At 68.4% G+C, this 461,373-nt stretch carries 384 protein-coding genes, 3 tRNA genes and 3 pseudogenes (2 of these 390 running past the window's edge); 195 read left to right on the forward strand and 195 right to left on the reverse strand.

Going from position 1 to position 461,373, the window contains the following annotated elements; genetic code table 11:
* Both BO221_RS13605 and BO221_RS13610 read left to right on the forward strand, forming a co-directional pair.
* Positions 1-304, forward strand: partial view of a hypothetical protein gene (locus tag BO221_RS13605; RefSeq protein ID WP_073560891.1) — the 3' end only. It extends 770 nt beyond the left edge of the window; the window shows 304 of its 1,074 coding nt (coding positions 771-1,074); the start codon falls outside the window, past its left edge; it ends in the stop codon at positions 302-304.
* A complete protein-coding gene (locus BO221_RS13610) occupies positions 304-1,215 on the forward strand; it encodes a fumarylacetoacetate hydrolase family protein (protein ID WP_073560892.1) in 912 nt (303 codons plus the stop codon). The genes BO221_RS13605 and BO221_RS13610 overlap by 1 nt, the downstream gene beginning before the upstream one ends.
* A 1-nt stretch (position 1,216) precedes the next feature.
* Here BO221_RS13610 and BO221_RS13615 read toward each other — a convergent pair whose 3' ends face one another.
* From BO221_RS13615 to BO221_RS13625, 3 genes are read right to left on the reverse strand one after another with little or no spacing between them, the layout of a single operon-like run.
* Positions 1,217-2,269, reverse strand: coding sequence for an alpha/beta fold hydrolase (locus BO221_RS13615; protein ID WP_233165986.1), 1,053 nt, complete (start codon positions 2,267-2,269; stop codon positions 1,217-1,219).
* A gap of 51 nt (positions 2,270-2,320) precedes the next feature.
* Entirely contained in the window at positions 2,321-3,877 is a 1,557-nt protein-coding gene (locus BO221_RS13620; RefSeq protein WP_073560893.1) for a GMC family oxidoreductase N-terminal domain-containing protein, read from the reverse strand.
* A gap of 9 nt (positions 3,878-3,886) precedes the next feature.
* On the reverse strand, positions 3,887-6,178 hold the full coding sequence (locus BO221_RS13625) for a GMC oxidoreductase (protein WP_073560894.1): 2,292 nt from the start codon (positions 6,176-6,178) through the stop codon (positions 3,887-3,889).
* A gap of 94 nt (positions 6,179-6,272) precedes the next feature.
* On the opposite strand from BO221_RS13625, the gene BO221_RS13630 reads away from it, so the two are divergent.
* Positions 6,273-7,649: a cytochrome P450 gene (locus tag BO221_RS13630; protein ID WP_083681022.1), complete on the forward strand. Its 1,377-nt coding sequence runs from the start codon at positions 6,273-6,275 to the stop codon at positions 7,647-7,649.
* Between the two features lie 99 nt (positions 7,650-7,748).
* On the opposite strand, the gene BO221_RS13635 is transcribed toward BO221_RS13630, so the two are convergent.
* The 5 genes from BO221_RS13635 to BO221_RS13655 form a co-directional block, all read right to left on the reverse strand.
* Positions 7,749-8,930 carry a hypothetical protein gene (locus tag BO221_RS13635; RefSeq protein WP_073560895.1) on the reverse strand — a complete coding sequence of 394 codons (1,182 nt, stop codon included), beginning with the start codon at positions 8,928-8,930 and terminating at the stop codon, positions 7,749-7,751.
* Positions 8,931-8,933: 3 nt separating this feature from the next.
* Positions 8,934-10,247 carry a hypothetical protein gene (locus BO221_RS13640; RefSeq protein ID WP_073560896.1) on the reverse strand — a complete coding sequence of 438 codons (1,314 nt, stop codon included), beginning with the start codon at positions 10,245-10,247 and terminating at the stop codon, positions 8,934-8,936.
* 85 nt (positions 10,248-10,332) lie between these two features.
* Entirely contained in the window at positions 10,333-11,727 is a 1,395-nt protein-coding gene (locus BO221_RS13645; protein WP_073560897.1) for a hypothetical protein, read from the reverse strand.
* A gap of 32 nt (positions 11,728-11,759) precedes the next feature.
* On the reverse strand, positions 11,760-12,383 hold the full coding sequence (locus tag BO221_RS13650; RefSeq protein WP_073560898.1) for a TetR/AcrR family transcriptional regulator: 624 nt from the start codon (positions 12,381-12,383) through the stop codon (positions 11,760-11,762).
* 97 nt (positions 12,384-12,480) lie between these two features.
* Positions 12,481-13,134, reverse strand: coding sequence for a pyridoxamine 5'-phosphate oxidase family protein (locus tag BO221_RS13655; RefSeq protein WP_073560899.1), 654 nt, complete (start codon positions 13,132-13,134; stop codon positions 12,481-12,483).
* Between the two features lie 79 nt (positions 13,135-13,213).
* Here BO221_RS13655 and BO221_RS13660 point away from each other — a divergent pair, with 79 nt between their 5' ends.
* The 3 genes from BO221_RS13660 to BO221_RS13665 all read left to right on the forward strand — a co-directional run bounded on the left by BO221_RS13660 (position 13,214) and on the right by BO221_RS13665 (position 15,742).
* Positions 13,214-14,734, forward strand: a complete 1,521-nt coding sequence (locus BO221_RS13660; protein WP_073561348.1) for a PLP-dependent aminotransferase family protein — start codon at positions 13,214-13,216, stop codon at positions 14,732-14,734.
* A gap of 53 nt (positions 14,735-14,787) precedes the next feature.
* Positions 14,788-14,934: a hypothetical protein gene (locus BO221_RS54835; RefSeq protein ID WP_158079837.1), complete on the forward strand. Its 147-nt coding sequence runs from the start codon at positions 14,788-14,790 to the stop codon at positions 14,932-14,934.
* A gap of 100 nt (positions 14,935-15,034) precedes the next feature.
* Entirely contained in the window at positions 15,035-15,742 is a 708-nt protein-coding gene (locus tag BO221_RS13665; protein ID WP_073560900.1) for a gamma-glutamyl-gamma-aminobutyrate hydrolase family protein, read from the forward strand.
* Positions 15,743-15,766: 24 nt separating this feature from the next.
* Here the strand turns inward: BO221_RS13665 and nth are convergent, their stop codons facing one another.
* Both nth and BO221_RS13675 read right to left on the reverse strand, forming a co-directional pair.
* Complete coding sequence (nth, locus tag BO221_RS13670; RefSeq protein WP_073560901.1) at positions 15,767-16,408, reverse strand: endonuclease III; 642 nt, start codon at positions 16,406-16,408, stop codon at positions 15,767-15,769.
* A gap of 105 nt (positions 16,409-16,513) precedes the next feature.
* Positions 16,514-18,757 (reverse strand): site-specific recombinase, encoded by a 2,244-nt coding sequence (locus BO221_RS13675; protein WP_073560902.1) that lies wholly within the window; start codon positions 18,755-18,757, stop codon positions 16,514-16,516.
* 406 nt (positions 18,758-19,163) lie between these two features.
* Between BO221_RS13675 and BO221_RS13680 the strand changes: the two genes are divergently transcribed.
* Both BO221_RS13680 and BO221_RS13685 read left to right on the forward strand, forming a co-directional pair.
* Positions 19,164-21,353 carry a hypothetical protein gene (locus tag BO221_RS13680; RefSeq protein WP_073560903.1) on the forward strand — a complete coding sequence of 730 codons (2,190 nt, stop codon included), beginning with the start codon at positions 19,164-19,166 and terminating at the stop codon, positions 21,351-21,353.
* Between the two features lie 219 nt (positions 21,354-21,572).
* The gene (locus tag BO221_RS13685; RefSeq protein ID WP_073560904.1) at positions 21,573-22,169 is read left to right on the forward strand and encodes a DUF2378 family protein; all 597 of its coding nucleotides are present in this window, start codon (positions 21,573-21,575) and stop codon (positions 22,167-22,169) included.
* Here the strand turns inward: BO221_RS13685 and BO221_RS13690 are convergent.
* Positions 22,148-25,402 carry a PAS domain S-box protein gene (locus BO221_RS13690; protein WP_073560905.1) on the reverse strand — a complete coding sequence of 1,085 codons (3,255 nt, stop codon included), beginning with the start codon at positions 25,400-25,402 and terminating at the stop codon, positions 22,148-22,150. The genes BO221_RS13685 and BO221_RS13690 overlap by 22 nt on opposite strands.
* Positions 25,403-25,654: 252 nt before the next feature.
* Between BO221_RS13690 and BO221_RS54840 the strand changes: the two genes are divergently transcribed.
* On the forward strand, positions 25,655-25,828 hold the full coding sequence (locus BO221_RS54840; RefSeq protein ID WP_158079838.1) for a hypothetical protein: 174 nt from the start codon (positions 25,655-25,657) through the stop codon (positions 25,826-25,828).
* 24 nt (positions 25,829-25,852) lie between these two features.
* On the opposite strand, the gene BO221_RS13695 is transcribed toward BO221_RS54840, so the two are convergent.
* Positions 25,853-26,446 carry a hypothetical protein gene (locus BO221_RS13695; protein WP_073560906.1) on the reverse strand — a complete coding sequence of 198 codons (594 nt, stop codon included), beginning with the start codon at positions 26,444-26,446 and terminating at the stop codon, positions 25,853-25,855.
* A gap of 142 nt (positions 26,447-26,588) precedes the next feature.
* On the opposite strand from BO221_RS13695, the gene BO221_RS13700 reads away from it, so the two are divergent.
* A complete protein-coding gene (locus BO221_RS13700; protein ID WP_073560907.1) occupies positions 26,589-27,260 on the forward strand; it encodes a response regulator transcription factor in 672 nt (223 codons plus the stop codon).
* Positions 27,257-28,759 (forward strand): cell wall metabolism sensor histidine kinase WalK, encoded by a 1,503-nt coding sequence (locus BO221_RS13705; protein ID WP_073560908.1) that lies wholly within the window; start codon positions 27,257-27,259, stop codon positions 28,757-28,759. The genes BO221_RS13700 and BO221_RS13705 overlap by 4 nt, the downstream gene beginning before the upstream one ends.
* Positions 28,760-28,771: 12 nt before the next feature.
* Here BO221_RS13705 and BO221_RS13710 read toward each other — a convergent pair whose 3' ends face one another.
* On the reverse strand, positions 28,772-29,764 hold the full coding sequence (locus tag BO221_RS13710; protein ID WP_073560909.1) for a protocatechuate 3,4-dioxygenase: 993 nt from the start codon (positions 29,762-29,764) through the stop codon (positions 28,772-28,774).
* A gap of 83 nt (positions 29,765-29,847) precedes the next feature.
* A complete protein-coding gene (locus BO221_RS13715; RefSeq protein ID WP_304528706.1) occupies positions 29,848-30,777 on the reverse strand; it encodes a YafY family protein in 930 nt (309 codons plus the stop codon).
* 126 nt (positions 30,778-30,903) lie between these two features.
* Here BO221_RS13715 and BO221_RS13720 point away from each other — a divergent pair, with 126 nt between their 5' ends.
* Entirely contained in the window at positions 30,904-31,893 is a 990-nt protein-coding gene (locus BO221_RS13720; protein ID WP_073560911.1) for an SDR family oxidoreductase, read from the forward strand.
* 12 nt (positions 31,894-31,905) lie between these two features.
* Here BO221_RS13720 and BO221_RS13725 read toward each other — a convergent pair whose 3' ends face one another.
* Both BO221_RS13725 and BO221_RS13730 read right to left on the reverse strand, forming a co-directional pair.
* Complete coding sequence (locus BO221_RS13725; protein ID WP_143195434.1) at positions 31,906-33,240, reverse strand: M23 family metallopeptidase; 1,335 nt, start codon at positions 33,238-33,240, stop codon at positions 31,906-31,908.
* Between the two features lie 274 nt (positions 33,241-33,514).
* Positions 33,515-34,735: a pyridoxal phosphate-dependent aminotransferase gene (locus BO221_RS13730; RefSeq protein ID WP_073560913.1), complete on the reverse strand. Its 1,221-nt coding sequence runs from the start codon at positions 34,733-34,735 to the stop codon at positions 33,515-33,517.
* Between the two features lie 564 nt (positions 34,736-35,299).
* On the opposite strand from BO221_RS13730, the gene BO221_RS13735 reads away from it, so the two are divergent.
* Positions 35,300-36,619: an ammonium transporter gene (locus tag BO221_RS13735; protein WP_073560914.1), complete on the forward strand. Its 1,320-nt coding sequence runs from the start codon at positions 35,300-35,302 to the stop codon at positions 36,617-36,619.
* Here BO221_RS13735 and BO221_RS13740 read toward each other — a convergent pair whose 3' ends face one another.
* The gene (locus BO221_RS13740; RefSeq protein ID WP_073560915.1) at positions 36,620-37,465 is read right to left on the reverse strand and encodes an SDR family oxidoreductase; all 846 of its coding nucleotides are present in this window, start codon (positions 37,463-37,465) and stop codon (positions 36,620-36,622) included.
* Between the two features lie 48 nt (positions 37,466-37,513).
* Here BO221_RS13740 and BO221_RS13745 point away from each other — a divergent pair, with 48 nt between their 5' ends.
* The gene (locus tag BO221_RS13745) at positions 37,514-38,140 is read left to right on the forward strand and encodes a TetR/AcrR family transcriptional regulator (protein WP_073560916.1); all 627 of its coding nucleotides are present in this window, start codon (positions 37,514-37,516) and stop codon (positions 38,138-38,140) included.
* 10 nt (positions 38,141-38,150) lie between these two features.
* Here BO221_RS13745 and BO221_RS13750 read toward each other — a convergent pair whose 3' ends face one another.
* The 4 genes from BO221_RS13750 to BO221_RS13765 form a co-directional block, all read right to left on the reverse strand.
* Positions 38,151-38,405 (reverse strand): hypothetical protein, encoded by a 255-nt coding sequence (locus tag BO221_RS13750; protein ID WP_073560917.1) that lies wholly within the window; start codon positions 38,403-38,405, stop codon positions 38,151-38,153.
* Between the two features lie 97 nt (positions 38,406-38,502).
* A complete protein-coding gene (locus tag BO221_RS13755) occupies positions 38,503-38,967 on the reverse strand; it encodes an FBP domain-containing protein (RefSeq protein ID WP_073560918.1) in 465 nt (154 codons plus the stop codon).
* Between the two features lie 44 nt (positions 38,968-39,011).
* Positions 39,012-40,436 (reverse strand): MATE family efflux transporter, encoded by a 1,425-nt coding sequence (locus BO221_RS13760; protein ID WP_073560919.1) that lies wholly within the window; start codon positions 40,434-40,436, stop codon positions 39,012-39,014.
* Positions 40,433-41,125, reverse strand: a complete 693-nt coding sequence (locus BO221_RS13765) for a RibD family protein (RefSeq protein ID WP_073560920.1) — start codon at positions 41,123-41,125, stop codon at positions 40,433-40,435. Before BO221_RS13765 ends, BO221_RS13760 begins: the two co-directional genes overlap by 4 nt.
* Positions 41,126-41,184: 59 nt before the next feature.
* On the opposite strand from BO221_RS13765, the gene BO221_RS13770 reads away from it, so the two are divergent.
* Positions 41,185-41,727, forward strand: coding sequence for a hypothetical protein (locus tag BO221_RS13770; protein WP_073560921.1), 543 nt, complete (start codon positions 41,185-41,187; stop codon positions 41,725-41,727).
* On the opposite strand, the gene BO221_RS13775 is transcribed toward BO221_RS13770, so the two are convergent.
* The gene (locus BO221_RS13775; protein WP_073560922.1) at positions 41,719-42,627 is read right to left on the reverse strand and encodes a LysR substrate-binding domain-containing protein; all 909 of its coding nucleotides are present in this window, start codon (positions 42,625-42,627) and stop codon (positions 41,719-41,721) included. The genes BO221_RS13770 and BO221_RS13775 overlap by 9 nt on opposite strands.
* A gap of 93 nt (positions 42,628-42,720) precedes the next feature.
* Between BO221_RS13775 and BO221_RS13780 the strand changes: the two genes are divergently transcribed.
* On the forward strand, positions 42,721-43,560 hold the full coding sequence (locus BO221_RS13780) for an SDR family oxidoreductase (RefSeq protein ID WP_073560923.1): 840 nt from the start codon (positions 42,721-42,723) through the stop codon (positions 43,558-43,560).
* Between the two features lie 42 nt (positions 43,561-43,602).
* On the opposite strand, the gene BO221_RS13785 is transcribed toward BO221_RS13780, so the two are convergent.
* Positions 43,603-45,333 carry a hypothetical protein gene (locus tag BO221_RS13785; protein ID WP_073560924.1) on the reverse strand — a complete coding sequence of 577 codons (1,731 nt, stop codon included), beginning with the start codon at positions 45,331-45,333 and terminating at the stop codon, positions 43,603-43,605.
* Positions 45,334-45,462: 129 nt separating this feature from the next.
* On the opposite strand from BO221_RS13785, the gene BO221_RS13790 reads away from it, so the two are divergent.
* Positions 45,463-45,705, forward strand: a complete 243-nt coding sequence (locus BO221_RS13790) for a hypothetical protein (protein ID WP_073560925.1) — start codon at positions 45,463-45,465, stop codon at positions 45,703-45,705.
* Between the two features lie 15 nt (positions 45,706-45,720).
* On the opposite strand, the gene BO221_RS13795 is transcribed toward BO221_RS13790, so the two are convergent.
* The 3 genes from BO221_RS13795 to dhaL all read right to left on the reverse strand — a co-directional run bounded on the left by BO221_RS13795 (position 45,721) and on the right by dhaL (position 51,698).
* Positions 45,721-47,757: a sulfatase-like hydrolase/transferase gene (locus tag BO221_RS13795; protein ID WP_083681023.1), complete on the reverse strand. Its 2,037-nt coding sequence runs from the start codon at positions 47,755-47,757 to the stop codon at positions 45,721-45,723.
* Between the two features lie 19 nt (positions 47,758-47,776).
* Positions 47,777-49,681 (reverse strand): M4 family metallopeptidase, encoded by a 1,905-nt coding sequence (locus BO221_RS13800; protein WP_073560927.1) that lies wholly within the window; start codon positions 49,679-49,681, stop codon positions 47,777-47,779.
* A 319-nt stretch (positions 49,682-50,000) separates the two neighbouring features.
* Positions 50,001-51,698, reverse strand: a complete 1,698-nt coding sequence (gene dhaL / locus BO221_RS13805) for a dihydroxyacetone kinase subunit DhaL (RefSeq protein WP_073560928.1) — start codon at positions 51,696-51,698, stop codon at positions 50,001-50,003.
* Between the two features lie 120 nt (positions 51,699-51,818).
* On the opposite strand from dhaL, the gene BO221_RS13810 reads away from it, so the two are divergent.
* The 5 genes from BO221_RS13810 to BO221_RS13835 all read left to right on the forward strand — a co-directional run bounded on the left by BO221_RS13810 (position 51,819) and on the right by BO221_RS13835 (position 61,587).
* Positions 51,819-54,857: an NAD(P)-binding protein gene (locus BO221_RS13810; RefSeq protein WP_083681024.1), complete on the forward strand. Its 3,039-nt coding sequence runs from the start codon at positions 51,819-51,821 to the stop codon at positions 54,855-54,857.
* Between the two features lie 21 nt (positions 54,858-54,878).
* Complete coding sequence (locus BO221_RS13815; protein ID WP_233165990.1) at positions 54,879-55,505, forward strand: DUF1801 domain-containing protein; 627 nt, start codon at positions 54,879-54,881, stop codon at positions 55,503-55,505.
* A 545-nt stretch (positions 55,506-56,050) separates the two neighbouring features.
* On the forward strand, positions 56,051-57,280 hold the full coding sequence (locus BO221_RS13825) for a TolC family protein (protein WP_073560930.1): 1,230 nt from the start codon (positions 56,051-56,053) through the stop codon (positions 57,278-57,280).
* Entirely contained in the window at positions 57,277-58,470 is a 1,194-nt protein-coding gene (locus BO221_RS13830) for an efflux RND transporter periplasmic adaptor subunit (protein ID WP_073560931.1), read from the forward strand. Before BO221_RS13825 ends, BO221_RS13830 begins: the two co-directional genes overlap by 4 nt.
* 12 nt (positions 58,471-58,482) lie before the next feature.
* Positions 58,483-61,587, forward strand: a complete 3,105-nt coding sequence (locus BO221_RS13835) for an efflux RND transporter permease subunit (RefSeq protein WP_073560932.1) — start codon at positions 58,483-58,485, stop codon at positions 61,585-61,587.
* Positions 61,588-61,923: 336 nt separating this feature from the next.
* On the opposite strand, the gene BO221_RS13840 is transcribed toward BO221_RS13835, so the two are convergent.
* The 5 genes from BO221_RS13840 to BO221_RS13865 all read right to left on the reverse strand — a co-directional run bounded on the left by BO221_RS13840 (position 61,924) and on the right by BO221_RS13865 (position 68,047).
* On the reverse strand, positions 61,924-62,769 hold the full coding sequence (locus BO221_RS13840; protein WP_073560933.1) for a hypothetical protein: 846 nt from the start codon (positions 62,767-62,769) through the stop codon (positions 61,924-61,926).
* A gap of 6 nt (positions 62,770-62,775) precedes the next feature.
* Positions 62,776-63,207: a YciI family protein gene (locus BO221_RS13845; protein WP_073560934.1), complete on the reverse strand. Its 432-nt coding sequence runs from the start codon at positions 63,205-63,207 to the stop codon at positions 62,776-62,778.
* A 642-nt stretch (positions 63,208-63,849) separates the two neighbouring features.
* The gene (locus BO221_RS13855) at positions 63,850-66,369 is read right to left on the reverse strand and encodes a spermidine synthase (RefSeq protein WP_083681026.1); all 2,520 of its coding nucleotides are present in this window, start codon (positions 66,367-66,369) and stop codon (positions 63,850-63,852) included.
* A gap of 75 nt (positions 66,370-66,444) precedes the next feature.
* On the reverse strand, positions 66,445-67,104 hold the full coding sequence (locus tag BO221_RS13860; RefSeq protein ID WP_143195436.1) for a class I SAM-dependent methyltransferase: 660 nt from the start codon (positions 67,102-67,104) through the stop codon (positions 66,445-66,447).
* A 91-nt stretch (positions 67,105-67,195) separates the two neighbouring features.
* The gene (locus tag BO221_RS13865) at positions 67,196-68,047 is read right to left on the reverse strand and encodes a hypothetical protein (RefSeq protein ID WP_143195437.1); all 852 of its coding nucleotides are present in this window, start codon (positions 68,045-68,047) and stop codon (positions 67,196-67,198) included.
* Between the two features lie 234 nt (positions 68,048-68,281).
* Here BO221_RS13865 and BO221_RS13870 point away from each other — a divergent pair, with 234 nt between their 5' ends.
* The 3 genes from BO221_RS13870 to BO221_RS13880 all read left to right on the forward strand — a co-directional run bounded on the left by BO221_RS13870 (position 68,282) and on the right by BO221_RS13880 (position 71,552).
* Positions 68,282-69,040: a hypothetical protein gene (locus BO221_RS13870; protein WP_073560939.1), complete on the forward strand. Its 759-nt coding sequence runs from the start codon at positions 68,282-68,284 to the stop codon at positions 69,038-69,040.
* A 395-nt stretch (positions 69,041-69,435) separates the two neighbouring features.
* Complete coding sequence (locus BO221_RS13875; protein WP_073560940.1) at positions 69,436-70,017, forward strand: hypothetical protein; 582 nt, start codon at positions 69,436-69,438, stop codon at positions 70,015-70,017.
* A gap of 248 nt (positions 70,018-70,265) precedes the next feature.
* Complete coding sequence (locus BO221_RS13880; RefSeq protein WP_073560941.1) at positions 70,266-71,552, forward strand: PQQ-dependent sugar dehydrogenase; 1,287 nt, start codon at positions 70,266-70,268, stop codon at positions 71,550-71,552.
* Between the two features lie 21 nt (positions 71,553-71,573).
* Here the strand turns inward: BO221_RS13880 and BO221_RS13885 are convergent, their stop codons facing one another.
* Complete coding sequence (locus BO221_RS13885) at positions 71,574-73,451, reverse strand: nitrogen regulation protein NR(II) (protein WP_083681027.1); 1,878 nt, start codon at positions 73,449-73,451, stop codon at positions 71,574-71,576.
* A 189-nt stretch (positions 73,452-73,640) separates the two neighbouring features.
* On the opposite strand from BO221_RS13885, the gene BO221_RS53670 reads away from it, so the two are divergent.
* Together BO221_RS53670 and BO221_RS13895 are read left to right on the forward strand one after the other, a co-directional pair.
* On the forward strand, positions 73,641-73,916 hold the full coding sequence (locus BO221_RS53670; protein WP_073560942.1) for a hypothetical protein: 276 nt from the start codon (positions 73,641-73,643) through the stop codon (positions 73,914-73,916).
* Positions 73,917-74,055: 139 nt separating this feature from the next.
* Entirely contained in the window at positions 74,056-74,631 is a 576-nt protein-coding gene (locus BO221_RS13895) for a DUF4256 domain-containing protein (RefSeq protein WP_073560943.1), read from the forward strand.
* 33 nt (positions 74,632-74,664) lie between these two features.
* Here the strand turns inward: BO221_RS13895 and BO221_RS13900 are convergent, their stop codons facing one another.
* Positions 74,665-75,873, reverse strand: a complete 1,209-nt coding sequence (locus tag BO221_RS13900) for a methyltransferase (protein ID WP_073561351.1) — start codon at positions 75,871-75,873, stop codon at positions 74,665-74,667.
* A 10-nt stretch (positions 75,874-75,883) separates the two neighbouring features.
* Positions 75,884-76,822 carry a LysR family transcriptional regulator gene (locus tag BO221_RS13905; protein ID WP_198956112.1) on the reverse strand — a complete coding sequence of 313 codons (939 nt, stop codon included), beginning with the start codon at positions 76,820-76,822 and terminating at the stop codon, positions 75,884-75,886.
* Positions 76,823-76,872: 50 nt separating this feature from the next.
* Between BO221_RS13905 and BO221_RS13910 the strand changes: the two genes are divergently transcribed.
* On the forward strand, positions 76,873-77,478 hold the full coding sequence (locus BO221_RS13910) for a cysteine hydrolase family protein (RefSeq protein WP_073560945.1): 606 nt from the start codon (positions 76,873-76,875) through the stop codon (positions 77,476-77,478).
* 49 nt (positions 77,479-77,527) lie between these two features.
* On the opposite strand, the gene BO221_RS13915 is transcribed toward BO221_RS13910, so the two are convergent.
* A complete protein-coding gene (locus BO221_RS13915; RefSeq protein WP_073560946.1) occupies positions 77,528-78,382 on the reverse strand; it encodes a hypothetical protein in 855 nt (284 codons plus the stop codon).
* 306 nt (positions 78,383-78,688) lie between these two features.
* On the opposite strand from BO221_RS13915, the gene BO221_RS13920 reads away from it, so the two are divergent.
* Together BO221_RS13920 and BO221_RS13925 are read left to right on the forward strand one after the other, a co-directional pair.
* On the forward strand, positions 78,689-80,095 hold the full coding sequence (locus BO221_RS13920; protein ID WP_073560947.1) for a serine hydrolase: 1,407 nt from the start codon (positions 78,689-78,691) through the stop codon (positions 80,093-80,095).
* Positions 80,096-80,247: 152 nt separating this feature from the next.
* Complete coding sequence (locus BO221_RS13925) at positions 80,248-83,619, forward strand: hypothetical protein (protein ID WP_073560948.1); 3,372 nt, start codon at positions 80,248-80,250, stop codon at positions 83,617-83,619.
* 162 nt (positions 83,620-83,781) lie between these two features.
* On the opposite strand, the pseudogene BO221_RS57605 reads toward BO221_RS13925, so the two are convergent.
* Both BO221_RS57605 and BO221_RS13935 read right to left on the reverse strand, forming a co-directional pair.
* Positions 83,782-83,850: pseudogene (locus BO221_RS57605) on the reverse strand (hypothetical protein); the annotation flags it as partial.
* A gap of 63 nt (positions 83,851-83,913) precedes the next feature.
* Positions 83,914-84,729, reverse strand: a complete 816-nt coding sequence (locus tag BO221_RS13935) for a hypothetical protein (protein ID WP_073560949.1) — start codon at positions 84,727-84,729, stop codon at positions 83,914-83,916.
* Positions 84,730-85,348: 619 nt separating this feature from the next.
* Here BO221_RS13935 and BO221_RS13940 point away from each other — a divergent pair.
* Genes BO221_RS13940 through BO221_RS13955 form a run of 4 tightly spaced genes read left to right on the forward strand, consistent with a single transcriptional unit; the run spans position 85,349 to position 88,817 of the window.
* A complete protein-coding gene (locus BO221_RS13940) occupies positions 85,349-86,260 on the forward strand; it encodes an AHH domain-containing protein (RefSeq protein WP_073560950.1) in 912 nt (303 codons plus the stop codon).
* A gap of 19 nt (positions 86,261-86,279) precedes the next feature.
* Positions 86,280-86,864, forward strand: a complete 585-nt coding sequence (locus BO221_RS13945; protein ID WP_073560951.1) for an imm11 family protein — start codon at positions 86,280-86,282, stop codon at positions 86,862-86,864.
* Positions 86,865-86,913: 49 nt separating this feature from the next.
* Positions 86,914-87,714 (forward strand): Imm49 family immunity protein, encoded by an 801-nt coding sequence (locus BO221_RS13950; protein WP_073560952.1) that lies wholly within the window; start codon positions 86,914-86,916, stop codon positions 87,712-87,714.
* Complete coding sequence (locus BO221_RS13955; protein WP_073560953.1) at positions 87,711-88,817, forward strand: hypothetical protein; 1,107 nt, start codon at positions 87,711-87,713, stop codon at positions 88,815-88,817. Before BO221_RS13950 ends, BO221_RS13955 begins: the two co-directional genes overlap by 4 nt.
* A 200-nt stretch (positions 88,818-89,017) precedes the next feature.
* Here BO221_RS13955 and BO221_RS13960 read toward each other — a convergent pair whose 3' ends face one another.
* The gene (locus tag BO221_RS13960; RefSeq protein WP_143195438.1) at positions 89,018-90,511 is read right to left on the reverse strand and encodes a hypothetical protein; all 1,494 of its coding nucleotides are present in this window, start codon (positions 90,509-90,511) and stop codon (positions 89,018-89,020) included.
* A gap of 383 nt (positions 90,512-90,894) precedes the next feature.
* Here BO221_RS13960 and BO221_RS13965 point away from each other — a divergent pair, with 383 nt between their 5' ends.
* Complete coding sequence (locus BO221_RS13965) at positions 90,895-91,770, forward strand: GrpB family protein (protein ID WP_073560955.1); 876 nt, start codon at positions 90,895-90,897, stop codon at positions 91,768-91,770.
* A complete protein-coding gene (locus BO221_RS13970; protein ID WP_073560956.1) occupies positions 91,746-92,189 on the forward strand; it encodes a hypothetical protein in 444 nt (147 codons plus the stop codon). The genes BO221_RS13965 and BO221_RS13970 overlap by 25 nt, the downstream gene beginning before the upstream one ends.
* A 79-nt stretch (positions 92,190-92,268) precedes the next feature.
* Here BO221_RS13970 and BO221_RS13975 read toward each other — a convergent pair whose 3' ends face one another.
* On the reverse strand, positions 92,269-92,556 hold the full coding sequence (locus BO221_RS13975; protein ID WP_073560957.1) for a hypothetical protein: 288 nt from the start codon (positions 92,554-92,556) through the stop codon (positions 92,269-92,271).
* A gap of 209 nt (positions 92,557-92,765) precedes the next feature.
* Here BO221_RS13975 and BO221_RS13980 point away from each other — a divergent pair, with 209 nt between their 5' ends.
* The 7 genes from BO221_RS13980 (at position 92,766) to BO221_RS14010 (ending at position 98,922) form a co-directional block, all read left to right on the forward strand.
* Positions 92,766-93,326 (forward strand): pyridoxamine 5'-phosphate oxidase family protein, encoded by a 561-nt coding sequence (locus BO221_RS13980; RefSeq protein ID WP_073560958.1) that lies wholly within the window; start codon positions 92,766-92,768, stop codon positions 93,324-93,326.
* A gap of 353 nt (positions 93,327-93,679) precedes the next feature.
* A complete protein-coding gene (locus BO221_RS13985; RefSeq protein ID WP_073560959.1) occupies positions 93,680-94,981 on the forward strand; it encodes a TIGR02270 family protein in 1,302 nt (433 codons plus the stop codon).
* 79 nt (positions 94,982-95,060) lie between these two features.
* Complete coding sequence (locus tag BO221_RS13990; protein WP_233165992.1) at positions 95,061-96,020, forward strand: DUF2169 domain-containing protein; 960 nt, start codon at positions 95,061-95,063, stop codon at positions 96,018-96,020.
* Positions 96,017-97,090, forward strand: a complete 1,074-nt coding sequence (locus BO221_RS13995; protein WP_233165994.1) for a beta-ketoacyl synthase N-terminal-like domain-containing protein — start codon at positions 96,017-96,019, stop codon at positions 97,088-97,090. Before BO221_RS13990 ends, BO221_RS13995 begins: the two co-directional genes overlap by 4 nt.
* Before the next feature lie 10 nt (positions 97,091-97,100).
* Positions 97,101-97,484 carry a DUF4150 domain-containing protein gene (locus tag BO221_RS14000; protein WP_073560961.1) on the forward strand — a complete coding sequence of 128 codons (384 nt, stop codon included), beginning with the start codon at positions 97,101-97,103 and terminating at the stop codon, positions 97,482-97,484.
* Positions 97,485-97,515: 31 nt separating this feature from the next.
* The gene (locus tag BO221_RS14005) at positions 97,516-98,355 is read left to right on the forward strand and encodes a hypothetical protein (protein WP_073560962.1); all 840 of its coding nucleotides are present in this window, start codon (positions 97,516-97,518) and stop codon (positions 98,353-98,355) included.
* Positions 98,356-98,367: 12 nt separating this feature from the next.
* On the forward strand, positions 98,368-98,922 hold the full coding sequence (locus BO221_RS14010) for an imm11 family protein (RefSeq protein ID WP_073560963.1): 555 nt from the start codon (positions 98,368-98,370) through the stop codon (positions 98,920-98,922).
* 278 nt (positions 98,923-99,200) lie between these two features.
* Here BO221_RS14010 and BO221_RS14015 read toward each other — a convergent pair whose 3' ends face one another.
* Genes BO221_RS14015 through BO221_RS14025 form a run of 3 tightly spaced genes read right to left on the reverse strand, consistent with a single transcriptional unit; the run spans position 99,201 to position 102,566 of the window.
* Positions 99,201-101,498 carry a molybdopterin cofactor-binding domain-containing protein gene (locus BO221_RS14015; RefSeq protein ID WP_073560964.1) on the reverse strand — a complete coding sequence of 766 codons (2,298 nt, stop codon included), beginning with the start codon at positions 101,496-101,498 and terminating at the stop codon, positions 99,201-99,203.
* Between the two features lie 10 nt (positions 101,499-101,508).
* The gene (locus tag BO221_RS14020; RefSeq protein WP_073561353.1) at positions 101,509-101,970 is read right to left on the reverse strand and encodes a (2Fe-2S)-binding protein; all 462 of its coding nucleotides are present in this window, start codon (positions 101,968-101,970) and stop codon (positions 101,509-101,511) included.
* On the reverse strand, positions 101,967-102,566 hold the full coding sequence (locus BO221_RS14025) for an Isoquinoline 1-oxidoreductase subunit (RefSeq protein ID WP_198956127.1): 600 nt from the start codon (positions 102,564-102,566) through the stop codon (positions 101,967-101,969). The genes BO221_RS14020 and BO221_RS14025 overlap by 4 nt, the downstream gene beginning before the upstream one ends.
* Positions 102,567-102,731: 165 nt before the next feature.
* Between BO221_RS14025 and BO221_RS14030 the strand changes: the two genes are divergently transcribed.
* Positions 102,732-105,458, forward strand: a complete 2,727-nt coding sequence (locus BO221_RS14030; protein ID WP_073560966.1) for a PD40 domain-containing protein — start codon at positions 102,732-102,734, stop codon at positions 105,456-105,458.
* Between the two features lie 75 nt (positions 105,459-105,533).
* On the opposite strand, the gene BO221_RS14035 is transcribed toward BO221_RS14030, so the two are convergent.
* From BO221_RS14035 to BO221_RS14075, 9 genes are all read right to left on the reverse strand, one after another.
* Positions 105,534-105,884 (reverse strand): HU family DNA-binding protein, encoded by a 351-nt coding sequence (locus BO221_RS14035; protein WP_073560967.1) that lies wholly within the window; start codon positions 105,882-105,884, stop codon positions 105,534-105,536.
* A 181-nt stretch (positions 105,885-106,065) separates the two neighbouring features.
* Positions 106,066-106,992, reverse strand: coding sequence for a hypothetical protein (locus BO221_RS14040; protein WP_073560968.1), 927 nt, complete (start codon positions 106,990-106,992; stop codon positions 106,066-106,068).
* Between the two features lie 9 nt (positions 106,993-107,001).
* Positions 107,002-107,181: a hypothetical protein gene (locus BO221_RS14045; RefSeq protein WP_073561354.1), complete on the reverse strand. Its 180-nt coding sequence runs from the start codon at positions 107,179-107,181 to the stop codon at positions 107,002-107,004.
* Between the two features lie 5 nt (positions 107,182-107,186).
* A complete protein-coding gene (locus BO221_RS14050; protein ID WP_073560969.1) occupies positions 107,187-107,405 on the reverse strand; it encodes a hypothetical protein in 219 nt (72 codons plus the stop codon).
* The gene (locus tag BO221_RS14055) at positions 107,402-108,283 is read right to left on the reverse strand and encodes a hypothetical protein (RefSeq protein WP_073560970.1); all 882 of its coding nucleotides are present in this window, start codon (positions 108,281-108,283) and stop codon (positions 107,402-107,404) included. Before BO221_RS14055 ends, BO221_RS14050 begins: the two co-directional genes overlap by 4 nt.
* Position 108,284: 1 nt before the next feature.
* Positions 108,285-109,400 (reverse strand): hypothetical protein, encoded by a 1,116-nt coding sequence (locus BO221_RS14060; protein ID WP_233165995.1) that lies wholly within the window; start codon positions 109,398-109,400, stop codon positions 108,285-108,287.
* Entirely contained in the window at positions 109,397-110,920 is a 1,524-nt protein-coding gene (locus BO221_RS14065; RefSeq protein WP_073560972.1) for a TadE/TadG family type IV pilus assembly protein, read from the reverse strand. The genes BO221_RS14060 and BO221_RS14065 overlap by 4 nt, the downstream gene beginning before the upstream one ends.
* Positions 110,899-111,693, reverse strand: a complete 795-nt coding sequence (locus BO221_RS14070) for a TadE/TadG family type IV pilus assembly protein (RefSeq protein ID WP_073560973.1) — start codon at positions 111,691-111,693, stop codon at positions 110,899-110,901. The genes BO221_RS14065 and BO221_RS14070 overlap by 22 nt, the downstream gene beginning before the upstream one ends.
* A 181-nt stretch (positions 111,694-111,874) precedes the next feature.
* Positions 111,875-113,311 (reverse strand): GuaB1 family IMP dehydrogenase-related protein, encoded by a 1,437-nt coding sequence (locus BO221_RS14075; RefSeq protein ID WP_073560974.1) that lies wholly within the window; start codon positions 113,309-113,311, stop codon positions 111,875-111,877.
* Positions 113,312-113,418: 107 nt separating this feature from the next.
* On the opposite strand from BO221_RS14075, the gene BO221_RS14080 reads away from it, so the two are divergent.
* Together BO221_RS14080 and BO221_RS14085 are read left to right on the forward strand one after the other, a co-directional pair.
* Complete coding sequence (locus BO221_RS14080; RefSeq protein WP_369864986.1) at positions 113,419-114,189, forward strand: ABC transporter ATP-binding protein; 771 nt, start codon at positions 113,419-113,421, stop codon at positions 114,187-114,189.
* Positions 114,186-115,916: a putative ABC exporter domain-containing protein gene (locus BO221_RS14085; protein WP_073560976.1), complete on the forward strand. Its 1,731-nt coding sequence runs from the start codon at positions 114,186-114,188 to the stop codon at positions 115,914-115,916. The genes BO221_RS14080 and BO221_RS14085 overlap by 4 nt, the downstream gene beginning before the upstream one ends.
* 22 nt (positions 115,917-115,938) lie before the next feature.
* On the opposite strand, the gene BO221_RS14090 is transcribed toward BO221_RS14085, so the two are convergent.
* The 4 genes from BO221_RS14090 to BO221_RS14105 all read right to left on the reverse strand — a co-directional run bounded on the left by BO221_RS14090 (position 115,939) and on the right by BO221_RS14105 (position 119,064).
* Entirely contained in the window at positions 115,939-116,238 is a 300-nt protein-coding gene (locus BO221_RS14090; protein WP_073560977.1) for a hypothetical protein, read from the reverse strand.
* 10 nt (positions 116,239-116,248) lie between these two features.
* Complete coding sequence (locus BO221_RS14095) at positions 116,249-117,418, reverse strand: fatty acid desaturase (RefSeq protein ID WP_083681029.1); 1,170 nt, start codon at positions 117,416-117,418, stop codon at positions 116,249-116,251.
* A gap of 116 nt (positions 117,419-117,534) precedes the next feature.
* Positions 117,535-118,380, reverse strand: a complete 846-nt coding sequence (locus BO221_RS14100; RefSeq protein WP_073560979.1) for a hypothetical protein — start codon at positions 118,378-118,380, stop codon at positions 117,535-117,537.
* A gap of 147 nt (positions 118,381-118,527) precedes the next feature.
* Positions 118,528-119,064: a ferritin-like domain-containing protein gene (locus tag BO221_RS14105; RefSeq protein WP_158079839.1), complete on the reverse strand. Its 537-nt coding sequence runs from the start codon at positions 119,062-119,064 to the stop codon at positions 118,528-118,530.
* 87 nt (positions 119,065-119,151) lie between these two features.
* Between BO221_RS14105 and BO221_RS14110 the strand changes: the two genes are divergently transcribed.
* On the forward strand, positions 119,152-120,054 hold the full coding sequence (locus tag BO221_RS14110; protein ID WP_073560981.1) for a LysR family transcriptional regulator: 903 nt from the start codon (positions 119,152-119,154) through the stop codon (positions 120,052-120,054).
* Between the two features lie 24 nt (positions 120,055-120,078).
* On the opposite strand, the gene BO221_RS14115 is transcribed toward BO221_RS14110, so the two are convergent.
* Positions 120,079-120,435, reverse strand: a complete 357-nt coding sequence (locus tag BO221_RS14115; RefSeq protein ID WP_198956113.1) for a hypothetical protein — start codon at positions 120,433-120,435, stop codon at positions 120,079-120,081.
* 81 nt (positions 120,436-120,516) lie between these two features.
* Here BO221_RS14115 and sppA point away from each other — a divergent pair, with 81 nt between their 5' ends.
* The 16 genes from sppA (at position 120,517) to queD (ending at position 137,106) form a co-directional block, all read left to right on the forward strand.
* A complete protein-coding gene (gene sppA, locus BO221_RS14120) occupies positions 120,517-122,232 on the forward strand; it encodes a signal peptide peptidase SppA (RefSeq protein WP_073560982.1) in 1,716 nt (571 codons plus the stop codon).
* Positions 122,233-122,245: 13 nt separating this feature from the next.
* Positions 122,246-123,448 carry a zf-TFIIB domain-containing protein gene (locus BO221_RS57610; protein ID WP_158079840.1) on the forward strand — a complete coding sequence of 401 codons (1,203 nt, stop codon included), beginning with the start codon at positions 122,246-122,248 and terminating at the stop codon, positions 123,446-123,448.
* 125 nt (positions 123,449-123,573) lie between these two features.
* Entirely contained in the window at positions 123,574-124,656 is a 1,083-nt protein-coding gene (locus tag BO221_RS14140) for an Mrp/NBP35 family ATP-binding protein (protein ID WP_073560983.1), read from the forward strand.
* A 26-nt stretch (positions 124,657-124,682) separates the two neighbouring features.
* Positions 124,683-125,162: a hypothetical protein gene (locus BO221_RS14145; RefSeq protein WP_073560984.1), complete on the forward strand. Its 480-nt coding sequence runs from the start codon at positions 124,683-124,685 to the stop codon at positions 125,160-125,162.
* A gap of 4 nt (positions 125,163-125,166) precedes the next feature.
* Complete coding sequence (locus BO221_RS14150; protein WP_073560985.1) at positions 125,167-125,565, forward strand: hypothetical protein; 399 nt, start codon at positions 125,167-125,169, stop codon at positions 125,563-125,565.
* A gap of 70 nt (positions 125,566-125,635) precedes the next feature.
* Positions 125,636-126,484: a 3-hydroxyacyl-CoA dehydrogenase family protein gene (locus tag BO221_RS14155; protein WP_073560986.1), complete on the forward strand. Its 849-nt coding sequence runs from the start codon at positions 125,636-125,638 to the stop codon at positions 126,482-126,484.
* A gap of 157 nt (positions 126,485-126,641) precedes the next feature.
* A complete protein-coding gene (locus tag BO221_RS14160) occupies positions 126,642-127,418 on the forward strand; it encodes an enoyl-CoA hydratase-related protein (RefSeq protein WP_073560987.1) in 777 nt (258 codons plus the stop codon).
* A 157-nt stretch (positions 127,419-127,575) separates the two neighbouring features.
* Positions 127,576-128,718 carry an acyl-CoA dehydrogenase gene (locus BO221_RS14165; RefSeq protein WP_073560988.1) on the forward strand — a complete coding sequence of 381 codons (1,143 nt, stop codon included), beginning with the start codon at positions 127,576-127,578 and terminating at the stop codon, positions 128,716-128,718.
* Positions 128,719-128,732: 14 nt separating this feature from the next.
* Positions 128,733-129,218 carry an AgmX/PglI C-terminal domain-containing protein gene (locus tag BO221_RS14170; protein ID WP_369864877.1) on the forward strand — a complete coding sequence of 162 codons (486 nt, stop codon included), beginning with the start codon at positions 128,733-128,735 and terminating at the stop codon, positions 129,216-129,218.
* A 13-nt stretch (positions 129,219-129,231) separates the two neighbouring features.
* Positions 129,232-130,377: an acyl-CoA dehydrogenase family protein gene (locus tag BO221_RS14175; RefSeq protein WP_073560989.1), complete on the forward strand. Its 1,146-nt coding sequence runs from the start codon at positions 129,232-129,234 to the stop codon at positions 130,375-130,377.
* Between the two features lie 351 nt (positions 130,378-130,728).
* Positions 130,729-132,438 (forward strand): 30S ribosomal protein S1, encoded by a 1,710-nt coding sequence (locus tag BO221_RS14180; RefSeq protein WP_073560990.1) that lies wholly within the window; start codon positions 130,729-130,731, stop codon positions 132,436-132,438.
* Between the two features lie 264 nt (positions 132,439-132,702).
* The gene (locus BO221_RS14185; protein ID WP_073560991.1) at positions 132,703-133,881 is read left to right on the forward strand and encodes an acetyl-CoA C-acetyltransferase; all 1,179 of its coding nucleotides are present in this window, start codon (positions 132,703-132,705) and stop codon (positions 133,879-133,881) included.
* 89 nt (positions 133,882-133,970) lie between these two features.
* Positions 133,971-134,669 (forward strand): CoA transferase subunit A, encoded by a 699-nt coding sequence (locus tag BO221_RS14190; RefSeq protein ID WP_073560992.1) that lies wholly within the window; start codon positions 133,971-133,973, stop codon positions 134,667-134,669.
* A gap of 9 nt (positions 134,670-134,678) precedes the next feature.
* Positions 134,679-135,335 (forward strand): CoA transferase subunit B, encoded by a 657-nt coding sequence (locus tag BO221_RS14195; RefSeq protein WP_043390924.1) that lies wholly within the window; start codon positions 134,679-134,681, stop codon positions 135,333-135,335.
* Positions 135,336-135,427: 92 nt separating this feature from the next.
* Positions 135,428-136,717, forward strand: a complete 1,290-nt coding sequence (locus BO221_RS14200; protein ID WP_073560993.1) for a class I SAM-dependent RNA methyltransferase — start codon at positions 135,428-135,430, stop codon at positions 136,715-136,717.
* Positions 136,718-136,743: 26 nt separating this feature from the next.
* Positions 136,744-137,106 (forward strand): 6-carboxytetrahydropterin synthase QueD, encoded by a 363-nt coding sequence (gene queD, locus BO221_RS14205; protein WP_073560994.1) that lies wholly within the window; start codon positions 136,744-136,746, stop codon positions 137,104-137,106.
* 7 nt (positions 137,107-137,113) lie between these two features.
* Here queD and BO221_RS14210 read toward each other — a convergent pair whose 3' ends face one another.
* From BO221_RS14210 to BO221_RS14220, 3 genes are read right to left on the reverse strand one after another with little or no spacing between them, the layout of a single operon-like run.
* Positions 137,114-137,899, reverse strand: coding sequence for an SDR family NAD(P)-dependent oxidoreductase (locus BO221_RS14210; RefSeq protein ID WP_073560995.1), 786 nt, complete (start codon positions 137,897-137,899; stop codon positions 137,114-137,116).
* Positions 137,899-138,732 (reverse strand): dihydroneopterin aldolase, encoded by an 834-nt coding sequence (locus tag BO221_RS14215; RefSeq protein ID WP_073560996.1) that lies wholly within the window; start codon positions 138,730-138,732, stop codon positions 137,899-137,901. The genes BO221_RS14210 and BO221_RS14215 overlap by 1 nt, the downstream gene beginning before the upstream one ends.
* Entirely contained in the window at positions 138,729-139,454 is a 726-nt protein-coding gene (locus tag BO221_RS14220; RefSeq protein ID WP_073560997.1) for an SDR family oxidoreductase, read from the reverse strand. Before BO221_RS14220 ends, BO221_RS14215 begins: the two co-directional genes overlap by 4 nt.
* A gap of 100 nt (positions 139,455-139,554) precedes the next feature.
* Here BO221_RS14220 and BO221_RS14225 point away from each other — a divergent pair, with 100 nt between their 5' ends.
* The 6 genes from BO221_RS14225 to BO221_RS14250 all read left to right on the forward strand — a co-directional run bounded on the left by BO221_RS14225 (position 139,555) and on the right by BO221_RS14250 (position 145,025).
* On the forward strand, positions 139,555-140,952 hold the full coding sequence (locus BO221_RS14225; protein ID WP_073560998.1) for a VWA domain-containing protein: 1,398 nt from the start codon (positions 139,555-139,557) through the stop codon (positions 140,950-140,952).
* 11 nt (positions 140,953-140,963) lie between these two features.
* Positions 140,964-141,470: a hypothetical protein gene (locus tag BO221_RS14230; protein WP_073560999.1), complete on the forward strand. Its 507-nt coding sequence runs from the start codon at positions 140,964-140,966 to the stop codon at positions 141,468-141,470.
* A gap of 93 nt (positions 141,471-141,563) precedes the next feature.
* Positions 141,564-142,943 (forward strand): tRNA (N6-isopentenyl adenosine(37)-C2)-methylthiotransferase MiaB, encoded by a 1,380-nt coding sequence (gene miaB / locus BO221_RS14235; protein WP_073561000.1) that lies wholly within the window; start codon positions 141,564-141,566, stop codon positions 142,941-142,943.
* A 27-nt stretch (positions 142,944-142,970) separates the two neighbouring features.
* Positions 142,971-143,486, forward strand: coding sequence for a gamma carbonic anhydrase family protein (locus BO221_RS14240; protein WP_073561001.1), 516 nt, complete (start codon positions 142,971-142,973; stop codon positions 143,484-143,486).
* 38 nt (positions 143,487-143,524) lie between these two features.
* Positions 143,525-143,980, forward strand: coding sequence for a Crp/Fnr family transcriptional regulator (locus BO221_RS14245; protein WP_043390977.1), 456 nt, complete (start codon positions 143,525-143,527; stop codon positions 143,978-143,980).
* Between the two features lie 271 nt (positions 143,981-144,251).
* Entirely contained in the window at positions 144,252-145,025 is a 774-nt protein-coding gene (locus BO221_RS14250; protein WP_073561002.1) for a DedA family protein, read from the forward strand.
* 161 nt (positions 145,026-145,186) lie between these two features.
* On the opposite strand, the gene BO221_RS14255 is transcribed toward BO221_RS14250, so the two are convergent.
* Positions 145,187-147,940, reverse strand: coding sequence for a TIGR02266 family protein (locus BO221_RS14255; RefSeq protein WP_233165997.1), 2,754 nt, complete (start codon positions 147,938-147,940; stop codon positions 145,187-145,189).
* Positions 147,941-148,079: 139 nt separating this feature from the next.
* On the opposite strand from BO221_RS14255, the gene guaB reads away from it, so the two are divergent.
* Positions 148,080-149,537 carry an IMP dehydrogenase gene (gene guaB, locus BO221_RS14260; protein ID WP_073561003.1) on the forward strand — a complete coding sequence of 486 codons (1,458 nt, stop codon included), beginning with the start codon at positions 148,080-148,082 and terminating at the stop codon, positions 149,535-149,537.
* A 35-nt stretch (positions 149,538-149,572) separates the two neighbouring features.
* On the opposite strand, the gene BO221_RS14265 is transcribed toward guaB, so the two are convergent.
* Positions 149,573-150,184: a hypothetical protein gene (locus BO221_RS14265; RefSeq protein WP_073561004.1), complete on the reverse strand. Its 612-nt coding sequence runs from the start codon at positions 150,182-150,184 to the stop codon at positions 149,573-149,575.
* Between the two features lie 101 nt (positions 150,185-150,285).
* On the opposite strand from BO221_RS14265, the gene guaA reads away from it, so the two are divergent.
* Positions 150,286-151,839, forward strand: a complete 1,554-nt coding sequence (gene guaA, locus BO221_RS14270) for a glutamine-hydrolyzing GMP synthase (RefSeq protein ID WP_073561005.1) — start codon at positions 150,286-150,288, stop codon at positions 151,837-151,839.
* Positions 151,840-151,943: 104 nt separating this feature from the next.
* Here guaA and BO221_RS14275 read toward each other — a convergent pair whose 3' ends face one another.
* Positions 151,944-154,028: a S46 family peptidase gene (locus tag BO221_RS14275; protein WP_073561006.1), complete on the reverse strand. Its 2,085-nt coding sequence runs from the start codon at positions 154,026-154,028 to the stop codon at positions 151,944-151,946.
* Positions 154,029-154,578: 550 nt separating this feature from the next.
* Between BO221_RS14275 and BO221_RS14280 the strand changes: the two genes are divergently transcribed.
* From BO221_RS14280 to BO221_RS14330, 10 genes are all read left to right on the forward strand, one after another.
* Complete coding sequence (locus BO221_RS14280; protein WP_073561007.1) at positions 154,579-154,851, forward strand: hypothetical protein; 273 nt, start codon at positions 154,579-154,581, stop codon at positions 154,849-154,851.
* Positions 154,844-155,134: a hypothetical protein gene (locus BO221_RS14285; RefSeq protein ID WP_073561008.1), complete on the forward strand. Its 291-nt coding sequence runs from the start codon at positions 154,844-154,846 to the stop codon at positions 155,132-155,134. The genes BO221_RS14280 and BO221_RS14285 overlap by 8 nt, the downstream gene beginning before the upstream one ends.
* On the forward strand, positions 155,127-155,585 hold the full coding sequence (locus BO221_RS14290) for a hypothetical protein (protein ID WP_073561009.1): 459 nt from the start codon (positions 155,127-155,129) through the stop codon (positions 155,583-155,585). Before BO221_RS14285 ends, BO221_RS14290 begins: the two co-directional genes overlap by 8 nt.
* Positions 155,578-155,877, forward strand: a complete 300-nt coding sequence (locus BO221_RS14295) for a hypothetical protein (RefSeq protein ID WP_073561010.1) — start codon at positions 155,578-155,580, stop codon at positions 155,875-155,877. Before BO221_RS14290 ends, BO221_RS14295 begins: the two co-directional genes overlap by 8 nt.
* Before the next feature lie 86 nt (positions 155,878-155,963).
* A complete protein-coding gene (locus tag BO221_RS14300) occupies positions 155,964-156,167 on the forward strand; it encodes a hypothetical protein (protein ID WP_143195441.1) in 204 nt (67 codons plus the stop codon).
* Positions 156,164-156,484 (forward strand): hypothetical protein, encoded by a 321-nt coding sequence (locus BO221_RS14305; protein ID WP_073561012.1) that lies wholly within the window; start codon positions 156,164-156,166, stop codon positions 156,482-156,484. The genes BO221_RS14300 and BO221_RS14305 overlap by 4 nt, the downstream gene beginning before the upstream one ends.
* A complete protein-coding gene (locus BO221_RS14310; protein ID WP_073561013.1) occupies positions 156,481-156,756 on the forward strand; it encodes a hypothetical protein in 276 nt (91 codons plus the stop codon). Before BO221_RS14305 ends, BO221_RS14310 begins: the two co-directional genes overlap by 4 nt.
* Entirely contained in the window at positions 156,753-157,004 is a 252-nt protein-coding gene (locus BO221_RS14315) for a hypothetical protein (RefSeq protein WP_073561014.1), read from the forward strand. Before BO221_RS14310 ends, BO221_RS14315 begins: the two co-directional genes overlap by 4 nt.
* A 1,051-nt stretch (positions 157,005-158,055) precedes the next feature.
* The gene (locus tag BO221_RS53680) at positions 158,056-158,532 is read left to right on the forward strand and encodes a hypothetical protein (RefSeq protein WP_143195442.1); all 477 of its coding nucleotides are present in this window, start codon (positions 158,056-158,058) and stop codon (positions 158,530-158,532) included.
* Between the two features lie 374 nt (positions 158,533-158,906).
* Complete coding sequence (locus BO221_RS14330) at positions 158,907-159,107, forward strand: hypothetical protein (RefSeq protein ID WP_073561017.1); 201 nt, start codon at positions 158,907-158,909, stop codon at positions 159,105-159,107.
* A 791-nt stretch (positions 159,108-159,898) separates the two neighbouring features.
* Here the strand turns inward: BO221_RS14330 and BO221_RS14345 are convergent.
* Positions 159,899-160,546 carry a recombinase family protein gene (locus tag BO221_RS14345; RefSeq protein WP_073561020.1) on the reverse strand — a complete coding sequence of 216 codons (648 nt, stop codon included), beginning with the start codon at positions 160,544-160,546 and terminating at the stop codon, positions 159,899-159,901.
* 9 nt (positions 160,547-160,555) lie between these two features.
* A complete protein-coding gene (locus BO221_RS14350) occupies positions 160,556-160,762 on the reverse strand; it encodes a helix-turn-helix domain-containing protein (RefSeq protein ID WP_073561021.1) in 207 nt (68 codons plus the stop codon).
* Between the two features lie 564 nt (positions 160,763-161,326).
* Between BO221_RS14350 and BO221_RS14360 the strand changes: the two genes are divergently transcribed.
* The 14 genes from BO221_RS14360 (at position 161,327) to BO221_RS14420 (ending at position 169,272) form a co-directional block, all read left to right on the forward strand.
* Complete coding sequence (locus tag BO221_RS14360; RefSeq protein WP_073561023.1) at positions 161,327-161,932, forward strand: hypothetical protein; 606 nt, start codon at positions 161,327-161,329, stop codon at positions 161,930-161,932.
* 27 nt (positions 161,933-161,959) lie between these two features.
* A complete protein-coding gene (locus BO221_RS14365; protein WP_073561024.1) occupies positions 161,960-162,685 on the forward strand; it encodes a hypothetical protein in 726 nt (241 codons plus the stop codon).
* Between the two features lie 3 nt (positions 162,686-162,688).
* Positions 162,689-163,384: a helicase HerA domain-containing protein gene (locus BO221_RS14370; protein ID WP_073561025.1), complete on the forward strand. Its 696-nt coding sequence runs from the start codon at positions 162,689-162,691 to the stop codon at positions 163,382-163,384.
* A 147-nt stretch (positions 163,385-163,531) separates the two neighbouring features.
* Positions 163,532-164,878 carry a hypothetical protein gene (locus BO221_RS14375; RefSeq protein ID WP_073561026.1) on the forward strand — a complete coding sequence of 449 codons (1,347 nt, stop codon included), beginning with the start codon at positions 163,532-163,534 and terminating at the stop codon, positions 164,876-164,878.
* Between the two features lie 75 nt (positions 164,879-164,953).
* A complete protein-coding gene (locus tag BO221_RS14380; protein WP_143195443.1) occupies positions 164,954-165,820 on the forward strand; it encodes a hypothetical protein in 867 nt (288 codons plus the stop codon).
* Between the two features lie 27 nt (positions 165,821-165,847).
* Positions 165,848-166,129: a hypothetical protein gene (locus BO221_RS14385; RefSeq protein ID WP_143195444.1), complete on the forward strand. Its 282-nt coding sequence runs from the start codon at positions 165,848-165,850 to the stop codon at positions 166,127-166,129.
* Between the two features lie 30 nt (positions 166,130-166,159).
* Entirely contained in the window at positions 166,160-166,906 is a 747-nt protein-coding gene (locus BO221_RS14390) for a hypothetical protein (RefSeq protein WP_073561029.1), read from the forward strand.
* Positions 166,903-167,442, forward strand: a complete 540-nt coding sequence (locus BO221_RS14395; protein ID WP_073561030.1) for a hypothetical protein — start codon at positions 166,903-166,905, stop codon at positions 167,440-167,442. Before BO221_RS14390 ends, BO221_RS14395 begins: the two co-directional genes overlap by 4 nt.
* A gap of 2 nt (positions 167,443-167,444) precedes the next feature.
* The gene (locus tag BO221_RS54845; protein WP_158079841.1) at positions 167,445-167,609 is read left to right on the forward strand and encodes a hypothetical protein; all 165 of its coding nucleotides are present in this window, start codon (positions 167,445-167,447) and stop codon (positions 167,607-167,609) included.
* The gene (locus BO221_RS53685; protein ID WP_073561031.1) at positions 167,606-167,803 is read left to right on the forward strand and encodes a hypothetical protein; all 198 of its coding nucleotides are present in this window, start codon (positions 167,606-167,608) and stop codon (positions 167,801-167,803) included. Before BO221_RS54845 ends, BO221_RS53685 begins: the two co-directional genes overlap by 4 nt.
* Entirely contained in the window at positions 167,793-168,401 is a 609-nt protein-coding gene (locus tag BO221_RS52480; RefSeq protein WP_143195445.1) for a glycoside hydrolase family 19 protein, read from the forward strand. Before BO221_RS53685 ends, BO221_RS52480 begins: the two co-directional genes overlap by 11 nt.
* Positions 168,398-168,733 (forward strand): hypothetical protein, encoded by a 336-nt coding sequence (locus BO221_RS14410; protein WP_073561032.1) that lies wholly within the window; start codon positions 168,398-168,400, stop codon positions 168,731-168,733. Before BO221_RS52480 ends, BO221_RS14410 begins: the two co-directional genes overlap by 4 nt.
* A gap of 3 nt (positions 168,734-168,736) precedes the next feature.
* Positions 168,737-169,009 (forward strand): hypothetical protein, encoded by a 273-nt coding sequence (locus BO221_RS14415; RefSeq protein ID WP_073561033.1) that lies wholly within the window; start codon positions 168,737-168,739, stop codon positions 169,007-169,009.
* A 38-nt stretch (positions 169,010-169,047) separates the two neighbouring features.
* A complete protein-coding gene (locus tag BO221_RS14420) occupies positions 169,048-169,272 on the forward strand; it encodes a hypothetical protein (RefSeq protein WP_073561034.1) in 225 nt (74 codons plus the stop codon).
* A gap of 130 nt (positions 169,273-169,402) precedes the next feature.
* On the opposite strand, the gene BO221_RS14425 is transcribed toward BO221_RS14420, so the two are convergent.
* Both BO221_RS14425 and BO221_RS14430 read right to left on the reverse strand, forming a co-directional pair.
* Positions 169,403-169,777: a hypothetical protein gene (locus tag BO221_RS14425; protein ID WP_083681031.1), complete on the reverse strand. Its 375-nt coding sequence runs from the start codon at positions 169,775-169,777 to the stop codon at positions 169,403-169,405.
* Between the two features lie 125 nt (positions 169,778-169,902).
* Positions 169,903-170,298: a hypothetical protein gene (locus BO221_RS14430; protein WP_233165999.1), complete on the reverse strand. Its 396-nt coding sequence runs from the start codon at positions 170,296-170,298 to the stop codon at positions 169,903-169,905.
* 1,518 nt (positions 170,299-171,816) lie between these two features.
* Between BO221_RS14430 and BO221_RS14440 the strand changes: the two genes are divergently transcribed.
* Positions 171,817-172,371 carry a hypothetical protein gene (locus BO221_RS14440; RefSeq protein WP_073561037.1) on the forward strand — a complete coding sequence of 185 codons (555 nt, stop codon included), beginning with the start codon at positions 171,817-171,819 and terminating at the stop codon, positions 172,369-172,371.
* Between the two features lies 1 nt (position 172,372).
* Here the strand turns inward: BO221_RS14440 and BO221_RS14445 are convergent, their stop codons facing one another.
* The 11 genes from BO221_RS14445 to BO221_RS14495 form a co-directional block, all read right to left on the reverse strand.
* A complete protein-coding gene (locus tag BO221_RS14445) occupies positions 172,373-173,491 on the reverse strand; it encodes a serine/threonine-protein kinase (RefSeq protein ID WP_073561038.1) in 1,119 nt (372 codons plus the stop codon).
* A 141-nt stretch (positions 173,492-173,632) separates the two neighbouring features.
* Positions 173,633-174,517, reverse strand: a complete 885-nt coding sequence (locus tag BO221_RS14450) for a ribonuclease H-like domain-containing protein (RefSeq protein ID WP_073561039.1) — start codon at positions 174,515-174,517, stop codon at positions 173,633-173,635.
* Entirely contained in the window at positions 174,517-174,933 is a 417-nt protein-coding gene (locus BO221_RS14455; protein WP_073561360.1) for a (deoxy)nucleoside triphosphate pyrophosphohydrolase, read from the reverse strand. Before BO221_RS14455 ends, BO221_RS14450 begins: the two co-directional genes overlap by 1 nt.
* 11 nt (positions 174,934-174,944) lie before the next feature.
* Positions 174,945-176,105: a PQQ-binding-like beta-propeller repeat protein gene (locus tag BO221_RS14460; RefSeq protein ID WP_198956115.1), complete on the reverse strand. Its 1,161-nt coding sequence runs from the start codon at positions 176,103-176,105 to the stop codon at positions 174,945-174,947.
* 10 nt (positions 176,106-176,115) lie between these two features.
* Complete coding sequence (locus BO221_RS14465; protein WP_233166001.1) at positions 176,116-176,919, reverse strand: tol-pal system YbgF family protein; 804 nt, start codon at positions 176,917-176,919, stop codon at positions 176,116-176,118.
* Positions 176,920-176,998: 79 nt separating this feature from the next.
* Positions 176,999-178,459 carry a ribosome biogenesis GTPase Der gene (gene der, locus BO221_RS14470; RefSeq protein WP_073561041.1) on the reverse strand — a complete coding sequence of 487 codons (1,461 nt, stop codon included), beginning with the start codon at positions 178,457-178,459 and terminating at the stop codon, positions 176,999-177,001.
* A gap of 11 nt (positions 178,460-178,470) precedes the next feature.
* Entirely contained in the window at positions 178,471-179,418 is a 948-nt protein-coding gene (gene era / locus BO221_RS14475; RefSeq protein ID WP_043390997.1) for a GTPase Era, read from the reverse strand.
* 144 nt (positions 179,419-179,562) lie between these two features.
* Positions 179,563-180,123: a peptidylprolyl isomerase gene (locus BO221_RS14480; protein ID WP_073561042.1), complete on the reverse strand. Its 561-nt coding sequence runs from the start codon at positions 180,121-180,123 to the stop codon at positions 179,563-179,565.
* 79 nt (positions 180,124-180,202) lie between these two features.
* Complete coding sequence (gene rnc, locus BO221_RS14485) at positions 180,203-181,027, reverse strand: ribonuclease III (RefSeq protein ID WP_073561043.1); 825 nt, start codon at positions 181,025-181,027, stop codon at positions 180,203-180,205.
* A 126-nt stretch (positions 181,028-181,153) separates the two neighbouring features.
* Positions 181,154-182,299, reverse strand: coding sequence for an acyl-CoA dehydrogenase family protein (locus BO221_RS14490; protein WP_073561044.1), 1,146 nt, complete (start codon positions 182,297-182,299; stop codon positions 181,154-181,156).
* 35 nt (positions 182,300-182,334) lie between these two features.
* Complete coding sequence (locus BO221_RS14495; protein ID WP_073561362.1) at positions 182,335-183,864, reverse strand: acyl-CoA carboxylase subunit beta; 1,530 nt, start codon at positions 183,862-183,864, stop codon at positions 182,335-182,337.
* A 247-nt stretch (positions 183,865-184,111) separates the two neighbouring features.
* On the opposite strand from BO221_RS14495, the gene BO221_RS14500 reads away from it, so the two are divergent.
* Complete coding sequence (locus tag BO221_RS14500) at positions 184,112-184,459, forward strand: YtxH domain-containing protein (RefSeq protein ID WP_073561045.1); 348 nt, start codon at positions 184,112-184,114, stop codon at positions 184,457-184,459.
* 77 nt (positions 184,460-184,536) lie between these two features.
* Here the strand turns inward: BO221_RS14500 and BO221_RS14505 are convergent, their stop codons facing one another.
* The 3 genes from BO221_RS14505 to BO221_RS54855 form a co-directional block, all read right to left on the reverse strand.
* Entirely contained in the window at positions 184,537-185,820 is a 1,284-nt protein-coding gene (locus BO221_RS14505; RefSeq protein ID WP_073561046.1) for a hypothetical protein, read from the reverse strand.
* A gap of 89 nt (positions 185,821-185,909) precedes the next feature.
* Complete coding sequence (locus BO221_RS54850) at positions 185,910-187,025, reverse strand: dipeptidase (RefSeq protein ID WP_073561047.1); 1,116 nt, start codon at positions 187,023-187,025, stop codon at positions 185,910-185,912.
* Positions 187,022-188,113 carry a HEAT repeat domain-containing protein gene (locus tag BO221_RS54855; RefSeq protein ID WP_073561048.1) on the reverse strand — a complete coding sequence of 364 codons (1,092 nt, stop codon included), beginning with the start codon at positions 188,111-188,113 and terminating at the stop codon, positions 187,022-187,024. Before BO221_RS54855 ends, BO221_RS54850 begins: the two co-directional genes overlap by 4 nt.
* 172 nt (positions 188,114-188,285) lie before the next feature.
* On the opposite strand from BO221_RS54855, the gene BO221_RS14520 reads away from it, so the two are divergent.
* From BO221_RS14520 to BO221_RS14555, 8 genes are all read left to right on the forward strand, one after another.
* A complete protein-coding gene (locus tag BO221_RS14520; RefSeq protein WP_073561363.1) occupies positions 188,286-188,948 on the forward strand; it encodes a hypothetical protein in 663 nt (220 codons plus the stop codon).
* A gap of 186 nt (positions 188,949-189,134) precedes the next feature.
* Complete coding sequence (locus tag BO221_RS14525) at positions 189,135-190,154, forward strand: hypothetical protein (protein ID WP_073561049.1); 1,020 nt, start codon at positions 189,135-189,137, stop codon at positions 190,152-190,154.
* Between the two features lie 93 nt (positions 190,155-190,247).
* On the forward strand, positions 190,248-191,114 hold the full coding sequence (locus tag BO221_RS14530; RefSeq protein ID WP_073561050.1) for a hypothetical protein: 867 nt from the start codon (positions 190,248-190,250) through the stop codon (positions 191,112-191,114).
* Positions 191,111-191,773 carry a hypothetical protein gene (locus BO221_RS14535; RefSeq protein ID WP_073561051.1) on the forward strand — a complete coding sequence of 221 codons (663 nt, stop codon included), beginning with the start codon at positions 191,111-191,113 and terminating at the stop codon, positions 191,771-191,773. The genes BO221_RS14530 and BO221_RS14535 overlap by 4 nt, the downstream gene beginning before the upstream one ends.
* A gap of 15 nt (positions 191,774-191,788) precedes the next feature.
* Positions 191,789-194,143, forward strand: a complete 2,355-nt coding sequence (locus BO221_RS14540; RefSeq protein ID WP_073561052.1) for a hypothetical protein — start codon at positions 191,789-191,791, stop codon at positions 194,141-194,143.
* A 212-nt stretch (positions 194,144-194,355) separates the two neighbouring features.
* Complete coding sequence (locus BO221_RS14545) at positions 194,356-194,997, forward strand: DUF2239 family protein (protein WP_073561053.1); 642 nt, start codon at positions 194,356-194,358, stop codon at positions 194,995-194,997.
* A 160-nt stretch (positions 194,998-195,157) separates the two neighbouring features.
* Positions 195,158-196,459, forward strand: coding sequence for a sensor histidine kinase (locus BO221_RS14550; protein WP_073561054.1), 1,302 nt, complete (start codon positions 195,158-195,160; stop codon positions 196,457-196,459).
* Positions 196,460-196,594: 135 nt separating this feature from the next.
* A complete protein-coding gene (locus BO221_RS14555; protein WP_073561055.1) occupies positions 196,595-196,969 on the forward strand; it encodes a hypothetical protein in 375 nt (124 codons plus the stop codon).
* A 12-nt stretch (positions 196,970-196,981) separates the two neighbouring features.
* On the opposite strand, the gene BO221_RS14560 is transcribed toward BO221_RS14555, so the two are convergent.
* On the reverse strand, positions 196,982-198,538 hold the full coding sequence (locus tag BO221_RS14560) for a kelch repeat-containing protein (protein ID WP_073561056.1): 1,557 nt from the start codon (positions 198,536-198,538) through the stop codon (positions 196,982-196,984).
* 200 nt (positions 198,539-198,738) lie between these two features.
* Between BO221_RS14560 and BO221_RS14565 the strand changes: the two genes are divergently transcribed.
* From BO221_RS14565 to BO221_RS14575, 3 genes are all read left to right on the forward strand, one after another.
* Complete coding sequence (locus BO221_RS14565; protein ID WP_073561364.1) at positions 198,739-199,389, forward strand: TetR/AcrR family transcriptional regulator; 651 nt, start codon at positions 198,739-198,741, stop codon at positions 199,387-199,389.
* The gene (locus tag BO221_RS14570; RefSeq protein ID WP_233166003.1) at positions 199,386-200,264 is read left to right on the forward strand and encodes an alpha/beta fold hydrolase; all 879 of its coding nucleotides are present in this window, start codon (positions 199,386-199,388) and stop codon (positions 200,262-200,264) included. Before BO221_RS14565 ends, BO221_RS14570 begins: the two co-directional genes overlap by 4 nt.
* A 113-nt stretch (positions 200,265-200,377) precedes the next feature.
* Positions 200,378-201,382, forward strand: coding sequence for an Rpn family recombination-promoting nuclease/putative transposase (locus tag BO221_RS14575; RefSeq protein WP_073561366.1), 1,005 nt, complete (start codon positions 200,378-200,380; stop codon positions 201,380-201,382).
* 6 nt (positions 201,383-201,388) lie between these two features.
* Here the strand turns inward: BO221_RS14575 and BO221_RS14580 are convergent, their stop codons facing one another.
* The 3 genes from BO221_RS14580 to BO221_RS53695 are packed head-to-tail and all read right to left on the reverse strand — an operon-like array spanning position 201,389 to position 205,418.
* A complete protein-coding gene (locus tag BO221_RS14580) occupies positions 201,389-201,895 on the reverse strand; it encodes a permease (RefSeq protein ID WP_052517747.1) in 507 nt (168 codons plus the stop codon).
* Positions 201,892-204,651: a phosphoenolpyruvate synthase gene (locus tag BO221_RS14585; protein ID WP_083681032.1), complete on the reverse strand. Its 2,760-nt coding sequence runs from the start codon at positions 204,649-204,651 to the stop codon at positions 201,892-201,894. Before BO221_RS14585 ends, BO221_RS14580 begins: the two co-directional genes overlap by 4 nt.
* Positions 204,648-205,418, reverse strand: coding sequence for a TetR/AcrR family transcriptional regulator (locus BO221_RS53695; protein ID WP_073561057.1), 771 nt, complete (start codon positions 205,416-205,418; stop codon positions 204,648-204,650). The genes BO221_RS14585 and BO221_RS53695 overlap by 4 nt, the downstream gene beginning before the upstream one ends.
* A gap of 172 nt (positions 205,419-205,590) precedes the next feature.
* Here BO221_RS53695 and BO221_RS14595 point away from each other — a divergent pair, with 172 nt between their 5' ends.
* The 3 genes from BO221_RS14595 (at position 205,591) to BO221_RS14605 (ending at position 207,183) form a co-directional block, all read left to right on the forward strand.
* Positions 205,591-206,211 (forward strand): TetR/AcrR family transcriptional regulator, encoded by a 621-nt coding sequence (locus BO221_RS14595; protein WP_073561368.1) that lies wholly within the window; start codon positions 205,591-205,593, stop codon positions 206,209-206,211.
* Positions 206,212-206,213: 2 nt separating this feature from the next.
* Complete coding sequence (locus BO221_RS14600; RefSeq protein ID WP_198956116.1) at positions 206,214-206,702, forward strand: VOC family protein; 489 nt, start codon at positions 206,214-206,216, stop codon at positions 206,700-206,702.
* 223 nt (positions 206,703-206,925) lie between these two features.
* Positions 206,926-207,183 (forward strand): hypothetical protein, encoded by a 258-nt coding sequence (locus BO221_RS14605; RefSeq protein WP_073561059.1) that lies wholly within the window; start codon positions 206,926-206,928, stop codon positions 207,181-207,183.
* 19 nt (positions 207,184-207,202) lie between these two features.
* Here BO221_RS14605 and BO221_RS14610 read toward each other — a convergent pair whose 3' ends face one another.
* The 3 genes from BO221_RS14610 to BO221_RS14620 form a co-directional block, all read right to left on the reverse strand.
* Positions 207,203-208,546, reverse strand: coding sequence for a hypothetical protein (locus BO221_RS14610; RefSeq protein WP_073561060.1), 1,344 nt, complete (start codon positions 208,544-208,546; stop codon positions 207,203-207,205).
* Entirely contained in the window at positions 208,543-210,639 is a 2,097-nt protein-coding gene (locus BO221_RS14615; RefSeq protein WP_143195450.1) for a hypothetical protein, read from the reverse strand. The genes BO221_RS14610 and BO221_RS14615 overlap by 4 nt, the downstream gene beginning before the upstream one ends.
* 177 nt (positions 210,640-210,816) lie before the next feature.
* The gene (locus BO221_RS14620; protein WP_073561062.1) at positions 210,817-212,070 is read right to left on the reverse strand and encodes a hypothetical protein; all 1,254 of its coding nucleotides are present in this window, start codon (positions 212,068-212,070) and stop codon (positions 210,817-210,819) included.
* A 354-nt stretch (positions 212,071-212,424) separates the two neighbouring features.
* Here BO221_RS14620 and BO221_RS14625 point away from each other — a divergent pair, with 354 nt between their 5' ends.
* From BO221_RS14625 to BO221_RS57325, 3 genes are all read left to right on the forward strand, one after another.
* On the forward strand, positions 212,425-212,730 hold the full coding sequence (locus tag BO221_RS14625; RefSeq protein WP_073561063.1) for an alpha/beta fold hydrolase: 306 nt from the start codon (positions 212,425-212,427) through the stop codon (positions 212,728-212,730).
* On the forward strand, positions 212,717-213,313 hold the full coding sequence (locus BO221_RS14630; RefSeq protein WP_369864902.1) for an alpha/beta fold hydrolase: 597 nt from the start codon (positions 212,717-212,719) through the stop codon (positions 213,311-213,313). The genes BO221_RS14625 and BO221_RS14630 overlap by 14 nt, the downstream gene beginning before the upstream one ends.
* Positions 213,314-213,504: 191 nt before the next feature.
* Entirely contained in the window at positions 213,505-214,542 is a 1,038-nt protein-coding gene (locus BO221_RS57325; protein ID WP_073561065.1) for an ATPase, read from the forward strand.
* A gap of 13 nt (positions 214,543-214,555) precedes the next feature.
* On the opposite strand, the gene BO221_RS14640 is transcribed toward BO221_RS57325, so the two are convergent.
* Together BO221_RS14640 and BO221_RS14645 are read right to left on the reverse strand one after the other, a co-directional pair.
* Positions 214,556-214,900 (reverse strand): hypothetical protein, encoded by a 345-nt coding sequence (locus BO221_RS14640; protein WP_073561066.1) that lies wholly within the window; start codon positions 214,898-214,900, stop codon positions 214,556-214,558.
* 145 nt (positions 214,901-215,045) lie between these two features.
* Positions 215,046-215,921 carry an alpha/beta fold hydrolase gene (locus tag BO221_RS14645; protein WP_073561067.1) on the reverse strand — a complete coding sequence of 292 codons (876 nt, stop codon included), beginning with the start codon at positions 215,919-215,921 and terminating at the stop codon, positions 215,046-215,048.
* A 140-nt stretch (positions 215,922-216,061) separates the two neighbouring features.
* On the opposite strand from BO221_RS14645, the gene BO221_RS14650 reads away from it, so the two are divergent.
* The 4 genes from BO221_RS14650 (at position 216,062) to BO221_RS53700 (ending at position 234,344) form a co-directional block, all read left to right on the forward strand.
* A complete protein-coding gene (locus tag BO221_RS14650; protein WP_073561068.1) occupies positions 216,062-222,733 on the forward strand; it encodes an Ig-like domain-containing protein in 6,672 nt (2,223 codons plus the stop codon).
* Between the two features lie 93 nt (positions 222,734-222,826).
* Positions 222,827-227,971: an Ig-like domain-containing protein gene (locus BO221_RS14655; RefSeq protein ID WP_073561069.1), complete on the forward strand. Its 5,145-nt coding sequence runs from the start codon at positions 222,827-222,829 to the stop codon at positions 227,969-227,971.
* Positions 227,972-228,131: 160 nt separating this feature from the next.
* Entirely contained in the window at positions 228,132-232,658 is a 4,527-nt protein-coding gene (locus BO221_RS14660; protein WP_073561070.1) for an Ig-like domain-containing protein, read from the forward strand.
* Between the two features lie 297 nt (positions 232,659-232,955).
* Entirely contained in the window at positions 232,956-234,344 is a 1,389-nt protein-coding gene (locus BO221_RS53700) for an Ig-like domain-containing protein (RefSeq protein WP_158079842.1), read from the forward strand.
* Between the two features lie 54 nt (positions 234,345-234,398).
* On the opposite strand, the gene msrA is transcribed toward BO221_RS53700, so the two are convergent.
* A complete protein-coding gene (gene msrA / locus BO221_RS14675; protein WP_083681037.1) occupies positions 234,399-235,016 on the reverse strand; it encodes a peptide-methionine (S)-S-oxide reductase MsrA in 618 nt (205 codons plus the stop codon).
* A gap of 149 nt (positions 235,017-235,165) precedes the next feature.
* On the opposite strand from msrA, the gene BO221_RS14680 reads away from it, so the two are divergent.
* Positions 235,166-241,576: an Ig-like domain-containing protein gene (locus BO221_RS14680; RefSeq protein WP_073561071.1), complete on the forward strand. Its 6,411-nt coding sequence runs from the start codon at positions 235,166-235,168 to the stop codon at positions 241,574-241,576.
* Between the two features lie 87 nt (positions 241,577-241,663).
* On the forward strand, positions 241,664-242,215 hold the full coding sequence (locus BO221_RS14685; RefSeq protein ID WP_073561072.1) for a GNAT family N-acetyltransferase: 552 nt from the start codon (positions 241,664-241,666) through the stop codon (positions 242,213-242,215).
* On the opposite strand, the gene BO221_RS14690 is transcribed toward BO221_RS14685, so the two are convergent.
* The 5 genes and pseudogenes from BO221_RS14690 to BO221_RS14710 all read right to left on the reverse strand — a co-directional run bounded on the left by BO221_RS14690 (position 242,216) and on the right by BO221_RS14710 (position 244,708).
* Entirely contained in the window at positions 242,216-242,902 is a 687-nt protein-coding gene (locus BO221_RS14690) for a DNA-binding protein (RefSeq protein WP_083681038.1), read from the reverse strand. It abuts the gene before it with no gap.
* Positions 242,903-242,954: 52 nt separating this feature from the next.
* Positions 242,955-243,266, reverse strand: a complete 312-nt coding sequence (locus BO221_RS14695; RefSeq protein WP_073561073.1) for a hypothetical protein — start codon at positions 243,264-243,266, stop codon at positions 242,955-242,957.
* Positions 243,267-243,392: 126 nt separating this feature from the next.
* A pseudogene (locus BO221_RS57615) lies at positions 243,393-243,572 on the reverse strand (hypothetical protein); the annotation flags it as partial.
* Between the two features lie 12 nt (positions 243,573-243,584).
* Positions 243,585-244,160 (reverse strand): hypothetical protein, encoded by a 576-nt coding sequence (locus tag BO221_RS14705; RefSeq protein ID WP_073561074.1) that lies wholly within the window; start codon positions 244,158-244,160, stop codon positions 243,585-243,587.
* Positions 244,161-244,192: 32 nt separating this feature from the next.
* Positions 244,193-244,708, reverse strand: a complete 516-nt coding sequence (locus BO221_RS14710) for a helix-turn-helix domain-containing protein (protein ID WP_073561075.1) — start codon at positions 244,706-244,708, stop codon at positions 244,193-244,195.
* Positions 244,709-244,805: 97 nt separating this feature from the next.
* Here BO221_RS14710 and BO221_RS14715 point away from each other — a divergent pair, with 97 nt between their 5' ends.
* The 3 genes from BO221_RS14715 (at position 244,806) to BO221_RS14725 (ending at position 248,963) form a co-directional block, all read left to right on the forward strand.
* Complete coding sequence (locus BO221_RS14715; RefSeq protein WP_083681039.1) at positions 244,806-246,131, forward strand: serine hydrolase; 1,326 nt, start codon at positions 244,806-244,808, stop codon at positions 246,129-246,131.
* 68 nt (positions 246,132-246,199) lie between these two features.
* Positions 246,200-247,336 (forward strand): epoxide hydrolase family protein, encoded by a 1,137-nt coding sequence (locus BO221_RS14720; protein WP_073561076.1) that lies wholly within the window; start codon positions 246,200-246,202, stop codon positions 247,334-247,336.
* A gap of 115 nt (positions 247,337-247,451) precedes the next feature.
* Positions 247,452-248,963, forward strand: a complete 1,512-nt coding sequence (locus BO221_RS14725) for a hypothetical protein (protein WP_073561077.1) — start codon at positions 247,452-247,454, stop codon at positions 248,961-248,963.
* 55 nt (positions 248,964-249,018) lie between these two features.
* Here the strand turns inward: BO221_RS14725 and BO221_RS14730 are convergent, their stop codons facing one another.
* Positions 249,019-250,974, reverse strand: a complete 1,956-nt coding sequence (locus BO221_RS14730; protein WP_073561078.1) for a hypothetical protein — start codon at positions 250,972-250,974, stop codon at positions 249,019-249,021.
* A 202-nt stretch (positions 250,975-251,176) separates the two neighbouring features.
* Here BO221_RS14730 and BO221_RS14735 point away from each other — a divergent pair, with 202 nt between their 5' ends.
* Positions 251,177-252,679, forward strand: coding sequence for a hypothetical protein (locus BO221_RS14735; protein ID WP_233166005.1), 1,503 nt, complete (start codon positions 251,177-251,179; stop codon positions 252,677-252,679).
* A 48-nt stretch (positions 252,680-252,727) separates the two neighbouring features.
* Here BO221_RS14735 and BO221_RS14740 read toward each other — a convergent pair whose 3' ends face one another.
* The gene (locus BO221_RS14740; RefSeq protein WP_073561080.1) at positions 252,728-253,204 is read right to left on the reverse strand and encodes an SMI1/KNR4 family protein; all 477 of its coding nucleotides are present in this window, start codon (positions 253,202-253,204) and stop codon (positions 252,728-252,730) included.
* Between the two features lie 2 nt (positions 253,205-253,206).
* Positions 253,207-253,713 carry a hypothetical protein gene (locus tag BO221_RS14745; protein ID WP_233166007.1) on the reverse strand — a complete coding sequence of 169 codons (507 nt, stop codon included), beginning with the start codon at positions 253,711-253,713 and terminating at the stop codon, positions 253,207-253,209.
* 331 nt (positions 253,714-254,044) lie between these two features.
* On the opposite strand from BO221_RS14745, the gene BO221_RS14750 reads away from it, so the two are divergent.
* A complete protein-coding gene (locus tag BO221_RS14750) occupies positions 254,045-254,776 on the forward strand; it encodes an FKBP-type peptidyl-prolyl cis-trans isomerase (RefSeq protein ID WP_083681042.1) in 732 nt (243 codons plus the stop codon).
* Positions 254,777-254,861: 85 nt separating this feature from the next.
* On the opposite strand, the gene BO221_RS14755 is transcribed toward BO221_RS14750, so the two are convergent.
* The 6 genes from BO221_RS14755 to BO221_RS14785 form a co-directional block, all read right to left on the reverse strand.
* Positions 254,862-255,890 carry a hypothetical protein gene (locus tag BO221_RS14755; protein WP_198956117.1) on the reverse strand — a complete coding sequence of 343 codons (1,029 nt, stop codon included), beginning with the start codon at positions 255,888-255,890 and terminating at the stop codon, positions 254,862-254,864.
* 11 nt (positions 255,891-255,901) lie between these two features.
* Entirely contained in the window at positions 255,902-256,969 is a 1,068-nt protein-coding gene (locus tag BO221_RS14760; RefSeq protein WP_073561082.1) for a ferritin-like protein, read from the reverse strand.
* 32 nt (positions 256,970-257,001) lie between these two features.
* Positions 257,002-259,077: a hypothetical protein gene (locus BO221_RS14765; protein ID WP_073561083.1), complete on the reverse strand. Its 2,076-nt coding sequence runs from the start codon at positions 259,075-259,077 to the stop codon at positions 257,002-257,004.
* Positions 259,078-259,092: 15 nt separating this feature from the next.
* Positions 259,093-260,484, reverse strand: a complete 1,392-nt coding sequence (locus tag BO221_RS14770; protein ID WP_083681043.1) for an SRPBCC domain-containing protein — start codon at positions 260,482-260,484, stop codon at positions 259,093-259,095.
* A gap of 86 nt (positions 260,485-260,570) precedes the next feature.
* Complete coding sequence (locus BO221_RS14780; protein ID WP_073561084.1) at positions 260,571-261,161, reverse strand: hypothetical protein; 591 nt, start codon at positions 261,159-261,161, stop codon at positions 260,571-260,573.
* A gap of 45 nt (positions 261,162-261,206) precedes the next feature.
* Positions 261,207-262,094: a DMT family transporter gene (locus BO221_RS14785; RefSeq protein WP_073561085.1), complete on the reverse strand. Its 888-nt coding sequence runs from the start codon at positions 262,092-262,094 to the stop codon at positions 261,207-261,209.
* A 171-nt stretch (positions 262,095-262,265) separates the two neighbouring features.
* On the opposite strand from BO221_RS14785, the gene ycaC reads away from it, so the two are divergent.
* On the forward strand, positions 262,266-262,913 hold the full coding sequence (gene ycaC, locus BO221_RS14790; protein ID WP_073561086.1) for an isochorismate family cysteine hydrolase YcaC: 648 nt from the start codon (positions 262,266-262,268) through the stop codon (positions 262,911-262,913).
* A gap of 30 nt (positions 262,914-262,943) precedes the next feature.
* Here the strand turns inward: ycaC and BO221_RS14795 are convergent, their stop codons facing one another.
* Genes BO221_RS14795 through BO221_RS14805 form a run of 3 tightly spaced genes read right to left on the reverse strand, consistent with a single transcriptional unit; the run spans position 262,944 to position 266,652 of the window.
* Positions 262,944-264,476 carry an aldehyde dehydrogenase family protein gene (locus tag BO221_RS14795; RefSeq protein WP_073561087.1) on the reverse strand — a complete coding sequence of 511 codons (1,533 nt, stop codon included), beginning with the start codon at positions 264,474-264,476 and terminating at the stop codon, positions 262,944-262,946.
* Between the two features lie 15 nt (positions 264,477-264,491).
* Entirely contained in the window at positions 264,492-265,700 is a 1,209-nt protein-coding gene (locus BO221_RS14800) for an FAD-binding oxidoreductase (protein WP_198956118.1), read from the reverse strand.
* Between the two features lies 1 nt (position 265,701).
* A complete protein-coding gene (locus BO221_RS14805; RefSeq protein ID WP_073561088.1) occupies positions 265,702-266,652 on the reverse strand; it encodes an ornithine cyclodeaminase family protein in 951 nt (316 codons plus the stop codon).
* A 265-nt stretch (positions 266,653-266,917) separates the two neighbouring features.
* Here BO221_RS14805 and BO221_RS14810 point away from each other — a divergent pair, with 265 nt between their 5' ends.
* The gene (locus tag BO221_RS14810; protein WP_073561089.1) at positions 266,918-267,790 is read left to right on the forward strand and encodes a DMT family transporter; all 873 of its coding nucleotides are present in this window, start codon (positions 266,918-266,920) and stop codon (positions 267,788-267,790) included.
* Positions 267,791-267,847: 57 nt separating this feature from the next.
* Here the strand turns inward: BO221_RS14810 and BO221_RS14815 are convergent, their stop codons facing one another.
* The gene (locus BO221_RS14815) at positions 267,848-268,117 is read right to left on the reverse strand and encodes a hypothetical protein (protein WP_073561090.1); all 270 of its coding nucleotides are present in this window, start codon (positions 268,115-268,117) and stop codon (positions 267,848-267,850) included.
* A gap of 237 nt (positions 268,118-268,354) precedes the next feature.
* Between BO221_RS14815 and BO221_RS14820 the strand changes: the two genes are divergently transcribed.
* Positions 268,355-269,824 (forward strand): FAD-dependent monooxygenase, encoded by a 1,470-nt coding sequence (locus tag BO221_RS14820; RefSeq protein WP_304528707.1) that lies wholly within the window; start codon positions 268,355-268,357, stop codon positions 269,822-269,824.
* Between the two features lie 12 nt (positions 269,825-269,836).
* Here BO221_RS14820 and BO221_RS14825 read toward each other — a convergent pair whose 3' ends face one another.
* From BO221_RS14825 to BO221_RS14875, 12 genes are all read right to left on the reverse strand, one after another.
* On the reverse strand, positions 269,837-271,942 hold the full coding sequence (locus BO221_RS14825) for a M13 family metallopeptidase (protein WP_073561091.1): 2,106 nt from the start codon (positions 271,940-271,942) through the stop codon (positions 269,837-269,839).
* A 46-nt stretch (positions 271,943-271,988) separates the two neighbouring features.
* Positions 271,989-274,577, reverse strand: coding sequence for an ATP-binding protein (locus BO221_RS14830; RefSeq protein ID WP_158079843.1), 2,589 nt, complete (start codon positions 274,575-274,577; stop codon positions 271,989-271,991).
* A gap of 40 nt (positions 274,578-274,617) precedes the next feature.
* The gene (locus tag BO221_RS14835; RefSeq protein ID WP_073561093.1) at positions 274,618-275,232 is read right to left on the reverse strand and encodes an MEDS domain-containing protein; all 615 of its coding nucleotides are present in this window, start codon (positions 275,230-275,232) and stop codon (positions 274,618-274,620) included.
* Between the two features lie 179 nt (positions 275,233-275,411).
* Entirely contained in the window at positions 275,412-276,215 is an 804-nt protein-coding gene (locus BO221_RS14840; RefSeq protein ID WP_073561094.1) for an ABC transporter permease, read from the reverse strand.
* Positions 276,216-276,220: 5 nt separating this feature from the next.
* Positions 276,221-276,976, reverse strand: coding sequence for an ABC transporter ATP-binding protein (locus BO221_RS14845; RefSeq protein WP_073561095.1), 756 nt, complete (start codon positions 276,974-276,976; stop codon positions 276,221-276,223).
* 60 nt (positions 276,977-277,036) lie between these two features.
* Positions 277,037-277,315 (reverse strand): LysR family transcriptional regulator, encoded by a 279-nt coding sequence (locus BO221_RS14850; protein ID WP_073561096.1) that lies wholly within the window; start codon positions 277,313-277,315, stop codon positions 277,037-277,039.
* 11 nt (positions 277,316-277,326) lie between these two features.
* On the reverse strand, positions 277,327-277,479 hold the full coding sequence (locus BO221_RS55455) for a hypothetical protein (RefSeq protein ID WP_198956119.1): 153 nt from the start codon (positions 277,477-277,479) through the stop codon (positions 277,327-277,329).
* A 126-nt stretch (positions 277,480-277,605) separates the two neighbouring features.
* Positions 277,606-279,336: a DUF885 family protein gene (locus tag BO221_RS14855; protein ID WP_073561097.1), complete on the reverse strand. Its 1,731-nt coding sequence runs from the start codon at positions 279,334-279,336 to the stop codon at positions 277,606-277,608.
* 5 nt (positions 279,337-279,341) lie between these two features.
* The gene (locus BO221_RS14860) at positions 279,342-279,794 is read right to left on the reverse strand and encodes a response regulator (protein ID WP_073561098.1); all 453 of its coding nucleotides are present in this window, start codon (positions 279,792-279,794) and stop codon (positions 279,342-279,344) included.
* Positions 279,791-281,017 carry an ATP-binding protein gene (locus tag BO221_RS14865; protein ID WP_073561099.1) on the reverse strand — a complete coding sequence of 409 codons (1,227 nt, stop codon included), beginning with the start codon at positions 281,015-281,017 and terminating at the stop codon, positions 279,791-279,793. Before BO221_RS14865 ends, BO221_RS14860 begins: the two co-directional genes overlap by 4 nt.
* A gap of 152 nt (positions 281,018-281,169) precedes the next feature.
* Positions 281,170-281,859 carry a hypothetical protein gene (locus BO221_RS14870; RefSeq protein ID WP_083681045.1) on the reverse strand — a complete coding sequence of 230 codons (690 nt, stop codon included), beginning with the start codon at positions 281,857-281,859 and terminating at the stop codon, positions 281,170-281,172.
* Between the two features lie 192 nt (positions 281,860-282,051).
* A complete protein-coding gene (locus tag BO221_RS14875; RefSeq protein ID WP_073561101.1) occupies positions 282,052-284,064 on the reverse strand; it encodes a membrane dipeptidase in 2,013 nt (670 codons plus the stop codon).
* Positions 284,065-284,241: 177 nt separating this feature from the next.
* Between BO221_RS14875 and BO221_RS14880 the strand changes: the two genes are divergently transcribed.
* From BO221_RS14880 to BO221_RS14905, 6 genes are all read left to right on the forward strand, one after another.
* Complete coding sequence (locus tag BO221_RS14880; protein WP_198956120.1) at positions 284,242-286,035, forward strand: matrixin family metalloprotease; 1,794 nt, start codon at positions 284,242-284,244, stop codon at positions 286,033-286,035.
* 240 nt (positions 286,036-286,275) lie between these two features.
* On the forward strand, positions 286,276-288,237 hold the full coding sequence (locus BO221_RS14885) for a HEAT repeat domain-containing protein (RefSeq protein WP_233166009.1): 1,962 nt from the start codon (positions 286,276-286,278) through the stop codon (positions 288,235-288,237).
* A gap of 227 nt (positions 288,238-288,464) precedes the next feature.
* Positions 288,465-289,613, forward strand: coding sequence for a hypothetical protein (locus BO221_RS14890; RefSeq protein WP_073561104.1), 1,149 nt, complete (start codon positions 288,465-288,467; stop codon positions 289,611-289,613).
* A 277-nt stretch (positions 289,614-289,890) separates the two neighbouring features.
* On the forward strand, positions 289,891-290,994 hold the full coding sequence (locus BO221_RS14895; protein ID WP_073561105.1) for a Hint domain-containing protein: 1,104 nt from the start codon (positions 289,891-289,893) through the stop codon (positions 290,992-290,994).
* A 101-nt stretch (positions 290,995-291,095) separates the two neighbouring features.
* A complete protein-coding gene (locus BO221_RS14900; protein ID WP_073561106.1) occupies positions 291,096-291,884 on the forward strand; it encodes a hypothetical protein in 789 nt (262 codons plus the stop codon).
* 52 nt (positions 291,885-291,936) lie between these two features.
* Positions 291,937-293,550 (forward strand): S8 family peptidase, encoded by a 1,614-nt coding sequence (locus BO221_RS14905; RefSeq protein WP_073561107.1) that lies wholly within the window; start codon positions 291,937-291,939, stop codon positions 293,548-293,550.
* A 57-nt stretch (positions 293,551-293,607) separates the two neighbouring features.
* Here BO221_RS14905 and BO221_RS14910 read toward each other — a convergent pair whose 3' ends face one another.
* From BO221_RS14910 to BO221_RS14930, 5 genes are all read right to left on the reverse strand, one after another.
* Positions 293,608-295,092: a hypothetical protein gene (locus BO221_RS14910; RefSeq protein ID WP_233166036.1), complete on the reverse strand. Its 1,485-nt coding sequence runs from the start codon at positions 295,090-295,092 to the stop codon at positions 293,608-293,610.
* 147 nt (positions 295,093-295,239) lie between these two features.
* On the reverse strand, positions 295,240-295,947 hold the full coding sequence (locus BO221_RS14915) for a hypothetical protein (protein WP_073561109.1): 708 nt from the start codon (positions 295,945-295,947) through the stop codon (positions 295,240-295,242).
* A gap of 41 nt (positions 295,948-295,988) precedes the next feature.
* Complete coding sequence (locus BO221_RS14920) at positions 295,989-296,753, reverse strand: hypothetical protein (protein WP_073561110.1); 765 nt, start codon at positions 296,751-296,753, stop codon at positions 295,989-295,991.
* 73 nt (positions 296,754-296,826) lie between these two features.
* Positions 296,827-297,909, reverse strand: coding sequence for a hypothetical protein (locus tag BO221_RS14925; RefSeq protein WP_073561111.1), 1,083 nt, complete (start codon positions 297,907-297,909; stop codon positions 296,827-296,829).
* A gap of 119 nt (positions 297,910-298,028) precedes the next feature.
* Complete coding sequence (locus BO221_RS14930) at positions 298,029-298,805, reverse strand: enoyl-CoA hydratase-related protein (protein ID WP_073561112.1); 777 nt, start codon at positions 298,803-298,805, stop codon at positions 298,029-298,031.
* Between the two features lie 139 nt (positions 298,806-298,944).
* Between BO221_RS14930 and BO221_RS14935 the strand changes: the two genes are divergently transcribed.
* Positions 298,945-299,652: a Coq4 family protein gene (locus tag BO221_RS14935; RefSeq protein WP_073561113.1), complete on the forward strand. Its 708-nt coding sequence runs from the start codon at positions 298,945-298,947 to the stop codon at positions 299,650-299,652.
* A 36-nt stretch (positions 299,653-299,688) separates the two neighbouring features.
* On the opposite strand, the gene BO221_RS14940 is transcribed toward BO221_RS14935, so the two are convergent.
* Positions 299,689-301,173, reverse strand: coding sequence for a class I SAM-dependent DNA methyltransferase (locus BO221_RS14940; RefSeq protein ID WP_073561114.1), 1,485 nt, complete (start codon positions 301,171-301,173; stop codon positions 299,689-299,691).
* A 105-nt stretch (positions 301,174-301,278) separates the two neighbouring features.
* On the opposite strand from BO221_RS14940, the gene BO221_RS14945 reads away from it, so the two are divergent.
* Complete coding sequence (locus BO221_RS14945) at positions 301,279-303,285, forward strand: hypothetical protein (RefSeq protein ID WP_143195452.1); 2,007 nt, start codon at positions 301,279-301,281, stop codon at positions 303,283-303,285.
* A gap of 373 nt (positions 303,286-303,658) precedes the next feature.
* On the forward strand, positions 303,659-304,069 hold the full coding sequence (locus BO221_RS14950) for a hypothetical protein (protein ID WP_143195453.1): 411 nt from the start codon (positions 303,659-303,661) through the stop codon (positions 304,067-304,069).
* A gap of 29 nt (positions 304,070-304,098) precedes the next feature.
* On the opposite strand, the gene BO221_RS53705 is transcribed toward BO221_RS14950, so the two are convergent.
* Positions 304,099-305,007: a hypothetical protein gene (locus BO221_RS53705; RefSeq protein ID WP_073561117.1), complete on the reverse strand. Its 909-nt coding sequence runs from the start codon at positions 305,005-305,007 to the stop codon at positions 304,099-304,101.
* Positions 305,008-305,231: 224 nt separating this feature from the next.
* On the opposite strand from BO221_RS53705, the gene BO221_RS14960 reads away from it, so the two are divergent.
* Together BO221_RS14960 and BO221_RS14965 are read left to right on the forward strand one after the other, a co-directional pair.
* On the forward strand, positions 305,232-306,149 hold the full coding sequence (locus tag BO221_RS14960) for a glutaminase (RefSeq protein WP_198956121.1): 918 nt from the start codon (positions 305,232-305,234) through the stop codon (positions 306,147-306,149).
* A gap of 80 nt (positions 306,150-306,229) precedes the next feature.
* Entirely contained in the window at positions 306,230-306,952 is a 723-nt protein-coding gene (locus BO221_RS14965; RefSeq protein WP_073561119.1) for a B3/4 domain-containing protein, read from the forward strand.
* A gap of 51 nt (positions 306,953-307,003) precedes the next feature.
* Here the strand turns inward: BO221_RS14965 and BO221_RS14970 are convergent, their stop codons facing one another.
* Entirely contained in the window at positions 307,004-310,255 is a 3,252-nt protein-coding gene (locus tag BO221_RS14970; RefSeq protein ID WP_233166010.1) for a C45 family autoproteolytic acyltransferase/hydolase, read from the reverse strand.
* A gap of 302 nt (positions 310,256-310,557) precedes the next feature.
* On the opposite strand from BO221_RS14970, the gene BO221_RS14975 reads away from it, so the two are divergent.
* Positions 310,558-312,033 carry a penicillin-insensitive murein endopeptidase gene (locus BO221_RS14975; protein ID WP_233166012.1) on the forward strand — a complete coding sequence of 492 codons (1,476 nt, stop codon included), beginning with the start codon at positions 310,558-310,560 and terminating at the stop codon, positions 312,031-312,033.
* A 109-nt stretch (positions 312,034-312,142) separates the two neighbouring features.
* Here the strand turns inward: BO221_RS14975 and BO221_RS14980 are convergent, their stop codons facing one another.
* From BO221_RS14980 to BO221_RS15005, 6 genes are all read right to left on the reverse strand, one after another.
* Positions 312,143-315,610 carry a methylmalonyl-CoA mutase family protein gene (locus tag BO221_RS14980; protein WP_073561122.1) on the reverse strand — a complete coding sequence of 1,156 codons (3,468 nt, stop codon included), beginning with the start codon at positions 315,608-315,610 and terminating at the stop codon, positions 312,143-312,145.
* Positions 315,611-315,621: 11 nt separating this feature from the next.
* Complete coding sequence (locus BO221_RS14985; RefSeq protein WP_073561123.1) at positions 315,622-316,596, reverse strand: hydroxymethylglutaryl-CoA lyase; 975 nt, start codon at positions 316,594-316,596, stop codon at positions 315,622-315,624.
* 54 nt (positions 316,597-316,650) lie between these two features.
* Complete coding sequence (locus tag BO221_RS14990; RefSeq protein ID WP_073561124.1) at positions 316,651-317,394, reverse strand: trans-aconitate 2-methyltransferase; 744 nt, start codon at positions 317,392-317,394, stop codon at positions 316,651-316,653.
* Positions 317,395-317,464: 70 nt separating this feature from the next.
* Positions 317,465-318,661 carry an aminotransferase class I/II-fold pyridoxal phosphate-dependent enzyme gene (locus BO221_RS14995; RefSeq protein WP_073561125.1) on the reverse strand — a complete coding sequence of 399 codons (1,197 nt, stop codon included), beginning with the start codon at positions 318,659-318,661 and terminating at the stop codon, positions 317,465-317,467.
* 16 nt (positions 318,662-318,677) lie between these two features.
* Entirely contained in the window at positions 318,678-319,550 is an 873-nt protein-coding gene (locus BO221_RS15000; protein ID WP_073561126.1) for a phosphatase PAP2 family protein, read from the reverse strand.
* A 71-nt stretch (positions 319,551-319,621) separates the two neighbouring features.
* Complete coding sequence (locus BO221_RS15005; protein ID WP_073561127.1) at positions 319,622-322,105, reverse strand: RND family transporter; 2,484 nt, start codon at positions 322,103-322,105, stop codon at positions 319,622-319,624.
* Between the two features lie 434 nt (positions 322,106-322,539).
* Here BO221_RS15005 and BO221_RS15010 point away from each other — a divergent pair, with 434 nt between their 5' ends.
* Positions 322,540-324,081, forward strand: a complete 1,542-nt coding sequence (locus BO221_RS15010) for a pyridoxal phosphate-dependent aminotransferase family protein (RefSeq protein ID WP_073561128.1) — start codon at positions 322,540-322,542, stop codon at positions 324,079-324,081.
* A 9-nt stretch (positions 324,082-324,090) separates the two neighbouring features.
* Complete coding sequence (locus BO221_RS15015; RefSeq protein ID WP_073561129.1) at positions 324,091-325,272, forward strand: N-acetyltransferase; 1,182 nt, start codon at positions 324,091-324,093, stop codon at positions 325,270-325,272.
* Positions 325,273-325,304: 32 nt separating this feature from the next.
* Here BO221_RS15015 and BO221_RS15020 read toward each other — a convergent pair whose 3' ends face one another.
* On the reverse strand, positions 325,305-325,868 hold the full coding sequence (locus tag BO221_RS15020; RefSeq protein WP_073561130.1) for a phospholipid-binding protein MlaC: 564 nt from the start codon (positions 325,866-325,868) through the stop codon (positions 325,305-325,307).
* Positions 325,869-326,072: 204 nt separating this feature from the next.
* Between BO221_RS15020 and BO221_RS15025 the strand changes: the two genes are divergently transcribed.
* The gene (locus BO221_RS15025) at positions 326,073-326,996 is read left to right on the forward strand and encodes a class I fructose-bisphosphate aldolase (protein WP_043393178.1); all 924 of its coding nucleotides are present in this window, start codon (positions 326,073-326,075) and stop codon (positions 326,994-326,996) included.
* Positions 326,997-327,350: 354 nt separating this feature from the next.
* Complete coding sequence (locus tag BO221_RS15030) at positions 327,351-328,457, forward strand: polyprenyl synthetase family protein (protein WP_233166014.1); 1,107 nt, start codon at positions 327,351-327,353, stop codon at positions 328,455-328,457.
* Between the two features lie 221 nt (positions 328,458-328,678).
* On the opposite strand, the gene BO221_RS15035 is transcribed toward BO221_RS15030, so the two are convergent.
* The 6 genes from BO221_RS15035 to BO221_RS15060 form a co-directional block, all read right to left on the reverse strand.
* Positions 328,679-328,751: transfer RNA gene (locus BO221_RS15035), tRNA-Ala, on the reverse strand.
* A gap of 70 nt (positions 328,752-328,821) precedes the next feature.
* Positions 328,822-328,894: transfer RNA gene (locus BO221_RS15040), tRNA-Ala, on the reverse strand.
* 52 nt (positions 328,895-328,946) lie between these two features.
* Complete coding sequence (locus tag BO221_RS15045; RefSeq protein ID WP_073561132.1) at positions 328,947-329,345, reverse strand: hypothetical protein; 399 nt, start codon at positions 329,343-329,345, stop codon at positions 328,947-328,949.
* A 93-nt stretch (positions 329,346-329,438) separates the two neighbouring features.
* Positions 329,439-330,809 carry an RsmB/NOP family class I SAM-dependent RNA methyltransferase gene (locus BO221_RS15050; protein WP_233166016.1) on the reverse strand — a complete coding sequence of 457 codons (1,371 nt, stop codon included), beginning with the start codon at positions 330,807-330,809 and terminating at the stop codon, positions 329,439-329,441.
* A 21-nt stretch (positions 330,810-330,830) separates the two neighbouring features.
* The gene (locus tag BO221_RS57330; protein WP_073561133.1) at positions 330,831-331,481 is read right to left on the reverse strand and encodes a response regulator; all 651 of its coding nucleotides are present in this window, start codon (positions 331,479-331,481) and stop codon (positions 330,831-330,833) included.
* An 89-nt stretch (positions 331,482-331,570) separates the two neighbouring features.
* A tRNA-Leu gene (locus tag BO221_RS15060) sits at positions 331,571-331,656 on the reverse strand.
* Positions 331,657-331,750: 94 nt separating this feature from the next.
* Between BO221_RS15060 and BO221_RS15065 the strand changes: the two genes are divergently transcribed.
* From BO221_RS15065 to BO221_RS15075, 3 genes are all read left to right on the forward strand, one after another.
* Entirely contained in the window at positions 331,751-332,500 is a 750-nt protein-coding gene (locus tag BO221_RS15065; protein WP_073561134.1) for a M48 family metallopeptidase, read from the forward strand.
* A 362-nt stretch (positions 332,501-332,862) separates the two neighbouring features.
* On the forward strand, positions 332,863-333,822 hold the full coding sequence (locus BO221_RS15070) for a diguanylate cyclase (RefSeq protein WP_073561377.1): 960 nt from the start codon (positions 332,863-332,865) through the stop codon (positions 333,820-333,822).
* 48 nt (positions 333,823-333,870) lie between these two features.
* Positions 333,871-335,607 (forward strand): two-component system response regulator, encoded by a 1,737-nt coding sequence (locus BO221_RS15075; protein WP_073561135.1) that lies wholly within the window; start codon positions 333,871-333,873, stop codon positions 335,605-335,607.
* A 7-nt stretch (positions 335,608-335,614) separates the two neighbouring features.
* Here the strand turns inward: BO221_RS15075 and BO221_RS15080 are convergent, their stop codons facing one another.
* A complete protein-coding gene (locus BO221_RS15080) occupies positions 335,615-336,103 on the reverse strand; it encodes a hypothetical protein (protein ID WP_073561136.1) in 489 nt (162 codons plus the stop codon).
* Positions 336,104-336,250: 147 nt separating this feature from the next.
* On the opposite strand from BO221_RS15080, the gene BO221_RS15085 reads away from it, so the two are divergent.
* Together BO221_RS15085 and BO221_RS15090 are read left to right on the forward strand one after the other, a co-directional pair.
* On the forward strand, positions 336,251-336,610 hold the full coding sequence (locus BO221_RS15085) for a hypothetical protein (protein WP_073561137.1): 360 nt from the start codon (positions 336,251-336,253) through the stop codon (positions 336,608-336,610).
* A 22-nt stretch (positions 336,611-336,632) separates the two neighbouring features.
* The gene (locus BO221_RS15090; RefSeq protein WP_073561138.1) at positions 336,633-337,091 is read left to right on the forward strand and encodes a DUF5063 domain-containing protein; all 459 of its coding nucleotides are present in this window, start codon (positions 336,633-336,635) and stop codon (positions 337,089-337,091) included.
* 27 nt (positions 337,092-337,118) lie between these two features.
* On the opposite strand, the gene BO221_RS15095 is transcribed toward BO221_RS15090, so the two are convergent.
* The gene (locus BO221_RS15095) at positions 337,119-339,248 is read right to left on the reverse strand and encodes an ATP-binding protein (RefSeq protein WP_158079845.1); all 2,130 of its coding nucleotides are present in this window, start codon (positions 339,246-339,248) and stop codon (positions 337,119-337,121) included.
* 242 nt (positions 339,249-339,490) lie between these two features.
* Complete coding sequence (gene miaA / locus BO221_RS15100; protein WP_073561140.1) at positions 339,491-340,405, reverse strand: tRNA (adenosine(37)-N6)-dimethylallyltransferase MiaA; 915 nt, start codon at positions 340,403-340,405, stop codon at positions 339,491-339,493.
* Between the two features lie 15 nt (positions 340,406-340,420).
* Between miaA and BO221_RS15105 the strand changes: the two genes are divergently transcribed.
* Positions 340,421-340,690, forward strand: coding sequence for a hypothetical protein (locus BO221_RS15105; RefSeq protein WP_073561141.1), 270 nt, complete (start codon positions 340,421-340,423; stop codon positions 340,688-340,690).
* A gap of 85 nt (positions 340,691-340,775) precedes the next feature.
* Here the strand turns inward: BO221_RS15105 and hisS are convergent, their stop codons facing one another.
* The 10 genes from hisS to BO221_RS15155 all read right to left on the reverse strand — a co-directional run bounded on the left by hisS (position 340,776) and on the right by BO221_RS15155 (position 352,958).
* Positions 340,776-342,038, reverse strand: a complete 1,263-nt coding sequence (gene hisS / locus BO221_RS15110) for a histidine--tRNA ligase (RefSeq protein WP_233166040.1) — start codon at positions 342,036-342,038, stop codon at positions 340,776-340,778.
* 26 nt (positions 342,039-342,064) lie between these two features.
* Positions 342,065-342,907 carry an archaetidylserine decarboxylase gene (gene asd / locus BO221_RS15115; protein ID WP_073561143.1) on the reverse strand — a complete coding sequence of 281 codons (843 nt, stop codon included), beginning with the start codon at positions 342,905-342,907 and terminating at the stop codon, positions 342,065-342,067.
* Positions 342,908-342,949: 42 nt separating this feature from the next.
* Positions 342,950-343,675: a hypothetical protein gene (locus BO221_RS15120; RefSeq protein WP_073561144.1), complete on the reverse strand. Its 726-nt coding sequence runs from the start codon at positions 343,673-343,675 to the stop codon at positions 342,950-342,952.
* Positions 343,676-343,759: 84 nt separating this feature from the next.
* On the reverse strand, positions 343,760-347,500 hold the full coding sequence (ileS, locus tag BO221_RS15125) for an isoleucine--tRNA ligase (RefSeq protein ID WP_073561145.1): 3,741 nt from the start codon (positions 347,498-347,500) through the stop codon (positions 343,760-343,762).
* Between the two features lie 59 nt (positions 347,501-347,559).
* Entirely contained in the window at positions 347,560-348,291 is a 732-nt protein-coding gene (locus tag BO221_RS15130) for a metallophosphoesterase (RefSeq protein ID WP_043393211.1), read from the reverse strand.
* Positions 348,292-348,326: 35 nt separating this feature from the next.
* Entirely contained in the window at positions 348,327-348,674 is a 348-nt protein-coding gene (locus tag BO221_RS15135; protein WP_073561146.1) for a TIGR02266 family protein, read from the reverse strand.
* A gap of 161 nt (positions 348,675-348,835) precedes the next feature.
* The gene (locus BO221_RS15140) at positions 348,836-349,759 is read right to left on the reverse strand and encodes a PfkB family carbohydrate kinase (protein WP_073561147.1); all 924 of its coding nucleotides are present in this window, start codon (positions 349,757-349,759) and stop codon (positions 348,836-348,838) included.
* 122 nt (positions 349,760-349,881) lie between these two features.
* Entirely contained in the window at positions 349,882-351,408 is a 1,527-nt protein-coding gene (locus BO221_RS15145; protein WP_073561148.1) for an MlaD family protein, read from the reverse strand.
* Positions 351,409-351,420: 12 nt separating this feature from the next.
* Positions 351,421-352,161, reverse strand: a complete 741-nt coding sequence (locus BO221_RS15150; protein ID WP_073561149.1) for an ABC transporter ATP-binding protein — start codon at positions 352,159-352,161, stop codon at positions 351,421-351,423.
* A gap of 23 nt (positions 352,162-352,184) precedes the next feature.
* The gene (locus BO221_RS15155) at positions 352,185-352,958 is read right to left on the reverse strand and encodes an ABC transporter permease (protein ID WP_198956129.1); all 774 of its coding nucleotides are present in this window, start codon (positions 352,956-352,958) and stop codon (positions 352,185-352,187) included.
* A 264-nt stretch (positions 352,959-353,222) separates the two neighbouring features.
* Between BO221_RS15155 and BO221_RS15160 the strand changes: the two genes are divergently transcribed.
* Genes BO221_RS15160 through BO221_RS15175 form a run of 4 tightly spaced genes read left to right on the forward strand, consistent with a single transcriptional unit; the run spans position 353,223 to position 357,293 of the window.
* A complete protein-coding gene (locus BO221_RS15160) occupies positions 353,223-353,798 on the forward strand; it encodes a hypothetical protein (protein WP_073561151.1) in 576 nt (191 codons plus the stop codon).
* Between the two features lie 37 nt (positions 353,799-353,835).
* Positions 353,836-355,236 carry a hypothetical protein gene (locus BO221_RS15165; protein ID WP_073561152.1) on the forward strand — a complete coding sequence of 467 codons (1,401 nt, stop codon included), beginning with the start codon at positions 353,836-353,838 and terminating at the stop codon, positions 355,234-355,236.
* Entirely contained in the window at positions 355,233-355,907 is a 675-nt protein-coding gene (locus BO221_RS15170) for a hypothetical protein (protein ID WP_073561153.1), read from the forward strand. Before BO221_RS15165 ends, BO221_RS15170 begins: the two co-directional genes overlap by 4 nt.
* Before the next feature lie 18 nt (positions 355,908-355,925).
* Positions 355,926-357,293 carry a M50 family metallopeptidase gene (locus BO221_RS15175; RefSeq protein ID WP_158079846.1) on the forward strand — a complete coding sequence of 456 codons (1,368 nt, stop codon included), beginning with the start codon at positions 355,926-355,928 and terminating at the stop codon, positions 357,291-357,293.
* A gap of 230 nt (positions 357,294-357,523) precedes the next feature.
* Here the strand turns inward: BO221_RS15175 and BO221_RS15180 are convergent, their stop codons facing one another.
* Positions 357,524-358,471 carry a DMT family transporter gene (locus BO221_RS15180; RefSeq protein ID WP_073561155.1) on the reverse strand — a complete coding sequence of 316 codons (948 nt, stop codon included), beginning with the start codon at positions 358,469-358,471 and terminating at the stop codon, positions 357,524-357,526.
* 63 nt (positions 358,472-358,534) lie between these two features.
* Here BO221_RS15180 and BO221_RS15185 point away from each other — a divergent pair, with 63 nt between their 5' ends.
* Positions 358,535-359,425 carry a LysR family transcriptional regulator gene (locus tag BO221_RS15185; RefSeq protein WP_073561156.1) on the forward strand — a complete coding sequence of 297 codons (891 nt, stop codon included), beginning with the start codon at positions 358,535-358,537 and terminating at the stop codon, positions 359,423-359,425.
* On the opposite strand, the gene BO221_RS15190 is transcribed toward BO221_RS15185, so the two are convergent.
* The 3 genes from BO221_RS15190 to BO221_RS15200 form a co-directional block, all read right to left on the reverse strand.
* Positions 359,422-360,624, reverse strand: coding sequence for a peptidase C39 family protein (locus tag BO221_RS15190; protein WP_073561157.1), 1,203 nt, complete (start codon positions 360,622-360,624; stop codon positions 359,422-359,424). The two genes, BO221_RS15185 and BO221_RS15190, sit on opposite strands and share 4 nt — an antisense overlap.
* Positions 360,625-360,701: 77 nt before the next feature.
* On the reverse strand, positions 360,702-363,731 hold the full coding sequence (locus tag BO221_RS15195; protein WP_073561158.1) for a DEAD/DEAH box helicase: 3,030 nt from the start codon (positions 363,729-363,731) through the stop codon (positions 360,702-360,704).
* A 58-nt stretch (positions 363,732-363,789) separates the two neighbouring features.
* Positions 363,790-364,509, reverse strand: coding sequence for a double-CXXCG motif protein (locus BO221_RS15200; protein WP_073561159.1), 720 nt, complete (start codon positions 364,507-364,509; stop codon positions 363,790-363,792).
* Between the two features lie 83 nt (positions 364,510-364,592).
* Here BO221_RS15200 and BO221_RS15205 point away from each other — a divergent pair, with 83 nt between their 5' ends.
* Complete coding sequence (locus tag BO221_RS15205) at positions 364,593-364,940, forward strand: hypothetical protein (protein WP_073561160.1); 348 nt, start codon at positions 364,593-364,595, stop codon at positions 364,938-364,940.
* Positions 364,941-364,991: 51 nt separating this feature from the next.
* Here the strand turns inward: BO221_RS15205 and BO221_RS15210 are convergent, their stop codons facing one another.
* Together BO221_RS15210 and BO221_RS15215 are read right to left on the reverse strand one after the other, a co-directional pair.
* Entirely contained in the window at positions 364,992-365,462 is a 471-nt protein-coding gene (locus BO221_RS15210) for an NUDIX hydrolase (RefSeq protein ID WP_073561161.1), read from the reverse strand.
* A complete protein-coding gene (locus tag BO221_RS15215; RefSeq protein WP_083681052.1) occupies positions 365,462-366,904 on the reverse strand; it encodes a DUF2380 domain-containing protein in 1,443 nt (480 codons plus the stop codon). Before BO221_RS15215 ends, BO221_RS15210 begins: the two co-directional genes overlap by 1 nt.
* Before the next feature lie 104 nt (positions 366,905-367,008).
* Between BO221_RS15215 and BO221_RS15220 the strand changes: the two genes are divergently transcribed.
* The 5 genes from BO221_RS15220 to BO221_RS15240 all read left to right on the forward strand — a co-directional run bounded on the left by BO221_RS15220 (position 367,009) and on the right by BO221_RS15240 (position 372,290).
* Positions 367,009-367,746 carry a dienelactone hydrolase family protein gene (locus BO221_RS15220; RefSeq protein ID WP_073561162.1) on the forward strand — a complete coding sequence of 246 codons (738 nt, stop codon included), beginning with the start codon at positions 367,009-367,011 and terminating at the stop codon, positions 367,744-367,746.
* 155 nt (positions 367,747-367,901) lie between these two features.
* Complete coding sequence (locus BO221_RS15225) at positions 367,902-368,540, forward strand: (2Fe-2S)-binding protein (RefSeq protein WP_083681053.1); 639 nt, start codon at positions 367,902-367,904, stop codon at positions 368,538-368,540.
* Complete coding sequence (locus BO221_RS15230; protein WP_083681054.1) at positions 368,540-371,020, forward strand: xanthine dehydrogenase family protein molybdopterin-binding subunit; 2,481 nt, start codon at positions 368,540-368,542, stop codon at positions 371,018-371,020. Before BO221_RS15225 ends, BO221_RS15230 begins: the two co-directional genes overlap by 1 nt.
* A gap of 17 nt (positions 371,021-371,037) precedes the next feature.
* Complete coding sequence (locus BO221_RS15235) at positions 371,038-372,027, forward strand: xanthine dehydrogenase family protein subunit M (protein WP_073561163.1); 990 nt, start codon at positions 371,038-371,040, stop codon at positions 372,025-372,027.
* 8 nt (positions 372,028-372,035) lie between these two features.
* On the forward strand, positions 372,036-372,290 hold the full coding sequence (locus BO221_RS15240; RefSeq protein WP_073561164.1) for a hypothetical protein: 255 nt from the start codon (positions 372,036-372,038) through the stop codon (positions 372,288-372,290).
* 56 nt (positions 372,291-372,346) lie between these two features.
* Here BO221_RS15240 and BO221_RS15245 read toward each other — a convergent pair whose 3' ends face one another.
* The 8 genes from BO221_RS15245 to BO221_RS15280 all read right to left on the reverse strand — a co-directional run bounded on the left by BO221_RS15245 (position 372,347) and on the right by BO221_RS15280 (position 385,071).
* A complete protein-coding gene (locus tag BO221_RS15245) occupies positions 372,347-373,633 on the reverse strand; it encodes a GAF domain-containing sensor histidine kinase (protein ID WP_073561165.1) in 1,287 nt (428 codons plus the stop codon).
* 244 nt (positions 373,634-373,877) lie between these two features.
* Positions 373,878-374,939, reverse strand: coding sequence for a DUF3466 family protein (locus BO221_RS15250; RefSeq protein ID WP_073561166.1), 1,062 nt, complete (start codon positions 374,937-374,939; stop codon positions 373,878-373,880).
* Positions 374,940-375,062: 123 nt separating this feature from the next.
* Positions 375,063-375,716 (reverse strand): response regulator transcription factor, encoded by a 654-nt coding sequence (locus BO221_RS15255; RefSeq protein ID WP_073561167.1) that lies wholly within the window; start codon positions 375,714-375,716, stop codon positions 375,063-375,065.
* Positions 375,694-378,957, reverse strand: a complete 3,264-nt coding sequence (locus tag BO221_RS15260) for a sensor histidine kinase (RefSeq protein WP_083681084.1) — start codon at positions 378,955-378,957, stop codon at positions 375,694-375,696. The genes BO221_RS15255 and BO221_RS15260 overlap by 23 nt, the downstream gene beginning before the upstream one ends.
* A gap of 193 nt (positions 378,958-379,150) precedes the next feature.
* Positions 379,151-381,346, reverse strand: a complete 2,196-nt coding sequence (locus tag BO221_RS15265; RefSeq protein WP_083681055.1) for a DUF4215 domain-containing protein — start codon at positions 381,344-381,346, stop codon at positions 379,151-379,153.
* 261 nt (positions 381,347-381,607) lie between these two features.
* Positions 381,608-382,306, reverse strand: a complete 699-nt coding sequence (locus BO221_RS15270; RefSeq protein ID WP_073561169.1) for an RluA family pseudouridine synthase — start codon at positions 382,304-382,306, stop codon at positions 381,608-381,610.
* Positions 382,303-383,715, reverse strand: coding sequence for a pitrilysin family protein (locus tag BO221_RS15275; protein WP_073561170.1), 1,413 nt, complete (start codon positions 383,713-383,715; stop codon positions 382,303-382,305). The genes BO221_RS15270 and BO221_RS15275 overlap by 4 nt, the downstream gene beginning before the upstream one ends.
* Positions 383,716-385,071, reverse strand: a complete 1,356-nt coding sequence (locus tag BO221_RS15280; RefSeq protein WP_073561171.1) for a pitrilysin family protein — start codon at positions 385,069-385,071, stop codon at positions 383,716-383,718.
* A 141-nt stretch (positions 385,072-385,212) separates the two neighbouring features.
* Here BO221_RS15280 and BO221_RS15285 point away from each other — a divergent pair, with 141 nt between their 5' ends.
* Together BO221_RS15285 and BO221_RS15290 are read left to right on the forward strand one after the other, a co-directional pair.
* On the forward strand, positions 385,213-386,457 hold the full coding sequence (locus tag BO221_RS15285; protein WP_073561172.1) for a cytochrome P450: 1,245 nt from the start codon (positions 385,213-385,215) through the stop codon (positions 386,455-386,457).
* A gap of 15 nt (positions 386,458-386,472) precedes the next feature.
* Positions 386,473-388,623: a spermidine synthase gene (locus BO221_RS15290; protein WP_073561173.1), complete on the forward strand. Its 2,151-nt coding sequence runs from the start codon at positions 386,473-386,475 to the stop codon at positions 388,621-388,623.
* Between the two features lie 211 nt (positions 388,624-388,834).
* Here the strand turns inward: BO221_RS15290 and BO221_RS15295 are convergent, their stop codons facing one another.
* Entirely contained in the window at positions 388,835-390,415 is a 1,581-nt protein-coding gene (locus tag BO221_RS15295; RefSeq protein ID WP_233166019.1) for an ATP-binding protein, read from the reverse strand.
* A gap of 172 nt (positions 390,416-390,587) precedes the next feature.
* Here BO221_RS15295 and BO221_RS15300 point away from each other — a divergent pair, with 172 nt between their 5' ends.
* From BO221_RS15300 to BO221_RS15330, 7 genes are all read left to right on the forward strand, one after another.
* Positions 390,588-390,986 (forward strand): BlaI/MecI/CopY family transcriptional regulator, encoded by a 399-nt coding sequence (locus tag BO221_RS15300; protein WP_073561175.1) that lies wholly within the window; start codon positions 390,588-390,590, stop codon positions 390,984-390,986.
* Positions 390,983-392,596, forward strand: coding sequence for a M56 and MltD domain-containing protein (locus BO221_RS15305; protein WP_073561176.1), 1,614 nt, complete (start codon positions 390,983-390,985; stop codon positions 392,594-392,596). Before BO221_RS15300 ends, BO221_RS15305 begins: the two co-directional genes overlap by 4 nt.
* Before the next feature lie 146 nt (positions 392,597-392,742).
* Positions 392,743-394,392, forward strand: coding sequence for an ATP-binding protein (locus tag BO221_RS15310; protein ID WP_073561177.1), 1,650 nt, complete (start codon positions 392,743-392,745; stop codon positions 394,390-394,392).
* A gap of 43 nt (positions 394,393-394,435) precedes the next feature.
* Positions 394,436-396,892 (forward strand): LPS-assembly protein LptD, encoded by a 2,457-nt coding sequence (locus BO221_RS15315; RefSeq protein ID WP_073561178.1) that lies wholly within the window; start codon positions 394,436-394,438, stop codon positions 396,890-396,892.
* Positions 396,893-397,854: 962 nt separating this feature from the next.
* Complete coding sequence (locus BO221_RS15320) at positions 397,855-398,943, forward strand: DNA methyltransferase (RefSeq protein ID WP_073561179.1); 1,089 nt, start codon at positions 397,855-397,857, stop codon at positions 398,941-398,943.
* A gap of 13 nt (positions 398,944-398,956) precedes the next feature.
* Positions 398,957-400,255: a DUF262 domain-containing protein gene (locus BO221_RS15325; RefSeq protein WP_198956122.1), complete on the forward strand. Its 1,299-nt coding sequence runs from the start codon at positions 398,957-398,959 to the stop codon at positions 400,253-400,255.
* An 18-nt stretch (positions 400,256-400,273) separates the two neighbouring features.
* Positions 400,274-401,368, forward strand: a complete 1,095-nt coding sequence (locus BO221_RS15330) for an MAE_28990/MAE_18760 family HEPN-like nuclease (protein WP_073561180.1) — start codon at positions 400,274-400,276, stop codon at positions 401,366-401,368.
* Positions 401,369-401,371: 3 nt separating this feature from the next.
* On the opposite strand, the gene BO221_RS15335 is transcribed toward BO221_RS15330, so the two are convergent.
* The 3 genes from BO221_RS15335 to BO221_RS15345 form a co-directional block, all read right to left on the reverse strand.
* Entirely contained in the window at positions 401,372-403,504 is a 2,133-nt protein-coding gene (locus tag BO221_RS15335; RefSeq protein ID WP_073561181.1) for an ATP-binding protein, read from the reverse strand.
* A gap of 2 nt (positions 403,505-403,506) precedes the next feature.
* Positions 403,507-404,637, reverse strand: a complete 1,131-nt coding sequence (locus BO221_RS15340; RefSeq protein WP_073561182.1) for a hypothetical protein — start codon at positions 404,635-404,637, stop codon at positions 403,507-403,509.
* A gap of 528 nt (positions 404,638-405,165) precedes the next feature.
* Positions 405,166-407,118: a trehalase family glycosidase gene (locus tag BO221_RS15345; RefSeq protein ID WP_083681058.1), complete on the reverse strand. Its 1,953-nt coding sequence runs from the start codon at positions 407,116-407,118 to the stop codon at positions 405,166-405,168.
* A 238-nt stretch (positions 407,119-407,356) separates the two neighbouring features.
* Here BO221_RS15345 and BO221_RS15350 point away from each other — a divergent pair, with 238 nt between their 5' ends.
* Positions 407,357-408,622, forward strand: coding sequence for a hypothetical protein (locus BO221_RS15350; RefSeq protein ID WP_073561183.1), 1,266 nt, complete (start codon positions 407,357-407,359; stop codon positions 408,620-408,622).
* Positions 408,623-408,627: 5 nt separating this feature from the next.
* On the opposite strand, the gene BO221_RS15355 is transcribed toward BO221_RS15350, so the two are convergent.
* The gene (locus BO221_RS15355) at positions 408,628-410,013 is read right to left on the reverse strand and encodes a HEAT repeat domain-containing protein (protein ID WP_073561184.1); all 1,386 of its coding nucleotides are present in this window, start codon (positions 410,011-410,013) and stop codon (positions 408,628-408,630) included.
* Between the two features lie 174 nt (positions 410,014-410,187).
* Between BO221_RS15355 and BO221_RS54860 the strand changes: the two genes are divergently transcribed.
* Together BO221_RS54860 and BO221_RS15365 are read left to right on the forward strand one after the other, a co-directional pair.
* The gene (locus BO221_RS54860) at positions 410,188-410,847 is read left to right on the forward strand and encodes a hypothetical protein (RefSeq protein ID WP_073561185.1); all 660 of its coding nucleotides are present in this window, start codon (positions 410,188-410,190) and stop codon (positions 410,845-410,847) included.
* A gap of 39 nt (positions 410,848-410,886) precedes the next feature.
* Positions 410,887-412,116 (forward strand): cytochrome P450, encoded by a 1,230-nt coding sequence (locus BO221_RS15365; protein ID WP_073561186.1) that lies wholly within the window; start codon positions 410,887-410,889, stop codon positions 412,114-412,116.
* 20 nt (positions 412,117-412,136) lie between these two features.
* On the opposite strand, the gene BO221_RS15370 is transcribed toward BO221_RS15365, so the two are convergent.
* From BO221_RS15370 to BO221_RS15380, 3 genes are read right to left on the reverse strand one after another with little or no spacing between them, the layout of a single operon-like run.
* Positions 412,137-412,796 (reverse strand): response regulator transcription factor, encoded by a 660-nt coding sequence (locus tag BO221_RS15370; RefSeq protein WP_073561187.1) that lies wholly within the window; start codon positions 412,794-412,796, stop codon positions 412,137-412,139.
* Positions 412,797-412,800: 4 nt separating this feature from the next.
* A complete protein-coding gene (locus BO221_RS55460; RefSeq protein ID WP_073561188.1) occupies positions 412,801-415,185 on the reverse strand; it encodes a serine/threonine-protein kinase in 2,385 nt (794 codons plus the stop codon).
* Positions 415,182-415,493: a hypothetical protein gene (locus BO221_RS15380; RefSeq protein ID WP_043410020.1), complete on the reverse strand. Its 312-nt coding sequence runs from the start codon at positions 415,491-415,493 to the stop codon at positions 415,182-415,184. Before BO221_RS15380 ends, BO221_RS55460 begins: the two co-directional genes overlap by 4 nt.
* Positions 415,494-415,579: 86 nt before the next feature.
* On the opposite strand from BO221_RS15380, the gene BO221_RS15385 reads away from it, so the two are divergent.
* The 3 genes from BO221_RS15385 to BO221_RS15395 all read left to right on the forward strand — a co-directional run bounded on the left by BO221_RS15385 (position 415,580) and on the right by BO221_RS15395 (position 424,309).
* Entirely contained in the window at positions 415,580-417,292 is a 1,713-nt protein-coding gene (locus BO221_RS15385) for an HAD-IG family 5'-nucleotidase (RefSeq protein WP_073561189.1), read from the forward strand.
* Positions 417,293-417,399: 107 nt separating this feature from the next.
* Positions 417,400-418,449, forward strand: coding sequence for a hypothetical protein (locus BO221_RS15390; RefSeq protein WP_073561190.1), 1,050 nt, complete (start codon positions 417,400-417,402; stop codon positions 418,447-418,449).
* Between the two features lie 226 nt (positions 418,450-418,675).
* Positions 418,676-424,309, forward strand: coding sequence for an Ig-like domain-containing protein (locus BO221_RS15395; RefSeq protein ID WP_158079847.1), 5,634 nt, complete (start codon positions 418,676-418,678; stop codon positions 424,307-424,309).
* Positions 424,310-424,453: 144 nt separating this feature from the next.
* Here the strand turns inward: BO221_RS15395 and BO221_RS15400 are convergent, their stop codons facing one another.
* The 4 genes from BO221_RS15400 to BO221_RS15415 form a co-directional block, all read right to left on the reverse strand.
* Positions 424,454-425,272, reverse strand: a complete 819-nt coding sequence (locus BO221_RS15400; protein WP_143195457.1) for a hypothetical protein — start codon at positions 425,270-425,272, stop codon at positions 424,454-424,456.
* A 67-nt stretch (positions 425,273-425,339) separates the two neighbouring features.
* Positions 425,340-426,143 (reverse strand): class I SAM-dependent methyltransferase, encoded by an 804-nt coding sequence (locus BO221_RS15405; RefSeq protein WP_073561193.1) that lies wholly within the window; start codon positions 426,141-426,143, stop codon positions 425,340-425,342.
* 75 nt (positions 426,144-426,218) lie between these two features.
* On the reverse strand, positions 426,219-428,297 hold the full coding sequence (locus BO221_RS15410; RefSeq protein WP_143195485.1) for a diguanylate cyclase: 2,079 nt from the start codon (positions 428,295-428,297) through the stop codon (positions 426,219-426,221).
* 92 nt (positions 428,298-428,389) lie between these two features.
* On the reverse strand, positions 428,390-428,665 hold the full coding sequence (locus BO221_RS15415) for a septum formation initiator family protein (protein WP_043410032.1): 276 nt from the start codon (positions 428,663-428,665) through the stop codon (positions 428,390-428,392).
* 159 nt (positions 428,666-428,824) lie between these two features.
* Here BO221_RS15415 and BO221_RS15420 point away from each other — a divergent pair, with 159 nt between their 5' ends.
* Complete coding sequence (locus tag BO221_RS15420) at positions 428,825-430,651, forward strand: hypothetical protein (protein ID WP_143195458.1); 1,827 nt, start codon at positions 428,825-428,827, stop codon at positions 430,649-430,651.
* Positions 430,652-430,656: 5 nt separating this feature from the next.
* Here the strand turns inward: BO221_RS15420 and BO221_RS15425 are convergent, their stop codons facing one another.
* The 3 genes from BO221_RS15425 to BO221_RS15435 form a co-directional block, all read right to left on the reverse strand.
* Positions 430,657-432,474, reverse strand: coding sequence for a PAS domain S-box protein (locus tag BO221_RS15425; RefSeq protein WP_073561196.1), 1,818 nt, complete (start codon positions 432,472-432,474; stop codon positions 430,657-430,659).
* A 200-nt stretch (positions 432,475-432,674) separates the two neighbouring features.
* Positions 432,675-433,196 (reverse strand): TlpA disulfide reductase family protein, encoded by a 522-nt coding sequence (locus BO221_RS15430; protein ID WP_073561197.1) that lies wholly within the window; start codon positions 433,194-433,196, stop codon positions 432,675-432,677.
* Complete coding sequence (locus BO221_RS15435) at positions 433,193-433,645, reverse strand: Fur family transcriptional regulator (protein WP_198956123.1); 453 nt, start codon at positions 433,643-433,645, stop codon at positions 433,193-433,195. The genes BO221_RS15430 and BO221_RS15435 overlap by 4 nt, the downstream gene beginning before the upstream one ends.
* A gap of 219 nt (positions 433,646-433,864) precedes the next feature.
* On the opposite strand from BO221_RS15435, the gene BO221_RS15440 reads away from it, so the two are divergent.
* Both BO221_RS15440 and BO221_RS57335 read left to right on the forward strand, forming a co-directional pair.
* Complete coding sequence (locus BO221_RS15440; RefSeq protein ID WP_073561198.1) at positions 433,865-435,085, forward strand: hypothetical protein; 1,221 nt, start codon at positions 433,865-433,867, stop codon at positions 435,083-435,085.
* A gap of 22 nt (positions 435,086-435,107) precedes the next feature.
* Positions 435,108-435,206 (forward strand): annotated as a pseudogene (locus tag BO221_RS57335) (FmdB family zinc ribbon protein); the annotation flags it as partial.
* A gap of 74 nt (positions 435,207-435,280) precedes the next feature.
* Here BO221_RS57335 and BO221_RS57340 read toward each other — a convergent pair.
* A complete protein-coding gene (locus tag BO221_RS57340) occupies positions 435,281-435,451 on the reverse strand; it encodes a hypothetical protein (protein WP_304528712.1) in 171 nt (56 codons plus the stop codon).
* A gap of 300 nt (positions 435,452-435,751) precedes the next feature.
* Between BO221_RS57340 and BO221_RS15455 the strand changes: the two genes are divergently transcribed.
* Both BO221_RS15455 and BO221_RS15460 read left to right on the forward strand, forming a co-directional pair.
* Positions 435,752-436,348: a hypothetical protein gene (locus tag BO221_RS15455; RefSeq protein WP_143195460.1), complete on the forward strand. Its 597-nt coding sequence runs from the start codon at positions 435,752-435,754 to the stop codon at positions 436,346-436,348.
* A gap of 13 nt (positions 436,349-436,361) precedes the next feature.
* Positions 436,362-437,102, forward strand: coding sequence for a hypothetical protein (locus BO221_RS15460; protein ID WP_073561202.1), 741 nt, complete (start codon positions 436,362-436,364; stop codon positions 437,100-437,102).
* 35 nt (positions 437,103-437,137) lie between these two features.
* Here BO221_RS15460 and BO221_RS15465 read toward each other — a convergent pair whose 3' ends face one another.
* A complete protein-coding gene (locus BO221_RS15465) occupies positions 437,138-437,881 on the reverse strand; it encodes a PHP domain-containing protein (RefSeq protein WP_073561203.1) in 744 nt (247 codons plus the stop codon).
* Between the two features lie 68 nt (positions 437,882-437,949).
* A complete protein-coding gene (locus BO221_RS15470; protein ID WP_043410121.1) occupies positions 437,950-438,225 on the reverse strand; it encodes a hypothetical protein in 276 nt (91 codons plus the stop codon).
* Between the two features lie 210 nt (positions 438,226-438,435).
* Here BO221_RS15470 and BO221_RS15475 point away from each other — a divergent pair, with 210 nt between their 5' ends.
* Positions 438,436-438,627, forward strand: coding sequence for a hypothetical protein (locus tag BO221_RS15475; protein WP_043410049.1), 192 nt, complete (start codon positions 438,436-438,438; stop codon positions 438,625-438,627).
* A gap of 192 nt (positions 438,628-438,819) precedes the next feature.
* Here BO221_RS15475 and BO221_RS15480 read toward each other — a convergent pair whose 3' ends face one another.
* Positions 438,820-439,389 (reverse strand): Imm21 family immunity protein, encoded by a 570-nt coding sequence (locus tag BO221_RS15480; protein WP_083681061.1) that lies wholly within the window; start codon positions 439,387-439,389, stop codon positions 438,820-438,822.
* Positions 439,338-440,690, reverse strand: a complete 1,353-nt coding sequence (locus tag BO221_RS15485; protein WP_143195461.1) for a hypothetical protein — start codon at positions 440,688-440,690, stop codon at positions 439,338-439,340. The genes BO221_RS15480 and BO221_RS15485 overlap by 52 nt, the downstream gene beginning before the upstream one ends.
* 107 nt (positions 440,691-440,797) lie before the next feature.
* Here BO221_RS15485 and BO221_RS15490 point away from each other — a divergent pair, with 107 nt between their 5' ends.
* Positions 440,798-441,118, forward strand: a complete 321-nt coding sequence (locus tag BO221_RS15490) for a hypothetical protein (protein ID WP_073561206.1) — start codon at positions 440,798-440,800, stop codon at positions 441,116-441,118.
* Here BO221_RS15490 and BO221_RS15495 read toward each other — a convergent pair.
* Positions 441,115-441,366: a hypothetical protein gene (locus BO221_RS15495; RefSeq protein WP_143195462.1), complete on the reverse strand. Its 252-nt coding sequence runs from the start codon at positions 441,364-441,366 to the stop codon at positions 441,115-441,117. The two genes, BO221_RS15490 and BO221_RS15495, sit on opposite strands and share 4 nt — an antisense overlap.
* Positions 441,367-441,709: 343 nt before the next feature.
* Here BO221_RS15495 and BO221_RS15500 point away from each other — a divergent pair, with 343 nt between their 5' ends.
* From BO221_RS15500 to BO221_RS55465, 5 genes are all read left to right on the forward strand, one after another.
* A complete protein-coding gene (locus BO221_RS15500) occupies positions 441,710-443,710 on the forward strand; it encodes an alpha-1,4-glucan--maltose-1-phosphate maltosyltransferase (RefSeq protein ID WP_073561208.1) in 2,001 nt (666 codons plus the stop codon).
* 15 nt (positions 443,711-443,725) lie between these two features.
* A complete protein-coding gene (gene treS / locus BO221_RS15505; protein ID WP_073561209.1) occupies positions 443,726-445,387 on the forward strand; it encodes a maltose alpha-D-glucosyltransferase in 1,662 nt (553 codons plus the stop codon).
* Complete coding sequence (locus BO221_RS15510) at positions 445,384-446,721, forward strand: phosphotransferase (RefSeq protein ID WP_073561210.1); 1,338 nt, start codon at positions 445,384-445,386, stop codon at positions 446,719-446,721. Before treS ends, BO221_RS15510 begins: the two co-directional genes overlap by 4 nt.
* Entirely contained in the window at positions 446,718-448,916 is a 2,199-nt protein-coding gene (glgB, locus tag BO221_RS15515; RefSeq protein ID WP_073561211.1) for a 1,4-alpha-glucan branching protein GlgB, read from the forward strand. Before BO221_RS15510 ends, glgB begins: the two co-directional genes overlap by 4 nt.
* Before the next feature lie 415 nt (positions 448,917-449,331).
* Positions 449,332-449,763, forward strand: a complete 432-nt coding sequence (locus tag BO221_RS55465; protein ID WP_198956124.1) for a hypothetical protein — start codon at positions 449,332-449,334, stop codon at positions 449,761-449,763.
* A 7-nt stretch (positions 449,764-449,770) separates the two neighbouring features.
* On the opposite strand, the gene BO221_RS15530 is transcribed toward BO221_RS55465, so the two are convergent.
* The gene (locus BO221_RS15530; protein WP_073561213.1) at positions 449,771-450,355 is read right to left on the reverse strand and encodes a Uma2 family endonuclease; all 585 of its coding nucleotides are present in this window, start codon (positions 450,353-450,355) and stop codon (positions 449,771-449,773) included.
* A 183-nt stretch (positions 450,356-450,538) separates the two neighbouring features.
* On the opposite strand from BO221_RS15530, the gene BO221_RS15535 reads away from it, so the two are divergent.
* Positions 450,539-451,033 (forward strand): DoxX family protein, encoded by a 495-nt coding sequence (locus BO221_RS15535; protein WP_073561214.1) that lies wholly within the window; start codon positions 450,539-450,541, stop codon positions 451,031-451,033.
* A gap of 41 nt (positions 451,034-451,074) precedes the next feature.
* Here the strand turns inward: BO221_RS15535 and BO221_RS15540 are convergent, their stop codons facing one another.
* Entirely contained in the window at positions 451,075-452,163 is a 1,089-nt protein-coding gene (locus tag BO221_RS15540) for an acyltransferase domain-containing protein (protein WP_073561215.1), read from the reverse strand.
* A 225-nt stretch (positions 452,164-452,388) separates the two neighbouring features.
* On the opposite strand from BO221_RS15540, the gene BO221_RS15545 reads away from it, so the two are divergent.
* The 6 genes from BO221_RS15545 to BO221_RS15570 all read left to right on the forward strand — a co-directional run bounded on the left by BO221_RS15545 (position 452,389) and on the right by BO221_RS15570 (position 458,725).
* Positions 452,389-454,380, forward strand: a complete 1,992-nt coding sequence (locus BO221_RS15545; RefSeq protein WP_073561216.1) for a protein kinase — start codon at positions 452,389-452,391, stop codon at positions 454,378-454,380.
* Positions 454,381-454,389: 9 nt separating this feature from the next.
* Entirely contained in the window at positions 454,390-455,046 is a 657-nt protein-coding gene (locus BO221_RS15550) for a TetR/AcrR family transcriptional regulator (protein WP_143195463.1), read from the forward strand.
* Positions 455,047-455,153: 107 nt separating this feature from the next.
* Complete coding sequence (locus BO221_RS15555) at positions 455,154-455,879, forward strand: ubiquinone biosynthesis protein COQ4 (RefSeq protein WP_233166021.1); 726 nt, start codon at positions 455,154-455,156, stop codon at positions 455,877-455,879.
* 103 nt (positions 455,880-455,982) lie between these two features.
* Positions 455,983-456,849, forward strand: a complete 867-nt coding sequence (locus tag BO221_RS15560; RefSeq protein WP_158079850.1) for a DUF2381 family protein — start codon at positions 455,983-455,985, stop codon at positions 456,847-456,849.
* 156 nt (positions 456,850-457,005) lie between these two features.
* The gene (locus BO221_RS15565; RefSeq protein ID WP_369864944.1) at positions 457,006-457,356 is read left to right on the forward strand and encodes a hypothetical protein; all 351 of its coding nucleotides are present in this window, start codon (positions 457,006-457,008) and stop codon (positions 457,354-457,356) included.
* 175 nt (positions 457,357-457,531) lie between these two features.
* On the forward strand, positions 457,532-458,725 hold the full coding sequence (locus BO221_RS15570) for an FAD-dependent monooxygenase (protein WP_233166023.1): 1,194 nt from the start codon (positions 457,532-457,534) through the stop codon (positions 458,723-458,725).
* 7 nt (positions 458,726-458,732) lie between these two features.
* Here the strand turns inward: BO221_RS15570 and BO221_RS15575 are convergent, their stop codons facing one another.
* The 4 genes from BO221_RS15575 to BO221_RS15590 all read right to left on the reverse strand — a co-directional run.
* A complete protein-coding gene (locus BO221_RS15575; RefSeq protein ID WP_073561221.1) occupies positions 458,733-459,482 on the reverse strand; it encodes a hypothetical protein in 750 nt (249 codons plus the stop codon).
* A gap of 110 nt (positions 459,483-459,592) precedes the next feature.
* Positions 459,593-459,814: a microviridin/marinostatin family tricyclic proteinase inhibitor gene (locus BO221_RS15580; RefSeq protein WP_073561222.1), complete on the reverse strand. Its 222-nt coding sequence runs from the start codon at positions 459,812-459,814 to the stop codon at positions 459,593-459,595.
* A gap of 106 nt (positions 459,815-459,920) precedes the next feature.
* Positions 459,921-461,039, reverse strand: a complete 1,119-nt coding sequence (locus BO221_RS15585) for an acyltransferase (protein ID WP_073561223.1) — start codon at positions 461,037-461,039, stop codon at positions 459,921-459,923.
* Positions 461,040-461,046: 7 nt separating this feature from the next.
* A protein-coding gene (locus tag BO221_RS15590; protein WP_073561224.1) for a 3-oxoacyl-ACP synthase III family protein crosses the window boundary here: on the reverse strand, positions 461,047-461,373 show its 3' end. 732 nt of this gene lie beyond the right edge of the window; 327 of the gene's 1,059 nt are visible here — the last part of the coding sequence; its start codon lies off the right edge, out of view; its stop codon occupies positions 461,047-461,049.

The raw sequence follows: 461,373 nt of genomic DNA on the forward strand, positions 1-461,373 counted from the left end.
CACCGTGTCCGTGAAGGGGCGCGCGTGGTGCGATCCCCGGACGCTGGTGGGCTACGCGTACAGGGACCCGGAGGGCTGGGACGTGCACGTGGCCCAGAGCGACGTGGCCAACTGCGAGCTGGAGTTCTTCACCCGCTCCCACCCGTACGCGGACTGGAAGCCGGACGGGAGGAAGCTCACCTCGGCCGTGGGTGCCCTGGAGTTCCATGGGCACGAGCGGATCGACGGGGTGCGCTACATCGAGTGGGACGGCACCGTGCTGCCGGGCCTGGAGGTGCCCCTCAAGGCGGCGGAGGGCACGTAATGCTGACGCTGGCGTCGCGCGCCGTCCCGGCCTCGATGGCGGCGCTGGATCCGGACCGTACGCCCGGACGCACACAGCCCCTGGTGCTGTCGCCCAAGCGGGTGCATGCGCTCGGCCTCACCTACGCGGCCCACATCAACGAGACGGGCAGCGACGCGGGCGGCCCGGCCGTCTTCGCCAAGGACGCCGCGTCGTTGCTGGTGCGGGGGGACTCGGTGGCGAGCCCCTCGCGCGACGCGATGCTGGCGGCGGTGGCGAGGCTGGACGCGGAGCTGTCCTCGCGGGTGGCCTCGCGCTTCCCGGAGCTGCCGCCCCTGCTGGACTACGAGGTGGAGCTGGGCCTGGTGCTGCTGGAGGACGTGCGCGCGGACGCGCTGGAGCGTCCGGACTTCGCACCGCCTGTGGGCTACTTCCTCGCCAATGACGTGACGGCGCGCACGGTGCAGGTGCTCGGCGAGGGCCGGCCGGACCGGATGGCCTTCTGGGGCGCCGCCAAGAGCCTCCCGGGCTTCTTCGTGCCCGGGCCCGTCCTGTGGGTGCCGGAAGCGCCCCAGGCGGAGGCGTGCCTGGACGTGACGCTCACCCTCACGGTGAATGGGGAGGTCCGGCAGCGGGGCCGGACGATGGAGCTCATCGCCTCGCCGCGCGAGTTGCTGCGGCTGGCCGCGCGTGCGGTGCCCTCCGGGCTGTTGGAGAAGGGCGATGCCGTGCTCACCGGGACGCCCTCGGGCGTGGCCTTCACGGTGCCCGCGTGGAAACGCAAGCTGGCGGCGCTGCTGCCGGGCCCCACCGCGAGGCTGTCCGCCGCGCTGCGCACCCACGCCACCAACCCCCGCATCCTGAAGGCCGGGGACGTGGTGGAGATGGACGGCGGGGTGCTGGGCCGCCGCCGCATCACCATCACCGGTTGAGTCAGGCCCGGGCGTCCAGCGCCTGAAGGATCACCGGGTAGGTGTCGCGCGAGGCGGTGCTGCCCATGAACGTGTCCAGGTGCCCGTACCCCGGGAGCATGATGCGCTCGTAGAGCGCGGCCCCGTGGGCCTCCCGCAGCCACTCGTACGTCCGCGTCGAGGAGGCGGGCAGGTACGTCTGGTTGTGCTCGCCCACCACGAAGGTGATGGGGAGCTTGAGGTGCTTGGGGTCCAGGTAGTCGGGCGGCTTCACGGTGCCATAGCGCCGGAGGTTCTCCTTCTTGCCGTAGTCGTAGCGCACCGCGTGTCCCGCCCGGGCCATCTGCGCCAGGTGGCGGAACGTCTGCATGTTGCAGCGGCCGAACTGCTCGTGCAGCCGCTCGTGCGTCTGGATGTTCAGCCGCGCGTGCTGGTACAGGCGCCCGTACAGGAAGGAGAGCCGGTGGCACACCGTGCTGTCGCACTCCCGGTACACCAGGTCCACCATCTTGCCGAAGGCCGCCTGGAGCCTCGGGTTCTGGGTGCCCTCGTCCGGGGACATGTAGTTCACCGCCACGTCCAGGATGTCCGGCAGCCGCATCCGGGACTTGAACAGCGTGGCGCGCGGCACGTGGTGGTGCAGTGCCACCTGCGAGGCCACCACGTTGCGCACGTCCGGCAGGTACCCCGCCGCCAGTGACATGAAGAACGTCACCGAGCCGGCGCAGTGCACCACCGCTTGCACGCTGTCCGCCTTCGTCACCTCGCGCACCTTGCGCACGGCGGCGGGCATGTCGTGCTCGGCCGCCTCGTCCAGGGAGAACTGGCGCAGCGGCAGTTGTGTGCTGGCGCGCCAGTCCAGCAGCCACGTGTCGTAGCCATGGCGAGCCAGGTACTGCACGAAGTTCTCCGAGATGGTGGGCAGCTTGAACATGCCGCTCCACACGCCGGCCCCGTGCACCAGCAACACCGGGCCCTTCGTGCCACCCTGGTAGCGGGTGAGCCGCATCGGGACGCCGTCTCCCGCTTGCACCTCGTGCCGCTCGGCGGCCGGTAGTGTGTCCATGATCCTCATGGCCCTCTCCTCATTCACGAGGGGCAGCCCTGTCGCGGGCCGCCCGGGTTGTCAGAAGCTGCGCGCCGCGGCCTCGGCGATGCGCTCGGACACCGCGCTGATGGTCATCACCGGGTGGAAGCCGATGGAGCTGGGAATGACCGAGCCGTCCGCCACGTAGAGGCCGGGGTACTGGAACACCTCGCCCTCGGTGGACACCACGCCGCGCTCGGGGGACTCGGCCAGGTGCGCCCCGCCCAGCGAGTGCACCGTGAGGGGCTTCTTGAAGAGCTGCCAGGTGACGAGCGGCGCGTAGGTGCCGCCGTACTGGGAGGCCAGCTCCCGCATGGCCTTCTCCATCCGATCGACGAGCGCCTTGTTCTCCCCGGCGTAATCCCACTCGATGTCCAGCCGGCCGCCCTTCATCACCATGCGCCCGTTGGCGTTGTCCCGGCCGATGCCGAAGAGGTTCGTCATTCGCGCCGGATCCGCCGCGTTGCGGGCCGGCCTGCTGAGCAGCCCCTTGGAGAAGGCCAGGTCGAGCGCCGGCCCCAGCAGCGGCCACAGCGGCGCGCCCAGGCCCTGCAGGAGAGGGATGAGGTTCGGCTGTCCCATGCCCGCCAGCACCTCCATGACGGGCTTGTTGAAGGTGGGCGCCGCCATGGTGAAGGAGGGCTCGGCGTCGAAGAAGCGCATCACCGTGGAGACGTCCGGCCCCACCCAGGGCTCCAGGTCCTCGCGGCTGTTGAACACCGAGGCCAGGAAGTCACCGTTGCCCGAGTAGCCATGGCCCAGCCGCGCGCTCAGCCTGGGCAGGGTGCGCGTCTTGTCGCGGCTGCGCAGGAGGATCTCCACCGTGCCCAGCGTCCCGGCGGACAGCACCACGCGGGCACCGTCCACGAAGCGCTTCTGCCCGGTCACCAGGTCCTGGAAGTGCACCCGGTAGCCGCCGCCCGGTGCCGGCTCCACATGGGACACCTGCATGCGCGGCCACACCGTGGCCCCGAGCGCCTCGGCCCGGGCCAGGTACGTCAGATCCATGGTCTGCTTGGAGCCGAACTGGCAGCCGAACTCGCACTCCGCGCAGAGCTGGCACGCCTTGCGGCCGGGGCCGGGCGACTCCGTCCATGCCACGGCCTCGGGCGGATCGAACACCTCCCGGCCCATGCGCTGGGCCGCGCTCCGCAGCACGTTGCGCTTGCGCAGGGAGATGGACTCGGGCACCGGCGTCAGCTTCAGCTCGCTGGCCACCTTGTCGTAGTAGGGCTCCAGCGAGGTGCGGGTATAGCTCCTGGGCCAGCGCGGATCCTCGAAGACGACGGGGTCCGGCCGCACGTGGATGTTGGCGTAGATGAGCGAGCCACCGCCCACGCCACTGGCCGCCGCTGTACCAATGCCGGAGAGGAAACGCAGATCATAGAGGCCCTGGGCCTTCTCGCGGGAGGCGTGGCGCCAGAGCAGCTCGTTCGTGCGCGTCACGTCCCGGGGGAACTGCCCGGGGCTGTAGCGCCGGCCGCGCTCGAGTACCGCCACGGATTTGCCGGCCTGCGCCAGCCTCAAGGCGGAGATGGAACCTCCAAAGCCGGAGCCCACCACGACCACGTCATACCGGTTCGCCATCGCAGCCATGTGTCTCTCCTATGTTTCCAATCGCGGGCGGACGAAGACGTCCCACAGCGTGCCCAGGAACCTCGAGCCGAAGCGCCAGTACGCGTCCGCCTTCACCTGCGCCGAGGTGGTTCCGAGCACCTCGAAGGTGGTGAGTTGCTCGGCGAAGTCCTTCTTGTTGAGGCGGATGATGCCGCTGGACACCACCGGCCCGTCCTTCTCCTTGCCCTGACGGATCACCGTGTGGAGCGTAGCGGTCGCCCCCCACACGTCGAAGTCGCCCTGGTCCTTCACGACCTTGTACCCGTCGAGCAGATAGGGCTGGCCGTCCTGGCCGATGAAGGGCAGCAGGTAGATCATCCGCCGCTCGTAGAAGCTGTCGGTGTCCGCGAAGAGGTTGAAGACGCCATTCTCCACCCTGGCGCCCTCGGGCGGGGTGAGGCCGGAGACGTGGACGACGCCCTGGGCGATGCCTCCGTAGGCCGGATCGGCCAGGAAGCGATCCAGGTTGGTCAGGGTGATGGTGACGGTGAACTCCGCCACGCGGTTGGCGCTCTGTCCCGCCTTCTCCGCGCCCGCGTAGTCCTCGGCGGGCGTGTGGCCCGGCGAGTGGAAGCCCGTCATCCGCTCGGTGAAGCGCATGCCCACCACCGGGCTGGTGGAAGCCACCGTGCCGCCCACCGGGATGGTCACCTGGCCGACCAGATCCTCGCGGGGCGTGGCGAGGGCCCGCTCCGGCGCCTTCCAGTCCGGGGTGTCGAGGATGACGCGGATGGCCTTCTCCACGTTGCGCTCGGCCACGGCGGCGATGGTGGACGCGGGGTTGACGCCGGTGCTGGAGGGCAGGGCGGCCCCGTCCAGCACGTACAGCCCGGGGTAGCCGTGCACCTCACCGTTCGGGTCCGTGACGCCGTAGGCCTCGTCCTCGGCCATGACGCAGCCGCCCAGGTTGTGCACGGACACGGGGACGTGGAGCCGCTCCCACAGCGGGTTGTAGGCCACCTGCGCCCCGAGGGCCTCCGCGATGTCCTGACAGAGCTGCTCCTGCGTGCGGTACAGCGGCAGGTTGGAGGGCACGTCCCACTTCGCCTGCAGCTCGCGCGTGAGGGGCACCAGCTCCAGTTTCCCGTTCGACTTGTCCCGGCCCATGGCCAGGAACACCGACTGGAAGCGCCCACGCTCGCCGTCGATGGACGACATCTCCTTCGCGCGCTGGCGGAACACCTTCACCAGCTCGCGCTGCATCAGGTCCGTGGGAATCCGCGCGAGGCTCTGCGCCGGGTTGAACATCTGGAGGGCCCCCGCCACCTGCGCCGGGTGACCGCCCTCCTGGAAGAGGAACCACCGCTTGCCCGGCCCCTGGCCCTCGTCCACCACGATGCTGGTGGTGATGGTGGGCCCCACCGCTGGATCCCACGGCTCGCGCGTGTCGAAGGCGAAGGCGACCAGATCTCCATTGGCCGAGTAGCGGTAGCCCAGCGTGTCACTGAGCTCGTGCAACGTGCCCGAGTCGTCCCGGCAGCGCAGCAGCAGCTCGGTGGTGTTCACCGCGCCCGCGCACAGGAAGACGCGCCGCGCGTCCACCGTGCGCTCCACCCCGTCCGCAGCGTGGTCCTTGTAGGTGACGCGGTAGCCCGGCGCGAGCGGCTCGATGTTGATGGCCTCGGCCTGGGTGGTCACCTGGGCACCACGCTGCTCGGCGACGGCCAGGTAGTTGAGATCCAGCGTGTTCTTCGCCCGGACGTTGCAGCCGATGTCGCACTCGCCGCAGTAGTTGCAGCCTTCCTGCGCCACGCCGAACTTGTTGGGCATGGACTCGCCAGCGGGAGTGAAGCGCACGGCCAGGTCCGGGTGGAAGAACTGCGCCTCGCGCCCGAGCTTCTGGGCCACCTCGCGCATGCGCTTCGTCTTGGTGGGCAGCCCCCGCGCGGACGAGGTGATGGGCTGCACGTCCAGCATGTACGCGACCAGATCGTAGTACGGATCCAACATCGCCCGGCCGTAGCCCGCGGGCCAGCCGTTGGCGAAAGTCTCCTCGGGCGGGCGCAGGTGCACGTTGGCGTAGATGAGCGAGCCACCGCCATAGCCGGCCGACTGCACCACGCTCATGCCCGACAGCAGCTTCACGTCGAGCAGGCCCTGGTTGTGTCTCCACAGCCAGCCGTTGAACGGATTGTCCCAGTCACGCGGGAAGCTACCCTTGGGATAGCGCCGGCCACGCTCCAGCACGCGCACCGACAGGCCCGCCTGCGCCAGCCGGCAGGCCGCCACCGCACCTCCAAAGCCGGTGCCAATGACCAGGGCATCGTACGTTTCGGTCATCTCTACCCCCCTGTGGAGCCGCCTCTCCCATGGGAGAGTGTAGGTGGATGTCAGGGCTCCAGAAGCGTCCGGACTTTAACACGGCGCGGCGCCCATGGCATACGACCAGACCATGGAAATACCGGCCTCTCCCGAGAACTCGCCTGGCTCCTCCGAGGATGTCTCCCGCCTGCCGCTGCCGCCCGGCAGCTCGGGTCTCCCGCTGCTGGGCGAGACGCTCGCCTTCATCCGCGACAGCGGGAAGTTCCTGGAGGAGCGCCGCCGGCTCCATGGAGATGTCTTCCGCTCCCACGTGCTGGGCGAGCCCATCGTCTTCCTGGTCGGTCCCGAGGCCAACCGGTGGATCTTCGCCGGCGAGAACAAGTACCTGCGCAATCGCTGGCACCTGAGCGCCCGGAAGCTGCTGGGCAAGCAGTCCGTCGCGATGATCAACGGCAGCGCCCACCTGGATCGCCGCCGCCTGCTCGCCCCCCATTTCACCTACGCCACCATGCGCCACTTCGTGCCGCGCATCGAGGCCCTCGTCCATCAGCACCTCGAGCAGTGGCTCTCGGCGAAGCAGCCGTTCAAGGCCGTGGACGCCGTGCGCGCGCTCGTGTTCGAGGTGGCCATCGTCCTCCTGATGGGCGAGAGCCGGGTGGACGCGGCCTACATGAGCCGCCTGTTCAAGCAATGGGTGGCGGGCCTCTTCTCCGCCGTGCCGGTGGACATCCCCTTCACCACCTTTGGCCGGGGGGTCGCCGCCGAGAAGGAGATGCGCGAGTACCTCACCCCGCTCGTGGCCGAGCGCGAGAAGCTGGCCGAGCAGCCCCCCGACACCCTCGGCTCACTCCTGTCGGCCCGGGATGAGCAGGGCCAGCCGCTGCCTCGAGACACCGTCCTCGACGAGCTCCAGCTCCTGCTCTTCGCGGGCCATGACACCACGGTGACGGCCACCTCCAACCTGATGATGATGCTGGCCCAGCACCCGGAAGTGCTGGAGCGGTGCCGGCAGGAGCAGCAGGTGGCGGAGAAGGGGCCGCTGACGCTGGAGTCTCTCCGGGCCATGCCCTACCTGCACCAGGTCATCCAGGAGGTGATGCGTGTCATCCCGCCTGTCGCGGGAGCCTTCCGGGTGACGACGCAGGACGTGGCCTACGGTGGCTATCGCATCCCCAAGGGATGGCAGATCTCCCTGAGCATCCGCGGCACGCACCGGAGCGCCCCGTGGACGTCCCCCGAGCGTTTCGATCCGGATCGCATGGGCTCCGAGCGCAACGAGCAGAAGCCACAGGGGGCCTACATTCCCTTCGGCGGTGGCCCGCGGGTGTGCGTCGGGCAGCACTTCGCCATGGTGGAGATGGCCGTGGCCGCCGCCCTGCTGCTGCGCGGCTATCAGTGGGAGCTCGTTCCCGGACAGGACCTGAGCCTCATTCCCTTCCCGATCCCACTCCCGCGTGACGGACTCATCGTGCGTTTCTCGCGGCGCTGAGCGTCAGGAGGGAGCCCTCCGGGCGCGGTCTCGCGCAACTTGTCCAACTGTTGGACAAGTTCGTGAAGAGCGCGCCCGGGAGGCTCGTGGGCCGGCATCTCACCGGAAGTAGCTCTGGGAGATGTCCACCGAGTAGCCCAGCTCCAGCGTGGGCGCGGAGGCCGCCACCAGGTACTGGCGGAAGTGGATCACCTTGCCGGGCAGTGGCGTCTGCGTCTCCAGTCCGCCGCCCGCTTCCGTCTCCTCGTACTGCTCCATGCTGCCGCCCTCGCGCCGGTAGTTGAAGACGGCCGGGAAGTGCGCCCGGGCCTGGACCGTGGCCACCGGCCAGGACACCCGGGGCAGCGCCAGCTTCAACCGGCCGGACAGGTGGAAGACGCCCAGGTCCCTCGCCAGCACCACCTCCAGCGAGGCCTCCGTTTCGCCGAATCGCACCGGGGCCACCTTCAGCGTCAGCTTGCCGTCCTTCTCGGCGGGCACCAGCGGCACTGAATCGAGCAGTACCCGCTCGAGGCGGTGGCCCTCGGGGAGCTCCAGCTCGAGCTCCTGCTCGCGATCCAACCGCAGCGCGTAGCGCACGCGCACCGACGCCTTGCCCTCCAACGTGGACACCCAGGAGGCGTGGGCCTCGGGGATGCTCGGCTCCAGCGGCGGCCGCACCACCTGGCGGGCCACCTTCGGCGCCACGGCCGTGCGCCAGCCGATCCGCAACACGCCCTGCCTCGGGTACACCTCGGAGTCCTCACCTCCGGAGGCTGGAGGCTCGGTCACGGTGAAGGCCGTGGCATCCGCTTCCAGCCGCAGCGGCACCGGCGTGACGTGGGGGCCGAAGCGCAGCTGCACCTGGCGCTCGGGACCGCTACTCGAGGGCCGCAACGCGAGGCTGACGTCGAAGCTGTAGCGGCCGGGCTCGCGCGTCACCAGGGTGAGCTGGTCCTCCAGCGCGCCCACCGTGGCGTTCTCCAGCGTGGGGAGCGACGTCAGGTACGTGTCCGCGTCGAGCCGCAGCAACCGCACCTGTGTCCAGCGCTCGCTGGCGAGCACCTCTACCTCGAAGTGCGCGTCCACTACCAAGGCGTTCGCGGTGAGGCGTCCCTTGAGCTGGCTCTTCACCACCAGCGCGTCCGTGGGCGGGGTGGGCGGTGCCTGCTCCGGGCGCTTCGCATACAGCGGGAGCAGCTCCTCGAGGGGAACGGTCGCGGAGCCCGAGACCGCTGGGGTGAAGGGGGAGCTCGCCGAAGCGGTCAGCAGCAATCCGAGTACGAGAGAAGAAGTCCACATGGTTCACCTCGCTTCCTGGGCGATGGGGGCGTGCGGCGGCTCACCGCCGGGGGGGAGATCCGAGAGCAGGGCCCGCACACTGGCGCGGGTGGAGAGGGCCATCAGGCCGAGCAGCGCCGCGAGGATCTCCAACGTGTAGATGAGGCCGGTGTAGCCCTGGAGGATGACGGCGGTGGTGGGCACCACGAGTGTGGCTCCCCAGACGCCCGCCAGGTGGGTGGTCCGCTCCTGGGGGTAGAGGCGCTTCACGTAGACGACCACCGCCGCGCCGAGGCCGAGGGTGGCCACCGCATAGGCCACGTAGAAGTTCATGAAGGCCGCGAGGTAGGCCAGCAGCACGAAGAAGAAGCCGTACGCGGAAGCCAGCAGGTACGACTCGTAGAAGGCGAGAGGCCGGCGGTGGCGGATGCTGAAGGCGGCCAGCAGGGCCAGCAGGGCGAGGAAGGGCACCCAGGCGCGGCCCGCCATGGTGGAGATGACGAGATCATATGCCTCCACCGAGGGGAGGATGACGCCGAGGTTCACGCCCGACTCGAGCGACTGGAAGGCCCAATCGAGGGCCACCGTGCCGCGCCCGGCATCCACCTGGGTGGCCGAGAGCACCTGGGGCGGATAGTCGAAGTTCTCGCCCCCCTCGACGGCCATGTGCAGCCGTACGTCACGGGCCGGCAGGGCGGGATCCAGCTTGTAGATGAAGGAGTCGAGCCCCCGGGCGCGGTAGCGGATGGAGAAGGTGTTGGTCGCGCCCTGGGAGATGCGGCCCGTCCAGACGAGCCGGTTGCCGGACTCGCCGAGATCCAGATCCGACTCGGCGCCGTTGACGAGGAACTGCAGCTCCGAGAGGAGCACCTGGGACTTGTCCACCTCGATGGGGAAGATGAAGGCCACGTCGATGTCGTGGCCCTCGCGGTTGACGACGGCGTAGTCGGCCGAGAGCGTGAAGTCGAAGCCGGAGAAGTAGCGCAGGCCGCGCTTGCGGTAGTTCATCCGGGACTGCACCTGCACGTGCTGCTTGTCGAAGGGCAGGGGCTTGAGCTCGGTGAAGATGGTGCCGCTCTGCACGTAGCGCAGCGAGGGCGCGGGCTGGACGACGGGGGCGCCCCAGCGCTCCTCCACGTCCCGGGCCAGCTCCGAGCTGGCGAAGTCCGTCCGGTCCGCCACCTGGCCGGCGATGACCGCGGTGGCGAAGACGACGATGAGGAGGCTTCCGAAGACGTGGTGGCGGGCGAGCCACCCGAACGCCCGCCGGACCGGCGAGCTCGCCGGCGGGCGCGGTGGCGTGGGCGGAGGCGGGGGAGGAAGGGTGTCTGGGCTCATGGACCCAGAGTGGGGCTGGGGGGTGCAATGGGAATGGATGCCCCGTGCACCCCCCGAGGAATGTTCGTGCAGAATTCGTGGAGGACTACGGCAGGGTGAACAGACAGCGGGTGATGGGCACGATGAGGTCCGCCAGCACGTAGAGGTAGTACGTCCTGCCACTCACCAGCGAGTCGGGATGGCCGGACGCCGGGAAGCGCTGCGACAGGCCCGTGGGGACCACTCCGTACCGCACCGTTCCGCTCGACACGGGCGTTCCATCCACCGGCACGTCGATGCGCCAGAGCGTGCCCGTGGGCAGATCCAGGTTCGGCGGCACCGTCGGAGACGCGGCGTCCGCCTCGAGAACGTACACGTAACGCGCCTTGCCACCCCTCCAGGACAGCGTCCCATCGGCGGCGATGCCCTCTCCGTTCTCGCAGAGCGTGGGCCGGTAGAAACGCTGCTCATCCAGCGGTCCCGCCCCATACGTCTGGCCGGCGAAGTCCTCGCGCTTGTAACCCCGGTGGAAGAGCTCGGCCTCGAAGAAGCTCATCATCCGCACCGGATCCGTCGTGACGAAGATGGAGTCGTGGGGGTTCTCGGGCCCCGCTCGCGAGAAGCCATTGTTCTGCTCACGCGGGTAGGTGCCGAAACCCACCGTGTTGATCCACCCGGCGCCCATGGCCAGGCCCCTCGGGTTGAAGGAGTTGAGGAAGTTGCCCGGCGACTCGACGTACCAGTTCGAGGGACCCTTGGGCGCGCGCGTCGAGTGGCAGCAGACACAGGCCGTCGACTCGATCTGCGACCTCACCCAGTTGGCCTCCGCGACGTACGCCGGCTCCCCCATGCGCGCATCCTCGCGCTCCGCGTTCTCCGCCGGTGGCACCGGGTAGTATGGGCGCTGCGTGCGCACGCGATCGCAGCTCGCGTAGTCCATGAAGCTACGGCCCGGCTCGGTGGCTCCGGAGATCATCTCCCACGTGCAGACCTTCCCACCCGGAGACATCCCAGGGGGCTCGCCCGGCTTGGGGTCGACACAGTTGAGCACCGGCTGCTGGAACGTGGGCAGCCCCGTGCCCCCACTGCTGTCCTGCACCTGCCCACCGCATACGGGCGCCGGATCGAACACGCCTCCGCCGAACAGCTCGCACCCGCGCTGCATGGAGCCGCACTTCTGCGCGTCCACGCCGGGGAAGCTGATGCGCGTCCACTTGTCGTTCTCGCCTCCCAGGAAGCAGTAACCCAGCCGCTCCTCCAGGTTGCACGCCGAGCCCAGCACCGCCGTCGAGCCCTGGTCCTTGCAGTCTTCCACCGCGGACTCGTCGGTCCACTCACCGACATAGTCCCGGCACTCCTCGAGGCTGCTGAACCGGTTCATATAGACGCAGTGGCCCACCACCTTCTCCGGCACGGTGGGCACTTCGCCCCCTCCGCCGCACTGACAGCCCGTCACGAGGCAAAGCACGACCAGCACCGTCGATAAACGCGGTGAAAGCATGGACAACTCCCCTGTTGGAATGCGGTGTGGAACTAGCTCTTCGTGTAGCCCTTCAAGAAGCCATCCAGGTGCTGCTCGATGAAGTGCTCCATGACGAGCGGACGGCACCGGCGGCCCTGCAACTGGTGCTGGTGGAAGAGCGCCAGCAGCACCGGAGACATCAGCGCGAGCGCGGCCACCCGCGCATTGGGCACGGACAGCTCTCCTCGCGTGTGGAAGACGATCAGCAGCTCCTCGACCGAGCTCAGCGTGGGCTCGAGGATCGACGAGACGTAGATCTGCCCGAGCTCCGAGTCGGCCATGCCCTCGGCGAAGCCCGTGGCGTGCATGCCGCCCAGGGCCCCGGACCACGCGGCGGCGACCTGTCCCAGCAGTTGCGAGAAGGCCTCCCTCGCCGGCAGATCCGCCAGGGTCTTCGCCCAGGCCTGGCGCTCCTGTCCGAACTTCAACAGGTACTCGAAGGCGGCCTGCACCACGCCCTGGCGATCGCCGAAGTAATGCCTCAGCGTCCCGGGGTCCACCCCGGCGCCCTCCGCGAGCACGCGCAGGCTCGGGTGCGAGCCGCCCGACATGAGCATCTGCTGCGCCACGCTGGCCAGAAGCCGCGAGCGCGTCTCGTCATGATTGCGGTTGCGGGCTCCCGATATCCTTCCCATGAGCGAGATGGATATTCGGCGGATATTCCCGCAGCAAGCCCTTCGTGTGGGTTTTTATCCTTCCTCAGTGAGGAGGTTTATTCGGGTCCGCGCGGCATCAGGAACGCCGGTACTCCAGGAGGGGCCCGGGGGGACGGATGCCCTCGCGCAGCTCCGGAGCGTCCTCGGGCGGAAGCGCCACGAGCCGCAGCGGAACCACCCCCGCCCAGCAGTCCAGTGACAGATCTTCCTCATCGTCCTTCGGCGGCCCGGTGCGCACCTTCGCCGAGGCCTCTTCCAGCGGCAGCCGCAGCACGGACGTGGCCTTCATCTCCTGCGCGTTGGGGGGACGCACTTCGGACCAGCGGCCGCGCAGGACGTGGTCGGTGATCGCCTCCAGCGCCCGCGTCTTCTCCGCCTCGTCCGTCACCAGCGCCGCGGTGCCCAGCACCACCACCGAGCGGTAGTTCATGCTGTGGTGGAACGCGGAGCGAGCCATCACGAGCCCATCCAGCAGCGTCACGGTGAAGCACACCGGAATCCCCTGGGCGAGCTGCCGGGCGATCCGGCTCACGGATGCTCCGTGCAGGTACAGGTTCCCGCCGAGCCGTCCGTACACCATGGGAATCACGTACGGCTGGCTGTCCACCGCCAGGCCCACGTGGGCCATCAGGCCCGCGTCGAGAATGGCGTGGATGGCCGCCTCCTCATAGGAGGCTCGCTGCGGCAGGCGGCGGACGGTGGCGCGTTCACTGGGAGGGGGCGTGTTCATGCTCCTCTTCATGCTCCCGGACTGGTCCATCCAACAGGCCCAGTTTCCACAAATCCGATGGACCAGTAGGCTCTCCTCCATGAAGGGCTGGAACCTCACGCTCGACCTCCACGCTCCATCTCCCACGCCCCTCTTCGTGCGCATCGCCCGCGCGCTGGAGGAGGACATCCGCCGGGGCCGGCTCCCGCCCGGATCACCCCTGCCCGGAAGCCGCACCCTCGCGGACTCCCTGGGCGTGCACCGCAATACGGTGCTCGCCGCCTACCGGGAGCTCGAGACGCAGGGGTGGATCTCCACCTCGGCGGCGCGTGCCACCTACGTCTCGCCCACGCTGCCGGACGTGCCCGCCCGCTCCACCGCCGGAGCCCCTCGCACCGCCATGCCCACCCAGGTGGGCTTCTCCCTTCCGTCCACCCCCCTGCGCCGCGAGCAGCCCGATCCCTCTCGCGGCATGCTCGTTCTCGCCGGAGGTGCCCCCGACATCCGGCTCCTTCCCGCGTCCCTCCTCGCGCGCGCCTACCGCCGGGCCCTGAAGCTCCACGGCAAGCGCCTGCTCCACTATGGCGATGCACGGGGCCTCCACCGCCTGCGTGCCGCGCTCGCCGGGATGCTCTCCTCCCTGCGGGGGCTCGCCGTTGGCGCGGACGATCTGATCGTCACCCGGGGCAGCCAGGGCGCGGTGGACCTGGTGGCCCGGACCCTGGTGACGCCCGGCGACACCGTGGCCGTCGAGGCGATTGGCTACCGTCCCGCCTGGCACGCCTTCCAACTCGCTGGAGCCCGCCTCGCCCCCATTCCCCTGGACGGAGAGGGCCTGCGGGTGGAGGCGCTCGAGACCCTCGCCCAGCGGACTCCGGTGCGTGCGGTGTACCTCACGCCTCATCACCAGTACCCCACCACCGTGACGCTCTCCCCGGCGCGGCGGCTCGCGCTCCTGGCGTGGGCGCGCACGCACCGCGTGGCCCTCATCGAGGACGACTACGATCACGAGTTCCACTACGAGGGCCGCCCCATCCTTCCCCTGGCGAGCGCGGATCGGGACGGGCTCGTGCTGTACGTGGGCACGTTGTCCAAGGTGTTGGCCCCGGCCCTGCGCCTGGGCTTCCTCGCCGCGCCTCGCTCCTTCCTGGAGCACGCCCTCGGGGTGCGCGAGGCGGTGGACCGGCAGGGGGACACCGCCCTGGAGGCCGCGGTCGCCGAGCTGCTGGAAGAGGGCGAGGTGCGCCGTCATGTCCGCAAGATGCATGGCATCTACCGCGGCCGGCGCGACGCCCTGGTGGAGGCGGTGGAGCGGGAGCTGGCCGGCGCGCTCACCGTGTCGCCTCCCGCGGGGGGCATGGCCTTGTGGGCGCACTGTGCACCCGGCGTGGACGCCGCGGCCTGGGCCCGCGCGGGGCGGGAGGCTGGAGTGGCCTTCACCGCCGGGAGCGACTACAGCTTCGACGGCCGCCCCGTACCCGCAGTGCGGCTGGGCTTCGCCTGCCTGAAGGAGTCCGAGCTCGTCGAGGCGGTACGGCGCATGGCGCGCACCCTTCCCAGGAGCCCTCGTGCGCCGAAACGAGAATTATCCGCGAGAAAGGGAAGAGCTACTCAGCCCTGAGCGGATCGTTTATCCTCGGCGCGCTTCACTTCAACCCCCCCAAGGAGCACCACATGAAGCGCGTTCTCTTCGTCGCTGTCGCCGCCATCGCCCTGGGCCTGGGCCTCGCTTCCGCCCCCGTGCAGGCCGATACCTGCGCGCCGTACTGCTACAAGCACCCGATCACCGGGCAGCTGGTCTGCACCTCTCCCTGCCCGTAACGGCTCGGAGCTTCCGCTTCGTGGTGATGAAGGCCTCATCCGGGCTTCCCGGGTGGGGCCTTTGCCGTTACGGTGCGCGGACTCCCATCCAGGAGGCGCCATGCGCGCGGTGGTGATGCAGCATGAGGAGCACGAGGGGCCGGGGTTGCTGGGTCCTGCGCTGGAGGCGGCGGGCTTCACGCTGGTGAAGCGCTTCCGCGGCGTCAAGCGCGAGGACCTGAACGCGGAGCTGGTGGTGGTGCTCGGCGGTCCCATGGGCGTCTACGAGGCGGATCGCCATCCCTTCCTCGGCGAGGAGCTGGCGCTGGTGAGCGAGCGGCTCGCGCTGGGGCTTCCGGTGCTGGGCCTGTGCCTGGGCGCGCAGCTCCTGGCGGCCGCGGCCGGCTCCGAGGTCTTCGTCGGGAAGAACGGCCTCGAGGTGGGCGCGGCGCCCGTGCGCTGGACGAAGGAGGGCCTGGCCGATCCCGTGCTCGCGGGAGTGCGCCCGCGCACCACCGTGGCCCACTGGCACCAGGACACCTTCAAGGCCGTGCCCGGCGCCACGCTCCTGGCCTCCACGGATCGCTACACCCAGCAGGCCTTCCGGCTCGGCGACTCGTATGGCTTCCAGTTCCACCTGGAGCTCACCGCGGACGAGCTCGACCGCTGGTTCACCCAGGGCGCCGAGGAGCTGGTCGAGCTGTACGAGAAGGACCTCGACGAGCTGCGCTCGCAGCTCCCCAAGCTGCGCTCGGCCGAGGCCGAGAACCGGGAGTTGCTCGAGCGGCTCGCCCACCACTTCGCCCGGGTGGCGCGCGCCGCCAGGTGAACACCGGACGGGGTGGGGAGGGCCCTACTTCTCCTCCACGCCGATCTTCGGGCAGACGTCGTTCATGGGGCAGGCCTCGCACTTGGGCTTGCGAGCCGTGCAGGTGTAGCGGCCGTGCAGCACGGTCGCGGGCCCGAAGAAGGTCCACTGGTCCTGGGGGATGAGCTTCATCAGGTCCTTCTCGATCTCCTCGGGCTTCTCCTTCTTGGAGAGGCCCATGCGCTGGCTGACGCGGGCCACGTGGGTGTCGACGATGACGCCCGAGGGGAGATTGAAGGCGGTGTTGAGCACGACATTGGCCGTCTTGCGGGCCACGCCGGGCAGGGTGATGAGCTCGTCGATCGTCTTGGGCACATGACCGCCGAAGCTCGCGAGCAGCTCGCGGCTCATGGCCTGAACCGACTTGGTCTTCTGCTTGAAGAAGCCGGTGGGCTTGAGGTCCTCCTCGAGCGCGGCGGTATCGGCCTCGGCGAAGGCCTGGGGGCCGGGGTACTTCGTGAAGAGGGTCGCGGTCACGCGGTTGACGCGCTCATCCGTGCACTGCGCGGCCAGGATGGTGGCGACGAGCAACTCGAAAGGGGTGTTCCAGTTGAGCTCGTAGCGGGCACCCGGGTGGGCCTCGTGAAGACGGGTGAGGAGGGTCTTGGCGGTCTGGGCGGCGGTCATGTGGCGCTCGGGAGGGAGAGGCGACGGAGACGCAGTGTACCGGGCGGGACCGACACGGAAAGTCCAGGAATGGGACGGCCGAACCCCTCGTGGCGACGCGGTGCTTCACCCGTTTTGATGATGAGTACTGGGAGGGGTTCTACTGGTAGCGAAGGGCATTCCGTGGAGCCCATCTCCGCCTCGGCTGGAGGAGCGTGAGCGTGCCGCCGATCGCACGCTATAGCGCGACGAGGGTGGGGGAGCCGGCTGCAGGGGGACGGGGGGAAGGACGAAATCAGCCAGGGAGCGGAAGCCGCCCGCGAGCACCGCGCACGCCAGGCGCAGGAAGCCCACCGGCTCCAGGCCCCGGGACCGCACCGCCGCGGAGAGCCCCAGCGAGAAGCTCACGGTCAGGTTGATTATTCCCACGCCGAGGAGGCCCACCACGGCCCAGAGGAACGCCGGCTCCACCAGCCGCTCGGGCCCCAGCGCCGTGCCGGCGAAGGCGAGGGTGCCGGCACTGAGGGTGACGTGCCGCACGTCCATGGGCAGGCCGAAGAAGCGGCACACCGCGGGCGTCATGCCCAGCAGCAGGCCCAGGCTGACGTTGGCGCCCAGGCCGCACGCATGACGCGCGAGGGCCTCGCCCAGCTTCTTCGCCCGGGCCTCACCGAGCAGACAGCGCAACCCGGGGTGACGCGCGAGTGCCTCCGGCAGGCGCTGGTAGTGCACCCAGTTCTCCAGCCAGCCGCCGAAGACACTGGAGCACCACAGCAGCACGCCGGTGAGGGCGGCGAAGAGCAGGGTGCCGCTCTTCAGCGGGTGGAGCGAGCGCACCACGTACTCCGCCTCGCTCGCCTCCAGCAGCGGCTGGCCCCGGAGCGCCTGGATGACGAGTCCCACGAAGGTGACGGTGGCCACCACCGCGCCAAGGTTTCCGAAGACCGAGGCCAGTTGCGAGCGGGTGATGCAGGCCAGTTGTTGCACCAGGCTGTGCATTCCCTTGTCGCCGGCCTTCACATCCATCGAGGCAGCCAGGGCCGCGGCCGTCATGGAGGGCTGCTTGGTGGCCAGGGTGAAGCCGAGCAATTGGATGAGCAGGAAGCAGAGGGCGTAGTTGGTGGCGGACGCGAGCCCCTCGAAGAAGAGGGGAAGCGCCGCGAAGGTGATGGCCAGCTTGAGCGCCGCGGTGCCCGCGGTGAGCAGCCCGCCGCCCGCCGCCGCGCTCACCATCCGGTGGTACTCGTCCTGGGTGGTGGCGATGTAGTGGCGGCCCACCTCTCCGGTGTGTTCGAAGATGCGCCGCGAGATGCGCCGCACGCTGCTGCGGAAGAGCGCCACCACGCTGCGCTCCCTCGCATGCGCATCCACCAGGGATGACAGCAGCCGGAGGGCGGCGCCGGGTGTTGCGCGGGCGCGGTCCGGGGCGAGCAGCCACAGCAGCGATTCCAGCCGGTCCAGGGCATGGCCGAGCTGCTCGAGCCGGTAGACGAGATCCGTTCCCACCGCGTGTGCATCCATGTGGCGCAGCACGCGCTGTGTGGCGGCGCGGCAACCGGCGATGGCTTCGGCGCAGGCCTCCCGTCGCCGCTCCACCGTGGAGCCCTGCGCGCCCGCTCGCACCTCCAACCGCAACGCCTCGCACGCGCGAGGCAGGCGGACGAACGGAGAGTGCTCGACTGGCCCCGGAGGCAGCCGTGCCAGCACGTCACTCGCCAGACCGAGGGCACTCGCGCGCGAGGCGAGTACGAGCACCGCGTCCTCCACCGCCTCCGTCAATGGGGCGAAGGAGGGCGAACGCAGCAGGGCACAGAAGGCCACCACCTGCTCCTCGGACAGCTCGTCCAGCCAGGCCTGGCCTTCCTTCCCGGGGAACAGGCGCCACACCCATTGAGCGAGGTCCCGCTCGTCCGGCGCGGGAGGGACCAGTTGCTGTCCGAGCCGCGCCACGGCATCTCCCAGGAGGCCGCGCCCGGCGGACAGGCCCGGCTCGGTGAACAACCTCAGCGCGGACGTCTCGGTGAGCACCGACGCGAGGACATCACGCAAGGCCTCGCACCACACGGGCTCCTCGCTGAGTACCTCCACCAGTAGCCGCAGGCGAGCCGACCCCTGGGACTCCACTGGGGCCAGCCGCCCGCGACGCGACGGTGTGGCGCCTGGGGCCTGGAGCCAGCGGACCAGTTCCTCCAGCCATGTCAGGCGGGCCGCGAGCGGCGCCTGGGGCCGAGCCGACGTCAGCAGCGCATGCAGCTCGCCCAGCCGCTGCTCCGCCTCGGGGGTCCTCGGATAACTGGTCAGCAGTTGCTCCAGCGTGTGCGGGGAGATGGCAGGCTCAGGGCACGGGACGGGGATGGGGCTGGCGAGCATGGTGTCAGAAAGTTTGTCCTCAAAATAACAAAACGCAAAATGGGAGGACTTGAGCCTGCCTGCCCTCCGGACTGTCTGTTCCCCGAGATGGCCCGACGGAGGGAGGAGCACGCGGGCAGCGGAGCCCTCGTCTCCGCATGCTGTCTGCTTCTCCAGTCTGGTCGCTTACAAAATAGTTGCTGGTGCAACGCAATTGTCGCGATGTCTGAGAATCAATCAGTGCAATTTCTTGCTTGATATGAGTCATGTATGTTTGCCTGCTGATCGGCCGTTATTCCTGGCGCCTCGCCGGTGCGGGACGGTGTCTTGACGGTGATAGGGCAAACAAAGTTCTCTTCTGCGCACTGATGCGTGAACGGACCGCGATGCGGCGTGTCCCACGCCTCTGCAATCCAGGAGAGGTTGAATGTCCCAGCAGTGGAGTTGGCGTCCGTCTGTCATGGCCGGTCTCGTCTTCGCGGTGACCGCGTGTTCTTCGCCCTCGGATGTTCCGGGCGCGGACGGGCAGAGCGGCACCCCCAGCAGCAACGGTAAGAACGCGGCCGTCCGATTGATTCCGGAGGCGCCGGGAGCCCGCTGCCCTCAGGGTGGCACCGCGCTCCAGACGGGCCTCGATGACAACGGGGACGGCGCGCTGAGCGACGACGAGGTGGAGCAGACCTCCTACGTGTGCAACGGGAGCGGCACCCAGTCCGGCAGCATGTCCCTCGTGAAGCTGATGCCCGAGGCCGCGGGCGCGCGGTGTGCGTCCGGTGGTACCGCCGTTCTGTCCGGGGTCGATACAAACGCCGACGGCGTGCAGGGGGACTCCGAGGTCACCCACACGCAGTACCTCTGCAACGGGGAGGGCGAGAAGAAGGGGAATGCGTACCTGATGAAGATGGCGTCCGAGGCCGCCAGTCCGAACTGCCCCCAGGGTGGAACGGCCGTCCTCGGCGGCATCGACATGAACGTCAACGGTCAGCTCGAGAGCAACGAGGTGACGACGACGCAGTACGTCTGCACCGGCTCGACGGGCGCGGGCGGTACCGAGGCGCTCGTCAAGCTCGACGCCGCGCCGGCCGGTGCGAACTGCGGCCAGGGCGGCAGGGCCGTGAAGAGCGGCTTCGATGCGAATGGTGACGGCATGCTCGGCACCAACGAGGTGACGAACACCACGTTCGTGTGTAACGGGCTCACGGAGACGACCGATCCGAACCGTGGCGAGGCCCTCGTGCGGCTCGATACCGAGCCCGCGGGCGCCAACTGCGCGTACGGTGGCACGGCCGTGAAGACGGGTTTCGACTCGAATGCCGACGGGACGCTGAGCGATTCCGAGGTCACGACGACCCAGTTCGTGTGCAGCGCGGCCAATTTCTTCCCGACGAAGTGGGCGAGCAACCCACGGGGCAGCTACGGCTCTGGTGAAATCACCAATCTGTGGGTCCCCGTGTCGCGCCGGGTCTGGATCTACAAGACCAGCGATACGTCGCGCATCAAGCTCACCGTCTCCGACACTTTTCGGGTTGGTGGAGCGTACAATGGCGGGCGTGGTGCGTACTCGGTACGCATGAACGGCGGCGTGGCGGGCTGCGACGCCTGGCAATACAACTCAAACGCCTCCGGTTGGAATCAGGACCATCATCTGCCGTTCGCGAATGTCTGCCTCACCGAGCAACTCCCGAAGGGCCTGTACGAGTTCGATGTGTGGGCGTTTGCGAGTGGAGGAACCAGTTCCGTCGGCGGTGGAACGAACAGTGCGTTGCTCCTTGCCGAAGAGCTCGATGGCACCAGGCCCTACGCTTTTTCGAAAGCAGGGGGCTCTGTCGGCACGGCGAGCACTTCGTACGCCAAGATGAGTGGACGCGAAGTCACGTTCATCAAGCAGTCCGCATCCACACTGCTCAAAGTGACGCTCGCCGATACTCTCCGCGTAGGCTACAATCAGAACGGCGGATGGGGCACGGTGATGGTGCGGCTCGATGGGGTCAACACCAACTGCTACACCGGCAAGTACGATGGGCAGGGCACCGGCGGTGACTTGCACAATCCGTTCGTGATGACCTGCATTCTCCCGAACGTGTCCGCTGCTCGGCATACCCTGGACGTCGCGCTCTCCGCGAACACGGGCGGTGCCGCGAACCTTGGCTGGGAGCGGAGCAACCCGCTCCTCCTCGTAGAGGAACTCCCGAATACGGGGCTCACCTACTCGAACATGAGCTTCGGAAGCGGCGAATTGTCTGGCGCATGGGCTGGTGTCGGCGCGCGACAGATCATCCATAACGTCAGCTCGCCTGGAAAGGCGGTGAAGGTCACGTACTCGGACACGTTCCGTGCGGTTGCAGGCTGCAATGCACGCTGGGGCCAATTCCAGCTGTATGTCGACTACCAGCCCACTGGTTGCAACACCGCTCAGCACGTATGGGTCTCGGGTAACATCGGGCAGGATCACTATCACCCAGCGAACCTGACGTGCATCATTCCGAACCTGTCACCCGGTCCCCACACGTTCTCCATCTGGTCGACCACGCAGCATGCGGATGGAACCTCCTGCGGCTCGAACTACTTCGGCTGGAACCGCGGACAGAACCTCCTGCTGGCCGAGGACCTGCCGTAAGCGGTCCTCCAACTCGCGCCTGATCCGCGCCCACCGGTGCCACGCTCGGCCCGGTGGGCGCTCTACATCGCTGTAGCACCCACTGAGAAATCCAGGAATTCAGGGGGCGTGAAGGAGGAGTGATGGGTCCTGAGCGGAGCTGACGACGCGATAGGTGGTCAGAGCCGCGTTTTGCGCTCTAATGGGGCTCGCCGGACATGTTCCTGGAGTACCCCCACCGTGCCTCTGCCTTCCTCCATTCCCGCCCCCGGACTGGAACATCTGCTCTCGCTGGCCACCCCCGCGGATACCGCTCGCGGCATGTTCTTCAACGGCCTGTTCGATGCGACGCGCGCGCTGGGCGGCGAGGAGGCCCGGGCGAAGTGCCTCGCGGCCGCCGGTGATCGCAAGTTCGTCGACTTCCGCAGCTACCCCGTCGCCGATCTGCTCAAGGCCATCTACACCGCCGCGGACACGCTCGGCCCCAAGCTGGGCGGCAGGGAGGCCGTCCTGCACCGGCTCGGCCGGCGCGCCACCGAGGACTTCCTCCACTCCACCGTGGGCAAGACCATGGTGGCACTCGCCGGCAATGATCCGCACCGGCTCCTCTCCGCCTTCCCCAACGCCTGCCGCGCCGCGCTCAGCTATGGCGAGCGCTCCGTGGAACGGATCGGCGACAAGCAGGTGCGGTTGCTCGCGCGCCGCGACTTCCTGCCCATGAACTACGTCGAGGGCACCCTCACCGCCGTCGTGGAGCGCTCCGCCGTCCCGGGTGTCATGGTGCGCGGCCTCCGCCTCTCCCCGCTCGACGTGGACTACGACATCAGCTGGTCCTGAGCCGCCAGGCGCCTGGGCAGGCGCACGGTGAAGGTGGTGCCGTCGTCCTCCGTGGAGCTCACGTCGATGGTTCCTCCGTGGCCCAGGACGATCTGCCGGGTGATGAAGAGGCCCAGCCCCAGGCTCCCCTGGCGTGCCCCCGCCTCCGGCCCCCGCTGGTAGGGCTCGAAGAGCCCCGGCAGCACCTCGGGGGAGATCGGGTTCCCCTCGTTGTGCACCTCGAGCAGCACGTCCTCGCCCTCGCTCCGGGTGGACACCCGCACGGGCGTGTCCCGGGGGCTGTGCTGGAGCGCGTTGCCCACCAGGTTGGTGACCACCTGGGCCAGCCGATCCCCATCCCAATCGCCCCAGCCGTCTCCGCTCGCCTGGAAGGAGATGCGCCGGCTGGGCCAGGCCAGCCGCACCTCCGTCACCACCCGCCGGACGTGCTCGTGGAGGTTCAGCGGCTCGCGGTGCACGGGGATGCCCCGCATCCGCGCCTGGTTGAAGTCGAGCAGATCCCGGATCATCCGGCTGGCCCGGTCCGCCGAGCTGTGGATGCGCTGGGCCGCCTTCGAGGTGCGCTCGTCCACGTCCTCGCGCTTGAGCAGCGTGGTGGCGGACAGGGCGATGGCGTTGAGCGGCGTGCGCAGATCGTGGCTGACGATGGCCACCAGATCCTCTCGCTCCTGGATGGCCGCCTGGGCCTCCTGGTAGAGCCGCGCGTTGTCGAGCGCCATGGCCGCGCGATCGGCCACGCCGCGGGCCACCTCCATGTCCGTGGAGGTGCACGTGGGGCGGAACCGGTTCCAGGCGAAGGAGATGATGCCGAGCTTCCGATCCCTCGCCACCAGGGGCACGAGGATCACCGACTTGAGCGAGAGCGCCTCCAGCAGGGCCCGGTGCTCCTCGTTGCGGGCCACGGATTCCAGCCACTCGGGGGTGACGTCCGGCTCGGCCAGGGGCACGCCGGTGTTGAGCAGTTGCAGCATGACGCCCCCGTTCCCCAGGTGGGGCGGGTACATCATCGTGTGGTGCAGCAGGGCCTGCCCATCCGCGTCCCGGGCCGTCAGCTCCAACCGGTGCAGCTGCCCGTCCTCGCTCAGCAGATCCACCATGCAGTAGTCCGCCAGGTGTGACACCACCAGCGAGGCGAGGCTCTTGAGGGTGGTGTGCACGTCGAGGGACTGGGAGAGCAGGGTGCCCACCTCGACGAACAGGGCCTGGGCCTCCTCGGCGCGCTTGCGCGCGGTGATGTCGCGCACGATGCAGGTGAAGAAGCGCCCCTGGGGCAGCAGCGTCTCGCTGACGGAGAGCTCCAGCGGGAAGACGATCCCGTCCTTGCGCCGGCCGTGCACCTCGCGCCCGATGCCAATCAGCTTGCGCACCCCCGTGCCGAGATTCCGGCGCTGCTGGGGCTCGGGCACCAGGTGGCGCATGTCCCGGCCGATCAGCTCCTCGGGGGCGTAGCCGAAGATGCGCACCGTGGCGGGGTTGACGCTCTGGATGGCGCCCTGCTCGTCGATGGTGATGATGCCGTCCACCGCCGTTTCCAGGATGGCCTCGAGCCGCCGCGTCGTCGCGCGCAGCACCTCCTCGGCCTGCCGCCGCGAGGAGATGTCGCGGGTGATCATCGCGAAGCCGCGCAGGCCGCCCCGCTCGTCACGCAGGGCGCTGATGAGCACGTCCGCCCAGAACCGGGTGCCATCCTTGCGCACGAGCACGGCTTCCGTGCGGTATTGCCCCTCGGAGGCGGCGATGCGCAGCGACTCCTCGGGCACGCCGGCCATGACGTCCCCGGGCAGGTAGAAGAGGGAGATGGGGTGGCCGAGCACCGCCTCCGCCTTCCAGCCCTTGATGCGCTCGGCGCCCGGATTCCAGCTGGCCACCCGGCCCTCGGGATCCAGCATGAAGATGGCGTAGTCCTCCACGCTCTCCACCAGCAGGCGGAAGCGCTCCTCGGTGGCGCTCTCGGCGCGCTTGCGCTCGGTGATGTCCAGCACCGCGCTGGCCACGAGGAAGACCTCGCCGGCGCCATTGCGCACCGGGGCGTGGTTGATGAGCCAGTGGTGGATCTCCCCTCCCGTCGCGGGAGTGGTGCCCGTCACCTCCTGGCCGAGCACGGCCTGTCCCGTCTCCAGCACCTGGCGGCGCATGGGCGCGAGCTGGGTGGCCAGCCCGGGGACGACCTCCTTCACCCCCTGGCCCAGGATGTTCTCGATGGGGGCGCCGGCGATGTCCGCCAGCATCTGGTTGACGCGCACGTAGCGCAGATCCCGATCCATGAAGGACAACCCCACCGGGGCGGTGGTGAGCAGGGTGTCCAGCAGCGCCAGGGCCTCCTCGGTCTTCTGGCGCTCGCGCACCAGCTCCGTCACCTCCACCGCGTGGACGAAGACGCCCTCCACCCGTCCATCCGCTCCCCGGTTGGGCGCGTAGACGAAGTTGAAGAAGCACTCCACCGGGGGGCCACCGTTGCGGTACACCCAGACCCGCACCTCGTGGCCCACGGCCGGCTCGCCCGTGCGGTAGACGTTGTCGAGCAGCACGCGGAAGCCCTGATCCTCCAGTTCAGGCAGGGCCTCGCGCAGGGGCTTGCCCAAGATGTCCCGCACGCCGATGGCCTGGTGGAGGCGGGGGTTGGCCAGGGTGAGGACGTGCTCGGGTCCTTCCAGCACGAAGATGAGCGCGGGCGCTTCCTGGAAGAGGGCGGCCAGGCGCTCGCGCTGGGCCTCGGACTCCCTCAGCAGCCGGGCGCGCGTGGCCTCCTCCTCCTGGTGAGCGGTGAGCTCGTTCTGGCGTTGCAGCTCGTCGCGCTGGACGGTGTACGCGTCCACCGCCTCGGCGATGCCCGTGACGAGGAAGGAGGCCAGGTGCTGCACCTCGGTGTGGGAGAGGGGCACGCCCTCCTGTCTCGCCTGCTCGAGGATGCAGTCGTGGAGGACACCGTACTCCCGCACCACCGCGGGCAGTTTGAAACCCTGAGTGAGGCGCTGGCCTCCGTGGAGCCGGGCCTCGGCGCTCCGGTCTGGCACCGCGGCGGCCGCGCTGTCCCCGCTGCGGCGCAGCACCGTGGCCAACTCCAGGAGGTAGTCCCCGATGTGGTCCTCGAGGGCGGAGCGGCTCCGGGGCCCGGAGGTCAGATCTGCCTGCAGACGCTCGAGCCACTGGCGGGTGATGGCCTCCCGCCGGGAATCCAACAGGTCCGCCAGGGAGGCAGGTGGGCTCGTGGACCGATGTGTCTCGAGGTTCACTCCGGATTTCCTCCCCCGGGCCTCGGAGAGAAGCCCCGTTCCACTGAGACATCAGCAGAATGGGAAAGTAGTCCCCACCTGGCCGGAACGCGCCTGGGGCTCTACGTACGACCCTGGGGTGGATGCCAGACACACGGGCAGTGCCCAGGGCTCGCATGGCCGCCTGGTGGCCGCTCTCTGGAGCCCGAGGCATCCCCGGGAGCGGCCGGGCGTTACCGGGGATGGATGGTCTGACTCCGAGAGGACACACCCATGAGGATGCGGGACAATCGGTATCCCACCCCCTACACGAACGGGGGAGCCATCAAACCCCGGAAGCTGGGCAACCCGGTCTCGAAGATGACCCTGGTCGCCGGCAAACGCATCGGGGGCGCGTTGCGCTCGGAGTATGCGCGTCAGCAGAAGCGCCGCGATACGCGGCGCTGAGGAACTTCAAGGGCAGGGGAGTGCTCAGTAGCGGCGGTCCTTGCGGTCCTCGCGCTGCTCCTGCCGGTCCTGCCGCACCTCCTGCTTGCCGAGCCGCACCAGCTCCACGATGAGGTCGCGCTTGCGGTTGAGCTGCGACGGGGCGCGGGCCCCCATGAGCGAGTTCAGCTCGCGGGCGATCGTCTTGCGTGCCGCCAGTGAGGCCGCCTCCGCGCGCGCGTCCCGGACATCGTCCCGGTTCTCCGCGCGGCTCTCCCCCCACTCCCGCCGCGTCTCGGCGCGGGCCTGGAGCTTCTCCTTGCTGCCCTCGGCCAGCTCCGCCCTCAGCAGCTCGCGCAGCCGGTTGTCCACCGCGGCCAGCTCGGCGGCGTTGTTCCGTTGTGCCCGCGCCTTGTCGAAGCGCGCCAGCACCCGCTCCAGCTCCGCCACGTCCATCCGGTCATCCCTGCGCTCGGCGGCGTTCTGGCGGTCCTCGCGGCGCTCCTCGTGGCGGTCCGGCGCGCGGATCTCCCGGTGGTCCGGCGTGCGCAGCGGCAACTTCTGGTTCTGGGCCTGCGCGGAACCAGCGAGGAGCAGGGCGGCGACGAGGGCGGAGGAAAAGGGCTTCAGCGTCTTCATGGTGGAGACTCCCGGTGTGGGTTGCTGCCAACACCCATCTGGACGGGAGGGCCGGGTTTTTATTCTGCCCCCCACGATTCACGAGAGGGCCGGGCGGCGTCTTGAGATTCTCTTAAGACACACCTGGTAGGACATTGGCGCCATGGGTGAACGCATCCTGCTCATCGAGGACGATCCGCAGCTCGGCGCGCAGATCGCCGATTTCCTGGGCCGTGCGGGCTTCGAGCCCACCTGGTGGACCGGAGGGCGCCCGCTGCAGCCGGGGGAGTCCTCGGCCTACGGGCTCATCATCCTGGACCTGATGCTGCCCGGCACCTACGGCATGGACATCCTCCGGCAGCTCCGCGAGGGCTCGGACGTGCCGGTACTCATCCTCAGCGCGCGCAACGACACGGCGGACAAGGTGCGCGCGCTCAAGCTGGGCGCCGACGACTACATGACCAAGCCCTTCTGGCCCGAGGAGCTGGTGGAGCGCGTCCGCGCCCGGCTGCGCCGGCCGGTGATGCAGCGGCAGAGCCTCCTGGAAATCGGCGCACTGCAGGTGGATCTCCAGTCACGTGAGGTGCGTGTGGAGGGCAAGCCGGTGGAGCTCACGCGCGTGGAGTTCGATCTGCTGGCCGCGCTGGCGAAGCGGCCCGGTGCGGCGGTGACGCGCCAGTGGCTGGTGGAGAACGTGTTGGATCCGGAGCGGGAGGGCTCCGAGCGGACGCTGGACGTGCACGTGTCGCGGCTGCGCCGCAAGCTGGGCCCCGGCAAGCACGTGGAAACGGTGTGGGGCATCGGCTACCGGCTGGGCGAGGGGGGCGGGACGTGAAGCTGCGGATGCGGCTGGCGCTCACGACGGTGGCGGTGGCCATCCCCGTCGCGCTCTGCATGGCGTGGATCCACCGGGCCGTCGAGGCCCGGGCGCTCGAGACGGCCCTCTCCGAGTACGCCCTCGCGCACATGCTTTCGGGAGGACGCGAGCGTTGCGAGGCCGCTCCCGAGTCCTGGAGCAGCGAGCCCCGGGGGCCACCGCCTCCAGGAGATTGGAAGGAGCCGGGCCCGAGACCTCCTCCGGAGTGGCGGCCCGGAGGCCCTCCGCCGCTTCCTCCCGGAGGTGGAGGTCCAGGCGGCCCAGGCGGGCCCCGTCCGCCCCGAGGCACCCGGCTGTTCGCCTATGACTCGGAGCTCTCGGCCCGCAACCCCGCCGCGCCCCGCCTGGACGCGTCGCTCGTGGAGGCCATGCGGCGGGGGCAGGATGTGGCCAGCCTGTCCTCGGGTTCCGGCATGCAGGAGCCGCGGCGGATCCTCGTCCGGATGCCCTGGGGCACGGGGCCGTGTGCCTTCGTGCTCGTCCACTGGCCGGAACGGCCCGGCCCGAGGGAGAAGTTCCCGTCCATCCCCCTCGAGTTCTGGCTGTTCCCCTCGGTGCTCGCGCTGGCGGGAGTGCTCTTCGCACTGGGGCCGGTGGTGGGCCGCTTGCGCCAGCTCACCCGCGAGGTGCGGACCTTCGTGGGCAGTGCCTACCAGGGCTCCATCACCCTGCGCGGCAACGATGAGATCTCCGAGCTGGCGCGGGCCTTCGACGAGGCGGGACACGAGGTGCGCGCGCAGATGGAGCTCAAGGAGAAGCGGGAGCAGACCCTGCGCTCCTTCCTGGAGAACACCACGCATGACGTGATGATCCCCCTGACGGTGCTCCAGGGGCACCTGGCCGAGCTGCAGCAGCGCGCGGCACGGGGCGAGACGGTGGAGGCCTCGGTGGTCGCGGCGGCGAGCCAGGAGGCCCACTACATGGCGGCGCTCATCCACAACCTGGGTGCCGCGGCGCGGCTGGAGGCGGGCGAGCCCTCCGTGCAGCGGGCTCCGGTGGACCTCAATGCGCTGGTGGAGCGGTGCATCGGCCGCCATCGTCCCATCGCGCGGGGCCAGGGCGTGCAGCTGGACTACGCCGTCCCGGAGGCGCCGGTGCGGGTCATCGGGGACGACACGCTCATCGAGCAGGCGGTGAGCAACGTCATCTACAACGCCGTGCGCTACAACACGCGTGGAGGCCATGTCGCCGTGGTGCTGGAGCGCCTGCCGTCGAACACGTTCCGCCTGCGGGTGTTGGACGACGGGCCCGGCATTCCCGAGAACGAGCTCCCCCACGTGGTGGAGCGGCGCGTCCGGGGCGATGCGGCACGCACGCGTGGGCCCGGGGGGCACGGCCTGGGCCTGAACATCGCCTGGCGGGTGTCGGTGCTCCACGACTGGCGCCTGCAACTGGGGCCCTCGGAATACGGAGGGCTCCAGGTGGACTTCCTGGGCGAGCTGCCTCCCCCGTCCTGAGCCTCTCTCCGTTCAGGCTCCCGGAGGCGGGGGAGGCGTGCCGCCATCCCAACCCGGAGGAGGACGCACGCCGCCATCGCCGGGAGGAGGACCGCCGGGGCCGCCCGGGCCGCCGCTGCCGCCCGGAATCTGGCACGTCGGGTTGGAGAGCGAGGAGCGGATGACGAGCGTCTTCCAGGCCAGCAGCGCGCCATCCGGCATCCGCTGGGTCTGGAACGAGTATTGGGCGGCGCTCTCCGCGGAGATGACGGTGTCGTTCGTGTTCGTCGTGTCGCGCGGCCCGCGATCCTTGTAGAGCGGCTGGGTGCCGATGATGTCGTCGTTCAGCGCGTCGTCGAAGACGAGCTGGGACGTCACGTACTCGTTGCCGTTGACGCGGACCGTGAAGTGGATGTGGATGGTCCGGCTGCTGTACCAGCCCGGGAAGCAGGTATCGAAGTCCACGCGGCCGTTGGCATCCGCCGTCTGCACCCCGCGGAACCACCGCGCGGAGGTGGCGCTCGGGTCGTCCGCGGTGCAGAACGTGCTGGCGTCCTCACCCGAGTAGAGCCCCTCCGGCGCGGCATGCCAGATGTCGACGCTGGCGCCCGGGATGGGATTGCAGGACTCATCCACCACGAGGAACGCGAGGCGCACGGGCAGTCCAGCGTGGTTCTCGCTGATGTCCTTGCGATCGATCGTCTCCGCGTAGCAGGGGCCGAGGGTGGCCTCGCAGGTGAGGGCGCACACCGTGCCGATGCCCGAGGCGAAGGGGTTGGGGTAGGAGCTGGCGGCGGTCATCGCGGCCGTGCCTCCGGTGGCCCAGACACCGGGATCGGTGGTCCCCGCGTCCGTGCCGGTTCCACCATCCGTATCGGTCCCGTTGCCCGTGTTCCCGCCGGTGCCCGGACCGCAGGCCAGCAGATGACCCAGGGGCGCGGCCACCAGGGCCAGGCCCATGCCACCGAGCACCTTCCGGCGCGTCAGGATCATGGGTGAGTCGTCTCTCTTGATGTCGTTGCTCATCCTGTTCCTCCTGGAGCGGCGGCGATGGCCGCTCCCTGTTCTCCCCTCGAGGACAGTCTTCGCGCGAAGGTCTTAAGAAAGCCTTACGCGGCCGGGGGTCGCGTTCCGTAGAGAGCGCTCAGGTCGTTCGCGAGTGCGCCGAGCCGGGCGCGCAGCTCCGGTGGCTCGAGGACCTCGGCTCCACGGCCGAGATGGACGAGCTGCGAGAGGGCGATCGAGAGACGTTCGAAGTCGATGTTCACGGTGCCCGCGTGGATGCGCTCGCGCTCCGAGCCCGGACGCATCGCCGCGAGCGCCTCGGCTCCCTCGGCGGTGAGCCGCAGGGTCACTTCGTAGCGGGCCCGCTGGGTCGCGAACCGCTTGCACCAGTCCTTCCAGAAGGCCCGGAGCTCGAACTCCGTGGGCCGCGCGAACGTGTCGGTGAGCATGCGTGCCGCCTCCACCCGCGCGCCCCGGAAGACCTTCGTCACGCCCTTGTCTTCGGCGACGAGGTACCAGTGGTCACCCTTGATGACCAGGCCATAGGGGTCGACCACGCGGTTGCTCCGCGCGCCCTCGAAGTCGCGGTAGGCCAGCCGGACCTTCCGGTCCTGGAAGACCGCCTCGCGAAGCACGGCCAGGTGGGGCACCGGATCCTTCTCGCCGAACCAGGAGGAGCCATCGATGTGGAGCCGTTGCCGGGCGTGCTCGGCGGCCGTCCGCTGCACGCTGGGGAGCGCCGCGGCGAGCTTCACGAGCGCCGTCCGCAGCGGGCCCGCCAACCCGAGGTCATCCAGGGCATCGATGGGATGCGCGCTCGCGAGCGCCTGGATCTCCGGCTCGGTGAGGCCGGTGAGGTGGGTGCGCCAGCCCGGCAGCAGCCCGATTCCCCCGGCCGAGCCGGGTTGGGCGTACACGGGAACTCCCGCGGACGAGAGTGCATCCAGGTCCCGGTAGATGGTGCGTGGAGACACCTCGAGCCGCCTGGAGAGCTCCTCGGCCGTGTGCCGCCGTTCGTCCTGGAGCAGGAGCATCAGACTCACCAACCGGTCCGCGCGCATGGAAAACAGCGTAGCGCCCATTCCTGACAGGAGGTGTCAACAATCGCCGTTTAGGGTCGCCGCCCTCATCTTGAAGACGTGGACGCCGGAGGAGACGCCATGAAGAAGACGCTGGAGGGAAGAATCTGCCTGGTCGCTGGAGCCACCCGGGGGGCGGGGCGCGCGATCGCCTGCACGCTGGGCGAGGCCGGAGCGACCGTCTACTGCACGGGCCGCAGCACGCGCGCGCAGACGGAGCGGGGGAAGGGTCCGGGCCCGCTGATCGAGCTCGATAGACGTCCCGAGACGATCGAGGAAACGGCCGAACTGGTCACCGCACGGGGAGGCAAGGGGATCGCCGTACGCGCCGACCACACGGTGGAGTCCGAGGTCGAGGCCCTTTGCGCGCGCATCCGGGCCGAGCAGGGCCGGCTGGACGTGCTCGTGAACGACATCTGGGGCGGGGACGAGTTGACCGAGTTCGGCTCACCCTTCTGGAAGCTCTCGCTGGAGAAGGGGCGCGTGCTGCTCGAGCGGGCCATCTGGACCCACATCGTGACGAGCCGCCATGCCGTGCCCCTCATGCTCGAGGGGCAGCGCGGGCTGATCATCGAGGTGACCGATGGCGATCACTTCGGCTATCGCGGCAACCTCTTCTACGACCTGGCCAAGATGTCGGTCATCCGCCTCGCCTTCGCGATGGCCACCGAGTTCCGGAAGAAGCCCGGCATGACGGCCCTCGCCGTGACGCCGGGATTCCTCCGCTCGGAGGCGATGCTCGCGCACTTCGGCGTCACCGAGGCGACGTGGCGGGATGGCGCGGCGAAGGATCCCCACTTCATCGCCTCGGAGACGCCGTACTACGTGGCGCGCGGGGTCGCGGCGCTCGCGGCGGATCCGGACGTCCGGCGCAAGGCGGGCCGTGTCTTCAGCTCCTGGGATCTCGCGAAGGAGTACGGCTTCACCGATGTGGACGGGCGGAAGCCGGACTGGGCGGCCTACTTCCGCGAGGCGTTCGGGCACGTCTACAACGTGGCGGATGAGCGCGCGTACGCCTCGTGGTTCAACGGGCCCATCGATCTCGCGTTCCCGGACTTCATCAAGGACTGAGGCGGGGAGCGCTCAGCCCCGCATCCAGCGGCCGTGGTAGAAGCGCGTGTAGAACCTGGCCCCGGTGCTGTCCTTGACGTCGAACTGCCCGTCCCCGTTGCCCGCGGCATCACCCGGATCGTTCGCCCGGCAGGAGACGCACCGCAGCTTGTTGGGCCACACCGTGCTGCCGCCGTAGGGCTGGCCGTTGTAGGTGAGCGACTCGCCGTAGGCGATCCGGGAGTGCACGTGCTCGTCCCACGGGCCTCCCGTCTTGCCGGCGTAGCCGATGATCGTGTTCATGCCCACGCTCGTGCCCCAGGTGATGCCGGGCGCGATGCTCGTCAGGTGCGCCATGATGGCCCGGTAGCCGCCGTTGCGGACCACCACGTAGTTGCCCAGCGTGTAGTAGCCCTCGCTGTCCGCGTGGTCCCAGCCCGCCCACTCCACCGTGCCCGTGGTGGCCGGATAGACGTTGGCGTTCCGATGCGCCGGCCAGTCGTTGGCGTAGTACTGGTTGAGCAGCCCCGTGTTGCACTTGCGGATGTGGTAGTTCTGGCCCCACCAGCTGCCGTAGTTGCCGCTCATGGCGCTCCAGCCCGGATCCCCGGGACGGAGGTTGTAGTAGGTGCCGGAGTAGACCGTCGTGTAGCCGCTGTAGAACTTGTTCGTGTAGTCCCAGACCGTCTGCCAGAACAGGCCGGCCGGCTGGCCGATCTCGCACGCCACCTGCTGCGCGGACACGTCCGCCTCCCGCACGCCCTGCGTGGGCTCGCCGCCCTCCAGCGCGGTCATCAGGACGCGCTCCGCGTGGGCCCGCTGATTGAGCGCCAGCTGCTCCGCGGGAGGCACCGCGTACGTCGCCTGCTCCACGGGCACCAGGTTCAGCGACTGCACCGGGCGCGTGGGCTGCTCGAAGCGCAGGCTGGCCAGGACGCCTCGGGCGCGCGAGTCCAGTCCCGGCTCCATCGTCCACAGGCCGATCCGGTACACCCGGTCACCGTCCGCCACGTACACCAGCGAGTACGGATCCGTGCCCGGCAGACCGCTCACCACGGTGCCCCGCAGGCCCCGGCCCACCACCACCTCCGAGCGGGTGGGGGAGAACTCCTGGTACTTGCGCATCAGGTCCTGCACCAGGCCTTCGATCTGATCCGGCTTGACCTGGTACGCCAGCGCGACGCGAGCCACCGGCGAGCGCTCATGTCCGCCGCTCCTGGGGCCACCGGGCTCGAACAGCGCGAAGCCGTAGGTGTTGAACAGCACCGGATCCGGCTGCACGCGCCAGTCGTCCGGCACCTCGAGGGAGACACCCGCGGCCTCGTCGCGGACCGTCTGCGTCGTCACTCCGATGGTTTCGGAGCTCACTCCGTCCGTCCGCGGGGCCTCCGTGGGGGGTTCACACGCCACCAGCACCGCGGCACAAGACAAAAGGGTACCCAGGCGTTTCATCGCCAGCCTCGTCTCGGGGAAGGGGGAACGAGGCGGCACCCTATCGTGTCCGGATGTTCTTGTTAAGCTGGATTATCAGAAAAAGAGAGAATCAGGATTCCCACTGACACCGCCTCCGCGGCGGCGAGCGAGGCCTCCGGCGCATGCCAGCCGATGTCGTACTGGCCCAGGGCCACGTTCAGACAGCCGCTCATCGCGATGTCCCGCCCAGCAGCGCGGCGCGCAGCAGCTCCGCGCCCTCGAGCACCATCTTCGTGTCGCAGCTGAAGGCGAAGCGGATGGCGTTCTCACACGAGTGGCCGAAGGCATCGCCCGGCGCGCTGCCGATGCCCTGTGCCGCCAGCCGGGCGGACAGCGCATCCGCGTTGGCCACATCCAGCCGCGAGTACAGGGACGGCTCCAGCTCCGCCCACACGTAGAACGCTCCGCGCGGAGTGAACGGACGCACGCCCGGGATTCCCTCCAGCGCCTTCACCAGCACGTCGCGGCGCTGGCGGTACTCGGCGCGCATCGCCTGCAGGGGCTCCTGTGGCCCCGTCACCGCCGCCAGCGCGCCCCACTGGGCCAGGCTGTTCACGCCGTTGATGGTGCAGCGCAGCAGCTTCTGCACGCGTCTTTGCAGCAGCGGCCACGGCGTATGCAGATAGCCCGTGCGCAGTCCGCTCATCGCGTGGCTCTTGGAGAAGGAGTAGACGCTGATGACGCGCTCGGCCCAATCTCCGGCCAGCGACGCGACGGAGTGGTGCACGTGCGGCTCGTAGATGACGTCCTCGTACGCCTCGTCCGAGACGATCCACAGGTCATGCTTGCGCGCCAGGGCGACGATGGCCTCCAGTGTCTCGCGGGGCATGACGGCGCCGGTCGGATTGTGGGGCGTGTTGAGGAAGATGGCCCGCGTGCGCGGGGTGATGGCCGCCTGGATGGCGTCGGGGCGGTAGGCGTAGCCCTCCTTGGCGCGCACGGGCACGCCCACCGGCTTGCCGCCGGCGAGCTTCACGTTCTCCGCCACCTCGGTCCACATGGGATCCGGCAGGATGACCTCGTCCCCGGGCGCGAGCAGCGCGCCGAAGGTCACGTACAGCGCGTGCATGGCGCCATTGGTGAGGAACACCTGCTCGGCCGTGGCACCCTTGATGCCGTTCTTCTGGCGGAGCTTGTCGGCCAGTGCCGCGCGCAGCTCCGGGATGCCGTCGTTCGGCACGTAGTGCGTCTTGCCCGCCCGCATCGCCGCGGCAATGGCCTCCGCCACGTGCGGGGCGATGGAGAAGCTGGGGTCGCCAGACTCGAAGCGGATGACCCGCTTGCCGGTTGCCTGGGCGCGGAGCAGCCCCTCGCGGATCTGCACGATCTTACCGAAGGAGATGGCGTCCAGGGTGTGGGCGGGAAGCTTCTCGGTCACGGCCGTTGACATCGTCTTGTGCTCCTCGAACTGCGGGTGGCAGGGGGAAACAGGTGGGGGGAAATAAAAAAGCCCACCAGCGGGGGGCTGGCGGGCTCGAAGGAACAACCTCCAAAGCAAACCTAACCAGAGCCCCTTTCGTAGAGCCGGCTGCGCTTGGCTTTGAGGAGGGTGTCCAGGGTGGTGAGCATGGAAGGGTGGTGCTTGAAAACTGAATCCAACGTCATAATGCGGTGCATCACGGCCGCCGTCAACCCATCAATACATTCCTACGAATTTGTAGGAATTCACCGGTGGGCCGACAAAAACGTAGGAAGAAGCGCCCGGTTCCCTCTGGCCAAGAGCGGGGAGGGCGCGGCGGACGTCCTCCCGGGCGCTCGGAAGGAGTCCTACGAATTTGTCGTTTCCCGGGGGGCGTCCGACAAATTTGTAGGGCTGGGACAGGCGAAAATTTTCGCCAGGCAGGCGTCTCCTTCCCATGATTCCGAGGGGATACGCCGGCCCCGGGTCTGGCCTTCCGGTTGCACTGGCTTCGAGGTGCGCGGGCCCACGGGGCCCATACCGTGCGAGGTGAGGATGCCGGGCGGAATCGTCGGAGCGGATGTGGCGTGGGTGCTGGTAGCGAGCGCCCTGGTGATGTTGATGGTGCCAGGGTTGGCGCTCTTCTACGGAGGCATGGTGCAGGGCAAGAACGTGCTCTCCACCCTCATGCACAGCTTTGGCGCTCTGGCGGTGGTGACGGTGGTCTGGGCGCTGTGGGGCTACTCGCTTGCCTTTGGAGAGAGCCACGGAGGGCTCATCGGCGGGACCACCCACCTGTTCATGAAAGGGGTGGGGCAGGAGGCCAAAGGCACGCTGCCCCATATCCTCTTCTTCCTCTTCCAGGGCACCTTCGCCGCCATCACCCCCGCGCTCATCAGCGGGGCGTACGCCGAGCGGCTCAAGTTCTCCGCCTTCCTCCTCTTCACCGTGCTGTGGGCCACGTTCGTGTACGCGCCCGTGGCGCACTGGGTGTGGGCACCGGACGGCTGGCTGCTGAAGCTGGGCGCGCTCGACTTCGCCGGTGGGGCCGTGGTGCACCTCACCAGTGGTGTCTCGGCGCTCGTGGTGGCGCTCGTGGTGGGACGCCGCCGGGGCGCGCGTCAGCCCCCGCATAACCTCACCTTCACCCTGCTGGGCGCGGGGCTCCTCTGGTTCGGCTGGTTCGGCTTCAACGCGGGCAGTGCGCTCGCCGCCAACGAGCTGGCCGCCGTCGCCGCGGCCAATACCCACCTGGCGGCCGCGGGCGGCGCCGTGGCGTGGGGTCTCGTGGATCTGCTGCGTCTGAAGAAGGTGACCGCCCTGGGCGCCGCCAGCGGGCTCGTGGCCGGACTGGTGGGCATCACCCCGGCGGCCGGTTTCGTCTCTCCCATGGGCGCGCTGGCCATCGGTCTCCTGGCCGGCGGGGTCTGCTACGGCGGCGTCCTCCTCAAGGAGCACCTCCGCTACGACGACGCCCTGGATGTGGTCGGTGTGCACGGCGTTGGCGGAGCGCTCGGCGCTCTGCTCACCGGGGTGTTCGCCACGGTGGCCGTCAACCCGGCCGGTGCCGATGGAGTGATCGCGGGCGGCAACTGGGCCCTGCTGGGCAAGCAGGCGCTCAGCATCCTGGCGGTGGCCGCCTTCTCCGCGCTCCTCACCTTCATTCTCCTCAAGGTGGTGCAGGCCGTGGTCGGTCTGCGCGTGGACGCCGAGGCCGAGTACGAGGGACTGGATCCCCACGTCCACGGCGAGCGCGCCTACCACACCGGCATCTCCCTGGGCGGCCATGGCATGACGCCACGCGATGCCTCGGCTCCGAAGGCCCGCGAGCCGGAGAAGGCGCCACTGGGCGCCGACCCCGTGATGGAGGGTTGATCACCCGTCCTTGTTCAGCAGCTTCTGCCTGCGCAGCCTGGCGCCCGCCACCAGCAGCGTCTGGTAGAGCGTCGGCAGCGCGCGCTGTACCAGGTCGATCACCACCGCGTCGGTGCCGATGAGCTGGCGCCGGCGGTTCTTGAGGATGGCCTGGAGGATGTTCTCGGCCGCCACCTCCGGCGAGGTGGCGAAAGCCTTCTCGAAGTCGCTGTTGGCCTGCTCGTCTACCCAGCCCTTCCTCGCGGTGAGGCGGGCGCTGCGGGCGATGTTGGTCTTGATGCCACCGGGGTGCACGCTCGTCACGCCGATGGGGAGCCCTTCGACCTCCAGCTCCTGGCTCAGCGCCTCGGTGAAGCCCTTCACCGCGAACTTCGCGGCGTTGTAGGCGCCCTGCGTGGGCACGCCGATGAGCCCGAAGACGCTGGAGATGTTGACGATGTGCCCATCCCCGGCGGCCTTGAGGTGCGGCAGGAAGGCCTTGGTGCCGTGCACCACGCCCCAGAAGTTGATGTTCATGAGCCACTCGAAGTCCTCGTAGCGCATGTCCTCGATGGTGGCGCCCAGGGCCACCCCGGCGTTGTTGATGATGATGTGGACGCCGCCGAGCTCGCGCGCGGCCTGCGCCGCCCAGGCCTCGACCTCCGCGCGTTGAGCCACGTCCACCCGGGAGGAGATCACCTTGACGCCCGGCTGGCGGCACAGGGCCGCCGTCTCGGCCAGCCCCTGCTCGTTCACATCCGAGATGGCGACATGGCAGCCCTTTCGAGCGAGCAGCTTCGCCGTGGCCCGGCCGATTCCCGAGCCCGCACCCGTGATTGCCGCGACCTTGCCCTGCACTGTCTTCATTTCTGACTCCCGGTGGGGTGGGGCGACTGTGGTACGGTCCGGTACCAGATGCAAGAGCCCCCCGACACTGGCGGCCCCCGCCCTGGAAGTGATGGCACTCCGAGCCGTGTCCGGCTGCTCCAGGGGCTGGCGGCCGCCATCACCGAGAAGGGCTACGCCGCCACCACCATCGCGGACATCGTCCGGCACGCTCGGGTGTCCAAGCGCACCTTCTACGAGCACTTCGAGGACAAGGACGCGTGTTTCCTCGCCTCGTACGTGGCCGCCAGCGAGGAGACGCTGCGCGCGATCGACACCGCCGCCGCGGCCCCGGGCCTCGGGTGGAAGGAGCGGCTCCACGCCGCGACGCGCGCGTACCTGGACGCGCTCGAGGCGAGGCCCGAGGTGACGCGGACGTATCTGTTGGAGATCCACGCCGCCGGCCCGCGCGCGCTGCAACTGCGGCGAGAGGTGCACCAGCGCTTCGCGGATCAGCTGCGAGGCCTGGTGCGGATGGCGCGAGAGGAGAACCCGGAGCTGCGCGCGCTCTCACCCGCGATGGCGACGGCGCTCGTCGGAGGTATCAACGAGCTGGTGCTCGTCGCGGCCGAGAAGGGACGCGCGGGCCAGCTTCGCGAACTGGCGGACACGGCGGTGGAACTGATGCGCGCGGTGCTCGTGGCGCCGGAGACGTAGGCGGCAGGGCCTATTGCTGCACGGGGGCGTGCTCCGCGTTGTCGACAATGGAGCGGGCCCCGGCGGCGTGGGCGCAATGGGCGCAGCAGTAGAAGGTGCCGTTGGCCTCGATGCCGTGGCCCAGCACCTTGCAATCGCAGTGGTCGCAGACGGGCGCCAGCTTGTGGATGGCGCACTCGAAGCTGTCGAAGGTGTGGGTGACGCCCGCGGTGATGACCTGGAAGGCCAGGTAGTAATCGTTGCCACAAACCTCGCACTTGGCCATGGAAGCCTCCTGCGAGGAGAGTGGGTCCTCTCACGTCACGAGGCGAGCCACCTGCCTCCGGACCTCCAGCGGCTCGTCTGTCCGCCTGCTCACGCTGTCAGCTGAACTCCATGCCCAGCGCCTCGCTCGCGAAGCGGGACATGCGCTCGATGAGCTGCTTGTTCTCATCCAGCACACTGCGGCCGGCCCTGTTCATCTCCGCCTCCAGCCGCTCGTTGCAACGGAGATCCAGGCAGAGATTCACGCCCACGCGGCGCTTGGAATCGACGTCCGTGGTGAGCAGGCCCACCTGGTCCGACGAGCCCGAGGCCCGGCACCAATCGCACACCCGGAGCGCCAGGGCCTTGTCGCCCTGCTGATCCCGGCGGAAGGCGATCCCCGTGGGCCGCTTGCCACCCGGCGCGGTGAACACCAGGAACACGCGAACCCCATACGGATCCACCCACGCCAGATAGTCACGGACGAAGAGGGGCAGTTGGGTGCCCTTGGGCAACTCGACGTGCTTGCGATCCCGTGAGCGGAACGCGCTCAGCAGCTCTTTCTCTGTCTCGATTCGGAACATGTTGGCCTCCCATCCCCGTGACGAGGGATGTTGCCGATCACTGACTACGCTTCTCCGGTTTCGTGACCGAAGATCTCCCCCGGATTCGGCGCCGCTGCCCCTTCGGCGGGCTTCTTGGCGAGCGACCGCATCCATCGGCCCGAGAAGTAATACGCCATGCTGACGATGAGCGACACGACGAAGCTCAGGGAGATGGCGTACCACACGCCCGTCACGCTCCCCATGCGCCGCGAGAGCCACCAGGCCACGGGGACCCGCACCACCCAGAGGCTGATCAGCGTGAACACCGTGGTCGTCAGGGTGTGGCCCGCCCCGTTGATGATGCCGTTGCTGACGAAGATGAGGGCGAAGAGGACGTAGGCACTTCCCACGATGTGCAGGTAGGAGACGCCGGGCGCGATGACGGCGGGATCCGAGATGAAGATGCGCAGGAGCGCCTCCGGGAACGCCACGGCCAGGGCCGAGATGATCAGCGTGATTCCTCCGCTGAACAGGCAACCCCAGGTGAAGACCTCTCGCACGCGGTGGTGGTGGCCCGCCCCGAGGTTCTGCGCGGTGATCGTCGAGATGGCCATGCCGAAGGTCATGGCCGGCATGAAGGCGAGTTGATCGATGCGGGAGGCCGCGCCGAAGGCGGCCGTCGCGATCTCCCCGAACCCGTTGACGAGGCCCGTCACCAGCACCATGCCGATGGAGACGAGCGACTGCTGGATGGCCGAGGGCACCCCGATGCGCAGCGTCTGCCGGGTGACGGGCCCCAGGTGGCTCAGTCGAGGCCACGAGGGAGCGATGGGGAGCTTCCTCCAACGGAGCCAGCTGATCAGGGCGGCGAGTGCCACTGCCTGGGAGATCAACGTGGCCCAGGCGGTTCCATTCAGTCCGAGCTTCGGCAACCCCGCCCAGCCGAAGATGAGGACGGGGTCCAGGGCCGTGGTGAAGAGCACCGAGGCGAACTGGAAATAGAGCGGCGTCTTGGAGTCGCCCACGCCCTGGAGCATGCTCCGGATCAGGAAGAGACCGAAGCTGAAGGGCAGCGAGAGCAGGAAGATGCGCAGGTAGCTGACGGACTCGTCGAAGACCTCCGGCGGCGTGTCCATGGCGCGGAGGATGGCGGGCGCGAAGAGCTCGCCCAGGATGGTGAGCACGACTCCCAGCGCGTACGTCAGCACGGTGGAGCTGTCGACGACCTTGCGCAGCTCCTCCATGTTCCGGGCGCCGTAGTTGCGCGACACGAGGATGTTCGTGGCCAGGGTGAGCCCCATGCCGATGGCGAAGAGCACGAAGATGACGGGGAAACTCACCGTCACGGCCGCGAGCGCCTGGTGGCCCAGGAACTTTCCGACCCAGATGGCGTTGATGAAGCTGTAGGCCGTCTGCAGGAAGCTCCCGATCAGCATCGGGATGGAGAAGGCGACCATGTGCCTGGGGATGCTGCCGGTCGTGAGGTCGCGCCCAAAACCGGGTTTCATCGCTTCACCTTGTACCGCACCCAAAGCATGTCGCCCTTGCGCTTCTCCATGGAGACCAGCTTGAGCTGACGAGCGGGGCCCCGGCCCTCCTTCGCATCGAAGAGCGAAGGGGTCCCGATGCTCCCGTCCGCGACGGGGGCCAGCAACAGACTCAGCTCGTCGATCAGATCCGCGGCCAGGAACGAGCCGTTGATCTTTCCGCCTCCCTCGAGGAGCAGCTTCTTGATGCCGAACTCCTTCCGGAGCTTCTGGAGCACCCGCTCGAGGTTCAGCTCCGTCTTGCCGCCGAACACATAGGAGACGCCCTTGGACTGGAGGAAGGCCAGGTAATCGTCCGAGACCTTCTCCGTCAGCACGGTGATCACATGCTCCTCGTCGATGGAGCTCGACTTCCAGGTGAGCTTGCCGGACGGGTCCAGGGCGATCGCGTAGGACTCCGCGTCGCGCTTCGCGATGAAATCCGTGCGCGGAATCGGCTCCCGCGTCTTGCGCACCGGGACCCGGGCCTTCCCCGCGTAGGGCTCCATCGACACCCGGCCGATGATCCACGCATCCGCTCCGAAGGTCTCCGCCGTGCTCTCGTATTCGGCCAGGCCACTCGGGGGAAGCTTCCAGCCCTTGACCACGATCCGGCCATCGACCGAGGGAACCATGTGGCAGATGATGTACGGCCGTGTTGCCTTGTCCATCTGTGTCCTCCGTGGAGCGCACCTTGACCCAACGCCGCGGCCCGGGCAATGAAGGTTCGATGAAGCGTGGAGTGACGCTCATCGAGATGCTCGTCGTTGGACTGCTTCTCTTCCTCCTGCTCGGCGCCGCCGCGGTGCTCACTCAGCGTTTCGTGGCTCCTTCGTACCGGCCGCTCGTGTGGAGCCTCGGGCTGCTGCTGCTGGGGGCCTACCTGGGTGTCTTCGCCGTGGGGCTCCGGCAACTCAACAGGACGGCTTCGGCCTGGGCCGAGTCCATGCGGAGAGTGCGTGACTTCGAGCGGGTCTGTGCCGGCTTCGCACTCGCGCTGCCCGAGGAGGGGGAGTGGTGCTCGAAGCGGGGACTGCTCGGCGATGAAGCCGCCCTGACCCCCGAGGCTCGCGAGCGCCTCGTGCACGCGGCGGAACGCTTCGAGCGCGTTCTGGCGGAGCACCCGGCGTTCAAGGGCGTGGCCTCCGCACCCGGCGAGATCATCATGCGCAGGCGAGGGGACCACTGGCGGCTTCTCTGGCGCGGCGAAGAAGGGGAGGAGCGGATCCACTCCGAGGGTCCGCTCTCCGAAACGACGCCAGGCTCAGCGTGAAGTGTCGGGCTTCGTGACCTCCTTCACCACCTCGATGAACGCGCGCAGGCCCGCCGGCATGTGACGATGGCTGGGGTAGAAGACGCACAGCCCCGGCCACGCTGGCAGCCAGTCCTCCAACACGCTCACGAGCTTTCCGGACGCCAGATACGGCTGAACGTCCCACTCGCTCAGATACGCGAGCCCCACGCCTTTCAGCGCGGACTCGAGGACCAGTGAAAGCGTATCGAGCGTGAGCGGTCCGTCGACCTCGATCTCGAGCTCCTCGCCCCGGCGTTCGAACTCCCATGCGTAGAGACCACCATTCTTCTTCCGCAGCCGGATGCAGCGGTGCTCGCGCAGATCGGCCGGCACCTTCGGACGCCGGTTCGTCTTGAAGTACCGGGGGGAGCCGACGACCGCGGAGCGTTGTCTCGGACCGCAGGGCACGGCCACCATGTCCTGGGGTACCGACTCGAGCAGCCGGATGCCCGCGTCGTAGCCCTCCTTCACGATGTCGACGAAGCGTGACTCGACGAGGAGCTCGACCTTCATGTCGGGATGGCGCTTCATGAACTCGAGCACGATGGGCGTGAGCACCTGCCTCGCGCCGGACTCCGAGGCGGTGATGCGCAACGTGCCCGTGGGCGTGTCACGGAACTCGTTGACGGACTCCATCGCCGCCGAGAGCTCGGAGAGCGCGGGCCGCACGCGGGAGAGAAAACGCTCGCCTGCCTCCGTGAGTGAGACGCTTCGGGTCGTGCGTTGGAAGAGCCGGACGCCGAGCCGCTTCTCCAGTGCCGCGACCAGATGGCTCAAGGCGGAGGGCGAGAGGCCGAGCTCCGCGGCGGCGGCGCGGAAGCTGCGGTGCGACGCGACGGCCGAGACCGCCTGGAGCTCGAAGAGACCGGGCCGTTTCATTGTGCTGTTTCCCGCATCAGTCCATCCGATTTCATGGTGATTGTTGCATGGATCGTACGGCGTTACTCCTGCGCCTGGACAGGAGGAAACACCATGAAGAAGACGGTTCTCATCACCGGCGCGTCGTCCGGATTCGGCCAGGCCACCGCGGAGTTGTTCGCCGCACGCGGCTGGAACGTCATCGCCACCATGCGCACGCCACGGGACATCGCGGGCACGTTCGTCACCCGGCTCGACGTCGAGAAGCCCGAGACGATCCGCGCCGCCATCGACGCGGGCCTCCAGCGGTTCGGGCGCATCGACGCCGTGGTGAACAACGCGGGTTACGGTCTCTTCGGCGTGTTCGAGCTGACTCCGGACGAGAAGGTCCGCGAGCAGTTCGAGGTGAACGTGTTCGGCGTGATGAATGTCGTGCGCGCCGTGTTGCCGCACTTCCGGGAGATCAAGGGAGGCTGCATCGTCAACGTGAGTTCCGGTGCCGGCGTGTTCGGGTTGCCCATGATCTCCCTCTACAACGCGAGCAAGTTCGCCCTCGAGGGCTTCTCCGAGTCGCTCTCGTACGAGCTCGGCGCGCTCGGCATCCGCGTGAAGATCGTCGAGCCCGGTGGTGTCACCAGTACGAAGTTCGGCGAGCGCTCGGCGAAGGAGGCGAACCTGCCGCCGAACGGCATCCGTGACTACGACACCTTCGTCTCGGCGGCGAACCAGGTGTTCGATGCGATGCGCACGTCACGAAACGCCGCCAGGGACTCGACATCGGAGCACGTCGCCGAGGTCATCTTCGAGGCCACGAACGATTCGTCGGATCGTCTGCGCTACGTCGCGACGAGCGATATCCTTCCACTCGTCGAGGCGCGCCGGCAGACGTCCGAGAGCGAGTACATGGCCTTCATGCGCTCGAGCTTCGGGCCGAAGTTGCCGCCGGCCGGCTGACCCTCACCCTGGCCCTCTCCCAGAGGGAGAGGGGACGTCGGACTACTCTCCGCCCGCTCCCGTGAGACCTGGCGCGTCCGGAGTGGGCGCGTCCGCGGGGGGAGGGGACTTGCTGGGATCGAAGCGGGCCTCGCACTCGCGGATGCGCTCGTCCGTCAGCGGCGTCTTCCGGGTGCCCGTCCGCATCTGCCGGCGCTTGATCTGCACGTTGGGCTCGAAGCACTCGAGGTAGCCGGCGGGAGGCGTCCGGTCGTGGGCCATGATGCGCTCCTTCAGCTTCTGCTCCTTCACCGGCGTGCGTGCCACCACCCGATCGTTGAGGCCGTGGTAGTCGATGACGATAACGTCCGGCAGCACCCAGCCCGGGACGCCCACCGACCGGGTCACCAACATGGGCCGCTCCGGCAGCTCGAGCTTCTGGCCCTCCTCGCGCGTGGGGTACTCCTGGCTCCAGTGCTCGAAGAAGACCTTGTGCTCCTGGTGCCGCATCCCCACGAAGTGGGAGATGAGCCAGTCCTGCTGGGCGTCGAACAACGCCACCAGCGGACGCACCGGTGCCGGGAAGGCCTCGGCGATGGGTTGGCGGAGGCGGTACGTCTGCTTGCGCGTGGTGAGCTCTCGCGTCTTCGCGTAGTGCACCCATTGCACCGGCAGGCTCAGCAGCAGGAACGTCCCCATCAGCGCGAGCGCGCCGGTGCGCCCCACGCGCAGCCACCCGAGGAAGGCGGCGAAGGCCACCATCAGCGGCAGCACCAGGTGCGCGTAGACGCGGTACTCGAAGTGATCTCCGCCGATGTTCAGCGTGTAGTAGGCGAAGTGGGCGAGGAGCACCCCCACCACCGCCACATGCCCCGGCTGCCGCCACAACCGCTCCGCCACCTCGCGCCACCCCATGCCCCTCAGCAGACGGACGGCGGCGACGAGCCCCACCCCCAGCCACACCCACAGCCCGTACTCGATGAGGAAGCACAGCGCGTAGCGCAGGCCGCTCTCCGGCCAGGCCTGCACGTGCTTGGCGTAGTACGTGTTGGGGAGCCACTCCCCGTAATACAGCCGCCGCCAGACGATGTGCAGGGGCACGGCCAGCAGCGGCAGGGCCGTGAGGACCCACCTTCCACGCGGTGGCGCCTGCACGAGCTTCATCAGGACGAGCACCCCACTGGCGGCCACCAGCAGCATCCCATCCGGCCGGGTGAGCGCCGAGAGCGCCGCGGCCGTGCACGCCACCGCGACCGCCCTGGGGCTGTGCTCCCGGTCCTGCTCCACCATGGCCACACACCACAGCGTGGTGCAGAAGATGAAGAGCGCCGTCTCCAGCCCGGAGCTCATCCACGCGAGGAAGGTGCGATTGGAGAGGACTCCGGCCAGCACCGCCACGGCGAGCGCGAAGCGGTAGCGGGCCAGCTCCGGCGGCAGCGCCATGCGCCACACCCAGAAGAAGCCGAGCGCCAGCGTGCCGTAGCTGAAGAGGAGCGACACCCCGTTGGCTGCGTCCGGTGGCTCCACGCCGAACACCCGCCACACGCCCTCCAGCAACACCATCCACAGGAAGTTGGAGTAGCCCTCCACCGGCTGGAAGGGCGGCGGATTCCACGTGTGTCCGTGCCCGCGGAGGCTGTTGCTGATGTAGCGGAAGGTGATGAACGCGTCGTCGGTGAGGAACCAGAACTCGCGCCAGCCCACATAGGCCGCCACGGCGAGCAGGAGCAGGACTCCCCAGTGCAGGGGACCGGTTGCTCGCGAGGTGGGGTGCATGGATGGAGAGGAGGCCATCGGGAGCCGGCGACCTTATCACCCCCGGCTCCAGGCCAATGGGCTTCGTCGGCCAGCGAGTAGCCGGGCTCGCGCGTCCATGCGCCTTGCTTCCGCCCGCACGGCCGCTCTTTGCTAGGCTCGCTCGCGATGAGACTCCTGGCCCCCCTGCTCCTCGTCTCCCTGCTGCTGTCGTTGGATGCCCATGCCTACGTGGACCCCGGCACCGGCAGCGTGCTGCTGCAAATCCTGCTCGGCGGCTTCGCGGGCCTGGCCCTCTTCGGCAAGCTCTTCTGGCGCCGCGTCACCGAGCTGTTCGGCCGCAAGCCCCTGCCTCCTCCGGCCGCCGCTCCGGTGCCCACGGACTCGAGGAACGTGAAGAACGACCGGTGAGGAGGGGCGGTTCCCCTACCGCAGGTGCGCGAGCTCGAAGCCCCGCTCTCGCAGGTGCGAGAGGAACCGCTGCCGGAGGTCTTCGGCCTTGGGGAGTGACTCCTCCGCGCACGGCGCCGTGTGCCCGGACACCCGGCCCGTTTGCAGCTCCCCGGTCTTGAGCTGAAGGGTCCACCACCGGTCGCAGACGATCGCGGAGACGGTGGTCATGCCATAGAGCGGTGGCCCCGCGTTGCGCAGCTGGGAGATGTATTCCCAGTCCGCGTTGGCGAGTCTCGCGTTGACCTCGCCCGTGCCGAGGATGGGCTCGGTGGGGGAGCGCCGCGCCGAGAGCAGTGAGCGGCCCTCCATCCACCCCGGGATGGGCAGCCCCACGGTTTCGAGCACCGTGGGCGCCACGTCCAGGAGCTGGGCGTTCTCCTTCACCACCCCGTGGTGCCGTCCGCCGGGGAAGTGGATCATCAACGGCACTCGATCGAGCGTGTTCCACTCGTGGTTGTGGTCCGAGCTGAGGACCACCATCGTGTTCTCCAGCAGTCCGCGCTCCTCGAGCCGGGTGATGAAGCGCTCGAGGAGGCGATCCGCGTCGAGGATGGCGTCATCCAGCTGGTTCTCCCGCGAACGGGTGGTGCGCGCGAAGACCGGGTTGGGGCTCGGCGGGTAGCTACAGCAGTGCGTGCCCATCAGGTGGATGTGCATGAAGAAGGGCCGCTGGGCCTTCCCGGCCGCGGAGAGCGCTCCCTGGATGCGATCCTCGTCCGTGTCCCAGCCGGCGATGCGCGTGGGCAACTGCACGAGCTTGAAGTGATTCACCATCGGCTGGATTCCGAGCACGTAGAGCACGCGCTCGGTGAGGCGCTCCGCGATGCGCTCGGCCACGTAGCGCTCCTGCATGAGGGTCCGCCAGGGCCCCGTGGGCACCTCCACGGAAACGTGCCGGCCGTTGGCGTGCTCGAAGCCTCCCAGCATGTTCAGGTCGGGCCCATCCGCGTAGTAGCGGACGGTGAACTGGTGCGTCTCGTAGCCGGCGCGCCGCAGCAGTCCGGGCAGGTGCAGGAACGACGCCTCGCCGGAGAGGATGTGCGGCGGGAAGATGACCTTCGTGCTCGTGGGGAAGCGCGAGGTGAGCATCGACGTGGTCGAGCCCGTGGTCCGCCCGGCGTTGGGGAAGGCGTTCTCGAAGAAGAGGGTGCGCTCCTTGAAGCGCTCCAGGAAGGGCGTGTTCGGGCGCTCGTAGCCGTAGGCGGACATCCGCCGCGCCTCCAGCCCGTCCGTGGCGACGAAGATGACGTTGGGGGAGCCGGCAGCGGCCCTGGCGATGGGGGCTTCCTGGGGCTCCGTCCCGCTCCCACCCGCGAGCCGGAGGGCCAGCACACCGAGCGAAAGGGTGATGAGCCCGCCGGCCACCGCGAGCCGCCAGCGCCACCCACCCGAGGCCAGCACCTCCTGGCGCGCGAGGGCGACCTTCCTCACCAGGACGGCGAAGAGCACGGCCAGCAGCAGCACGTACAGGAACAGCAGGGACTTCGGGACACTCACCACGCCAAGGCCGAAGAGGGTGTAGGTGAAGTTGTCGATGAGCAGGAAGGACAGGCCCGTCAGCACCAGGGCCGGGACGGCGGAGGCGACGGCCAACGTGCGCGCCCTGGAGCCCTCGGGAAGGCGCGCGAGCAGGGCTTCGGCTCCGAGCAGTGGCAGGAGCGCGGCGAGCGCTGGGAGCACCAGCACCAGGGGAATGCACGCGAGGGCACTGGCCCACACCGTGTATGGCAACGAGACCATGAAGCCCTGCTGGGTGACGAGGAAGAGCCACTCCAGCAGGACGAACCCGTAACAGGCCGAGACGACCTGCCACACCGCGACAGCCGCACCGCGCACCATCTCCTCCTCTTCATTCAGCCGGGGATCGCGGCGCGAGCCTAGCAAAGTCGCACGCCCGCTTCTCCACCAGATGGGGGGCCGGGGCTCGTTGGCCGGCCTCGCCAGCAGGCGGGCCTTCCCGCCACCCAGAACGAAGCCCCCGGGAGGCATGCCTCCCAGGGGCTCGTTCACCTCATGCTGGCTTCAGCGATCAGGGCGTGTAGGAGCCCTTGAGCGAGACGCTCGAGAAGGTGCTGTAGGCGCGGACCATCACGTAGATGCGGGTGGCCGCCGTCTTCGCCGCGATGTTGCACGTCTCGGCGTTGCCGGACAGGTACGGGCGGCAGTCGTACACGGACGTGGTCGGCGTGGCGCCCGCCTTCACATACAGGTCCGCGTCACCCGAGCCGCCGCTGAGGACGTACGTGGACGCCTTGCTGGCCGGAACGTCCAGGTAGTAGTACAGCGCGTTGCCCGTGGAGGCGGACAGGCCCGTCTTCGCCACGCCGTTGGTCAGCGGGCTGGACGCCGGGGGCGGCGTCACCACGCCCACGCCCACCGCGGTCCACGTCGCCGTCACCGCGGCGAGCTCGGCGGAACCCGCACCGTAGAGCGCCGTGGCGGCCTGCTCCGTGTACGTCTTCGCCTGGGCGTAGTTGGTGGAGGCCGTCATGTAGTCCGTGTTGGCCTTGTAGAAGATGGCGCCCGCCTTCTGCACGCCGATCGCCGGGACGTTCGTGGTGCTCTTGCCGCGCGGGTGCGTGCCGCCCCTGGACAGCAGCGTGAAGGCCAGGTTCGCGATGCCCGAGCTGTAGTGCACGTCCACGCTGCCGGAGCTGCTCGTCCAGTAGTCGAGCGAGGCGCCGTCCTTGACGGGGTCGTACATGTAGCGGAGCGCGTCACCCGCGGTGGCGGGCGTCCAGATGTCGTCGCCGACCATGAACACCGCGTTGGTGGTGGCCCAGGTGCCCGAGGCGTAGCTCTCGCAGTAGGCGCCGAAGATGTCGCTCATCGCCTCGTTGAGGCCGCCGGACTCACCCGAGTAGGTGAGATTGGACTCGTTCTCGGTCACCGCGTGGGTGAGCTCGTGCGTGGTCACGTCCGCGGACAGGCCCAGCATGCCCGAGTTCACGCCGTCACCATCGCCGTACACCATCTGGGTGCCGTCCCAGTAGGCGTTCACGTAGTTGCGGCTGTAGTGCACCGTGCTGATGAGCGCGGCGCCCGCGTTGTTGATGGAGTCGCGGCCGAAGTTGTTCTTGTAGCAGTTGTAGGTGCCACCCAGCTTGTCGTAGTTGCCGTCGACATGGGCGTCACCCGTGGCGGCACCGCCCTCGCTGCGCTTGAGGGTACCCGGGGTGCTGGTGCCGTTGTTTGCGGTGTACACCTTGCGGTTGAGCGCGGTGTGGACCTTCGAGTTGCGCTGCACCAGCGAGCCATCCCTGGCGCTCACGTAGACGAGATCGCGGATGGGCAGGTCCGCGCCCTCGCCCGTCACCAGCACCTCGTAGGACAGCTTCAGCTTGCCGTCCTGGGTGGAGCGCACGTACACCAGACGCGCGTCACCGGAGGCCAGGTGGCGGCCGATGGTGCCGTCGAGCGCGGCGATCCGGGCGGCCTCGGGGGAGATGGTCGCCTTGGCGGGGACGAGCTCACCGTCGCGCGCGGTGCCGTTGACGGAGGTGATGGTGCCGTTGGCGTCCACGTGGAGGACGAGCTCCTCGTTCACCACCGGCAGGCCGTTCTTCATCTGGCCATAGCGGATGTGGGTGACGCCCTGCTCGTCCACGCGGGTGCGCCTGGCGACGAGATCGCTGGCCTGCAGGCGGAACGCGGCGGCGATGCCGGGCAGTGCCTGGCTCACGCGGCTGTGCATGTCACCGGTGAGGCTCGCGCTGGCCGAGCCCAGGTTGCCGCTGAGCATGTAGGGGAAGTTGTTCTCGTCCGCGCCCACCACCTTGGCGGAGGGCAGGGCGGCAAGCGCCGCCTGGACATCACCGAGCGAGTCGGCGGCCTCTTCGAACTTCTGGGCACCCTCGGGCAGCTGGGTGTTGTCGACCTCGCACGCGGCGAGGGGAAGGGCGAGCAGCGCAACAGCAAGGAAACGCGTACGCAAGGGGGGCACTCCTTCGGGTCTGCGACGAGATGTCGCCGGACGCGGAGTCCCTGGAGCAGGGATCGGGCCAACTCATGAACCCGATGGAATCCCTGTGCGCCCGCCCAGCCCTCGAGATGGGGGTGGAGCATGGATGTCACAGCCCGTGCGGCCCTGAACGTAGTCTGGCTTTACATCCGCTTCGTGCAACCGGTTGATCTCGGGCGGATTCGACTCACAGCGGGCCGCGGCCCTTTTTGCCCCGTCCCCTCGGGGGCATGGATGAATTGCCCCGAGGGTGCTCGCTTGGCGCCGCAAGTGTTTGGGCTGAAAGTATGGGTTACCCGATGAACCGCGAAAGCGGCTTCAGCCACACGACGGCGGCCGCCGCTCCGGCGTCGGGAACGCCGAGGGCGCGATCGCCGAGATAGCTGGCCCGTCCCAGGCGCGGCTTCATGCGCGTGGTGGCCTCCACGCCGCGTTCCGCCGCCTGGACACAGGCCTCCCAGGCCTCGGCGGGTGACCGGCCTTCCTTCAGTGCCCGCGCCAAGGTGTCCGCGGCCGGATGCAGGGCGTCGAGCATCGTGCGGTCTCCGGGACGGGCACCCCCGAGCTCCGCCACGGCCTCGACACCGGCCCGGAAGGCCTCGGCCCAGGCCAGCGCGTCCGGACGCTCGTGCGTCAGGTGACGGGCGGCGCGCAGCAACGCGGTGGCGTAGAAGGGCCCCGAGCTCCCGCCGATGCTGCGGCGCAGGGCCTCGCCCATCGCCGTCAGCGCCCGGGCGGGGCTCGACCAGGAGGACGCGGGCAGGGCGCGTAGGGCCGCCGCGCCTCGTGCCAGGCTGATGCCGAGATCGCCATCTCCCGCGGCGCTGTCGAGCTCGGTCAGGCGCGGCTCGGCCGCTTCCAGCGCGTCGGCGATGGCCAGGACCGCCTCCTTGAACCGGGCCATTCCCGGCTGCTCCGCGCTGGAAGACACGGGGGAGGGCGGCACGGGCGCCACGGGACGGAGCCGGCGGAGTGGGGCGAGCTTGCCGCTTCCCGGCCAGGCCGGTGCGGTGGTGGCCGCGTCCAGCCGGCGCAGCCGCTCGTCGTCCACCTTCAATACGGTCAGCGAGCAGCCCGGCATCTCCAGCGCCGTCAGGAACGAGCCGCACCAGGCCCGCTCCACGACGATGCCTTGTTCACGCAGCACGGCCAGGGCCCGGCGGGCGACGATCGCCAGTTCCATGGGCGGAGTCCCGCCCAGTCCATTGATCAACAGGGCCACGCGCTCGCCCGCGACGATGCGCCGATCCTCGAGAATGGTGGCCAACAGGGTGTCCACCAGTGCGTCGGCCGGCTGCATCGGCACGCGCCGCACGCCCTGTTCACCATGGATGCCCAGCCCGAGCTCCATCTCGTCCTCGCCGAGCGTGAAGCCGGGCCGGCCCGCGGCGGGCACGGTACAGGGGCCGAGTGCGACGCCCATGGTGCCGAGCGCGGCGGCGGTGGCGGCGGCTTCCCGAGCGACCTCCGCGAGCGGGGCGCCCGAGGCCGCGGCGGCACCCGCCACCTTGTGCACCAGCACGGTGCCGGCGATGCCCCGGCGGCGCTCGGGCTCGACGGTGTCGTGCAGGGAGACGTCGTCGGCGACGATGACGACCTCCGTGGGAATGCCCTCGGCGCGCGCCAGCTCTGCGGCGAGGCCGAAGTTCAGCCGGTCCCCGGTGTAGTTCTTCACGATCAGGAGCGCGCCCGCCGGACCCGCCACCGCGCGGATCGCCGCCAGGACGGCGTCGGTGCTGGGCGAGGTGAACACGTCACCCGCGACCGCCGCGTGCAGCATGCCAGTGCCCACATAACCGGCATGAGCCGGTTCGTGCCCGCTGCCACCGCCGGAGAGCACCGCGACCTCGCGTTGCCGGGGCTCGGCGGGAATGCCGGCACGGACCACCACGGATTCGCCCTCCAGCAGCGCCTGCTCCGGAGACAGCGAGACCAGACCCTCGAGCATCTCCCCCACGACGGAGCGGGGGGCATTGACGAGCTTCTTCATCCGCGCACGGTGGCCGCACGAGCCTGGATCCGTCAAGTTCTCCCCAGCCCGTCCTCCGAGCAGGAATCCGCGTGGAGCGGGTGACACACCTCACACCGCCATATCCGCCTCTCTCGCGCTATGCGTTTCCCAACTTCCCAGCCCTCTTCGAATCGCAGCGCCACGTCCCGTCGCGAGAAGATCGCCATTCTCGGCGGAGGCATGGCCTCCCTCTCGGCCGCCTTCGCCCTCACCGACACGCCAGCGCTCCGCGAGCGCTATGAGCTCACCGTCTATCAGGACGGCTGGTTGCTCGGCGGGAAGGGCGCGAGCGTCCGCAATCGGGAAGAACACGGACGCATCGAGGAACACGGCCTGCACGTCTGGCTCGGGTACTACGAGAACGCATTCACGCTGCTGCGCCGCTGCTACGAGGAGCTCGGCCGTCCACCCGGCGCCGCGATGCGCACGTTGCGCGATGCCTTCGTCAAGCACAGCGCCATCGTCGTCGGGGAGCAGACCTCGCGCGGTTGGGAGCACTGGAGCGTCGATTTTCCCCAGACCGACGAGTGGCCCGGCGATGGGCGCCCGCTGCCGACTCCCGCGGAGTCCCTCCGTGGAGCCACCCTGCAGGTGCTCCGGTATGCGATGGACTGGTGGAAGGAGTGGCGGGGGGATCTGCCCGATGCCGACGGCGTGGCCGGGCAGCTCCGGGGCCTGCTCAAACACGTCCTCACGCTTCAGGCCCCCCTGCTCGCTGGCAGGGCGGCGCGGGCTCTCGCCGAGGGGGTCGGGTCCGTGCTCGACCGGATCCGGGCCCTGGCCCGGCGCGATCTGGAGGCCAGTGCCGACCTGCGGCGCCTGTGGGTCGTCCTCGAGTACAGCGCCGTCTGCCTGATTGGCCTCCTGCGAGAAGGCGTCTACGGGCCGTCCGGTGACTTCGAGCCTCTCGACGAGCTCGAGTTCAGCGAGTGGCTGCGCAAGTACGGCGCCTCCGACATGACGGTGTCGAGCGGGCTGGTCCGTGCCTTCTACCACCTCGCCTTCTGCGATGGCGGTGGTGCGGGCGCGGGGCTCGCGCTGCTCGGGATGATCCGCATGTTCACGTGCTACCGCGGCGCCATCTTCTACAAGATGCGCGCCGGCATGGGCGAGACCGTCATCGCGCCCTTGTACGAGGTGCTGCGGCGGCGCGGTGTCCGCTTCGAGTTCTTCCATCGCGTGGAGCGGCTCGAGCTCTCCGGCGACCAGCGGCGCGTCGAGCGTGTCGTCATCGGCCGGCAGGCGACTCCCCGCTCCGGCGAGTATCACCCGCTCATCGAGATCGACGGACTACCGTGCTGGCCCGAGCAGCCCCTCTACGAGCAGCTCGTCGAGGGCGAGGCGCTCGCCCGCCACGGTGCGAGGTTCGCCTCCTTCTGGAGCGGCTGGACCCCCGTCGAGCAGCGCACGCTGCGCCTGGGCGAGGACTTCCATCATGCCGTGCTGGGCATCTCACTCGGAGCGCTTCCGTTCGTCGCCTCGGAGCTCATCGCGGCGAGCCCGCGGTGGCAGCGCATGGTCGAGCACGTCAAGACGGTCCGGACGGTGTCGATGCAGCTCTGGGTGACCACGCCCATCGGCCAGCTCGCCTCGAACGCGGGCGCGCCCGTCACCACCGCCTATCAGGTGCCGCTCGAGACCTGGGCGGACATGTCGCACCTCGTTCCGGCCGAGGGCTGGAAGGAGCGCGATGGCGTGCGGGGGATCCTCTACGCCTGCGGCCAGCTCGGGCAGGGCGATGATCCCGTCGCCGTGAATGATCCGCGAGCCAGCGATCGCGCGGCACTGGAGGACATCGCACGAGGCTTCCTCGAGGAGCACCTGACGCACATCTGGCCGGGGGGCGCGGACTCGCGCGGGAGTCTCCGGTGGGAGGCGCTCTTCGATCCGGAAGGGCGAACCGGGCCCGAGCGTTTGCGCGCCCAGTACCTGCGCGTCAACGCGGAGCCCTCGGACCGCTACGTGCTGTCCCTGCCAGGCTCGCAGAAGCACCGCATCGCCCCCGATGAGTCGGGATTCGAGGGGCTCATCCTGGCGGGCGACTGGACACGCACCGGCTATGACCTCGGGTGCATCGAGGCGGCCACGATGTCCGGACTGATGGCGGCGAGGGCACTCGGTGCGCCGGTCTCCATCGTCGGCGAGGTGCCTCGGAAGCGCGCCGAGCCCCGGGTCGAGCTGCCACGTTATGTCGATCGCCCGGGAGAGATGTCACTGCGCTCGCCCTATGTGCTGGAAGAAGTCTCGATGAACGCGCTCGTGCTGGGGGCCCGGCGGGATGCCCTGGCCGCACTGCTCGATCGGTACCTGAACATTCCCGCGCGTGGGCATGTCCGTTACGTGCCCGCGGCGCCCTTCGTCGTGCTCGCCGCCGCTTTCGCCGGGCGCGCGTTCTCCGGCGATCCCGAGCACCGCCGTCTGGGCTACATGCCCGAGACCGATGTGGCCTTCTGGGTGCCGGCGTGGGCCATGCGCCCGGGGAAGGGGAGGTTGATCCCCGATCGGCTGGTCTGGTTCCTGCCCCACGTCTTCGTCTCGACCGGCGCCGCCGCGGCCGCCGGACGCGAGATCTACGGTTTTCCCAAGAGCGTGGTCGAGGTGGAGGTCCGCCGCTCGTCGGAACATGCGCTCGACTACCTCTCGCTGGTAGGGGAGGTCCTCGCACGGAACACCCCCGAGACGTGCGGCACACGGGCCCGCATCCTCGAGGTGACCCGGAGCAATGCCTCCCCGGGCCCCCTGCGCTCCGTGGGCGACATGCTCGGGGAGCTGATCCGGCCGTTCGAGCCCTCGGGCGAGTGGGCTTCGTCGCTCGCGCGGAGTTTCACCACGGATGGGGTGACGATCGCGTTCTTGAAGCAGTTCCGCGATGTCCACCACACCGACCGTGCCTGCTACCAGGCCATCATCGAGGCGAAGGCCGCCGTGCGGACCGTGCGGGGATACGGCCCCATTCCTGGCTCGTTCCAGGTGCGCTGGGACGATTACGCCAGCCATCCCTTCACGGCCGATCTCGGTCTCGAGTCCGGCGGTCAGAAGGCGCTCGCGGCCACCTGGGTCGACTTCGATTTCGTCATGGAGCCGGGACGGGAGATCTTCCGCGCCGATGAGAGGGGGCCCTTCGCCGCGATCGGATGAACTCGAGGGCAAGAGAGGGCGGTGTCCGCTACACTCGCGGCCATGCAGAGCAAAGCCACCACCATCGACCAATACCTCGCCTCGCTTCCGGAGGACCGCCGCGCGGCGATTTCCGCCGTACGCGACGTCATCCTCGAGAACCTCGACAAGGACTACGAGGAGGGCATCCAGTACGGGATGATCGGCTACTACGTCCCGCACAGGGTGTTCCCCGCGGGCTATCACTGCGATCCGAAGCAGCCGCTGCCGTTCGCGTCGCTGGCCTCGCAGAAGAACCACATGGCCGTCTACCTGATGGGCGTCTACGGATCGCCGCAGCACGAGAAGTGGTTCCGCGAGGCGTGGGCGAAGACGGGCAAGAAGCTCGACATGGGCAAGTCGTGCGTGCGCTTCAAGAAGCTCCAGGACGTCGCGCTCGATGTGCTCGGCGAGGCCATCCGCCGGGCGCCCGCCAAGGTGTACATCCAGCAGTACGAGTCCGTGCTCCAGTCGACGGCGAAGAAGAAGGCGCCCGCCGCCGCGAAGGGCAAGCCCGCTGCCAAGAGCAAGCCGGCCGCGAAGAAGACGGTGGCCGGCAAGACCGCGGCCAAGAAGACGGCGGCCAGGAAGCCCGCGGCGAAGAAGACGGCGGCGAAGAAGCGCGCTTGAGCAGAGGACGGGGCACATTCCGGCCGCGCGGCGGTGACTCTCGCACTTCGAGAGGCGTGGACAGCCTTCTCAACACTCGCCGCACGACAACCCCGCGCAAGTCGCTCGCCGACGTGCTAGGAATGCTCCCGGTGCTCCGCGTCTTCTTCCTGCTCAGCCTGTTGCTGTGTACCCCGGCCGGCAGTGGCCTGTTGTCGGCTGCCAGCCCGGGTGACGTGTGCATGCAGAGCTGCCCGGATGATGACGAGCATGGGCAATGTGCCCCGGATTGCACCGACTGCGTCTGCTGCTCCCACGTGCGCCTGGTGGTCGTGGCCCCCGTCCCCTCAATGGTACCCCGGGCTCCGAGGCCTGCTCCGGTCTCCGGGTACGAAGAGGACGAGCCCGCTTCGGCCGACGTGGGGGACATCCTGCACGTCCCAATAGTGCTCCTCGCGTAGGCACCTGTTCGTCTCATTGCCTCGAGCGTCATCGGGAGGGGTGTGCCCCGGTTGTCCGGGGGAGCACCTCGCTCCTGGCGCCCGTCCACCTTCGCGAGGTTTCTCGTGTTCCATCGTCTGGCGGTGGCGGCCTTCGGGCTCGTCACCGTGCTGCTCTGGCCGCGCCCCGGTGCGGCCCAGCCCTCTGATCTCACCCTGGAAGAGGCCCTGTCCCTGGCCCGCCAGCGTGCCCCGGCCTTGCTGGAGGCCTCGGGCCGCGTGGCCGAAGCACAGGGGCCCGTGGCTGGCGCCTCCCCCCTGTTGAACAACAACCCCACGCTGGCGCTCGAAGCGGGCCCGCGCACCCTGGCCACGGGAGAGCAGGCCCCGAATGTCGTCGTGGGGCTCTCCCAACCCGTCGAGCTGGGGGGCAAGCGGGGTTCCCGCCTCGATGCGGCCCGCGCCGGACTCGCCCGGGAGATGGCCGGACAGCGGGACACGGAGCGCCGGGTGCTCGGGGAGGTGGCGGCTACCTTCCTGCGGGCGCTGCATGCCCGGGAGCGGCTCCGTCTGGCGCGAGCCGCGGAAGAGGCCGCCTGGGACTTCGCCCGGTCCACCCAGCGGCGATTCGAGGCCGGGGATGTGCCCGTGGTGGACGTCAACGTGGCGCGGGTGGCCCTGGCGCGGGCCCGGGCCGATGTGGCGAGCGCCGAGGGGGCGGAGGCGGTCCAGCTCGGGGCGCTTCGCGAATGGCTCGGCCTGCCAGCGGACGCCCAGCTATCGCCGCGGGGTGACTTGAGTGCCCTGGCCGCTGGGCCCGTGGAGCTTCCGGCCACGATGCCCGAGCGCCCGGACGTCACCGCCCTGGTGGCGGAACTGGAGGAGGCCCGGGCGGAGCAGCGCCTGGGCGAAGGCTCCACGTGGCCCGATCTCAACGTGGGGGTCCGCTACGAGAACGAGGGCGATGAGCGCGCCCTCGTTGGAACCCTGGGCGTCACGCTGCCACTCTTCGCCCGGGGGCAGTCCGCCCGGGTGTCGGGCGAGGCCCGGGTGCGGCGTCTCCAGGTGGCGCTGGAGGCCGCCCGCCGGGCCCAGGCCGTCCAGGTGCAGTCCGCCCTCGTCCAGTACCGCAAGGAGCGCGAGGCGGTGGAGCTGCTCGAGGGCGAGGCCCTCCCGTTGCTCGCGGACAACGAGCTGCTGGCGCGTAAATCCTACGAGGCCGGGGAGATGGGCCTCGCCGCGTTCCTCCTCGTGCGCCGGGACGTCCTCGACGCGCGCGCGGACTACCTCGCCCGGCTCCTGCAGGCCGCGCTTTCCCGGGTCCAACTCACCGTGCAGACCGGAGTCCTCCGATGAAGCCCTCCCACTTCCTGATGGCCTTCCTCCTCGGGCTCTCCGCCTGCAAGCGTGAGGCGCCTCCGCATGAAGAGGAGCATGCCCACGAGCAGGAAACCGGGAAGCATGCCCACGGAGAGGACGAAGACGAGACCGTGGTCCACATCGACCCGGAGATGCTGCGAGACCTGCGCGTCACCACGGCCCCGGTGCAGCAGCGCCCCGGTGGAGAAGGGGTGACGGCCCTCGGCGAGCTGGGCGTGAACGAGGACGCCTACGCCGAGGTGGCCACGCCCATTCCGGCGCGGGTGCTCGCCCTCCGGGCCACGCCGGGGCAGCAGGTGAAGAAGGGCCAGCCGCTGGTGGAGCTGCAGAGCCCCGAGCTGGGCAAGGCCCGCGCGGCCCTCCAGTCGGCCCAGGCCCGCGCCCATGCCGCCCGGCAGGCGGCGGAGCGCAAGCGGACCCTGGGGGACGAGCGCATCGTGGCCCAGAAGGACGTGCAGGCCGCCGAAGCCGAAGCGGCCACGGCCGAGGCCGAGCTGACGGCGGCACGCTCGGAGCTCCAGGCGCTCGGAGTGGACGCGCAGGAGGCGGCGGGTGCGCGAGGGACCGCGGGTTTCACGCTGCGCTCGCCCGTGGACGGCACGGTCATCGAGCGCCACGCGGTGATGGGACAGATGGCCGAGCCCTCCCAGAGCCTCTTCCACGTCGGGGACCTGTCGCGTCTGTGGCTCACCGTCCACGCCTTCGAGCGGGACGCGGTGCGCATCCAACCCGGAGCCCTGGCGCGCATCACCTTCGCCGCGATTCCCGGCAAGGACTTCACCGCGAAGGTGGGCTTCGTGGGCCAGCGGGTGGATCCGGCCTCGCGCACCATCCCCGTGCGGTTGGAGTTGGACAACCCGGACGGCGTGCTGAGGCCGGGCATGTCCGCCTCGGCCTTCATTCCGTTGGGAGAGAAGGGAGCCACCGTCACCACCGTGCCGGCGGCGGCCCTCCAGCGGCTGGAGAATGGCTGGTACGCCTTCCTTCCCAAGAAGGAGGAGGGCATCTTCGAGCGGCGGCAGGTGGGGCGTGGCCGCACGCTCGGGGGAGACGTGGAGGTGCTCTCGGGACTGGCGCCCGGCGAGCAGGTGGTGGTGGACGGGGCCTTCCTCCTCCGGGCCGAGGTGGAGAAGTCCCGGGGCGGGGGCGAGCGCCATGAGCACTGAGCGGAGCCGGGCATGATCGCGCGCATTCTCAAGGCGTCCTTCTCGCGTCCAGGCCTCACGGTGGTGCTGACCCTGGCGCTCTCCGCGTTCGGCGTGGTGGCCTTCCAGGGCCTGCGCCGGGATGTCTTCCCGGACCTGTCCGCGCCCATCTTCAACGTCATCGTGCAGAACCCGGCCATGGGTGCGGAGGAGCTCGAGACGGCGGTGGCCATTCCCATGGAGGTGGCGCTCGCGGGCCTGCCGGACGTGCGCCGCATCCGCTCCACCTCGCAACTGGGCGTCACCCAGGTGACGGTGGAGTTCGAGCCGGACGCGGACTACTACCGCAGCCGCCAGTTCGTCGCCGAGCGCGTGGCGGCGGCCACCGGAGAGCTGCCCCCCGGGACGGATGCACCGCTCGTCTCCAGCCTCACCGGGCGGCTCAACGAGGTGTTCGAGTTCACCCTGGAGGCCGGGCGAGGGACGGTGGACCTGATGGCCCTGCGCGACCTGGCCGAGTTCGAGGTGAAGAACCGGCTGCTCGCCGTGCCTGGGGTGGCGGGCGTGGAGCGGCTGGGCGGCTACCTGCGTCAGTTCCAGGTGCAGCTCGACGCGGAGCAGATGGTGGGCCGTGGCATCTCCCTGGACGAGGTGTCCCACGCCCTGGAGGGGGCCAACCTCAACGCCTCGGGAGGCTTCGTGGTGCAGGGGCCGCTGGAGTGGACGGTGCGGGCGGTGGGGCGCGCCGAGACGCTGGAGGATCTGCGTGGCACGGTGGTGGCGCTGCGGGGAGGGACACCGGTGCTGCTCGGGGACGTGGCGGACGTGCGGGAGGCTCCGGCCATCCGCCGCGGCATGGCCCACCGGCTCGAGGGCGAGGTGGTGAGCTGCCGCGTCAGCAAGCAGTTCGGCGCGGACACGATGAAGGTGGCGGAGGGCGTGCGCCGGGCGCTCGCCGACGTGCGGGCGAGCCTCCCGCCGGGCGTCACTCTGCGTGTGGTGTATGACCAGTCGGAGCTGGTGTCCTCGTCGCTGGGCGGGGTCAGCCGGGCCATCCTCATCGGCGCCTTCCTGGTGGTGCTCGTCCTCTTCGGGCTGTTGGGGGACATTCGCGCCGCGGCCATCGTCACGCTCACCTTGCCGCTCTCGCTCGCGCTGGCGGGCCTGTTGCTGAAGGTGGGCGGAGTGGGCATCAACACCATGACGCTCGGAGGACTGGCCATCGCCGTGGGCCTGCTGGTGGACGCGGCCATCATCGTCACCGAGAACATCATCCACCGGCTCCGGGCCGGGAGTGACAAGGCCGCCCGGAAGGCTCAGGCACTGAAGGCGGCGCGCGAGGTGGGCCGGCCCATCACCTTCGCGACCCTGATCGTCGTCTCCGTCTTCATTCCGCTCTTCGCCATGTCGGGCATCGAGGGGCGCATGTACCGGCCGCTCGCGGCGGCGGTGGTGGCGTGTCTCGCCGCTTCGTTGCTGCTCGCCCTGACACTGGTGCCGGTGGCCTCGGCGCTCTTCCTGCGGCCCCACGAGGAGGGACAGTCGGAAGACGTGGGGCTCATCCGCTGGGTGAAGGCCATGTATGCCCCGCTGCTCGACGCCTGCATGCGGAGGGCGGGCCTCGTGCGCGTGGTGGCACTGGCCATCACGGTGCCGGCCCTGGGTCTCGCCTTCGCGGTGGGCAGTGACTTCATGCCCAAGCTGGATGAGGGCGCGCTGCTCCTCCAGACGATGTTGCCGCCCGAGGCGTCGCTGGAAGAGGTGGATCGGCTCAACCACCGCGTGGAGGACGTGCTGCGCCAGTTCCCCGAGGTGGAGGACGTGGTGCGCCGCACGGGACGGGCCGAGCGGACCGAGGATCCCATGCCGCACACCGTCTCGGACGTGCTGGTGGTGTTGAAGAAGGAAAGGGGACGGAGCCCGGAAGTCCTGGAGGCGGACATGCGCCGGGCGGTGGCCAAGGTGCCGGGCGTGTCCGTGCTCTTCACCACGCCCCTGGGCATGCGCATCGACGAGGGCCTGGGCGGCAGCCCCGCGGATATCTCGGTGCGCATCTTCGGTCCGGATCTGGAGCGGCTCGCGGACCTCGGGGAGCGGGCGCGTGCCGTCATGGCACGGGTGAAGGGAGTGGAGGATCTGCGGGTGGAGAAGCTCAGTGGGCTGCCGCAGCTGCGCATCGACGTGAACCGCGCCGCGGTGGCCCGGGTGGGGCTCACGCCGGGCGACGTCATCCGGGCGGTGCGGGTGGGGCTGGTGGGCGAGGAGGAATCCCAGGTGTGGCAGGGCCAGCGCCGGTTCGATCTGGTGTTGCGCCTGGCGGACCATCACCGGGGGGACATCAACGCCATCCGCGAGCTGCTGGTGGACGGACATGACGGCTCGCGGATTCCGCTCAGCCAGCTGGCCACGATCGAGGAGACGACAGGGGCGGGGAGCGTGCGCCGCGAGGCGGGGAGCCGCCGCATCGCGGTGGAGGCGAGCGTGGCGGGGCGCGACCTGGGGGGCACGGCGGCGGAGATCCGCGAGCGGCTGGCGGCCGAGCTGAAGTTGCCCACGGGCTACTTCCTGGACGTGGGAGGCCGGGTGGAGAGCCAGGAGCGGGCGCAGCAGTCGCTCCTGGTGGCCATCGCGGTGGCGCTGCTCGCCGTCTTCCTGTTGCTGTACCTGGCGCTGGGCTCACTGGCCGAGGCGCTCGTCATCCTGGCCACGCTGCCGGACGCCTTCGTGGGAGGCATCCTCGCGCTGCTGCTGGCCGGGGAGACGTGGAACGTGTCGAGCCTCGTGGGCCTCATCGGCCTGTTCGGCATCGCGGTGCAGAATGGCCTGGTGCTGGTGGCGCAGACGAAGGGGCTCATGGCGGAAGGCAAGCCCTTCGCCGAGGCCGTGCGCGAGGCCAGCATCGGCCGCGTACGGCCCAAGTTGATGACGGCGGGAACGGCCATCCTCGGATTGCTGCCCCTGCTGGTGCTGCCGCTCCATGGGACGGAGATCGAGCGTCCGCTGGCCGTGGTGATGGTGGGAGGCCTGCTGACCTCGACACTGTTCACGCTGCTGGCGCTGCCCACCTTTTACGCGCTCGTCCACGGAGTGCAGGAGAAGGTGGGCCAACGCATCGCGGCCCGGAGGGGGTTGTCGTGATAACGACGTACGCGGATGCACAGGCATGGCTTCGGTCGCAAGGAATTGAAGCGGAACGGACCTATTGGGGGCTGCGCGGGACACTCACGTTCGGGTTACAGCGTTACTCATTCACCGTGGGAAGATCGAACGGCGGTGGCAAGGAGGTTGGCGTCAAGCCCATCCCTGGCAACCTCGTCTGGTGGTTCTGGAGTGAGACGTTGGAGGGGATTGCCCATCTGTTGGTGGATGCTCGTGCGCGATTCGAGAACGGCCACGCGGCATCATGGCTTGACGCTCTCTGTTCGTTGGACTCAACGATGAGCTGGCTCTGGCCACACCCTCCACTGGTGTGACTCAGCTCTCCGGCAGGGGCTGGAGCACGGCCTCCTCGCCCAGGGCCGTGGGGTTGAAGCGGACCTGGTAGTCGATGCGCTGGCCTCGCATCAGGATGTGAAGTTGACCCTCTGGATCCACGATGCCGCGAGAGGCATGGCGGAGCTGGCGCATCACTTCGAGCCTGAGCTGGAAGGGGACCCACATGGCATCCCGCTGGCTCCCGTCCAGCCCGTAGCGGATGACCATGCCCGAGTCGGTGAGCTCGAACTGGATCAGCGCCTCCTGCTTCTGCTGGGCATCGAGCAACACCTTGCGGATGAGCTTCCCGACAGGCCCCTCGAACTGATCGGTCTCGGGCGGCTCCTCGCAGACCATCACCCCCATCTCGACGTAGCCCGAGGTCTCGAGTTCCGCTCGCTCCAGGGCCTCCTGGATGTCCTGAGGGGAGGCCGCCCGCGCCTCTACGTCGTAGCCGGTGAGGAACTTCACGTCGTCGATGGCATGGATGTTCGTGGGGTCACTCATGGCCACGACGAGTGAGCTGCCACTCCGGCTCACCGGAATCAGGCCGTACCTGCGGCACACCTCCAGCGGCACGAGCCGGAGCACGTCGCGGTCGAGCTCGCGACCGTGCAGCGGGGTGCCGGGCTCCGAGGGAGGGACGAGGCCCACCGGAACCGCCACGCAGCGGCCTGCCCGGGCATGCTCGGCGGCCTCCAGCGTGCTCTGGCACAGGTACACCTGCTTGTGGCACTGGCCGCACAGGCGCACCCCGGGCTCGGCGGTCTCCCGCAGAGAGTCCCACTGCTTCGGACACTTGAACTGGAAGCGGACCTGGCAGTTCTGGATGGGTCTGTCGGCCATGGGCGGCTACTTCTTCGTGGCCACCTGATCGCGCAGGCGGTGCTCGGCTGCCCGCAGCTCGCCGGACGGATCGCTGGGAGCGAAGTCCTCCGTCTCGAATACCGGGCGCAGTTCGATCATCTCACCATTCGAGGCTGGGCAGCGCTTCATCCACTCCACGGCCTCTTCCTTGGACTTCACCTGGATCATCCAGAATCCGCCGATGATCTCCTTGGACTCGGTGAAGGGGCCGTCGCTGACCTGGGGCTTGCCACCGCCACCGGAGGGGAACCGGATGCGTACGCCCTGCGAGCTCGGCTTGAGGCCCTCTCCGCTGAGCAGCACGCCGGCCTTCACCATCTCTTCGTTGAACTTCCCCATCTCGGCGAGGGCCTTCTCGTCCGGCAGAACGCCTGTTTCCGCCTGGGGGCCCGGGTACATGATCACCATGAAGCGCATCGTCGATTCTCCTGTGGGTTGGGGAAGCGGAGCTTCCTTCTACCCATGCGTCGAACGAGCGCTGGCGAAATCGACACGCCCCTCGAATTTTCACGCGGTACCGTCAAGTGCCTGAAATTCCAGGCGTATTACCTGCCTGGCAGTTGTCCGTGTGGCTCAAGATCACCCGCCGGGTTTGTCCCGCTTGCTGACGCTCCGTTTATCGATAGCGGCGCGCTCCGTTCGTGGTCGGCTATGCCTAAGCCAGCCGAAGTAGGTCCGTTCAGGGGTCTGTCCTCAGCTCGAAAGCAGGAGGGACCCCTCCGGGCCCGGTCTCGCCAGACTTGTCCAACAGTTGGACAAGTTCGTGAAGAGCGCGCCCGCCGGGCCAGCCGCCCGAGTTGGAAGCCCAAATCCTTGGTGAACACCACGGGCGAGAGGCTGGAGGGGTGCGCTTCGGTCAGGTTGGCCCCATCCCGCCTGGGAAGACCATGCGCGTGTTCGTCGAAGCAGACGCGGCGAGTGGAGTTCCACGCGGGGAGGTGACGCTTCGTCTGTTGAGCGAGGACGGCCGCAGCATCACCCTCCCCAAGGTGACGTTCCCGTGGCTCGAAGGCTCCGGCGAGGCCGGCCACCATGGACTTCCAGCCAGGGAGTACGGGTTCAAGGCTCCGGAGCGCCCTGGAGTTGCCCCGTCTTGATGAGCAGGCGTTCGAGGTCGGCGCGAAGAGGCTCGGCGTGGCTCGCACCCGCGGAGACCGCCTCGGCGAGTGCCGCGATCGCCGCTTTGAGATCCCGTTGGCCGGTCAGGCGGGCGCCGCGGACATGCGCTGCTTCTCCGGGCCCGTCCGCGCCCCGGACGGGGAGCTCCGATTGCCCCACGGAGCGGATCGCCTGCAGCAGCTCTCGCTGCTGTGACAGGGGGAAGACATTGCCGCGGGGCGTGGCGTACTCGAGGTAGAGGTTGTCGTCCGTCGAGACGAACCCCGAGGGCCGCCCCGAGTCCAGATACCGCTGGATGTACGCCTCGATGCCCTGCTCGCTGAGCAAGGTCTCGCCAGCGAGCATCATGAAGTCGCCAGCCGGGATGTTGTTCGCGGCGAACGTCCCCCGAAGCCTGTCCGACAGCGCGCGAACGCGTGCGTAATCGATCACGATGGGCTCGCGCGAGGCGATGATCTGTCCTTGCCGCCCGCCATAGAAGAGCGCGACGTGCGGCAGCTCCTGGCGGACGGTCTGGAGGATGACCGCCAGGTCTCGAGGGGTCATGTGATGCAGCTGCACCCACTGCTGGAGCAGCCCCTTCGGCTTCAGACGGTTCTTCACCAACCCGTAGAACTCGCGGTTGTAGAGGTCCGCTTCGCCGGCGATCCAGATGCTGGAGACCTCGATGGTGATCAGGTCATACAGCTGCTGACTGAGCATCAGCATGTTCCGCCCGTCGGCGTAATGAACCTGCACGCGCGGCGAATCGAGGGAACCCTTGTTGACCTCGCGGAAGTGCTCACGTGCGGCGCGCAGGATGTCCGGAGACAGCTCGGCGGCATCGATGTGCTGGAAGGGCGATGCGGCGAGCACGGCGACCGAGGTGCCGGTGCCCACGCCAATGAGCAGGGCCCGCTCGAAGCTGTCCTCGAACAACAACGGAATCTGCGAGAACCGGACCTGCGCCACCATCTCGCCGCCGTTGTTTCCCTGGAACTTGCCGTTGCTGAGGAGCACCTTGCGCGGGGGGGCGTCGCTGTATTGCACCACGGTCGTCATTCCCGATTGAACGCTCTCGGCGGCGTACAGCAGCTTGCCCCCCTGGAAGTACTGCGAGAGGAAGTAGACGTTTTCTCCGGACGTGAGCCGCAACATGTCCCAGCCGGGAAGCGCGAACCCAACCACCATCACCGCCACCGTTGCCGCCATGAGTCTCGGACGGCCACGGAAGCAGAACAACGCGATGACGCAGCCCGCGGAGATCAGGAGGAGCAGGGTGCCCCTGCTCCCGAGGAACGGCAACACGCCGAACCCCGTCACCAATGAGCCGAGAACGGCGCCCGCGGTGTTGAGCGCCGTCATCCCACCCACCGCATGCCCGAGGTCCCGATTGGCGGCGGCGACGCGCAAGAGCAGGGGAAAGAAGACGCCCAATATCAACGCCGGAGGGAGCAGGACGAGGGCGGCGGCGAGGAACCGCACCAACTCGCGTCCGGCGAAGGTCGTCACGTGGGGGCCCACCGCCGAGAAGGCCCCTGGAATCTTGTCCCACACCGGAAGCGTCGCCAGGACGGCCACGGACACCGAGAGTTGCACGTAGCCGATGTGCCTCCACTCGACCGAGCTCAGCTTCATCCGTGAGATGAGCGCCGACCCCAGCATCAGCCCGAGCAGGAACAGGGACAGCATCATGCCGAAGGCGTAGGCGCTGCTGCCGATGACCAGGCCGTTGAGCTGTGTCCAGACGACCTCGTACGCGAACACCGAGAACCCCGACCAGGCCGCCGCCGCCAGGAGCACCCGGTTCGCGAGCGGCGGTGCCGAGGCCTCCTGCGCCTGAGGCGGTGCCTCGGGCCCGTCGCGCAAGAGAAGAGCGAGGGCTCCCGCGAGCGCGCTGAAGGCGGCGCCGAGCCACAAGGTCTTCGACAGCCCGAGGTTCGGCAGCAGGAGGTACGTCGCCGACAGCGAGCCGAGAAACGCGCCCAGGAGGTTCAAGGTGTAGAGCGTCGTCGTCGCCCGGGCCACCTCCGCCGCACCGACGAGCTTCGAGACCGCGCGCGCCATGGCGGGAAGCGTGCCGCCCATCAGAAGGGTGGGGGGCAGAGCGAATAGCAGCGCCAGGAACAGGCGGAGCACGATCAACCCGGTCGCGTGAGGGTCCGAGCCGCTGGCCAGCCGCACGAACACGCTGGAGAGCACCGCCGTCAGCGCCGGGGTGATGAGCGCGTACACGGCGATGCCGAGCTCGAGCACCCCATAGAGGCGCAGCGGACGGGCCACCCGGTCCGCGAGCGCACCGAACAGCCGCGCACCCAGGGCGATGCCGCCCATGTAGGCGGCGAGCACCGTGGCGGACGCGAACGCCGTCACGCCGAAGACGCGAGCGAACTCGCGGTGGAGCGCGACCTCATAGATGAGTCCGGCGATGCCCGAGAAGGTGTAGAGCGAGAACAACTGCAAGCGCGAGGTCGCCTTCATGCCGCCGCGACTGTAGCGTGCGCCACGGGGCGAACCAATGCCGCATTACAGCGCCGGGTACTTCCGTCGATCTTTTCAGCACCCCGAGTCGAGCAGGGTGCTGCGATAGACCGTGAGGTTCCCGGAGGGGGGAGCCGCGAACGTGAGCCACGGGCGGGATGGCAGGGGCAGATCCACGCAACAGACGCGAATCGGCCTCGTGCGCGCGATGGACTCGAGGGCGTCCAGGACCTTCTCGAGTCGATCGCCACTGAAGGGGCAGTACAGGAAGAAGATCGACCCGATGGTGATGCGGCCGGTGAGCACCGCCGCATCGCCCTGGAGCGGCGAGAAGCGCAACACGTTCAGGCGCGCGGCGAGGTCACGTGCGGCGTGGACGAGCCCGGGCTGGATCTCGATGCCAATCGCCGAGGCCCCGGTCAGCAGGTGCACCAGCGCGGCGGCCCGCCCCACGCCCGAGCCCACGTCGACGAATACGTCGGAAGCCTGCACCTCCGCGCACTCCACGATTCGAAGGAGCGCATCGACAGGGCAGGGGAGGTAGGGAACGCAGCCTGGCGGAAGCTCGGGGCCATCATCGGGAAACGAGTCGAGCCCCAGGACCTGGTCGAGCCAGGCATCCCGCTCGGAGGGAGGAACGCTCATCAAGGCCGTGCGGAACACGGCCGGAGTGGACTGCGCCTTCAAGAGCAGGGAGCGAATCCACTCGGCGCTCTCGCGGTGCGTTTCTTCCACGGGTGCCAACGTACCGGACCTCTGGCGTCACGTCGAGCCCCGCTCTGGCACCGGGAGTGAAGTGTCCCGGGCGGGACCCGTCTTCTGCCGCTCAAGCGATCGTGTTCGTCAGCTGGTCGATGCGGATGCGGCCGGGGAGGTTGGTGCCGCGGACGGCCTTGTTGCGGAGGACATTGACGGGCGGGAGGTTCTCCGTCCCGCTGAACCAGCTCGTTTTCATGCCGCCCTGTTCCCACGAGGTGGGCTGGCTATAGAGGTACCAGTGTCCTCCCTCGTAGTGGAGGAAGTTCCAGGCGTTCGGATCGCCGACGTCGCCGTACTCGGGCTCGGTCCAGACGTAGCGGCGCGTGTTCGGCCACGTGTTCGCCGCCTTGAAGTGGGGATAGGTGGAGACGTTCGGATAGTGGTAGATGCGGTAGTAGTTGCCGCCGAGCGGCGAGTCGGTGATGACGATCGAGCAGCCGTTCATCTGGCCGGTGAAGATGAAGGGGTGCTGCGGGTTCTGCCTCGGGAAATCCACCTGGCCCATGTCGGCGATGCCCCACGCGCCGTTGTCGACGGCGGTCTTCCCGCCCGGGGGAGAGAGATACGGAAACCAGAACCCCTTGATGGACGTCTTGGCCGCGTGGAACTTCTTGTAGATCGAATCGCCCATCGTCTTCTGCTCGGCGGCGCTCCACGTCGAGCGATCCACCCGGAGGACCGCCAGCTCCCGCTCGACGCCGTTATTGTTCGGGTGCGTGCGGCGCACGAGGTCGAGCGCGATCGTGTTCTTGCCGGAGAAGAGCTCGGGGTGCTGACGCAGCCAGTAGTCGTGGTCCGGCGGGTTCTTGCCATAGAGCTCGCCCTCGATCCGCTGGGTGAGCCACTGGATATCCACCGGTGTGGTCTGGATGTATTGGAGTGGATCTCCGAGGAACGCTGCGTTCTCGCTGTCCGGCATGAATTCTCCTCGAGGGAACGATCCATTTTGCCCCATCCGATCTGTCTGGGGAAGGTTCGACCCCCAGATGCGTGCGCCTGGGTGGCCGGGGCAGGTCTGGTAGCCCGCTGCCTTGTCGACGACGTTGAGCAAGGGCTCGCCGCGCTCGAAGCGCTCGACGATCTTCATGCGGGCCCTTTTCTTTTGGGTAGAACGCGGTGCTATCGCAGGTCATCCACACGCCGGGAGAAAATCATGCGCATTCTGTCCATGTTGGCGCTTCTGCTGCTCTCCACCCCGACACTCGCGGAGGAGACCCGCGTGGTGGTGCGGGCCCGGGCCCGTGACGGCAAGTTCGTCGGTACCTCGATGGGGGGCGCCCAGGTGCTGCTCCGCGATGCCGAAACCGGTCAGCTGCTCGCCCGGGGCGTCACCTCCGGCACCACGGGCGACACCCAGCGGCTGATGAAGCAGCCCTACTCCCGTGGCACCCAGCTCGCCGACGAGAAGAGCGCGAAGTTCGAGGCAACGCTCGTGCTCGACGAGCCCAGGCTGGTCACGGTGGAGGTGTCCGGCCCCGAAGCCCAGAGGCAGGCCCGCGTCACCAGCTCCACCCAGGTCTGGGTGATTCCGGGCAAGCACCTCACTGGCGACGGCATCATCCTGGAGCTGCCGGGATTCGTGGTGGACGTACTCGAACCCCGGGCCCATGAGTTCATCAGGCTCGAGGGCAAGCCTCGCAACGTCCCCATCCGCGCCAACCTCGTATTGATGTGCGGCTGCCCCACCGAGCCGGGGGGCCTCTGGGACTCCAGCAAGTACGAGCTCCGGGCCGTGGTGAAGCGCGACGGCAAGCCCGTGACCCTCGTGCCCCTCTCCTACGCGGGGAAGACCAGCGCCTACGAGGGCCTGCTTTCCGTACAGGAGAAGGGGGCCTACGAGATCCTCGTCACCGCGTATGACCCCAACACCGGCAACACCGGTGTGGACCGCACCTCCTTCGTCGTCGAGTAGCTGGGGGTAGTCCCTGTGCCGCTCGAAGCGCTCCTGGGGGACGCTCCAGTCGCCGGTCATTCCATGTGGGTCCATGTCGGCCGTCATCCGGGATGAAGGCCACGGTCCTGGCAGTGAGCCGAGCCCGGACTCGCCCCAGGTGACGCGTCCCGGTGGTGGCTGACGCGTCAATGACCGGGGCTGACGCGTCAATCGGGTGCTGCCGCCGCGGCTTCAATGCGAGCTCCAGAGGGAACACGGACTGACACCCCCCTGGCATGCCGGTTGCTCTAAGCCAGGTCAGGCGGGACGAACTCCTCGCCGTGAACCCGATGTCTGGGTTCAAAGAAAACGAGCCTCAGCGGTCTCGAATCTCAGTCACTCCACCTGCATTCGCAAGAAGGAGCTGTAAGCACATGGCCACCATCACTTTCCTGATCGATTCCAAGAGTCTCCCCAAGGGCGGGTCCTCCATCAGCACTCCGAAGGATGTGGGCCATCCCCCGTTCCTCCTGAACGGTACGCAACAGGGGGCGGGTTATGTGGTGCCCATCAAGGGCGGGGAGAAGGTCACCATCTACACGGTGGAAGCGAATGGCGTACCGAACGTGGTGATGGCGCCCTGCGGAATCATCGCGCATGCGTTCAAGGGGGAGGCGCTCACCCCCGCCATCATGAAGGACCCCATGATGCAGCCCATCGACACCCCCAACTTCGATATGCAGCTGGGCTCCACGCCTGATTACATCCAGTACCTCGCCGGCGTCACTCCGCAGTGGGGGAACTCCCCGTCCAACTGGCCGTATTGGGGCAACAATCCCTATATCTCGCACGACGCGCAGGCGAAAATGGTGCAGACCTACACCCCGTTCGCGACCTTCAATGGTAGCAACATCGTGAGCGGCAAGTTCGAGTACGGAGTGACGTTCGCGCTGACGAGGGATGGGGTGAGCTCCGAGTACTTCTACTTCGACCCCTTCATCAACATCAACTCGTGAAGTTGATCGCGCAAGCTGGATGCAATTGATAGGGCTTCCCTTGCGCGAAGCCACGCAGCAGGCCTCCGCTCCCGCTCAGCTCCTACGCGTGTCCGGGGGATCACCCCCGGGCGGCGATGGACTCATCGGCAGGAGCGTCAGCACGCTGGCGGACACCCGCCAGCTCGTTTTGATGGTGCGTCTCTCCCATCTTTGGTTATTTGACCTCCAAGGACACCCCCCTGCGCTTCTGTCCTGGAGAGAGTTCCATGCGAACCTTGTCGATGACCATCCTCCTCGCCGCCGTCCTGTCGGGCTGTAGCGGCAAGACTCCCAACCCCCCGATCGATACGCCGCAGACCCCCGGGGAACCCCAGAACCCCGGGGAGCCGCAGAACCCCGAGGAACCCCTTCCCAGCGGCCCGCACGTGACGCAGGGCCCTCCCAACGTGCCCGAGTTCGAACCGGCCTTCCCCGGTCAGACGCGCGTTCCGGCCATCCAGACGAAGACGGCCTTGCAGGTCACCGAGATCGCCTCGGGCTTCAGGAATCCCTGGGCCATCGCCTTCCTCCCCGATCAGCGCATGCTGGTGACGGAGAAGCCCACCGGCTCGCTCTACATCGTCACGCCCCAGGGCGTGAAGTCTCCCGCCGTCGCGGGTCTGCCGCGCGTGGACGGCCGTGGACAGGGCGGTCTGCTCGACGTGGAGGTGGGGCCCGACTACGCCCAGAGCGGCCTCATCTACTGGACCTATTACGAGCCGCGCACGGGTGGCAATGGTCTGGCGGTGGCACGCGCGAAGCTCGTGGAAGGGGAGCAGCCGCGCGTGGAGGACGTGCAGGTCATCTTCCGCATGATGCCCACGCTCGAGTCGACCCTGCACGCGGGGGGACGGCTGGTGTTCACCCCCGACGGCAAGCTGTTCGTCACGCTCGGCGAGCGCTCCATCCTCGCGGGCCGGGTGCAGGCGCGCGATGTGAAGAGCCACTTCGGCAAGGTCGTCCGCATCAACCCCGACGGCTCGGTTCCCACCGACAACCCCTTCGTGAACACCGAGGGCGCCAGGCCGGAGATCTGGTCGGTGGGGCACCGCAACATCCTGTCGGCGGCACTCGATCGCCAGAACCGGCTGTGGACGGTGGAGATGGGGCCGCAGGGAGGAGACGAGCTCAACCGCCCCGAGGCGGGCAAGGACTACGGCTGGCCCACCATCGGCTATGGCGAGGAGTACTCGGGCGCGCCCATCCACGAGAGCACGCAGGGCCCGGGCATGGAGCAGCCCGTGTACTACTGGGATCCGGTGATCTCCCCCTCGGGGATGACCATCTACACCGGGGATCTCTTCCCCGAGTGGCGCGACAACGTCTTCATCGGAGGCCTGTCCAGCCAGGCGCTGGTGCGGTTGATGATGAGGAATGACCGCGTGGTGGGAGAGGAGCGGCTGCTCACGGACCAGCGCGTGCGCGTCCGCGAGGTGGTGCAGGGCCCCGAGGGAGCGCTCTACCTGCTCACCGACGCGACCAACGGCAAGCTGCTCAAGGTCACCCCGCGCTGAACCGGCCGCGGCGCGGGCGGCTCATTTCACCGGCCCTGGCCCAGGCTCCTCCACCAGCGGCAGCTCGAGGGTGAAGGTGGCGCCCTGGCCGGGGCCGGGGCTGTCGCAGGTGAGCCGCCCGTGCAACTCCCCGGCGGCCAGGGCGCTGATGTGCAGGCCGAAGCCATGGCCTGTCCTCTTGGTGGTGAAGCCCTGCGTGAACAGGCGCGACAGGTTCTCCGGGGAGATGCCCACGCCGTTGTCCTTCACCTCGATGAGCACCCGCTCTCCGTCCGGCGCCGGCCGGATGCCGATGCTCAGCTGCTTGTCCTTCTGCGGGCTGTCCATCAACGCATGGCGCGCGTTGCTCAGCAGGTTGACGAGGATCTGCAGCAGCTTGTGCCGATCCACGGAGAGCAGCGGCACCGGGGCATAGTCGCGCTCGACGCGGATGCCCTGTTGCTCGAAGGACGCGGCGTGCAGTCGCAGCGCCTCGTCGATGAGGGCGGGCATGGCCACCTGCTCCCTCACGCCCGCGGAGCTCGCGTGCCGCTGCTGCATGCTGACAATGGACTTGATGTGCTCCACCCCCTCGCTCAGGGAGCGCATCTCCTGGAGCAGGGTGTTGCGCTCCTCCTCCATCTGCTCGGACAGGGCCAGGAGGAAGGCCGGGAACTGCAGGCCCCGCGGATCCCGGGTGAAGAAGGTGGGCAGGTCCACGGTGTGCTCGCGCAGGAGCTGGGCGGCCCGGCTCAGGCTGGAGACACGCGACAGGCGCAGCCGATCCATGACGAGGCTGGTGGAGACATTCACGCTGTTGAGGGTGTTGCCCACATTGTGGAGCACGCCGGTGGCGATCTCCGCCATGCCCGCCTGCCGGGACACGTCCATCAGCGTCCGATGCATCTCTCCCAGCCGGGCCTCGGCCTGCCTTCGGGGGGTGATGTCCCGCGCGAAGAGCGTCAGCCCCACGACCTTTCCGTCACCATCCCGCAGGGGGCTGAGGCTGATGTCCATGAGGCGGCGTGCGCCCTGCACCTCGAACTCCTCCTCGAACCGCTCGCGCTCGCCGGCGTGCACCCTGGCCACGTACGGGGCCCAGCGCTGGCGGCGCTCCGGCTCCATCCAGAAGGGCTGGCCCACCACGGCCTCCTGGCCGAAACGCTCGAGGTGCATCTGCCTCGCCGCAGAGTTGGCGGTCAGCAGGAGGCCCTTCCTGTCCAGGGAGAGCACCGGATCCTCCGTGCTCTCCAGGAGCGTGCTGAGCTTGTTCTCACTCAGCCGTAGCGCCTTCAGCGTCCGCTCGAGCGAGCCCTGGGCGGAGTCCCGCGCGGCGTTGTGCAGCGAGCCCACGCCCCAGGCTCCCACCAGGGCCAGGGCGGCGAAGATGTGCCCGAACCACATCAGGTAGGGGGAGGGGGGCGGAATGGCGGGTTGGGCGAAGTCGACGTAGAGCGGGTAGCCCAGGCAGAGGGTGACGATCAGGAGCAGGGTGATGAACAGCCCCACGCGAGCGCCGGACAGGTACACGGCGATGATGGGGCTCAAGGTGCAGATGGCGTGGGTGCTGATGAAGGGGGCATGGCCCACGAAGGCCGCGGCGATGAGCACGAGCGACAAGGCCGTCAACAGCAGGGCCGTGGGTGGCTCGATGGTGGCCGAGCGGCGCGTGAGCAGCAGGACGCTGGCGTAGATCAGGCTGGCGGCGAGGCTGGGGTAGGGGGGCAGGCCCGACGAGACGGCCGCCACCGTGTAGAGCAGGTTGAACACGACGAGGAAGCAGGCGGCGCCCACCACGAGCCGGTAGCGGACGAGATCCGAGGGCGACCCCTGGCGCAGGGACTCGGAGAGCAGGGAGTCCAGCCGCTCGAGGATCCAGGAGCGAAAGGCGGGGGGCGGGGGAGAAGGATGGGTTTCCATGGCCGGGCACGCGAGCAGGGGGCCGGCATCCGCCGCCTGCCCGGAGGAGTATAGGAAGGATGGAGGCCCGTTGAGGGGTGCGGGCTGGATGGAAATCCGACAGCAGGCGGGCGGCCACCTTTCGCACGCGGGTGCGCGGGCCTAGGTTGAGCGCCGGGGTAGTGCGCCCATCACCCAGGAGACAGCCCCATGGCCCAGAAGAAAAACTCACTCGTCGCGAATATCAATCGCCGCAAGAAGGCGGGGACGAGCCGCTCCAAGTCCCGCTCCACCGTTTCCAAGAAGGCCTACGGCGACATGAAGAAGGGCTGGCCCGCCACCGCCAAGAAGAAGGCCGCGGGCAAGAAGACGGCGGCGAAGAAGACGGCGGCGAAGAAGACGGGGGCTCGCAAGAAGACGGCGGCGAAGAAGACGGCAGCGAAGAAGACGGGGGCTCGCAAGAAGTCCGCGCGCAAGTCCTCTTGAGGCCTTCCAGCAGGGCAAAGCGTGCACCGGACACCCCTGGCGCATAATCGATTGCAAGACATCGCAAGCGAATCAAAGCAAAGCATTTCGGCCGATTATGCGCTTGACACATTCATTCAGCGGAGGCCATGCTGATGGCATGAAGAAAGTCAATAGCAATAAGAGAGAGTTGTCGCTCGACCAGCGTGAAGCGCTGCTCAAGGCATTGAAAGCCCGTTTCGAGAAAAGCCTGAGCCGCCACAAGGGTCTTGAATGGGCCAAGGTACAAGCACGGCTGGAAGCCAATGCTGAAAAGCTGTGGTCGCTCAACGAAATGGAAAGAACCGGCGGTGAGCCGGATGTCGTTGGTCACGATAAAAAGACGGGCGAATACATCTTTTACGATTGTTCAGAGGAAACTCCCAAAGGCCGCAGAAGCGTTTGTTACGACCGTGAAGGGATGGACTCGAGGAAAGAACACAAGCCAGAAAACAACGCCGTGGATATGGCCTCCGCCATGGGCATCGAGCTCTTGACGGAAGAGCAATATCGAGAGCTGCAGGAGCTTGGAGATTTCGATACGAAGACGTCGAGCTGGGTGAAGACACCTTCTGATATCAGAAAGCTCGGCGGCGCCCTCTTTTGCGATTGCCGCTACGACCATGTCTTCGTGTATCACAACGGTGCGCAGTCCTACTACGCGGCCAGGGCGTTCCGTGGCTCGCTGAGGGTCTGAGTTCGCACGAAGCGCCTTGGGGGACCGCGGCCGTCAGTCCGCCCTCGATGCGATGAGGGCGATGTTGCGAGGGGAGAGGCGCGGTTCGAAGACCTGCAGGAGCTCGACCTGGAAGCCCATCTCCTCGAGGAGTAGCGCGCGATCGAGCAGAATCACGAGCTCCAGCGCCCTCGCGAAGCGATCCCTCAGCAGATGACAGAGGAAGATGCGCCTCGTCTCGGGGCGAGCGGACGATTCGAAGGAATTCAGCTCGGCATCCGTCATGCCGGCATCGAGCCGCAGGCGCTCCAGGCGATCACGCGCATAGACAGCGAAACTCCCGGCATAGAGCGCCTTGGGTGCATCCCCCGCCCGCACGAAGCCGAGCTCGGGAAACTTCCGCCTCAACAGGAGATCGAGCGCGAACCGTTGCTCGTTGACGCGCTTCATCAGCGCGAACTCGGCCTCGGTCTTGTGGTGTCGTCCACGGGTCGCCAGGAACAGGGCACGCCGGGTGAGGGGAAGCGCATGGGCCTTCCCGAAGCGGGAGACAGGGTAGTCCCGTGCGGCATCCATCTGGTCGTAGCAACATCCGAAATTCAGGAGGAGCCCCGCCTCCTGGCTCTTCCGAATCTGCGTCAGCGCGAGCGGCCCGCAGGTGTGTAGGCCAATCGAGACCCGGTCCTGACCGGAAAAGAGCGGATCAATCCCGTCCTGCGGACCGTCTTCAACAGAGGCGTGGATGAAACACAGCTTCTCTCGTGGCAGGGCCCGGGCCCTTCGCAGCCAGTCCCGGCCCTTCTCCTGCAAAGCCGCATCACGATCGATGCTGTGGAAGGTCCAATCGAAGGTCCTGACACAGAGACGCGCGAGATGTCCCATGCCGCCACCGATATCGACCGCCTGGCGAATGGTCCTCGTTCTCGGCCCGAGCAGGGCGAGGACCCGCTCGATCTCATGGACCTTCTTGGCATTGAGTCCCTGCGCGTCCGCGGTCGTCAGGCGTTGAACGCCTTCATGCCAGGGCAGCGCTGTCAGCTCACGAAGCTCGAGCACGAGCGACTGCAGTGACCGGGGCGGCTCACCCGGAAGCTCCCCGGCATCCAGCATTCTTTCGCCCTCTTCGTCGAGCGATTCAGCGTAGAGCAGCCAGGATTCGGGATGAGCGGCTCCGGACTCCGGCCAATTCTGGAGGATGGAACGTGACCAGATCTCGGACCACGGCCTGAGCAGGCCGGTGAGCGCTTTCAGCCGATCAGGCATCCTATACGTACTATTCCTCAACAGGGCCCCCATGCGGATCATCGGGCCCGAGCCGCTCCTGCTCCGCCTCGAAGGCGGCCACCACTGCGTCGATGACGGCGCGCACGCGCGGCACGCCCTTCAGGTCGCGGTGGACCAGCAGCCACGCCTCGCGCACGGGCGGTGGGGCGGGCGGCAGCACGGCAACGAGGCCTCCCGCGTCTTTGGCGAACCAGTGCGGCAGCAGCACCTTGCCGAAACCCGCCTGCGCCGCAGAGACCTGCGCCAGAAGCGTGTTGACACGCAGCACCACCCGTTCGCCGGCCGCGTGCCGGGCCAGCCACTGTGCTTCGGGCAGGTGGGCGTAGGAATCGACGAGGCCGACCCAGGCGGACGTGTCCCCGTCTGGCGCCGCGTAGACGCCGTAGCCAAGGGAGGCGAGGCGGCGGGTGACCAACTCCCCCGTTTTCGGCTGCGCGAGACGGACGGCCACGTCAGCCTCGCGCCTGGCGAGGCTGAGCGAACGCGGGTCGGTCAACACCTCGAGGTTGATGCCGGGATGGCGACGATGGAACTCCGCCAGGCGCGGCAGGAGGAATCGCTCGACGTACCCCTCCACGGCCGTCAGCCGCACCGTGCCCGTCAGGCCAGCTTCCTGGCCCGTGCGGCGCAGGATGGCCAGCGCGCGCTCGTCCATGCCGGCGGCCAGCTCCAGCACCGCCGCCCCGTCGGCGGTGAGCGTGTAGCCGTCGGCTCGCCGGTCGAACAGCGTGCGGCCGAGCGTGTCCTCGAGCGCGGCGATGCGACGGCCGACGGTGGCGTGACTCACCTTCAGCGCCCGCGCGGCCGCCGACAAACTGCCCGCCCGCGCCAAGGCGACGAAGACCCTCAGGTCCTCCCAGTCGAGCGGCCCTGACCGTTTCTGCACAGCCATTGCGCGAAGATAGCGGATGGCTGAGTGGCTACGCACGCGCTACTCCAGGAGCACCCACTGGGGCCACCCGCCCCGAGGAGACCTCCATGACTGCCCCCCGTACGCTTCTCTCCCTGTTCGGCGCCGCGCAGGCCCACCCCTCCCCGTTCGACCGCGCGGCGCTGGTCATCGTCGACGCCCAGGCGGAGTACCTGCCCTCCGGCAACCTGCCGCTCTTCGGCATCGACGCCGCGGTGGCGGAGACGGCGCGCCTGCTCGAACTGGCCCGCCGCCATGGCACGCCGGTCTTCCACATCGTGCACCACGGCCCCGCCGGCAGTCCCATCTTCGACCCGCAAGGGCCTGGCAGCGCCATCATCCCCGCCGTGGCCCCGAAGGCTGGCGAGGCGGTGGTGACCAAGGGCCTGCCGAACTCCTTCGCCGGCACCGACCTGCACGCGCGCATCCAGGCGACGGGCCGCAAGGAGCTCATCATCGCGGGCTTCATGACGCATATGTGCATCTCGGCCACGACGCGCGCGGCCCTGGACCTGGGCTACCGCAACACGGTAGTGGCCGCGGCTACCGCGACGCGCGACCTGCCCGGCCTCACCGGAGGCGTGGTGCCGGCGGCGGAGTTGCAGCACAACGAACTCGCGGCGCTCGCCGACATGTTCGCCGTGGTGGTGAAGGACGCGGGCGCCTGGACGTGAGGTCTCCGAGAGTGGAGGGCGTCGCGTGATTTCCTTGGCGTAGTTGACGCTAGTGATGCGACCCGTGAGCGCCATGGGCGGGCGCGGCCACCGGCTTGGAAGCGTCCGCCGCCTGGACGCGCAGGACGAAGGGGACCGTCACCACCCGGCCTTGGCGCTGCACCTGGATCCACAGCTTGTAGAGGCCGGCGCGAGGGAACACCGCGTGGGCTGCCACACCCTGCCCGGGCCTGGTGTCGAGCGGGTGCACGTGGAGGAAGTCCTTCCCATCCGCGCTGAGCACGACGAAGTGCGCCATGGCGCCGAGGTAGGGCTCGAGGTCCTCCACGGGCCGGCCCGTCGCGGCGTCGGCGACGGCAACGTGCAGATGCGCGCCGGCGCTCGCGTGCACCGCGTCGCCGCCATGCAGCGTGAAGGCGAGGCCGCCACTGTGCTGCGTCGCGGGCGTCTCGGTGAGCGCGCCCTCAGGACGGGCCGGCCCCTCCACCTGAAGCGCATGCCGCTCCACCGGGGCGTCACCGCCGCCCGGGCGCGCGTAGTCCACGAACAGGGTGTAGTCCCCACCCGCTTCGAAGGTGTGCTCCAGCGCGAACTCACCGCCCCGGGGCTCCGGGTGCAGGTGCGCGAAGCTCTGCAAATCGTTGGAGATGACGAACAGGTGCATGGGCTTGCCATGCGAGAGGGAGAGCGTGGGCACCGGGTGGCCTTGTGCGTCTCGGACACGCAGCACCAGCGTGGTGGGCTTGCCCGCCTGCACGGGCGAGGGGGTGGAACGCAATTGCGTGCTGGACATGGATGACTCCGTCGTCGGCGGCTCCTTTCCAGGCGCGGGTCCCGCGAGGGCGAGTGGAGCGGCCAGCAGCGTGAGAAGTGTGGTGATGAGGCGGGGGTTCAGGCGAGCCACGGTGTACCTCCTGGGGAAAGATGTGAATGGAATGGCCTTCACGTGAGAGACGCAGTGGGCGCGGGAGACTTACAGCGCCCCCATTCGGCCGGGGACCCAGGCGAGCTGAAGTTGACCCTTCGAGCCTCGGCTGGGGAGCAGGTGGATAAGCATGCCGTCGAGGCAAGCCGGCCGGGTGCCTGGGCCTGGCCGTATTCACCACTACGTACTTCCCTCAACAGCGACCCCCATGCGTCCAGTTCGTTTACAGCGCGCGGGAAACGGTGTTCCGTGGACGGATCCCGCTTCGCGTCTTCAGGAGCTCCCATGCGCGGTCCCTTCCGGTTCTTCTCCCTGGTTGCCGTCTTCCTCTTGGGCCTGCTGTCGAGCCGCCCTTCCGCCGCACACGACTCACTCCGCGAAAGGATCGACGCCTTCGTGCGCGCGGAGCAGAAGCGGCAGAATGTGCCCGGGCTCGCCGTGGGCGTGGTGAGCCACGGAAAGGTCGTGCTGGCGAAGGGCTATGGTTTCGCCAACCTGGAGCACCAGGTTCCCGTGACGACGGACACCCTCTTCCAGTCCGCATCCCTGGGTAAACAGTTCACCGCGATGGCGGTGATGCTCCAGGTGGAGGCGGGCCGGATTTCGCTCTCCGACAGCATCACGAAGTACTTCCCCGACGCGCCCGCGACGTGGGCCCCCATCACGATCCGCCACCTGCTGACGCACACCTCCGGCCTCCGGGACATGCAAGGGTTGCTCGACGAGCGCAAGGACTACACGGACGAGGAGTTCGCGCGCTTCCTCTACGCGCTGCCCCTGGATTTCCCCGCCGGCCTGCGGTGGAACTACAGCAACTCCGGGTATGTCCTCCTGGGCCTGCTGGTGAACCGCGTCGCGGGCACCTTCTATGGCAACGTCCTCGGCGAGCACGTCTTCAAGCCGGCCCGCATGAAGACGGCGCGCGGCATCAGCGAGGAGGACATCATCCCGAACCGCGCGGCCGGCTACCGGCTGGTCCGCGGCGAGGTGAAGAACCAGCGGTGGGTGGCGCCCTCGCTCAACACCACGGCGGACGGCTCGCTCTACTTCTCCCTGAAGGACATGCTGGCGTGGGATGCCGCCGTGGATGAGCGCGCCCTCCTGGCGCAGGGGAGCTGGTGGGAAATCCTGACGCCCGTGAAGCTCGACAGCGGCGCCCCCCATCCCTATGGCTTCGGGTGGTTCCTCGAGGAGCGCAACGGCAAGCCCCTGCACCAGCACACCGGCTCGTGGCAGGGCTTCAAGACCGCCTACTTCCGCTTCCTCGGGAACTCGCTCTCCGTCATCGTGCTGGCCAATCTCAATAACGCGGACCCCGAGGCCTTCGCGAACGGCATCGCCGCCGTGGCCGACCCGGCGCTCGCCGTGCCTCCGCTGGCACCCATTCCGGATCTGGAGCCGGAGGCCACCGCCCGGTTCACGACGCTGCTCGAGCAGGCCCGGCAGGGAACGCTGGACCCGGCCGGGTTCGCGTATGTCCCCTGGTACTTCTTCAGCCACCTCGCGCCGAACTACCAGCGCTTGCTGCAAAGCCTGGGGCCGGCGGGGCCGCTGGTCCTGGTGAAGCGGGAAGTGGTGGGCGATGACCGCGTCTACACGTACCTGGTGCGGTTCGGGACCGCGACGTACCGCTATTCCGTGTCGCTCATCCCGGATGGCCGGGTGTCGGCCTTCATCCTGGCGGAGAACTGAGCGGGGGAGGGTGCAGGACCCTGCGTCCAGCCTGCTTCGCTGAAGACCCGAGCGGGTGCCTGGAGACGGGCACCCGCTTTTTTTCCCTGTCAGGTTCGCGGGCACCGGACGTCTGGGGGCGAACCCTCGACATGTCCGGAACGGGAGAACGCTTGCGGGTACCCACGCGCACCGCGCTGCTGGAGGAGTTGGATTCGCTGGGATACAGGGCGCGGATGACGCGCGTGGCCACATTGGGCCGCGATGCCCGGGGGGACCCAGCCCTCGCGGAGTTGATGAGGGAGCTGGTGGCCGGGGATGCCCATGAGGCGACCCTGGCGGTGGAGATGGCCCGTGGCGCCCGGGATGAGACCGTGGTGCGGTGCGCGCTCACCCACCCCTCCCGGATGGTGCGGGGACGTGTCGCATCCCTCGCTGGCGCCACCCTCCGGGACGAAGTGCTCGAGCAGGTGCTGCCCGAGCTGGACCCCCAGACACGGCGGCGGGTGATCAAGAGCGTGGCGCTCGCCAGGCGCGGGGCGCTCGCGGCCCGGCTCCTGCCGCACATCCGCGCGCGGTACGGTGATGGCGAAGGGGTTCTGCTGCTCACCGCCCTGGACGCGGAGGACATCCGGCGCCTCCTGCCGGAGCTCGCCCATGTGGTGACCGCCTGGGCCACGTTGGTGCACCTCCACCCGGACGTGGTGCTGGACTTCCTGCGGACCCGCCTCGCCCAGCTCCCCCAGAACGCCCGCCCGGCCCTCATCTCCACCTGGCGCCTGCCCCTGGCCGAGCTGCTCCACCTCCGCGCCGAGGAAACGCTCGCCCTTCTGCGGGAACACGACACGCCCCACGATCTGCCCCTCCTGGTGCGCCAGGCCATTCCCCGGCTCTCGCGGAAGTTCCCGGAACAGATCGTCCAGCTCGTCACCCGGCCTTCCGCGCGGGACCAGCTGTTCTACACCATCGCGTACCCGAGCCTCGCCCGGGCGTTGGTAAGGCATCTCTCCACCGGGCAGCTCCAGCTCGTCGCGGGCGCCCTGGCGAAGCACCAGTGGTCCTTCGTCCTGCTCCTGAGAAAGGTGGCGCCCTCCAGACGGGCCGCCCTGTACACGCACGCCTTCGCCAACGCGCCTCCCGCGGCGCTGGACGACAACCTCTTCTCCCTGCTGCCCCACGCCCTGCGCGACGCCGAGGCGGTGCGCCTGATGGAGCGGCCCGAGGCCCGGGAGCAGCGTTCGTTGCGGATCACCCTGCTGGGATGGCGCACCATCGAGCACTCGCGCGAGCCGCTGAAGGAGGCCGCCTTCGCCAGCAAGGCCGAGGATCGGGCACAGGCGCTCGCGATGCTGGTGCGCAGCACGGGCCTCTCCCGCCGGGGACTGACGGAGACGCTCACGTATGTCTGCCCCCGCCTGAAGAACGAGCAGAGGCCCGTCCTGAAGCCGGTCCTCAATGAGCTCGCCCGGGTACCGGTCTCGCTCTTCAAAACCAAGCACATCGAGTTGCTGGAGCCGCTGGTGACGGCCGAAGTGCAACGCGACGTGATGGACGCCAGGAAGTCCCCGCTGTACAGCCTGGCAGCCGCGCTCATCCGTGCCCATGTGAGCGATCACCGGTCCCCGCTCCTCCAGTTCGCGCTGATGACGCTGGAGCAGTTCGAGCGCCGGCATTACGCCGGGGCACCGGAGCTTCATGACCTGCCTCACGGCTCCGAACATCACCTCGTCGCCGCCGTGCTCCCGCGAATTCGCGCCATCGAGGACGAGGAGGAGCGCAACCGATTCATCCTCTTCGTCTGCGACATGCTCGGCTACGAGCGGGCGGGGAATGTGGACATGCTCCAGGCCGTGCTTGGATCCGTGATCAATTCGGACTCCTGGAGCCGCTCGGACCACGTCATCCATATCCGTTTCTGGCTGAAGTCCCGCCGCACCCGGGATGCGCGCGTGCACGGGCTGCTGGCGAGGGAGCCCTCGGCCATCACCCTGGACGAGGTGTACGAGCACTTCCAGCAGTACTGGCCGGAAAAGCTGGAGCCCTACCTCGATGGGCGCCCCGTCGAGGGCCGCTTCCACACGGAGGGGAAGAGCTGGGTTCCCTTGCTCTGGTACGGCTCGCCCAAGCTTGGTTTCCACCGCTGGCTGCCCCGGCAACAGGAGCGTTACCGCGATCTGCTCCTGCGCCTCACGGACGAGTTGGTGCGCGATGACCCGAGGTGGCCACGGAAACAGGTGCTGCGCGTCCTGCTCCGGCTTCGGATGGTGGTGACGGAGAAGCACCTCCGCTCCTTCCTGGACTGCCAGGAAGGGGCCATGGCGGAGACCTCGCTCGGCGCACTGGCTTGGCTGGATCGTCCCGAGTCCGCCCTGCCTGTCCTCCTGGAGCATCTGGATGGAGATCGCGCCCATGTGGCCATCCAGACCGTGGCCCGGCTGATGGAGCGGGTGTCCCCTGGCCTCCGGACCGCCACGCTGTCCGCGCTGCTCGCACGCGACGGGCTCAAGGTGACGGTGCACAAGGAGGTGGTGCGGATGCTCGGCACCGCCCGTGACGGACACTCCCTGGCCCTGCTCCGTCAGCAATGGGACTCGCCCCGGCTCCACCGCGACGTGCGGATCGCCGCGGGCCATGCCGCGCGCCGGTTGCTGGATACGGAGGAGTCCGCCTGGGAGATGGTGGAGGCCATGGTCCGGAGCCCCGACCCGTATGTCGCCGGGAGCCTCCTCAAACAGCGGCCCGAGGCACTCCCTCTCCGGCTCCGTCCCCGCTATGCCGCGCTCGTGCTGCGGTTGGTGGAGCACCCGGACACCGACGTGCGGCGCGAGGCCCTTGGAGCCCTGACCCGGTGGGCCGAGGTTTGCGGGGAGCAGGTGGCCCGGACGTCGGCGGCGCGCATCCAGGAGCTCTCCATCGCTACCGGGTGGCGCGAGGCCGTCCAGGCCCTGATCGCGGTCACACGCAACGGGTTCGCCTTCGAGCACGTGGTGGCCTGCGCGGCGGCGCTCATCTCCGCCCCTGTGCCGGAAGCGCATGACGCCGGACCCGAGAGGGACCTGCCCGCGCTCCAGCGCCTGAGGCACCTCGTCGGCGAGCTGCTGTCCCTGCCTCGCCCGGAGTTGCAGCGCCTCCGTCCGCACCTCGCCGGGCTGGCGCGTGTGCTCGCCACGGAGGCCTCACTGTGGCCGTTGTCCGCCCGGCTCCGGACCGAGCCCCTGTACTGGCGCGACGTGGGAGGAGCCACGGACGTGCTGCTCGGGCTCTCGGCCGAGGCGGGAGAGGAGCCCTTCTTCACCTCGGCGCTCGAGTCCACGGTGGCCTCCTCAATGGAGGCCGCCAGTTTTGAGTCTCCGCCGGAGGCGCTACTGGAGGTGGCGGCGCGAGTGGAGGCCGGGGCGCCGCTCGTGGCGCTGGCGCTCGTCCGCGAGGCGGGAAAGCGCCTGAACTGGAGGGAGGATGCGGCCCGGCACCTGCGCGCCCTGCGCCGGCACCCGAGTGTCTCCATTCGCGCGGCCGCTCGGGCCCTCACGACCGTGGCGGAGTAGCACCGCAACCCTCCCTTCACGATGAACTGGAGGAGCGGGAGCTGCTGCTGGAACACCTTGCGTGCCTCCACGAGGTTGGTCTTCTCCACCACCTGCCGGTACAGTGCTCTCCTTCACCATGGTGACGTTGGGAATCTCCAGCAGCCGCGCCAGGAACTCCGGTGTCATGTCCAGCCCTCCGGTGGCCGGGTTGTTGTAGGCCATGATGGGGAGGGAGATGGCTCGGGCCACCGTGTCGAAGTGCCGGAAGATCTCCTCCTCGGTGAGCTTCCAGTAGCCCGGGTGACGGTGCGGTCAGCGCGGGGCGATCAGCAGCGCCCAGGCATCCCTCGTGTAGGGTTCTTCCACATCGACCAGGCTCGACGAGTCGACGTCGTACAGCATGAGCCCCTTGGGATACGTGTAAAGGAGGAGCGTCCGTCCATCCGCGCTGATGTCGCGCACCTTGAACAGCGAGTCGATGTCGATCTCGCGAGTCGCGTCGCGCTCGAGATCGTACTCGAACAGGCGCTCGCCACCATCGACGGGATCGGGGCGCGCCCCGTAGAAGTACACGGTCCGCCTGCGCACGTTCGCCATGAGGAACTCACCCGTGAAGCACCAGTCCTGGAAGGTGTGGAAGGTGCGCTCCACGCCGGTGCTCAGCTCGAAGCGCCGGTACGAGCCGGGCCTCGCTTCATCACATTCGTTGTATTGGGGATGCTTCTCGCCTTCGCGAAAGAAGATCAGCGAGTCCCCCAGCAGCGTGGCGGCTGTCATCTTGCGGCTCGCCTGACGCAGGGGAGGGCCCACCTTCCACGGCTTCGTGCCCGTCGGGTCCAGGGTGGCGATGCGGACGTCGCGCGGGTTCCTCAGCACGGCGCGGAGCTCGCCATACGCCGGCGCGTGGCAGGTGTCCGTCATGCCGGGCGGGAGCACGCGAACGCCGACGGGCCGAGGGGCGAAGCTCCAGATCCACCACTGGCACACGCTACTCTTGGCGTTGTTGACGAGCACGCGAGAGCCGTCCGGAGTGAAGGCCTCGGGCCCCTGGGAGTAGACGGTCCCATCGCTCGTCCACGTCTCGGGGCGGCCGAGGGTGACCGCCAGGACTCCACTGCGGTCGCCCATGACGATGAAGTCGCCCTTCGTCGGCGTCCGGCCTTGTCATTGGGCGGGGTGTACTCGCGGCCATCCACGGCCATGCGGATTTCGCCAGACATGAGCGTTGCCGACACCGCCCAGCGTCCTGTCGGCGGGTGCACGGTCAGGAAGGAGAGGTAGCACTTCCTCCATTCCTGCTCGACCTGGCCCCGCTTGGGACCCGCGACGTATCGGGTCTCATAGAGGGTACGGCAGTCCGCGAGGGTCCGTGTACCGTCCTGGTCGGTCAGGGAGACCTTCCCTTGATCGGCGACAATCATCGGAGTTGATGAGATGGATGGTTCGGCCCACGCGGTGGTCGCGAACGTGGCGACCAGGGCGGGTACCAGGCATGTGGTTCGGAAGAAGCCGGTCATGGCAGTGATGACGGACATTTCGGACCTGTATTCACGGACACAGGGTTCCCAGGGCACAACGGCGCGGGCAAGACGACGTTCATCAAGTCCGGCCACCGCGTTCCTATGATATGACCGGGTATTGCGAAGCCGCAGCAGTGCCCGGTCAACGTTTGCCAAGAAGCTATGGAGCCAAGTCGTCTCAAGCACTGGAGGCTCCAAGATTCTGGCGAGCCACATGAGGAGGCACCATGGGGGACAACGGACATCTTCCCGATGTCGAACTCGATGACCTGCACAAGCAACATCGCCAGAAGAGCACGACCGAGGGGGGCGCGTGCCTGACGGGGCACGAGTCATCGTTCAGGCAGAAGAAGAACAAGGTTACCTGCAACTACCGCTATCAGGCGTATGCGCAGGCGGACTCGGAGCCCAAGATCAAGGAGCGGCTCCACAGCTACTCTGGCCGCACGACGCCGGTAGCCACCTCGATCTACGAGACGAAGGCAGGAGGGTGGTCGCCATCTTACTACGCACTCGAACTGCCGGCTCCCAGACCCGGTGATTGGAACGTCGGTGGGCCATCGACGCCAATCATGCGGAAGAGCATCACGGGAAATAATGTGAAGGTGCCCGTGGGAATGAACTTTTCACAAGACACCTGGCCCTATTGGAACAATGCCCACCACATCATCCCCAAGGGGCTCTTCGCCACGATGATCTCGGAGCAGCCCGCCCCAGTCCCGAACGTGATGCGCAAGGCGCTGATGATGGCGCAGTACAACATCAATCACAAAATCAACATGTTCATGCTTCCGCAGGATAGGGAGGTAGCATACATCCTTGGTCTCGCGCGGCATATCCAGCTCAAGCACGGAGACGATGGCATCGCGGAGAGCTGCACCAACCACCCGATCTACAACCGCGTCGTCGAAGGGCGCCTGAACAGTATTATCAGTGGGTATAAGTCGATCTGTGATGGTGCCAAACCGGAAGGGCACAAGATTCCGAACGCGAGCCTGGACAAGAAGAAGCTCGAGGACCTTTCCGAGCATTTGATGAACCAGATCATTGATTGGGGCAAGATTGAAGCCGGTGCCTCGCTCGACAAACACTCAAACAAGTTGCTTTCTGAGGTAACGAACGAATCTGGCGCCTTGTAAAGGCACCCAAGGAACAGGGATGAAATACTATCTGCTCAAGACGCTCGCGCAGTCCAAGCCGGAGTTCTGCGTTCTTCGCAGCTATCCCGAAGGAATGGGCCTCAAGACCTGGAAACTCAATGATGGCGTCGAGCTGCTGGAGGGCGAGTACCCCCAGGACGCGAAGATCTTCATGTCGGACGAAGAGCCAGGCATCGAACTCCCGGATCTCGTTCCGAACACAGGGCAGATGCTTATCGTCAGCAAACGGCTGAAGGACGGCATGTCGGCGGTCAATCGGGGACCCGTGCAGTACCTGCCGCTCGCGATTTACAATCACAAAAAGCGGCCCGCCTCCAGCGACTATTTCATCGTCAATCCTGTCGGAGCACTGGATGTTCTCGACACCGCTGCGTCCGAGATTCAATACCATGACGGGCAGGTGGTGAAAGTAACGAAGTACGTTCTTGATCCGGGGAAGATCGCGCGGGCTCCAGACGTCTTCCGCATCAAGGAGAACCCCGAGGCATACGTGGTGAGCGAGCGCATCCTCGATGAGTGGCGGAAACTCGCCCCGAAGCCCACGAACGTCACGTTCTTCATCCTGGATGTCCCCACCGCTTGAGGCGATGGCGGAGTCATCAGCCCCAGGCGATGCTCCCGGAGGAGAAAGCATGACACCAACGTTCGTGCCTCTTGCTGGTAAGAATGCGGCGGTGACCCTTGAGGAACTGCTCCCACAGGTTCTCTCTGCATCGCCGAGGCAGACACACTACCTGATGGTCTCAGCCCTCTACCGGCGGATTGCCATCGCGGAGCTGCTGAGCACCGCGGATCCGAGTCCCTTCTTCCAGAACCTCTTCAAGAGCGGACGCACGTTCCTGCATTTCCTTCAAAACGCGCCGGACGCCGAGAAGACGACTTCCAAGTCCGAGCCCCTTTTCGATGCGATTGCCTGCCGTGATCGCGAGGGGGCTTTAGCACTGGCAAAGAGTTCGCGGATGATGTTCGCAAGCGGGAAGGAGTACGAGGAGGACTTCTTTTATATCCGATTCCTCATGGACCGGCTCGTTGCCGGAGCTTCGAGTGATTCTGCCCAGCAGTGGCTGGCCCCGTGGGCCGAACTCGCCCAGGATGACTTCCGTCTCGCTGTCTGCATGGCACTGGACCGCCGCGACCAGACCGCGTTCGACAAGGCGATCGAGGCCGCCATCGTGGAACTCCTCGCGCACATTGAAGCTCTCCGCGCCAAGGATGTCCTGCCTCCCGACGATGCTGCGACGACGGCGCATGTGTCCACAGAGGTCCTGGCCTGGTTGGAACTCGCCGAGGCGTCGGGGCTTGCCGTCGCGCGCGACTATCCGCTCGCCCCCAGCCTTGCTCGGCAGTTCGGGGTGTTGCAGCACCCGCCTCCGGACGCTTGGCGAATCATCGAAACTCGGCGGTCTTTCGAGCGTTCTCCGGTGCGCCCATGAGCCTGGTGATCTCCTCTCTGGGTCTGGTGACAGCGGTCGGGTACGACGTGATTTCCTCGGCCGCAGCGCTGCGGGCGGGCATCGTCCGGGTCCGCCCTGTCGCCGGGCGCACCTCCTACGACAACGGGGAGGAAGCTTCCCTCATGGGCTCACCGGTATGGCCGCTGACGAATGGTTTCATCCAGACGGCGGCATGGGTCCGGCTCGCCCAGGCTGCCGTGGAGGATGTCATCCGGTACGGACGTCTACCGCCACCGGAGCTTGATTTCTGGAGCGAGGCGGGTGTCGTGTGGGCGCTTCCGGAACTCGGGATGCGGCGTTTCGGCTGGCCCGAACCGGATACGACCGCCGCGCTGCAACGCTCGTGCGGAGACCTGCTTCGGAAGCTCACTGGGCTCCGCCGAGGTGCGGTCACCGACGAGTTCATCCTGGGCGGGCACACGGCCACGGCGGTTGGACTGCGCCGCGCACAGGAACTGCTGTCGGAGCGCCGTTGCTCCCGTGTGCTTCTCATCGCAGTGGATTCCTGGCTCGACGCCATCAGCCTGCAATGGCTTGCCGATGACCGCCGCTTGCACTCGGCGGAGCTTCCGACCGGTCTTCGGCCAGGCGAGGCCGCCGCGTGCCTGCTTGTTGAGGACACCGCGAGCGCGAAGCGCCGGGGCGCGACGGTTGTCGCCAGGATTGATGGAGTCGAGACCGCTCGGCCTGCCTCGCAGATTGATCCGGACGATGCGATTGGTTGGCGGACGGGAACGGCGCCGGAGATGGCGCGGCATCTCGCCGCCGCGATCCGTTCCGCAGCCGGCGTCACGAAGGTGCGCTCGACGTTCTCGGGTGACATCATGGTCGATTTGAATGGCGAGTCGTGGCGGGCCAATGCGTGGGGACACACGCGAGCGCACCTGACATCCACATTGGGGTCGATTCGCGAGGTGATTCCGGCGACATCTATCGGAGACGTTGGGGCCGCGAGCGGTGCGCTCGGCGTCTGCATCGCAGCGAGGTCGTGGACGAGGAAATACGCGCTGACAGAGCATGCATTGGTCTGCAACACGTCCGACAGCGGGGTCGTTGGCGCGATTGCCTTGGGCGCGCCATAGGGTGAACACAACCACGCCACTGCTCGAGCGAGGGGAGCGCTCCACCCACGGCCAGGCGGATTTCGCCTCCAGCCCTCATTCTCAACACGGCCTCTATTCCGGCCATGCGCCGCGAGCTCCTGGACGCCGAAAACGACTCCGCCTCCCGGTCTGACTGGACCAGAAGGCGGAGAGCGTGCTGCACGGTGTTCGCCGGGTCGTCAGTCCGGCATGGTGCCGCCGATGGAAACCCACTGGCCCCAGGTGTTGTTGGCCCAGCCCTTCACCCAGACGGCGTTGTCGGTGCCGCGAGCGTAGATGTGGTTGGTGTTGAGGGTGTCGGAGACGGCGGTGGGAGAGGACGTCATGTTGCCGCCAAGCGACAGCCAGCCGCCCCAGGTGTTGTTGGAGAAGCCCTTSACGTGCAGCTGGTTGTCGGTGCCGCGCACGTAGACATGCGTGACGTCGGGGGCCGGAGAGGTGGCGGACGGCGCGGACGTCAGCTGGCCGCCCAGGTCCAGCCAGCTGCCCCACACGCTGCCATTCCAACCCTTCACCCACAGCGAGTTGCCCGGGCCTCGGATGTACACCTGCTGCGTTCCGGCCGCCATCGACACCGCCGACGGATGGTTGTGCGCCGGGTTCAGGCCCGCGACGCCCGGAGGCGGCTTGCCGTCCTTGAAGAACTGGGTGGCACGGTCGCGCGCGGCCGCGGTGGAGAACTCGATGTGGAGGTGGTCGGTATGCGGGTTGGGGCCCGTGTACGCGCTCATCTTGGTGCCGGACGCCGAGCCGCTCCACTGGGCCTGGTCCCAGATGATGTAGAGCACGCCCATGTAGCGGGCGTTCTTGATGAGGTGGTTGCCAATCGGGTCGCCCTTCGTGTTGTCCGCGGCCCCTCCGGTGAGCGGGACGAAGACGTCCAGCGCGCGGCCCGCGGCGTGGATGGAGAGGACGTTCGGGTTGGCGGTGTTGGCGCGGCAGGCGTAGCCGCCGTAGGAGGTGGCCTGCGGGAAGTGCTGGCGGATCCAGTCACCGATTTCGCGCGTGCCGGGCAGCAGGCCGCCGGCGCACACGGCGGGGGGGCCCTCGTAGGGCATGTACTGCGAGGAACCCGCATTCAGCACGTCCGCGGGAGGCGCCCACCGGCCGGCAATGGAAATGGACTGGTGGATGCTGTCGGGGCTCTCGTAGATGCCGAGGCCCTCGTCGTCGTCGTGAATCACCTGGGCCTTGGCGAAGAGCTCCAGGCGCACGAACTCGGCACCCTCACTCGCGCGCACGCGCACCGCGTCCGCCTCGTTGGCGAGCACCACCTCGCCGCTGCCCATCTCTCCCTCGCGCCACGTGAAGGGCACCGGCTGCCAGCTGCCCCACTCGCCACCCGGCGCGCGCAGCTGGTACTCGAAGCGGGAGGACTCCGGCGCCGTCACCTGGAACGTCACCGCCCGGAAGGGACGGTGGGCCACCACCTCTCCCTCGCCCATAGCGAAGCGGTCCGTCTTGTTCAGGTAGTGCAGCTCGCTGCGGCGCAGGGCCGGAGACTCGTCCACCACCTGCTCGCGCGGCTCACCACTTTCCGTCGAGCCGCAGCCCGTCATGGACATGCCGCCGAGGGCGACGCACGTCAGCAACATCGCGCCGAGCTTCCGCGGGCGCTTCACCGGCAACCTCGGGGTTTCCAGCTCCTTCGAATGACCAAACCGTACTCGCATGCGAACAACTCCGGGGGGACCCTTGGGGACGAACAGGGTGGTTGAGAACCTGCTACGACGAACGCCGGCAAATGAGCGGCGGAATGGGCGCCCTGTTTGAGGGGGGCGGGCTGGTGCAAGACTCGAGGTCACGCCCCTCGGGCGTCTGGCATTAGCCGTCGGGATCCTCATGATTCTTCTCACCCGCACGCGGCACGGCCCCGCCAGTAAGGGCCGGAAAAAGGCTTTCCTGAAAAGAAGGAGAGTTCGGGTGGGGGACCATCCAAAAAAAATGAGAACTCCCTCGACGGAACGGACGAGGTTCCTGTTTTTCAGGCAGGTGGGAATTTTGCGTATAAGCAGGATAGAGGGATTGTTGAAGACCTTCACTACACTCGGCCGCCATGGCCAGCGCAGCGGAGATCGTCCGCAATCACGAGTACGACCCGAACGGCGTCGAGTACTTCGTTCACCCGCCGAAGAGCGAGCACATCGAGGTGGTGCCGTACGACCCGGCCTGGCCCGATGCATTCGAGGAGCTCGCCGCGCGCATCCGCGCTGCGCTCGGCGGCGTCGCCCTATCGATCGAGCACGTCGGCTCCACCGCGGTGCCGGGCCTGCCCGCCAAGCCGATCATCGACATCGACCTCACCGTTCCCGACTCGAGGGACGAGGACGCCTACCGCCCGGCCCTGGAGGCCGCGGGCTTCCCCGTGCTGTTCCGGGAGCCGGTCTTCCACGAGCACCGGTTCGCCCGCTGCGACTCGCCGCGCGCGAACATCCACATCTGGAGCCCCGATTGCCCGGAGGCCATCCGGCACCGCCTGCTGCGGGACTGGCTCATCGCCCACCCGGAGGATCGCGAGCGGAGTGTCGCACGCGCCACAAGGCCCTACCCGGCGGATGCATGGCACGAGCGCCCCGGGGTTCCCATGTTCCCGCCCGAGTCCGGCATCCGGGTAGACACCCACGGGCCCATCGCGAACGCCGCGCTCCATCGAGGATGCAACTCCACCTCTGACCCAGGAGAAAAACGATGCGCATTTCCGGGCTGGGTTCCCATTCTGTCTCTCACTGGCGCTCCCTGCTGCTCGTGGTGGCGGCCATCGTTCCCTGTCAGGCCTTCGCGAGCGCACCGGCCGAGGAAGGCGAGACACGGAGCTGGCTGTACGGCCACGCGGACGAAGGGACGGGCGGTTCTTCCACGCAATCAGGCGCGGAGGACTCGTCCACCTGGCCACGCCTCGGAGGTCACGTGGGGCTCGCCGTGCCCATGGTGAAGATCGCCACGGGTGGCACCACCGCGATTGGCGCGGACTTCCTCCAGCTTGGCATCGCGTCCGGCGTCACCATCAAGCTGGATGAGCGCTGGGCGATTGATCTCGAGGGCGTCGGTTACACGACCTGGCAGTTCGCCGATGGCGGGACTTCGGCCAGGGCCAGCACGTCCTTCGTGGTGGATCCCGGCGTCATCTACAACTGCGGCTCCTTCGCGACCGGCCTTCGCGCCGCCGTGCAGGTTGGCGAGGGTGTTCCCTTCAACCTGGGGTTGATTCCCCTCGTGAACTTCGGCCTCTTCCCCTTGGGAAAGTTCAAGTGGTTCGCCGAGTTGGATCTGCCGTTCTTCGTCCTCGGGGCGCCCGGGAGCAGCGCCACGGTGAGCTTCTCGCCGCAAATCCAGACGGGCGTGAGCTTCTGAAGCTCGGCCTCGGCGGGTGAAGCACAGCGGTCCGCCCTGAAAGCCCGGGGCGGGCCGCCGCATGGTCAGAACGAGCGGTTTACGAGCACCAGTCGCCTTCGTGGTAGTTCCTGCAGAAGTCGAGGCAGATGGACGGAGAGCCGGGGGTGCTGCATTCGTAGCCGTCGCAACAAGTCATGCTGAACATTTGAGCGTGCTTCGTGCCATCGGACTGGCCGCACTTCGTCGCACACTCGTCAGCGGAACCGGTGCACGCGGTGCCGTCGGCGCACAGGATCTGCGCCCCTCCGGTTCCATCGGCCGTGGTGCCTCCACAACCCGCCAGCATCCCCGCTGCCATCAACCCCGCGATGATTGCCTTGCGCATAACGTGATGTGTCTCCTTGGGTGGGCACTGCGCGGGCCACGTTAAACGAGAGGGTCTGCCCCAGGTGGAAGGAAATGGACCGGCCCCGCGCGAATGGGTGCGCGAGGCCGAAGGTACGAGGGTTCACTGTCGCGGATTCCCCATACGCGTCATCCCCTGAGCCAGGACGCGGGCGGACGGAATAACCTGCCGGTGGAGGTTCGTCCCACATGGCGAAACAGTTTCCCCAGCTCGAGCCCGCCCACCGTGAGTTCATCCAGCGCCAGCGGGTGTTCTTCACCGCGTCCGCCGCGCCCACCGGACACGTGAATCTCTCACCCAAGGGGCTCGACGCACTCCGGGTGCTCGGAGACAGGGCAGCCGCGTACCTCGACCTCACCGGCAGCGGCAACGAGACGGCCGCGCACCTGYTCGCGGACGGGCGGCTGACCCTCATGTTCTGCGCCTTCGAGGGGCCGCCCATGATTCTGCGCCTCTACGGCCGTGGCCGGGCCCTGCGCCGCGGCGGTGAGGAATACACGCGGCTGCTCGCCTCCGACTTCGGCGGCGTGGAGCCACTCGGTGCGCGGCAGCTCATCCTGCTCGACATCGAGCTCGTGCAGACCTCGTGCGGCTATGGCGTGCCGCTGTACGAATACGAAGGCGAGCGCCCCACGCTCACGAAGTGGGCCGAGGCCAAGGGCCCGGAGGGGCTCGACGCCTACCGGCGCCAGAAGAACACGCGCAGCCTCGACGGGCTGCCGACCGGCCTCTTCGACGAAGGGACCTGACTTCGGGGAATGGGCACGCGGCCCTGGCCCGCGGCGGGCACGCTGCTCCCGCTTCCGCTTCTCCGCAGCGGCGGCCCCGGGCGAGGAGGAGGCACCAGCTCCTCCGGGTCGCCGAGGATGCGGAACCAGTTGCTCCGCTCGACGAGCAGGAGCCTGAAAACACCAAGGCCGGAAACCGCGCGTGAGGAGCCGAGGTTCCGTTCTCTTGACGGCACCGACCGAAGATGTTGGGCTGCTGGAAGGGGCCAGGGACTCGGGGCACAGGGGGACTGCAGCATCCAGCAGGCACTTGAGGGGATGACATGAATACATTCGCCCAGCTTGAGCGCAGCGCGGCACAGGTGAACTGAGGCATGCGCCTGCCGATGATGGATGTCATTGAGGAGCACCTGTCTGAAGCGTCCTTCCTACTGCTCCAGTGGGAGCGGGCGCTGCGCGGACCCAGCTTCGACCTGGAAGAGCTCGCGGAGTTGGAGGAGCGTCTGCTGGCGCACCTGGACGGGCTGATACTCGGAGGTGAGCCGGTAGCTGAGTCGCTGCTGAAGTCGGCTCTGGAGAGGGAGGACTCCGGGGAAGTGTTTGCTGCTGCGTTTGCGTCCATTGCTGAATCCTCGCCAGCCACACTGGAGATGGTACTGGCGACGGGAGCGGCGGCATCCCCATCGATACAGGCCGCCGTTCGGCGCGCACTGGAACTCAGCGAGCGACCCGGGCTGGATGACGCGTTGGTGGCGCTGTTGAAGAGGCATGAGGCAAAAGGGCAGGCGTTGGTTTTGGAGGTGCTTGCCTTCCGCAATGCCGTACCGCGTGGCGCCGCGCTGGAACTGCTGGGCCACGAGGATGGGCGAGTGGTGGCGGCGGCACTGAGGAGCCTGGAGTCGCCTGGGCGGGACGTGATGCTGCCTCGGTTGCTCGCTGACAATCGTCCGGAGGTACGCTTCGCGGCCATTGAGACTGGCCTGCTGTTCGGGAGGCGCATGGCCTGGGACGCATGCAGGAAGGAGGCCGAGGGCCGGGGGGGGGGGGATGCACGCGCGGCGCGAGTCCTCCTTGCGGTGTGCGGGGAGGACAAGGACATTGAGCGGTTGGTGGCCCTTGTGGGGGATGAGACGGTACGTGAGGACGTGCTCTGGGCTCTGGGATTTACCGGAAGAGCATCCGCTGTGGATGTTTGCCTGGAACTGATGGAGCAGCAACCGTCCGAGGCCCGGCTGGCAGGTGAGGCCTTCAGCGCCATCACCGGGCTGGTACTCGAGGGCGCATATGTCCTGGATGTCGAAGGGGAAGAGGACTCGCTCCCGCCACTGGAGGAGGACCTGGACGCGGACCTGTCGCTCAGGCCGGAGGACGAGCTACCGGTTCCTGCATGTGCGGCAGTGGCCGACTGGTGGAAGCGTGTGCGCAAGGACTTCTCGTGGAGCACGCGCTACCTGGGCGGCAGACCCTTCAGTGGTGCCGTCCTACTGGAGGCGCTGACGCTGGGGCCAATGCGCCGACGATGCGTGCACGCGCTGGAGCTGGCTCTGCGTACGCAGGGCTCGCACCAGGTGCAGACCTTTGCATTCACCGCGCGGCAGCGTGCGGAACTGGCTCGGGCTGGGGCCGTGTGCGAGCGCATGTCGATACGACTCCTAGCGCAGACCTTCAGCAGCTGACACCGGGGGCACCATGCTGCAAGTGCACAACGAGACCCCCTTCAACCCGGGCATGTTCCTGTTCCCGGATGAGCGGGGTGTGGACACCCTCTATGTGGTTGTGAAAGCCACGTTCGCTCTACGCGGCAACACTCTGACCGTGGCCCCGCAGCAGCGCACCCTCGTTATGGCGGACGAATACTGGGGTGAGCCAGGGCAGTCGAGCTTGAAGTACGCCAGCGAGGCACACCTGCTGAAACCAGGCACGGATGTGCTTCTGTTGGGAGCAGCGCATGCACCACGTGGCAGACCGACGGAGGCCTGCTTGGTGTCCGTGAGGGTGGGCTCGGCGCGGCAGGTGCTGCAGATCTTCGGCGATCGCGAGTGGACGGGCGGAGTGTTCTCGCCACAAATCTCATCTCCCGAGCCGTTTACGCGCATGCCGCTCGTCTGGGAGCGGGCCTTCGGCGGGACGCAGGTACTTGAGGATCGGAGGGTGCTGGGCGAGGAGCGCAATCCCGTGGGACAAGGCTTTCGCGGCAAGCGGAGTGCCTCTGAGATGGTGGGTCGTTCGCTCCCAAACCTGGAGGATCCCCACAAGCTCATCAGCTCTACCTCGGACACGCCCGAGCCAGTGGGAGTGGGACCCGTAGCCCCCGCCTGGCAGCCGCGCAAGAGGTTTGCGGGCACATATGACGAGCAATGGCAGGCCACGCGCGCGCCCTACCTGCCACGAGACTTCCGGCCGGAGTTCTTCCACCTCGCACCCGCGGCGCTGTGCGTGCCAGAAAGGCTTAAAGGAGGAGAGCCGGTAGAACTCTCCAACGTGTCACCGCAGGGGTCGCACCGCTTCGCACTACCGAAATGCGAGCTGGGTGTCACGGTGCGCATCGCAGGTCGGTCCGAGCACCCACCACTGAGGCTGGAGACTGTGTTGTTGGAGCCCGAGGAGGGGCAGGTGTGCCTTACGTGGAGGGGCTCGGTAGGGTGCGACAAGCAGGCGCTGAAGGTGCAGAGTGCTCACTTCCAGGTGAAGTCACTGCAAGGAGTGGAGGAATGACGATGCTCCCTGCTGCGGACATCATGGGAGCGGGCATGGTGACGCCGGTGGGGCTGACCGCGCGCACTGCGGCCGCTGCCATCCGGGCCGGCATCTCACGGGTGCGCGAGACGCGGTTGCGCGACAGCCAGCTCAGGCCGCTGATCGCCGGACTGGTGGAGGACGAGTATCTCCCCCCGTTGGATGGGGAACTGCTCGACTCCATGAGGGGGATGACTTCGCGTCACCGCCGCATGGTGCTGCTGGCCGCCGGAGCGCTCCAGGAGGCGGCTGCGGGGAGCGAGAGGCCACTCCCCCTGATTCTGGCCCTTTCTGAGTCCTACCCGTGGGGAGAGCCCGTGGGCGCGGCTTTTCTGGAGCATCTGGCGGTGCAGTCGCGTGTGGGACTGGCTTTGTCCGCCAGCCAGGTGGTGCGGCAGGGGCGGGCTGGGGGCCTGGTGGCGGTGCAACTCGCATTGGAGTTGCTCGCCACGCGCCGGGCCGAGCAGGTGCTGGTAGGCGGTGTGGACACCTACTGGGACGCCTTCCTCCTGGCGAAGCTGGATTCGGAGGAGCGGCTCAAGGCGCAGGATCGTCTCACGGATGGCTTCATTCCCGGGGAGGGCGCGGCCTTTCTGCTCCTGAAGAGGGCGCGTGAGGCCGGGCGGCAGGATCGCGCCCCCATGGCTCGCATCACCAGCGTAGGTACGGGACAGGAGCCGGGGCATCGCTACAGTTCGGAGCCCTACCTGGGAGAGGGGCTGGCGCAGTCCTTCCGCCAGCTCTTCGAGCGCCTGCCCGTTCCACGCACCAAGGTCCGTTGCGTGTATGCGGGGCTCAATGGTGAGAGCTTCTGGGCGAAGGAATGGGGGGTCGCCTACCTCCGGAACTCGCAGCACTTCGAGCTTGGCTTCCGGTTGGAGCACCCGGCCGAGTACACTGGGGACATGGGAGCGGCATTGGGCCCCGCTATGTTGGCACTGGGTGCGGTAGGGCTTCAGAGGGGGTATCGGCAAGGGCCCTGCCTGGTCTGGTCCTCTTCGGATCGCGAGCAGCGGGCGGCGGTGATGATTCAGGCGGTGACACAGTAGGAGGTGCACGATGGGCAGCAAGGTATTCGCCAACGGACGAGGCGTCGCGACCGAGGATGGTGGCGGGCAGAGCATCGTCTTCCCGGACGTGTGCAAGACGCCTAGCCCCGGTGGGCCCGTCCCCATTCCCTATCCCAACATCGGCAAGTCCTCGGATGCGTCCAAGGGGCCGAAGAAGGTGACCGTGAACGGAAAGATGCCCATGGTGAAGGGCGCCCAGTACAAGGTGACCGCAGGCGACGAGGCTGGCACCGCGGGTGGCGGCGTCATGAGCAGTTCCACCAAGGGCCCGGCGGAGTTCATGATGTACTCCTTTGACGTGAAGTTCGAGGGGAAGAACGTGTGCCGGCTGGGGGACCCGCTCTTCCACAACAAGAAGAACATCATGGGCTGAGGTGTGCCACGTCCGAGCGGGAGGTGACCTCATGGAGATGGGCGAGTCCGTTACCGTAGCCAACGCCACACAGGCTGAGGGCAAGTGCGTCATCTGCAACAATAAGCACAAGGACCCCAAGAAGGAGCAAATCGAGAAGACCGTTTCCAAGAACGGGTGGGAGCGCGATAAGAGCATGGTTGGCGTCTTTGCGTGGGGGGACGCGAAGCGCATGGCCATCTACCCCAACGCGAGTCCTCCACCGTACCCCACCGAGGGCCACCACTGCCTTGCCTTCACCAGCTTCATCAAAGAAAACAAGGATAGGTGCGTGCGGCTCAACCACTTCCTCAATAAGGTGGGGTTCAAGGCCAACCAGCCTTCCAACATCATCCAGCTCCCTGACCGCCATGGTAATGTCGCGCCCAATGCAGACCCAACGGCCTCCTGGCCCAGCGGGGTGAAGAAGGAGTACAAGAGCTACTGGGTCTCCATTGACCTGGGCCATCCTCTGCAGCTCCACCTCGGGCGCCACCGCGGGGAGTATTTCAAGTTGAGTGATGCCCTCTATGCCAGGATGCTGGGCCTTGCCTACGACCCGGACACCTGTGAACAGGAGAGCATGCAGGATTTCGAGGACGGCCTGAAGGAACTGAGCGAAGGGGTCGTGAACCACGCCTTCAACCAGGTGGTCCAGGGCGTCTGGAAGTGCCACCCCGAGCACCTGCGGATCGCCCAGAGTTTGTACGGCAAGACGGGCAGTCATACGGACTTCTACGTGAATAATGCCGAGAAGAATAAGAGGCAAAGGGTCGAGAACAAGGGGTACCCCGGAGCTGGAGGCCAGCCGACGAATGGGCAGAACCTGTCGTTGGACATCGGCCCCCTCTAGAAAGGACTAGCCGTGTACTTCGTGTTGGAAGAGAACCGCGAGTACGCATTCATGGCGTCCTTCTCGGACGAGAATCCCGGCCATGATGCCAAGTGGATGATGGGAAAGCTCCTGGAGCCGGACGACAATCCTTCCGGGCTCAAGCTCAAGATTGAAGAGCCGCGCGATGTCTACCCGGATTTCTTCACGGAGGTCCCTGCCTTCTTTTGCTCGCAGCGCATGCGGGACCGGCTGAAGGCCGCCGGGGTGGACAACGTGGAGTTCTACCCGCTGGAGATGGTGGAGCCGTCTGGCAAACGAATCGAGGAGTACTTCGTCATCAACGTCATCGGCCGGCTCGCGTGCATGGACCGAGAGCGCTCCCAGTTCAAGGAGTGGCGCAAGCGCATCACACGCATCCAGTCACTCGCTCTGGACATGTCCGCGATCAAGGGGCTCAAGGTCCTGCGCCTTCACGAATACCCTGAGCTAATCCTCGTTTCCGAGGACGTGGCCGAGGCCCTCCGGGATCTGCCCGGGGTCTCGCTTAAGCCCGCCGAGGGCTGGAGCGACGCGCACCGCTTCTAGCTGGTGGACGTGAAGGACGGGCGGCGCTGAAGGTGTAGCTGGGGGCTGAGACTCGCGCTCTTCGACGCGGGCCTTGAGCCGCAGATCTAATCGCGCGAGGTGAAGGGGACGGGACCCGGTGGGGCAGGTGTTCCGCACCGGTACGCCCGATGGGAAGGTGCTGGAGCCCCCACGCGAGGCCCCGTTCAGCTAGGATTCCAGCGGCTTCCGGCCCCGATTTGTGTGTCCCCGACGGGATTCGAACCCGTCGGAGAAGGGAAGAGCAGGGGGGCCCGGCGTCAGGCCTTGAGCGCCTTGGCGATCGGCAGCTCGCGCACGCGTGTTCCCGTGAGCGCGAAGACGGCGTTCGCGATGGCCGGTGCCACCGGCGGCACACCCGGCTCGCCAATGCCTCCCGGTGCCTCCTCGCTGGGAACGATCTCCACGTGGATCTTCCGCGGCGCCTCGCCGATGCGCGCGAGCCGGTAGTCGCGGAAGTTCGACTGCTCGACCGCGCCTCCCTTCATCGTGATGCCGCTGTACAGCGCGATGCTCGTGCCGAAGATGATAGAGCCCTCCATCTGGGCCTTCACACGATCCGGATTGATCACCGTGCCGGCATCCACCACGATCCACGCCTCGTCCACCGCGATCTTGCCGTCCGGGTTGCGCACCACCGACGCGACCACCGCCACGTAGGACAGGAAGCTCCGGTGCGCCGCCAGGCCCAGCGCCCGGCCTTCCTTCTTCCGGTCGCTCCACCTCGACAGCTCCGTCACCCGCTCGATGACGCCCCGCAGGCGGGCCACGTTCACGGGATGCTTCTCCAGAGGCTGGCCGTAGTTGGAGAGCTTCTCGATGCCCAGCTCCTGCACCGTCTTCATCACCCGCGGCGGCCCGAGCACCTCCAGCAGCACGTCCCGCGCATCCTCGCCCCGGGCGTGGGCGATCTCGTCGATGAACGAGTTGACCGAGAACGCGTGGAAGATGTTGTACACGGACCGCAACCAGCCGATGCGCACGTGGGCATTGGCCTCGCACGCCTCCGCGCGGATGTTGGGCACCCCGATTCCCAGGTCCAACACGCCCTGCTGCAAGTCCCCCAGGGACGGCCGGTTCACGGGCGCGAAGGTCGAGGCGATCGGCGGGAACGCGGTGCGGTGCCTCCAGGCCACCACCTTGCCCTTGTCGTCCAGGCCCGCTGTCAGGCGCTGCGCGCTCACGGAGTGGTAGTAGTCGTTGCGGATGTCGTCCTCGCGCGTCCACTGCACGCGCACCGGCACGCCCGCCTCCTTCGCGAGCAGCACCACCTCGGAGATGAAGTCCGCCTTGGACTTGCGCCCGAAGCCACCGCCCAGGAACGTCACGTGCACCGTGACCTTCTCAGGGGGCAGTCCCAGCGCCTGGGCCGCCGTCCCGCGCGCCGCCTGCGGGTGCTGCGTGGGCGCCCAGATTTCACACGTGCCTCCCTCCACCCGTGCCAGCGCCACCGGCGGCTCCATCGGCGCGTGCGACAGGTGCGGCACGTGGTACTCGGCCTCGATCACCCGCGCCGCCTTGCTCAGTGCCGCCTCGGCGTCTCCCACGCTGCGCAGCACCGTGCCCGGCGACGCCACGGACGCGCTCAGCGTCTTGCGGTACTGCTCCGAGTCGTACGTCGCGTTCTCGCCCTCGTCCCAGATGATCTCCAGCGCGGCGCGGCCCTTCATCGCCGCCCAGGTGTTCTCCGCGAGGACGGCGATGCCTCCCCAGGTCTGGAACGCGTACGGGGCCTTCGGCGCCGGCAGCTCGATGACGCGCTTCACCCCGGGGACCGCGAGCGCGCGGCTGGCGTCGTACTTCACCACCCTGGCTCCCACGATCGGCGGCCGGGCGATCACCGCCGTCAGCATGCCCGGCAGCCGGATGTCGGCGCCGAACACCGCGCTCCCGTTCACGTAGGCCGGCCCGTCGATCAGCGGCAGCGGCTTGCCCACGTTGCGCAGCTCGTTCTTCGGCCGGAGCTTGACGTCCGCCGGCTTGGGCACCGCCAGCTTGCCCGCCTCGAGCGCCAGCTCTCCGAAGCCCAGCTTGCGCTGGCTCGGGCGGTGGAGCACGACGTGGCCGCTGGCCTCGCAGGTGTCCGGGGACACCTTCCAGCGCTTCGCCGCGGCCGCCACCAGCATGGTGCGCGCGGTGGCTCCCACCCGGCGCATGTCCTCGTAGATGCCGCGGACGCTGTTGGAGCCGTCCGTGTTCTGATCTCCGTAGACCGGATCTCCGTCCGCCTGGACGATCTTCACCCGCGCCATCTCCGCGCCGAGCTCGTCGGCGATCAGCACGGGCAGCGAGCTGCGGATGCCCTGGCCCATCTCCGAGCGGTGACAGACGATCGTCACCAGTCCGTCGGGCGCCACGTGCACGAAGACGTTCGGGTTCAGCCCCCGGGCGGAGTTCTCCTCGGCCTGGGAGCTTGTCTTCGGCTTGGGGCCCGAGAGCTTCCCGGTGGGCTCGTCCGCGAGGCTGTCGCTGGAGAAGAAGCCGATGGCGAGTCCGCCCACGGCGAGGTTCATCCCGGCCAGGAAGGTCCGCCGGGCCATCAACGTGTGCTTGCTCATCGCGTCCTCCCTATTCCTCGGACATTCCCGCGGCCTTCTTCACGGCCGCGCGGATGCGCGTGTACGTGCCACACCGGCACAGGTTGCCCGCCAGCGAATGATCGATCTCGGCGTCGGTGGGCTTCGGCTTCTTCTCGAGCAGGGCCGCCGCGCACATGATCTGTCCCGCCTGGCAGAACCCGCACTGCGGAACGCCCAGGTCCACCCAGGCGCGCTGCAGCGGGTGGTTGCCGTCCGGCGACAGTCCCTCGATGGTGGTCACCGAGTGCCCGTCCGCGCGGCGGATGGGCGTCACGCAGGCTCGCACCGTCTGGCCGTCGAGGTGCACGGTGCACGCGCCGCACAGCGCCTCGCCGCAGCCATACTTCGTGCCCGTGAGGCCGAGCACGTCACGCAGCGCCCAGAGCAGCGGCATCTCGGGATCGACGTCGAGCTCCTTCTCGACGCCATTGATACGGACTCGAATGCTCATGGCCGTGCCTCCTCGCTCGGGCACTCCGCGCCCGTTTCCACCCATGCCGCCACGATGGCGCCGAAACGCTCCTGCGTTCCCGGTGCCGGTTCGCGATCCGCGCCGGGCTTCCAGCCCCAGCCCACCAGCTCATCGTGCGCGTTGTGCTCGACGATCTGCGCCAGCGTCTTGCCGCCATTGCGGGCCGGATCCTTCAGCTGCTCGCACACCTGGCGGGGCGTCCGGCCCACCCAGGCCATCGACAGGGGAGCGACGTGCCAGTTCGGCGCCCCGGGCACCCGGGAGAGCTCCGCGTTGCGGTCCTGGTGGCAGCTCGTGCACTCCATGCCGGCGATGCCGCGATCCTCGGGTCCTCGCTGCACGGGCGGATCGTGCAGCTGCCACCCGGTCCGCTGGTACGGCGAGTTTCCATCGGGATGGCAGTTCGCGCACCGCGGATGGAGGAACACCCGGCTGGCCTCCAGGAACAGCGCGCGGGAGCGGTCGGTCTTGTCCGTGATGACGCCGAACGCCTCGGGGGCGCGCAGCTCGGAGGGGCCAACCTGGGGAAGCATCTCGGACGGCGACGGTGAGGGCTGACGCCGGCCACAACCCATCGCCACGAGGACGAGGGCGGACGCACAGAGACGGACGTACGGCTTCGTGGTCGTTCTCAAAGCCACTGCAAGGTACTCCAAATGTCAGTCCTCCAGGGAAGAGTTGTGAGAAAGGTCACGCGCTCTATTCACCCGCTGTCGCGGAAGGACGGTCACACGAGAACCATGAGTATCTCCGCAGCGTTCCGCTCTCTCTTCTTCGTCTTGATGATGGCACTCGCGGTGCCCGGCCTCACCGCCTGCGATCCTCCCTCGGGGCCGCCCGGCACTCCGGACTCAGGGATTTCCACGACCCCGGATGATGCGGGCCAACCCGATGGAGGTGATGGGGGGTCTGGCGATTCTCCGGACGCGGGAGATGCCGGCACGGGCGGCTCGGATGCTGGGGGCTGCGAGCCCACCGCCGAGCTGTGCAATGGCGTGGATGACGACTGCGATGGCGAAGTGGACGAGGACTTCGCGCTCGGTGCGGCCTGCGACGGGCCGGACAGCGACCAGTGCCAGGAAGGGCAGGTGGTCTGCGGCGCCGATGGAGGCACTGCTTGCAGCGATACCACCGCGGACTCGGTGGAGATCTGCAACCTGAGTGATGACGACTGTGACGGTGAGGTGGACGAGGACTTCCACACGGGCGAGTCCTGCGATGGCAAGGACCTGGACCTGTGCGCCGAGGGAGAGTTCGTCTGCAACGCTTCGGGCGCGGCGGTGTGCAGCGACGTCACCAGCAACACCCTGGAGCGCTGCAATGGCTCGGATGACGACTGCGATGGCCAGGTGGACGAGGACTTCGATCTGATGAAGGACCCGGCCCACTGTGGCAGGTGTAACAATGCCTGCGGCGCGTCCGAGTGGTGCGTCAGCGGTGCCTGTCTGCCGTCCTCGGAGCTGCGCTGCGGTGATGGCCTCGATGACGATGGCGACCTGGCGTTCGACTGCGCGGATCCGGATTGCGACGGCCAGGCGTGCGGCACGGGCTGCCTCTGCCAGGAGGGCGTCAGGACCGAGTCCCTGTGCGGTGATGGCGTGGACAACGATGGCGACACGAAGAAGGACTGCGATGACCCGGACTGCGATGGTCCAGCGTGCGTGGTCCTGCGATCGATCACGATCACTCCCGGCAACGTCCTGCTCGTCGTCCAGGGGAGCTCGGGTGCCACCCAGGCGTTCACCGTCACCGGTACCTTCTCGGATGGGCACACCGAGGACGTGACGGCCCAGGCGGACCTGCGCATCGACAACACGCGGCTGGGCTCCTTCCTCGGAGTCACCTTCACCTCGGGCACCTCGGTGGGTGGCATCGGCACCGTGCGCGCCCAGGTGGGCTCCCTGTTCGCCTCCACCTCGCTCACCGTGAAGCTCGCGCACCGGATCGCGGACACCAGCTCCGGCCCCTTGCCGGCGGCGCCGGAGACGCGGTTCGACGGAGCCGTGGACGCCACGCGCACGCCGCGGATCCTCTATCCCACCAGCGGCACGTTGCTGCCCCCCAACCTGGAGAAGGGGGAGATCCACTTCCTCCCCGGGCCCGCCGCCAACGATCTGTTCGAGCTGGCCTTCAGCAACGGCATCACCGACGTGCGCGTCTACCTGCGCTGCTCCCTGCCGAGCGGCTTCGTGCTGCCCTCGGGCGTGAGCCGCGGCTGCATCTATACGCCCTCGCAGGAGATCTGGGGCTTCGTGGCCGAGAGCAACCGGGGAGGCCAGCCCGTGCAGGTCGTCCTGCGGGCCACGGAGCAGTCGGGCACCAGCTCGGTGGGCGTTTCCGAGCCCATCTCCCTCCTCATCTCCCAGTCCTCGTTGGAGGGCACGCTGTCCTACTTCTCCACGGTGGGCGGCACCGGCCTCATGCGCTATGACTTCTCCAGTCCACCTCCGCGCAGCCTCGTCCCCCTGTTCAGGGCCAGCAACGTCAATGCCACCAGTGTGGCTTGCGTGGGCTGCCATGCGGTGAGCCGCGACGGAAGGAAGATGGTGGTCGAGGTCAACGGGCAGAACGATGGCCGGCTCGCCCTGGTGGATCTGACGACCTTCACGTCCACCTCCAAGGTTCCGTTCGCGCAGGGTGGCACGAAGTTGAGCATGTTCCAGTCGTGGAACCCGGACAGCACGACGTTCGTTGGCGTCTACGCCGATAGCGGTGCCACCAGCTACAACCTGCGGCTCTTCGATGGCACCACCGCCGCCATCCTGGGCGACATCCCCAACACCGGCACCAAGAGCAACCCCGCCAACCACCCCGACTGGAGCCCGGATGGCCAGACGATCGCCTACATGTCCATGGGGATTGCCGGGACCAACCAGCGCGGCTTCAAGGGCGCCATCAAGGCGGTGATGGCGCAGCCGGGCGGCTCCTGGAGCGAGCCGGTGACGGTGGTGCCGTCGCAGAGTGGGAAGAACCGCTATGGCCCGGCCATCGCGCCCGACTCGTCCTTCCTCGTCTACAACGAGTCCACCTGCCCCGGCACGGCCGAGGCGCATATGGACTGCAACTCGGACAGCGATCCTTCCGCCCGGTTGTGGGCCGCGCTGTTGCACGCCAGCTCGGCCCCGGTGGAGCTGGCGCGCGCCAATGCTCCTGGCTTCCTGGATGGCACTTCGGTGAACCTGACCAACAGCCGCCCGAATTGGAACCCCAGCGTGGGGCAAGGCCCGGTGGGTAGTACCCGGGTGATGTGGGTGGTGTTCGCGTCGACCCGCATGTACGGCCTGCGCTCGCCGGTGGCCGCCGGTTCGGAGAACCCCCGGCTCGCCCTCCTGTGGATGGCGGCGGTGGATCCGGACAAGCTGGCCCAGGGATTGGACCCCTCCTTCCCGGCCTTCGCGCTGCCCTTCCAGGATCTCACTGCCTCCAACCACCTGCCGCACTGGATGGTCAACCCCAGCGGCCCCTGAGGCTGCCCCGCAATGAAACGGGGGCCGAGTCCCCAAGGACCCGGCCCCCGTCGAGCTCTTCAGCGATTCAGCGGCTTAGAGCATGTCCTTCAGGGCCTTGAGGGCCTGGATCTTCACGACCTTGCGAGCCGGCTTGGCCTTGAACGTCGTCTCCTGGCCGGTGAACGGGTTGATGCCCTTGCGCGCCTTGGTGGCCGGCTTCTTCACGACCTTCATCTTCATCAGGCCCGGCACCACGAACTTGCCGGGACCGCGGCTGCCCATGCTCTTCTGGATCGCGCCGCTGAGCGCGTCGAACACGGAGGACACCTGCTTCTTGCTCAGCCCGGTCTCCTCGGCGATGGACACCAGCAGCTCGGACTTCGTCGGGCCCCTGTCGGAGGAGCCAGCCTTCTTCGCGGTAGCGGTCTTCGTCTTCGCGGCCATCGTGTTTCTCCTTGTGGAAAGGAAGGAAGCTGCAACTGCCCTTATCTATTCAGCGAGAATTCGGCAACGGATCAAACGCTCCAGCGGTGCGGATCCGCTGGCGGGCCGACGATCAACCGGCCTTCGAGCCGGTCTTTTGCCATCGCGGTGAAGAGATCCCCCCCGGGGCTACGAGGCCGCGCTACTCGACGAGCGCCGCCAACTGCTTCCAGTCGTACTGGTCGTAGGCCTTGGCCGCCTGGGTGAGCGGATCCAGCGGATGCTCCCGGAAGTAGCTCTCGCTGGGCTGCATATGGGAGGAGGTGCCCAACCGGACGGTGACCAGCTGGATGGCGTCCGGCTTCTTGGTGTTGAAGTAGCCGGTGTTCAGCTTGACGAGGTAGGTGGGCTCACTGTCCTGGCACGAGCCCACGCTCTCTCCCCGCCGGGTGGGCACGCACGCGGGCTTGTCTCCCGCGCCCGGGGCCAGCTGGCCGAGCTGCTTCTTGGCCGCCTCACCATCCGGGCCGCCGTCGCGGATCATCCGCTCCAGGTACTCCTTGGCGGTGACGCGGCGCCAGAGCTGCCGGTCCTTGGCGGTGAGCACCAGGATGGGGGTGGCGCCGCCGACCTGGTAGATGGGGAGCCCCTGATGCGTGCCGACCTGGGGCGGCTCGTAGAAGATGGCGTCGGGCTGCATGGTGTTGATCTTCAGCCGCTCGAGATCGTTCACCTTGATCTCGAGCGCGTTGCCTTCGCCCACGCCATGGTAGCGCCCGGTCTTCTTGTCCACCACGGTGGCGCGATCACTCTTGCGGATGGGCAGGAGCAGGAGCGTCGCCTCGGCCGTGGTCACCCCCAGCTCGGGATGGGACTTGATGGCGAGGCCGGAGCGAACGCTGACGCCGCGAGGATCGGCCAGCTGGGGCGTCTGCTTGAGTCCGTCCAGAACGCCCATCAGCTTGCGCTGCAGCTCGGGCGCCTTCTTGCGGAGTGTCTGAGCGGTGGGCGTGGTGACGCCGGGCAGATCATCTGGCTCCGACGCGGTGGCGGGCAGCGACAGGGCCACGCACAGGAGCGTGGCCTGGGAGAGCCGCCGGAAGCAGGAGGCTGTGCGTGTCGAACGCATGGAGTCCCTCTAGGGTACGGGCGATTGGATGACGTAGTAGATGGACTGGAAGTAGCGGTGCAGGGCGTTGATCAGCCCGGTGAGGAAGGGCCAGCCGAGCACCCCGAAGCCGAGGAAGCCCGCGGAGACGACCACGTACTCCACCATGGACTGACCGCGCCGGGCGCGCGCCAGGAGATTCTTTCGCATGAGGCTCACTTGCACTCCTTGGTGCACTCCTTCTCCTCGTCCACACAGGCCTGCGTGCACTTCTGCTCGCCCGAGCCCGCGTACTTCTTGCAGATGTCCTGGCACTGCTTCGCGTCCTTCTTGCACTCCTTCTCGCACTTGTTGGCGAAGGCCGTAGCGGGGAGCGTGAGGAGCAGGGTGACCAGCAGGGCCCAGGGGGCCTTGTTCCAGGGGGTCTTCGTCATGGCGTTTCCTCCGTGTTCCCCTCCCGGGGAGCCGTCAGCCGCTCGGTGAGCGACATGTGAACCATCACTTCCGAGGAGGGGAGCTGGCGTCGCAGCATCACCAGGCCGAACATGGCCCCGCGGCGCACCTCCAGCTCCGTCCCCACCTCGTCAGGGGCGTGGAGCTCGGTCACGCTCCAGCCCCGCTTCTGGAAGTCCTCGCGGAAGAACGCCTCCACCTCCGGCACGGTGCTCTCCGGCACCCGGGCCGACACGGTGTGCTGCGTGGCTCCCTCAAGCTGGAAATTGAGCGCCGAGGTGTCCTCGGCCTCCGGGTGCATGGGAATCCACTGCGGCAGCTGGGGACCGCCCTCCAGCAGGGGCTGCATCTGCCCCGAGGACACGAACACCGTCGTCTCGCCGCCCTGCGCCAGCGCCGACACCAGGTGCACCTCCTTGGAGGCGGGGCTCCAGTAGCCCACGTACCCCGCGTTCTCGTTGTAGCGGTGGCCCAGCGCCGGCAGCCCCGCGTCCACCAGGGTGCCGCTGTAGTGCGAGAGCACCTGATCCGGTGTGTCCTGGGTGGTGAACCATGCCACCGCGATGGGCGACTTCTCGCCCAGGTAGTCCGCCGCCAGCACCTCGGGCCGGGTGCCGCGAGGGTAGGGCGGGAAGTGCGACAGCGCCCGCTGCAGGATGCCCTCCTCCCAGGGAGAGCGGGACGGCCGGCCGGGCTCGGGCGCGGGAGCGCTGAGCATGTCGTCCGTCGTCACGTCCTCGATGGGATCCACCGGCTGCACGTACGCGAACCGTTCCCAGGCGAAGCCGATCAGACCTCCGGCGATGGCCACGGAGAACAGCAGCGCCAGGGCTCGCACCGCTGACCGCGGCTCCGCCACCTCAGCACTCCTCCGGGTTCTTGCAGCCCATGTAGTATGCGCCCCGCTTGTCGTACGTCTTCTGGGTGCGATCGTTGTCCCAGTCGCGCCACTCGGAGTTGAAGTAGGTGCCCGAGCCCTCCGAGCCCTGATCAATCGTCTGGGTGGGCGCGCCATTGGCCGCCTTGATGGAGATGTTGGGCTGGCGCGGATCGTCCGGCTTGAGAATTCCCCCGATCTCCCTGCTGCCCGGCCAGGGGGCCACGAGTCCGCCGACCAGCGCCGGGCTGAGCAGGTCGTTGTTCATCGCGGTGGAGAAGAAGTTGGAGGCCTGGGCGTTCATCTCGGTGAAGCCGACATTCTGGGGGTTCTGGTAGACGTTGGCCACACGCTGGTAGAGCGCGTTGCCCGTGTCCTTCTGGCCCGGCTCGATGTTCACCGCGTCGGTGAGGGCCCAGGTGTCGGTGAGGATGGCCAGGTGCTGCTCCTTGATGTAGTAGGCATCTCCCTCCCAGCCTCCCTTGCCCTTGGTCGAGTTGTCGTGGACGTCGCCCGTCCAGCGCTTCTTGGTGAGGTTGTGCTCCTCGCCGTCGTCGTCGGAGAACTCGGGGAGGAACTTCTTGGGCAGCAGATAGTTCTCCACGACGGCCTTGGCCCGGCACCGGTACATGCCGCCGTTGGTGAACTCGCTGTGATAGCTGTTGTAGAGGCCATCCGCGCCCACGTCGCCCACCGACTTGTCGGGGCCCTCGCACGTCACCTGCTCGGCGTCGTCGTTGAGCCAGCACACGTGCGCCGCGACCGCGGTGTGGTGATCCCTGTCCTCGCAGTCCCGGTACTTGCCGTCGCCCGTGGTGGCGTTGTAGCGATCCAGGCCGGACTCGTGGTCGCAGAACATCAGGCGCGCGTGGCGCTGCACGGTGCCGGGGTCGCCCTTGGAGCTGTAGTCCTGCACGGTGAGATCCCACACCGTGGAGATGGCGGCCTCCTGCACGTCCAGCGAGTAGCGCAGCAGGTCATCCAGGAAGAGCGAGTAGAGGAAGACCGGGATGATGACCAGCATGCAGATGGCCGTCTCCACGGAGGCGGCACCGCGGCGGGAGGCCGCGCGGCGGTAGGCGGGAAGCATCTGGCTCATAGCGACAACCCCGGGGCACTGGTGACGAGTTGGGCCGCGTCGCTGTTGCCGGCGGCGGAGAGGAGCTCGCTGGCCTGCCGCTGCGTGAAGGGGTGGAGCTTGGCACGCCAGTAGGGAGCGAAGAGGTTGGGGGGCTCGCGCCAGCCGCCCGCGCCGAGGCGGTGGTAGTACACGATGGCCTTGGAGAGCCCCGCGCCCTCGTCCGCGGCGAGCTTGAGGGTGGCGTTCGTGTCGCCGTTGGAGAACTTGACGGTGCCGGAGCTGTTGAGCTCCCAGGGCGCCTTCGGCTTGTTGCCCACGCGGAACTGCTTGGTGACGTAGCTGTAGGTGCGCGGCTGGCCGAAGTCGCGGTCGGCGTCGTCGTTGGCGCGGAACTTCATGAAGCAGTTGCCGCCCGCGGTGCACGAGGTGAGTGCCTTGGCGTTGACGCCCTCGAAGGGGTGCTGGCCGGTGTGGGCGCCGCCCGGCGAGTGCGAGCCATTGTTGCCCTCGCTGGTGACCGTCGCCGAGTATCTCAGGGGGATGCCGATGCCGTCCTTCCACTGGTTGAACATCAGGCCCTGCTCGCTCGCGGAGATGGACTTGCCCTCGGAACCCGAGCCGGTGCCCGTCTTGGCCGTGCCCTTGTGCGTGAAGGGCAGGGGGGAGTTGATGCCCTCGCCGGGGATGTCGTTGCCCAGCTCCTCGAGGAAGCTGGGGTGGAGGTGGGCGGGGTAGTCCATCATCAGGCCCCGGTTGGCGGGCCAGTCGGAACGCGAGGCCATGGCGACCTCGGTCATCACCTTGGCGCGCGCCTTCGCGTCCGAGTTGCCCACGCTGCCGGTGCAGCCCGCCATGCCGTCCACCGAGCAGTTGAACTCGTTGACGTTCATGCCGCCCACCGACGCGTTCAGCGTGCTGGCGCCAGGCGCGTTGTACTCCGTCAGCTTGTTCAGCCCGTAGGACTTGCCGTCACGCAGCGCCTGCATGGTGCGCGTGTGCACCATCGCCTGCGAGGCGTGGATGAAGTCCACCATCCGGTCCAGGCCCTTCATCGTATCGGTGAAGTTTTTGTCCAGGTCCTTGACCTTGTTGTCGTAGTTCTTGCCGGCCTTGCCGTACTTGCCGGCGATCTTCAGCGCCTGGAGGCCGTGGATGCAGTGCTTGAAGCACGACCAGCAGCCGCACTGGGCGAACTCCATGGCCATGATGATGTAGTAGTTGGTCTGCGACTTGCGCATCATCTCGCCGGTGACGCTGGCCGCCGCCATGTAGGCGTGCATGCTGTTCATGGCCACGTAGGTGGCGGCGATGGAGCGGTTGCTGACGGCGTAGTAGTTGAGCGCGCGCGCCTCCATCACGGCCATGGAGTAGGCCATGGAGTCGCTGTGCTGCTGCAGGCTGACCTTCTCGCGCAGCGCGTGGCTGAGGTTGAAGCTGAGCGCCACCATGAGCGCCAGCACCAGGAAGGAGAGGGCGGCGAGCACCAGAGCCTGGCCGCGCCGGCGCCGGGGGGACTTTACTTGTGGGCGAAGATGCATTGGTTGCTCGTGGGCAGGGCGTTCCTGCTCAGGAAGAAGTTGGACTGCATCCGCATGGTGTACGTGGCGCGAATGGGAAAGATGTAGAGGCCCCGGGAGGCCGCGGAGGCATAGGGATCCGAGCCTCCGCCCCCACCCTTGTCGAGTGACTTCAGGCCGCCCTCCTTCTTCTTGCCCAGGCGCAGCACCTCGGGCACTTCCTTGTTGCGCGCCGAGGCATGGATGACCCAGTTGGCGAAGGGGATGGGCATCCGGTAGTTGAACGTCACCTGGATGCGCAGCTTGGTGCGCTGGCCCCGCTCCCACTCGTCGAAGCTGCCCGTGGAGTTCGCCGGATCGTCGAAATCCATTTCCTTGTTGCCGCCGCCGCCCACCTCGTCCTTCGTCGGACCGCAGATGGTGACCTTCGCGAACTTGAGGTTCGCGTCCGGCATCTGGTTGTCCTTCACCCCGGACCAGTTCCACTTGGCGGCGAAGTCCGAGGCGCTGCCGATGCTCTTGATGTACTCGCCGCCGCCGCGATCCTGGCTGATGAGGGGCAGCAGCACGGCCACGGCCGCGCGCTCCATCTTCTCCATGTTCGCGCTGTGCAAGGAGCCGGCTCGCACCGCCTTGTAGGCCGCGTACTTCGTCAGCAGCCGGGCCTGGTGCATCAACCCCAGTTGGAGGATGCCCAGAATGAGGAAGACGAAGAGGGGTAGGACAATGGCGGATTCCACCGCGACTTGTCCTGACTCCCGGCCCGAGTGCGGATTTCCACGAGGCGCACGCATGCTCGGGAATCTGCCCGAGCATTCGCTGCCCGTAAATACGTCAAGTGGACCGATTCCCCACGTTGCCCCCTGTTGCCCCTGCTGCAACAGGCCCCGATTCAGGGAATCCAGGACACACTCCGCGTCCGGCTTCCTACCAAATTATAGGAAAACGCGGAGCCCCTCAAGGGGAAGGGGCATTCTACCAGCTCGTGCGGACCGGACGGCCCTCCTCGTAGCCGGCCTGGCTCTGGACGCCCACCACGGCCCGCTGGTGGAGCTCCTCGAGCGTGCGCGCGCCCGCGTAGGTGCAGGAGCTGCGCACCCCCGCGATGATCTGATCGATGATGTCCTCGACCCCGGGGTGCTCGGGGTCCAGGTACATGCGCGAGGTGCTGATGCCCTCCTCGAAGAGCTCCTTGCGGGCGCGCTCGAAGAGGGACTCGCCGCGCGTGCGGGCCTTCACGGCGCGCTGGGACGCCATGCCGAAGTTCTCCTTGTAGAAGCGGCCATCGCTGTCGCGCAGCACGTCCGCCGGGCTCTCGTAGGTGCCCGCGAACCAGGAGCCGATCATCACGTTGGCCGCGCCCGCCGCGAGCGCGAGCGCCACGTCACGCGGGTGCCGCACTCCGCCGTCCGCGCAGGCCTGCTTGCCCAGCTTCCGGGCCTCCTCGGAGCAGTCGAGCACCGCGGAGAACTGCGGCCGGCCCACCCCGGTCATCATCCGCGTGGTGCACATGGCCCCGGGCCCCACGCCCACCTTCACCAGGTCCGCACCGGCCGAGATGAGGTCGCGCGTCCCCTCGCGGGTGACGACGTTGCCCGCCATGATGGGCACCGAGGGAGCCAGGGAGCGGACGAGCTCCACCGCCTCGAGCATCCGGCGCTGGTGGCCGTGCGCCACGTCGATGACGAGCAAGTCCGTCCCGGCGCGCAGCAGGGCCTCGGCCTTGCCCTTCACGTCGCCGTTGATGCCGATGGCCGTGGCGATCAGCAGCTTGCCCTTCGCGTCCAGCGCCGGCTTGTAGAGCGTGGAGCGCAGCGCGCCCTTGCGCGTCACCACGCCGATGAGCCGGCGCCCACGGACCACCGGCGCGGAGGTGAGCCGCCGGCTGGAGAGGCGATCGAAGATGGTGTCGAGCGGCGTGCCCTCGTCGATGGTGAGGAGCTCGGTGGACATCACCCGCTGCAACTGGGTGAACCGGTCGAAACCGGCGGCATCGTTCTCGGTGAAGATGCCGACGGGCTCCTCCTGCTCGTTGACGACGATGACGGCGCCGTGGGCCCGCTTGTGGATGAGGTTGAGCGCCTGCTGGATGGTGTCGCCGGGCCGCAGGGTGATGGGCGTCTCGTAGACGGTGTGGCGCGACTTCACATAGGCGATGTTGCTCTCGACGATGTCGAGCGGGATGTCCTGGGGCAGCACGGCGATGGCCCCGCGGCGCGCCACCGTCTCGGCCATGCGCTTGCCGGAGACGGCCGTCATGTTGGACACGACGAGGGGGAGGGTGGTGCCCAGGCCATCGGCCGGCGTCAGGTCCACGTCCAGCCGCGAGCCCACCTCCGAGCGGCCCGGCACCATGAAGCAATCGTTATAGGTGAGATCGTAGGGGGGTTTCTGGTCATCGAGGAAGCGCATCACATCCTCCAGGAGGGGCTACCCTAGCGCTCGTGGGCAGGGGATGCCCCATGGATTGGAATCCACCCGGGGAGCCACGTATTTTGTCGTACATGAGCGATGCCGGGATGTGGGCGCCGGTGCTGGATGTGGAGGGGTTGGAGAAGACGTACGGCGATGTGAGGGCCGTGCAGGGGCTGACCTTCCAGGTCGCTCCCGGCGAGGTGCTCGGGCTGGTGGGTCCCAACGGGGCGGGGAAGACGACCACGCTGCGCTGCCTGGCGGGCATCCTGCCTCCCTCCCGCGGACGGGTGAGGGTGGCCGGGCATGACCTGGCGAGCGAGCAGGTGCGGGCCAAGCACGCCCTGGCGTTCCTCCCGGACGAGCCGCGCCTCTTCGAGTACCTCACCGTGTGGGAGCACCTGAACTTCGTGGCCCGGCTGTACGGGGTGGCGGACTGGGAGGAGCGGGCGCGGGCGCTGCTGGACGAGATGGAGCTGGCCGGCAAGGAGAAGGCCCTGCCCGGGGAGCTGTCGCGGGGGATGAAGCAGAAGCTGTCCATCGCCTGCGGCTTCCTGCACTCGCCACGGCTCATCATCCTCGACGAGCCGCTCACGGGGTTGGATCCACTGGCCATCCGCCGCATGAAGGCCTCGTTGCGCCAGCGCGCGGAGGCGGGGACGGCGCTGGTGCTCTCCTCGCACCTGCTGCCGCTGGTGGAGGAGCTGTGCCACCGCATCCTCGTCATCGCCGGGGGGCGCGCGGTGGCGCTCGGGACGCTGGCGGACATCCGCGCGCAGCTCAGCGGGCCGGACGGTTCGGCGGCGTCCCTGGAGGATCTCTTCATCCGGATCACGAGCACGCCGTCCGAGCCGCGGCCGGAGCGGGAGGTTCCGTGAGCTTTCCACGTGCGGTGACGTTCCTCTGGCTGGCCTCGGCGCGCAACCGGGTGCTGCGCCAGTTGCAGCGCCTGCGCCAGCCGAAGTACCTGGTGGGCGCGGTGGTGGGAGGGCTGTACCTGTACTCCGCGTTCGTGCGGCCGTTGATCTACCGGGGGCAGGGGGGCGTGGCTCCGCCCGGGGCGCAGCTCGTGAGCCAGTTGTTCCTCGTGGGCGGGATGCTGTTCACCATGCTCTCCGCGTGGGCGCTGGGTCCGGACCGGCCCTCGCTGTCCTTCAACGAGACGGAGGTGCAGCAGTTCTTCCCCGCGCCCGTGTCGAGGCGTGGGTTGCTGCACTACAAGCTCGCCCGAGGCCTGGTGGGCGCGGCCATGGGCGCCTTCGTCGCCACCGTCTTCGGAAGCCGCATGCTGTCCGGCCAGCCCATCCTCTTCTTCCTGGGCGCCACGTTGACGTTGTCCACGGTGCACCTGCACGTGACGGCGGCTTCCTTCGTGCGCACACGGCTCGCTCAGTACGGGAGCGCGGGGAGGGCGCTGCGCTGGGTCTCCCTCACCGCCGTGAGCACGTTGATGATCATCGCGGCGCTCTCCGTGCTGCGCGAGCACCCGTTGCCCACGGAGCTGAACCATCCCCGGCAGCTCCAGACGTTGCTGGCCTCGTTGATGGACTCGCCGGCCCTGTGGCCGGGACGGTTGCTGGTGGCCCTGCCGCTCGCGCCGGACGTGGGGAGCTTCCTGAGAACGCTGCCGCTCGGACTGGGCCTGTTCGCCGTGCACTACGTGTGGGTGATGCGGGCGGCGGTGCCCTTCGAGGAGGCGGCGGTGGTACGGGCCGAGGAGCGCGCCCGGCTCCAGGAGCGGATCTCACAGGAAGGGGGGCAGGCCACGTTGCTGCGGGTGCGTCCCGCGTACTTCCAGCTCGCGCCCACGGGCCGGCCGGAGGTGGCGATCCTCTGGAAGAACCTCGTCGCCGGGCGGCGGCTGGGCGGGGCGGGGCGGCTGCTCGCCGCGGGACTGGTGGGGGGGTTGGTGGCGGCGGTGGCCTCGGGCCGGGGCATGTCCGAGGCGCTCGACAACGTGCGCCTGTTCATGGCGCCGCTGTGCGCGGGGCTCGCGGGGGTGCTGTGCGTCTTCGGGCCGTCCGCCCTGCGGTACGATCTGCGGATGGACCTGCCGAGGTTGGAGCAGCTCCGGGCGTTGCCGCTCACGGGGAGGCAGGTGGTGGAGGCGGAGCTCGCCGCGCCGGCGCTGCTGCTCGGGGTGACGCAGGTGGGGCTCGTCCTGTTGGCGATGGTGATGGCGGTGTGGCAGGGGGGCGCGCACACCGGGGTGTGGGTGGCGGCGGGATTGGGGGCGCTGTGGGTGCTGCCGGCGGTGTCGCTCGGGGGGTTGTTCGTGCAGAACGCGGCGGTGGTGCTGTTCCCGGCGTGGCTGCAGCCCGAGGGCGAGCGGGTGCGAGGCCTGGAGGCGCTCGGGCAGCGGTTGCTGACGCTGGTGGGCACCCTGGTGGCGCTGCTGGTGGGGATGTTGCCCGCGGCGATGCTGGCGGCCCTGGTGGGTTTCGGCCTGAACCTGCTCCTGGACCTGGGCGTGTGGGCACTGCCCTTCGCGGGGGCCACGGCGGCGGCGGTACTCGTGGCTGAGGTGGCGCTCGGCGTGGTGGGCCTGGGTCACGCCTTCGATCGGCTCGATGTGTCGACGGAGGGGACCGGGACGGCGGCGTGAGGGGGCTTTCGGGGCCGATGCCTCAATGATGCCCGGCCGCCTCCGGGGGCGCGGACAGCGTGCGCACCACCACCGAGCGGCACGCCGAGCACACGACACCGCTGCGCTCCCAGTGCACCTGCTCCTCCAGCTCCTGGGCGGACTCCTGACTCTCCTCGAGCTGCTTCACGAGCGCGGCGAGCTCGTCCTCCGAGCTGCTCCCACCGGACGGGCCGAGCACGTCCTGCTCGCCCTGCAGGACGAGCGAGAAGCGGTAGTACACCTCGTTGGCGGCGATACCGCGGCCGCATGCGGCACACGTCTTCGGTCGGGGGCCGGACATGCCGGAGACACTATCGCGTCGGCACCGTGCGCATCGAGTTGTGTCCCACCATGATGTCCACGAGCTTCTTCACCCGGCGGAAGACGTTCTCCTGCACATAGGGCACGCCGTGCTTCTCACAGAGCGCCTTCACCCGGGGCTGTACCTGCTGGTACTTGCTCATGGGCAGGCTGGGCCAGATGTGGTGCTCGATCTGGTAGTTCAGCCAGCCGTGGAGGAAGTCGACCACGTCGTTCCCGGTGGCGTAGTTCACCGAGCCGATCACCTGCCGCACGGAGAACTCCGCGTTGTTCTTCGCGCGATCGTGGAACCGGTAGAGGTCATCCCCCGCGTGGTTGGGCGCGATCAGCACGAAGCTCTGGATGTTCGTGAGCAGCTCGGCGAGCACGCTGTTGGCCAGCACGCTGAGCACCGCCCACACCCCGAGCGGCGCGAACAGGGCGGGCAGCAGCACGAAGCGCAGGCCCGCGTAGGGCAGGATGCACGTCCACCAGAACGCCCGGCCGTCCGCGGTGAGCGGGTTGAAGGCCGTGATCAGGCGCATGTTGCTTCCATCGTCCTTCTCGCCCGCTCGCCGCCGCTCGGCCCGCCGCCACTCCAGGAAGGTGTTGGGCGCGTAGTACGTCAGCTTCCAGGTGCAGGCGAAGAAGGCCACGACCGCGTACTTCGCCAGCATCGGCATGCTGGAGCTCCGCAGGAACCCGGTGTTCTCCTCCACCAGGTCCGGATCCGCCGTCTCGCCCGTGCGTCCGTGGTGCAGCGCGTTGTGCTCGTGCCGCCACGCGTCGGGGTGGATCCAATCCGGCCAGTCCAGGAAACGGCGCCACCCCGAGGCGAACGCGCGTCCGGTACGGTGCTCGGGCATGCCGGGCACCCGGTCGTAACCCCGGTGCGTCACGTGGTGCGCCATCATCGTCCAGCGCGCCGTGTTGCCCTGCGCGATGAGCAGCGCCGACAGGGGATTGGGCGCCAGCCAGGCCGTGGCATAGCCGAGCGCCGAGCACACCCGGCCCCAGCGCTCGATCTTCCGGAAGTGCGCGAGGTCCTCGGGCCCGAGGGAGGATTCCATCTCCGTGCGCAGGCTCTGCAGGTCACGCGCGAAGGCCTCTTCATCGATGTCGAGGCCTGGGAAGGCGGAGCGCGGAGGTTCCTCCACGCGCATGGCGACTGCCGTATTCATGAGGTCTGCTGGCTCCTGGTGCGACGTGCCCGGGGGGGACGCCTAGCATCGCAGGGTGCGGAACCGAAGCAACAACCTCATGGGTTCGCCCGGAATCCGGGCGGGGAGGCGAGCCGTCAGGGCGCTCCCTTCCTCGTCCGGAGCTGCTCGAGGGCCCTCGCGAGCTGCCCGGTGTAGTCCACGCCCGTGTCCTCGTCGACGAACCGCTGGTGGGGGGCCTCGAAGTAGCCGGAGCGGGCGTAGGCCACCTTGAGGAGCCGCACCTGCTGCTCCGGGTCCAACTCACCCCAGCTCCGGCCCGCGTCCAGTGCCGCGCGCCAGTCCGAGCCCTCGCCGAACCACCGGCCCCAGAGCGTCTCGCAGACGTAATCGGTCCCCCCCGCCTGGTACTGCCAGACGTGGCCCATCTCCTGGATGAGCAGGTGCATGGGGAGCTGGAGCGCGGCGGCGTCCTTCCGGGGGATGTCCCGGGGCACGTAGAGCGTATGGCCGAGCACGAAGGGGCGGCCGGCCAGCGAGAGCAGCCCGAGACGGCCCACCTTGAGGCGGACCCGCTCGTAGTCGATGCCGTCCCCGAACACCTTGCGCAGCTCGGCGATCTGCCTCGGCGTGAGCCGGCTGCCCGCGGGCTCGATGAAGAGGAGCGTCTGGACGCCGCTCAGCACCCGGCCGCCCAGGCTCAGCAGGACGTCCAGGGGAATCTGGACGAGCTTCAACACCCCCCGGAGCAGCTCATGGCCGCCTGGGGAGAATCTGCCCGTGAGGAGCCCCCCGAGCCCCCGCGCGAAGCACTTCACGGCCAACCACAGGTTCCGCAGAACCCCGAGGCCCGCGCTCACGAGACCCGCGAGCAGGAAGGGCGGTGTCCACCTCCCGGCGATGACCTCGGGCGCCGTGCTCGGAGCCAGGGCTCCAGGCGCGCCAGGAGTGGATGAAGCGAGAATCGCGGACCGGGTGCCCATGGTGCCTCCACGAGAGAGCAACCAACCAAGGCTCGGCACGATCAGCAGCTCGTGCCAGGGAGAACACCCACCCCCAAGGGCCGGTGCGTGCGCTCCAGAGCACACTCCGGCCCGGCCGAGTCGAGCACCTGACAGCGAGCCGCTCCTTCAGGGTGACAGGCCGAGGACGGTGCGCCCCAGCTCGTGTGCGCCCCGCGTGGCCTCGAGGGCCGTGGCTCCGGCGAGGGCTCGGAAGGCGCGCTCATGGAATCGCTCCTGGGGGAGGATGCGCCGGAACACCGCGCGCACGTCCTCGGGGGCCTCCGGGTCCGAGGCGATGACCTCGATGCGCTCCAGGCGCATGCGCTCCGCGTGGGCTCCCACGGCGCAGCCGCTCTCGAGGTCCTGGATGGCCGCCAGCGGTTGTTCCCAGTAGCGCTCGGCCTTGTCCTGGACGGCCGGCTCGAGGCCCCGGGCCCGCAGCAAATCACCCACCCACCGGGCATGCTGGCGCTCCTGCGCGGCGATGACGGTGAGGATGCGCCGGGCCTTCGCGTCCCCCTGGGCATACGTGTCGCGCAGCCCCTCGATGCGCCCCGCCGCGGTGGCCTCTCCCCGGTACTGGTCGAGCAGCCAGGCCACGAGCCGGGCTGGCTCCTTCCGCGTCTCTTCCCACCACTGCTGACTCGTCCGTGTGGCTGGCATGGCGTCCTCGCTCCTGGCCGGGGCTTCCATTTCCCTCCCGGTCACGAAAACGGTACGGATCGCGTCTATCGGAGGGAACTCGGAAGAATGGATGAGCTATCGCCGCAGCCGATACTCGATGGGGAGCTGCTCCGGGCCTTCGCGGCCTTCGCCGAGGTGCGCAACTTCTCCCGCGCCGCGAAGCAGGTGGGGCTCTCGCAGCCCGCGCTGTTCGAGCGGGTGAAGCGGCTCGCGGATCACGTCGGCTCGCCGCTGTACGAGAAGGAGGGGCGCACGCTGAAGCTGACGCCCACCGGGGTGCGGATCGCCGCCTTCGCGCGAGACATGCTCACGCGCGCCGGCCGGTTGACGGGCGAGCTCCAGGGCCAGACGGCGGAGTCGGTGACGATCGCCGCGGGGGAGGGGGCGTACCTCTACCTGCTGGGGCCGGCACTGTCCCGCTTCGTCGCCAGCGAGCGGGCCCTCCTGCGCGTCCTCACCCGGGGTGGGCCCTCGGCATGCGAGGCCCTCCAATCGGGCGAGGCGCACCTGGCCGTCGGCGTCTTCGACATCGTCCCCCGAGGGCTGGTGGCGAAGGATCTCCTGCGCGCGCCGCTGTGCGCCGCCTTCGCGCCCCACCATCCGCTGGCGAGGAAGCGCACGGTGAAGCTCACGGAGCTCGCGGGAGAGCGGCTGATCCTCGCACCCGAGGGACAGCGTCAGCGGGACATCGTCGGACGCGCGGTGGCGAGCCTCGGCGTGCCCGTGGCACCGCCCGTGGAGGCGGATGGCTGGCCGATCATGCTCGCGTTCGCCGCGGCGGGCCTGGGCGTCGCGGTGGTGAATGGCATCTGCCGGCCCACCTGGGGCGCCGTGCTCCGCCCCATCCCCGAGCTGGGCGAGGTGACGTACCGACTGCTGCTGCGCCGCGACGCGCCCCGCTCGGAGGCGCTGGAGCGGCTCGTGTCTCTCGTTCAGGAGGAGACGGGCAGGCCCCGCGCCCTGGAGTGAGCCGGGACGCCGCCTGCTCCGGTCTTACGACTGCTCTTCCTCGGAGGCCTCGCCCACCCGGGAGCTGGCGACGCCGAACGTGTTGGCATCGGCGATCTCCTTGGAGGTGCCCTTGTACGCGCGCCAGGCGAAGGGCGCGGTCACCAGCATCGCGATGACACCCAGGCCGAGGGCCTTCCAGGGAATGGGCTCTTCCTTGATCTGGATGTCCCGGTTGTAGGAGTTGATGTTGTACTTGGGACGGGCGCGGGCGGCATCGCGCTCCTCCTGGGTCATTTCATCGCCTTGGAAGCTCTGGAGCTGCCGCCGCTGGGCGAGGGCGGCGCCGCCAGTCACGAGCACGAGGACGACCAGCAGACGCGAGAAGAGGGGGAGGCGCATGGCGGCGCAGCCTACCACGACCTTACATGTGCGTAGAACAGGGCTTGCTTCCCCCCGGGCGGTCCATTAGGCGCCAGACCCGTGCGCTTCCTCGTCATCCCCCTGATCAACCTGCTGGTACTGTTGAGGGTCCTCCTGGGCCTCCCGTTCCGCCTGCTGGGGGCTCGGAGCCGGCCGGCCCATGTGCGCTTCCGGTTGGCGGGGAACCCCCCCTACCGGGAGCGGACCCGGCGTTCCCGCCTGCCCCCGAGCCTGGGAGGGCAGGGCCGTCCCGAGCCGGCCACGGTGACCTCGTTGGAGTCCTTCCGCGAGGCCCTGGCGCTGCTGGCGAAGGACCCGAAGGTGAAGGGCATCCTCCTGATACTGGAGGACCTGGAGGTGCCGCCGGCCAAGCAGGAGGCGTTGGTGAAGCTGCTCGGGGACTTCCGGGCGGCGGGCAAGCGGGTGGTGGCGTGGGCGGTGGGGGTGGACAACGTGGGCTACCAGGTGATGTGCGCGGCGGACGAGGTGCTGCTGTCCCCAGCGGGCCGGTTGGATCTGATGGGCTTCGCCGCGGAGGCCACCGCGCTGGGCGAGGGCCTGGGCCGGCTCGGCATCAAGGCGCACTTCTTCCGGCGGGGCGCGTACAAGACGGCGCCGGAGCTCTACACGCACGCGCACGTCTCGGACATCCAGCGGCAGACGCTCGAGTCCTTCCTGGACGAGCGGTACGTGGACCTGGTGGACAGCGTGGCGCGGGGGCGGCGGCGCACGCCGGAGGAGGTGAGGGCGTGGATCGACGCGGGCCCCTACAGCCCGAAGCGCGCGGCGGCGGCGGGCCTCATCGACGGGATGTGTGACGAGGCGGACCTGCCCGCGCGGCTCGGGGGCAAGCCCGAGGGCAAGAAGGACGACGAGGACGAGGACGACGAGGGCCTGGAGCCGATGCCGATGTACCGGGCGCGGCTGCCGTGGCCGCCGGTGCGGTGGCGTCCGCTGCGTCCGAGGCCGCGGCTGGGGGTGGTGCCCGTGTCGGGGATGATCGTCCCGGGCAAGGGGACGCCGGGGCGGGCGGCGGGCTCGGATACGGTGGTGAAGGCGCTGCGCGCGGCGGGGCGGAACCGGAGGGTGAAGGCGGTGGTGCTGTACGTGGCGAGCCCGGGAGGCTCGGCGGTGGCCTCGGAGCTCATCCTGGAGGCGGTGCAGCGGGTGGCGAAGAAGAAGCCGGTCATCGCCTTCATGGATCAGGTGGCGGCGAGCGGCGGCTACATGGCCGCGCTGGGAGCCCGGGAGCTCTGGGCCACGCCGCACGCGGTGGTGGGGTCCATCGGCGTGTTCGCGGGGAAGTTCGACACCTCGGAGCTGATGGAGAAGCTGGGAGTGCACCGCACGCTCATCACCCGGGGAGAGACGGCGGGCATGTACTCGAGCGCGCGGGGCTTCACCGAGCACGAGCGGGCCTTGATGGAGCTCGAGATGGAGGAGACGTACCAGGCCTTCCTCGAGCACGTGGCGAAGGCGCGGGGCCGGACGAAGGAGGAGATCCACGCGCTGGGAGAGGGGCGGGTGTACAGCGGCACGCGGGCGCTGGGGCTGGGGCTGGTGGACAAGCTGGGAGGCTTCGAGGAGGCGTGCCGCCACGCGATGGATCTGGCGAAGGTGCCGGCGGGGCGCTTCGAGCTCCAGATGTATGGGGGAGGGGATCGAGGCTTCTCGCTGCTGAAGCTGTTGCTGGGCAACGCGTGGGCGGGGGTTTATGCCTTCTGTCCAACGGCGTGGAGCCTGCTGGGGTTCAAGGGAGGGGAGCGTTTCGAGTAACCTCCCGGCCCGCATGGCGCGCCCCTGTCCCCTCTGTGAGAACCAGCCGCTGCGGCCCTTGCGCGTCTCCCATGTGGAAATCGACACCTGCCCGGGCTGTCACGGTCTGTGGTTCGACCGGGGCGAGCTGGAGCGTTTCCCGGATCGACCCTCGGTGAGGAGCTTCCTGGCCATGAAGGGGCAGACCTTCTCGAGGTGCCGGAAGTCGGGGCACCCGGTGGGCCGGGCGGAGGCGGTCTGCCCCACGTGCCGGAGCGAGCCCATGCGCTGTCCGGCCTGCACCGGGCGTCTGCGGCGGGTGGTGACGAGCGCCAGCCCCGTGGACGTGTGCCCCTCGTGTGAAGGGGTCTGGCTGGACGCGGGCGCCTTCGAGGCCCTGGCGGGTGTGACGGACACGCGGCCCCCGCCCACGTCTCCGGTGATGCCTCAGGCGCGGCCCTCCGCTACGGTCGCGGCGGCCATGGAGTGCTCGCGCTGCGGGGTGGGGCTCCAGGTCTCGGAGGCCTATGCGTACGATGGGGATGTGTATTGCGGAGCATGCCGGCCGCCGGGCTCCGTCTCGGGGGCGGCGATGAAGAAGGGCACACCGGGAGGCCCGTTGCGCAGGGTCCTGGGAACGCTGTCCATGTTGTCCCTGGCTGTCTCCGGGGTGGTCACGGGCTGTGCCCACACGCCGGGACCCTCGGAGGTGGCGGCGTCCTACGCCCAGGCATTGGAGGAGAACCGGCTGGCGGACGCCTCCGCGCTGACGAGCGTCCCCCCGGAGGCCCGGCCCGCGTTCCTGGAGCACTACGGAGACGCCTCGGTCCGTCAGGCCCGCGCGAAGGAAGTGCGCGAGGCCCTCCCTCGGCTCCAGGCGCGAGCCCCGGCCCTCACGCTGATCCAGGAAAAGGAGGGCTGGCGGGTCGTCGAGGAGAAGCCCGAGGACGCACCCCGGGCGGCCTTGAAGGGATTCCTGGACGCGGTGAAGGCGGGCGATTGGAACAAGGCCTGGTCGCTGCTGAGCGATCCCCTGCGTGCCCGCTACACCCCCGAGCGCCTGCGCGAGGACTTCAAGCGCGAGCCCCTGTCGGCCGAGCGGGTACGCCGGGCGCGGCTCGCCCTGGAGGGGGACGTGCGGGTGACGGCGTCGGGGGCGGAGTTCCCGCTGGGGGCGGACCGGGCGGTGCGGCTGGTCCGGGAGGCAGGCGAGTACCGGGTGGCCGCGATCGAATGAGAAGCGGTGCAACCAGGGGAACGACAGATTAGAGGAGGTTGACACCGGGGGGTCCGCTGGCTATTTCCGCGCCCTTCCGTGGGGGGTCCCCCAACCCCCCGGATTCAAAGGATTCAGGTACACAGATGAGTGTTTCCGAGCGCGACATCCTCGCGGCGATGTCGAAGGTGATGGATCCCGAGCTGCACATCGACCTCGTGAAGGCCGGGATGGTGAAGGACGTCCGCGTGGACGGGGACAAGGCGAAGCTCAAGATCGAGCTGACCACGCCGGCGTGCCCGATGAAGGGGAAGATCCAGGCGGACGCCGAGGCGGCGCTCAAGCAGGTGCCAGGGCTGAAGACGTTCGACATCGAGTGGGGCGCGCAGGTGCGCTCGGCGCCGCAGGGCATGGCGCAGGGCCAGGCGATCCTCCCGCAGGTGAAGAACGTGATCCTCGTGGGTGCTGGCAAGGGCGGCGTGGGCAAGAGCACGGTGTCGGTGAACCTGGCGGCGGCGCTGGCGCGCGAGGGCGCGAAGGTGGGCCTGCTGGACGCGGACTTCTATGGCCCCTCGGTGCCGCTGATGACGGGCATCACCGAGAAGCCGGTGAGCCCGGATGGCAAGACGCTGCTGCCGCTGGAGAAGCACGGGCTGAAGGTCATGTCGATCGGCTTCCTGGTGGAGGCGGATCAGGCGCTCATCTGGCGCGGGCCCATGCTGCACGGGGCGCTGATGCAGCTGGTGCGCGACGTGCGCTGGGGCGAGCTGGACTACCTGGTGCTGGACTTGCCGCCGGGCACGGGTGACGTGGCGCTGTCGCTGTCGCAGTCGGTGAAGGCGTCGGGCGCGGTGCTGGTGACGACGCCGCAGGACGTGGCGCTGGCGGACGTGGTGCGCGCCAAGCAGATGTTCGACAAGGTGCACATCCCGGTGCTGGGCATCGTGGAGAACATGAGCCAGTTCGTGTGCCCGCACTGCTCGAAGGCCACGCCCATCTTCAACCGGGGCGGTGGGCACAAGGCGGCGCAGATGTTCAGCATCCCGTTCCTGGGGGAGATTCCCCTGGAGCTGAAGATCCGCGAGGCGGGTGACGCGGGCGTGCCGGTGGTGCTCAGCGCGCCGGAGAGCGCCGAGGCCCAGGCCTTCGTGGCGATGGCGCGCAACATCGCGGGCCGCGTGTCCACCGAGAACATGCGGGTGGCGGTGAAGCTGCCGGTGATACGCTAGTCACCCCCCATCACCCGAGGACCCCTATGGCGCCCGGCAAGGCCCCCGAAGACGAGACCGACGACTTCGACCCGTTGCTCGGAGACGAGCCGGAACGGGAAGAGGGTTCTCGCGCGGGCTTCGTGCCCGAGTTCGTGCGCAAGGTGGCGGTGGCGGGACTGGGCGCCCTCTTCATGACGGAGGAGGGCATCCGCTCGCTGGCCGGCCAGCTGAAGCTTCCCAAGGAAGTGCTCGGCTACATCCTCGGGCAGGCGGAGAAGACGAAGGACGAGGTGGGCCGGGTCGTCTCCGAGGAACTGCGTCGCTTCCTCCAGTCGGAGAAGCTGCGCGACGAGCTGCTCAAGGTGGTGTCGGGAATGACCATCGAGGTGAAGGCGCAGATCCGCCTGGTGCCTCACGAGGAGCAGGAGCAGGGCGAGGCGGGCACGCCGGGCCGGGCCAAGGTGACGGTGACCGAGTTGAACACGCGCCGCGGCGGCAAGAAGACCGCGGCGAAGAAGGAGTGAGGGCGTGGAGGGCGGCGAACGGCGGAACTGGAAACAACACCCTCTGCTGAGGCGGCTGCCCTTCCTGTTGCTGGTGGCGCTGGGCTTGTGGCTGTGGAAGGGCGTGGACGCTCCCGAGCGCGAGCTGGTGTGGCGGTTCGAGGGCCCGGGCTGGAGTGAGATCCGGGCGCTCGACTTCCAGGTGAAGAACGCGGAAGGCGAATTGGTGAAGCGCGAGACGCGCTCCTTCCAGGCGGGCGGTCCGCTGGGCCTGGTCTCCCTGGTGGTGGAACTCCCCTCGGGGACGTACGAGGTGTGGGTATTCGCTCGGGGTGAAAGTGGACCATCCCGGCCCCCTCTCGTGGAGCGCCTGACACTCCAGGACGAGGACACACGCTCCGAGAGGGGACTGCGGTTCCCGTGATCCGTTGACCGGTAGGGGAGCGGGGGCTATAGCGCGCCCGGTTCCTCGTTTACCGAGCAAGGGGTCTCCCATGGCATCGGAGCACATCATCGTCGTCGGGGCAGGGCAGATGGGGTCGGGCATCGCCCAGGTGGCGCTGCAGGCTGGCCTGCGGGTCACCCTGGTGGACGTCTCGAAGGAGGGTCTCGCCAAGGGTGCCGAGCGCATCAAGGCGGGCCTGAAGAAGCTGGTGGAGAAGGGCAAGCTGGACGCGGCCAAACTCGAGGCGGCGACCGCGAACCTGGCCACCGCCACGAGCGCCACCGAGGTGAAGGACGTGGACTTCGCCGTCGAGGCGGTGACGGAGAACGAGGACCTCAAGCGCCGCATCTTCGTGGAGCTGGACGGCGTGGTGAAGCCGGGCGGCATCCTGGCCACGAACACCTCGTCCATCCCCATCACGCGGATCGCGGCGGCGACGAAGCGCCCCGAGAACGTGATCGGCATGCACTTCATGAACCCGGTGCCGGTGATGCAGCTGGTGGAGCTGATCCGGGGCGCGGCGACGTCGGACGCGACGTACCAGACGACGAAGGCGCTGGCGGAGAAGATGGGGAAGACCACGGTGGTCTCCAAGGACTTCCCGGGCTTCATCGTGAACCGCATCCTCATCCCGATGCTGAACGAGGCCTGCTTCGCGCTGCAGGAGGGGCTGGGGACGGCGGAGGACATCGACACGGCGATGAAGCTGGGCACCAACCAGCCCATGGGCCCGCTGCAGCTGGCGGACTTCATCGGCCTGGACACGGTGCTCTACATCGCCGAGGTGCTCCACAAGGGCCTGGGTGACGACAAGTACCGCCCGAGCCCGCTGCTGCGGCAGTACGTGGACGCCGGCTGGTTCGGCAAGAAGAGTGGCCGCGGCTTCTACAAGTACTGAACCCCAGACCCAGGCACCCTCACCCCGACCCTCTCCCGAGGGGAGAGGGGAAGGGCGCGCGATACCAGGACACAGGTGCCCCAAATACCCCTCTCCCGCCGGGAGAGGGTCGGGGTGAGGGTGCCTGTCACCGTCTTCCCACCCTGAGGATCCCCACATGGCCTACGAGAACATCCGGCTGGAGACCGAGGACGCGATCGCGATCCTCACCATCGATCGTCCCAAGGCGCTCAACGCCCTCAACAGCAAGACGCTCCAGGAGATCGAGTCCGCGCTCAACTCCCTGCCCGCCACGGCCCGTGCGCTCATCATCACGGGTGGCGGCGACAAGGCCTTCGTGGCCGGCGCGGACATCGCGGAGATGGCGTCCATCGGCGCGGCGCAGGCGCGCGAGTTCGCCGCCCTGGGCCACCGGGCCTTCCAGACGCTCGAGCAGCTCCCCATCCCCACCATCGCCGCGGTGAACGGTTTCGCGCTCGGTGGCGGGTGCGAGCTGGCCCTCGCGTGCGACCTCATCTACGCCTCGGAGAAGGCGAAGCTGGGCCTGCCCGAGGTGAGCCTCGGCGTCATCCCGGGCTTCGGCGGCACGCAGCGGCTCACCCGCGTGGTGGGCAAGATGCGCGCGAAGGAGCTCGTCTTCACCGGTGAGCGCCTGGACGCGGCCAAGGCCAAGGAGATCGGCCTGGTGCTCGACGTGCTCCCGGCGGATCAGCTCCTGGCCCACTGCAAGGCGGTGGCGGGGAAGATGCTCAAGAATGGCCCGCTGGCCATCTCCCAGGCCAAGCGCGTCATCGAGTTCGGCGCGGATCAGGATCTCCGGGCGGCCAACGAGCTGGAGCGCCAGGGCTTCGCGGTGCTCTTCGGCTCGGAGGACCAGAAGGAGGGCATGAAGGCCTTCCTGGAGAAGCGCGCGGCCAACTTCACCGGCAGGTAATCCGGTAGAGGAAGGCTCCCCGGGGTGCCCTGGGAGCCTTCGGGCAGACTAATGGGCGCGGCAACAGACGCTTGCCCGCCCCTCTTGCAATCGCTGTTCCCGGGCGCGTGGCCCCGTATATGTACCTCCGCGCCCTTCTTTCCCCATCAGGAGTGCCATGAACTTCGAGCTGACCGACGTCCAGCGCGAGATCCAGCGGATGTGCCGCGAGTTCGCCGCGCGCGAGCTGATCCCCAACGCCCGCAAGTGGGACGAGACGCACCAGTGGCCCACCGACGCGGTGAAGAAGCTGGCCGAGCTGTCGCTGTTGGGCGTGGCGGTGCCGGAGCAGTACGGCGGCGCGGGTCTGGACAACGTCTGTTACGCGGTGGCCATGGAGGAGATCAGCCGCGGCTGTGCCTCCACCGGCGTCATCATGAGCGTGAACAACTCGCTCTACTGCGATCCGGTGATGAAGTTCGGCACCGAGGCGCAGAAGGCCGAGTTCCTCACGCCGTTCGCCCGGGGCGAGAAGCTGGGCTGCTTCGGCCTCACCGAGCCCGAGGCGGGCAGCGACGCGGCCTCGCAAAAGACCGTCGCGGTGCGCAAGGGTGACGAGTACGTCATCAATGGCTCGAAGAACTGGATCACCAACGGCCCCAAGGCCGACGCCATCGTGCTCTTCACGATGACGAACAAGGAGGCGGGCAACAAGGGCATCACCGCCTTCCTCGTGCCCACCAACACCCCGGGCTTCATCCGCGCCGAGCCGGACAAGAAGATGGGCATCAGCGCGGCGCACTCCTGCAGCATGTTCTTCGAGGACATGCGCGTGCCGGCGAAGAACATGCTCGGCAAGGAGGGTGACGGCTTCAAGGTCGCCATGAGCACGCTGGACGGTGGCCGCATCGGCATCGCGTCGCAGGCGCTCGGCATTGCCCGCGCGGCCTTCGAGGAGGCGGTGCGCTACTCGGGCGAGCGCAAGACGTTCGGCAAGTCCATCCGCGAGCACCAGGCCATCCAGTTCATGATCGCCGACATGGCCACGGAGATCGACGCGGCCCGGATGCTCGTGCTGCGCGCGGCGCTGCTCAAGGACAAGGGTGTTCGCCACTCGACCGAGAGCGCCATGGCCAAGTTGTATGCCAGCGAGATGGCCAGTCGTGTGGCCAACAAGGCCCTGCAGGTCCATGGCGGCATGGGTTACTCCAAGGAAATGGATGCCGAGCGCCACGTGCGTGACGCGCGCATCACGGAAATCTACGAGGGGACGAGCGAGATCCAGCGCATCGTCATCTCGGCCAACCTGTTGAAGGACTAGGAGTCGAGCCGTCCATGATGAACCGTTCCCTGTTGATGGTGGTGGTGCTCGGGTCGGGCCTGGCGTTCGCGCAGGGCTCGCCCGCGAAGAAGGGCGCGTCCGCCAAGGACATCGCTCCCGAGGCGGCTGCCCCCGCACAGGAGAAGAAGAAGGCGGAGCCGGTGCGGCCTCCGCCTCCGGACATCAGCCGGCTGCCCTTCACCCCGGACTCCATCCGCGAGGTGATGCAGTACCACTCGCGTGACGTGCAGGACTGCTACGAGGAGCTGCTCGCCACCAAGGGCAACAAGGTGGAGGAGGGCCGCATCATGACGACCTTCACCATCTCGCCCGACGGCTTCGTGCGCAACGCGAAGGTCGCCAAGGCTGGCACGACGATCAAGGACTCGCGGCTGCACGAGTGCGTGGTGAACGTGCTCTCCGGCATCAACTTCCCGTCGCCTCCGGATGGGCGCGAATACCCCATCGAGTACCCGTTCAACCTCAAGGCCATCAAGTAGGACACCCGCTCCCGTGAATCTCGAGCTCACCGAGACGCAGACGCTCATCCGCGACACCGCCCGCAAGTTCGCCCGCGAGCGCGTGGCCCCCCAGGCGCGCAAGTTCGACAGGGAGGAGTTCTTCTCCGTCGAGCTCTTCAAGGAGCTGGCCTCCCTGGGGCTCATGGGGGTGAACATCCCCGGCCAGTACGGTGGCGCCGAGGCGGGCGTCGTCTCGTACTCCCTGGCGATGATGGAGATGGCGGCCGCGTGTGCCTCCACCTCGGTGGCCATGGCCGTCACCAACATGTGCGGCGAGCTCATCTACAAGTTCGGCACCGACGCCCAGCGCGAGAAGTTCGTGACGAAGCTGACGTCGGGCGAGGCGGTGGTGGGCTCGTTCGCGCTCTCCGAGTCCCATGCCGGCTCGGATCCGCGCGCCATGCGCACCACGGCGGTGCGGCGCGGGGACAAGTGGGTCATCAACGGCAGCAAGCAGTGGATCACCTCCGGCGCCTACGCGGGGGTGATGGTGGTGTGGGCCCTCACGGGAGGGCAGGGGAACAAGGGCATCTCCGCCTTCATCGTCGAGGGCGGGACCAAGGGCCTCATCATCGGCAAGCACGAGGACAAGATGGGCCTGCGCGGGTCCAACACCGTGAGCCTCACCTTCGAGGACATGGAGATCCCCGCGGACAACCTCCTGGGCAAGGAGGGGGACGGCTTCAAGCTGGCGATGATCGCGCTGGACGGTGGGCGCATCGGCATCGCCTCGCAGGCGTGCGGCGTGGCGCGGGCGGCGCTCGAGGCCTCCATTCGTTATGCGAAGGACCGCAAGGCCTTTGGCCAGCCCATCGCTGAGTTCCAGGGCCTGCGCTTCATGCTGGCCAACATGAGCACGGAGCTCCAGGCAGCCGAGCTGCTGACGCTCCGGGCCGCGAACCTCAAGGAAGAGGGCAAGCCGTTCACCCGCGAGGCCTCCATGGCGAAGCTGTTCGCCAGCGAGATGTCCAACCGGGCGGTGGACAAGGCCGTGCAGATCCACGGCGGCTACGGTTACATCGACGAGTTCCCCGTGGAGCGCTACTTCCGCGATGCCCGGGTGCAGACCATCTATGAGGGCACCAGCGAAGTGCAGCGCCTGGTGATCGCCCGCGAGACGTTCAAGCTGCTCGACTGAACGCCCGCCCCCGGGCCGAGGGCCCTGGACCCCGTGCTGGGGGGTGATGGCGCGGCTACCCATGGGGTAGCACCTTCTCCTCTGAGTCAGGCGCCAGCAGGCCTGGCGACCTGGCCCACCGGATGAGGGTTCTGGTGGGGTGGGGGTGCCCGTTCCACTGGGGCCGGATTATCAAGACTGTGAACAAGTACCGCGTGCTCGCTTGACTGCCGGTGTAACCGGTGTCTAGGGTGCGCGCCTTCGAGTCAACTCCGTTGTGGAATTGGCTCGCGGGCCACTCGTAGCTCCCCGCGAGTGGCTGCCGTCAACCACCGGGGGCAGCTGTACCAGTTTCGAAGGACTCCCAATCTCATGCAGCAGAATGTGAACCAGCAGATCGGAGATGTTGGCGACGAGGATTTTGCCGCGATGTTCGAGGCCTCGCTCAAGGAGCGTGGCGGAGATGGCATCCTCAAGGAGGGCGAGATCGTCAAGGGCACCGTCGTTCAGGTGACCAAGGACTTCGCCATCGTCGACATCGGCTACAAGTCCGAGGGCCAGGTTCCGATCTCCGAGTTCACCAGCCCTCGCGGCGAGGTCTCCGTCAAGGCGGGCGACCCTGTCGAGGTCCTCCTGGAGAGCCGCGAGAACGATACCGGCATGGTCGTCCTCTCCAAGGAGAAGGCCGACAAGATGCGCATCTGGGACGAGATCAGCGCCGCTTGCGAGCGCGATGAAATCGTCAAGGGCACCATCGTGGGCCGTGTGAAGGGTGGCCTCTCCGTCGACATCGGCGTGAAGGCGTTCCTCCCCGGCAGCCAGGTGGATATCCGCCCGGTGCGCAACCTCGACCAGTACATCTCGAAGGAATTCGAGTTCAAGGTCATCAAGTTCAACAAGAAGCGCGGCAACATCGTGCTCTCCCGCCGCGTGCTGCTCGAGAAGCAGCGCGAGGAGATGAAGAAGGAGACCCTCAAGAACCTCAAGGAGGGTGCGGTCCTCAAGGGCGTGGTCAAGAACCTCACCGACTACGGCGCCTTCATCGACCTCGGCGGCATCGACGGCCTCCTCCACATCACCGACATGTCCTGGGGCCGCATCGGTCACCCCAGCGAGATGTTCAACGTGGGTGACGAGGTTCGCGTCGTCGTCCTCAAGTTCGACCCGACGCAGGAGCGCGTCAGCCTGGGCCTCAAGCAGATCCAGGAGGATCCGTGGCACCGCGCCGACGAGAAGTACCCGGTCGGCACGCGCGTTCGCGGCAAGACGGTCTCCATCACCGACTACGGCGCGTTCATCGAGATCGAGCAGGGCGTCGAGGGTCTGGTGCACGTGTCCGAGATGTCCTGGACCAAGCGCCTCAAGCACCCCAGCAAGATGCTGGAGGTCGGCCAGGAGGTCGAGGCCGTCGTTCTCGACATCGATCCGAAGGCCAAGCGCATCGCGCTGGGCATGAAGCAGATCGAGCAGAACCCCTGGACGCTGCTCGAGGACAAGTACCCGATCGGCTCCGTCATCAAGGGTCAGATCCGCAACGTCACCGACTTCGGTGTGTTCGTCGGCGTCGAGGAGGGTGTGGACGGTCTGGTGCACGTGTCCGATATCTCCTGGACGGTGCGCATCAAGCACCCGGGCGAGATGTTCAAGAAGGGCGACGAGGTCGAGGCGGTGGTGCTCAACATCGACGTCGAGAACGAGCGCTTCAGCCTGGGCATCAAGCAGCTCCAGCCGGATCCCTGGGACACCCTGTCCGAGCGGACCCCGGTGGGCAGCCGCGTGAAGGGCAAGGTCACCAAGGTGACGGACTTCGGCGCCTTCGTGGAGATCGAGCCCGGCATCGAGGGCCTCGTGCACGTCTCCGAGCTGAAGGAGGAGCGCGTCGAGAACCCGCGTGACGTGGTGCAGGAGGGCCAGGAGGTCGAGGTCAAGATCATCGACATCAACACCCAGGACCGGAAGGTCGCTCTGTCGATGAAGGCCCTGATCGGCGAGGGCGAGGACTACCGCGAGTACCTCCGCCGCCAGGCCGAGGGCTCCAAGGCCCGCCTCGGCGACGTGATGGCGAGCAAGCTGAAGAAGTAGTCAGCTCCGCCCCTCACGCGAGGGACACATACGAGCGGCCGGGCTTCCTTCGGGGGGCTCGGCCGTTTGTTTTTCCACGTTTCGACGCGCCGTGTCATGAGCCGATTCCGAGGAGTCCTCGGAGCCAGAAGCCCATCTCTCGGGACAGTGGACGCTCCGGCTTCAGGGCAGGCAAGGAGGCTTGACCCTCCTACAAGCGGCGGTGATAAGGGCCCTCCCGAGCGTTATTCGAAGTCATCTCCAAGCATCCCAAGGAGGCAGTTCATGGCTCGTGAAGTGGTCATCGTCGGCGCGGCGCGTACCCCCATCGGGGCCTTCCAGGGCGCCCTGTCCAAGCTGACGGCGCCGCAACTCGGCGCGGTTGCCATCAAGGCGGCGCTGGAGCGCTCGGGCGTCTCCCCGGATCAGGTCAACGAGACCATCATGGGCTGCGTGCTCCAGGCGGGCGTGGGCCAGGCCCCGGCGCGTCAGGCGGCCATCTACGCCGGCATCCCCGAGAGCGTTCCCGCCGTCACCATCAACAAGGTGTGCGGCTCGGGCCTCAAGGCGGTCATCGCCGGCGCCCAGGCCATTGCGCTGGGTGACGCCGAGGTGGTGGTGGTCGGCGGCATGGAGTCCATGAGCAACGCGCCCTACGTCAGCCACGCCCTGCGTGGCGGCGCCCGCATGGGCAACGTGGAGTTCAAGGACGCGATGATCCTCGACGGCCTGTGGGATCCCTACGGCAACGTCCACATGGGCAGCTGCGCCGAGGAGTGCTCCACCAGCCAGGGCATCAGCCGCGCCAACCAGGACGAGTACGCGCTCGAGTCCACCAAGCGCGCCATCGAGGCCCAGAAGGCCGGTCTGTTCACCCGGGAGATCGTCCCGGTCACCGTGCCCGGCGGCAAGGGCGGTGACGTGGTGGTGAGCGAGGACGAGGGTCCCAAGAACGCGAAGCCGGAGAAGATTCCCTCGCTCAAGCCCGTCTTCAAGAAGGACGGCACGGTGACGGCGGCCAACGCGTCCTCCATCAACGACGGCGCCGCGGCGCTGGTGCTGATGAGCGCCGAGCGCGCCAAGGCCGAGGGCCGTACCGTGCTGGGCCGGATCACCGGCTACGCCGGGGCCGCCCGCAAGCCGGTGGAGTTCACCATCGCTCCGGCGGACTCCATCAACAACCTGCTGAAGAAGACCGGCCACAAGACCACCGACGTGGACCTGTGGGAGATCAACGAGGCCTTCGCGGTGGTGGCCCTGGCCAACAACAAGCTGCTCGGCCTGGACGCCTCGAAGGTGAACGTGCGTGGCGGCGCGGTGGTGCTCGGCCACCCGATCGGCGCTTCCGGCGCGCGTCTGCTGGTGACGCTGGTGCACACGCTGCAGGACACGAACAAGAAGCGGGGCGTGGCGTCGCTGTGCATCGGCGGCGGCGAGGGCATCGCGCTCATGGTGGAGCGCTAGTCCAACGCGGGACGAAACTCCCTCTCCCCCTGGGAGAGGGGCGGGGTGAGGGTCTACCGGCCCTCGCCCCGTTCTCGTAGGAGGGGTTCATGAACAAGATCATCGCGAGCGCGGACGAGGCCGTCCGCGACATCCCGGATGGCGCCACGCTGATGAGCGGCGGCTTCGGGCTGTGCGGCAATCCCGAGAACCTCATCGCGGCGTTGCACCGCAAGGGGACCAAGGGACTCACCATCATCTCCAACAACTGCGGCACCACCGAGCTGGGCCTGGGGATTCTCCTCAAGGCCAACCAGGTGAAGAAGATCGTCGCCAGCTACGTGGGCGAGAACAAGGTCTTCGAGCAGCAGATGCTCTCCGGGACGCTCGAGGTGGAGCTCAACCCGCAGGGCACGCTGGCCGAGCGCATCCGCGCCGGTGGCTGCGGCATCGGCGGCTTCTTCACGCCCTCGGGCGCGGGCACCGAGCTCGCCAAGGGCAAGGAGACGCGGATGATCGACGGGCGGCTGCACGTGCTCGAGACGCCGCTGAAGTCTGACTTCACCATCGTGCGCGCCTGGAAGGCGGACACCTGGGGCAACCTGGTGTTCCGCAAGACGGCCCGCAACTTCTCGCCGATGATGTGCATGGCGGGAAAGGTCACCATCGTCGAGGCCGAGCACATCGTGCCCGCCGGTGAGATCGATCCGGATCAGGTGCACCTGCCCGGCATCTTCGTGCACCGGATCATCCAGTCCAAGAATCTCGAGAAGTGGATCGAGCGCCGCACCGTTCAGAAGAAGGCCTGAGAGGACGCCATGCCCCTGACCCGTGAGCAGATTGCCCAGCGCATCGCCCAGGAGCTGCGCGACGGCTATTACGTGAACCTCGGAATCGGCATCCCCACGCTGGTTGCCAACTACATTCCGAAGGGCATCGACATCATGTTCCAGTCCGAGAACGGCATTCTCGGCATGGGAGCCTGGCCCGTGGAGGGCGAGGAAGATCCGGATCTCATCAACGCCGGCAAGGAGACGGTGACGGTGGTGAAGGGCGCCGCCTTCTTCGACTCGGCGCTGTCCTTCGGGATGATCCGCGGCGGCCATGTGGATCTGGCCGTGCTCGGCGCCATGGAGGTGAGTGAGGAGGGAGACCTCGCCAACTGGATGATCCCCGGCAAGATGGTGAAGGGCCCCGGTGGCGCCATGGATCTCGCGGTGGGCGCCAAGCGCGTCTTCGTGACCATGGAGCACGTCAACAAGGAGGGGAAGCCGAAGATCCTCAAGAAGTGCTCCCTCCCCATCACCGGCCTCAAGTGCATCAACCACATCGTCACCGAGTACGCCCTCATCGACGTGACGCCCCAGGGCCTCGTGCTGCGTGAGTTGGCCCCCGGCGTGACGGTGGAGCAGGTCCAGGCCATCACCGAGCCCAAGCTCAAGATCGCCCCGGACGTGCGTGAGATGAAGATCTGAGGCCCTCGGGTCTCGCGCCGTTCCCGCCGCGGTCCTCGAGCACGGGGCCGCGGCGGAATACCCCGGCCGCCGTGGAGGTCGAATAGGGATCCATGCTGCCGGATACCCCCGTTGAATTGACGATCGAGCGGCTCGGGCAACTCGGAGAGGGTGTGGGTTCGTACGAGGGCCGCACCGTCTTCGTGCCCGGCACCTTCCCCGGCGAGCGCGTGCGCGTGCGTCTGGAGCAGGAAGGCAAGGTGATGCGTGGCCACCTGCTCGGCGACGTGCTGGCCCCCAGTCCGGACCGGCGGCGCTCGCCCTGTGGCCTGAGCGCGCGCTGTGGCGGGTGCGACTGGCTGGAGTTGTCCGAGTCGGCTCAGCGTGCCGCGAAGCAGGAGATCGTCCTCTCCGCCCTGGAGCACCTGGGCAGGCTGAAGCGGGACGGCTTCGCGGTGCGGCCCCTGCTGATGGCGCCCACGGAGTTCGGCTACCGGCGGCGGGCGGTGCTGCACTTCCTCAAGGACGAACTGGCCTACTTCGGGCGGCGGAGCCACGACCGGGTGCCGGTGGACGAGTGCGGCGCGCTGGTGCCGGTGCTCGCCGGGCTGCCGGGGAAGCTGGGGCCGTTGCTCAAGCCGGTGTCCCGGGACGCGGAGGAGGTGCACCTGCTGGCCGAGGGGGGCAAGGCGGCCTTCGCGGTGATGTTGAAGGGGCAGGCGACGCCCCGGCACGTGGAGGCGTGCGACAAGGCGGTGCGCGCGCTGCGGCTGGAGGGGGCGGTGCTGGTGCCGAAGGAGGGCTCGCCGCGCATCATCGGCAAGCCGGTGCTGCGCTCGCTGTCGCCGCTGCGGCCCGAGGTGCCGCTGTACCTCCGTCCGGACGCCTTCTCCCAGGCGCATGCGGAGGCCAACGTGGGCCTGGTGACCTCGGCGGTGTACGAGCTGGCCCCGCGTGAGTCGGATGCGGTATTGGAGTTGTACTCGGGCAACGGCAACTTCACGTTCCCGTTGGCGGCGAGCGCGGCATCCGTGTTGGGCGTGGAGTCCTCTCCGGCGTCGGTGGAGTTGGCGCAGCGGAGCGCGCGGGAGGGTGGGGTGGCCAATGTTCGGTTCCACCAGGGGGATGCCCGGAAGGTGTGCGAGGGCCTCATCCGCGAGGGCAAGCGGTTCGACCTCGCGCTGGCGGACCCTCCGCGGACGGGGGCACCAGGGCTCGCCCGGTGGCTCAAGGCCCTGGGGGTGAGGCGGGTCGTGTACGTGGCGTGTGATCCGGGCTCCCTGGCCCGGGACGCGGCGGGATTGGTTGAGGCGGGTTACAAGCCGCTGGCGCTCCAGGTGGTGGACATGTTCCCCCAGACGCACCACGTGGAGTCCGTAATGTCTTTCGAGCTGCCCGCATAGGTGCTGGCGGCTCTCAGGAGTCTGTTTTGGAGATCTTCAAGGAGTTCACCTTCGAGGCGGCCCATCGCCTCCCCAATGTGCCCCCGGGACACAAGTGTGCCCGGCTGCATGGCCACTCCTACCGCGTGACCCTGCATGTACAGGGTCCGGTGGGTGCGGACTCGGGTTGGGTGATGGACTTCGCCGACCTCACCGAGGCCTTCAAACCGCTGCACGCCCAGCTCGATCACTACTACCTCAATGAGATCGAGGGGCTCTCCAATCCCACCAGCGAGAATCTGGCGCGGTGGATCTGGCAGCGCATGCGGCCTCTGCTCCCGCAGCTCTCGCAGGTGATGGTGCGGGAGACCTGCACCTCGGGCTGTATCTACCGCGGCGAAGCCGAGTAACTCGAGATCACTCTCGCAGCAGGATCCCTCCGTCGATCACCAGCTCGCTGCCGGTGGTCCACGGCGCGGCCAGCAGGTGCACCACCGCATCGGCCACTTCCTCGGGTTTTCCGAGCCGTCCCAGCGGATGCAACGCCCCCAGCGTGGACAACTGAGTTGCGATCCTCCGCTCGAGTTCCTCGCCCTGGGGAAGCGGCTCACCGGGAGCCAGGCGCGGGGCCCGGACCATCTCCGTGTCCACCACTCCCGGGCAGACGGCGTTGGCTCGGATTCGCCGCGCGGCGCCCGCGAGGGCCAGTGAGCGCATGGCCGCCAACAACCCCGCCTTGGCCGCGCTGTACACGGCGCTGGTGGGCAGCGGCCGCAGGGCGAGCGTCGAGGCGATGAACACCATTCCGCCTCCGTCCTCCAGGAGCGACAGCGCCTCCTCGCCCAGACGCAGCGGGGCCACCAGGTTGATCTCCAGTTGGGCTCGCAGGGCCTCCTCGGAGATGTGACCGGGAAGCTGGTGTTCCACCACTCCCGCCGAGTGCACCAGTCCATCCAGTCCGCCCAACGCGTCACGGGCCTTCGCCAGCAGGCCCGAGCGTTCGGAAGCGGAGGCGAGGTCGCAGGGCAGGGCCACCGCCTGACCGGGCCAGGCGCGGGCCACCGCCTCCAGTCGCTCCACCCGGCGTCCCGTCACCGCCACCCGGCCTCCGGCCCGCAGCAGCGCCTCGGCCACCGCGAGGCCCATGCCGCTGCCCCCACCCGTCACCAGCACCTTCCGGGTTCCCACGGGCCGGGTGCTCATCACCGCTCGACCTCCGCTTCCAGGGTGCTCGCCGCCGCCGGGTAGTACGCCCGGCCCTCCACGGGCACCAATCCACCCGAGGGCTCCGGCACCTCCACCTCGTCATCCGGAATGAAGGCCGGACGGTCCACGCACAGCACCGTCTGCTCGATCGCCTTCGGATTGTCGTAGCGGTGCGGAAGGTGCTTCGGCCACCGGAAGCCCGTGCCCGCCTGCACCGGCCGGCCCTGGAGCAGCAGCCCGTGGCCGAGCACCAGCTCGGACTCGTTCATCACCCGGTGCTCGTGGGTGGGGATGGTGCGGCCCGGAGCGATGCGCAGCCGGTAGATGCCCACGTGCTCGTCCTGGAAGAGGATGTCCACCCGCCCGAAGGGCTTGTCCTCCTGCTCGTACTGGTACTCGTCCGCGGTGCGGTGCACCTGTAGCGAGGCGAGGCCCGCCCGGCCCAGGGCCTCCGGCTTGGACAGCCGTAAGGTGACGGCCCGCACCGGAGCACGCGCCGAGTCCTCCGTCGGCGGGGCGAGGATGTAGCGGCAGAGGGCCTCGGCGGCCGTCTCCAGCATGCGGAAGTCGGCCGACTCCAGGAGGAAGCGCAGCTCGCCGGACAGTCGCGCGTAGTCCACCGTGTCGCGGAGGCTCCCCTCGGCGGCGGCCTTCCGGGTGTCCAGATAGAGCGCCACGTCGAGCTCCAGCGGCTGCGGCGTGCCTCGCTCGGCCGGGTACACCCCGACGATGCAATTCACCGGGAGCTGGCGCAGCTCGATGACATCCAGCGGGCGGCCCCGCGCGTCGCGGGGGGCGGATGCGAAGGCATCGGAGGAAAGACGGTTCATAGCTGGGCGCTCCGGGCTCCATCCACGGCGATCACCTGTCCGGAGATATAAGGGGCCTCGCGCGCCAGGAAGACCACGGCCCGGGCCACGTCCTCGGCGGAACCCTCCCGCCCGAAGGGGATGCGGGCGAGCATGGCCTGCCGGGTGGCCTCGTCGAAGTCCTCCGGGAAGATGACCGTGCCCGGGGAGATGGCGTTCACCCGCACCCGGGGCGCGAGCTCCACCGCCAGCGCCCGGGTGAGCGCTAGCAACCCGGCCTTGCTGGCGGTGTAGTGCGCGTAGTGGCTCGTCACCCGCTCCGCGGCGATGTCGGTGAGGTTCACGACCAGCGGCTGGGGAGCGGAGCGCAGCGCCGGGAGCAGTGCCTGGGTGAGGAAGAAGGGCGCCTCCAGGTTGATTCCCATCATCCGGTGGTACTGCTCCCGGGTGATGTCCTCGAAGGCCACCCGCTCGTAGATGCCCGCGTTGTTCACGAGGACGTCGACGGCCGGGTGGGCCTCGCGCACGGCGGTGGCCAGCGACTCCACCCCCTGGGGTGTTCCCAGGTCGGCGCGGTGCAGCGTGACGGAGCGTCCCAGGGCACGGGCCCGGGTGGCGGCCGCCTCGGCTCCCTCGGTCGAGCGGTGGACGTGCAGGACCAGGTCGTACCCCACCTCGGCCAGCGCCAGGGCGATGGCCTTGCCGAGCCGGATGCCGGCTCCGGTGACGACGGCTGTTGGCATGAATGTCTCCCTCGGGTGTTCCGCGTGCGGGGCGGATATACAGGAGAATCGGGGCAGGGTAGAGGCTGGTAGAACGCTGGGTGGAGAGGTTGCCGACCACATGGACGCACGCATCGTCGAATTCGCCGAGGTCCTCCGCCAGAACGGGGTGCGTGTGAGCACCTCCGAGGTGTCGGACGCGGCGCGTGCCACCGCCGAGGTGGGCCTCGAGGACAAGGCCATCTTCCGCTCGGTGCTGCGGACCACGATGGTGAAGCGCCACCAGGACGTGGACGTCTTCAACCGGGCCTTCGACTTCTTCTTCTCGGGGGCCGCCAAGACGTTCGAGGCGCTCGACAAGTCCCTGGCCCAGCAGATCAAGGAGCAGGGGCTCATCGAGGGCGACAACCTGACGATGCTCCTGTTCCAGATGAACCAGCTCTTCCCCGAGCTGTCCCCGCTGGCCCAGGCGGCCCTCATGGGGGACCGGGCGAGGCTGGCGCAGATCTTCCGCTCGGCCACGTTGCAGCTCGACTTGTCGCAGATGCAGAGCTCGATGCAGACGGGCTTCTTCTCGCGGCGGCTGATGGTGGCGGCGGGGATGGATCGGGCGCGCTCGGAGCTGAAGGCGTTGGAGGAGGAGCTGCGCAAGCGGGGCCTGCCGGCGGAGGGCGTGGAGATCGTCTCACGCCACGTGGCCGAGGCCATGCGCAAGGTGGAGGACGCGGCGCGGCGCGAGGTGAAGCGTCAGGCCGAGGCGCGCATCCGCAAGCCCACGGGCGGGGTGGTGGACAAGCCGCTGCACCAGCTCAGCCAGGCCGAGGTGAACCAGATGGAGGCGGCGGTGAAGACGCTGGCCGAGAAGCTCAAGGCCCGGCTCGTCCGCAAGGAGCGCTCGAAGCGGAAGGGGGCGCTGAACGTGCGCCGCACGCTGCGCCGCAACCTTCCGTGGGGTGGGGTGCCCATGGTGCCCCTGTTCCGCGCCCGCCGCCCCGAGCGCCCCGAGGTCGTCGTCCTCTGTGACGTCTCGGACTCGGTGCGCAACGCCTCGCGGATGATGCTGCTCTTCACGTACACGTTGCAGTCGCTCTTCGTGCGCGTGCGCTCGTTCGTCTTCGTGTCGGACGTGGGCGACGTGACGCAGTACTTCAAGGAGCAGGAGGTGGACAAGGCGATCGACCTGGCCACCATGGGGCAGGCCGTGTCGCTCACCGCCAACTCCAACTACGGCCGGGCGCTGGCCATGTTCACGAGGGATCAGCTCGGCAGCATCACGCGCCGGACCACGGTGATGATCATCGGGGACGGCCGCAACAACTACAACGCGAACAACGCCTGGGCCCTCAAGGACCTGAAGCAGAAGTGCAAACGGCTCCTGTGGATCTGCCCCGAGGACCGTCCCAACTGGGGCTTCGGGGACAGCGAGATGCTCACCTATTCGAAGGAGTGCCACCAGACGGTGGTGGTGAACTCCGTGGCCGAGCTGTCCCGCATCGCGGAGCAGCTCGTCCCCGCCTGAGAGAGACAGCCATGTCCCGTTCCATGTTCGATGATCTCGAGGTCTCCCAGTCCGAGGCAGTCGGCGCGGCCGACTCCCGGACGCTGCGGTTCGCCGCCCACGCCCTCACCGAGGCCGATCTGCAGGGCCTCCTCCGCTACCAGGAGGCCTTCCTGGCCCATGCGGAACAGGCGAAGCCGGGGGAGACGACGGCGCTCACCACCGCGCACGAGCTCGGCCTGAAGGCGTCCGGACTGGCGGTGAAGGTGGTGGAGATGGGCAACTCCATGCTGCGCGCCTACGCCGGCCAGCGCTGGACGGCGCGCCGGCTGCGCACCCGTCTGGCGGAGCTGGAGCAGCAGTCCGATGCCGTCTCGGTCGGGAAGGCCGGCAAGGTCCGCGACGAGCTGCACCGCGTCGAGAGCCTGGAGCCCCTGGCCCGGCGCTACGGACAGGAGGCGATCGACCTGCTCAACCAGCACGAGGAGCAGCTGGTGGCCCTCCATACCCGGATGCAGAAGGCCCTCACCCGGGCCTAGGGGGGCTCGCCCTCCTGCCCGCCAGGGCGCTGGAACCGTTGCAATCCGCCGGGGCTCGTCGGATAAGAGCCCGTTCTCCGTACGGAAAGACCCATGAAGCGCTACTTCATCCACACCTTCGGCTGCCAGATGAACGTCAACGACTCGCTCCGCATGAGCGAGGTACTCGGCAAGCTGGAATACCGGCCCACGCCGGTTCCGGAGGAGGCGGACCTCATCATCCTCAACACCTGCTCCATCCGCGAGAAGGCCGAGGACAAGATGCTGTCGGCCCTGGGCCGCTACCGCACGGTGAAGCTCGCCCGGGGCACGCTGCTGGGCGTGGGCGGGTGCGTGGCGCAGCAGGAGAAGGACAAGCTCCTCAAGAAGGTGCCCTACCTGGACTTCGTCTTCGGCCCGGACTCCATCGCCAAGCTGCCGGACATCATCGGCCGCGTGCAGGGCGAGCGCGAGCGTGTGGTGGAGACGGCCTGGGTGGACTCGGAGGAGTACGTCTTCCCCCGCGCGGACCCCGAGACGAGCCGCGGCAAGGTGACCGAGTTCGTCACGGTGATGAAGGGCTGCGACAACGTCTGCTCCTTCTGCGTGGTGCCGCACACCCGCGGCCGTGAGGTGAGCCGGGCCTTCCCGGAGGTGCTCGCCGAGGTGGCGGACCTGGCGAAGGTGGGCGTGCGCGAGGTGACGCTGATCGGGCAGAACGTGAACTCGTACCGGGGCGGCATCAGCTTCGCGCAGTTGCTGCTGCGGACGGCGGAGGTGCCGGGCATCGAGCGCGTGCGCTTCACCACGAGCCACCCGCATGATCTGTCGGACGAGCTGATCGAGGCGTTCCGGACGCAGCCGAAGATCATGCCGCACTTCCACCTGCCGGTGCAGAGCGGCTCGAATCCGGTGCTGAAGCGGATGCGGCGCGACTACACGGTGGTGCAATACCTGGAGCGGCTGGAGAAGCTGCGGGCGGCGCGTCCGGGCATCGCGGTGACGACGGACATCATCGTGGGCTTCCCGGGTGAGACGGAGGAGGACTTCGCGCTCACGCTCGAGCTGACGGAGAAGGTGCGGTACGAGAACCAGTTCTCGTTCATCTACAGCCCCCGGCCGAAGACGGGCGCGGCGCTGAAGGAGGACGAGTGGGGTTCGGTGCCGCACGAGGTGAAGATCGAGCGGCTGGAGCGGCTGCAGAAGATCCAGCGGCGCATCAGCGGGGAGCACACGGCGTCGCAGGTGGGGCAGGAGGTGGAGGTGATGGTGGAGGGCCACTCGCGCTACAACCCGGCGAAGCGTTTCGGGCGGACGCCGGAGAACCGCACGGTGAACTTCGACGGTGACGCGCCGGCGGGGGCGTTCGTGAAGGTGCTGGTGGAGAGCGCCACGCCGAACCAGCTGTCTGGCAAGCAGACGGTGGTGCTGAGCCAGCCGGTGGTGGTGCCGCCCGCCGATCTCCCGAGCCCCGAAACCTGCGTCGTGGCCTGAGCCCACCATTCCCCCACTGGAGAACCCATGGCCCTGCGCCGTTTCCGAGATCAAACTCCGCGAGTCCACCCGAGCTGCTTCGTGGAGGACTCGGCGCAGGTGATCGGGGACGTGGAGCTGGGGGAGGACTCCTCGGTGTGGTTCAACTCGGTGCTGCGGGGGGACGTGAACCCCATCCGCATCGGCCGGAGGACCAACATCCAGGATCTCTCGATGATCCACGTCACGAGCCACCGGTACTCGACGGTCATCGGTGACGACGTGACGGTGGGGCACCACGTGGTGCTGCACGGGTGCACGGTGGGCAATCGGGTGCTGGTGGGGATGGGCGCCATCGTGATGGACGGGGTGGAGATCGGCGACGAGTGCATCATCGGCGCGGGCACCCTGCTCACGCCGGGGACGAAGATTCCGCCGGGCTCGCTGGTGGTGGGCTCTCCGGGCAAGGTGAAGCGGGCCATCACCGAGGAGGAGCGGAGCTTCCTGCTCGAGTCCGCGAAGCACTACGTCCAGACGGCCGCGGACCATCGGGCCAGCCGTTAACGTGACGCCCGCCAGCGTGCGTGTTAGGACCACCTCGCATGGAGGTTGCAGCCGCACTCAAGGCATCCCCGCTCTTCAAGGATTTCACCGACGTCGGCATCCAGATTTTCGCCGCCATCGGAGTGGCACGGGCTTTTCCCAAGGGCTCGGCCCTGTTCCTGGAGAACCGGCCTGGCGAGTCCCTCTTCATCGTCGGGGACGGCACGGTGCGGCTGAGTGCGAAGAACACCGCGGGCGAGGAAGTGACGCTCGGGGATGTCGTGGCCGGAGAGCCCCTGGGTGAACTGACCCTCATCCAGAAGGGCGAGCGGCTGTGCACCGCCGTGGCCATGACGGACGTGACGGCGGTGGAGATCCGCCACGCGGACTTCCAGAAGCTCACCATCCAGAAGCCCCAGGCCTGCATGAAGCTGCTGATGGGGATCGTGAGCCACTTTGGCCAGAAGGTCCGAGACAACCGGGAAGCCATGAAGTCGCTCGTGGGAAAGACTTGAAGCACCCCCCCTTGCGCGCCGTGCTACCTTCCTCGCGGACGATACGAGGGATCTTCGAGACACCCACAGAATCCTACCTGGAGCAACCGGGCATTCGGACGAAAGCCCGGGTGTTCGCGGTTCGAGCAGCGGACGCGCCAGGGGATTATGAGTCGGCGCATGGGGGCTCGGAGTTTTGACGACGCGTACCCGGTTGATGCGGGGGCGCTGGAGGCCAGGGCTCGGATGACGATGCCTGCCAGGTCTCCCCGGACGTGACAGAGAGACGAGCGTGCAAGAATTCCTCACCAACCTGCTGGGCAGTACCCACGGCTTCTTCGCCTATGCCACGGTCTTCGGCATCCTGGTGGCGTGTGGGCTCGGCGTGCCATTGCCCGAGGACATCTCGCTCATCCTGGGCGGCTTCCTGGCCCACAAGGGCGCGGCCAGCCTGTCGATGATGATGCTGGTCGGCTTCCTGGGCATCCTCGTGGGCGACAGCCTCATCTTCTACGCCGGCCGCCGGCTGGGCTCGAAGGTGGGTCGCTCTACCACCCCCACCGGCTTCCTGGGTAAGTTCATCACCCCCGAGAAGCGGGCCCGGGTGGAGGGGCTGTTCGCGCTGCACGGGCAGAAGATCGTGATGATCGCGCGCTTCATGCCCGGGGTGCGAGCGGTGACGTACTTCAGCGCCGGTTCCGCGGGCATGTCGTACTGGCGCTTCCTCTTCTGGGACGGGCTGGCGGCGCTGCTGTCCGCGCCGTTCTTCGTGTGGCTCGGCTTCCACTTCGGGGACAAGCTGGACTACGCGATCGACCGGATGAAGGAAGGGCAGCTGGTGGTGTTCGGCTCCCTGGCGGTGGTGGGGCTCGGGGTGTTCCTGTGGCGGAAGCGGATCGCGGCCGCGCGTGGGGCGACGCTGGATGCGGCGGTGAAGGCCTCGCCAGTGCCCGCGCACCTGCTGACGGGCGCGGCGGCGGCTTCCGACGTGCAGCCGGCTCCGGCGCCCGTGTTCGAGATGGCGGAGAATCCCTCCGGTACGGATCGTCTGCCGGTCCGCGACTGAGGACGCCAACATCCCCCAATTTCCCCTCTCCCCCCGGGATAGGAGCCCCCCGTCGTTCAAAGGGGGGGCAAGCCCCCCGGGGTGAGGGTATCAAGAGTCCCAGGTTGCCCCTGTGAGCCGGAAGGGAAGGGCCCGCGATTCGCGGGGTCCCCCTCTCCGGCTCACGCGCGTCCGAGGATCCGCTTCAACCACCCGACCAGTCCACCGGGGGCCACGTCCCGAGCGGTCGCGGCGATGGCGATGGGCAGGGCCACGGGCTGAGCCGCGGTGGGCTTCTGTACGGCGGGCATGCCGGGCAGCGACTGCCTGCGAGGCATGGGCGGCGGCTCGGGCTGACTCGGGTGGTTGGGCCCGAGCTTCGCCTTCACCTGCTCGGGGTTGTCGCGGGTGGAGAAGGCGTTCATCACCTCGATGCCGCTGATCTGCTCGCGGGCGGTGACGGTGAGGATGCACTCGTTGTCCACGGCGAAGGTGACGGAGACCTTCACCGAGCCGCGAGGCCCACCAGGCAGCCCGGAGATCTTCAGCGTGCCCAGGTACTCGTTCTCCACGGCGCGATCGGAGTCGCCCTGCAGGATGATGAGATCGAGCTCCTGCTGATCATCGCGGCTGGTGGAGATCTGGTAGCCCTTGTTGGCGGGCAGGGGAGCGTTGCGCTCGAGCACGGGCTTGAAGCGGCCGCCGGGCAGGCCCACGCCGATGGCCATGGGCAGCACGTCGATGAGCTGCACGCCGTCGTTCTGGGCCAGGCTGTGGGCGAGCAGGGCGGCGCCGAGCGCCACGGCCTCGTCCGGGTGCACGTTCTTGGTGGGCACCTTGCCGAAGAACCAGTTGATCTTCTCGTGGACGAGCGGCGAGCGGCTCTGACCGCCCACGAGGATGACCTCGTCGATGTCCTTGGGGGTGAGGCCCTTGGCGTCGAGCACGTCGGCGCAGACCTGGAGGGTGCGGTTGACGAGCTCCTCGGTGAGCTCGACGAGCTTCTCGCGGGTGAGCTGGACGTCGAGGTCCACAGGTTTGCCCTCGACCATGGTGAGGAAGGCCACGTGGACGCGGACCTGTGAGCGCTCGGAGAGGGAGCACTTGGCGCGCTCGGCGGCGTCCTGGATGCGCTGCATGGCCACCCGGTCCAGCTGGATGGTGAGGCCGGTCAGCTGGCGGAACTGCTCGAGCAGGTACCCGACGATGGCGGTGTCGAAGTCGATGCCGCCGAGGAAGGTATCGCCGCCGGTGGAGACGACCTCGTAGAGGGTGTCCTTGAGCTCGAGGACGGAGGCATCGAAGGTACCGCCGCCGAGGTCGTAGACGAGCACGCGCTGGGTGAGCTTGCGGCCGAAGCCGTAGGCGAGCGCGGCGGCGGTGGGCTCGTTGAGGATGCGCTCCACGTGGAGCCCGGCGAGCCGTCCGGCCTCGCGCACGGCCTGGCGCTGGTTGTCGTTGTAGTAGGCGGGGACGGTGACGACGGCGCGCGAGACGGGCTGGCCGAGCTGGTTCTGGGCGACCTCCTTCACCTCGCGGAGGATGAGGGCGGAGATCTGCTGCAGGCTGTAGATGCGATCTCCGAGCCGCACCGCCGCTTCGCCGTTGTCGCCGGGGGCGATCTCATAGGCGAAGCGATCCTTGATCTGCTGGACGATGGGGGACTCGTAGGGGCGGCCGACGAGCCGCTTGGCGCCGTAGACGGTCTGCCGGGGGTTGGTGAGCATCTGCCCCTTGGCGGGGTGGCCCACCACGAGTTTGCCGCGGGAGTTGAGGGCGAGGATGGAGGGGACGGTGTTGTGCCCTTCGCGGCTGTGGAGGACGGCCGGCTTGCTCTGGCGCACGTAGCCGGCGCAGGAGTTGGTGGTACCCAGGTCGATACCGATGATGGGCCCGGTGCGCTTGGGCTCCTCGGTGGGGGCATCGAAGGCGGGGGCGCTCGGGACCATGGGCGTGGCCGACGCGGAGAGCGTCTGGGTGGGCTCGCGAGGAGGCGCGGGACGGCTCGATGCCACCGGGGGCGTGGGAGGCCTGGGCGCCGCCGGAACGGCCGGAGTCTCCCCGGAGGGGCGCGGAGGAGGCGGCGGGGAGGCCACGGCCGTGGGCCGCGCAGCGGCGGGCGCTGTCTCGATGGGCTCGGCCTCATCGATATCGATGGGCTCGGCATCGATGGGCTCGGCATCGATGGGCTCGGCATCATCGATATCGATGGGCTCGGCATCCGACTGGAGCGCGGGGGCGGGTGGCTCGACGGCGGGCGATGACTGGGACGCGGGCGCGGCCTCGAGCGGGAGTGCGGGGGCGGGTGGCTCGACGGCGGGCGATGACTGGGACGCGGGCGTGGCTTCGAGCGGGAGCGCGGGGGCAGGTGGCTCGACGGCGTATCCGGGCTGAGACGTGGGCGCGGGAGGCGGAGTGAACGTGGCGATGGTCCCGGGCCATGGGGTATGGGCGGGGACCAGCATCTCCTGCGCGGGGTTGGGAGCGGGCGCGGGTGCGACCGCTGGCGCATCCGTCAGCGGCGGAGGCTGCGGCGCTCCAGCGGGGACCGTGTAATCCGCCGGTCCCACCCCTGCTGGGAGTGGGGGAAGGGAAGACTGGGCGTGCGGAAGGGGAGCGATCGCCGAGTCGAGGAACTGCCGGGTGGCGGGGTCCACGGTGAGGAAGCGGAACCCCATGCCGGAGGCTCCCTGCCCGTTCTGCCCGGTGACGAAATGGATGACGGCCGTGCCGTGGATGATTCGGGAGCCATCGGCCAGCTTGAGATCCAGGGTGACCGTGGAACCCGGTGGCTTCACCGTCTTGGCGCGCAGGTAGATGCCGCCGCGCGTGACGTTGGCTCCGTACTTGGCGACGAATTCCTCGGGGGTCGCGAAGGGCAACTTGACGACCAACCCGATGGCTTCTCCCACGGTTGTGCTGTGTGGCTGCGTCACGAGGTAATCCTAACACCAATCGCCTGCACGCCAGGGAGACGGCCGGTGAAAAGGCGGTTTTGATCGTTGCGCCCCTGGCTTTCACCCCTTATGGAAGCGGCTTCACCGCGGGCATGACCCGCTGCTCCCGGGAGCCCCCATGCTGCCTTCTGAAGTCCGGCTCGCGTTGACCTTCGATGACGTGCTCCTCCAGCCAGCGGAGAGCGCGATCCTGCCCAAGGACGCCGATCTCACGACCCGTTTGACCCGCAACCTGCGGCTCAACATCCCGCTGCTCTCCGCGGCGATGGACACCGTGACCGAGGCCCGCACCGCCATCGCCATGGCGCAGGAGGGCGGTATCGGCGTCATCCACAAGAACATGACCCCCGAGCAGCAGGCGCTCGAGGTCACGAAGGTGAAGAAGTTCGAGAGCGGGATGGTGGTGGATCCCATCACCGTCGAGCCGCAGGTGCCGCTGGCCCGGGCCATCGAGCTGATGCGGCAGTACAACATCTCGGGCATCCCGGTGGTGCAGGGCCGCAAGCTGGTGGGCATCGTCACCAGCCGCGACGTGCGTTTCGTCACGGATCTGGGACAGAAGGTGGAGGCGGTGATGACGCGCAAGCTCGTCACCGGCCGCGAGGGCATCAACCAGACGGATGCCCAGAAGCTCCTGCACGAGCACCGCATCGAGAAGCTGCTGATCGTCGACGAGCAGTTCGAGCTCCGGGGCCTCATCACCATCAAGGACATGGAGAAGCGGCGGACCCGGCCCAACGCGGCCAAGGACGCCAAGGGCCGGCTGCTGTGCGCCGCCGCGATCGGTGCCTCGGCGGACCGTGAGGCCCGCATCGACGCGCTGGTGAAGGCCGGCGTGGACGTCATCGTCATCGACACGGCCCATGGTCACTCCAAGGGCGTCATCGACGCCGTGCGCGACACGCGGAAGAACTTCCGCGGCTTCGAGCTGATCGCCGGCAACGTGGCCACCGCGGCGGCGACGCGGGCACTCATCGAGGCGGGCGTGGACTCGGTGAAGGTGGGCATCGGCCCCGGCTCCATCTGCACCACGCGCGTGGTGGCGGGCGTGGGCGTGCCCCAGCTCACGGCCATCGACGACTGCGCGCGCGAGGCGGACAAGCACGGCGTGCCCGTCATCGCCGATGGCGGCATCAAGTACTCCGGTGACATCGTCAAGGCGCTGGCCGCCGGGGCGAGCACGGTGATGATCGGCTCGCTCTTCGCCGGCACCGAGGAGGCGCCGGGCGAGGTGATCCTCTACCAGGGCCGCAGCTACAAGAGCTACCGCGGCATGGGCTCCATGGGGGCCATGAAGCAGGGCGCCAAGGACCGCTACTTCCAGTCGGACGTGGAGGCGGTGAAGCTGGTGCCCGAGGGCATTGAAGGCCGCGTGCCGTACAAGGGCAGCCTGAGCATGAACATCCACCAGATGCTGGGTGGCCTGCGCAGCGGCATGGGCTACGTGGGCTGCGGCACCATCGAGGATCTGCGCACCAAGGCGGAGTTCGTGCGCATCACCTCGGCCGGGCTCAAGGAGAGCCACGTGCACGACGTGATCATCACCGAGGAGGCGCCCAACTACCGGGTGGAGTAGGGCGCCCGGGCCGGCCGGAGGGCCGTGAGCGCCGGCTACTTGCCGCGCTTGCGGCCGGTGTTGCCGCTGGCGGGCTCCTCCGCCGCGGCCGGGGCCACCTTCTTCTCCGCGTTGAGCACCTTGCCCAGGAGCTGCTCCTTGTCATCCGGGTTGAGCGTCTCGATGGCCTGGCGCAGGGTGGTGAAGTCCAGCCGGGCCACGGTGACGGTGTTGCCGCCCTTGATCTCCTGCACGGTGGGCAGTTCCACCAGCTCGCGCACGTAGGTCTCGAACTCCACCTTCACGTCCGCGGTCTGCTGGATGCAGTTCTCGCGGGCGGCGACCAGCTTCTGGCTGCCCTCGGTGTAGTTGAGGTCCGGGTTGCGGTTCATCGCCTCCTCGAAGGTGGCGTTGCGCTTCATCAACGAGGTGTAGAGGTCGATGTAGCTCATCACCCGGTCGGCCTCCGGCCGGTTGACGTTGCGGGCCTGGGTGAGGGCGTCGCTGGTGTCGTCGCAGTGCACCTTGGCCAGTGCTTCGGCGTCCGGGGTATCTCCGGCCGAGGAACGGCTCGGCGATTCGCGCTCCAGACGCTCTTCCGAGGAGATCTCCTTCAAGCAACCGGTGGCGGACAGCAGCAGGACGGTTGCAACGGCGGGCAGGCGCATCCAGGACCTCTTCGAGTTCGAGCGGGACTTAATGGTTGATTTCCGAAAGTTTGTAGCGATAAGGCCCGCATCCGTCAACGCGCGCCCCTCATGGAGAGTGTGTGGATATTCACGCTGAGAAGATCCTGATCCTCGATTTCGGGAGCCAGTACACGCAGCTCATCGCCCGCCGGGTACGGGAGCTCGGCGTGTACTGCGAGATCCACCGTCCGGATCTCCCCGCGGAGGACATCCGCCGGTTCGCCCCGCGCGGCATCATCCTTTCCGGAGGGCCGGCCTCGGTGGAGACCGAGGGCTCGCCGCGGTGCGACCCCTACGTCTTCGGCTCGGGGCTGCCGGTGCTGGGCATCTGCTACGGCCTGCAGCTGATCTCCAAGCTGCTGGGAGGCCGGGTGGACCGCTCCGCGCACCGCGAGTACGGCTCGGCCGAGGTGGAGGTGCTGGCGGCGCGTGGGCCGCTGGCGGGCTTCAAGCTGGGCGATCGGGTGAAGGTGTTGATGAGCCACGGAGACCGGGTGGACATGCTGCCGCCGGACTTCGAGGCCATTGGCCGCAGCGGCAACTCGCCGTACGCGGCGGCGGCGCACAAGAGCAAGCCCATCTACGGCCTGCAGTTCCACCCCGAGGTGGTGCACACGCCAATGGGCAAGGAGATGCTGCGCGCCTTCCTGTTCACCGACTGCAAGGTGAGCGGGAGCTGGACGATGAAGGGCTTCATCCAGGAGGCCGAGGACGCCATCCGCCGCCAGGTGGGCGAGCACGGCCGGGTCATCTGCGGGCTGTCGGGAGGCGTGGACAGCTCGGTGGCGGCGCTGCTGCTGCACCGGGCGCTGGGGGCGCGGCTGCAGTGCATCTTCGTGGACAACGGCCTGTTGCGGCAGGGCGAGCGTGAGCAGGTGGAGGCGCTCTTCGTGGATCGCTTCCACGTGCCGCTGAAGACGGTGGACGCGCGGGCGCGGTTCCTGTCGGAGCTGGCCGGGGTGACGGACCCGGAGAAGAAGCGGAAGATCATCGGCCGCGAGTTCATCACGGTGTTCGAGGAGGCCGCGCGGGACGTGCAGGGCGCCGAGTTCCTGGCGCAGGGCACGCTGTACCCGGACGTGATCGAGTCCGTGTCGTACAAGGGCCCGTCCGTGACCATCAAGAGCCACCACAACGTGGGCGGGCTGCCGGAGAAGATGAACCTCAATCTGGTGGAGCCGCTGCGCGAGCTCTTCAAGGACGAGGTCCGCGCGCTGGGCCGCGAGCTGGGGTTGCCGGACGAGATGGTGTCGAGGCAGCCGTTCCCGGGGCCGGGCCTGGCCATCCGGGTGCTGGGGGAGATCACCGAGGCGCGGTTGGAGCTGGTGCGCCGCGCGGATGCCATCGTCCAGCAGGAGATCCGGGACGCGGGTCTGTACAAGGAGCTGTGGCAGGCGTTCGCGGTGCTGTTGCCGGTGCAGAGCGTGGGCGTGATGGGGGACGAGCGCACCTACGAGTCCACCTGCGTGCTGCGCGCGGTGACGAGCGTGGACGGCATGACGGCGGACTGGGCGCGGCTGCCGTATGACGTGCTCGAGCGCATCTCCACGCGCATCACCAACGAGGTGCGTGGCATCAACCGCGTCGTCTACGACGTCTCCTCCAAGCCGCCCGCCACCATCGAGTGGGAGTAGCCGCGGGGGCAGGGGGTAGGCGGAGAAGAACAAAGGGGCTGCCCGGGTGGATTCGGGCAGCCCCTTCGTCTTTTCAGCGGGATGTCAGGGGACGGCGAGCCGGACTACAGGTTGGGGCTGGCCTTCAGGGTGGGCGTGGAGCCCGGACGCAGCTCCTCGAGGACGCGGTCGGCCTTGTAGACCTTCTTGAGCGCCTCGATGAGGGCCTCGCTGTGGACGGAGACGGCGCGGTTGACGCTCTCGTCGAAGCCGTAGTCACCGCCGAGCGACTGGATGTTGCCGTCGAACACCAGGCCGACGATCTCGGCGTCCTTGTTGATGACGGGCGAGCCCGAGTTGCCGCCGATGATGTCGTTGGTGGTGACGAAGTTCATCGGGGTGGAGGCCGTCAGATCCTTCTGCGCGGCGAGCCAGCTCCTGGGCAGGGCGAACGGCTCCTGGCCGGTGTGGCGGTCGAAGGTGTTGCCCATGGCGGTGATGGGATCCACCTGCTTGCCGTCCTCGGTGTAGCCCTTCACCGAGCCGAAGGACAGGCGCAGCGTGCCCGTGGCGTCCGGGTAGATGCCGGTGCCGTAGACCTCGAACTTCGCCTGGGCCACCAGCTCGCTGTTCTTGCGGATGACGGCGTCCACCTGCTCCTCGTACGTCTTGCGGATGGCGCGGCCGTCCGGGTCCACCAGGGCCGCCAGCTGGATCATCGGATCCTTGGAGGCCTCGATGGCCTGCTTGCCGCCCTTGTAGAGCTGATCGCGCAGCTTGAGATCGGCCAGCTTCGTGCCCTTGACGACGCGGGCGGCCAGTGCCGCGGGAGACTCCTTGCCGAGCACCTTCTTGACGAACGGGTGATCCGGGCTCAGCTCCTCACGGATCTTCGTGAAGGCGAACGTCAGCTGGGCGATCTCCAGCTCGGGGTAGACGGGCGCCTTGCTCATCAGCTGGTTCTCGAGCGAGCGCAGGCCCGCCTCGTTGTAGCCGCGCATGCGCTCCGTGTCCGGCTTGGTGCGCTCCTCGGCGGCGCGCACCAGGGTGCGGGCCACGTGGAAGAGCTGCGAGTTGAAGCCGTTCTCGACGTTCTCGTAGTCCTTGCGGATGTTGCGGTAGGTGTCCTGGGCGCGGGCGATCTCATCCCAGGCGTTGCCGTACTTGGCCTTCATCTTCGGGTCCGCGTTGACCTTGGCGCGCAGCTCCTGCTCGGCGGCGACCTTCTGGGCGAAGAAGGCCTTGTCGACCAGCTGCTCGTGTTTGCCCTTGGTGGCCTTGAGGGAGTTCTCCACGCCGAAGAGCATGTTGTTGGAGATGCGCTTCTGCTCGGCGCCGCGGTTCTGGAACTCGGTGACCATGCCGCGGACTTCCGAGAGCTTGAAGAGCTGCTTGGGCAGGCCGGTGTCGCGCAGGTACTCGAGCTGCGCCACCGTCAGGCCGCGCGAGGTCCTTCCGGGGTGGCCGGAGATGAAGGTGAGCTCGCCTTCCTTGGCGCCCTTGTCGGACCACTTGAAGTATTCGGGGGTCTTCGCGGGCTTGCCGTCCTTGGTGTAGGCGCGCACGAAGGTGACATCCAGGTCGTACCGGGGGAACTCGAAGTTGTCCGGGTCGCCGCCGAAGAAGGCGATGGCGTGCTCGGGGGCGAACACGAGCCGCACGTCCTGGTAACGCTGGTAGCGGTAGAGGTTGTATTTGCCGCCCTGGTAGAGCGTCACCACGTCACAGCGCACGTCCGAGGCGCCGTTGGTGCAGGCCTTCTCCAGCTTGGACATCTCGGCCTTGAGGGTGTCGGCGTACGCCTTGCCGGTGAGGCCCTGGGTGGCGGTGTTGAGCTTGTCGGTGACGTCGGTGATGTCCACGAGCTGGGTGAGCTCGAGGGCCGGGCACTGGATCTCCTCGGCCTGGGTCTTGGCGTAGAAGCCGTTGGCGATGAAGTCCTTCTTGGCGGTGGACAGCTGCTGGATGCAGCCGCGGGCGCAGTGGTGGTTGGTCATCACCAGGCCGTTCGGGGAGACGAAGCTGGACGAGCAGCCGCCGCCGAACTTGGCCGAGGCCAGACGGACCTTGTTGAGCCAGTCCTGGGAGGGCTCGAATCCGTACTTCTCCTTGACCTTGGCGGAGGGGAAGTTGTTGTAGGTCCACATGCCCTCATCGGCGAGCGCGGGGGCGGCGCCGAGGAGGGAGGCCACGATGAGAAGACGCTTCATGGAGTTGAAGTTCCTTTCCGGGAGCCGGAAGAGATGCGGCGGGGTTTGTCCTGGGAACAGCCGGTCCCGGTCAAGCGGGGAGAAATTCCCGGCCCCTGAACTCATGAGCGGGGCTTTGATTTCCGAAGAGCAGGCGAGCGTGGCGATTGACGCGACCCGTCGCGATCCGGCCTGGAGACTGGGAGACGGGGAAGCACATGCGCCAAGTACGGCCGCCGGACCTGGCCTGGAAACCCCTCTGGATGGTCCGTGGGCTTAGTTTACATAACGCATCTTATCAGACCCTAAGCCCAGGGAATCACTAGGGATTTCGCGGGGTTCGTCGGCTGCCCAACGGCTGGCCCGAAACCCGCTTGCTGGGTACCTCTCTGCCCACCTGGCACGTCTTCCGGCGCGCTCGAGCCCAACCGCTCGCGCGCCTCTCCACCCTGACTCCTCGCCAGTGACGGCCGGTCTGGCGAGGCCGAACGGCCGGGTTTCCTGGTGCTGCCCATTCGCGGCGCCAGGTGCCCGGCCGTTGCTGTTTTCCCACCGGCCTGGAGCCTCGCCAGTGGCCCCAACTCAGAAGAAGAAGCACCCGCAGCACTTCCCTCAACCGCCCCAGCACGGGCCCGCCGCGGCCGAACTGGGCCTGCGGTCCATCCGTGACGACCTGCAAGGCCTGCCCGCAGACCTCGAGCGCACCGCCGCGAACCTGCCCCCCGGCCACCCCAACGCGGCTGAGCTCCGGGACCTGGCCGCGACGGTTCGCACCGTCCGGATCGCCGTGGCTCGCATCGCCATCTGGCTCGAGGACGAGCGCCAGGAGGCCCGCCATGGCTGAGACCCTCAGGTACAGGTGCGGCAACGCCGGCTGCGACTTCAGCACGGACGACGCTGGCGATCTCAAGGTGCACGAAATCACCGAGCACGGCCTCAGCCGCGTCGAGGTGCACCAGGAAGCGGATGCCCCCCTGCCGTCGTCCGTGACGTTCCCTCCGCTGGAGCAGTTCGAGCGCGGGCTCGCCCAACTCCGGTGCGAGCGCAGTGGCGGACACGTGCCGAGCCTCCGCACCCCGGGCGTTTGCTGCTCCTGCCTCGCCTCGCTGGAGGTCTCCAATGGCTGAGAACCTGCCCCCCGAGTACCGCGAGATGCTGTCGGCACGCATCAAGGCCGCAATGCAGGCCCAGGACGACCTGACCGACCTGGTGAGGCTTGCGACGAAGCTCGGCCGTGTCGACGAGGCCGAGCGCCTCGAACGGCTGTGCGGCCTGGCCGAGGGCGTCGAGGACGGCCTGCGGGACATCAGCTACGAGGTGGACGGAATGATCAACGCGGGCCATGTCACGCGCCTCATCGTGGCCGACGTGGGTGTCCCTCAGGCGTGTTTGAGCGACCAGCACACGCCCGCGCCCAAGAACCCCCGCCGGTGCCTGTACTGCTACGCATTCCCGCTCGAGCGCATCGAAGAGGACGCCCGGATCCGACAGGCGGCCCGTACTGCCCTCGGCCTGCAGAGGGGTGCTCCGCCCAGGGACGACCAGCCCAGCAAGGACCAGGAGGACTCGCGTGGCTAGCTCCAAAAAGCCCAGCGGTCCTCTGTCCCCGTCCGAGGCCCTGGTTCTCGTCTACCTCTGGCTCAACCCCGCCAGCACTGTCTCCGAGGTTCGTGCCAACGCTCCCGAGCCTCGGGCCCTGGCCGTGCTCCGCGCGCTCAAGGCCCGACGCATGGTGCGCCAGGGAAAGCGGCTGTGGAGCGTTTGCCGCGCTGCGGGCGAGTTGATGGCCATCGGTGCGCGCCTGCAGCGCGCGGGCCTTCCCATCTTCCGACAACTGGAGTCAGCTCCCCCGTACGAGGTGCCGCGATGACGCCGCTCGACCGACGCCTCAAGCACTCTCGCCGGTGCCGGAACTGCTCACGCACCATCCCGGCCTTGGCGTCCGTCGCCAGCGACTTGCGCACAGTCGTCCCGGAGCGGTTGCAGCGCGCCCGTGAGCAGTACTCGGCGGCGAACCAGTTGGGTCTCGAGTACCCGGCCACCGTCGGGGCTCTCGAGGAGTTGCTGCCCGACCGGGCCGCGCTCGTACTCGGCTTCTGCGATCGTTCGTGCGAGAGGCGCTACGCCGAGCGGGCCCAGGAAGCGAGGGCCGACACATGACCCTCGGGCCCTCAAAAGACCTCTGGCTCAAGGACCCCGACCGGGCCCGCGAGATCGAACGCCAGGCCCAGCAGAAGCACGCGGTCACCCCCGGTGGTGCGCCGCGTGCTCAGCAGCAGCCCTATCGCGAGCAGCTCTCCCTCTTCACGACGCAGGCAGAGCCGTGCAGGGCCTGCAAGCTCCTCCCTGAGCAGTCGGGCCGGACGACGTACCGGCACGCCTGCTGCGGGGCCTGGATGTGCCTGCCCTGCCACAACGTGGAGATGCCGGCCGGGTTCGCCTGCATACCCGCCGACGAGCTCCGGAGGATGCCATGACGCCCACGCAGGAACGTGTCGCCAGGGCTCGCGTGGCGTACACCCACGCCGCCCACGAACTGCTGGTCGCGACTCAGGCAGAGCTCAAGGCCCTGCATTGGTTGCAGGTCGCCGAGGTCACGTACGGCCCGGCGTCCGAGGCAGCCAATCAGGGGCGCGGGGCGTGGAGGGCTGCAGTTGAGGTGCGAGAGAAGGCCGCTACCGGCCTGCGCTCCCGTACCGAAGAGGTCGACCAGGCGCAGAATGCCCTCGAAGCGGAGGCCCGAAGATGAACCGCCTCCGTCGACGGCGCTATGGCGATGGCTGGACAGACCCGGTGAACCCCGTCCGCGTGACGTGGTTCACCGTGCTGGCGCTCCTGCACCTGGCCACGACGGTCGTGCTCGAGCTCGTCTTCGCCCACCTGGCGATGACAGGAAACGTGCCGGGGGCGGTCCTCGTGACGCTCGGCGCGGCCCTCAACCTCTGGCACACCTGGGCCAACGCCCAGGACGTGCTCGAGGAGGTCCGGCGATCATGAGCACCTCGGCCCCCGCGATGTGTCCACTCTGCTGGCGCATCATCCCCACGTTTGTGCCCCTCGGCGGGGATGGCTCTTTCGTCGTCATGCGCCGCCATCGGTGCGTGAAGGACTCGATGAAACGCCCGGTTCAGCGCCCGTCGGCGGGCGCTGCCCAGGGGAGGCTGCCCGCAGAGCCGTGACGTAGTCCCAACAGGCCCCCTGGCGTCCGTCGGACGCTGGGGGGGCCGACGTGATGCAGCACCGGAGCTGTGCCTCTATGGCGTTGGACTGGATACAGGTGGATGTGGGGTTCTCTCGGACGGTCGCCGCCGTCGCCGCGGCCGACATGCTGGGGCTGGACCGCCTCACCTTCCTCGGACACATGCAGGAGCTCCAGGTGTGGGCTGTGCAGGCCCTGCCAACCGGACGCTTCTCCCCCCTGGACGCGTCCGGCGGACGCGGGTCGGACGCGTCCGCGGACGAGCCACGCTGGGCAAAGGCCCTGGAGCTGGGCGCCTTCTGGACGGGCGAGGCCGGCCGCTTCTGGGACGCCCTCCTCCGGGCGGGCATTCTCGTCAGGGAGGGGGACGGCGTCCGCCTCACGACGAGCGACCGGTACGTGCAAGCCCTTGAAAAGAGGTCCCGCGAGGCCAAGCGTAAGCGGGAGGCCCGGGCCAGGGCCAAGGGTGGACCGTCCGCAGGACGTCCGGCGGACGTCCGCCCCCAGATGAGACGAGATGAGATGAGACGAGATTCTTCTACTGCTGCAGCAGGGGTGGCCTCGCCTGGAGCGTCCGCGGGACGTCCGGCCCTTGCTCCCCTGGGTCCGTCCGCAGACGCCCCCCCGGACGTCAAGCCGGTACAGCGCGCCCTTCCGGGTGCCCACCTGGTTCCGGCATCCGCCCCCCGCGGGAAGCGGCGCCAGGAGGCCCTGGAAGCCCGGGAGGGCGGCCCCCCTGGAGTAGAGACCCCCCTCACCCCGCAGGAGGGCTCTACAGGCCCGGCAGAGGCCTTCTTCGCCCGCTGCCAGGCCCTCCGGAGGGAGCGTTGGGGGGTGCCAGCGGGGGCCATGCCCAAGGGGTGGGCGTCTTGGTACGCGGAGGCCGTCGCTGCGCTCAACGGTGACGAGCAGCGCCTGGCAGAAGCTTGGTGCCGCTACCTCGAGGATGAATGGGCGCGGGGGCTCAAGCCCACCTGTCCGGCCAATGCCTTCCAGACGGTGTGGGATCGGCACGTGACGCCCCTCGGCCAGCAGTCGCCGGTGGTAGCGGTGCCGGTGGACACGTCAACAGACGAGAGGCGAGCCTGGCAGCTGTGCCTCGCTGCGCTCGAGGCGAAGGGTGTCCGCTCCGTGCTGCCCTGGCTCTGCCAAGCCACCCCCGTTGGCGTCGTCGACGGCGAGCTCGTGATGAGGTGCCCGGACGCACACTTCCGGGAGGCCGTCGTCGACGAGTACGCCGACATGCTCGACGAGGTGGCGTGCTCGGTGGACCTCGAGGGCATTCGGTGGGTGGTGGAAGACCAGCCGGCGGCAGCGTCGGCGTAGGAGGGCAACGTGGGCGACAGGCACATCAGACGGTTTCGGAGGCAGGGACGGCGCGACGTGAACCGACGTCACGACGATGGGCGGCCGTACGTCCGGGAGACGGTGACGAGCATCGTCACCATCAGCGCCCGGCATTGGGTTCTACCCGGGCCTGGGCGGATCAGCGTCCGAGGCGCGCTCCGCGGGGCCGCGCGGGTGACGGGCGTTCCGCTCGAGGCGCGTTGGGCAGGCGGGGCTCTGGTGTGGTGGTGGCCGCCGGCCATAGGCGAGACGTGGCAATTGCATCGCCAGAAGACGTAGCTCCAGGCCCGAGGGGCGGCCGAGCGCATCCGCAGCCCGGCATGGGTGCTGGTGCTCGAGCGTTCTGAGCGCGCATGAAGCTGAATCCTCAGAACCTGCCCCAGGTCCTCGGCGAGCTGCTCGGCGCCGGCTTGGTGGCCCTGGCCGTCCGGGAGTCCTTCCGACGGGCCCGGTGGGACGTGTTCGCCGCGGCTGGGATGACGCTGCTCAGGGCCGCTGCGGGCCCCGTGCAGCTCGAGTCTCCTGCAGCTGCCTCTCGGAGGTGGGTGCATTGAGCGCTCGGATGGCTCGAGAGAGGCTGGCTGGCTTCCTCTGCGGTCTCGATTCGTCGTCGGGCGTCGTCCAGCTGGCGCGGCAGTTGGCCGAGGTTGCGATTGCCCTCGAGCCCGACGACATGCGGGCTGTCGCGGCATTGATGAGTAGAGCCGCTGAACTCGGCGCGGACGTCCGGAGGCTCAGTGCGCTCTTCCAATCTGGCCGCCCATGGCCTCCGACGGCTCAGTGACGATCCGAGTGACGACCGCCAACGGTGTACCGACGGACGGGTGACGCGTCGGGCCGACGCTCGCCGACGCCGCGAAAACGACCGTTTTTGCGGCGAGCGCCTCACCAGCCCGCAAGTCCCTATTCTGACTGGGGGCAGACGGGCCGCCGCCGCCCTACCCTTTTTGCGGTGCCCTGCGGTGGCCACCATCACCTGGGAGGGTGACGATGAAGCGGAGGCCGTTGATGTTGCCGGGCGATCGGCATGTGACATCGATGGAGGAGGCCTGTATCGCAGAGGACTTGAACGCTGCGGCGGCACTGCGACTCCTGCTCACCAGTGCCGAACATGACGAGCGCGCCGCGTACGCAGCCGTCGTCAGAGAATTGGAGCTGGGCGGACCGAGTCCTCGCACGAAGCTACGCGCCGCGCTGGACCAATGGCGGTCGGCGACCGCGCGGCTCACCGAGGCTGCTCGAAAGGTTGAGGCGCGAATGTGGACCATCCGGGGGAGTCTCATCCAGCTGGACAGCGGGTAGGCCGTAGTGGTCGTTCACCGGCGTCGGAGGCCTCGACGCGGCGTTACGACGGCGTCGGCGGTGCGTCGCCCGGAGTCGACGCAGCCTGTCGACGCTTGGCCTCAGCGAGCCGTCGATCCAGCGTGTCGACGGAGACCTTCAGCCGTCGGGCTGCCTCCGTCTTCACGCCGTCGCAGTCCTTGAGCACCGCCACGGCCTCGAAAGGGTCGACGGGTTTGGGACGGCGGCCGAGCTTCACACCGTCGTCCTTGAGTTGCTGCAGCCTCCGCTTCGTCGCACAGGAGATTTCCCGGCGTCGGTACTGTGCGAAGGTCAGCCAGATGTTGAGGCGCAGCTCCCCGTCGGGCGTGGCGAGGTCCAGGTCCGGCTGAGTGAGGGAGACGACTCCGACGCCGCGCTTGAAGAGCTCTCGGGCGACGAAGCCAGCGTCGAGGAAGTCGCGGCCGAGCCGGGCGACGTCCCAGACGAGCACCGCGGAGAAGCGGTTGAGGGCAGCATCGTGCCGGAGACGCGCTAGCTCCGCCCGCTTCGCATTTGCCCCGCTGGCCTTCTCCGCGTAGACGCCAGCCACATCCCACTTGCGCCTGGCTGCCTCGGCCCGGAGCTCGCGCTCCTGCTGCTCGAGCGTCTGCTCTTCGGTGCTGACTCTCAGATACAGCGCCACCTTCCGGGGCTTGGCGTCGGTGCCCATGAAGAGAGGCTATGCAGCCGGTGCCACCGATGCTTCCGGCGTCCTCACCAACGGGGTGAAGCCCTCCCGGGCCTTGTAGATGCGAATGGCTCCGCGGACGCGCTCGTGCAGCAGCTCGCCGGCATTCACCATCCGCCGGATGGTCCACGAGGAGACCCCGAAGTAGACGGCGGCCTCGTCGACGTCCCAGAAGGCTGACTCTGTCACTGCGCTCATGGTCGCTCTCCCTCCGGGGGCGGGAAGGAGGGTGCCTACCCAACGCGGCACCAAACGCGCCTAATCCTGCTCACTCTGGCTGACTGCACAGCGTAGCCGAATCGCGGCACTGTTCGTGCCCATGGACGCCGAGAGCAACCCACCCGCCGAGAGCCAGGCCGAGCCTGTGAACCCCGAGGAGCCGAGCGACAACCGCGACGACGCTCCGACGGTGGAGGACGGTCCCTCTGCAGGGGGTGCGGCTGGCCCCGAGGCGTCCCACCCGGAGGCCCCGAAGGACTCGAGTCCCTCGGCCCCTCCGGGCCTTTTCGCCCGCGTCTGGCGGTGGTTCACCACCGACCTGGACGGGCGCTGATCTCCGGGGGCGGAGATTCAGGGCCAGCCGCGCTGGAGTCATTCCAGGCCCTGCCGGGGGCGTCAACCCCCGGAGCGCGGCACTTCTACGGCCCGGGGCAGTCGCACGGGCCTCTCTGAGGGGAGCGGGTGCCTACGGGCCCCCTCCTGGTGGGCAAGGGCGGCCCGCCGTGACTCCAGCCCGCCATTTCTTCCGCAGGAGACGGACTCATGAAGAGCAGCACCCGCGCCCACGTCAGGACGGCCGCCATGCTCGCCGCGACGAGCACCTACTCGGAGCCGGAGGCACACCAGACCGCGGCGCGCCAGGCCGAGCCCGCTGCTGCGTCGCCCTCCCCGCTCGAGGCGGAGTTTGGCCTCACGGACCTGGTCCGCTTCGGACGCGAGCTCGCGGCGGAGCTGAAGCGCATCCGGGAGGAGTACCCTCCGGCGGCCCCCCTCAAGTCGGAGCTCCTCGAGTTCGGCGAGAAGATGAAGTTCCGCCAGGCCGACATCGAGAACCGGCTGGACGCCCTCGAGCGGAAGATGGAGGAGCTGCAGGCCTGGACTCAGCAGCAGCTGGCGGGAGCGGGCGCGACCGCGGAGTTCCAGGAGGAGCTGCAGCGCATCCGCGCTGACTACCCGACGGCCAAGGACGTCGAGAACACCCTCACGGAGTACTTCGGCCACCCGAGCGGCCGGGTGACGCGGCTCGAGGGCCGCGTCGGTGGCATGGACGAGCGGATGACGGAGCTCGCCCTCCGGGTGCAGAAGCTCGAGGACGGGGCGGCGACGCCCACCCGCTCGAGCACCGGCAAGAAGCCCTCGTCGAAGTAGCTTCCTCTGCAGCGGAGAGTCGCTCCCATGGCCGACATGCCCTTGTCCAACAACACCACCGTCCCGGCGGAGGCCTCGCCCGCGACGAGCTCCCCCACGCCTCAGGCGGCGGGCGAGCCAGCCGTCGGCCCGAAGAAGAGGCCCGTTGACGAGGAGAAGCGCGAGCGCGACGCGGCCGACGCCCAGCTGCGCCGCGAGCTCAAGGCCCTCGCCAAGGAGAAGAACGCCGACAAGCTCCGGGCCGCGGCCGCGAAGGTGAGGGAGCTCCGCGGAGAGCCCGCCGCTCAGGCTGCCGGACAGGGAGAGGCCCCCAAGCCCGGGGTCGCAGCCCTGGTGAAGGCGGAGCCGGGCCAGAAGGCTGGCTGGCCCAAGCCATCGGAGATCGCCGAACAGGAGGGCCTCATGGCTCACCTCTGGGGAGAGGCCAAGGGCAAGCTGCCCGCCCGCTATGCCCGGGTCCTCGAGGCGCGCGTCGAGAAGGGCCAGGTGGCAGGCGCCGATGGCAAGGTTGAGGAGGTGTCCATCACCATCAACCCGGTGATGACGCTGGCCAAGGGGACGGCCCCGCTGGCCGCCCAGCTCCTCGGCAAGGTCAACGCCATGACGCCGACGGCGGCCGCGGCGACGGCAGTGGCGCTCGTGTTCGCCCCTCCCTTCATCGAGCACATGGGCGAGCTGCTCTTCGGCGCGCCATCCCAGCCCGCCGTCGTCGGGGAGACGACGGAGCCGGCGACGCCGGAGGCGAAGGCCTGAGCCATGAGGCTGCCAGAGCCCAAGATTCGCCCCCTCGAGCCGCGGATGCGCATCGCCCTTCCCGGCATCACAGGAAGCGGCAAGGGCAACCGCGCAAAGGCGCTCATCGCCCGGGAGTGGGCCGGAGGCAAGGGCTGGCCCACCATCGTCATCGACCCGCACGACGAGTACAGCAAGCTGGGGACGGCGCGGCCTGGTGAGGTGGTGCTGGGGTGCTTGCCAACGCGGCTCACGTGGAGCGCATGGCACACGGTGTGGCGCGACGTCATCGACGACCCCGCCCTGGGTCTTGCCATCGTCGCCAACGGCGAGCCCGAGGAGACGGCAGAGGAGCTCGCGGACCTGGTCAACCTGCTGGAGAGCACCGGTGGCATCTTCCTGGTGATGGACGAGCTCCACCGGTACCAGGAGCACGCCGTCCGCACGTTGAACCGCCTGGCGTTCGAGTCCCGCAAGTGGCGCGTCCCCGTGTGCTTCGTCACGCAGCGCATGACGGACATACCCAAGGGCGCCCGCACGCAGCTCACCGACGTCGAGAGCGGGCTGCAGATGGACGACGAGGATGTCGACGCCCTCCGTCGCCGTTGCGGCCGAGACTTTGCCGACCGGGTGTCGCTCCTCCCGCTCGGCGAATCCATCTACTGGAGCGCCAGCCACCAGCTCCCGCCACCGCGGGACGAAAGGAAACGCAGCAAATGAAGACCGGTCTCGTCATCGTCGGCAGCATCGTCGGTACCCTCGTCGTCCTGGGCGCCGCGAAGCGGTTCGCCCCGGCCATCCACAGCATGGTGGCCTGAAACACCCTCACCCGAACGCCTCAGGCCCGCCCCCGGTCCGAGGTAACACGTGAAGAAGGGTAACGTTCTCACCCTCACCACCCCGGGCATCTTTCAGAAGGTCAAGCGCGGTACCTTCGAGCTGCTCAAGGGGAAGGTGATGCCCGTCATGCTCTGCAAGCTGACGGTGCCCATCGCCAACAGCAGCGGCGGAGCCGTCGCGCTCTCGGCCGCGGAGCGCAAGACGCTCCTGTCGCTCTTCATCCTCACCCTGACGCACGGCCGCAACGGCCACCGGAAGCCCTTCAACGCCCTCCCCCTGGACAAGATGCGCCAGCTCGGCCGCTTCGCCGTGGGCCAGGACGTGGCCGGGTGGGACAACACCAGCACCGGGCTGGCCCGGAGCCTCCCCAACGGCCAGACGACGGCCGTCGAGTTCTGGAGCCTCATCCCCACCGGCATGCTCCACCAGCTGCGCGGCGGCCAGCGGGTGTGGAAGGGGGTCGGCCGCTCCCAGGCCAGCACCATCGAGATCGACCTGAAGTACAGCTCCGCCGCGGTGGCGTCGGGACTCGCCATCTCCGGCAATGTGGTGGCGGAGTTCGTGCCGCTGGCCCAGTCGGCCAAGGGGGACCGCGCCGACTACTTCGCCGAGTACATCGAGGTGGAGGAGAAGGACAAGGTGGCCAAGCTACCGCCTGGCCTGCCGCTCCTCATCACCGAGCTCAGCGCGGCGCACGCGGCCTCCGCCCTGTCCTCCTTCCAGCTGGAGATCGACGGGGAGCTCATCCACGACAACGTGTCGGCCGCCGACGTCCTGGTGGAGCTCGAGGGCGTCAACCCGGAGCTGACGGCCGAGGCGTCCATCACCGACGAGGTGACGGTTCTCTATGCCGTCGTCCCGGGGCAGGAGTGGAAGGACCTGCCGACGGGCGCGCCGCGGCTCGAGCAGCTGAAGAAGGACCTGTCCAGCGTGACGCTCGGCTACTACTACGTGCCGATCGTCGAGGAGGAGAAGGTGAAGGGGGACGTCGCCACCTTCGCCAACTTCCGCAACAAGCCGCTGCGCGCGGTGACGCTGGCCGCCATCGAGGGCCTCAAGAACCCGGACCGGTTGGCGCCCTTCGAGCCCTTCCGCCTGCTCGACATGGACGACGCCGAGTTCGAGAAGGTGGCTGGCCTCTACGCCCAGCCGGGCTCGGACAGCGTCGCCGAGTCCATCCCGCCCACCGTCCTGGCCCGGGCCCGTGCCATGTACAACCAGCACCTGGGCGAGGGCGAGACGAAGAGCGCGGACGACATCGTGAAGCAGCTCACCCGGGCGGCGCCTGGTGGAGTGCAGAACGCCCGCGGTCTCGGCAAGGGCCTGAGCGGCACCGGCATCCAGATGCGCGGGCTGCTGCTCAAGGCCCGATAGAGCAGCACCCAGGGGCGCCGGGCTCTCCGGCCTGGCGCCCTCCCCTTCTTTCTGTCCGCCCCGGGGCCCTCTCCCATGAAAGCCTGGCACGTCGTGCTCGCCCTGGCGGCCGTTGGCCTGCCTGCGGCGGCGTATGCTTCCACGCGGCAAGCGTCCGCCGCTGCGCCACCTCCGCCCCTGCCGCCTCCCGTGGCGCCGCCCGAGCCTTCCCCAGTAGGCTTCGCCGCGGCCGAGCCCGATGGCTCTCCCGTCGGCGAGCTCGCGCCGCCCGAGCCGCCGCGCACCGGAGGGGACCTCATCTCCGACGCGGCGAAGCTCCTCGGAGGCGGTGCCGGCGCCATGATCGATCTGGGCCTCAAGAGCCTGGAGCTGCAGGAGCACATCGTCGGCGCGCTCGGCGCCAACGAGGCCACGCAGGACGCGGTCCGTGTCTTCGGCCACGTGGCCTCCGTCGGCTTCGTCGCTCAGCAAGGCCTGGAGAAGCTCGCCGAGGCCGTCGGCATCGACAAGGAACTGGGCAAGGACATCGGCCAGGTGGGCGGCATCGCCGCAGCCGCGGGCCTCGTCTTCGGCGCCCCGGTGGTGGGAGCTGTCGCGGCCGTCAAGGGCGCCGCGGAGTTGGCCAGCGCGGCCATCGGAGCCATCGCCGGCGAGGAGACCGAGAAGGCCGTGCGCGGCGCCGTGTCCGAGCTGGACCCCTTCAAGACGGGGAGTCTCGCCAACCAGGTGATTGGCGGCATCGGTGACGCCATCTTCGGTGAGCGGCCGAAGGCTCCTCCCCCACCCCCGCCCCTGCTCACCGAGGAGCAGCTCGAGGCACGCCGCAAGGCCGAGGTGGAAGCCGCGAAGGCCCTCGCCGAGCAGGAGAAGCAGAAGGCCAAGGTCATCGCGAAGAAGCCCACGGGCAAGAAGCTGCCCTCCGACTCCCTGCAGGACTGGTAACCCGCCCGCCCCCGGCCGAGGTGCAACGTGAATACTACGGAAGTGCTGCTCATCGTCGTTGGTGCCGGGGCCGTCGGTACGGCCGTCTACTTCGTCGCCACCCGGAACAAGGCGCCGGCCGCCGCGCCGTCCCAACCGGTGTACCAGGCCCCGGTGTACCAGCCCCCGCCGCCCGCGTACGTCCCCCCGCCGTCCGTCTCGCGCCCGCCCGCCCCGGCGAATCCGCTTGGGGACCTGGTCAAGGGCATCGGCGACATCTTCAACACCGGCAAGTCCATCTTCAGCGGCATCCAGAGCATCTTCGGCTGAGCCCTCCCCCGCCCCCGGTGGAGGCAGCACATGCGCAGTTTCAGGACGTACGCGGACGAAACGGGCACCATCGACATCGGAGCCACCTGCCATCGTATCGCCGCGGTGCCGGACGTTCCGGAGGATTACAGACTCGCCACCGAGTCGAGCGACGCGGGCGCCAGCGTGCCGGGCGTCTATCCGCTCGAGGTGGTGATGGGGAGTGGGGGTGAGCCGCTCCGCCTGATGGGCCCGAGTGTCATCACCTTCGCAGGGGAGCGGCTGGTACGAGAAATCTCGGGAGCGCAGGCTCACAGCTGCTGGCGCGTGCTCCTCCTGGATGAGGGGGAGGACTACCAGCATATCCCGGGCGTGCGCGCGCTGTTCCCCATGATGCCGGTGAACCAGTTCAAGCTCTTCTCCGGCACCCCGCAGGAGATCATCGACGGCACGGCGCCGGACTGGGAGGGGAATCCTTTCGGCGAGTCGGGCTTCGTCGTCCACCCCTACACCGAGTCGCTCCGGCTCAACTTCCAGACGACGGAGGCGACGTTTGGCCCCGTGACCGTACAGGTGTGGGCGAAGGGCCCGGAGGCGCTGGACACCGCGGCCTACCCGGCCGCCACGCTGAACAACTACGGCTGGACGCTGTGGGAAAGCTTCAGCATCGGGCGTGACACGACGTTCATCCGTCGTGACGTCCCCCACGGCTGCCGCCTGGTGATGACGACGGACGTCCCGACGGCTTTCAACCACGGCATCAGGCCCTCCGTGCGCGCCACCCTGAGGCTCCCGTGACTCCGGCCGCCCAGAAGGCCGCGGCGGACGCCCTGGTGTCCGAGATCCGCGGGAAGTACATGGAGGGGGCACTGGCGGTGGGCTTCTCCCCAGACAACGTCGCGCAGTTTCTCCTTCTGGGCCCCGCCGCCTTCTTCGTGCCCCAGACGGACGCCCAGCGTCGGCTCGAGTCGGCACTCAAGTCGCTCGGCGAGCGCATCACCCGCTGGGAGAAGGTGTACCGCTCGTGGGCGGAGCGCGGCCAGCGCGACGACGGCAGCGCGTACACCTGGGACAGGTGGACGAAGTATGCCCGTGAGGACTTGGCGCGGGAGACGAAGGACCTGCTGGGCACCGTCGTCTCCGAGTCCCTCTTCTTCCGCTTCACCGAGGAGGTAGTGGTGAAGACGGCAGCGGATACCGTCGAGCTCGCGGCGACGGTCGCGAACCCTCTCGCGTGGCCCACGTGGGCCAAGGTGACGGCGGGCGCTGCCGGTGTCGTCGTCGTCCTCTTCGTGGTCCGGCCCTACGTCGCCCCTCTCCTCAGGAGTGCCTGAACATGTGCCTCAACATCATCGACATGCGGAGCGCCACGCGCAGTGCCCGCCGGGCCCTCGTGGACGTCCTGGCCCTCTTCCTCGGCTTCGGCCTGGCCGCCGGTGTCGCCACCAACGGCGGGGAGTGCTGCAACGCCCCGGCCGCCCACCTCGAGGCCGGGCAGTGAGCGCCCCCGGCCCCACGGCCGCGCGCATGGCGCGGGCGGCCCCGTCCGCGGCTCGCCGACGCCGGCAGCTGCGCCGCATCACCCTCACCGCCCTGGGCGTCGCGCTGGGGGCCTCTTGCCCCTACTGGCCCGCGGACATGGCGTGGGTGTGCATCGTCGTCCACCGCGTCGCGGAGGCCCTCCATGCCCCGTAACGTCGGCTTCATCCTCCTCGCCGCGGCCGTCGTGGCCGTCGGAGCGTACGTCCTCATGCAACAAGCCGGGCCCGTCTCCATCGAGCAGCTCAAGGCCATCATGCCCCGGGCGCCAGCGGCGAAGGCCTCCGAGTACCTCGGCCACCTCAACGCCGCCATGCGCGAGCGGGAGATTACCTCTCCCAAGCGCGCGGCCGCGTTCCTCGCGCAGCTGGCCCACGAGAGTGGCGAGCTGCGGTACATGGAGGAGATTGCCTCCGGTGCTGCGTACGAGGGCCGCGTCGACTTGGGCAACACCCAGACGGGCGACGGCAAGCGCTACAAGGGGCGCGGCCCCATCCAGCTCACCGGCCGCGCCAACTACCGGGCCGCCGGCAAGGCCCTGGGCGTGGCGCTCGAGGACAACCCCACCCGGGCCGCAGAGCCGGACGTCGCGTTCCGCGTGGCTGCCTGGTACTGGGACTCCCGGGGCCTCAACAGCCTCGCCGACACCGGCAACTTCCGTGAAATCACCCGCCTCATCAACGGCGGCTACAACGGCATGGCCGACCGGGAGGCCTTCTGGGCCAAGGCCAAGGCCACCCTGGGGGCAGCATGAGCGCCAACGCAGTGGGCAAGGCCGCGGGCAACGTGGCGTTGAGCATTGTCGGGGACGTCCGCTTCGCCGTCGTCCTCACCGTCGGCACCGCCGCCGGCATCTTCCTGGGACGGTACTGGTGGGAGAAGTGGCAGCTGGGTCTCTTCCACCCCCCGCTGATTGGCAGGAACCCCAGGAGCGCGCCCGCCGTCGCCGCTCTCCCCGTCGCGACGCTGCTCCCCTCGCCGTCGCCGGGCAAGAGCGTCGTCGGAGCAGTGGCCGGCACGCCGACGCACGCCGCGCCTCCCGTGAGTGGCATCTGGGCGGGAGGCCTCCCGCCCGAGGAGCGCTGAGCCATGTCACCGTTTCGCCTCACCCTGATTATCTGCGGCGCCATCCTGGGCGTGCGCCTGGCCAATGACATCGCCGACGCCATCGAGGGCGAGGAGGAGCTGCCGCCCGAGCCAGGCCAGGCCGCCCGCCGCGTCGAGCTCGAGGAGAAGCGCGAGGCCCTCGAGGCGGAGTTGCAGGGCGTCCGCATCGTCCGCGAGCTCCCGGCCGAGGCCGGCGCCGCGGAGGAGTTGCCGGCCCTCCCCTTCGGGCCCCCCAGGGAGCCGGCCAAGGCCTGAGCGGGAAGAAGTGGCGGGGAGGCGGGCGTTCTCGGGGTATGGCCCTCTCGCGTGAGCCCCTGCCCCGTCCTCTCGCGCTCCAGAAGCTCGAGGACGCCGTCGCGCTGCGCGACATTGAGGCGCTCCTCGAGGCCATCGCGGACCTGATGCGCACCGCGCCCGAGGAGGACCGGGAGGCCTTCAAGGTGTCCCTCACCGAGGACTTCTGGCAGCGCATGGACGCCGCACTCCTCAAGCTGATCGGACAGGTGCGACGTGTTTGAGTGGCTCTCCAGTATGCTCGCGGCGATGGCGCTGGCCCTGCTGAGCATCTTCGTGACGCTGGACTGAGCCTGCGCTCATGTCGCCGCAACGCCCGCACCGATGTCGGCGCGGGCGTCGGAGGCGCAACAGCTACGGCTGGCAGACGACGTTGCCGCCCTGCACCGCGCACCCCTTGCACGCCTGCGTCGTCCAGGTGCCGTTCGTGCACTTCAGCAGGTTGTCCGGCTGGCCCACGGCGCACTGTCCCTGTCCTTCCACGGAGCGAGGGCAGGCCTGGCCAGCCGTGGCTCGGCTGAAGTCACATGCGACGCGGTCGTTGTCGTCGATGCAGCCCGTCGTGCCGCTGCAGGGGATGGCGCGGAGGACGCTGCTCTCGCAGATGAGGGCCTCGGTGTTGCTGGCGCAGACACCGGAACCGTCCGTGCTGCAGGCATCCCCGGCTTCCGGCGAGCTGCAGGCGACGAGGGACAGGGCGGCGAGCGCGACAACGAGGAGTTGCTTCATGGGTGCTCCTAGCGAGGGTTGGACTGCGCCGCGCACCGTAGCCGCCCGAAGCGGCGCCCGACGTACTCCGGCAGTGGTATTGACGCCGCCCGCCCACCAGTCAACAGCGCCTGCCAACTGGCCCGCTACGGGCTGCCCGCGTCGAAGCCAACGGGCGGGCCCTGCTGCGGCGCCATCGGTAACAGGCACGAGTCTCCGTAGGCCAACGCCTGCTTCGGGCAGTTGGGTGGCCGGGCCTGAATCGGGAGCCAGCAGTAGCCGCCGAGATTCACCTCGAGCCCTTCGACGCAGGGGGCGCGCTTCTGTCCCTTCACCGGCCGAGGGGTGCCCCCTGGCACCAGGGGCTCGCCACCCATGTGAACGTCCACCGTCCAGGGCTGCAGCTCGAGCTCCTCCACCGCAGCACCGACGGGCGGCAGCTGCTCCGCGCGGAGCTCACCCCGGGGGCCTCGAGGCAGCAGCTGCAGCGGCACCACCGCAAGTGCCAGCACAGCAACCAGGGCCACTGCCGCACGCGCCATCCGGGCCCACAGGGGCCGCGCGTCGCGTCGGTGGACTCTCCGGTTGCGAGGGGGCATGGGCGCACCATACCCGCGCCGACGTGCAATCTGCCGCCGCCACCGACGGAGCCCGCGCCAGGGAACGGCGCGGCCGCGACGAGGACCTCGACCAGGTGCACGCTCACTCGGAGGCGGCCCGGCAGCTGGTAGCGCGGCGGGGCGCTGGCGATCACCGAAGGACGCCTCGGCAACCTCTCGCAGCAGCGCCATCCGCCCGAGGCCCCACCAGACGCCAGCTCGGAAGGTGCCAGGCGGGGACAGGTGGGGCGGGCCGAGCGCGGCGAGCCTGGCGGCCTCGGCCTCGTCTCGAGCACGCTCCGCCGCCTTCTCCTCCTGCACCTGGGCTTCCCACAGCTCCCGGGCCTCGCGGAGGGCCTCCGCGGGGCACTCGTAGCAGCGGAACCAGTGCCCCGAGCCGAAGCGGTGCCCGCTGCACACCCACGCCTCGCACACCCGGCACCGCCTTGAGGCTCGGGTGGTGCACCCGTCCTTCTCGCACTGCGCGGACCTGTATCCGGTTCGGTATGTCACAGGCGGCGCCTACCCGAGGAAGGAGCTCCCGCGACAGGAGCTAGGGTGTGGGATCCGATGTCCCGACCCGACGCAACGAGAGCTCCTCCCGAGCGGCGCGTCGCAGCAGCATTCCAGCCTCGCCGCGAGCGTCCACCACCCCAGGAGCCTCTCCACGACTCTCGGCCCACAGTTCCAGGAGCTGGCGTAGTACTCCGTAGGCGTCGGCTTCGTCCGACTTGGTGCCCCACAGCCCGGTAGCGAGGACGACCTCAGCTGCGTGTGCGATGGTCCGGAGCCTCTCGTACTCTTCGAGATGGCGCGGGTCACACGGAGTAGACGGTCGCGGGAAAGCCGGGTCGCTCGCGGAGACGGGACACTGCATCGCCAGTCGAACGAGGCTAACGTTAGATTTTGGCTCCGCCACTTGTGGCCTCCGGCCGCGCCACCCCCACAGGTTGTGGCTCCGCCCTCCCGCCGGGAGGCGGGCATCTCTCTCTGGGGTTGATTCAGGTGCTACCAAGCCCTACGCTGGCCGTTAGGCCACCAGCAAAGACAGCTGGTGGCCCCCGAGAGAGAGGACAGGTGTGGGATCTCTCGCCCGGGGGCACACCCTTCCGCTGTAGCTCGGCAAAGCGACAGCGGGATTCTTGGGAGTCTGAGGGACGGCAAGCCCGACGACATCCAGGCGCGGCCCTCGGACCTCGGAAACTTAAACTCGCCCTCCCACAGGCGCGTGTAACCGTCCGGTCTGACATCGACCGGAGCGGCACAGGTACGCTGTGCGACCGAGCGACTTGGACGCCTGTTTTATACGCCCAGGGGCGACAGAACACAAGGCGTTATCAGACCCTATGTCAGAGGGAAACGGGGTGGAAGTCGGCTGCTTCCGGGCCTGCGCCCCAGCCTTCGGAGCCTGGCTTTCGCGCTTCTCGGTCCGGTCGTTGGGACATAGGGTCTGCGCGCCCTATGCGACTCCTCCGTTTGAGCTTCGCCGTATGTGCGGCTGCGGCCGCGCTCGCCGTGGCCGGATGTCCCAAGCCCTCCACCCCTGCCGATGACGCGGGCGTTCCCGCCGCCGGATCCGAAACGGCCGCTGAAGCCGACGCGGGTCCGGGCCTCGCGTCGTTCTCGCTCCAGTACACGCTCCCGGATGCTGGCCTGGAGGCCATTCCCCTCGTGGGCGAAGAAGAAGGCCGCCCGCTCATCGATCCCACGTCGACGCTCGAGCTGCGCAGCACCCTGGCGCTCCGCAACCACCGCGTCCGCCTGTTCGACGAGGCCGAGCGCGCCATGATCTCGGACGACTCCGCCGAGGAATCCCCTGACGGGCTGCTGTACCGGATCTCCCTGCCCACGCCCCTCAAGAGCGGCCACAAATACACCCTGGTCATCGACGCGCAGACCGGCACGTCGATGACGGATTCCCAGGGCCGCGAGGTTCCCGACATGCGGATTCCCTTCCAGGTCTCCGGTGAAAAGGAAAAGCCGCAGCCGCCGCCCACGAAGAAACGCCGGCGCTGACTCAGTGCTCACTGCGCCGAGGCGCCGCGTCCGGGAACACCTCCGGCTCCAGGACGTCCGCGGACTCGCGCAGCAACTCCGCCTCCTTCACGGCCACGAGCGCCTCCCGGGCCGCCTCCGGGCGCCCGTACGAACGCCCCTGGACCACGAGGAACTCCCGGAGCGCATCCCGCAGCTCCAGGCCGGACTGGTAGCGCTCGGCCGGCTCGCGCCGCAGCGCCCGGTGCACCACGGCCCGCAGGGGCGCTGAAATCCCCTGGGTGGCCCGCTCCACGTCCTCCGGGCCGAACCGCTGGATGCGTGCCGCCATCTGCGCGATGGGCACCCAACTGGGCTCCTCGCAATGCGCCTCGGGCAACGTGGCGGACTCCGGCCCGGATGCCTGGGCCGCCTGCTCCACGTCTTCCAGGTCGAACAGGTGCTTGCCCGTGAGCAGCTCCAGCATCACCAACCCCAGCGAGAACAGATCCGAGCGGTGGTCCACCTTCTCCAGCCGCATGCGCTCGGGAGACGCATACGCGATGTCCCCGCGCAGCACGTTGGCCGTGGTGGCCTCGCGCCCGGGCAGCAACGAGTACGCCACGCCGAAATCCACCAGCTTCACCTCTCCGCTGCTGCCCACCCGGATGTTCTCCGGGCTGACGTCCCGGTGGACGATTCCCAGGGGCCGGCCGTGCTCGTCCGTCCGTGTGTGGGCATGGTGGAGCGCGTCCGCGACCTCGGAGATCACGTGGCACACGAAGGCCTCGGACATGGGCCGCTGACGCATGGCCGTGACGCTCAAGACCGTCTCCAGGGAGCGGCCCTCCACGAACTCCATCACCACGTACGGCAGGCCCCCATGCAGCACCAACTGGTACACCTTGGCGATGCCCGGGTGGTCCAGCCGGTAGGCCAGCTGGACCTCTTCCTTCAACCGCTGTTTCTGCGTCTCACTGAGCGGCCGCGACAGCCGCTTGATGATCACGGAGCCCGCGGGCCCCTTCGCGTAGCGGCGCCGGGCGAGCAGCAGCTCGCCATTGCTGCGCCGTCCCAGCCTGCGGACGAGCTCGTAACGGGTCCCATCCACGGAGAAAAGCAACCGGGGGTGGTTCGAGGACTCGGGCCTGTCGATGGACACTCGGGCTCTCCTTCGCGACGCCAACGCCGCGCCAGTGAAATGCCGGAGGTAGGGCCCAGACGCCGAACCTCCAGCGTCAGCCACCCTACCAGACCGGGCTGACACGGCCGCCCGACCTCTCCCCTCGGGTCCGAAAGGGCGTCAGTCCTGGTGCAGATCCCTGTCCTGGGCGCGCACCCGCTCGAGCACCCGCAGATCCCTCTCCGTGGGCCCCAGCTCCATGATGAGCCGGCTCACGTCGTAGAGGACCTCGCCCCGCTCGAACACGGGCACTCGAGGTTCGCCGTCCAGGTTCAGGTCGTCCAGGGCGCGGTTGTACGCCTTGTCCATCAGGGACCGGAGCTGGAACGAGTCATAGAGGTTGTACTCCACCAGGAAGCGCAGGGCCTCCACGTCCCCGCGCGCCAGGTACGCGCGCCACAACAGCACCGCGTCCCACCCGTTCACGCCCTTCATGTGCGGCGGCCGCCCCAGCCCCAGCTTGTCCTCGAGCTCCTTCAGTCCGCCGCCCATCCCCAGACGCCGGCACACGAAGCGCAAGTCGATGTGCGCGTCCGGTGTCGGGAAGCGCTTGCCGAAGTACTCGCGCAGCACCGGCACGTCGAAGCACGAGCCGTTGAACGTCACCCACAGCCGCCGCTCCGCCATGGCCTCCGGCAGCTCGTCCATGTTGCGGCCCTGGATGAAGACGCGCAGCCCCGAGTCATCGAACAGGGCCACCACCGTGGGCGCCTGCTCCTGCTTTCCGTCCGTTTCGATGTCGAAGTAGACCGCGTCGCGCGCGAACTCGGGGTACAGCCGCCAGTGCTCCCTCGGCGGCACCATGGCGGCCAGGCCCTTCAGGTCGCGCCGCTCCAGGGCCTCGCGCGCCAGCGCCAGCCGCCGGCGGGCGCCTTCGTCCAGCTTCTGGCCGAGCACCGAGCCGTTCCCCGGAAAGTCGTCCCAGGTCTGGATGCCGCGGGCCCACAGGTCCTTCTCCTTCCAGGGACCCACACCCGGAATGAGCTGGAACGTGCGCCGCAGCATCAGCCCAGCGGACCCAGCCTGCCCGCCACCAGGTCCTCCAGGGGCGGAATGTCCGCCTCGCAGAACGGCAGCGCCAGCATCTCCGCCGGCGTCAGCCATGCCAGCGCGTTGGCCCCCAGCGTCTTCGGCTCCCCCGACTCCAGCCGGGCCAGGTACAGCACCAGCTCCACCGTCAGGTCCGAATACTCGTGTCTCCCCGCCCATAGCCGACTCCCCACGTGGAGCCGGACATCCAGCTCCTCCCGGCACTCCCGAGCCAGCGCCTCCGGCTCGGACTCCCCGGGCTCCACCTTGCCGCCCGGAAACTCCCAGAGGAGCCCCCGGCTACCGCCCGGCAGCCGCTGCTGCACCAGGAATCGCGACCCGTCCCCGGGCTGGGGAATCAGGGCGGCCACCACCCGGACCGTCCGCTTCACGGCCCCCTGCGTCAACCGCTCCTCCCATCCAACCGGAGGGAGTACAGGTAGCCGTTGTTGGACAGCACGTACACCTTGCCGCCCACCACCCGGGGCGGAGCCGAGATTCCCTCACCCGGGTTCCACGCCAGGCGCGACTGGCCCGTGCGCGGGTCCACGAAGAGCAACGAGCGCTGTGCGGGCACCAGGAGCATCCCCTTGACCAACACCGGCTCCAACCCGGCCCTTTCCTCCAGGGTTTGCGACCAGAGGAGCTTTCCGCTGTCGGCCAGGTAGGCATCCAGGCGGTTATCTCCCGTGGCCACCAGCACGTTGCCGTGCAGCAGCAGCGAGGTGATGCCCTGGGCCACCGAGTTCCACACCACGTCGCCCGTCTCCGCGTCGAGCGCGTAGAGGCCACCGGCGTACGAGGCCGCGTAGACATGGCCCGACTCGTCCAGCACCGGCGAGGTGTCCACGTCCACGAACTGCGTGACACCGCCCGGCACCAGCGTCTTCTCCCAGCGCACGCCGCCGTCATCCAGATCCAGCGACACCAGGGAGCCATCGGAGAAGCCCACCCAGGCCGTCTGCCCGCGCACCGCCGGCGTGGACGCCCGGTGGATGGTGAAGCCCGCCGGAGGATCCCTCCGGTACAGCCATGCCAGCTCGCCCGTGGCCCGCTTCACCGCGAACAGGGTGTCGCTCTGCGAGGCCACCAGCACCAGGTCGCCCGCGAGCACCGGCGCCGTCGCCAGCGCCTCGCCCGCCGCGTACTTCCACTTGAGCGCGCCCGTCTTCGCGTCCAGCGCGTGCAGGGCGCCGTCGGAGCCCGGCACGTAGGCGATGCCGTCATCCACCGTCGCACCGGCGTAGAAGCGGTTGCCCACCGTGTAGCGCCAGAACTCCGTCCCCTCCGGGTCGAAGCTCCGGACCAGCCCGTCCCGGGTGAGCGCGAGGACGCGCTCGTTCTTCGCGTCATACGCCGGTTGCGCGTGCTCACGCGGGGCGTACTCGAGCAGCGTGGGGCTGACGAGCTGCCTCCACCAGTCCACCGTGAAGAAGTGGTGGGGAGGCTGCACCGGCGCGGCGGTGACCGGATTGCCGTACACCGGGACCGTGGTGCAGGCACCGAGCAGACCCGCCGCCGCGAGCCCACCCACCCAACGCTTCCACCCGCTCGCGGTGCGCATGATCAGGCGGTCACCCCGCGTCCGTCTTCTGGGTCGCCGCGGGCGTCGGCTCGGGCACCTTCACGCCCTGCGCCGCCAGCACCGCCAGCCGCTCCGTGGCCAGCCGCCCCGCGGCCGCGTTGCCCTGCGAGGCCTTCAGGTCCGCCAGCAGCTGCGCCGCCTCGTCCTTCTTGCCCTGCGCCGCGAGGATGCGGGCCTGGTGGTACTGCCCCATGCCCTGCATGAACTCACCGGAGGTCTCCGCCTTCGACATCTGCTTGAAGGACTCGAGCGCCTGATCCAGCTGGCCCTTGGCCTCGTGGGCATAGCCCTGGCCCTCGTAGGCCGCGGTCAGCAGCGGAGAGCTCTTCGGGGCGTCCTTCGTGTACTCGCCGAAGGTGGCCACGGCTTCGTCGTACTTGCCCAGGCGGTACTGGGCCTTGCCCAGCGGCAGCGCCGCCGTCAGCGCGGCCTCCGTGCCCTTGTGGTCCGTCCGGAACTTCGTGAGCTCCGTGACGGCCGTCTCGTTCCGCTCCTGCTCGGACTTGAAGGGGGGCAGCTCGCCCGCCGCCGGCTGCAGCTGCACGCCCTCCACCACCGGACGCTCCAGCGATTCCAGCGCCTGGCCGAGCTGCTTGGCCGCCGCCTCCTCGCCCCGGTTGTTGAAGTACTGCACCAGCGCTGCGATCATCCCGCCCACGACGAGCACGACCGCCACGGTGCTGATGATCTGACTGCGCTTCATCAGCCAGTCACTGGCCTCGGCGCCGTACAGCTGGAAGGCATCGGGAGCGCTGAGCTCCTGCTTCGTCATCTTCTCTGACTTCTCGGCCACGGTGGTTCGCACCTCTGTACAGGGTCGAAGGGCGCGCAATCTACGGAGCGCGCACCCGCAGTGTCAACGCGGACATCCCTCAATGCTTCGACTTCCCGGCGAGTTTGGGCCGCTTGCGCGCCGCCCGCTTGGCCTGGCCCGGGCGCTCCCGGAACAGCAGCCGGATGGGGACCCGCAGGTCGAAAGTCCCTCGCAGCTGGTTGGTGATGTACCGCTTGTACATGTCCGGTACACCGTCCGGCCGGTTGCAGGTGATGGCGAAGGTGGGAGGAGCCGTCCCCACCTGGGCCATGTAGTACAACCGCAGCGGACCCCGGCCCACGATGGGCGCCGGGTGGTTGTCCGACATGTGCTCCAGCAGCCGGTTGAGCTGCGGCGTGGGCGCCCGGTACCGGAACTGGACCGCCAGCTCCACCGCCAGCTCCAGCACCTTCTCCACCTTGGAGCCCGTCAGCGCCGAGGTGAACACGATGGGCGCATAATGCACGAACTTCAGCGCGTGCTTGAGATCCTCGCGGAACAGCTCCTGCTTGCGCTTGTCCGTGCTGATCAAGTCCCACTTGTTCACCACGATGACCAGCGCGCGGCCCTTCTCCTCGGCGATGCCGGCCAGCTTGGCGTCCTGATCCACCGCCGGCTCCGTGGCGTCCATCAACAGCACAGCCACGTCGCTGCGCTCCATGGACTTCAGCGCCGCCACCACCGAGAACTTCTCCACCCGGTGGGCAATCGTCTTCTTGCGCCGGATGCCCGCGGTGTCCGTGAGGATGACCTTGCGGTCCTTGTACGTCAGCTCCGAGTCGATCGGATCCCGCGTGGTGCCCGGCACCTCGCTGGCCACCACCCGCTTCTCCTTCAGCAGCGCGTTGACCAAGGTGCTCTTGCCCACGTTCGGCCGGCCGATGATGGCCACCCGGATGGGACGCTCCTCTTCCTCGGCCGGAGCCTCCTCCGCGCCCTCCTCGCCGCCCTCCCCCGCCTCCGCGGCTTCCTCCGCCCTGTCGGCCTGCTCGCGGGCAGCGAGCTCCTCTGGAGACGGCGGGGGCAGCTTGCCCATCACCGTCTCCATCATCGAGCCCACCCCCAGGCCGTGCTCGGCCGAGATGGGGAACACCTCCCCCAGTCCCAGCTTGAAGAACTCGCCGGCGAGGGCCTGCAGGGTGCCCGACTCGCTGTCCAGCTTGTTGGCGGCCACCACCACCGGCTTGCCGCTCTGGCGCAGGTAGTGGGCCACATCCTGGTCCGCCGAGGTCATACCGACCCGGGCGTCCGTCACGAAGATGATGGCATCACACTCCTCCACCGCCAGCTGCGCCTGCTCGCGCACCTGTTGCAGCAGGGAGTCCTTCTCGCCGGGCACGAAACCGCCCGTGTCGATGATGGTGATGTCCCGGCCGTCGTAGTCCACGTCCCAGTAATGCCGGTCGCGGGTGACTCCGGGGATGTCCTCCACCAGGGCGATACGGCGCCTGGCGAGGCGATTGAAGAGCGTGGACTTGCCCACGTTGGGACGGCCCACGATGGCGACCAGAGGCTTCATGCGCGTACTTCCTACTCGTAACCCAGCTTCTTGAGGCCCTCGGGACGCTCGCTCCAGCGAGGCTCCACCCGGACCCGTAGCGAGAGGTACACGTGCGCCCCCAGCAACCGCTGGATGGCCTTGCGCGCGTCCGTCCCGATCGTCTTCAGCATCTGCCCCTGCTTCCCGATGATGATGGCCTTCTGGCTGTCACGCTCCACGTAGATGGAGGCGGCAATCCGGATGAGGCCCGCCAGCTTGCCAGGGGGCGTTCCAGGCGGTGGCTCGCGTTCGGACTCGTCGAAGAAGTCCACCAGCACCGCCGTGGAGTACGGAATCTCCTGCCGGCAGTGCCTCAGCACCTGCTCGCGGATGTACTCGGCCACCAGCGTCTTCTCCGCCTGGTCCGTCAGCACATCCTCGGGAAAGAGTGGATCGCCCTCGGGCATGTGCTGGAGCACCGCCTGGAAGAGCTGTTCCACGCCATCGTCATCCTTCGCGGAGATGGGCACCACCTCGGCGAAGGGAAACTCCTTTCGGTACAGATCGATGAGCGGCAGCAGCACCGGCTTGAGCACGGTGTCGATCTTGTTGATGACCAGGAAGGTGGGCTTGCCCGCCTTCTGCAGCCGCTCGAGGATGAACCGGTTGCCCGGACTCACCTCGGGATTCTCCGTGGCGGCACCCGGCTCGATGACGAAGAGGACCAGGTCCACGTCGTCCACCGCCTGCAGGGCCACGTCCACCATGTAACGGTTGAGCTCGCCCTTGGCCTGGTGGATGCCGGGCGTGTCGAGGAAGGCCACCTGCCCCTCCGGCCGCGTCACCACCCCCAGGATGCGATTCCGGGTGGTTTGCGGCTTGGGGGAGACGATGGCGAGCTTCTCGCCTGTCAGTTGATTGAGCAGCGTGCTCTTGCCCACGTTCGGACGGCCAATGAGCGCGGCGAACCCGCTGCGGTGTGTCTGCTGTGGAGCCATCTAAAGCTTCGAAGGTCGAAGGTGATCAGGGAGCCCCCTCTGGAGGGCGCGCCCCAAGAACTACTCGGAACGACATGGAACATCGGACCCGCCGTGAAATGTGGCAACCCGGCGGGCAACCGCCTCCAGGGCGGCTCGGGACGCCTAGGCCGGCGCGGTGGTGGAGATGGTCAGCTTCGTGATGACCACGTCCTTCTCCGGCCGGTCTTTCGCGCCCTTGGCGATGTCATTGGCGACGCGATCGGCCACCTCCTGGCCCTTCAGGACCTCGCCGAAGATGGTGTGCTTGTTGTTCAGCCACGTCGTCGGCGCCACCGTGATGAAGAACTGGCTGCCACCGCTGTTCGGCGCGGCCGTCTTGGCCATGGCCAGCTTGCCCTTCTTGGCGAAGTCGTAGCCGTTGTTGAACTCATCCTTGATGGTGTACCCCGGCCCGCCCACGCCCTGCCCGAGCGGATCCCCACCCTGGACCATGAAGTTGGAGATGCAGCGGTGGAAGATCGTCCCGTCGTAATAGGGCTTGCCCGTCATCTTCTCGCGCGTCCCCGGGTGCACCCACTCCTTCTCGCCCGTGGCCAGCCCCACGAAGTTCTGCACCGTCTCCGGCGCGGCCTTCGAGAAGAGCTTCACGATAATCTGCCCCTCGGTGGTGTCGAAGGTGGCGTAGAGATCCTTGCCCGCCCGCGCCTCATCCAGCATTCCCATGGCTACCTCCCAGATTGAATCCCACCAGCGGATGGGCGCGGGACCTTATGCTCCACCCCCCCCAGGCGGCCAAGCAGTTTCAGGCTGGGGTGTCGTCCTTCGGACCCGGAACGGCCACCGGCGCCTGCTCGGCTGCCCCCGGAACCCCGGGATTCGCCGTCCCCGGAGGCGCCGCGGCCACCTGCCCCGGCTTCTCGCCCCGGTCCAGCAGCACCAGGGCCCCGTGGGCGGCCGTCTGCTCGGCGTCCTTCTTGCTGCGGCCCGTGGCGCGCGCGTACACCTCCGAGCCCAGCAGCACCTCCACCTCGAAGATCTTCTCGTGGTCGGGGCCCACCTCGGAGACGATCTGGTAGCGGGGCGTCAGCTTGAGCCTGTCCTGCGCCGCCTCCTGCAGCTTCGTCTTGTAGTCCTGCCGGCTGAGCGCCTGCGCCACCCCGTCCAGCGCCTCGGCGAAGTGCCGGTCCACCAGCCCCATCACCGGCTCCAGCCCCGAGCCCAGGTACACGGCGGCGAACACCGCCTCCAGCGCGTTGGCCAGCAGCGAATGCTTCTCCCGGCCGCCGCTCAGCTCCTCGCCCCGTCCCAGTTGCAGCAGCTCGCCCAGCCCCAGCCGACGGGCGATGCGCGACAGGCCCTCCTCGTTGACGATGCGGGCCCGCAGCGGCGTGAGCTCCCCCTCCTTCATCTGGGGGAAACGCTCCATCAGCCGGTGGCCCACCGCCAGGTTGAGCACCGCGTCCCCGAGGAACTCCAGCCGCTCGTTGTCCTGGAAGCCCTCGCCCCGGTGCTCGTTGATCCAACTCTTGTGCGTCAGCGCGGTGAGCCCCAGCTCGGGCCGGGGAAACGTCGTCCCCAGCCGCTCTTCCAGGGCCTTCACTCGCTCAGCGGGTTGCAGGGTCGCCACGGCCTCTTTCCAATTCCAATCCTTCCGCTGCGAAACGGTAGGGTCTCCCCTCCCCTTCGAGCAGCACCCACGGCAGGGGAGCCTTCAGGCACTCCCCGCCCCGGTCCAGGCCGCACGGGCCGTGTCCTACTCCTTCTTGAAGACCTCGCGCGCGATGATGGAGCGCTGGATCTCACTCGTCCCCTCGCCGATCTCGCACAGCTTGGCGTCACGCAGGTAGCGCTCGACCGGGAACTCGCGGGTGTAGCCGTAGCCGCCGTGGATCTGCACCGCCTTGTTGCAGGCCCGCGTGGCCACCTCGGAGGCGAACAGCTTGGCCATGGAGGCCTCCTGGCTGTACGGCTGGCCCATGTCGGCCAGGTACGCCGCCCGGTGCACCAGCAGCCGCGCCGCGTCCGTCTCCGTCTTCATGTCCGCGAACATCCAGCGCAGCCCCTGGAACTCGGAGATGGGCTGGCCGAACGCCGTGCGCTCCCGGGCGTAGCGCACCGACTCCTCCAGTGCACCCCGCGCCAGGCCCACCGCCAACGCACCGATGGTGATGCGGCCCTTGTCGAGGATCTTCATCGTGTCGATGAAGCCGTGGTCCACCTCGCCCAGCCGCTGCGAGTCCGGAACCTCCACGTTCTCCATCACCAGCTCCGCCGTGTCCGAGGAGCGCATGCCCAGCTTGCCGTGGATGGCCCGCTGGCTGAAGCCCGGCATCCCCTTCTCGAGGATGAAGGCGGTGACGCCCTTCTGCTTCTTCTCCGGCGACGTGACGGCCAGCACCACGAAGACGCTGCCCACCGTGCCCTGGGTGATGAACATCTTGGCGCCGTTGAGCACCCACTTGTCACCCTTGCGCACCGCCGTGGTCTTCATGCCCGCGGCGTCCGAGCCGCTGCCCGGCTCCGTCAGGCCCCAGGCGCCCAGGTGCTCGCCGGTGGCCAGTTTCGGCAGGTACTTGCGCAGCTGCTCCTTGTTGCCGAACACGCGCAAGTGGCTGGTGCCCAGGCCGTTGTGGGAGGCCACGGTGAGGGCCAGCGAGCCGTCGTAGCGGGCGATCTCCTCGACCGCCACCGCCACCGCGAGCGAGTCCATGGCGGCGCCGCCGTACTCCTCGGTCACCAGCATGCCCATCACGCCCAGCTCACCCAGCTCCTTCACCACCTCCATCGGGAACTTCTCGTCCTTGTCCCACTCGCGGGCGTAGGGCTTCACCCTGCGCTCGCAGAAATCACGGAGGGAGGACTGGAGGGCTCGATGGCTTTCGGGAAGTTCGAAGTCCATGGGGGGATGTATAGCAGAGGGTGGAGGGGGGACCGTCAAACCGGGTAGACGCCGTGCTTCTTCGTCTCCCGGGGCTGGAAGCGCCGGGAATACAACTCATAACGCTGGAGCAACTCGGCCCGGAGCCGGTCGCCCGGGACGATCTCGTCCACCACCAGCTCGCTCGCCAGCTTGTAGATGTCCACGTCCTGGCGGTACTCGTCCCGGAGCTGCTGGACGTAGGCGGCCCGCTCTGCCTCCGGCTTCTCCTGGATCTTGTTGAAGTAGACGGCGTTCACCGCCGCCTCCGGGCCCATCACGGCGATCATCGCCTGGGGCAGCGCCAGCGTGGCGTCCGGCGCGAAGCCCGGCCCGCTCATGGCGTACAGACCCGCGCCATACGCCTTGCGCACCACCACGCAGATCCTCGGCACGCTCGCCTCGGACACCGCGGAGATCATCTTCGCGCCCGCCCGGATGATGCCCGCGCGCTCCACCTTCGTGCCGATCATGAAGCCCGGCACGTCCGCCAGGTACAGCAGCGGGATGTTGAAGGCGTCGCACAGCCAGATGAACCGCGCCGCCTTGTCCGCCGAGTCCACGAAGAGCACGCCGCCCTTGTACTTGGGCTGGTTGGCGACAATCCCCACCGGCCGGCCGTCGATGCGCGCCAGACCGGTGATCAGCTCCTGGGCGAAGAGCTTCTTCACCTCGAACCAGCTCCCCTCGTCGATCAGCTCGGCGATGAGCGCGTGCATGTCGAAGGGCTTGTTCTGGTCCGCGGGGATGATCTCGTCCACCCGCTTGCCGCTGGCCTTGGGGGCCTTGGGCTCGGCCCGGGGCGGCGCCTGCGTGAAGTTCTCCGGGAAGAAGGAGATGTACTTCTTGGCCGCTTCAATCGCCTCCTGCTCCGTCTTCACCAGCACGTCGCCGACGCCGGACACCGAGCAGTGCATCTTCGCGCCGCCCATCTCCTCGAGCGTCACCTTCTCGCCGATGACCATCTCGGCCATGCGCGGGCTGCCCAGGTACATGGAGGCGTTGCCGTCCACCATGATGACGATGTCGCAGAAGGCGGGGATGTACGCGCCGCCGGCCGCCGAGGGCCCGAAGAGCAGGCACACCTGCGGCACCTCGCCGGACATGTGCACCTCATTATAGAAGATGCGGCCCGCGCCCCGCCGGCCGGGGAACATCTCCACCTGGTCCGTGATGCGCGCTCCCGCCGAGTCCACCAGGTACAGCAGCGGGCACTTCAGCCCCTTGGCCGTCTCCTGGATGCGAAGGATCTTCTCCACCGTCCGCGCGCCCCAGCTTCCCGCCTTCACCGTGGAGTCGTTGGCCATGATGGCCACCGGGCGTCCCGCCACCTTCCCCACTCCGATGATCACCCCGTCCGAAGGCAGCTCCGCGTCCAGGTTGTTGGCGAGCCTGGCGTCCTCGACGAACGAGCCCTCGTCCACCAGCAACCGGATGCGCTCACGGGCGAACAGCTTCCCCGTCTCCCGGTTCTTCGCGTGGTACTTCTCGGCCCCGCCCTTCTCCACCTGGGCGATCTTCTCGAGCAGCTTCTGATCGAATGACATGGCGCCGGGGGGCATACCAGAAAGGTGCTCGCCTGGCCGCTGTCTCCGTTCACTCCCTGCCTTGGACACGGCGCGTCATGGCCTCACTCTGACCGACAGCCGACTCCCACCCCCTCCCCCGCCTCCAGGACATGGCCCAGGGGGTTCCCCCCTCGCCCGCCCTCCCTACCTTCACAGTCAGCAGGGGTGGCTGCCCGTGGGGGAGAGCACCTCTCGGATTGGCTGTGTGGCCAAGGAGGAGGACGGAATGTTGTTCGCGAAGAAGGCCAAGTGGGCGGTGAAGAGCGACCTGTACCGGCAGTTGCTCGCCCGGAAGATCATGAAGGACCTGCCCCGGTTCGCCAAGAACCAGTGGGACGACTTCGATGCCGATGACGTGCTGCGCTACGTGGGCCTCACCACCTACAAGCCCGCCCGTAGCTCGTTCGCCGGCATCGGCGCGTTCGTCATCGGCTGCGCCGTCGGCGGCATCGCCGCGCTCATGCTCGCGCCCAAGCCCGGCACCGAGCTGCGCACCGATGTGAAGGACAAGGCCCTGGGCTACCTCGGCAAGCAGGGCATCAACGTGGGCCAGGAGAAGACGGCCAACGCCTAGTTGCTTCCCGGCCGTCCAGCGGGAAATCGAGGCCCCGGAGGCGTGCACACCGCGCGCTTCCAGGGGCCTTTTTCGTTTCAGTACACGCGCAGCAGCCGGGTCTGGATGTCGAAGTGCGGCCGGCGGAAGTCCGGGATGATCACCTCGCCCCGCGTCTCCTCGAAGTTGCCCGACAGGATCCCCAGCGGCATCATCGCAGCGATGTACGCCGCGTCGTCCGCCCGGAGCTCGTCGAGCTTCGAGAACCGGATGGTGCGCGAGAAGCTCACGTGCCCGTCCACGCCCCAGACGCTGCGCACGTTCCCCGTCGATCTCGCCGCGAAGTGCTCCGACGCGGGCCCGAGCGCCTCCAGCGACGAGGGCACGCGCTCGACCACATAGTTGTCGAAGAGTGGATTGCCAGAGCTGACGATCAGCTTCACCCCCAGCACCTTGCCCGTGCGCGACTGCTCCAGCTCGATCGTCACGCGCAGCGCTCCGGCTTTGTTGTACGTCTCCAACATGTCCACGTTCGAGGGCCTCGACCGGGCCCTCGCCCCCGCCGTTCCCGCGCGCGCCACGTCCTCCAGCCGATCCGTGCCCGAGGGACCGCCCACTCCTTCCGGGCTGCCCGTCGCGCCATATTTCCCGTAGGTATCGATCAGAGCGCGAAGGCCCTGGCCACGTTCGGGGGAGGCCTTGAAGAAGTGCTTGAACACGCCCTCGTACGCGAAGAGCGGCGCGCCAGAGAGTCCCTTCTCCAGCGCATTGCCCATCTCGCCGAAGTAGGTGTCGACGAGGCCATTCTGGACGCGCAGGCTCGCCATGCCGTCATCGAGGATGCCCTGCACGCGGCCCTGGACCCGCGCGTGCTCCTCCGCGCGGAGTTGCTCGGGTGTGGGTCCATCCCCCGGCCTCCACGTGTGTCCGGTGGATGCTCCCGGGGTGGTGCCAGTGGAGGGCAAGGGTCCCACCGCCATGCCATCGGGACCCGGGAACAGCCGGATCTGGCGCGGGATGTCGGGCACCTCCGCCACCTCGGCGGGCTCCGTCATGGCGGGCGGCGTGGCCGGTGGCGTGGCGGCGGGGGGCGGCGCTTCGGCCGTGGCGCTCGGAGGGGGCGGAGCGGGAGGTGGCGCGGCGCGTGGGGGCCGCGGAGTGCCACGGGGCGGCCGGGGGGGCTCCGCGACCGGGGGCTTGGGTGGGGGCGGCTCCTCGCGTGGGGGTGGCGTGCGCTCGAACACCTCGAACTGGACCGGCTCCTGGCGGCTCATCAGGAGGGGTTGCTCGCGCTTCGGCGGCTCCAGGTACAAGAAAAGCCCCAGGCCCACGTGCAGGGCCAGCGAGAGGATCAGGGCCTGGAGCAGGCGGGAGCGCCGCATCGGACCCCCACGCTGGCAGAGATGCACCCTCCACACAAAGGGTGAAGGTGGGCGTCCGTGCGGAACCGGTCGGCTCGTCTCCTCCCCTGTCAGCCCAGCGTGTCGCGCAACAGCCGGGCGAAGTTCCCCCCGAGGATCTTCTCGATGTCGGCCGGCTTGTACCCCCGGCGCCCCAGTCCCTCGGCGAGCCGCAGCAGCCGGTCCGGTCCGGTCAGCTCCGCCACGTACATGTGACGGGGCAGTTGCTCCGCGCCGGGCAGGCCCTTGTTGCGCTCGACGAAGCGTTTGAAGCCCTTGAGGTCCTGCTGAGGATCCTCCCCTCCGGTGCGCAGCACGCTCCCGTCACTGCCGAATCCCACGTGCTCCACGCCCGCCACCTTCACCGCGTGGTCCACGTGCGCCAGCAGATCGTCGAGCGCCACGGTGGGTTTGTCCGTCAGCCACACCGACATGTTGAAGATGCCGAACACGCCTCCCTTGTCCGCCAGGGCCCGCAGCAGCTCGTCCGGCTTGTTGCGCCCGCTGGCGTACACCGCGCGGCAGCCCGCGTGCGTGATGGCACAGGGCTTCTTCGAGCGCTCGATGGCCTCGGCGGTGGTGCGGTCACCACAGTGCGACAGGTCCACGAGCATCCCCAGCTCGTTCATCCGCTCCACCACGCGCTGGCCCAGGATGCTCAGCCCCGCGTTGCCCGGTTCGCGGTAGGAGTCTCCCAGGGCGTTGCGCTCGTTGTGGGCGAGCTGCATCACCCGCAGTCCCTGGGCGTGGAACAGCTCCAGGTTCTCCAGGTTCTGGTCGTTCACCGAGTACATGGCCGCGTCGAGGATCTGCGCGTCCTGGCACGCCAGCACGATGCCCAGCTTGCGCTCGGCCTTGGCGCGTTGCAGGTCCGCGGCGCGAAGCACCGGCAGCAGCTTGCTTCCGGACCGGCGGAAGACCAGTTGCCACTCGGCGATCGCCTGAAGCGCGCTCGGGTAGTTGCGCGGATACATCTGCATGTCGACGAAGGCCGCGGTCATCCCCGCCTCGATGGCCTTGTCCGGCTGCAGCAGGGGGCTGTCGTTGGTGAGCCCGTCGATGACCACGGCCCGCCGGTACACGTCCGCCACCTTCGAGGCGGGATCGGCCAGCGCTGGCAGTGCCGGGGTGGTGAGCAGCGCCGCGATCCCCTGGAGGACCTCGCGGCGGGAGTGCGGCGTTCTCATGGTCTCGTACCTCGCGTCTGCTCGAACCAGCGGCGCCAGGCCGCCATGTCGTCGCCGAAGTCCTGTCCCGCCAGCATCCCGAGCACCTTGCGCGAGGGCTCGCGATCGAGGACCGACCGCATGCCCGCCATCTCCAGCAGCACCTCGCCCGACTTGTCGAGGATCTGCTGCCGGTGGACGGTGCCCTCGACCTCCATGATGTGCACCAGCGTCCAGCCCGCCTTGTTGCGATCCGTCGCCAGCGGGTACCAGAGCGCCTCGAGCACCGGCTCGATCGGCACGATGCCCGGCTTCTTCGACACCTCCTGCGCCGACCCGAGCCGGCGCAGCGCCTCGTTGCGCACTCCCTCGTTTGGATCGCGCACCGACGGGAGGAGCGCCTTCACCAGTTCCTCTGGCGAGGACAGGTAGGTCATCAACATGAGTGCGTTCATCCGCTTGCCGCTGTCCTTGTCCTCGCGCAGCACGCGCACGAGCGCATCGGCATGGCGTGGCACCCCGTCGATGAAGCGCTGCTCCATGGGCGCGAGCTCGGGGTGATCGAAGCCTCCGTAGCACCCCATGGGCGCACGGCAGGTGCCCATGCCCCACTCCGGCACCGCCCCCTGGCTCCGCAGCTTCCAGAACGTCTTCAGATAGTCCGACCAGGCCGCGAGCAGTCCTTCCGGATCGGCGACCTCCCCCTTCGGCTCGGGATTGAAGGGCATGCGCCATTCGTCCCCCGTGTCGACCAGATCCACCGTCACGCCCATCGTGTGATCCTGGTTCTGGCCCACCGACATCCGGATGAACGCGAAGGAGTACGTCTCGGAGAGCCGCTTCTTGCTCTCCATGAGGTTCGCGATGAACTCCTTCTGCTGCTGCTCGTTCTTCGTGTCGAGCCGCGTGCCCGGAGCCGGCAGCGTGATGAGCTCCAGCAGCTTCTCCCGGGGAACCTTGCGCGAGCCGAAGACCTCCACGCCCTTGAAGACGTAGATGGACGCGGGTTCGGCGGTCTGGGTTGCGGTCTGGGCCGCGGGCGGCTCGGCCTGACGGGTCGTGGTGGTGCAGCCAGCGAGCAGCGCGAGACCGACGACGATGCGTTTCATGTTGTGTCCCCCGGGTGCCTGAAGCAGGCACAGGCCTCGCGACTGTAGTGGTGCGCATACCGGCTGGCGAGGCGAAGTGCCGGAACACTGCGGTTCCACCTCTCCCCTTCCTGGAAGTTTTCACCGGGCGTGAGCCATGATGCGCCGCCCCTCGCAGTCCCTGAGGCTCCTCATGCACTCCGCTTTCAAGTCCCGTGTGTGGCCGCTCGTCGCGGCGCTGCTCTCCACCGGTGTGGTGGCCCCGGCGTTCGCCTCCGAGCCGAAAAGGCCCACTCCCACGCCCGCTCAGGTGCCCGCTCCCGCTCAGGCGCCCGCTCCCGCGGCCACCCCCTCCCCTGCTCCGGCCCCCACGCCGGCCGCCCCCGCCGCCCCCGAGGCGAAGCCGGAGGACGTGGCCACCCCGGAGTCCATCGTGGCCGCGCTCTATGACGTCATCTCCGGACCGAAGGGCCAGGCCCGTAACTGGGATCGCTTCCGCTCCCTCTTCGCTCCCGGCGCGCGGATGATCCCCGCCGGCAAGCGCAAGGACGGTACCTCGGGTTACCGGCTGATCACTCCCGAGGAGTACATCACCTCGTCCGGGAAGCTGCTCGTCGAGGAGGGCTTCCGCGAGCGGGAGGTCCATCGTGTGAAGGAGCAATTCGGCGTCATCGTGCACGTCTTCAGCACCTACGAGGCCCTGCGCGGCGACGAGACGAAGCCCTTCATGCGCGGCATCAACAGCATCCAGCTCTTCAACGATGGCAAGCGGTGGTGGCTGCTGACGGTGGCCTGGACGGCCGAGACGCCGGAGCAGCCGCTGCCCGCGAAGTACCTCCCTCCCTCCAAGGGCTGAGGTCAGCGAGGGGGAACGCATGCCGCGATGATGCCGCTTCCGGCCGCTCCACGTCCAAATCCGAGGCCCCCTGACGCCCTTGTCGCGGTTCCGCGTTACGCTCCACCCCGAGGCGTCCCTCCGCGCGCGTGTGGTTCGTGCCTTGCACAGCCGCTCCGCCGCAATCCTTTCCCACCGGGAGCTCCGATGCGCTTCAAACCCTTGCTGTTCTGTTTCCTCCAAGCGGCCCTGGTCCTCACGGTGTCACTGCACGCGTCACCCGCCGAGGCCTGCTCGCCGCCAGCGTCGCCGCGTTACTTCTACACGCTCACCCGGAGCTTCCCCGAGGATGGGGCCTCGAATGTGCCCCTCGACACGGTGGTGCTGATCCAGCCGCGCGCCTGGCAGATCCCAGGCACCCTCGCGGACGTCCATGTCAGATTCCACGATGTCCTCTCCGTCACCGTGACGGACTCCGACACGGGTGAGCTCATTCCCGGAAAGGTGGACTCCTGGTGGGCCGGCTCCTCGGGTGAAGCATGGCGGCCAGACGCCCCTCTGCTCCCGAACCGGCGATACACGTTCGTCGCGACCGTGCAGCAGAGTGGGCCCCGGCCCGAGGAGGCCCAGGGGCCCACGGAGTTGCGTGGTTCGTTCTCGACCGGAGATCAGCTGTCTCCACCGCTCGAGCTGCTCGGCGGGCTGGACGTGGCGCTCGAGTCCATCGAGACGGACAAGCTCGACTGCACGTCCGGCGCGTGTACCTGCGCCAAGGTCGGCCGGGAGATGAGCACCCACGCCCAGGTCCGGGTCCCCGGCGTCCAGGGCGGAAGCGCCTTCGGCTCCTATCGATTCGAGCTCTGGGTGACGGACAACACGCCCTACCGCTTCGATGGGATGAACCAGCATCTGGAGCACAAGGTCCTCTGGGGCGTCTGGGGGGTGAATACCTCGGGCGAGCCCACCGACACCCTCTTCGAGATGCCCCGGAATCACTACGACGCCAACGCCAGTTACACCCCGTGCTTCACCTGGCGCGTGCTGGATCCCGCGGGGAACGTGCGCGAGGGGGCTCCCGTCTGTCTGAAGGAGAGGGTCGATCCCCCGGGCTCCTTCTTCGGGTGCACGGTGGCTCCAGGTGCCAGGGGCTCCCAGGGCACGGCGTTCCTGGTGCTCCTGGGCGCGATGCTCACCGTGTGGCGCGTCCGCCGCCGGCCCGTGGTCTGAGCGCCCCGGATGATGTGAGGGGGAGGAGCGGTCTTCCCTGCCCCGTGTCCGGGCCGGCGGCTATAGTCGACGGGACCAGACACGGGGCGAGACATGGGCACCAGCGGCACCCTGGAGACTCTCGGCGGCAACGGTGGAGGTCTGGACGCCCTCCTGCGAGGGTTCCTGGTGCTCTTCGTGCTCTCGCTGGCGACCGAGCGCATCTCGTCGGTGTTCAAGCACCGCAACTGGCAACCCCTCCGGCCCCGGATGCGCTTCGGACAGAACCAGGCGGAGGGAGGCAACCTCCAGGTCGACCTGCGGACCGGTGAGACCTATGTCGACTCGACGAAGCAGCCCGTGCCGATCGCGCTCGGCGGCAACGAGGTGGACCGGCTGACCCGGGCCGCCAACTCCGAGAACACCCTGTTCATCGGGCTGCTGCTCGCGCTCGTCTCGGGGGCGAATGCCTTCCTGGGGACGAGCGGCTGGCCCGACCTCACCCAGGGCGGCTCCCCCATCCGCTCCACGCTCACCTTCGTGGGGCAGGTCCTTCTCACCGGCGCCGCCGCGGCCATCGGCTCGTCCTTCTGGTACGAGCTGCTCAGCGTCCTGACCGAGTCCCGGCGCGTCCGTTCCGCCCAGGCGCAACAGAAGCCGCCGGACACGCAGTCCACGTCCCAGCCCGGCACTCCGCTGACGCCGGCCATGCCCCTGACGGACACCAGGACCTCCTCCCCGGAGCCACGGCCCGTCCCGGTGCCGCTCGGACAACTGCGCCAGGCCGCGCAACTCAAGCTGCCCGAGCTCCAGCGGCTCGAGGGGGTGAAGACGGTCCGCCTGGTGGACGCCCCCCGCAGGTGGGCATCCCATCCCTGTCTGGAGTTCCGCGTGGAGCTGGAGCCGGGTGCGCCCGCCCTGCCGGCCGAGGTCAAGGTCCACGCCGGAGGCGTCGAGCACTCCATCCCGGTGACGAAATGATCGGCGGCTGGTCGGCGGCCCAGCTCGGCTTCTTCTTCCAGAACCAGCCGCTCGAGGGGGCCTTCTCCCCGGTGGTGGCGATCGAGGCCTCCGCATGGAACCGCTCGCAGGTGGCCAGCGGCCTGCTGGTGCACCCGCGGCTGGTGCTGACGGTGGCCCACGCCGTGCTGTTCCGCGCGGGAGCCCGGCTCTTCGCCGCGGCCCAGGTGAAGGTCGAGCTGGGCAACGTCCGCGCCTGGGCCGATGCCGTGGTCATCCCCTCGCGCTTCCTGGCGCACGCCGGCTTCCTGGCCACCGCGGATCTGGCGGTGCTGCGCATGCCCATGGAGGTGAGCGGACCGCTCGATCCGCCCCTGCTCGCCGAGTCGGCGAGGGACTGCGAGGCCATGCTGTGGGGCTGGACCCTGGTGCGGCCGCGCACCCAGGTGTCCATCCCCGTCACCGTCACCATGGGCGAGGATGGCTGCCTGCACTACCCCGCGGCCAATCTCCCCGCCTTCAGCGGAGGCCCGATCCTGCGCAGCACCGGCCCGGGCCAGCCGGACGAGCTCATCGGCCTCCACCGCGCCTTCCACGCCGACACCCAACAGGGTGAGGCCATCCCGTTTTCCAGCGATGACGTGCTCGAGGCCATGCACTCGCTGGGTTTCGACGTCTAGAAAGAGAGAAAGGACATGATGCGTAGGCATTCGCGTGCACCGGGGGGCGCCTTCCTGGCCCTGTTCCTGCTGTCCACCGCCGCGCTCTCCCAGTCCAGGTCCGTCCCCCAGACGACGGGTCCCGCTCCCGGAGCCCCGGTGGGGGCCGCTCCCGCTCCCGCGCAGCTCCCCACCGCCGGGCCCGGGGCGGGCCTGCTCCCCACCCACGACACGACGAGCGCCTTCGCCCTGTGGTGGGGGCAGATCCGCGGCAGCCTCCCCGGACGCATCCGCACGGCCTGCACCCCCTCTCCCCAACCCGTTCCCGAGCTCGCCACCTGGTGCCAGCGGTACCAGGGCCCCGCCGCGACGGAGTTCGACCTGGAGGCGCTGCTCGGCTCGGACGCACTGGTGCTGGCCGCGTACTTCAGTGAGCGCAGGGTCTTCTTCCAGGCGCTCGACGAGATGGACTCGGCGCTGGAGGCCGTGCGGCGCTCGAAGACCGCTCCCCGCGAGCAACAGGAGGCGGCGCTCACCACGTCGGAGATATTGGACTCGGCCCGGGGCCACACGTCCCTCAACTCGGGCGAGGAAGCCGCCACCAGTCTGCCGGCCCTGCTGCCGGGGATCGATCTGAACGCCTTCCTGGACCAGGTCTTCACCGGGCTGGCGGGGGCGATCCAGGAGCGGGCCGAGGCCGAGGCCGTGCTGTACGTGCTCATCGAGTTCGACCAGCGCATCTGCAAGCAGGAGGTGAAGGATCAGTGGGGCCAGCGGCAGGGGCACATCCGGGACTGGCTGCCCGCCACCTGCACCGCGGCGCACAACAACGCGTTCGCCTCCACGCTCGGTGCCGGCGGGGCGGCCTCGCTCGCGCTGCTGCGCAAGACGGTGGAGCAGGATCTCCGCTCCATCCCCTCGCACCTGGTCTTCGAGGTGGTCTCCCAGGCGGATGGCCGCCGGTACGAGCGGGCCGCGCTGCCCGTCCGGGAGATGGTGGACTCGATGGTGACGGGTGTGCACCCGGTGCGCGCGCTGGACACGCTGTCGCGCCGGCTCGAGACGCTCCCCCTGGAGCCGGGTCTGCCCGCCGACGTCTCGCGGCTCTACACGCAGCTGGCGTGCGTGAGTGGCATGCCCGCCTCCTTCACGCGCTACACCCGGCTGGTGGATGACGCCAACCAGGGCCTCGTTCCCCAGATGGACGCGAACGCACGGGGACTGGCCGTGTTGCTGCTCTCGCTGCAGAAGGAGAGCTGCGGCTGGGTGTACGCGCCGGCCGGAAAGCAGTCGCGGTTGAAGATCTGGGCCGCGCTCGCCCCTCCCCTCTCCGACTCGGCCGAGGGAGTCTTCACCGTGTCGGCGGACCTCCAGCGGCTGGTGGACCTGGCCGGGCGTCTCTCCTCGGAGGGCGCCCAGGACGGCAGCCCCGAGCGGATCGCCGAGGCCACCCGGTTGCTGGCCCAGCAGGGCGTGTCCGCGCTCGATGCCGCGCAGGTGGCGCTGGACGGGCTGCTGCGCCTCAACCGGCTGATGGGGACGTGGCTGGAGTCCTCCGGGTCCGGGGCTGGCGCCGCGGAGCAGGTGGCGGCGAACCAGAAGGCCCTGCTCGAGGCCCGGGGCTTCCTGTCCTCGTCCCGCGACGTGCTGCGCATGGTGGTGGCGGCGATCGCGAGGGATCTCTCCACCGTGTACCAGTTGCTGCTCGAGCACCAGGCGATCTCCAGCAGGACGGATCGGTACAACGACAGCGTGGCGATGCGGTGCGTGCAGGAGGAGGCGTGGAAGGCCCCCTCGGCGGCGGACCCGGAGGCCCGCACCTCCGAGTGGCGCTGCGAGCGCCGGCCGTGCATCTGCCTGCCGGAGGGCTTCGGCCGGTACGGCGGCCTGCTGGTGTCGCTCGCCGATGCGAAGGACGCGCAGGAGGTGAAGGCCGTGGTGCTCGCCTCGGCCTCGCCGGTGGGCAGCTGGCGGTGGCGGAGCGATCCGGACGTGCACCACTTCGTCTCGCTGGGCGGTCTGGTGGGGCTGGGTGCCTCCTACTCGCTCTCCGGCCCCCGCGCGGACAGCGTCACGCCCCGGTTGCTGGTGCCCGTCGGCATCGACTACCAGATCGGCGGCGCCGGCCTCACCTGGAGCGCGTTCTTCCAGGTCATCGATCTGGCGGGCTACACCCAGTTCGTCGGCGTCGAGGAGCGCAAGGCCCCACGGGTGATGGAGGCGGTCAGCCCCGGCCTGTGGATCAAGGGATTGATCCCCAGGACGCCCGTCTCGCTCTCGGTGGGCGCGGCGTATGACCTCGACGCGGGTGGCGTGACGCCGGCTCCGTCCTGGCGCTTCAGCGCGGGCGTCTCGATCGAGGCGCCCCTGTTCCTCCTCTACCGGAACTGAGGCCGCCCGAGGCCCCCTCCCCTGCTCCGTGAGGGGGCCATTCCACCCAGGCAGCTCCCAAATCACCCGGGTACTATCCAAAAAGCCAGATATTACCCGGCAAATATCCCTTGCCACTTTATTTTACCCGGGTGATATTTGAGTTCATGGATTTCACCCTGTGGGAATTCTTTCTACCCGGGTGGTTTTGGGTCCAAGCCAAGGAGCCGGGTATGGGCGAGGAAAAGCAGAGGAATTACACGGGCTTCGCGGGACACCGGCGCCTCGCGTCGGGAGAGCTGACCGAGGTCGCCTTGAAGGCCAAGGAGTGGCTCGATCGGGGAGACAGCGCGCCGATCCTGATCTTCGAGGACGAGACGGGCACACCGGTCGACCTGGACTTCCGGGGGTCGCTGTACGAGTTCCTGGACAAGTTGGAGAAGAAGCGGGCCCGGCGGGTCGAGGCCGAGCAGGCCGTGGAGGAGACCCGGCGATCCGGTCCGGGCCGGCCGAAGCTGGGAGTCGTCTCCCGGGAGGTGTCGCTCCTCCCCCGCCACTGGGACTGGCTCAACTCGCAGCCGGGCGGGGCCTCGGTGACGCTGCGCAAGCTCGTCGAGGAGGCGAAGCGCAACAGCGCGGGCGCGGATCGGGCCCGGCGCTCCCAGGAAGCCGCCTACAAGTTCATGACCCTCATGGCGGGAGACTTCCCCGGCTTCGAGGAGGCCTCGCGGGCCTTCTTCGCGAATGACTCCGAGCGCCTCGAGCAGCTCATCCAGCCCTGGCCGGAGGACGTCCGGGAGCATCTCCGGCGATTGGTGGCGATCGCCCGGAGGGATCTGGAGAATGCCGCCCGTGAAGTTCGGAATCCTCGATGACTCCCAGCGTGTCGCGCGGGGCCTCGCCGGCTGGAGCCCGTCTGCCGGCACGCCGGTGAGACTGCTCACCTGAGCGCTATCCGGAGGGGACCCGCTTGGCCGGCGGGTCCCTGTCCCTCCTATGCTCTCCCCTGGTCGCCAGCCGCCGGAGGGGAGCGAGATGGAAACCCAGCCCAGCGTCGCAAGCCACGTGGCGGATTCGGAGCGGGTCCAACGCGGCATCCAGGGTGTCGCGGGGATGGGGGCGGCCGTCGCCAACCTCGCGTTGCTCCTCTCGGTCTGGGGACAGTGGTCCGCGGTCCTCGCCGTCGCGGGGGTGAGCATGGTGCTCACCCTGCTCAACGCCGTCCTGGCCGAGCGGCTCGTGCCGTGGATTGGCCGCGCCTGGGCGGAGACGGTCCGGATGGGCATCAACGCGGCGGGCATCTGCCTCATTGGCATCCACACCCGATGGCACGTGCTGCTCTGGGTCTTCGTGCCCTACAACATGCTCTGGTACTTCGGGCTCGACTCGTGGGTCCGTCCGCGCATGGCCCTCTATCTGGTGTCCATCGACGGAGTGGCCCTGGCCACCGGCGCCGAGCCCACCATGGTCCTGTCCTTCTCCATCATTGGCATCTTCGGATACCTGGTGTCCGAGAAGCGCGGGGCCCTGCTGACGGAGAAGAACCTGGAGCTGGCGCGGGCCCACCAGGAGTTGCAGCAGCTGCACCAGCGGGCGATCGAGCAGGAGCGGCTCTCCAGCCTGGGGCTGATGGCGGCGAGCGTGGCGCATGAGATCAACAACCCGATGAGCTACGTGACGAGCAACGTCGACTCGCTGCTCCAGGACATGAGGGACGAGCCGAACCTCTCCGCGCCACTGAAGGAGTACGTGGACGATGTGCTCCCGGCGACGCTGGACGGCATCAAACGGGTGAACTCCATCGTCTCGGATCTGCGCCGCTTCTCGCGCGGCGATTTCGAGGGCTACAGCTCCTACGACTTCAACGCCGAGGTGCGGACGGCGCTGCGCATCGCGCGGATCCAACTCGGCCATGTGCGGGTGGAGGAGGCGCTGGAGGAGGTGGGAGCGGTGGTGGGCCGTCCGCGGCAGATCACCCAGGTGCTGGTGAACCTGCTGGTCAACGCGGGGCAGGCCACCCCGGCGGGCGGCGTGGTGCGTCTGGCCACCCGGAACGAGGGCGCCCTGGTACGCGTGGAGGTGCGCGACACCGGCTCGGGCATGTCCGAGGAGACGAAGCGGCACCTCTTCGAGCCGTTCTTCACCACCAAGCCCGCCGGGTTGGGCACGGGGCTGGGGTTGTCCGTGGTGCAGGGCATCATCAAGGCCCATGGCGGCCGCATCGAGGTGGAGAGCGAGCTGGGCAAGGGCACGTGCTTCACCATCGAGCTGCCGAAGGTACCGGCCCTGCCTCCGGAGAAGGGCTCGGGCGGGGACCTGCGCGTGGCGGGCCACTGACCCGGAGACAGCGGCCTGTTCGCCAGGAGGCACTTGGAGGACCAGCCCACCGGTGGGGGTAGCTGACTCCCCTGCTCCGCGCCAGCTTGTCTCCCGAGACAGATTGGGGCACGTGTATCCGCGGGAGGAAGAACCATGAGACAGGTACTGATCGCCACCGTCCTGGCCGCGACGCTGCTGGGGACGGGCTGTGTGAACCGGCGGCAGGCGGCGGGCGTGTACGTGGACGAGCCGATGGTGGAGCTCGGCGTCTTCACCCGTGTGAGCAAGAAGGAGGGAAATGCCTGGGTGTTCGACCCGATGGCGCCCTGGGAGAAGAAGGTGCGCGTCTGGGTGATGCCCGACACGAGCGTGGTGGAGAACGGCATCCAGACCGAGCTGAGCGCGGTCAAGGCGGGCCGGAAGGTCCGCCTCGTCTACGAGCTCCGGCGCGACGGCACTGGCGTGGCCGAGCGCATCGACATCATCAGCAAGGTGTCGGGCGAGGAGCCGCCCGACACCGACACCTGAGGCCTACCCCTCTCAGGGAGAGAACACCTCGCTGGTGTACTGGCTGGCGGTGCTGAAGCCCGCGGTGAGGAGCACCCGGCCGTCCTGGAGCACGGTCGCGGTGTGTCCGTAGCGGTTCTGGCTCATGGGGGCGGTGGCGCACCACTGGCCGAGGCTCGGGTCATACAGCTCGGCGGAGGCGTGGATGCCCGTGGAGGCATCGTAGCCACCCGCGGCCAGCACCCAGCCATTGTCGAGCGTGCTGAGCGTGTGGCGGCGCCGCGGCGCGAGCATGTTGCCCGTGGACGTCCACGTGCCCGAGAGCGGGTTGAACAGCTCGGAGCGGGCGCTGGCCGCGCCATCCAGGCTGCCACCCGTCACCAGCACCTGGCCATTGCCCAGCAGCGTGGCCGAGTGGAAGCCTCGCGCCGTGGCGAGGGAGCCCGTGGCGCTCCAGGTGCCCGTGGTGGGATCGTACACCTCGGCGGCGCTCAGGCAGTTGGTGCCCAGGCACTCGTCCCCGCCATCCACCACGCCACCAGCGACGAGCACGCGGCCGTCCTGGAGCAGCGTGGCGGTGAAGCCGCGGCGGACGAACCGCATGCTCCCGGTGGGAATCCAGATGCCCCTGGCCGCGTCGTACAGCTCGGCCGAGACGAGCGCCCGGCCGGAATCGTCCACGCCGCCCATGATGAGCACGCGGCCATCCGCCAGACGCACGGCGGCGTGCTCGCGGCGGGGCGTCCGCAGGTGGCCGGCGAAGTACCAGTAACCTCCGGCGGGCTCATACAGCTCGGAGGTGCCGCTCACACCAGAGTCATCGCCCCCCACGACGAGCACGCGGCCGTTCGTCATCAGCGTGGCCGTATGGAGGCGGCGGGTGGTGTTCGTGTAGCCCGTGGCCGTCCAGGAGCGCGTGGCGGGAGAGTACAGCTCCGAGGTGGTGCCGAAGCCACCCGTGGTGAGCACCCGTCCATCCGCCAGCAACGTCGCCGTGTGTTGCAGGTGCAGCGCGGCCGTGTTGCCCGCGGGGAGGTTGGAGGCACCGCCCTCGCCGCACCGCCCGGTCGCCACTTCCACGAGCCGCACGTCATCCAACAGGCCGCCCAGGCCGTCGGACACGCTGGTGTCCTCGAACACGAGCGACATCTCGGCCTCCGTGGCCTTCACGCGGAAGGTGTGGCGGGTCCATTGGTTGCCACCCAGCAAGGTGCCATCCCCCTGCAGCGTGGTGGACAGGTCTCCGAAGCGGACGGAGATCCGGTTGTCCCTCACTCCCGGCCGCGGGGAGTAGGCCACCGAGAGATCGTAGTACGCACCGGGCTTCGGGTAGACGATCTGGTACATCGTGGTGGGCTCGTACGAGTCGAGCTCGACGACCTGGACGCCCTCCTGCGCGCCACCAAATGCCTGGATCTCGATTCCCGGGCCGCGGGCCACTCCCCAGCCCGGGATGCCCCATCGGTAGACGGACCAGGTGCCCGGGCTCAACACGGGAGACTCGAAGCCACCATTGGTGACGATGGACTCCTGGGCCAGGGCGGGCGTTCCAAGGGACAGCAGCAGCAGGGCACTCCATGCGTGCTTCATGTTCGACTCCAGGTGGGGATGCGAGGTGGGTTGCGCCCCTGCGCGGGCCGAGGCCAGGCGAGCAGGAAAGCGAGAGGATACGCCTCTTCCACCCTGACGCTGTGTGTCAGTTCACCCCCACGGAGTGAGAAGCCTCCCCTGCCGCGCTCTCCGTTTCGCTGGACCCCGAATCGGAGTTTCGTTAAACATGTTCATTGAACGTGTCTAACGAACCGAAATCCAGGAAGCAGACGGGCGTCCGGGCGACCCAGAAGGCAGCCACCGGCAAGGCGGTGCTGGAAGCGGCCCGCGAGGAGTTCGAGCACGTGGGCTTCGAGGCGGCGAACCTGCGCGCCATCGCGGCGCGGGCCGGGGTGTCCGCCGGGACGGTGCTCCACCACTACGGTGACAAGCGGGAGCTGCTCCACGCCGCCCTCTTCGATGACCTCGAGGAGACGCTGCGGCAGGCCTTGGAGGGGCTCGGCCCGGGGCCGCTGGAGAAGCAGCTGTCCGAGCTGACGCGCACCGTGTTCGGGTACTACCAGCGGCGACCGAAGCTCTCGCGCACCCTGCTCAAGGAGTCGCTCTTCGCGGACGAGCCGTGGGCCGGGAAGTTCACCGCCCAGGTCGGCGGGGTGCATGGGGCGATCGCACGGCTGGCCCAGGAGGCGATCGCGCGAGGCGAGCTCCGGCCCGGAGTGGATGGCGCGTTGTTCGGCGCCGCGTACTTCTCGTTCTTCTATTTCGCCCTCATCTCGTGGGTGCAGGGCGCGCACCCCGCACCGGTCGCCATGGTGGAGCGGCTGATCGGCCAGCACCTCGAGGGCCTTCGTCCCACCCGCAGTCCGTCACCCCGGAGGAAAGAGCGATGATGAAGTCCGCGTTCAGAGGCGAGCAGGCCAAGGCCGTTCTCTCCCAGTGGTTCGATCGCTTCCGCGGCCGGCTGAAGGTGCCGACGGAGAGCCGGACGGTGAAGACCCGTTTCGGCGACACGCACGTGCTCGTCGGCGGTCCCGAGGGCGCTCCGAACCTGGTGCTGCTCCATGGAGCGCTCGCGAGCTCGGCGCATGTGCTCAGCGAGCTGGCCCCGCTGCTCGAGCGGTTCCGGATCCACGCGGTGGACATCGTCGGGCAGTCGGTGAAGAGCGCGGATGCACGGCCCTCGGTGACGAACAACGAGTACGGCGAGTGGTTGAAGGACGTGCTCGATGGGCTGTCGCTCGAGCGGACGCACGTGGTGGGCGTGAGCTGGGGCGGCTTCGTGGCGATCCGGCTCGCGGCGTACGCACCCGAGCGCATCCAGCGGCTGGCCCTGCTCGTTCCCGCGGGCATGGTGAATGGCTCGCACTGGGAAGGGTTCACCAAGGTGGGCCTCCCGATGATGCTGTACCGGATGTCCCCGACGAAGCGGCGCCTGGAGGCCTTCGTCCGCCACATGCTCACGACCACGGATGACGACTGGGTGCCCTACCTGGGCGATGCCCTCCGCTCGTTCAACATGGACATGCGGGTACCGGCGCTCGCGAAGCCGGAGGAATTCGCGCGGTTGAAGGCGCCCACGCTCGTGCTCGGCGCGGACCTGGACGTGAGCTTCCCGGGACAGCGGCTCCTCGCCCGTGCGCCCGAGCTGTTCTCCACACTCGCCGATACGGAGCTCATCAAGGACTGCCGGCACTGCCCGCCGACCACGGATGCCTTCCGGCACTGGCTGTCGGAGCGCATCAGCAGCTTCCTGCTCGCGAGCTGACGCGCGCCCGTCTCTTCCACGGGAGCAGGGTCGCCGAAGTGGACGCACCTGGCGAGGTGGTTCCCTCTGGGGCGACGCTGGCCCGCCGCATGCTTTTCCCAGGGCCGCTCGCCATGCCCGGCCCTCATGATCTCTTCGTTCGCTACACCTTCGGTCAGCCCGAGCGGGCCGCGGCCGAGCTGCGCGCCGTCTTGCCGCCTCGGGTCGTCTCCCAGGTGGACTGGTCCACGCTGCAGCCGGAATCAGGCTCCGTGGTGGATCCGGAGCTGCGGGAGACCGAGAGCGACCTGCTCTTCTCGGCGCGTCTGCGCGGTGGGCGTCCGTTGCTGTTCTATGTGCTGATGGAACACCAGTCGTCCGTGGATGGGTGGATGGCACTGCGCATGCTGCGGTACGTGGTGCGCCAGCTCGAGCACTGGCGCAAGGCGAACCCGGAGAGCAAGAAGCTGCCGGTGGTGGTGCCGCTCGTCATGTACCACGGGCCGGATGGCACATGGACCGCGCCCCGGCGGGTGGAAGAACTCTTCGAGATGCCGGATGAGGCGGAGGAAAAGGAAGTCTGGCGCGCGCTCGTGCCGCGCTTCGAGTACCTGCTGGATGACCTGACGGCCGAGCGTGCTGATGCGCTCATGGCTCGCCCTGGACCACCTCTCGCGCGGCTGGCGTGGCTCGCGCTGCGCTATGGACGCACCGAGGAACTGGCCAACCGTCTACCAACGTGGACTGCCTTGTTCGCTCAAGTGCATGCCGCTCCAGATGGCACCGAGAATCTGAAGGTGGTCATCCGTTACCTTTTCCTGGTCGGCGACAAGACCACCCGCCAAACAGCGGGGCAGGTGTTACATTCGGTGATGGATGCGCGGCAAGCGGAGGATCTGATGCGAAGCTATGGTGAGCAACTCATCGAGCGGGGACGTCGGAAGGGGCTGAAGCAAGGGCTGGCACTGGGGCGGGCAGAGGGATTGCTTCGGATTCTCGTCGCGCGAGGCCTGCTCGTGGATGAACAAGCCCGGCAGCGCGTCCTGACCTGTATGGACCTGGCTACCCTCAACAAGTGGCTCGATCGGGCCGTGACAGCCACCACCCTCTCCGAGGTGTGGGGTGATCCGGTGCAGTAGACGGCCTCAGGTGCGTCCCATCAGCAAGGGCCCGAGCGCATGCGCCAGCAGCCCGGCCACGGGGGGAAGCACGAGTGACGCCAGCAGCCGCAGCCCCGTCAACCTGCCGCCATACATGGCGACCTCCATCGGCAGGCGGATGAAGGACAGCATGGACAGCGAGGTCAGGTAGGTGACGACCACGCCAAGCCCTGCTCCGGAGCGCACCAGCGCCGCCGCCAGGGGCATGCCGATGGGGCCTCCTCCCGGCGTGAGCGCACCCGCCACCCACGCAACCCCGATTCCCTTCCACCCCGCCTCGTCGGACAGCCAGTTCGCCACCAGCTCGCGCGGCAACAACACCTGCACGAAGCCAGTCAGCACGAAGACCACCACCAGCAACGGCAGCAGGGTCACGCTCTCCTGCCCTCCCCGCTTCAGCCCCTCGTAGACCAGCGGCCAGCCCCCTTTCCAGGCCGCCAGCCCCACCACTCCCACCAGCATCAACCCGATGACGAGCAGCGCGCCCTTCATGCCGCACCTCCGTCCAGGACCTCCACGAAGCCCCGTGTGCCGTCCACGCGGATGCGCTGGCCGGTGCGGATGCGCTGTGTGGCTCCCGTCACGCTGACCACGGCCGGAATGCCGTACTCGCGGGCCACGACCGAGCCGTGCGTCATGAGCCCTCCCACTTCCGTCACCAGGCCCGCCGCGTGGACGAACAGCGGCGTCCAGCCCGGATCCGTATGCGGGGCCACGAGGATCTCCCCGGCATGGAGCACCTCGCGCGCCGGATCGAGCACCACCCGCGCCAGTCCCTCCACCACCCCAGCCGAGGCCGCCGTCCCCGACAAGGCCCCCGGAGGCAGATCCGCTCGCGCGACCAGCGCGGGAATCTCTCCATCGCTCGCCATCACGAAGGGCGGTGAGCGTTTCGCATCACGTTGCAGGGCCGCCCGCCGCTCCCCGGCCAGGGAGCGCAGATCCGGCGTCTGGGAGGCCTCGAGCGCCGCGATCAACTCCTCGAAGCGGAACAGGTACACATCCTCCGCCGCGCCGAGCGCCCCGCGCTGGACCAGGAGCGCCCCGGCCTCGCGCACGGCGTCGCGCACGAGCTCCAACACCCGGACGAGCAGGTACTTGGGGTGCTCGCGCAGCCCCATGCCCGTGCGGGTCACCTTCACCCATCGGCGTGCCAGCCTCGCTCGCAGCCATCCGAACAGTCCGCCACGCGATGCGGCGATCACGCGCTGCCCCGCTGCCTCCGCCTTGGCCGCCAGCGCCGCGTGGTGGGCCCGGTGCTCGCCCGCCGCCCGGTTCGCCGAGGCCGGCCCGAGGCCCCCGACGATGGCCGCGATGAGCGGCGCGGGCTCGTCCTTGTAGCGGGGCCGGGACAGATCCACCTCGCCAGGTCCCCGCATGCCATAGCGCTCGAGGAAGGCTCGCCACGCCTCGAGGAACGCGGGTCCTCCATCCACGTCGCGCGCCGCGGTCAGGGCCTCGGTGGCGGGACGGCTTCGCAGCAGCTCCGCCAGGGCCGGATACGGACGGACCCGATCCGTCAGATCGCCCACGGCCAGATCCATCTCGGTGGTGACATTGCCGGGCAGGCCCCGCTCCAGCGCGGACAGGTCCTCCTCCGTACCGCCGATCACCCCGCGCCGGTTCAGCTGGTGGAGGATCCGGTTCCCGAGAATCCCCACGCCGATGTTGGGCCCCACGAAGAGGACGACCTCGGTGAAGAGCTCCGAGAGTGCACGCCTCGCCTCGCGCAGCCGAGCCGCGCCCGGGGCCGCCGCCGCGAGCCGGGCACGCACCCCGGCGACCCGCGATTCGCTGAAGGACTCCACTCCGGGCTGGAGCCGGGTGGGATCCACGACGAACAACCGGGCCAGCACTCGCGCCAGGATGGGGACGGCGAATCGGCCCACCCCCCTCATCGTGGCCCTCTCGCCATTCACGCCGCGCTGGAAGGCCGGCCGGCCCATCAACGTCTCCAGGCCCTGGCCCACCTTCTCGTAGACATGGCCGAGGATGCCCGTGAACACGTGCCGCAGGATGGGATGGCGCAGCACGGGCGTCAGATCCAGGAAGATCCGGCTGCCCGCCACGGTGACGACCCGCGACTCGCCGGGAGCGCCCCCCGGGCCTGCCGACGCACGGTCGAACGGAAGCAGCAACTGCCACACCTGGAGCGCGAGCGGCGGCATGGCGTCCGTCATCATCTGCACGTGGCCGAAGCTGGCGTAGGCGTGCAGGCCCTCATCGCGGGGAGCGGGCTCGGGCAGCGGGTACAGGCTCGTGATGGGCCGCGTCTGGACCACGTAGAGCCGCCCGGCCTCGATGCACCACTCGATGTCCTGCGGCTTGCCGTAGTGCTTTTCGATCCGCACGCCCATCGCGACCAGTTCCCGCAGGGCCGTGTCATCGAGCGCCCGCGCCTGGCGGACGGCTTCGGGCAGACGCTCCTCCCAGGTGCCACCCTCGGGCCGGGGGCGGATGGCCAGAGCCTTGTCGCCCACCCGGACCTCCAGCAGCGCTCCGGTGTCCTTGTCCACCTTGTACAGGTCGGCGTTGATGAGGCCGCTGACCAGCGCCTCGCCCAGGCCGAAGCCCGCGTCGATGGACACCGTCCGCCGCCGCCCGGTGATGGGATCGGCGGTGAACAGGATGCCGGACACCTCGGGCAGCACCATGCGCTGCACCACCACGCTCAGCTTCACTCCCCGATGGCCGAAGCCGCTCCGGGCCCGGTACAGCACCGCGCGATCGGTGAACAGCGACACCCAGCACCGCCGGACGGCGTCGATCAGTGCCTCGGCTCCACGGATGTTCAGATAGGTGTCCTGCTGGCCCGCGAAGCTGGCGTCCGGCAGATCCTCCGCCGTGGCGCTGGAGCGCACCGCCCACGAGGCCTCGGCTCCCAGCGTTCTCCAGGCACCGAGCACGGCGTCCGCCACGGCCTGGGGAACGGGCGCTCGGCCGAGCACGTCGCGCGTGGAGCCGGCGACGCGGCGGGCCGCCTCCACGTCCTTCCCATCCAGCGCCTCCAGCTCCGCGTACAGCGCCTGGAGCTCCCCGCAGCCGGTCAGGAACGCATCGAAAGCGGCCGTCGTGACACAGAAGCCGGGAGGCACCGGGAACCCGGCGCGAGCCATCTCGCCCAGGTTGGCCCCCTTCCCTCCCACGTGGGGCAGATCCGCCGCGGAGATGCGCTCGAAGGGAAGGATCAGCGGTTCCGTTTCCACGGACAGGGAAGCGGACAAGGGGACGGATTCAACAGCGCTCATGGAGTCCTCCGAGCAGTGGACGCGAGTCCATCGAGGAACACGTGGGTGATGAAACGGGCGGTCTCTTCCGGGTCCGGCAGGGGTCCGCCTTCCAGCACCGGGCCCGAGACAAAGGCGAAGATCATCCCGGCGAAGGCCTGAGCCATGCGCTGGGGCTCGTGCGGCCCGAGCGCACCGCTGGCCGCGTAGGACTCCAGCAGCCGGGTGAGGATCGTCCGGGCGCGCATCGGGGGCGTGTTCAGGAACTCGGCCCAGGGCCCACCGCGCATCCGCTCCAACATCGCCAGCTTGAGCAGATCCAGATCCTCCGCCGCGTACCGCATCACCGTGGAGGCGACGCGCTCCAGGTCGGCCCGGAGATCTCCCGTGGGATGGAGCGCCACCTCGCGCATCGCGCGGCGCGGGCCGATATGCCCGGCGAACGAGCTGATGAGGCCCTTCTTGTCTCCGAACTGGCGATAGACCGTCGCGGGGCCCACGCCGGCCTCGCGGGCGACGTCCTCGAGCGTGGCCGCCTCGAAGCCGGCCCGGGTGAACACCACGCGGCACGCCGCGAGGATCCGCTCCCGCGCATCCACCCGCTGCCCCACCTCCACCCCCTGCTCCGAGAGCGCGGCGAGCACCGCCTCCCGGCTGCCGGCCTGCCGGTACAGCGTGGCGCGTGACAGCCCGGACTCCCGGGCCAGGTCATCCATGGTGAACCCATCCGGCCCATGCAGGGCGACCAGGCGGGCTGCGGCGTCGGCGATGTTCTCGGGCAGGGGCATGGTTCGCTGAATCAGTACGAGAGATAGATATCTCTCTCGTCTCATCTCCGTCAAGACGGAGTGAGAGACAATCCTCTCGTGACGTATCACCCGCTCGGAGCAGTCTTTTTCAGAGGGGGATTGACGCCATACCGACTGGTTGGTACCTATAAACCAACCAGTCGGTATGCCCATGGACACCAGCGACCTCCAACACCAGTCCAAGACGAAGTTCCTCGACGCGGCCCTCCAGGTCATCCGGAGCAAGGGCTACACGGCGACGCGGGTCGAGGACGTGTGCGCGGTGGCGGGGCTCACCAAGGGGAGCTTCTTCCACCACTTCAAGAGCAAGGAAGAGCTGGCGATCGCGGCGGCGGATCACTTCGCGGCCATGGCGGATCGCCTGTTCGCCTCGGCGCCCTATCAGCGCGCGGAGGATCCCCTGGAGCGGCTGCTGGGCTACGTGGACTTCCGCATGGCCATCCTGAGGGGCACGCTGCCGGACTACACGTGCCTGCTCGGGACGATGGTGCAGGAGGCGTACGACACGCATCCGGCCATCCGCGCCACCTGTGACAAGCACCTGAGCTCGCACGCCACGATGCTGGCGCGGGACATCGCCGAGGCGAAGGCGCGCTACGTGCCGGACGCGCCGTGGACGCCGGAGAGCCTCGGGCTGTTCATGCAGACGGTCATCCAGGGCGCGTTCATTCTCGCCAAGGCGAAGCAGGGCCCCGAGGTCGCGGCCGAGTCCCTGCGTCACCTGCGCCGGTATCTCGAAACGCAGTTCACCCCCGCAGCACAAGGAGCATGACCATGGCGGCCATCGAGCAGAAGATCACCCCGTTCCTGTGGTTCAACACGGAGGCGGAGGAGGCGGCGAACCTGTACGTGTCGCTCTTCAAGGACTCGAAGATCCTGTCCGTGTCGCGCTATGGCGACGCGGGGCCGGGCCCCAAGGGGTCGGCCATGGTGGTGGACTTCCAGCTGGCGGGTCAGCGGTTCCAGGCGCTGAACGGCGGCCCGATCTTCAAGTTCACCGAGGCCCTCTCCCTGATGGTGCACTGTGACTCCCAGGAAGAGGTGGACACGTTGTGGTCCAAGCTGACCGCGAACGGAGGGCAGGAAAGCCAGTGCGGCTGGCTCAAGGACAGGTACGGCCTCTCCTGGCAGATCGTCCCGAAGCGGTTCGTCGAGCTGATGCAGGACAAGGACCCGAAGCGCACGCAGCGCGTGGTGCAGGCCATGATGACGATGAAGAAGTTCGACATCGCGCGCCTCGAGCAGGCGTACGCGCAGGTCTAGCGGCCCTCACCGGGAGCGAGCTCACCGTAGACTCGTGGGGTGCGTCTCCTTGCCCGTGTCGTCCTCGGTCTGCTCCTCCTGGCCGCCCCCGTGTCCTTCGCCGCCGAGCCTCCGGCGGAGGGCATGATCCTCGGACAGGTGACGGACGCGGAGACCAGCAGACGTCTCGCGAAGATCGTCGTGACCGCGACCGGGCAACGGATCACTCGGGAGACGGTCACCGATGAACGGGGGCCTCTACCGCTTTCCCGCGCTGCCTCCGGACACCTACGTCCTGAACTTCGCCGTCGAGGTGGTGGATTCCCACTACGTGCACGGGGGCCCCGACGACTACGGTCCCAACAAACGTTCCCGTGAGGTCTTCAACGTCTTCAACTTCCAGGCGGTGACGTGGGTGAACGAGCTTTCCACCACCCTGGACGGGATTCCCATTCATGAAACGCCTCCGCAGGTGCGCCTCGGGCTGGGCTACGCCTTCTGAGCGGACGGGATTTCACTCTTCAGCTCCGGTGCCGCTCGGCCACGCGGTAGAGATGGGTGAGGGAGCAGTCCAGGAGTGACTGGCGCGAGCGCATGTAGTTGCGGGCCCGGACAAAGGGGAGCCAGACGCGGTTGCCCACGAGGACCTGTGTCTCCTCGAGCCTCCGGCGCGGAATCCACCGGCCTCCGAGGTTGCGCACCAGCACCTCACCCAGGTACGCGCCAATGGCGGGCACGGCGTGCTCGTCAATGACTTCCCGCAGGCGGCTCTTCGGGAATTCCTCACGCCAGAAGTAGAAGTCGGCATCCGTGAGCGACTCGGGCGTGGCCTCGAAGACAGAAGGAACCTCCGAGTGCAGCAGCGCCACGAGGTGCTCGGCGAGGGTGCTGAAATGCTCGCGAGCGCGATCCATGTCCTCTACGTCCGGAGGCAGGGCGGAGTCTGCGGGGCGCCACTCCTCGGGCTCGGGGGGTTGCCACGCGTTGAGCTCGGCGATTCTGCGCTGGCGCTCGTGACTGGCGGCGCGGTCCACCACACGTGAGAGAAGCGGAGCCAGGTCCGGGTGGAAGCGGGGCTCCACGGGAGCGAGCCGGGCACTGCGCTCATGCAGGGAGCGCAGGATGGTGTCGAAGTCGAGATCCGGCCGGAGGTGGGCGTGGGCTCGGGCCTGAGCGAGCCGTGCCTCCTTGGTGGCGAAATCGGCGGCAGTGGGCCACGTCACCAGGAGCACGGAGCCGTTGGGGAGTTCCTCTACCCGGTGAGCCGGCGTGGACAGCATACGCTCGCGGCCCACGTTTTCCACCAGCTTGGGGCCGAAGATGTTGAGCCAGAACACCTCGTAGATTTTGTCGAAACCATTCCTGTACTCAGTCTCGTCATCGCGGCCGAAATTGGGAGAGCCCGCCAACTCCCCATCATCGCTGCTATGGGCCATTGCATGGGCGACCAGATAGAGAGAGGCCCAAACCCGCACCATCTCCACGAATTTCCGGCATCGCTCCATCTCCGCGAAGAAGGAGAGCGGCTTCACCTTGATGAAGATGCCTACTTCGGGTGGAAGAAGAGGAGGGAATGAGAGAGAGAGAGACATGTCCAATGCGGGCCACGTTGTTCGATAGAGCCCGAGCCCCGATGTTCTTTCGCCGCGCCGCTCCTCCAGTGCCCTCAAGACGGACGCAGGGGAGTACTTACGTTGCCGCCTGCCATTGACGACATCCGGCATCCACCCGTCGGCGTACTCCTCGAGCGCCTGGAGAAAGGGCTCCAATTCCCGCTCCAGTGCCGTTTGTGGATTGAATGCCCCGTTGAACGATAACCGGAGGTAGTCCTCGTTCCTCGAACCGTAGAACTCCAGGACCTTCATCGGAACAGCACCTCCACTCCCGGAACCTCCTTCCGGGTTTCGTTCACGGCTGACCTCAAGTCGTTTGCGTTCTCAGGCTTGAGCTCGCCTCCCTCGTAGACGAGGCGGACCCGTTGGATGGGCACCTCGCTGCCTTCTGGGAGAATGCGCTGGAGTGAGTCCCGGCGGATTTGCAGCGTCTCGCCATACTTCGTCAAGGCTTCCCTCGCATCCGTAACGAGCTGCGCCTTCAGATCATCATACTTCAGCCCTGAAAGGTCGCGGCTCTTGAAGCTGAACGTCTCCATGTGCCGCGGCCCTCCGCCGAGCGCGCCTTCCTCGATGACGAGCACATCCGCGTAGCGCAGGCCAGAATCCGGCTTCCTCACGCCCACCTGCGTTTCAATGCGGGGCTTGTCGAAGTCTCCGAGAAAGCGGCGCTGTGACCGAGGTTTCGCCGCGTCCTCTCGCAGCAGGTTCACCATGTCACGCTCGAAGGCCAGACCCCGGGCAAACCACCCTCGCAGCCGCTCGTAGCCCTCCCATTTCAGGGGACCCTTGCTGGCCTTGCCCTGATCCACCTCGGACAGGCGCCGCTCGTAGTAGTCCACGTACTCGCGCCAGCGCGGGTTGCGCTGGGCCTCGGGCGGTGGGGCGTCGAGAGCCGGGCGGTGCTGCTTCAGCACGCCCGCGTCCCTGGGCAGACGCGAGCCCGTGGCCTCGAGCTCCGCCGCCGCGAGCTTCGTCTCCACCACTTCCAGCGTATGGCCTACGCCCTCATCCACCAGTGAGGCCAGGGTGCCAGGGCGCTCCGCGACACCGGCCTTCTTCGGGGAGAGACGTGCGGCTTCGTCCGCCGCGCCAGCTGTTTCCCCGCCGCCTGCCCCGCTCTTCGCGGGCGGGGAGCCCGAGGAGCCGGGCCTGACCCTGGACATGAGTGGCCACGCCCTGGCCACATTCCCCCGCGCCTCGTACAGCGCCAGCGCGGCGTCCGCCCCTCCGGCGGCCACGAAACGCCCCGCCTCCCGGCTGGTCCGGATGTACCCCACCAGATCGCGCAGGCCCTGTGGGTTCATCACCCCTTGGAGCTCCCGCGCCGTCTCGGTCAGGGCCCGAAGCCGCACTTCCGCGGCCTCCAGCCCGGTGCGGAGGCACAAGCGCATACCCGTGGCGCCTTCCCCCGTGGCGAGGTAGCGCACGCCCTTGTAACCCCCGACGAGAGCCAGCACCAGCGCCGGCGTCACCTCACGCGTGCCCTCCTCTATCTCGCCGTTCCAGAGCAACCCACCACCATGGAGGGTGGTGGCGACGAAGTGGTAGCCGCCCAGCGGCACACCAAAGGTGAGGTGGTCAAATACACTCACCGCCATGTTGTCCGCCGAGGCGTTGAGCACCCTCTCCTTCTCTGCCTTGGCGAGGGCCTCCTGGTACTCCGGCGGCAGTTGGCCTCGTATGGGGAGGAACGCGAACTCCTGCCCGTCCATGGCCGTGGGTGAGCTGGAGAGCGAGTCCTCGCCAAATCGGACAAGACCTCGGACCGCCTGTCCAAGCTTGGAGTCCCGCTCCACACGGGCCGTGGGTTTCAGCCCCCTCTTCTCCAGCGCCACCTGGAAAGCGGGCAACAGCTTGAGGATTTCCTCCAGCCGCTTCTCCTGGGCCAGCAGGAAGAGAATCTCCCTCAGGTCATTGTCATAGGCCGAGTCGACGATGAAGACGGAGAGAACCTGCGCGTTGAGCCGCCCGTAGGCCGCAGGGGCCTTTTTTAGAAGGGATGCGCGCTTCTCATTGAGCAGGCGCGCAACGTCCTCGCGCGGTGGGCCCAGGCTGCCGAGTCGCACGGCGCGCCAGTCGTCCAGTGCCTCCAGAAGGAGGGGCATGTCTACCCCCTCCTGGAGGGCAAGGACTTCTCCTGGCGAGGTGCGGGTGAGGAAAGGCGCCAGCAACTCGTCGCGGTTGGAGGAGAAGTCGGGCCAGCCCGGGGGCACGGCCTGCCCTCCGCACGAGGACGGCTCCTGGGGCGGAACCAGCGTGACACAGCCGGTGGATAGCAGCGCAGCGCTCACCAGCGCCGCCCATATGCGCGTCCGGGCCTCAGCGCGCATTGTCGAAGTCATCGGCGTCTCCAGCAGCGGACTTCGAGACTAGCAGATCATCTCCCTCTCCAAGTTGACGTTCCCATAAGAGCGAAGACCCCGGTGCAGTCTCGCCAGGGCCTTCTCGGGTCACCGCCGCGCGCGACGACTTCTTGGCGTTCAACCCCTCTCACGCTGACCGTGACGAGCCGGAAGGACTCAAGGAGCCTCGTGGTCCTCCTGTGGCTCGTGGTGGCTGTCGTCCAGCGCGGGCTGGCTCATGGAGGAGCACGGCAGCAGGACGCGAGTCGGAGTGAGCCGTGGCTCCGACGACGCGGTCCCATCACCCACCGAGCCGAACAGGTTGTAGCCCCAGCCCCACGCGGAGCCATCCTTGCGCACCGCCAGCGAGTGATGGTGCCCGGCGGCGATGGACACCACCTTGCCGAGCTGGGGAACCGGCGCGGGCGTGAGCCGGTCGATGCGCGTCCCGTCCCCCAGCTGTCCGCTGGAATTGTCACCCCAGGCCCAGAGGGTCCCGTTCTTCGCCAGGGCCAGGACATGACCATCTCCGCCTGCGAGGGCCTTGATCTTCGGGAGACCTGGCACCTGCATGGGCGTGGACCGGCCGGTCGTCGTTCCGTCCCCCAGCTGGCCGCCCCAGTTGCTGCCCCAGGCCCAGACACTCCCATCCACGCGCATCACCATGTTGAAGGAGCGGCCGGCCTCGATGGACTTCACGTCCGAGAGTCCAGGCACCTGCACGGGCGCGAAGCTCCAATCGCTAGCCGTCGCACCTCCAAGCTGGCCGAAGGCGTTGTCGCCCCAGGCCCAGACGGTCCCATCCGCGCGCAGCGCCAGGGCATGCACCTCCCCCGCGCTGATGGCCACCACGTCCACGAGGCCCGGTACCTGGACAGGCCTGAGCACATACCAGTCGGAGGTCTCCCCCAGCCCGAGTTGGCCACTCCAGTTGGCGCCCCAGGCCCAGACGGTCCCATCCGCGCGCAGCGCCAGGGAGAACCCCCTGCCCGCCGCGACGGACACCACGTTCGTGAGATCCAACACCGGTGCCGCGATGCTGCGCCACCATGGATCGGCGCTGCCATCTCCCAGGTAGGTGCCATCTCCCAGCTCGCCGGACCCGTTGCTGCCCCAGGCCCAGACGCTCCCATCCGCGCGCCGTGCCAGGACGTGCTCGCCACCAGACGCGATGGACACCACGTTCGTCAGCCCCGCCATGGGTCTCGGGGCAGGATCCTGGGAGGAGTAGTAGATGTACGGGCTGCCCCAGACCCAGACGGTGCCGTCCTCACGCAGCAGCACGGAATCGTAGGCATGGCTGTCGACCACGGTCCTCGCGAGAGGCTCCCAGGGATTGCCCTGCCGGCCCCGGGCAGCGGCTTCACTCCCCATCCCCAACAGCACCGAGAGCAGCGCTCCCAACAGCACACTCCCCCAACGGCTCTTCATTCGAGGCATTCGTCCCTCCGCGTGTCCAACGGGTTGTTACGCCTCGGGCACACCCCGGCCCCGGCGGTCACCGCGACGGTGGCCGTCTGAAGCTCGAACCTGGATATGTCCCGTGGCGCCCGTCGCATAGCAGCGGACGTGCCAGCTCATCCTTCCGTGCAAGTCCCTGGAATGAGTGAGCGCGCGACTGGCCCCCTGTGGCCGGGTGACGTTTCTCGCGCAGGCGGGTGACGATTTTTGGAACTCAACCGGTTCAATCCGCTCGATCCGCGGATCGAAAAATTGGAGAGCCGCTGAAGTATCATTCCGATTGATCGCGGCGTAGACGCCCCTCACCGCAAGGCACCCACCCTGATGAATCCCTCCTTCAAGACGCCGGCAGGACAGAGCGCTTTCACGACCGTCTACGACCGGGCCCTGGAGCGCTGGCCCATCCCCATCGAGAGACTCTTCGTGCCCACGCGTTTCGGGCGGACGCACGTGCTCGTGAGCGGGCCCCTCGAGGCGCCTCCCTTCTTCCTGATGCACGGGATGGCGGGGACCTCGACCATGTGGGCCCCCAACATCGCCGCGCTCGCCCGGACGCATCGGGTCTACATGCCCGAGTTTGCCGGGGGACTTCGGTTGGAGCGAGGTGGAGCGGCCCATGGCGAGCCGTGACGATTGTGCTGCCTGGCTCGGGGAGGTGATGGACGGGTTGAAGGTGGAGTCGGCCGTGGTGGGCGGGCAGTCGATGGGAAGCTGGGTGAGCCTCAACTTCGCGCTGAAGGTGCCCGCGCGCGTGAAGGCGCTGGTGATGATCGCGCCCGCGGGCTGCTTCGCGGAGGTGGGGTTTCAGTTCATCCTCCACGCCGTCCCGTGCATGTTCTTCCCGTACCAACCCGTCTTCGACTGGTCCGAGCGGTGGATGTGCGCCCCGGGGAACACCCCGCCTCGGGAATCCTCGGACCTGTTCGCCGCGGGGATGAAGCACTTCCGCTCGCGGGTACGGGTGCGGCCGGGTCCCTTCCCGGAGGAGGAGCTCCGGCAGGTGCTCGTGCCCACGCTGCTGCTGGTGGGCGACAAGGAGGTCATCACCGACGGCCCGGCCCTGGTGGTGCGTGCGCGGCAACTCATCCCCCACCTCCAGGCCGAGCTCATCCCCCATGCCGGCCACCTGTTGTCCGGCGAGCAGCCCGAGCGCGTCAACTCGCGGATGGTGCGCTTCCTCGAGGATCTGGGACGTCCAGCCCAAGCCGCTTGAGCAACGCTCCCGGGTGGTGACGGATGTCACCAGATGATGGATACCGTCACCAGTCCACGCTCGCCCCCGGTCGCGCCAACCCCTTGAAAACCGGGTGTTTCCCAGCGGCCCGGGCGCCTTCCGGGCCTGGCACGCCCGGCGCAATGGAGCCCCTCGTTCACGGTGGATGGTCCACCCCAGAGGGCGCTGCGATGGCGAAGAGACGGTTGGGAGAGCTGCTTCGGGATGACGGGCTCGTGGACGAGCTGCAGCTGCGTGCGGCGCTGGGCTTCCACAACAAGTGGGGCGTGCCGCTCGGGCAGGTGGTGGTGGACATGGGCTTCTGCTCCGCGCAGCAGGTGCTCGAGACGCTGGCCCGGCAGCTCCGCCTTCCCACCGTGGATCTGGACTCGGAGGTGTTGGATCCCCAGCTCGCCGATGTGCTTCCCGCCCAGGTGGCGGAGGAGTGCCGCGTCGTCCCGCTGCGGCTGGAGGGGCACCGCGACTCGGTGCTGGTGGTGGCCATCACGGCCCCGGCGGACCCTCCCGCCCTGGACGAGGTGGCGCGCGTGAGCGGCAAGGCACGCGTGGTGACCCTGCTGGCCACCGATGCCGCCATCTCCCGGGCCATCGATCGGCTCTACCATCCCCACCTGCTCGACGCGCGGCGCCCCGTGGAGCCCATTCCCCTCCCCGAAGCGGATGAGCACCTGCCCCTGGTCACGAATCGCGCCGAGTACCTGATGATGGGGCTCGTGCAGGGCGGCGCCGCGGCGTCCATGACCGAGCGGAGCGCGAACGGCCTGCCGGTGCTGGTGCCGCTGACGGACGAGCTCCCGGCCCGCTCGCGCCCCACCCGGCGGGAGATTCCCCGGGTGGAGGTGACGGGGAATCCGGCGGTGGAGCGAGAGCCGCAGGTCTGGGTGTACGGCTGGGGAGTCCAGGCCACCCAGGGGCTGCTGAAGCTGCTGGAGGACGCGGGTCTCCGGGCCCGGGTGGCGCGCACGCAGGACGTGCGGGCCGCGAGCCCCCACGCGGTGGTCCTGGCCCCGGTGCAGTCGGTGGAGGGCGTGAAGCGGCGGGGCGTCCAGGCCCGGCTGCTGCTGGCGGGCCGGGCGCGCGAGGAGGCTCAGGCGTGGGCCCTGGGCGCTCGGGGCTTCCTGACCGGCCCCCTGCGCGCGGACCTGTTGAGCCAGGCGATCCGCGAGCAGGTGGACGCCCGCCCCTGGGAGTGGCGCAAGGCGGGCTGAGGGGCCAGGCCGTCTATTGCGAGGCCTCGCGCGTCGGGCCTTCGTCGATGATCACGGACTGGACGTCATCCTCTTGCAGACCCCGCCAGGTGTCCGACTGGGTCCTCGACACGGTATTTCCCGGAGCGATCTCGGGCGCCCAGATCTGGCCGTCGCCCGTCGTCACCGTATGGCCCGCACCTCCCGTGGCCTCGCCGTTGTAGACGGTGGGGGCATTCGCGCGGCCCCGCTTGGCCACTTCCGTCTCATTCATGAGATCTTCCAGAGGCAACTCGCCCTCCGAGAGCGCGACTGAGCCGCTGGCGCAGCCCAATAGGCCGAGCACTCCGGTGGCAATCAGGGCAGGGAGCTTTTTCATGGGGGAACTCCTTGTGAGGGGTCACCCCAAAAGTGCGGCCCGCTGCTGCAGGAGCAACGGGGAGACCGGTAGCGAGCATGGACCACTGCCCGCTCCCCTCCCCCACGAGGGCCTTTCCCTCATCTCCCACCACACGGAATGAAGCTCAGCGGCTGCCCGCCCTTCCCTCCACGGCCTCGAAGTGGTTCAGGAGCGCCGCCCCGAGCCGCGGCACCACGGCGCGCGGAATCGCGTGTCCCATTCCCTCGATCGTCACCAGGGTCGAGCCCGGAATGTTCTCCGCCAGGTGCCTCGAGCTGGACGCGGGACAGGTGGGATCCTCCGGCGTGGCGATGACGAGCGTGGGCACGGTGACGTGGGCCAGCTCCGCGCCTCGCGCCAGGGCCGAGTAGTCGGCCCGTGCGTGGGCCCCCGGGTTCTCGTGACGGCCCGCGTGGGCGATGATGCGCCGCTCGAGCGCCCGGAATTCCTCGGGGTCGAAGGGAATCACCCGCCCGTGGAGCCTGCGCCAGTTCTCCACCCGCCACTCGATCTCCGCCTCGAGGTCACGCGGCTCGAACATGTGGCTCCAGAACTCGAGCAGCTCGGGAGCGATGGGGGCCTGGGCCGTCCCGTCGGCGAGCGCGGGCGTGCCCTGGAGCGCGGACGCCCCGATGACCGTGGCGCTCAGCAGCCGTCCGGGGTGCTCGACCAGGAGCCACTGGGTGAGGAATCCCCCCACCGACAGACCCACCACGTGCGCTCGGCTGATGCCGAGTGCATCCAGGACGGCGAGCGCGTCCTTGGCCAGCTGCGTCAGGGCATAGGGCTTCGTGTCGAAGGCCCAGGTGGACGCACCGGTATCCCGGTGGTCATAGCGGATGACGCGGTACTTCCGGGCCAGCAGCTCCAACAGCTCATCGGGCCACGCCAGCCCCGAGGCGTTGGCCCCCATGATGAACAGGACGGCGGGTGCGTTCTCCGGACCGCGAGATTCGACCCAGAGCGAGACACCGGGGGCGACTTCGACGAAGCGTTCCATGGTCCCAGTCTGACAGCCTCTTGGGGCTCGAACTGACGGCTTCCGGCGGACGGGGAGCGCTTTTCTGGCCGGGAGAGATCCAATTCCAGGGAATTCCTTCAATCCACCGGGAAACGGATTTCGTCCCCGAGGGGGAGACCATGCGGACCCTGGTGACATTGCTCGTGGCGGGACTGGTGCTCACGGCCTGTGAGCGCCCCGCCGCCGAGCGCATGCCCGAGACCGGGGCACCGAAACGGACGGTGAAGTCCTTCGTCGAGGGAAGCCGGCTGCTCGAGACCGGGAAGGCCGTGCCGGGCGAGTATATCGTCATCCTCGACGAGAAGGCCCTGGCCGAGGAGCCGGTGGAGGCGCTCGCCCGTCAGCTCTCCGCGCTCCACGGTGCCACCGTGCGGCACATGTACTCCCGGGCCCTGCACGGCTTCTCCGCGACGATGAGCGAGGAAGCCGCGCTGCGGCTGAGCAACGACCCGCGCGTGCGTTACGTGGAAGAGGATGGCGAGGCGTCCTTCGCGAGCACGCAGGACAACGCGCCCTGGGGACTCGATCGCATCGATCAGCGGGCGCTGCCATTGGACCAGCTCTTCCGCTACCAGAGCATCGGCGGCGGGGTTCATGCCTACGTCATCGACTCGGGCATCCGCCTCACCCACGCCGAGTTCGGCGGGCGCGTGGCCCCCGGCTTCTCCGCCATCGAGGACGGCAACGGCTCCAATGATTGCAACGGCCACGGCACGCACGTGGCGAGCACGCTCGGCGGCGCGACCGTGGGCGTGGCCAAGGACGTCACCCTGCACCCGGTGCGGGTCGTGGGATGCAGCCCCTCGTTCACCTGGTCGCAGGTGCTCGCCGGCATCGACTGGGTCACCGCGAACCATGTGAAGCCCGCGGTGGCCACCCTGAGCCTCACGGGCGAGCCGATGCAGGCGGTGGATGACGCGGTCGCCGCCTCCATCCACGCGGGCGTCTTCTATGCGGTCGCGGCGGGCAACGGCGCCAGGGACGCGTGCTCCGTCTCTCCCGCCCGGCTTCCCGCGGCCATGACGGTCGCGGCGTCCAACCGGGCCGATGCCTGGTCCTCCTTCTCCAACCACGGAGCCTGCGTGGACCTCTTCGCTCCAGGCGAGGGCATCACCGCGGCCTGGTTCTCCGATGACACCAGCCAGGCCTCGCTCAGCGGCACCTCGATGGCGAGCGCGCACGTGGCGGGTGTGGCGGCGCTCTTCCTGGAGAGCCACCCCCTGGCCACCCCCGAGCAGGTCTCCGCCGAGCTCACGGGCAGCGCCACCCCCGGCAAGCTCAGTGCCCTCCCCGCCTCCTCTCCGAACCTGCTCCTGTACGCGAGCAGGTGCACCGGCAGCGGCCCGAGCCCGTCGCACGCCGTCCTCTCCTCGCCCTCCAGCGGCTCGATCCTGAGTGGCCCGGTGACCCTGACGGCCACCGCGACGGACGACGAGCGCGTCACGCGGGTCGAGTTCTTCCTCGGCGGGCGCTCGCTGGGCTGGGATGCCACGGCCCCCTACGAGCTGGTGTGGAACAGCGCCCTCGCCGGCAACGGCCCGGCCGTGCTCACCGCGAGGGCCTACGACACGAACTGCAACGAGGCGGTGAGCACTCCCGTGGACGTGACGCTCGAGAACACCGGGAACGCGGCGTTCGAGGCCTCATTGGGCGCGCCCTCCTGCGCCACCCCGGGCAACCGGTGCGACTCGGTGTGGCTCCTGGAGGGGCGTGCGGACCTCGGCCCCGAGGTCCACCAACCCAATACCGTGGGCGGCTCGTGCGCGGATGGGACGGAAGGCACGTATGGCGCCAGCCCCTCGTTGGAGCGGCTCGTCGTCTCGCGGAGCGATGGCACCGCGTTCGCCGCGGGCAAGGAGGTGACGGTCCAGGCCACGGTCCGCGCGAGCACCCAGGCCGCGAACGAGGTCCTCGACCTCTACGTCGCGCCCGACGCGAGCCATCCCACCTGGTCCCTCGTGGGCTCCCTGAAACTGCCCTACCAGGGCGCCGGAACCTGGACGCACTCGAGCAGGATTCTGCTCCCGGCGAGCGGGCGCAACGTCCTCCGAGGCGTGTACCGCTCGGGCAGCGGCACCGCTTCCGCCTGCACCTCGGACCCGCTCGCCGACCATGACGACCTCGTCCTCGCGGTGGGGACGGAGCCGGACTCCATGCCTCCAACCGTGATCATCAAGACTCCGGCGGGGGGCTCCACGCTCACGAAGACGGTCGACGTCATCGTGGAGGCGATCGACAACTTCGGCGTGCACCGCGTGGAGCTGTACGACGGCACCACGCGGGTCGCCACCAGCCCCCACTCCCCCTCCACTCCCTATCGGATTCCCTGGGACACCCGGACGGCGCCCAATGGCTCCCATACCCTGACCGCCCGGGCCTATGACCTGGCCGGCAACGTCACCACCTCGGCCCCGGTCACCGTCCAGCTCGACAACGACATCGTGTTTCCCACGGTGAGCATCAACACCCCCGTGGAAGGCGCGACCGTGCGCCAGGTGATCCAGATCTCGGCCGTGGTCAACGACAACCGGGCCGTGACGTACGCCTCCGTCGTCGTGGACGAGCGCCTCATCAACTCCTTCTCGGGCTACTACTCCCCACTCCGCGACGTCCAGACGGGCTGGGACACCCGCCTCTTCTCCAACGGGCCACACGCCGTCCGCGTGAAGGCCTTCGACGCGGCCGGCAACGAGACGGAGCGCACGGTGAACGTGCTCGTGGACAACGACTACCTCCCTCCCGAGAACGCGATCACCTCGCCCACCGCTGGGGCGGCCGTGAGCGGACTCGTCTCCTTCGAGGCGATCGCGAGCGACAACCAGGGGCTCGCCGACGTGTCGTTCTTCGTGGATGGAGACCTCCTCGGGACCGACTCGGCGGCGCCGTACGCCGTCACCTGGAACTCGGCGGACGTGCTCAACGGCAGCCACACGCTGACCACCCGGGCCCGCGACCTGGTGAACTACTTCACCACGAGCGCGCCCATCACCGTGGAGGTCAGCAACCCGGGCAGCGCCCGGTTCGATCCCGTCTTGAAGGTGCCTCGCTGTGACGCCGTGGAGGCGCTCTGTGACTCCCGGACGCTGGTGCGGGGACGGGCACAGCTGCGCCCCGAGCTGAACACGCCCAACACGTTGGATGGCTGCCTCGACGGAACGAGCGGGTACTACCAGTACGACGAGTCCATCGAGCGGCTCCGGGTGCTTCGGGAGGATGGGACGCCCCTGACCGCCGGGAAGCGGGTCCGGATCGAGACCGACGTCTGGGTCCGTTACATGCCCACGGGCTACACGCTGGACCTGTATTACACGGCGAGCGCGACCGCGTCGCCCGTGTGGACGTACCTCACCTCCGTCAAGCCCACGGCCACGGGACTGCAGCGGCTGTCGGCGGACTACGTGCTGCCCGCCAGCGGTCCGGCGGCCATCCGCGCGGTCTTCCGCAACACCACGCCCACCGGGCCCTGTGTGGCCGGCACGAGTACCGATCGTGACGACCTGGTCCTCGCGATCGGTCCGGGCGAGCCGGACACCGTCCCTCCGGAAGGGGTCGTGCTCACCGCCCCCGCTCCAGGCGTCACGGTGAACGGAGCCGTCACGCTGACGGCCTCGGCGAGCGACAACCTCGGCGTGGTGGCCGTGGACTTCTTCGACGGGGAGACCCTGATCGACACGGCGGCCCAACCCCCGTACAGCGTGAGCTGGAACAGCCGCAATGGCCCCAACGGCGGCCGCACGTTGACGGCCCGGGCCCGGGACCTGGCCGGAAACGCGGTGACCTCATTGCCCGTGATGGTGACGGCGAACAATGACCTGGTGGTCCCGGTGGTGACCCTCACCGCTCCGGCCCCGGGAGCCCGGGTGGGCCGCCTGGTGGACCTCCTCGCGGACGCCACGGACGATCGCGGCGTCACCCGGGTGGAGTTCTACGACGGCACCGTGCTGATCGGCTCCGACACCTACCCGCCCTTCGGCTACACCTGGAATCCGAGGGCCACCGAGGTCAGCACCCGCACGCTGACCGCCCGGGCCTACGACGCGGGCGGCAACATGGCCATCTCGGCACCGGTGGAGGTGGTGGCCGTCCCGCCCGAGAGCACGCCTCCGTCCGTCCTGCTCACCACGCCGGTCAGTGGTGCGAAGCTCGGCGGGACCGTGACGCTCTCCGCGGACGTCACCGATGCGTCCGGCGTGGCCAGGGTCGAGTTCCTGCTGGATGGTGCACTGCTCGGGACGCTGACCTCCCCGCCCTACGACTACGCCTGGAACACGGGCTCCACGGCGAACGGCGGCCACTCCCTGAGCGTGCGCGCCACGGACATCCACGGCAACGTCGCCACCTCTCCCGGGGTGAGCGTGACGATCGACAACGTGGATCCGTCCGTGACCCTCACCTCACCGGCCAGCGGGACGGCCGTGGTGGGCGTGGTCTCCCTCCAGGCGAACGCCTCGGACAACGAGGGGATCGCCCGGGTGGACTTCCTGGTGGACGGGGTGTTGCTCGCGAGCGACACGACGGCCCCCTATGCGGTGGACTGGGTCAGCGGCCTGTGGATCAACGGGAACTACACGGTGATGGCCAGGGCCCAGGACGTGGCGGGCAATGACACGTACAGCCAGATCCGGGTGAGCACGAACCAGCCCGGCGCCGCTGGCTACGACTACTCGCTCCGCGTCCCGAGGTGCTACACGCCGGGGAGCCTCTGCGACACCACGGGCTACCTGAAGGGCCGGCACACCGGGGAGTTCAACGGAGGCCCCGGCACGATCCGCATGACCTGCACGGACGGCACGGACTCGCTCGAGGCGCGGAAGATCGATCGCATCCAACTGACGAGCCTCGGCGGAGCGCGCTTCACTCAGGGCCAGCGCGCCCGGGTCGACATCCACGTCAGCGCCGTCGAGCCGGCCACGGAAGCGCTGGATCTGTTCTTCGCGAGCGATGCCAACAACCCGTCCTGGACGTACCTGACCACGCTCCAGCCGGCCACGGCGGGGGCCCAGGTGCTCTCGACGGAGTACGCGCTGCCCGCGGGCGAGCTCCAGGCGGTGCGAGCCCAGTACCGGGTGGGGAGCGGCAACGGCTCGGCGTGCAGCACCGGCCCACAGGACGATCATGACGACGTGGCCTTCGCCGTGGACTCGGGTCCGGCGGTGACGCTCTCCCTCAGCCCCAACGCCGCGCAGGTGAAGGGCACGGTCTGGCTGTCCGCGACGGCCACCGACGCCCAGGGAGTGGCGAGGGTCGAGTTCTACGTGGACGGCACGTTGCTCGGCACGGACACCAGCTACCCCTATGGCCTGAGCTGGAACAGCGCCTCCGTGGCGGACGGAGTCCATTCGCTCACCGCCAGGGCGTATGACCTCGGAGAGTTCTCCAGCACCTCCACGGCCATCGTCGTGACCACCGACAACACCGCACCGGACGCGGCGCTCACCTCCCCCACGCCGGGGATGTTCCTCCGGGGCAATGCCGTGCTCGCGGCCGCCGTCAGCGACAACCAGACGGTCTCCAGGGTCGAGTTCCACGCGAACTGGACGCAGATCGGCACGGTCTCCAACGCGCCCTACACGATGACCTGGAACACCACGAGCGTGGGGGACGGAACCTACAACCTCATGGTGAAGGCCCAGGATGGCGTGGGCAACGTTCGCGCCTCCAATGGCGTGGCGGTGACCGTCGACAACACGGCGCCCGCGACGGCCGTCAGTGCTCCGGCGCAGAACGTCCTGGCCGGGGGAATCGTCCAGGTCAGCGCCACCGCCAGCGACGCCCACGGGGTGGCGAAGGTCGAGCTCTACGCCGATGGCTCGTTGATCGGCACCGACACCAGCTCGCCCTACTCCGTGAGCTGGAACAGCGCCACCGTGGCGGACGGGGCCCACACGCTCACCGCCAGGGCCTACGACCTCGCTGGCAATGTCCGGACCTCCACCGCGGTCACCGTGAACACCGACAACACCGCGCCGGACGCGGCGCTCACCGCTCCCTCGCAGGGAATGTTCCTGCGAGGCTCCGTCCTGCTCGAGGCCTCCGCCAGTGACATCCTCGGGGTGACGAAGGTCGAGTTCCACGACGGCGCGACGCTGCTCGGCACCGACACCACCGCGCCGTACGCACTGAGCTGGAACACGTCAGGAGTGGCGGACGGGGTCCACTCGCTCACGGTGAAGGCGTTCGACAGCATCGGCAACACGCGCACCTCCGCCCGAGTCGAGGTGAGCGTCGACAACACCGCGCCCACGACGGCCCTCGGGACTCCAGCGCAGAACGCCTCGGTCCGGGGAACCGTCGCGGTCAGCGCCACCGCCAGCGACAACCTGGACGTGGAGCGGGTCGAGTTCTACGCGGGCACGACACTGCTCGGCACGGCCACCACCGCGCCCTACGTGGTGAGCTGGGATACGACGGCCCTGGCCACGGGCAGCGTCGTCACCCTCACCTCCCGGGCCCATGACACGGCGGGCAATGTCACGACGTCCCCCGCCCGCACCGTCACCGTGGACCACGTCGCGCCCACCGTGGCCATCACCTCTCCGGCCAACGGGACCTCGTTCTCGTTCCTCACCTTCAGCACCACGCTCCAGGCCAGCGCCAGTGACAACGTGGGCGTCACCCAGGTGGTCTTCTACGACGGCGCCACCGTCCTCGGCACCGACACCACGGCGCCCTTCAGCTTCAGCTGGAACCTGCTGGGCGTGGCCAAGGGCACCCACACCCTGACGGCCAGGGCCCATGACGCGGCGGGCCATGTCACGACGTCCGCGCCCATCTCCGTCCGGGTGAACTGACCCCCCTCGCTCTTCCGCACTGGGAGTGATCCAATTTCCCTGGATTTGTTCAATTCCAGGAAAAGGGATTTCAGCCCCTGTGGGGGGAGGACCATGCGGACCATACGGACCCTGGTGACGCTGTTCGTGGCAGGACTGGTGCTCGCTTCGTGCGAGCTCCCATCTGAAGGAGGCACGGCCGGGAGCGAGGCCGGGCCCTCCCTGGAAACGGCGCGGGGCGAGCTGATCGACTACTGCAACGGCCTGGGCCCGAATCCGCCGGCCATCTCCATCACCTCGCCCGCCTCCGGTGCGGCGCTGAGCGGCACGGTGACCCTGACCGTCAACGCGACGGACGACGAGCGTGTCACGCGGGTCAGCTTCTACGTCGACGGCCGCCTGCTCGTGACGGACACCGTGCTGCCCTTCGAGCTGGTGTGGAACACCGCCACCCATGGCAACGGTCCGGCGGTGCTCACCGCCGTGGCCTCGGACACCCGGTGCCAGTCCACGACGAGCGCTCCGGTGGAGGTGACGATCGAGAACGCCGGAATCGCGGCGTACGATCCCACGTGGAGCGCGCCCGCCTGCGCCACCGTGGGCAGCACGTGTGACTCGGCGGATCTCCTGTCGCTGCGAGGGCCCACCCTCGAGGAGTTCCATCAACCCAACACCGTGGGCGGCTCCTGCCCGGATGGGACGGCGGGCATCACGGGCTATAGCTCCGGTCCCTGGCTGGAGCGGCTCGTCGTCACCCGGAGTGATGGCACCCCATTCGCCGCGGGCAAGGCAGTGACGGTCCAGGCCACGGTCCAGCCGAGCTCGGCCTACGCGGATGAGTCCCTGGATCTCTATGTCGCGACCGATCCGGCCAATCCCACCTGGACCCTCGTCGCCACCCTGTTCCCGTCCTACTCGTCCGGGAACCCCATGACCCTCTCGACCACGTACCTGATGCCGATGAGCGGGCTGCACGTCCTCCGGGGCGTGTACCGCACGAACGGCCGTTCCACCGCTCCGTCTCCCTGCATCCCCATCCCGTCCGGGGGTGCTGGCGGCGATGACCATGACGACCTCGTCATCACGGTGGGCCCGGAGACGGACATCACTCCTCCCGCGGTGGCCATCACGTCTCCGGTGTCCGGCGCCACGCTCGAGCGCTTCGTCAACGTCACCCTGGAGGCGAGCGACAACTTCGGCGTGCAACGCGTGGAGCTGTACGACGGCACCACCCTGCTCGCCACGTATACCACCCCGCCTCCCTACTCGTTCAGCTGGGCGACGCGAACGGTGTCCAATGGTCCCCACGCTCTCACCGCTCGCGCCTATGACCTGACCGGCCATGTCACCACCTCGGCTCCGGTCAACGTCGTGATCGACAATGACTACGTGCCGCCGCAGGTGGCGCTCCTCCAGCCCGTGGAGGGCGCGACCCTGCGCGGGACGGTCTCGCTCGAGGCCAGTGCCAACGATGATCGGGGCTCGGCGTACGTCGAGTTCCGCGTGGACGGCCGCCTCATCGGGACCCGGTACTCCCCGCCGTTCACCTTGAGCTGGAACAGCCGCAAGCAGTACTCCCCCGGAGGCTCGGAAAGCGGAGTGGGCAACGGGGCCCACGTCCTCAGCGCGACGGCCTATGACCCGGGCGGCAACGCCTCGACCCCGAGCTCGGTGAACGTGATCGTCGACAACGACTACACCGCGCCATCGGAGAGCACGCTCACCTCGCCCGCCAGTGGGGCGCTGCTGAGCGGCCTCGTCACCCTCGAGGCGACCGCGACCGACGAGCAGGGAATCGCGGAGGTGTCGTTCTACGTGGACGGGCGGCTCATCAGCTCCGACACGACGGCCCCGTACTCCATCTCCTGGGACTCGGCGGAGGTGTCCAACGGCGAGCACAAGCTGAGCACCCGTGCCCGGGATGCCGGGGGCAACAGCAAGACCAGCGCGGACGTCACCGTGCAGACGAGCAACGCGGGCAACGTGCGCTACGACACGTCCCTGCGGGTTCCCCGGTGCGACCTCGCGACGGCGCGCTGCGACAGCCGGGAGTTGCTGCTGGGACGCGGGGGCCAGGAGAAGAACACGCCCAACACGCTGGACGGGTGCGTGGACGGCAACTCCTTCGACTGGTCCCACATGAGGGAGGCCGTCGAGCGGATCCGCATCATCCGTGAGGACGGAACGGTGCTGGCCGCCGGCAAGCGGGTCCGGATCGAGGTCGATGTGAGGGCCGGCTACATCCCCGCCGACACCCTGGACCTGTACCACTCGGCGAACGGGGCCCGGGGGACCACGTTCACGAAGTTCGCCTCGCTCCGGCCCACGGATGGAGCCGGGCCCTATCAGACGCTCTCGGCGGAATTCATCCTGCCCGCGGGCAACCTGCAGGCCATTCGCGCGCGCATGCAGTCGAGCGTGGACCTGTACAACCCGCAGTGCCAGGCGGTGGAGAACTACACGGATCGCGACGACCTGGTCTTCGCGGTGGCCCAGGAGGCGGACACGGCGCCCCCCTCCGAGGTGGTGCTTACTTCCCCGGCCAACGGAGCGGCGGTGACCACCTCCGTCACCCTCACGGCCGTGGCGAGCGATGACTTCGGCGTGGTGGCGATGGACTTCTATGATGGGACGGCCCTGATCGGCACGGACACCTCGGCGCCGTTCAGCGTGGTCTGGAACAGCCGCAATGGCCCCAATGGCAGCCGCACGTTGACGGCCCGGGCGCGGGATCTCGCCGGAAACGCGACGGTCTCGGCACCCGTGACGGTGACGGCGAGCAACGATCTCTCCGTGCCGGTGGCCGCCATCACCTCGCCCTCCGATGGCTCCAGGTTTGCTTCCTTCGTGGATATCGCCGCGAGCGCCTCGGACCCCGAGGGCGTCACCAAGGTCGAGTTCTACAGTGGCACCCAGTTGCTCAACACCGTCACCTCCGCGCCCTACACCTACCGGTTTCATCAGCAGACTTCGCAGACCCGCTCGTACGCCCTGACCGCGAAGGCCTATGACGCGGCTGGCAACGTGGGGACGTCGGCGCAGGTGGTGGTGACCCTGGTGACCGAGCTCGAGCCCCCCGTCGTCTCGCTCACCTCGCCCGTCCCTGGCGCGAGGCTCTCGAAGACCGTGTCGCTCTCCGCGGAGGCCACCGACAACTCCGGGTTGGTGAGCCGGGTGGAGTTCCTGCTGGATGGCGCCGTGGTGGTCGGAAGCGATACGTCCGCGCCCTTCACCTTTTCCTGGAACACCCAGACGGCGGCGAGCGGGAGCCACACGCTGGCCGCTCGCGCCACGGACCCGTACGGTAATTACGCGGACTCCGCGGCGGTGAGCGTGACGATCGACAACGCGGGCCCGGCCGTGGCCCTCACCTCGCCGGCCAGTGGGGCGACGGTGGGCAGCGTGGTCACGCTCCAGGCGAGCGCCACGGACGACGCCGGGGTCGCCCGGGTGGAGTTCCTGGTGGATGGGGTGTTCCTGGCGAGCGACACCACGGCGCCCTACAGCGTGGCGTGGAACAGCGGCTCGTGGGCGAACGGGAGCCACACGCTCTCGGCCAGGGCCTATGACTCGTTGAACAACGTGGCCACGAGCGCCGCAGTCCCGGTGACCACGGTGCAGCCCAACACGACGGTGTCACTCACCTCTCCTTCCAACAACGCGTACGTGAAGGGCCTGGTCCCGCTGACCGCGACCGCCACCGACAGCCAGGGAGTGGTGAAGGTCGAGTTCTACGTGGACGGGACGTTGCTGGGCACCGACACCACGGCGCCCTACGAGCTGAGCTGGGACAGCACCCCGGTGGCGGATGGCGCCTACACGCTCAGCGCGAAGGCCTACGGTCCCCTGGGCATTCCCAGCACTTCCCTGCCGGCCACGGTGTACGTGGACAACAACGCACCGGCCGTGGCACTCGCGTCCCCCGCGCCGGGGGCGTTCCTCCGGAGCACGGTCTCGCTCTCCGCCACCGCCAGCGACACCGTGGGCGTGGCGCGGGTCGAGTTCTACGATGGCACGGCGCTCATTGGCAGCGACACCACGGTGCCCTACTCGATGAACTGGAACACCACGAGCGTGACGGGCGGGGCTCATACGCTCACGGCGAAGGCCATCGACGGCGCCGGCAACGTCACCACCTCCGCCAGTGTGGCGGTCACCGTCGACAACACCTCGCCCACGGTGGCCTTCGCCACTCCGGCGAACAACACCACGGTCCGGGGGAGCGTCCTGGTCAGCGCCACCGCCAGTGACAACCTGGCCGTGGCCCGGGTCGAGTTCTACGCGGAGGGAACGCTGCTCGGCACCGACACCAGCGCGCCCTTCGAGGTGAGCTGGAACAGCGCCACCATGGCGGATGGTTTCCGCGTTCTCAACGCCAAGGCCTACGACAGCGCTGGCAACTCCGGCAGTGCCTTGCTCCTGGTGTTCCTCGACAACACTCCGCCGGACGTGGCGATCGCGTCCCCCGCGCCGGAGGCACTCCTCCGGGGCACGGTCGTGATCACGGCCACCGTCAGCGAAGCGGCCCGGGTCGAGTTCTACGACGGTGCGACGCTGCTCGGTACCGACGCCACCTCGCCCTACCAGGTGAGCTGGAACACGGCGAGTACGGCGAACGGCGCGCATACGCTGACGGCGAAGGCCTTCGACAGCGTCGGCAACACGCGCACCTCCGCCGCGGTGGAGGTGACGCTCGACAACACCGCGCCCACGACGGCCATCAGCGCTCCGGCGCAGGGAGCCTCCGTCCGGGGAATCGTCGCGATCAGCGCCACCGCCAGCGACAACCTGGGCGTGGACCGGGTCGAGTTCTACGCGGGCACGACGCTGCTCGACACGGTCACCACCGCGCCCTATGTGGTGAGCTGGGACACGGCGGCCCTGGCCAGTGGAACCACCGTCACGCTCACCACGAAGGCCTACGACGCGGCGGGCAATGTCACGACGTCCGCCGCCCGCACTGTCACCGTGGACACCACCGCACCCACCGTGGCCATCACCTCGCCGGCCAACGGGACCTCGTTCTCGTTCCTCACCTTCAGCACCACGATCCAGGCCAGTGCCAGCGACAACGTGGGCGTCACCCAGGTGGTCTTCTACGACGGTGGTGCCGTCCTCGGCACCGACACCACGGCGCCCTACAGCTTCAGTTGGAACCTGCTGGGCGCGGCCAAGGGCAACCACACCCTGACGGCCAAGGCCTATGACGCCGCGGGCCACGTCACGACGTCCGCGCCCATCACCGTCAAGGTGAACTGACCTCGCGGACACGGGAGTCCGCGTCCTGGAGCATCGACGCGGACTCACCGGGGGCCGCACCCCTCGAGACGGGTCCTCCCTTTCGCACCGGAGCGATCCACTTTCCCTGGATTTGTTCAATTCAGGGGAAACGGATGCCGTTCCCCGAGGGGGGAGACCCATGCGGACCCTGGTGACACTGCTCGCGGCAGGACTCGTGCTCGCTTCCTGCGAGTCCCCACCCACCGATCTCACGAAGACGCCAGAGCCGGCCACCAGCCCGGGCACTGGCGCGCTGGCGCAGCCCCTGGATGAGCCGGGCAACGCGACGTTCGAGGCCCTCTGGGGAGTGCCCGCGTGCACGGCTCCGGGCAGCAGGTGCGACTCGGGCGAGCTCCTGAAGGGCCGGGGAAGCCTCGGTCCCGAGCTCCACTCGCCCAACACCGTGGGCGGCTTCTGCGCGGATGGCAGCGATGGCTCGCCTGGCGCTGGCCCCTCCCTGGAGCGGCTCGCGATCACCCGGGCGGACGGCACCGCGTTCGCCGAGGGCAAGGAGGTGACGGTCCAGGCCACCGTCATCCCGGCCTCGACGTTCTGGAAACAGGTCCTGGACCTCTATGCCGCGCCCGATGCGAGCAATCCCTCCTGGACCCTCGTCGCCTCCGTGGAGCCGCAGTACAGCGGAACCCAGGTGCTCTCGGCCACGTACCTGCTCCCCGCGGGCAGCGGGCTCCAGGTGCTCCGAGGCGTGTTCCGCACGGACGACACCAGCGCCTCCGCATGCTCTCCGGGCCTCTTCAACGATCATGACGACCTGGTCTTCGCGGTGGGAACGGAGCCGGACACCACACCGCCGGCCGTGGCCATCACGTACCCGGCGAATGGCGCCACGGTCCGAAACACCATCCACTTCGTGGTGAACGCGACCGACGACTTCGGCGTGCAGCGCGTGGAGCTGTATGAGGGCTCGATGCTGATCGCCACCGACTCCCAGCCCCCCTTCTCTCCGAGCTGGGCGACCCGGGTGGTGCCCAACGGTTCCCACACCCTCACCGCCCGCGCGTATGACGCGGCCGGCCACCTCACCACGTCCGCTCCGCTCCACGTCGTGGTGGACAATGATTTCGTGCCGCCGACGCTGTCGGTCCTCACGCCCTCGGAGGGAGCGGCCGTGAGCCAGACGGTCTCCATCTCGGGCCTCGTCAACGACGACCGGGGCGTGACGAGCGTCCGCGTCGAGATTGGACCCCCGAGTTGCAGCGCGAATGCCTGCGCCATCGAGGGCCTGTACCACGGGGACTCCGAGCCGTTCACCGAGTTCTCGATCGACTGGAACACCCGCACCAGCACCAACGGGCCGCGCGTGCTGCGCGTGACGGCCTATGACATTGGAGGCAATGCCTCGCCGACGGTCACGGTGAACGTCAACGTGGACAACGACCGCACGCCTCCCGTGACGGCGATCACCGCGCCCGCGAGCGGCTCGGTCCTCAGTGGCCCGGTCTCCGTCGAGGCGAGCGCGAGCGACGACCGGAGCATCGCGTCGGTGGCGTTCTACGTGGATGGCCACCTCATCCAGAAGGACACGGCAGCGCCGTACGCCATCACGTGGGACACGTCGAGCATGGCCAACGGCGGCCACACGATGCACACCATCGCCACGGATGGAGGCGGCAACCAGACGAAGAGCGCGTCCGTCACCGTGGAGACGAACAATCCGGGCGCGGACACGTCCTACGATGCGGTCCTGGGATCGCCCCGGTGCGGCTCGGTGCGGTCGAGCTGCGACTCGCGCCACCTGCTCCGGGGACGGTCCGAGTACGGTCTGGAGCCGAACCCGCCCAACACGCTGGACTCCTGCGTGGACGGCTTCATCTACAACTCCACCTACAACGAGGCCGTCGAGCGGCTCCGGGTGATCCGTCAGGACGGTATGGTCCTGGCCGCTGGGAAGCGGGTCCGGATCGAGGCCGACGTGTGGGTCAGCCAGGCCGCCTTCGATGGCCTGCACCTGTACTACAAGGCGGATGCGACCCGGGGCAGCTGGACGAAGCTCACCAGTTCGGGGCCACTCAGGCCTCCCGCGGGCACGAGCAACCAGAGCCTCGTGACGCTGTCGGCGGAGTACGTGCTGCCCGCCGGCGCCCTGCAGGCCGTGCGCGCGGAGTTCGGTTTCGGCGAGGGCTTCGGCACCTCCTGCAACGAGCGCTCTCCCTGGTCCTCGGTGAACGATCGTGACGACCTGGTCTTCCCGGTCAGCCAGGAGCCGGACACCCAGCCCCCGGGGATCGTGATCACCTCGCCCGCCAGCGGAGCAACGGTGACCGGGTGGGTCCCGGTGACGGTCGCGGTGAGCGACGACTTCGACGTCACGGCCGTGGAGCTCTACGACGGGACGATGCGCCTCTCGAGCAGCACCCAGGCGCCGTTCACCCTGGGCTGGTACACCTGGGGCCGTCCGGCCGGCAGCTACACCGTGACCGCCCGGGCCTACGACGCGGCCGGCAACGTAGGGACCTCCGCGCCGGTGACGGTGACCGTCGCGCCCGAGCAGGTGCCGCCCACCGTCTCGCTCACCGCGCCCGCCAACGGCGCGACGCTCACCGGGACCGTGACGATCTCGGCGGAGGCCAACGACAACGAGTCCGGACTGAGCAAGGTCGAGTTCCTCCTGGACGGGGTGCCAATCTATGCCGCCACCTCCTGGCCCTACCGCTACGTCTGGGACACCCGGACGGCGGCCAGCGGCGGCCACACGCTGACCGCGCGGGCCACTGATCGCCATGGCAATGTCTCCACCACCTCGGTGGGAGTGACGATCGACAACGCGGGCCCGGCCGTGGCCATCACCTCACCGGCCAGCGGGGCGACGGTGGGCGGCGTGGTCTCGATCCAGGCGGACGCCACGGACGGGGCTGGCGTGACGCGGGTCGAGTTCCTCGTGGACGGGGTATTGCTCGGGAGCGACACGACGGCGCCCTTCGGCGTGAACTGGGACACCCGCTGGACGGCGAACGGGAACCACACGCTGCAGGCCAGGGCCTATGACACGTTGAACCAGATGACCACGAGCGCCGAGGTCACGGTGACCACGCTCCAGCCCGGAAGCGCCGTGTACGACTCCGTGCTTCGCGTGCCCCTGTGCGCCACGCCGGACAACGTCTGCGACACCACGACCCTCGTGATGGGCCGGTGGGCCTATGAGCCTCACGATCCCAATACGCTCCGGGGGAGTTGCTACGACGGATCGGCCTCCGCCTTCGAAGCCGACAGCCAGAAGATCAACCGGCTCAAGGTGTCCTCCATCGATGGAGCGGCCTTCGCGCCGGGCGGGCGCGTCCGGATCGATGTCCACGTCAACGTCTTCGACACCGCCACGGACGCGCTCGACCTGTTCTACGCGAGCGAGGCCAGGAGCCCCTCGTGGACATACCTGACCACGCTGCGGCCGGTGGCGGCGGGAGCCCAACTGCTCTCGGCGGAGTACGTCCTGCCCGGTGGCTTCCTGCAGGCGGTGCGAGCCCAGTTCCGCTCGGGTGGCAGCGCCAGCTCGGCGTGCAGCACCGGCTCGTCCGACGAGCGTGACGACGTGGCCTTCGCGGTGGACGGAGATCCACTGGTGACGCTCACCGCGCCCTCCTCGGGTGTGCGGGTGAAGGGCCTGGTCTCGCTCACCGCGACGGCCTCCAGCGCCTCGCCGATGAACCGGGTCGAGTTCTACGTGGACGGGACGCTGATTGGCACCGACACCAGTGCGCCCTACGAGCTGAGCTGGGACAGCGCCACCGTGGCGGACGGACCCCACTCGCTCACCGCGAAGGCCCATGACACCGGAGGCCGCGTGGGGACCTCCACCCCGGTCGTGGTGAACACCGACACCACCCCGCCGGCCGTGGTGCTCACATCACCCGTGCAGGGAAGTTTCGCCCAGTATGGTGTCATGCTCGAGGCCTCCGTGAGCGACGCCGGAGGGGTGACGAAGGTCGAGTTCTACCGGGGCACGACGCTGCTCGGGACCGACACCACCGTGCCCTACTCGCTGAGCTGGAGCACCACGGGCGTGGCGGATGGGGCCCATCCCTTCAGCGCGAAGGCCCATGACAAGGCCGGCAACGTGCGCACCTCCAGCGAGGTGGTGGTGACGCTCGACAACACCGCGCCGGTGACGGCCGTCAGCGCTCCGGCACAGGGCGCACTGCTGAGGGGCACCGTCCCGGTCAGCGCCACCGCCAGCGATTCCGTGGGCGTGGAGCGGGTCGAGTTCTACGCGGGCACGACACTGCTCGGCACATCCACCATCGCGCCCTACGCGGTGAGCTGGGACACGGCCACCGTGGCCAGTGGAAGCGTCACGCTCACCACGAAGGCCTATGACGCGGTGGGCAATGTCTCCGTGTCCGCTGGCCACACCGTCACGGTGGACAACGTGGCGCCCACGGTGGCCATCACCTCGCCGGCCAACGGCACCTCGTTCTCCTTCCTCACCTTCAGCACCACGATCCAGGCCAGCGCCAGCGACAGCATGGGCGTCACCCAGGTGGTCTTCTATGACGGCGCCACCGTCCTCGGCACCGACACCACGGCTCCCTACAGCTTCAGTTGGAACCTGATGGGCGCGGCCAAGGGCAACCACACCCTGACGGCCAGGGCCCATGACGCGGCGGGCAACGTCACCACCTCGGCGCCCATCACCGTGAAGGTGAACTGACCCCGCCGGAGGCGGGCGTCGGAGCCCCAAGCCCTCGGAACAAAGTCTTTCAGGGGAGAGGGAGTCCGTCTGGTTCTTGCCCTCCTCCCGGCCGCGCTCTTCACGAACTTGTCCAACTGTTGGACAAGTCTGGCGAGACCGTGTCCGGAGGGGCTCCTCCTACTCTCGAGCTGATGGCTTGGGGTCGAGTGCTGTTCGCGCACGGAGAGCGCTGCACGCTCGCACCGTGCGGAAACAGGTGTCGCGCCACGCGCCAGGGTCCATATGCCGGGTGGCGGCGATGCCTTCGGCGGTGCGGTGAACAGACTGGGACAGGTGCTGATCGCGGGTGGCGGCAGCAGCGTGGCCACCAACACCGTGATCCTCTACGAGCCCGCGACGAATACCTGGAGCACCCTGGGGAACATGCTCCAGCCGCGGAGGCTGTTCGAGATCGCCGAGCTGCCCGATCACCGCTTCCTCATCACAGGGGGCTACTACGGCTATCAGACCACGACGCACAACACGATCTCGGAGATCTATGACGATGGCAGTGCCTGCGAGCCGGTCACGTGCGCGGCCTCGGGCGCGGCCTGTGGTTCCATCTCCAACGGCTGTGGTGGCACGCTCGAGTGTGGCTCCTGCCCGGGTGGCCAGATCTGCTCGGCCAGCAACACCTGCGAGATCTGCGTGCCCACCACCTGCGAGTCGCAGGGCCGGGTGTGCGGCTCTTCCTCCGACGGCTGTGGCGGCACGCTCGAGTGCGGCACCTGCTCGGACGGCCTGAGCTGCCTGGACGGCGTGTGCGCCATTCCACCCCCTCCCACCGTCTCGTTCACCTCGCCCACGGAGGGCAGCACCGTGCAGGGCAACGTGACGCTCTCGGTCGACGCGGCCAGCATCGTGGGGATCTCCCGGGTGGAGTTCTACCTGGGGACGGCCCTGCTCGGGACCGACACGAGCGCTCCCTTCACCCAGGCCCTGAACACGCGCGGCTACCCCAACGGGACGCAACCGCTGACGGCCAGGGCCTACGACACCATGGGAACCCAGGGCAGCACCGGGATCAACGTGACGTTCAACAACGATTTCACCGCCCCCACGGTCTCCATCACCAGCCCCGCGCAGAACGCCATCCTCACCGCTGGGAACACCTACGTCATCCGCGCCTCGGCCAGTGACGATCGCGGCGTGAGCAATGTCGATTTCTACCGGAATGGTTCGTGGGTCCTCTCGCGTGCCACGGCTCCGTATGAGGTGAGCTGGACCCCTTCCCTCGGCAACGTCGGCAGCCACACCTGGTACGCCAGGGCGTATGACGCCGCGGGCAACGCCACCGACAGCGCGGTCCTGACCGTGACGGTCCAGGCCCCGCCCACGTCCCCGAACGGTCCCCTCACCTACAACGCGAGCAACACCAACAGCGCCCAGCAGAACACGGTCAACCAGACCATCGCCCTGACGGCGGGCCAGACGCTCACCCTGGGCACCTGCGGTGTGACGGGCTCGTCGTACTCCGGGGACACCTACCTGCGGCTCTACAACCCGAGCGGCACGCAGGTGGCCTTCAACGATGACGCGTGTGGTGGCGGGGGCTCGAACTTCACCTACACCGTGCCGTCGGGCGCGGGCGGCAGCTACCAACTGCGCGCCGGTTGCTACTCGAGCGGCAGCTGCAGCGGCACCGTGGCCTGGACCCTCCAGTAACCCGGTGAGGCGGCGGGCCCCAGGAGACGGGGCCCGCCGTGCGCCTCGGGATGCTCAGTCCCGCATGTAGTGGCAGGTGTAGCCGTTGGGGTTCTTCACCAGGTAGTCCTGGTGATACGCCTCGGCCGGGGTGAACTCGCCCGCGGGGGTGATGGCGGTGACGACCGGACGGGGCCACTTGCCCGACTTGTCCACCCGGGCCTTCACCGCCTCGGCCACCCGGCGCTGCTCCTCCGAGACGTAGAAGATGGCGGAGCGGTACTGCGTGCCCACGTCATTGCCCTGCCGGTTGAGCGTCGTCGGATCGTGCATGCGGAAGAACCACTTCTCCAGCAGCGTCTCGTACGTCAGCACCTTCGGGTTGAAGACGACGCGCACGGACTCCGCGTGCCCCGTCTTCCCCGTGCTCACGTCGGTATAGGTGGGGTGGGAGAAGGTGCCGCCCGTGTAGCCGACCTCCGTCTCCACGACGCCCGGAATCTTGCGCAGCAGATCCTCCATTCCCCAGAAACACCCTCCGGCCAGGTAGGCCGTCTCCGTCAGGGCTTCCTTGACGGCATTCGGCGCCTTGGCCGGCGGAGCGCCATACGCCTCGGTGAACGCGCTCGACACCACGAGCAGGGCCAGGGCCACGGGCAACCAGGGGAGAGCAACACGGCGGGTGGGTGACATGAGGTCGGACTCCAGACGCCCGGAGTGGGCGCTCCTGGCGGATACGCGGGACCCTCCCGTGAGGTTTCCGCACGCGGGCGGATCCAATTTCCCTGCATTTGTTCAATTCAAGGAAAACGGATTTCATTCCTTCGAGGGGGAGAAGACCCATGCGGACCCTGGTGCCACTGCTCGCGGCGGGACTCGTGCTCGCGTCCTGTGAGCGAACGACCGCTCCCGAGCCCAAGCCCACGCTCCATGTCGAGGCCACGGCGAAGCAGCCGAAGTCCTTCGTGGAGGGAAGCCGGCTGCTGAAGACGGAGAAGGCGGTCCCGGGCCGGTACATCGTCGTCCTCGAGGAGACGGCCGCGAGGTCCATGGACAAGACGCGGGGGGAGCCGCTGGCGAAGCAGCTCGCCACGCTCCACGGGGCCTCCGTGAAGCACGTGTACTCCCGAGCCCTCCAGGGCTTCTCCGCGACGATGACGGAGGCCGCGGCGCTGAAGCTGAGCAACGACCCGCGCGTGCGCTACGTGGAGGAGGACGCCGAGCTCTCCCTCCAGGGCACGCAGGCGAACCCGCCCTGGGGACTGGACCGCATCGATCAACGCGAGCGGCCGCTGGACGGGACGTACACGTATGACGCCACCGGCAACGGGGTGCACGTCTACGTCATCGACTCGGGCATCCGCTTCACCCACACCGAGTTCGGTGGGCGGGCGGTGCCTGCCTTCACAGCCGTCCAGGACGGCAACGGTTCGGGTGACTGCCATGGCCACGGCACGCACGTGGCGGGGACGATCGGCGGGGCGACCTACGGCGTGGCCAAGGGAGTGACCCTGCACTCCGTGCGAGTGGCGGACTGCGTGGGCTCGGGCAACGTGTCCACCCTGATCGCCGGTATCGACTGGGTGACCGCCCACCATGTGAAGCCGGCGGTGGCCAACGTCAGCCTGTCCGCCGCCTCGTCCACGTCGCTGGACGAGGCGGTCACCCGCTCCATCAACGCCGGAGTCACCTACACGGTCGCGGCGGGCGACCAGCAACAGCTCGTGTGTTACCGGTCTCCGGGCCGGGTTCCCGCCGTGCTGACGGTCGGGACGAGCGACGCCAACGACACGCCCTACCTCTTCACCAACTCCGGCGCCTGTCTGGACTTCTTCGCGCCGGGCGTGGACATCCCCTCGGCCTGGCACAACAACGACACCAGCACGTACACGCTCACCGGCAGCTCGATGGCGGCCGCGCACACGGCGGGGGTGGCGGCGCTCTACCTGGAAGGCCATCCCCTGGCCACACCCGGTGAGGTGTCCACCGAGCTCACCACCCGCGCGACGCCCGGCATGATGCCGTTCTACCCGAACTCCGAATCTCCGGACCGGCTGCTGTACGCGCGCGGCAACGGGGCGGATCAGACTCCGCCCCAGGTCACCCTCATGGGGCTCTCGGCGGGCGCGACGGTGAGCGGCACGGTGACCCTCACCGCCTCGGTGACGGATGAATCGGGAATCGCCCGGGTCGAGTTCTACGCGGGTGACCGGAAGATCGGCTCGGATGACACGGCGCCCTATGCGCTGAGCTGGAGCAGTCTCGACACCCTCAACGGCCCGGTGGTGTTCACCGCCCGGGCCTCGGACGTCCACTACAACCACGGCGTGAGTCTCCCGGTCGAGGTGACGCTCGCGAACGCCGGGCAGGCGGAGTTCGATGCCACCTGGGGGGCGCCCGTCTGCGTGGCCGTGGGCAACCGGTGCGACTCGGGGCGGCTGCTGGAGGGCCGGGGGATCGCCGGTCCCGTGGCGGGCGCCGAAGCCCACCAGCCCAACACCCTGGGCGGTACCTGCCCGGATGGACTGGGCGGGACGTACCTGGATGCGCCCTCGCTGGAGCGGCTGCTGATCTTCCCGAGCGATGGCACCACCTTCCAGGCGGGCAAGGAGGTGACGGTCCAGGCCACGGTCTTCGCGGAGGTCAGCCCCTTCTCGGGAACCGAGCGCCTGACGCTCTTCGCCGCGGCCGACGCGAGCAATCCCACCTGGGTCCAGGTGGCGAGCGTGTTGGCGGCCCAGCAGGGGCTCCATGTGCTCACGGCCCGGTACGTGCTGCCAGCATCGGGAGGGGTGCAGGCCCTCCGGGGAGCGCTCCACCTGGGCGGCTCCTTCTCCAACGGCTGCGCGCCGTACAGCGGCTACACCATCGACCATGATGACCTCGTCTTCACGGTGAACCAGGAGGCGGACCTCACGCCCCCGAGCGTGACCATCACCTCGCCGGTGGAGGGCGCCTCGGTGAGCCGCGGCGTGAACATGAAGGTGGCGGCGAGCGACGACTTCGCCGTGCAGCGCGTGGAGCTGTACGCGGGCACCACCCGGCTCTCGACGGACACCGAGGCGCCTTACGAGAAGTACTGGCCGACCCAGAGCCTGGCGAACGGTGCCTACACCCTCACCGCGCGGGCGTACGACGCGGCCGGCAACGTGTCGGAGAGCAAGGTGAACGTGACGGTGGACAACGACGTCACGCCCCCGTCGGAGCCCGTGCTCACGGCTCCCGCCGCCGGGGCGGTCCTGAGTGGCACGGTCACCCTCGAGGCGTCCGCGAGCGACGACCGGGGGGTGACGCGGGTGGGGTTCTACCTGGATGGGACGCTCCTCGGAACTGACGCGACGGCACCGTTCACGTTCACCTGGGACACGGAGACCGCGTTCAACGGGAGCCACAGGCTGAGCGTCGAGGCCTATGACGCGGCGGGCCAGTGGACGTGGGGCGCGCCCGTCACGGTCGAGACGCTCAACGCGGGCAACGCCCACTACGATCCACTCCTGGGGGCGCCCCGGTGCGACACCGTGATGGAGCGCTGTGATACCCGGGAGCTGGTCCTGGGGCGGGGAGCGGAGAGCGAGCGGAACTCGCCCAACACGTTGGACGGGTGCCTCGACGGCACGAAATACGGCCTGGCGGAGAACATCCGGGGGATCCGGGTGCTCGGGGCGGATGGCACGGCCCTGACGGCTGGCAAGCGGGTCCGGGTCGAGGTGGACGTCGCCACCGACAACAAGGACTCCGTGCCGGTGGACCGGTTGGTGGTGTTCTCGGCGGCGGATGCGACACAGCCCGCGTGGGTTCCCATCGCCACCGTCAGTCCCCTGAAGGTGGGCGTGCAGACGCTGCAGGTGGAGTACGTCCTGCCCGCAGGCGGCCTACAGGCGGTGCGTGCGAAGTACGGCGTGGGGGCGGGGAGCGCGGCGGCCTGCGGCGTGACGACGCCCGAGAACCATTGGATCGATCACGACGACCTGGTCTTCCCGGCCGGCACGGCGACGGACACCGTCCCGCCGCAGGTGGCGCTCACCGCGCCCGGCAATGGAGAGACGCTGACCGGAAACGCCCTGGTGTCGGCCGCGGCGAGCGACGACTTCGGCGTGGCGGCCGTGGAGTTCTTCGAGGGGGAGACGCTGATTGGCACGGACATCACGGAGCCGTTCGGGGTGATGTGGAACACCCGGAGCGTGGCGAACGGGAGCCACACGCTGGTGGCCCGGGTGAAAGACGTGGCCGGACACGTGGTGGCCTCGCTGCCGGTGACGGTGACGACGGACAACGACTTCGTCGTGCCCGTGGTCTCCCTCACCTCTGTCTCCCCTGGCACCCGCGTGGCCGTGAGTCAGCAGGTGTGGGTCTACGCGAACGCCACGGACAACGTGGGCGTCACCCGGGTCGAGTTCTTCCAGGGCGGCTCCTCCTATCCGTTCGGCACCGGCTACTCCGTCGACAACACCTTCAGAGTCCAGACCTCGTTCAGCTACACCGGCCAGTACGTCCTGACGGCCAAGGCGTATGACGCGGTCGGCAACGTGGGAGCCTCACAGCAGATGACGGTGATGGTCGTGCCCGAGCTCACGCCTCCGTCCGTCTCGCTCATCGCGCCCTCCAGTGGAGCGACGCTCGGCGGAACGGTGACGATCTCCGCGGACGCCAGCGACTCCTCCTCGGTGTCCAGGGTCGAGTTCCTCGTGGACGGCACGCTGCTCGGGACCGACACCCTCAGGCCCTACAGCCTCTCGTGGAACACCCTGACGGTGGCCGGCGGGAGCCACACGCTGACCGCGCGCGCCACGGACACACATGGCAACGTCGCCACCACCACTCCGGTGAGCGTGGTGGTGGACAACGCGGCCCCGGCCGTGGCCCTCACCTCCCCGGCCAGCGGAGCCACGCTGAGCGGCGTGATTTCCCTCCAGGCGGAGGCCACGGACGACGTCGGCGTCACCCGGGTGGAATTCCTGAGGGACGGGCTGCTGATGGGCAGCGACACGACGGCGCCCTTCGGCATGGATTGGGACAGCACCACGAGCGCGGATGCGAACTACACCCTGACCGCCAGGGCCTACGACGCGACGAACAAGGTGACTACGAGCGCCGCGGTGACGGTGACCACGCTCCAGCCCGTCAGCGCCGTGTACGACGCCACGCTGCGCGTGCCGAAGTGCGCCACGCCGGTGGACGTCTGCGACACCAAGAACCTCGTGACGAGCCAGTACACCTCGGAGCCCAACCAGCCCAATACGATCAACAGATCCTGCTCCGACGGAGTCACCACCGCGTATGCCATCCAGCGGATCAAGCTGTCGAGCGTCGAGGGAGGGCCCTTCACGGCGGGGCAGCGCGTGCGGATCGAGGTCTACGCCAGGTTCTATGACGCCGCGCCGGCCTCGATCGATCTGTTCTACACGAGCGATGCCACCCGCCCCTCGTGGACGCACCTGACCACGCTGCCGGCCACGCCGGGGAGCCAGGTGCTCTCGGCGGAGTACGTGTTGCCCGCCGGCCTGCTGCAGGCGGTGCGCGCCCAGCTCCGGCTCGACGACGATCCCCTGTCGGCGTGCACCCCCAGTGGCTATGGCGAACACGACGACGTGGCCTTCGCGGTGCTGGCGGAGCCGGTGGTGACGCTCACCGCTCCATCCAACGGTGCGCAACTGAAGGGCCTGGTGCCGATGACCGCGACGGTCGCGAGCGCCTCGCTGGTGACGAAGGTCGAGTTCTTCGCGGACGGGACGCTGCTCGGTACCGACACCAGCGCTCCCTACGAGCTGAGCTGGGACAGCGCCACGGTGGCGGACGGGGCCCACGCGTTCACCGCGAAGGCCCATGACACGGAAGGACGCGTGGGAACCTCTCCTGTGAGCACCGTGAACATCGACAACACGCTTCCGGACGTGGCGCTCACGTCACCCGCGCCTGGGGTGTACCTCGGGGGCAGTGCCCTGCTCGAGGCCACCGCCACGGACAACCAGTCGGTCTCCAAGGTCGAGTTCTACGTGGATGGGTCGCTGCTCGGCACCGCCACCAGCTCGCCCTACACGAAGAGCTGGACCACGGGGTACTGGACGGAAGGGACCCACACGCTCACCGTGAAGGCCCATGACGGTCTCGGCAACGTGCGCACCTCCGCCGGGGTCCAGGTGACCGTCGACAACATCGCTCCGACGGTGGCACTCAGCGCTCCGGTGCAGAACGCCCGGCTCCGGGGGACCGTCCAGGTCAGCGCCAACGCCAGCGACAGCGTGGGCGTGGCGAGGGTCGAGTTCTTCGCGAACGGAGCACTGATTGGCACCGACACCAGCACGCCCTACTCGGTGAGCTGGGACAGCACGAGCGTGGCGGACGGGGCCCACTCGCTCACCGCCAAGGCGTATGACCACGCCAACCGCGTCAAGACCTCGGCCGTGGTCACGGTGAGCACCGACAACACCGCGCCGGAGGCGGCGCTCGTCTCGCCCGCGCCGGGGACCTACCTCCGAGGCACCACCCTGCTCGAGGCCACCGCCAGCGACGCCGTGGGGGTGACGAAGGTCGAGTTCTACGCGGGCACGACGCTGCTCGGCACCGACACCACCGCGCCCTACCAGGTGGACTGGAACACGGCGGGCATGACGGATGGGGCCCACACGCTCACGGCGAAGGCCTTCGACAGCATTGGCAACGAGCGCAACTCCACCGGCGTCCAGGTGACGGTGGACAACACCGCGCCGGTGACGGCCGTCAGCGCTCCGGCGCAGGGCTCCCTGCTGCGGGGAACCGTCCCGGTCAGCGCCACCGCCAGCGATTCCGTGGGCGTGGAGCGGGTCGAGTTCTACGCGGGCACGACGCTGCTCGGCACATCCACCACCGCGCCGTATGCGGTGAGCTGGGACACGACGGCGGGAACCCAGGGCAGCATCACACTCACCACGAAGGCCTACGACGCGGTGGGCAACGTCTCCGTATCCGCCGCCCGCACCGTGACCGTGGACAACGTGGCGCCCACGGTGGCCATCACCTCTCCGGCCAACGGCACCTCGTTCTCCTTCCTCACCTTCAGCACCACGATCCAGGCCAGCGCCAGCGACAACGTGGGCGTCACCCAGGTGGTGTTCTACGACGGCGCCACCGTCCTCGGCACCGACACCGCGGCGCCCTACAGCTTCAGCTGGAACCTGCTGGGCGCGGCCAAGGGCAACCACACCCTGACGGCCAGGGCGTATGACGGGGCGGGCCACGTCACGACGTCCGCGCCCATCACCGTGAAGGTGAACTGACGCCTGGAGCCAGCACGCGGCGGCCCTTGATGCGGGGGGAACGGGGTGCGAGAACCCGGCCCCTTCCCCACCGCTTCGGAGACCCCGGTGATTGCTCCTGGACCGACCCTGGATACCCCTCGCCTCCTCCTGCGCCCCACGGCGAAGGAGGATCTGGAAGGCTTCGCGACGCTCATCGGCGATCCGGAGTCCGCGCGCTACATCGGCGGCCTGCAACCGCGCACGATGGCCTGGCGGGCCATGAACGCCATGGCGGGCTCATGGGTGCTGAATGGCTACTCCATGTTCTCCGTGCTCGAAAAGGCGACGGGCCGCTGGGTGGGGCGCGTGGGTCCCTGGGTTCCGGAGGGCTGGCCGGGAACGGAGATCGGCTGGGGCATCCTGCGCGAGTTCTGGGGACGCGGTTACGCCACCGAGGCCTCGGCGGCGGCCATGGACTGGGCTTTCGAGCACCTCGGCTGGACCCGGATCATCCACTGCATCGATCCGGACAACGAGGCGTCCAAGCAGGTCGCGCTCCGTCTGGGCTCGCGCCTGCTGGGCCCCGGTACGCTGCCGCCGCCCTATGGCGACAGCCCGGTGGAGCTCTGGGGCCAGGAGCGCGACACCTGGCGCGCCCGGCGCAAGGGCTCGCCGTGATCAGTTCACGGTGAGGTCCGAGGGCTGCCTCGGAGCCACCTCGTAGGTGGACTCATACTGGGCGGCCAGTCCCACCACGGTGATGCTCTGGCCGGCGGTGAGCGCCTCCAGCGGGGCCTTGTTGAAGCCGGCCGACACGTGCACGAAGACCTGCACCTCGCCCGAGCCATCGTTGATGTAGAGCTTGTAGCCGTAGGGCGAGTCATCCTCGAAGGTCTGGGTGATGTTGCCCGTCACCTTCACCAGCCGGCCCTCATTGGACTCGTTGACCTCGCCCGTTTTCACGGTGGCGGGCGACACCTGCGTGGTGCCCGAGAGCACCTCGACGTCCGCGGGCTCGGCCTTGAGGATGCGCAACTTGTTCTGCTCATCCAGCGTGCCCGTGACGCGCACCCGGGCGTTCAGGCCGAAACCCAGCTTCTGGGTGACCTTCACATAGATGCCGCCGGACTCATCCTGGACCGCGAAGCCCTCGTCACCCAGTGCGGAGGTGAAGGTGCCGGGTGCCACCGAGACAGCGCCCTCGATGGTCACCGTGGTGCCGTTGGGGTTCTCGCGCCCCTCGGAGATTGTAGGGGTGCTGGAGCAACCCGCCACGCCGGTGGCGAGCGTGAGGCCGAGCAGCAGCGAGGGAAGCCAGAGGACAGCGCGGGAGGAACGTCCAACAATCGAAGAAAGTCGGGTCATGCCCGCTTTATGATCCCGCGAGTCCGTTTGAGCAACAGCTATTCGCCGCGGTTCAGCTGGCGGCGCGGCACACGTTGACGTCAGCCGTCCGCGAGGCCTGCTCATCGCCAGGCTCGAAGGACGCCTCGGGCTCCTCGCTCGTTACCTGATCGTCACCCGGGGGCGCCACCAACAGGCCGCAGTGGTTCTCCCAGTAGTCACCACAGGTGGTGATCGGAGCGCCGGCCCGCTCCCAACACGTGCACAAGAGAGTCGGCTGGGAGGGATCCCCGCACTGCTCGTCGCAGCCCGGGGGCCGGGCGGCGGCGGTGCCAGCGAGGGTGAGCGTCATGAGCAGGGGGCCAAGGATACGCGCGCGGAACATGCGGAGACTCCTGGGTGCGACGGGGGAAACCTGGATTCTACGCCCCTCCGTCATTCCAGGCCATTGCAGTTTCGAGCATCACCGGCCCATCGTGGCAATCACGTAGACGTTCCCCCTCACTTCTCAGCCGCCCTCCATCAGCAGCGCCGAGCTCACCCGTGTCAGGTACTGGTTGAGCACCCTGACCAGCGCGCGGGGGTTGTGCTGGAAGCTCTCGGAGAAGGAGGAGAAGCCGCGGATGTCGCTGAAGAAGGCGGTGAGCTCGCGCTCCTCGCCGTCCAGATTCGGGAGCTGGTCCTGCTCGATCCTTCGGCCGTCTCAGAACCAGCCCATCACCACCGCCCCCGTTCCGGAGTCACCGAGCCGTGCGGGGGCGAGCGTCCAGACGACGGAGGAACGCGACCGGGCGGCCATGGGCGCGGACTTCCCCGTGAGCGACACCACCAGCCCCCGTCCGACGGCCGCGCCGAGGGCCGGCAGCAGCGCCAGGCCCACCATGCCGGGGAGGTACTGCCTCGAATAGAAGAGCGCGGCACCACCGGCCGTGCCCACCACCGCGCCGAGCAGGGCCCCGCCCCAGGCGCCCACCGGAGCATGTCCCGACAGCAGATCCCCCAGCACCAGGCCCGCGGTGGGCCCGAGCACCGGGAAGGCGAGAAGGTGGTAGGCGGGACCGCCGAAGCCGATGCCGGCGCCGAGGAGGAACAGCGTCGAGGGCGCGCCGATCAGGAGGCCACCGCCGAGTGCCCCCAGGGAGGGGCCGAGCGCGACAGGCTCTGGCTGGGCGCGGACAGGGGCGGAGCCTTCCGGAGCTGCGTAGGCGGGAGTCTCGGAAGCTCGTGCCGGTGCGGACAGGAGCGCGAGGCAGAGAATGAACAGGGAAAGGGAGCGCATGGCGCCCGAGCATACCCGCTCTGCTCGCGGGCTCAGCGCCGGGTCTTCGCCGCCTGCCGGGCGCGGACCTTCTCGTAGGCGGCCTGTAGCTGCTCGGCGACGGTGGGGCCCTTGCGGTTCGCCGGAATACCGAGGTGGAGCTCGCGCAGCTCGGCCATGAACTGCTCCCACATGGCCGGGCCGCCCTCCTCCAGGAGCTGCGCGCGGATGCTGAGCTCCTCGCTCACGGGCAGGTACCTGCGTCCCCAGGCGCCCAGGTGCGCGAAGATGGGCACCAGCGCGATGGACTTCTCCGTCAGGCTGTAGACCGCCTTCTGCTTGTGACTGGGATCATCCGTCTTCGTGAGCATCCCCTCGTCCAGCAGCATCTTCAGACGAGCGGCCAGGATGTTGGACGAGATGCCCTCCTCCGATTGGGTCAGCAGCTCGCGGAAGTGCCGTCGGCCACCGAACACCATGTCGCGCAGGATGATGAGGCTCCAACGGTCCCCGAAGACCTCGAGAGAGAGATTGATCGGACACCCCGACCGGTGTGCTGCTGTGCTCATCCTTTTGCTCCAGGAAAAACCGGTTGCATTCTCGCACCAGTGCTCCTACCCTGCAACTGGTTGCATTTTGCAATCGGTCATAAGGAAGGAGCGGACCATGCAACGTCGAGGAAATGGCGCGGCCCCCATGGGGATCGATCGCCGGAGCTTGCTGGTGGGCGCCGCGGCGCTCGGCGCGTCGGCTGCGTGCAGTGGCACCCAGGCGAACGTGAGAACGGCACCGGATGGAGCGGGCTTTTCCAAGGAGGGGCTCGAGCGCCTGCATGCGGCGATGGCCGCTCATGTCGAACGAGGCGACCTGCCGGGCGCCGTGACGCTGGTCAGCCGCGGTGACGAAGTGCACGTGGATGCAATCGGCACGACTGCCTTTGGCGGTACGGCCCCGATGCGGCGCGACACCCTCTTCCGGATCGCCTCGATGAGCAAGCCGATCGCGGGTGTCGCGACGATGATGCTGGTGGAGGAAGGCAAGCTCCGCCTCGACGAGCCGGTGGACCGGCTGTTGCCCGAGCTCGCCAACCGCAAGGTGCTCAAGCGGCTCGACGGGCCGTTGGACGATACCGTCCCCGCGAATCGCCCGATCCTCGTCAGCGATCTGCTGACGCTGCGCATGGGCATGGGCGCGATCTTCACGCGGGACCCGTACCCCATCCTCCAGGCCATGGCCGAGAAGGGCGTCGCGGTGGGCCCCGAGCTGCCGAAGGCCCCGAGCCCGGAGGCGTGGATCAGCGCCCTCGGCACCCTGCCGCTGATGCACCAGCCGGGCGAGGTCTGGATGTACGACACCGGCTTGACCGTGCTGGGCGTGCTGCTCGCGCGAGCCGCGGGCAAGCCCCTCGGGGACTTCTACCGGGAGCGCATCTTCGAGCCCCTGGGAATGAAGGACACCGGCTTCAGCGTCCCGGCGGAGAAGCTCGAGCGGCTGGCCACCAGCTACTGGCGCAACCAGGAGACGGGGCGGTTCGATCTCTTCGACGCCGCGGGCCAGGAGAGCCGGTTCAGCAGCCCGCCGGGCTTCCCGGACTCGGCCGGTGGTCTGGTCTCGACGGCGGATGACTACCTCGCCTTCGCGCGGATGATGCTGAACAAGGGAGAGCACGGAGGCAGGCGCCTCCTCTCCGAGCGCTCCATCGAGCTCATGACGACGGATCACATCACCCCGCAGCAGAAGGCCGTGTCGCCCTTCGGCCCTGGCTTCTGGGACAAGCGCGGCTGGGGTCATGCGCTCTCCATCGTTCACAAGCACGAGCCCGGGGATCCTCGCGGGTTTGGCTGGGACGGTGGATACGGGACGTCCAGCTACTGGGATCCGCGGACGGGAGTGATCGGGGTGCTGTTGACGCAGCGGATGATGGATTCTCCGTCCGCGCCCGCCGCCTTCGTGGACTTCTGGCGCTCGGCCTACGAGGCGGTCCAGGGTTGAGGAGCGGCTGCGTCGCGATGCTTTTTTAGCATCTCTCGGCGTGGAGAGCGTGTGGCACCGTGAGCCGCATGTCTCCACGCCCCTACCGTATCGATGTGCCGCAGGACGTCCTCACCGATCTGCACCGCCGTCTCGACAACACCCGTTTCCCCGATCCACTCCCCGGTGGCCCGTGGGCGCACGGTGCGGATCTCTCCTACGTGCGCGAGCTGTGCACGTACTGGCGGCACCAGTACGACTGGCGCCGGCACGAGGCCGAGCTCAATCGCTACCCTCAATTCATGTGCGAGGTGGATGGCGTGGACATCCACTTCTGGCATGTCCGGGGAAAGGGGCCGTCTCCCCTGCCCTTGCTGCTGACCCACGGTTGGCCCGGCTCCAACTACGATTTCCATCACCTCATCGGCCCGCTGACGGATCCGGCGGCGCACGGAGGAGACGCGGCGGACGCATTCGACGTGGTCATCCCCTCGCTGCCCGGCTACGGCTTCAGCGGGAAGCCGCGCGAGCCGGGGTGGAATGCCACACGTGTCGCCGCGGCGTTCGATCGGCTCATGACGGAACACCTGGGCCATCCGCGCTATGGCGCACAGGGAGGAGACTGGGGAGGCGTCATCTCGACGACGCTCGGGGTGGAGCACGCGGAGCACCTGGTGGGCATCCACCTCAATATGGCGATCGCGGGGCCGCCACCCGGAGAAGAACAAAGCGAGCTGGCTCGAGCATATGGCCAGAAGGCGGCGGTGCTCCTGGCGACGGAGCTGAGCCACACCCAGGTCCAGAGCACCAAGCCCATGTCCCTGACCATCGGGCAGAGCGACTCACCCGCGGGGCTCGCCGCGTGGATCGTCGAGAAGTTCCGGACCTGGAGTGATTGCGGTGGGGAGCTGGAGCGGGTGCTCTCCAAGGACTGGCTGCTGACCAACCTGATGTTCTATTGGGCGACGAACAGCGCCGCGAGTGCGGCCAATCTGTACTACGAGACATTTGGCATGCAGCGTGTGGAGCAGAGCAGCCCGGTGCGGGTGCCCACGGCGGTGGCGGTGTTCCCCAAGGAGATTCCCCTGCCCCCTCGGCACTGGTTGGAAGCCCGGTACAACCTGAGGCGCTACACGGAGATGGCACGGGGAGGCCACTTCGCCTCCGTCGACGCGCCCGACCTGCTCCTCGAGGACGTGCGCACATTCTTCCGTGATCTTCGCTAGAGGCACTCCCCCTCTCCCTCTGGGAGAGGGCCGGGGTGAGGGTCTACTCTATCCGTGGATGTCAGGGCCCACGAACCCCGGTACGGGAGACCTCGGAGGAGAGGGCACGGCCGGATTGGCTATCAACACGGGCTGCACGGATCCGGCGCTGGTCTCCGCGATGAGCTGGTTCGACAAGGACAGCACGGACCCGGCGAAGAACGGCTCCCTCGTCTACGACAGCGACCCCGACTTCTACTCTCCGTTCTTCGAGCCGAACAAATTCTACTTCTCTCGAGGCCGGCGCATCGCGTGGATGGTGAAGGAGTACCCGTACTCTCTCGATTCCTCCCTCACCGGGCTGAACAACTACAGCGACACGCTGAGTGCCTGCTACGGATCGGTGGGTTGGGACCTCGATAGCTATCCCTACTCGCCCATGGCACCGCTCATCCAGGAGTGCATGAGCTGCCTGAACACCAAGGGCTGGTGGCGGGGTCCCATCGTGACGGCGAATACCTCGCCGTACCAGAATGGCCCTACCCCGGAGATCGGTCAGCCACCGCTGCCTCCCGAGGCGTATCGCAAGTGGGTGCTCAGCGGCCGGGTCCTCAACGTGCGTCCGCCCAAGTTCGTGATCGCGCGCAAGGTGCTCAAGGACGTCATCAGCACGGTGCCCAACACGCGCATGGGCGTGGCCACGTTCGGCAGGGACCACGGCTGGTTTGATCCGCCGGAGGTGCTCGCCAGGCTGCGTCCGGCCTGCGATCAGTCCTACCCCACCTTGAACGAGGCCAGTCTGGACCGGGTTGGGCTGAAGCGGGCCGTCAACAACGTGCGCTTCAACAACTACGAGCGCTCCATCGGCGAGGCCCTGTTCGGCCTGGGGGGCTACTTCTCCTCGCAGACGATAGATAACAAGTGGCAGAACTGGTTCAAGCAGCCCATCAACCCCGGGTCCTTCGGCTGGCCGGGTTGCTGCAACGGTGGCACCTACGACAGCCCGTACACGGGAGCGTCGGGGCTCTATTGGGGCGTGGACTACGTCGAGTGGCTGAAGACGCCCTACTACAACCCGTCGACCGGAGCCTATCTGCCGGGTCAGCCCTGGGAGGAGCCCGGTGTTTCGCGGTCCGTGTGCTTCAATGCCCAGGCCAATGCCGTCATCGTGGTGAGCGGTGGAACGCCCTATTCCGACAACACGGTGCCCATCACCAAGATGATGGAGCTCCTCGAGGCGAACGGAGCCAGGCACGACGATGGCTCGTTGCTCAGGTTCGACCCGTACAACCCCGACACGAACCCCGACGTGGGCGGCGTGAACTACTGCGACCAGTTCGGCACCACCAAGGAGGCATGCGACTACACCGACTACAACTGGCCGGCTGGCCACGGCGTGGGCAACAAGAACTTCATGGATGACGTGGCGTTCTTCATGTCTCGCATGGATCTGCGCGACGACATGCCGGGCAAGCAGACGATGCGCACGTTCGTCGTCGGCTACGGAGACAGCAGCCCCATGCTCAAGAGCATCGCGATGGCGGGCAAGGGCAGCTTCTTCCGTGCGGACAAGCCGGGCGAGCTGCGGGACTTCATCATGTTCGCGCTCGGCCAGAGCCGCATGAACAACGCCTGCTCTACGCCGTAGGCCCCCCTCACCCTCTGGGGAGAGGGGGACCTCTCCCTGAGGGTGAGGGAATACCTCAGTCGCCGATCTGCAGGGTGCCGGGCGGCGGATTGTTTCCGCCGTCCGAGAGGCCGAAGAGCTCCTGGACCACGCGGAACTCGTTGTACACGGGCGAGCCGGCCAGGATGCTCGCCGCCTGGGTGGGGTCGAGCGGATTGCCGTCGTAATCGGACAGCAGGCCACCCAGGCCCATGTGGCCCATGGGCTGCTCGCGGGCCCGCTCCTGCAACTGCTGCATCTGCTCGCGGGTGAGCGTCAGGACCAGGGGCTCATCGCTGTCGCGGGCGGCCTTGGCCTGGGCCTCGTCACCGGTGTAGGCGTACACCATGATCTCCCGCATGTTCGGATCATCCGTGTCGAACTTGTACGTGTAGCTCTCGCTGCCCGGGATGAGATTGCCCTCCTGGTCGAAGCGCTGCGAGATGTTGAGGTCCGGGTGATCGCCCCCGTACACCAGGTCCAGCGAGCGCGTCGTCGTCCCGTCCGGGTGGTGGGTGATGAGCAGGTCGCCGGTGTTCGTGGCGCCCTCGGCGCTCAGCTCGATGGGACCGAGTTCGAGCCCGAACTCGCTCTGCGACTCGTACGTCACCCGCTCCAGGTGCAGGGCGTTGCTCACCCCTGCCCCATCCTGCTCCGGCATCCGGCCAGTCGTGCGGAAGGAGTTGTAGGCCTCCTGGCCCTGGGGGTTGGACAGGTCGAACGTGGCCGTGCGCAGCTGGTAGTTGGTGAGGGTGTCGGTGCGGCCGGCGGACACGGAGACGGGGCCCACGCCCACGCTGATCTTCCCCTCGTTCTCGATGAACTGCTTGGGGCCGGCCGTCACCTGCACGCTGTCGCCGGTGCGGCGCATCTCGATCATCATGCCCTCGCCCTCGCGGATGTCGCTGGACATGCCCAGCTCGGCCGCGTGGTAGGAGACGCCCGCCTCCATGGAGGTGCCGGTGAACTGCGACTGCTCGAGGCGCACCGAGCCGCCGTCCGGCAGCGTGTTCGGATCCAGCGGATGGGGCGGAGGAATCTCGCCGCGCCGCATGCGCTCGAAGTCCGCCTCCGACATCCGCACCTCGTACGTCATCTGATTGCCGGCGGAGACGCCCCCGCCCACGGACACGGCCTTGAGCTCCAGCTCACCCGTGGCGGACACCGAGGTCTCCGCGTTCATGGTGACGGTGACGTAGCCGTCCTCGCGCTCCACCTCGCTCTCGAGGGAGGAGCTGAACTCCACCTGCACCGGCCCGGGCTGATCCGGGTAGTTCACGGTGACGGGGCCCACCTGGGCGCTGCCGGTGGAGACGTTGTAGTCCTGGGGGTTGGCCGGGTCGGGCAGGTTGTCGGGGACGCTGGGCGGCTGGTCGGCCACCATCATGCGCTGCAGCTCGGGAGACACGTTGGCCGAGGCCAGGGCCTTCGCGCGCTCGGGCGAGCCGGGCTCGGTGGCGAAGATTTTGGCGGCGGTGGTGCCGGGGATCGAGCCCACCTCGCGGTACTGGGGCTGCTCGCGCAGGTACGCCTGCATGTCGTCGTAGCTCTTGCCGCTGCTGGGATCGAGGATGCGCTCGCCCTGGCGCACCACCACGTGGCCGGTCTGTCCCTCCTGGCCGGCGCGCTGATCCTCCAGGAAGACCATCTCCGAGCGGGCCTGGAGCTGGGGCGTGCTCTTGGAGATGAAGTCCGCGGCCTGGTCCAGGCAGTTCACGCTGCCGTCGCGGTTGTTCTCGGTGAAGAGCGAGGAGGCCGGGGGGGCGGCGTTGCCATCCAGCTTCAGGGTGTTGCGGGCCGCCTGGGGCTGGAAGCTCGACTGCGACTGCTGCGCCGCCGCGCGCGCCGCCTGGGCCGCGGCTTGGGCAGCCGCCTCGCGTGCCGCCCGGGCAGCGGCCTCACGCGCCGCCTGAGCCGCGGCCTCACGCGCCGCCTGGGCCGCCGCCTGCGCGGCATTGGAGGCCCCACCACCGTCCATGCGCTTGATGCTCATCTCATCTCCTTGGAAATTTGCTCTCCCCCATTGTCGCCCGGGTCCTCTCGGGGTTGCGTCGCGAGATCGGATTTTTTCGCGATATCCGGGAATGATTCCCGCGTTTATGCGAAGGGGACCCACACTTCCCCACGCATCCGTTGACTTCGGTAATACCACCAGTTAATCAGGTTTTACTCTTGTTCCAACTCTGGAGGGCTGTATGCAGCAGCGAGTCGCGGCTGGTTCCCTTCGCTGTGCCCTGTTGAGCGGGTTGCTCGCGCTGATGGCCTGTGGCGGTACCGGGGTGGAATGGGCCCCGGACGAGGAGCCGCTGGGCACCCGGCGGGCGGCGATGTGCGCCGGCTCGAGCGTCACCAGCCTGTCCATGGTGGGCATCAGCCAGTACTACGGCGAGCTGGCCGGAAGCGGGAACTGGGCGGTGGCCTACCCCGCCAATGCGATCCGGTTGGAGTACTACCTCGATGGCGTCCTGCGCAGCTACGACGAGCGCCCCGGCGCCTCTGGCGGCTGGAACTTCAGCACCGCGGGGTTGACCTGCGGCTTGCGCACCTTCGAGGTCAAGGCCATCCCCATGGTCATCGACAGTGCGGGCAACCGCACCGTCTGCGTGGACAGTCCCAGACGGTTCTCCCAGCCCGTCCTCGAGTCCTGCCCCACCGTCTCCGCGGGCAACGCGCACACGCTGGCGTTGAATCGGGAAGGGCTCGTCTGGGCCTGGGGCCGCAACGATTCCAGCCAGGTCGGTGATGGGACGACCACCACCCGCTCATCGCCTGTGCAGGTAACGGGTCTCGGGGATGTCGTCACCGTGGTGGCGGGCTACTTCCACTCCGTGGCGCTGCGGAAGGATGGCACCGTCTGGACGTGGGGCTCCAACGAGTATGGCGAGCTCGGGGATGGGACGACCACCAACCGTTCGAGGCCCGTGCAGGTGGTGGGCCTGAACAATGTCTCCGCCATCTCCGCGGGCGGCTACCACTCGATGGCGCTGAAGAAGGACGGCACCGTGTGGACCTGGGGCCGCAACCACTACGGCGAGCTCGGGGATGGAACGCTCACCCAGCGCCCGACGCCCGTGCAGGTGGGGCTCAGCGGCATCACGGCCATCACCGCGGGCGACTGGCACATGCTGGCACGCAAGCAGGACGGCACCGTCTGGGCGTGGGGCAACAACGGTTGGGGCCAGCTCGGGGACGGGACCACTACCCACCGCACGACGCCGGTGCGGGTGCTCGGCCTGAGCGGTGTCACGGCCCTCAGCGCGGGCTTCATCCACTCGGTGGTGCAGCGGCAGGACAACACCTTCTGGAGCTGGGGCTACAACTATTACGGCCAGCTCGGGGACGGGACGCGCACCGATCGGTGGACGCCCGTGCAGGTGGCGGGCCTCGGCGGCGGCATCGCCATCACCACGGGCTCCGACCACACCCTGGCGAGGAAGCAGGACGGCACCGTCTGGGCGTGGGGCACCAATTACAGCGGCCAGCTCGGGGATGGGACGACCACCCAGCGCCTGACGCCCACGCAGGTGGTGGGCCTCGGCAGTGTCGCCACGGTCGACGGTGGAGCCTTCCACACCGTGGCGCGCAAGCAGGACGGCACCGTGTGGACCTGGGGCAACAACAGCTACGGCCAGCTTGGGGATGGGACGACCACCCAGCGCCTGACGCCCGTGCGGGTGGTGGGCATCAACCTTCCGTGAAGGGCCCGTCCAGGACGTCATGACGTCGCCGGGGGTTGATGGGTTGAATTACCTCTTCCCCAGCCAGTACGAGCGGCCCTTGCTGCGCAGCACCTGCTCCAGGAACTCGGAGAACGAACCGGCGATCTGCTCGCAGTAGGCCGGATTTGGCCATGTCTCGTGGTCGCCGTCCAAGAGGGGGTAACGATTGTTCTGCTGCTGGGCCACGTCCACCACCACATAGTTGCCGTCCTGCACGTCGCAGAGGGCATACATCGAGGCCGGGCCCCACTGGTCGTCATCCTCGCGACGAATGGCCACCCTCGCCCGGACGATCTCGGACAGGGGAAGCATCTGGTAGGGGGCCTCTGGCAACCGCTTGAACAACTCGGCTCCGTTGCAATGCAGATAGAAGGCCCGCAGGTCCGGGTCCAACTTCCAGCCCACCCGCTGCTCGAAGGCTTCGATCTCCTCGAGCGTGGCGGGCGAATAGGGGAAATGGTCGCGGGAGACCTCTTCGAGCAAGCTGCTCATGGACGTGGCCATCGTCAGTAATCCGTATAGGGCAGGTCGGGTCCCACTGTATTCCAGGGGGCCTGACCTGCGTAGCAAACGGGGTAGGCCTTGTTGTAGATGTCGTGGACGATCGGCTCGGCGGGAAAGATGTTGTTGGGGTCCACCGGGTCTCCTCCGTGCCAGAGATCCCGGATGTGGTGGCCGGGCCAGTATCTGCCACCTTCGGAAGGCCATTCTCCGAACCTCTTGCTCCAATCCCGGCGGAAGGACTCCCTCACGCCTTCCCAGGCATCACGCAGGGGTTTCTTCTCCGTTGGCGCCAGCGTGCGGTAGTCGCAGCAGCAGTGATAGATGCCGTAGCGGCTCCCAGCCTTCACGGGAACGGGCAAGAGGACGAGGCTTCCCTCCCAATCGAATTTGAAGTCGGCCAGCCACATGCACCCCTTGAGCGTGTGGCCCTTGCTGGCGCACTCCGTCTGACACCCGTTCATGAACTCTCGGCGGCATTGCCAGGGACCGTAGTAGAGCGTCGTCTTCATCCGCCCTCCCGGCACGTTCAACCAGGGCAGTTCCCTCTTCCTCGCGGGTTGAACTCCTGGAGAGGGCGAAGGGCCAGACCCGCCCGTGCCCCAGGCTGTCGAGAATCCGGTGTGGAGCACCAACAGCACAACCGTTCCTGCCAGCTTCATGGGAATTCCCGTTGTTGGTCCCCGCCAGCAGGACCGTCGTGAATTGAGAGCAAGACGCCTCTTGAGAACATGTCACTCTTTCTCGCTGACCGGTCGCACGTTGCGTTCTGGCGAAGACAGCATGAGCGCGCTACGAGAAGGGCCGCATCGGGAGCGGTAGAGCCCGGGAAAGAGGAGACGGATGAACTCGCGGATGTCGTGGGCAGGTGCGGCCGTGATGCTGTTCACCCTCGGGGGCTGCGCATCGCAGCAGGGTGCCCAGAAGACGCCTTCGGAGGTGCTCGCCAAGGGAGAGCCCCAGTCCGAGGAGCAGAAGCTGTTCTACGCGCTCGGCGTCACCGTGGGCCGGCAGGTCCAGGTCTTCGACATGACGCCCGCGGAACTGGAGTTCATGCTGGCGGGCCTCAGGGCACAGGTGAAGGGCGAGAAGCCCGCGGTGGACATCCCGACCTACGGGCCGAAGCTGCCGGAGCTGGCGCGTACCCGCTCCACCGCCCGCGCGGAGAAAGAGAAGGAGAAGGCCAAGGGCTTCCTGGAGCAGGCGGCCAAGGAGGAGGGCGCGGTGCGCACCGAGTCCGGCCTCATCTACAAGTCGCTGACGGAGGGCACCGGGGCGCAGCCGGGTCCGAGCGACACCGTGAAGGTGAACTACCGGGGCACGCTGCTGGATGGCACGGAGTTCGACAGCTCTCACAAGCGCAATGAACCGATGCAGATCCCACTCAACGGCGTCATCAAGTGCTGGACCGAGGGCCTGCAGATGATGAAGGTGGGCGGCAAGGCGAGGCTGGTGTGCCCGTCCGACCTGGCCTACGGCGACCGTGGCACGCAGGGCATCCCCGGTGGCTCGACGCTGCTGTTCGAGGTGGAGCTGCTCGAGGTGATGCAGAAGGACGAGGCGCCCGCCGAGTAAGGCCGGCGCCTCGCCGATGGGCCCTTGTCTCAGGGGGGCCCTGCCGGCACGTCCCGCTGCCCTGCCCCGCCCTCTCCAGTGGAGCCTAACGCTTGCGGCCGATGGTGCCCCAGGTGGGGGCGGGCTTGCCGGACTTCAACAGGGCGTTGGGCGTGTTCGGTGGATCGAACAACTGGCACCTGGGCAGGGTCTTCGGATCGAGTCCGCTCACCTGGTCCCAGGTCTTCGCCGGGTCGGGCCGGATCATCGCGAAGTCGGTGTAGTTCTGGCTGACGATCGGGGCATTGGCGGGCGCCACGGGGTAGCCGGAGAAGTAGAACGACTGCGGGTGGCGGTAGGGAGGCGCGGCGGTGTCCACCCGGTCGGGCGTCGCCGTACTGTCGAAGGCATAGCCGAACAGGATCCCCCCGGCCTGGGTCTGGTCGGGGCTGGCGCCTGTCTGGATGGGCTTGCCCGTGGCGTGGTCCACCCAGAAGGAGTAGCCCTGCACCCGTCCCCCGAGCTGTGCGCTGTCGCCCTGGCTGTAGGGCAGGTGCTTGACGAAGTCGCGCCGCGGCGGATGGTTGCGAGGCGAGAACAGGCAGACCGGCGGCATGCCCTCGGGCCGGTCGGAGTCGTAGGTCACGAAGAAGGCCGTGTCCCCCAGCGAGATGAACGAGCAGGTGTAGTTGCTGGGGAGCGGGAAGATCGGCAGACAGCGCTTCTCGTAGTGCTCCATCATCGCGCCCTGGCCGCCGTTCCAGGTGCTGTCGTAGTAGGTCGTGCCGTACGAGACCTCATAGTCCTGGCCTTCGACGAGGGGCGCGGGGGGCTTGCCATCGTAGGGCGGCAGGTGGGTCTCGTAGTTGTTGAAGACCCGGTACATCGTCCAGTTGGACGTCCAGTACTCCGGATACACGGGGTTGGCCGGCTCGCCCGGGCCTCGGGTGTACTCGCACTGGCGGTTGGCACACTCACTGGCGTGCGAGGAGTTGTGCACGCCATACGTGGCATAGACGTCGTCCGCGTCCCCATCGGCTCGGGTGGCGGACTTGCTGCAAGCGAAGCCTCCCAGCGACAGGGCCAGGGTCAGGGCGGAGACAGGAACCAGGGGCGGACGGGAAGCAAGGGACATGAGCGGGCTCCTTAGGAAACGACCTGGGGGACGTACTCGAACGTGAGGCCGGTACTCTGGGCCGGGTTGTTGGGATCCGGCTGCGTCAGCACCTCGTAGGCGAGGATTCGGAGCTGATACATGAGGCCCAGGACCGTGTTCAGCCGCTGAGGCTGGCCCCGGAACACGGTGTCGAGCCCCAGGAGGATCTGCATGTACGCCTGGTTGAACTCGTCCACCAACCGCCGCGCGCGCGTACCGGCGGGATACATGGACGCACTGGCGTTCGGCGTCATCGGGAACACCTGGCCCTCGTCGAGCTTCACATCCGCGCCGGTATAGGACCAGCCCGGGGCCGGATCCTGGACGAGCAGCGCGCCGTAGTAGATCTCCCCGAAGCGGTAGAAGTGCGCGGGATCACCATCCTCGTCGACGGGGGAACTCGTCGCTCCCTCGCCCTCGGAGACAATGACATTCACGGCGCGCTTCGCATCCTCCAGGGAGGTGATGGGGAACCAGTCCGTCTTCCGGAACCAGGCCGACCCCGTCGTCTCCGGGGTGACCTGGGCGGATGCCGGGCCCCAGGTGACCGGCATGGACTCGAGCTTGCCGATCAAGGTCTCGTAGAAGTCGCCGATGGTGGGGTACGGCCCCGGGGGAGCAGCCGGATACTGGGAGGTGCCTCCGTTCTTCAGCGGCAGCGCGAGCGGCTCTTGGGGCTGCTCGATGCGCATGAAGGTGTCGTAGATGAGCGCCTGCGAGCAGGGCTCGAGGCCGACTTGCAGATCATCGTCCACCTGCATGGGCAGGGGGCCCGGGTAGCTCGGCACGAATCCGGGGGCGGAGAAGGCCGGCTTGCCACCCAGGGCGACGAGCAGGTTCGCCGCGATCGTCATGTGCAGCATCTCCTCGCGCACGATGGAGGTGATGATCTTGGCGGCGGCCGGGTTGGTGCCGGGCTTCAGGCTGTAGAGCGCCGTCAGGTAGGGCGGAATGGTGGAGTGCTCGAGCTGGATGGCGGCCAGGAGGAACTCATGGAGATCCGCCTGGGTCGTGACTTGCCGCAGACGCTGGAGCAGGTTCTGTTTCACGCGCAGCATGGAGGTTTCCTTTCACCGTGCGTCGGAACGGTTCACGCCTTCTCGCTGCCACTCTTGACGGACTGGCTCTTCTTCACACGGCCGGCGGCGGCCGAGGCGGCCGCCTTGTCCAACACGGGGATGGGAGCTCCCGGCCGCGCCGCCACCCGGCGCTTCGAGACCGCGGGAGCCGCGGCGACGGCCGTCTTGCCCTGGACCTTGCGCAGGTAGGCCAGCAGTGTCTGCTGCATGGCCGGGGGCATGTCGCGCGTCACGGGCATGTAGTTCGGGTCGTTCATGCCCAGAGCGAAAGCCATCTCGATGATGGCCGCGTTGGCCGTGACGGCGTCCTTGTTGGAGAGATCGACGAGCCGCTTGCTCATGACCGGGTAGAGGTTGCCGTACTGGGTGAAGAGAGGAGCCACGTCTTCCCAGCTCGGATCGAGGTTCACCGCATAGCCGTCGCGCACATGGAGGTAGACGGCGTCGAGCATGTGCTGCTGGCCCGTCGGGCTCTTCCAGTCCGCGGTCTCCTGGAGTGAGTACAGGAGGGTGTAGATCTGGCCATTCATGTAGGGAGCGGCGAGCGCGGGCTGCTTCTGGGGCTGCTCGTCCCCTGTCAGCTCGGGGGGCGTGTAATAGACGAGCCGGGCCCCATTTGGATCGGTGGCCGTGACGCTCAGGGCCGTGCGTCCCTGGGAGAAGGCCGAGGTCGTCTGGGAGACGGCGTCGAGAGGCCAGCCCATGATGGGCACGGGAATGTCCAGCGCCTGGTTGCCAGTGCCCGAATCGGTGGCGGCTCCCTGCTGCTGCACGTTCAGGCCCGTGCTGTCGAGGGGAACGCCCCACTGCGCGGCGTAGACGGACACGTCGACGGAGTCCGTGGGCTGGGGATCGGGGAACTGGCTCTGTGGGTCGAGGCGCTGGACGAACTCATCGGCGCGGACCAGGTAGCCCATCACGGTCTCGCGGGCCTCGAGCGTGTGGGTCTGGAGCAGCTCCCGGGTCGCGGTCCGGACGAGCGCCAGCGGGTGGTCCTTGATGAGCGCCTGGGCCTCGGGAGGCAGCGTCAGCCGGACGATGCCCGCGGTGGTCTCCAGCCAGCCCGGCTCCGTGTACGGGATGTCGCCGATCGTCACGAACTGGCTCGGGGTGAGCGTGGCGCCGGTGGGCAGGAAGGTGGGCTGCCCATTCGAGACGGTGTCGGCCACGGTCAGCACCGCCAGCGACAACTGGCCGAGGTCCGTCCGGACGTTCGCGTCGGCATCCAGGGGAATGGTGTTGCCGAGGTCCACGGAGACGCTGCTGGATGCCGTGTCGACCATGGCATCGAAGTAGCTGAAGCCGCCTGGGAGTCCTGGGGGCGTGGTCGTGGGAGCGAAGCGGCGGCCCAGCACGAAGGTCTTCGGCTCGTCAGGCAGCGAGACACCGATGGCGCCGGCCACATTGCCGAACGTGTAACCCTGCGCCGCGGGGTTGTTGACGTAGTTGCGCCCGTATTTGTACAGGCTGATCCGGATGGAGAGTGCCGCCTCGGGACCGTAGCGGTCCACCAGGTTCCGGAGCTGGTCCAGCACCTTCGACGCGACCCGGGGCGCCGGGTCCCAGACGAGGTTCTGAAGGATCGAGGTGTAGACGGCGCCCAGCGACTGCTGGTTGGGCGCGGTTCTCGGCTGCCGGGAGACGAGATCGCGGAACGAAGCGGGCCAGAAGTCTCCGGCGACATAGCCAGGACCGGTCCCGTCCGTCAGCCGGACACCCATGCCCCAGATGGCCGACACCATCTGCATCTGCGGATCGAGATCCACCATCTTTCCGGCCGAGCGGCCCAGCGCATTGCCGACGAGGAGGCCAATGGCCGGGTCCTGAGTGGAGTTCGTGACCCAGGTACCATCGGCCCAGAGGGCGCCCTTGACCTGGCAGTTGATCAACCGGAAGGCGCCCGAGCCGTCGGGGTTCCACCAGCCGCCATCGGTGGGAGGAGGCGGACTCTCGTAGGTGGGCTGCTGCTCCTGGAAGGAGGGTTGGAAGTCTTTGTTGGAGTAATGCCGGACGTCGTTGTTGACCGTCGAGACATCGGCTTGGAACAGCCCAGAGAACGTGATGCGGGGTCCGACCAGATAGCTCATCTGTGCTTCCCTCCCTTACGCCAGGTTTTCGAGCACGCTGGACCAGTGTTCGCGCATCGCCTCGCGTGTCTTCGAGTCTGGCAGCTTTTCCATATGGACGTGGAAAGAGACGCCTCGCGCCTTCGGTACCAGCGTGAGCTGCAGTGTCGCGGGATTCTTCCATCCGTCTGGCTGCCAGGTCATGCGGATGCGTTGCCCGGGCCTCACCACCCGGACCTCGCCGCGTACGCCGGGGACTCCACGGCGCTTGGGAACCGCGTAGCCCGCCCCCGGCTCGAGCTTCAGCCTCGCGCCGGCACCGAGCCATCGCTCCGGCTGTGCCGCAACCCGCTCCCACATGTCCTGGGCACTCACCGGCAGCGTGCGGACCACGCCCACCTGGAAGCCCGTCGTCGCCGTCTCGCCCACGATCCGCTTGCCGCGGGCCTGCTCGTACGCCACGGCAATGGACTGCTGCCACCACGAGGACTCCACCTCCCGGGCCAGGTGCGCGACGAGCTGCTTGTGGCTCAGCTCCCCTGCCCTCGCCGCGTCCAGCACACGCATCCACCCCTTCCAGTCCCGCCCGGTCGCATCCTTCACGGCGCTGTCGGTCACGCGTTCGGTGATGAGCGCCTTCTTCGTGGCTGCTTTCTTCGCGGCCGCCTTCTTCGTGGCCGGGGGTTTCTTCCCGCTCGCGGCAATCTCCGCGAGCCGTGCCTGCACCAGCGTCTTCACCAGCTTCGCCGGGAGCGGCTTGTTGGGAGGGAAGGTCACGCCGCTCTTCGACGTGGCATAGCCGTCCAGCTGCGCCTTCAGCGCTGGCACCACGCTGCCGCTGAAGGGGAAGTAGCCGCAGTGGGTCTTGAAGAAGGCGAAGCCGGCCACGGCCTTCCCGTCCACCTTGAAGGCGGGCATCTGGTAGCTGATGGTTTCGACCGCCCCCGGAAGCAGCTTGCGGAGCTGCATGCGCAGCGCTCCCAACGTCTTCTTCGCGGCCGGGTCCTTCAGACCCTCCAGGTATGCGTCGATGGGCTGCAACTCTCTTGGATTCGCCGCCATGGTCCTCGAGTTGGAAGAGCCAGTGGCCCGCGCCGGGCCGAGCTGTTGCACCAGGGCCTTGGGTGCCTTGAGCCGCCAGCCCTGCTCGAGCCGGCGCCTGCACTCGGGCTCGCGCAACTTCGCCAACCGCGCCAGCACCGCGGGCCAGCCCCGATAGTGGTCCGTGATGAAATACAGCTCCGGCATGGCCTGGATCAGGAACTCCTGCTCGTCGACGCTCTCCAGCATGAACACGACGGACTCGCCGTCTTCCTTCAGGCGCACGAACCCCTTGCCGCGAACCTTGAGCGAGGGAGTGCGGAACCAGATGCCTTCCTCCACCTCGGGCATTTCGCAACCCAGCTTGACCAGTTGCTCCCACTTCATGAGCCGCTCCTGACGAGAGAAGGGAGGCAGGAGTGTAACCTGTCTCCCCTGCCCCGCCCTGGACTACGGATTCCAGGAGTGCACTGCTACTCCCAGGAGACGTCGTACACGAAACGGGTGGCGCGCGAGCCCACGTGCTGCAACTCCACCCGTCCCTTGCGATCGCAGCGGCGCAGGAACATCTCGAAGGCGCCCGCGAGCGCCTGCGCGAAGGTGCCTTCGAGCAGCAGGACGGGCGGAACGTCCTCCAACCGCATCTCGACCCGGCGGCCCTCGTCCGACTCCCCGAGGGGCTGGTACACGAGCCGCCCGCAGTCGCGGAACGCCTGCTCCCACGCGTAGGTGGACCACTTGAGCAGGGCCTGGGGTGTCAGGCCGAGCAGCCGCACCGCGCCGTCGAAGAAGGTCTGCAGCAGCGGATAGGCGGCGATGCGGTCCGCCTGAGCGGAGAGGAACTGGCGGAAGCCGGGCGTGCCCAGCACGGCGTGGAGGGGCTCGGTGAGCTTCATGCTCTCCTCGATGGGAATCCACCCCATCCGGGGAGCGGATTCGAAGAGCGCGATCGTCTGCTCGGGGACTCGAGACAGCACCCGGTGCCGGGGATCTGCGGGCAGGGCCCGGGCTCCATCGAGGAGCACCCTGCAGGCGAAGCCTCGGATGGCGGGCTGGGAGGGCATGGGTCACATTCTGGCACGGCACGGGTGACCCCGCCTCTTCGCGGCTCAGGCCTCCACGGGCGGAGCAACGCGGCGCGCAGTGAGTGCGGCCCCGGCGGACGCGGCGCTCACGAAGAGGAGCGCGAGCCACTGGGTGGCGACGAGCCGTTCCCCCAGGAACACCAGGCCCGCGAGGGCGGCGACCGCGGGCTCCAGGCTCATCAGGATGCCAAAAGTCCGGCTCGAGAGCTCCCGCAGCGCCAGCATCTCCAAGGTGTACGGAATCGCACTGGAGAGGAGCGCGACGCCCAGGCCGGCCGCGAACAGCGAAGGCGTGAGGCGGGACGCGAGGCCCTCGGCGAACGCGGCGGGCAGCGCCAGCAGGGCGGCGAACACCATTCCCGTCGCGACGCTCTTCCCTCCCGGGAATACGCGGGACAGGCGCCCACCGAGCACGATGTAGATGGCCCAGCAGGCACCCGCGAAGAGCGCCAGCAGCACACCCAGCGGATCGAGCAGGCTGGCGTCACCGCGCCACGGGGCGATGAGGGCGATGCCGGCCACCGCGAGCGCCGCCCACAGGAAGTCCAGGGCGCGCCGCGACCCGAACACCGCGAGCGACAGGGGCCCCACGAACTCCAGCGTGACGGCCAGTCCCAGGGGGATGCGCTCGATCGCCTTGTAGAAGCTCAGGTTCATCGCGCCGAGCACCACGCCATACGGGATGACCGCGGCCCACTGCGCGCGCGTGAGCCGCGTGAAGGGCGGACGGAATACCGCACACAACAGGAGCGCGGACAATCCGATGCGCAGGCTCGCGGTGCCCATCGAGCCGAGCACGGGGAACAGCACCTTCGCGATGGCGGCGCCCCCCTGCACGCTCACCACGGCGAGGAGCACGGCGGGGATGGGAGGCAGGGTCCGAGCGGGGGGGACCGGGGGTGCTTCACTCATGCGCGGCACCCTACCCGCTCTCCGGCGCCACTGCCCTCCCCATTGTCCAATGGGCGGAACAGTACTTACCGTTTTCAGTGGCTACCTGGCGGACCGGCGTCTCCGCATACTCCTTCCATCACGACGCGCCGCAACGGCGCGGCGAACCCACGACCCCAAGGAGAGAGAGTCATGAGCAAGCCCTATAGCCGTCTGGACCGGGACAACGCGGTGGTGCTGATGGTGGACCACCAGGCAGGCCTGCTGTCGCTGGTCCGCGATTTCAACCCGGACCAGTTCAAGAACAACGTGCTCGCCCTGGCCGACCTCGCGGCCTACTTCAAGCTCCCGACCATCCTGACGACCAGCTTCGAGCAGGGCCCCAACGGTCCGTTGATTCCGGAGCTGAAGGAGAAGTTCCCCAATGCGCCGTACATCGCTCGCCCCGGACAGATCAACGCCTGGGACAACGAGGACTTCGTCAAGGCGGTGAAGGCCACCGGGCGCAAGCAGCTCATCATCGCGGGCGTCGTGACCGAGGTCTGCGTTGCCTTCCCCGCGCTGTCGGCCCTCGCCGAGGACTTCGAGGTGTTCGTCGTGTCGGATGCCTCGGGCACGTTCAACGATGTCGTGCGCCAGGCCGCCTGGGACCGGATGTCCGCGGCGGGCGCGCAGCTCATGACGTGGTTCGCCGTGGCCTGCGAGCTGCACCGCGACTGGCGCCGTGACATCGAGGGGCTGGGAACGCTGTTCTCGAACCACATTCCCGACTACCGCAACCTGATGACCAGTTACAACGTGCTCAAGGCGGCCAATCCCCTGCCCAAGGCCGTGCCCTGAGCAGGACCCCTGCGAGGAGGCGTGGGGCACTCAGAAGTCGAACTTGATGCCCTGCGCCAGCGGCAGCGCGTCGGAGTAGTTGATGGTGTTGGTCTGCCGGCGCATATAGGCCTTCCACGAGTCGGAGCCGGACTCGCGGCCACCACCGGTCTCCTTCTCGCCACCGAAGGCTCCGCCAATCTCCGCACCGGAGGTACCGATGTTGACGTTGGCGATGCCGCAGTCGGAGCCGGCCGCGGACAGGAACTGTTCGGCCACCTTGAGATCCTGCGTGAACACGGCCGAGGAGAGGCCCTGTGGCACGCCGTTCTGGATGGCGATGGCCTCCTCCAGCGTCCGGTAGGGCAGGACATAGAGGATGGGCGCGAAGGTCTCGGTCCGCACCACCTCGTCGGTGGGCCGGACCCCGGTGATGAGGGTGGGCAGCACGAAGTGGCCCGGGCCGCTCAGCGCCCTGCCGCCACTCACCACGGTGCCGCCGGACGCCAGGGCCTTCTCCACGGCGGCCTCGAAACGCCGCACGGCCTCCGCGTCGATGAGCGGCCCCATGAGGGTGCCGGGCTGGAGCGGGTCGCCGATGCGGGTCTCGACCTGCGCGTAGGCGGCCTTGAGCCGGGCCACCACGTCGTCCACGATGGACTCGTGCACGATGAGCCGGCGCGTGGTGGTGCAACGCTGTCCGGCGGTGCCCACCGCTCCGAACACAATGGCCGGAATCGCCAGCTTCAGGTCCGCGGTGCGGTCCACGATGATGGCGTTGTTGCCACCGAGCTCCAGCAGGCTCCTGCCCATCCGCTGGGCCACGCGCACACCGACCTGACGGCCCACGGCGGTGGAGCCGGTGAAGCTCACCAGCGCGATGCGCGGGTCGTCCACCAACCGCTGCGCCAGCTCGTTGCCGCCGTCGTTGAGGAGGAAGAACACCTCCGGGAAGCCGCCCGCCTTCAGCGCCTCGTTGCAGATGCGGGTGGCGGCGATGGCCGTCAGGGGCGTCTTCGGCGAAGGCTTCCAGAGGGAGATGTTGCCGCAGACGGCGGCGATGAACGCATTCCAGGCCCACACCGCGACCGGGAAGTTGAAGGCGCTGATGATGCCCACCAGGCCCAGGGGATGCCACTGCTCGTACATGCGGTGGCCGGGGCGCTCGGAGTGCATGGACAGGCCGTACAGCATGCGCGACTGGCCCACCGCGAAGTCGGCGATGTCGATCATCTCCTGCACTTCGCCGTCACCCTCGGCCTTGATCTTCCCCATTTCCAGCGAGACCAGCGAGCCGAGCGCGTCCTTGTGCCGGCGCAGTGCATCGCCACACAGACGGATGGCCTCGCCGCGCCTGGGCGCGGGGGTCGCGCGCCACGCGGCGAAGGTCTGCGCCGCCCTGCGAACGAGGGTTTCGTAATCCTCCGCGCTGGCCGAGGACACGCGGGCGAGGTGCTGGCCGTTGCTCGGATTGACGACCTGGATGTCGGCGTCCTGGGAGGTGCCGGACCACTCGCCGTTGCCGAGGTAGGAGCCGGGGTTGCGCGCGGACAGGCCGAGCATGTCGAGGAGGGCGTGGGTCATGGAGGTCTCTAGATATCAGCCGATCACGTTGGATTCGAGCACCCGGCGGCCCTCGGCGAGCCGGCCGACCGAGAGCGGGGACAGGTCGAGCGTGCGAAACCCGCCGTACAGCAGGAGCTCGGCGAGCCCGCGGCCGGCGGCCGGGGCCTGCTGCACGCCGTGCCCGGAGAAGCCGGTGGCGCACCACAGGTTCGCGAAACCGGGATGGAGACCCAGCAGCGCGTTGTGGTCGAACAGGTTCATCTCGTAGTAGCCGGCCCAGGCGCGCTCGACACGCACCGACTCGAAGGCCGGGACACGGTGAGCGAGCGCCGCCCACGTGGCCTCGTCGAACTCGGCCAGGTTGGGCTCGAGCGGCAGGTCGTCGGCATCGGGGTTCGGGGTGGTCCCGAAGATGAAGTGCCGGCCCTCGGGCCGGAACCAGAATCCCGCCGGGTCGACGACCAGCGGGCACTCGGGCACGGGAGTCGGGCAGGACAGCACGAAGACCGTCCGCCGCCGGGCATGAACCGGCAGCTCGATGCCGGCCGCTGCCGCCAGGCGCCTCGACCAGGGGCCCGCCGCGTTGACCGCCTGACCGCAGATGACCCTGCGGCCGTCAGCCAGGTGCAGCGCGGTGACCCGCCTCGAATCCGGCGAGGCACCGGGCGCGGTGGGCGCGAAGTCGAAGGCGGACACCTCGGCCCGCACCAGCCGGGCGCCCTGTGCGCGCGCCGAGCGCAGTATCGCCGAGTGCAGTGCCGGGCCGTCGAACCATCCCTCGACACCAGCACCAAGCGCGCCGAGCGCGAGATCGGCGGTGTTCAGCCAGGCGAAGCGCGCGGCGAGCGCGTCTGGCTCGAGCAGCTCGATGCGGGCACCATGCGCGCGCTGGATGACGTTCTGGGCGCGCAGCGCCTCGGCCCGCGCCGGCGAGGCCAGGAACAGGTAGCCGGGCAGGGTCAGGCCAATCTCCACCTCCTCCCCTTCGACGGCGAGCAGGGAGCGGGCGTCGCGCAGGAACTCCAGACCGGACTGCGACATCTGGATGTTGACCGGCGTGCTGAACTGCTGGCGGATCGAGCTGGCCGAGAGTTGCGAGGAGGAAGACCCGAATCCGGTATCCCGCTCGAGCAGCACGACCGAGAGCGTGGGGTCCAGACGGGTCAGCCACCAGGCGATCGAGGAACCGGCGATGCCGGCCCCGACGATGGCGATGTCCGCGTGCAGATCTTCGGTCCCCACGTCAACCCTCACCCATGTTCGTGGCGGCGTGCCGTTCGGCCATGGCCGCGCTGTAGACCAGGTGAGCCGCGACCGCGTCCTCGACCGCCTGACCCAGCGCCTTGAAGATCACCGTGCGGCCGGCGTCCGGGGCCGGTGCCCTCCCACCGAGGATCTCGCCGATCTCGGCGTGGATGGGAGCGCCGGAGTGGATGACGTCGCCCGACTCATGCTCGGCGGCGTGCCGACTGTCCGCGACCACCGGGTTGCGCATGGCCTCGTCGTCGAGCTCCCGCCAGTTGGGGCGAGGCGCGCCGATCGCCGCCACGAAGGCGCCCGGCTTCAGCCAGGCGCCGCGCAGCACGGGTTCGGTCGCGTTGGTGACGGTGCAGACGATGTCGGCGCCTCGCACCGCCTCCTCGGCGGTGGTACAGGCACGGCCTCCGGCCTCGGCGGCGCAGCGCGCGGCGTTGTCCGGATTGCGGCTCCAGATGCGGAGCTCCGATACCGGCCGCACCGCGCGCAGCGCGAGCGCATGACTGCGCGCCAGTGCGCCGCTGCCCAGCATCGCCACCACCTTGGGGCCTGGCGCGGTCAGCGCGTCGACAGCCACGGCGGAGACCGCGGCGGTCCGCAGCTCGGTGATCCACGTGCCGTCCATGACGGCCAGGGTCCGGCCGGTATGCGGATCCATCAAGACGATGGTGGCGAGCAGGGTCGGAAGTCCCCGCCCCGGGTTGCCCGGATACAGCGTGATCAGCTTGGTGGCGAGCGCCTCGGCCGTCATCGCCGGCTTGAGGAAGAGCATGCCTTCGACCTGAGGCAATTCCATCACGCTGCGAAGCGGCTGGAGGACCCGGCCTTCGGACAGATCGATCAGCGCGCGGCGCATCCCCTCGAGCAGCTTGCCGAGGGGCAGCAACCGGCGCACCGAGGCATCGTCCAGGTACAGGGTCGGAAGGTGGGGCGTCATGCCGCGCAGGGTATCTCATCCCGATACACCGCCACACCTTCTGCTCCCGGCCAGGCCAGCCGAAGTAAGTCCGTTCAGGGGTCTGTCCTCAGCTCGAAAGCAGGAGGGTCCCCTCCGGGCACGGTCTCGCCAGACTTGTCCAACTGTTGGACAAGTTCGTGAAGAGCGCGCCCGGAAGGCGGACTCACTCACCCCTGAAAGGACTTTGTTCCGATGGCCTGGCAGAAGCAGAACACGCCTTCCCTCTTGCGCATAGACTGACCGGATGAAGCACCGCACCGCCCTCCTCGCCTTGCACCTGGGCGCTCTGTTCTTCGGCCTGTCCGGCATCTTCGGCAAGCTGGCGCTGGCCGCGCCGCTGGTGATCGTGTTCGGCCGCGCCCTGTTCGCCGTCGGAGTCCTGGCTCCGCTGACCCGCTTCGGCGAACCGGCGGCGCCGCTGAGCTGGCGGCGTCGCCTGGCCCTCGCCGGCGCCGGCCTGCTGCTGGGCGGCCACTGGTGGGCCTTCTTCATCGCGGTGAAGGTGTCCACCGTGGCCGTGGCCACCCTGGGCTTCGCCAGCTTCCCTGCCTTCACCGTGCTGCTCGAGGGCCTGCTGTTCCGCGAACGGGTGCGCGCGGCCGAATGGGGCGTGGTGGCCCTGGTCAGCGCCGGACTGGTGCTGGTCACCCCGCGTTTCGACCTGGGCAGCGATGCCACCCTGGGGCTGGCCTGGGCGGTGTTCTCCGGCCTGCTGTTCGCCATGGTCTCGGTGTCCAACCGGGCCACCACCGCCGGGGTCAAACCGGCCCAGGCGGCGCTCTGGCAGAACCTGGCCATCGCGCTCGCCAGCCTGCCGCTGGCCTGGGTGGCGCTGCCCGAGGTGCGCCCGCTGGACTGGCTGTGGATCGCCCTGCTCGGCCTGCTCTGCACGGCCCTGGCGCACAGCCTGTTCGTCGCCAGCCTGCGCGTGCTCAACGCGCGCAGCGCCTCGGTGGTGTTCGCCCTGGAGCCGGTCTACGGGATCGCCTTCGCCTGGTGGCTGTTCAATGAGCAGCCCAACCCGCGCATGCTCTTCGGCGGCGCGCTGATCCTGCTGGCCACGCTGATCTCAGCGCGCATGAGCAAGCACGCCCCCAGCCCCGAGGATCTCGGTTGACTCAATGGATACGCGGGAACAGCCCGCTCCAGGTGACTGGAGCGGGCCGTGTTGCCACTAGCAGGACTCTTCCGAATACACCTGGCGGTACGATGTGCGCAGGCCTTCCCGCGTAGGCCATTCCCCGCACCAGCAGCGTTCAACGCCGACCTCGGTGGTGTAGGTCGCGTCGCTGTAGTACACGACGATGTAGTTGCTAATGCAGATGAGCCGGTCCTCCCGAGTCGCGAGGCTTGGCTGCTCAGCCTCCAGTCCGTCCTCCTCGACTCCGCCGCAACCTGCGAGGAGCCCAGCAGCGAGTGCGCTTGCGATGATGTATGTCTTCATGCTTTCTCCGGATGCGCGGTTGGCTTTAGCGCTTTTCTAAACTAGCTCGAATGGCGCGAGCTGGAAAGAAATGCCCTCGGAGGCAGCAGGCATACGGGAAAACCCCAACCCTGCTTTGCTTCGCTTTTGAACGAACAAGATTGGAGTTGCCTGCATACAAGCAGATTTCCGGCGCGGAGCCAATCGGGTCCGTGACGGATGCCGGTCGAAGGCCGGGCCGGCGTAGACCGCGCGGCCATGACCATGACCCAGCATGCAGTGGTGATCGTCGGAGGCGGACCGACGGGGATGATGTTGGCGGCCGAGCTCGCGTTGGCGAAAGTCGACGTCGCGATCGTCGAGCGGCGCGAGACCCAGGACCTCGACGGCGCGCGCTCACGCGGCCTGCACGCACGCACCATCGAGGTTCTCGATCAGCGTGGAGTCGTGGATCGGTTCCTCTCGCAGGGGCAGGTGGCGCAGGTCGCGGGGTTCGCGTGGATCCCGCTGAGCATCAGCGACTTTCCCTCCCGGCATCCCTACGGGCTCGGCCTCGTGCAGAAGGAGTTCGAGCGCATCCTGGCCGGCTGGGTCAACGAGCTGGGAGTGCGCATCTACCGCGGGCGGGAAGTAACCGGGTTCGCACAGGACGACAGCGGCGTCGACATCACGCTCTCCGGCGGTCCGTCGCTCCGGGCCGGATATCTCGTCGGATGCGACGGCGGACGCAGCGTGATCCGGAAAGCAGCCGGCATCGAGTTCGCCGGATGGGATCCGACCGTGAGCTGTCTGATCGCCGAGGTCCAGATGACCCAGGAGCCGGCTTGGGGGATGCGCCGCGATGGTATCGGCGTCCATGCCTTCTCCAGGTTGGCGGAGGGCCTGGTGGGGGTGATGGTGACCGAGCGGCAGATCGGCCCCCGCGGCGAACCGTCGCTCCGCGAGCTCAGCGACGCGCTCGTCGCCGTCTACGGGACCGACTACGGGATCCACAGCCCCAACTGGATCTCCCGGTTCACCGACCTGACCCGGCAGGCCGCGGCCTACCGTGACCGGCGCGTTCTGCTGGCCGGCGATTCCGCGCACGTTCACTTCCCCGTGGGCGGGCAGGGCCTCAACCTCGGCGTGCAGGACGCGGTGAACCTGGGGTGGAAGCTGGCCCAGGTGGTCAAGGGAACCTCGCCCGACAGTCTCCTCGATTCGTACCAACTCGAGCGCCACCCGGTCGCGGCACGCGCGCTGCGCAACACGATGGCGTCCATCGCGCTTCTTCGTTCAGACGACCGCGTCGAGGCATTGCGAGAAACCCTCGCCGATCTGCTCCGGATGGACGAACCCCGCAAGCGAATCGCCGGAATGATGTCGGGTCTGGATATCCACTACGACCTCGGCGAGGGACACCCGCTGCTCGGACGCCGCATGCCGGATCTCGACCTCGTCACCGCGAACGGCCCACGGCGCGTCTTCACGCTGCTGAACGAGGCCCGGCCCATTCTGCTCAACCTCGGTGAGCCCGGCGGCTTCGAGCTCGCTCCCTGGGCCAATCGGGTGAGCATCGTCGACGCTCGATACGGTGGCCCCTGGGAACTGCCTGTCCTAGGGGCGGTCACCGCGCCCGCCGCCGTGTTGATTCGGCCCGACGGCTATGTGGCCTGGGTGGGAGACCGGACCCAGCTCGGGCTCACGGACGCGCTCACCCGATGGTTCGGGCCGCCTGCCGCGGCGTAGCCCTGCCCTGCCCTACCAGATGCGCACGCGCTGCTCGGGCGTGAGGTAGAGCGTCTGCCCGGGGGTGGCCCCAAAGGCCTGGTACCAGGCGTCGATGTTGCGCACGGTCGATGCGCGGTACTCACCCGGGGAGTGCCCGTCCGTCATCAGGATGCGGCGCAGGTACGGCTCGCGGTACTTGTTGCGCCAGATCTGCCCGAAGCCGAGGAAGAAGCGCTGCTCGCCGGAGAAGCCCTCGAGCACCGGCGCCGGCTTGTCACCCAGTGACAGCCGGTAGCCGTCGAGGGCGATCGCCACCCCGGCGATGTCGGCGATGTTCTCCCCCAGGGTCAGCTCGCCATTCACGGCGAGGTCCGGCAGCGGGCGGTAGGCGTTGTACTGCGCGACGAGCGTCTGGCTGGCGGCCTTGAACTTCTCCGCGTCCTCCTTCGTCCACCAGTTGGCCAGCTTGCCCCGGGCATCGAACTGCGCGCCCACGTCGTCGAAGCTGTGCACGATCTCATGCCCGATGACGCTGCCGATGCCACCGTAGTTCACCGCCGGATCGGCGTTCGGGTCGAAGAACGGCGGCTGCAGGATGGCCGCGGGGAAGATGATGGAGTTCTGCTGCGGCGAGTTCAGCGCGTTCACCAGCTGCGGCGGCATGAACCACTCCGACCGGTCCACCGGCTTGCCCAGCTTGGCCAGGTTGCGCCGGTACTCGAAGCGCGAGGCGCGCTCGGCGTTGCCGTAGGCCTCCCCCCGCACGATCTCCAGCCCCGAGTAGTCCCGCCACTTCGCCGGGTGGCCGATGCCCACCTGGAGCGTGCCCAGCTTCTCCTTCGCGCGCGCCTTCGTCTCCGGGGACATCCACGCCAGTGAGTCGATGCGCTGGCCGAACGCCTTGACGATGTTGCGCACCATCTTGTCGGCCTCCGCCTTGGCCTCGGGCGGGAAGTACTTCTCCACGTACAGCTTGCCGATCGCCTCCCCCATCGCGTAGCTGGTGACGCCGACACCGCGCTTCCAGCGCTCGCTCAGCTGCTGCGCGCCGGTGAGCACGCGGCCGGTGAACGCGAAGCTCTCATCCACGAAGGCCTTGGGCAGGAAGGGCGCGGCGCGCTCGAGGGCGTGGAAGGTCAGGTAGTCCTTCCAGGTCTGCACCGGTTCGCTGCCCACGAGCTTCGAGATGCCCGTCAGCGCACTCGGCTGCCAGATGATGAATTCCTTCTGCTGCGCGAGTCCCGCGGCCTCGAGGTACGCGTCCCAGTCGAGGCCCGGCGCGCGCGTGGCGAGCTCGCCCCGGGGCCAGGGGTTGTTCACCTTGGCCACGTCCTGCGTGTCCACCTGGTTCCAGTGCACCCGGGCGATCTCCCGCTCGAGCTCGAAGATGCGCTTCGCCCGGGCCTCCGCGTCGGAGATGCCCGCCAGTCCCAGCATGGCGGCGATGTGCTGCTGATACTTCTGGCGCACCTCCGTGAACCGCGCGTTGTCCACGAGGTAGTAATCGCGATCCGGCAGGCCCAGGCCGCCCTGCAGCAGGTATGCGGCGTAGCGGGACGGATCGTTCAGGTCCTCGGTCACCCAGAGGCCGAGGAGCCGGTCCGTGGTGACATCCGCCGTGTTGAGCGCGTCGACGTCGGCGCGCAGCGTGTCCCCGAGGGCCGTGGACAGCTCCTTCCGGGTGGTGATGGCGGCGATGCGCTCGAGCTCGGGCTGGAGCGGTGCCAGCCCCTTCGCCTCGATGCCCGCCTCGTCCATGAAGCTGGCGAAGAGATCACCCAGCTTGCGCACCTCGCTGCCCGCGGGGGCGTTGGTGCTCGCGGCCTCCTCGATCAGGGAACGGGTGCGGCGGCTCGCCTCTTCCGCCAACTTCGTGAACATGCCGTAGCTGGAGCGGTCCGCGGGGATCTCCGTCTTCTCGATCCACGTGCCATTGACGTAGCGGTAGAAGTTGTCGCCGGGCGCCACGGCCGTGTTCATTCCGGCGGTGTCGACACCGAAGCTGCCATGGGCGGGAGGCGCGGCGGCCTTCTTGTCCATGGGTGCGGAGGTGACACACGCGGCGAGCAACGCGGATGCACTGGCCGTGAGCACCACGCGCGCGGCACCCGGGATACGTCGGTTCTGGGAGGTCATAGGGGCCCTTGATAAAAGTCCGCGCCCCAACAGCGCAACCCCGCGCTTAATCCCGAACTTCGGCCTCCACGGGCATCTGGACCAGCTCCTGGAGGATGCGGAGCAGTTGACCGGGCTGGATGGGCTTCACCAGGTGGAGGTCGAAACCCGCCGCATGCGCGCGGTGACGGTCCGAGTCCTGTCCGTACCCCGTGATGGCCACCAGCTTGATGCCCTTCAGGGAGGGCTCCTGTCGCAGCCTCGACGCGAGCTCGTAGCCGTCCATGACCGGAAGGCCCACATCCAGCAGCGCGATGTGGGGCCGGAACGCGCTGGCCGCCTCGAGCCCACTCGGTCCATCCAGGGCCATCCGCGTGACATACCCCTTCGAGCCCAGGAACTCGGTGAGCAGCTCGACCGCGTCACGGTTGTCATCCACCAGGAGCAGCCGCAGGGAGCCCGGGACCTCCTGGACGGCGGGCACCTCGGAGGGGGGGCTCCGGTCCTCGCCATCGGTGGCGTCATGCCGCGGCGCGGCGAGCGGCAGGCGGACCACGAACTCACTCCCACGGCCCAGGCCCTCGCTGTGGACCGAGACGGTGCCCCCATGCAGCTCGACCAGACTGCGGACGATGGCCAGGCCCAGGCCGAGCCCGCCCTGGGACCGATCGATGGACCGGCCCTCCTGGACGAACATGTCGAAGATCCGCGGGAGGATGTTGGGCGCGATGCCCGCGCCATTGTCCCGGACCCGCACCACGGCCTGCGCCCCCTCCCCCTTCGCGGTGACGGCGATGCGCCCACCGGGATCCGTGTACTTCGCCGCGTTGTTGAGCAGATTCGCCAGCACCTGGGCGAGCCGGGCCGGATCCCCATCCACGACGAGCGGTCCGGCCGGCGGGGGCATCTCCAGAAAGTGCGCGCGCTGCTCCAACAAGGGGCCCGCCATCTCGGCGGCCTTGAACAGCACGGCCGTGAGATCGATGCGCCCCCGCTTGAGCTGCACCTTTCCCCGGGTGATGCGCGAGACGTCGAGCAGATCATCCACGAGCCGGGTGAGGTGCTCGACCTGGCGCTCGATGATGGTCCGCTCCCGTTCGGAGGAAGAGCCGTCCTTCATCCGCATCAACTGGAGGGCCGTGACCATGGGCGAGAGCGGATTGCGCAGCTCATGGCCGAGCATCGCGAGGAATTCGTCCTTGCGGCGGTCCGCCTCGCGCGCCTCCTGGTAGAGGCGGGCATTGTCGAGTGCCACGCCCGCGCGCAGCCCCAGCTCCTCGACGAGTTCCAGGGCCTCGGGGTCGTAGCGGCCCACCTCCTCGGCGCCCAGGACGATGGCACCGAGCACCCGGCCTCGTGCCGCGATCGGCGCCAGGACCGAGTTGTTCGTGATGCAGGAGCGCGGCTCGCTCCATGTCGACAGCAGCGAGAGACCCAGCTCCCGCGCGAGCCCGGCCTTCACCCGCTCGCGGTGGACGGCCAGCGTCTTCGTCTCGTCGGTGCCCGAGACGGTGCGCTCCACCATCTGGATGACGACCCAGTCGGCGAAACGGGGCATCAGGAGGTTGGCCACCCAGGTGAGGGCCGCCTCCAGATCCAACGACGAGCCGAGCATCGCGCTCGCTTCCGACAGGAGATCCGCCCGCTGCTGCCGAGCCTCCGCCATGAGCCGGGCCCGCCGCTCGGCCTCGAGCAACCGGGCGCGATCACATGCCTGGGCCGCCTGATGGGCCAGGGCCTGGATGAAGGCGCGCTCGTCATCCTCGAAGGGCCGTGGCTCGGGGAAGTTGAAGCCGAGCGCACCCAGGCACCGGTCATCGACCAGCAGGGGCACGGTGGCATAGCAGAGCGGATTGCCCCGATAGCCATTGCCGAAGAGGCCCCGCTTCTGACGGAAGGCCTGCGCGAGCGGAAGATCGGCTTCCACCGGAATGTGCTCGTAGTCGCGCAGCATCGCCTCGGAGTAGCCCACGGCGCGGATCAGCCGCAGCCCGCCCCCGGTCTCGTCGGCCAGGAACATGCTCCCCGCGCGGGCGCCCATGGCATCCAATCCCCAGGAGAGGATGACATCCGCCACCTGGGCGAAGGTGTGCGTCCGCGAGAGCCCATCCGAGACGGAGTGGAGCATCGACAGCACGGAGTTCACGCGCTGGAGACGGCCCCGCTCCTCGGCGAGCCGCTGCCGCGCCCGCGCTTCCCGGCTCGACTGCAGCGCCAACGCGGCCTGGTTGGCGATCAACTGGAGCAGGTGCCGCTCGTGCGGCGTGGGGAAGTTCTCCCGCCAGGAGCCGACGATGATCGTCCCGGGCTCACCCAGGGGCGTGGCCGCGGCCAGGCGGACCGTGGTCCGGCCGAGGATGTTCGGCCGTGGCAGCTCGAAAGCCGGCGGCGGATCCGCGTTCGCCCCCTCACCCGCGGCCAGGAGCGCCTCGCGGTCCAGGTCCGGAGGAAAACAGCAGTCGAGCGGCCCCTCCGGCCCCTGGAGCTTCAGGAGGGCGACGTCCAGGCGCAGCCGGGAGACGAGGAGCTCGAGGGTGCTCCGGGCGAGCTCCCCGGGTTCCCTGCCCTGCCAGGCGGAGGACTGCTCGAACAGGGCGAACAGGTCATTGACCTGTCGGCGAAGCGCGAGCGCTCCCTGTTCGGAGAGCTCCGACAAGCGGGAGTTGATGCGCTCCGGTGCCAATGGACGTTCTCGCTCAGGAATGCTTGTCCCGTGTGGCGGTTCCAAGCAGTTGCTCGTACGGGACGTAGTACGGATTCTCGCGGACCACGCCATCGACGAGGGCGTAGGGATGGGACCGGAGGACGTCCATGACGTCCGAGCCGTTGAAGCGGTTGAGATCGTAGACGCAGATGGCGGGCTGCCTCAGCCGGTTGAGCAACTGGTTGACGCGAAACTCGTACTCGATGAAGCGGTCAATCCCGGGCCGGTTCTCGAGGGCCCACTCCATGTGGCCCATCATGCGCACGCGGGAGAAGCCCTCGGCCCGGCTCGTCATCACCGCCTCCTCGAGAAGCGCCATCATCGAGTCTCCGTCGAACCGGCCCTCCTTGAGATAGGCATCGTTCCACCCCATCACCTCGAGCTGTCCCGTCCTCATGCAGTCATCGATGGGGACGCCCATCTGCTCCAGGTGTTGGAGGTGATCATGTTTCAGGCGGGGATCGCAGATGTGGACCGCCTTCTCGCCCGCGTCGATCCCCTCGCGGATATGGGAGCGGAGCACCTCGTATTCTTCCTCGCGCGAGCGGAAGAACGCGGCGATATGGAAATGTTCGAGCTTCCTTCCCGCGATGGTCACATCCCCCATGTGGCCGTCCTCCTGAGCAGGGTCAACGGACTCCCGCCGGCTGCGGACCCCCCCCCCCAGCCGGCGCCTCTTGCCGAGGCGGAGCCGTCACAAGAGAAAATACTATTGTCCTGAAGGTTTCGTTCCGTGTTGTCCGGAGGGCCGTCCGTTAGCGGACAGCTTTTCGGAGGAAGACGGCGCTAGCTCACACTCTCGGCGCTGTAGCGGGCGATGAGGCCGGTGCGCACGGCGTGGCGGTAGACGTAGGTGAAGAACCAGCCCGCCAGCAGGATGTCGAGCACGGCGAGCCCCACGCCCCAGAGCAGCGAGGTGCCCGAGAAGGCGCCGCCCGCGACGATCGTCCGCATGCCCTCGAAGACATAGGAAGGTGGCAGCAGGTGCGAGACGGCACGCATCCACTCGGGGAGCGTGGAGAGCGGATAGAAGACGCCCGCGAAGGGCGAGACCACGGCGGGAATGGGCCAGACGAACCACTCCGCGGACGGCCCGAGCCGGAGCACCACGGCGGCCCCGAAGATGCCCAGGGCGATGCCAAAGAGGAAGAGCACCAGCAGGAAGGGCACGAGCATGAGGCCGTAGGTGAACAGGGACAGGCCGAACGCCGCCCCCGCCACCAGCAGCATCACCAGGAGCCCGATGGAGCTCGTCGCGATGCTCGAGAGCACGAGGCCGCCCACGTACTCGGTGATGGAGAGCGGCGTGGCGAAGACGTTGAGGAAGTTGCGCGACCACACGTCCTCGAAGAACGCCATGGTGACGCCCTGCATGACGCGGGTGAGGAAGTCCCAGAGGAGCACCGCGCCCAGGAGCGCGGGGACGAAGTCGAGCCCGGGCGCGGTGACGCTGTTGAGGTAGCGGGACATGAAGCCCCACAGCACCATGTCGATGGCCACCCACACGAAGAGCGGGAAGATGCGCGAGGGGCTCCCTCGGATGAGGTAGAACTGGCGCAGGACGATGGCGGCGGCGCGGTTGAAGGCCATGGGGCTCAGACTCGCTCCAGCGCGAGCGGTTCCCGCGCCACGGTGATGAACAGCTCCTCCAGGCTCGCCTTGCCGTGCTCGCGCGGCAGGGCCCGGGGGTCTCCCTCCAGCAACACCTTCCCGCGCGAGACGAAGAGGACGCGGTCGCAGACCTCCTCGACCTCGTACATGTTGTGCGAGGTCCAGAGCACGCCCCCCGTTCCCTGGGTGGCGAAGTCGCGGATGCGCGCGCGGATGTCCTTCGCCGTGGCGGGATCCAACGAGGCGGTGGGCTCGTCGAGCAGCAGGAGCTGGGGACGGTTGAGCATGGCCTTGGCGAGGGCCACCCGCGTCTGCTCTCCCGAGGAGAGCACGCCGGACTTGGTGTCGCGGAACCGGACGAGATCGAACTGGACGAGCAGCTCCTCGATGCGGGCCGAGAGCCCCTTCACGCCGTAGATGAGACCGGAGACACGCAGGTTCTGCTGCACGGTGAGATTGCCGGGCAGGGGCGAGTAGACGGCGGCGAAGTTGGTGCGCTCGAGCGCCTGGGAGCGGTGCTTCGCGAGGTCCACGCCCTCGATGAGGATGGACCCGGCGGTGGGCTCGAGCACGCCGAGGATCATGTTGATGGTGGTGGTCTTCCCGGCGCCGTTGGGGCCGAGCAGCCCGACGATCTCATTGCGGCCCACGTCGAACGAGATGCCGTCGACCGCGACGGTGGCGCCGTACTGTTTGCGCAGCGCCTGTACCGAGAGGACCCGCTCATCCGTCGAGGGCATGCGGCCTTCTACGCCACCTCCGGCTCCACGGGCCGGACATTTTCGGGGTGGAACGGAGTCTCAATGCTCCGTGGGGCCCGTGCCGGCCTTCCGCACGGTGTGCACCGCCGCATCCACCTCGGCGAGGATGCGGCGCGCGTGGAGCAGGAAGACCTCGCCGGCGGGCAGCAGCCGCATGCCGCGAGACGTACGCTCGAAGAGCGGGGTTCCCAGCTCGTCCTCGAGCGCGAGGATGTGACGGCTGAGCGGAGGCTGGGACAGGTGGAGCCGGCGCGCGGCACGGCCCACGTGGCCTTCCTCGGCCACCGCGACGAAGGACTGGATGTGTGTGAGGCTCACGGCGAGCGAGGTTACCGCGCCGCCGGGTGTGGGTACACCATCACCCAGACCCAGACCGGCGACCAGGCAGGCATGGAACCAGGCATGCGCGCCATCGCGGGCCGCTGGGCGTCGCGGCGCTTGCGGAACTCGTCGAGATGGATGACTTCGGCAGTCTGGTTCATGGCGGACACCGCTTTCTGGAAGTGGCTCTATGCCTCCGTCCCCCCGTGGGGGAACGCTTGAAATCATTATCGGAAGGAGGCGTCCGCCAGTTGCGCGGATTCTTGTCCGCCCCAGCGGATGACGGCTCAGGCCGCCCCGGCACGGATTTTGGACACCCAGGAGTCCACCCGCCGCTCCAGGATGTCCAGGGGCAGCGAGCCCTCGAGCAGCACCACGTCGTGGAACTCGCGGACGTCGAAGCGGGGGCCCAGGGCCCGCTCGGCCCGGGTGCGGAGCTCCCGTATCTTGAGCTGCCCCACCTTGTAGGCCAGGGCCTGCCCCGGCCAGGCGATGTACCGGTCTATCTCGTTGACGGTGTCCAGCTCCTGGCGCGGCGAGTTCTCCAGGAAGAAGTCGAGCGCCTGCTGCCGGGTCCAGCCCCGGGCATGCATGCCGGTGTCCACCACCAGGCGGACGGCGCGCCACATGTCGTAGGCGAGCTGGCCGAACCTGTCGTACGGGTCATCGTACAGGCCGAGCTCGTCCCCCAGGGTCTCGCAGTACAGGGCCCAGCCCTCCGCATAGGCCACGTGGCTGCCGTAACGCCGGAAGGCGGGCAATCGCTCCTGCTCGGCGGCGAGCGCCAGCTGGAGGTGATGGCCTGGCACGGTCTCGTGCAGTGTGAGGGGAACCATCTCCCAGATGGGCCGCGTCTCGGGACGATAGAGGTTCACCAGGTAGGTGCCGGGGCGTGAGCCGTCGGACGCGCCCGGGTAGTAGGAGCCGGTGGTGACGTCCGGGGCCATGTCCGCCGGGGTCGGCTCGACGCCATAGGGCTGCCGCGGCAGGGTCTTGAACAGCTTCACCAGGCGCGGGTCGATCTGCTTGCAGAGGCCGCGGTAGCGCAGCAGCAACTCCTCGCCGCTCTTGCAATAGAACCGGGGGTCCGTGCGCAGGAAGCGGAAGAAGTCGTGGAGCGAGCCCTGGAAGCCCGTCCTCGCCTTCACGGCCTCCATCTCGTCACGGATGCGCTGGACCTCGGCCAGCCCGAGCGTGTGGATCTCCTCCGGGCTCAGGTTCGTCGTCGTGAACTTGCGGGCGAGGAAACCGTACAGCTCCCGCCCCTCCGGCAACTGCCAGATGCCCACCTGCTCGGGGGCCGCGGGGAGGTATTCGCGCGTGAGGAACCCGTGGAAGCGCGTGAGGGCGGGCAGCACACCGCGCTCGATGGCGGCGCGGCCGGCGGCGGACAGACGCTGCTGCTCGGCCGGCGGGATGCTGGCGGGAAAGCGCGTGAAGGGGCTGTAGAAACCGCTCGCCGTGGGGTCGGCCACGAGCTGCCGCTCGAGCTGGGGCGGGATGCGCCGGAGGATCACCTGGGGGTGCATGAGGCGCTCGCGCATGCCCTCGCGCATGAGCACCAGGATCTGCTCCACATAGGTGCCGAAACCCCCGAGGCGGGCGATCCACTCCTCGTAGTCCTGGACGGTCTCGAAGCGCAGGTTGCCGGCGAGCTGGTAGGCCGTCTGGAGGCCGGGGGGCTGTTTGACGCCCTCCGGGATGCCGCCCACCTGGTTCACCGGCAGCAGGTACCACTTGAACCGGTGCTCCTCGATCCACGTCTCGTAGTCGCGGCGGAACAGATCGTAATGGAGCTGGTCCGCGGCCGGGAGCCGCTCGCGATCCATCGCCTGGAGTTGAGCGAGGACCTGGAGGTTGTGCTGGTGATCGGCGTCGATGGCGGACAGGCCGAGGTCGTCCCAGCGATCATTCCAGCGGCGATCCCCCAGCACCGAGGCGTAGGTGGGGTTGTGCTCCAGCTGGTACTGCCACTCGCGCTCCATCAGTGCATGGAGCTCGGATTCGGGGCCCTTCATGTGTCCTACCGTCTCTGGGAGGGAAGCTCATTGAGCACGAGCCAGTACATGCCGAGCTGCCGCACGGACTCGAAGAAGTCGGTGACGTCCACCGGCTTGTGGACGAAGCTGTTGACGCCGAGCTGGTAGCCCTCCACCAGATCCCTCTCCTCCTTGGACGAGGTGAGGATGACCACGGGCAGGGTCCGCGTGCGCGAGTCGGAGCGGATGCGCCGCAGCACCTCCAGGCCGTCGATGCGCGGCAGGTGCAGATCCAACAGGACGATCTGGGGCTTGATGGCCGGATCCCGGTCCGCATGCTTGCCCTGGATGAAGAGGTAGTCGAGCGCTTCCGCACCATCACGAACGACCACCACGGGGTTGTGGATGTTGCTCTTGCGGAACGCCCGGAGGGTGATCAGCTCGTCATCCTCGTTGTCCTCGACGAGCAGGATGACGCGCTGGTTCGGATCATTCATGAGGCGGTGTCCTCGTGGAGGGTGAAGTAGAAGGTAGCACCCTCCCCGACCCGGCCCTCGCCCCAAATGCGGCCCGCGTGCCGGCGGATGATGCGTTGAACGGTGGCCAGTCCCACCCCATGGCCTTCGAATTCCTTCTGCGTGTGCAGCCGCTGGAAGACGCCGAAGAGCTTCCTCTGGTACTCCATGTCGAAGCCCGCTCCGTTGTCCCGGACGAAGTAGACGCGTCCGCTCCCCTCCCCCGGGAGGATCCCGAACTCGATCTCCGCCACCGGCTTGTCGCGGGTGAACTTCCAGGCGTTGCCCATCAGGTTCTCGAATACCAGACGCAGCAGCTGCGCGTCCCCGCGATCCACCAGTCCGTCCTGGACCCGGATGTTCACGGTCCGCTCGGGCTTCCAGCGTTGGATCTGCTCGGCGATGGAGCGCGCCATGCCGGACAGGTGGACGTCGGACTCCACGAGCTCGATGCGGTTGACACGCGAGAGCGCGAGGATGCCGTCGATGAGCTCGGCCATGCGCTGGGACGAAGCGCGGATGCGCTGGATGTACTCCTGGCCCGTGGCGTCGAGCAGGCCGGCGCAGTCCTCGGTCAGGGCGAGGCTGAAGCTGGAGATGCTGCGCAGCGGAGCGCGCAGATCATGGGCGACGGAATAGGCGAAGGCCTCCAGCTCGCGGTTGGAGAACTCGAGCTGGGCGGTGCGCTCGATGATGCGGCGCTCCAGCTCCGCGTTGAGCTCGCGCATCTGCTGCTCGGCGCGGTGCCGCTCCGCCTCGGCCCGGCGCTCGGTCTCGGTATCACGCAGGATGAGGATGGCCCCCAGCATCTGTCCCTGGTTGTCGCGCACGGGCCACGCGCGCGAGAGGAAGTGCCGCCCCTCCGGAATGAAGGCATTGCGGACGAAGAGCTCCTCCTCGACGGACGCCTCTCCCTGAAGGGCGCGGTACAGCGGCAGCCGCTCGGAGGGAAACAGCCTCTCGGAGTCCGGGTAGAAGACACCGTACCGCTCGCTCCAGTCCTCGGGCCGGGCATCCGAGAAACCAATGCCCAGGATGTTCCGGACCCGCGCGTTCATGAAGAGCGGGTTGCCCTTCGTATCGACGATGCCCAGCCCCTCGGAGGAGTTGTCGAGGAAGGCGCGCAGCAGGGGCTGGTGCTGGGCCTGGAAGATGCTGTCGGTGAGCTCTTCGAGGGGCGAGGCTGGCAGGGAGGGAGCGGTCATGATCGGGCGTGGAAAAGCCTACTGACATTCACGATCCCGAGTCATCACAGGCGGAATGGAATATTCCAGAATAAATCATTAAGCTGGATTTCCACACCTTGCTACAGTCAGGGCGCCGCCGGATCCTCCGGGGCGCCCTCCGCGCGGCCTCCTCAGGGCACGCACAGCCGGGTGTAGGAGCGAACGGGCGACTCCATGCCGCTCGCATCCTTCACCTTGTAATAGATGAACTGCCGGTAGAAGTTGTCGCGGGTGGTGGCCGGGATGCAGAAGAGGCCATAGGTGTTCGAGCCCTGCTCCCAGTCGGTGTAGTTCATGCCCCAGTCTGTCTGGACGCCTTCCCGCCAGTACGAGATGTAGGGACCGCCCTCGCCACCGCTGCCGCTTCCGGTGCAGTTGATGGTCGAGCCGGACTGCGAGCACGTCAGGGTGGCGGTGGGGCAGCCCTGGGAGAAGGAGCTGGTCCTCGACAAGGAACCCGTGGTGCAGCGGCCGGGCGCGGGCGTGGCACTGTCGAAGATGGCGGGATATCCCCTCACCTCGAGGTTGTGCGCGCCGCAGGCAATGGGACTGTCATTGAAGGTCCACGTGCCCGAGCGGTTGGAATCACCCAGGATGGGCTGGGTGCCGCGCAGCACGTTATCCACGTAGTACTCGAGGATGATGCCGTTGGCGGGATAGGCCACCGACCACGTCCCGCCGCCGGTGGCCAGCACCCCACCCCACGAGCTGACCGCCCCCATGTTGAGCGAGGTGACGCTCGCCCCGGCGCAATCCAGGGCGGACTCCTGGGTACCCAGGGCCTCCTCCGCGGCCGGAGCGAGCCCGGTCTCATCGGGCACACCACCACAGCCAGACAACACCAATCCGGACAGCAGGGCACCAAGGACAGAACGGGTCGGGTCAAAGCGCATAAGCTGGATTTCTTCGGAAGAGGAGGAATTCAATTTAAAGGATAAATTTCCGCCAATCCAGTGCCCAGCTCATTTTTTTGATCTTCACCGGAAATCAAGAAGCGCCCTTGGAGTCCACGCTCAGGTGCAGGTGGAGTTCCAGCCGCACCAGCCGGAGAGGCACTCGGTGCCGGTGAAGCACGAGGTACCGGCCGGCTTCTTCTTCAGGCACAGGCTGGTCCAACCCCAGTCGCAGTATTGGTTGGACGCGCAATCAGAATCCCAATTGCAGAGGCAGGTGCCGGCGAAGTCGCAGTCATTCTCGGAGCAGGTGCCGCTGGCGCACTGCGCGTTGACCTCGCAATCCTGGCCCACCACGCGGGCGTTGGGGGCATAGCGCTCGCCACACACCATGGGGTACTGCGCCTCGCGGGTGGACTTCTCCACGTAGGCCGCCACGCCACTGGTGTCGATGTCCGTGGCCGCGTTGGCCATGCCCGTACGCGGAGCCAGGCCGCGCTCCCACGTGCGCAGGAAGGACTCCGAGGAGCCCTCGAGGCCCGTGGTGTTGGCCCCCAGGTTCTTGAGGTCACGCAGCAGATCCGGCAGCAGGCCCACGTGCGCCAGGCCGTACTCGTCGAAGTCCGTGCCCAGGCGCGCGGGCCCGGAGGTGCGCTGCTGCTTGGCCTGCGCGTCCGCCTCGGCCTGGAAGCCCGCCGAGCACGCTCCATACGGTCCGAAGCGCGGCCGCGTCTGCTGGATGAAGCCGTTGAAATCCGCGCCGAACGCCATGGGCACCTTCAGCCCCTGGCGGCCAAACTCGTACGCCTGCGCGAAGGAGCGCGTCGAGCCATGGCAGGTGTTGGCCACCGCCGTCCGCGTGTACGTCCGCATCTCGTCGGGCGCCGTGCGCAGACCGAAGATGCCGCCCGTCTGCCGCAGGTAGCCCACCACCCACGCCGGCGTCGTCTTCTCCTCGGCGGCCACCTTCGGGGCCACCACCTCGCGGAAGTGGCCGTGCGAGATGTAGAGCGGGTAGTAGCTGTTGGTCTTCGCCAGGGCGAAGGCGTCCTGCACCGAGCGCTCGGACATGTGCGCCATGTCGATGAGCATGCCCTTGGCCATCATCTCCTGCACCAGCGCCTTGCCCTCCGCGGTGAGTCCCTTGGTGTTGCGGCAGTTGCCCGCCGCGTCCCGGGCCACGTCGAAGCCCAGCGTGAAGCCGTTGCCCGTGACGCCGCAGTCGTAGTCGATGTGGCAGTTCTCCATGAACTGCGCGACATGGAAGATGGCGTTGTGCATCGCCGCGCCGCCAAAGCGGTTGTCCAACTGGTGCACCGGCTGCAACGAGCGCACCCCCAGCGAGTAGAAGCGGTTGAGCTCCGAGCGCCAGTCCCTCGTGCCGAACAGCTTGCTCACCTCGATGGAGAGCACGATGGCCAGTTTGCCGGCCCCGATGATCTGCCGCGCGTGCGCGGGTGACAGGGCGATCTCCGCCCAGTCCGTGCGCGCGTCGAAGTCACGCGCCATCTGCAACTGCACCTCGACATCCGCCATCTCGTCGCAGGGGCGGTTGAGGTTCTGGTAGGGCAGCGCATTGCACAGGAAGCCGTTGCTCACCAGGGACACCGTCACCAGGGACATGCCTCCCTGGTGCGCCTGCCGCAGCCACCCCTCCCACGACTGCTGGTGGGCGATGGTGTCCCAGCGCGGCCACTGCGTGTTCACCTGCTTGCGGCCCAGGTGCAGCCCGGTGTCTCCATCCGTCCCCTCCACCATGCCAATGGCCTCCGAGGCCACCGCGCCCCCAATGCTGAACAGCTCCTTCAGCAATGGCACGTTGCTGAGGTCCACGTTCCCATGGTTGGGGCACAGCTTGAGCATGTTGCTCAGGTCCATGCGCACCCGGGCGTGGTCACTCTCGGGCTCGCCTCCGTCACAGTTCACCAGCGTGCCGGTGTGGCTGCCATGGAACCAGCCGCCACCGAAAGCCTCCTCGGCGAACATGTGGTGGTGCAGCTCGGCGAAGCCCGGCACCGCTGCCTTCTGCTCGATGGCGGCGGCCGGCTCGAGCGCCGTTGGCTCCTCCGCCACCGGGGTGCAGGCCTGAAGCAATGCGAACGCGGACAACAGGGGCAATGGATGCCGGACCATACGAGACAACTCCTTTCGGGAGGGGGGCGGCGCATACCACTGCCTGCGCCTGAAATATTCAAGCCAGAGAACCTTGTAATTATCGGAAACTTGCTTTTTCTCGGTTTAATCTGTATTTCCGCAGTGTCAGTAGAATGCGTCTGGCTTTCACCCAAACGCCGAAAAGGACGACCTCGAATGAGAAATCTCCGCCTCGCTGCCGCACTCGCAGGGCTCACCGCACTGGCCGCCACGGGATGTAGCGGTCCCGAGGAGCAGCTCGATCCCGGACCGGTGGGCCAGGACATCACCTGGGAGGAGTTCCGCGCTCAGGCCTACGTCGATCCCGAGGGAGTCTTCATCGTCGATGGAGACGTCGCCCTTTACGACGAGACGCGGCTGCGCGAGTACTTCGAGCGGTACGTGAAGAGCGGGCAGCTCATGGTGCACACCTCGGGGGGCGTGGACGCGAAGTGGAACGACACGCAGAAGCGCAATCTCACCTACTGCGTGAGCACCTCCAGCTTCAACAGCATCGAATACGGCCTCGTGGTGCAGGCCCTCTCGGACGCGACCTCCGCCTGGGAGGCCGTGGCCAACGTCAACTTCGTCCACGAGAGCGGCCAGGACACCTCCTGTACCGCCAGCAACACCAACGTCGTCTTCGACGTGCGGCAGATGAACAGCGATGGCCAGTACTACGCGCGCTCCTTCTTCCCGAACACGCCCCGCGGCGATCGCAACATCCTCATCGACCCGCTCGCCTTCGGGCCCCTCGCCCCCCCGCTCTCCCTGACGGGCCTGCTGCGCCACGAACTGGGGCACGTGCTCGGCTTCGGACACGAGCACATCCGCCCCGAGTCCGGCGCGGCCACCCTCCCGGGCTGCGCCGAGGCCGCCCCCTGGCGCGCGCTCACCACCTATGACCCGGGTTCAGTGATGCACTTCCCGAGCTGCAATGGCACCGGGAACTGGTCCTTCACGCTCACCACCCTGGACGCACAGGGTGCCGCCGCCCTCTATGGTCAGCCCGGCACCCAGGAGCCCCCCGGCCCTGGTCCCGGCACCCCGACGGCCGAGACGGCCAGCGGCATGCTGGAGCTGGGGCAGGACGCCCACCACGGTCCCTACGACGTGGTCCCCAACTCCTATTTCAAGGTGGTGATGACGGGCTCGGGCAATCCAGACCTGTACGTGAGCTTCGGCTCGGCTCCCACGGACACCGGTTTCTACTGCCGCCCTGGTACCTCCACCGCCTCCGAGACGTGCAACGTGCTCGTCCCCCCCAACCAGACCAAGGCCCACGTCATGGTGAAGGGACTCACCCCCGCCAGCTACGCCCTGGACATCACCTACCTCAAGCCCTCCACCGGCGGCCCGACCCTCGAGACGGCCAATGGCAGCCTGTCCTCGTCGGCTCCGAACGCCTACCACGGGCCCTATGACGTGATCGCCGGCACCTACTTCAAGGTGGCGATGACCGGTACGGGCAACCCGAACCTGTACGTGAACTTCGGCACCACCCCCACCACCAACAGCTTCTACTGCCGCCCGTTGATCTCCGGTGCCACCGAGACGTGTGACGTGCTCGTCCCCGAGGGCCAGACCAAGGCGTACATCATGGTGAAGAGCAGCAGCACCGCCACCTATTCGCTCAACATCACCTACACCAAACCCAGCGCCACCGGAGGTCCGGCCTCCGCGGCGGTCAATGGCTCGCTGTCCTCGGGGCAGAGCGCCAACCACGGCCCCTATGACGTGATCACCAACTCCTACTTCAAGGTGGTGATGACGGGCTCGGGCAACCCGGACCTGTACGTGAGCTTCGGCACCGCTCCCACCACCAACAGCTTCTACTGCCGCCCTGCCGTCTCTGGCGCCTCGGAGACGTGCAACGTGCTCGTCCCCCCCAACGAGACCAAGGCCTACGTCATGGTGAAGGGCGTCAACAGCTCCACCTACGCCCTGGACATCACCTACACCCGGCCGTGACTCCGGCCCCGGGGGGGGACGAGGGGCCTCCACCCCACGACCCCCCTGGCTGGCGGTCTTCCGCGCCTCGGCGCCTACCTCGCGCACCCGCCCGTGCAATAGAATCCGCCCCCGTCCGTCTTCCCCACTAACGGTGAAACCGTGGTAAACGGGGAAAATCGTCGTACAGGTGCCACGGAGCTACAGGTGCCGCAGCGCTCAGGAGCGTCCATGTCTGGGAAGCACTCACGTATCATCCTGATGTCGATCTCGCTTGTCCTGCTGGGCGGGCTCGGCGCCTGGTGGGCCATGAGGCCCGCGCAGCCCGTCCAGACGGAGGAGGCGGCACGTCCCGCCCAGCCCGCGGCCGCTCCACAGCAGCAGGCCGCCGCCCCCACGCCGAGCCAGCCCGCCCAGAAGACGGCGGACGGCACCCGCGCCTGGGTCCCCGGAACGCTCTTCCGCTACACCCTGGGCGCCGACCAGCGCATCTCCTTCCGGAAGAAGCAGGCCAACGCGCAGACCATGCCGGAGATGAAGTTCAACCTCCAGGGTGAGTGGAACGTGGGCGTCGTCTCCGCCACGTCCGATCGCGTCGACGCCCGGGTGCAGCTCAAGCTCTCCACCCTCTCCGTCCTCGTCGAGGGCAACGCGGTGGCGCCCGACGCCCGCAACGCCATGCACACGGCCCTCGAGCTCCCCTTCTTCATCTCCATGGACAAGACGGGCACGGTGATGCTCACCCACTTCGAGAAGAGCGTGGACTCGCTGGTGCGCGGCATCCACCGCTCCCTCGTGGCGAGCTCCCAGTTCGTGGTGACCGGCGTCCCCCAGGACACCTGGAAGACCGAGGAGCTCGACACCACCGGCCGCTTCAAGGCCGAGTACGCGCGCCTCAACCCCGAGCGCTTCGAGAAGACCAAGAAGGACTACACCCACCTCATCACGCCCCAGGGCCTCGAGCCCCTGGATACGAAGATCATCATCAAGGTGCGCTCGAGCGCCACCTTCGAGCTGGAGAAGGATCTGTGGCCCCGCTCCGTGGACGCCTCGGAGCTGCTGGACGTGGACGCGGGTGAGCAGGCGATCGCCGCCATCTACGAGAACTCCATGCGCCTGCGCCTGACGCAGCGCATGTACGATCCTTCCCTGTTCAACTCCTTCAAGTCGCGCCAGGCCGAGCTGAGCTCCGCGCCCATGTCCAGCTTCGCCGGTGTGCAGCAGGATCCGATGGATCAGTACCGGCAGGTGCTGGGCGGAAAGAACTTCGACGCGCTGGTGAAGGATCTGCGCTCGCTCCCGGCGGATCCGGAGGAGCGGGACGACGCGCGGACCCGGGCCCTGGAGCAGCTGCGCGCGCTCTTCATGCTCCAGCCCGGCGAGGCCCTGAAGGTCCCGGAAATCATCCGCGGCGGAATGGATCCGCTCGCGGCCAGCCCCATGCTCGGCGCGCTCTCCGCCGCCAGCACCAAGGAGGCCATCCAGTCGCTGGTGTCCGTCAGCGGTGATGGCTCCATCCCCCACGACATCCGCATGGACTCCGTGGCCGCCCTGGGAATGGCCGGCGAGCCCAACCGCCAGGGCGTGGACGCGCTGCGCGACCTCTCCCGGAATCCGGATGCGATGCTGCGCGACACCGCCACCCTGGGGCTCGGCAACGCCGCCTTCCAGATGGGGGACAACCAGCAGCAGCAGCGTGACGCGGAGGCGCTCGTCTACGAGCTGACCAACGGCTACCAATCGGCCTCCACCCCGGAAGCGCAGGCCCTGGCCCTCCGGGCCCTGGGCAACACCCGCTCCCCCAACACGATGTCCACCATCCAGCAGGCGCTCGGCTCGCCCAACCCGCAGCTGCGCGTGGCCGCCATCGAGGCGCTGCGCAACGTGCCCACCCCCGACGCCGACCAGCTCATCTCCCAGTACCTCGTCGCGGATCCTGCCCCCGAGGTCCGCCGCGCCGCCGTCTTCGCCTCTGGCTTCCGTCTCCTGCCGCCCCTGCTCCCCGCGCTGGGGCAGGCCCTGCGCACGGATGCCGCGGATGGCGTCCGCATCGACATCATCCGCCTCCTGGGCGCTCAGCGCGCCGTGTACCCCCAGGTGATGATGCTGCTCTCCTGGTCCGCCCAGAACGATCCCAACCCGGAACTCCGCCAGGCGGCTCTCATGTTCGTCAACACGCCCACCACCCCCGTCAACCCGCAGGCGGCCCCCGCCACGCCCTAGACGCTCCTCGTCATTCCTTTGCGTCTCCCGAACCGCCGGCCCCCGTGCCGGCGGTTTTTATTTCCCCGTTGGAACTTTCAAGGGTGAGCAAAACATATCGCCTCGAAGGACATATCAAGTCATAGGTGAAACCGCATTCCTTGGAAAAAGTGAATTGGTGGGCTTCTCATCCACCCGCACTCCGGGTAATAGTCTCATTCCCCGCTGACGGGAATTGGAGACTTTCCATGTTCAAGACTGTTTTTCGCGCCGCCGCGCTGATGGCCGTGGTCGTACCGACCCTGGCCGCCGCCCAGTACACGGATCCGACTGGCACCTACGTGGTGGAGCAGAAGTATCCGGCCGCCACGTATCCCTCCAGCTACGTGATGAACAACACGGTGTCCTGGGACACCAGCATCGTCCCGTTCAGCGCGGCCCGGGCCTATACGACGCCCGAGCAGGACACGGTCGTCAATGACGAGTCGCGCATCCTGAACGCGCCCGTGTACTTCGACTTCTCGGATGGTCTGCGCGACGTGGACTACCTGCAGAAGGTCATCCCGGAGGCCAACACGCAGTGGGTGCCGGTCCCCACCCAGACGCAGCCGAGCACCCAGACGGCGCAGGTCTTCGAGAAGAGCTTCGACCGCAACGAGAAGTTCGGTAACAACCTCTTCGGCGGCGGCTACGCCATCAACGCCTACATCAAGGCCACCACGGCCACCACCAGCGCTCCCAAGAAGGTCGAGGCGCTCGGTGAGGGATATGTGTATGGCAAGGCCTTCAACGTGGAGAAGGAGATCGTCCGCGGCCGCGCCTATATCAGCGGCCAGCAGGGCGGCAGCAACACCGGCACCGCCGCGCTGTATGCCCTCGGCCAGCAGGTCTGGTCCGCCAACCTGACCTATACGTTCTCTCCCGCGCCCATCAACTGGAGCCGCACCTTCTTCAGCGTCTCCAAGACGTTCATGATCGGCCCCGTGCCGGTGACGGTGTCTGCCTCCCTCTCCGGTGGTGTCCGCCTGTCCGTCACGGGTGAGGTCACCCCGACGGTGGCCCGCCTGACCGTGAACGCGGGTGGCTTCGCCAACGTCAGCGCCTCGGCCGGCATCAACATCGTGATCGCCAGCTTCGGCGTGTCCTGCGACCTGCGCCTGGTCAACGTCAACCTGCCCACCACGGGCGAGCTCTTCTGGCCGCTCTGCTCTCTCAACTGGAAGCTCAAGTCCGACCTCCAGCTGAACTACTTGGCCGGTACGCTGCAGGGCTTCGTCAAGGTGAAGATCCTCTTCTTCAAGAAGACCTGGAAGGTCACCATCGCTTCCTGGCCGGGCTTCACGAAGAACTTCAGCCTGCTCAACCTCTACGGTTCGCTCAACCTCGGCATCTGCTGATTCCTGTCGCACCGGGCCGCCGTCCGCCGGCTGGCCCGCAACGACAAACGGCTCCGCTCCCGCGGGGCCGTTTTTTTTTACCGGGGTCGCAAGACATCACCCGGTAAATCGTGCATAATCCTGTATCAGCGACTACTGGGCAAGGTGTCTGCTCCGCGGGTTCGAGAAGTCGAGTCCACCGGGGAGCGCTCGGGAGACTCGTGTGCCGCGCATGAAGCGGGCATGGCAAGCAGGGGGCTGCCCGGCAAAGGGGCAAGGCCACCGGTGAGGAGTCCGAATGATTCGAAAAATCTTGGGTGGCATGGTCATCTCGGCGGCGGCGGCGGTACTGCTGCCGGCGCAGGCGCAGGCGCAGGTCATCATCTCGACCCGCTGCACCACCGACAATCTGGACACGAACGCGAAGGCGGAAGCGCGCGTGGAGTGGGCGCGCAAGTGCGGAACCATCCAGAACGTGGGTGACCCGGCCGCCTGGTACGACACGGCCCTGAGCGCCGCGACCGGCGGGACGCTGAAGGACTATCTGGAGTCGGATGTTGCCCGCAATCCAGACGGAGAAGGCGCGTTCACCGGCCCGGGCTATGGCTTCAAGGTGAACTACAGCGCCATGTTCGCCGTGTACCTGTCCGGCCCCACCTATCAGTCGCAGGACGCCCGCGGGTTCTACTTCTGGTGGCGCGATGCGTGGCGCAAGAAGGGCCGGGCGCTCTACCCCACCTTCAGCACCTCGACGGATATCGAGGCCACCGACAACATCCAGCTCTTCCCCCACCCCTCGCTGGCGGACTGCCGGCTCTACCTCGACAAGAACGGCACGCAGCCGGCCACCACGCCCTTCCATGTGAACGGCTACTGCGAGTCCGCCTGCTACACCCCGGAGCAGAAGGTCCTCTTCTCGGATGGGTACATGCCCATCGTCGACGCGCTCGAGGGGCTGAAGGAGGATCTGATCACCCTCTCCCCCAACGCCACGCTCGACAACCTCGAGCTGCAGCAGAACCGCACCTACAGCTACACGAAGGAGATCCGCGACGCGGAGCACAACATCTTCGTGATCAGCACGCGGTCCGGTGGCCAGCTGCGCGTCACCCACGAGCACCCCATCATCAACGGCGAGGGCCGGATGGTGCAGGCGCAGACCCTCAAGGTGGGCGATGACCTGGTGAAGGTGGACGGCACGCTGGATCCCATCGTGGACATCCAGAAGACCACCCACTACGGCCGGGTCTACAACATCGCCCCGGTGACGACGGACCTGGTGTCCAACGTGCTGGTGGCGGAGGGCTACCTGGTGGGCTCCGTGCGCTACCAGAACGACGAGGTGGCCTACATCAACCGGATCATCCTCTACCGGGGAGTTCCGGCCGAGATCATCCCGTAGCCATCCGTCTCGTGACAACCCGTCCGGTGATGCCGGCCCCGAGCGGGCCGGCGTCCCCGGGAGTCCGCCCTGGCATCCGCTCTCGTGAGGTTCGAAGTCCGATGAAGTCATCCAAGAACATGCTCGTGCTCGCGGGCCTCGGGGTGCTCGTGCTCACCGCGATGCTGCTCGCCCGGGAAGACGCGCCAGAGGCGCCCGTGCGCGAGGCCACCGCCCCGGCACCGGCGGCGCCCTCCAGGCCCGCGCCCGCGGAACAGGCGCGGCCCGCCGCTCCCCTGCCGAAACCTCCCGAGCTGCTGGCCGCCCCCGAGGAGCTCCCCGGTGAGGAGGGAGAGCACGGGGAGTTCACCACCAACACCGACGTGGTGAAGCAGAAGATCTTCAAGACGGAGCCCCGGCTCGCGCAGTTCGACTACTTCCGCGAGCACGTCCTGCTCGACTCCAACGGCCGCAAGGACTACCAGGCGCTGCTGGCCGACCGGAGCATGTATGAGCAGACGCGAAGCGCGCTGAGCCACCCCGGGGACGGCAAGGACTCGATGGAGTCCAACGTCAAGCGCCTGATGCGGATCGACTATCTGCGCGAGGCGCTCTCGTGGAAGGAGAACCCCGAGCGGCCGCACCTGCTCTCCACGCTGGAGGGCATCATCCTCGAGGACTCCTTCGAGCCGGGGATGGATCCAGAGGTGAAGCGCTCGCTGGCGGCGACGAAGTTCGAGCTCTTCGAGCTCCTCTACAAACAGGATCCCGAGCGCGCCAGGGCCCTGGTGGGCACCGCCCGGGGAACGCGGCTCGAGAAGCTCATGGAGTACATCGTCACGCGCACCCAGCGGATCGTGGCGAAGGAGCAGGAATTGAGCCTCCAGGCACAGCGGACCGGCACGCCTTGAGGAGAGAAGCCCCCACCTTGCAACCCGTTTGAATCCAGAAAGAGGAAAGACGATGCGATACTTGAAGGGACTGTTGGTGACGGCTGGCATGGCCCTGGCGGCGGGCAGCGCGATGGCGGCCCAGCCCCAGGAGGCGCAGCCCCAGGAGCCGGAGGCCGTCGCGCCAGCGATCCAGGGCAAGTTCTTCCGGGCGAAGACGGGCCGGGCCGTGATGGGCGAGTACATCGTCCTCCTGAAGGACAAGCCCGCCCGCGCGCTGCATTCCGTGGACAGGGACGGGAACGAGTTCGCCCGGCTGCATGGGGTGGAGATCGTCCGCACGTACGAGCACGCCTTCCGCGGCTTCCTCATGCGCGCCACCGAGGCCCAGGCCCAGGCGCTGGCCGGACATCCCCGGGTCGAGTCCGTGGAGGAGAACGCCATCGCCATGGTCGCCGGCGGCATCCAGTCGAGCCCGCCGTGGAACCTGGATCGCATCGATCAGTCGTCCCGCTCGCTCGACAACGCCTACGCCTACGACGATGCGACCGACGTCCACGTGTATCTCGTGGACACGGGCATCACGGAGTACAACAGCGAGTTCAGCCCCGATGGCTGGTCCAGCCGCGTGGATACGGTCTACAACTACTTCGGTGACGGCAACGCGGACGGTGCGTCTGGCATGGGCCATGGCACCTTCGTCGCGGGCATCATCGGAGGCACGACGTATGGCGTAGCCAAGCAGGTCAAGATGCACTCCGTGAAGGTGATGAACAACTCCGGCCTCATGACGACCGACAGCATCAACGCGGGCCTGAACTGGCTCGTGGCCAATGCCCAGACGCCGGCCGTCGTCAACATGAGCGTCAACGCGAACGTGAGCAACGCGCTCACCACCGCGGCCGCCACCCTGGCGGACAAGCCGGGAATCGTCCTCGTGTCGGCGGCGGGCAACGCGATCGTGACGTTGCCAGGAGGCGCGTACGAGGGTGTCGACGCCTGCAGCGTCTCGCCCAACAACACCCCCGCCAAGAAGATCATCGTGGTGGGCGCGACGGACAGGAACGACGTGCGGATGCACCCCGACAACAGCTACGCGGCCTCCGCGATCTATTCCAACTACGGCCCCTGCGTGGACATCTTCGCCCCGGGCGTGGACATCCGCTCGGTGACCAAGGATGGAGTCGACGCCCTCGGTAGCGGCACCTCGTTCGCCGCGCCGCACGTGTCTGGCATGGCGGCGATCCTCCTGTCCAAGGGCGTTGCTCCCGCCAACGTCAAGCAGCAGCTGATCACCGACAGCCTCCCCGGCCTCGTCGGCAACCCCGGTACCGGCTCGCCCAACCGGCTCCTGCACAAGCGGCCCGATGCCACCCGGCTCAACAACGGTGTCGCGCAGTCCATCTCCGGCGCCGCGGCAAGCATCAAGAACTTCGTGCTCGCCGTCCCGCCGAGCTCGGCCTCGAGGACGCTGACCATCAACATCTCCGGTGGCTCGGGTGACGCGGACCTCTACGTGCGTGCCGGAGCCATTCCGGAGACGCACGCCTACAACTGCCGTCCGCTGCGCGCCGGAAACAACGAGACCTGCACCTTCAGCCTCGGCGCCTCCTCGGTGACGGTCGACTGGTACGTGCAGGTGCGCGGCTACAGCGCCTACAGCACCACGCTGAAGGGCCAGTACTGAACCACCCTGCCCTCCCAAAGGCTCCCGTCCAAGGCGGGAGCCTTTTTCATTCGCGGGTTACGGGCCGAAGCCCACGGTGCGGACCGGCGTCAGCCGCAAGGTGGTGGTCCCGTCGCCCAGGTTGCCCGCGTTGTTGAAGCCCCAGGCCCAGAGGGAGCCATCCTGCTTCACCACCAGCGAGTGGGTCTGGCCGTTGCCCGGGGAGAGGAAGCCGGAAAGGCCCGCCACCTGGCCCGGGAGCGACCGCCCGGTGGTCGTCCCGTTGCCGAGCTGGCCATCGCTGTTGCCGCCCCAGGTCCACACGGTGCCATCCGTCTTCACCGCCAACGTGTGGCTGAAGCCACCGGCCACGGCCTTCACGCCGCTGAGCGCTTGCACCGGCGTATAGCGATCGATGGTCGTCCCATCCCCGATCGCGCCGAAGCGGTTGTCACCCCACGCCCAAAGGGTGCCATCGCTCTTGACGGCCATGGACCGCCAGAAGGTGGCCGAGATGGCCGAGACACCGCTGAGGCCCACCACGCGCACGGGCGTCAGGCGGATGTTGGCCGTCGTCCCATCCCCGACCGCGCCCATGAAGTTACGGCCCCAGGCCCAGACGGTGCCGTCCGTCTTCAGCGCCACCGAGTGGTTGGTGCCACCGGCCACGGCCTTCACGCCGCTGAGGCCCACCACCTGCACGGGCGACACGCGATACGTCTCCGTCCCATCCCCGAGCGGGCCACACCAGTTGTCACCCCAGGACCAGACGGTGCCGTCGCTCTTCACCGCCAACGAGAAGCTGCCTCCCGCGCCAATGGCGATGACGTTGCTGAGCGCCATCACCCGCACCGGCGTGTATTGGCTGTTGGTCGTCCCGTTGCCGAGCTGGCCACTGGAGTTGTAGCCCCAGGTCCACACGGTGCCGTCCGTCTTCAGCGCCACCGTGTGGTAGTAGCCCACGGCGATCTGCTTGACGTCGCTGATGCCCGTCACCTGCACCGGCGAGGAGCGGCTGGTGGTCGTCCCATCCCCGATAGCGCCAAAGAGGCCCTCACCCCAACCCCAGACCTTGCCGTCCTGAGCCAGCGCCATCGAATGGTAGGGACCCCCCGCGACGGCGGTGGCACCGCAGTTCTCGGTGACGGTCCGGACAGCCGCCTGCGGGCTGTCCCAGCAGACGGTCCGGTTGCCCGCGCTGTCGATGACCATGGGCCATGCCTTCACCTCGAAGGTGCGCACGCCGCAGGTGACGCCCGTGGCACTGAAGTACCAGGAGCCATCGTTGGGATTGAGATCCGGCGGAGGATCCGCGTCGGGCCTGCGCTCGTCGGAGCTGCGCAGCGCGCCGTCCACCCGGTACTCCAGCCGGATCGCATTGGCGCCGCCGGCCACCGCCCACCTGCCACTGCCCGCCATCTCTCCCTGCCAGGTGCTTACCCCCGAGAGAGACAGCGAGCTGACGCTCAATCCGGAGCAGAGCGCCGCTTCATGAGCCCCCAGGGGCTCCCCGGCCGGGGGCGGCCCGGACTCCTCGAGGCCGCCACCACAGCCCCCCAGCATCAACAAACCACCCAACCAAAGACTGGCAACAGAACGGACCGCATCCCATTTCATCTGGAGTTCCTCCGAAAGCGGGTTTCGCTTCGGCTCCAGAATATTCCAATTTATCGAAATTCAACAGGGAGTGAAGTCACGCGGACACCGCGCTCAGAGCAGCTCACTGCAGAGCAGGTAGCAGTCGGTGTTGACCGAGCAGGGCTGGCCCATCTTCGGCGAGGTACCCGCGCAGACGGCCCCGCCGCGGACGAGCGGCTTGCAGTACCCGTTCGTGTTGGCATACCCGGCGCCGTAGAACGACCAGGACGTCTGGCTCTGGGAGACGTCACAGATCTGGCACCCGCTCGCGGGGTTGACGTACCCGTTGGAATAGGTCCTGCCGTTGATCTCGCACTTGCCCGGACAGGGCTCGGAGACGCTCCGGGTGATCGTCATGCTGGGATTGCTCGTGCACTTGCTCCAGGAGCCATCACTGGCGACGACCATGGGCCAGGCCGTCACCGTGAAGGTGCGCGTGCCGCAGGCGACAGCCGACTTGCTGAAGGACCAGGTCCCGGTGGCGCCGCCGCTCGCCCTCCCGCTCGAGGCCTCGACCCCGTCGATGTAGAACGCCACGAACGCCGCGTTGGCCGGGTAGGACACCGCGTAGGTTCCCGCCCCCGCCATCTCCCCCGCGTAGGTGCTGACTCCCGACAGGGTCAGGCTGGTAACGGCCGCGTTGGAGCACATGGCCGACTCGGCCACGCCGAGCGCCTCCGGCTCCATCGGCTCCGAGGAATCGGGCACGGGCCCGCAGGCCGCCAGCATCAACCCGGGCAACAGGACAGACAGCGAGAAACGGATGGGATTGCGAAGCATGGGAGCGTCCTCGAGGGATTGGGGAGGTCTGGAGTTGGAGCCTACTGTCCGCAGTAGAAGGTGGGGCTGGTCAGGATGGCCGTCTCCCTGCCCGCGCTGTCCACCGCCTTGACCTGATACTGCGTGGCCATGGAGTAGTACCCGCTGGTCGGGCAGTTGAAGAACTGGCTCCCGTGGCTCTGGCCCTGAACCCAGCCACCGCCGTTCGTCCTCCACCAGTAGGTGTAGCCGCCGGCGCCTCCTCCGGCGAACGCGTCACACCGGACGGTGGGAGACGTGGGCGGATTCGGGTAGCGCGAGCAGTACAGGGAGTTGAGCTGGGGCGTGCCACAGTCCTGGTAGATGCCGCGGGTGATCGTCCAGGGCGTGGAGCAGATCTCCTCGTTCCCGTTGCTGCTGATGTTCCGGGGGAAGGCCTTGATGACGACCGTGTGCGCGCCGCAGCTGACGTTGCTCCGGCTGTAGGACCACCGGCCATTCGTCTTGCCGGTGGCCGGATCCCAGGTGCCGTTGATCCGCTGCGTGTTGGGAGTGGTTTCGTTGTCGAACCAGAACTCCATGTAGACGGAGTTGGTGTTGGGCGAGACCGTCCAGGCCCCCGCCCCGGCGGCCACGCGATCGTAGGAGTCCAGGCCCTCCACGGTCAGGTTGGTCACGCTCATGAGGGAGCACATCGCCGACTCCCGGGTGCCCACCGCCTCCGCGCCGGCCGGAGCCAATCCCTCCTCGGGAACGCCGCCACAGGCGGACAGCATCAGCCCGGACAGCAGGGCGGCAACGGGAACGTGGATTGTCTTTCGCGGCATGGGGGATTCTCCTGGGAATCCCATTTATACCGGAAAAATACGAAATAGGCGATAGCGCTCCCGAAGCGGCGGCTCAGGGCGTGGAGGGATCGAAGGTGGAGATGCTCCACCCCATGCGCTCGTGGCCGGACCTGTTCCACACCGGGTTCTGCCCGTTGAGGAACTGGCTGTCGTTGAAGTCCGAAGCGCCCGAGCCCGAGCCATTACCGGAGGTGTTGATGCCGATGGTGCTGGAGCCGTAGTAGGTCGGGTGGGTGTTGTCCGACTGGATGTAGTCGTAGCTGGTGCTGGAGTTGGCGAGGTGCACGTTGGCGTCGCGGAGCGTGGAGCTCAGGGCGGTGAGGCGGTTGACGTAGCCGTCCTCGGACTCGCCCGAGCGGTAGCGGATGGCGTCGCGGTCGATCTGCCCGTCACCGTTGGAGTCGTAGTCGGCCCCCATGTACTCGGCGAAGGAGTCGGCGCACTTGAAGCCGTACTGCTGCGCCAGGTTGCAGGCCCGCCAGTTGCTCTTGAGCAGGTACGGCAGGAAGCGGGCGCGCTTGTTCACCCGGGTGCCCGTGGAGGAATCCGTGCAGTTGGTGAGCACGTTGTCCGCGTCGAAGCCCGGGTAGTAGATGTTGGCGATGATCTTCACCTTGGCCGTGGTGGCGTAGGTGTTGATGGCCTTCATGGACCGCTCCATCTGGAGGGTGCAGTTGAAGAGGGCCGAGTCCAGCTCGAAGTAGTTACACGTGCCCGTCTGCTGCATGAAGGCGGAGCGAGCCTGCAGGTAGTCGTTGCCACACATCTCGAACATCACCACGCGGGTGTTGCTCGCCTGCATGTACGAGCGCTCGGCGACGATCTTGTTGGTGTAGATGTCGTCGGCCCGGGCGCCGGACTTGGTGCGGCGGATGATCTCGATGTTGGCGTTCCACTTCGTGGACAGGTACTCGCCATCCACGTAGGGAGCGGCACGCCTGGCCACGCTGAAGGGGGCGCCGTTGTAGCCCGCGAAGATCGAGTCCCCATAGGCCACGACCCGGTAGGTCCCGGTCGCGTTGGGGCGATTGATGGTCCACGCGGTGTTCTGGTTGATGCTGCTGGCGGCGGCGCTACCGCCCATCAGCGTGACCACGGCGACCACGGCGCTCGACACCTGGGAACGAACGGACATGCCCTTCTCCTTTTCACTCCGCTTCCGCGACGGAAAGCACACCCCGTTCTACCCGGAGTGAAAAGGAATTTCGATGAAAAGCAGGATATGGAGCCTTGACTGCTTTTCGGGGCGGTGCGTCAACGGCCCTTGTAGACGGGCTTACGCTTCTCGGCGAAGGCCTTGAGCCCCTCGAGCCGGTCCTCGGTGGCGAGCACCTTCTCGTAGTGGCGCAGCTCCAGCGCGAGCGCCTCGTCCAGCTCCAGCGACAGGCCCTCGTCGATGGCGTGCTTGGCCGTGGCCACGGCGATCGGCGCGTTCTCCACGATGCTCTCCGCCATGGAGTACGCCGTGTCCAGCAGGTGCCCCTCGGGCGCCAGCCGGTTCACCAGCCCGATGCTGAAGGCCTCGGCCGCGTTGAGCCGCCGGCCGGTGAGGATCAGATCCTTCGCCCGTCCCGGCCCCACCAGCCGCGCCAGCCGCTGCGTCCCGCCACCACCGGGGATGATGCCCAGCTTCACCTCGGTCAGCCCCAGCTCGGCGGCCGGCGCCGCCACCCGCAGGTCGCACGAGAGCGCCAGCTCGGTGCCTCCGCCGAACGCCGCCCCGTTGATGGCCGCGATGAACACGCAGTCGCTCTTCTCCAGGGAGCGCAAGGTGCGCCGCAGCCCGTCGAGGAAGGCCCGCACCTCGGGCTCGCTCATGGTGCCGCGCTCCTTGAGGTCCGCGCCCGCGCAGAACGCCTTGTCCCCCGCCCCGGTGATGACCACCGCCCGCGTGTCGTGCCCTCGGGACACGCGCGCCACCATCTCCTCGAACTCCTTGAGCATCGCCCGGCTGATGGCGTTGCGCCGCCCCTCGCCGTCGATGGTCCAGATCTCGATGGGTCCTCGTGCGTCGATCTTGAACTCCGCCATGTGCCCTCCCTTGCCGGGCCCTGTCCCGGGCCGCTGATCCATCTCCCCAGCCTGCGGCGACTCGAGGGGACTGACAAGGTGGAAACGGCGGCCTTGTCGGGGCTCACACCCCGAGCTCGATTCGAGGCAACATTCCCCCATGCAACTCCAGACCGCGACCCAGTGGCCTCCGCTCCCGACGCTCCCCGAGAACCCCTCGCTGCTCACCCGCCTGCGGATAGGGCTGCAAACCCTGCAGGTGCTGAAGGTGGAGCCCACGAACCCCGCCTGGGGCGCCCTGTTCTACGACAGCGTCGAGCTCGGCCGGTGCGAGGAGCTCGTGCGTCAGTTCTCCCGCCACGCCGAGGGCCGCCGGCTGCTCGCCGACAAGCCCTCGTTGAGTGGCGACGAGCTGGACCTGGCGGCGCTGGAGAAGCTGCCGGAGGGGACGTTCGGGCACACGTTCGCGAGCTACTACCGGGAGAAGGGCCTGCAGCCGATCGTGACGCTCAGCCCGCCGAAGAGCGACGCCGAGTACATCGCGAAGCGCCTGCGCGAGACGCATGACTTCGTCCACCTGGTGACGGGCTACGGCACGGACGTCATGGGCGAGATGGAGGTGCAGGCGTTCGCGCTGGGCAACCTGCACCTGCGCACCTCGCTGATCATCCTGCTGAACTCGGCGAGCCAGGTGTCCCAGCACATCCCGGACTTCGATGCGGGCGTGTACATCCGGCGGCTGTGGGCCGCGTTCCGGCGCGGCGCCGACTCGAGGCAGTTCGCCAGCTTCCGGTGGGAGGAGCACTGGGCGACCCCGATGAAGCTGCTGGCCGAGCAGCTCGTTGCCCCTGCGGAGGAGTGGAACTGACCTGACTCCTCAATGGAGGAGGTGCGCCTGCTCCCGTCAGCGGCGCGCCATGTCCATCTGGATGGTCTCGAACTGCTCCAGGGCCGTGCGCAGGTCCTCGACGATTTCCCCTGCGATGACATCCGGATCCGGCAGGTTCGCCGAGTCCTCCAGGCTCTCGTCCTTGAGCCAGAAGATGTCCAGGCTCACCTTGTCGCGCTGGAGCAGTTCCTCGTAGGTGTACTCCCGCCAGCGGCCCGTGGGGTTCTTCTTCTCGGACCACGTGGCCCGGCGGGCATGCCGGTTGCCCGGCTTGTAGCACTCGATGAAGTCCTTCAGGTCCCCGCGCTCCAGCGGATTCGTCTTCAGCGTGAAGTGCTGGTTGGTCCGCAGATCGTAGATCCACAGCTTCTGCGTCCAGGGCTTCTCACTGGCGGGCTTGCGCTCGAAGAAGAGTACGTTGGCCTTGACGCCCTGTGCGTAGAAGATGCCCGTGGGCAACCGCAGCAGGGTGTGCACGTCGCAGTCGTGCAGCAGCCGGCGCCGGATCGTCTCCCCTGCCCCACCCTCGAAGAGGACGTTGTCGGGCACCACCACCGCCGCCCGGCCGTTCTCCTTGAGCAGCGTCTTCACGTGCTGAACGAAGTTGAGCTGCTTGTTGCTCGTGGTGGCCCAGAAGTCGTCCCGGACGATGGTGAGCGCCTCGCGCTCCTGCTCTCCCTCCTCGTTCACCACCGTGACGCTCGACTTCTTGCCGAACGGCGGGTTGGTGAGGATGACGTCGAAGCGATCGCCCGGATCCCCCTTGAGCGAGTCCTCCACCCGGATGGGAGGGGTCTCGTCGTCACCGATGCCATGCAACAGCAGGTTCATGGCGCACAGTCGGGCGGTGTTGGGGACGATCTCCCAGCCGTGGAGCGCCTCCTTCTTCAAGTGCTTCTTCTGGTCGCGGTCCAGCTTGTTCCGGGCGATGAAGTCATGCGCGGCGAGGAGGAATCCGCCGGTGCCGCAGGCCGGATCGCAGACGGTCTCCTCCGGCTGGGGCGCCACCACCTCGACGATGGCATGGATGAGGGGACGCGGCGTGAAGTACTGCCCCGCCCCGCTCTTGGTGTCCTGGGCGTTCTTCTCCAGCAGACCCTCGTAGGCGTCGCCCTTCACGTCCGCGTCGAGCGTCATCCATTCCTCGCGGTCGAGCAGATCCACGATGAGCCGACGCAGCTTGGCGGGATCCTGGATCTTGTTCTGGGCCTTGCGGAAGACGAGGCCCAGCATCCCCTTCTTCCTGCCCAGCGTCTCGAGGATGTGGCGATAGTGCGTCTCCAGCGCGTCCCCGTCCTTGGAGATGAGGCTCGGCCAGTCATAGCCCTTGGGGACGGGAGACTCGCGGTTGTACGGCGGCCGCGTCTGCTCGTGGGCCATCTTCAGGAAGAGCAGGTACGTGAGCTGCTCCACGTAGTCGCCGTAGGACAGGCCGTCGTCGCGCAGGACGTTGCAGTAGTTCCAGAGCCTCTGGACGATTTGCTGGGAAGGGTTGCTCATGGAGTTTGCTCGCTCGGCGCCGGGTCCTATCAGACGGAGCGGCATGCCGCACCTCCTACGCCGTATCCTGACAGCGGGTAGACTGGCCTTCCCCGTGCTGCCCCCATGAAGACGCCCCCGATTCTTCTTTCCGCCGTGCTGCTTCTGGTGGCACTGGTCGCGTGCCGGAGTCACCCGAGCGCCCGCATGGGCTTCGCCCTGGAGTCACCGGGCCCACTGTCCCCCTCGTCCAGGCAGCCAGGCACGGGCACGGGGGAGTGGGCACGCCCCGCCGCCGAGGTGCTGGAGGGGACACGCGAGGTGCGTGTTCGAGCATGGGAAGCAGCGCGTGGGCTGGAGCGCAAAGGGGCGTGGCTGGCTGTCGGGCTGCACGTGGAAGGCGAGCGGGTGCGGCTGCTCGGCGTGCACGCGCACGAAGGCATCGGCGCCGAGGCGGAGCACGAGGAGGCCGAGCGCTTCCGCGGACTGGTGGAGTGGGCGCTGCACCGGTACGTGAAGGGACAGCGGGGCGAGGTGGTGCTGACGCTGAGGCGGGGCGAGGGCATGTGGAGGGAGGAGGCGCAGTCCACCGGCCCGGTGCTCTTGGCCACCCTGCCCCAGGCGCCTTATGAGGCCTTCCTGCGTCACCAGCGCCAGGCGCCGGACCCGGGCCCATGGAGAGAGACGCGCGACGAGCGCCGCACAGCGCTCCAGAGGCTGGAGCAGTGGCTGCTGCTGCAACCGGACGAGGCGCTGAAGAAGGCGCCCTCTCCTCTGGAGAAGTACGTGACGCTGCTGGAGGAGGAGCGTCAGCGGGAGGTGCGCTGGCAGGCGGTACAGCGCAAGCTGGCCGAGTACGAGGAATGGGGGCGCAAGCTGCTGGCCACCTATGTGCCGCCGCCCCGCCGCCTGGCTCCAGGCTACCTGCTGAGCGAGTCACCCCTGCGCGAGCAGTCCCTCCGGGCGCTGGGGAGCGCCACCTTGGCCTGGGCCTATGCGCACACCGAGGACTCGGACTTCCTCAAGCGTACTCCCGACGAGGTGGCCCTCTACCTGCTGGCCCACCGCTCCGCCCTGGCCAGCGCGGTGCAACTGGGCCGCATGGCTCCGGTGCACCTGGACTACAACGCGGCCTTCGACCCGGAGGTGTACAAGCCCGAGGAGCTGGTGCTGGAGCTGCTGGTGGGCCTGACTCCCGTGGCGGGCGAGGTGGCCGACGCCAAGGCGGCCGTCACGGGCAGGAGCCTCACCGGACACCTCCTCTCGCGCCCCGAGCGCCTGGTATGCGCGTTGGGCGTGCTGGTGCCCTTCGTGGCCGGCACAGTGCTGATGCGAGGAGGCAGCGAAGGCGCCGAGCAATTGGCTCTTCTCACCGGCCGCAGCCTGGACGAGGTGCGGGTGCTCTCGCGCGTGGCCTCTCACCTGTCACCTGGAGACTCCAAGGAGATTGAGCGCCTGATGACGGCGGCGGCCCGGGGCCACACCTTCACCGAGGAGGAGTTTCAATTCCTCCAGCGGGTGGCGCGCGGGCTGGAGGCGCCGCTACGTGAGGCTGCCGGGGCACTCAAGGCCGGCCAGAAGGTGCCCCTGCTGGGCGTGCGCACGCTCGCGGATGGCAGTCCCCTGCTGCCCGGCACGCCCATGCACAAGGCTCAGCGCTGGGTGGACTACCAGTTCCGCTACCCGGAGAAATACCGCCGCTTCTCCTTCCAGCCGGACGCCGACTGGGAGCGCCTATACGAGTCCATCCTCAGGAACCGGCAGGCGGGCAACGTCTTCGAGGACGCCATCCTTCAGGCGGGTAGATATGAGCGCAACGGAGCGATGATGATGCCGCCGCCGGGCAGCCGTGCTCAGGGCTTCATCCCCGATTCGGTGAAGGGCAATCCGGCGGAGTTGGTGTGGGGCCAGCCCTACCCCTTCGTCGAGGCCAAAGCTCGCAAGGAACTCTCCCTCTCCGGCAATCTCAAGGCCATGCTTGATTATGTGGCTCAATACGGCGGACAAATCGAATTATGGGTCCGCTCTACCAAACACCCTGATGGGCCCACGAGAATGTCAGACAAGCTGGAGTCGCTCTTGGAGGAACTCGCGCAGGAAGGAAAGTCGAAGGTAATCTATTACCCTCCTTGAGGTTATCGTGTCGGCCGACTCCCTTAACACATACATCCATCTTCCGCCTGGGCCGCTCTCGAGCGATGTGCTGCGCCAATTCCTGCGCCTCGTTTTCGACGAGTTCCGATGGTTTGCTCCCGCGCGGTACGGCTCCGTATCGACAGAGGAAAAAATCCCTCCAGGCATGCTCAACGCCGAGCCACTCGTCTCCTATTACGAAGAGCATATGACCCTGTGGATTTCCTCCAAGACGGAGAAGGAGTTCATCTGGGTTCGTCCCTCCAAGCCCGGCTCTCCCCCACACCATGGCAAGCTGATCTGGGCAACCTCTGTGAAGTCTGCCCTGAAAGCTCCTTGGTGGACGTCACATGCTCAGCAGATGGCCGAGGTCATGGGATTCGTACAATCCCCGCTGGCGTGGTCCGCACTCAAGAACGACATTCAACGCAAGACCCAGCGGCTGGTGCCTGAAGGTATCGGCTCGAGGCTCACCTTCAACCTGCGCGACTACAGCGAGGGGCTACCAGGCCTCGTCTGGCGCAACTTCTATGGCCCGCCCTTCGTGCGCATGTTCGGCGAGCGCCTCCACTCACTGCCCGCCCAATGCCGCCAGACACTCGGAGATGACATCGTCCTCGTCCAGCCCTACGAGCTGCCCACCGAGGCGGGCACCGAATCCGGCATGGCTCGCGAGCGCGAGCTCATCTCCCTGCTCGGCCCCGAGTGCTTCTACGACCACGAGCACCACACCCTCCCCACCTGCCGCCCAGTCCTCGACTCCCTCGGCCAGCCTCTCCACTGAACCGAGCCCTGCCCGCCCCATGCCGGCTCTCATGGAGACTTCGTCTCTTCTCGCTTGAAGTATTCGGCGACGGACTTGGAGAGAAAGTCGGGGTTGAGAGAAGAGGCCAGGTTGTTCTCGCGGATGACCGCGATGCGCTCCGTCAGCCTGTTGAACGGCACGAAGCCACACAGCTCGTTGAGGGGACGATCCCTGAGGGAGAACGTAGGGCGGCGAATCTCCTGCTCGACCTTGCTCCGGCGCTCGTCCGGAGCGACCAGGAACAGGCGCATGTTGAGGTTGGGCTGGAGAGCGAGCAGATCCGCCATCCTCAGCAGCCCCGAGTAGATGCTCGTGGTGCACTCGACCTCGAAAGCCGCGACGAACGAATTGCCCTTGAGCCACAGCACGTCGATGAGCTCGATGGTGCGGTTGGTGGCATCGTTGAACTGGGTGGGAAGCGTCTGAACCATGCGGGGCATGTCGCCAAGCCGCTGACCACGCCAGACCCGGGAGCGGTCGTTGCGCGCGACCCACACGTCGAGCCCCATCTCTGCCCCCAGGGCAAGCAGCGTATGTTGGATCTCCGTGTGGCGTGTGCGCTCGCGGGCGGGAAGTTCGTCGGAGGACTCCGGTTCGACCCCGGTGCTCTCGTAGAGGAACGGCAGGGGGCGGAGCCAAGCCGGAAGGGTGCGGGGAAGGCCCTGGCTGTAGTGCTCGGTCTGGAGCTCCACGCCGGTGAGCGGGGTGCCGACCTTCTTGGCCTCGATGACGCCGGCGGCCTTGCCGTTCACGTACAGGAGGTAGTCCGCGAAGCCGTGTTTGCCGAGCGGGAACTCGCGCACGGCGACGCCCGTACCGGCATCCACGTTGGCGTCCTTCGCGTCCTGGAGGATCCAGCCGGCGATCCGGAGGGCTTCGTCGATGGTTTCCCTGGCGAGGGCTTCTGGCGTGCTCACCCCCTTATTCTGCCCGGAAATGGAAAGGGACTGGAGACCCAAGAGGTCTTCTTCAGCGCCGCGCACCCAGGTCCGAGCAACGGGTAGACTGCCCTACCCTAACCACCGAGCATACAAGACCGCTCGCTACTGGCCTGCCCTTGCGCCTGAGGGCAAACGCCTCTGGCGCCCACCTTGAGCTCCGAGATACTCCACGCCATCGCGCTCGAGTGGCGCATGGAGAGATGCATTTGAACTACTCCGCCCTGCTGGCTGAACTCGCGGCTGAAGTCCGGCCGCTGCTGGGACAGGGCCGCGTGGCGGACTACATCCCGCTGCTGGCCCGGGCAGACCCCTCGCGCTTCGGACTGGCCATGGCCGACCTGGAAGGCGGGCTGTGCGGCACCGGTGATGATCAGGAGAGCTTCTCCATCCAGAGCATCTCCAAGGTCTTCGCCCTGGCCCTCACCCTGCCACGTCTGGGCGAGCCACTCTGGCGGCGCGTGGGCAAGGAGCCCTCTGGCAACCCCTTCAACTCGCTGGTTCAGCTCGAGTACGAACGTGGCCTGCCGCGCAACCCCTTCATCAATGCCGGGGCCCTGGTCGTCACCGACGCACTGCTGTCGCTCACCGGCGACGCCTGCGGCACGGTGCTCGCATTCCTACAGGCCCAGGCCGGCCCCGGGCAGGTGGCCGTCGACGAGGACATCGCCGAATCGGAGTGGCAGCACCGGGACCGCAACGCCGCCCTGGCCCACTTCATGAAGTCGTTCGGCAACCTCCACAACCCCGTCGACGAGGTGCTGCGGCATTACTTCCGGCAGTGCGCCATCCGCATGAACTGCCGTCAGCTGGCTCGCGCCGGCCTGTTCCTGGCCAACCATGGTCTCTGTCCGGACGGCCGGCGCCTTCTCACCCGCAGTCAGGCCAAGCAGATCAACGCCATCATGCTCACCTGTGGCACCTACGACGCCGCCGGCGAGTTCGCCTACCGCGTGGGCCTCCCCTGTAAGAGCGGCGTGGGCGGCGGCATCCTCGCCATCATCCCCAACCGCATGGCGCTTGCCACCTGGAGCCCCGGCCTGGACGCCCAGGGAAACTCCCTGGCCGGGCTCGCCGTGCTGGATCACTTCACCACCCGCACAGGGCTCTCCATCTTCTAGGGTCCCCCGGAAACGAGCATTCGCCCTTGTTTCCAGGAAGTGGTACGAGCGGCCCCACCACCCACGTGCCGAGAGACCCGATGCACTTGCGAGTTTCCGAGGAGATGGCACAGCGCTATCCCGATTTGCGGATCAGCTTCGTGACGATCCAGGGGATGGACAACGCCGGTGAGAGCGAGGGGCTCGTCGCGGAGTTGCGCCAGGCCGAGGCGGACTTCCGCGCCCGGGTGCCGGATGAGGAGAAGCTGGGCGAGGATCCGCGCATCCGCGCCTGGCGCGAGGCGTACCAGAGCTTCAAGGTCAACCCGAAGAAGTTCAAGCCGAGCGCCGAGGCCCTGCTGCGCCGCGTGGTGAAGGGCTCCCCGGTCCCGTGGATCAGCAAGGCCGTCAACGCCTACCTCCTGGCGGAGCTCTTCTACCTGCTGCCGGTCGGCGGTTACGACATGCGCGGCGTGCAGGGAGACATCGTCCTGCGGCTGTCCCCGGGCAACGAGCCGTTCAAGGCCATCGGCGCGACCGAGGAGGAGAAGACCGACGCGGGCGAGGCCGTCTACGCGGATGACGCCAAGGTGCTCACCCGCCGGTGGAACTTCCGCGACTGCGACCAGGCCAAGGTCGAGCCGTCCTCCCGCGACATCGCCCTCTTCGTGGAGGCGCCCTCGGCCCTGGTGCGGACCGAGGACCTGGTGGGACTCACCGGCCTCATCGGCAAGAAGATCCAGCAGTACTGCGGGGGGACCATCCGCACCGGGCTGCTCGAGCCCAAGAAGGACCTCCGCGTCGCCCTCCCCTTCCAGGCTTGATTGACCCGGGAGACAGGATTCGCACCTGTCTCCCGGTGCCAATCGTCCGGCTCAGTTCGCCCCGGCCGCGGAGCCGATGGGCTTGACCTCGGGGGCCGGGGACTCCGTCAGCTCCACCGCCAGCGCGTCGAGGCCGTGGTAGCCCTTGGCGCTCACCTCTCCGCCCCGGTAGAGCGCCCAGCCCTGGAGCTGGCCCGGCATGAAGGTGCGCGTCATGTGCCACAACTGCGGGCCGCTGTTGGCCAGGTACAGATAGAGCGTCCGCTTCGCGTTCCACGGGTTGGGCAGCGCCACCGCGAGCCCGTCATCCGAGCGGCCGTACGTCTTCCCCTGCCAGCGGAAGAACCGGCGGCCGATCTCCACCGGCAGCTTCTTCTCCGCCGCCAGCCGCGCCACCAGCCCGTTGTCCTCGGCGCCTCCGAGCACGAACAGATCCCGGCTCGCCAGCTCCTGGTCCGTCACCTCGGCGTCCGGCTTCAGCGGCGCGAGCACGTCCATGAAGGCATCCGCGACGATGTCACGGAAGTTGAGCGTCAGCGTGCGATCCGCCTCCACCCCACGCGCCGAGCCGTGGACGAAGAGCAGCTGACTGAAGTCGTCCATCGCGTTGGACAGCACCTGGAAGTGCTCGCGCGGCACGGGGATGTCATTCGTCGTGTTGAACACCACACGCACTGGCCGCTCGGCCACGTGGAAGGTGAAGGTGTCGCTCGCGCCCTTCACCTCCACCCGCTCCAGCGTCGAGCCCTTCGCCGTGAACAGCTCCACGGTGGTGACGAAGTGGTACGGCTTGCCGCCCTGCTCCACCTTCACCGTCACGTCGTATCCGTCCTTGGCCTTCGTGCTGCTCGCGCGGATGCGAGGCTCGGGCAGGCCGCCGCGCTCCACCCACTGCGCGATGAAGGGCGCCAGGTTCTTCCCCGCGGCCTCCGACGCGGTGCGCACGAACTCCGCGGTGGTGATGTTCTTGTTGGCGTAGCGCGCGTGCACGGTGCTCATCACCTTGGAGAAAGCCTTGTTGCCCAGCAGCAGGCGCAGCTGGTGCAGCAGGAAGGTGCCCTTGAGGCGGGGGATGGCGTACGTGCCATAGCGGTTGTACGAGGTGCGCGTGGCCGCGGGCACCACATCCCCCTCGCGCGAGGAGAGGTACAGGTACCGGGTATTGAGATCCGTCAGGGCGTCGCGCTGCTGATCGAAGGCCTTGTCCGCCGAGTCCGGAAGCTTGTTGAGCAGGTTCCAGTAGGCGGCGGTGCCGCTCACGAGCCAGTTCTCACCGTCGGTGGCGGGGAACATGGTGTTGGCCCACAGCAGCTTCTTGTCGAAGCCCAGGGCGTCCTTCACCTTCGAGGTGTCGCGCTTGGAGGCGGGAGCCTTCTCCTCCTTCAGGGCGATCGACCTCGCGAGGGCCTCCTTCAGCTTGTCCGCCACGAAGATGGGGCTGAAGGTGGTGTAGCCGAGCGTCAGGTGGGGCGTGGCACCGGGCAGGTCCTGGATCCACCGGCCGCCCACCATCTTCTCGCGCAGGGTCGTCTTGCCGTAGTGGGCGATGAACACGAGCTTGCCGGCCATCTCGCCGGTGGTGAGCTTGGCGTCACAGGCGTGGGGCCGGTTGATGGGGCTGGAGGCCATCATGCGGATGGCGTTCTCCAGATCGATGCCGCCCTTGCCGTGCCGCTCGAAGTACTCCTGGAAGGCGATGTCCCGGTTCCACGTGTTGAAGGCCAGGTCCACCGGGGCGTTCTGGGGGTTGGGCAGGTACTCCTTGCGAATCTCCAGGTCGCGGTTGTTGTTGTTGGCCCAGATGAAGTCCTTGAGGTTGCCCGGGGTCTCGGCCTTCTTGCCCGCGCCGCCCGTGCGCCACAGCTTCGTCTTGTTCGTGCCGAGCGTGAGGCAGGCGCCCTCGCCCGTCTTGGCGTCCGCGAGCGTCCAGTCGTTGGTGTAGAGGCCGTTGTTGCGATCCTTGAGGATGCGGGCCACGTCGTCGATCGAGTTGGCGTACTGGGCCGCCCTGCGGATGCGGTTGCTCTGCGGCGTGCCATCGGGATCGAAGGGCGTCTGGCCCACCGTGGTCTCACCGATGACGATGCCCGCGTCGTTGATGAACCAGTCCGCGCCACTGTGGATGCCGCCCGGGAACGTCTGCATGACGAAGCGGTGGCCCTTCGTGGGCTGCACGTCGGCGATCACGTCCCAGTGCACGCCCGTGTAGCCATTCCACATGAAGATCTGCCCCATGATGAACTGGCCATCCTTCGTCGCGGACTTCGTGGCCACGAAGGACGAGCAGTGGTCACCCTCGCCTGCCCGCGCCGTCTCGTCCTCGGCCTTCATGAAGACGCGGCCGGACAGGGACGTGGCGCTCACGCGGTTGGCGTCCTCGAGCTGCCCCAGGTCCACCACCGAGTTGAGGGCCGCCACGTCGAGCACATCCAGCTCGCGGTCCTTGAACTTCACGCCGGCCTTGTTGACGCCGTCAGCGATGCCCTTCATCTCCTCGAGGTACTCGGGATCGTACTTGCGCAGGAAGAGCGAGTCGGTGAGCAGCCGCACCTGGCTCCAGCCGTTCACCGCGTCCTGGCGGTTCTTCTGGATGCCCACCTTCTCCATGTAGCGGACGATGTCGTCGGCCAGGAGCTCGCCGTACTGCTGGCCGCGCTCGTAGGGCTCGCCCTCGATGTGGACGTACTTCCAGCCGCCGTCGTCATAGCGGAAGCCCTTGCCGGCCCAGCGCACCGACTCCAGCGGGAGGTAGGCGGTGATGTCGTCCACCTCCTCCAGGCGCACGTCATCCACCCAGGCGGTGCCGGTGGCCTTGCCGTTGCGGCCCAGGTGCAGCTGCACGCGATCCGTGCCCTGGATGGCGAAGAAGAGCACCGAGACCCGGCCGTCCTGGTCCGCGCCCAGGGTGGGCGAGCAGTTGGTGAAGGGGAAGCTCTTCATGGACAGGCAGGCCCCGAGCGCCGTCGGGTAGCGCGCCTGGGGATCCGCCTGCACGCCACGGGTCCTCACCCACGCACTGAGGCGGTAGAGGCGGCCCACCTGCAGCTTCACGGGCTCGGACTGCACGGTGGTCTCGGCCCCGGTGACCGGGTTCTCGATGACGAGCCCCCGCGCGCCCTCGGCCTTGGTCTCGGGACTGGAGGCCACCTTGCCCCCGCCCGTCACACTCCAGCCGGTGGGCTGCCCCGAGGCGGCCTGCGCCTCGAAGCCGCCATTGGTCACGGGAACCTGCGCGGCCCCGGAAACGGGCGCGTGGAGGGCGCCCGCGGTGAGAATCAGGGCGCCGGTGAATCGCGAAATCATACGGAGAGGGGTCATGTCCTTCCCGGTGGGGATGAATGAACGTTGCGGGTCCGCCTACTTCGCCCACTCCGCCCCTGGGGCGTCAACCGCCGCCCTGGCACCCGACCCTGACGCGATGGGTCATCGCGGGTTGGATCGAAGTGCCCGACTTGACTGGGATGGCAAGGGAGCGAGCAGGCTACGAAAGGCGGAACGAACTCCCTGCCCCGGGTCAAATTCCCGAGCGGCGCCTGCCTGGAATCCGAGCCGGCGCCGACCGTTTCCTTTGGCCTGGAACAATTTCGGGTAATGCTCCGCGCCGAGTGCGTTCTACATCCTGGATCATCCTGTTGCTGTGCGCCGGCTGCACCGCGCACGTTGTTCCCACCGTCTCTCCGTCGAAGGCGACGGCCCCGGTGCAGGCGGCCGTCCAGCCCGCCCTGGCGCCGGCTGCTTCGCAGGAAGCCGCCGCCACCCCGGAGCCCCTGCCGGAAGCCGTGACGCAGGTCGTCGAGCACAATGACGCAGCGCTCGCGGCCGCCGAGACCCCCACCGAGAGTGAAGAGGCCGCCGACGACGAGGAGCTGGCGGACACCCCCGACGCGGACGAGGGCGAGGCCTCGGAGGCGACGGCCGCCAACGGCGTGGCCCCCAACGGGCCGCTCTACACCGCGGAGCTGTCGGACGAGCAGCTGACGGAGATGTGGAAGAAGGATCCGGCCACGCTGGGCTCCATCTCGGTGGGGTTCGTGGAGAGCGGCCGCATGGTGAACGCCGTGCGCGTGCCCCAGTCGGAGAACAATGACTGGATCGTGGTCTCGCCCGAGCTGGCGTGGGGCACGAAGGAGACGGTGGACTACATCGCCACGGCCATCCGCGAGGTGCGCGCCCAGTATCCCAAGGCGCCGCCGCTGCGCGTCAATCAGCTCAGCTCGCGCGAGGGCGGCTACCTGCGCCCGCACAAGAGCCACCAGAACGGCCGGGACGTGGACCTGGGCTTCTACTACCCCACCGCCGAGCCCGTCCGCGTCCGCGCGCGCGAGAATCACATCGATCTCGAGCTGAACTGGGCCCTGCTCAAGGCGCTCGCCATCCACACCGACGCGCAGATGATCCTCGTGGACAAGCGCGTGCAGAAGGTCCTGTACGATTACGCGCTGCGCAAGGGCGAGAGCAAGGAGTGGCTGGATTCGCTCTTCAACGCCGGGGCGAAGTCGCTGGTGAAGCACGCGCGCGGCCACCGCGATCACTTCCACGTGCGCTTCTTCAATCCGCGCGCCCAGGAGCTGGGCCGCCGCGTGGCCCCGCTGCTCGCGTTGCAGCCGGACAAGAACATCCAGATGCACCGCGTGCGCTCGGGCGACACGGTCGGCGGCATCGCCCTGCGCTACGGCTCCAGCATCAACTCCATCAAGAAGGCCAACCGGATGCGCGGAGTGTTCCTGCGCATCGGCCAGGTGCTCGCGGTGCCCCTGCGTGGCCCCTGCACCCGCTGCCCCGTCCCGCCGCCCCTGGTCCTTCCGCCCCGCCGGCTGCCTCCCGAGCTCGAGCAGCAGGCCCCCGCCGTGGCCACGAAGCAGGCTCCCGCCGCCGAGCCGCAGGCTCCCGAGGCTGTTCCGGCTCAACCGGCCGTGGCCTCGCAGACGGAGAGCACGGGCGGAAGCGCCCCGGCGAGCGCGGACACGGCCACCGGGACGCAGGCGCCCGAGGTTCCGGCTCAGCAGGAGCCCGCGGTGCAGGGTTCTCCGGCCAATACCTCGGCCGCGATCATGCAGATGGGCCCCGCGGCGTCGCGGTAGGTCCTCCCCTCTCCCAGAGGGAGAGGGTCAGGGTGAGGGTCTTCCCCACGGGTTGACGACCCTCACCCCCCGCCCTCTCCCAGAGGGAGAGGGAGCCGCAACACAGCCACTACATGTTGCGCCGGTACTGCCCGCCCACCTCGTACAGCGCGCGGGAGATCTGGCCCAGCGTGCAGACCTTACAAGCGTCCATCAACGCGGCGAAGATGTTGCCGTTGTCGAGCGCGGCGCGCTTCACGGCATTCAGCGCCTCGGGACCGGCCGCCTCGTTGCGCTTCCAGAACGCGTCGCGCGAGCTGATGGCGTAGTCCTTCTCCTCCTTCGTGGCCCGGATGACCTCCGGCGGGATGATCGTCGGAGAGCCCTTGGGATCCAGGAAGGTGTTCACGCCGATGATGGGCAGCGTCCCATCGTGCTTGAGCGTCTCGTAGTAGAGCGACTCCTCCTGGATCTTCGAGCGCTGGTACATGCGCTCCATCGCCCCGAGGACACCGCCACGCTCGGAGATGGAACGGAACTCCGTCAGCACGGCCGCCTCGACCAGGTCCGTGAGTTCCTCGACGATGAAGGAGCCCTGGTTCGGGTTCTCGTTCTTGGAGAGACCGAACTCCTTGTTGATGACGAGCTGGATGGCGAGGGCCCGCCGCACGCTCTCCTCGGTGGGCGTGGTGATGGCCTCGTCGTAGGCGTTGGTGTGCAGCGAGTTGCAGTTGTCGTTGAGCGCCAGCAGGGCCTGCAACGTGGTGCGGATGTCGTTGAAGGCGATCTCCTGGGCGTGGAGGCTCCGGCCAGAAGTCTGGATGTGGTACTTGAGCTTCTGCGAGCGCTCGTTGCCGCCGTACTTGTCACGGAGGGCCTTGGCCCAGATGCGCCGCGCGACGCGCCCGAGCACCGTGTACTCGGGGTCCATGCCGTTGGAGAAGAAGAACGACAGGTTGGGCGCGAAGTCGTCGATGTGCATGCCTCGCGAGAGGTAGTACTCGACGAAGGTGAAGCCGTTGGCCAGGGTGAAGGCCAGCTGGGAGATGGGGTTCGCCCCCGCCTCGGCGATGTGGTAGCCCGAGATGGAGACCGAGTAGAAGTTCCGCACCTTCTGCTCGATGAAGTACTGCTGGATGTCCCCCATCAGCCGCAGGGCGAACTCCGTGGAGAAGATGCAGGTGTTCTGCGCCTGATCCTCCTTGAGGATGTCCGCCTGCACGGTGCCGCGCACGGCCTGCAGCGTGGAGGCGCGGATCTTCTCGTAGGTCTCGCGCGGGAGGACCTCGTCGCCGGAAACGCCGAGCAGCAGCAGGCCCAGGCCATCGTTGCCCTGGGGCAGCTCACCCTGGTAGCGCGGCCGGGGAACACCGCGGCGCTGGTAGAGCTCGGCGATCTTCTTCTCCACCTGCTCGGCCTGGCCCTGGGCGCGGATCCACTTCTCGCACTGCTGATCCACCGCGGCGTTGAGGAAGAAGCCGAGCAGCATCGGCGCGGGACCATTGATGGTCATCGACACCGAGGTGGACGGGTCCGCGAGATCGAAGCCCGAGTAGAGCTTCTTCGCATCGTCCACGTTGGCGATGGACACGCCGGAGTTGCCCACCTTGCCGTAGATGTCCGGGCGGTGATCCGGGTCCTCGCCGTAGAGCGTGACCGAGTCGAACGCCGTGGACAGGCGCTTGGCGGGCAGCCCGCGCGAGACGTAGTGGAAACGCTTGTTGGTGCGCTCGGGACCACCCTCCCCCGCGAACATGCGCGCGGGATCCTCGTTCTCACGCTTGAGCGGGAAGACGCCGGCGGTGAACGGGAAGGCGCCCGGCGCGTTCTCGCGCAGCAGCCACGTCAGGACGTCGCCCCAGTCCTCGTACTTCGGCAGGGCGATCTTGGGGATGCGCAGGTGCGAGAGCGACTCGGTGAAGAGATCGATCTCGATGACCTTCTCGCGCACCTGGTACTGGTACTTGGCCGCCGCGTAGCGGCGCTTCGTGGCCGGCCACTCGTCCAGCAGCCGCTTGCACTCAGGGTGCAGGCGCGACTCCAGGTCCCCGTAGAGCTCCACCAGCTCGGACAGGAAGGCCGGCTCGCCCTCGACACGCTGGGTGACCTGCACCACGTCCGAGGCGTCGCGGGGCTCGACGATCTCCAGCCGCTTCTTGCCCACGTTGGCACGCAGCATCTCGATGGTGCCGTGCAGCTGGTACATGCGCCGGGCGATGGCCGCCTGGGCGCGGGCGAACCTGTCGTAGGACTCGCAGGTCTCGACGATCTCCGCGAGGTACCGGGTGCGCTCGGGCGGGATGATCCACTTCTTCTCGCTCATCCCCGGGGTGATCTCCATGTGCGACTGGAGCTTCGCCCCGATCTTCCGGACGAGCGTGTCCATGATGGCCCGGTAGAGCTGGTTCATGCCCGGGTCATTGAACTGCGAGGCGATGGTGCCGTAGACGGGCAGCGCGTCGTCCGGCGTGGAGAACGCGTTGTGGTTGCGCTTCCACTGCTTGCGCACGTCCCGCAGCGCGTCCAGCGAGCCCCGCTTGTCGAACTTGTTGATGGCGATCACGTCCGCGAAGTCGAGCATGTCGATCTTCTCGAGCTGCGTCGCCGCGCCGTACTCGGCCGTCATCACGTAGAGCGCGACGTCCGAGTGCTCGGTGATCTCCGTGTCGGACTGGCCGATGCCGGACGTCTCCACCACGATGAGATCGAACCCGGCGGCCCGGCAGATCTCGATCGACTCGCCGACGTGCTTGGACATGGCGAGGTTGCTCTGACGCGTGGCCATGGAGCGCATGTACACGCGGGAGTTGTCGATCGCGTTCATGCGGATGCGGTCGCCGAGCAACGCGCCGCCGGACTTGCGCTTGGACGGATCGATGGAGAGCACCGCGAGCGTCTTGTCGGGGAAGTCCGCGAGGAAACGCCGGACCAGCTCGTCCACGAGGCTCGACTTGCCCGCGCCACCGGTGCCGGTGATGCCGAGCACGGGAACGCGCTGGGCGTTGGCGTTGAGCTTCGCGAGCGCGTCGCGGAGCGCGTCACCCGCGGAGGCGAAGTTCTCCGCGACGGTGATGAGCGAGGCGACCTTGGACGGCTCGCGCTGGGGCAGCGAGGGCAGCACGGGCTCGAAGTCCGGCGAGCGCTTCTCGAAGTCGCACTTGGAGACGAGATCGTCGATCATCCCCTGCAACCCCATCGCGCGGCCGTCGTCCGGCGAGTAGATGCGCGTCACGCCGTAGCGATGGAGCTCCTCGATCTCGGTGGGGAGGATGGTGCCGCCGCCGCCGCCGAACACCTTGATGTTCGCGCCGCGCTCGCTCAGCAGGTCGATCATGTACTTGAAGAACTCGACGTGCCCGCCCTGGTACGAGGTGATGGCGATGCCCTGGGCGTCCTCCTGGATGGCGCAGTCGACGATCTCCGCCACCGAGCGGTTGTGACCCAGGTGGATGATCTCCGCGCCCGAGGACTGCATGAGCCGGCGCATCACGTTGATGGCGGCGTCATGCCCGTCGAAGAGCGAAGCGGCCGTCACGATGCGCACGTGGTGCCGGGGCTTGTAGGGCGTGGGGATGGGGTTGGGTTGGGGGTTTCGCATGTGGAATGGCGTCAGGTGGTGGCCCGGCGATTCGCCTTCTTCTCGCGCTCGCCCAGGGCCGCTTGGAGGAACTTGCCCGCGAGCTTCCGGCCGATGAGCTCCTGGGCGACCATGCCCGCCTCGACGAGTTTGTCGAGCTGGATGCCCGTCTTCACGCCCATGCCATGGAGCATGTAGACGAGATCCTCGGTGGCGAGGTTTCCGGCCGCGCCCGGTGCGTAGGGGCACCCGCCCAGGCCGCCGATGCTGGCGTCGAAAGTCGTCACGCCCAGTTGCAGGCCGATGAGCGCGTTGGCCAGGGCGGTGCCGCGCGTGTCGTGCAGGTGCAGCGCCAGCTTCTCCACCGGCACGTGCTCGAGCAGCGCGTTCAGCAGGGTGTCCGTCTGCCTCGGCGTCCCCACCCCGATCGTGTCACCCAGGCTGAGCTGATAGATGCCGCCGTCCACCAGGGCACGGCTGATCTCCACCACGCGGGAGACGGGCACCTCGCCCTCGTAGGGGCAGCCCCACACCGTGGACAGGTAACCGCGCACCCGCAGGCCCGCCTTCAGCGCGGCCTCGGTGGTCTGCCGGGCTTCGGCCACCGCCTCGGCGATGGTCTTGTTGATGTTCTTCTTCGAGTGGGCCTCGGACGCGGAGATGAAGACGGCCGCTTCCTCCAGGCCCGCCTCCTTGGCGCGCGTCAGGCCCTTGAGGTTGGGCACCAGCGCCGAGAAGGTGACGCCCTCGCGCCGCCCCACCAGACGCAGCAACTCCTCCGCGTCGGCGAGCTGCGGAATCCACTTGGGTGACACGAAGGAGGTCACCTCGATGCGCTTCTCCCCCGCCGCGATCAGCGCCTCGATGAGGCGTGCCTTGTCGCGCGTGGGCAGCGTACGCAATTCGTTCTGCAAGCCGTCCCGAGGCCCCACCTCGTAGACGTCCACCTTCTCCGGCAGATTGCCGAGCCCGGTCACGCGCGGGCGGCGTTTTTCATTCGAGTCCACTGGACGATGTCCCGCGTCGAGCTTCCGCTCCTGTCGAGCTTCCACTCCTGAAGTTCACTGTTTCGGGTCTCGGGTGCAACGCAACATGGCGCCCACGATGAGATCCGTTGATGTCTCCGAGGGCCGCTCCTCCTCCAACCCGCCGTGCACCCAGCTCACCGAAAAACCCGTGGCTTCCAACAGCCGCGTCAGATCCGCAAGCGGATAGTAACGAATGGCATAGTGGCCGGACAGAACACGTCCATCCGGCATCGTGAGCCTCCTTGTGGCCTCGTCGCGACCACGCACCGCGTCGAAGCAGCTCTGCTCCTCGAGCAGGCTGCCGTCCGGCAACCGGGTAGAGAAGGATGCCTCCGGTTGTGACGCCAGGCGCTCGTACGGCACGGTGTGCAGCACCAGCAGGCCGCCGGGCCTCAGGCACCGCGCCACCTCGCGCAGCAGCGCCGCATGCTCCTCGTCCGAGAAGACGAAGAGCGTCGAGTACCAGGCGTACGCACCCGCCAGGGAGCCCGTCCGGAATGGAAGGGAGCGGAGGTCCGCCCGCACCGCTGGAAATCCGGGCAGCCGCTCCTGGAGGGACAGTGCATCCAGCTCCAGGCCGATGATCCGGTCCGCCAGGGGGCCCCGGGCATTCAGGCGCGCGGCATGCCGGCCATGGCCACAGCCCAGGTCCACCACCGGGCCGGGCACCTCGAGCGTCTCGAAGCGCCTCGCGAGGTACGCCACCTCCTTCGCCGTCGTCTCCTCGGAAAGGAACGGCAGTGTGGAGCGGAGGTAGAGTTCGCCGAAGAAGCTCACGGTGTTGGCGCGGGGGTGTAACACCCGGGTGTAGGGGTCGCAAGCCGCCCGGCCCCCGAGAGACCAGGCGTCAGCGGACCCGAGCCAGCCCCGCCTTCAACCGGCGCACCGCCTCATCCAGCACCGCCTCCGTCTTGCAGAAGGCGAAGCGCGCCATCCCCTGCCCCAGGTGCTTGTGCTCGGGACTGTAGAAAACACTCGGAGGGATGGCCGCTACTCCCACCTCCGTCACGAGGTGCCGGCAGAAGGCCACGTCATCCGCGAAGCCCCTGCCCGAGATGTTCGCGATGATGAAGTAGCTGCCCTCGGGCGCGTACGCCTCGAGCCCCGCCTCCGCGAGCCCCGCCAGCAGCCGATCCCGCTTGGACAGGTACATGGCGCTCAGCTCCTGGAAGTACGAGTCCGGGAGCCGCAGCGCCGCCGCCGTGGCCGCCTGCAGCGGCGAGGCCGTGGCGAACGTCACGAACTGGTGGGCTCGCTGCACCGCGTCACGCAGGGGCGGCGGTGCGATGACCCATCCAATCTTCCACCCGGTGAGGCTGAACGACTTGCCGGCGCTGCTCACCGTCAGCGTCCGGTCCGCCAGCGAGGGCACCATGGCGGGCCGCACATGACGCGCCGGGCCGAAGAGGATGTGCTCATACACCTCGTCCGAGAGCACCTTCACATCGTGTTCGGCGCACAGGCCGCCGAGGAACTCGAGCTCCTCGCGGGTGAATACCTTGCCGGTGGGGTTGTGGGGCGAGTTGAGGACGAGCAGCCGCGTGCGGGGACCGAAGGCCGCGCGCACCTCCTCGCGATCGAACCACCACGTGGTGTGCGAGCCGTCCGGCGGACGCAGCGGCACGTAGCGCGCCTTCGCCCCGAGGAAGGCGGCGTTGGCGTCGTACGAGTCGTAGAAGGGCTCGAAGAGCACCACTTCATCGCCCGGGTCCACCAGGCCGAGCATCACGCAGAGGATGGCCTCGGTGGCACCGCTGGTGACGGTCACCATGGTGTCCGGATCGATGCCGGTGTGTCCGTGGAAGCGCGCGCCGTGCTCGGCGATGGCCACGCGCAAGTCACGCAGGCCGGGGCTGGGAGCGTACTGGTTCACGCCGTCGGTGATTGCCTTGCGAGCGGCCTCCTTCACGGGCTCGGGTCCGTCGAAGTCAGGGAAGCCCTGCCCCAGGTTCATGGCCCCGTGCTTGAGGGCCAGCGCGCTGAACTCGGAGAAGACGGTGGTACCGAGATGGGCCACGCGGCCCGCGAGGATCTGCCTGCTCATGCATACGCTCCCTTGTTCAGGGGCGCACGATAGCGTCCATCGTCACGGGGCGCGCTACGGGATCGCGCCGGGCGAACGTCCGGCCCCACCCCACGGCCAGACCCACCACCACCGCCACCAGCGGCACCGCGCACAGCAGGTCCGTCGCGTAGTGGAAGCGGCCCACCAGGGTGGCGGCGATGAGCAACAGGCCGGGCACCAACGTCACCCGGAAGTAGCGGGGCGCGAAGCGCCAGGCGTACACGAACACCAGCAGCGTGGTTCCCGTGTGGCCCGAGGGGAAGCAGTCCCGCGCGAACCCCGGCAGGCGCATCACCGAGTCCAGGAAGGCCGTCACCCACACGCCCTGGAGCGGCTGATCGAAGGCGAAGTAGAGGAAGTAGCGCGGGCCGATGGCCGGCACCAGCGCGTAGAACAGGTAGTTGAAGGTGAAGAAGAGGCTGAGCGCCAGCAGGTACTCGTCGAAGGCCTCCTGGCGGCCGGCGAAGTACAGCACCACGCCCAGCATCAGCGGCCAGACGAAGTGGCCGTAGTAGCAAATCATCAGGATGTCGATGAACCAGGGCGGCACCCACTGCCCGAGCACCACCGCGGCCTGGACCCCGAACAGCCGCTGATCCATGGCGACGAGCTGGGCATCCCGCAGCACCGGCGTGAGGGCGGTCACCAGGGGACTGAGCACCTCGTGACTGAGACCGATCACCGGCAGCAGCCAGAAGTTGGCCACGAAGGCCAGCAGCCGGTGCTGGGGGAAGTAGGACTCCAGGGTGCGCAGGACCAGGGGGCCGAGCGCGAAGATGGCGAAGTGGACGGCGGATCTCGTGGAGCCAGGGGCCCAGCTGGCTGGGCCCAGGAGCGTCAAAGCGGCGAACGAGCACGAGACGACCATGACGACGTCGACTGCTCGTAGGTGGACGTTCCGAACGCCCGCTCGGGCGCGCTCATACGAGGTCCAGGCGTTCACGCAGACTTACGCTCCCCCGGTTCGCCGGCAGGCTCCTTCACCGCGATGTCCAGGCTCCGAATCATGCCCCCACCCCTCTTCCGGTCCTTCCAACGCTCCAGCAAGGCGAGCATCGCCGGGAAGAAAACCGTCGTACCCAGGAAGGTGCACATCACCCCCAGAAGTGCAATCTGTCCGATGGAGCGCAAACCGGCGTGATGGGAGATCAACAAAGCCCCATAGCCGGCCGCGTTGGACAGCGTGGCCACCACCGCCGCGAAGCCCGTATTGCGCACCACGTGGCCGAGCGAGCCAGGGCCCTCTTCCTCGTAGCGGTGGAAGAGGTGCACCGAGTTGTCCACGGCGATGGCGAGCAGGTTGGGGAGAACCACGGCGTTGATGAAGTTCAGCTGCACGTCGAAGAGGTACATGCCTCCAGCCAGGCACAACATGCCCAGGAACAGAGGGCCCGCCACCAGGCAGGCACGCTTGAAGCTGCGCAGGCTGAGGAGGATCGTCAAGAACACCACCGACGCGGCCGCCCAGAGGATGAAGGGGCCGTCCCCCCGCACCATCGAGAAGATGCGGGCGGCGATCCGATTGCTATCCAACACCGCGAGGTCCACGCCCCGGGCCTTCGCACCGGCGATGACCTCGTCCAGCTGCGCGGCCCACGCCGACAGCTCCCGCGTGTCGTGGTTGGACACCGAGGGGAACAGCAGCAGGAACATGCCCTTGCCGTCCTGCGCCTCGAAGCGGCGGCGCACCTCGACGGGCAGCTGCTCCGCCCCGTACGGCTGGGCCTCCAGCATCTTCTTCACGTTCTCCAGGCGGGGATCCTTCTGGGCCTCCTCGGGCAGCTTCTCCAGCGTCGCGCGCAGGGCGGCGAGCTGCTCCTGGTGCCCCGGCACGTCCTGGGGCAGCAGCTCGTTGAGCGAGGCGTACTGCTTGAAGGTGGACTCCGCGCCGTGCCGCGTCTTCACCTCGGTGATGACTTCCTCGACCACCTGGGCCTGCTTCAGGTCGTCCACCAGGAGGATGGCCGGGTTGAGGTGCGTGCCGAGCTGCTCGCTGATGTGGTCATCGAGCACGACCGAGGGCGACTCACCCCGGAGCTTGCGCATGTTCGTCTCGAAGCCGATGCGCGGCAGCACGTAGACGGAGTACGCCGCGAAGCCGAGCACCGCCACCAGCAGGCCCGCGATGACGGACGTGGGCCAGCGCTTGTGGGGCGTGGGCGGCACCTGCTTCGCCGGAGCCTCGGACACGTGGACCTCGGCCGCCTTGCGCCCACCCGGACGCAGACGCTCGGCGAGCACCAGCAGCGCCGGGCCCAGCCCGTACGCCACCAGCACCGCCATCAGCACGCCCACGCCGGCCAGCAGACCGAACTGCTTGAAGGCCTCGAACTGGGCGAACACGAGCACGAAGAAGGCCGCCGCGTTCGTCAGCGCCGAGGTGAGCGCTCCGGCGAAGGTGCCCCGCACGGCCTCGGCCAGCGCCTCGGCGGCCGGGCGATCGCGCCGCTCCTCCCAGTAGCGCATGGCCAGGTGGATGCCGTACTCCAGGCCCAGGCCGATGAGGATGGCCACCAGGAAGCCCGTGACGATGTTGAGGTGGCCGATGGCCAGCTCCGCGAAGGCGAACGTCAGCGACACGCCGAAGACGACGGGCACGCCCACCACCGCCAGTGCCCACAGCCGCCGCGTGGCCAGCAGGATGATGCCCACCGCCATGATCGCCGAGAGGACGGCGGCGCGTGACAGGTCCTTGCGCATCACCACGTCTTCCTCGATGCGCGCCTGGAAGGCCCCGGCGTAATCCAGCGTCACCCCGGGATGACCCTGGGCCACCTCGGCGGACACGCGCTGCACGTCATCCACCAGCTTCTGCGCGAAGACGATGTCGCCCGCGGTGCCGCCCGGCTTCACCATCATGTACACCTCGGAGCCATCCGCGCTGCCGAGGTACTCGCGCATGGGCGCATCCGGGCTGTACTTCTTGACGATGGCGTCGAAGTCCGGCGGCGCGTCCGCCTCGTCGAGCAGATCCACCGCGATGGCCTGCTGCTTCTCGTAGCGCAGCCGCGCGTCCACGTCCGCGCGCAGCTCCTTCAGCTTCTCCGTGGGCAGCAGCAGCAGGCCGCGCTCCTCGAAGAAGCCCACGTCGAAGTGGTTCTCCACGTAGCGCACCTCGGGAAGCGTCTCGAGCTTCCGGGACAGCGCGTTGGAGAACTCCCGCAGCTTCTCGGGCGCGGCGCCGCGCGCGCGCACCACGAGGTAACCGTCACCGCCGGCCTTCTCGGCCACCCGGTTCAGATCCTGGACCTCCTGGGTCTCGCTGGGCAGCAACTCCACGAAGGAGCCGCGGAAGTCCAGCCGTCCGGCCAGCAGCGCGCCACCGAGCGCCAACACGGTGAACGCCAGCAGCACCCGCCAGGGCCGCGCGAGCGTTCCCCGGATGAAGGCCTCGGACCCACGCCGTCGAAGAGAGTCAGCCACGCATTTCCCCAGTCGAAGGAGGCCCGCCAGAAAGCAGACTTCCCGCCCCCTGTCACGGCCTCAACGAATCCGGGAACGAACACCCCCCAGCCTGGAAGCCTTCCACCCCGTGTGTGGAAGCCATCCGTGTGACATCCCCCCTCTGAACCAGGGCACACGAGTCCCGGTTGTGCAACCGGTTGCGCACTCGCCTGCCCCCATCGGGAATAACCCCAGGTGTCAACCCCTACCCGGGGATTCCCGGCCAACCCCGGGGCCGCGCGCGCCTCAGTCCGTGTCTTGACACTCGGAGGTCGACTCAATAATGACGGCGACTCCTAGCCCCCCGAGGAGGAGGACGCGCGCTTGTGGTGCCCCGGGTCGGAGAGAACACCGCAGGAAGCGCGCCCTGGAGCTCCGCTGAGGCGGATCTCCCCCCATGAGAGAAGAGCGCCATGAGTGACGTATTCGAGAAGTGCCGGAGCTGGAAGGACTACCGCATCGCCAAGGCCACGGGGCTCTATCCCTACTACCGGGCGATCGAGGAGTCGTACGGTGCCACCGAGGTCCAGATCGAAGGCCGCCGTATCATCATGGTGGGCTCGAACAACTACCTGGGCCTGAGCGCGGACCCCCGGGTGAAGGAAGCGGCCATCAAGGCGGTGGAGCGCTACGGCACCACGTGCTCCGGCTCGCGTCTGCTCAACGGCACCCTGGCGCTGCACGAGGAGCTGGAGCAGCGGCTGGCGAAGTTCCTCAACCGCGAGGCCGCGGTGGTCATCTCCACCGGCTTCCAGACGAATCTGGCGCTCTCCTCCATCCTGGGCCGCCACGACATCGTCTTCGCGGACCGGCAGAACCACGCCTCGCTGGTGGATGGCATCCGGCTGTCCTTCGCCACCGAGCGCAAGTTCCGTCACAACGACCTGGAGCACCTCGAGCAGCTGCTGCAGCAGGCCGCCGAGAAGGAGCCCAAGGCCGGGAAGATCATCATCACCGACGGCGTGTTCTCCATGGAGGGCGACGTCTGCAACCTGCCCCGCATCGTGGAGCTGGCGCAGAAGTACGGCGCGCGGGTGATGACGGATGACGCCCACTCCATGGGCGTGCTGGGGGAGAAGGGCCGCGGCACCTCGGAGTACTTCGGGCTGGAGAAGGAGACGGACCTCGTCATGGGGACGTTCTCCAAGAGCTTCGCGTCGCTGGGCGGCGTGCTGTCAGGCCCCTCGGACGTCATCAACTACATCCGCCACAAGTCGCGTTCCGTCATCTTCTCCGCGTCCATGACGCCGGCCACCGTGGCCTCGGCGCTCAAGGCGCTGGAGATCATCGAGGCCGAGCCGCAGCGGCGCGCGCGCCTGCTGGACATCGCCGAGAAGATGCACAACGGCTTCCGCGCCATGGGCTTCGACACGGGCGTGTCGGTGACGCCGGTGGTGCCGGTGCACATCGGTGACCAGGTGAAGTGCTTCCGCTTCTGGAGGGCACTGCACGAGGCGGGCGTGTTCGCCAACCCGGTGATTCCTCCCGCGGTGGAGGCGGGCCACGCCCTCATCCGCACCAGCTACATGGCCACGCACACGGACGAGCAGCTGGATCGGGTGCTCGACATCTTCGAGCAGATTGGCAAGAAGATGGACGTCATCCCCCAGACGCGGCCCTCCACGTACACCCCGGTGCAGATCGCCCGCCCGGGCACGATGGTGCGCAACAACAAGGCCTCGGAGAAGTGGGCCGCCGCCAGTGAGGGCCACAACGGCCACAACGGCTTCACGCTGGATCAGCTCTCGCGCATGTCCTCGCGCGAGGTGGCCGGCAAGCTGTTCGACGCGGTGGAGACGCTCACCTGGCGCGCCGCCAACCTCCAGCCGGAAGACATCCGCAAGCTGGGACAGATGCCGATGAAGCTCTGGGAGAAGCGCGCCACCCTCCCCGGCATCCTGCTGGAGAAGGGCGCCAACTTCTTCATCCGCAACGGGCACGAGGACAGGAGCTAGGACACCCCCATGGCCGCCGCCGCCGAGATGCAGAACACCGATTCCAAGCAGCCTCCCCTGCCCTCCGACGTGGAAGTGACTCCCGTCCGGAGCCCGGCGGACCGTACGGCCTTCATCCGCCTCACCTACTCCATCTACAAGGGCGACCCGAACTTCGTGCCGCACCTGGAGATGGAGCGCCGGGACTTCATGGACCCGAAGAAGCACCCCTTCTTCGAGTTCGGCGAGGTGGAGTTCTTCCTCGCCCGCCGGGCCGGGAAGGCGGTGGGGCGCATCGCGGCGGTGAGCAACCCCCGCTACAACGAGTTCCAGGGCACCAACGTCGGCTTCTTCGGCCTCTTCGAGTGCGTGAATGACGCCGGCGTGGCCCGCGCCCTCCTCGAGAAGGCCGCCGAGTGGCTGCGCGCCAAGGGCTTCACCTCGGTGATCGGCCCGATGAGCTACTCCACCAACGGTGAGGTGGGCCTGCTCATCGAGGGGTTCAACACCCCGCCGGCCATCATGACGACGTACAACCCGCCCTGGTACGCCGCGCTCATCGAGGCCAACGGCTTCACCAAGGCCAAGGATCTGTACGCCTGGGAGCTCTCCTCCTCCACTCCGCCCCCGGAGAAGGTGGCGCGCATCGCGGAGAAGATCCGCCAGCGCGAGGGCGTCACGGTGCGCCCGGTGAACCTCAAGGAGTTCGACGCCGAGGTGGCCCGGGTGAAGACCATGTACAACGCGGCCTGGGAGAAGAACTGGGGCTTCGTCCCGATGACGGAGCACGAGTTCGACCACCTGGCGCGTGAGCTCAAGCAGATGGTGCGGCCGGAGCTGGTGCTGGTCGCCGAGGTGAAGGGCGAGCCCGTGGGCTTCGCGCTCACGATTCCCGACGCCAACGAGGCCATCAAGGCCGCCAATGGCCGGCTCACCACCTTCGGCCTGCCCATCGGGCTCGCGAAGCTGCTGCTGGCCACGCGCCGCATCCGCCGGCTGCGCCTCGTCCTGCTGGGCACCGTCGAGGGCTACCGGCGCCGCGGCCTGGACGCCATCCTCTACCTGGACACGCTCAACAAGGCGCGCGAGCTGGGCTACGAGGGCGGAGAGATCTCCTGGACGCTCGAGGACAACCACCTCGTCAACCGCGCCATCGAGTCCATGGGCGGCAAGCAGTCCAAGCGGTACCGCGTCTACGAGAAGCCCCTGTAGAGGCGGGCACGTGGACGCGGCCCGGGCGGGCGCTACTCGAGGGACTTCTCGAGCTGCGCCCGCTTGGACTTCAGGGTGGTCAACAGCCCGTCGAAGCCCTTGTTGGCGAGGAGCTTCCGGAACTGGCCCTGGTACGTCTCCAGCAGCGAGATGTCATCCGTGACGATGTCGTAGATGCGCCACTCGCTCTTGTCGTTCGCGCGGAAGAGCTTGTAGCGCACGGGCAGCCGATCCCTGCTCATGATGACCTTGGTGTCCACGGTGGCCTCGTTGCCCTGGACGGACTCCTGGCCGTACTGGATCAGCGCCCTCCCCTGGCTGAACGCCTTCTGGGCGTAGGAGGCGCGCAGCAACCCCTGCATCGCCTCCGAGAAGTCCTTGCGCTGGGCGGGCGTCAGCTTGTCCCACGTCCCGCCGAGGGCCCTCTTGGACAGCTCACCCCAGTCCACGAAGCGATCCACCGCCTTGGAGAGCTGCTCCGGGGTGCCCCCCTTGGACGTGATGATCTTCTGGACCTCGGTGTTGCCCGACTTCACGACCTCGAGCGGAGCGGGTGCCGCGGCGAACAGCACGGCGGCGAGCAGGGAAGCGAACATAGGCGATGTGACTCCGGAACGACGATGGAACCGACCAGAGGGATGACCCTCCAGGGCGCGAACTTATTCACGATGCCACCGCGCGATCCCCGAGCGTTCGCGTCGCGACGAAGCTACGAATGATCTGCTTGGTACATGGCGCGCGCGTGGGCAGAATCCGACCCGCCAAGTCAAGGGGCCTTCCGCCCCCACTCCGAGGAGCACATGGCGTATACCGACCGCGTCAAGCAGATCCTCTCGTGGTACCCCTCCGATAACCCCGGCACGCTGACCAATCTGGCCCGCCTGCTCAACACCGGCACCCTCGCCGGCACCGGCAAGATGGTCATCCTCCCGGTGGATCAGGGCTTCGAGCACGGCCCGGCCCGATCCTTCGCCCCCAACCCGGCGGGCTACGATCCGGACTATCACATCCAGCTCGCCATCGACTCCGGCTGCAACGCCTACGCCGCGCCCCTGGGCTTCCTGGAGTCCGTGGCCGGCAAGTACGCCGGTGAGATCCCGCTGATCCTCAAGCTCAACAACTCGGACACGCTGGGCAAGCCCGAGCACCCCATGTCCGCCGTCACCGGCTCCGTGAAGGACGCGGTGCGCCTGGGCTGCGTGGCCATCGGCTACACCATCTACCCGGGCTCCGGTTACCGCAACGAGCAGTACGAGGCCCTGCGCGATCTGATCGCCGAGGCCAAGGATCACGGCCTCCCCACGGTGCTCTGGGCCTACCCGCGCGGCAGCATCTCCAAGGAGGGTGAGCAGGCCATCGACGTGATCTCCTACGCGGCGCAGATCAGCGCGCAGCTCGGCGCCCACGTCATCAAGGTCAAGCCGCCCAAGGACTTCCTGGAGCAGGCCGAGGCCAAGAAGGTCTACGAGAAGTTCAACATCCCCACCAAGACCATGTCCGACCGCATCCGCGACGTGGTGAAGTCCGCCTTCAACGGCAAGCGCATCGTCATCTTCTCCGGCGGCGAGTCCAAGACCACCGAGGACCTGCTCGAGGAGATCCGTCAGATCGCCGCCGGCGGCGGTTTCGGCTCCATCATGGGCCGCAATGCCTTCCAGCGCCCCCACGACGAGTCGGTGAAGCTGCTGAAGGATGTGATGAACATCTTCAAGAACGCCAAGTAATTTCACCCCTGGCGGATCCGAGCGGCCGACGTCCTTTTTGGACCGGCCGCTCTTTTTCCATGAGGATGTACAAACAGGGGGGGGAGTCAACAAAGACATCTGGGTAAATCAAGACCCGTTACGTCTTTTTCCCTCTGAGAGGCTTCCGTCTCTCCTCGAACGGCAATATTTCTCCACGAGATTCCACGATTGCCTGTATAAAAGTTTTCTGATATTAAAATCCGTAAGAATATCCATGGGGCTTGCCCGACCCCCCAAGCTGCACAGCCCCGGAGGTTCGCTATGCTGACGTTGGTTGCCGCTGTCCAGGATACGATGCCGACGCGCGGAACCTCGGGTGACACCTCCCCCGTCATGAAAGAGCGGAAGTCTCCACAGGCCGGGCCTCCGGCGGCAGAGCAGCAACAGTCTGCGTCCCCGTCGCCCGTGGACTTCGTGTCCTGGGCCAAGACGGTGCAGTACCAGACGCAGGTGGTGCTGCATCAGATCCTGGAGCTCGAGGATGAGCGGCACCTGGATCCGGCATGGAACAAGGTGCTGGAGCAGGTGCGCAGCTACAGCCTGCGTCCCTCCAAGCGCATCCGTCCGGGCCTGGTGCTCGTGGGCTACGCCCTGGGCCGCGGCGACACGCGGGCGCCCTCGGGCTTGTGGCGGTTCGCGGCGGCCACGGAGCTGCTGCACACCTTCATGCTGATCCACGATGACGTCGCGGATCAGGCGGACACGCGCCGCGGCGGCGCCGCACTCCACAAGATGCTCGGCGAGGGCAGGCTCGGGGAGAACCTCGCGATCGTGATCGGAGATCACCTCTACGGGCGCTCGCTCGAGGTGATGCTGGGCTGCAACCTGCCGGAAGCGGACGTGGCCACGCGCTACTTCCTCAAGGTGTGCCGCTACACCGCCGCCGGGCAGTACATGGACATCCGGCTGCCGCACCAGCCGCTGGCCGAGCTGTCCATCTACAACGCGCTGCGCGTGGCCTACCTGAAGACGGCCCTCTACGGCTTCACCGCTCCGCTCGTGTGCGGGGCGATGCTCTCCGGCGGTGATCCGGAGCTCATCAACAAGCTGGAGCGTTTCGGCCGCTACGTGGGCACCGCCTACCAGCTGCGCGACGACCTGCTCGGCCTGTACGGGCAGTCCTCCGTGGTGGGCAAGCCGACGGACTCGGACCTCGCGCAGGGCAAGCGCACCTTCCCGCTGCTGGCCGCCTACCTGCGCGCCACGCCCGAGGCCCGCCAGGAGCTGGAGACGCTCTGCATCCCCGGCCCCAAGGACGAGACGATGCTGCAGCGCGCCCGTGAGCTCGTGGAGCAGCACGAGGGCCGCGCCGCCACCGAGCGCCTCATCGAGCGCTCCACCAACGCCGCCTCCCGCATCCTCCACAGCCTGCCCGAGGCCGGCGGCCTCAAGCAGATGCTGCGCGATCTGCTCCAGATGCTGATGATCCGCGAAGCCTGAGCCGCGACGCCCCGAGCGTCGCCCCGGCCGTCCGCGGACACCACACGCCCCCTCCCCTCGAGCTGAGCGAGGCACACCTCGCCCGTGGGGATCGCGTGCGCTTCCCTTCACTCCGATTCCGCTGATTCAGGTGGATGCCACCGGCCGCGAGCGTGCGCTCGAGCGGGCCGGCGGAAATGAAAAGGCCCGCCTGGTTCGCACCGGGCGGGCCTTCTTCATTGTGGAGCTAATCGGGATCGAACCGATGACCTCTTGAATGCCATTCAAGCGCTCTCCCAGCTGAGCTATAGCCCCGTATTCACTTGTGCCATCGAAGGAGAGAGACGAGGCCCGCCAGCTTTTCCTGACGGGCCTCTTCTCTGAGTGGAGCTAATCGGGATCGAACCGATGACCTCTTGAATGCCATTCAAGCGCTCTCCCAGCTGAGCTATAGCCCCACAATGCGCAACCGCCTGGGGAGCGGTTGCCAACGTCGAAAGCGGCGCCCTTCTACAACTTCTTCGTGCGGGACGCTACTCCCGAATTCGCCCCACCCGCGTTTTTTTGCTTCAGCCGCTGGGCCGTCTCCTCTCCCTCCTGGAGGAGATCGCTGATCTCCCGGGCCTGGGCCTCGGCCTTCTGATGCGCCTGCTCGACCGCCTTGAGCAGCGGGGCGAACGTGGAGGACAGCTCCAGCTTGCCCTTCTGCACCTGCTTGAAGACGGCCTCGCCCAGCTCCCGCAGGGCGCGCTCCTTCTCCTTCTGGATGAAGTCGTTCTGCGTCTTCGCCCGGGCCAGCTCGGCGTGCTTCTCCACCTGCTGGCGCAATTGGGTCATCTGCGACTGGGCGGACTGGAACGCCTCCTGGATTTGACGGAGCGTCTCGGACTGCTTGGGGTCGGCTGCCACCGGATGCGACCTCGCGGAAAAAGGATCGCCTTCCTGCGTAGCGTGGGGCCGCCAGGACTGTCAATCCTGCCTGCTCTCGGGCCCGCCCGCCCCTCAGGCCTTGCGCAGCCGGGCCGCGAAGAAACCCCCACCCGGTACCCTCGACGGCAGCGCCCGGAGGAAGGGGCCGTCACAGAGCACGGCCGCCCGCTCGGGGCCGAAGAGAGGGGCCAGGGGCTCCACCGTGAAGCCCGGCACCTTGGCGAGGAAGTCGCGCACCACCGCGTCGTTCTCCTCGGGCAGCAGCGAGCACGTGGCGTACACCAGCAGCGCCCCCGGCTTCACCTGGCCCGCCAGCTCCTCCAGAAGCCCCAGCTGGGTGTCGTGGAACTCCTGCACCGACTTCGCGGTGATCTTCCACTTCTGATCCGGTTCCCTGGCCAATGAGCCCGTCCCACTGCACGGCGCGTCCACCAGCACCACGTCCGCCTGCTCCAGCGGCAGGGGATGCGGGAAGGACACGTGCCGCAGGGACAGCTCCCTCGCCCGCTCGCGCGCCTGCGCCAGCCGCCGGCGGGAGCGGTCTCCCGCCACCACCCGCCCCGCCTTGCCCACCTCGTCCGCCAGCGCGAGCGTCTTGCCGCCCGCCCCCGCGCACACGTCCGCCACCACCCGCCCCGACAGTGAGCCCTCCAGCGGCCGGCACGCCTCGACGATCAGCTGGCTGCCCACGTCCTGCACCTGCAGGCGGCCCTCCTTCATCACCTTCGTCTCGAAGACGCGGTGGCTCGCCTCGGTGATGCGCACCGCGTCCAGCGCCACGCCCACCGGCTCCACCGCCACGCCCTCCTCCACCAACCGCGCCACCACCTCGGCCCGCGTCCCCGAGGGCCTCACCCGGAAGTGAAGCGAGGGATCCTCGTCCAGCGCCGCCAGCATCGCCTCCAGCAGCGGCTCCGGGTGCAGCTCGGCCAGCCGGTTCACCAGCCAGTTGGGGAACGAGTAGCGCGTGGCCAGCCGCTCCGCGGCCGACTCCGGCACCGGCGGCTCCGGCAGCGGCGACTCCGCCACCTGGGCCAGCAGATCATCCTTGATGGTGCGCGGACGCACCGGGCCGGGCAGCTTCACCTCGGGGCTGATGCGCCCCCAGCTCGCCCCGCAGAACAGCCGGCGCCAGAGCACGTAGCGCACCAGCGTCTGATCCTCGAGCAGGCCGATCTTGCTGGGAGGGTGCCCCAACAGGCGCGCCGCCAGGTCCAACAGCCGCTGGTGCCGCGAGAGCTCGCGCACCGCCAGCGCCGTGAAGCGCCGCTCCTGGCCGCCCAGGCCCTCCGCGTCCTTCAGCGCATTGGCCAGCGCCGCCTTGAGGGGATCGCCCTTCAACACCGCCAGGTGTGCCTCGAGCACCGCCGTCGCCGCACGCCGCGAGGGGCGACCCAGGCGATCCTCGTCCACGAATGTGCCAGGCCAGAGAGTCTTGCTCACGCTCGAACCGCCAGCGCTCCGCTACGCGCGAAGCGCCATCGAGACGGCCAGACATCCTTCGTGGGTCCGCACCTCACGCGGTCCGGCCGCCAGATAGAAATATTGGTGCCCCGTCCGCCGCTCGCCCTCCACCTCCAGCGAGCCCTCCACCACCATCAGGCCCGCCCGCCCCCGGTTCACCGGCCGGCCATGGCCCGCCCCGGGCTCCATCCGCACCCACAGACACCCGCCCGGCTCCTCCACCACCCGCACGCCCACCGACACCTCCGTCCACCCCTCGTGCGGTGGCATGCGCCGCGCCGCCGTCTCCACCTGCTGCCGCAGCGTGACGAAGCGCTCCACCAGATCCAGGATGTCCTCGATCTGGAAGGGCTTGGCCAGCACCGCGTCCGGCTCGTGCGGCCGCAGCACCTTCACCACCTCTTCGGCCGTGGCCGCGCTGACGATCGCCACCGGCTGCAGCCGCTGACGCGCCGCCTCCAGGATGATCCGCCCGCCATCGCCCTTGTCCCCAATGCGCAGGTCCGTCACCACCAGGGAGAAGCGCTCCTCCTTCAGGGCCTCCAACGCCTGGGCCACACTGCCCGCCTCGCGCACCTCTGCCTGCTCGGCGATCAGCTCCCCCATCCCCTCGCGGAGACTGGCGTCATCCTCCACCAGCAACACCTTCATCAGAGGACCTCCCGCCTGGGACTCCGGAGTCTCACTGCACGCCTGGGGGGAGTAGTTGCCCCTTCCCATCGGGCGAGAACTCCCCGGAATGGCCCTCCCCGGACTCGAACCGGGACGCGGGGTCAGCCGCAGCGGATTTTGAGTCCGCCTCGTCTACCAATTTCGACAGAGGGCCCCTTGGGGCTGGAACAAGCGAACGTATACCGCGATGCCCGCCCGGACGCATCTGAAGATTGCGGTCCTACACACTGATGGATAAACGGGGCGCCATGTACAACCTTCTCATCGCCCTGGGTGTGGGTCTCGTCATCACCCTGGGTATCAAACTCTCTGGCGTCGGCTCCATCTGGGCCGGCATCATCCCGGGCTCCATCGCCTTCGTGGCGACCTACCTCCTGCTCGCCCGGCGGATCGGCAACCAGCTCCAGGTCCTCATGGAGTCCGTCCAGAAGGAGCTCCAGGGGCAGCCCACCAGCCAGAAGGAAGCCCAGGCGCGCGTCGAGCGGGCCATCAAGATGCTGGAGGGCGGGCTCGTCTACGACAAGTGGCAGTTCATGGTGGGGCCCGAAATCCACTCGCAGCTGGGCATGCTCAAGTACATGTCCAAGGATCTGGACGGGGCGCAGGTGCACTTCAACAAGGCCAGCCCCCGCAACTACATGGCCAAGGCCATGCAGGGCGCCCTCTACTACCAGCGCAAGGACTTCGGCGCGATGAAGCGGGCCTTCGAGACCGCGGTGACCGCCGGCAAGAAGGAGCCGCTGCTGTGGGCCGCATACGCGTGGTGCCTCGTGCAGAACAAGGAGAAGGACGAGGCCCTCCGGGTGCTGGGACGCGGCGTGGAGGCCAACCCCTCCGATGAGAAGCTCAAGAACAGCCTGTCCGCCCTGCAGAACGACAAGAAGCTGAAGATGAAGCCCTATGAGCCCATGTGGTGGCAGTTCGGTCTGGAGGCGCCACCGCCCCAGGTTCTGGGCGGTGGTGGGGGCCGGCGCGTTCAGTTCACCCCCCGACGCTGATCCTCGCCTCCCGGGAATTCCTACTGGTGGGATAACCGGGAACGCTGCAACTCTTGCCTAGTCGGGGGCACCTTCTCCCGAGACGGGTGCTGCAAGTCCCTGGAATCACTCCCCCCTCTGCCGCCGTGAAGAGGGGCACGGCCCTTGCTCCTGGGCTGACACATGATCGGGCCCGAGCGGCCCGGCGAAGTGGTGGAGAGATCGGATTTGGCAGCCGGGGGTCTCGGGTGAAGGAGGAGGAGGACGTGGGTGCGCCAGGGGCGACGGCCGGGGACGGGCGGGATGGCTCACCCTCTAGCGGGCGTGGCACTCGAGACTTTCGGCCTGCCATTACCAGGCAGGAGCGGGAAGTGGAGCGGACCATGGAACGGCACGAGCGCCCCAGCGAGAGGGCCCTGATCCTGGTCGTGGAGGACGACCCGGGGACACGCGACAGCCTGGTGGAGCTGCTCGCCGCCCGGTTCGATGTGCTGGGCGCCAGCGACGGCCAGTCGGGCCTGGTGCTCGCCCGCGAGCGGCACCCGGATCTGGTCCTGCTGGATCGCTTCCTGGATCACGAGGACGGCCTGGCGGTGCTCGAGTCGCTGCAGCACGACAAGGCGACCGAGTCCGTGCCCGTCATCTTCCTCACCGGCGACTCCGACGAGGCCACGCTGGAGAAGTGCCTGGAGATGGGCGCGGTGGACTTCGTCCACAAGCCGGCCAGCGCGCGCGAGTTGATGGCCCGCATCGATCGGGCCCTGCGCCAGAGCGAGCAGCAGCAGCGGCTCCAGGTGCTGGCCCAGACGGACGCCCTCACGGGCCTGGCCAACTTCCGGGCGCTGTCCATGCGGCTGGAAGAAGAGTTCAAGCGCGCCAACCGTTACGAGTACCCGATGTCCGTGGTGGTCATCGATCTGGATCACCTCAAGGCCATCAACGACGGCATGGGCCACGACGTGGGCAACCGGGCGATCCTCGTGCTGGCCAGCCACCTGCGCACCAACCTGCGCGAGGTGGACTTCGCGGCCCGCTTCGGCGGGGATGAGTTCGTCGCGCTGCTGCCCCACCAGACGGCGGCCGAGGCGGCCGTGTTCGCCGAGCGGATCCGCGCCGGACTGCGTACCGTGAAGGTGACGCGCAGCGACGGGCGGCCGGCCCCCTTCGGACTGAGCGTGAGCGTGGGGATCGCGGATCACTCGACCGCCCAGCCCAAGGAGAGCACCGAGGCCCTGCTGAGGGCGGCGGACGCGGCGCTCTACGAGGCCAAGCGCGAGGGCCGCGATCGGGTCGTGGTGTACGGAGCGGCCGAGATGCCGCCCCCGAAGGTTCAGCGTCACTGACAACCAGAAACCCCCAGAGGACCGATGGACGGTGGAGTGAGGGCGCGGATGAACGGGAGCAAGCTGGCGAGCGGTTCGAGGGTAGCCATCGTGGGGGGTGGAATCGCCGGTGCGGGACTGGCCGCCTCGTTGCTCTTCAATGGACGGGCCCGCGGCTGCGCGCTCGACGTGCGGGTGTACGAAAGCGGGGAGCCGGGCGCCGTCGCCCCGCCCGCCCTGCTCACGCCCGAGTGCCGTTCCCGGCTCGCCGCGCTCGGCTGCCGCGTGCCTCCCGAGTGGCGCGCCCATGAGCTGCGCGGCGTGGAGATCATCTCCCACGGCAACCGCGAGGTGCTGCCCTCCACGCCCGGCGGCCTGTGGGTGGTGGACGCGTGGCCCCAGGGCCAGGGTGGCCTCGCGCTGGTGCGGGAAGTGCTCGCGGGCGCGGCGACCGCGCAGGGCGCGCGCTTCGTGCCCCGGCGCGTCGAGCGGGTGGAGAACCAGCCCTCGGCGCCGGACGCTCCCGCCGCGGTGCGCAAGAGCGGCCCCCTCGTCGTGAGGGCCCAGGGCAGCGGCGAGCGCTTCCACGCGGTGGCCCTCGCCACGGGCGCCGGGCCCTCCATGGGCGATGCCTTCTTCCCGGGCTTCAAGCCCGCTCCCACCATCGCCGCCGTGCAGGCGCGGCTGCGGCACGCCTCGCCCCGGCTGTCCGTGGCGCCGCTCGCGCGGCTGTGGCTCTCGCCCATGGGCTCGGTGGATGGGCTGCTCCTGCTGCCCGGCGCGCATTCGGTGTACGCGCTCGCCTTCGGGGCCTCGGTGACTCCGGCGGACCTGTGCCAGGTGCTGATGATGGCCGCCCGCGATGGGCTCGTGGAGGAAGGTTTCGAGCTCGCCGCGCTGGAGACGACGCGGCTGCCCTATGGCCCCGGCCGTACGATCGTCGCCCCCGGGCAGCTCGCGGTGGGCGCGGTGGCGTTCGGCCACCCGCTGCAACTCGGGCTCTCCGAGACGCTGGCCTCCTGCAGCCGCGCCGCCGTGGCGCTGCTGGACGCCGGATTGGAGGGCGCGGCCCTGGAACGCCGCTACGTGCGCGAGGGCCTCAATGAGATGCTCGAGGACTCGGCCGCGGGCGCTCGCTCCATCTCCTGGCTGCGCCGCGCCGGACGCCGCGCTCCCCAGGCCTTCCTCGCGGCTCGCAACCGCGGCACCTCGGGCGGCATGGGCGGTGGTGGTGTGCTGGGGCTCTCCTCCCCCACTCCGCTCTCCCTGCTCAACGCCGCCCGCTGGGCCGGCATCCGCGAGACCATGGCCTCCTGGGTCCGCACCGCCGTGGAGCCCATGCCCACCACGATTCCCTCGCTCGAGCCGGACCTCTACTACATCGTGGATGACGATCCGGATCAGCGCGAGGCCATGACGCAGCTCCTGGAGTCCACGGGAGCCCGGGTGGTGGCCTTCGCCGATGAGCTGGCCCTGTTCTGCGCGGTGGCGCGCCGCCCGCCCACGGCCATCCTCCTGGACGTGGTGCTGCACTGGGTGGACGGGCTCCGGCTGTGCGAGGGCCTCAAGCAGCACCCGCTCACGCGCGACACCCGGGTGGTGGTGATGAGCGGGTTGAACCGGCCCCACGTGCGCCAGCGCGCGCTCGACGCCGGCGCCGAGGCCTTCCTGCCCAAGCCCGTGGATCCCGAGCGCCTGCTGCGCCAGCTCATGGGCCATGTCCCCACCAGCACGCAGGTGGCCCAGCCGGGCCGCTCCGCTCAGGACGACGTCGTCTCCGACGAGTCGGGCCGCTACGCCTCCTGAGTGCTCCTCAGGGCAGCGCGGTGGTGACGTAGTCCCTGCCACTGGCATGACACCCGTGGCAGGTCGAGTGACCCCGGCCGTAGTAGTTGCTGGCGTACTCCGGCCCGAAGCCCTCGTAGAAGAGCCACGTGTCCTTGCCGGTGCCCTCGGAGATCTTCACGTCCAGGGCATGGCCCCGGAGCGTCTTCCCGTCGCTCTCGTACAGCTCCTTCACCAGGATGCTACCCACCGGGTGCGTGGCATTGCCCGCGCGCAGGGACTGGACGACCGTGTCATTGAAGAAGACGCGCACCTTGCTGCCATGCGGCGCTCGCGTCTCGCGGACACCGGGCTCGGCGAGCCAGTCCTTGTACCGGCCCTCTCGCACGAAAGCGGTGATGCCGGCCTCGGAGGTGTCGAGGTCCTGGATGACGCCCGTGCCTTCGTCCACCGTCGACGAGGGACCACAGGCGCTGGCGGCGAGCACGGCCAGGAGGAACAGCGAACGCGGGTGCATCGGGCAATCCTTTCGGCGGAGTGCTCTGCCATACGGTGATGGCGCGCGTCCGGTTACCTCGGAATTCTGAGGGCTCGTGCGCGCGCAACCTCGCGAAATCCCGGGGCGCTGGCGTGGGAATGTGCTTTGCAGCCGCCACGGTCCACCATGAGAAAATACCTCTGCGCGTTCCTGCTGCTCGGTGTCTCCGCGTGTGGTCCGGAGGGCTCCATCTTCGATGACATCATCCACGATGCGAGCAAGGTCCACGGCCCCGGCACGTACCGGCTCTCCGACAGCGGTGTCCGGTGCGCCCAGGCGCCCTGCCCCACCCTCCGCGTCTCGTCAGTCAGCTCGAACACGGAGTTCCTGGTGAGCGAAATCGAGTTCCCGGCCGGCATGCCGCAGAACACGCGGCAGCAGGCCACCGCGCTCATCTCCACACCCGACGGACTGGCGGTCTACGGCGCCCCGCGCGGCAAGGGTGATGCCCGCGTGTTCGTGGTCCAGTCCCTCCTCGAGCGCTAAGCTCCCCAAGGGGAGATGGCGGATGACGCGTGGCGAGATCCTGGACGCCGTGAAGCAGTTCCTGTCCCTGATGGAGGGCGCCGGGCCCGCTGAGAAGCGGGAGGAGACACTCCGCCTGGTGCTCGATCGGCTCGCGCTCGCGTACCACTTCGCCGAGGCCCCTTCGGACGATCGCGATTACCCCGCTCCGCCCAGAGCCGAGTACCGGGTCCTCCGAGAGCGCATTTCCCCGCTGTTCCCGCGCTACGGCTTCTACAACGTCGCCCTCGATGTCACGGACCTGGAGGGCGAGCCCGAGAACGGCATCGCCGACGCCATCGACGACCTCACGGACATCGCCATGGACCTGCACGAGGTGCTCGCCCGCTGGGAGATGACGAGCGAGGAGGATGCGTTGTTCCACTTCCGCTTCCTCTTCGAGAGCCACTGGGGTCACCACCTGCGCTCGCTCCAGCTGTACCTGCACGCGCTGGCGTTCTGAGGAGGCTTCCGCGTTCGAGCACCCGGCTCAGGCGGTGGGATGCTCCTGCTCCGCGGGTGGCTCACTCCTCCGCGGTGCATGCGACTGGCAACTGCGCGGAAGCTCGACGGTGAAGGTGGCGCCCTTGCCCAACTCGCTCTCGACGGTGATGTGGCCCCCGAGGGCCTCCGCGCTCTGGCGGGCAATCCACAGCCCGAGCCCCAACCCACCGTAATGCCGTGAATCCACCGCGCGCTCCAGCCGCTCGAAGATCCGCTCATGGTCCTCCGGCGCGATGCCGATCCCGTGATCAACCACCTGCAGGCGCACGTGGCTCTCCCGGGCCTCGAGCCGGACCGTGAGGGGACCACCAGCGCCGAACTTGATCGCATTGGAGAGCAGGCAACCCACGATCCGTCCCAGACGCGGGCGATCACACTCGCCAGGTATCGGGCCCGTGCCCTCCAACCGGAGCTCCGAGCGGGCCTTCAGCGCGGCCTCCGCGTGCAGCTCGAGCTGCTCCGCCACGACCTCCCGGAAGTCGAGTGGATCGTGCCGGGGCTCAAGCCGTCCCGAGGTGAGCCGCGTCATGTCCAGGAGATGCTCTCCGAGCTCCTGGAAGCGCCGCATCTGGCGCAGCGCCGCGGCGACCACGGGCCTCAACCGGGCGGCCTCCACCTGGCCTCCGGACGCTCCCGCCAACAGCCGCTGCAGGTGCTGAATCTGCATCTTCATGGACGTCAGCGGCGTCTTCATCTCGTGGGCCGCGACCGACAGGAATTCGTCACGCACCCCGAGCGCCTTCTGTGCCTCCCGGAAGGCCCGCTCCGCCTCCTGCCGCGCCCGGCTCTCCTCCACGAGCAGGCGATCCCTCTCGGCCTCCGCCTGGCGCCGGCTCGTGATGTCCCGGAAGCTCCACACCCGCCCGACGATCTCCTCCCCCAACCGCTGCGGCCGGGAGAAGCGATGGAAGACGCGGCCATCCACGAGCTGGACCTCGTCCTCGCTCTCCTGCTCGGGATGCGCGTAGAGGTACTCCACGTGGGAGAGAAATGCCTCGGGCTCCACCAGTTGATCGCGCACGAAGCCCAGCGCCCGCGCATCATCGCCCCTTTCGAGCACGGACGCGGGGAGCCGCCACAGCTCGGCGAAGCGCTGATTCATGGCGGTGATGTGGCCCTTGCGGTCGACGACGAGCAAGCCATCGGCGGTGGATTCCATCGAGGAGTGCAGCAGGGAGAGGAACCGCGCGAGCTCCCGGGTGCGCTCGGCCACCCGCGCCTCGAGGCTCTCGCGCTCCTTTTCCAGGGCCTGCTGCAGCTGGTGACGCTCCTCGAACGCGGCTGCCAGGACGAGAATGAAGGCGGTGAGCACCACGGACCGCGCCTGGTAATGAGCGAAGCCCCGTGCGAGCTCCATCTCTCCAACCTTCAAGGCATACATGGAGTAGAACGCCACGCTGGCCCAGAGCAGATTGGTGAGGACGGCGCCCTGTGCGCCGAACCGCAAGGCCGCCCAGAGAACGAAGGGGACCATCGGGTACGCCAGCGGAATGCCTATATCTCCATACCGCTGCCGGAGCTCGAGGGCGATGAGGCCGGTGATCAGCGAGCCCGCTGTCACCAGAGCCACCTCCCAGCGGGCCCGGTGTGGACGTCCTACCGGACCCTCGGAGAGCGCCAGGAAGACGGGGGTGACGACCAGACCCCCCCCACAGTTGGCGTTGAACCAGATCCAGGTCTGCCGGAGCAACAAGGGCCCGGGCTCGACGAGCCCCACCATCAGCAGCGCGACATGGGTGGTGAAGGCGGCGATCGCGGGATGAACGAGGCCCGCGACGACGATGAAGGCGAGGACCCCGCGCACGGTGTGGGGCCAGCGTATCGGCCCCACGTACCGGCCGAGGAGCCAGACCCCTACCAAGGTCGAGAACACGCGCGCCAGGCTCGTCAGGAGCGTGGCGGTGTACTGCTGAACGACGGAGACGGTGGTCCCTTCCGGGACGACCCATTGCCAGGGAACCAACCAGTAGGAGTTGAGCAGCGACCCGAGCAAGACGGCGGGCCATCGCGAGGTACCACGCAGGAGGAGCACCGCGAGGGCGAAGCCCCCCGCTGGCCAGATGGTCATCAGCCGGCCATCGGGCATGATCATCAGCCCGAGCCAACCCAGCAGCACATAGCCACCGGCTATCGCGAGGTGCTCCAGGAGGAGAAGGCCAGTCCGCCGCCATCCTGGCCAACCCCTCGGCAGCCAGGGACGCCGCCGTGGTGCCACCCACCCCGCGTGCGCATCCATTTCGCTTCGCTCCCCAGGCAGGAGAAGCCCAGGAACAAAGTTAGGCATGCCCGAGGACACCTCGGGCTCGGCCCGTCCACTGGAGCCACCGCGCTCCGAGGGGGCAGTCGCTAGCGCGCGCCCTACCCCTCCCCGGAGTGGGAGCCACCCTCTTTCAACAACACGTCATACGGTGGCTCCACGAAGCTCGCTCCCGCTTCCTTGCGGAACCACGTGAGCTGCCGCTTGGCGTAACGGCGCGTCTCCTGCGCCGCCTGCTGGATGGCCTCCTCCACCGGGAGCGCCCCCTCCACCACCGCCTTCGCCTGCACGTACCCCACGCTGCGCATGGGCGCGGCCTCACCGTAGCCCCGGGAAATCAACCCGCGCACCTCCTCCACCAGCCCGCTCTGGAACATGGCGGCGCTGCGCGCGTCGATGCGCCGGTACAGCTCCTCGCGCGGCGGCGACAGCACGAGCATCCGGAAGGGATACCGGTCCGCGGCGAACGCATGCTCCTTGCGGAACTCGGAGGCCGGCTTGCCCGTCTGTTTGTGGATCTCCAACGCCCGGATGGTGCGCACCAGATCCTTCGGCGGCAGCTTCGCGGCGGTCTCCGGATCCACCTCGGCGAGCTTGCGGTGCACGGCCTCCCGGCCCTCGGCGGCGGCGAGCGCCTCCAGCTCCGCGCGCAGCTCGGGGTCCGCTCCCGGCGCCTCCACCAGGCCGTGCAGCAGGATGCGCAGGTACATGCCCGTGCCGCCCACCACGAACACGGGCTTGCCCCGGGAGGTGATGTCCTCGATGGCCGCGTCGGCCCTGCGCTGATACTCGGCGGCGGAGAAGGGCTCGAGCGGCTCCACCACGGAGATGAGGTGGTGCGGCACGGCGGCCAGCTCCTCCGCCGAGGGCTTCGCCGTCCCGATGTCGAAATACCGGTACACCTGCTGCGAGTCCGCGCTGACGATCTCCCCTCCCTCGCGGCGGGCGAGCTCGATGGCGAGCGCGGTCTTCCCAGACGCGGTGGGCCCGGCGATAACGGTGAGGAAGGGCTTCATCTCGGAGGAACCCCCATGACTCCCATGACATTCGAGTACCGGATCGCCATGCTCCAACAGGGCAAGGTGACCTACGTCAACGGCCAGTGGGCCGGACGGATGCCGTTGCAGATGGCTGTTTCCAACTCCGCGAAGGGCCTCGAGTCCTGTGATGACGAGAGCACCTGGCTCCAGAACGCCGGTGCCGAGGGTTGGGAGCTGGTCTCCGTCACGGTGACCCCGGTGCAGGCCCCCGGCAGTCAGGAGACCCTCACCCGGCTGTACCTCAAACGCCGCCGGAGCTGACGTATCGGCCCCGGCGAGCGAGCAGCACGCACGCCCTCCGGGCCCGGCGTTCACCAACTGATCCGACTGTTGGACAAGTTGCTCCTCAGGAGGCGGCGGGCGCCGCGGGCCGGGCGATCGCCTCGCGTACGGCGGAGGCCAGGTCGTCGAGCCGCACGGGGATGGAGTCTCCGCCGGCCATGGGCTTGAGCTGCGCCTGGCCGCTGTCGCGCTCGTTCTGTCCGAGCACCAGCGTGAAGCGGGCGCCCGTCTTGTCCGCGCGCTTCATCTGGCTCTTGAGGCTGCCGCCGCGCGTGTCGAACTCCACGCGCAGACCCTCGCGGCGCATGCGGCTCACCAGCCCGAAGGCCACGTCCGACGAGCCCTCGTCCGCGGCGGCGATGAAGAGATCCACCGGCGGGGCGAACTGCTGGCCGCTCTCCTTGAGCAGCAGGCAGAGCCGATCCAGACCCAGGCCGAAGCCCACCGCGGGCACGTCCGGCCCGCCGAGGCTCTTCACCAGCTTGTCGTAGCGGCCGCCCCCGCCCACGGTGCTGGCGGTGCCCAGCGCCGGGTGCGCGGCGATGAACTCGAAGGTGGTGCGCGTGTAGTAGTCCAGGCCGCGCATGATGCGCGGGTTGACCACGTACTTGATGCCGAGCACGTCCAGCTTGCGCCGCACCTCGTCGAAGTGCGCGCGGCACGGCTCGCACAGCGACTCGGTGATGTTGGGCGCGGCGTTGGCGATCTGCTGGCAGCGCTCGTTCTTGCAGTCGAGCACCCGGAGCGGGTTCTTCTCCAACCGCACCTTGCAGTCCGCGCACAGCTCATCGACGTGGGCGCGCAGGTGCTCCACCAGCCGGCTCTGGTAGGCGGGCCGGCACGTGTCATCGCCCAGCGAGTTGATGTTGAGCGACACGTCGGTGAGCCCCAGCTTCTGCAGGAGCTGCACGACCATGTCCATCATCTCCACGTCGTGGGCGGGCTCCTTGGAGCCGTAGCCCTCGGCGCCGATCTGGTGGAACTGCCGGTAGCGGCCCGTCTTCATCCGCTCGTAGCGGAACATGGGGCCCATGTAGAACCAGCGGGTGATCGGCTCCTGGTTGCTGATGGAGTGCTCGATGTACGCGCGCGCGGCGGGAGCGGTGCCCTCGGGGCGCAGGGACAGGCTGCGGCCGCCCTTGTCCTCGAAGGTGTACATCTCCTTGCCGACGATGTCGGTCGTCTCGCCCACGCTGCGCACGAAGAGCGCGGTGTCCTCCACCATGGGCGTGCGCACCTCGCCGTAGCCGAAGCGGCCGAACACATCCCGGGCAGTGCGCTCGACGTGCTGCCACACCTCCACGTCGCCGGGGAGGATGTCGTTCATGCCCTTGACGCCACTGACCTTCTGGCTCACGGAATCTCTCCAATCCGCCGGCCCATGCGGACCACCGCCTCGGGCTGGAAGCTGTCGTCCCACTTCACGCGGCCCGGCTCGAACACGAGGATGACGGTGGAGCCCATCTCGAAGCGGCCCAGCTCGCCGCCCTTCTCCACCGGGATGGCCGTGTCGTAGCGGTGCACCTTGCCCGGCTTGCCCACGTGGGTGATGACGTCCTCGTACGCGGCCTTGATCCGCGACACACAGGTGGCGCCCACCTTCACCACGGCGCACTTGCCGGCCACGGTGTCCAGGTACGTCACGAGCCGCTCGTTGACGCAGAAGAGCGCCTGCTTGTTCTTCACCGAGGCCGGGTTGACGGGCCAGAACTCACCGGGGATGTACGCGTAGCCGGTGATCTTCCCGCCCAGCGGCGAGTGGATGCGGTGGTAGTCGCGCGGGGACAGGTAGATGGTGGTCCAGGCGCCGCCGTGGAAGGGCTTCGCGGCCTCCTCGTCACCGAGCAGCTCGCCCACGGTGTAGTGGATGCCCTTGGCCTGCATGACGCGGCCGTGCTCGGCGTAGCCCACCTGGGACACGGCGCCGTCCACCGGGGACACCACCACCTTCGCGCCCGGATCCACGGGGCGCGAGCCCGTCTTCAGGCCGCGGGTGAAGAACTCGGCGAACGTCGGGTAGTGCTCCAGGGCGTGCTCCGCCTCGGCCACGTCCACGTTGTACATCTTCGCGAACGTCCTGATGGCGGCCCGGTGCAGCGGGGCCGGTGCGGGCAGGCGGGTGGCCATCCCCACCGCTGTGGACAGGGCGGACTTGGGGAGGATGTTCATCAACTTCATGAAGGTCTGTTCGTTCATGGAGACGGTTCCGCGTGAAAGGTCTGGAAGTGGGATGCGCGCCTAGCGGCCGGCATCCGGGGTGGGGCCCGTGCCGCCATCCACGGGGATGGCCTGGATGGAGCTCTTCGGCACCTGCGCGAGCACCTTGCCTTCTTCGATGATCAACGCCTGATCCTGGAGCGAGGCATACTGCTGGCGACACGCCGGGCGGTCCGCCAATTCCCAGCGGTCCCTGCGGCCGCGGCCCTTCACCTCGAGCGGCTCGCCCTTCTGGAAGCAGCCGGAGCTGGCCAGCTGGGCTTCCGGGGTGCCGACCCCGGGCACGCCCGTGCCCGTGCCAGCGTCCGCGTCATCCGTGCCGTCATTGGAGCCCTCGTCCGAGGGCTCGGAGCCGGAGGGAGCGGGCGCCGACGAACCGGTATCCGAGCCGAAGCCAGTGGAGCCCGGGCCGGGCTCACGCGCCTGGGCCCTGGCCTCTTCCCGGGCCTTCTCATGGGCAGCGGCCTGCTGTTTGCCGGTCTGGATGCGGTTACGCAGCTCCTGGGCCGCCGGGGCGTCGAGGCTGTCCGCGGGCACCTGGGCCAGCAGCGACTCCACCTCGGCGAGCGCCGGGTCCAGGAAGGCGTCATCACCCTTCTCTCCGTACAGCTTGCCGAAGCGCTTGTGCGCCTGGGTATAGGCCTCGGAGGGCTGGGCGGGCTTGCGGCAGGCCACGGGGGCCGCCACCACGAGAAGGGCCGACAGGAGGCCCACGACGATCCGGATAGGGGGGCTGTAGGGGCGCACGGGTCCGGTTTTCTACGCCATTTCCGGACCGCCGCACCCCTTTTTCGACCGGGAGGGGGCCCCTGATGTCGGGGCCCCGGACATTCAGGCGCGTTCCACCCGGAGACGCGCGGGCAGGCCGTTGAGGTTGAACTCCTCCTCCTGGCCCGTGAGACCCTCGGGACCCACGTGCACCTCCAGGGCGAGCGTCTCGCGCGAGATGAGCGCCCGGGCCTCGTCCGTCACCTTGCGCACCCGTGCCTCCCCATCCACCCACAGGCGGATGCGGTCCGTGTACCCGAGCGCCATGTCCTTGCGCGCCGCCTGCACCCGGGCGAGCAGCTCGCGCACCAGGCCCTCGTCCACCAGCGCCTCCGTCAGCTCGGTGTGCAGCACCACCACGCCCACGCTCGCGCCCGCGGCCGCATAGCCGGGGTTGGCCTCCACCAGCACCTCCAGCTCCTCGGACGGGAACTCCATGCGCTCCCCGTCCACCGTCAGCACCACCCTGCCCTCGAGTGCCAGCTCCTGCTGGAGGGCGCGGCCGTTGGCGGCGTCGAACGCCTTGCGCACCGGCGCCAGCTTCGGCCCCAGGCGGCTGCCCATGGCCCTCAGGTTGGGCCGGACCTTGTAGCGCACCACGTCCGCCTCCTGGCCCGACTCCAGGAAGCGCACCTCGTGCACATTCAGCTCGTCGTTGATCAGCGCCTCGTAGACGGCCACGCGCTCCCGCAGCTCACGGCGGGCCAGGATGACATCGGCCCGGGCCAGGGGCTGGCGCACCTTGAGCCGGTTGTCCGCGCGGACCTTGAGGCCCAGGGACACCAGCTCTCGCACCGCCCCCATCTCCGCCGAGAGCCCCTCGTCGATGAGCGCCGTGTCGGCCTCGGGGAAGCGGCCCAGGTGCACGCTCTCCGGCTGGGACGTGGGCCAGGGCTTGCGCACCAGGTTGCTCCACATCTCCTCGGCGAAGAACGGGACGAACGGCCCCGACATGGCCGCGATGGTGGTGAGCGCCTCGTACAGCGTGTAGTACGCGTCGAGCTTGTCCTGCTCCAGGCCCGGCGCCCAGAACCGATCCCTGCTGCGGCGCAGGTACCAGTTGGACAGCGCGTCCACCAGCACCACCATCCGCTGGGCCGCGTCGTACACATGGTACGCATCCAGGTGGCGCGTCACGTCGCGCAGCGCGAGCTGCACCTCGGAGAGGATCCACCTGTCCAGCACCGTGCGCGCGCCCGGCTCGCGCCAGCCCTGGCTCTTCCGGATGGCGCGCCAGGGCACCTCGGTGGCGTCCGCGTTGCCCCGGGCCGGCGAGAAGCCGTCGATGTTCGCGTAGATGGTGAAGAACGAGTAGACGTTGCGCAGCTTGACCTGGAAGTCCTTCTGCAGCAGGCGCACGTTGCTCAGCGAGTGGCGCGTGTTGGACCACGTGGGGCTCGCCGCGTAGAAGAACCACCGGAACGCGTCCGCGCCGGGAGCCCGGCTGGCCGGATCCTTGAGCACCACGCGCTCGGTGGGCGCCAGCCGGGGCACCTCCACCGGCATCACGTCCGCGCCGCGCGCCGACGGCGCCACGCCCAGCGCCTCCAGCTCCTTCTTGCCCAGCAGCAGCACGCGCCGCTTGAGCTTCTTGTGCGCCTTCACCGTGAGGGTCAGCACCGTGCCCGCGTTGTCCGGGCGGAACACCTGCACCTTCGCGCCCTCCTGCAGGTCCAGGCCCTCCAGGTCCTCGCGGGCGATGAGCGCCTCGCCGGCCACCCCGGGCACCCCGGCCGTCTTGTCATCGAGCACGGCGAAGTCCATTCGGATCTCGTCGAGGATGATCTCCGGCGGGGTGTAGTTGCCCTTGGACTTGGACTCCTTCTTGCCCTCCTTGTCGGAGACGTGACCCAGGACGATGCAGCTCTTGTACGGGAGCGGCCAGTCCCGCCGCGGGGTGATGCCCTGGCGCCGCTGGGTCTCCTCGTCGAACACCAGCGTGCTGATCATCAGCAGCGAGTAGAACCAGCCACGCGTCTGATCGATGGCCTCGGAGATGAAGTCCGCGGGGAAGGCCCGGGTGAACTTCTCGTGCGAGCCCGGCGCATGCGGGTAGCCCCACTGCGCGAAGGGCATGCAGCCCGAGTCGAACCACACGTCCACCACCTCGGGCACGCGGGTGAAGCGGCCGGGGGTGCCCGGCTTCTCGTAGGTGATCTTGTCCACCCACGGCTTGTGGACGATGAGGTGCTCGACGCTGGTGGCACCGGGCTTCCTGGCGAGGAACGCCTGGAGCTCGGCCTCCACGGCGGCCAGGTTGTTGCCGGGTTTCTCGCGCAGGGCCTGGAGCGAGGGGATGGCCTCCACCTCGCCCGTCTCCGAGTGGATCCACAGGGGCAGCGGCGTGCCCCAGTAGCGCTCGCGCGAGAGCGCCCAGTCCACGTTGTTGGCCAGGAAGTCGCCGAAGCGGCCCTCCTTGATGTGCTCGGGCACCCAGTTGACCTCGCGGTTGTTCGCGATGGCCTTGTCCTTCACGGACGTGGTGCGGATGTACCAGGCGGGACGGGCGAACTGGATGAGCGGGTCGTCATCGGCGCGCCAGCAGAACGGGTACTCGTGGCGGTACTGCTCGACGAGCACCATCTGGCCGCGCTCCTTGAGCTCGCGCTGGATGTCCTTGTCCGCGTCCTTGACGAACTTGCCAGTGAGCTGGGGCACGTCCTCGGAGAAGGTTCCGTCGGAGCGGATGGCGCAGAACAGCTCCAGCGACTCGGGCGAGGCGAATCGGGTGCGCTCGCGGCGGAAGGCCTCGTAGTCGTCCTCGCCGAAGGCCGGGGCGATGTGGACGATGCCCGTGCCGCTGGAGAGGGTGACGAAGTCGGCGCCGATGACGCGCCAGGCGGGCGAGTCCGTACCGCCCGCCGCGAGCGGCAGCTCCGTGCCGCCCACGCGCTGGAAGTACACGTCATAGGGCGGGGTGTAACGCAGGCCCACCAACGCGCTGCCCTTGCGCGTCTCGAGCACGGGCAGGTCCTTCTTGAGCTTCTTGGCGAGCTCGTCGCGCAGGGCGGCGGCGATGACGAGCTTGCGGTCGCCCGCGTCCACGGTGACGTAGTCCACGCCGGGGTTGACGGCCGCGTACATGTTGGACGGCAGCGTCCAGGGCGTGGTGGTCCAGATGAGCAGCGCGGTGCCGGGCGAGTCGCGCAGCGGGAAGGCCACGTAGGCGCTGGGGTCGTCCACGGTGCGGTAGCCCATGCCCACCTCGCCGGAGCTGAGCGCGGTGCCGCCCTGCGGCCACCACCAGACGATCTTGTGGCCCTGGTAGAGCAGGCCCTTGCGGTACAACTCGGCCAGCGCCCACCACACGCTCTCCACGTAGCTGCGGTGGTAGGTGACGTAGGCCTCCGGCAGATCCACCCAGAAGCCGATGCGCTCGGTCAGCCGCTCCCACTCGTTGGTGTAGCGGAAGACGGACTCGATGCAGCGCTCGGTGAAGGGCTCCACGCCGTAGCGCTCGATCTCCGCCTTGCCGTGGATGCGCAGCTCCTTCTCCACCTCGACTTCCACGGGCAGGCCGTGCGTGTCCCAGCCCGCCTTGCGGGGGACCCGGTAGCCGCGCATGGTCTTGTAGCGCGGGAACAGATCCTTGATGACGCGGGTCAGCACGTGGCCGTTGTGCGGCAGGCCGTTGGCCGTGGGCGGGCCCTCGTAGAAGACGAAGGAGGGCGCGTCCTCCCGGCCCTGGAGCGACTGCTCGAAAATCCGCCGCTCCTTCCAGAAGGCGAGGATTCGGCGCTCGTCGGCGGGAAAGTCGATGTCGTTGGGGACGGTGGCGAACAGGGGGCCGGGGGACTGGGACATGGCGCCCCAGTGATAGCACCCGCCCTACCCCGCTGTAGGCCTTTTCGCGGCGGCGCCGGTCAGACGCCGAGGAACAGGCGCTTGCCGAAGTTCAGCGCCAGCGAGGCGTCGAAGATCTTCTGCGCGGCCGACTCGATGTCGTACTCCACCCGGAGGTACTCCACCGTGCGCGCCCCGGTGTCGCAGATGACGAAGCAGGCCCGGTTGTCGTAGTCCCGCGGCTGCCCCACGCTGCCCACCGAGATGATGTACTTGTAGCCCCGGCGGATGCCGAACTTCTGGGCCACCACGTCATGCACCTCGCCGTTGCCGATGGCGAACGCCTTGCACAGGTGGCTGTGCCCGATGAACGTCACCTCCGGCAGGTGCTCCACGTACGGCGCCAGCTCCCGCGCCTGCTCCAGCGCGAAGATGTACTCGTACGCCTTGGGCTCCACCGGCGAGCCATGGCTGAAGCCCACGTCACCAATGCGGTAGGTGTACGGAAGGCTCTTGAGCCACTCCATGTTCTCGTCGGAGAGCACCCCGGCGGACCAGTCCAGCGCGTGGCGGGCGGCGTCGTAGTAGTACGAGTAGTCCATCCGCCCGGCGACCGCCGCGTCGTGGTTGCCCAGCAGCGTCACCTCGGTCACCGAGCGCACCAGATCACAGCACGCGTTGGGCGAGGCCCCGTAGCCCACGATGTCTCCCAGGGAGACGATGCGATCCACCTTCTGTTCTTCCGCGACACGAAGCACCTCCGTCAGGGCCTCGATGTTGGAGTGGACATCGGAGATGATCGCGATTCGCATGGTGGGTTCCCGCCGGTGCCCACGTCCGGAGGACTTCAGTTCCCGAACGTGGTCCCTCGTTGCTCTTCGGAGATGATGCGCCGCAGCAGTGCCAGCGCGCCAGAATCCAGCGTTTCGAATTTCAGCCCCATCCCCGGCGGCCCCTTGTCCTGCCGCTGAGGCCGGCTCCACACCACCGTCGCCTCGGCCATGACCTCGCGCACCTCGCCGCTGCTCAACCTCAGCAGCGTCCGCCGCCCCAGCGCAAGCGGGGTGTGCGTCTGCAGGAACAACCCACCCTCGCTCAGATTCGCGATCTTCGCGTAGAGCGTGATGTTTTCCGACTCGCACCAGCACCGCAGGCGCGAGGGGAAACGTGCGTACTTTCGGTTATCCGTCCGCAACCCCGGCGTCCTCCGCGATGCTCGGCCGCTGGGAAAGCCCCAACGGCCCGAAGCGCCCCCCAGGAAGGCAGGAATCGCGGGAACCAAGGATAGGGACATCGAAAAATTCCGTCAAGCCGGACACGGGACATTCTGCCCCATCCGGCGCCGGCCCGGCCGGCTCAGTCCTCGAGGGGGCCCAGGTCCTCGAAGTGGGTGAGGCGCTTGAACTCGGCGAAGCGGGCGCGGATCTCCGAGCGGGTGACGTCGCGCAGGCGCTCGAGGCTGAACTTCTCCACGGTGAAGGAGGCCATGACGCTGCCCATGACCATGGCGCGGCGCAGCGTCTCGGTGTTCAGCTGGCTGGCGATGGCGAGCGTGCCCATGAAGCCGCCGGCGAAGGTGTCCCCGGCGCCGGTGGGGTCGAACACCTCGGCCAGGGGCATGGCCGGGCAGGCGAAGATGTGGTCCTGCTCGAAGAGGAGCGCGCCGTACTCGCCGCGCTTCACCACCACGCGATCCGGACCCATGCCGAGGATGGCGCGGGCGGCGCGGACGATGTTGTGCTCGCCGGTGAGCTGGCGGGCCTCGGCGTCGTTGACGAAGAGCAGGTTGACGCGCTTGAGCGTCTTGAGGAGCGCGGGCCGGCTGCCGTTGATCCAGAAGTTCATGGTGTCGGCGGCCACCAGCTTGGGCGCCTTCACCTGATCCACCACCTGGGACTGGAGCTCGGGGTGGATGTTGCCGAGGAAGACGTACTGGGCGTCGCGGTACTTCTCGGGCAGACGGGGCGAGAAGGACTGGAAGACGTTGAGCTGGGTGTCGAGCGTCTCGGCCTCGTTGAGCTGGAAGCCGTAGCGGCCCTTCCACCGGAAGGTGCGGCCCTTCTCGCGGGTGACGCCCTCGAGGTCCACGCCCCGGGCCTTGAGGAAGTCCAGGTGGGCCTGGGGGAAGTCCTCACCGACCACGGCCACCACCTGGGTGGGGGCGAAGAAGGAGGCCGAGGTGGAGAAGTAGGTGGCGGAGCCGCCGAGGACGTCCTCCTTCAGCCCGAAGGGGGTTTCCACCGAGTCCAGCGCGACCGAGCCAACGACGAGAAGAGACATGGGGCTTCCAGGAAGAGAGGCCTTCGAGAATCAGGCACGAGGCTTCCAGGGGACGGCCCGTGCCGTGGCGAGGTACGACTTTTGACCCGGTCAGGTCAAGCCATCTGGTACCGGACCCACACTCAGGGCGTGGGCAGGATGGGCAGCATGGACTTCAGATCATCATCCGTGAAGTAGACGCCGCCGCCGAAGAAGAAGTCGCGGCCGGCGAGCATCCGGCGGGTGTTGGTATCGCGCCGGGGATCATTGAGGATGTCGTCCATGCCGGCCACGACGAAGAGCCGGTCGAACGCCTGGGCCCTGAGCGAGGTGCGGATGCGGGGGTAGCGCAGCTCGGCCACGGAGAAGTTGAAGGCGTCCACGGACAGCTTCAGGTGGTCCTTGAAGAAGTGGAAGTCCGCGCCCACGCCGCCGGTGGACTCGATGATGCCGAAGCGCAGCGTGGTGAAGTAGTAGCGCTTGGCGAACTGGGCGCTGAACTTGAAGGACTCCTTGGTGATGGTCTGCTTCTGCACCACGGGCTCGCCCGAGGAGGGCGGGTTGGCCTGGACGTACTGCGTCTCGGTGGTGCCGCGGGGGTCATCCACCAGCTCCAGCAGGTAGTACTTGTCCGGCTTGGGGGCCAGCCGCAGCGTCAGCATGTTCTTCGAGGAGCCCTGCTCCATGAGGTAGGTGGCCTGGATGCCCACTTCCGCCTGGAGGCCGGTGAGCCGCGAGGAGAAGTCCGACAGATCCTCCATGGACTCGGAGAGCTTCTGGCCCAGGCGCTTGTCGGTGAGCAGCGTGCCCACGGGGCCCTCGCCGTTCTTCACCTTGGTGGTCACGTCCTCCAGGTTGGCCAGCGTCTTGTCCAGCCGGCTCATCGTCTGCTTGAGGCTGGCCACGCTGTCCTTCAGGTCCCCTTCCCCACCGTTGCCCACCAGCTTGTTCACCGTGGCCAGCACCTCGCGGGTGTCGCGGGTGATGACCTCGATGTTGTCGACGATGTTGTTGACGCTCTGCTCGTTGGACGCGGTGATGCCGCGCACGTCCGAGCTCACGCCTTCCACGTTGCGCAGGATGGCGTCCAGCCGCTCGGAGCTGGCGCGCACCGTCATGTCCACCGCGTCCGACACGCGCACCAGGTTCTCGACGATGCGCTCCATGGAGCCGGCGCCCTTGTCGCCGCCGAGCACGTCGCGCAGCGCGCCCGTCACCTGCTGGATGTCCGAGGTGATCTGACTGAGCGAGGCGAACACGGCCTCCATGCCCTGCACGTCGATGACGCGGCGGATCTCCGCCCCCTCCTTCAGGGGGGGCGCCATCTCCGTGCCGGGGTTGAGATCCAGCAGGTAGTCACCCAGCAGGGACTCCGAGCGCTTGGCCAGCGTGGCGTCCTCGTACAGGGTGATGTCGCGGCGGATGCGCACGGTCACCTTGGCGCGGGTGCCCTCCAGCTTGATGCTCTCCACCTCGCCCACGGGGAGACCGGCGATCTGGATGCGGCTCTTGGGCCCCAGGCCCGAGGCGTCCCGGAAGTAGGCATGGGCCTGGAGGGCCTCGTCCTCACCCAGCCCGCCCTTGCGGGTGAACAGGATGAAGCCAAAGAGGACCCCTCCGGCGATGAGCACCAGCAGGCCTACTCGGAACGGTGTAACGAGCTTCTTCACCGGGTGTGACTCCTAATCATTCTTTCCGAACCAGGTCTGGAGGAAGACCTTCACGGCGGGGTGCTGGGAGGAGCGTAGCTGTTCCGGGGGCCCCTGCTCCAGGATCACCCCCTTGTTGAGGAAGGCGATCTGGTCCGCGATGTTGAAGGCGGAGGCGATGTCGTGGCTGATGACCACGCTGGTAATCCCCAGCTCCCGCTGGGCCGCGAGGATCATCTCGTCCACGTAGTCGGTGGTGATGGGATCCAGCCCCGTGGTGGGCTCGTCATAGAGGACGATCTTCGGATTCATCACGATGGCGCGCGCCAGGCCCACGCGCTTGCGCATGCCGCCGGACAGGTCCGCGGGGAACTTGCGCTCGGCGCTCTGCGGCAGGCCCATGAGATCCAACTTCGAGCGGACCAGCTTGCGGATTTCGTCCTCGGAGATGCCCCGGTGCTCGCGCAGGGGGAACGCCACGTTGTCGTAGACGTCCATGGAGTCGAAGAGGGCGGCGGCCTGGAACACCATGCCGAACTTGTGGCGCACCCGCTCCAGCTCCTGGGGCCCCATGGGGACGATGTCCTCGCCGTCGATGACCACCCTCCCCTCGTCCGGCTTGAGCAGGCCGATCATGTGCTTCATCATCACCGTCTTGCCCGAACCCGAGCCGCCGAGGATGACGCAGGTGCTGCCCGCGGGCACGGCCAGGTCGATGCCCGTGAGGACCTTGTGCACACCGAAGGATTTGTGCAGGCCGGTGATCTCGATCATCGGCCGGGGGTTCGTGTCGGCCATCAGTGCAGGAGCACCCCGACGATGAAGTCGAGGATGAAGATGGAGAGGGCGCTGGTCACCATGGCCTCGGTGGTGGCCTGGCCCACGCCCTTGGCACCGCCCGTGGCGTTGAAGCCCTTGAAGCAGCACACGAGCGTCACCGCCAGACCGAAGACGGCGCCCTTGATGAGGCCCTCGTAGACGTCGATGGGATCCAACCACTGCTGGGTGCGGCTGATGAAGGTACCGGCCGACACGCCCTGGGTGCCCACCGAGACCATGTAGGCGCCGAGGATGCCCGAGGTGTCGAAGAGCAGCGTGAGCAGGGGCACCATGAAGAGGCCAGCCAGCACCCGGGGCACCAGGAGGTACTGGATGGGGTTGACGGCCATGGTCTCCAGGGCGTCCACCTGCTCGGTGACGCGCATGGTGCCCAGCTCGGTGCACATGGCGGAGCCGGCGCGCATGGTGACCATCAGCGCGGAGAACACCGGGGCCAGCTCGCGCGTGAGGACGAGGGCCACCGTGGGGCCCACCAGGCTCTGCGCGTCGAACATCGCGAAGGCCCGCGCGGACTGGTTGGCGAACACCATGCCGGTGAACAGGCCGGTGAGCAGCACGATGAAGACGCTGCCCACGCCCACGAAGTCCAGTTGGAAGAAGAGGTTCTGCCAGCGGTAGGGCCGGCGCACGCCCCAGCGCACCACGTCCACCCCGAGGGTGACCAGGTGCCCCAGCTCCTCCACCGTCGAGATGGCGCCCTGGCCCACGCCTTCGATGGACCGGGTCAGCATCGAGGGCTGTTCGGGCTGTTGTTCGGCGTTCTGTGCGTTTTCGGATGCCACGTGGGGCCCTACTCTACGTTTCCCGCCAGCCGGAACAAGCAAACGCTCTGGCTCCAGAGCCCCCCTCCGCCCCCAGGCAACCCAGGCATCCAGGCGCCCACCCCCCCGCCGTGACACGCCATGACAAAGGGGTTTCTCCCGGGAGCGCTTGCCGTTATGTTCCGCCGCCCTTTTTCCCTCCCCTTCAAAAAAGAGAAGCGAGAAGCAACACCCATGGCGACCCAACACAAGGTCGGCGGCGAGGTCGACGCGTTCTGTACCCGGTGCCGGCTCACGCTGGCCCACACCATCCTGGCGATGGTGGGCACGAAGATCGCTCGAGTCCGGTGCAACACCTGCGGCGGAGACCACGCCTTCCGCTCGGCTCCGGGCACCACCGACAAGCCCACCCCGTCGGCCCGCTCCAGTGCCGGCGGGAGCAGCGGCACCAAGGCCCCCCGGGCCAGCAGCCGCTCCGAGGACAAGGTCATCATCACCTTCGAGGAGCAGCTGGCGGGCAAGGACATCGCCAGCGCCCCCCGCTACAGCCCCAAGGACACCTACAAGATGGACCAGGTCATCCAGCATCCCACCTTCGGGCTGGGGTTCGTGACGGCGGTCCGCGGGGACAAGGTGGACATCACCTTCAAGTCCGAGACGAAGACGCTCGTCCACGGACGCGGCGGGGCCCCGGCCGAGAAGCCCGCCTTCAGCCCGCCCAGCGCGAAAGCTACGGGCCCAGCGGACAAGCCGCAGGCGGAGGCAGCGGAAGAGCCCGCTTCCCCGCCGGGCAACCCCGCCGAGGGTTGACAGAGACGCCAGGGAGGCTGGACGGTAGGCCCCCCTCATGCGTGCGCCGGTCCTCCCACTGCTGCTGATGCTCGCCCTGCCCCTGGTGGTGGAGGCGGCGCCCTTCCCGGCGACGGCCTCTCCCACCCAGGTGGTGCTCGGCCGGGACAGGGCGGTGGTGGTGCAGGTGAAGGTGCCGCGCGGTACTCCCTCGCTCCGGGCCGTGGCCTCCTCGGGCAACCTGATGCCGCTGCCCGCCACCGCCCGGGGCGTGTACGCGTACCGCTGGATTCCCCCGGACATCCGCTACCCGCTGCTGGCCGTGCTCGCCTTCTGGGTGGACGCGGCCGAGGGCCCCCCGGAAGTCACCACCGTGCGCATCCCCCTGCTGGGCCGCACGGAGCTGGACGTGGCCACGGACGTGGGCGCGGGTGCCCAGGTGGTGGTGCAGGTGGCGGACATGCAGTTCGGCCCGGTGACCACCAACCGCAAGGGCCGCGCCCGGGTACCCGTGGAGGTGCCTCCCGGAGTGCGCGAGGCCATCGTGCTCGCCACCGCCAAGGGCCAGCAGACGCGCCGCACCACCCCACTCGACGTCCCTCCCGAGCGGCCCCTGGTCGCGGTGCTCAGCCCGGACGTGTTCCCCGTGAACGGCACCGGGTGGCTGATGCTGCTGGGCGAAGAGCTCGTACCGCGTGCACAGGTGGATCTCCAGGTGCAGGGCGGCAACGTGGAGGAGCAGGACCCGGGCGTGTTCCGCGTGAAGCCGGAAGCCGGGGCCAGGACGGTGGTGGTGGATGCCCACCTCAAGGACGGCACCGGCGCGGCGCGCGTCATGGCTCCGGTGGCGGCCCCCATCGTGGCCGTCGTCCCGCCTCCCGAGGCGCCCGTGGTGGCACCGCCCCCCGCGCCTCCCGCTCCCAAGGTGGACTGGAGCCAGTACCTGAGCTGGCACCACCTGTCCCCGCACCTGATGGCCGGAGGCTTCTTCGCCGGCGGCGACAACCGCGGGCCCCTGCTCTCGCTCGGCCTGGGCTACCGCCTGCCTCCACTCGGGGGCCGTCTCACGGTGGAGGTGGAAGGCGGACTGCGCCATTTGTCGAGCCAGCCCACCCTCGGGCCGATGGGGCCCGTCCTGGACTCGCGGGTGGTGGCCCTGCCCCTGCTGCTGTCCGTACGGGTGCTGGCGTTCGAGCGGGGGCCCCTCTCCCTCCACGGCCGCGCCGGAGCGGGCGACCTGTATTACGACCAGAGCGTGACGAGCACCCTCTTCCCCGAGCCACACAGCCAGCGGGGCCATACCCTCATGGCCTTCGTGGCGGCCCAGGCCGCCTGGCGCCTCGGCGCGGTGAGTGCCCTGCTCGAGCTGCGCGGCAGCTACGCCGAGGTGAAGGCTCAACAGATCGATGCACAGCTCGGGGGGCTGTCCGCGTCCCTGGGCGTAAGGTACGCCTTATGAGCAAGCTCCTCCCCTTCCTCCTGGCGCTGCTGTGTGCGTGCCAGACGCCCGTGACTCCCGAGTCCTTCCAGATCCTCGAAATCACCCCCCGGGAGCAGTTCACCAACGAGCCCACGAGCATCACCGTCCGGCTGGATCAGGAGCCCCGCTTCCTCGTGGACTACGGCAACCAGTCGGTGCGGATGCTCGAGGAGCCGGTGCTGGAGCTGGGCTCGCAGTTGGTGGTGCCGCTGGACACGTACCTGGGCCACGGCCAGTTCCAGGGCACGGTGGGCCCGGGGCTGGGGATCGGGCTGCATGAGGCCCGGGTCAAGCTGGGGGACGGGCGGGAAGCCACCTTCTCCGAGTCCTTCGAGGTCAGGAACCCCAGCGAGCAACCGGTCCAGGGTTATTGGTTCGATTCCATCTCGACCCAGTACGTGAACGAGCGTTTCCCCATCATCATCCATGCCGAGGGCCCCAACGCGGAGTACTTCGAGGGCCGGGTGACGGTGGAGCTCTACCGGGGGGGCGTGTCCACCGGAATCTCCGCGCGGACCGGCCGTTTCTCCAAGGGCATCGGCACCCAGAACCTCACCATCGATACGCCTGGCAACTACATCGTCGTCGTCAGGGACGATCAGGGCCATAACGCCACGTCGAACGCCTTCGATGTGGTTCAGAAGAACTGATTCACGAGACTCATGAACATGGATTCCACACCTCCCTTCACGTGGCAGTTCAACCTCGGCCGCATCCCGGTCCTCGTCGAGCCGGGCTTCTGGCTGATGACGGCCATGTTCGGCTTGATGGGGAGCTCGAGCTGGCAGACCGTGGTGTCCTGGATGGCCGTGGTCTTCGTCTCCGTGCTGATACACGAGATCGGGCACGCGCTCATGGCCATGGGCCTGGGCTGCGACATCGCGGGCATCCGGCTCTACATGGGCGGAGGCGAGACCTACTTCGACCGGGCGCTCAGCCGCTGGAGGGATGTGGCGGTCTCCGCGGCCGGGCCGCTTACCGGATTCCTCTTCGGCGGGCTCATGTACGCCGTCTACGAGTTCGTCCCGCCCAAGAGCTACATGGGCCACGTTATCCTCCAGCAGTTGCTGTGGGTGAACATCGGCTGGGGCATCATCAACCTGCTGCCGGTGCCGCCGCTGGACGGAGGCCACATCGCGCGCGGCGTACTCGGGCCATCCCGGCAGCGCATCGCCCTGTGGCTGGGCGTCATCACCGCGGGTTGCGTGGTGCTCCTGGCGCTGACAATCAAGCGCTTCTTCATCGGCTTCATGTTCGGCATGTTCGGCTACCAGTGCTGGCAGGCGCTCCAGGTGGCGCGCGACGTCAAGCCGCTGGAGCCGGTGAAGGTGGCGGAGATCGAGCCGGAAGCGCTCTCGCGCGGCTGGCAGGCGCTGCGCTCGGGCCATGAGAGCGAGGCGGCCCGGCTGGGACACCTGGCGCTGTCGGCGGCGAAGCCGGGCGAGGAGAGCAACGCGGCGAGGGATCTGCTGGCATGGGTGGCGCTGACCGAGGGCAATGCACGCGCCGCGGTGTCGCACCTGGAGAAGGTGCAGCCGCCCGAGGCCGCGAGGCCCTACAGCCTGGCCATGGCGTACGAGGCGGCGGGCCTGCACGAGCGCGCCCTGCCCCACGCGCTGGTGGCGCTGGAGAAGGAGCGCACGGAGCCGGTGACTGCGCTGGCGGTGCGCCTGCTGGTGAAGGCGCAGCGGCTGGACGAGGCCGAGCGCACCGCGCGGGAGTTCACCTGGAAGGCGACGGCGAAGCGGGACACGTTGCTGGCGGACGTGGCGGTGGCCCGGGGAGACTTCGGCGCGGCGGCGGCGCTGCATGCGAGCGCCTTCGAGGCGGGGGGCAACGCGGAGGACGCGTACCAGGCCGCCCGGAATCACGCGCGAGCCGGCCAGGGGGCGCAGGCCTCCGAGTGGCTCGAGCGCGCGCTGGAAGCGGGCTACGACGACTACGAGGAGCTCGCCCAGGAGCCGGCCCTGGCCGAGGCCCGTTCCGCCCCGGAGATCGCCGAGCGGATCGCCCGGCGCGGCAAGGGCGTGGCCTGAGAGCCCAATATCCCCTCAATATCCCCCAATATCCCCTCTCCCCTCGGGAGAGGGTCGGGGTGAGGGTATCTGTCCCTGTTCTCCAACCCGTGGACTCCAGTGTGGACAGGGGGTTCAACCCGGGATGTGTGGAACCCTCACCCCGTCCCTCTCCCGGAGGGCGAGGGGAAATGGCCACGTTGTCAGCGAATTGTCCCCAGGAGCACTCCTTCGGGCCCACCTGAAGGAGCTCAGCTCTCCTGCCGTGGCCCCGTGCTCACGACTCGCGCCAGCACACGGCGCAGCCAGGCCTCTCCGCTGACCAGCCCGATCCCCGCGAGCACCAGCACCGCCCCCAGGACGAAGTTCACCGTGAGGGGCTCGTGGAGGATGAGCACGCCCAACGTGACGCCGAACAGCGGCGTCATGAAGGAGAACACCGCCAGGTTCGACGCGAGGTAGCGGCGCAGCAGCCAGAACCAGGCGAGGTAGCTCGCGAAGGACACCACCACTCCCTGGAACAGCACGCTGCCCACCGCGATGGGCGTCAGGGCCACCTGGCCCGTCTTCCCCGTGACGAACGCCACACCGAGCAGCAGCACGAAGGCGATGGCCAACTGGTAGAAGAGCGTGAGGGCGGCCGGAGCCTCGGAGAGCCGCGAGGCGCGCACGGCCACGGTGGTGAGGCCCCAGGCCAGCCCCGCCCCCACGGCGAGCGCGTCCCCCAGCAGCATTCGCCGGTCCAGGTGCCCCGTGGACGAGCCGCCGATGAACGCCACCGCGATACCCGTGAAGCACACCGCGATGCCCAGCCACTGGAAGGGCCGCAACCGCTCATGGGGCAACAGCAGGTGCAGGCCCAACGCGGAGAACACGGGCGCGGTGTAGAGGAACACCGCCACGTGCCCCGCGCTGGTGTAGCCGAGGCTCAACGCGATGAGGAGGAACTCGACGGTGAAGAGGAGGCCGGCGAGCAGCCCTCCCCGAAGGGTGCCCTGTCGCAGACCTTCCCAACCTCCGCGCCACGTCATCAGGAGGCCCACGAGCAGCGCCGCGATGCCCGAGCGCAGTGCCGCCTGGAGAACCGGCGCCATGTCCCGAGCGGCCAGCTTGATGGCCACCTGCTGAAGTCCCCACAGGGCGCACAGCCCGATCATGACCTGGAAGCTGAAGGCGTCTGTCCCACGACGGATGCTCATGAGGAGGCTGTAGCAAAGAAGGAGTGAACCGGCCGTCCTCCCTCTGCAAAGCTCCTTTACCGCATGGATAAACTGGGGAAGCTGCGTGGAATCATCGAGTTCGTGGCCGCGGCCGAGGCAGGGAGCTTCTCGGCGGCCGCTCGCCAGCTTGGCGTCTCGGTGGCACACGTGAGCCGGCGGGTCGCCGACCTGGAGAAAGACCTCGGGGTCCAGCTCCTGAAACGCAACACGCGCTCGAGCGTGCTGACGGAACAGGGCCGCTCCTTCCATCAGAGCTGCCGGAACATCCTGGGGGCCCTGGAGGAGGCGCGCGACTCGGCCCGGAGCGCCCGGCAGCTCCGGGGACGCATCCGGGTGAGCACGGGCGGCTACTACGCCGAAACGGTCCTGGCGCCCCTGCTCGGCGAGTTCGCCGCCCTCCACCCGGGCATCTCGCTGGAGCTGGAGATGACACTCCGCCTCGTGCGGCTCGTCGAGGAGGACGTCGACCTGGTGGTGCGCACCGGACCGTTGGAGCCCTCATCGCTGGTGGCGCGGCGCCTGATCAGCTTCCCGCTCCTGACGCTCGCCTCCCCCACGCTGTACACCACGCCGCCCGCCCACCCAAGGGAGCTCGACCCACGGGCCTGCTTCGGGCTGCACGACCGCTCCTATGTCTTCCATCGCGCCGGGGAGCAGCTGACCTTCCGTCCCGAGGGGCGGATCAAGAGCAACAGCGGCACGCTCCTGGTCAGGGCCGCCGTCACCGGCGCGGGAGTCATCCAGGTGCCGTCCTACTTCGGGGAGGAAGAGGTCGCCGCCGGACGCCTCGTCCCGCTCCTTCCAGAATGGTCCGCCGGGGAGATGGAGTTCTTCCTCATCTACCCCGAGCAGCAGCATCTCCCGGCCCGGATGCGGGCGCTGATCGACTTCCTGCTCGACCGCGTCCGCACCGGGCCCCCGTCAGGGGATTAGAGGGCGGGCACCGGCCAGCCAGCGGGGTAGCTGAGGTACGCCGTCCCGGCCGAGGCCTGGAGCCAGAGCGGCTCGAACTGGGAACGCAGGTAGGTGCGTTGGACGGCGGCGTCGGTGGAGGCCGCGGGATCATTGAGGATCGGGTTGCCGGACGCGTCGAAGCCCACCAGCACCATCAGGTGGCCGGCGCTCGAGCTGATGGGCGCCCCGGTGAGCTGCCCGCTGCCCCAGGAGATGCTGAGGATGGCGGGGACGCCCGCGGAGATCCACGGCTCGAGCTGGGCCAGGCTGGTGAAGCGCGTCACGTGGGACTGGAGCCCCTTCGTGGCCGCATAGGCGGTGTTGAAGGGCCAGTTGCCATGGCCACGGAAGATCCAGTCATAGACGCCGCTGACGGCCGCGCGCACGTGCGGCTCACAGGCGCTGGTGGTGTCGCCGGCCCAGTAGCGCAGCACCATGGACGTGGACGTGGGGCTGCACCAGACCTGGCCGCCGTCCGAGTAGACCATCTGCGAGCACTCGGGGACCGCGAGCACCTGGTTCCAGTGGGCCGGGTTGCCCGCGGAGACCACCGCGGTCTTGTCCGGCGAGATGGAGAGGGCCACGGAGCTGGCGCGCACGCGCGGCACGGCGATGCCATCCGCGCTGAAGAGCCGCACTTTCACCTGGAAGGCCGTGGCCGCCGACTTCTTGTTGGAGATGACCAGCGTGTCGATGCCCACGTAGCCGTTCGTATCCGACTGCGAGCCCGCCGAGTGCCGGCGCACCGTCGAGTAGTCCGCGGCCCACACGCCCAGGTTGTACCACTTCGTCCATACGCCCCCGACCAGGGCGCGCATCTGCGTCTCCACCCAGGTGCCGGTGGGCGTCTCGGCCTCCCAGGAGGGCACGGCCTCGCGGAAGCCGAAGCCGGAGTTCATGACGGGGCTGATGGCCTCGCCCACGCGGAAGCTGCCCCCGTTGTAGAAGTTGCCACCGCTGTAGGCACCGGCCGCGTAGGGATCCGTCCCGGCCACGGCCGTCTGGGGATCCACCTGGAGCGAGCCATCCGCCGCCAGGGCCACACCGCTGCGCTGCCACGAGGAGAAACCACCCTGGCTCGCATTCCAGCGCGCGAAGCCACTCTGGCCCGCCAGCGCCGGCGAGACCCACGTGAGCGTGACGAGCACCGCGAGCACGGCCGTCTTGAAGTTCCGCATGAACCGCCTCCTGAATTCGGGGGGGTTCACTTTTTACGCGTTTTCCAAGAAACCGCCAGAACAGCCGTGTGCGAGTGTCAATCGAGCAGCTGCATGAGGTCCGCGCGCGTGATGGCCGCGGCCCCGGAAGCGCCTCCGAGCGCGGACTCGAAGAGAGCGCGCTTCTTCTCCTGCAGGGTGAGGATCTTCTCCTCCACCGTGCCCTGGGACACCATCCGGTACACCATCACCGGCTGCTGCTGGCCGATGCGGTGCGCGCGGTCCGCGGCCTGCGCCTCCACGGACGGGTTCCACCACGGGTCCACGAGGAAGACGTGGTCCGCCGCCGTGAGATTGAGCCCCGTGGCGCCCGCCTTGAGCGAGATGAGCATCACGGGCGGGCCCTTCGGATCCTGGAACGAGGCGGCCACGGCGCCGCGGTTGGCCGTGCCACCGTCCAGCCGGATGAACCCGATGCCCGCCTCGCGCAACGCGGGCTCGATGAGATCCAACATGGACGTCCACTGCGAGAAGACGAGCGCCTTGTGGCCCTCCCCCACCGCCGTGTCGAGCGCCTCGAGCAGGGCCTGCACCTTGGAGGACGTCTGCGCCTGCTGCCCCGGCACGAGCGCCGGGTGACATGCCGCCTGACGCAGCCGCAGCAGCGCCTCCAGCGCCTTCAGCACGCTGCCACCCTCCTCCAGCTGCGACACCACCTCCTCGCGCGTGGCGGCGTACACCGCGTCATAGACGGCGCGCTCCCGCTCGTTGAGGGTGACGTGCAGCACGGACTCGGTGCGCGGCGGGAGCTCGGGCGCCACGTCCCGCTTGAGCCTGCGCAACACGAAGGGACGGATGCGCGCGCGCAACAGCTCGGCCGCGCCCTTCTGGTTGTCCGACACGGGCCGGGCCCACCGCTCGTCGAACTCCTTGCGCCCTCCGAGCAACCCCTGGTTGGTGAAGTGCATCAGGCTCCACAGCTCCTCGAGCCTGTTCTCGATGGGCGTGCCGCTCAGGGCCACCCGGAAGTTCGCCTGGAGCCCGTACGCCGCACGAGCCACCTGGCTGTCCGGGTTCTTGATGGCCTGGGCCTCGTCCAGCACCACCGTGTCCCACGTCTTCGCCCCGAGCACCGCCGCGTCCAGACGCATCAGTGCATAGGTGGTGATCGTCACGTCGGCCGTCTCGTCCAGCGTGCGGCCGGGGCCATGGTAGACGGAGACCTTCAGCGAGGGACGGAAGCGCTTCACCTCCGCCACCCAGTTGGGGAGCACGCTCGTGGGCGCCACCACCAGCGTCCCCGGCCCCAACACGCAGATGGTCTGCAGTGTCTTGCCGAGACCCATGTCGTCCGCGAGCACGCCACCAAGGCCCGCCTGCCGCAGGAAGGTCAGCCAGCTGATGCCCTGGAGCTGGTAGGGGCGCGGCGTCGCGGTGAGGTCCTTCGGGAGCTGCACGTCCGGCAGCTTCTCGAAGCCCTGCACCAGGGGCGCCAGCCGCTCGAGCGCGGGCGGAGGGGGATGATCCAGTGCCTCACACAGTCCGGTGAGCTGCGGGATGGCGTGGTTGGCGAGCCGTCCGTCCTTCCCGCGCGCTGCCAGCAGGTCCGCCACGCGCTGGCCGTGCGTCTTCAGCCACGCCGTGGGCAGCGGCGCCCAACCCCCGCCCTCCAGGGGCACCAGCCCCAGCCCCTCCTCCCACGCGCGCATCACCGCCGCCGCGTCCACCGAGCGCGGCGCACCGGGCGCCGCTCCCTCCACCTGGAAGTCGAACGAGAAGCCCACCTGCGGCACGCCGCTCTCCGTGGCACCCGCCTCCACCGAGAGCATGGGGCGCAGCTTCACGTTGGGGCTCACCACGCGCGCCGCGTCGCCGGTGAGGCCACCGCGCCAGCGCCGCAGCTTGTCGGCGAGCTGCACCGCGTCCCTGCCCTGCACCGTCACACGACGGCCGGGGACCATGTTCAGCTCGTCGCGGAGCTGGTGGACGAGCTTCTGCTCGGTGCCCTCGTCGCGCACGGGAACGGCGCCCTGGAGGTACACCATGCGCCCGTTGTCGATGCGCACCGTGGGCGGCGAGCCGTACACCAGCGTGGGCAGCACCGAGAGGCCGGAGTCCAGCTGGTTGAGGTCCAAGGAGATGCGCGGCTGGAGCGTGCGATCGATGGGCGGCAGCCGCTGGCTCTTCACGTTCACCGGCATGCGCCGCGCGAGATCCGGCAGCATCTTCCCGGTGAGGTCCCCCATCTGCTCGGGCGAGAAGACACGCTCCTGCGGCAAGCTCTCCAACCGAGAGCCGGTGAGGCCCTGCTCACCGAGCCGGGAGAGCGTGCCTCCACACACCACGATGCCGGGGCACACCAGTTCGGAGATGCGCGGGTCCTTCTCGATCTTGACCACCGTCTGCTCGCCGCGATCCTCCACGGTGACGCGGGGAAGCACGGGCTCGCTCGAAACGGACACCAGCGCACCATCGAAGATGACGGTGCGTGCGGGCTCCAGGACACGCAGGAGCGCCTCGAGCCGCTCAGGGGGAAGCGCGCCGCGCGTGGGCTTCAGCAGCAACTTGTCCGCGAGCAGATCGCACGGCTCCACCTGGATGCGGGCCGCCTCCACGGGGTTCGCCAGCACGGACGCCAGACTGCGCGCGAGCAACCGCGCGGTGTTGTCCGGACGCACCAACAGGCGCTCGAGCTGGAGCCCTCCGTCCACGCGCTTGAAGCGGTACACCATGCGCTCCGACTTCGGCGCGGCAGCCGGACGCGGGCCGCCCTGAGCCGCGGGAGCCTGGGCGGGAGCGGGCCGGGACTGCGGCACGGGCCGGGCGGGAGCACGCGGAGCGGGGGCACGCTGGGACACCGCGTGATGGAGGACGATGGCCGCCGCCACCACATGCTCACAGGGGTCCACGCGGCCACGGCAGTCACACTCCCAGATCTCGTCCTCCGGGTAGAGCACCGTGGTCAGGGGGGCGGGCCGGCCGGTGGCGCGCACGCGCAGGACGGCCTCTTCCTCTCCGACGGATTGCACCGAGACGGCACCGGCGCGGGCCAGGCCCATACCGGCGGACCAGGTGTCCGGGCGTGCTTCCTCCCGGACGGCATCGAGTAGCTCCGCGGTCAGCGACATGAGAACCGCATCCCTATCCCCGCTGCGGGCCCCGGGCAACAAACGCATCCGCTTCGGGTCAGCGCACCGGTACCTCGCGAATATCGACCTCGTCCAGTTCCAGGCGCCGCACGGTCTCCACGAAGCGTTCGGTGGCGATGAAGACGGTCTCGAAGTCGCTCAGCCGGAACAGGTCCGTGTGCGCCGGCAGTGACGCCGCATCCAGGATGGGCTCCTCAGGGAAGGCGAAGTCGTCCCAGCCACATTTGGGACATGGTGGGCGCCGATCCGGCGGTGTGCACTCCGGATGCAACCGGCCGTGAGGCAGGACTTGCAGTTCCAACAACTCCGGGTGGGTCTTCTGGCGGAAGCGCAGCTCCGTCCGGAAACCGTGAAGGCCACGCACCCCCTCGGCCTGCAATTTCTCCAGCGCCTCGCGGTGAACCAGCGGCATCTCGACGTAGCGGAAGAACAACGGGCTGAAGCCGCCAGTGGCGGTGCCCACCAGCGGGCCGAATTTCGCGCCTGGGAGCAACTGGGCTCCAGGTGGCACGAGAGGACGCACCAACTCACGCAAACGCACGAACTCGTCGAAAGGCTCCGGACGAGGCTTCTCGTACGCACCGCGTTCAGAAAGAGAGGACAGGTCCACGCCTGGATACGCGGTCATCCCCCCAGCCCATGTGGCTCCACATTCAGGACAGCGAAGCCCGGGCAGACTGCCCCACTTGTGTGTGGCACTGAGGCTGCCGGTGTACTTGGAGTTCCTGGGTGCTCGGATCCGATAGAACTTCGTCATCTCGTCACCTGCCCCCGCGCGCATCTACCCGGGGCCAGTGGGCCGCTGTTGTACTGTCGAGAGCGCACGCCCACAATCACCCCATGTCAGCGGGTCACGATTACCTCCTCCTCGGCGCGCAGCTCGTGCTCGGCGTTCTGGTGTCCTTTGGCACCCTGATCACGCTCGCCTTCGCGGACGAGGTGAACCGCGGACGGCCACGTCCCCCTCTCGCCAGAGCGCTTCAGTGGCTGTCGCTGCTCCTGGCCCTGGCCCCGGTCGTCGCGGCGGTACTCGTCCTCATCGCGCGGTGGCGGGCGGACGCGCCTCTTCCCCCCCTGATGCTGTGGTCACCGTTGCTGGCCACGCTTGTCGCGGCGCCCTCGTTCATGGCCGCGCTGCGCGCCATGGAATCGGTGACGGCTCGTAGCCGGTCATCGGACGACCGCTGACACTCGAATGTGAACGGCCCTCGCTCATGGTCCTCCCCAAGGGGGGAAAGCTCAGACTTCCTCGTCGGGCAAGAGCGTGAGTAGCAGCTCGTCGTCGGCCCCGAGGGGACTCCAGCCGGGCGGCGGTGGTGAGGCGCGGAGCGCTGCCCTGGCCTGCTTGACACGCTCCTTATGTGTTTCTGGCGTGTAGGCAGTCCAGCAGCCGAGCGCCTCAGCGACGGCGAAACGGGCATCGTCATCCATCACAGTCGGCCAACCGTCGGGAACGCTCTCGGACCACAGGCGTGCGAAAACGTCCCGCACAAACCGCGTGACCTGCTTGCGCCGCTCCGCCTCAGCAAGCAGCCCACTCAAGACCTGTACCCCGGCGACGTCGTCCTTGCCCAATTCCTCGGCGAGCAAGTGAAGCGGAACGGCAGGGCGCGCCTCGGCGAAGGCGCTGAGCGAATCGAAGCCGCGCTCGCGGACCCGCTCATACAGGCGCGCTTTGATGTTGCCCTCCCAAGCACGTCCGTCGCTCATCACCCTCTCCACGAGACGAACTTCATTGGAATGTAGTAGTCCTTCATTCGCTTGGCGACGATGTTCAGAATGGCGTTCCGCGTCAACATCCGGCCAGCTTCGGACTCAGCCTCGAACAGCGCCTCCATGATCATCCGGTTCCATTCGCCGGGCCACATGCGACCCAGCTTCCAGTCGCCACCGCCATGAATGGCCTCGTGATGTGCCTGCTGAAGCTTGACGCAGAACTTGTCAATGTCCATCTCGCCGGTGAAGCCGCGCCTCTCGAACCACTCGCGGAACTCGTTCGGCATGACGTGGTGACGCGGGGGCTCGGCCATGCCGGCGCCTGTTTTGCCTGTCACGCGCATGGCTCGCACCTCGGGCGCATCGCCCAGCGCGTCGCGCACGCCCCGCGGGAGGCCGCCGTGCCCCTGCGCCATCATCACGTGGCCGGCCTGAATCCGCACTGCGGCGCTGACGGCGGGCAGGGAGAGGACACCCGCGCGCACCAACTGGCGCATCATCTCCACCCACTCGGCGGACACTACAATCCGCGTCCCCATCATCACCCCGTTGGGACCCACCATGAGGCTCGCGCCGAGCACGGCGGGAGTAGCCGCGCGCAGCGCGGGCAACGTGAACTTCAGCACCGACAGTGTGGTGAGCGCCTCCACGGACTCCTTCAGCACCAGCGCCGTCTCGAGGATTTTCGCTCCCTTGTGTATGGCCGCGAGGAGTGCAGAGAACTCTTCGGTGAGATGGCCTATCAGGGCGGGCATGTCCTCAGCCGCTGACTCCACCCGCTCCGGCTTCAGGGAAGCGAGAGCCGACATGGGGGACTCCATCATCTTCTGCCAGCGCTCCAGTTTCACGTACAGCGTCTCCACGCTGTAGAGGCGCCGGGAAAGCGTGGCGTCGGTGAGGATGAGGAAGTCAAACCACACGGCCAGCAGCATGGAGCCCATCATGGCGGCCTCCAACCGTGGGCCCGCGAGGCGCAGCAGGGCGAGCTGCATGTCCGGGTCCTCCACCTCCGACGCCTCGGCGGCAAGCTCCGTGGCAGCGGCAAGCTCGGCGTCAATCCACCGCAACTGAGCTTCGCCATGGTCGACGTAGCGGACGAAGATGCCGTTGCCCGCGCCAGCAATGCCCGAGTCGCTGGCCTTGAGTCTGGAGAGCTCGCCGGAAATGCGGCGGGTGGAGTCGGACACCTCGCCCACGCCCTTGCGAAAGGCCAGGTGGGCCGCGAGGGCGCTCCGCCACATCGTCGCGTCGACTCCGCCTGGGCCAGCCCCCTCGCCCGTCCCTCCGGACACGGCGGGCCCGGTGGTGCCTTGCGGGGCGTAGCGCAGGCTCCGCCCCGGGCCAAGCGGTGGCGTCAGCGACACACAGGCGTTGGACAGGAGGGCCAGGGCAAGCAGCAGCCCCGACCCCTTCACCCCTGATGAGTCAGCGCGCATCGTCCACTACACCTCCGAACCCCTCAATTTGGAGCGAGAACCCCTGACAAGACTTACTCCAACTGGATTAGAGCCGTGCGACCAACCACGGAGGCTCGGAGCTCATGCAGGACATCGACATCAAGACCCGTGAAGGCACGATGGACGCGAAGCTGTTCCACCCGGAGAACCAGAAGCCGGGGCCCGGCGTCATCCTGCTCACGGATGCCATGGGCCTCCGGCCGGTGTTCGAGGCCATGGGACGCCGGCTCGCGAAGGCGGGCTATGTCGTCCTGCTGCCGAACCTCTACTACCGCGAAGGCCGCGCGCCCCTCCCCAACATGGAGGGCTCCTTCGCGGACGAGGCGTACCGCAAGCGCATCATGGGGCTCATCGCGACGCTGACCCCCGAGCGGGTCATCACCGACGCCACCGCCGAGCTCGACTTCCTCTCCGCCCAGCCCCAGGTGAAGGGCCACCGGGTGGGCGTGGCCGGCTACTGCATGAGCGGCTCCATCGCCGTGCACATGGCGGCCGCCCTTCCCGAGCGCATCGCCGCGGCGGCCTCCTTCCATGGCGGGCGCCTCGCCACGGACTCACCCGACAGCCCCCACCGCGTGGTGGGCAAGGTGAAGGGCGAGCTCTACTTCGCCCATGCGGACCAGGACGGCTCCATGCCGGCCGAGGCCATCGCGCGCCTGGAGGCCGCCTTGAAGGAGTCCGGCGTCAAGGCGCAATCCGAGCTCTACTCCGGCGCTCGCCACGGCTTCGCGGTGGAGGGCATGGCCTCCTACGACAAGGACGCCGCCGAACGGCACTGGAGCAAGCTGCTCGAACTGTTCGCCCGCACGCTCCACGCCTGACCGGAGGCCCATTCCCGACCAGTGCACAACTGTCCGGGAGTCTGCCCCCCCTTCCTTCTGTTGACGAACCAATGCTCGCGGCCCATGCACGGACATTCGTGCTGGGTCGCCATCGAACGGCTCTGTAGCTTGCCTCGCGAGAGGAGCGTTCGACATTGGCCCCACCCGATGATGACTCCGTCCCCAAGCCCCTGCTTCCCCAGCTCAGCCGCCGCGCCTTCTTCAAGGGCGCGGGTGCCTCCGCACTGAGCGCCACCCTGGCCCCGTCCGCTCACGCAGCGGACCCCTCTCCGCCAGTGCTGGGCCCCGAGCCCGCCCCGCTGACCCTGTCCATCAACGGCCGTACCGTGACCGTCCAGGCCGACCCGGCCACGACGCTCTCCGAGCTGGTGCGCAACCACCTCGGCTTGACGGGAACGAAGATCGGCTGCGACCGCGGTGCCTGCTCGGCCTGCACCGTCTGGCTCGATGGCGAGGTCGCCGCGAGCTGCATGACGCTCGCCTTCGATGCCCGGGGCCGCAAGGTCACCACCATCGAGGGGCTCGCCAAGGGCGAGGAACTCCACCCGGTGCAGCGCGCCTTCGTGGAGAACGATGCCATGCAGTGCGGCTTCTGCACTCCCGGCATGGTGATGAGCTGCGCCGCCCTGGTCGATCGCAATCCCAAGTGCACGCTCGACGACGTGAAGCAGGCGGTCAGCGGTCATCTCTGCCGGTGCGGCACCTATCCCAACGTGTTCAAGGCGACCCTGGCCGCGGCCAAGGGAGGCGGAAAGGCAAAGGGGAACAGCTGATGCAAGACGTCAAGGACACCAGCGACCCTCGCGCGTCCAACAAGCCCGGGGGCGAACAGCAGCAACAGGCAGGGGGTCCCCCGCAGCCGCCGCAGCCCAATCCAGGGCCCTCGCGGCAGCAGGCGCTCCCGTACGGCATCGTCGGCGCGGGGCTCAAGGAGGTCACCCGGCGCGTACCCGAGGACGAGCCCCCTCCCCTCCCCGAGAACTCAAAGCTCAAGTCCATTGGCAAGCCGGTCTCGCGGCTGGATGGAATCGAGAAGGTCACCGGCAAGGCCCGCTACACCTTCGATGTCCAGCTCCCCGGAATGCTCTGGGCCAAGTGGGTCGCCGCGCCGTATCCCCATGCGCGCATCAAGTCCATCGACACCTCGGCGGCCGAGCGCTACCCGGGCGTCCGTGCCATCCACATCCCGGAGCGCATCCTCTCCACCGCGCAACTGCGTGACCCCAAGGCCGAGCAGGGCAACCGCTACCCCACCGTCCGCTACGCCGGCCAGCCCGTCGCGGCGGTCGCGGCCGACTCGCCCCGTGCCGCCGAAGCCGCGGTGAAGTTGATCAAGGTGGAGTACGAACCCATCCCCCACGTCTCCCAGCTCGAGGAGGCGATGAAGGAGAACGCACCTCGCGTCTTCCCCGGCCCCACCGAGCAGCCGGCGACCGCGGGAGGCGGCGGCGCGCCCCCGGGACTGCCCCAGAAGGGTAACGTGCGCGGTCCTGACACGAAGCCCCGGGGCATCGGCCCTCGCGGTGACGTCAACAAGGGACTCAGCGAGTCCGAGGTGGTCATTGAGGCCGAGTACCGCACCCAGGTGCAGACCCACGTGCCCATGGAGCCGCACGGGCTCGTCGCCGATTGGAAGGACGACGGGCTCACCCTCTACGCCTCCACCCAGTTCGTCACGAGCGTCCGCGAGGACGCGGCCGAGATGTTCGATCTGCCGAAGAGCAAGGTCCGGGTGATCAGCGACTTCACCGGCGGCGGCTTCGGGGCGAAGTACGGCATTGGCAACTACGGGCTGCTCGCCATCCACCTGTCGCGCAAGGCCGGAGCGCCGGTGCGCATGATCCTGGATCGCCGGGAAGAGCACGTGTCGGGCGGCAACCGCCCCAACAGCATCCAGCGGCTCAAGCTGGGCGCGAAGCGCGATGGCTCGCTCGTGGCGCTCCAGGTCCAGGCCTACGGCACCGGAGGCGTGGCCGGCGGCGCGGGCGTGGGCTTCTGCCACTCCACGCTCTACGAGTGCCCGAACGTAATGGTGGAGCAGTACGACGTCTTCACCAACGCCGGGCCCTGCGCCGCCTTCCGGGCGCCCGGTCAGGCCCAGGGCATCTTCGCGCTGGAGCAGACCATCGACGAGCTGGCGGAGCGGATCAAGATGGACCCGCTCGCGCTCCGAGGGAAGCTCGACGTCTCGGGCACGGATGACTGCCTGGCCCGCGCCCAGGAGCGCAAGCTCGGCGCCGAACGGGCCGGCTGGAACAAGCGGCGGCCCGCGGGCTCGGACAAGGGACCCATCAAGCGGGGAATCGGCTTCGCCCAGTCCCAGTGGCTCTACCTGGTCCAGCCGAGCTCCGCGTGCGAGGTGCGTGTCTCGGGGGATGGCTCCGTCGAGGCCTTCAGCAGCACGCAGGACATCGGCACGGGCACGCGGACCATCCTGGCTCAGGTGGTGGCCGAGGAGTTCGGCCTGCGCGCCGAGGACATCGGCTCCCATATCGGAGACTCCCGTTATCCGATGGGGCCCGCCTCGGGTGGCAGCCGCGTCACCAGCTCGCTGACTCCCGCCGCTCGCAACGCCGCGTACCGCTGTGCCCGGGAGCTGGCCGCACGGCTCGCCCCTGTTCTCAAGGCGAACGCGGAGGACATCGTCTTCGCCGATGGCAAGGTGATGGTGAAGGGCAAGGCCGGATCGGCCATGCCGTTCCGCGAGGCGGTCAAGAAGGCCGGGTTCGAGGAGATCTCCCAACGGGCCGAGCGCCGGGACGACTACGAGGGGTACCTGTTCAAGACCCCCGACATGGCCCTCAGCCGGCACGGCATTGGCGGCGTGCAGTTCGCCGAGGTCGCGGTCGACACGGAGACGGGCATCGTCAAGGTGGAGCGGGTGGTCGCGGTGCATGACTGCGGGCGCCCCATCAACCCCAAGCTCACCGAGAGTCAAATCTACGGAGGCGTGATTCAGGGCGTCAGCTACGCCCTCTACGAGGAGCGGCACCTGGACGCCGCGAGCGGCCAGCAGCTCAACGCCAACGTGGACCAGTACAAGATCCTCGGTTCGCGCGAGACGCCGAAGATCGAGGTCATCCTGCTCGAGCAGCTCGGGGCGCAGTCCTCGACGGATGCCCGGGGAGTCGCCGAGCCCGCCAACGTGGCGACGGCGGCGGCGGTGGCCAATGCCTTCTACAACGCGACGGGCAAGCGCATCCGCACGCTCCCGATGACGCCCGCGAACGTGCTCGCGGCGCTGCGCGGCTGACACGAATCGGAGGATGCATGCAGAGCTTCGAGTGGGTGGATGCTGAATCCGTGGAACACGCCGTATCGCTGCTCGGTGAAGGCAGCGAGCGGCAGCCCGTGGTCGCCAAGGCCGGCGGGATGGAGCTGCTGGACCTGATGAAGAACGGCGTGGTGGCTCCCCGCCGGGTGGTCAATATCAAGACCATCAAGGGACTGGACGGGGTGCGCTTCGACGCGAAGCAGGGCCTGGAGCTGGGCGCCCTGGTGACACTGGCCCGGGTGTCACGGGAGCCCGAGGTGCGCAAGCGCTTCGTGGCGCTCGCGGACGCGGCGGAGCATGCCGCGACGCCCCAGGTCCGCAACGCCGCCACGATGGGAGGCAACCTGCTCCAGCGGCCCCGCTGCTGGTACTTCCGCTACGACCACTTCCACCAGGCCAGTGGCGATGCCGTCGAGCGGGTGCGCTCGGGAGAGAACCAGTACCACGCCATCTTCGACAACCAGCGCTCGGTGATGGTGCACGCCTCCACTCCGGCCACGGCGCTGGTGGCGTACGGTGCCTCGGTGGAGCTGACTGGCCCCGGGGGCAAGACGCGGGTGGTGCCCGTGTCCGAGTTCCTGCTGCCCCCGGACATGAAGCGCTCGACGGACACGGCCATCGCGCCCAACGAGCTGCTGACACGCGTGCGCATCCCGGCACCGGCGGCGGGAACGAAGGCGGCGTACCACAAGCAGGGCGAGCGGGAGAGCTACGACTGGCCCATCTGCGACGTCGCGGTGGTGCTGCGGATGGAGGGGCGGACCATCCGGCAGGCGGCGATCGCCATGGGCTGGGTGGCCCCCACTCCCCGGCGGGCGGCGGAAGCGGAGAAGCTCCTCGTGGGGAAGACGCTCAACGAGGAGCTCGCACGGCAGGTGGCGAAGGCGGCCGTGAATGGCGCGACGCCGCTGTCGAAGAACGCCTACAAGGTCCCGGTCCTCGAGGCGGTGGTCCGGAGGACGGTGCTCGCCGCGGCGGCGGCCTGAAGGAGCGCATGGACTCGAGCAACGAACAGAAGCCACCGTGCGTCTGCCGGCGGATGCGTTCGAAGGGAACGCCAGGCGTCCGGTACGACTCGGCGGTGGACTGGGAGACGGGCTTCGTCTCGACCGCGACGTTCTGGTGCGTCGCGACGGGCGGGAGTGTCGGGCCGGACGACGACCAGGTGCACCCGCACATCTGTGGAGAAGCCCGCCTCTGTTTCCGAGCCCCCGCCGAAGAGGCGGAGGGCTCACGCGTCCTGGACTGAGCCACGGTGGAGCGGCACCCCAGGCACGTCCTCACCAGGGCTGCCTGGACGCCCCCTCAGTGAGCGCATTCGAGCGGGGGGTCGATGGGCTGCATCTGGCACCTGGGAAGGTGGACCGTGAACGAGGTGCCCTGCTCCAAGGTGGAGCGCACCCGGATGCGCCCGCCGTGGGCCTGGATGATCTGGTTCACGATGAAGAGCCCCAGCCCCACTGAACAGTGACCGTCGCTCCGTCCCCTCCGGAAGGGCTCGAACAGGACCGGCAGGAGCTCGTCGGGAATGACGGGGCCGAAGTTGTGCACCTCGAAACAGGACTCGCCTTCCCGGGCCTCCACCCGCAGCGTGACCGGCCGCTCCGGATGGCCATATTGGAGCGCGTTGCCAAGCAGGTTCGTCAGCACCTCGGCCAGCCGGTGGCAGTCCCACGTTCCTCTCGTCTCCTCGGCGACGAGTTCGATCCGGCGTCCGGGAAACGCGGTCCTTGCCTCCTCGACGACGGAGCGTGCGACGGCATCCAGCCGCGCGTCCTCCAGGTCCAACGGCAACCCACCCCGCGCCTTGAGCCGGGCGTACTCGAGCACCTCCTCCACCAGATGCCGGGCGCGCTCCACGCTGGAGAGGATGCGCCGGACCTTCACGAGCTCATTCCCCGCGAGCGCACCACTCCGGAGGAGAGACTGGGACGCGAGCGAGATGGCACCGAGCGGATTCTTCAAATCGTGCGCGACGAGGGGGATGAGCCGCGCGAGCGAGGGCTCCTCCTCGTCACGAAGCCGCCCCTCCACGGGAGCGGACCGCGACCGGAGGTCCTCCACGTCCCGCTGGAGCGCGGCCCGGGTCAGAGCAGCGAGCGAGGCCTCGGCGAGCATTTCCACCAGGAACAACTCGCGCTCGGTCGCCTTGTGGTTTCGAGCCCAATACACGCCAATCGAGCCGATCGGCTGCTCATGGCCGATCGGCACCATGGCGAGGCTCCTGACGAACGTGGGCCGGTAGGCGTTGATGGGGATGCGAGGATCGGCGTAGATGTCCTCGCTCACCGCCGTCTGCTGGTTCATGATCGCCCAGCCGGAGATGCACTGGTTCGCGGGAAACCTTCGTCCCTTCCAGAGACGCTCGGGCGACTCCTCCTCGGCGTAGTAGACGAGTTCGCCTTCGCTCAGGACGAACGTGACGCCGTCCGCCCCCACCAGCCGCTTCACGAGCCCACAGACGCACTGGGCGATCTCGCGGACCTCCCGTGCCCGGACCAGCAGGCGGGAGGCTTCCAGGAGTTGAAGAACATCACGGAAGGAGGCCCCTACCTCCTCCGCTCGAGCTGACAAGTCCATCGACGAGAACATCTGCACATCCGCCTCCGGGACGCCCCACGAACCGGAAGCGCCACACCGCCGCAGATCAAATTCTCAACCCGATGCCAGGCGGCGCCGTTCCCAGGCCCCGCCCTGGACATCAACCCAGTCGACAAGTCACCACAGCAGCGCGTTGAGGATGATGCCCACCCACGACCGGCCGAGGGCGTCCTCATGGAGGGTCCGCGCTACGCCCACGCCGGATGCCCGCCTGGATTCCGGCCGGACTCCCGGGCTACCTGGGAATCATCGCGTAGGCATGAGTCGCGCCGTTGTGCACGCCCGTGCCGACGATGACACCGCTATCGCTGATGCCCATGGCCGAGTTCGAGGTGCCGGTCAGGAGGTTCCAGCCGGAGCCGGCCGGCAGGAGATCACCCAGCCGGTAGGTGTTCACTCCGTCGAAGAGGAACGGGACCGCAGACGCGCCGGAGGCGGTACCCACGGCCCAGCCGGCCGAGTTCACGCCGCGCGCGGAGCCGGAGCTCGTTCCCGTGGGGAGGGGAATCGCCCGCATGCCGTTCACGCTGTTCCAGATGAAGGGCGTCCCCGAGCCCTGGTTGCTCATGCTCGAGCCCACCACGTATCCGTTCTCGCTCACGTCGTAGGCGACCGCGCCATTCATTCCCGGCAGGGCGCCCACCTCGGTCGCGGTGTTGGTCACCGAGTTGTAGACGATGCCCACGTTGCGGCTGAGGTTGTTGGGATCGGAGCCGAGGCCCACGACCAGACCGTTGTTGTTGATGCTGAAAGCCGAGACCAGATAGCACCCCGCCGGCGTGGTCTGGGTGATGACCCTGCCCGTGCCGCCGGAGAAGATCGCGCCGTACTCCGAGGATCCGCCGCCCACCGAGCCCACCGCCACCATGGACTTGTTCACGTCGTTCGCGCGCCCGAGCGACTGCCCTGGCGGGAGTGGCAGTTGCGACACCACCCCGCCCTGCCAGATCAGCGGCAGCGGGTTCAATCCGGACGCGCTCGTCGCACCAACGCCGACCACGACTCCGGCATCATTGACGCCGTTGCCCGCGCTGTAGATCCGAGACGGAGAGGTGAGGTTCGGCAGGCCGGTGAGCCCGCCGGCCTGGGTCCAGCGATACGCCCGGTACTGGCTGCTGCCGAGGGAGCGCCCGGTGACGACACCGGCCGGGGAGACGCGGAAGGCCTGCGAGGCCAGGTTGGCCGTCTGGACGGTGCCCAGATCGACGATCGTGTACTGCGGCGGGGCGGCGTTCGCCACGCCACCGAGGGACAGCAGGGCCACGGCAAGGGTTCCCAACTTCGAAGCAATCCGCATGGTGCTCCTCCTCCCGGGTGGGGGGTTCCAGGCAATCCCGGGATACGCGGCAACAGTAGCGACATGCGAAGAGCGCGAACATCGGGGAGCCCCCTAGGAAGGCCTCAGGAATCCCCTACGGACTCAGGAAGGCTCGTCCGGCACCAGGCCATGCCGGACGGCGAGGCGGACGAGGGACGGCACGTCATGGATGCCCAGCCGCTCCATCAACTGCGCCCGGTGGGCCTCCACCGTCTTCACGCTCACCCGGAGCCGCTCCGCGATGGCGCGAGTGGCGTGCCCCTCCGCGATGAGCTGTAGAACCTCGCGCTGGCGCGTCGTGAGGAGATCGAGGGGACGAGCGGCCGGCGCATCCTCGGTGATGCGCAGGAAGCCCTCCACCACCGGCTGCGAGACGGCGGGGCTCAGGTACGTACGGCCCTGGCGCACCGACTCCAGCGCCACCTTGAGCTCCGCCACGGCCGCGTCCTTGATGAGGTAGCCGGCCACGCCCGCGCGCAGCGCCTGGGCCACGTACTCCGCCGCGGTGTGCATGGAGAGGACGAGCACCCGGGTGGAAGGGCTCACCTTCGGCACCCGGCGCGCGACCTCGATGCCGTTGAGCCCCGGCAGCGAGATGTCCAACAGGAGGACGTCCGGTTGCAGGCGGTCCGTCAGCGCCAGGGCCTCCTGCCCGTCCCCGCACTCGGCCAGCACCTCGATGTCGCCAAAGGTGTCGAGCAGGGCGCGCAGGCCGGCCCTCACCAACTGGTGGTCATCCGTCAGTATCACTCGCATGCTTCTCCTCCATGGGATTCTCCTCCCGGGCCATCGGCACTTCGGCCACCACGCACGTCCCCTCGCCGGGGCGGGACGTCACCTCGAAACGGCCTCCCAGGTCGCGCACCCGCTCCTGCATGCCGAACAGGCCGAAGCTGGCGGGTGATCCTCCCGCCAGCACCTCCTCGCTGACGAAGCCCTGGCCGTCATCCTTCACCTCCAGGCGGATGGCGTGCCCGGCCGCCTCGAGCCGGACCTCGAGCCGCCGTGCCCTCGCGTGGCGCAGGGCGTTGGTGACCGCCTCCTGGATGACCCGGAAGACGACGATGTCACGCTCCACGCCCAACGAGGGCAACGACGCGGCCGAAGTGAACACCAGGTCCACCCCGCCGCGCTGCGTGACCCCGGCCAGGTAGTTCTCCAGGGCCGCCACGAGCCCCAGCTCGTCGAGTTGCGGCGGCCGGAGATCCAGGGAGAGGGAACGCACCTGGCCGATGAGCCGATCGACGAGGGCGATGGCATCCGGGAGCCGCCCCGCGAGGGGGCCGGTGAGACGCGCGGTGGCGTCCACCAGGCCGAGGTTGAGCTTCACGGCCGTCAGCGCCTGGCCGAACTCGTCGTGCAGCTCCCGGGCGAGGTGCTTGCGCTCCTCCTCCTTGGCGGCCTCCAACCGCATGGTGAGGCGGCGCATGTGCTCACGGCTCGCCTGCGCCTGGAGCAGGGCCTGCTCGCGCTCGGCCTGGAGCGCGCGGAGTGCCTGGTTGCGCTGCTCCAGGAAGCGTGTGCGCCAGGCGAGCCCCGCGATGAGGACGAGCAGCGTCCCGGCCAGCGCGCCGAACCGGACGTCGTTGCGCTCCCAGAAGGGAGGGGCCACGCGCAGGGTGAGCGGATGCGTCTCGCTCCAGGGCCGGCCAGGGCTGCGCCCACGCACCTGGAGCTGGTGCTCGCCGGGCGGCAGCGCGTGGAACGTGAGGTGGCTGCGCGTGCCCAGCGGAATCCAGGAGGACTCGGCGGACAGCCGGTATTCGTACTCCGCGTCGCTGCGCCCGTAGTCGAGCACGGCGAACTCGAGCGTGAAGGGCTGGTGCCAGGGCACCTCGAGCGAGGACAGCTCCCAGGCGGGCCGCGTGGGCAGCGCCCGGGAGTCGAGGCCCTCGAGGGAGGTGATGACGAGGGGCGGCGGTGGCCCCTTCATCGGGCGCACCCGGGGATCCAGCGCCACCAGCCCCTTGGCGGTGCCCCAATAGAGCCGCCCGCCGAGGAGCGACACCGCCGCGGAGTTGAAGGTCGCGGTGGGCAGGCCGTCGGAGGCGGCGTAGTTCTCGAAGGCGCCCGCCGCCACGTCGAAGCGAGACAACCCCGCGCGCGTGGACACCCAGAGCGCCCCGTCCGGTGCGTGTGCCAGCGCCATCACGTGGTCGTCGACGAGCCCCTCGCCGTGCGTCCAGAGGTCCACCCGCGTGGGCAGGCCCGCGGCGTCGAGCGAGACACGCTGCAACCCTCCCCCCACGGTGCCCACCCACACGGCCCCCGCCGGATCCTCCAGCAGGCCGCTGACGAAGAAGTGGCCGAGCCGCGGCGTCGTCTGGGTCCCCAGGCGCTCGCAGTCGAGGCGGTCCCCCTCCACCGTACAGATGTTGAGCCCACCCGAGCGGGTGCCGATCCACAGCCGCCCGCGGCGGTCCTCCATGAGCGTGGTGACGGCGTCATCGGAGAGCGAGCGTGGGTCGCCCACGGCGTGACGGAAGGCGAGGAAGTCGCCGGTGCCGGGACGGTAGCGGTGGAGGCCGTCGGTCACGCTCCCGAGCCACACCTGTCCCTTCGAATCCTGGAGCAGCGCGTTGACATACCCGGGGACCTGGGCCCCGCCCTTCCCGAACCGGCGGCGGTACAGGTGCAGCCGCCCGGTGGCGGGCTCCAGGCGGTAGGAGCCCTGCGAGAGGCCCACCCACAACGCGCCGTCTCGCATGCGCAGCAGGCTGAGGACGCCCTTCCAGTCCTCGTCACGAGGGAGGGACACCTCCAGCGGCTCCACCTTCCCGGTGGCCACGTCGAGGCGGTCCACTCCGCCGCCGAAACTTCCCACCAGCAGGTGGCCGTCTCCCTCGGGCAGCACCGCCCAGACGTCCTCGTACGTCAACCCGGGCGCGCCGTCCGTTCCCCTTCCGCGAACGGCCTGGAAGACCTCGGGCCGCAGTGAGGCATGGAACAGGCCCATCCCGAACGTGCCGATGAAAAGGCCCCCTCCCGGCTCCAGCTCCAGCGTCCCCTCGTCGATGCGCTGCTCGTAACCCGGCCCACCCGAGGGGAGCGCCTCCGCGAACACCTCGCCCGTCGCGGTGTCCACGCGGAAGAGGCCCACGCCGAAGGTGCCGACCCACAGCGTCCCCCGTCCGTCCGGCTCGAGCTCGGTGATGTTGTGAAGTGATTGGGCCACCTCCAGCGGGGAGAGGGCCGCGCGGCGCAAGGCCGTGGCACCGGGCTCCAGACGGTAGAGGCCCTCCCGTGCGCCAACCCACAGCCCGCCCTCCCCGTCCTCCGCGAGGCTGAAGACGTCCCGGGCAGCACCGGCTTCCACAGCGGAAACGCGCTCGAAGGTGCTCTCCCCGGCGCGCCGCCGGAACAGGCCGCGGCCAAACGTGCCCACCCAGAGCGTCCCCGCGCGGTCGCGCCGCAGGGCCATGACGAATTCGTCTTCCCCTCCGGGCGCGAGGGGCGTTCGCGAGACGCGCCCGGTGACCGGATCCAGCAGGGCGAGGCCCGCGCGCGTCCCGACCCATAGCTGGCCCTCCTCCGCGTCCTCCAGTGCGTAGATGCTGTCGTGGGGAAGGCTCGCTGGGTTGGAGGAGTCGTGCCGGAAGTGCTGGAACGACCAGCGCGCCCGATCGGCCAGGCTCAGCCCCCCATTCATGGTGCCTACCCACAGACGGCCGAGGGCGTCCTCATGGAGGGTCCGCACGGCATCGCTGGCCAGGGAGGCGGGATTGCCCAGCTCGTACTGGAACCTGCGGAAGCGGTGGCCGTCGTGGAGGTAGAGACCCTCGCGCGTGCCAATCCAGAGCAGCCCTACCCGGTCGCGCAACACCTCGGTGATGTACTCGGCATGGAACGCGCGGGAGACCCCCACCTCGCGCAAGCCGAGCGCGGGGGCACCGGAGGACACACCGGACCAGAGCAGCAGAAGGAGGAGCCCCGGGAACCCGGCCCCGAGACGGATGAGACCGGGAACGAGGCGATGGGAGCGGGTTGTCACGGGCATGGACATCCCGTGCGACTCTACAAAAGGCCAGCGACCCCTTGCCTACCGAGTCCGTACGCCCACGCCGGATGCCCGCCTGGATTCCGGCCAGAGCGGGAGCACGCCGCCCTCCTCGTTCTCTCTCTCGCCCTCGAGCGGGCAGGGAGGCGCCGAAGGGCGGCTGCCGGGGCCAGCACTTCTCCGGGACGGTGGCCTACGGCTCGGGAGAGCCGCAGGTTCCCGCCACGCACACCAACGAGGGATCGCAGTCCGGGCTCGCCACGCACCGGGTGCCCGCCGGGCAGTCGAAACCCGCGCCACCGGTCATACCGCTCACCCGGAAGCTGCTGTTGGAGACATTCTCGACGAGGGGCTGGCTGCCGTACGTCCCCTCCAACTCGTTCGTGAGGGTCACGATGCTTCCGGTGGATGTCGCGCTGATTCGCAGCGAATTGCCCACACCATTGATGGCCGTCACGATGGTCTGGGCCACCTGGATGCTCGTGTAGCCAACCGTGAAGTTCACGGGAGTGCGTGAAGAGGTGACCCCCCCCGTCCTGTCGAACTCGAACATCACCGCGGCATTGAGGCCATCGTTGAGGGTGAACGTCTCACCGTCGGCAAGGGATGAGCCATCGATGACGGTGATCTGCCCGGTCGCCTTCGCGAGCTGGGTAACCTGACACGAGGCATTGCAGGTGCCGCAGGCCAGGGTGTTGCCGTCATCACAGACCTCGCTCCCGTTGACGGAGCCATCGCCGCAGTAGGGGCCGGTGAGGCTCAACACGCCGCTGCAGGTTGCGTTACACCGGGCGCAAGAAGCCGTGCCATAGGGACAGGCGGTCTCGGTGACGGTGTTCCCGTCGTCACAGATCTCGCTCCCACTGACGGTGCCATCGCCGCAGTAGAGGCCGGTGAGATTCAGCACGCTGGTGCAGGTCGCGTTGCACCGGGTGCAGGTGGCCGTGCCGTAGGGACAGACGGCCTCGGTGACGGTGTTACCGTCGTCGCATACCTCGCTCCCCTCACGCGTACCATTGCCGCAGACCGATGGCGTCTCGATCTTGCAGTCGGCGCTGCACCCGTCACCGTTCGTGGTGTTGCCGTCGTCGCAATCCTCATGCGAACTGTCCCTGGTGCCGTCACCGCAGACGGGGCCGGTGAGGCGCAGCACGCTGGTGCAGGCCTCGTTGCAGGTGTTGCACCTCGGAATGCCATAGGGACAGGCGGTCTCGGTGACGGTGTTGCCGTCGTCACAGATCTCGCCCCCGCTGAGGGTGCCATCGCCGCAGTAGGGGCCGGTGAGGTTCAGCACGCTGGTGCAGGTCGCGTTGCACAGGGAGCAGGTGGCCGTGCCGTAGGGGCAGGCGCTCTCGGTGACGGTGTTGCCGTCGTCGCACACCTCGCTGACCTCGCGCACACCATTGCCGCAAACGGGCGTCTCGGTCTTGCAGTCGGCGCTGCACCCGTCACCGTTCGTGTTGTTGCCGTCGTCACAGGCCTCGCTCGGCTCGTTCTTTGAGCCGTCACCGCAGTAGGGGCCGGTGAGGCTCAGCGTGGCGGTGCAGGTCGCGTTGCAAGTGGTGCAGGCGGGCTGACCATACGGGCAGGCGGTCTCGGTGACGGTGTTCCCGTCGTCGCAGACTTCACTCGGCTCGTTCTTGGAGCCGTCACCGCAGGAGCGGCCCGTGAGGGAGAGCGTCGCCGAGCAAGCCGCGTTGCAGGCCGTGCAGGTGGCCGAGCCGTAGGGACACTCGGTCTCGGTGATGGTGTTGCCGTCGTCGCAGGCCTCGCCGGAATCGCGCACACCATCGCCGCAACGATTGTCCAGGCGGCAGTCGGCGCTGCACCCGTCACCACTCGTGGTGTTGCCGTCGTCGCACAGCTCTCCGTTCGACGTGTCCAGATAACCATTGCCACACAACTCCAGCGACAAGCAGTCGGCGCTGCATCCATCACCGCTCGTCTTGTTGCCGTCGTCGCAGGCCTCGCCCACCTTCCGGTCCAGGATGCCGTTGCCGCATAGCTCGCTGGACTTGCAGTCGGCGCTGCACCCATCCTGGTCCATCGTGTTTCCGTCGTCACAGACCTCGCCGTTCACCGTGTCCACGATGGCGTTGCCACACCGCTCGTTGGACATGCAGGTGCGGTTGCAGCCATCGCCATCGAGGACGTTGCCGTCGTCGCAGACCTCGCCGGCCTGGAGGGTGCCGTCACCGCAGTCCGTCGTGATGCAGATGTCCTGGTTGCTGGCGCACTTCTGGCCAGCGGGGCAGACCCGCCCCGAGGGACACTTCACGTCCTCGGTTTCGGTCCCAGGACAGGCGGAGAGCAGCGGCAGGGTCAGCAGCGCCAGCACGAGCGTGGCGACATGGCCACGGTGGACTTGAGGGGAAGGAGATCGTCTCATTCGGTGACCTCGGGAACGGAATCCGACGGCCCGAGCACGGCCAGGGAGGCGAGTGATGCGCACGGTTTCCCGCTCGGCCAGGCCGGGGTCGGGCTGGGTTGGGCAAGGCGAGCACCACGCGGGTACGCGATGTTGCTCCGCCGACAGTGTACCCCCTGCGTCGCGCTCCACATCAGGGGTTTCCCTGAGAGCGCACCACGCGAGAGTCGGCACTATGAGGCAGACCCTCACCCCGGCCCTCTCCCAGAGGGAGAGGGAGCTTCAGGGGGCTTTGCGCAGCAGTTCCACGGTCTTCGCCATGTCCTCCGGCAGCGGAGACTCCAGCGCCCTCGCCTCCACTCCCGGCAGCGCCGGCCACTCCAGCCTCGCCGCGTGCAATGGCGTGCGCGCCAGCACCTCCTCCTCCCCTTCCCCTCCCACGTCCTTCGCATTCAACGGCTCGTCCCGCCCGTACTGGTGATCCACCAGCAACGGGTGACCCTCCGATAACAGGTGCACACGGATCTGATGCGTCCGCCCCGTCATCGGCTCGGCCTCCACCAACGAGGCCGCCGTGAAGACCTCCACCGGCCTCACCCGCGTCCTCGAGGCCTTCCCCTCCTCCCCAGGCCTCGCCACCCGCATCCGCCCCTTGCGCGCCGGCACCAGCGCCGCGTCCACCACCCGCGGCGCCTCCACCCTCCCCTCCACCAACGCCAGGTAACGCTTGCGCACCTTCCCGGACTCGAACGCCATCGACAACGTCCGGTGCACCCCGGGCTCCAGCGCGAACACCATCACCCCCGAGGTGTCCCGATCCAACCGGTGCACCACGTACACCTTCCGCTTCAGCTGCTCCTCCAGCACCTCGCGCAGCGACGGGCCTCCGCCCTCACCACGCCCGGGGATGACCAGCATCCCCGCGGGCTTGTCCACCGCGAGCAGCCCCGCGCCCTCGAAGAGAACGCGGACCCCGCTCACTCGTAATCCGAGGCCGGTACCACCGTCACCGGCCCCAGCCCCGTCAGCTGCTTCTTCACTTCCGACGCCTTGCCCACCAGCACGATCAGCGGCGGCTGCGCGAACAGGTACTTCGCCGCCACCTCCACCGTCTGCTTCGGCTTCACCTCCATCAGCCGCTCGCGGAACTTCTCCACCCAGTCGTCCCCGAGCCCGTGCACCCGGATGTCGCTCAGCACCGACGCCACCGACTCGTTCGTCTCCGTCCGCAGCGGGTACAGCCCCGCCAGGTAGCGCTGTGCCTTCTTCAGCTCCGCCGGAGTAATGCCCTTCGCGCGCACCTTCGCCACCTCGGCGAGCGTGACGTCGATCATCTCCCGCGTCTTGTCCGTCTGGGTGAACGTGGAGATGCCGAACACGCCTCCCGCGTTCATCATGTCGAAGTAGCTGTGGATGCCGTACGTCAGGCCGCGCTCCACGCGGATCTCGTTCACCAGCCGCGAGGTGAACCCGCCACCCAGCACGTTGTTCATCGCCGCCGCCGGGAAATAGTCCGGATGGCCCACCCGGAAACCCGGCCCGCCGATGCGCACCTGCGTCTGCGTCTGCTCCGGCTTGTCCACCAGGATGATCCGGCCCGACGTCTTCATGTCGGCCGGCGGCAGCTCCACCGGCGCCTCCGGCCCGCCCTCCCAGCCCGCGAAGGCCTTCTCCGCCTCCCGCGCCACCACCTCCGGGCTCACCGCGCCCACCACCGACAGCAGCGATACCCGGGGCCCCATCCGCTCACGGTGGAAGCGCACCAGATCGTCCCGCGTGAAGGTCCGCACGTGCGCCGCGCTTCCCCCCACGTCGTGCCCGTACGGATGGTCTCCCCACAGCGCCCGCGTGAAGGCCCGGTCCGCCACCACCGACGGATCGTCCAGATCGTTCACGAACCCCGCCAGCGCCCGCTCGCGCGCCAGCTCCAACTCGCGCTCCGGGAACGAGGGCTCGCGCACCATCTGCCCCAGCACGGACAGCATCTCCGCGAAGTGCTCCGCGGGCGTGGCGACGAAGAGCGACAGCACGTCCTCGCTGCTCCCCACCGAGAAGCTCGCGCCCACGAACTCGATCGTCTCGTCGAGCTCGTCCGCGCTCATCTTCGCCGTGCCCCGGCGCATCAACCGCGCCGTGAAGTCCGACAGGCCGTGCTTGTCCGCCGGCTCCACCGAGCTGCCCGCGCGGATGACCAGCCGCACCGCCACCAGCGGCAGCACGCCGCGCTGCGCGGCCAGCACCTTCAGTCCGCTGGACGTGGTGCTCTCGTGCAGCGCGGGCAGCGTGACGGCGGCAGGCGTGGACTCCGCCTTGCGCACCACCTTCTTCACGGCCTTCACGGCCTTCGCCGCCGCCTTCTTCACCGTCTTCTTCGTGGCTCGGGTGGCCATCTACTCGGCGTCCTTTCCGTCAGCGGCTCCGTCCGCGGCTTCGTCCGTGGCTCCACCCGGAGCCGGAATCAGCGTCACCACCGAGCGGCGCTCGGGCGCGAAGTACTTCGCCGCCACCGCCTTCACCTGCTCGTTCGTGGCGGCCGCGTACACCGAGGGCAGCGTCAGCCCGTCCCTCCACGAGCCCAACAGCGCCTCGTAGTGGCCCATGGCGTGCGCCCGCCCGCTGTTCGTCGCCAGCTCCCGCAGGTGATCCGCTCGCAGGTTGTTCTTCGCCTTCTGCAGCTCGCGCTCCGTCAGGCCCTCGGCGGCCACGCGCGCCAGCTCGGCGTACAGGGCCTCCTCCACCTTGCGCGGATCCGAGTCCTGCTTGAGCTCCAGGTAGACGATGATGGCGCCCGGGTCCACCCTCCAGCCCCAGTCCACCATCACCGACACGGCCAGCTGCGTCTCGTAGACGAGCTTCTTCACCAGCCGGCTGCCCTCGCCCTTCGTCAGCGCGTACTGGATGATGTCCAGCACGAGCGTGTCCTCGTCCCGTCCCGCCGGGCCCTGCCAGGCGAGCATCAGCGCCGGGGACTGGGCGGGGTGGCGCACCTCGGCGCGGCGCTCGCCCTTCTGCGCGGGCTCGGCGTTGAGCACGGGCTCGGGCGTGGGGCCCTTGGGGATGTTCCCGTAGTAGCGGCGCACCAGCGCCAGCGTCTTCTTCGGGTCGATGTCCCCGCAGATGTAGAGCACCGCGTTGTTGGGCGCGTAGTACGTGCGGAAGTACTGCTCGCAGTCCTTGCGGGAGATGTTCTCGATGTCCTTCTCCCACCCGATGACCGGCCAGCGGTACGCGTGCGCCTTCCAGATGAGCGTGCCCAGCTCCTCGTCCATGATGCCGGTGATGTCGTTGTCCACGCGGACGCGGCGCTCCTCCATCACCACCTGGCGCTCGCTCTCCAGCGCCTCGTCGTTGATGCGCAGCGAGCGCATCCGGTCCGACTCGAGGTCCAACACCGTCTCCAGCGCGTCCGAGGCGAAGTCCTCGTAGTACACGGTCATGTCCGTGGACGTGTACGCGTTGGAGCGGCCGCCGTTCGACTCGAGCACCTGGTCGAACTTCTTGGGCCCGTACTTCTTGGCCCCGTTGAACATCATGTGCTCGAACAGGTGGCTGATGCCGGTGATGCCAGGGCGCTCGTTGCGGCTGCCCACCTGGAAGAAGGTGTAGAGGCTCACCACGGGCGTGTCGTGGTTGGCCAGGAGACGGACGCGGAGGCCATTGGGCAGCGTGGCCTCCTGGACGTCGAAGAGGGATTGCAGGACGGGATCCGCCTTGCGCACGGCGGAGTTCGCGGGTGCCTTCGGCATAGGTATCCCACCGTATACACGGCTTCCCTCGGGGGGAAGCACGGCTTTCGGCCCCCGAGTGTCCGGCATCCACAAACCGGGGCTCCGGTTGCGTGCCGAGCGCCGCCAGCCATACTCCAGGCCCCCCTGTCCGGAGCATCGATGTCCTCCCTCGCCCCCCAGCTCACCCCCGAGGTCACCCTCGACCCCTACCCCTTCTACGCCTCCCTGCGAGAGGCCGGGCCGATCCAGTTCGTCCCCTCCCTGATGAGGGGGTGTTACGTCCTCACCCGTCACGAGGACATCGCCTCCGTCCTCAAGAATCCGCTCCTGTTCTCCTCGAAGCTGATGGCGCCCGGCGCGATGATGCCCAGGGAAATCGGCGAGGACGTGCTCCGCTTCTTCCAGGTGGAGAACAGCCTCCTCACCTCGGCCCCGCCCCTGCACACGCGCCTGCGCAACCTGGTGGGCCGCGCCTTCACCCCCCGCCGCGTGGCCGAGCTCGAGCCGCGCATCCGGGAGATCTGCGGCGGGCTGCTCGACGCCATGCTCGCCCGGGAGGAGTTCGAGCTGATCGCGGAGCTGGCCACGCCGCTGCCCGTCATCGTCATCGCCGAGATGCTCGGCGTGGAGCCCGAGCGCCGCCTGGACTTCAAGCGCTGGTCGGATGACGTCCTGCGCACCACCTCCATGACGGGTATGGGCCAGGAGCTGGGCCGGCTGAGGGACAGCCTCCTGGAGTTCCATGCGTACCTGGAGGCCGTCGTCGAGAGCCGCCGCCGCGAGCCGCGCCAGGATCTCATCAGCGCCCTCGTCGAGGCGAGCGAGTCCGAGGGCGGCTTCCTCTCCACCCTGGACATCATGGCCTTCACCCGGTTGCTGCTCGTCGCCGGCAACGAGACGACCACCAACCTGATCGGCAACGGCATGGTGGCCCTGTTGCGGCACCCCTCCGAGTGTGAGCGGCTGGCGGCGGACGTCTCGCTCCTCCCCAACGCCATCGAGGAGATGCTGCGCTACGACAGTCCAGCGCAGGCCCTCGTCCGGCTGGTGATGGAGGACACGGAGATCGCCGGCCAGGCCCTTCCCAAGGGCTCGCGCGTCCTGCTGCTGCTGGGGGCCGCCAACCGGGATCCGCGGCGGTTCCCCGAGCCGGACCGGTTCGACGTCACGCGGGAAGCCCAGGGACACAGCTCCTTCGGCCACGGCATCCACTTCTGCATCGGTGCTCCGCTGGCGCGGCTCGAGGCCAGGGTGGTGTTCGAGGAGCTCTTCCGCCGGGTGCGCCGCGTCTCGTTCGCCCCGGGCCAGGAGGGCACCATCCCCTGGAACCAGGCATTCCTCATCCGCGGCCCCAAGAGCCTCCGGATGAAGGCCGAACCGTACCCGGCCGCCCGGACCGCCTGAGCCCGCCGCTCCTCCATGGCCCGCTACGCCTTCACGCTCTTCCTCAGTGCCTTCCTGCTGTTCGGCGTCCAGCCGTTGGCGGGCCGGTACGCGCTGCCCTGGTTCGGCGGCACACCCGCCGTGTGGACGGCGTGCATGCTGTTCTTCCAGGGCGCGCTCCTCGCGGGCTATGCCTACGCGCACGCGAGCGCCACGCGCCTCCCTCCCCGCCGGCAGGTCCAGTTGCACCTGGGCCTGCTCGTGCTCGCGGTGGGGGCGCTCGGGGCGCGCGCGCTGATGATGGGTTCCCCGGTGGCCCCCGGGCCCGAGTGGCGCTCCACCGGCACCGAGGCGCTGCTCACCGGCCGGCTCCTGGCGATGCTGGCCGTCTCGCTCGGGTTCCCCTTCTTCGTGCTGTCCACCACCGCGCCCCTGCTGCAGAGCTGGTTCAGCCGCGCGCGGCCGGGGGTCTCGCCCTACCGGCTCTACGCCCTGTCCAACGCCGGCTCGCTGCTCGCGCTGCTGGGCTACCCCTTCCTCATCGAGCCCGCGCTGTCCCGCTCGGCACAGGGACGGGTGTGGGGCGTGGGCTTCCTGATCTTCGCCGCCGGGTGCGCCGCCTGCGCGTGGGACGTGTGGAAGCGGGCGGAGGCAACCCCTCCCGGGCAGACTCCGGAGCAGGCTCCGGGCGAGACCGGGGACTCGCGGCGGCCGGATCCGTGGCACTCGCTGGCGTGGCTCGGGCTGAGCGCCTGTGCGTCGGTGCTGCTGCTGGCCACCACGAACCAGCTCTCGCGGGACGTGGCGGCCGGGCCCTTCCTCTGGGTGGTGCCCCTGGGCATCTACCTCCTCACCTTCATCCTCACCTTCGAGCGCGAGGCGTTCTACCGCCGGGCGGTGTGGGTGCCCCTGCTCATCGTCTCGGTGGGCGGTGTGTTGCGTGCCTTCTTCGAGGGCCCCCACTGGCCGCTGTCCTTCCAGCTCCTCGCGTACGGCGGCGCGCTGCTGGCCGGCTGCATGGTGTGCCACGGAGAGCTGTACCGCCTGCGCCCAACCCCGCGCCACCTGAGCGCCTTCTACCTCCTGGTGTCCGCGGGCGGTGTCGTCGGCGGAGTGTTCGTCGGGCTGGTGGCGCCGCACGTCTTCAACACGTACAGCGAGTACCCGCTGGCGCTCGCCGCGAGCTGTGTCGTGGCACTGGTTCCCCTGCTATCGCCCTCGCCCCACGAGGGCGTCCTGGGACGGCTGGGGAGAATGGCCCGGGTGTTCCTGCTCGCCTCGGCGGTGATGGGGCTGGGCGTGTCGCTGCTGGACATCCGGCGCGAGGTGCGGGTCACCGTGCGCAACTTCTTCGGTGTGGTGCAGGTGCTGGAGCTCGGCGCGGGAGACCCGGAGCGGCACCTGTTCTCGCTCAAGCACGGCACCACGACGCACGGATTCCAGCTCGCCGAGTCCTCGCGCCGCAGCAGGCCCACGGCCTACTTCACCGCGGACAGCGGATTGGGACTGGCCATCGCCGAGCAACGACGGCTGCACGAGGCCTCGGGGTCACCGGCCCTGAGAATCGGCGTGCTGGGCCTGGGCGTGGGCACGAGCGCCGCGCTCGCCCAGGCCGCCGACTCGGTGCGCTTCTATGAGATCAACCCGGCTGTCATCTCGCTCGCCCAGGGCGAGGGCGGCTACTTCAGCTACCTGCGCGACACGCCCGCCCGCGTGGAGGTGGTGCGGGGCGACGCCCGTATCTCCCTGGAGCAGGAGCTGGAGCGCGGCGAGGCTCGGGGCTTCGACGTGCTCGCTCTGGATGTCTTCAGCTCGGACGCCATTCCCATGCACCTGCTCACGCGCGAGGCCGTGGCGCTCTACCGCGCGCATCTGGCTCCCCGGGGCGTGCTGGCGCTGCACATCAGCAGCTCACACCTGGATCTGCTGCCCGTCACGCTCGCGCATGCCCGGGACTCCGGCATGCACGCGACGCTCGTCATCAACAAGAGCCAGGGAGACAGGCTGCGCAGCGCGTGGGTGATACTCGCTCCGGACGCGGGCTTCTCCCAGGGCCCCACCTTCACCGGCTCGGCCGCCCGCGTGTACCGCCTGGAGGCCCGGGACGAGGCGCCGCTCATCCTCTGGACCGACGAGCACCACAGCGTGCTGTCCGTGCTCCGCCGCGAGCCTCGTGAGCGGGAGTGACCCATATCCCCTCTCCCCTCGGGAGAGGGACGGGGTGAGGGTATCCGGGCCCGTTTTCCAACCCGTGGACCACGGTGTGGACACGGGTTCAACCCGGGATGCGTGGCACCCTCACCCCGTCCCTCTCCCGGAGGGCGAGGGGAAATGGGCGCAGTGGCAGCGCATTGTCCGGGGGCACGCCTTCGCGGACCTACTGGTCAGGTGACGACCCTCACCCCCCGCCCTCTCCCAGAGGGAGAGGGAGCACCGGCAGGAAGACCTGGAACGTCGTCCCCTTTCCCGGCTCGCTCTGGACCGCGATGCGCCCGCCCAGCTCCGTGATGATGCCGTGGCAGATGGACAGGCCCAGCCCCGTGCCCACTCCCTCCGGCTTCGTGGTGAAGAAGGCATGGAACAGCTTGCCCAGGTTCTCCTCCGGAATCCCCACTCCCGTGTCCCTCACCGCCACCACCACCTGCCCCTCCTCGTACCTCGTGGACACGTGGATCTCGTTCCCCCCGGCGTCCCCGTGCGGAATCGCCTGCGCGGCGTTGATGAGCAGGTTGAGGAAGAGCTGCCCCAACCGTGACTCGTTGGCCTGCACCGGTGGCACTCCGCCGTAGTCCTTCACCAGCCTCGCGCGGTGGCGGATCTCGCTCCACGCCATGTTCCCGCACAGGTCCAGCACCGCCTGGATGTCCACCGGCCCCCGCCGCTCGTCGCCTCCCCGCGAGAACGTCTTCAGATCCTTCACGATGTCCACCACGCGCTGGCCGCCGGACAGCGCCTCCTTCAGCGCCTCCCGCACCTCCTGCCCCCGCGCCCCCTCGAGCCCCTCGCCCGAGCCCGCCATCGCCGACAGCTCGTCCTCCATGAAGTTCAAGTTGCTCAGCGTGTATGACAGCGGGTTGTTGATCTCATGCGCCACGCCCGCCGCCAGCGTCCCCAACGACGCCATGCGCTCGGCGGCCATCAGCTTCTCCTGCACCTGCCGGCGCTCCGTGATGTCGCGCGCGATGGACACCGTGGCCGGCTGCCCATCGAACCGCAGCGGAATCGTCACCACCTCGCCCAGCACCCGCCGGCCCTCGTGGTGCCGGAAGAGCACCTCGTGGGGTGCGCTGACGGGGGACGGCTCGATGAGCCCGGCCTCGCTCCCGGGTTGCACCAGCTCCGCGATGGGCCGGCCCCGCAGCGACGTCCCGCCTGCATGGCCCAGCAGGCCCGCGGCCGCGGAATTGGCGAAGACCACCGTGCCCTCCCGGTGGATGAAGATCGCCTCCGGACTGCGCTCGATGAGGGTGCGGAAGCTCTCCGCCGAGCGCCGTTGCTCCTCCTCCGCCTGGCGCCGCCGCCGCTCGCCCCGCACGCCGTGGAGGATGGCGCAGCACGTGGCCAGCAAGGGCCGCAGGAAGGTGATGACTCCCTCGTCGTAGCCCTCCGGACGGTTGGCGATCCCCACCACCCCCACCAGCTCCGTGGCCGAGCGCAGGGGCAACCCCAGGAAGCCACGCGACACCACCGGCTCCCCGCTCTTCATCACCGCCTCGAAGAGCGTCTCGAGGTGGGAGGGCTCGATGTAGGTGCGCGCGAGGGTACGCAGCAAGGGCGTGCCCTCGGACGTGCTCAGCACCTCGCCGATGAAGCCGTCCCCGCTGCCCGTCAGCTTCAACAGCACCGGCAGCAGCTTGCCGAAGAGCTGGGGCACCTCGCCCCCCTGGATGAACTCCGTCTGCACCTCCGTGAGCGCCTGCAGCAGCAGATGGCTCCCGGCATTCCAGGGGGAGTGGGACCACTCCATCCATCCGCTCATGTGCTCCCGCTTTTCCCGGCTTCCCTGAATCTGATGGCGGATGTCATGCATCGGGTACTCCCCCTCCCTCCTCATATTGGCGGTGGGGGAACATTCTGGATCTGAACAACTAAAACCTTAGTTGCGAACCAACTAAGGCTTTAGTAGCTTGTGCTCCGGGAGGTGACGGAGCGTGTCCAAACCGCCGCAACACGAGGAGTCCAAGCCGCTCACGCCGGTGGAGCTGGAGCTGATGCACATCGTCTGGCGCAAGGGCGAGGTGGCCGTGACGGATGTGCTGGAGGCGCTGCCGCCGGAGCGCAAGCTGGCCTACACGTCGGTGTCCACGGTGCTGCGCATCCTGGAGCAGAAGGGAGTGCTCCAGAGCCGGAAGGTGGGCCGGGGGCACCTGTACTCGGCGCTGCTGCCGCGCGAGGCCTATGAGGTCCAGAGCGTGCGCCACCTGGTGGAGACGGTGTTCGACGGCACGCCCTCGGCGCTGGTGGAGCGGTTGGTGGAGGCCGTGCCGCTCTCGCCCGAGGAGGTGGAGCAGCTGCGTGCCCTGTTGAGCAAGAAGGGGTCGAAATCATGAGCACCGCCCTGCGGGCACTGGCCACCGGCTACGTGAGCGTGGCCGTCCTCCTCACGGTGGGCTTCGTGCTGCTGCGCGCCGCCCTGGCGCTCATGGGGCGGTGGGGACTGCCCCTGTCGGCGCGGCAGACGCTGAGGGCCGGGCGGGCCACGCTGGCCCTGGCGCTCCTGCTTCCTCCCGTGTGCATGGCCGTGCGAGGCCTGGTGCCCACCGGTCCGCTCTTCACCTTCGAGCGCTCCGTGGTCCGGCTCACCACGCGGCTGCCCGAGCCGGCCTGGAGCCCGCGTCCTGCCGCCCCCGCCCCCCGGAGCCCCGGCACGCCCGCGTCCTTCCCCGTGGGCACGGCCCTGGCGCTGTTGCTCGGCACGGCCTCGGCGGTGCACTGCGCGCGGCAGCTCCGGCAGCACGTGCGGCTGATCCGCCGGCTCAAGTCCCAACCCCGCCTGCGCCAGGTGGGCCGCGTGGCCGTGGTGCTCCGCGACACCGAGGGCACCGCCTTCTCCACCTGGTTTCCCCGGCGCGCGCCCCACCCCAGCGCCTGGGTGGCCGTGCCCGCGAGCCTCCTGGAGGACGCCCAGGGCCTGCGTCTGACGGTGCTGCACGAGCTCCAGCATCACCGCCAGCGAGACACCGTGCTCGCCTACGTGCGCCTGGCGCTCGGCGCCCTCTTCTTCTGGAACCCCGTGGTGCGCGCCTTCGAGCGGTGGCTCGCCACCTGCCAGGAGCTCGCCTGCGACGAGGCGCTCGTCCGCGGCGGCAAGGCCTGCCCGCATGACTACGCCCGGTGCCTGCTCGAGGCCGCGCTGCGCGCCACCCACGCCCCACCCCTTCCCGCCGGAGTCACCGGCATGGCCCATCCCACGAAACGGAGGATCGAAATGCTGTTCCAGCCGCGTCCCAGCCGTCCCCACCGCACCGCCGGGCTCGTCGCCGCCGTCGCCCTCACCCTCGTCCCGCTCGCCCTCTGGGCCCAGAGCGCCACGCGCGGCCGCGCGGTGACGCTCGCCGAGGCCCAGGCGCTCGCCCAATCCTCCCAGCGCGAGGGAGACATCCCGGTGGTGGTGGACGAGCAGGTGGTGGAGAAGCTCAACCACCTGGTGACCACGCCCAAGGGCCGCGCCTTCATGAGGAAGGCCCTGGACAACCTGGGCACCCACCGCGAGGCGCTCACCCGCACGCTGCATGCCCGCAAGCTTCCCGAGGGCCTGCTGGCCGTGGCGATGATCGAATCCGCGGTGACCAACATGCCGGAGGCCTCGAACCTGCCGTCGCTGGCGCCGGGGATGCGGGGCGCGGGGGTGTGGATGTTCATCCCCTCCACGGCGCGCCAGTACGGCCTGCGGGTGGACGCGGAGGTGGACGAGCGGCTGGACGTGGCGCGCGAGACGGAGGCCGCCGCGGCCCTCTTCTCCGCGCTGCACGGCCGGTACAAGGATTGGCGCCTGGCGCTCGCGGCCTACAACCAGGGCGAGAAGAAGGTGGACCGGGTGCTGAGCGAGACGGGCGTGCGCGACGCGAGCGAGCTGGCCCGCGCCGGCCACCTCAACGATTACGTCAGCACCGTGCAGGCCGGGATCCTCATCCTGCGCAACCTGCACCTGCTCGACTGAGCCCGTGTCCGGGCGGACGCTCCGGAGGGAGCCCGGCGTTGATACTCCGGGCTCAAAGCGTCTCACTCACGGTGGGTGCCTGCGAGCACGGGGGCATTCACCGGGGCCCCGGGTCCCGTCCTAGAATGGGCGCGTTGAGCCCCCTCATGGACAGCGTGCCCTCCTCCCCCATGTCGAACACCTCCCGTGGTCAGTCGTCCGATGCCCTCGACGAGCTGCTGCGCCACTTCCAGGCCACCTTCGAACAGGCGGCCGTGGGCCTCGCGCACGTGGGCATCCAGGGCCAGTGGCTGCGCGTCAACTCGCGGCTGTGCGACATCGTCGGCTACCCGCATCAGGAGATGATGGGGCTGACGTTCCAGGCCATCACCCACCCGGATGACCTGGCAGCGGATTTGAAGCAGGTCCAGGAGGTGCTCGCCGGCGAGCGCTCCACCTACTCGATGGAGAAGCGCTACTTCCGCAAGTCCGGGGAGCTCATCTGGATCAACCTCACGGTGTCCCTGGTGCGCAAGCCCGATGGCACCCCGGACTACTTCATCGCCGTCATCGAGGACATCTCCCGGCGGCGCCGCGCCGAGCTGGAGCGGGACGCGCTGCTCGCGCGCGAGCACCAGGCCCGCACGGAGGCCGAGGAGCAGGCGCGCCGCCGCTCCGCCGAGTTGGATCTGACGCGCAACGCCCTCATCCAGGCCGAGCGGCTGGCCACGGCGGGCCAGCTCGCGGCGGGCGTCGGGCACGAGATCAACAACCCCCTCTCCTATGTGCTGGCCAACGTGTCGTTCGCGCTGGAGGAGCTCGCGGAGCGGGAGCTGGACGAGACGATGAAGGAGGTACAGGACGCGCTGCAGCAGGCCCACAAGGGCGCCGAGCGTATCCGGGGCATCGTCCGGGATCTGCGCACGTTCGCCAGCAGCAAGTTCGACTCGCTGGGGACGGTGGACGTGCGAGAGGCGCTGGAGTTCGCCGTCTCCATGTCGGAGCACCAGTTGCGGCTGCGCGCCCAGCTCCTGCGCGACTACACGCCGGTGCCCGCCGTGGTGGGCAACGAGTCGCGCCTGGGCCAGGTGTTCCTCAACCTGCTGCTCAACGCCACTCAGGCGCTCCCCGAGGGGGCGGTATCGAGCAACCAGGTGACGCTCACCATCCGGCCCCACCAGGAGGCGTGGGTGGCCATCGAGGTGCGCGACACGGGGTGCGGCATTCCCACGGAGAACCTCGCCCGCCTCTTCGAGCCCTTCTTCACCACGAAGCCCATTGGCGAGGGGACGGGGCTGGGGCTCTCGGTGTGCCACGGCATCGTCACCAGCATGGGAGGCCAGCTCCAGGTGGAGAGCTCGCCGGGCCGGGGGAGCACGTTCCGCGTGCTGCTTCCGGTGGCGGGCAGGGCGGTGGCCGCCGAGCCCTCCGGAGAGGGGCACGTGCGGCGCCCCGGAGAGCCAGGGGCCCGCCGCGTGCTGATGATCGACGACGAGCCCGAGGTCCTCGAGGCGCTCGCCCGGACCATCGGCCCGTCGCACACCATCGAGCGGGCCACCAGCGGCAAGCGCGCCCTGGAGCTGCTGGCGCACGACACGGGTTATGACGTCATCTTCTGCGATCTCATGATGCCGGAGCTCACGGGCATGGATCTGCACGATGTGATCGCCTCGAAGTACCCGGAGCTGCTCGAGCGCATGGTCTTCATGACGGCGGGCGGATTCACGCCACGTGCCATCGCGTTCGTGGATCAGCACGCCCCGAGGTGCATCGAGAAGCCCTTCAGCCCGGAAACAGTGCGCGCCTGCCTGCGATAGTCCATTGCCGAAGGACCGGCGTTGATCTTGAGTGCCCGGTTCAATGGTTGGCCTGCTCCTCACCCTCGCCCTCACCACCACCGCCGGGCAGCTCCCGGTACCCACCTCGCCCGGGGAGCTCCTGGGAGAAACGGTGGAACTCACGGGGGACGTGCGCGTCGAGACCGAACCCGGCGTCCTCGTCGTCGCCCGGAAGAACGCGGTGCTGCGCTCGGGAACGTCGGTCCTCCGCGCGGATGAGATCTCCTACAACCACACCACGCAGGTGGCGGAGGCCCGTGGGAACGTACTGCTGGTGATGCGCGGCCTGGTGGGCTTCGCCGAGCACCTCACCCTGGATCGCCAGAGGCGCACCCTGACGGCCGAGAACGCCAACGGCGAGGGCGCCGCCTTCGTCCAGAAGGAGAACGTCAGCCCGGAGGCGCTCGCCGGCATGGAGACCGCCGAGCAACTGGCGAAGGCGGGCAAGAACGCCTTCTCCTTCTCCACCCGGGGCCTGCACATCCGGGAGGATGGCGCGTACGAGCTGGAGGGTTCGTCCTTCACGCCCTGTGACTGCGACGTGCTCACGCCAACCTGGCGCATCTCCACGAGCAGCGCGAAGTTGACGCCCGACGAGAGCGCCTCCCTCACCCTGCCCGCGGTGTACGTGTACGGCGTGCCCGTGCTCCTGCTGCCGTGGGTCTACCTGCCCCTGTCACAGCGCGCGAGCGGCCTGCTCATGCCCGAGGTGACGGGCTCGGGCCTGAGCGGATTCCAGCTGGACCAGCCGCTCTTCCTCACGCTGGGGCGGAGCTACGATCTCACGCTCTCCCCGGGGTACGCGTTCGGCACCGAGCCGTTGGAGCCCACCCAGGGCTCGCTCGGCGTGAAGGGCCCGCGCCTGTCCACCGAGTTCCGGTACGCGCCCCTCGCCGGCCCCGAGGGCAATCCCGCGATGGAGGGCCGGCTGTGGACGCAACTCATCTACGACCTGAAGCCCGAGCGGGATCCGCTCAACTACAACGTGCTCGCGCCCGGCGCGCCGACGCGGGGACTGCGCGGCTGGGGCCTGCTGGAGCACCGGCAGAAACTGGGCAACGGCTTCTTCGCGCGGGCGGACATGAAGCTCTTCTCGGACGGCTTCCTCTTCGCGGACACCACGACCAACTCCGCGTTCGCCCGCTCGTTCTATTACGTCCCCTCCACGGCCACGGTGTACCACCGGGGCACGGATGATTACGCGGGGCTCGCCCTCGCCTACCGCCAGGACATCCGCTGGGGCTACTCCCTGTTTGGCGCCGGTGACGTCCCGCGCCCGACCGTCTTCCAGGAGCTGCCCACGCTGCGGTACGCGCTGCCCACGAGGCCGCTGCTCGGCCCGCTCAACGGTGGCGTGGAGGTGGAGCTGTCCCGGCTCTCACCGCTCGACCAGCTGTTGGGAGACGAGGGCACGGATGGCATCTACTGGCCGCTGCTGCCGGATGCGGATGGCACCCAGGGCAATGGCCGTTTCGATCCGGGCGAGCGTCAGGCCCGCACGCGCCTGGACGTGATGCCACGCGTGAACGCCACCTTCGACCTGGGCGGTGTGCTGCGGCTCACCCCGTACCTGGCGGTGCGCGAGAGCCTCTACCTCTACGAGGTCACCCGGGAGACGAGCCACCGGGGCTACGGGATGGTGGGCGCGTACATGGACACGGAGCTGTCGCGGGTGTTCGGAGAGGGAGCCAACGCGCTCCGCCACAGCATCCTGCCCTCGGTGGAGGTGCGCGCGGTGCCCCATGTCTTCGGCCAGGGCTCGCCCCAGATCTATGACGAGGTGGACGCCGCCGTGCCCGAGAACGGGTTCTTCCAGGGACAGGTGGCGCTGCGCCAGAAGCTGCTCGCCCGAGCCGGGCCCACGGGGACGCGCGAGCTGGCACGGTTGGACGTGGTGCAGGGCGTGGACTTCCTGGAGCGGCGGTTGGGCGAGACGTCCGGGCGCATCCTGGCGGTGCTGGGTCCGGTGACGGCGGAGGCCCGGGGCCGGCTGGATCTCTTCACCCCCGAGACGGAGGAGCGGCTGACCCAGCTGTCGGCGAGGATCGGCTGGAGCATCATCCGGGACAGGTTGAGCGTGAGCGCAGGGTACGAGCGGGCCCTGGCGAGCTCGGAGCAGGTGCGCCGGCCCATCGACATGCTGCTGCCTCCTCCCCTCGCGCCCCAGGTCCCGGACCCTGGAACGGCGGTGTCCTGCTCGAGCGATGCCGCGTTCGTCAACAAGTCCATCGACCGCGTGCTGCTGGGCGCCGAGACGCGCCTCCCGTTCGGCTTGAACCTCGGCTACGCGGCCGAGGTGCAACGCAAGGATCCGGCGCGCTGCGATGTGGCCGAGCTGTTCTCCCAGACGCTGAACGTCTCCTTCAGCCCCTCGTGCGACTGCTGGCGGCTCAACGCCTGGACGCGGGTGGGGCCCGGGACGACCTTCGACGGGGGCCTGAGCGTGACGATCCTGAACCTGGGCACCTTCGGGCGCTGAGCCCGGGGGCCGAACTAAGAATTCGTTTCACAACCCCCGTGCGGAGGCACGATCCCGGCGGAGCGAGGCTCTCTGCTCGGGGTTGTGAAGCGAACTCTAAGTAGGTAGCCAAAGGTTCCTTTACAAACAGGGACGAAGCCAGAAACGGCGGGAGAGAACTCCTTCCTTGCTTAAGCCTGCTGAGGAGACAGGCCTACACCGCGCCCTCGGGCAACCGTCTCAGCCTACGGACAAGCGCTCCTTTTTTGGGACAGGTGGGGCGCATTCTCCGAGAAGACGTAGCGCGGACGCTTCCAGCGCAGGCCCATGGCCTTCGTGCGGCGGCGCAGGGGGTGGGGACTGAGGGGGCAGCCGTAGCGCAGTTCCAAGTACCCGGCCCGCGGCGCTCGCGTTCGGCGTTGTGCCGCAGAAGACATTGCCGTACCTTGGCAACCATTGGAAGCGGACCCCATCCGAGCCCCGGAACGCCCACTGGATGAGCGACGAGATACTCGCAGTTCAAGAAGGTCGCGGCCTTGCTCAAGGTCGCGGACAGGACCGTGTGCACGATGGCGCAGCGGGGGAGTTGCCAGAGTTTAAGGTGCGGGGGCAGTGGCGCCTCCGGCGCGCGGACCTCGACACTTGGATCGCCGCGCAGACCCGCAGCAATTCCGGCCAGGGGGGCAGGATGACTGACGCTTCGAACCGCGCCGCCGCCGTCGCGCCGCAGGGACTTGAACGTCGATGAACGCCAAGAAACTCCGTGAAGTCCTGCTCGCTCTCGTCCCTACCGATGGTGCCACCATCGGCAACGCTCGCATGTGGCCCGCGATTTCGTTCGCGTCAGCCGAGGAAACGCGAAGCCTGCACCGGCGCCCGGCGCGGTAGGAGCTATCTCCAGTGGCTTGCATCGTCACCTTCGAGGCCCGCGTGTCCCTGCGTGCGCGGTCGTCTGCGCTTTGCCCGTGGACTGGAGCCATCCCATGAGCGTCGATGCACTGAACGCGGTGTGCCCGTACTACACGATGTACCCACTCGACTTCCCGCTGGCGGTGCTCAAGCGACACGGCAAGCCCGGTGAGTGGGTCATTGATCCATTCTGCGGGCGCGGCACGACGAACTTCGCGGCGCGGCTTCTCGGCATGCCCTCCGTTGGCGTCGACAGCAGCCCCGTCGCAGCCGCTCTCGCCAAGGCCAAGCTCGTGTACGCGAGTCCTGGGCACGTCGTCGCGAGCGCCCGAGCGATCCTCAATGCTGCGAAGGAGCCCGCCGACGTGCCGAGCGGTCGCTTCTGGAAGCTTGCCTATCACCGGAAGACGTTGGTCGAGCTGTGCCACCTGCGAGAGGAGCTGCTCAAAGACTGCACGTCGCCGACGCGCGTGCTGCTGCGTGCGATCGTGCTGGGCGCCCTGCACGGCCCGCGTCCGAAGGGCAAGCCGTCCTACTTCTCGAACCAGTCACCGAGGACGTTCGCGCCCAAGCCGAACTACGCCGTGAAGTTCTGGACGGAGCGCAACCTGCGTCCGGACGCGGTCGACGTTCTCTCCATCATCAAGGCTCGCGCGGAACGCTACCTGGCCGAGCCCCCGCCGGACGTCGAAGGGATGGTTCAGCTCGCCGACAGCCGCGATGCCGACACATTCAGCAACGTGCCCAAGGCGAGCTGGGTTGTGACCTCACCGCCGTACTACGGCATGCGCACGTATTTGCCAGACCAGTGGCTGCGACTCTGGTTCCTCGGTGGTCCCGACTACGTCGAGTACCGCCAGCCCGAAGCCCAGCTCGAACACACTGGAGCTATGCACTTCTCTGCCGAAATGGCTCGCGTTTGGACGAACGTGGCCAAGCGGGCGGCATCGGACGCTCGCCTCATCATCCGCTTCGGCGGCATCCACGACCGTGACGCAGAGCCGATGGACGTCTTGCGGAACTCCTTGGCCGATACCGGCTGGGTCATGAAGACCGCGCGTCGCGTGCCCGACGCGGACACCGGACGACGTCAGGTTCGTCAGTTCCAAGCAGCACCCAAGAAGAGCATCGCCGAGTACGATGCCTACTGCCGCCTCGCGTGAGAGGAGCTACCGAGTGACGAAGGGCAAGAAACAGCCGCAGGCGAGCGCGAAGACGCAGTCACCCGGGAGCCAGCTTCTCAAGCACGAGAAGGTCTCCTTCGAGGACAGCGCGACCAAGCCGAAGGCGACTGACGAGGAGCTGAACAGCCGCTACGCGAAGGGCGACATCCGCATCGTCACCGAGTCGGCGCGCTACTCGCTCGCTGGCATCCTCAAGATGCTGCAAGAGACCGTCGAGGGAGAGGACGGCAAGAAGGAACTCCGGTACAAGCTCGACCCCGAGTACCAGCGTCGACATCGGTGGAGTGACGAGCGGAAGTCGCGGCTCATCGAATCGTTCCTGATGAACGTGCCGGTACCACCAGTATTCCTCTACGAACGGGACCTGGCGCGGTTCGAAGTGATGGACGGGCGCCAGCGTCTCACAGCGCTCAGCGATTTCTACTCGGACAAGTTCCCGCTGAAGGGATTGCAGTACTGGTCGGATCTCGATGGTCGAACGTACTCTCAGCTACCCTCGAAGGTCCGCGACGGCATCGACCGCCGCTACATCTCGTCGATCATCCTTTTGAAGGAGACGGCGGCCAGCGAAGAGCAGGCCGCGATGCTCAAAAAGATGGTCTTCGAGCGGCTCAACTCGGGAGGCGTGAAGCTCGGCAGCCAGGAGACGCGCAACGCCGTCTACAACGGCCCTCTCAACAAGCTGTGCCTCGAGCTGTCGGAGAACGAGACCTTCCGCCGGATGTGGGGCATCCCGCTGGACCCAGCGCCCGAGCAGAACGACGACGAGGAGGCAGAGGAGACGGCCGACGAGTCCACGAATGCGGGCAAGCGCATGTTCGAGAAGATGGAGGACGTCGAGCTGGTGCTCCGCTTCTACGCCTATCGGCAGATCGACTTGTTCAAGGCCGGCCTGAACAAGATCTCCGAATTCCTCGACCGCTTCATCATTGAGGGGAACCGCTTCCCCGAGTCCCTGCTTACTGAGTACCGCTCGATGTTCGAGGCGACCGTGGCGTTTCTTTGGGACGCTCTTGAGGCCGAATCTTTCTGCGTGATCGGTACTTTGAAGCGTCCCACGAAGATCGTCTACGACCCGATGATGTACGTGGCGAACAGCCCCGGTGTGATCCCGCACCGAGCGAAGCTCATCGCGCGAAAGGACCTCCTGCGCAGCGAGCTGGCAGCCATGTACAAGCAGCATCAGGCGCTCTTCTCCGGGCGCCGGACGAACTTTGCCGATACGCAAGCCAGAAACCTCCGCGTGAGCGAGGCCTTCGCCGCAGCGATCGCCAAGACCAAGAAGTCCTGAGCGCGACGGAGACTGCCTGTGCGTTCCACGTTTGATGAGCTTACGAAGGAACTGGAGGAGTTGAGAGCGCTTGTAGCGTCGATTGCGCCCGTCAACTCGGCGCTCAAAGAGCACAAGGACTCCCTCGTGCGACAGTATGTGATGATCCGCCGCCGGTTCGACTACGCGGCGTTCGTCGTCGCCCTCTATGCGTCGTTCGAGAAGTTCGTCGAGAACCTCGTCGCTGCCTATGCGCGGCTCGTTGCGCGCCGTGTTCAGTACGCCGACCTTCCGCCGAAGCTCGTGAAGAAGCACTTGTCGCGGACGGCCGACATTCTCGCGCGAGGACGACTTGGGGAAGGCAGGTACGCGGGGCTCCGTGAGATCGACGTCGTGAAGAACCTCTTCGAGTGCCTCAACGGCGTGACGCCGTACACCCTCAACGATGTGGCTGTCGTCGCTCACGACTTGAATCTTCGCCCAGGCCAGATCGACGAACTCTTCGCGGCGGTCGGCATCGAGAAGGTCTGCGAGCGTGTTCGTCGAGCCGATGCCTTGTTGGAGTGGTACTGCGCGTCGAAGGGACTCGCGCAGGCACCGCAAGACGGCGTGCCTTCGGCGACGATCGAGCAGCGCATCGAAGACATCGTCGAGCGCCGAAATCAAGTTGCGCACCGAGGCGGCAACCCGGTCGATCTGCTCGGACCCGATGAGATGTCGGACACAATGGGATTCATCGTGGCGTTCTCGAAATCCGTCTTCACGATGGCGGTGGCAAAGTACCTCGAAGACCATCACGCTGGACCGGGTCAAGGCATCGCACTTCAGCAGACCCGTGAAGGGCCCTACCGAAACGACACGATCGTGGTCGTCGAGAAGCCTGCCCGAAGGCTCTTCGTCGGCCAGCCCGTGTTCGTCATCGTCGACGCCGTAGGGGCGCGATGGGGTCGTATCCAGAGCCTCAAGATCGACGATGCGCTTGTCGCGGCCGTCACGCCGGGCGACGTCGCTCCAAACGGCATCGGCATCGGCTTGGACTTCAGGTGCCCGAAGGGCGCCGAACTCGTCGCTCTTGATGCCGATGACGACATCGTGTGGGCCCCAGCGACGGTGACCGATGCGCCCGCAGCGTGAGAATCAGCAGCGCACTATGAAGCGCACGGAGCGCCCAGAGTGGCTCGTGCGCTGCTCAGTCTTCCAGACCTTATCCTGCGGGCCACCGACGATCTTCGTCACAATCTCCGCGATCAGCCGGTTCACTCGGTTGTTGTCCTGTTGGAGGCTTGCGGGCAGGACGGCTTTGACTTTCCGCATCAGCACGCCCCAGGGGATGCCGCTGCCTTGGAGGATCTGCTTCGTGACCTCCGTGTCGTGCACCACTGCGTCGACGGCCTTCTCGACGTCGGAGCGAAGCGCGTCTGGAGGCGTCTCCGCGATGTTCGGGGCTTCCTCGTCATCGACAGGCGGCGGTGAATCGCTGGCGGGCGACTTCGTGAGCGCTGGTGCAGCCGTCGCCACGGTAGCGGCGGGCCCGCTGTTGCGCAGCGTTGTCGCGTAGTTCTGGACAGCCGGCAGCGAGTAACTGGGGTCGCGGGTCTTGTGCATCTTCTCGAAAGAGAGGATGCGAAGTGGCACCGGGTAGGCGTTGCCCTTCACGCTGCTCCAGAACACGCCCTGACCAACGAGCGGCTCGTTCAGCAGGCTGCTCAGCAGGTCGTCGCTGAAGTGAGCGTTCGCGCGACGCACGTTCTGCAGGTCGCTCGCGGAGAGCAGGTGGAAGATGAACCAGTTGTCGCCCTGGCTCAGGATCTCGACGGGAATGCTTCCTGGCTGTTGCGTAATGAGGACCGCGCCTAGGTCATACTTGCGGCCTTCCTTTACCCACTCGATGTAGGGCGTGGCCGCCGAGGCCTTCTCATTCAGAACGCTCTGCGCCTCTTCGACGACAGCGATGGTTGGAATGCTCGCCGAGTCCGCGCGCGTGAACTGCTCCTGGTTCCAGTCGAAGATACGGCGCAGGATGAGGCCCGACAGAATCATTGATGCGCCGCCGCGAAGCTGCGACACGTCGACAATGCAGAGCTTCCCATCGCGCAGGGCTTGGATGAGGAGGTCGAGCAGCCGACTCGCAGGGTCGTGAAGCTGCGAGACGATCTTCGTCATGTTGCCGCGAGCAGCGAGCGCTTCGGCATCTTGCCCATCAGCGAGACCGAGCAGTGCCTTGAGCTCATCGAGGTCGGCGCCGTTGCGGTCCGACCAGATGAGATTGACGAGTTGCTCCCAACGGCTCGAGTCGAGACCACGCAGCTTGCTGACGTTCTGCTGGTCTTGGCGCTCAGGCGGCAGGGCGATCGAAATCACGTCCGCAGGGCGCAGGCGACGAATGTCGAGCTTGATCGTTCCAGCAACAAACGATTGGTAGAACGGGCTCGGCGCAGGACGCGAAGTGAAGACGACGACTTGGCTCTCAAGAGCTGGCACGTCGCAGAGACCGGGCCGTCCCTTGTCGTCTGGCCAGAAGTACTCGCCGTCGGGATCGAAGATCATCGTCCCTACCGGGACCTTCTTCCCGCCTCGCTTCTCGACGGTTGGCGTCGTGGAGTAGAGCGCGCTGAAGAGCAGCTTGTTCAGGTTCGACTTGCCGAAGCCCGCGCGCGCGAAGACGAAGGAGCGGCGAGAAACCAGGTTGGCAATGTCAAACTTCACCGTGATGGCGGGCTCGCGAAGCTGCATCCATTGCTCGGCGTTGAGTCGCTGATCGCCCTTCGCGAAGATGTACTCGCCCAAGGCGAAGAACCCGAGCTCAGCGCCAAGCTGGTTGTGGCCTGCGATCTCACGAAGAACCGCTCCCGAAGGGAAAGCGACGGGACTGCCCACGTGCGGCAGGCGCCGGTGGGACGGCACGAACACCAGCGACCTGCTGTTCTTGCGGAGGACGCCAAGAACCCGGATGTTCACGCGGTACTTCAGGTAGTCCTCCCGCAGCCCTTCGGGGACGGCGCGGCCCTCGCGCACGGCGCGGATGTTGAAGTCCTCGCCGGAAGGACCACTCAGGCGCCCTTCGGACGACAGCGACGTGATGCGACCGAGTACGGCCTCGTCGGGCGTCTCGAGTTGCACGAGCAAGAACTGGCCGTGCATTGGCGTGTTGTGGAAGTCCGTTCGGTAGGGAAGCGCGAGGTCGGCGTGGAACTCCATGCCGCCCTCACGGAACCCACGGAAGACGCCGACGACCTGCTCGGCAGGAAAGAGGTTGAGGGGGTCCGCCATGGCTATCCGTACCGTTTCGCTGCGGGGTCCGCGTCGATGAGCGCCAGCTCGTCGAGCACTGGAGCACTCTCTCCAAGAGACTCGCGGATCGCGGTCACGATTCCCTGCTGAAGGATGTCCATATCAAAGTCGACGAGCGCCGCGTTCTCGTGGGCGCGCTGTAGGCAACGCGGGTAGAAGGGCACAGGGAAGCCTTCGATCGCGTCCGCCAGCAGGCTGCCGAAGACGACCTGTGCCTCGTTGATCTGCGATTCAAAGAGATCGACTGGCCAGATTGGATCGCGAGGTCGTCCTCCAAACTTCACGAAGAACATCTTGCCGGCGACGAACTTGTTGGCCTCACCGCTCTCAACCTCGCCGCCGCGGGCATACTCGGACCAGACGTACGCGTTCTGCTCCAGCTCTCGCGACACGTCGGCGTAGCAGGGATAGTCGCAGCGCATCGAACCCTCAAGCATCATTGCCAGACGATAGCGCTGCAGCACTTTGCTGTGCTTCGCCACGCCGACGACGTAGATGCTTCGGCGCCTGCGGGTCTTCTGCTCGCGGATGCCCTCGTCGATTCCCTGGCGAAGCTTGGCGAAGAGGGTGCCCGAAAAAACCTTGCTGCGGAGCAGGCCGTCCCAGACGATGACCGTGTCAGTGCCGTAGTCTTTCTCGCGCACGAGCGAGAAGAGAACCGCCCACTCCGTCAGCTCGCGGTAGACCTGCACCCAGCTCGGCGACGGGATCGCCGGTGGCTTCTTGATCATCGGCGAAAGCTCCCAGAGCGTTGAGGCGCCCAGGAACTTCATCATCTTGCCGAGCGCCGTGTGCGCGGTCCCGTCGGTGATGTGGCGCTTCGAAAGCTCAGCGAGGTTCGTCGTCGGCGTGACGACCTCAAGGCAGTACTCGTTGTTGCTCGAGTCCACGACCCGGATGAGCTGTGCCATGAAGGGGTCGAACTCGATCCGGTTGTTGCCGCCGTCCGTGCCTACGAGGGACACTGCGGTGGTCTGCCTGGGCATGATCCGTCGCGCGTCTCCGAGCCCCGAGCGCACTTCCGCGCGCAGATCCTCGAGTAGCTTCCGGTCGGCTACCATCCGCTCCCTGAGTTCCTTGCGCAGCTGCGCCATGCTCTCGGGGTCGATCATTGATCGGTTAGTTTATCAGGGCACTCTGGCAGCAGTAACCAACAGTTCGTGGCAGCGGGAACCAACAGTTCGCTCTCGGCCATTCTCCCAGCGCCTAAGCCCCCGGACATAGATACTGTCCACCCCCAGCATGGGACCGCTGCGGGTGGACGAGGGGCATTAGCGCGCTACCGCCAGCGCCAACTCCGACGTGGACAGAAACCATGTCCGGGGGCTTAGACGATTGAGCGCGTCGAGAGCGTGGGCATCGACGTTACGGACGGCATGTAGATGATTCCCGCGAGGGGGATCTCATCCTGAGCAGAGCGTATGCATGCTCGTAAGCGCCTGAAATCTCAAGCGTCGCCCCAGCATGATGGCCTGCTTCGTCCAGTCCAGCTGCTGGGGTTCCCTCGGAGCGTGCTCAGGATGAGAACCAGACCCGTTCCCGGGCCAGCACCATTCACAAAAGCGGACGCCACACGTAGCGACGCCCGCCCCTTGGGCTCAGCGCGCGTGGCGCTCACAAGAAGTGGCTGCCTCCAGCGGTCACGCGACGGACTGGGTCGCCCGCTTCTTCCGGGAGCGGCCCCGGCCACCCTCATCGCGCGGACCGAGCACCCGGTCGGCGGGCAGGCCCGCGTCGAGCGCCTCGCGCAACCCGGGAGACAGCCCGTCCATCAGCAGCACCACCGAGGCGTTCGTCCAGGCGAAGCCCAGCGTCCGCTCGGACCTGGGTGCCATGAGCGCTCCGCGATCCGCGCCCTGGTTGCCGTACTCGACGGCCACCTCGGCCGACCGCCTCACCACGTCGTACTTCTCCTTGATGAGGCCGTTGTGGCTCCCCGCGATGTCCAGCACCATCGACAGCCAGCGGTAGGCCACCGCGTCCGCCTCGGCGTGGAAGCCGTAACGGCGTAGGCCCTCCACCGCGATGATCTGGTGCGGCGCCCAGCCGAACGGCCAGTCCCACTGCAGATCCTCTCCGCCCGCCGCCTCGCGCGAGGCGCGGCTGCTCGACGTCAGGCCTCCGTCATGCAGGAAGCGCGGAAGCGCCGCGGCCACCATGGCGGCCTCCTCCCTCGAGGCCCAGCCCGTCCACAGCGGATAGAAGGCCGCCAGGCACTCGTAGCGGGAACGGCGCCCGGCCACGAAGTCGTAGTCGAAGAACAGGCCGTGCTCCGCGTCCCAGAAGCGCGTGCGCATGGTGCGCACCCGGGCCCTCGCCGCCCGGGCGTACCGGGCCGCCTTCAACGAGGCCTCTCCTTCCACCTCGCGGAGGATCCCCGCCACGTCCATCTCGTACTGGAACAGCAGCGAGTTGAGGCACACCGGCTCGTGGTGGTGCGTGGCCTTGCCGAAGCGGTGGCACATGTCCCAACCGCTCTCGCGGATGGCCCGGTCATGGCGGTGGAACCCGGCGTCGTCCGGCCGCGCGTCCGCGTAGAACCTCGACAGGTCCTCGGCGTCGGGCCCCTCGGCGTCGTCCTTGTAGCGGGAGAGCCCGCTCGAGGTGCCACGGGGCCCCGTGCGGAAGACAGTCTCGAGCTCCTGCTCGGCCGCCCGGGCCACGCGTTTGAGCAGGCGCCGGTCCGCGCGCACCGCGTGCAGCGCCATCGCCAGCCGGGGCATGAGCGGCGGCTGGGTGCGCGACAGGTGGTAGCTGAGATTCGAGTTGGGAATCTTCCCGTAGTGCTCGATCTCGTAAAGCTGGTTCTCCAGCATGTCCCTCGCGAGCCCGTAGTGGCCGGAGGTCAGGGCGCCGCGAGCGTTGAAGTAGCTGTCCCAGCCGAACATCTGCACGAAGCGGCCACCCGGAACGATGTACGGGCGCGGGAGGTAGAGCATCCCAGGCTGGCGCATGAGCGCTTCCCAGTCCCCGGTAGCGCGAGGCTTCTGGAGCGGCACCATCTCCAGACCGCCGGAGCGCCGGGCCTCGGCGCGCAGCTTCTTCAGGGCCTTGCGGTCGCGCGCGGGCACGTACACGCGCTGCTTGCCATCCGGATCCTTCACCGGCATCACCTGAAGGGCCTTCTTCAGATCCTCGGCGCGATCCGAGCGGCGGACGAGCCCCCGCCAACCGTCGTCGATCAACCGGCGCAGCGTCTGGGTGCGCGGCTCCAGCATCCGCTCCACGGGCAGGCCGATGGCCTCGCCGCGCCCCGCGAGGATCTCCTCGGCGAGCACATCCGCGGCGTGCGAGAGCCGCTCCGCCCCGGCCAGCTCCAGGCGCGCGCCCGGGGCGAGTTCCAAGTCCACCGCGAAGCGCAGTCCACCCTCCCGGGCACGTCCGGCATCCCGGTCCGTGAGGCGGCCGTCACCATCGAGATCCAGCGCCATCAACACCTCGAAGGCGAGGCTCGCGGAGGACGTGGTCGCGGACAGGACCACGGGCGTGTCCAGAGTCCGTGGGGCGCGCTCGCGGGCAATCCGCTGCGACAGCCGGTTCTGAAGGGTGATGGGGGAACGGGAGAAGCGCGAAGACGGCGTCCGGGTGGGCACTCTGTCGACCTTCGGAGAGGAAGCTCCACGCAAAGTACACGAGTCCGTCCCGGCGCCAACATGCACCGCGTGAAGCCCGCCCGCTTCTCCGCCGGACGGACGCCTGAACTCATTTGAGTTCAAACGTCTCAATGCATACACAGCCGGAATGAGGGGGCCACGGACACATGTGAGCACCGCGCGCACTGATTACCCTGGTCTCCGTTCCACCCCGACCCCACACCCTCGGAGACCCACCGTGGACCTCCTTCCGTCGTTCCTCCGTCCCCTCACCACCACCGCACTGCTCCTGGCCGCCGTGGCGTTCGCCCCACCCGCGCGCGCCGACGAGCCCCCTACCCCGCTGGAGGACAACCAGCGCATCACCGAGGGCTACATCGAGATCGCCTATGAGCTGGGCGGACTGCTGGATCCAACGCTCCAGCCTGGCGGAAGCAGCAACGTGCGGCCCAACTGGTTCGTCTTCGCACCGCACGCCTCCCGCACCGGCGGCGAGGGCATGCTCGCCGCGGCCCTCGCGCGGCGGTTGATCGAGACGGCCCGGGGCCAGCCCTCCCTGTCGCTGCTCCACGCGCTCGACCGGCTGGGCCTCGCCGGCACCGTGCGGCTCACCGTGGAGAACCTCTCCCTGGAGCTCATCCTCCGGGGATTGCCCACCGACGCGGCCGCCTCCCTCGCCTCGCTCATCACCGCCATGAATGGCGGGGCGCTCGCTGATCTGCGCACCCTCACCACCACCGCGTCGCGCTTCGCCTCGCTCTACTGGAGCGCGCCGGGCTCCCTCCCGCTCGACAAGGTGGAGTCCGTGGTCATCACCCTGGAGCGCACGCTGCACGAGGGCAACCTCGCCATCTTCACGGACATCGGCGGCTCGGCGCTCCTCTACCTGGACTGGCGCCGGAGCGTCACCGGTGCCATCACCCCCGCGCGCGTGCTGTCGGAGTTCTCCCTCCCGGACGCCGTGCCACAGGAGGCCCAGCTCGCCTACACGTACGCGGTGGCCCACGCGAACGACACGCCCCGGCCCTACCAGTTCGCCAGCATCTTCCCGGGCATGAACTGGAAGAGCCTGCTGGTGGCGGCCTTCGCGCTCTACGAGGAGGCCCGCCTGGCGCCGACTCCGGCCGCGCGCGACGCACTCATCGCCATGGGCAACAACTACGTGGCCTGGCGCGAGCAGCATGACATGGCCCAGCCCGTCTTCAGCCCGGCCGTGGCCTACGCGGACGAGGTGTCCCGCTCCGCGCTGCTGGAGGCCCTCACGCCCCTGCTCAGCACGGACTTCGGCACCCTGAAGTGGAACTACTCCGACTTCGCGTACAGCCAGCCGGACCGGGACGGCAACATCCTCACCTCGCCGCCCACCGAGTACAGCTGGGCCGTCTTCTGGGATCGCTGGACGGGCATCCTCTACGCCTTCGATCAGGCCTACGGCTCGCCCTCGGCGCTCTGGGTGATGCCGGAGCCGATCGTGGATCCCACCGCGGAGCCGTCCGGCACCTGAGCCCGTCAGCCGCTCGAAATTCCGTACTGCGCCAGCAGCTTCTTCCCGGGCTCGCACGCCAGCGGGAGATCCTGGAGGAGCGAGCGGACCTCGGCGGGCGCGGTGCCCAGGAGCACCAGCGCCCGCGCCGCCTCCAGCCGCAGTTCCAGCATGTCCAGCCCGCCCTCGCGGGCCTTCGCGACGAGCGCCGGCAGCGCCACCCGCGCGGGAGCCCCGAGCTCCGCGAGGGCCCGCATCACGTCGAACTTGAACTGGAGATTCGACGCCCCTCGCAGGTCCTCGCCTTGATGCGGATCTCGCTCCTTCTCCTGGAGCACAGGGCCGGGCAGCGTCAGCTGGCGTAGCAACTCCGGCACCGCCTCACCCACCCCGAGCGCCGCCAGGGTGAGCGCCACCTGTCCGCGCGTCCGCTCCGAAAGCATCCCGTCCGCCAGCGCCGCGAGCAGCCCTGGAATGACGGTCTCCGTCGTGGCCCCGCGCGAGGCCAACGCCTGGGCCGAGGCGACGCCTACCTCATCCCAATCGTCCTTCAGCGCCGCCACCAACGCGTCCGCCACTTCGGGCACGCCGGGCGCGAGGACGGCGAGCACCTCCGCGGTCTCCTTCCGGACGAGCTCTTCCTCGTCCGAGCGCAGCGCCTCGAGCAGTACCGGGAGCGCTTCCGCCCGGAGCCCCAGCCTCCCCATCAGGCGGATGGCGTAGGCCCGCCGCACGTGCCCCTTTCCCGTGCACGCCATGTCGAACAGCACCGCCCACAGTCCGGGTGCCTCCGGGTCCTCGCCCAGCATCACGGCCGCGCGTTGGCGCACGGACACCTCCGGATCCTCGAGCAGGCGCCACAGTTCCCGGCGCAACAGCTCGGGGATCGGGAGTCCGCACAGCGAGAGCGCCATCTCCCGCTCCTGGCGCCGTTCGGAGCGCAGGAGCGGAACCAATGCATCGGGCGGGATGCTGGCGGAGCGCAGGGCATGGAGGCACTTGCTGCGCACCATCCAGTCCGGGTCCCTCAACCCCCGGAGCAGACCGGGGATGGCGGCCGGGCGCTCCCGTGCGTCGGCCAGCACGGCGGCGAGATAGCGCACGTCCGGCTCGGGGCTGTCGAGCAGATCCACGATCTCCGCCGGCATCGCCCGGCGCACGGCGGGGGTGGGCTCCACGGCGAAGACCTGGACCAGCCGCTGGATGATCGCCGTGCGCTCGGGTCCGGGTGGATCCATCACCATCCGGAGCACGAGCCAGGCCATGGCCATCGTGTCCTGGCGGATCCGCGCCACCCGCCAGGAGAGCACTCCCTCCAGGCCAGGAGCCATGTCCAGGGGCTCACCGGTCCGGGGGGATAGCTTCCGTCCCAGCCAGGAGAGCAGCGTCTTCAGATCCGGAGACCTCGCCATGCGCGCGGGACAGTCTCCGTCCGCCGCCCGCCCGGAGTCCATCCAGGCAGGCACGGCGGTGGGGGGGAGAAGACCCGAGTCCTCGAACGGACACGCCGCCCCGGCCGGGGTGTCCAGGAGACCCGCACCGGTGGCAAACTGGAGTAGACCCACATCTCTGCTACCGTTCCCTTCATGCTGGCGTCTCCGCCCCCCCGCTTCCGGCTGCTGCTTCCCGCCCTCGTCTGCGCCCTGGTGATCCACGGCGCCTACGGGGTCAGCCGGATGGGGCCCACCGCGTTCGCCGCGTTCGTGCTGCTGGTGCTCGCCATCGCGGCGATGCGTTGGCGCCACGGGGCCCCCCTCGCCTTCCCGGCTCGCGGCGCGCGCGGGAGCGGAGCCCTTCCGGAGCACGCCCTGGCGAGGCTCGCGCATGAGGAACCGTCCCGGCAGTATCCGGCGCAGCGCGGAGCCACCTCCACGTCCTTCCCCCCGCGGCGCACCTTCTGGTCGCGAGTGAAGATCTGGTTCAGCAGCGCGGGCCTGCTGGTGTGCGGACTGTGGTGGATGCTGCTCGGCGCCATGCTCTTCACGCCGGATCCGTCGCCCGCGCTCGATGGCCTCTTCACCAACTCCAGCCTGACACTCATCACCGTGTCCCTGCTGCTGACGGTGCTCTTCGGGGTCATCCTGCGCTCGGGTCTGCGTGGGCCGTCGGATCCGCTCGCGCCGAAGGACTGGCGCCACAAGGACGTGCGGGATCAGCCCTACGTGCCGCACTCCCCTGGCGCCTACCCGAGCGCTCCGCGCCACGGAAAGCGCCACCTGCGGCTGGTACGCGGCAACGCGCCCTGACCTCGACAGTCCAGGGGGTGGCCACTACTGTGCCACGCCATGACTGGCTCCGTTAGCGATCGCAACCTGTTCAGCCCCGACAACCTGCGCAATCCCTACCCGCTCTACAAGGAGTTGCGGGAGCACGATCCGGTCCACTTCGTGGAGCCGATGCAGTCGTGGTTCATCACCCGCCATGACGACGTGATGGAGGGTTTCAGGGATCCGCGCCTGAGCGCCGCCCGAGGGCAGCTCTTCGAGTACCAGCTCCAGGGGGTGGACCCGGACGTCGCCCGGGAGTTCCTGGGGACCATCCAGCATCAGATGTTCATGAAGGATGGCCCGGAGCACGTGCGGCTGCGCCGGCAGACGCTCACGGGCTTCTCCAACCAGAAGCTGGACGACATGCGCCCCACCGTCCACCGCATCATGCGCGAGCTGCTGGACGCGGTGATTCCCCAGGGCCACATGGATCTGCTCAAGGACATCGCCTTCCCGATGCCCGCGCTGGCCCTGGCCGAGATGATCAACGTCCCGCTCGCGGATCGCGCCCGCTTCAAGCGCTGGTCCGAGTACCTGGCCGATTTCAGCGCCCCCGCCGTGGGCGCCAACCCGGTGGAGCTGGCCACCAACGCCAACCAGGCCATGGTGGAGATGAAGCAGATGCTGCTGCCCGTCATCGAGGAGCGCCGCCGCAACCCGGGCACGGACTCGCTCAGCCTGATGCTCCAGGCGGAGGCCGAGGGCCGGATGACCCCGGAGGAGCTGGTGGCCAACATCTGCCTCATCATGTTCGCCGGGCACACCACCACCACTGATCAGCTCTGCAACGGCGTCCATGATCTGCTCACCCACCCCGGCGAGCTCCAGAAGCTGCGGGCGGACATGGGGCTGATGAAGCCGGCGGTGGAGGAGATGCTGCGCTACAACACGGCGGTGCCCTCCATCACCCGCGTGGCCGCCGAGGACTTCGAGTGGCACGGGAAGCGGATCCGCAAGGGCCAGCTCATCTTCCTGGTGATGGCCTCGGCCAACCGGGATCCCTCCGCGTTCCCGGATCCGGACCGATTCGACATCACCCGGGACAGCACGAAGCAGAAGCACGCCTCGTTCGGCTTCGGAGCACACCACTGCATGGGGGCCGGCCTGTCCCGCCGCGAGCTGGAGATCGGCATCACCGTGCTGCTGGAGCGCTTCCCCCAGCTGCGCCTGGACGAGACGCGGCCGCCGAAGCTCAAGTGCCACAGCCTGACCTTCCGCGGCTTCGACTCCCTGCCCCTGCGCTGGTGAGCGCGCGGGAGCCGCGGGGCTCAGAGGTCCACGAGCCCCGCGCGCAGGGCCAGCACCACCGCCTCCACGTGCGAGTTGACGCCCATCTTCCGGTAGATGTGTGAGAGGTGCGTGCGCACCGTGCGCCGCTCCAGCGTCATCACCCGCCCCACCTCGGCGTTGGACAGGCCCTTGGCCACGTAGCGCAGCACGTCGAACTCGGCTGGCGTCAGGCCCCACGGGTTCTGCTTCTCCGCCTCGGGCGGCTTCGCCTGGATCGACTGGAAGTAGTTCCAGAAGCGCCGCGCGATGAGAGGCTCGAGCACCGTGCCCCCCTCCATCACCTCGCGGATGCCCGAGCGGATCTTCTCCGGCCCCACCCGCTTCACCAGGTAGCCCGAGGCCCCCGCTTGAATGGCCTCGTAGACCTTCTGCTCGTCCTCGAAGGACGTGAGGATGAGCACCTCCACCTCGGACGCGCGGCGCTTCACCCGCCGCGTCACCTCGATGCCGTTGAACCCCGGCAACTCCAGGTCCAATAGCACCAGTTGCGGCATCACCCGCACCACCTCCTCCACCGCCTGCTCTCCATCCTGCGCGCTGCCCACCACCTCCAGTTCGGGAAAGCTCCCCAGCACCTTGAGGAGGTTGCGCAGCAGGTTCGGCTGATCCTCGACGACGAAGACGCGGGTCCGGTCCATGGCCTCAGCGATAGGGGGAAGTCTTGAAGATCTGCTCCAGCTTCTTGTGCTCGCCGCGCTCCAGACGCACCTCGAACAGCTCGCGCTGACGCGGAGTACCGATCGTCTCGATGATGATCTCCCGGTTGCCCGGCTTCACCGGATAGCGCACCAGCGGCAGGTTGCGCTTCACCCTCACCCCATCGATGTAGACGCGCGACAGCTGATTGGCGCTGATGGACAGGTACGCGAGGCCGCTCCTGGGCGTCTCCTGGGCCTCATCGGAGGAAGAGGCCTCCACGGGGTCCGGCGGTGCGGTGGGCTTCGACCGCCCGGGCTCGGAAGGCGGCGAATCGGGCATCTGGAGGTACTGCTCCACGGCACCGCTGACCGCGGACACCTTCGGATCCGTATCGAGCTGGGGCCGTTGCGAGAACCGCCATACCGCGAAGGCGAAGCACACCACCCCCACCAGCGCGATGCCACCGGCCACGGCCAGCATCTTCCGCCGGTGCCGCCGATCCGCCAGGAGGTTGCGCTCCTCGGTGAACAGGCGGCGCTGGGCCACCGCCGCCTTCACCTCGGGCGACGTGGGCGGCGGCATGGGGATGTACGAGCGGTCCGGCTCGGCCGCCGGCGGCTGCTCGGACACGTGGCCCCGCACCAGCGACGGAGGAATGCGCGCCCGCGTCTGTGTGCCCTCGGAGGGCGGCTGAGGCATGCGTGCCCTGGCCTGCGTGCCCTCGGAAGGTGGCTGAGGCATGCGCGCCCGCGCCTGCGTTCCCTCGGAGGGTGGCTGAGGCATGCGTGCCCTCGCCTGCGTGCCCTCGGAGGGCTGAGGACGGAGGCGCACCCCCGTCGGTTCGATCTTCGCGGTGTCGATCAGATCGTCCGGATCCACCGGAGCCTTGTGGGGCTCGGGCTGGGGCTCCGGCTCGGGGCGGGAGTAGTCCTCCACCATGCGCAGGCGGGGATTCTTGCCGATGCGCGTGACCTCGCGGGGCGCGGCGCCACCCGGCAACACGGGGGCGCGGCGCGGCTTGGGCGGAGCGGCCCCGGGAGGAGCCACCCACGTCTGCTCGTCATCTCCCGGAGGTTGGGAGCGGCTGGACTCGGTGGCGTCCTTGGGCTCGCCCCGGTCCTTGGGGCCGACCCGGGTGACCTGGGTGCCCTCCTTCAGCCGGGCACGGACCTGGGTGCCGTCCTTACCGAAGTGGGTGACCTCGGCGGCCTCCTCCCTCGGCCCGACGTAGGTGGACTCGAGCACCTCCTTCGCGGCCTCGGCCCCGAGCACCTGGGTGGATTCCAGCAGGGCCCTGTCCAGCATGGGCCCGGGAGCCACGGTGGGCTCGGGCTGGTACTCCTCGAAGGCGGGCGGGGCCTCCATGGTGTCGGCCTCGCTGAGGGCCGGGCTGAACGAGGGCCGCACCACCACGGACTTCTCCAGCGCGTCCGCGCCCACCTCGGCCAGCGACACCCCGGAGATGGGCGTGAGCGTGAAGCGCTCGGAGAACGGCACCGGGCCGAGCGCGGGCCCCGCGGCCATCTCGTTGGGGAAGAGCTCGGACACGAAGCGGCGCGCGTCCTCGGCGCCGGGCAGGCCACCGTTGGTGGACAGGAAGTTGCGCAGCGAGGCGGCGAACTCGGCGCAGGAACGGTAGCGCCGCGAGGGCGTGGCCTCCAGCGCGCGCAGGATGATCGGATCCAACCGCGCGTGGAGGCGGCGATCCAGGCGGCTGGGCGGAGGCAGGCCGGCGCGGCGGGTGCTGACGCCCCCATCGGGGACGACGGCCTCGCGCAGGGTGAGCAGCTCGTAGGCGATGGCGCCGATGGAGTAGATGTCCGAGAGCACGTCCGCCGGCTCTCCCCGGCTCACCTCGGGGGCGCGGTAGGCGCTGCGGCCCCGGCCGGCGAAGGCGCGCTTGAGCTCGGGCACGGACAGGAGCGCCTGGAGCGCCCCGAAGTCGCACACCGAGGGCAGGCCGCCGCGCGAGAGCAGCACGTTGCCCGGGGTGATGGAGCCGTGGATGACACCGGCCGCGTGGGCGCGCTCCACGGACTCGAGCAGCTGGATGATGAGCCACAGCGCGGTGGCCGGAGGGAGGAGGACCTCCTTGGTGTTGAGCCGGTAGAGCGCGATGCCCAGGGAGTGGCCATCAACGGCCTCGCGCACCACGGCGAGCCGCTGCTTGACGAAGCCCATGTCGAGGACGGGGACGATGCCCTCGGGGTTGAGCGGATTGAGGACGCTGTAGACGCCGGCGAGCACGGTGGCGTAGCGCGGGTCGGACGTCTTGGGGAGGAAGAGCTTGATGACGACCCGGTGCCCACCGGGCTCCTGGACGGCCTCGTACAGCTCGGCGAGATCTCCGGCCTCGACGCGGCCGGTCAACCGGTAGGCGGTGCTCATCCCTTCCTCTTCCGGGACCGGACGGCGTCGAACTGGAACCCACACCAGACGCACGCCTCGCCCTTGCGCCCGGGGGGCAGCTCCAGTGTACAGCCCGGGCAGCGTGGCTGGGGCCGATTGCTCGTCCGGGGAGCGGCCGTCTTTTGACGCACCGGGCCCACCGGGACACGGACGCGCCGCGCCACGGCGCCGCCGCGCACCCGGACCTCGAGCTGGCGGACACGGTCCTCCAGGGCCTCGATGCGGGCGGCGAGCCGCGCGTGGAGCTCGGCGTCGGACGGGGGGGAACGTCGGGCGGGCGATCTCATTGCGGACCCGCGAGCGTGCCATGCCCGCTCGCAACCCCGCAAGGTGGACAATCCGTATGAATGGTGGCCCGTGAGGGTCGCGTGTTATGTCTTGCTGTCCAGTGGCACAGAAACTCTCACCGACCGGACCCATCCCGGGGAGCCCGACGACCGCGGATCCCCTTCACGGCAGCTTCCGCTCCTCGCTCAACCGGGCCAATGCCGAGCAGGCCGAGCGCCGAGCCGAGCAGCTCTTCGCCGACACCGAGCTCGCCCGCCTGCTGAGCATCCCCCGAGCGCCTCTACGCCAGGTGCCCCGCGCGCGCGACATCTTCGTCAACCGCAACCTGCGCATGGCCAGTGTCGACCTCATCGGCTTCGACATGGACTACACGCTGGCCATCTACCACATGCGCCGGCTGGAGCAGCTCGCCTATGACATGACGCTCGCGAAGCTGGTGAGCGAGCGGGGCTACCCCACGGCCATCGGCCAGCTGCAGTACGACCACCACTTCGTGATGCGCGGGCTGGCGGTCGACAAGGCGAACGGCAACCTGCTGAAGATGGACCGTTTCGGCTACGTGGGGCGGGCCTGGCACGGGCTGCGGCCGTTGGATCGCGAGGTGTGGAAGAAGCTGTACCGCAACCAGCGGGTGAAGCTGAAGGATCCGCGGTTCGCGTGGATCGACACGCTCTTCGCCCTGCCGGAGGCGTGGCTCTTCGCGGGCATCATCGAGCTGCTGGAGTCGCTGGGCCACCGGGTGGACTACGGCAAGCTGTATGACGACATCCGGGACGCCATCGACACGGTGCACCGGGACAACTCGCTCAAGCGCGAGGTGCGCAAGGAGCTGGAGCGCTACATCTTCCAGGATCCGGAGCTGGGCCCGGCGTTGCACAAGCTGCGCTCGGGAGGCAAGCGGCTGTTCCTGCTGACGAACTCGGCGTGGGACTACACGGACGCGGTGATGCGCTACCTGCTGGACGGGCAGTTGGCGGAGTACCCGAGCTGGCGCAACTACTTCGACTACATCGTGACGCTGGCGGCCAAGCCGGCGTTCTTCTCCGAGCAGCGGCCCTTCCTGGAGCTGGAGACGGCGGGGCCCGGCGAGGAGGCGCGGGTGGTGGGCGAGGCCACGAGCGTGGAGCGCGGCAAGGTGTACCAGGGCGGCAACCTCATCCAGTTCGAGCAGCAGACGGGCCATGCGGGCGAGTGCGTGCTGTACGTGGGCGATCACATCTTCGGGGACATCCTGAAGTCGAAGAAGTCCTCGCTGTGGCGCACGTGCATGGTGGTGCAGGAGATCGAGGACGAGATCACCTACACGGACGGCCAGCGGGAGCGGATCCTGCGGTTGTCCAACGTGGAGCTGGCGCGGGAGCGGCTGGACGACGAGGTGGCGCACCACAAGGGCCAGCTGAACATGCTGGACCGGAAGCTGGAGCGCGGAGACCTGGGGCCGGAGGAGACAGCGCGGGCGGAGGAGGAGCGGCGGAGGGTGAAGGCGGAGCTGGACAAGCTGCGCTGGGCGCTGAGGGAGGCGACGGAGATCGCGGACACGCTGGAGTGCGAGGTGGAGGAAGGCTTCAACCCGTACTGGGGCCTGCTGTTCAAGGAGGGTCACGAGAACAGCCGGTTCGGCGAGCAGGTGGAGCGTTACGCGTGTCTGTACACGAGCCGGGTGTCGAACTTCCTGCACGACTCGCCGATGCAGTACTACCGCTCGCCGAGAGAGCTGATGCCGCACGAGCACGCGGGCGCATGGACGGCGAAGCTATCGCCGGTGGGCAGCGAGGGACCGCCGAAGGGCGATCCCTGAGCCCTCCGAGCATCCACTCCCCGCCCCCCTTCCCCACCCGCCGCAACCACCCCTCTCCCCTCGGGAGAGGGACGGGGTGAGGGTATCGATCATCCCAGGTTGAACCCATGTCCACTGGCCGTTCGCCCCGTCTCTCCCGCTGTGCCTGGCGTGGGCCCCTGCTCGGGCTGCTACTCACGAGCTTCGTGAGCACCGCGGCCCCAGGAGAGCAGGCCGAGGAGGACCGCCGATGCCCGTCCGAGGACAGGCGGTGGTTCGCGCTCGCCCAGCTGACGCCCGCGGAGTTCGAGCAGCGGGTGGCCCAGGTGGGCTGCGGCAAGGTTCCCTGGGAGGCCAACGTGCATTGCGACGATCCACTCGGCTTCCGGAGCGCGGGGAGCCGGCTGGAGGAGCACTTCGGTTGGATCGCCCGCCGCTGTCCGAAGGAGGCGTGGACACTGCTCACCTGGGAGGAGGCGCATCTGACTCCCGGGCTCGCCGAGCAGGCGCTGTCGCCCGAGCAGCTCCGCCGGTTCCGCTTCCAGGGCAACCCCGAGTGGGTGCTCGGAAAGCTGATCGCCAGCTGGGAGCACAGAGCCTCCCTCACGCCGGAGGTCGCGCGGGTGGTGGCCCGTGCGGTGGCGCGCGAGTTGACGGGCGAAACGGTCCGGGGAACCTGGATCGTGCGAAGACTGGCGAGGCTGAAGCTCCCTCCCGATGAGCTCCGGGAGACGGTGGCGCCGCTGCTCGCGAGTGCGAAGCCCCAGGTGAGAACGGCCACGGCGGCGGTGCTCGCGAGGATCGGGGCCGGGGAGATTCCGCGTCCGGTGGCGCTGGCCTGTGCCCGGGAGCACGAGGCTCTCACCACGTGTGTCCGGGACGCGATCCGCGCCGTGGGGCCACGTCCGGGCACTTCGCATGGCCTCACCATCGTCGCTCCGGGTTCGGATCCCTTCTACGGCAAGGGCCCTCCCACCGAGGCTTTCTGGTGCGAGCTCATGAACTCGCGCCTCGAAGCATGTGAATGGAATCCCTGCACAGGGAAACCCCTTACAGACAAGGCCCTGTCTCGACTGGCCACCGCGGCGGGCATCTCCCTGGCGGAGATTCCGGAGCCGCCCCGTCCCTGCGCCCGGAAGGCCGGCTTCCTCCAGGAATATGACCCGCTGCCCTTATGACCCGCACTTCCCGCGCGATTGAGCCGTTACGGCCGTCCATGCTCTGCTAGTGGCAAGACAGCGGCTCACTCGCTGGGAGCTCTTCTTCCGCGTGGGCCACTGATGAGGGGGAAATTCAATGAGTCACATCCACGGCGGAGGGAGAGGGTCCCTCCATGTCTGGCGTCTCATTCTGTTGAGCACGCTGTTGGGGTGCATGGCGTGTGGACAGCCAGAGGCCGGCGGAGTGGCGGTCGGACAGCCACGAGAGTTCCAGCAAGCACGAGGGCTCCAGGCGCCCTCCCCTGTCCGGCTGCCCGAGCCTCCAGCGCGAGCCCCCGCGGTACGGGCCTGGAGGGAGACGCCGAGCGAGGACAACGCCCTGCGGCTGGCGGAGGCCTACTTCCCCGAGTTCTCCGAGGGCCTGGACGCCGAGGCCCGGCAAGTCCCCGTCCCTTCCGCCGCGGCGCTGCGCGTGAAGCTGGCGGACCGGGAGGATGGAGAGCTGGAGCTCGCCACCCGGGGCTACGTCTTCCGGGTGAAGCCCCAGGGAGACAGCGCGGCCACGGCGTCGCGGCGAGCCCGGGGAGCCACCTTCTACGGACCGGACCACTTCTGGAAGATGGTGGGCGAGCAGCGGGTGGAGGAGTTCGTGGTGATGCGGGCGGGCGCCTCGGCGTACCGGGCCTCGTTCGAGGTGGAGGTGCCCGAGGGCATCCCCACGGTACGGGACGCGGGCGAGTACCTCGAGTTCCTCGACGGCCATGAGGTGCCGGTGGTGCGGATGCACTACCCGGTGGCCCGGGACGAGGCCGGGCGCGGACGGCAGGGCAAGGTGCGGCTGTGGGGAGCCACGCCCCAGGGAAGTGGTGGGCCCGGCAACCCGCCGCGGCTGACGTTGGCGAGCCGGACGTTGAAGGTGGCGCTGGAGTTGGGGCTGGAGGGGCTGGAGGGCACGGTGGTGGTGGATCCGGGCTGGAGCTCCACGGGCTCGATGGCCACGTCCCGCTACCGGCACACGGTGCAGCTCCTGCTCAACGGCAAGTTGCTCGCGGCGGGAGGCCTCGATTCCGGGGGCTATCCCCTCTCCAGCGCGGAGCTCCATGATCCGGAGACGGGCACCTGGAGCGCCACGAGCGCCCTGCCCAGGGCCCGCTCCGATCACACGGCGACGCCACTGCGCAACGGCAAGGTGTTGGTCGCTGGTGGGTATCCGGCGTACCCCGGCCCCTCCCTCGACAACGCGGAGCTGTACGACCCGGCCACGGACACCTGGAGCCCCACCGCCACGCTGGGTATCCGGCGCTACAGCCACACGGCCACGCTGCTGCCCGACGGCAAGGTGCTCGTCGTGGGAGGCAATAGCGACTTCGCTGGCCCCACCGTCGCCAGCGCGGAGCTGTATGACCCGGCGACGGGCACCTGGAGCCCTACGGGCTCCCTGAGTGCCGGGCGCTACGGGCACACAGCCACGCTACTGCCCAACGGCAAGGTGCTCGTGGCCGGTGGGTTGCCGAGGGGCGCCAGCACCGACCGCGCCGAGCTGTACGATCCAGCCACGGGCACCTTCAGCACCGCGGGCTACCTGATCACCCGGCGCTCCGGGCACACAGCCACGCTGCTGCCCACGGGCAGGGTGCTGATTGCGGGGGGACACAACGGGAGCAGCACCCTGATGAACGCGGAGCTGTACAACCCGGCCGCGGGCACCTTCAGCACCGCGGGTTCCATGTTCGCCAGCCGCCAGCACCATGCGGCGACGCTGCTGCCGGATGGAAAGGTGCTGGTGGTGAGCGGGTACAGCGAGGGATGGCGCGTCAACGATTCGGCGCTGTACAACCCGGCCACGGGCATGTGGAGCAGCACGAACGCACTGCCCTCCCCGCGCTACGGCCATGCGGCGACGCTGCTGCCCGATGGCGAGGTGCTGGTGAGCGGAGGATCCGGTTCGACGATCGCCAACCCGGAACGCTATTCCGCGGTGACGGGGAGCTGGCGCGCCACGGGCCCGCTGGCCGCCACCCGCCAGAACCACACGACGACGCTGCTCCCCTCGGGCAAGGTGCTCGTGGCGGGTGGGCGCAACGCCTCGGGCCCCTTGTCCAGCGTGGAGCTGTATGACCCGGTGGCGGGCACCTGGCGCACCACCGGAGCGCTGGCCACGGCCCGCTCCCACCACACGGCGACGCTGCTGCCCTCGGGCAAGGTGCTCGTGGCGGGTGGCGAGGGGACGAGCGGCCTGCTCACCAGCGCGGAGCTGTATGACCCGGCGACGGGCACCTGGAGCACCACGGGCTCCCTGGCCACGGCCCGCGGCGCCCATGTGGCGACGCTGCTGCCCTCGGGCAAGCTGCTGGTGACGGGAGGCGATGGCGCCACGGGCGTGCTGCGCGGCGCCGAGCTGTACGCTCCCGCGGCCGGCACCTGGAGCACCACGGGCTCCCTGGCCAGGGGGCGCGCCCGTCATACCGCCACGCTGCTGCCCTCGGGCGAGGTGCTCGTCGCGGGAGGCATGGGCTCCTCGTCGCTGCCGCTGGGCAGCGCGGAGCTGTATGAGCCGGTGTCGGGCACCTTCAGAGGGACCGGCATACCGGCGGCCGAGCGGACCGATCACACGGCGACGCTGCTGGCCTCGGGCAGGGTGCTGCTGACCGGCGGAAGTAGCACCTCGGGTCCCCTGGCCAGCGCGGAGCTGTACGATCCCGAGAAGGGCTCCTTCAGCGCCACGGGCTCGCTGGCCCTCGCTCGCACCCGTCACGTGGCGATCCCGTTGTCCACGGGTCAGGTGCTGGTGGCCGCGGGCCAGGGAACCTCGGGCCGCCTGGCCAGCGTCGAGGTCTACGAGCCGAGCGCCGGCACCTTCAGCACCGTGGGTCCGTTGGCGGCGGCGCGCATGGACGCCTCGGTGGTGCCGCTGCCCGGGGGCAAGGTGCTCATGACGGGCGGGGCCTCGGCGACGGGCGCGCTGGCCAGCGCCGAGGTGTACGAGGAATGGGGCGCCCCCGACGCGTGGCGGCCCGTGGTGACGACGCCCCCCTCCTCCCTCCTGACGGGGAGCCTCTTCACCGTGAGCGGGAGCGGGTTCCTGGGAATCTCCGAGGCCAGCGGTGGCAACACCATGAGCTCCGCCGCCAACCTCCCCTTCGTCTCGTTCACCGCGTTGGAAGGCGGGATGCGGACCCGGGCGATGGTGCTCGGGTACTCGAACACCTCGGTCGAGGTGAAGGTGCCCCCGGCGCTGGTGGATGGCTACTACCTGCTGCGGGTGACGACCCAGGCGCTCTCCGGGGGCGCGGTGGTCTTCGTCGATGGGCCTCCGCCCACGCCCGTGCTGACGGCCCCGGCGGCGTTCGTCAACACCCCGACGCCCACCCTCGCGGGGACGGCGGAGCCGGGAAGCACGGTGACGGTGTCGCTGGAGGGGATGCCCGTGGGCACGGTGACCGCCGATGCCCTGGGCGTCTGGAGCCTCGTGGTGGGCACACCGTTGTCCGAGGGGCCCTACACGGCCACGGCCATCGCGGTGGATGGGACGGGCAACGCCAGTCCTGTGTCCGCCCCCCGCTCCTTCACGGTGGACACGACGGCGCCCGAGGCCCCCGTGCTCACGGCTCCGGCCGCGCTCGTCACCAGCACCAGGCCCACCATCGCCGGCACCGCCGAGCCCTACGGCAGGGTCACGGTGAGGCTGAATGGATCAGCCGTGTTGGGCACGGTGACGGCCGATGCCTCGGGCAACTGGAGTCTCATCCCCCCCGTGATCCTGAGCCAGGATACGCACACCACCACCGCCACCGTCACGGATCGCGCGGGCAACACCAGCGTGTCTTCCCCCGTGCGTTCCTTCACGGTGGACAGCCTGGCCCCGGCGACCCCCTCGATCGGGACTCCGGGCACGCACGCCGGTACGACGACGCCCACCTACTCGGGCAGCGCGGAAGCCCACACCACCGTGACGGTGACGGTGGATGACAAGCCAGTGGGCACGACACCGGCCAATGCCTCGGGAAACTGGAGCTTCACCCAGGCATCCCCCCTGAGTCAGGGCGTGCACGAAGTCAGGGCCACGGCCACGGACGCGGCGGGCAACACCAGCGACGCCACCTTCCGCACCTTCATCGTGGACACCGTGGCCCCGGCGGCCCCCGTGTTCACGGCCCCGGCGGCCTTCGTCAACACGACGACGCCCACCCTCTCGGGCACTGCGGAAGCCGGCAGCACCGTGGCGGTGAGACTGAATGGAGGCACGCCGGCGAACGTGACCACCGATGCCTCGGGCAACTGGAGCTTCACCCCAGCCTCTCCCCTGGATCAGGGGGCACACACCGCCACGGCCACCGCCACCGACGCGGCGGGAAACACCAGCGGCTCCGCCTCTCGCTCCTTCACCGTGGACAGTGTGGCCCCAGAGGCCCCCGTGCTCTCGGATCCGGGGACCTTCGTCAACACGGCGACGCCCACCCTCTCGGGCTTCGCGGAGGCCGGCAGCACCGTGACGGTGAAGGTGGATGGGTCGCCGGTGGGGACGGTGACGGCCAATGGCTCGGGGACGTGGAACCTCACCCTCACCTCTCCTCTGGGTGAGGGAGCGCACACCGCTATCGCCACCGCCACCGACGCCACGGGCAACACGAGCGGGTCTTCCACCGCGCGCACCTTCACGGTGGACACGACGGCGCCCACGGCCCCCGTGCTCACGGCTCCGGCCGCGGTCGTCACTACGACGAGACCCCTCATCTCGGGCACCGCCGAGCCCGGCAGCACCGTGGCGGTGATGGTGGGTGGGTCGCCGGTGGGCACGGCAATGGCCGATGCCTCGGGAGCGTGGAGCCTCACCCTCACCTCTCCCCTGGGCGAGGGAGCGCACACGGCCACCGCCACCGCCACCGACGCGGCGGGCAACACCAGCGGGCCGTCCACAGCACGTACCTTCACCGTGGACAGTGAGGCCCCCGCGGCCCCCGTGCTCTCGGCTCCGGCCACGCTCGTCACCACCCCCACGCCCGTCATCTCGGGTACAGCGGAACCCGGCAACACGGTGACGCTGGAGGTGGATGGGACGCCGAGCGGGACGGTCACCGCCGACGCCTCGGGAAACTGGAGCTTCACTCCGGCCTCTCCCCTGCTCGAGGGAACGCACTCCGCCACCGCCACCGCCACCGACCGCGCGGGCAACACCAGCGCTTCTTCCCCCGCGCGCACCTTCACGGTGGACACGGTGGCGCCCGCGGCTCCCGTGCTCACGGCTCCGGCCGCGCTCGTCACCACCTCCACGCCCGCCATCTCAGGCACCGCGGAGGCCGGTGACATGGTGGAGGTGAGGGTTGACGGAGTACCGGTGGGAACGGTGCCGGTCCATGACTCGGGGACGTGGACCCTCATCGCTACCCTGGGTGAGGGAGCGCACACCGTCACCGCCACCGTCACCGATCGCGCGGGCAACACCAGCGGGCCGTCCTCCGCGCGCACCTTCACGGTGGACACGCGGGCCCCGCTTCCGCCCGAGGTGGTGACACCTGCCGAGGGCTCGGCCGTGACGCCCGGCGAGCAGGTCTTCTCGGGAACCGCCGAGCCCGGCAGCACGGTGATGGTGAGCGTGGATGGACTCCACGCCGGAACGGCCATCGCGGATCCGTCGGGCCAGTGGAGCGTCAACCCGGACTACGCGCTGGCACAGGGGCGGCACACGGTGACGGCCACGGCCACGGATGCGGCGGGCCACACCAGCCCGGCCTCCAGCCCGCGTGCATTCACGGTGGATCTCGAGGTGGAGACCCAGGGCTGTGGCTGTGCCTCGTCTCCCGCGGGAGGGATGGCGCCGCCGCTGGGCCTTCTGGCCCTGTGGTTCTGGAGCCGCCGCCGCCGTCTCTCCTGGCTGTAAAGGGAGGGTCCGGGCGCACAAGGGGATGCGCCCGGATTTCCCTCGGATTATCCATGGGTGCGCCGCCAGGGTTTTCCCCCTCTCCCTGGAGGGCTCCTGCCCCGGGCTCGGAGACGACTTCTCCGTGTCCCGGGGCAAGGTTTTTCACTGGCACATGCCGGGGACGGGAGTGATGGTGAGCACCCCGGTCTCGTTGATCTTCATCGTCGTGCCCGCGATGGGGCCGGAGATGGCACGGGCCGTGGCGATGTAGGTCATCGCCGGAGCGGTGCCCGCGACCTCGACGCTGTAGATGAAGCGGCATCCGCCCGTCCACGAGCTGTCCGGGACCGCGGCGCGCGTGCCATCCGTGCAGCCCATGGGAAAGAAGCCGAGCTCCTCGAGATTGCTCGAGTAGCGCTCCTTGTCCTGCAGGAAAGCGCGCTCCATGATGAAGATCTCCCGGATATTCTGGGTCCCCTCGCGCAACTGGGCATCGCACGTGAAGGACGCGGCGGGCAGGCACTCGTCCCAGCCCACGAAGCGGCGGACGCCGCCCCGCTCCAGCGTGAAGACGACCTTGTCCCACGAGGGCCTGCTGATCAGCAGCTTGACGCCCGCGGCCGCGGTGCCCGCCGCGCCCTGGGCCGTGGCGGTGAAGGTCGCGGGCGCATCCGGATAGCCCGTCACGGCCGTCACCCGGTAGGCGAAGCGGCAGCCCGCCACCCACTCCGGCCCGGGCACGGGCGCACGCGAGCCATCCGCGCACGCTGGAGGCGCGAAGCCCACCGCCGCCAGATCCATCGAGAACCGGGACGTCACTCCCGCGAAGTTGATCTGTGCCACGAACAGCGCCTTCATCTCGCGGACGCCCTCGCAGTCGACGCTGCCGCACTCGACCGGGGTGCCATCGGCCATCGCCGGCGGCGCCCACGAGAAGCACAGCCCTCCCACCACGGACAACCACCGCATCGCATTTCGCATCGTGTGAATCCCTCCCCTTGAATTCACTCGAGCGTATCCGGAGCCGTGGTGGCCGCGCAGTACGGACCTACCCGTACGAGGCGCCCGGAATGCGCCCCCAGATGACGGAGGTGTAACGGGAGCCGGGCTCGGCCTCGAGCCCCAGCTTCTTGAGGTCGTCCGAGTACTTCGAGCCCTTCACCACCACCCACCGCCGGGCCACGCGCCGGGCCTCCGCCAGCGTCTCGGGCGAGAGTGGAGCGTGCTCGGCGAAGCGGCGGAGCATCTCGAAGGCCGGTTGGGACTTCTTGGGTTTCTCGAACATCGGATCGAAGAACACGACGTCGAACGCGCCCGAGGGCTGCGAGCGCAGGTACGCATGCGAGTCGGCGTACACCGGCTCCACGCGGCACGACTGGGGGCCGTAGTCGTAGGCGGCGAGGCCCTCGGAGACGACGGCGTAGAGCGCGAAGCTCTTCTCCAGCCCCACCACCCTGCCCTCCGGCCCCACCACCAGCGCGGCCACCAGCGCGTCCTGCCCGAGCCCCAGCGTGCAATCGAGGAAGTGATCTCCCGCGCGCAGCCCGGCCACACGGACCAGGGCGTCATCCCCGCCCACCTGCCCCGAGAGGATCCGCAGCCGGCGCAGGTGCGCCATGCCCGGGTTGAAGCTGAAGGAGCCCTCGCGATCCCAGAGCGAGACGCTCTCGCGCTCGAAGACGATGAAGGCGTCCGCCACGGACTCCAGCAGCGGACCGATGGGCTGCTTCATGCGCCTCGGGACGAACGGAAGGTTCCACGTGCGCGCGGCCTCGCGGGCCCGCTTCACGAGGGACTCCTCGGGTTTGCCGCTCGTGGTCACGGCGAGCGGGACACGGGTCTGCTCCTTCACTCCAGACGCTCCTTGCCAACCCGGGGCCCGTGGCACCCTCACCCCGTCCCTCTCCCGGCGGGAGAGGGGTTCTTGTCAGCCCTCGACGGCCTGGAGCTTCCGGCCACCCTGCGCCTCGGCCACCGTCACCGACTGGTTCCGGCCGTGCCGCTTCGCGTAGTACAGGCACTGGTCCGCCTGCTCCACCAGCACCAGCTTGTCCGTACCGTGATCCGGCGCCGTCGCGATTCCCAGCGACAGCGTCACCTTCAGCGGGCCCATCTCCGTCTGGAAGACCTCGGCCTTGATGGCCTCACGGATCCGCTCGGCGATGATCTTCGCGCCCTTGGCGTCCGTCTCCGGCATGAGGATGGCGAACTCCTCGCCGCCGTACCGCGCGACGATGTCCGTGTCCCGCGCCTGCTCGCGGAGGATGCGCGCCACGCCCTTGAGCACCTGGTCTCCCGTCAGGTGGCCGTAGGTGTCGTTCACGCTCTTGAAGTGGTCCACGTCCGTGAGCATCAGCGAGCACTTGCGCCCGTACCGCCGCGAGTGCGCCAGCATCTCGTCCGCCTTCGCCTGGAAGGTGCGGTTGTTGTACAGGCCCGTCATGCCGTCCGTCGTGGCCATGCGCTCCATGGCCTCGTAGAGCTGGGCGCGCAGCACGGCCTGGGCCGCCTGGATGGCGATGACCTCCAGCATCCGCAGCACGTCATGATCCAGCGCGGCCTTGCGGCGCGAGCCCGCCACCAGCGTCCCGAGGATCCGGTCGCCCGCCGTGAGCGGGAAGATCTTCAGCGCGGCGAGGCCCCGGAGCTGGGTCTCCTCGTCGAAGATGACCTGCCGGTCCATGGCCTTGATGTCGCGGCCGGGCAGCGGCGCGCCGTAGCGCACCACGTTGGCCACCAGCCCGTTGTTGTCCGCGAAGGAGCGGCCCTCGAGCGCCTTGCTCCCCTGCGCCGTGACGCCGAGCATCCGCGCCACCTTGTGGAGACGCTTGCCCTCCTGCTCGTTCACGATGGTGACGGCGCAGAAGTCCAGCCCGGCCAGTTGCCGCGCGCTCTCGAGCACCGCCAGGAACACCTGATCCGGGCTGCCCGCGCGGTTGAGCTCCTCGATGGCCCGGAAGAACCGGTCCTTCTCGTCGCGCGTCTTGCGGATGTACGACATCACCCGCTCCACCTCGATGGAGCGCAGCACCTCGGCGGCGATCGTCGTCAGCAGCTTCTCGTCGTCATCCGAGAACGGGTTGTGCGTCACCCGATCCGCCACCAACACACCGCGCACCAGGCCACTGGCCGCCTCGATGATGGGCACGGCCAGCACGGCGCCGAGGGTGGGCGCGCCGCCGTCGTACCAGGTGATGCCCTTGAGCCCGTGGGCCGAGTGCATGCGCACCGGGGCGCGGCGCTTGAGCACGCCACCGAGCATGCCCTCGCCCGCGTTGAAGCGCTCGCGCTGCACGCGATCCGAGGCGCTGCGGCAGTCGTACAGCTTCAGTCCCTTGTCGTCGGACGTGAGGAGGAAGGCCGCGCAGGTGTTGGTGTGCAGGGCCGTCTCGGCGATCTCCAGGGCGGCACCCACCGCGCCCTCGATCTCCTTCACCGAGGCGAGCAGCCACTTCTCCTCGTCCTTCACGTCGGGCGGGTTGTCGTGGGAGCCGGAGCTGACGAGCCGGAAGGTCCGGGCGCGCTCCTCGACCTCTTTGATCCGCTTCTCCACGGCGGCGTTCTCCGCGCGGCGGGCGGCGGCGATGCGGGCGGAGAGGACCAGCTGGTACAGGCCGGCGAAGAGCGCGAGGAAGAGCGCGTGGGTGAGGAAGGAGGTGACGCTGCGCTCGGGGCCCTGGAGGACGATGACCGCGTCGAAGGCGAGCGCCACGCCGAGCAGCGCCAGGCCCGCGTTGCGCGGCAGGAAGGCCACGAGGAAGGCCATGACCAGGTAGACGAGGGGGAAGATGGCGCCCCCGGCGATGGCCACGACGATGAAGGCCGAGGCGATGAGCACCGCGCCCAGCTCCAGATCATCCCGGAGGTAGAGCGGAGCGCCCACGGCGCCGCGGGTGAAGCGCCGCCAGCCCAGCACCCCCAGCCCGGCGAGCAGGAAGACGACGAGGGACGCCTCGGTCCAACCCAGCGTGTGGAGACCGCGGAAGCCGCCGCGCGCCAGATGCATGAAGGCGGCCAGCACGGCGGCGCCGGGGATGGCCCGGATCAGGGAGTGGAAGAGCTTGGAGACTGGAGGGATGGCCGAAAGAGCGGACACGGTTACTCCAGGTGGAAGACGAGCTCGCCCGGCTTGACGTAGCCGAGCTCCTCGCGCGCGGCGCGCTCGAGGGCGGCGGGATCATTGCGCAGCGCGTTGATCTCGCGAAGAAGGGTGGCGTTCTGCTCGGACAGGACGCGGTTGCGCTCCTGGATGGCCTCGACGTCCTGGCGCAGACGCAGGTAGCGGCGGAAGCCCTTCGCGTCCACCGCTGAAACCAGCGTGAGGACCGCGGCCACACACGCCGCTATACCGAGGAGCTTTCGCCGCACCGTCATGAGTGCGCGGAAGGTACCAGCGGCGACCTCTCCGGCAAGAAATCCGCTCCAGGCCTGTAGCGGGTCTCCCCTCTTTCTCACGGAGGACAGTCGCCCCTCGTGGACAGCGCCCCGTGGCACGCCTCCTGCCAGCATGCGGTCCCCTCGCGAAGGAGCCGGATGCCCACCCTTTCCCCCACCCCACCACCCGCCTCCCAGCGCACGAGCCGGTGGCGCCGTCCCCTCCTCTGGGGGCTTGGGGTGTTCCTCGTGCTGGAGGTGATCCTCAACGGCCTGCTCGCGACCGGGCTGCTGGAGGTGATGATCAACCGCTCCGCCCAGAGCCTGAACGTGGAGTGGGACCGGGCCTGGAGCGTATGGCCCGACTCCATCCAGGTCCGGGCGCTGAGGATCCGGAACGAGGAGGCGGGCGGGGGCTACTGGGAGCTCGCGATGGAGTCGGCCGAGCTGGATCTGTCCCCGTTCGCCCTGCTCGGGTTGAAGGTGCAGGCCGAGCAGGTGAACGTCGAGGGCCTGAGCTTCCGGCTCCACCCCGGCGATCCGGGAGCACGGGGACCGGAAGGCCCGGGGGAACCTCCGCCCTGGGAGCTGCAACTGAAGGGCGTACGGGTCCACGGGGTGCGCGAGCTGGCGGTGGGCGCCCTCCGGCTCACGGGCGTCACGGACGCCACCGGGGAAATGGCGCTGGTCCCAGGACATCGGCTCACCGTGAACGGGGCCCGGGTGCGGCTCGGCGAGGGCGAGTTGACCCACGAGGGGAACGGGGTCGCCCACGTCGAGAAGGGCACGGCGGACTTCGACATCGACGCGAGGCGTAACGCCGAGGGGATTCTCGACGTGGCCAGCGGCCTGGGAGGACGGTTGCAGGTGAGCACCACCCTGCCCTCGCTCACCACGTTCCAGCGGTGGGTCCCGCAGCTCGCCGAGGCCGAGCTGGAGGGAGGCGCGGGACGCCTGGAAGCGGACGTCCGGTTGAAGGAGGGCCGATTCACCCCGGACAGCCGGCTGGAGGGCTCGGGGAGTCCCATCGTCGTGCCCCTGGGCCTCGTGCGCGTGAGAGCCCCCTGGCGGCTCCATGGGGAAGTGCGCGCGAACGAGGACGGGGCGTCACGCGCCGGGCTCCGGCTGGTGCTGAGCCCCGTGAAGCTGGAGGGGAAGAAGGGACAGCTGCTGGAGACGTCGGAGGCGACGGTGTCGCTGAACGCGCCGGCCCCGCGCCTGGGCGAGCCCCCGAGCGACGTCCACGCGGCGCTGCACGTGGCGGCGAGCAATCCGTTGGAGCTACGGGCGCTCAACGACTGGCTGTCGCCGGCCCTCCAGGTGGAATCGGGCCAGGCGAGGCTGGTGGCCGTGAGCCGCGCGGATGCCGCGAAGGGCCGGGGGAAGGCGTCGCTGGAGTTGAGCACGGACGACGTCCGGGCCCGTTGGGGCGGCACGCTGCTGGGCGCGCGGCTCGTGCTGGACGTGGACGCGAGGAAGCTGTCGCTGCATCGCGACACGGTGACATTCGCCGGGAGTCGGCTGCTGCTGCGCAACGCCACCGTCCAGAAGGGTGACAAGCCCCAGGTGCACGGCTGGGAGGGCACCCTGTCCTTCCCCGAGGCCACCCTCGCGCTGTCCCCCGCGGTCCTCTCGGGGCGTTTCGCCGGAAGCTTCACCAACGCGGCCCCCTTCGTCGCCCTGCTCACCGACAAGACGGGACTGCCCCACGTGTTGTCTCCCCTGCTGGAGGCGAAGAACCTGGAGCTCTCCGGGACGGTGTCGCTGGGAAGTGGCGGCGTGAAGATGGAGAAGCTCCACGTCCAGGGCGAGGGGCTCGAGCTGCGCGGGAAGGTGGAGCTCTCCGGCGCGTCCACCCAGGCCGTGATGCTGGTGAAGGTCAGGCAACTCCCGCTGGGGGTGGAGGTGACGTCCGAGGGCGTCCATCTCCAGATCCTCCACCCCACCACGTGGTACGAGCAGAAGCTGGGGGAACGGGTGGACTGAGCGCCTCAAACGGGCCGCGCGGACGCCTCGCCCAGTGAGATCCCCTCTCCCCGGCTGCTCTCCGCGGGGCGCTGGGGGAGCTGGACGGTGAAGGTGGCGCCCTGCCCCAGGGTGCTCTCGGCCACCACCTCTCCGCCCATCGAGCGCGCCACGTACCGGGTGAGGAACAGCCCCAGGCCCATGCCTCCGTAGTGCCGGTCCGACACGCCTCGCGAGAAACGCTCGAAGACGTGCGGCAGCAACTCCGGCGCGATGCCGATGCCATGGTCCCGCACCGTGAGCCGCGCCAGGCCGCCCTCCGCCTCCTCCACCCGCAGGAGCACGGGCCGTCCCGCGCCGAACTTGAGGGCGTTGGACAGCAGGCTCGCCACCACCTGCGCCAACCGGCGCGCATCCCACCGGCCCACCACCGGCTCGGGCGCATCCACCTCCAGGAGGCTCCCCGTGCGCCGGGCCACTGGCTCGAAGCGCCGGGCCACCTCGCGCACCAGCGCCGACAGGTCCACGTCCTCCAGGCTCAGCACCAGCCTGTCCGATCCCCACCGGCTGGCGTCCAACAGCTCCTCGATGAGCCGCGTCATCCGCTGCACCTGCTGGTGCCCCACCTCCAGCCGCTGCGCCACGCGGCGGGCGAAGGACTGCTCCGGGTGCGCCCGCGCCTCGCGCAGCACCACCTGTAGGTTCAGGTTCAACGGCGTGAGCGGCGTGCGCAGCTCGTGGCTGGCCACCGAGAGGAACTCCTCGCGCAGCCGCAGTGCCTCCCGCGCCTCGGCCAGCAGGAGCACCCGCTCCTCCTCCAGCGTCTTCCTCCGGGTGATGTCCTCGATGGCCGTGAGGATGTACAGGGGCCTGCCCGCGTCATCGTGCACCAGCGACGCGGAGAGGTTCACCCACACCACCTCGCCGCCCCGGCGCAGGTAGCGCTTCTCGTACGTGAAGGAGGAGAGCTCCCCGGCGAGCAGCCGGCGCGCGTGCGCCTCGTCCCGCGCGAGATCTTCCGGATGGGTGAGGTCCGCGAAGCGCCGTCCGAGCAGCTCCCGCTCGCCGTAGCCGAGGATGTCGCAGAAGCGCGAGTTGAGCAGCACCCAGCGCCCGTCCATGGCCACCTGGGCGAGCCCCACCGCCGCCTGGTTGAAGGTGGCGCGGAAGCGGGCCTCGCTGCGCAGCACCCGCGCCTCGGCCCTCCGGTGCTGGCGCAGGCTGCGCACCAACAGGACCCCACAGAGCCCGGCGGTCAGCACCGCGCCGAGCATGGCCATTCCCAGCCGGGTGATGGCGCGCAGCCGGGTCCACTCCTGCTGGCGCACGGCCTCCTGGAGCGACTCCTGCTGGAGCTCCACCAACCGGGAGAGCTCCTGATCCAGGCCCACCCGCAGGGGGCGCAGCTCCGCCTCGTACCGGACCTTCCAATCCTCCTGCGGGGCCTCCCATTCGCCCTGGGCCAGGAGGCGATCCATGACGGCCTGGATGGCGTGTTGCCGCTCACGGATGCGGGCCAGCAGCGCCTGCTCCTCCTTCCCCGAGAAGGACTCCTCGAGCTCCCGCAGCCGCGTCTCCCACTCCTGGCGGGCCGCCTCCAGCTCATGGCGGAGGCGCGGCTCCGGGGAGAGCAACCAGGAGCGGGCATGGCGGGCGCGCCGCTCGCTCAGCACCAGCAGGAACTGCACGGCCTCCAGGGTGGTGGCTTCCCGCACCAGGGTCACCCCCTGCTCGCGGGTGACCGAGCGCAACGTCAGTACCGAGGCCACCCCCACGCCCAGCGCGAGCAGGATCGCCAGTCCCAGGGCCACGAACAGCCCACGGGTGAAGGAGGGCGCTCTCATCCAGCCCCCCCGCGCCTCGGGAGGACACACCCGGGCCCCTGCGCCACCGGGGACGGGCGCACACGAGCCATCCGGCTGTCCGTTGCTTCCGCCACCGCGTTGCACCTCCCGTGTCCGGAGGCATGCACATTCCCCGGACCCGGGTGCAAGTCACGGAGGGGCGGCACTCCGACCAGGAAACAGAAGGCCGCGTCCGCGCTTCAACGCCGCAAGAGTTTTTCCACCGCCCGGGACACGTCCGAGTGGCCAGCCATGCCCTGCCACGCACCGGCCACCTGGCCCTCCTTGTCCAGCAGGAAGGTGGCGGGCAGCGAGGGGATGAGCCCGAAGGCGCTGCGGCCCTTCTGCATGTTCTCGTCGGACACCAGCACGGGGAAGTTGAGCGCGTAATGCTCGGCGAAGGGCTCCAGCACCTTGACGCCGTCGATATCCAGCCCCACCAGCACCACCTGGAAGCCCTGGGGGCCATGCTCCTTCTGGAGGGCCTCCAGCGTGGGCAGCTCCGCCAGACACGGGAAGCACCAGGTGGCGAAGAAGGACACCATCACCACGCGCCCGGGCAGCCGGTTCCAGTCCAGGGGCGTGGGTCCCACCGAGGGCAGCGCGAGCGCCCGCAGGTACGGGGAGACCCCCGGGCCCCGCGCGGGCTCCTCGGGCACTGTGCGGCATCCGGCCAGCGCCAGCATGAGGACGCACCCCACCGCCAGGGCCGCGCGCCTCATGCCTCGCTCTTCACGCCCTGCCGCTGGCAGTTCCGGCACAGCCCGTACAGCTCCATCTTGTGCGACGTCACCGTGAAGCCGTGCTTGCGCGCCACCGCCTCCTGCATCTGCTCGATGCGGTCATCCTCGAACTCGACGATGGTGCCGCAGTGGGTGCAGATGAGGTGATCATGGTGGTGCCGGCCGGCGGCGGCCTCGTAGCGCGTCTGCCCGTCGCCGAAGTTGCGCGCGTGGGCCAGGCCGCACTCGTTGAGCAGCTTCATCGTCCGGTACACGGTGGCTACGGACACGCGGGTGTCCTGCTCACGTACCCGGTTCCACAACTCCTCCACGGACAGGTGCCCGCCCACGGAGAAGAAGGTGTCGATGATGAGGCTGCGCTGGCGCGTGCTCTTCAGCCCGTGCTGCGCCATGTACCGCTGAAGCACCTCGTCCATGTCCTGATTCATCACGGCCCGCCTGCCTCCCGAGCCATCCGGATGGCCCCTCGTCCCTTCGAATGTCCACCGGCCGAACGTGCCGGACCCCGGGTGTCCCACCTGGGTGAGACACCGACTTGCATCGTCCTCTGGCTGTTTAGATTGGGGCCCGTCGGATTCATTGACACCCGTCTGCCAGCAAAGATAGAGGCACCCGGCCTCGTAAACGAGCATTTTTCCGCAACTTTCATGAACAGTCACTGGCAGAGACAGCGGCAACCCGATGACGTGCCCACCCCGGTGGCGGTAGCCGTATCCGACTACTGCAGGCGAGCCAAGGCTCCCGCAACCCCCACCGAGGTCCGCGAAGCGCTCGCCCTGCTGTCCGAGGCCGACGATTTCCGGGTACGTACCTTGACCGACACCGAGCCGGCGGCCACGCCCCTCGGACCCTTCGCGGTGGTGGACGTGCTCAAGGGCACGGCCCCAGCGCTCGCCGCGGCGCGGCAGGGGTGCGGTTTCTACGAGGTGGTGCAGGAGCTGGCCCGGGTGCACGAGGAGAAGCGGCCGCCCGCCCCTCCCCCCGCCCCCGAGGTCCCCACCTTCGCCACGCCCGCCCCGCGAGCGGGCGTGCCGGCCCCCGTGCCCGCGAAGCCGGAGCAGGCCCCGAAGTCCCGGGGCGAGACGGTCCAGGCGCGGATCGCCCCCCGCAAGCGCACCGCCCCCGAGGCGGCCCCGCCCGAGTCCGAGGAGTTCGAGGAGACGTCGGCCTTCCTCAAGCGCGACCTGCCCAAGCCCCGCGGCCGCTTCACGCGCCTGGATGCTCCCAAGACGAGCTACCAGGAGCTGACGCGCTCGTCCGGAAAGGACGTGCTGGAGGCGGCGGTGGGCTCGCACGAGCACCGGTTCGCCCTGCTCCAGTCCCTGGCCCAGCAGTACAACGGCAGCCGGGGAGACCTGACACTGGGGGAGCTGGAAGGAGTGATGAGGGCTCACGGGTTGATGGAGGCCATGGAGAAGCGCGAGCACACGGCCATCCTCAGTGCCTTCACCGAGCACCGCGGTGCGTCCGGCCGTGTCGGCTGGGCGCTGGGCCTGAGTCCCTCCGAGCTGCGTCAGCTCGAGGCCAAGGCCGGCATCTCCCGGGAGGTCGAGGAGCTGCGCGAGCGCTTCCGCCGCGAGGCCCTCACCGCGCGCAACCTGACCCAGAAGCTGGATCTGCTGGGGCGGGAGAAGTACCTGGTGGATCTGGGAATCAAGAAGCGTTTCACGGACATGCTCCGCCGGGAGCTCGATGTGCTGGTGCGCGACGAGCTGCCGGGGGTCAAGACGCTCTCCGAGCTCGCGGACGTGGTGGCCCGCAAGCACGGCGCCCCGTCCGAGCTCGTGCTCCGTGCGCTCGAGCGCCTGGGAGTGGCCGAGGGCCTGCGCAAGCGGGACTCGGAGCACTCTCCTCATTCCACGTCCTGAGTCTTAGTGAAGAGGCCAAGCCATGCCCATCTACGAGTACGCCTGTAAGACCTGTGAGAAGACGATCGATGTCCTGCAGAAGGTGAGCGACCCGACTCCCGAGACCTGCTCCGCCTGTGGAGCCCAGGGCTCGCTGAGCAAGGTCGTCAGCCGCTCCAGCTTCGTCCTCAAGGGAGGGGGCTGGTATTCGGACCTCTACAGTTCCACCAAGAAGGACGGGAGCAGCTCCAGCTCGTCCTCGAGCTCGAGCAGCTCCAGCGCTTCCAGCTCGTCCTCGAGCAGCTCCAGCGGCTCGTCGGATTCGGGGTCGAGCTCCTCCAGCGCCAGCAGCACCTCGAGCGCCCCGGCGGCGGCGGCCGGCAGCAAGAGCTGAGCGGCTGAAAAGTCGCGTGGGTGGCGGACCGGAGGGAGAGTGGCCGCGTGCCATTTCCTCCCTCCAAGCGTCCCCCCCGCCGTTGCGTGCTCTGTGGCCATCCAGAGCTGACCGACGCCCGTGGTCTGGGCCGTTTCCTGCTGGTGCCGGATCCCGATGGCCGGGGCCCCGTCTGTCCGCCCCTGAAGGGCTGCGGAGAGCAACGGCGTGCCCGCGACAATGCATCGCTGACGCCGAGCCACCGCTGAGCTAAGGAAGGCGCCCTCCCGCGTTTCCACGCCGAGGTGCGTCCGATGCTCGCTTCCCTGCTACTCGCGTCGTTGTTGGCTGCGTCGTCCCCCGCTCTGGAGCCGGCTTTCGCCGCCGATCCGACGGTGTCCTTCTCCCACGCCATGGAGAGCCGCCACGCGCGGCTCCTGGACGGGGAGCAACTGGCAACCTCCTTCCACGCCAACCTCACTCCGGATGGCTTCATGCCCTACGGCCGTCTGCACGAGCCGCTGCGCCAGGAGTCCGGAGGCCGGGGCGGAGGCGCCGTGAGTGGCGAGGTGCGGCAGGTGCTCGCGCTGGTGCTGGGGCTGTTCATCGGCTTCGGCACGGGCCACCTGCTGGCGAGGGACACGGATGGCTTCCTCCTGTTCCTCGTGGTGGACGTGGCCATCATCGTGGTCAGCTCCGTGCTCCGGTTCGCCGTGGGTGGCTGGTTCTGGGGCCTGGGCGGCGCCGCGCTGCTCGTCTCTCACCTCATCCAGGGCATCGACGCGCTGGCCAAGGCGGGCGGGCCGCGGATCGTCGAGCTCACCCGCCAGCGGGCGGTGCAGGTGGCGGACGTGTCCGGCGGACGCGACACCCCGGCCATCACCACCCGGGCCTTCGCCTTCAACTTCTGACGGAGACCGATTCATGAAACGACTGCTCGCCCTGCTCGTCCTCGTCCCCGCGGTGCTGGCCACGGGATGCGCCAGCCAGACCATGCTCAGCGCGGAGGATCGGACGAAGCTCCAGCATGATCTGACCACGGGCCCGGCCGCGGTGCGCTACCTGCAGGCCTCCAGCTACGTCACGCCATTCTTCGGGGACGCGTCGAAGCGGCTGCTGACGCCCTACCCTCCCGAGGAGGTGCGGCTGCTCAACGACACGAAGGGCAACCCCATCAACCCGGGAGCGATCCAGGCGATGGCACCCGCGGGCACGAAGGTGCGGGTGCTGAAGGTGGAGTTCCCCACGGCGTGGGTGATGGCGGAGCGGGTGCTGTTCTCGCCGCGCACGCAGCCCTGGGTGTACCTGGACATCGAGGGCGTGCCGGCGGGGCCGCCGGTCATCCTGGTGCTGCCGCCGCAGCTCAAGACGCCGCAGGACGTGCGGGCCGAGCTGGATCGGCACCTGGCGGAGCATGATCCGGCGCCGAAGGTGGCGAAGTTCCAGCAGCGCTTCCAGGAGGCCATCCGGCAGAAGAAGGTGCTCGAGTACATGCCGGAGGGGGCGGTGCAGATGTCCTGGGGACCGCCGGAGCGCATCCGCCGCTCGCTGGACGGGACGCAGGTGCACCAGGAGTGGATCTACCCGGGGGAGAAGCGCAAGGTGTTCATCACCGACGGACTGGTCACCCAGGTGAACGAGGGCACGCCCGCCGCGACGAAGTAGCCCCCTCTCCCCCTGGGAGAGGGTGGGGGTGAGGGTCAGCCGCGCCGGCGGCGCCCACCCCCGCCACCACCCCCACCTCCGCGGCGCTTGCCACTGCCGCGGGAGGCCTGGGCCTCGCCCGGGCGGGTGAGCCGGGGCAGCTCGCCGGCCATGACGGGGTAGAAGTCCCCGGCCAGCAGCGCGGCCACGAGCTGCTCCTGCGTCTGCACGGGCTTCTTGAAGAAGGTGGCGCCATAGCCCACCTCGTCGAGGGAGCTCCGGGCGTCACTGCCACCGGTGCACGGCAGCTTGAGGACCTCGGCGGCCTCCACGGCGAGGTCATTGGACGTCTGCTTCACGCGGGCGTTGTAGCCCTCCACGGCGCACAGCACGCCGCCGAGCGAGCGGACGTAGTCCATGGCGGGGTTGGGCGAGTCCCGGTCGAAGGGCCGGGCGGCCACGATGGCGGCGCCGAGCGAGCGCACCTTGGGCAGGCACTCGGCGGCGCTCCAGGGCTTCTCGCGGTTGCTGCCCCACATCTGCACCGGCTCGGGGGCGAGCTCCGGCTTCGGGAAGAAGCAGAGGTACTGGCCCCGGTCGGTGACGAGCTCGAGGCCGACGAAGACCTTCACCTTGGATTTGGCGCCGATCTCGAAGAGCTCGTCACAGCCGTCCTGGGTGTTGGTCTCGGTGAAGGCCACGCCGTCCAGACCGAACAGCGCGGCACGATCCAGGACCGCGCGCGGATCCAGGTCGCAACCCTTGGAAAGGTAGGAATGCGCGTGCAGATCGATGAGCATGGGCGCCGGTCCCTAGCAGGCTCCCGTGGGAGCTGTCGAGTCTCGGCGCACCCTGCCCCGCCGGAAAATCAGGCGAAGGCGTAGCCCTGGAGCCCGGTGGGCTTGGACTGGCCGTTCTTCTCCTCGTGGGTGCGGATGAGGTAGCCCATCAGCATGAGGGAGGAAGTGTTCTCCAGCACCCGGGAGGGGTCCTTGGAGATGAGGTTGGCGCTGTAGTTGAGGAAGAACTGGGCGAGGTCCTCGCCTGCCTCCTTGACGATCAGCGCGTTGAGCGCGGCGGGATCCATGGTCCGGATCTCATTGATGAAGTCCACCGCCAGGTCCTTCTTCGTCTTGACGTCCACGGCCATCCCCCTTCGCCCAACCCCATGCCGAGGGCCCGTCCCCCGGGCGTTCAGATCCAGCGACCCAGGGAATCTAGGCATGGCCCACCGGGCGGGAAGCCCCGTCCTACATGGGGCCCCTACAGGTAAGGTTTTTTGACACCTGCAAATAGCGCGCGATAACCTCCTCACACTGAGTAACAGTACAAAACACAGCGCAAGGAGTAGGCGATGTTCACGGGCGTGAAGGTGTTCTCCGCGACGAAGGCGAAGGAGCGAGAGGAACTGGGTGAGAACGTCACCCGCTGGATCAAGAGCAACTCGGATCTGGAGATCGTGGACCGGGTGGTGGCCCAGTCGAGCGACAACGAGTTCCACTGCTACACGCTGGTGCTGTTCTACAAGCACAAGTCGCAGCCGTAGTCGCCGCCGTCGCCGTCCCGGGACCCATGACCGGGAGTGGTACCCTGACCTACCCCTGAGCACGCAGCTCGCCAGGGGCGTCCTTGCTTTACCCCGCATCGCGAACCGAGGCTGGCTCCAGGAGCCGGTGGCGACCCGTTCTCCGGGTATCTGCCCCCTCCCCTGCCGCCCGGGCGCTTCCAGCGTATCTCCCTACCCCGTCAAGCCAGGCTGGATGTGCGGCTCGAACGCATGCACGAGGAACTTCATGTCTCGAGCAGGAGCGAACTCGTACACGTGGACACGATAGGAGCCAGGCTCCAGCTCCAGTTCAAGAGTGTCACCGGGGTGCTCGCCAGGAGCTCCGGCATCCATGAGAACCAGCGGAGAACTGTCGATATGGATGGCGACGGACTCCAGGGGACCTCGCAAGTTGAGGGGCACCATGGCCGTTATCCACGACTCCGCGACACCGGGCGAGGGCGCGTAGATCCACCGTACCAGACAAGGCCTGCCGTTCAGACGTGAGACCGCGGTCTGGAGGGGTTCGTCGCCAAGCACGAGAATCTGCCATCCCGCCTTTTCGATGATCCCCGCGTATCCCTCGACGCCGCAGGCCACTTCATAGTCGGAGGGAACCCCGCCAGTCCCCTGCCATCGCGGTTGCAGGATCTTGGGGAGCAACACCAGCGGGCCTCCTGCTGAAGCAATCCACCGCATGGATTCATCCATCACTTTCGTCGCAGCTCCGCGTTGACCTCGCCCCCCTGCCTGAGGCTGCATGCCTTGCAGTGGGGATAGAGCCGTTGAGGTTGCCCCGGAGCCAGTTGGCTGGGCGGCTGGTGATCCGGAATGAAGTCGCCGCTCCTCGTCCCGGGATTCCTGGCGCCACACGTGTGGCAACCATGCTTCCTGCCGAGTTCGTTCACGGCTTCTCGCTCCGCCACCGTAAAATCACGTCCTGGTCCCCGGGCGGGGATCGACTCCCTGGCATATTGCCCCGGCTCGAGCGTACTTCTCGTGGGAGAACTTGAATCTCCTGCCCACGCAGCCATGGCCACCGCGCCCGGTGCCAACGCGATGGTGAAGGAGCCTTCTGCGGACACGGCCACGGAGTTCACTTCGCCTACGGCGGCCCACCGGAAGCCCGCCTGAGACTCCGCCAGCACCGCCGCCTGCGTGGCACCGGGCAGCCCTGGCCCCTTCACCGCCAGTCCCGCCGTGTTCCCAATCGCCGCCGTCGTCAGCAGCACGAAGACTCGCGCCGAGTTCTTCCCCATCACCCGGCCAAAGCGCTCGCCGGCCTCCCGCAGCTCGGCGAAGGTGGTGGCCCGGTCCGCCTCCGCCACCAACAGCCTCCACCCCTGGATGAGGCTCCAGACGGTGTCCACGCCTAGATACGCGATGAGACCGGCGGTCAAACTGGCCGCGAGCCCCTTGGAAACCGGCTCGGGCATTGACCAGAGCATCAAGTACGTGGCCATGGCGGACACGAGAGTGGACCGCACCACCTCCGGATTGGCCATGTCCTTGAAGGCATCCCTCGTCTCGTTCCACACCGAACCGAGAGCGAACTCCATGGCCAGGGCGTACCGGCCATCCGCATTGAGGACAGGCCCCCCTTTCAGCAGCGACAGACAGTCTCGGGGGCGCCCCTGGCGCTCGCACCAGCGCCCGTAGGCGTGCGTCAGCTCAAGACACTGTTGAGCCGCGCGGTGCGCCACCTCACCCTCGGGGTCCAGCTCGAGGCGCCGCCCCGTCCACTTCAGATAGACGTCCTCGTGCCACAACGAATCGAGCATCAGCCGCCGGGCGTGCTGCAGGGGGTTGGCAGCTGGCCGCACCTCTCGCGCCACCTTGGCCAGTGACGCCTTGAACTCATCCTCACGCAATTGCACCGGCTGCGCGCCCCTGCGCGGGGTGACGACGAGGGGCGGGCCCTGGCCCGTGTCCAGGCGCACGACCCGGGAGACCGTGCCACATCCGACGAGCGGCACCAGTAGCAAGCCCGCCAGCGCGAGCACAATGAAGCCTGGAGACCTCCGCGTGCCAGACGGACACGGACCAAAGATCTGGATGGACACGCCGCACCTTCCTGGGAGCGCTGAAGGGGCCAGAAACTGAACCTGACGCCTTTGGATGGACATCGAGACCGTGAAATCCGCTCGTGCTTCCAGCACACTCAAACGGGATGAGCAATCCAGACTGGCGCCCTCGACTCACCACCATTGATGACCCCATCGCGGAGGATCACTGGTCTCACACCACGAAAGAGGGAGAGACAAAGGTCTCCAGGATCGTCGTCGGTCGTCCGCAGCCACTTCCGGGTGAAGCGGATAGAGCCTGGTACTGCCCTCTCTCCATCGAGGACTACCTGCCCGGCATCAAGTGCGTCATGGGAGTCGGCCCCGTTGATGCGCTCATGAACGCCATGACGCTCGTGCGGAGGTTCTTCGAGGAGCACGCCGATGTCACGCCCAGGGCAGGAGTACCGCCCAACCAGGATTCCTAGTGCCGGATGGGTGGGCCGAACTCGGCGCGGCAGAACACCTGGCACGCGGCCTTCCCCGCGTAGATCGCCGACCAGCACAGAGCCTTTCGCTTCTTGTTGTCGTCAGGAAGGTTCCGGCAGAAGTCCTCGGCCTCCTCGATGCTCGCATTGCAGGCCTTGAGGCACTCGAAGACGTTCTTCATCTCGATGGGACCACCATCCGGCCGTTCTTCCTTCGGCTCGTCGGCCAGTCCCCATGAAGGATTCAAGAGGAGTCCTGCGATCAGCACCGCTCTCCATGGCATGGGCGTCCACCCGTCTTCTGATTGCTGAGAAGGCCGGACGCTGAACCGGGACCCGCTGGCCCGTCAAACCACCTGGCATGCAGCCAGGGGCCCGCCGGTCCCCCACTACCCTGCCCTGCCTGCCCGCTCGCCCGGCATGAACGCCGGACAGGGGAGCGGCCCATGCCACCCGGTGTGCACCGTGCGGAGCCATTCCTAACGTTGACGGGCCAACGGGCCAGACGTCTGGAGCGTCTTGAATCAACGCGTGGTGAAAAATAGCGCCGGGGCAGCGCGGCGCGGGGACCTATAGAGGCCACCTGTCTTTATGAGCGAAAGAATCGGAAGCACGGTCATCGAGAACGTCCGCCCTCAGCTGGACGCCGGACGATGGCCCGTGAAGCGCGTCGAGGGCGAGTCCCTCACGGTCAAGGCCGACATCTTCAAGGAGGGCCACGACGTCCTGGTGGCCGTGGTGCGCTGGAGGCAATCCGCGCCCAAGGAGCAGGTGACCCAGTGGGCCGAGGTGCCCATGGCCGCCAAGGGCAACGACCTCTGGGAGGCCGAGTTCCCCCTGGCTCGCAACGGCCGCTACGAGTTCACCGTCGAGGCCTGGCCGGACCTCTTCGCCACCTGGGTCACCGAGATCAAACGCAAGGTGGACGTGGGCCGCGACGTGCGCAGCGAGCTCCTCGAGGGCGGCGCCATGCTCCGCGCCCATGCCGAGCGCGCCCAGAAGGCCGGCAGCCCCGACGACGCCAGACGCCTCACCGAGGCCGCCGCCCTCTTCGACAAGGGCATGAGCCCCAACGCCATCGCCGCGGCCATGGATCCGGGGCTCGCCCTCACGGCTTCCAGGTACGTGGACCGCACCCTCGCCACCCGGTACGACCGCGTGCTCGAGGTCTTCGTGGACCGCGAGAGGGCCCAGTTCAGCTCCTGGTACGAATTCTTCCCGCGCTCGGCGCTCCGGGACGGCCGTACGCACGGCACCTTCCGGGACGCCGAGAAGTGGCTCCCCTACGTGCAGTCGCTGGGCTTCGACGTCATCTACCTGCCGCCCATCCACCCCATCGGCCGCACGGCGCGCAAGGGCAAGAACAACAGCCTCACCGCGGGCGCCGACGACGTGGGCAGCCCCTGGGCCATCGGCGCCACCGAGGGCGGCCACAAGGCCGTGCACCCGAAGCTCGGCACGCTCGAGGACTTCCGGCGCTTCGTCCAGGCGGCCAACGGGCTGGGCATCGAAATCGCCCTGGACCTGGCCTACCAGTGCTCGCCGGACCACCCCTACGTGAAGGAGCACCCCGAGTGGTTCCTCCACCGGCCCGACGGCACCATCAAGACGGCCGAGAACCCGCCCAAGCGCTACGAGGACATCGTCAACTTCGACTGGATGGGCCCGGGGCGCACCACGCTCTGGCCCGAGCTCAAGTCGGTGGTGATGCACTGGGTGGAGCAGGGCGTGCGCATCTTCCGCGTGGACAACCCGCACACCAAGCCCCTGCCCTTCTGGGCCTGGCTCATCCGCGAGGTGCACTCCGTCCGGCCCGACATCGTCTTCCTCTCCGAGGCCTTCACCCGTCCCAAGGTCATGAAGGCCCTGGCCAAGCTGGGCTTCCAGCAGTCGTACACCTACTTCACCTGGCGCAACTTCAAGCAGGAGATGGAGGAGTACCTCACGGAGCTCACCTCGCCGCCCGTGGCCGACTTCATGCGCGGCAACCTCTGGCCCAACACGCCGGACATCCTCCCCGAGTTCCTCCAGCGCAGCGGCCCCGGAGGCTTCCGCCTGCGCGCCGCCATGGCGGCCACGCTCTCCAGCACCTGGGGCATGTACTGCGGCTACGAGCTGTGTGAGGGCACTCCCGTCAAGCCGGGCAAGGAGGAGTACCTCGACTCGGAGAAGTACGAGCTCAAGGCGTGGGACCTGGACCGGCCCGGCAACATCCGCGACTACATCGCGAAGCTCAACGCCATCCGCCGCCAGCACCGCGCCTTCCAGCTCTACTCCAACCTGCGCTTCTTCCCCTCGGACAACGAGCAGGTGATGTTCTCCCTGAAGCGCACCCCGGACGGCTCCAGCCAGGTGCTCGTGGCGGTGAGCTTCGATCCGTACCATGCCCAGGAGTCCGTGCTGCACGTGCCGTTGAAGGAGCTGGGCATCCAACCGGACGAGACGTATCAGGTCCACGAGCTGATGACGGACGAGCGGAGCCTGTGGCAGGGGCCCACCGCGCACGTGCGTCTCACGCCCGAGCAGCCCGCGGCCATCTGGGCCGTGTACCGTTTCCGCCGCAGCGAACAGGCGTTCGACTACTACGAATGACACCCCAGCGAGCTTATGACCCGGACGGATCCGCTCTGGTACAAGAAGGCAGTCATCTACGAACTGCACATCCGCGCGTTCTATGACTCGAACGCGGATGGGCACGGGGACATCCCAGGCCTCATCGAGAAACTCCCGTACCTGCAGGACCTGGGCGTCACCTGCCTGTGGATCCTGCCCCACTACCCCTCGCCCCTGAAGGACGACGGCTACGACATCGCGGACTTCTACGCGGTGCACCCGGACTACGGCACGCTCGCGGACTTCCAGCGCCTGGTGGACGAGGCCCACAAGCGCGACATCCGCATCATCAGCGAGCTCGTCGTCAACCACACGAGCGATCAGCACGCCTGGTTCCAGGAGTCGCGCAGGGATCCCAAGAGCCCCAAGCGCGACTTCTACGTCTGGAGCGACACGGACGAGAAGTACCGGGGCACGCGCATCATCTTCACCGACACCGAGCGCTCCAACTGGACGTGGGATCCGGTGGCCAAGCAGTACTTCTGGCACCGCTTCTTCAGCCACCAGCCGGACCTCAACTACGACAACCCCGAGGTCCAGGAAGCCATGCTGGACGTCATGCGCTTCTGGCTGAACATGGGCGTGGACGGCTTCCGCTGCGACGCCGTGCCCTACCTCTTCGAGCGCGAGGGCACCAACTGCGAGAACCTCCCGGAAACGCACGCCTTCCTCAAGAAGCTGCGCAAGACGCTCGATGCGGAGTACGGCGGGGACAAGATGCTGCTGGCCGAGGCCAACCAGTGGCCCGCCGACGTGCGCGTCTACTTCGGTGACGGCGACGAGTTCCACATGGGCTTCCACTTCCCCGTGATGCCCCGCCTCTTCATGGCGGTGCGCCGCGAGGACCGCACGCCCATCGTGGAAATCCTCCAGCAGACGCCGGACATCCCCGACAACTGCCAGTGGGCCATCTTCCTGCGCAACCACGACGAGCTGACGCTCGAGATGGTGACGGACGAGGACCGGGACTACATGTACCGGGAGTACGCCACGGATCCGCGCATGCGCATCAACCTCGGCATCCGGCGCCGGCTCGCCCCGCTCATGGACAACGGCCGGCGGCGCATCGAGCTGATGCACGCCCTGCTCTTCACCCTGCCCGGCACCCCCGTCATGTACTACGGGGATGAGATCGGCATGGGGGACAACATCTACCTGGGCGATCGCAACGGCGTGCGCACCCCCATGCAGTGGACGAGCGATCGCAACGCGGGCTTCTCGCGGGCGGACTACGCGCGCCTGTACGCCCCCGTCATCGCGGACCCCGTCTACGGCTATCAGTCCATCAGCGTGGAGGCCCAGGAGCGCACCCGCTCGTCCATGCTCAACTGGGTGAAGCGGCTGCTGCGCGTGCGCCAGCGCTACCCCGCCTTCGCCATGGGCAAGCTGCGCTGGGTCAACCCCGACAACCGCAAGGTGATCGCCTTCACCCGCGAGTTCGAGGGACAGACGATCCTCATCATCTGCAACCTCTCCCGCTTCGCCCAGCCGGCGGTGCTCGACATGCGCGAGTGGGAAGGCCAGGTGCCCGTGGAGCTCATCGGAGAGACGCCCTTCCCGCGCATCTCCGGCATGCCGTACCAGCTCACGCTCGGCCCCTACATGTTCCTGTGGTTCCGCCTCGAGAAGCTCGCGCCAGGGAGAGGAATGCCGTGACCGCCCCCATCGACCTGACCAAACTGCCGGATTACCTCCGCAACCAGCGCTGGTTCGCCGGCAAGGCCTGGCCCATCAAGGCCGTGTCCGTGGTGGACCATGCCCGCGTGGAGCTGCCCAACGGCCGTGACTTCACCCTCGCCGTGGTGGAGGTCACCTACGAGCTGGGCCACCCGGACCGCTACCTGCTCCCCGTGGAGAGCAAGGGCGACGGCGTCCAGGACGCGCTGGACGACGTGGAGGTGCTGCGCGGCCTCTTCAACCTCATCCGCGAGAAACGCGTCCTCCCCAGCGCCTCGGGCAAGCTGTGCGGCGAGTGGCTGGACACCCCCGAGGGGTTGATGGCCCTGCCCTCGCCCCTGCCCGTGCGCCGGCTCCAGGTGGAGCAGAGCAACACCTCGGTGGTGGTCGCCGAGAAGGTCATCTTCAAGGTCATCCGCAAGCTGGAGGCCGGCATCAACCCCGAGTACGAGGTGGGCCGCTTCCTCGCCACGAAGACGTCCTTCCGGGCCACGCCCACCCTGCTGGGCGCGCTCCAGTCCGAGGGTCCCGCGGGCGCCACCCTCGCCGTCGTCCACCGCTACATCCCCAACGTCACCGACGGCTGGCTCTACACGCTGAAGCACTTCCGCGCCGGACCCCGGCTGACGGACGCCTTCATCGGCGAGCTGCGCGCGCTGGGCCAGCGGCTGGGCGAGCTGCACCATGCACTCGCCTCCAACCCCGGCGATCCCGCCTTCTCCCCGGAGCCCATCCACGCCGAGGACCTGCAGCGCTGGAGCGCCTCCATCGTGGGGGAGATGGGTGTCACCCTCAGCGAGGCCTCCCGCCAGTTCCCCGAGCTGGAGAATCGCCGCGAGGGCCTCATCGGCCACGCCACCCAGCTCGCGCACGTGCCTCCTTCGGGGCAGAAGATCCGCATCCATGGGGACCTGCACCTCGGGCAGGTGCTGCGCACCGACGGCGACTGGCTCCTCTTCGACTTCGAGGGAGAGCCGGGACGCAGCTTCGCCCAGCGGCGCGAGAAGTATTCAGCCCTGCGGGACGTCGCGGGAATGTTGCGCTCCTTCGACTACGCGGAGGCCACGGTGGGGCTGGAGGGCCAGGCCGCGGGAGATCGCGTGGGCCCGGCACGCAAGGCCTTTCTCGAGGGCTACCGCTCCACCACGCGCGGGGCGGCCTTCCTGCCCAAGGACGATGCGTCCTTCAATTCGATGCTTGACGCCTTCGAGCTGGAGAAGATGCTCTACGAAGTGCGCTACGAGTTGCAGAACCGGCCGGACTGGGTGCGCATCCCCGTCCAGGCACTCATGAGGATGGAGGTTCGCAAGTGAAGAAGCCGATGGATCGGCAGCAGGTGGATGCGGAGCTGCAGCAGGTCGTGGAGCTGAGGCACCCCGAGCCGCACCGCGTGCTGGGCATCCACCCGGATGGGGACGCGATGGTGATCCGGGCCTTCCGCCCCGACGCCGTGGCCATCCACTTGCTGCCCGAGTTCGGCGGGCGGATTCCCATGACGCACCGGCTCGGAGGTGTCTACGAGGCCCGGCTCAACGGGAAGAGCAACACCTTCAACTACCTCATCGAGGTGGAGTACCCCGGCAACAAGTCGTTCACGTTGAGGGATCCCTACAGCTTCCTGCCCACGCTGGGAGACATCGACCTGCACCTGGCGGGCGAGGGCCGGCACGAGGAGGTGTGGAAGCGCATGGGGGCGCACCCCGTGCACCACAACGGCATCAATGGCGTGGCCTTCGCGGTGTGGGCGCCCACGGCCGCCGGCGTGTCCGTGGTGGGTGACTTCAACAGCTGGGATGGCCGGCTGCACGCCATGCGGCGCATGGGCTCCTCGGGCATCTGGGAGCTCTTCATCCCCGAGGTGGGCGAGGGCACGCGCTACAAGTTCGAGATCCGCCCGGGCCACGGCGGCCGTCTGCTGAAGTCGGACCCGTACGCCTTCCGCACCGAGGTGCCTCCGGCCACGGCCTCGGTGGTGCACGACCTGAACCACTTCCAGTGGACGGACGAGCAGTGGATGGCGGCGCGCCGCGGAATGAACGTGGACCACGCGCCGTGGAGTGTCTACGAGGTGCACCTCGCCTCGTGGCGGCGCGTGATGGAGGACGGGGATCGCTCGCTCACCTACCGGGAGATGGCCACCGCGCTCGCCGACTACGTGAAGCAGATGGGCTTCACCCACGTGGAGCTGATGCCCGTGTCGGAGCATCCCTTCGGCGGCTCCTGGGGCTACCAGGTGGGCAACTACTACGCGCCCACCGCGCGCTTCGGCCACCCGGATGACTTCCGCTACCTCGTCAACTACCTGCACGAGCAAGGCATTGGCGTGCTGTTGGACTGGGTGCCCGGCCACTTCCCCCGGGACGCGCACGCGCTGGGCCAGTTCGACGGCACGGCACTTTACGAGCACGCGGATCCACGCCAGGGCTCGCAGCCGGACTGGGGCACCTACGTCTTCAACTTCGGCCGCAACGAGGTGCGCAACTTCCTCATCGCCAACGCGCTTTTCTGGCTCGAGGAGTACCACATCGACGGCCTGCGCGTGGACGCGGTGGCCTCCATGCTGTACCTCGACTACAGCCGCAAGCATGGCGAGTGGGTGCCCAACCGCTGGGGCGGCCGCGAGAACGAGGAGGCCATCTCCTTCCTGCGCGAGCTCAACGACACCGTGCGCCGCAAGTTCCCCGGCGCGGTGATGATCGCCGAGGAGTCCACCGCGTGGCCCAAGGTGAGCCAGCCCACGCAAGAGGGCGGACTCGGCTTCCACTTCAAGTGGAACATGGGCTGGATGCACGACACGCTGACGTACTACTCGAAGGATCCCATCTACCGTCAGCACCACCACAACCAGCTCACCTTCGGCCTGCTGTACGCCTTCAGCGAGCACTTCACGCTGCCGCTGAGCCATGACGAGGTGGTGCACGGCAAGGGCTCGCTGTTCGGGAAGATGCCGGGGGACGACTGGCAGAAGCGCGCCAACCTCCGGGCGCTGCTGGCGTGGATGTGGGCGCATCCGGGCAAGAAGCTGCTTTTCATGGGTGGCGAGTTCGGCCAGCCCGCCGAGTGGAACAATGACCGGAGCCTGGACTGGCACCTGCTCGGGGAGCCGGGCCATGCGGGCATCCAGTCGATGATGAAGGATCTGAACAAGCTCTACCGGAGCCACCCGGCGCTGTACGACGCGGACAGCGAGCCGTTCGGCTTCCAGTGGCTGCAGCCGGACGCGGCGGCGGCCAACGTGTTCGCCTTCGTGCGGCGCTCGCGCCAGCCGGGAGGCCACGTGGTGTGCATCGCCAACCTGTCGCCCGTGCCCCGCGAGAGCTACCGCGTCGGATTCCCCCGGCACGGCAGCTACGTGGAGTTGATGAACACGGACGCCCGCGACTACGGCGGCTCTGGCATCGGCAACATGGGCCGCATCCACACCGAGCAGTTCGGATGGGACGGTCAGGAGGCCTCGGCTACGCTGACACTGCCCCCGCTGTCCGTGGTGTGGTTCACCCCGGGGTAGGTGTACCGTCGCCGCCCCATCCGCCTGGAGACTCCACCAGTACGTGAGTCTCCAGGCACATGCTGGCCTGGAGCTTCATGCGTCAGGTAGTGATGTGCTTGCTGCTCGTGGCATGCCGTCCGGTCGAGAAGGCTCCGATTCCATGGAGCACGGGCACCATCCATGAGGTCGCTGGGCCTGGTGGGCCTCGTAAACCCGGCAAGAGGCCTGAGAAACGCGAGCCCAAGCAACCACCCGACAGGCCCGTGAACAAGAACCGCTGCCTGGATTCGGCCGCTGCCGGCAGCGTGGTATGGACGGCATTCTGTAGAGACATCAAGGACGACAGCATCCGCAAGAGGTGCTTCGCGGTCGGACTTGAAAGTGAGCAGCGGCGAAACGGCTTCTGCAACAACTTCTTCTAGACGTGGACTGCATGGCCAGCGAGTCCTTCGCGGATCGACTTGAACGTAGCAGCCGGGCTTCCGGACCCATCATCGCCGAAAGGGTCTTCGAGCTTGATGGACGGCAACGCGCGGTGCGCGTACGGATCAGAAAGCCCCGACGCGATTCAAAGACCGGGGACCATTGGTGCACCTTCGAGGTGTCCGGTCTCGACGAGGTCCTGGCGTTCAAGGTCTGGGGCATTGACTCACTCCAGGCCTTGCAGCTCGCGATACGCGCCTCTGGCGAGTTGCTACGAGAAAAGGGACAGGCCTTGAGCTGGGTTGGGGACCAGGATCTCGGATTCCCCAAGACCCTCCCCTCCTTCCTCTCAGCTGCGGCCACTTCTCGCCTCGAGCGGATGATTGACCGTGAACTCGAGAAGGGGGCCCGGCCGCCACGCAAGAAGCGCTCGAGTCGATGAGCGGGCGTCAGGGACCCGGAGCTGGGGTGGACTTCGTCACCCAGAGCAGCCCCAGCTCGAGCGGCTCGGCGTCGAAGGGCTCGGCGCGGACGACTTCCTCGCCCCCGTGACGGGCGGCGAGCCGCCAACCCTTCCTGCCCCGGCGGTACACCTCCAGGGTGTGGGCTCGCGGATTCAACAGCCACGCGTGGCTCACCCCCTCCTGGTGGTAGACGTCCAGCTTGCGCCCCCGGTCCAACGCGGCAGTGGACGGCGAGAGCACCTCGCAGACCCAGTCAGGCGCCAGCTCGAAGAAGGGCTCATCTCGATCCAGCAATCCGGGCGCCCGTTCCCGCCGCCAGCCCGCCAGGTCCGGCACCAACACCTGCCGTCCAAAGTGCAGCTCCGGCTCGTCCAGGAGCCACCAGCCCCCCGGACCGCCCTGCCCGATATCGAAGCCGCTCAGCAGCATGCCGAGCCTCGTCGATGCCCGCCCGTGCCACGCCGCCGGCCGTGGAAAGGCCCACAGCTCGTCGTCGATGATCTCCCCCACCCACCCTGTCGGCAGTGCCTCGATGTCCTCATAGGTGGCTGGACGCTTTCCCCGACCCATGTTCGCTCTCCTCCCGCTGGCGCTCCGGCCAGACCGCTCCCATCATACAGGAGGAGGTGACATCAGAGGTAGGGTGCACGGAAGACAGCGCCCGGGCGCTCACCCGCCCGCCCGCGGTCTCATTGCCCCGGGCGCACCGGATGCGAAGGGTTGCCGCAACCACACCGTATTCGGAGGGGATGAATGGCGACCACGACCCTGATGGCACTCGAAGGCCAGTTGGCGAATCACTCGGCGCTTCCGCTCCGGGCCACCCTCGGCTCGACGATGCTCTACCACGGCCTCTCCAAGCTGAAGCCAGAGGGCCTGGAGCAGACCTCACAGTTCTTCGACAGCCTCGGCCTCAAGCCCGCGCGGCCCCTGGCGCTCGCCACGGCGTGGACCGAGACCCTCGCCGGCGCCCTCTCCCTCCTGGGCATCGGCACCCGCGTGGCCGCCCTCTCCATCCTCGCGACCCAGGCCGTGGCCATCGCGAAGGTGCACGCCTCCAAGGGCTTCGACAACCTCAAGGGCGGCTACGAGTTCAACCTGTCCCTCATCGCCGCGGCCCTCGGGCTGCTGCTCGGCGGACCCGGCAAGCTGTCCGTCCACCAGGCCGTCCGGCCCCACCGCCGCTGGAGCCTGCTGCGCCGCAAGAGTCTCAGTCCCCTGGACCGGCTCGCCCTGCTCCTCGGCTGAGAGCTCCCGGAGGCCCCGCTCCGCCCGGGGCCTCCCCTGCCTCAAGCCACGTTCGCCAGGAGCGGCTCCCCGTCCACCGATAATGACGCCTCGGCCTGCCGCTCCGGCTCGGGCGGCCGGGACAGGCTCCGCAGTGTCGACAGCATCTCCTGGGCCGGCTCCTTGCCGCGCCGCATCGACACGAACAGCCGCCCTTCGACTCCCGAGCCCTCCAGGCACGACTCCAGCGAGTGCTTCACCAGCGGATGCGGGCTGACCTCCAGGAAGGCCTCGTGTCCCACGTCGAGCAGCGTGTCCACCGCCTCGCGGAACAGCACCGGCTCGGCGAGATTGCGCACCCAGTAACCCGCGTCGAACCGTGGCCCCGCCAGCGTGCCTCCCGTCACCGTGGAGACGATGGGCAGCCGCTCCGAGCGCGGGCAGATGTCGCGCAACAGCCCGTGGAGCTCCTCGCGGTACGGATCCACCTGCGGACAGTGCGCCGCCACCTCCGAGTCCACCCGGCGCGCCGGCACCCCGCGCCGGCGCAGCGCCGCCAGCACCCGGTCCAACACCTCCGGCTCCGCGGCCACCACCGTCCACTCGGGGCTCGCGTGGATGACGCGCCATACCTGGCCCGCGAACTCGGGCAGGGCCTCGCCCACCCGCGCCCACGGCAACCCCACCACCGCCATGGCCCCCTTCCCCTTCAGCTTCCCCACCGTGCGGCCCTGGTGGCAGATGACCCGCATCGCGTCCTCCAGCGACAGCACTCCCGCCACGTGCGCCGCCGCCACCTCGCCGATGCTGTGCCCCACCACCGCCGCCGGCTCTATCCCCCACGAGCGCCACAGCGCCGCCAGGGCGATCTCCATGGACACGATCGCCGGACAGCTCACCTCGATGTCCCCCAGCCGCGCGTCCTCCGCCGTCAGCGCCTCCAGCAGCGACCAGCCCATCAGCCGCCGCACCTGCACGTCACAGGCCTTCAGCACCAGCGCGAACACCGTCGAGCGCTCCAGCAGCGCACGGCCCATGCCCGTCCATTGCGAGCCCTGCCCGGAGAACACGAAGACCGGTCTGCACGGACCCTCCCCAGAGCCCTTCTGGCCCTCGGAACGCATCCGGGACTCCTTGGAGGTCCACCGCATGCCCCACTCCCCTCCGGGGCCGCCTCGATTCCACCAACAGGGAGGGTCGAAACAGCCCCACCGAATCAATTCAGCAGAGGTGTATTATTACTTTGTTTTCCAGGGAAAGTGAAGTTCGTATTTCACGGCTGGTGGATTCTTCGTTTCCTACCATTCTCTCATGGGGTGGAACTCACACCCTGTGGCTGGCGGTGGGAGGCGGGTAGTCGTAAAAATCGGGGATCCATGAGCCAGGTTCATTACCAGTCACTGGGTCCTTTGATGCCGGGAGAGGGCTCGCGCCCGTTCCTGGCGTTGGCGCTGGAAGAAGGAGTCGCGCCGCGACCCGTGGTTTTGGTGTGGGCTCCAACCGAAGTCGTGCAGGACGCGATGCAGCGGGCGCGGCTGGAGCGGGAGACGGAGCGCGCCGTCGTCTTCGAGCATCCCAACATCCTGCGGGTGCACGGGCTGACGACGCTGGACGGCCGGCTGGCGCGCGTGACGGAGTACGCGGATGGCGAGCCGCTGCGCCAGGTGTTGGACGCGGCCGCGACCCAGCGGTTGCCGCCGGCCTTCGCGGCGCTGGTGGCCGCGGACGTGGCCATGGGCGTGCACTACGCGCACGTGGCGGGCAATGACGATGGGACGCCGCTGATCCACGGCGACCTGCGCCCGGAGACCGTGATGGTCTCGTTCCACGGCGTGTGCAAGGTGTCGGGGTACGGCGCGCTCGGGGTGGCGCCGCGGGAGCGCAATGGACGCCGCGTGCGCAACCGGCGCCTGTACATCGCCCCCGAGCAGCTCATGGGAGGCCGCGAGGCGTCCTCGGTGCTGACGGATGTGTTCCTCCTGGGGCTGCTGCTGTACGAGTGCCTCTCGGGGCGCAAGCCGTTCCAGGATTCGATCGAGCCGGACAAGGCGATCCTCAACCGTCCGTTGCCGCCGCTGCCGCCCGAGATTCCCCTGCCCTACAACGAGGTGGTGCGCCGCGCGACGGCCAAGCGCTCCGGAGACCGGTACCCGAGTGCCCTCGCCTTCCGCGAGGCCCTGGTGGCCGTCTCGGGCGAGCTGCCCTCGTCCACGGCCTTCGCCGAGCTGATCTCGAAGCTGATCCCTCCCGACAACGAGCTGCGGGCCGCCCGGAAGCGGACGATCGACAAGGGACTCGAGGCGCTCGCTCGCGGGGAGATCGCACCCGTGGCCGCGCCCGCCCTCTCGCCCGCGCCCATCACCGGTTCCGCGCCCGTGGTCGCGCCCGCGCGCCTCACCGGGTCCATGCCCGCGGTGGCGCCCATCACCGGGTCCGCGCCCGTGGTCGCGCCCGCGCGCTTCAGCGGGCCCGTGCCCGTGGTCGCGCCCGAGCCCGTCTCCGCCCGCACGCAGATCCCCATCACCGGGTCCGCGCCAATCATCGCGCCCGAACCCGTCTCCGCTCGCACGCAGATCCCCATCACCGGGACCGCGGCCATCGTGGCTCCGGCCGCGTCCGCCCCGAGCGAGCCGGCTCCGAGCGCGGCACCGTCGGCCGGGGCCGAGGTCCCCGCTGTCGCGGCTCCGCCTCCGGCCATGCCCGAGGACCGGCCCGTGCGTGGTGCGCGCCGCTCGTCCGCGCCCATGGCCGTCGCGGTGGGAGCCGTGCTGCTCCTGAGCGCGGTAGGCGCCGTCTGGAGCGTCCGGAAGCCCCCACCCGGCGCCGAGGACATGGGAATGGACGCGGGCGAGGAGCTGCGGTTCGACACGCCGGTGCTGCTCGAGGCCGCGCCCCAGTCCCCACCGGATGCCGGAGTGCGCGTGGCAGCGGCCCCGGCGGCGCCGACCGTGCCGCCCACGCCGGTGGAGATCATCGTGAATCCCGACGTGACGGTGTCCGTGAATGGCAAGGCCATGGGCCGCTCGCCGCTGACGGTTCCGCTCGCGCCGGGCCGCCACATGCTCAGCTTCCTGGATGAGGCCCGGGGGTTGAACACGGCGCGGATGATCGACGTGCGCTCCACGCCGGATACGGTGACGTTCCGCATCCGCCTGGGCATGGGCTCCATCCTGGTGCACGCGCCTTCGGGCTCGAAGGTGATGCTCGACGGGCAGAGCCTGGGAACGGCGCCGGTCTCCGAGAAGACGCTGTTCGAGGGCGAGCACCACCTGCGCGTCACCCAGAACGAGGACGTCTGGGAGAAGAGCTTCGTGCTGCCGGGAGACCAGCGCATGGTCTTCAACGTGGACTTCCAGGCGGAGGAGTAGGCCGGCCCGGTGCCCAAGCCCCCGAAGAGACAGGCGCGAGGCGGTCGTGGCTCGCGAGAGCCGGTGGAGCCCGCCCCCGTGGATCCGCGGGTCCACCGCAGCCGCGCCATGCTCCGCGACGCGCTCCTCACGTTGATTCGTGAGCGGGGCTTCGACGCCATCAACGTGCAGGACATCACCGAGCGCGCCCAGCTCAACCGCAGCACCTTCTACCTGCACTACCGCGACAAGGACGAGCTGCTCACGCACATCATGCGGGACATGCTCTCCGAGCTCTCGCGGAAGAGTCAGCCGCTGGGGGACCCGGCCGAGCGCCTCCATCGAACCCTGGCGGACTGGTTCCAGCATGCGGCCGAGCACGCCGAGCTGTACCACCTCATGCTCGGCCAGAGCGGCATGCGCGCCTACCAGGTCCAGTTGCGCAACATCCTCGAGCACCTCATGAACCGCGACCTGGAGGGCTCCGTTCTTCCTCCCCAGCTCGAGGGGGTGCCTCTCCCCATCGTGAATCGCTTCATGACCTCGGCCTACCTGGGCGTGCTCGAGTGGTGGTTGGATCGACGCTCGCCCCATGCACCCGAGGACATGGCGCGGTGGCTGGGAGCGCTCACCTCCCTGCTGGTGAGCCCACCGGCCGCCGCGCCCCGGGCCCCTCGAGGCCGGTAGTCCTCCCCGGACTTCTTCGACATTCGCGAGCGCGTGTCGATTAAGCGGCGCCCCGTCAGGGAGTGTCGGTTGTGCGCCACTCTCCGCGATGACACATCCGCATCATCATGATGCTGACCGAGACACAAAAAGACGATCTGGCGCGCGACCTCCCCTCCTTCCTGCCCACGCTCCCCGAGAATCCCTCGCTGTCCACCCGTTTGCGCGTGGGCCTTCAGGCGCTCAAGGCCCTCCAGGTCAATCCCACGGACCCCGCCTGGGGCGCCCTGTTCTACGACAGCGTGGAGATTGGCCTGTGCGCGTCGCTCGCCCGGAACTTCTCCCGCCATGAGGAGGGCCGCCGCCTGCTGGCCGAGAGGCCCTCGTTGAAGGCCTCGGCGATGGACCTGGATGCGCTCGAGAAGCTTCCCGTGGGGTCACTCGGCCACACGTTCGCGCGCTACTTCCGGGATCAGGGGCTGACGCCGATCGACACCCTCACCCCGCCGAAGAACGACGCCCAGTACGTCGCCACGCGCCTGCGGGAGACACATGACTTGCACCACATGGTGACCGGCTACAGCACCGATGTCCTGGGCGAGATGGAGCTGCAGGCGTTCACCCTGGGCAACCTCCACCTGCGCACCTCTCTCCTCATCCTGCTCCAGTCGGGGAAGGCATCCCAGCGAGTGCCCGGATTCGATGCGGCCCAATATGCCCGGAGGCTGTGGACCGCGTTCCGGCGCGGCGGTCAGTCCCGGCAGCTCGCCAGCTTCCGGTGGGAGGACCACTGGGCGACGCCGCTCGCCATGCTGCGCGAGCAGCTCGTCGCTCCCGCGCGGCAGTGGAATTGAGGCACACCGCTGGACGTCCGCAACCCGATTTCGTAGGTTAGCTGGCCGTATGCGGAACTTCCTACCTCTGCAGTCTACCCTGCTCCTCGTCCTCGTGGCGTCCATGGCCGCGGCCAAGGGACGTGAGCCTGTCTCCCGGAGCCTCTACCTTCCAGACGATCCAAGGGAGGCGGTGCACCCGGTGTACGTCGCCGGTGAGATGGGAACCGTGCTCCGGTTCGCGCAGCCGGTCGACCCAGCCAGGACGAAGATGCTGGGCTGGGAAGGCCGCTTCGAGCCCTTGCTCGCAGGGGGTCAGCTCGTCGTCGTGACACCCCTCAAGGACCTCGACCCGGAGGATCGGTTCCTGCTGGTCGTAACGCTCCAGAATGGGAAGGAACTCCCCTTCACCGTCACGGCACAGGAAGCGCGGTTCGATCATCAGGTGAATGTGTTCCCTGTCGAAGAAAGCCCGGAAGCACTCCGGAGCCGACTGGCTCATCACCAGACCCGGGAACGGGTTCTCGAGGAAGAGAATGAGCGCTACCGCAACGAGGAGACCTCGATCGATCACGCCCTCGCCGCACTCCTGACCAGGGGGGCGGTGAAGATGACATCGATGCGTCCGACGCTGGTTCACCTCTTCAAGAACCCCCACGGCGTTGAATTCCGGATAACCGTCCTCGCCAGCAAGAAAGACAACAAGGTCGCGGTCGTCTTCGACGTGAAGAACAACAGCCCAACCGAGCCTTGGAGTCTGTTGGAAGCGCGCCTAGTGACCGAGACTGGAGGAGAGAAGAAGCCTTTTGCGCTGCGTGCCACCCAGGAGTACCTGGCACCAAGAGGAATGAGCGGGACCATTGCCGTCGTCATGGACGAGAGCGTCTTCGACTCGAGCAATGGCCCCGAGCGGCTCGTTCTAGAGCTCTTCCGTCGAGGAACCGGGCTCCGAGAGGCTTGGGTTCTCCTGGATCGACAACTGTTGCGCTAGTACATGGGTGCCCACATGGCTCTGACCCACGTGCCGCTTCTTGCCTCCGTCGTCCTGCTGTGTGTGTGCTCCGGTTGTGCGACTCCCGGAGGCGTGCCCCTTCGCGCAGATGGGAGCCCAGGCCCGCAGGAATGCCCGGAAAAAGCACTCGAGGTCATGCGAGTACTTCACCTGAATGTGGGGGACGGCTCGACTGTTGAACTGGACACCAACCAGACCGACACCAGCCCCATCACCCTGTATGACGGGCCCGTGGAAAGCATGCTGCACAAGAGCCTCGGGCCCCTTCCGCCCGTTACCCGCCTTTATGGCCGGGTGTGGACGGGTGGCCCGCAGGTCGTCATCCGGTATTACGAGGCACACGTGCCCGACGAAGAGCCGATTCCCATTTGCGCTGTGGCTCGTCTCGCTCGTGGTCAGTTGCAGAAGAAGCCAGAGTCCAAACCCGGAACGGCCATCCTCGAGTTCTCCAGTGCTGGTGTCTTCGTCGTGAATGCGTTCCGGTGAGCCGACGGTCTGGAACAGTCCAAAAGTGATGACCCTCACCCCCCGCCCTCTCCCAGAGGGAGAGGGAGCCGCAGGTGTCAGCGTCTGAGCCAATGCCCGGATGTGGATTGACGCCCCCTGATCTCCGGCACTATGTCCGCCCGCCTCCATGTCGCGGACAACGAATCCCCAGGTCGTGATCGTCGGAGCGGGCCCCGCGGGCCTGCTGCTCGCCTACCAGTTGGTGACCAACGGCGTGCCGGTACGCGTGCTCGAGAGACATCCCGACTTCGAGCGCGAGTTCCGCGGCGAGTTCCTCCAGCCCTCGGTGCTCGGGGCCCTGGAGCAGCTCGGCATCCTCCCGCTGCTCACGGAGCGGAAGCTCGCGTTCCCGGATGTCGAGCGTCGTCTCTTCGTGGGAAAGACCCGGCGGGTCATGGTTCCGGGCGGCAAGGAGCGGGGCTCGCTCATCTCCCAGGCCGGATTGCTCGGGCTGATCCACGAGCTGTGCGGCCGTTTCCCGCACTACCAGATGGATTTCGGCACCACCGCCCTCCAGACCCTCCGCGAGAACGGCCGGGTCGTGGCCCTGAAGACGCGCCGCGAGGGCTCCGAGGGCCGTGCCGACGGTGACGTCTTCATCGACTGCAGCGGCCGCAACAGCGGGCTGCGCAAGGACGTGGGCATCCAGACCGAGTCCAACCAGGTCCCCGCCGACGTGGTGTGGCTGCGCTTCGACTTCTCGGACGCCCCGGAGTTGCTACCCGGGAGCCTCGACGTCCACATGTTCGGCAAGGGCGTGGTGGCCGTCTTCCACCGCACCACGCGCTCCCGCTTGCAGGTGGCCTACAGCGCGCCCGGAGATCTCGGCGGCCTGCGCAAGAACCTCCCCGAGCTGCGGCGCCAGCTCCTCCCCACCGTGCCCGAGAAGCTGCGGCCCCATATCGAGGCGAAGCTCGACGAGAACACCGAGACCCAGTTCCTCCGCGTCGTCGTCGATCGGCTCGAGCGCTGGCATGTCCCCGGGCTCCTCTTCCTCGGAGACGCCGCGCACACAATGTCTCCCTCGGGTGGCCAGGGGTTGAACCTGGCCCTGCGTGACAGCATCGTGGCCGCCAACCACCTGCTCGATGCCCTGCGCGCTGGTGAGCCCATCGACGAGCGTGTCTTCCAGAAGATCCAGGACGAGCGCCGCCCCGAGGCCGATCAGATCCAGGCCATGCAGACCCGCGTGCACCGCATGGTCATGGCCCCCATGTTCGTCGAGCACCTCATGTTCACCGTACTCGGGGTCGTGCTGAAGCTCTCGAAGAAGGCCAGCCAGGGCAGCCAGGGCGTCACCCGGGTGGACATGCGCTACGGGATTCCAGTGGCCCAGCTCCCCCGCTGATCCCTCCCTACTCCTTCCAGGGAAGCTCCTGGGTGCGTTGCGTCTCACCATCCTCTCCCGCCACGACGCTCGTGGTGACCCGCATGCGCCCCGGCGAGGGGAAGGTGACGGCATCCGGGTAGAGATAGGCGTAGGGCGTCCAGGACACCTGCTCGGCGGAGAGACCGCTGCGGTGCACGAGCGTGGGAGTGCCTCCCGTGAGGGGCACCTTCAACACGTCCCCGCGCCGGTTGCGGCAGAGGATCCACCGGCCCCCTGGCGACAACGCCGGGGAGAAGCAGCCCTTCACCCAGGGCGAGGCCTTCCCGGTCCGGAGCTCGATCCGGTAGAGCTCGACGCGCCAGTCCCCCATGTCTCGCGGACCGAGGCCCACCCAGTCGGTGATGACGTGCTCCAGCGAGGGCGTCATCACCAGGTGGCCCCCCGTGAGCGAGCCGCCCTTGCTGGAGTCCGGCAGCCGCAGCACGGGCTGGCCGGGGCGGTAGACGAAGACCTGAACGTCACACGAATCCCCGCCACACTCCGTCGTGAGTTGGAGGAGCGCGGCCTTTCCTCCCGCCACCGCGGTGAGCGAGCACTCCTCGAGCGGCTGCGCATGGCCCGTGAGGGCCTGGCACTCCTCGCGCGAGAGGGGCTCCTCGTCGCTCTTCATCGCCTGCGCTACCCGTTGCTGGAGCTCGGCGGGAGGCGGCTTCGCGGCGCTGTCCGTCGCGGGCGGGGAAGCCCGGGCGCTCGACGCAAACAGGAGCAGGAACATCCACCGACGACCCACGACGGGACCGGACGATCGCATGAGGCCCGACGATACGGCTGGAGGCACCGCCAGGTCATGGGGGGCCGATCGCGGTCCCGGCGAGGAATGGGGCGTCAGTAGACGGCGCCGCCATCCTCGTTGTCCGAGGGGAACTTCAAGGTGGTGAAGATCGGCTCCTTGTCACCCTCGTCACAATCCGAGGGGAACTTCTTGGTCTGCGGTCCCGGTGGGGGTCTGCCACCCGAAGCCTGCTCGAGCTCCTGCGCCTCCAGCAGGTGCGCGAAGAAGGGTTTCCCACCCTTCCGAGGCACCTTGTCCTTCGCGTTCTTCTTCATGTCCGGACTCCTCGCGGCCTGTCGGCCATTGGGGGTACACGTCTATGAAGAAGGAATCCGCACGGAACGGGTGTGACGGAAGGGATCCGGACGCCAACCCGCTCCCCTAGGCACCGGGCAGGGAGGTATGCGCCTCCAGGCTGTCTCCCCGGGAGACGATGAAACACACGCGGGGAATGGGCGTGATCACGTCGAACGTGTGCGGCGCGCCCGTGCCGAAGTCGAGCAGCGACAGATCGAAGCGGGAGATGTTGTTGACCAGCAGCCCGTGGCTCTCCGTCGAGAAGCCCACCAGATCCACGCCCTCGGTCCCCCACGTGCGCCGCACCTCCTCCAGCAGCGCATGGCTCCGGAGGAAGTCCTCGGCGCTCGCGGACTGGAGCCGCGCCCGGATGCGGGCCGCGAGCGCTGGCACCGGAAGCGTCGCGGCCTCCTCGGGCGAAAGCGGCACGCGCAGCGGCAGCCCCGCATTGCCGAAGTACGACGCCGGCAGCAGCCTGGGAACGCGCCGGAAGTCGAAGACCGTGCCCAGCTCCGGCTCGGCCCTGGGCCTCCGATCGGGCTGCCGACGGTAGTGCCGCCACAGGAGGGCCGCCAGCACGTCGCCCGCCGTCACCTGGGGACGGCTCACCCGTGCGTCCCGCAGCAGCGTCTCCACCTCCTCGCGAGAGAAGCGCCGGATGTCCCAGCGGTAGTCCTCACGGACGCGAGGAGACGGGGGCACCCGAAGCCCGAAGCCCGCACGCCGCAACTGCGCCTCCAGGGGCAGGGACTTGTCCAGCGACGGCGCCGGAGGAAACTCGGGCTCGGAGGTGGCCGGGAGCACCGGGGCCTGCCCGCGCACGGCCCGCGCCCACGCGCTCAGGAAGAGCACCAGGCTGCCCCCATCGCCGAGCCCGTGCGACATGCTCGCCCCGAGGCACCCTCCTCCCGAGGTGAAACGGGAGATCTTCAACCGGCACCGGGGCGGCCCGGAGCCCGGCCGCACGGTGTCGAAGAGCACGGCCCGAGAAACCTTGTCCTCGGGGGGCTCCTCGACCCCCGAGATGTCGAGCAGCGGGACCCCTTCCCCCAACCGCGGGAACGCGGGCAGGGTCCGCGCCAGCCCCTCGGCCAGCACCTCCGCCGCGGGCAACCGCTCGTAGAAGAAGGCGAACTCGATGGGGAGATCATCCGGCCCCGCGAAGAACTCATCCAGGGCCGACAACGACACCGGTCCGCTCATGACCCTCTCAGGGGAAACGGTAGATCACTCCACCCGAATGCAGCCCCGAGCCGACCCCGAGGATCAACGCGGTCTGCCCGGACTTGTGGCGCCCCGAGTGCAGGAAGCCGTGCAGCACGAGCCCCAGCGAGGCCGCCGCGCAGTTGCCCTGCTCCTCCATGTTGAAGAACGACTTCTCCTCGGGGATGCCGGTGCTCTTGAGCCAGCGCCGCTGCAGCTGCGCGTTGCTCATGTTGAAAAGCACCCAGTCCGCCTCCTTCATCTCCCGGGCGGCGAGCACCTCGGTGTGCAGCCGCGAGAACGCCTGGTTGATGTTGTTGGGGACGCTCCGGTA

This window comes from Archangium sp. Cb G35 (assembly GCF_001896145.1).
Taxonomy (GTDB): domain Bacteria; phylum Myxococcota; class Myxococcia; order Myxococcales; family Myxococcaceae; genus Archangium; species Archangium violaceum.

Coding starts and splice junctions, on each gene's coding strand:
- BO221_RS13610 (WP_073560892.1), top strand. CDS start 304: ATGCTGACGCTGGCGTCGCGCGCCGTCCCGGCCTCGATGGCGGCGCTG.
- BO221_RS13615 (WP_233165986.1), bottom strand. CDS start 2,269: ATGAGGATCATGGACACACTACCGGCCGCCGAGCGGCACGAGGTGCAA.
- BO221_RS13620 (WP_073560893.1), bottom strand. CDS start 3,877: ATGGCTGCGATGGCGAACCGGTATGACGTGGTCGTGGTGGGCTCCGGC.
- BO221_RS13625 (WP_073560894.1), bottom strand. CDS start 6,178: ATGACCGAAACGTACGATGCCCTGGTCATTGGCACCGGCTTTGGAGGT.
- BO221_RS13630 (WP_083681022.1), top strand. CDS start 6,273: ATGGCATACGACCAGACCATGGAAATACCGGCCTCTCCCGAGAACTCG.
- BO221_RS13635 (WP_073560895.1), bottom strand. CDS start 8,930: ATGTGGACTTCTTCTCTCGTACTCGGATTGCTGCTGACCGCTTCGGCG.
- BO221_RS13640 (WP_073560896.1), bottom strand. CDS start 10,247: ATGAGCCCAGACACCCTTCCTCCCCCGCCTCCGCCCACGCCACCGCGC.
- BO221_RS13645 (WP_073560897.1), bottom strand. CDS start 11,727: ATGCTTTCACCGCGTTTATCGACGGTGCTGGTCGTGCTTTGCCTCGTG.
- BO221_RS13650 (WP_073560898.1), bottom strand. CDS start 12,383: ATGGGAAGGATATCGGGAGCCCGCAACCGCAATCATGACGAGACGCGC.
- BO221_RS13655 (WP_073560899.1), bottom strand. CDS start 13,134: ATGAACACGCCCCCTCCCAGTGAACGCGCCACCGTCCGCCGCCTGCCG.
- BO221_RS13660 (WP_073561348.1), top strand. CDS start 13,214: ATGAAGGGCTGGAACCTCACGCTCGACCTCCACGCTCCATCTCCCACG.
- BO221_RS54835 (WP_158079837.1), top strand. CDS start 14,788: ATGAAGCGCGTTCTCTTCGTCGCTGTCGCCGCCATCGCCCTGGGCCTG.
- BO221_RS13665 (WP_073560900.1), top strand. CDS start 15,035: ATGCGCGCGGTGGTGATGCAGCATGAGGAGCACGAGGGGCCGGGGTTG.
- nth (WP_073560901.1), bottom strand. CDS start 16,408: ATGACCGCCGCCCAGACCGCCAAGACCCTCCTCACCCGTCTTCACGAG.
- BO221_RS13675 (WP_073560902.1), bottom strand. CDS start 18,757: ATGCTCGCCAGCCCCATCCCCGTCCCGTGCCCTGAGCCTGCCATCTCC.
- BO221_RS13680 (WP_073560903.1), top strand. CDS start 19,164: ATGTCCCAGCAGTGGAGTTGGCGTCCGTCTGTCATGGCCGGTCTCGTC.
- BO221_RS54840 (WP_158079838.1), top strand. CDS start 25,655: ATGAGGATGCGGGACAATCGGTATCCCACCCCCTACACGAACGGGGGA.
- BO221_RS13695 (WP_073560906.1), bottom strand. CDS start 26,446: ATGAAGACGCTGAAGCCCTTTTCCTCCGCCCTCGTCGCCGCCCTGCTC.
- BO221_RS13700 (WP_073560907.1), top strand. CDS start 26,589: ATGGGTGAACGCATCCTGCTCATCGAGGACGATCCGCAGCTCGGCGCG.
- BO221_RS13710 (WP_073560909.1), bottom strand. CDS start 29,764: ATGAGCAACGACATCAAGAGAGACGACTCACCCATGATCCTGACGCGC.
- BO221_RS13715 (WP_304528706.1), bottom strand. CDS start 30,777: ATGCTCCTGCTCCAGGACGAACGGCGGCACACGGCCGAGGAGCTCTCC.
- BO221_RS13720 (WP_073560911.1), top strand. CDS start 30,904: ATGAAGAAGACGCTGGAGGGAAGAATCTGCCTGGTCGCTGGAGCCACC.
- BO221_RS13730 (WP_073560913.1), bottom strand. CDS start 34,735: ATGTCAACGGCCGTGACCGAGAAGCTTCCCGCCCACACCCTGGACGCC.
- BO221_RS13735 (WP_073560914.1), top strand. CDS start 35,300: ATGCCGGGCGGAATCGTCGGAGCGGATGTGGCGTGGGTGCTGGTAGCG.
- BO221_RS13740 (WP_073560915.1), bottom strand. CDS start 37,465: ATGAAGACAGTGCAGGGCAAGGTCGCGGCAATCACGGGTGCGGGCTCG.
- BO221_RS13745 (WP_073560916.1), top strand. CDS start 37,514: ATGCAAGAGCCCCCCGACACTGGCGGCCCCCGCCCTGGAAGTGATGGC.
- BO221_RS13750 (WP_073560917.1), bottom strand. CDS start 38,405: ATGGCCAAGTGCGAGGTTTGTGGCAACGATTACTACCTGGCCTTCCAG.
- BO221_RS13755 (WP_073560918.1), bottom strand. CDS start 38,967: ATGTTCCGAATCGAGACAGAGAAAGAGCTGCTGAGCGCGTTCCGCTCA.
- BO221_RS13760 (WP_073560919.1), bottom strand. CDS start 40,436: ATGAAACCCGGTTTTGGGCGCGACCTCACGACCGGCAGCATCCCCAGG.
- BO221_RS13765 (WP_073560920.1), bottom strand. CDS start 41,125: ATGGACAAGGCAACACGGCCGTACATCATCTGCCACATGGTTCCCTCG.
- BO221_RS13770 (WP_073560921.1), top strand. CDS start 41,185: ATGAAGCGTGGAGTGACGCTCATCGAGATGCTCGTCGTTGGACTGCTT.
- BO221_RS13775 (WP_073560922.1), bottom strand. CDS start 42,627: ATGAAACGGCCCGGTCTCTTCGAGCTCCAGGCGGTCTCGGCCGTCGCG.
- BO221_RS13780 (WP_073560923.1), top strand. CDS start 42,721: ATGAAGAAGACGGTTCTCATCACCGGCGCGTCGTCCGGATTCGGCCAG.
- BO221_RS13785 (WP_073560924.1), bottom strand. CDS start 45,333: ATGGCCTCCTCTCCATCCATGCACCCCACCTCGCGAGCAACCGGTCCC.
- BO221_RS13790 (WP_073560925.1), top strand. CDS start 45,463: ATGAGACTCCTGGCCCCCCTGCTCCTCGTCTCCCTGCTGCTGTCGTTG.
- dhaL (WP_073560928.1), bottom strand. CDS start 51,698: ATGAAGAAGCTCGTCAATGCCCCCCGCTCCGTCGTGGGGGAGATGCTC.
- BO221_RS13810 (WP_083681024.1), top strand. CDS start 51,819: ATGCGTTTCCCAACTTCCCAGCCCTCTTCGAATCGCAGCGCCACGTCC.
- BO221_RS13830 (WP_073560931.1), top strand. CDS start 57,277: ATGAAGCCCTCCCACTTCCTGATGGCCTTCCTCCTCGGGCTCTCCGCC.
- BO221_RS13835 (WP_073560932.1), top strand. CDS start 58,483: ATGATCGCGCGCATTCTCAAGGCGTCCTTCTCGCGTCCAGGCCTCACG.
- BO221_RS13840 (WP_073560933.1), bottom strand. CDS start 62,769: ATGGCCGACAGACCCATCCAGAACTGCCAGGTCCGCTTCCAGTTCAAG.
- BO221_RS13845 (WP_073560934.1), bottom strand. CDS start 63,207: ATGCGCTTCATGGTGATCATGTACCCGGGCCCCCAGGCGGAAACAGGC.
- BO221_RS13855 (WP_083681026.1), bottom strand. CDS start 66,369: ATGAAGGCGACCTCGCGCTTGCAGTTGTTCTCGCTCTACACCTTCTCG.
- BO221_RS13865 (WP_143195437.1), bottom strand. CDS start 68,047: ATGCCGGACAGCGAGAACGCAGCGTTCCTCGGAGATCCACTCCAATAC.
- BO221_RS13870 (WP_073560939.1), top strand. CDS start 68,282: ATGCGCATTCTGTCCATGTTGGCGCTTCTGCTGCTCTCCACCCCGACA.
- BO221_RS13875 (WP_073560940.1), top strand. CDS start 69,436: ATGGCCACCATCACTTTCCTGATCGATTCCAAGAGTCTCCCCAAGGGC.
- BO221_RS13880 (WP_073560941.1), top strand. CDS start 70,266: ATGCGAACCTTGTCGATGACCATCCTCCTCGCCGCCGTCCTGTCGGGC.
- BO221_RS13885 (WP_083681027.1), bottom strand. CDS start 73,451: ATGGAAACCCATCCTTCTCCCCCGCCCCCCGCCTTTCGCTCCTGGATC.
- BO221_RS53670 (WP_073560942.1), top strand. CDS start 73,641: ATGGCCCAGAAGAAAAACTCACTCGTCGCGAATATCAATCGCCGCAAG.
- BO221_RS13895 (WP_073560943.1), top strand. CDS start 74,056: ATGAAGAAAGTCAATAGCAATAAGAGAGAGTTGTCGCTCGACCAGCGT.
- BO221_RS13900 (WP_073561351.1), bottom strand. CDS start 75,873: ATGCCTGATCGGCTGAAAGCGCTCACCGGCCTGCTCAGGCCGTGGTCC.
- BO221_RS13910 (WP_073560945.1), top strand. CDS start 76,873: ATGACTGCCCCCCGTACGCTTCTCTCCCTGTTCGGCGCCGCGCAGGCC.
- BO221_RS13920 (WP_073560947.1), top strand. CDS start 78,689: ATGCGCGGTCCCTTCCGGTTCTTCTCCCTGGTTGCCGTCTTCCTCTTG.
- BO221_RS13935 (WP_073560949.1), bottom strand. CDS start 84,729: ATGGGCGACCGCAGTGGAGTCCTGGCGGTCACCCTCGGCCGCCCCGAG.
- BO221_RS13940 (WP_073560950.1), top strand. CDS start 85,349: ATGGGGGACAACGGACATCTTCCCGATGTCGAACTCGATGACCTGCAC.
- BO221_RS13945 (WP_073560951.1), top strand. CDS start 86,280: ATGAAATACTATCTGCTCAAGACGCTCGCGCAGTCCAAGCCGGAGTTC.
- BO221_RS13950 (WP_073560952.1), top strand. CDS start 86,914: ATGACACCAACGTTCGTGCCTCTTGCTGGTAAGAATGCGGCGGTGACC.
- BO221_RS13955 (WP_073560953.1), top strand. CDS start 87,711: ATGAGCCTGGTGATCTCCTCTCTGGGTCTGGTGACAGCGGTCGGGTAC.
- BO221_RS13965 (WP_073560955.1), top strand. CDS start 90,895: ATGGCCAGCGCAGCGGAGATCGTCCGCAATCACGAGTACGACCCGAAC.
- BO221_RS13975 (WP_073560957.1), bottom strand. CDS start 92,556: ATGCGCAAGGCAATCATCGCGGGGTTGATGGCAGCGGGGATGCTGGCG.
- BO221_RS13985 (WP_073560959.1), top strand. CDS start 93,680: ATGCGCCTGCCGATGATGGATGTCATTGAGGAGCACCTGTCTGAAGCG.
- BO221_RS13995 (WP_233165994.1), top strand. CDS start 96,017: ATGACGATGCTCCCTGCTGCGGACATCATGGGAGCGGGCATGGTGACG.
- BO221_RS14000 (WP_073560961.1), top strand. CDS start 97,101: ATGGGCAGCAAGGTATTCGCCAACGGACGAGGCGTCGCGACCGAGGAT.
- BO221_RS14005 (WP_073560962.1), top strand. CDS start 97,516: ATGGAGATGGGCGAGTCCGTTACCGTAGCCAACGCCACACAGGCTGAG.
- BO221_RS14015 (WP_073560964.1), bottom strand. CDS start 101,498: ATGAGCAAGCACACGTTGATGGCCCGGCGGACCTTCCTGGCCGGGATG.
- BO221_RS14020 (WP_073561353.1), bottom strand. CDS start 101,970: ATGAGCATTCGAGTCCGTATCAATGGCGTCGAGAAGGAGCTCGACGTC.
- BO221_RS14025 (WP_198956127.1), bottom strand. CDS start 102,566: ATGGGTTGTGGCCGGCGTCAGCCCTCACCGTCGCCGTCCGAGATGCTT.
- BO221_RS14030 (WP_073560966.1), top strand. CDS start 102,732: ATGAGTATCTCCGCAGCGTTCCGCTCTCTCTTCTTCGTCTTGATGATG.
- BO221_RS14035 (WP_073560967.1), bottom strand. CDS start 105,884: ATGGCCGCGAAGACGAAGACCGCTACCGCGAAGAAGGCTGGCTCCTCC.
- BO221_RS14040 (WP_073560968.1), bottom strand. CDS start 106,992: ATGCGTTCGACACGCACAGCCTCCTGCTTCCGGCGGCTCTCCCAGGCC.
- BO221_RS14045 (WP_073561354.1), bottom strand. CDS start 107,181: ATGCGAAAGAATCTCCTGGCGCGCGCCCGGCGCGGTCAGTCCATGGTG.
- BO221_RS14050 (WP_073560969.1), bottom strand. CDS start 107,405: ATGACGAAGACCCCCTGGAACAAGGCCCCCTGGGCCCTGCTGGTCACC.
- BO221_RS14060 (WP_233165995.1), bottom strand. CDS start 109,400: ATGAGCCAGATGCTTCCCGCCTACCGCCGCGCGGCCTCCCGCCGCGGT.
- BO221_RS14065 (WP_073560972.1), bottom strand. CDS start 110,920: ATGCATCTTCGCCCACAAGTAAAGTCCCCCCGGCGCCGGCGCGGCCAG.
- BO221_RS14070 (WP_073560973.1), bottom strand. CDS start 111,693: ATGCGTGCGCCTCGTGGAAATCCGCACTCGGGCCGGGAGTCAGGACAA.
- BO221_RS14075 (WP_073560974.1), bottom strand. CDS start 113,311: ATGCGCTTCCTCGATGACCAGAAACCCCCCTACGATCTCACCTATAAC.
- BO221_RS14080 (WP_369864986.1), top strand. CDS start 113,419: ATGTGGGCGCCGGTGCTGGATGTGGAGGGGTTGGAGAAGACGTACGGC.
- BO221_RS14090 (WP_073560977.1), bottom strand. CDS start 116,238: ATGTCCGGCCCCCGACCGAAGACGTGTGCCGCATGCGGCCGCGGTATC.
- BO221_RS14095 (WP_083681029.1), bottom strand. CDS start 117,418: ATGAATACGGCAGTCGCCATGCGCGTGGAGGAACCTCCGCGCTCCGCC.
- BO221_RS14100 (WP_073560979.1), bottom strand. CDS start 118,380: ATGGGCACCCGGTCCGCGATTCTCGCTTCATCCACTCCTGGCGCGCCT.
- BO221_RS14105 (WP_158079839.1), bottom strand. CDS start 119,064: ATGCCAGCCACACGGACGAGTCAGCAGTGGTGGGAAGAGACGCGGAAG.
- BO221_RS14110 (WP_073560981.1), top strand. CDS start 119,152: ATGGATGAGCTATCGCCGCAGCCGATACTCGATGGGGAGCTGCTCCGG.
- BO221_RS14115 (WP_198956113.1), bottom strand. CDS start 120,435: ATGCGCCTCCCCCTCTTCTCGCGTCTGCTGGTCGTCCTCGTGCTCGTG.
- BO221_RS57610 (WP_158079840.1), top strand. CDS start 122,246: ATGGCGCGCCCCTGTCCCCTCTGTGAGAACCAGCCGCTGCGGCCCTTG.
- BO221_RS14140 (WP_073560983.1), top strand. CDS start 123,574: ATGAGTGTTTCCGAGCGCGACATCCTCGCGGCGATGTCGAAGGTGATG.
- BO221_RS14145 (WP_073560984.1), top strand. CDS start 124,683: ATGGCGCCCGGCAAGGCCCCCGAAGACGAGACCGACGACTTCGACCCG.
- BO221_RS14155 (WP_073560986.1), top strand. CDS start 125,636: ATGGCATCGGAGCACATCATCGTCGTCGGGGCAGGGCAGATGGGGTCG.
- BO221_RS14160 (WP_073560987.1), top strand. CDS start 126,642: ATGGCCTACGAGAACATCCGGCTGGAGACCGAGGACGCGATCGCGATC.
- BO221_RS14165 (WP_073560988.1), top strand. CDS start 127,576: ATGAACTTCGAGCTGACCGACGTCCAGCGCGAGATCCAGCGGATGTGC.
- BO221_RS14170 (WP_369864877.1), top strand. CDS start 128,733: ATGATGAACCGTTCCCTGTTGATGGTGGTGGTGCTCGGGTCGGGCCTG.
- BO221_RS14180 (WP_073560990.1), top strand. CDS start 130,729: ATGCAGCAGAATGTGAACCAGCAGATCGGAGATGTTGGCGACGAGGAT.
- BO221_RS14185 (WP_073560991.1), top strand. CDS start 132,703: ATGGCTCGTGAAGTGGTCATCGTCGGCGCGGCGCGTACCCCCATCGGG.
- BO221_RS14190 (WP_073560992.1), top strand. CDS start 133,971: ATGAACAAGATCATCGCGAGCGCGGACGAGGCCGTCCGCGACATCCCG.
- BO221_RS14195 (WP_043390924.1), top strand. CDS start 134,679: ATGCCCCTGACCCGTGAGCAGATTGCCCAGCGCATCGCCCAGGAGCTG.
- BO221_RS14200 (WP_073560993.1), top strand. CDS start 135,428: ATGCTGCCGGATACCCCCGTTGAATTGACGATCGAGCGGCTCGGGCAA.
- BO221_RS14210 (WP_073560995.1), bottom strand. CDS start 137,899: ATGAGCACCCGGCCCGTGGGAACCCGGAAGGTGCTGGTGACGGGTGGG.
- BO221_RS14215 (WP_073560996.1), bottom strand. CDS start 138,732: ATGAACCGTCTTTCCTCCGATGCCTTCGCATCCGCCCCCCGCGACGCG.
- BO221_RS14220 (WP_073560997.1), bottom strand. CDS start 139,454: ATGCCAACAGCCGTCGTCACCGGAGCCGGCATCCGGCTCGGCAAGGCC.
- BO221_RS14225 (WP_073560998.1), top strand. CDS start 139,555: ATGGACGCACGCATCGTCGAATTCGCCGAGGTCCTCCGCCAGAACGGG.
- BO221_RS14230 (WP_073560999.1), top strand. CDS start 140,964: ATGTCCCGTTCCATGTTCGATGATCTCGAGGTCTCCCAGTCCGAGGCA.
- miaB (WP_073561000.1), top strand. CDS start 141,564: ATGAAGCGCTACTTCATCCACACCTTCGGCTGCCAGATGAACGTCAAC.
- BO221_RS14240 (WP_073561001.1), top strand. CDS start 142,971: ATGGCCCTGCGCCGTTTCCGAGATCAAACTCCGCGAGTCCACCCGAGC.
- BO221_RS14245 (WP_043390977.1), top strand. CDS start 143,525: ATGGAGGTTGCAGCCGCACTCAAGGCATCCCCGCTCTTCAAGGATTTC.
- guaB (WP_073561003.1), top strand. CDS start 148,080: ATGCTGCCTTCTGAAGTCCGGCTCGCGTTGACCTTCGATGACGTGCTC.
- BO221_RS14265 (WP_073561004.1), bottom strand. CDS start 150,184: ATGCGCCTGCCCGCCGTTGCAACCGTCCTGCTGCTGTCCGCCACCGGT.
- BO221_RS14275 (WP_073561006.1), bottom strand. CDS start 154,028: ATGAAGCGTCTTCTCATCGTGGCCTCCCTCCTCGGCGCCGCCCCCGCG.
- BO221_RS14285 (WP_073561008.1), top strand. CDS start 154,844: ATGGCTGAGACCCTCAGGTACAGGTGCGGCAACGCCGGCTGCGACTTC.
- BO221_RS14290 (WP_073561009.1), top strand. CDS start 155,127: ATGGCTGAGAACCTGCCCCCCGAGTACCGCGAGATGCTGTCGGCACGC.
- BO221_RS14305 (WP_073561012.1), top strand. CDS start 156,164: ATGACCCTCGGGCCCTCAAAAGACCTCTGGCTCAAGGACCCCGACCGG.
- BO221_RS14310 (WP_073561013.1), top strand. CDS start 156,481: ATGACGCCCACGCAGGAACGTGTCGCCAGGGCTCGCGTGGCGTACACC.
- BO221_RS14315 (WP_073561014.1), top strand. CDS start 156,753: ATGAACCGCCTCCGTCGACGGCGCTATGGCGATGGCTGGACAGACCCG.
- BO221_RS53680 (WP_143195442.1), top strand. CDS start 158,056: ATGCCCAAGGGGTGGGCGTCTTGGTACGCGGAGGCCGTCGCTGCGCTC.
- BO221_RS14330 (WP_073561017.1), top strand. CDS start 158,907: ATGAAGCTGAATCCTCAGAACCTGCCCCAGGTCCTCGGCGAGCTGCTC.
- BO221_RS14345 (WP_073561020.1), bottom strand. CDS start 160,546: ATGGGCACCGACGCCAAGCCCCGGAAGGTGGCGCTGTATCTGAGAGTC.
- BO221_RS14350 (WP_073561021.1), bottom strand. CDS start 160,762: ATGAGCGCAGTGACAGAGTCAGCCTTCTGGGACGTCGACGAGGCCGCC.
- BO221_RS14360 (WP_073561023.1), top strand. CDS start 161,327: ATGAAGAGCAGCACCCGCGCCCACGTCAGGACGGCCGCCATGCTCGCC.
- BO221_RS14365 (WP_073561024.1), top strand. CDS start 161,960: ATGGCCGACATGCCCTTGTCCAACAACACCACCGTCCCGGCGGAGGCC.
- BO221_RS14370 (WP_073561025.1), top strand. CDS start 162,689: ATGAGGCTGCCAGAGCCCAAGATTCGCCCCCTCGAGCCGCGGATGCGC.
- BO221_RS14380 (WP_143195443.1), top strand. CDS start 164,954: ATGAAAGCCTGGCACGTCGTGCTCGCCCTGGCGGCCGTTGGCCTGCCT.
- BO221_RS14390 (WP_073561029.1), top strand. CDS start 166,160: ATGCGCAGTTTCAGGACGTACGCGGACGAAACGGGCACCATCGACATC.
- BO221_RS54845 (WP_158079841.1), top strand. CDS start 167,445: ATGTGCCTCAACATCATCGACATGCGGAGCGCCACGCGCAGTGCCCGC.
- BO221_RS52480 (WP_143195445.1), top strand. CDS start 167,793: ATGCCCCGTAACGTCGGCTTCATCCTCCTCGCCGCGGCCGTCGTGGCC.
- BO221_RS14410 (WP_073561032.1), top strand. CDS start 168,398: ATGAGCGCCAACGCAGTGGGCAAGGCCGCGGGCAACGTGGCGTTGAGC.
- BO221_RS14415 (WP_073561033.1), top strand. CDS start 168,737: ATGTCACCGTTTCGCCTCACCCTGATTATCTGCGGCGCCATCCTGGGC.
- BO221_RS14420 (WP_073561034.1), top strand. CDS start 169,048: ATGGCCCTCTCGCGTGAGCCCCTGCCCCGTCCTCTCGCGCTCCAGAAG.
- BO221_RS14425 (WP_083681031.1), bottom strand. CDS start 169,777: ATGAAGCAACTCCTCGTTGTCGCGCTCGCCGCCCTGTCCCTCGTCGCC.
- BO221_RS14430 (WP_233165999.1), bottom strand. CDS start 170,298: ATGGCGCGTGCGGCAGTGGCCCTGGTTGCTGTGCTGGCACTTGCGGTG.
- BO221_RS14440 (WP_073561037.1), top strand. CDS start 171,817: ATGCGACTCCTCCGTTTGAGCTTCGCCGTATGTGCGGCTGCGGCCGCG.
- BO221_RS14450 (WP_073561039.1), bottom strand. CDS start 174,517: ATGCTGCGGCGCACGTTCCAGCTCATTCCGGGTGTGGGTCCCTGGAAG.
- BO221_RS14460 (WP_198956115.1), bottom strand. CDS start 176,105: ATGCGCACCGCGAGCGGGTGGAAGCGTTGGGTGGGTGGGCTCGCGGCG.
- der (WP_073561041.1), bottom strand. CDS start 178,459: ATGAAGCCTCTGGTCGCCATCGTGGGCCGTCCCAACGTGGGCAAGTCC.
- era (WP_043390997.1), bottom strand. CDS start 179,418: ATGGCTCCACAGCAGACACACCGCAGCGGGTTCGCCGCGCTCATTGGC.
- BO221_RS14480 (WP_073561042.1), bottom strand. CDS start 180,123: ATGGGAATGCTGGATGAGGCGCGGGCGGGCAAGGATCTCTACGCCACC.
- BO221_RS14490 (WP_073561044.1), bottom strand. CDS start 182,299: ATGGACTTCGAACTTCCCGAAAGCCATCGAGCCCTCCAGTCCTCCCTC.
- BO221_RS14495 (WP_073561362.1), bottom strand. CDS start 183,864: ATGTCATTCGATCAGAAGCTGCTCGAGAAGATCGCCCAGGTGGAGAAG.
- BO221_RS14500 (WP_073561045.1), top strand. CDS start 184,112: ATGTTGTTCGCGAAGAAGGCCAAGTGGGCGGTGAAGAGCGACCTGTAC.
- BO221_RS14505 (WP_073561046.1), bottom strand. CDS start 185,820: ATGCGGCGCTCCCGCCTGCTCCAGGCCCTGATCCTCTCGCTGGCCCTG.
- BO221_RS54850 (WP_073561047.1), bottom strand. CDS start 187,025: ATGAGAACGCCGCACTCCCGCCGCGAGGTCCTCCAGGGGATCGCGGCG.
- BO221_RS54855 (WP_073561048.1), bottom strand. CDS start 188,113: ATGAAACGCATCGTCGTCGGTCTCGCGCTGCTCGCTGGCTGCACCACC.
- BO221_RS14520 (WP_073561363.1), top strand. CDS start 188,286: ATGCACTCCGCTTTCAAGTCCCGTGTGTGGCCGCTCGTCGCGGCGCTG.
- BO221_RS14525 (WP_073561049.1), top strand. CDS start 189,135: ATGCGCTTCAAACCCTTGCTGTTCTGTTTCCTCCAAGCGGCCCTGGTC.
- BO221_RS14530 (WP_073561050.1), top strand. CDS start 190,248: ATGGGCACCAGCGGCACCCTGGAGACTCTCGGCGGCAACGGTGGAGGT.
- BO221_RS14535 (WP_073561051.1), top strand. CDS start 191,111: ATGATCGGCGGCTGGTCGGCGGCCCAGCTCGGCTTCTTCTTCCAGAAC.
- BO221_RS14540 (WP_073561052.1), top strand. CDS start 191,789: ATGATGCGTAGGCATTCGCGTGCACCGGGGGGCGCCTTCCTGGCCCTG.
- BO221_RS14545 (WP_073561053.1), top strand. CDS start 194,356: ATGGGCGAGGAAAAGCAGAGGAATTACACGGGCTTCGCGGGACACCGG.
- BO221_RS14550 (WP_073561054.1), top strand. CDS start 195,158: ATGGAAACCCAGCCCAGCGTCGCAAGCCACGTGGCGGATTCGGAGCGG.
- BO221_RS14555 (WP_073561055.1), top strand. CDS start 196,595: ATGAGACAGGTACTGATCGCCACCGTCCTGGCCGCGACGCTGCTGGGG.
- BO221_RS14560 (WP_073561056.1), bottom strand. CDS start 198,538: ATGAAGCACGCATGGAGTGCCCTGCTGCTGCTGTCCCTTGGAACGCCC.
- BO221_RS14570 (WP_233166003.1), top strand. CDS start 199,386: ATGATGAAGTCCGCGTTCAGAGGCGAGCAGGCCAAGGCCGTTCTCTCC.
- BO221_RS14575 (WP_073561366.1), top strand. CDS start 200,378: ATGCCCGGCCCTCATGATCTCTTCGTTCGCTACACCTTCGGTCAGCCC.
- BO221_RS14580 (WP_052517747.1), bottom strand. CDS start 201,895: ATGAAGGGCGCGCTGCTCGTCATCGGGTTGATGCTGGTGGGAGTGGTG.
- BO221_RS14585 (WP_083681032.1), bottom strand. CDS start 204,651: ATGAGCGCTGTTGAATCCGTCCCCTTGTCCGCTTCCCTGTCCGTGGAA.
- BO221_RS53695 (WP_073561057.1), bottom strand. CDS start 205,418: ATGCCCCTGCCCGAGAACATCGCCGACGCCGCAGCCCGCCTGGTCGCC.
- BO221_RS14595 (WP_073561368.1), top strand. CDS start 205,591: ATGGACACCAGCGACCTCCAACACCAGTCCAAGACGAAGTTCCTCGAC.
- BO221_RS14600 (WP_198956116.1), top strand. CDS start 206,214: ATGGCGGCCATCGAGCAGAAGATCACCCCGTTCCTGTGGTTCAACACG.
- BO221_RS14605 (WP_073561059.1), top strand. CDS start 206,926: ATGAACGGGGGCCTCTACCGCTTTCCCGCGCTGCCTCCGGACACCTAC.
- BO221_RS14610 (WP_073561060.1), bottom strand. CDS start 208,546: ATGAAGGTCCTGGAGTTCTACGGTTCGAGGAACGAGGACTACCTCCGG.
- BO221_RS14615 (WP_143195450.1), bottom strand. CDS start 210,639: ATGACTTCGACAATGCGCGCTGAGGCCCGGACGCGCATATGGGCGGCG.
- BO221_RS14620 (WP_073561062.1), bottom strand. CDS start 212,070: ATGAAGAGCCGTTGGGGGAGTGTGCTGTTGGGAGCGCTGCTCTCGGTG.
- BO221_RS14625 (WP_073561063.1), top strand. CDS start 212,425: ATGAATCCCTCCTTCAAGACGCCGGCAGGACAGAGCGCTTTCACGACC.
- BO221_RS14630 (WP_369864902.1), top strand. CDS start 212,717: ATGGCGAGCCGTGACGATTGTGCTGCCTGGCTCGGGGAGGTGATGGAC.
- BO221_RS57325 (WP_073561065.1), top strand. CDS start 213,505: ATGGCGAAGAGACGGTTGGGAGAGCTGCTTCGGGATGACGGGCTCGTG.
- BO221_RS14640 (WP_073561066.1), bottom strand. CDS start 214,900: ATGAAAAAGCTCCCTGCCCTGATTGCCACCGGAGTGCTCGGCCTATTG.
- BO221_RS14645 (WP_073561067.1), bottom strand. CDS start 215,921: ATGGAACGCTTCGTCGAAGTCGCCCCCGGTGTCTCGCTCTGGGTCGAA.
- BO221_RS14650 (WP_073561068.1), top strand. CDS start 216,062: ATGCGGACCCTGGTGACATTGCTCGTGGCGGGACTGGTGCTCACGGCC.
- BO221_RS14655 (WP_073561069.1), top strand. CDS start 222,827: ATGCGGACCATACGGACCCTGGTGACGCTGTTCGTGGCAGGACTGGTG.
- BO221_RS14660 (WP_073561070.1), top strand. CDS start 228,132: ATGCGGACCCTGGTGACACTGCTCGCGGCAGGACTCGTGCTCGCTTCC.
- msrA (WP_083681037.1), bottom strand. CDS start 235,016: ATGTCACCCACCCGCCGTGTTGCTCTCCCCTGGTTGCCCGTGGCCCTG.
- BO221_RS14680 (WP_073561071.1), top strand. CDS start 235,166: ATGCGGACCCTGGTGCCACTGCTCGCGGCGGGACTCGTGCTCGCGTCC.
- BO221_RS14690 (WP_083681038.1), bottom strand. CDS start 242,902: ATGACCCGACTTTCTTCGATTGTTGGACGTTCCTCCCGCGCTGTCCTC.
- BO221_RS14695 (WP_073561073.1), bottom strand. CDS start 243,266: ATGTTCCGCGCGCGTATCCTTGGCCCCCTGCTCATGACGCTCACCCTC.
- BO221_RS14705 (WP_073561074.1), bottom strand. CDS start 244,160: ATGCGCTCCCTTTCCCTGTTCATTCTCTGCCTCGCGCTCCTGTCCGCA.
- BO221_RS14710 (WP_073561075.1), bottom strand. CDS start 244,708: ATGAGCACAGCAGCACACCGGTCGGGGTGTCCGATCAATCTCTCTCTC.
- BO221_RS14715 (WP_083681039.1), top strand. CDS start 244,806: ATGCAACGTCGAGGAAATGGCGCGGCCCCCATGGGGATCGATCGCCGG.
- BO221_RS14720 (WP_073561076.1), top strand. CDS start 246,200: ATGTCTCCACGCCCCTACCGTATCGATGTGCCGCAGGACGTCCTCACC.
- BO221_RS14730 (WP_073561078.1), bottom strand. CDS start 250,974: ATGAGCATCAAGCGCATGGACGGTGGTGGGGCCTCCAATGCCGCGCAG.
- BO221_RS14735 (WP_233166005.1), top strand. CDS start 251,177: ATGCAGCAGCGAGTCGCGGCTGGTTCCCTTCGCTGTGCCCTGTTGAGC.
- BO221_RS14740 (WP_073561080.1), bottom strand. CDS start 253,204: ATGGCCACGTCCATGAGCAGCTTGCTCGAAGAGGTCTCCCGCGACCAT.
- BO221_RS14745 (WP_233166007.1), bottom strand. CDS start 253,713: ATGAAGACGACGCTCTACTACGGTCCCTGGCAATGCCGCCGAGAGTTC.
- BO221_RS14750 (WP_083681042.1), top strand. CDS start 254,045: ATGAACTCGCGGATGTCGTGGGCAGGTGCGGCCGTGATGCTGTTCACC.
- BO221_RS14755 (WP_198956117.1), bottom strand. CDS start 255,890: ATGTCCCTTGCTTCCCGTCCGCCCCTGGTTCCTGTCTCCGCCCTGACC.
- BO221_RS14760 (WP_073561082.1), bottom strand. CDS start 256,969: ATGCTGCGCGTGAAACAGAACCTGCTCCAGCGTCTGCGGCAAGTCACG.
- BO221_RS14765 (WP_073561083.1), bottom strand. CDS start 259,077: ATGAGCTATCTGGTCGGACCCCGCATCACGTTCTCTGGGCTGTTCCAA.
- BO221_RS14770 (WP_083681043.1), bottom strand. CDS start 260,484: ATGAAGTGGGAGCAACTGGTCAAGCTGGGTTGCGAAATGCCCGAGGTG.
- BO221_RS14780 (WP_073561084.1), bottom strand. CDS start 261,161: ATGCCCTCCCAGCCCGCCATCCGAGGCTTCGCCTGCAGGGTGCTCCTC.
- BO221_RS14785 (WP_073561085.1), bottom strand. CDS start 262,094: ATGAGTGAAGCACCCCCGGTCCCCCCCGCTCGGACCCTGCCTCCCATC.
- ycaC (WP_073561086.1), top strand. CDS start 262,266: ATGAGCAAGCCCTATAGCCGTCTGGACCGGGACAACGCGGTGGTGCTG.
- BO221_RS14795 (WP_073561087.1), bottom strand. CDS start 264,476: ATGACCCACGCCCTCCTCGACATGCTCGGCCTGTCCGCGCGCAACCCC.
- BO221_RS14805 (WP_073561088.1), bottom strand. CDS start 266,652: ATGACGCCCCACCTTCCGACCCTGTACCTGGACGATGCCTCGGTGCGC.
- BO221_RS14810 (WP_073561089.1), top strand. CDS start 266,918: ATGAAGCACCGCACCGCCCTCCTCGCCTTGCACCTGGGCGCTCTGTTC.
- BO221_RS14815 (WP_073561090.1), bottom strand. CDS start 268,117: ATGAAGACATACATCATCGCAAGCGCACTCGCTGCTGGGCTCCTCGCA.
- BO221_RS14820 (WP_304528707.1), top strand. CDS start 268,355: ATGACCATGACCCAGCATGCAGTGGTGATCGTCGGAGGCGGACCGACG.
- BO221_RS14825 (WP_073561091.1), bottom strand. CDS start 271,942: ATGACCTCCCAGAACCGACGTATCCCGGGTGCCGCGCGCGTGGTGCTC.
- BO221_RS14835 (WP_073561093.1), bottom strand. CDS start 275,232: ATGGGGGATGTGACCATCGCGGGAAGGAAGCTCGAACATTTCCATATC.
- BO221_RS14840 (WP_073561094.1), bottom strand. CDS start 276,215: ATGGCCTTCAACCGCGCCGCCGCCATCGTCCTGCGCCAGTTCTACCTC.
- BO221_RS14845 (WP_073561095.1), bottom strand. CDS start 276,976: ATGCCCTCGACGGATGAGCGGGTCCTCTCGGTACAGGCGCTGCGCAAA.
- BO221_RS55455 (WP_198956119.1), bottom strand. CDS start 277,479: ATGAACCAGACTGCCGAAGTCATCCATCTCGACGAGTTCCGCAAGCGC.
- BO221_RS14855 (WP_073561097.1), bottom strand. CDS start 279,336: ATGAAGGGCCCCGAATCCGAGCTCCATGCACTGATGGAGCGCGAGTGG.
- BO221_RS14860 (WP_073561098.1), bottom strand. CDS start 279,794: ATGAATGATCCGAACCAGCGCGTCATCCTGCTCGTCGAGGACAACGAG.
- BO221_RS14865 (WP_073561099.1), bottom strand. CDS start 281,017: ATGACCGCTCCCTCCCTGCCAGCCTCGCCCCTCGAAGAGCTCACCGAC.
- BO221_RS14875 (WP_073561101.1), bottom strand. CDS start 284,064: ATGGTCCGGCATCCATTGCCCCTGTTGTCCGCGTTCGCATTGCTTCAG.
- BO221_RS14880 (WP_198956120.1), top strand. CDS start 284,242: ATGAGAAATCTCCGCCTCGCTGCCGCACTCGCAGGGCTCACCGCACTG.
- BO221_RS14885 (WP_233166009.1), top strand. CDS start 286,276: ATGTCGATCTCGCTTGTCCTGCTGGGCGGGCTCGGCGCCTGGTGGGCC.
- BO221_RS14890 (WP_073561104.1), top strand. CDS start 288,465: ATGTTCAAGACTGTTTTTCGCGCCGCCGCGCTGATGGCCGTGGTCGTA.
- BO221_RS14895 (WP_073561105.1), top strand. CDS start 289,891: ATGATTCGAAAAATCTTGGGTGGCATGGTCATCTCGGCGGCGGCGGCG.
- BO221_RS14900 (WP_073561106.1), top strand. CDS start 291,096: ATGAAGTCATCCAAGAACATGCTCGTGCTCGCGGGCCTCGGGGTGCTC.
- BO221_RS14905 (WP_073561107.1), top strand. CDS start 291,937: ATGCGATACTTGAAGGGACTGTTGGTGACGGCTGGCATGGCCCTGGCG.
- BO221_RS14910 (WP_233166036.1), bottom strand. CDS start 295,092: ATGCTGGGGGGCTGTGGTGGCGGCCTCGAGGAGTCCGGGCCGCCCCCG.
- BO221_RS14915 (WP_073561109.1), bottom strand. CDS start 295,947: ATGCTTCGCAATCCCATCCGTTTCTCGCTGTCTGTCCTGTTGCCCGGG.
- BO221_RS14920 (WP_073561110.1), bottom strand. CDS start 296,753: ATGCCGCGAAAGACAATCCACGTTCCCGTTGCCGCCCTGCTGTCCGGG.
- BO221_RS14925 (WP_073561111.1), bottom strand. CDS start 297,909: ATGTCCGTTCGTTCCCAGGTGTCGAGCGCCGTGGTCGCCGTGGTCACG.
- BO221_RS14930 (WP_073561112.1), bottom strand. CDS start 298,805: ATGGCGGAGTTCAAGATCGACGCACGAGGACCCATCGAGATCTGGACC.
- BO221_RS14935 (WP_073561113.1), top strand. CDS start 298,945: ATGCAACTCCAGACCGCGACCCAGTGGCCTCCGCTCCCGACGCTCCCC.
- BO221_RS14940 (WP_073561114.1), bottom strand. CDS start 301,173: ATGAGCAACCCTTCCCAGCAAATCGTCCAGAGGCTCTGGAACTACTGC.
- BO221_RS14945 (WP_143195452.1), top strand. CDS start 301,279: ATGAAGACGCCCCCGATTCTTCTTTCCGCCGTGCTGCTTCTGGTGGCA.
- BO221_RS14950 (WP_143195453.1), top strand. CDS start 303,659: ATGGGATTCGTACAATCCCCGCTGGCGTGGTCCGCACTCAAGAACGAC.
- BO221_RS14960 (WP_198956121.1), top strand. CDS start 305,232: ATGCATTTGAACTACTCCGCCCTGCTGGCTGAACTCGCGGCTGAAGTC.
- BO221_RS14965 (WP_073561119.1), top strand. CDS start 306,230: ATGCACTTGCGAGTTTCCGAGGAGATGGCACAGCGCTATCCCGATTTG.
- BO221_RS14970 (WP_233166010.1), bottom strand. CDS start 310,255: ATGATTTCGCGATTCACCGGCGCCCTGATTCTCACCGCGGGCGCCCTC.
- BO221_RS14980 (WP_073561122.1), bottom strand. CDS start 315,610: ATGCGAAACCCCCAACCCAACCCCATCCCCACGCCCTACAAGCCCCGG.
- BO221_RS14995 (WP_073561125.1), bottom strand. CDS start 318,661: ATGAGCAGGCAGATCCTCGCGGGCCGCGTGGCCCATCTCGGTACCACC.
- BO221_RS15000 (WP_073561126.1), bottom strand. CDS start 319,550: ATGGTCGTCTCGTGCTCGTTCGCCGCTTTGACGCTCCTGGGCCCAGCC.
- BO221_RS15010 (WP_073561128.1), top strand. CDS start 322,540: ATGAGTGACGTATTCGAGAAGTGCCGGAGCTGGAAGGACTACCGCATC.
- BO221_RS15015 (WP_073561129.1), top strand. CDS start 324,091: ATGGCCGCCGCCGCCGAGATGCAGAACACCGATTCCAAGCAGCCTCCC.
- BO221_RS15020 (WP_073561130.1), bottom strand. CDS start 325,868: ATGTTCGCTTCCCTGCTCGCCGCCGTGCTGTTCGCCGCGGCACCCGCT.
- BO221_RS15025 (WP_043393178.1), top strand. CDS start 326,073: ATGGCGTATACCGACCGCGTCAAGCAGATCCTCTCGTGGTACCCCTCC.
- BO221_RS15030 (WP_233166014.1), top strand. CDS start 327,351: ATGAAAGAGCGGAAGTCTCCACAGGCCGGGCCTCCGGCGGCAGAGCAG.
- BO221_RS57330 (WP_073561133.1), bottom strand. CDS start 331,481: ATGAAGGTGTTGCTGGTGGAGGATGACGCCAGTCTCCGCGAGGGGATG.
- BO221_RS15065 (WP_073561134.1), top strand. CDS start 331,751: ATGTACAACCTTCTCATCGCCCTGGGTGTGGGTCTCGTCATCACCCTG.
- BO221_RS15070 (WP_073561377.1), top strand. CDS start 332,863: ATGGAACGGCACGAGCGCCCCAGCGAGAGGGCCCTGATCCTGGTCGTG.
- BO221_RS15075 (WP_073561135.1), top strand. CDS start 333,871: ATGAACGGGAGCAAGCTGGCGAGCGGTTCGAGGGTAGCCATCGTGGGG.
- BO221_RS15080 (WP_073561136.1), bottom strand. CDS start 336,103: ATGCACCCGCGTTCGCTGTTCCTCCTGGCCGTGCTCGCCGCCAGCGCC.
- BO221_RS15085 (WP_073561137.1), top strand. CDS start 336,251: ATGAGAAAATACCTCTGCGCGTTCCTGCTGCTCGGTGTCTCCGCGTGT.
- BO221_RS15090 (WP_073561138.1), top strand. CDS start 336,633: ATGACGCGTGGCGAGATCCTGGACGCCGTGAAGCAGTTCCTGTCCCTG.
- miaA (WP_073561140.1), bottom strand. CDS start 340,405: ATGAAGCCCTTCCTCACCGTTATCGCCGGGCCCACCGCGTCTGGGAAG.
- BO221_RS15105 (WP_073561141.1), top strand. CDS start 340,421: ATGACTCCCATGACATTCGAGTACCGGATCGCCATGCTCCAACAGGGC.
- hisS (WP_233166040.1), bottom strand. CDS start 342,038: ATGAACGACATCCTCCCCGGCGACGTGGAGGTGTGGCAGCACGTCGAG.
- asd (WP_073561143.1), bottom strand. CDS start 342,907: ATGAACGAACAGACCTTCATGAAGTTGATGAACATCCTCCCCAAGTCC.
- ileS (WP_073561145.1), bottom strand. CDS start 347,500: ATGTCCCAGTCCCCCGGCCCCCTGTTCGCCACCGTCCCCAACGACATC.
- BO221_RS15130 (WP_043393211.1), bottom strand. CDS start 348,291: ATGCGAATCGCGATCATCTCCGATGTCCACTCCAACATCGAGGCCCTG.
- BO221_RS15140 (WP_073561147.1), bottom strand. CDS start 349,759: ATGTCTCTTCTCGTCGTTGGCTCGGTCGCGCTGGACTCGGTGGAAACC.
- BO221_RS15150 (WP_073561149.1), bottom strand. CDS start 352,161: ATGATCGAGATCACCGGCCTGCACAAATCCTTCGGTGTGCACAAGGTC.
- BO221_RS15155 (WP_198956129.1), bottom strand. CDS start 352,958: ATGCTGACCCGGTCCATCGAAGGCGTGGGCCAGGGCGCCATCTCGACG.
- BO221_RS15160 (WP_073561151.1), top strand. CDS start 353,223: ATGGCGACCCAACACAAGGTCGGCGGCGAGGTCGACGCGTTCTGTACC.
- BO221_RS15165 (WP_073561152.1), top strand. CDS start 353,836: ATGCGTGCGCCGGTCCTCCCACTGCTGCTGATGCTCGCCCTGCCCCTG.
- BO221_RS15170 (WP_073561153.1), top strand. CDS start 355,233: ATGAGCAAGCTCCTCCCCTTCCTCCTGGCGCTGCTGTGTGCGTGCCAG.
- BO221_RS15175 (WP_158079846.1), top strand. CDS start 355,926: ATGGATTCCACACCTCCCTTCACGTGGCAGTTCAACCTCGGCCGCATC.
- BO221_RS15180 (WP_073561155.1), bottom strand. CDS start 358,471: ATGAGCATCCGTCGTGGGACAGACGCCTTCAGCTTCCAGGTCATGATC.
- BO221_RS15185 (WP_073561156.1), top strand. CDS start 358,535: ATGGATAAACTGGGGAAGCTGCGTGGAATCATCGAGTTCGTGGCCGCG.
- BO221_RS15190 (WP_073561157.1), bottom strand. CDS start 360,624: ATGCGGAACTTCAAGACGGCCGTGCTCGCGGTGCTCGTCACGCTCACG.
- BO221_RS15195 (WP_073561158.1), bottom strand. CDS start 363,731: ATGTCGCTGACCGCGGAGCTACTCGATGCCGTCCGGGAGGAAGCACGC.
- BO221_RS15200 (WP_073561159.1), bottom strand. CDS start 364,509: ATGACGAAGTTCTATCGGATCCGAGCACCCAGGAACTCCAAGTACACC.
- BO221_RS15205 (WP_073561160.1), top strand. CDS start 364,593: ATGTCAGCGGGTCACGATTACCTCCTCCTCGGCGCGCAGCTCGTGCTC.
- BO221_RS15210 (WP_073561161.1), bottom strand. CDS start 365,462: ATGAGCGACGGACGTGCTTGGGAGGGCAACATCAAAGCGCGCCTGTAT.
- BO221_RS15215 (WP_083681052.1), bottom strand. CDS start 366,904: ATGCGCGCTGACTCATCAGGGGTGAAGGGGTCGGGGCTGCTGCTTGCC.
- BO221_RS15220 (WP_073561162.1), top strand. CDS start 367,009: ATGCAGGACATCGACATCAAGACCCGTGAAGGCACGATGGACGCGAAG.
- BO221_RS15230 (WP_083681054.1), top strand. CDS start 368,540: ATGCAAGACGTCAAGGACACCAGCGACCCTCGCGCGTCCAACAAGCCC.
- BO221_RS15235 (WP_073561163.1), top strand. CDS start 371,038: ATGCAGAGCTTCGAGTGGGTGGATGCTGAATCCGTGGAACACGCCGTA.
- BO221_RS15240 (WP_073561164.1), top strand. CDS start 372,036: ATGGACTCGAGCAACGAACAGAAGCCACCGTGCGTCTGCCGGCGGATG.
- BO221_RS15245 (WP_073561165.1), bottom strand. CDS start 373,633: ATGTTCTCGTCGATGGACTTGTCAGCTCGAGCGGAGGAGGTAGGGGCC.
- BO221_RS15250 (WP_073561166.1), bottom strand. CDS start 374,939: ATGCGGATTGCTTCGAAGTTGGGAACCCTTGCCGTGGCCCTGCTGTCC.
- BO221_RS15255 (WP_073561167.1), bottom strand. CDS start 375,716: ATGCGAGTGATACTGACGGATGACCACCAGTTGGTGAGGGCCGGCCTG.
- BO221_RS15260 (WP_083681084.1), bottom strand. CDS start 378,957: ATGCCCGTGACAACCCGCTCCCATCGCCTCGTTCCCGGTCTCATCCGT.
- BO221_RS15265 (WP_083681055.1), bottom strand. CDS start 381,346: ATGAGACGATCTCCTTCCCCTCAAGTCCACCGTGGCCATGTCGCCACG.
- BO221_RS15275 (WP_073561170.1), bottom strand. CDS start 383,715: ATGGCCACCCGAGCCACGAAGAAGACGGTGAAGAAGGCGGCGGCGAAG.
- BO221_RS15280 (WP_073561171.1), bottom strand. CDS start 385,071: ATGCCGAAGGCACCCGCGAACTCCGCCGTGCGCAAGGCGGATCCCGTC.
- BO221_RS15285 (WP_073561172.1), top strand. CDS start 385,213: ATGTCCTCCCTCGCCCCCCAGCTCACCCCCGAGGTCACCCTCGACCCC.
- BO221_RS15290 (WP_073561173.1), top strand. CDS start 386,473: ATGGCCCGCTACGCCTTCACGCTCTTCCTCAGTGCCTTCCTGCTGTTC.
- BO221_RS15295 (WP_233166019.1), bottom strand. CDS start 390,415: ATGAGCGGATGGATGGAGTGGTCCCACTCCCCCTGGAATGCCGGGAGC.
- BO221_RS15305 (WP_073561176.1), top strand. CDS start 390,983: ATGAGCACCGCCCTGCGGGCACTGGCCACCGGCTACGTGAGCGTGGCC.
- BO221_RS15310 (WP_073561177.1), top strand. CDS start 392,743: ATGGACAGCGTGCCCTCCTCCCCCATGTCGAACACCTCCCGTGGTCAG.
- BO221_RS15315 (WP_073561178.1), top strand. CDS start 394,436: ATGGTTGGCCTGCTCCTCACCCTCGCCCTCACCACCACCGCCGGGCAG.
- BO221_RS15320 (WP_073561179.1), top strand. CDS start 397,855: ATGAGCGTCGATGCACTGAACGCGGTGTGCCCGTACTACACGATGTAC.
- BO221_RS15335 (WP_073561181.1), bottom strand. CDS start 403,504: ATGGCGGACCCCCTCAACCTCTTTCCTGCCGAGCAGGTCGTCGGCGTC.
- BO221_RS15340 (WP_073561182.1), bottom strand. CDS start 404,637: ATGATCGACCCCGAGAGCATGGCGCAGCTGCGCAAGGAACTCAGGGAG.
- BO221_RS15355 (WP_073561184.1), bottom strand. CDS start 410,013: ATGGCGAGGTCTCCGGATCTGAAGACGCTGCTCTCCTGGCTGGGACGG.
- BO221_RS54860 (WP_073561185.1), top strand. CDS start 410,188: ATGCTGGCGTCTCCGCCCCCCCGCTTCCGGCTGCTGCTTCCCGCCCTC.
- BO221_RS15365 (WP_073561186.1), top strand. CDS start 410,887: ATGACTGGCTCCGTTAGCGATCGCAACCTGTTCAGCCCCGACAACCTG.
- BO221_RS15370 (WP_073561187.1), bottom strand. CDS start 412,796: ATGGACCGGACCCGCGTCTTCGTCGTCGAGGATCAGCCGAACCTGCTG.
- BO221_RS55460 (WP_073561188.1), bottom strand. CDS start 415,185: ATGAGCACCGCCTACCGGTTGACCGGCCGCGTCGAGGCCGGAGATCTC.
- BO221_RS15380 (WP_043410020.1), bottom strand. CDS start 415,493: ATGAGATCGCCCGCCCGACGTTCCCCCCCGTCCGACGCCGAGCTCCAC.
- BO221_RS15385 (WP_073561189.1), top strand. CDS start 415,580: ATGTCTTGCTGTCCAGTGGCACAGAAACTCTCACCGACCGGACCCATC.
- BO221_RS15390 (WP_073561190.1), top strand. CDS start 417,400: ATGTCCACTGGCCGTTCGCCCCGTCTCTCCCGCTGTGCCTGGCGTGGG.
- BO221_RS15400 (WP_143195457.1), bottom strand. CDS start 425,272: ATGCGAAATGCGATGCGGTGGTTGTCCGTGGTGGGAGGGCTGTGCTTC.
- BO221_RS15410 (WP_143195485.1), bottom strand. CDS start 428,297: ATGCATCTGGCGCGCGGCGGCTTCCGCGGTCTCCACACGCTGGGTTGG.
- BO221_RS15415 (WP_043410032.1), bottom strand. CDS start 428,665: ATGACGGTGCGGCGAAAGCTCCTCGGTATAGCGGCGTGTGTGGCCGCG.
- BO221_RS15420 (WP_143195458.1), top strand. CDS start 428,825: ATGCCCACCCTTTCCCCCACCCCACCACCCGCCTCCCAGCGCACGAGC.
- BO221_RS15425 (WP_073561196.1), bottom strand. CDS start 432,474: ATGAGAGCGCCCTCCTTCACCCGTGGGCTGTTCGTGGCCCTGGGACTG.
- BO221_RS15430 (WP_073561197.1), bottom strand. CDS start 433,196: ATGAGGCGCGCGGCCCTGGCGGTGGGGTGCGTCCTCATGCTGGCGCTG.
- BO221_RS15435 (WP_198956123.1), bottom strand. CDS start 433,645: ATGAATCAGGACATGGACGAGGTGCTTCAGCGGTACATGGCGCAGCAC.
- BO221_RS15440 (WP_073561198.1), top strand. CDS start 433,865: ATGAACAGTCACTGGCAGAGACAGCGGCAACCCGATGACGTGCCCACC.
- BO221_RS15455 (WP_143195460.1), top strand. CDS start 435,752: ATGCTCGCTTCCCTGCTACTCGCGTCGTTGTTGGCTGCGTCGTCCCCC.
- BO221_RS15460 (WP_073561202.1), top strand. CDS start 436,362: ATGAAACGACTGCTCGCCCTGCTCGTCCTCGTCCCCGCGGTGCTGGCC.
- BO221_RS15465 (WP_073561203.1), bottom strand. CDS start 437,881: ATGCTCATCGATCTGCACGCGCATTCCTACCTTTCCAAGGGTTGCGAC.
- BO221_RS15475 (WP_043410049.1), top strand. CDS start 438,436: ATGTTCACGGGCGTGAAGGTGTTCTCCGCGACGAAGGCGAAGGAGCGA.
- BO221_RS15480 (WP_083681061.1), bottom strand. CDS start 439,389: ATGCAGCCTCAGGCAGGGGGGCGAGGTCAACGCGGAGCTGCGACGAAA.
- BO221_RS15490 (WP_073561206.1), top strand. CDS start 440,798: ATGAGCAATCCAGACTGGCGCCCTCGACTCACCACCATTGATGACCCC.
- BO221_RS15500 (WP_073561208.1), top strand. CDS start 441,710: ATGAGCGAAAGAATCGGAAGCACGGTCATCGAGAACGTCCGCCCTCAG.
- treS (WP_073561209.1), top strand. CDS start 443,726: ATGACCCGGACGGATCCGCTCTGGTACAAGAAGGCAGTCATCTACGAA.
- BO221_RS55465 (WP_198956124.1), top strand. CDS start 449,332: ATGGCCAGCGAGTCCTTCGCGGATCGACTTGAACGTAGCAGCCGGGCT.
- BO221_RS15530 (WP_073561213.1), bottom strand. CDS start 450,355: ATGGGTCGGGGAAAGCGTCCAGCCACCTATGAGGACATCGAGGCACTG.
- BO221_RS15535 (WP_073561214.1), top strand. CDS start 450,539: ATGGCGACCACGACCCTGATGGCACTCGAAGGCCAGTTGGCGAATCAC.
- BO221_RS15540 (WP_073561215.1), bottom strand. CDS start 452,163: ATGCGGTGGACCTCCAAGGAGTCCCGGATGCGTTCCGAGGGCCAGAAG.
- BO221_RS15545 (WP_073561216.1), top strand. CDS start 452,389: ATGAGCCAGGTTCATTACCAGTCACTGGGTCCTTTGATGCCGGGAGAG.
- BO221_RS15555 (WP_233166021.1), top strand. CDS start 455,154: ATGATGCTGACCGAGACACAAAAAGACGATCTGGCGCGCGACCTCCCC.
- BO221_RS15560 (WP_158079850.1), top strand. CDS start 455,983: ATGGCCGCGGCCAAGGGACGTGAGCCTGTCTCCCGGAGCCTCTACCTT.
- BO221_RS15565 (WP_369864944.1), top strand. CDS start 457,006: ATGCGAGTACTTCACCTGAATGTGGGGGACGGCTCGACTGTTGAACTG.
- BO221_RS15575 (WP_073561221.1), bottom strand. CDS start 459,482: ATGTTCCTGCTCCTGTTTGCGTCGAGCGCCCGGGCTTCCCCGCCCGCG.
- BO221_RS15580 (WP_073561222.1), bottom strand. CDS start 459,814: ATGAAGAAGAACGCGAAGGACAAGGTGCCTCGGAAGGGTGGGAAACCC.
- BO221_RS15585 (WP_073561223.1), bottom strand. CDS start 461,039: ATGAGCGGACCGGTGTCGTTGTCGGCCCTGGATGAGTTCTTCGCGGGG.